At 45.6% G+C, this 461,373-nt stretch carries 451 protein-coding genes, 4 tRNA genes, 7 pseudogenes, 2 riboswitches and 1 other annotated feature (2 of these 465 running past the window's edge); of the genes and pseudogenes, 396 read left to right on the top strand and 66 right to left on the bottom strand.

The window, feature by feature from the left end; genetic code table 11:
* A protein-coding gene (locus tag AC2TF5_RS19765) for a S8 family peptidase (RefSeq protein WP_491298863.1) crosses the window boundary here: on the bottom strand, window positions 1–53 show its 5' end (the start). The gene continues 1,882 nt to the left of window position 1, outside the view; the window shows 53 of its 1,935 coding nt (coding positions 1–53); it begins with the start codon at window positions 51–53; its stop codon lies off the left edge, out of view.
* Window positions 54–240: 187 nt separating this feature from the next.
* Between AC2TF5_RS19765 and AC2TF5_RS19760 the strand changes: the two genes are divergently transcribed.
* The 6 genes from AC2TF5_RS19760 to thiI all read left to right on the top strand — a co-directional run bounded on the left by AC2TF5_RS19760 (window position 241) and on the right by thiI (window position 5,062).
* Window positions 241–747 (top strand): YpuI family protein, encoded by a 507-nt coding sequence (locus AC2TF5_RS19760; protein ID WP_491298862.1) that lies wholly within the window; start codon window positions 241–243, stop codon window positions 745–747.
* A 153-nt stretch (window positions 748–900) separates the two neighbouring features.
* Window positions 901–1,128 (top strand): DUF1540 domain-containing protein, encoded by a 228-nt coding sequence (locus AC2TF5_RS19755; RefSeq protein WP_491302948.1) that lies wholly within the window; start codon window positions 901–903, stop codon window positions 1,126–1,128.
* 39 nt (window positions 1,129–1,167) lie between these two features.
* A complete protein-coding gene (locus AC2TF5_RS19750) occupies window positions 1,168–1,545 on the top strand; it encodes a hypothetical protein (RefSeq protein ID WP_491298861.1) in 378 nt (125 codons plus the stop codon).
* Window positions 1,546–1,706: 161 nt separating this feature from the next.
* Window positions 1,707–2,435, top strand: a complete 729-nt coding sequence (locus tag AC2TF5_RS19745) for a lytic transglycosylase domain-containing protein (protein ID WP_491302947.1) — start codon at window positions 1,707–1,709, stop codon at window positions 2,433–2,435.
* 218 nt (window positions 2,436–2,653) lie between these two features.
* Window positions 2,654–3,805 carry a cysteine desulfurase family protein gene (locus tag AC2TF5_RS19740; RefSeq protein ID WP_491302946.1) on the top strand — a complete coding sequence of 384 codons (1,152 nt, stop codon included), beginning with the start codon at window positions 2,654–2,656 and terminating at the stop codon, window positions 3,803–3,805.
* 12 nt (window positions 3,806–3,817) lie between these two features.
* A complete protein-coding gene (thiI, locus tag AC2TF5_RS19735) occupies window positions 3,818–5,062 on the top strand; it encodes a tRNA uracil 4-sulfurtransferase ThiI (protein WP_491302945.1) in 1,245 nt (414 codons plus the stop codon).
* A gap of 127 nt (window positions 5,063–5,189) precedes the next feature.
* Here the strand turns inward: thiI and AC2TF5_RS19730 are convergent, their stop codons facing one another.
* Window positions 5,190–5,882 (bottom strand): TerC family protein, encoded by a 693-nt coding sequence (locus tag AC2TF5_RS19730; protein WP_491298860.1) that lies wholly within the window; start codon window positions 5,880–5,882, stop codon window positions 5,190–5,192.
* 127 nt (window positions 5,883–6,009) lie between these two features.
* On the opposite strand from AC2TF5_RS19730, the gene AC2TF5_RS19725 reads away from it, so the two are divergent.
* The 8 genes from AC2TF5_RS19725 to AC2TF5_RS19690 all read left to right on the top strand — a co-directional run bounded on the left by AC2TF5_RS19725 (window position 6,010) and on the right by AC2TF5_RS19690 (window position 14,748).
* A complete protein-coding gene (locus tag AC2TF5_RS19725) occupies window positions 6,010–6,663 on the top strand; it encodes a TerC family protein (protein WP_491298859.1) in 654 nt (217 codons plus the stop codon).
* Window positions 6,664–6,909: 246 nt separating this feature from the next.
* On the top strand, window positions 6,910–7,419 hold the full coding sequence (locus AC2TF5_RS19720) for a hypothetical protein (protein WP_491298858.1): 510 nt from the start codon (window positions 6,910–6,912) through the stop codon (window positions 7,417–7,419).
* 144 nt (window positions 7,420–7,563) lie between these two features.
* Window positions 7,564–9,405: a translational GTPase TypA gene (gene typA / locus AC2TF5_RS19715; protein ID WP_491298857.1), complete on the top strand. Its 1,842-nt coding sequence runs from the start codon at window positions 7,564–7,566 to the stop codon at window positions 9,403–9,405.
* Between the two features lie 73 nt (window positions 9,406–9,478).
* A complete protein-coding gene (locus tag AC2TF5_RS19710) occupies window positions 9,479–9,775 on the top strand; it encodes a YlaH-like family protein (protein ID WP_491298856.1) in 297 nt (98 codons plus the stop codon).
* Window positions 9,776–9,921: 146 nt separating this feature from the next.
* Window positions 9,922–11,004, top strand: coding sequence for an LCP family protein (locus AC2TF5_RS19705; RefSeq protein WP_491298855.1), 1,083 nt, complete (start codon window positions 9,922–9,924; stop codon window positions 11,002–11,004).
* Between the two features lie 77 nt (window positions 11,005–11,081).
* The gene (locus AC2TF5_RS19700; protein WP_491298854.1) at window positions 11,082–11,534 is read left to right on the top strand and encodes a pyridoxamine 5'-phosphate oxidase family protein; all 453 of its coding nucleotides are present in this window, start codon (window positions 11,082–11,084) and stop codon (window positions 11,532–11,534) included.
* A gap of 293 nt (window positions 11,535–11,827) precedes the next feature.
* Window positions 11,828–13,159, top strand: coding sequence for a PhoH family protein (locus tag AC2TF5_RS19695; RefSeq protein ID WP_491298853.1), 1,332 nt, complete (start codon window positions 11,828–11,830; stop codon window positions 13,157–13,159).
* Between the two features lie 353 nt (window positions 13,160–13,512).
* Window positions 13,513–14,748 carry an extracellular solute-binding protein gene (locus AC2TF5_RS19690; protein WP_491298852.1) on the top strand — a complete coding sequence of 412 codons (1,236 nt, stop codon included), beginning with the start codon at window positions 13,513–13,515 and terminating at the stop codon, window positions 14,746–14,748.
* A gap of 36 nt (window positions 14,749–14,784) precedes the next feature.
* Here the strand turns inward: AC2TF5_RS19690 and AC2TF5_RS19685 are convergent, their stop codons facing one another.
* Both AC2TF5_RS19685 and AC2TF5_RS19680 read right to left on the bottom strand, forming a co-directional pair.
* Complete coding sequence (locus AC2TF5_RS19685; protein ID WP_491298851.1) at window positions 14,785–15,888, bottom strand: coiled-coil domain-containing protein; 1,104 nt, start codon at window positions 15,886–15,888, stop codon at window positions 14,785–14,787.
* Window positions 15,889–16,077: 189 nt separating this feature from the next.
* Window positions 16,078–16,314 carry a DUF2626 family protein gene (locus tag AC2TF5_RS19680; RefSeq protein ID WP_491298850.1) on the bottom strand — a complete coding sequence of 79 codons (237 nt, stop codon included), beginning with the start codon at window positions 16,312–16,314 and terminating at the stop codon, window positions 16,078–16,080.
* A 345-nt stretch (window positions 16,315–16,659) separates the two neighbouring features.
* Here AC2TF5_RS19680 and AC2TF5_RS19675 point away from each other — a divergent pair, with 345 nt between their 5' ends.
* From AC2TF5_RS19675 to AC2TF5_RS19490, 38 genes are all read left to right on the top strand, one after another.
* A complete protein-coding gene (locus tag AC2TF5_RS19675; protein ID WP_491298849.1) occupies window positions 16,660–17,310 on the top strand; it encodes an RsfA family transcriptional regulator in 651 nt (216 codons plus the stop codon).
* Between the two features lie 134 nt (window positions 17,311–17,444).
* Entirely contained in the window at window positions 17,445–18,410 is a 966-nt protein-coding gene (locus AC2TF5_RS19670; protein WP_491298848.1) for a ketopantoate reductase family protein, read from the top strand.
* A gap of 11 nt (window positions 18,411–18,421) precedes the next feature.
* On the top strand, window positions 18,422–18,796 hold the full coding sequence (locus AC2TF5_RS19665) for a DUF3397 domain-containing protein (protein WP_491298847.1): 375 nt from the start codon (window positions 18,422–18,424) through the stop codon (window positions 18,794–18,796).
* A 148-nt stretch (window positions 18,797–18,944) separates the two neighbouring features.
* Window positions 18,945–20,609 (top strand): peptide ABC transporter substrate-binding protein, encoded by a 1,665-nt coding sequence (locus AC2TF5_RS19660; protein WP_491298846.1) that lies wholly within the window; start codon window positions 18,945–18,947, stop codon window positions 20,607–20,609.
* A 207-nt stretch (window positions 20,610–20,816) separates the two neighbouring features.
* Window positions 20,817–21,749: an ABC transporter permease gene (locus tag AC2TF5_RS19655; protein ID WP_491298845.1), complete on the top strand. Its 933-nt coding sequence runs from the start codon at window positions 20,817–20,819 to the stop codon at window positions 21,747–21,749.
* Between the two features lie 4 nt (window positions 21,750–21,753).
* Complete coding sequence (locus AC2TF5_RS19650; protein WP_491298844.1) at window positions 21,754–22,704, top strand: ABC transporter permease; 951 nt, start codon at window positions 21,754–21,756, stop codon at window positions 22,702–22,704.
* A 13-nt stretch (window positions 22,705–22,717) separates the two neighbouring features.
* Entirely contained in the window at window positions 22,718–23,713 is a 996-nt protein-coding gene (locus tag AC2TF5_RS19645) for an ABC transporter ATP-binding protein (protein ID WP_491298843.1), read from the top strand.
* On the top strand, window positions 23,710–24,648 hold the full coding sequence (locus AC2TF5_RS19640; protein ID WP_491298842.1) for an ABC transporter ATP-binding protein: 939 nt from the start codon (window positions 23,710–23,712) through the stop codon (window positions 24,646–24,648). Before AC2TF5_RS19645 ends, AC2TF5_RS19640 begins: the two co-directional genes overlap by 4 nt.
* Before the next feature lie 287 nt (window positions 24,649–24,935).
* Window positions 24,936–26,567 (top strand): bacillithiol biosynthesis cysteine-adding enzyme BshC, encoded by a 1,632-nt coding sequence (gene bshC, locus AC2TF5_RS19635; RefSeq protein WP_491298841.1) that lies wholly within the window; start codon window positions 24,936–24,938, stop codon window positions 26,565–26,567.
* An 80-nt stretch (window positions 26,568–26,647) separates the two neighbouring features.
* Window positions 26,648–27,916, top strand: a complete 1,269-nt coding sequence (locus AC2TF5_RS19630; protein ID WP_491298840.1) for an adenosylhomocysteinase — start codon at window positions 26,648–26,650, stop codon at window positions 27,914–27,916.
* A 218-nt stretch (window positions 27,917–28,134) separates the two neighbouring features.
* A complete protein-coding gene (gene mraZ, locus AC2TF5_RS19625; protein WP_422660368.1) occupies window positions 28,135–28,572 on the top strand; it encodes a division/cell wall cluster transcriptional repressor MraZ in 438 nt (145 codons plus the stop codon).
* A 55-nt stretch (window positions 28,573–28,627) separates the two neighbouring features.
* Window positions 28,628–29,581 carry a 16S rRNA (cytosine(1402)-N(4))-methyltransferase RsmH gene (gene rsmH, locus AC2TF5_RS19620; RefSeq protein WP_491298839.1) on the top strand — a complete coding sequence of 318 codons (954 nt, stop codon included), beginning with the start codon at window positions 28,628–28,630 and terminating at the stop codon, window positions 29,579–29,581.
* 35 nt (window positions 29,582–29,616) lie between these two features.
* Window positions 29,617–30,039, top strand: a complete 423-nt coding sequence (locus AC2TF5_RS19615; RefSeq protein WP_491298838.1) for a cell division protein FtsL — start codon at window positions 29,617–29,619, stop codon at window positions 30,037–30,039.
* A 21-nt stretch (window positions 30,040–30,060) separates the two neighbouring features.
* The gene (locus AC2TF5_RS19610) at window positions 30,061–32,292 is read left to right on the top strand and encodes a penicillin-binding transpeptidase domain-containing protein (protein WP_491298837.1); all 2,232 of its coding nucleotides are present in this window, start codon (window positions 30,061–30,063) and stop codon (window positions 32,290–32,292) included.
* 88 nt (window positions 32,293–32,380) lie between these two features.
* Complete coding sequence (locus AC2TF5_RS19605) at window positions 32,381–34,327, top strand: stage V sporulation protein D (protein ID WP_491298836.1); 1,947 nt, start codon at window positions 32,381–32,383, stop codon at window positions 34,325–34,327.
* A gap of 65 nt (window positions 34,328–34,392) precedes the next feature.
* Window positions 34,393–35,880: a UDP-N-acetylmuramoyl-L-alanyl-D-glutamate--2,6-diaminopimelate ligase gene (locus AC2TF5_RS19600; protein ID WP_491298835.1), complete on the top strand. Its 1,488-nt coding sequence runs from the start codon at window positions 34,393–34,395 to the stop codon at window positions 35,878–35,880.
* Window positions 35,880–37,295, top strand: coding sequence for a UDP-N-acetylmuramoyl-tripeptide--D-alanyl-D-alanine ligase (locus AC2TF5_RS19595; protein ID WP_491302944.1), 1,416 nt, complete (start codon window positions 35,880–35,882; stop codon window positions 37,293–37,295). Before AC2TF5_RS19600 ends, AC2TF5_RS19595 begins: the two co-directional genes overlap by 1 nt.
* 4 nt (window positions 37,296–37,299) lie before the next feature.
* Window positions 37,300–38,265, top strand: coding sequence for a phospho-N-acetylmuramoyl-pentapeptide-transferase (gene mraY / locus AC2TF5_RS19590; protein ID WP_491298834.1), 966 nt, complete (start codon window positions 37,300–37,302; stop codon window positions 38,263–38,265).
* 2 nt (window positions 38,266–38,267) lie between these two features.
* Entirely contained in the window at window positions 38,268–39,689 is a 1,422-nt protein-coding gene (gene murD / locus AC2TF5_RS19585) for a UDP-N-acetylmuramoyl-L-alanine--D-glutamate ligase (RefSeq protein ID WP_491298833.1), read from the top strand.
* Between the two features lie 49 nt (window positions 39,690–39,738).
* Window positions 39,739–40,836: a stage V sporulation protein E gene (gene spoVE / locus AC2TF5_RS19580; RefSeq protein WP_491298832.1), complete on the top strand. Its 1,098-nt coding sequence runs from the start codon at window positions 39,739–39,741 to the stop codon at window positions 40,834–40,836.
* 7 nt (window positions 40,837–40,843) lie between these two features.
* The gene (gene murG / locus AC2TF5_RS19575) at window positions 40,844–41,953 is read left to right on the top strand and encodes an undecaprenyldiphospho-muramoylpentapeptide beta-N-acetylglucosaminyltransferase (protein ID WP_491298831.1); all 1,110 of its coding nucleotides are present in this window, start codon (window positions 40,844–40,846) and stop codon (window positions 41,951–41,953) included.
* Between the two features lie 160 nt (window positions 41,954–42,113).
* A complete protein-coding gene (gene murB, locus AC2TF5_RS19570) occupies window positions 42,114–43,019 on the top strand; it encodes a UDP-N-acetylmuramate dehydrogenase (RefSeq protein WP_491298830.1) in 906 nt (301 codons plus the stop codon).
* 16 nt (window positions 43,020–43,035) lie between these two features.
* Entirely contained in the window at window positions 43,036–44,319 is a 1,284-nt protein-coding gene (murA, locus tag AC2TF5_RS19565) for a UDP-N-acetylglucosamine 1-carboxyvinyltransferase (RefSeq protein ID WP_491298829.1), read from the top strand.
* 63 nt (window positions 44,320–44,382) lie between these two features.
* Window positions 44,383–45,132, top strand: coding sequence for a cell division protein FtsQ/DivIB (locus AC2TF5_RS19560; RefSeq protein WP_491298828.1), 750 nt, complete (start codon window positions 44,383–44,385; stop codon window positions 45,130–45,132).
* A 215-nt stretch (window positions 45,133–45,347) separates the two neighbouring features.
* Entirely contained in the window at window positions 45,348–46,625 is a 1,278-nt protein-coding gene (gene ftsA / locus AC2TF5_RS19555; protein WP_491298827.1) for a cell division protein FtsA, read from the top strand.
* Between the two features lie 57 nt (window positions 46,626–46,682).
* Window positions 46,683–47,813 (top strand): cell division protein FtsZ, encoded by a 1,131-nt coding sequence (ftsZ, locus tag AC2TF5_RS19550; RefSeq protein WP_491298826.1) that lies wholly within the window; start codon window positions 46,683–46,685, stop codon window positions 47,811–47,813.
* Between the two features lie 263 nt (window positions 47,814–48,076).
* Window positions 48,077–49,060 carry a sigma-E processing peptidase SpoIIGA gene (gene spoIIGA / locus AC2TF5_RS19545; RefSeq protein ID WP_491302943.1) on the top strand — a complete coding sequence of 328 codons (984 nt, stop codon included), beginning with the start codon at window positions 48,077–48,079 and terminating at the stop codon, window positions 49,058–49,060.
* Window positions 49,061–49,310: 250 nt separating this feature from the next.
* A complete protein-coding gene (sigE, locus tag AC2TF5_RS19540) occupies window positions 49,311–50,033 on the top strand; it encodes an RNA polymerase sporulation sigma factor SigE (protein ID WP_208915038.1) in 723 nt (240 codons plus the stop codon).
* 77 nt (window positions 50,034–50,110) lie between these two features.
* A complete protein-coding gene (gene sigG / locus AC2TF5_RS19535) occupies window positions 50,111–50,893 on the top strand; it encodes an RNA polymerase sporulation sigma factor SigG (protein WP_241932851.1) in 783 nt (260 codons plus the stop codon).
* 152 nt (window positions 50,894–51,045) lie between these two features.
* Window positions 51,046–51,369, top strand: a complete 324-nt coding sequence (locus AC2TF5_RS19530; RefSeq protein WP_491302942.1) for a YlmC/YmxH family sporulation protein — start codon at window positions 51,046–51,048, stop codon at window positions 51,367–51,369.
* 85 nt (window positions 51,370–51,454) lie between these two features.
* Window positions 51,455–52,303: a peptidoglycan editing factor PgeF gene (gene pgeF, locus AC2TF5_RS19525; protein ID WP_491298825.1), complete on the top strand. Its 849-nt coding sequence runs from the start codon at window positions 51,455–51,457 to the stop codon at window positions 52,301–52,303.
* A gap of 8 nt (window positions 52,304–52,311) precedes the next feature.
* Complete coding sequence (locus AC2TF5_RS19520; protein WP_491298824.1) at window positions 52,312–53,001, top strand: YggS family pyridoxal phosphate-dependent enzyme; 690 nt, start codon at window positions 52,312–52,314, stop codon at window positions 52,999–53,001.
* 2 nt (window positions 53,002–53,003) lie between these two features.
* Window positions 53,004–53,450, top strand: a complete 447-nt coding sequence (locus tag AC2TF5_RS19515; RefSeq protein WP_491298823.1) for a cell division protein SepF — start codon at window positions 53,004–53,006, stop codon at window positions 53,448–53,450.
* 61 nt (window positions 53,451–53,511) lie between these two features.
* Window positions 53,512–53,727, top strand: coding sequence for a YggT family protein (locus AC2TF5_RS19510; protein WP_491302941.1), 216 nt, complete (start codon window positions 53,512–53,514; stop codon window positions 53,725–53,727).
* Between the two features lie 14 nt (window positions 53,728–53,741).
* On the top strand, window positions 53,742–54,524 hold the full coding sequence (locus AC2TF5_RS19505; RefSeq protein WP_491298822.1) for a YlmH family RNA-binding protein: 783 nt from the start codon (window positions 53,742–53,744) through the stop codon (window positions 54,522–54,524).
* A 201-nt stretch (window positions 54,525–54,725) separates the two neighbouring features.
* Window positions 54,726–55,220, top strand: coding sequence for a DivIVA domain-containing protein (locus tag AC2TF5_RS19500; protein ID WP_491298821.1), 495 nt, complete (start codon window positions 54,726–54,728; stop codon window positions 55,218–55,220).
* A 439-nt stretch (window positions 55,221–55,659) separates the two neighbouring features.
* Entirely contained in the window at window positions 55,660–58,746 is a 3,087-nt protein-coding gene (ileS, locus tag AC2TF5_RS19495) for an isoleucine--tRNA ligase (RefSeq protein ID WP_491298820.1), read from the top strand.
* A 221-nt stretch (window positions 58,747–58,967) separates the two neighbouring features.
* Window positions 58,968–59,324 carry a DUF5665 domain-containing protein gene (locus AC2TF5_RS19490; protein WP_491298819.1) on the top strand — a complete coding sequence of 119 codons (357 nt, stop codon included), beginning with the start codon at window positions 58,968–58,970 and terminating at the stop codon, window positions 59,322–59,324.
* A gap of 61 nt (window positions 59,325–59,385) precedes the next feature.
* Here the strand turns inward: AC2TF5_RS19490 and AC2TF5_RS19485 are convergent, their stop codons facing one another.
* Window positions 59,386–60,123: a TraR/DksA C4-type zinc finger protein gene (locus AC2TF5_RS19485; RefSeq protein WP_491298818.1), complete on the bottom strand. Its 738-nt coding sequence runs from the start codon at window positions 60,121–60,123 to the stop codon at window positions 59,386–59,388.
* 205 nt (window positions 60,124–60,328) lie between these two features.
* Between AC2TF5_RS19485 and lspA the strand changes: the two genes are divergently transcribed.
* The 20 genes from lspA to AC2TF5_RS19385 all read left to right on the top strand — a co-directional run bounded on the left by lspA (window position 60,329) and on the right by AC2TF5_RS19385 (window position 78,584).
* Window positions 60,329–60,832 carry a signal peptidase II gene (lspA, locus tag AC2TF5_RS19480; protein WP_491298817.1) on the top strand — a complete coding sequence of 168 codons (504 nt, stop codon included), beginning with the start codon at window positions 60,329–60,331 and terminating at the stop codon, window positions 60,830–60,832.
* A 59-nt stretch (window positions 60,833–60,891) separates the two neighbouring features.
* On the top strand, window positions 60,892–61,815 hold the full coding sequence (locus AC2TF5_RS19475) for an RluA family pseudouridine synthase (protein ID WP_491302940.1): 924 nt from the start codon (window positions 60,892–60,894) through the stop codon (window positions 61,813–61,815).
* Window positions 61,816–61,921: 106 nt separating this feature from the next.
* On the top strand, window positions 61,922–62,077 hold the full coding sequence (locus AC2TF5_RS19470; RefSeq protein ID WP_491298816.1) for an RAxF-45 family protein: 156 nt from the start codon (window positions 61,922–61,924) through the stop codon (window positions 62,075–62,077).
* A 110-nt stretch (window positions 62,078–62,187) separates the two neighbouring features.
* Window positions 62,188–64,206 (top strand): ribosomal protection-like ABC-F family protein, encoded by a 2,019-nt coding sequence (gene abc-f / locus AC2TF5_RS19465; protein WP_491298815.1) that lies wholly within the window; start codon window positions 62,188–62,190, stop codon window positions 64,204–64,206.
* A gap of 110 nt (window positions 64,207–64,316) precedes the next feature.
* The gene (locus AC2TF5_RS19460; RefSeq protein ID WP_491298814.1) at window positions 64,317–65,570 is read left to right on the top strand and encodes an LL-diaminopimelate aminotransferase; all 1,254 of its coding nucleotides are present in this window, start codon (window positions 64,317–64,319) and stop codon (window positions 65,568–65,570) included.
* Between the two features lie 292 nt (window positions 65,571–65,862).
* Window positions 65,863–66,417 carry a bifunctional pyr operon transcriptional regulator/uracil phosphoribosyltransferase PyrR gene (gene pyrR, locus AC2TF5_RS19455; RefSeq protein WP_208915023.1) on the top strand — a complete coding sequence of 185 codons (555 nt, stop codon included), beginning with the start codon at window positions 65,863–65,865 and terminating at the stop codon, window positions 66,415–66,417.
* A gap of 3 nt (window positions 66,418–66,420) precedes the next feature.
* On the top strand, window positions 66,421–67,332 hold the full coding sequence (locus tag AC2TF5_RS19450) for an aspartate carbamoyltransferase catalytic subunit (RefSeq protein ID WP_491298813.1): 912 nt from the start codon (window positions 66,421–66,423) through the stop codon (window positions 67,330–67,332).
* 117 nt (window positions 67,333–67,449) lie between these two features.
* On the top strand, window positions 67,450–68,748 hold the full coding sequence (pyrC, locus tag AC2TF5_RS19445) for a dihydroorotase (protein ID WP_491298812.1): 1,299 nt from the start codon (window positions 67,450–67,452) through the stop codon (window positions 68,746–68,748).
* 60 nt (window positions 68,749–68,808) lie between these two features.
* Complete coding sequence (locus AC2TF5_RS19440; protein ID WP_491298811.1) at window positions 68,809–69,951, top strand: carbamoyl phosphate synthase small subunit; 1,143 nt, start codon at window positions 68,809–68,811, stop codon at window positions 69,949–69,951.
* 1 nt (window position 69,952) lies between these two features.
* Window positions 69,953–73,159 (top strand): carbamoyl-phosphate synthase large subunit, encoded by a 3,207-nt coding sequence (gene carB, locus AC2TF5_RS19435; protein ID WP_491298810.1) that lies wholly within the window; start codon window positions 69,953–69,955, stop codon window positions 73,157–73,159.
* 22 nt (window positions 73,160–73,181) lie between these two features.
* On the top strand, window positions 73,182–73,919 hold the full coding sequence (gene pyrF, locus AC2TF5_RS19430) for an orotidine-5'-phosphate decarboxylase (RefSeq protein WP_491298809.1): 738 nt from the start codon (window positions 73,182–73,184) through the stop codon (window positions 73,917–73,919).
* Window positions 73,916–74,563 (top strand): orotate phosphoribosyltransferase, encoded by a 648-nt coding sequence (gene pyrE, locus AC2TF5_RS19425; RefSeq protein WP_491298808.1) that lies wholly within the window; start codon window positions 73,916–73,918, stop codon window positions 74,561–74,563. The genes pyrF and pyrE (AC2TF5_RS19425) overlap by 4 nt, the downstream gene beginning before the upstream one ends.
* A 236-nt stretch (window positions 74,564–74,799) precedes the next feature.
* Window positions 74,800–75,714 carry an ABC transporter ATP-binding protein gene (locus tag AC2TF5_RS19420; protein WP_491298807.1) on the top strand — a complete coding sequence of 305 codons (915 nt, stop codon included), beginning with the start codon at window positions 74,800–74,802 and terminating at the stop codon, window positions 75,712–75,714.
* On the top strand, window positions 75,711–76,502 hold the full coding sequence (locus AC2TF5_RS19415) for a DUF2705 family protein (RefSeq protein ID WP_491298806.1): 792 nt from the start codon (window positions 75,711–75,713) through the stop codon (window positions 76,500–76,502). Before AC2TF5_RS19420 ends, AC2TF5_RS19415 begins: the two co-directional genes overlap by 4 nt.
* A gap of 4 nt (window positions 76,503–76,506) precedes the next feature.
* Entirely contained in the window at window positions 76,507–77,094 is a 588-nt protein-coding gene (locus AC2TF5_RS19410; RefSeq protein WP_491298805.1) for a TetR/AcrR family transcriptional regulator, read from the top strand.
* A 186-nt stretch (window positions 77,095–77,280) separates the two neighbouring features.
* The gene (locus AC2TF5_RS19405) at window positions 77,281–77,445 is read left to right on the top strand and encodes a hypothetical protein (protein ID WP_200901466.1); all 165 of its coding nucleotides are present in this window, start codon (window positions 77,281–77,283) and stop codon (window positions 77,443–77,445) included.
* A gap of 95 nt (window positions 77,446–77,540) precedes the next feature.
* Window positions 77,541–77,617, top strand: a tRNA-Met gene (locus tag AC2TF5_RS19400).
* A 44-nt stretch (window positions 77,618–77,661) separates the two neighbouring features.
* Window positions 77,662–77,735, top strand: a tRNA-Ile gene (locus tag AC2TF5_RS19395).
* Window positions 77,736–77,912: 177 nt separating this feature from the next.
* Window positions 77,913–78,095 carry a hypothetical protein gene (locus tag AC2TF5_RS19390; RefSeq protein WP_491298804.1) on the top strand — a complete coding sequence of 61 codons (183 nt, stop codon included), beginning with the start codon at window positions 77,913–77,915 and terminating at the stop codon, window positions 78,093–78,095.
* Window positions 78,096–78,176: 81 nt separating this feature from the next.
* Window positions 78,177–78,584 carry a hypothetical protein gene (locus tag AC2TF5_RS19385; RefSeq protein ID WP_491298803.1) on the top strand — a complete coding sequence of 136 codons (408 nt, stop codon included), beginning with the start codon at window positions 78,177–78,179 and terminating at the stop codon, window positions 78,582–78,584.
* A gap of 236 nt (window positions 78,585–78,820) precedes the next feature.
* On the opposite strand, the gene AC2TF5_RS19380 is transcribed toward AC2TF5_RS19385, so the two are convergent.
* Window positions 78,821–78,997 carry a YjfB family protein gene (locus AC2TF5_RS19380; protein ID WP_241932874.1) on the bottom strand — a complete coding sequence of 59 codons (177 nt, stop codon included), beginning with the start codon at window positions 78,995–78,997 and terminating at the stop codon, window positions 78,821–78,823.
* Window positions 78,998–79,189: 192 nt separating this feature from the next.
* On the opposite strand from AC2TF5_RS19380, the gene AC2TF5_RS19375 reads away from it, so the two are divergent.
* The 3 genes from AC2TF5_RS19375 to AC2TF5_RS19365 are packed head-to-tail and all read left to right on the top strand — an operon-like array spanning window position 79,190 to window position 80,399.
* Window positions 79,190–79,717, top strand: coding sequence for a TetR/AcrR family transcriptional regulator (locus AC2TF5_RS19375; RefSeq protein ID WP_491298802.1), 528 nt, complete (start codon window positions 79,190–79,192; stop codon window positions 79,715–79,717).
* Window positions 79,718–79,774: 57 nt separating this feature from the next.
* Complete coding sequence (locus AC2TF5_RS19370; protein ID WP_491302939.1) at window positions 79,775–80,032, top strand: DMT family transporter; 258 nt, start codon at window positions 79,775–79,777, stop codon at window positions 80,030–80,032.
* A 19-nt stretch (window positions 80,033–80,051) separates the two neighbouring features.
* On the top strand, window positions 80,052–80,399 hold the full coding sequence (locus tag AC2TF5_RS19365) for a DMT family transporter (protein WP_491298801.1): 348 nt from the start codon (window positions 80,052–80,054) through the stop codon (window positions 80,397–80,399).
* A gap of 58 nt (window positions 80,400–80,457) precedes the next feature.
* On the opposite strand, the gene AC2TF5_RS19360 is transcribed toward AC2TF5_RS19365, so the two are convergent.
* Window positions 80,458–81,216: a polysaccharide deacetylase family protein gene (locus AC2TF5_RS19360; protein WP_491298800.1), complete on the bottom strand. Its 759-nt coding sequence runs from the start codon at window positions 81,214–81,216 to the stop codon at window positions 80,458–80,460.
* A 201-nt stretch (window positions 81,217–81,417) separates the two neighbouring features.
* Between AC2TF5_RS19360 and AC2TF5_RS19355 the strand changes: the two genes are divergently transcribed.
* The 3 genes from AC2TF5_RS19355 (at window position 81,418) to AC2TF5_RS19345 (ending at window position 82,917) form a co-directional block, all read left to right on the top strand.
* Window positions 81,418–81,503: transfer RNA gene (locus AC2TF5_RS19355), tRNA-Leu, on the top strand.
* Window positions 81,504–81,817: 314 nt separating this feature from the next.
* Window positions 81,818–82,504 carry a uracil-DNA glycosylase gene (locus tag AC2TF5_RS19350; protein WP_491298799.1) on the top strand — a complete coding sequence of 229 codons (687 nt, stop codon included), beginning with the start codon at window positions 81,818–81,820 and terminating at the stop codon, window positions 82,502–82,504.
* A gap of 17 nt (window positions 82,505–82,521) precedes the next feature.
* Window positions 82,522–82,917, top strand: coding sequence for a hypothetical protein (locus AC2TF5_RS19345; RefSeq protein ID WP_491298798.1), 396 nt, complete (start codon window positions 82,522–82,524; stop codon window positions 82,915–82,917).
* A 220-nt stretch (window positions 82,918–83,137) separates the two neighbouring features.
* Here AC2TF5_RS19345 and AC2TF5_RS19340 read toward each other — a convergent pair whose 3' ends face one another.
* Entirely contained in the window at window positions 83,138–83,476 is a 339-nt protein-coding gene (locus AC2TF5_RS19340) for a L,D-transpeptidase (protein WP_491298797.1), read from the bottom strand.
* A gap of 209 nt (window positions 83,477–83,685) precedes the next feature.
* Here AC2TF5_RS19340 and AC2TF5_RS19335 point away from each other — a divergent pair, with 209 nt between their 5' ends.
* The 18 genes from AC2TF5_RS19335 to AC2TF5_RS19250 all read left to right on the top strand — a co-directional run bounded on the left by AC2TF5_RS19335 (window position 83,686) and on the right by AC2TF5_RS19250 (window position 108,826).
* Window positions 83,686–85,491 carry a cache domain-containing sensor histidine kinase gene (locus AC2TF5_RS19335; RefSeq protein ID WP_491298796.1) on the top strand — a complete coding sequence of 602 codons (1,806 nt, stop codon included), beginning with the start codon at window positions 83,686–83,688 and terminating at the stop codon, window positions 85,489–85,491.
* A 13-nt stretch (window positions 85,492–85,504) separates the two neighbouring features.
* Window positions 85,505–87,016 carry a response regulator gene (locus AC2TF5_RS19330; RefSeq protein ID WP_491298795.1) on the top strand — a complete coding sequence of 504 codons (1,512 nt, stop codon included), beginning with the start codon at window positions 85,505–85,507 and terminating at the stop codon, window positions 87,014–87,016.
* Between the two features lie 133 nt (window positions 87,017–87,149).
* Window positions 87,150–88,637 carry an ABC transporter substrate-binding protein gene (locus tag AC2TF5_RS19325; protein WP_491298794.1) on the top strand — a complete coding sequence of 496 codons (1,488 nt, stop codon included), beginning with the start codon at window positions 87,150–87,152 and terminating at the stop codon, window positions 88,635–88,637.
* An 89-nt stretch (window positions 88,638–88,726) separates the two neighbouring features.
* The gene (locus tag AC2TF5_RS19320) at window positions 88,727–89,656 is read left to right on the top strand and encodes an ABC transporter permease (protein ID WP_491302938.1); all 930 of its coding nucleotides are present in this window, start codon (window positions 88,727–88,729) and stop codon (window positions 89,654–89,656) included.
* A gap of 32 nt (window positions 89,657–89,688) precedes the next feature.
* Window positions 89,689–90,612 carry a carbohydrate ABC transporter permease gene (locus AC2TF5_RS19315; RefSeq protein WP_241932884.1) on the top strand — a complete coding sequence of 308 codons (924 nt, stop codon included), beginning with the start codon at window positions 89,689–89,691 and terminating at the stop codon, window positions 90,610–90,612.
* 26 nt (window positions 90,613–90,638) lie between these two features.
* A complete protein-coding gene (locus AC2TF5_RS19310) occupies window positions 90,639–92,936 on the top strand; it encodes a glycoside hydrolase family 3 N-terminal domain-containing protein (RefSeq protein WP_491298793.1) in 2,298 nt (765 codons plus the stop codon).
* 4 nt (window positions 92,937–92,940) lie between these two features.
* A complete protein-coding gene (locus AC2TF5_RS19305; RefSeq protein ID WP_491298792.1) occupies window positions 92,941–96,051 on the top strand; it encodes an alpha-mannosidase in 3,111 nt (1,036 codons plus the stop codon).
* Window positions 96,052–96,081: 30 nt separating this feature from the next.
* Window positions 96,082–97,401 carry a glycoside hydrolase family 125 protein gene (locus AC2TF5_RS19300; RefSeq protein ID WP_241932887.1) on the top strand — a complete coding sequence of 440 codons (1,320 nt, stop codon included), beginning with the start codon at window positions 96,082–96,084 and terminating at the stop codon, window positions 97,399–97,401.
* Window positions 97,402–97,459: 58 nt separating this feature from the next.
* Window positions 97,460–98,458 carry a glycoside hydrolase family 130 protein gene (locus AC2TF5_RS19295; protein ID WP_491298791.1) on the top strand — a complete coding sequence of 333 codons (999 nt, stop codon included), beginning with the start codon at window positions 97,460–97,462 and terminating at the stop codon, window positions 98,456–98,458.
* A 121-nt stretch (window positions 98,459–98,579) separates the two neighbouring features.
* A complete protein-coding gene (locus AC2TF5_RS19290; protein WP_491298790.1) occupies window positions 98,580–101,306 on the top strand; it encodes an alpha-mannosidase in 2,727 nt (908 codons plus the stop codon).
* 155 nt (window positions 101,307–101,461) lie between these two features.
* On the top strand, window positions 101,462–102,322 hold the full coding sequence (locus tag AC2TF5_RS19285) for an SPFH domain-containing protein (protein WP_491298789.1): 861 nt from the start codon (window positions 101,462–101,464) through the stop codon (window positions 102,320–102,322).
* An 11-nt stretch (window positions 102,323–102,333) separates the two neighbouring features.
* Window positions 102,334–102,495, top strand: a complete 162-nt coding sequence (locus tag AC2TF5_RS19280) for a type II toxin-antitoxin system antitoxin (protein WP_491298788.1) — start codon at window positions 102,334–102,336, stop codon at window positions 102,493–102,495.
* Between the two features lie 201 nt (window positions 102,496–102,696).
* A complete protein-coding gene (locus AC2TF5_RS19275) occupies window positions 102,697–103,872 on the top strand; it encodes a Gfo/Idh/MocA family protein (protein ID WP_491298787.1) in 1,176 nt (391 codons plus the stop codon).
* Between the two features lie 170 nt (window positions 103,873–104,042).
* Complete coding sequence (locus AC2TF5_RS19270; RefSeq protein WP_491298786.1) at window positions 104,043–105,092, top strand: SIS domain-containing protein; 1,050 nt, start codon at window positions 104,043–104,045, stop codon at window positions 105,090–105,092.
* Between the two features lie 78 nt (window positions 105,093–105,170).
* Entirely contained in the window at window positions 105,171–105,956 is a 786-nt protein-coding gene (locus AC2TF5_RS19265; protein ID WP_491298785.1) for a DeoR/GlpR family DNA-binding transcription regulator, read from the top strand.
* Between the two features lie 18 nt (window positions 105,957–105,974).
* Window positions 105,975–106,946, top strand: coding sequence for an ROK family protein (locus tag AC2TF5_RS19260; protein ID WP_491298784.1), 972 nt, complete (start codon window positions 105,975–105,977; stop codon window positions 106,944–106,946).
* Between the two features lie 27 nt (window positions 106,947–106,973).
* Window positions 106,974–107,843, top strand: a complete 870-nt coding sequence (gene fba, locus AC2TF5_RS19255; protein WP_491298783.1) for a class II fructose-1,6-bisphosphate aldolase — start codon at window positions 106,974–106,976, stop codon at window positions 107,841–107,843.
* A complete protein-coding gene (locus AC2TF5_RS19250) occupies window positions 107,840–108,826 on the top strand; it encodes a 1-phosphofructokinase family hexose kinase (RefSeq protein WP_491298782.1) in 987 nt (328 codons plus the stop codon). Before fba ends, AC2TF5_RS19250 begins: the two co-directional genes overlap by 4 nt.
* 75 nt (window positions 108,827–108,901) lie before the next feature.
* Here the strand turns inward: AC2TF5_RS19250 and AC2TF5_RS19245 are convergent, their stop codons facing one another.
* From AC2TF5_RS19245 to AC2TF5_RS19225, 5 genes are all read right to left on the bottom strand, one after another.
* Window positions 108,902–109,417 carry a L,D-transpeptidase gene (locus AC2TF5_RS19245; RefSeq protein ID WP_491298781.1) on the bottom strand — a complete coding sequence of 172 codons (516 nt, stop codon included), beginning with the start codon at window positions 109,415–109,417 and terminating at the stop codon, window positions 108,902–108,904.
* Between the two features lie 312 nt (window positions 109,418–109,729).
* The gene (locus AC2TF5_RS19240) at window positions 109,730–109,885 is read right to left on the bottom strand and encodes a hypothetical protein (RefSeq protein ID WP_491298780.1); all 156 of its coding nucleotides are present in this window, start codon (window positions 109,883–109,885) and stop codon (window positions 109,730–109,732) included.
* Between the two features lie 121 nt (window positions 109,886–110,006).
* Entirely contained in the window at window positions 110,007–110,891 is an 885-nt protein-coding gene (locus AC2TF5_RS19235; RefSeq protein ID WP_491298779.1) for an alpha/beta fold hydrolase, read from the bottom strand.
* Window positions 110,892–110,904: 13 nt separating this feature from the next.
* A complete protein-coding gene (locus AC2TF5_RS19230) occupies window positions 110,905–111,594 on the bottom strand; it encodes a TetR/AcrR family transcriptional regulator (RefSeq protein WP_491298778.1) in 690 nt (229 codons plus the stop codon).
* A 218-nt stretch (window positions 111,595–111,812) separates the two neighbouring features.
* Window positions 111,813–112,130, bottom strand: a complete 318-nt coding sequence (locus AC2TF5_RS19225) for a DUF2642 domain-containing protein (RefSeq protein ID WP_491298777.1) — start codon at window positions 112,128–112,130, stop codon at window positions 111,813–111,815.
* 283 nt (window positions 112,131–112,413) lie between these two features.
* Here AC2TF5_RS19225 and AC2TF5_RS19220 point away from each other — a divergent pair, with 283 nt between their 5' ends.
* The 12 genes from AC2TF5_RS19220 to AC2TF5_RS19165 all read left to right on the top strand — a co-directional run bounded on the left by AC2TF5_RS19220 (window position 112,414) and on the right by AC2TF5_RS19165 (window position 123,161).
* On the top strand, window positions 112,414–113,262 hold the full coding sequence (locus AC2TF5_RS19220; RefSeq protein ID WP_491298776.1) for a GNAT family N-acetyltransferase: 849 nt from the start codon (window positions 112,414–112,416) through the stop codon (window positions 113,260–113,262).
* A 326-nt stretch (window positions 113,263–113,588) separates the two neighbouring features.
* Window positions 113,589–114,419, top strand: coding sequence for a helix-turn-helix domain-containing protein (locus AC2TF5_RS19215; RefSeq protein ID WP_491298775.1), 831 nt, complete (start codon window positions 113,589–113,591; stop codon window positions 114,417–114,419).
* 320 nt (window positions 114,420–114,739) lie between these two features.
* Window positions 114,740–116,053 carry an NtaA/DmoA family FMN-dependent monooxygenase gene (locus AC2TF5_RS19210; protein WP_491298774.1) on the top strand — a complete coding sequence of 438 codons (1,314 nt, stop codon included), beginning with the start codon at window positions 114,740–114,742 and terminating at the stop codon, window positions 116,051–116,053.
* A gap of 59 nt (window positions 116,054–116,112) precedes the next feature.
* Window positions 116,113–117,543 (top strand): DHA2 family efflux MFS transporter permease subunit, encoded by a 1,431-nt coding sequence (locus AC2TF5_RS19205; protein ID WP_491298773.1) that lies wholly within the window; start codon window positions 116,113–116,115, stop codon window positions 117,541–117,543.
* 327 nt (window positions 117,544–117,870) lie between these two features.
* Window positions 117,871–118,176 carry a hypothetical protein gene (locus AC2TF5_RS19200; RefSeq protein WP_491298772.1) on the top strand — a complete coding sequence of 102 codons (306 nt, stop codon included), beginning with the start codon at window positions 117,871–117,873 and terminating at the stop codon, window positions 118,174–118,176.
* Window positions 118,177–118,199: 23 nt separating this feature from the next.
* On the top strand, window positions 118,200–118,829 hold the full coding sequence (locus AC2TF5_RS19195) for a hypothetical protein (RefSeq protein WP_491298771.1): 630 nt from the start codon (window positions 118,200–118,202) through the stop codon (window positions 118,827–118,829).
* A complete protein-coding gene (locus AC2TF5_RS19190; protein WP_491298770.1) occupies window positions 118,819–119,361 on the top strand; it encodes an accessory gene regulator ArgB-like protein in 543 nt (180 codons plus the stop codon). Before AC2TF5_RS19195 ends, AC2TF5_RS19190 begins: the two co-directional genes overlap by 11 nt.
* Window positions 119,345–119,485, top strand: a complete 141-nt coding sequence (locus AC2TF5_RS19185) for a cyclic lactone autoinducer peptide (protein ID WP_241932913.1) — start codon at window positions 119,345–119,347, stop codon at window positions 119,483–119,485. The genes AC2TF5_RS19190 and AC2TF5_RS19185 overlap by 17 nt, the downstream gene beginning before the upstream one ends.
* Before the next feature lie 812 nt (window positions 119,486–120,297).
* Window positions 120,298–121,014 (top strand): LytR/AlgR family response regulator transcription factor, encoded by a 717-nt coding sequence (locus tag AC2TF5_RS19180; protein WP_491298769.1) that lies wholly within the window; start codon window positions 120,298–120,300, stop codon window positions 121,012–121,014.
* The gene (locus AC2TF5_RS19175) at window positions 121,011–121,883 is read left to right on the top strand and encodes a hypothetical protein (RefSeq protein WP_491298768.1); all 873 of its coding nucleotides are present in this window, start codon (window positions 121,011–121,013) and stop codon (window positions 121,881–121,883) included. The genes AC2TF5_RS19180 and AC2TF5_RS19175 overlap by 4 nt, the downstream gene beginning before the upstream one ends.
* Entirely contained in the window at window positions 121,883–122,314 is a 432-nt protein-coding gene (locus AC2TF5_RS19170) for a GHKL domain-containing protein (RefSeq protein WP_491298767.1), read from the top strand. The genes AC2TF5_RS19175 and AC2TF5_RS19170 overlap by 1 nt, the downstream gene beginning before the upstream one ends.
* A gap of 109 nt (window positions 122,315–122,423) precedes the next feature.
* Window positions 122,424–123,161 carry a hypothetical protein gene (locus AC2TF5_RS19165; RefSeq protein WP_491298766.1) on the top strand — a complete coding sequence of 246 codons (738 nt, stop codon included), beginning with the start codon at window positions 122,424–122,426 and terminating at the stop codon, window positions 123,159–123,161.
* A 502-nt stretch (window positions 123,162–123,663) separates the two neighbouring features.
* On the opposite strand, the gene AC2TF5_RS19160 is transcribed toward AC2TF5_RS19165, so the two are convergent.
* Window positions 123,664–124,389: a stalk domain-containing protein gene (locus tag AC2TF5_RS19160; RefSeq protein WP_491298765.1), complete on the bottom strand. Its 726-nt coding sequence runs from the start codon at window positions 124,387–124,389 to the stop codon at window positions 123,664–123,666.
* 54 nt (window positions 124,390–124,443) lie between these two features.
* On the opposite strand from AC2TF5_RS19160, the gene AC2TF5_RS19155 reads away from it, so the two are divergent.
* The 11 genes and pseudogenes from AC2TF5_RS19155 to AC2TF5_RS19105 all read left to right on the top strand — a co-directional run bounded on the left by AC2TF5_RS19155 (window position 124,444) and on the right by AC2TF5_RS19105 (window position 132,800).
* Entirely contained in the window at window positions 124,444–124,674 is a 231-nt protein-coding gene (locus AC2TF5_RS19155; RefSeq protein ID WP_491298764.1) for a phage holin family protein, read from the top strand.
* Between the two features lie 2 nt (window positions 124,675–124,676).
* Window positions 124,677–125,408: an N-acetylmuramoyl-L-alanine amidase gene (locus AC2TF5_RS19150; protein WP_491298763.1), complete on the top strand. Its 732-nt coding sequence runs from the start codon at window positions 124,677–124,679 to the stop codon at window positions 125,406–125,408.
* 324 nt (window positions 125,409–125,732) lie between these two features.
* Complete coding sequence (locus AC2TF5_RS19145; protein WP_491298762.1) at window positions 125,733–126,323, top strand: hypothetical protein; 591 nt, start codon at window positions 125,733–125,735, stop codon at window positions 126,321–126,323.
* A gap of 131 nt (window positions 126,324–126,454) precedes the next feature.
* Window positions 126,455–127,258 (top strand): putative phage abortive infection protein, encoded by an 804-nt coding sequence (locus tag AC2TF5_RS19140; protein WP_491298761.1) that lies wholly within the window; start codon window positions 126,455–126,457, stop codon window positions 127,256–127,258.
* Window positions 127,259–127,317: 59 nt separating this feature from the next.
* Window positions 127,318–128,180, top strand: a pseudogene (locus AC2TF5_RS19135) (ATP-dependent DNA ligase).
* Between the two features lie 221 nt (window positions 128,181–128,401).
* Window positions 128,402–129,601: a Kelch repeat-containing protein gene (locus AC2TF5_RS19130; RefSeq protein WP_491298760.1), complete on the top strand. Its 1,200-nt coding sequence runs from the start codon at window positions 128,402–128,404 to the stop codon at window positions 129,599–129,601.
* Between the two features lie 98 nt (window positions 129,602–129,699).
* On the top strand, window positions 129,700–130,587 hold the full coding sequence (locus tag AC2TF5_RS19125; RefSeq protein ID WP_491298759.1) for a hypothetical protein: 888 nt from the start codon (window positions 129,700–129,702) through the stop codon (window positions 130,585–130,587).
* Between the two features lie 239 nt (window positions 130,588–130,826).
* Complete coding sequence (locus AC2TF5_RS19120; protein ID WP_491298758.1) at window positions 130,827–131,021, top strand: hypothetical protein; 195 nt, start codon at window positions 130,827–130,829, stop codon at window positions 131,019–131,021.
* 95 nt (window positions 131,022–131,116) lie between these two features.
* Entirely contained in the window at window positions 131,117–131,323 is a 207-nt protein-coding gene (locus AC2TF5_RS19115) for a DUF5316 family protein (protein WP_491298757.1), read from the top strand.
* Between the two features lie 508 nt (window positions 131,324–131,831).
* On the top strand, window positions 131,832–132,089 hold the full coding sequence (locus AC2TF5_RS19110; RefSeq protein ID WP_491298756.1) for a hypothetical protein: 258 nt from the start codon (window positions 131,832–131,834) through the stop codon (window positions 132,087–132,089).
* Window positions 132,090–132,605: 516 nt separating this feature from the next.
* Window positions 132,606–132,800 carry a helix-turn-helix domain-containing protein gene (locus AC2TF5_RS19105; protein WP_491298755.1) on the top strand — a complete coding sequence of 65 codons (195 nt, stop codon included), beginning with the start codon at window positions 132,606–132,608 and terminating at the stop codon, window positions 132,798–132,800.
* Window positions 132,801–132,966: 166 nt separating this feature from the next.
* Here the strand turns inward: AC2TF5_RS19105 and AC2TF5_RS19100 are convergent.
* Window positions 132,967–133,039 (bottom strand) — tRNA-Val (locus AC2TF5_RS19100).
* A 141-nt stretch (window positions 133,040–133,180) separates the two neighbouring features.
* Between AC2TF5_RS19100 and AC2TF5_RS19095 the strand changes: the two genes are divergently transcribed.
* Window positions 133,181–133,447, top strand: a complete 267-nt coding sequence (locus tag AC2TF5_RS19095) for a hypothetical protein (protein WP_491298754.1) — start codon at window positions 133,181–133,183, stop codon at window positions 133,445–133,447.
* Window positions 133,448–133,763: 316 nt separating this feature from the next.
* Window positions 133,764–134,207, top strand: a complete 444-nt coding sequence (locus AC2TF5_RS19090) for a GNAT family N-acetyltransferase (RefSeq protein WP_491298753.1) — start codon at window positions 133,764–133,766, stop codon at window positions 134,205–134,207.
* An 89-nt stretch (window positions 134,208–134,296) separates the two neighbouring features.
* On the opposite strand, the gene AC2TF5_RS19085 is transcribed toward AC2TF5_RS19090, so the two are convergent.
* On the bottom strand, window positions 134,297–134,533 hold the full coding sequence (locus AC2TF5_RS19085; protein WP_491298752.1) for a DUF3892 domain-containing protein: 237 nt from the start codon (window positions 134,531–134,533) through the stop codon (window positions 134,297–134,299).
* Window positions 134,534–134,616: 83 nt separating this feature from the next.
* Window positions 134,617–135,354: an MBL fold metallo-hydrolase gene (locus AC2TF5_RS19080; protein WP_491298751.1), complete on the bottom strand. Its 738-nt coding sequence runs from the start codon at window positions 135,352–135,354 to the stop codon at window positions 134,617–134,619.
* A 240-nt stretch (window positions 135,355–135,594) separates the two neighbouring features.
* On the opposite strand from AC2TF5_RS19080, the gene AC2TF5_RS19075 reads away from it, so the two are divergent.
* Window positions 135,595–136,155 (top strand): stalk domain-containing protein, encoded by a 561-nt coding sequence (locus tag AC2TF5_RS19075; protein WP_491298750.1) that lies wholly within the window; start codon window positions 135,595–135,597, stop codon window positions 136,153–136,155.
* An 85-nt stretch (window positions 136,156–136,240) separates the two neighbouring features.
* On the top strand, window positions 136,241–136,558 hold the full coding sequence (locus AC2TF5_RS19070; RefSeq protein ID WP_491298749.1) for a DUF1292 domain-containing protein: 318 nt from the start codon (window positions 136,241–136,243) through the stop codon (window positions 136,556–136,558).
* A 63-nt stretch (window positions 136,559–136,621) separates the two neighbouring features.
* Here AC2TF5_RS19070 and AC2TF5_RS19065 read toward each other — a convergent pair whose 3' ends face one another.
* Window positions 136,622–138,100 (bottom strand): aminotransferase class I/II-fold pyridoxal phosphate-dependent enzyme, encoded by a 1,479-nt coding sequence (locus AC2TF5_RS19065; RefSeq protein ID WP_491298748.1) that lies wholly within the window; start codon window positions 138,098–138,100, stop codon window positions 136,622–136,624.
* 187 nt (window positions 138,101–138,287) lie between these two features.
* Between AC2TF5_RS19065 and AC2TF5_RS19060 the strand changes: the two genes are divergently transcribed.
* Complete coding sequence (locus AC2TF5_RS19060) at window positions 138,288–139,577, top strand: MFS transporter (RefSeq protein ID WP_491298747.1); 1,290 nt, start codon at window positions 138,288–138,290, stop codon at window positions 139,575–139,577.
* 130 nt (window positions 139,578–139,707) lie between these two features.
* On the opposite strand, the gene AC2TF5_RS19055 is transcribed toward AC2TF5_RS19060, so the two are convergent.
* Window positions 139,708–140,331: a YktB family protein gene (locus AC2TF5_RS19055; protein ID WP_491298746.1), complete on the bottom strand. Its 624-nt coding sequence runs from the start codon at window positions 140,329–140,331 to the stop codon at window positions 139,708–139,710.
* Between the two features lie 279 nt (window positions 140,332–140,610).
* Between AC2TF5_RS19055 and AC2TF5_RS19050 the strand changes: the two genes are divergently transcribed.
* The 3 genes from AC2TF5_RS19050 to AC2TF5_RS19040 all read left to right on the top strand — a co-directional run bounded on the left by AC2TF5_RS19050 (window position 140,611) and on the right by AC2TF5_RS19040 (window position 143,821).
* Window positions 140,611–141,207: a YkzI domain-containing protein gene (locus AC2TF5_RS19050; RefSeq protein WP_491298745.1), complete on the top strand. Its 597-nt coding sequence runs from the start codon at window positions 140,611–140,613 to the stop codon at window positions 141,205–141,207.
* Window positions 141,208–141,407: 200 nt separating this feature from the next.
* Window positions 141,408–142,817, top strand: coding sequence for an NADP-dependent phosphogluconate dehydrogenase (gene gnd / locus AC2TF5_RS19045; protein WP_491298744.1), 1,410 nt, complete (start codon window positions 141,408–141,410; stop codon window positions 142,815–142,817).
* A 470-nt stretch (window positions 142,818–143,287) separates the two neighbouring features.
* A complete protein-coding gene (locus tag AC2TF5_RS19040) occupies window positions 143,288–143,821 on the top strand; it encodes a shikimate kinase (RefSeq protein WP_491298743.1) in 534 nt (177 codons plus the stop codon).
* A 93-nt stretch (window positions 143,822–143,914) separates the two neighbouring features.
* On the opposite strand, the gene AC2TF5_RS19035 is transcribed toward AC2TF5_RS19040, so the two are convergent.
* Window positions 143,915–144,223, bottom strand: coding sequence for a rhodanese-like domain-containing protein (locus AC2TF5_RS19035; RefSeq protein WP_491298742.1), 309 nt, complete (start codon window positions 144,221–144,223; stop codon window positions 143,915–143,917).
* 143 nt (window positions 144,224–144,366) lie between these two features.
* Here AC2TF5_RS19035 and aroA point away from each other — a divergent pair, with 143 nt between their 5' ends.
* From aroA to ptsP, 4 genes are all read left to right on the top strand, one after another.
* Window positions 144,367–145,659 (top strand): 3-phosphoshikimate 1-carboxyvinyltransferase, encoded by a 1,293-nt coding sequence (aroA, locus tag AC2TF5_RS19030; RefSeq protein WP_491298741.1) that lies wholly within the window; start codon window positions 144,367–144,369, stop codon window positions 145,657–145,659.
* 50 nt (window positions 145,660–145,709) lie between these two features.
* Window positions 145,710–146,132, top strand: coding sequence for a CoA-binding protein (locus AC2TF5_RS19025; RefSeq protein ID WP_491298740.1), 423 nt, complete (start codon window positions 145,710–145,712; stop codon window positions 146,130–146,132).
* A 123-nt stretch (window positions 146,133–146,255) separates the two neighbouring features.
* Complete coding sequence (locus AC2TF5_RS19020; protein ID WP_491298739.1) at window positions 146,256–148,139, top strand: glucose PTS transporter subunit IIA; 1,884 nt, start codon at window positions 146,256–146,258, stop codon at window positions 148,137–148,139.
* Window positions 148,136–149,899 carry a phosphoenolpyruvate--protein phosphotransferase gene (gene ptsP, locus AC2TF5_RS19015; RefSeq protein ID WP_491298738.1) on the top strand — a complete coding sequence of 588 codons (1,764 nt, stop codon included), beginning with the start codon at window positions 148,136–148,138 and terminating at the stop codon, window positions 149,897–149,899. The genes AC2TF5_RS19020 and ptsP overlap by 4 nt, the downstream gene beginning before the upstream one ends.
* A gap of 170 nt (window positions 149,900–150,069) precedes the next feature.
* On the opposite strand, the gene AC2TF5_RS19010 is transcribed toward ptsP, so the two are convergent.
* Window positions 150,070–150,603, bottom strand: coding sequence for a type 1 glutamine amidotransferase domain-containing protein (locus tag AC2TF5_RS19010; protein WP_491298737.1), 534 nt, complete (start codon window positions 150,601–150,603; stop codon window positions 150,070–150,072).
* Window positions 150,604–150,903: 300 nt separating this feature from the next.
* On the opposite strand from AC2TF5_RS19010, the gene AC2TF5_RS19005 reads away from it, so the two are divergent.
* From AC2TF5_RS19005 to AC2TF5_RS18990, 4 genes are all read left to right on the top strand, one after another.
* The gene (locus tag AC2TF5_RS19005; protein WP_491298736.1) at window positions 150,904–151,350 is read left to right on the top strand and encodes a hypothetical protein; all 447 of its coding nucleotides are present in this window, start codon (window positions 150,904–150,906) and stop codon (window positions 151,348–151,350) included.
* 94 nt (window positions 151,351–151,444) lie between these two features.
* The gene (gene ytxJ / locus AC2TF5_RS19000) at window positions 151,445–151,792 is read left to right on the top strand and encodes a bacillithiol system redox-active protein YtxJ (protein WP_491298735.1); all 348 of its coding nucleotides are present in this window, start codon (window positions 151,445–151,447) and stop codon (window positions 151,790–151,792) included.
* A 106-nt stretch (window positions 151,793–151,898) separates the two neighbouring features.
* Window positions 151,899–152,909 (top strand): catabolite control protein A, encoded by a 1,011-nt coding sequence (gene ccpA, locus AC2TF5_RS18995; RefSeq protein ID WP_491298734.1) that lies wholly within the window; start codon window positions 151,899–151,901, stop codon window positions 152,907–152,909.
* 160 nt (window positions 152,910–153,069) lie between these two features.
* The gene (locus AC2TF5_RS18990) at window positions 153,070–153,771 is read left to right on the top strand and encodes a 5'-methylthioadenosine/adenosylhomocysteine nucleosidase (RefSeq protein WP_491298733.1); all 702 of its coding nucleotides are present in this window, start codon (window positions 153,070–153,072) and stop codon (window positions 153,769–153,771) included.
* Between the two features lie 120 nt (window positions 153,772–153,891).
* Here AC2TF5_RS18990 and AC2TF5_RS18985 read toward each other — a convergent pair whose 3' ends face one another.
* Window positions 153,892–154,524 carry a GNAT family N-acetyltransferase gene (locus tag AC2TF5_RS18985; protein ID WP_491298732.1) on the bottom strand — a complete coding sequence of 211 codons (633 nt, stop codon included), beginning with the start codon at window positions 154,522–154,524 and terminating at the stop codon, window positions 153,892–153,894.
* A gap of 279 nt (window positions 154,525–154,803) precedes the next feature.
* Between AC2TF5_RS18985 and acsA the strand changes: the two genes are divergently transcribed.
* Entirely contained in the window at window positions 154,804–156,528 is a 1,725-nt protein-coding gene (acsA, locus tag AC2TF5_RS18980) for an acetate--CoA ligase (protein ID WP_491298731.1), read from the top strand.
* Window positions 156,529–156,737: 209 nt separating this feature from the next.
* On the opposite strand, the gene AC2TF5_RS18975 is transcribed toward acsA, so the two are convergent.
* Both AC2TF5_RS18975 and rpsD read right to left on the bottom strand, forming a co-directional pair.
* A complete protein-coding gene (locus AC2TF5_RS18975; protein WP_491298730.1) occupies window positions 156,738–159,809 on the bottom strand; it encodes a transglycosylase domain-containing protein in 3,072 nt (1,023 codons plus the stop codon).
* A 449-nt stretch (window positions 159,810–160,258) separates the two neighbouring features.
* Window positions 160,259–160,858, bottom strand: coding sequence for a 30S ribosomal protein S4 (rpsD, locus tag AC2TF5_RS18970; protein WP_491298729.1), 600 nt, complete (start codon window positions 160,856–160,858; stop codon window positions 160,259–160,261).
* A gap of 524 nt (window positions 160,859–161,382) precedes the next feature.
* On the opposite strand from rpsD, the gene AC2TF5_RS18965 reads away from it, so the two are divergent.
* From AC2TF5_RS18965 to AC2TF5_RS18945, 5 genes are all read left to right on the top strand, one after another.
* Window positions 161,383–163,371: a sensor domain-containing diguanylate cyclase gene (locus AC2TF5_RS18965; RefSeq protein ID WP_491298728.1), complete on the top strand. Its 1,989-nt coding sequence runs from the start codon at window positions 161,383–161,385 to the stop codon at window positions 163,369–163,371.
* A 97-nt stretch (window positions 163,372–163,468) separates the two neighbouring features.
* Window positions 163,469–164,311 carry a hypothetical protein gene (locus AC2TF5_RS18960; protein WP_491298727.1) on the top strand — a complete coding sequence of 281 codons (843 nt, stop codon included), beginning with the start codon at window positions 163,469–163,471 and terminating at the stop codon, window positions 164,309–164,311.
* A gap of 111 nt (window positions 164,312–164,422) precedes the next feature.
* Window positions 164,423–165,538 carry an aminopeptidase gene (locus AC2TF5_RS18955; RefSeq protein ID WP_491298726.1) on the top strand — a complete coding sequence of 372 codons (1,116 nt, stop codon included), beginning with the start codon at window positions 164,423–164,425 and terminating at the stop codon, window positions 165,536–165,538.
* A 95-nt stretch (window positions 165,539–165,633) separates the two neighbouring features.
* Entirely contained in the window at window positions 165,634–165,879 is a 246-nt protein-coding gene (locus AC2TF5_RS18950; RefSeq protein WP_491298725.1) for an HPr family phosphocarrier protein, read from the top strand.
* Window positions 165,880–166,026: 147 nt separating this feature from the next.
* Window positions 166,027–166,314 carry an Fpa/YlaN family protein gene (locus AC2TF5_RS18945; protein ID WP_208914826.1) on the top strand — a complete coding sequence of 96 codons (288 nt, stop codon included), beginning with the start codon at window positions 166,027–166,029 and terminating at the stop codon, window positions 166,312–166,314.
* 163 nt (window positions 166,315–166,477) lie between these two features.
* On the opposite strand, the gene cax is transcribed toward AC2TF5_RS18945, so the two are convergent.
* Window positions 166,478–167,548 carry a calcium/proton exchanger gene (gene cax / locus AC2TF5_RS18940; protein ID WP_491298724.1) on the bottom strand — a complete coding sequence of 357 codons (1,071 nt, stop codon included), beginning with the start codon at window positions 167,546–167,548 and terminating at the stop codon, window positions 166,478–166,480.
* Between the two features lie 156 nt (window positions 167,549–167,704).
* On the opposite strand from cax, the gene AC2TF5_RS18935 reads away from it, so the two are divergent.
* Entirely contained in the window at window positions 167,705–168,091 is a 387-nt protein-coding gene (locus AC2TF5_RS18935; protein ID WP_491298723.1) for an Asp23/Gls24 family envelope stress response protein, read from the top strand.
* Window positions 168,092–168,126: 35 nt separating this feature from the next.
* Here AC2TF5_RS18935 and ftsW read toward each other — a convergent pair whose 3' ends face one another.
* On the bottom strand, window positions 168,127–169,353 hold the full coding sequence (ftsW, locus tag AC2TF5_RS18930) for a putative lipid II flippase FtsW (RefSeq protein ID WP_491298722.1): 1,227 nt from the start codon (window positions 169,351–169,353) through the stop codon (window positions 168,127–168,129).
* Window positions 169,354–169,363: 10 nt separating this feature from the next.
* A complete protein-coding gene (locus tag AC2TF5_RS18925) occupies window positions 169,364–169,711 on the bottom strand; it encodes a YugN family protein (RefSeq protein WP_241932957.1) in 348 nt (115 codons plus the stop codon).
* 400 nt (window positions 169,712–170,111) lie between these two features.
* Here AC2TF5_RS18925 and AC2TF5_RS18920 point away from each other — a divergent pair, with 400 nt between their 5' ends.
* From AC2TF5_RS18920 to AC2TF5_RS18890, 7 genes are all read left to right on the top strand, one after another.
* Window positions 170,112–171,302: a M20 family metallopeptidase gene (locus AC2TF5_RS18920; RefSeq protein ID WP_491298721.1), complete on the top strand. Its 1,191-nt coding sequence runs from the start codon at window positions 170,112–170,114 to the stop codon at window positions 171,300–171,302.
* Window positions 171,303–171,463: 161 nt separating this feature from the next.
* Window positions 171,464–173,290 carry a DNA repair helicase XPB gene (locus AC2TF5_RS18915; protein ID WP_491298720.1) on the top strand — a complete coding sequence of 609 codons (1,827 nt, stop codon included), beginning with the start codon at window positions 171,464–171,466 and terminating at the stop codon, window positions 173,288–173,290.
* Window positions 173,287–175,176, top strand: a complete 1,890-nt coding sequence (locus tag AC2TF5_RS18910) for a helicase-associated domain-containing protein (protein WP_491298719.1) — start codon at window positions 173,287–173,289, stop codon at window positions 175,174–175,176. The genes AC2TF5_RS18915 and AC2TF5_RS18910 overlap by 4 nt, the downstream gene beginning before the upstream one ends.
* A 167-nt stretch (window positions 175,177–175,343) precedes the next feature.
* Window positions 175,344–175,781, top strand: a complete 438-nt coding sequence (locus AC2TF5_RS18905) for a YlbF/YmcA family competence regulator (RefSeq protein ID WP_491298718.1) — start codon at window positions 175,344–175,346, stop codon at window positions 175,779–175,781.
* Window positions 175,782–175,824: 43 nt separating this feature from the next.
* On the top strand, window positions 175,825–176,088 hold the full coding sequence (locus tag AC2TF5_RS18900) for a YlbG family protein (RefSeq protein ID WP_491298717.1): 264 nt from the start codon (window positions 175,825–175,827) through the stop codon (window positions 176,086–176,088).
* 245 nt (window positions 176,089–176,333) lie between these two features.
* Entirely contained in the window at window positions 176,334–176,771 is a 438-nt protein-coding gene (locus tag AC2TF5_RS18895) for a hypothetical protein (RefSeq protein WP_208914815.1), read from the top strand.
* Between the two features lie 91 nt (window positions 176,772–176,862).
* Window positions 176,863–177,741, top strand: coding sequence for a PHP domain-containing protein (locus AC2TF5_RS18890; protein WP_491298716.1), 879 nt, complete (start codon window positions 176,863–176,865; stop codon window positions 177,739–177,741).
* A 945-nt stretch (window positions 177,742–178,686) separates the two neighbouring features.
* Here AC2TF5_RS18890 and AC2TF5_RS18885 read toward each other — a convergent pair.
* A complete protein-coding gene (locus AC2TF5_RS18885) occupies window positions 178,687–180,447 on the bottom strand; it encodes an Rqc2 family fibronectin-binding protein (RefSeq protein WP_491298715.1) in 1,761 nt (586 codons plus the stop codon).
* A 181-nt stretch (window positions 180,448–180,628) separates the two neighbouring features.
* Between AC2TF5_RS18885 and AC2TF5_RS18880 the strand changes: the two genes are divergently transcribed.
* The 18 genes from AC2TF5_RS18880 to spoVM all read left to right on the top strand — a co-directional run bounded on the left by AC2TF5_RS18880 (window position 180,629) and on the right by spoVM (window position 201,349).
* Window positions 180,629–183,418 carry a calcium-translocating P-type ATPase, SERCA-type gene (locus AC2TF5_RS18880; protein WP_491298714.1) on the top strand — a complete coding sequence of 930 codons (2,790 nt, stop codon included), beginning with the start codon at window positions 180,629–180,631 and terminating at the stop codon, window positions 183,416–183,418.
* A gap of 73 nt (window positions 183,419–183,491) precedes the next feature.
* Window positions 183,492–184,349, top strand: a complete 858-nt coding sequence (gene dapF / locus AC2TF5_RS18875) for a diaminopimelate epimerase (protein ID WP_491298713.1) — start codon at window positions 183,492–183,494, stop codon at window positions 184,347–184,349.
* Between the two features lie 179 nt (window positions 184,350–184,528).
* On the top strand, window positions 184,529–186,409 hold the full coding sequence (locus AC2TF5_RS18870; RefSeq protein WP_491298712.1) for a bifunctional homocysteine S-methyltransferase/methylenetetrahydrofolate reductase: 1,881 nt from the start codon (window positions 184,529–184,531) through the stop codon (window positions 186,407–186,409).
* A 38-nt stretch (window positions 186,410–186,447) separates the two neighbouring features.
* A complete protein-coding gene (locus AC2TF5_RS18865; RefSeq protein ID WP_491298711.1) occupies window positions 186,448–187,332 on the top strand; it encodes a YicC/YloC family endoribonuclease in 885 nt (294 codons plus the stop codon).
* A 51-nt stretch (window positions 187,333–187,383) separates the two neighbouring features.
* Entirely contained in the window at window positions 187,384–187,644 is a 261-nt protein-coding gene (gene remA, locus AC2TF5_RS18860; RefSeq protein ID WP_006209218.1) for an extracellular matrix/biofilm regulator RemA, read from the top strand.
* Window positions 187,645–187,658: 14 nt separating this feature from the next.
* Window positions 187,659–188,234, top strand: coding sequence for a guanylate kinase (gene gmk / locus AC2TF5_RS18855; protein WP_491298710.1), 576 nt, complete (start codon window positions 187,659–187,661; stop codon window positions 188,232–188,234).
* A 66-nt stretch (window positions 188,235–188,300) separates the two neighbouring features.
* Complete coding sequence (rpoZ, locus tag AC2TF5_RS18850; RefSeq protein WP_491298709.1) at window positions 188,301–188,501, top strand: DNA-directed RNA polymerase subunit omega; 201 nt, start codon at window positions 188,301–188,303, stop codon at window positions 188,499–188,501.
* Between the two features lie 182 nt (window positions 188,502–188,683).
* A complete protein-coding gene (coaBC, locus tag AC2TF5_RS18845) occupies window positions 188,684–189,928 on the top strand; it encodes a bifunctional phosphopantothenoylcysteine decarboxylase/phosphopantothenate--cysteine ligase CoaBC (protein WP_491298708.1) in 1,245 nt (414 codons plus the stop codon).
* On the top strand, window positions 189,928–192,456 hold the full coding sequence (gene priA / locus AC2TF5_RS18840) for a primosomal protein N' (protein WP_491298707.1): 2,529 nt from the start codon (window positions 189,928–189,930) through the stop codon (window positions 192,454–192,456). Before coaBC ends, priA begins: the two co-directional genes overlap by 1 nt.
* A gap of 41 nt (window positions 192,457–192,497) precedes the next feature.
* Entirely contained in the window at window positions 192,498–192,995 is a 498-nt protein-coding gene (def, locus tag AC2TF5_RS18835; protein WP_491302937.1) for a peptide deformylase, read from the top strand.
* Window positions 192,992–193,933 (top strand): methionyl-tRNA formyltransferase, encoded by a 942-nt coding sequence (fmt, locus tag AC2TF5_RS18830; RefSeq protein WP_491298706.1) that lies wholly within the window; start codon window positions 192,992–192,994, stop codon window positions 193,931–193,933. The genes def and fmt overlap by 4 nt, the downstream gene beginning before the upstream one ends.
* A 56-nt stretch (window positions 193,934–193,989) precedes the next feature.
* Window positions 193,990–195,315, top strand: a complete 1,326-nt coding sequence (rsmB, locus tag AC2TF5_RS18825) for a 16S rRNA (cytosine(967)-C(5))-methyltransferase RsmB (protein ID WP_491302936.1) — start codon at window positions 193,990–193,992, stop codon at window positions 195,313–195,315.
* A gap of 136 nt (window positions 195,316–195,451) precedes the next feature.
* Window positions 195,452–196,492 (top strand): dual-specificity RNA methyltransferase RlmN, encoded by a 1,041-nt coding sequence (rlmN, locus tag AC2TF5_RS18820; protein WP_491298705.1) that lies wholly within the window; start codon window positions 195,452–195,454, stop codon window positions 196,490–196,492.
* 7 nt (window positions 196,493–196,499) lie between these two features.
* The gene (locus tag AC2TF5_RS18815; protein ID WP_491298704.1) at window positions 196,500–197,276 is read left to right on the top strand and encodes a Stp1/IreP family PP2C-type Ser/Thr phosphatase; all 777 of its coding nucleotides are present in this window, start codon (window positions 196,500–196,502) and stop codon (window positions 197,274–197,276) included.
* On the top strand, window positions 197,273–199,489 hold the full coding sequence (gene pknB / locus AC2TF5_RS18810; RefSeq protein WP_491298702.1) for a Stk1 family PASTA domain-containing Ser/Thr kinase: 2,217 nt from the start codon (window positions 197,273–197,275) through the stop codon (window positions 199,487–199,489). Before AC2TF5_RS18815 ends, pknB begins: the two co-directional genes overlap by 4 nt.
* A 46-nt stretch (window positions 199,490–199,535) precedes the next feature.
* Window positions 199,536–200,444, top strand: a complete 909-nt coding sequence (rsgA, locus tag AC2TF5_RS18805; RefSeq protein ID WP_491298701.1) for a ribosome small subunit-dependent GTPase A — start codon at window positions 199,536–199,538, stop codon at window positions 200,442–200,444.
* A gap of 4 nt (window positions 200,445–200,448) precedes the next feature.
* Window positions 200,449–201,108, top strand: a complete 660-nt coding sequence (rpe, locus tag AC2TF5_RS18800; protein ID WP_491298700.1) for a ribulose-phosphate 3-epimerase — start codon at window positions 200,449–200,451, stop codon at window positions 201,106–201,108.
* A gap of 160 nt (window positions 201,109–201,268) precedes the next feature.
* Window positions 201,269–201,349, top strand: a complete 81-nt coding sequence (gene spoVM, locus AC2TF5_RS18795) for a stage V sporulation protein SpoVM (protein ID WP_095263314.1) — start codon at window positions 201,269–201,271, stop codon at window positions 201,347–201,349.
* A gap of 304 nt (window positions 201,350–201,653) precedes the next feature.
* On the opposite strand, the gene rpmB is transcribed toward spoVM, so the two are convergent.
* Entirely contained in the window at window positions 201,654–201,842 is a 189-nt protein-coding gene (rpmB, locus tag AC2TF5_RS18790; RefSeq protein ID WP_054957233.1) for a 50S ribosomal protein L28, read from the bottom strand.
* Window positions 201,843–202,209: 367 nt separating this feature from the next.
* Between rpmB and AC2TF5_RS18785 the strand changes: the two genes are divergently transcribed.
* From AC2TF5_RS18785 to AC2TF5_RS18770, 4 genes are all read left to right on the top strand, one after another.
* Window positions 202,210–203,991, top strand: coding sequence for a DAK2 domain-containing protein (locus tag AC2TF5_RS18785; protein WP_491298699.1), 1,782 nt, complete (start codon window positions 202,210–202,212; stop codon window positions 203,989–203,991).
* A 37-nt stretch (window positions 203,992–204,028) separates the two neighbouring features.
* Complete coding sequence (locus AC2TF5_RS18780) at window positions 204,029–204,886, top strand: DegV family protein (RefSeq protein WP_491298698.1); 858 nt, start codon at window positions 204,029–204,031, stop codon at window positions 204,884–204,886.
* A 13-nt stretch (window positions 204,887–204,899) separates the two neighbouring features.
* A complete protein-coding gene (gene recG, locus AC2TF5_RS18775; protein WP_491298697.1) occupies window positions 204,900–206,951 on the top strand; it encodes an ATP-dependent DNA helicase RecG in 2,052 nt (683 codons plus the stop codon).
* Between the two features lie 79 nt (window positions 206,952–207,030).
* Window positions 207,031–207,318 carry a stage VI sporulation protein F gene (locus AC2TF5_RS18770; RefSeq protein WP_491298696.1) on the top strand — a complete coding sequence of 96 codons (288 nt, stop codon included), beginning with the start codon at window positions 207,031–207,033 and terminating at the stop codon, window positions 207,316–207,318.
* Between the two features lie 151 nt (window positions 207,319–207,469).
* Here the strand turns inward: AC2TF5_RS18770 and AC2TF5_RS18765 are convergent, their stop codons facing one another.
* Window positions 207,470–208,144, bottom strand: coding sequence for an SOS response-associated peptidase (locus AC2TF5_RS18765; protein WP_491298695.1), 675 nt, complete (start codon window positions 208,142–208,144; stop codon window positions 207,470–207,472).
* A 173-nt stretch (window positions 208,145–208,317) separates the two neighbouring features.
* Between AC2TF5_RS18765 and AC2TF5_RS18760 the strand changes: the two genes are divergently transcribed.
* Window positions 208,318–209,619 (top strand): NCS2 family permease, encoded by a 1,302-nt coding sequence (locus AC2TF5_RS18760; protein WP_491298694.1) that lies wholly within the window; start codon window positions 208,318–208,320, stop codon window positions 209,617–209,619.
* 209 nt (window positions 209,620–209,828) lie between these two features.
* On the opposite strand, the gene AC2TF5_RS18755 is transcribed toward AC2TF5_RS18760, so the two are convergent.
* The 3 genes from AC2TF5_RS18755 to AC2TF5_RS18745 are packed head-to-tail and all read right to left on the bottom strand — an operon-like array spanning window position 209,829 to window position 211,804.
* The gene (locus AC2TF5_RS18755) at window positions 209,829–210,161 is read right to left on the bottom strand and encodes a YolD-like family protein (protein WP_491298692.1); all 333 of its coding nucleotides are present in this window, start codon (window positions 210,159–210,161) and stop codon (window positions 209,829–209,831) included.
* On the bottom strand, window positions 210,158–211,423 hold the full coding sequence (locus AC2TF5_RS18750) for a DNA polymerase IV (protein ID WP_491298691.1): 1,266 nt from the start codon (window positions 211,421–211,423) through the stop codon (window positions 210,158–210,160). The genes AC2TF5_RS18755 and AC2TF5_RS18750 overlap by 4 nt, the downstream gene beginning before the upstream one ends.
* An 18-nt stretch (window positions 211,424–211,441) precedes the next feature.
* Window positions 211,442–211,804, bottom strand: a complete 363-nt coding sequence (locus AC2TF5_RS18745) for a YhjD family protein (protein WP_491298690.1) — start codon at window positions 211,802–211,804, stop codon at window positions 211,442–211,444.
* Window positions 211,805–212,427: 623 nt separating this feature from the next.
* Between AC2TF5_RS18745 and AC2TF5_RS18740 the strand changes: the two genes are divergently transcribed.
* Together AC2TF5_RS18740 and AC2TF5_RS18735 are read left to right on the top strand one after the other, a co-directional pair.
* The gene (locus AC2TF5_RS18740; protein WP_491298689.1) at window positions 212,428–215,967 is read left to right on the top strand and encodes an nSTAND3 domain-containing NTPase; all 3,540 of its coding nucleotides are present in this window, start codon (window positions 212,428–212,430) and stop codon (window positions 215,965–215,967) included.
* A gap of 15 nt (window positions 215,968–215,982) precedes the next feature.
* Window positions 215,983–217,650 carry a restriction endonuclease gene (locus AC2TF5_RS18735; protein ID WP_491298687.1) on the top strand — a complete coding sequence of 556 codons (1,668 nt, stop codon included), beginning with the start codon at window positions 215,983–215,985 and terminating at the stop codon, window positions 217,648–217,650.
* An 894-nt stretch (window positions 217,651–218,544) separates the two neighbouring features.
* On the opposite strand, the gene AC2TF5_RS18730 is transcribed toward AC2TF5_RS18735, so the two are convergent.
* Window positions 218,545–218,763, bottom strand: coding sequence for a hypothetical protein (locus AC2TF5_RS18730; RefSeq protein WP_491298686.1), 219 nt, complete (start codon window positions 218,761–218,763; stop codon window positions 218,545–218,547).
* A 111-nt stretch (window positions 218,764–218,874) separates the two neighbouring features.
* Between AC2TF5_RS18730 and AC2TF5_RS18725 the strand changes: the two genes are divergently transcribed.
* From AC2TF5_RS18725 to secA2, 3 genes are all read left to right on the top strand, one after another.
* Window positions 218,875–219,240, top strand: a complete 366-nt coding sequence (locus tag AC2TF5_RS18725) for a group I truncated hemoglobin (RefSeq protein WP_491298685.1) — start codon at window positions 218,875–218,877, stop codon at window positions 219,238–219,240.
* 262 nt (window positions 219,241–219,502) lie between these two features.
* Window positions 219,503–220,819, top strand: a complete 1,317-nt coding sequence (locus AC2TF5_RS18720) for an MFS transporter (protein WP_491298684.1) — start codon at window positions 219,503–219,505, stop codon at window positions 220,817–220,819.
* 404 nt (window positions 220,820–221,223) lie between these two features.
* Window positions 221,224–223,515, top strand: a complete 2,292-nt coding sequence (gene secA2 / locus AC2TF5_RS18715) for an accessory Sec system translocase SecA2 (RefSeq protein ID WP_491298681.1) — start codon at window positions 221,224–221,226, stop codon at window positions 223,513–223,515.
* A gap of 117 nt (window positions 223,516–223,632) precedes the next feature.
* On the opposite strand, the gene AC2TF5_RS18710 is transcribed toward secA2, so the two are convergent.
* Window positions 223,633–224,652, bottom strand: a complete 1,020-nt coding sequence (locus tag AC2TF5_RS18710; protein ID WP_491298679.1) for a LacI family DNA-binding transcriptional regulator — start codon at window positions 224,650–224,652, stop codon at window positions 223,633–223,635.
* A gap of 487 nt (window positions 224,653–225,139) precedes the next feature.
* On the opposite strand from AC2TF5_RS18710, the gene AC2TF5_RS18705 reads away from it, so the two are divergent.
* The 9 genes from AC2TF5_RS18705 (at window position 225,140) to AC2TF5_RS18665 (ending at window position 236,938) form a co-directional block, all read left to right on the top strand.
* Window positions 225,140–226,456: an ABC transporter substrate-binding protein gene (locus AC2TF5_RS18705; RefSeq protein ID WP_491298677.1), complete on the top strand. Its 1,317-nt coding sequence runs from the start codon at window positions 225,140–225,142 to the stop codon at window positions 226,454–226,456.
* Window positions 226,456–227,334 (top strand): carbohydrate ABC transporter permease, encoded by an 879-nt coding sequence (locus tag AC2TF5_RS18700; RefSeq protein ID WP_491302935.1) that lies wholly within the window; start codon window positions 226,456–226,458, stop codon window positions 227,332–227,334. Before AC2TF5_RS18705 ends, AC2TF5_RS18700 begins: the two co-directional genes overlap by 1 nt.
* On the top strand, window positions 227,321–228,160 hold the full coding sequence (locus AC2TF5_RS18695; RefSeq protein ID WP_491298676.1) for a carbohydrate ABC transporter permease: 840 nt from the start codon (window positions 227,321–227,323) through the stop codon (window positions 228,158–228,160). Before AC2TF5_RS18700 ends, AC2TF5_RS18695 begins: the two co-directional genes overlap by 14 nt.
* 44 nt (window positions 228,161–228,204) lie before the next feature.
* Window positions 228,205–229,848, top strand: a complete 1,644-nt coding sequence (locus tag AC2TF5_RS18690) for an alpha-glucosidase (RefSeq protein WP_491298675.1) — start codon at window positions 228,205–228,207, stop codon at window positions 229,846–229,848.
* A 15-nt stretch (window positions 229,849–229,863) separates the two neighbouring features.
* Window positions 229,864–230,811: an MTP-1 family protein gene (locus AC2TF5_RS18685; RefSeq protein ID WP_491298674.1), complete on the top strand. Its 948-nt coding sequence runs from the start codon at window positions 229,864–229,866 to the stop codon at window positions 230,809–230,811.
* A 35-nt stretch (window positions 230,812–230,846) separates the two neighbouring features.
* Complete coding sequence (locus AC2TF5_RS18680; protein ID WP_491298673.1) at window positions 230,847–231,908, top strand: BtaManbiosPhlase; 1,062 nt, start codon at window positions 230,847–230,849, stop codon at window positions 231,906–231,908.
* Between the two features lie 73 nt (window positions 231,909–231,981).
* A complete protein-coding gene (locus AC2TF5_RS18675; RefSeq protein WP_491298672.1) occupies window positions 231,982–234,549 on the top strand; it encodes a beta-mannosidase in 2,568 nt (855 codons plus the stop codon).
* Window positions 234,550–234,584: 35 nt separating this feature from the next.
* On the top strand, window positions 234,585–235,646 hold the full coding sequence (locus tag AC2TF5_RS18670; protein WP_491298671.1) for a zinc-dependent alcohol dehydrogenase family protein: 1,062 nt from the start codon (window positions 234,585–234,587) through the stop codon (window positions 235,644–235,646).
* Window positions 235,647–236,005: 359 nt separating this feature from the next.
* Entirely contained in the window at window positions 236,006–236,938 is a 933-nt protein-coding gene (locus AC2TF5_RS18665; protein WP_491298670.1) for a hypothetical protein, read from the top strand.
* Window positions 236,939–237,125: 187 nt separating this feature from the next.
* On the opposite strand, the gene AC2TF5_RS18660 is transcribed toward AC2TF5_RS18665, so the two are convergent.
* Window positions 237,126–237,605, bottom strand: coding sequence for a GNAT family N-acetyltransferase (locus tag AC2TF5_RS18660; RefSeq protein WP_491298669.1), 480 nt, complete (start codon window positions 237,603–237,605; stop codon window positions 237,126–237,128).
* Window positions 237,606–238,022: 417 nt separating this feature from the next.
* Here AC2TF5_RS18660 and AC2TF5_RS18655 point away from each other — a divergent pair, with 417 nt between their 5' ends.
* The 9 genes from AC2TF5_RS18655 to AC2TF5_RS18615 all read left to right on the top strand — a co-directional run bounded on the left by AC2TF5_RS18655 (window position 238,023) and on the right by AC2TF5_RS18615 (window position 244,570).
* Window positions 238,023–238,931, top strand: a complete 909-nt coding sequence (locus AC2TF5_RS18655; protein WP_491298668.1) for a CHAP domain-containing protein — start codon at window positions 238,023–238,025, stop codon at window positions 238,929–238,931.
* Between the two features lie 441 nt (window positions 238,932–239,372).
* A complete protein-coding gene (locus AC2TF5_RS18650) occupies window positions 239,373–239,642 on the top strand; it encodes a GNAT family N-acetyltransferase (RefSeq protein ID WP_491298667.1) in 270 nt (89 codons plus the stop codon).
* 412 nt (window positions 239,643–240,054) lie between these two features.
* A complete protein-coding gene (locus AC2TF5_RS18645) occupies window positions 240,055–240,336 on the top strand; it encodes a VOC family protein (RefSeq protein ID WP_491298666.1) in 282 nt (93 codons plus the stop codon).
* A 352-nt stretch (window positions 240,337–240,688) separates the two neighbouring features.
* Entirely contained in the window at window positions 240,689–241,201 is a 513-nt protein-coding gene (locus AC2TF5_RS18640) for a GNAT family N-acetyltransferase (RefSeq protein ID WP_491298665.1), read from the top strand.
* Window positions 241,195–241,677, top strand: coding sequence for a DUF6933 domain-containing protein (locus tag AC2TF5_RS18635; RefSeq protein ID WP_491298664.1), 483 nt, complete (start codon window positions 241,195–241,197; stop codon window positions 241,675–241,677). The genes AC2TF5_RS18640 and AC2TF5_RS18635 overlap by 7 nt, the downstream gene beginning before the upstream one ends.
* 110 nt (window positions 241,678–241,787) lie before the next feature.
* Entirely contained in the window at window positions 241,788–242,267 is a 480-nt protein-coding gene (locus tag AC2TF5_RS18630; RefSeq protein ID WP_491298662.1) for a DinB family protein, read from the top strand.
* A 95-nt stretch (window positions 242,268–242,362) separates the two neighbouring features.
* A complete protein-coding gene (locus tag AC2TF5_RS18625) occupies window positions 242,363–242,962 on the top strand; it encodes a hypothetical protein (protein WP_491298661.1) in 600 nt (199 codons plus the stop codon).
* Between the two features lie 191 nt (window positions 242,963–243,153).
* Window positions 243,154–243,456, top strand: a complete 303-nt coding sequence (locus AC2TF5_RS18620; RefSeq protein ID WP_491298660.1) for a hypothetical protein — start codon at window positions 243,154–243,156, stop codon at window positions 243,454–243,456.
* Between the two features lie 457 nt (window positions 243,457–243,913).
* Complete coding sequence (locus tag AC2TF5_RS18615; protein ID WP_491298659.1) at window positions 243,914–244,570, top strand: DJ-1/PfpI family protein; 657 nt, start codon at window positions 243,914–243,916, stop codon at window positions 244,568–244,570.
* Window positions 244,571–244,685: 115 nt separating this feature from the next.
* On the opposite strand, the pseudogene AC2TF5_RS18610 reads toward AC2TF5_RS18615, so the two are convergent.
* The 4 genes and pseudogenes from AC2TF5_RS18610 to AC2TF5_RS18595 all read right to left on the bottom strand — a co-directional run.
* Window positions 244,686–244,788 (bottom strand): annotated as a pseudogene (locus AC2TF5_RS18610) (transposase); the annotation flags it as partial.
* 27 nt (window positions 244,789–244,815) lie between these two features.
* Complete coding sequence (locus tag AC2TF5_RS18605) at window positions 244,816–245,055, bottom strand: ferredoxin family protein (protein WP_491298658.1); 240 nt, start codon at window positions 245,053–245,055, stop codon at window positions 244,816–244,818.
* Between the two features lie 60 nt (window positions 245,056–245,115).
* Entirely contained in the window at window positions 245,116–245,730 is a 615-nt protein-coding gene (locus AC2TF5_RS18600) for a superoxide dismutase (RefSeq protein ID WP_491298657.1), read from the bottom strand.
* Between the two features lie 135 nt (window positions 245,731–245,865).
* A complete protein-coding gene (locus AC2TF5_RS18595) occupies window positions 245,866–246,516 on the bottom strand; it encodes a helix-turn-helix transcriptional regulator (protein WP_491302934.1) in 651 nt (216 codons plus the stop codon).
* A 164-nt stretch (window positions 246,517–246,680) separates the two neighbouring features.
* Between AC2TF5_RS18595 and AC2TF5_RS18590 the strand changes: the two genes are divergently transcribed.
* Both AC2TF5_RS18590 and AC2TF5_RS18585 read left to right on the top strand, forming a co-directional pair.
* Window positions 246,681–247,037: a HesB/IscA family protein gene (locus AC2TF5_RS18590; RefSeq protein ID WP_491298656.1), complete on the top strand. Its 357-nt coding sequence runs from the start codon at window positions 246,681–246,683 to the stop codon at window positions 247,035–247,037.
* Between the two features lie 94 nt (window positions 247,038–247,131).
* Complete coding sequence (locus tag AC2TF5_RS18585; protein ID WP_491298655.1) at window positions 247,132–247,407, top strand: HesB/YadR/YfhF family protein; 276 nt, start codon at window positions 247,132–247,134, stop codon at window positions 247,405–247,407.
* Window positions 247,408–247,584: 177 nt separating this feature from the next.
* Here the strand turns inward: AC2TF5_RS18585 and AC2TF5_RS18580 are convergent, their stop codons facing one another.
* Window positions 247,585–247,704: a BBE domain-containing protein gene (locus AC2TF5_RS18580; RefSeq protein ID WP_491302933.1), complete on the bottom strand. Its 120-nt coding sequence runs from the start codon at window positions 247,702–247,704 to the stop codon at window positions 247,585–247,587.
* Between the two features lie 159 nt (window positions 247,705–247,863).
* Between AC2TF5_RS18580 and AC2TF5_RS18575 the strand changes: the two are divergent.
* The 21 genes and pseudogenes from AC2TF5_RS18575 to AC2TF5_RS18475 form a co-directional block, all read left to right on the top strand.
* Window positions 247,864–247,953: pseudogene (locus tag AC2TF5_RS18575) on the top strand (tRNA-binding protein); the annotation flags it as partial.
* Between the two features lie 22 nt (window positions 247,954–247,975).
* Window positions 247,976–248,515 (top strand): histidine phosphatase family protein, encoded by a 540-nt coding sequence (locus AC2TF5_RS18570; RefSeq protein WP_491298654.1) that lies wholly within the window; start codon window positions 247,976–247,978, stop codon window positions 248,513–248,515.
* Between the two features lie 98 nt (window positions 248,516–248,613).
* Entirely contained in the window at window positions 248,614–249,678 is a 1,065-nt protein-coding gene (locus tag AC2TF5_RS18565; RefSeq protein ID WP_491298652.1) for an alpha/beta hydrolase family protein, read from the top strand.
* Window positions 249,679–249,962: 284 nt separating this feature from the next.
* Window positions 249,963–250,291, top strand: a pseudogene (gene csaA, locus AC2TF5_RS18560) (chaperone CsaA).
* A gap of 123 nt (window positions 250,292–250,414) precedes the next feature.
* The gene (locus tag AC2TF5_RS18555; protein WP_491298651.1) at window positions 250,415–250,885 is read left to right on the top strand and encodes a DMP19 family protein; all 471 of its coding nucleotides are present in this window, start codon (window positions 250,415–250,417) and stop codon (window positions 250,883–250,885) included.
* 91 nt (window positions 250,886–250,976) lie between these two features.
* Window positions 250,977–251,666 (top strand): class I SAM-dependent methyltransferase, encoded by a 690-nt coding sequence (locus AC2TF5_RS18550; protein WP_491298650.1) that lies wholly within the window; start codon window positions 250,977–250,979, stop codon window positions 251,664–251,666.
* Between the two features lie 25 nt (window positions 251,667–251,691).
* On the top strand, window positions 251,692–252,231 hold the full coding sequence (locus AC2TF5_RS18545; RefSeq protein WP_491298649.1) for a GNAT family N-acetyltransferase: 540 nt from the start codon (window positions 251,692–251,694) through the stop codon (window positions 252,229–252,231).
* Window positions 252,232–252,427: 196 nt separating this feature from the next.
* Window positions 252,428–252,527, top strand: a riboswitch (glycine riboswitch).
* Window positions 252,528–252,678: 151 nt separating this feature from the next.
* The gene (locus tag AC2TF5_RS18540) at window positions 252,679–254,022 is read left to right on the top strand and encodes an alanine/glycine:cation symporter family protein (protein WP_491298648.1); all 1,344 of its coding nucleotides are present in this window, start codon (window positions 252,679–252,681) and stop codon (window positions 254,020–254,022) included.
* Between the two features lie 348 nt (window positions 254,023–254,370).
* A complete protein-coding gene (locus AC2TF5_RS18535) occupies window positions 254,371–254,856 on the top strand; it encodes a hypothetical protein (RefSeq protein WP_491298647.1) in 486 nt (161 codons plus the stop codon).
* Between the two features lie 183 nt (window positions 254,857–255,039).
* Window positions 255,040–255,459: a metallothiol transferase FosB gene (gene fosB / locus AC2TF5_RS18530; RefSeq protein WP_491298646.1), complete on the top strand. Its 420-nt coding sequence runs from the start codon at window positions 255,040–255,042 to the stop codon at window positions 255,457–255,459.
* A gap of 68 nt (window positions 255,460–255,527) precedes the next feature.
* The gene (locus AC2TF5_RS18525; RefSeq protein WP_491298645.1) at window positions 255,528–256,226 is read left to right on the top strand and encodes a HEAT repeat domain-containing protein; all 699 of its coding nucleotides are present in this window, start codon (window positions 255,528–255,530) and stop codon (window positions 256,224–256,226) included.
* Between the two features lie 65 nt (window positions 256,227–256,291).
* Window positions 256,292–257,170, top strand: a complete 879-nt coding sequence (locus AC2TF5_RS18520) for a class I SAM-dependent methyltransferase (protein WP_491298644.1) — start codon at window positions 256,292–256,294, stop codon at window positions 257,168–257,170.
* Between the two features lie 12 nt (window positions 257,171–257,182).
* Window positions 257,183–257,428 carry a hypothetical protein gene (locus AC2TF5_RS18515; RefSeq protein ID WP_491298642.1) on the top strand — a complete coding sequence of 82 codons (246 nt, stop codon included), beginning with the start codon at window positions 257,183–257,185 and terminating at the stop codon, window positions 257,426–257,428.
* A 95-nt stretch (window positions 257,429–257,523) separates the two neighbouring features.
* Complete coding sequence (locus tag AC2TF5_RS18510) at window positions 257,524–257,916, top strand: YdcF family protein (protein ID WP_491298641.1); 393 nt, start codon at window positions 257,524–257,526, stop codon at window positions 257,914–257,916.
* A gap of 174 nt (window positions 257,917–258,090) precedes the next feature.
* Window positions 258,091–258,624 (top strand): orotate phosphoribosyltransferase, encoded by a 534-nt coding sequence (gene pyrE, locus AC2TF5_RS18505; RefSeq protein ID WP_491298639.1) that lies wholly within the window; start codon window positions 258,091–258,093, stop codon window positions 258,622–258,624.
* 40 nt (window positions 258,625–258,664) lie between these two features.
* Window positions 258,665–259,129 (top strand): NUDIX domain-containing protein, encoded by a 465-nt coding sequence (locus AC2TF5_RS18500; protein WP_491298638.1) that lies wholly within the window; start codon window positions 258,665–258,667, stop codon window positions 259,127–259,129.
* Between the two features lie 6 nt (window positions 259,130–259,135).
* Window positions 259,136–259,687, top strand: a complete 552-nt coding sequence (locus tag AC2TF5_RS18495; RefSeq protein WP_491298637.1) for a GNAT family N-acetyltransferase — start codon at window positions 259,136–259,138, stop codon at window positions 259,685–259,687.
* A gap of 298 nt (window positions 259,688–259,985) precedes the next feature.
* Window positions 259,986–262,649, top strand: a complete 2,664-nt coding sequence (locus AC2TF5_RS18490; protein WP_491298636.1) for a phosphoenolpyruvate synthase — start codon at window positions 259,986–259,988, stop codon at window positions 262,647–262,649.
* Window positions 262,650–263,425: 776 nt separating this feature from the next.
* Window positions 263,426–265,105, top strand: coding sequence for a hypothetical protein (locus AC2TF5_RS18485; RefSeq protein WP_491298635.1), 1,680 nt, complete (start codon window positions 263,426–263,428; stop codon window positions 265,103–265,105).
* Window positions 265,106–265,493: 388 nt separating this feature from the next.
* Window positions 265,494–266,675: a carboxylate--amine ligase gene (locus AC2TF5_RS18480; RefSeq protein WP_491298634.1), complete on the top strand. Its 1,182-nt coding sequence runs from the start codon at window positions 265,494–265,496 to the stop codon at window positions 266,673–266,675.
* A gap of 67 nt (window positions 266,676–266,742) precedes the next feature.
* Window positions 266,743–267,288 carry a GNAT family N-acetyltransferase gene (locus AC2TF5_RS18475; RefSeq protein WP_491298633.1) on the top strand — a complete coding sequence of 182 codons (546 nt, stop codon included), beginning with the start codon at window positions 266,743–266,745 and terminating at the stop codon, window positions 267,286–267,288.
* A 72-nt stretch (window positions 267,289–267,360) separates the two neighbouring features.
* Here AC2TF5_RS18475 and AC2TF5_RS18470 read toward each other — a convergent pair whose 3' ends face one another.
* Window positions 267,361–267,729: a GNAT family N-acetyltransferase gene (locus tag AC2TF5_RS18470; RefSeq protein WP_491298632.1), complete on the bottom strand. Its 369-nt coding sequence runs from the start codon at window positions 267,727–267,729 to the stop codon at window positions 267,361–267,363.
* Window positions 267,730–267,809: 80 nt separating this feature from the next.
* Between AC2TF5_RS18470 and AC2TF5_RS18465 the strand changes: the two genes are divergently transcribed.
* A complete protein-coding gene (locus tag AC2TF5_RS18465) occupies window positions 267,810–269,261 on the top strand; it encodes an RNA-guided endonuclease InsQ/TnpB family protein (RefSeq protein WP_491298631.1) in 1,452 nt (483 codons plus the stop codon).
* A 74-nt stretch (window positions 269,262–269,335) separates the two neighbouring features.
* Here AC2TF5_RS18465 and AC2TF5_RS18460 read toward each other — a convergent pair.
* A pseudogene (locus tag AC2TF5_RS18460) lies at window positions 269,336–269,446 on the bottom strand (GNAT family N-acetyltransferase); the annotation flags it as partial.
* A 516-nt stretch (window positions 269,447–269,962) separates the two neighbouring features.
* Between AC2TF5_RS18460 and AC2TF5_RS18455 the strand changes: the two are divergent.
* The 4 genes from AC2TF5_RS18455 (at window position 269,963) to AC2TF5_RS18440 (ending at window position 274,172) form a co-directional block, all read left to right on the top strand.
* Window positions 269,963–270,967: a Gfo/Idh/MocA family protein gene (locus AC2TF5_RS18455; protein ID WP_491298630.1), complete on the top strand. Its 1,005-nt coding sequence runs from the start codon at window positions 269,963–269,965 to the stop codon at window positions 270,965–270,967.
* Between the two features lie 4 nt (window positions 270,968–270,971).
* A complete protein-coding gene (locus AC2TF5_RS18450) occupies window positions 270,972–271,925 on the top strand; it encodes an AraC family transcriptional regulator (RefSeq protein ID WP_208914708.1) in 954 nt (317 codons plus the stop codon).
* Between the two features lies 1 nt (window position 271,926).
* A complete protein-coding gene (locus tag AC2TF5_RS18445; RefSeq protein WP_491298628.1) occupies window positions 271,927–273,018 on the top strand; it encodes a Gfo/Idh/MocA family protein in 1,092 nt (363 codons plus the stop codon).
* Window positions 273,019–273,101: 83 nt separating this feature from the next.
* Window positions 273,102–274,172 (top strand): Gfo/Idh/MocA family protein, encoded by a 1,071-nt coding sequence (locus tag AC2TF5_RS18440; RefSeq protein WP_491298627.1) that lies wholly within the window; start codon window positions 273,102–273,104, stop codon window positions 274,170–274,172.
* 239 nt (window positions 274,173–274,411) lie between these two features.
* Here AC2TF5_RS18440 and AC2TF5_RS18435 read toward each other — a convergent pair whose 3' ends face one another.
* Together AC2TF5_RS18435 and AC2TF5_RS18430 are read right to left on the bottom strand one after the other, a co-directional pair.
* Window positions 274,412–275,350: an aldo/keto reductase gene (locus AC2TF5_RS18435; protein WP_491298626.1), complete on the bottom strand. Its 939-nt coding sequence runs from the start codon at window positions 275,348–275,350 to the stop codon at window positions 274,412–274,414.
* A gap of 25 nt (window positions 275,351–275,375) precedes the next feature.
* Window positions 275,376–276,371: a Gfo/Idh/MocA family protein gene (locus AC2TF5_RS18430; protein ID WP_491298625.1), complete on the bottom strand. Its 996-nt coding sequence runs from the start codon at window positions 276,369–276,371 to the stop codon at window positions 275,376–275,378.
* Between the two features lie 119 nt (window positions 276,372–276,490).
* Between AC2TF5_RS18430 and AC2TF5_RS18425 the strand changes: the two genes are divergently transcribed.
* On the top strand, window positions 276,491–277,327 hold the full coding sequence (locus AC2TF5_RS18425) for an AraC family transcriptional regulator (RefSeq protein WP_491298624.1): 837 nt from the start codon (window positions 276,491–276,493) through the stop codon (window positions 277,325–277,327).
* Window positions 277,328–277,486: 159 nt separating this feature from the next.
* Here the strand turns inward: AC2TF5_RS18425 and AC2TF5_RS18420 are convergent, their stop codons facing one another.
* A complete protein-coding gene (locus tag AC2TF5_RS18420) occupies window positions 277,487–278,338 on the bottom strand; it encodes an AraC family transcriptional regulator (protein ID WP_491298623.1) in 852 nt (283 codons plus the stop codon).
* Between the two features lie 201 nt (window positions 278,339–278,539).
* On the opposite strand from AC2TF5_RS18420, the gene AC2TF5_RS18415 reads away from it, so the two are divergent.
* The 8 genes from AC2TF5_RS18415 to AC2TF5_RS18380 all read left to right on the top strand — a co-directional run bounded on the left by AC2TF5_RS18415 (window position 278,540) and on the right by AC2TF5_RS18380 (window position 290,374).
* Complete coding sequence (locus AC2TF5_RS18415; protein WP_491298622.1) at window positions 278,540–280,309, top strand: glycoside hydrolase family 35 protein; 1,770 nt, start codon at window positions 278,540–278,542, stop codon at window positions 280,307–280,309.
* Between the two features lie 73 nt (window positions 280,310–280,382).
* Window positions 280,383–281,615: an alpha-L-fucosidase gene (locus AC2TF5_RS18410; protein ID WP_491298621.1), complete on the top strand. Its 1,233-nt coding sequence runs from the start codon at window positions 280,383–280,385 to the stop codon at window positions 281,613–281,615.
* A gap of 636 nt (window positions 281,616–282,251) precedes the next feature.
* Window positions 282,252–284,534 carry a hypothetical protein gene (locus AC2TF5_RS18405; protein ID WP_491298619.1) on the top strand — a complete coding sequence of 761 codons (2,283 nt, stop codon included), beginning with the start codon at window positions 282,252–282,254 and terminating at the stop codon, window positions 284,532–284,534.
* Between the two features lie 27 nt (window positions 284,535–284,561).
* Window positions 284,562–285,755, top strand: coding sequence for a HEAT repeat domain-containing protein (locus AC2TF5_RS18400; protein WP_491298618.1), 1,194 nt, complete (start codon window positions 284,562–284,564; stop codon window positions 285,753–285,755).
* A gap of 43 nt (window positions 285,756–285,798) precedes the next feature.
* Window positions 285,799–287,166, top strand: a complete 1,368-nt coding sequence (locus tag AC2TF5_RS18395) for a glycosyltransferase family 2 protein (RefSeq protein ID WP_491298617.1) — start codon at window positions 285,799–285,801, stop codon at window positions 287,164–287,166.
* A 59-nt stretch (window positions 287,167–287,225) separates the two neighbouring features.
* Complete coding sequence (locus AC2TF5_RS18390) at window positions 287,226–288,026, top strand: response regulator transcription factor (RefSeq protein WP_491298615.1); 801 nt, start codon at window positions 287,226–287,228, stop codon at window positions 288,024–288,026.
* 62 nt (window positions 288,027–288,088) lie between these two features.
* On the top strand, window positions 288,089–289,450 hold the full coding sequence (locus tag AC2TF5_RS18385; RefSeq protein ID WP_491298614.1) for a nucleotide sugar dehydrogenase: 1,362 nt from the start codon (window positions 288,089–288,091) through the stop codon (window positions 289,448–289,450).
* 18 nt (window positions 289,451–289,468) lie between these two features.
* The gene (locus AC2TF5_RS18380; RefSeq protein WP_491298613.1) at window positions 289,469–290,374 is read left to right on the top strand and encodes a hypothetical protein; all 906 of its coding nucleotides are present in this window, start codon (window positions 289,469–289,471) and stop codon (window positions 290,372–290,374) included.
* Between the two features lie 126 nt (window positions 290,375–290,500).
* Here the strand turns inward: AC2TF5_RS18380 and AC2TF5_RS18375 are convergent, their stop codons facing one another.
* Together AC2TF5_RS18375 and AC2TF5_RS18370 are read right to left on the bottom strand one after the other, a co-directional pair.
* A complete protein-coding gene (locus AC2TF5_RS18375) occupies window positions 290,501–292,564 on the bottom strand; it encodes a YhgE/Pip domain-containing protein (RefSeq protein ID WP_491298611.1) in 2,064 nt (687 codons plus the stop codon).
* A gap of 118 nt (window positions 292,565–292,682) precedes the next feature.
* Complete coding sequence (locus AC2TF5_RS18370) at window positions 292,683–293,066, bottom strand: YhjD family protein (RefSeq protein ID WP_491298609.1); 384 nt, start codon at window positions 293,064–293,066, stop codon at window positions 292,683–292,685.
* 187 nt (window positions 293,067–293,253) lie between these two features.
* Between AC2TF5_RS18370 and AC2TF5_RS18365 the strand changes: the two genes are divergently transcribed.
* On the top strand, window positions 293,254–293,754 hold the full coding sequence (locus tag AC2TF5_RS18365) for a Crp/Fnr family transcriptional regulator (protein ID WP_491298608.1): 501 nt from the start codon (window positions 293,254–293,256) through the stop codon (window positions 293,752–293,754).
* A 20-nt stretch (window positions 293,755–293,774) separates the two neighbouring features.
* Window positions 293,775–294,167 (top strand): VOC family protein, encoded by a 393-nt coding sequence (locus AC2TF5_RS18360; RefSeq protein WP_491298607.1) that lies wholly within the window; start codon window positions 293,775–293,777, stop codon window positions 294,165–294,167.
* A gap of 6 nt (window positions 294,168–294,173) precedes the next feature.
* On the opposite strand, the gene hmpA is transcribed toward AC2TF5_RS18360, so the two are convergent.
* Window positions 294,174–295,379, bottom strand: coding sequence for an NO-inducible flavohemoprotein (gene hmpA / locus AC2TF5_RS18355; RefSeq protein ID WP_491298606.1), 1,206 nt, complete (start codon window positions 295,377–295,379; stop codon window positions 294,174–294,176).
* A 543-nt stretch (window positions 295,380–295,922) separates the two neighbouring features.
* Between hmpA and AC2TF5_RS18350 the strand changes: the two genes are divergently transcribed.
* Window positions 295,923–296,603, top strand: a complete 681-nt coding sequence (locus AC2TF5_RS18350) for a YitT family protein (protein ID WP_491298604.1) — start codon at window positions 295,923–295,925, stop codon at window positions 296,601–296,603.
* 52 nt (window positions 296,604–296,655) lie between these two features.
* On the opposite strand, the gene msrA is transcribed toward AC2TF5_RS18350, so the two are convergent.
* Window positions 296,656–297,624, bottom strand: coding sequence for a peptide-methionine (S)-S-oxide reductase MsrA (gene msrA, locus AC2TF5_RS18345; RefSeq protein ID WP_491298603.1), 969 nt, complete (start codon window positions 297,622–297,624; stop codon window positions 296,656–296,658).
* Window positions 297,625–297,700: 76 nt separating this feature from the next.
* The gene (locus AC2TF5_RS18340; protein ID WP_491298602.1) at window positions 297,701–298,315 is read right to left on the bottom strand and encodes a TVP38/TMEM64 family protein; all 615 of its coding nucleotides are present in this window, start codon (window positions 298,313–298,315) and stop codon (window positions 297,701–297,703) included.
* Between the two features lie 369 nt (window positions 298,316–298,684).
* Here AC2TF5_RS18340 and AC2TF5_RS18335 point away from each other — a divergent pair, with 369 nt between their 5' ends.
* Entirely contained in the window at window positions 298,685–299,383 is a 699-nt protein-coding gene (locus AC2TF5_RS18335; protein WP_491298601.1) for a TerC family protein, read from the top strand.
* A gap of 108 nt (window positions 299,384–299,491) precedes the next feature.
* Entirely contained in the window at window positions 299,492–299,818 is a 327-nt protein-coding gene (gene yxiS / locus AC2TF5_RS18330; RefSeq protein WP_491298599.1) for a protein YxiS, read from the top strand.
* 101 nt (window positions 299,819–299,919) lie between these two features.
* Here yxiS and AC2TF5_RS18325 read toward each other — a convergent pair whose 3' ends face one another.
* A complete protein-coding gene (locus AC2TF5_RS18325; protein WP_491298597.1) occupies window positions 299,920–300,732 on the bottom strand; it encodes an AraC family transcriptional regulator in 813 nt (270 codons plus the stop codon).
* 142 nt (window positions 300,733–300,874) lie between these two features.
* Here AC2TF5_RS18325 and AC2TF5_RS18320 point away from each other — a divergent pair, with 142 nt between their 5' ends.
* From AC2TF5_RS18320 to AC2TF5_RS18275, 10 genes are all read left to right on the top strand, one after another.
* The gene (locus AC2TF5_RS18320) at window positions 300,875–301,984 is read left to right on the top strand and encodes a Gfo/Idh/MocA family protein (protein WP_491298596.1); all 1,110 of its coding nucleotides are present in this window, start codon (window positions 300,875–300,877) and stop codon (window positions 301,982–301,984) included.
* Between the two features lie 39 nt (window positions 301,985–302,023).
* Entirely contained in the window at window positions 302,024–302,794 is a 771-nt protein-coding gene (locus AC2TF5_RS18315; protein ID WP_491298595.1) for a sugar phosphate isomerase/epimerase family protein, read from the top strand.
* On the top strand, window positions 302,787–303,872 hold the full coding sequence (locus tag AC2TF5_RS18310) for a Gfo/Idh/MocA family protein (RefSeq protein WP_491298594.1): 1,086 nt from the start codon (window positions 302,787–302,789) through the stop codon (window positions 303,870–303,872). Before AC2TF5_RS18315 ends, AC2TF5_RS18310 begins: the two co-directional genes overlap by 8 nt.
* A gap of 60 nt (window positions 303,873–303,932) precedes the next feature.
* Window positions 303,933–304,901, top strand: a complete 969-nt coding sequence (locus AC2TF5_RS18305) for a sugar phosphate isomerase/epimerase family protein (protein ID WP_491298593.1) — start codon at window positions 303,933–303,935, stop codon at window positions 304,899–304,901.
* Between the two features lie 48 nt (window positions 304,902–304,949).
* Complete coding sequence (locus tag AC2TF5_RS18300) at window positions 304,950–305,678, top strand: ThuA domain-containing protein (RefSeq protein ID WP_491298592.1); 729 nt, start codon at window positions 304,950–304,952, stop codon at window positions 305,676–305,678.
* A gap of 356 nt (window positions 305,679–306,034) precedes the next feature.
* A complete protein-coding gene (locus AC2TF5_RS18295; protein WP_491298591.1) occupies window positions 306,035–306,358 on the top strand; it encodes a winged helix-turn-helix transcriptional regulator in 324 nt (107 codons plus the stop codon).
* Window positions 306,359–306,503: 145 nt separating this feature from the next.
* The gene (locus AC2TF5_RS18290) at window positions 306,504–307,247 is read left to right on the top strand and encodes a hypothetical protein (RefSeq protein WP_491298590.1); all 744 of its coding nucleotides are present in this window, start codon (window positions 306,504–306,506) and stop codon (window positions 307,245–307,247) included.
* 242 nt (window positions 307,248–307,489) lie between these two features.
* The gene (gene nirB, locus AC2TF5_RS18285; RefSeq protein WP_491298589.1) at window positions 307,490–309,931 is read left to right on the top strand and encodes a nitrite reductase large subunit NirB; all 2,442 of its coding nucleotides are present in this window, start codon (window positions 307,490–307,492) and stop codon (window positions 309,929–309,931) included.
* Window positions 309,932–309,949: 18 nt separating this feature from the next.
* Window positions 309,950–310,270, top strand: a complete 321-nt coding sequence (gene nirD / locus AC2TF5_RS18280; protein WP_491298588.1) for a nitrite reductase small subunit NirD — start codon at window positions 309,950–309,952, stop codon at window positions 310,268–310,270.
* A gap of 64 nt (window positions 310,271–310,334) precedes the next feature.
* Entirely contained in the window at window positions 310,335–311,156 is an 822-nt protein-coding gene (locus AC2TF5_RS18275) for a formate/nitrite transporter family protein (protein WP_491298587.1), read from the top strand.
* A gap of 90 nt (window positions 311,157–311,246) precedes the next feature.
* Here the strand turns inward: AC2TF5_RS18275 and AC2TF5_RS18270 are convergent, their stop codons facing one another.
* Entirely contained in the window at window positions 311,247–311,966 is a 720-nt protein-coding gene (locus tag AC2TF5_RS18270; RefSeq protein ID WP_491298586.1) for a Crp/Fnr family transcriptional regulator, read from the bottom strand.
* 317 nt (window positions 311,967–312,283) lie between these two features.
* On the opposite strand from AC2TF5_RS18270, the gene adhE reads away from it, so the two are divergent.
* The 17 genes from adhE (at window position 312,284) to AC2TF5_RS18185 (ending at window position 335,740) form a co-directional block, all read left to right on the top strand.
* The gene (gene adhE, locus AC2TF5_RS18265) at window positions 312,284–314,899 is read left to right on the top strand and encodes a bifunctional acetaldehyde-CoA/alcohol dehydrogenase (protein ID WP_491298585.1); all 2,616 of its coding nucleotides are present in this window, start codon (window positions 312,284–312,286) and stop codon (window positions 314,897–314,899) included.
* Window positions 314,900–315,169: 270 nt separating this feature from the next.
* Window positions 315,170–317,431 (top strand): formate C-acetyltransferase, encoded by a 2,262-nt coding sequence (gene pflB, locus AC2TF5_RS18260; RefSeq protein WP_491298584.1) that lies wholly within the window; start codon window positions 315,170–315,172, stop codon window positions 317,429–317,431.
* Window positions 317,432–317,471: 40 nt separating this feature from the next.
* A complete protein-coding gene (pflA, locus tag AC2TF5_RS18255; protein WP_491298583.1) occupies window positions 317,472–318,212 on the top strand; it encodes a pyruvate formate-lyase-activating protein in 741 nt (246 codons plus the stop codon).
* Between the two features lie 197 nt (window positions 318,213–318,409).
* Window positions 318,410–319,774, top strand: coding sequence for an ABC transporter substrate-binding protein (locus AC2TF5_RS18250; protein ID WP_491298582.1), 1,365 nt, complete (start codon window positions 318,410–318,412; stop codon window positions 319,772–319,774).
* 93 nt (window positions 319,775–319,867) lie between these two features.
* The gene (locus AC2TF5_RS18245) at window positions 319,868–320,752 is read left to right on the top strand and encodes a carbohydrate ABC transporter permease (protein ID WP_491298581.1); all 885 of its coding nucleotides are present in this window, start codon (window positions 319,868–319,870) and stop codon (window positions 320,750–320,752) included.
* Complete coding sequence (locus tag AC2TF5_RS18240) at window positions 320,752–321,579, top strand: carbohydrate ABC transporter permease (RefSeq protein WP_491298579.1); 828 nt, start codon at window positions 320,752–320,754, stop codon at window positions 321,577–321,579. The genes AC2TF5_RS18245 and AC2TF5_RS18240 overlap by 1 nt, the downstream gene beginning before the upstream one ends.
* Before the next feature lie 25 nt (window positions 321,580–321,604).
* Complete coding sequence (locus tag AC2TF5_RS18235; RefSeq protein WP_491298578.1) at window positions 321,605–323,440, top strand: cache domain-containing sensor histidine kinase; 1,836 nt, start codon at window positions 321,605–321,607, stop codon at window positions 323,438–323,440.
* Window positions 323,433–324,221, top strand: a complete 789-nt coding sequence (locus AC2TF5_RS18230; RefSeq protein ID WP_491298577.1) for a response regulator transcription factor — start codon at window positions 323,433–323,435, stop codon at window positions 324,219–324,221. The genes AC2TF5_RS18235 and AC2TF5_RS18230 overlap by 8 nt, the downstream gene beginning before the upstream one ends.
* Window positions 324,222–324,272: 51 nt before the next feature.
* Window positions 324,273–325,892, top strand: coding sequence for a beta-N-acetylhexosaminidase (gene nagZ, locus AC2TF5_RS18225; RefSeq protein ID WP_491298576.1), 1,620 nt, complete (start codon window positions 324,273–324,275; stop codon window positions 325,890–325,892).
* Between the two features lie 174 nt (window positions 325,893–326,066).
* Window positions 326,067–328,847 carry a stalk domain-containing protein gene (locus AC2TF5_RS18220; protein WP_491298575.1) on the top strand — a complete coding sequence of 927 codons (2,781 nt, stop codon included), beginning with the start codon at window positions 326,067–326,069 and terminating at the stop codon, window positions 328,845–328,847.
* A gap of 257 nt (window positions 328,848–329,104) precedes the next feature.
* A complete protein-coding gene (locus tag AC2TF5_RS18215; protein WP_491298573.1) occupies window positions 329,105–329,596 on the top strand; it encodes a Fur family transcriptional regulator in 492 nt (163 codons plus the stop codon).
* On the top strand, window positions 329,593–329,856 hold the full coding sequence (gene yidD, locus AC2TF5_RS18210) for a membrane protein insertion efficiency factor YidD (RefSeq protein WP_491298572.1): 264 nt from the start codon (window positions 329,593–329,595) through the stop codon (window positions 329,854–329,856). The genes AC2TF5_RS18215 and yidD overlap by 4 nt, the downstream gene beginning before the upstream one ends.
* Window positions 329,857–330,244: 388 nt before the next feature.
* Entirely contained in the window at window positions 330,245–332,221 is a 1,977-nt protein-coding gene (gene metG, locus AC2TF5_RS18205; RefSeq protein WP_491298571.1) for a methionine--tRNA ligase, read from the top strand.
* A 195-nt stretch (window positions 332,222–332,416) separates the two neighbouring features.
* Complete coding sequence (locus AC2TF5_RS18200; protein WP_491298570.1) at window positions 332,417–333,373, top strand: metal ABC transporter substrate-binding protein; 957 nt, start codon at window positions 332,417–332,419, stop codon at window positions 333,371–333,373.
* 43 nt (window positions 333,374–333,416) lie between these two features.
* Window positions 333,417–334,166, top strand: coding sequence for a metal ABC transporter ATP-binding protein (locus AC2TF5_RS18195; protein WP_491298569.1), 750 nt, complete (start codon window positions 333,417–333,419; stop codon window positions 334,164–334,166).
* 40 nt (window positions 334,167–334,206) lie between these two features.
* Window positions 334,207–335,013 carry a metal ABC transporter permease gene (locus AC2TF5_RS18190; protein WP_208914659.1) on the top strand — a complete coding sequence of 269 codons (807 nt, stop codon included), beginning with the start codon at window positions 334,207–334,209 and terminating at the stop codon, window positions 335,011–335,013.
* 13 nt (window positions 335,014–335,026) lie between these two features.
* Window positions 335,027–335,740 carry a cytochrome c biogenesis CcdA family protein gene (locus tag AC2TF5_RS18185; RefSeq protein WP_491298567.1) on the top strand — a complete coding sequence of 238 codons (714 nt, stop codon included), beginning with the start codon at window positions 335,027–335,029 and terminating at the stop codon, window positions 335,738–335,740.
* Here the strand turns inward: AC2TF5_RS18185 and AC2TF5_RS18180 are convergent.
* Window positions 335,729–335,863 (bottom strand): annotated as a pseudogene (locus AC2TF5_RS18180) (spore photoproduct lyase family protein); the annotation flags it as partial. The gene AC2TF5_RS18185 and the pseudogene AC2TF5_RS18180 sit on opposite strands and share 12 nt — an antisense overlap.
* Window positions 335,864–335,965: 102 nt before the next feature.
* On the opposite strand from AC2TF5_RS18180, the gene mntR reads away from it, so the two are divergent.
* The 3 genes from mntR (at window position 335,966) to AC2TF5_RS18165 (ending at window position 339,052) form a co-directional block, all read left to right on the top strand.
* Window positions 335,966–336,391, top strand: a complete 426-nt coding sequence (mntR, locus tag AC2TF5_RS18175) for a transcriptional regulator MntR (protein WP_491298566.1) — start codon at window positions 335,966–335,968, stop codon at window positions 336,389–336,391.
* Between the two features lie 81 nt (window positions 336,392–336,472).
* Window positions 336,473–338,050 carry a family 10 glycosylhydrolase gene (locus tag AC2TF5_RS18170; RefSeq protein WP_491298564.1) on the top strand — a complete coding sequence of 526 codons (1,578 nt, stop codon included), beginning with the start codon at window positions 336,473–336,475 and terminating at the stop codon, window positions 338,048–338,050.
* A 78-nt stretch (window positions 338,051–338,128) separates the two neighbouring features.
* On the top strand, window positions 338,129–339,052 hold the full coding sequence (locus AC2TF5_RS18165; protein ID WP_491298563.1) for a patatin-like phospholipase family protein: 924 nt from the start codon (window positions 338,129–338,131) through the stop codon (window positions 339,050–339,052).
* 52 nt (window positions 339,053–339,104) lie between these two features.
* Here the strand turns inward: AC2TF5_RS18165 and AC2TF5_RS18160 are convergent, their stop codons facing one another.
* Both AC2TF5_RS18160 and AC2TF5_RS18155 read right to left on the bottom strand, forming a co-directional pair.
* Entirely contained in the window at window positions 339,105–339,443 is a 339-nt protein-coding gene (locus tag AC2TF5_RS18160; protein ID WP_491298562.1) for a hypothetical protein, read from the bottom strand.
* Between the two features lie 7 nt (window positions 339,444–339,450).
* A complete protein-coding gene (locus tag AC2TF5_RS18155; protein ID WP_491298561.1) occupies window positions 339,451–340,443 on the bottom strand; it encodes a DUF1385 domain-containing protein in 993 nt (330 codons plus the stop codon).
* 168 nt (window positions 340,444–340,611) lie between these two features.
* Here AC2TF5_RS18155 and AC2TF5_RS18150 point away from each other — a divergent pair, with 168 nt between their 5' ends.
* The 33 genes from AC2TF5_RS18150 (at window position 340,612) to AC2TF5_RS17990 (ending at window position 368,118) form a co-directional block, all read left to right on the top strand.
* Complete coding sequence (locus tag AC2TF5_RS18150) at window positions 340,612–341,109, top strand: YqhR family membrane protein (RefSeq protein WP_491298560.1); 498 nt, start codon at window positions 340,612–340,614, stop codon at window positions 341,107–341,109.
* Window positions 341,110–341,186: 77 nt separating this feature from the next.
* Window positions 341,187–341,633, top strand: a complete 447-nt coding sequence (gene aroQ / locus AC2TF5_RS18145; RefSeq protein WP_491298559.1) for a type II 3-dehydroquinate dehydratase — start codon at window positions 341,187–341,189, stop codon at window positions 341,631–341,633.
* Window positions 341,634–341,771: 138 nt separating this feature from the next.
* Window positions 341,772–342,842, top strand: a complete 1,071-nt coding sequence (locus AC2TF5_RS18140; protein ID WP_491298557.1) for a M24 family metallopeptidase — start codon at window positions 341,772–341,774, stop codon at window positions 342,840–342,842.
* Between the two features lie 55 nt (window positions 342,843–342,897).
* On the top strand, window positions 342,898–343,455 hold the full coding sequence (gene efp, locus AC2TF5_RS18135) for an elongation factor P (protein WP_208914648.1): 558 nt from the start codon (window positions 342,898–342,900) through the stop codon (window positions 343,453–343,455).
* 312 nt (window positions 343,456–343,767) lie between these two features.
* On the top strand, window positions 343,768–345,021 hold the full coding sequence (locus tag AC2TF5_RS18130; RefSeq protein ID WP_491302932.1) for an aspartate kinase: 1,254 nt from the start codon (window positions 343,768–343,770) through the stop codon (window positions 345,019–345,021).
* Window positions 345,022–345,200: 179 nt separating this feature from the next.
* Window positions 345,201–345,467, top strand: coding sequence for a YqhV family protein (locus AC2TF5_RS18125; RefSeq protein ID WP_491298556.1), 267 nt, complete (start codon window positions 345,201–345,203; stop codon window positions 345,465–345,467).
* 86 nt (window positions 345,468–345,553) lie between these two features.
* On the top strand, window positions 345,554–346,552 hold the full coding sequence (gene spoIIIAA / locus AC2TF5_RS18120) for a stage III sporulation protein AA (RefSeq protein WP_491298555.1): 999 nt from the start codon (window positions 345,554–345,556) through the stop codon (window positions 346,550–346,552).
* Window positions 346,545–347,063 (top strand): stage III sporulation protein SpoIIIAB, encoded by a 519-nt coding sequence (spoIIIAB, locus tag AC2TF5_RS18115; protein ID WP_491298554.1) that lies wholly within the window; start codon window positions 346,545–346,547, stop codon window positions 347,061–347,063. Before spoIIIAA ends, spoIIIAB begins: the two co-directional genes overlap by 8 nt.
* A 14-nt stretch (window positions 347,064–347,077) precedes the next feature.
* Window positions 347,078–347,281 (top strand): stage III sporulation protein AC, encoded by a 204-nt coding sequence (spoIIIAC, locus tag AC2TF5_RS18110; protein WP_046680216.1) that lies wholly within the window; start codon window positions 347,078–347,080, stop codon window positions 347,279–347,281.
* An 8-nt stretch (window positions 347,282–347,289) separates the two neighbouring features.
* A complete protein-coding gene (spoIIIAD, locus tag AC2TF5_RS18105; RefSeq protein ID WP_491298553.1) occupies window positions 347,290–347,679 on the top strand; it encodes a stage III sporulation protein AD in 390 nt (129 codons plus the stop codon).
* Between the two features lie 16 nt (window positions 347,680–347,695).
* Window positions 347,696–348,892: a stage III sporulation protein AE gene (gene spoIIIAE / locus AC2TF5_RS18100; protein ID WP_491298552.1), complete on the top strand. Its 1,197-nt coding sequence runs from the start codon at window positions 347,696–347,698 to the stop codon at window positions 348,890–348,892.
* A gap of 25 nt (window positions 348,893–348,917) precedes the next feature.
* Complete coding sequence (locus AC2TF5_RS18095) at window positions 348,918–349,637, top strand: stage III sporulation protein AF (RefSeq protein ID WP_491298551.1); 720 nt, start codon at window positions 348,918–348,920, stop codon at window positions 349,635–349,637.
* A 14-nt stretch (window positions 349,638–349,651) separates the two neighbouring features.
* Complete coding sequence (gene spoIIIAG, locus AC2TF5_RS18090; protein WP_491298550.1) at window positions 349,652–350,290, top strand: stage III sporulation protein AG; 639 nt, start codon at window positions 349,652–349,654, stop codon at window positions 350,288–350,290.
* Window positions 350,291–350,348: 58 nt separating this feature from the next.
* Window positions 350,349–351,155, top strand: a complete 807-nt coding sequence (locus AC2TF5_RS18085) for a SpoIIIAH-like family protein (protein WP_491298548.1) — start codon at window positions 350,349–350,351, stop codon at window positions 351,153–351,155.
* A gap of 173 nt (window positions 351,156–351,328) precedes the next feature.
* Window positions 351,329–351,826: an acetyl-CoA carboxylase biotin carboxyl carrier protein gene (accB, locus tag AC2TF5_RS18080; protein WP_491298547.1), complete on the top strand. Its 498-nt coding sequence runs from the start codon at window positions 351,329–351,331 to the stop codon at window positions 351,824–351,826.
* A gap of 53 nt (window positions 351,827–351,879) precedes the next feature.
* A complete protein-coding gene (gene accC, locus AC2TF5_RS18075) occupies window positions 351,880–353,223 on the top strand; it encodes an acetyl-CoA carboxylase biotin carboxylase subunit (RefSeq protein ID WP_491298546.1) in 1,344 nt (447 codons plus the stop codon).
* Window positions 353,224–353,340: 117 nt separating this feature from the next.
* Window positions 353,341–353,754, top strand: coding sequence for an Asp23/Gls24 family envelope stress response protein (locus AC2TF5_RS18070; RefSeq protein ID WP_491298544.1), 414 nt, complete (start codon window positions 353,341–353,343; stop codon window positions 353,752–353,754).
* Window positions 353,755–353,821: 67 nt separating this feature from the next.
* Window positions 353,822–354,361 (top strand): alkaline shock response membrane anchor protein AmaP, encoded by a 540-nt coding sequence (gene amaP / locus AC2TF5_RS18065; RefSeq protein ID WP_491298543.1) that lies wholly within the window; start codon window positions 353,822–353,824, stop codon window positions 354,359–354,361.
* Window positions 354,362–354,376: 15 nt separating this feature from the next.
* On the top strand, window positions 354,377–354,610 hold the full coding sequence (locus AC2TF5_RS18060; RefSeq protein ID WP_208914635.1) for a DUF2273 domain-containing protein: 234 nt from the start codon (window positions 354,377–354,379) through the stop codon (window positions 354,608–354,610).
* A 167-nt stretch (window positions 354,611–354,777) separates the two neighbouring features.
* Complete coding sequence (gene nusB / locus AC2TF5_RS18055; RefSeq protein ID WP_491298541.1) at window positions 354,778–355,236, top strand: transcription antitermination factor NusB; 459 nt, start codon at window positions 354,778–354,780, stop codon at window positions 355,234–355,236.
* A 33-nt stretch (window positions 355,237–355,269) separates the two neighbouring features.
* On the top strand, window positions 355,270–356,127 hold the full coding sequence (gene folD / locus AC2TF5_RS18050; RefSeq protein ID WP_491298540.1) for a bifunctional methylenetetrahydrofolate dehydrogenase/methenyltetrahydrofolate cyclohydrolase FolD: 858 nt from the start codon (window positions 355,270–355,272) through the stop codon (window positions 356,125–356,127).
* A 1-nt stretch (window position 356,128) separates the two neighbouring features.
* On the top strand, window positions 356,129–357,499 hold the full coding sequence (gene xseA, locus AC2TF5_RS18045; RefSeq protein ID WP_491298538.1) for an exodeoxyribonuclease VII large subunit: 1,371 nt from the start codon (window positions 356,129–356,131) through the stop codon (window positions 357,497–357,499).
* The gene (xseB, locus tag AC2TF5_RS18040) at window positions 357,489–357,746 is read left to right on the top strand and encodes an exodeoxyribonuclease VII small subunit (RefSeq protein WP_491298537.1); all 258 of its coding nucleotides are present in this window, start codon (window positions 357,489–357,491) and stop codon (window positions 357,744–357,746) included. The genes xseA and xseB overlap by 11 nt, the downstream gene beginning before the upstream one ends.
* Window positions 357,736–358,644 (top strand): polyprenyl synthetase family protein, encoded by a 909-nt coding sequence (locus AC2TF5_RS18035; protein ID WP_491298535.1) that lies wholly within the window; start codon window positions 357,736–357,738, stop codon window positions 358,642–358,644. The genes xseB and AC2TF5_RS18035 overlap by 11 nt, the downstream gene beginning before the upstream one ends.
* 116 nt (window positions 358,645–358,760) lie before the next feature.
* Window positions 358,761–360,668, top strand: a complete 1,908-nt coding sequence (dxs, locus tag AC2TF5_RS18030) for a 1-deoxy-D-xylulose-5-phosphate synthase (protein WP_491298534.1) — start codon at window positions 358,761–358,763, stop codon at window positions 360,666–360,668.
* Between the two features lie 20 nt (window positions 360,669–360,688).
* Entirely contained in the window at window positions 360,689–361,561 is an 873-nt protein-coding gene (locus AC2TF5_RS18025) for a TlyA family RNA methyltransferase (RefSeq protein ID WP_491298533.1), read from the top strand.
* A gap of 69 nt (window positions 361,562–361,630) precedes the next feature.
* Window positions 361,631–362,113 (top strand): hypothetical protein, encoded by a 483-nt coding sequence (locus tag AC2TF5_RS18020; protein ID WP_491298532.1) that lies wholly within the window; start codon window positions 361,631–361,633, stop codon window positions 362,111–362,113.
* 31 nt (window positions 362,114–362,144) lie between these two features.
* Window positions 362,145–362,594, top strand: coding sequence for a transcriptional regulator AhrC/ArgR (ahrC, locus tag AC2TF5_RS18015; protein WP_491298531.1), 450 nt, complete (start codon window positions 362,145–362,147; stop codon window positions 362,592–362,594).
* Window positions 362,595–362,636: 42 nt separating this feature from the next.
* Window positions 362,637–364,376 (top strand): DNA repair protein RecN, encoded by a 1,740-nt coding sequence (gene recN / locus AC2TF5_RS18010; RefSeq protein WP_491298530.1) that lies wholly within the window; start codon window positions 362,637–362,639, stop codon window positions 364,374–364,376.
* A gap of 102 nt (window positions 364,377–364,478) precedes the next feature.
* Window positions 364,479–365,810, top strand: coding sequence for a SpoIVB peptidase (gene spoIVB / locus AC2TF5_RS18005; RefSeq protein WP_491298529.1), 1,332 nt, complete (start codon window positions 364,479–364,481; stop codon window positions 365,808–365,810).
* Between the two features lie 191 nt (window positions 365,811–366,001).
* The gene (gene spo0A, locus AC2TF5_RS18000; RefSeq protein WP_208914623.1) at window positions 366,002–366,805 is read left to right on the top strand and encodes a sporulation transcription factor Spo0A; all 804 of its coding nucleotides are present in this window, start codon (window positions 366,002–366,004) and stop codon (window positions 366,803–366,805) included.
* Between the two features lie 170 nt (window positions 366,806–366,975).
* The gene (locus tag AC2TF5_RS17995; RefSeq protein WP_491298528.1) at window positions 366,976–367,860 is read left to right on the top strand and encodes an NAD-dependent epimerase/dehydratase family protein; all 885 of its coding nucleotides are present in this window, start codon (window positions 366,976–366,978) and stop codon (window positions 367,858–367,860) included.
* A gap of 45 nt (window positions 367,861–367,905) precedes the next feature.
* Window positions 367,906–368,118, top strand: a complete 213-nt coding sequence (locus AC2TF5_RS17990; protein WP_491298527.1) for a hypothetical protein — start codon at window positions 367,906–367,908, stop codon at window positions 368,116–368,118.
* 63 nt (window positions 368,119–368,181) lie between these two features.
* On the opposite strand, the gene AC2TF5_RS17985 is transcribed toward AC2TF5_RS17990, so the two are convergent.
* Window positions 368,182–368,484 (bottom strand): DUF2627 domain-containing protein, encoded by a 303-nt coding sequence (locus AC2TF5_RS17985; RefSeq protein ID WP_491298525.1) that lies wholly within the window; start codon window positions 368,482–368,484, stop codon window positions 368,182–368,184.
* 161 nt (window positions 368,485–368,645) lie between these two features.
* Between AC2TF5_RS17985 and lpdA the strand changes: the two genes are divergently transcribed.
* The 5 genes from lpdA (at window position 368,646) to lipB (ending at window position 374,455) form a co-directional block, all read left to right on the top strand.
* A complete protein-coding gene (gene lpdA, locus AC2TF5_RS17980) occupies window positions 368,646–370,067 on the top strand; it encodes a dihydrolipoyl dehydrogenase (protein WP_491298524.1) in 1,422 nt (473 codons plus the stop codon).
* Between the two features lie 188 nt (window positions 370,068–370,255).
* Window positions 370,256–371,281, top strand: a complete 1,026-nt coding sequence (locus AC2TF5_RS17975) for a thiamine pyrophosphate-dependent dehydrogenase E1 component subunit alpha (RefSeq protein WP_491298523.1) — start codon at window positions 370,256–370,258, stop codon at window positions 371,279–371,281.
* Window positions 371,282–371,283: 2 nt separating this feature from the next.
* Complete coding sequence (locus AC2TF5_RS17970; RefSeq protein WP_208914618.1) at window positions 371,284–372,270, top strand: alpha-ketoacid dehydrogenase subunit beta; 987 nt, start codon at window positions 371,284–371,286, stop codon at window positions 372,268–372,270.
* Between the two features lie 19 nt (window positions 372,271–372,289).
* Window positions 372,290–373,684, top strand: coding sequence for a dihydrolipoamide acetyltransferase family protein (locus AC2TF5_RS17965; protein WP_491298521.1), 1,395 nt, complete (start codon window positions 372,290–372,292; stop codon window positions 373,682–373,684).
* 78 nt (window positions 373,685–373,762) lie between these two features.
* Window positions 373,763–374,455 carry a lipoyl(octanoyl) transferase LipB gene (gene lipB / locus AC2TF5_RS17960; protein ID WP_491298520.1) on the top strand — a complete coding sequence of 231 codons (693 nt, stop codon included), beginning with the start codon at window positions 373,763–373,765 and terminating at the stop codon, window positions 374,453–374,455.
* Window positions 374,456–374,469: 14 nt separating this feature from the next.
* On the opposite strand, the gene prli42 is transcribed toward lipB, so the two are convergent.
* The gene (prli42, locus tag AC2TF5_RS17955; RefSeq protein ID WP_491298518.1) at window positions 374,470–374,571 is read right to left on the bottom strand and encodes a stressosome-associated protein Prli42; all 102 of its coding nucleotides are present in this window, start codon (window positions 374,569–374,571) and stop codon (window positions 374,470–374,472) included.
* 108 nt (window positions 374,572–374,679) lie between these two features.
* Here prli42 and AC2TF5_RS17950 point away from each other — a divergent pair, with 108 nt between their 5' ends.
* A complete protein-coding gene (locus AC2TF5_RS17950) occupies window positions 374,680–375,807 on the top strand; it encodes a tripeptidase T (RefSeq protein ID WP_491298517.1) in 1,128 nt (375 codons plus the stop codon).
* A 93-nt stretch (window positions 375,808–375,900) separates the two neighbouring features.
* Here the strand turns inward: AC2TF5_RS17950 and AC2TF5_RS17945 are convergent, their stop codons facing one another.
* A complete protein-coding gene (locus AC2TF5_RS17945; protein WP_491298515.1) occupies window positions 375,901–377,100 on the bottom strand; it encodes a hypothetical protein in 1,200 nt (399 codons plus the stop codon).
* Window positions 377,101–377,209: 109 nt separating this feature from the next.
* Window positions 377,210–377,362: a Z-ring formation inhibitor MciZ gene (gene mciZ / locus AC2TF5_RS17940; protein WP_491298514.1), complete on the bottom strand. Its 153-nt coding sequence runs from the start codon at window positions 377,360–377,362 to the stop codon at window positions 377,210–377,212.
* A 93-nt stretch (window positions 377,363–377,455) separates the two neighbouring features.
* On the opposite strand from mciZ, the gene AC2TF5_RS17935 reads away from it, so the two are divergent.
* From AC2TF5_RS17935 to AC2TF5_RS17855, 17 genes are all read left to right on the top strand, one after another.
* Window positions 377,456–378,034, top strand: coding sequence for an NUDIX domain-containing protein (locus AC2TF5_RS17935; RefSeq protein ID WP_491298513.1), 579 nt, complete (start codon window positions 377,456–377,458; stop codon window positions 378,032–378,034).
* A 10-nt stretch (window positions 378,035–378,044) separates the two neighbouring features.
* On the top strand, window positions 378,045–379,253 hold the full coding sequence (locus tag AC2TF5_RS17930; RefSeq protein ID WP_491302931.1) for an endonuclease Q family protein: 1,209 nt from the start codon (window positions 378,045–378,047) through the stop codon (window positions 379,251–379,253).
* Window positions 379,254–379,335: 82 nt separating this feature from the next.
* The gene (gene spoIIM, locus AC2TF5_RS17925; protein ID WP_491298512.1) at window positions 379,336–379,974 is read left to right on the top strand and encodes a stage II sporulation protein M; all 639 of its coding nucleotides are present in this window, start codon (window positions 379,336–379,338) and stop codon (window positions 379,972–379,974) included.
* Window positions 379,975–380,068: 94 nt separating this feature from the next.
* On the top strand, window positions 380,069–380,533 hold the full coding sequence (gene fur / locus AC2TF5_RS17920; protein WP_208914608.1) for a ferric iron uptake transcriptional regulator: 465 nt from the start codon (window positions 380,069–380,071) through the stop codon (window positions 380,531–380,533).
* Between the two features lie 307 nt (window positions 380,534–380,840).
* Window positions 380,841–381,074 carry a YqzK family protein gene (locus tag AC2TF5_RS17915; RefSeq protein ID WP_491298510.1) on the top strand — a complete coding sequence of 78 codons (234 nt, stop codon included), beginning with the start codon at window positions 380,841–380,843 and terminating at the stop codon, window positions 381,072–381,074.
* Window positions 381,075–381,120: 46 nt separating this feature from the next.
* Window positions 381,121–382,014, top strand: coding sequence for a site-specific tyrosine recombinase XerD (xerD, locus tag AC2TF5_RS17910; RefSeq protein ID WP_491298509.1), 894 nt, complete (start codon window positions 381,121–381,123; stop codon window positions 382,012–382,014).
* A gap of 99 nt (window positions 382,015–382,113) precedes the next feature.
* Entirely contained in the window at window positions 382,114–383,307 is a 1,194-nt protein-coding gene (gene deoB / locus AC2TF5_RS17905; protein ID WP_491298508.1) for a phosphopentomutase, read from the top strand.
* Between the two features lie 24 nt (window positions 383,308–383,331).
* The gene (locus AC2TF5_RS17900) at window positions 383,332–384,156 is read left to right on the top strand and encodes a purine-nucleoside phosphorylase (RefSeq protein ID WP_491298507.1); all 825 of its coding nucleotides are present in this window, start codon (window positions 383,332–383,334) and stop codon (window positions 384,154–384,156) included.
* Window positions 384,157–384,470: 314 nt separating this feature from the next.
* On the top strand, window positions 384,471–385,652 hold the full coding sequence (locus AC2TF5_RS17895) for a D-alanyl-D-alanine carboxypeptidase family protein (RefSeq protein ID WP_491298506.1): 1,182 nt from the start codon (window positions 384,471–384,473) through the stop codon (window positions 385,650–385,652).
* Window positions 385,653–385,742: 90 nt separating this feature from the next.
* A complete protein-coding gene (spoIIAA, locus tag AC2TF5_RS17890; RefSeq protein ID WP_491298505.1) occupies window positions 385,743–386,096 on the top strand; it encodes an anti-sigma F factor antagonist in 354 nt (117 codons plus the stop codon).
* Window positions 386,093–386,551 (top strand): anti-sigma F factor, encoded by a 459-nt coding sequence (gene spoIIAB / locus AC2TF5_RS17885; RefSeq protein WP_491298504.1) that lies wholly within the window; start codon window positions 386,093–386,095, stop codon window positions 386,549–386,551. Before spoIIAA ends, spoIIAB begins: the two co-directional genes overlap by 4 nt.
* 11 nt (window positions 386,552–386,562) lie before the next feature.
* Window positions 386,563–387,318, top strand: coding sequence for an RNA polymerase sporulation sigma factor SigF (gene sigF, locus AC2TF5_RS17880; protein ID WP_491298502.1), 756 nt, complete (start codon window positions 386,563–386,565; stop codon window positions 387,316–387,318).
* A 140-nt stretch (window positions 387,319–387,458) separates the two neighbouring features.
* A complete protein-coding gene (locus AC2TF5_RS17875) occupies window positions 387,459–388,124 on the top strand; it encodes a stage V sporulation protein AA (protein WP_491298501.1) in 666 nt (221 codons plus the stop codon).
* Window positions 388,121–388,546, top strand: a complete 426-nt coding sequence (locus AC2TF5_RS17870) for a stage V sporulation protein AB (protein ID WP_491298500.1) — start codon at window positions 388,121–388,123, stop codon at window positions 388,544–388,546. Before AC2TF5_RS17875 ends, AC2TF5_RS17870 begins: the two co-directional genes overlap by 4 nt.
* Before the next feature lie 28 nt (window positions 388,547–388,574).
* The gene (locus AC2TF5_RS17865; protein WP_491298499.1) at window positions 388,575–390,209 is read left to right on the top strand and encodes a spore germination protein; all 1,635 of its coding nucleotides are present in this window, start codon (window positions 388,575–388,577) and stop codon (window positions 390,207–390,209) included.
* A 117-nt stretch (window positions 390,210–390,326) separates the two neighbouring features.
* On the top strand, window positions 390,327–391,658 hold the full coding sequence (gene lysA, locus AC2TF5_RS17860) for a diaminopimelate decarboxylase (protein WP_491298498.1): 1,332 nt from the start codon (window positions 390,327–390,329) through the stop codon (window positions 391,656–391,658).
* 272 nt (window positions 391,659–391,930) lie between these two features.
* Window positions 391,931–392,365: a peptidylprolyl isomerase gene (locus AC2TF5_RS17855; protein ID WP_491298497.1), complete on the top strand. Its 435-nt coding sequence runs from the start codon at window positions 391,931–391,933 to the stop codon at window positions 392,363–392,365.
* A gap of 110 nt (window positions 392,366–392,475) precedes the next feature.
* Here AC2TF5_RS17855 and AC2TF5_RS17850 read toward each other — a convergent pair whose 3' ends face one another.
* Both AC2TF5_RS17850 and AC2TF5_RS17845 read right to left on the bottom strand, forming a co-directional pair.
* The gene (locus AC2TF5_RS17850; protein ID WP_491298495.1) at window positions 392,476–392,787 is read right to left on the bottom strand and encodes a hypothetical protein; all 312 of its coding nucleotides are present in this window, start codon (window positions 392,785–392,787) and stop codon (window positions 392,476–392,478) included.
* 1 nt (window position 392,788) lies between these two features.
* The gene (locus tag AC2TF5_RS17845; RefSeq protein ID WP_491298493.1) at window positions 392,789–393,031 is read right to left on the bottom strand and encodes a hypothetical protein; all 243 of its coding nucleotides are present in this window, start codon (window positions 393,029–393,031) and stop codon (window positions 392,789–392,791) included.
* A 286-nt stretch (window positions 393,032–393,317) separates the two neighbouring features.
* A riboswitch (FMN riboswitch) is annotated at window positions 393,318–393,500 on the top strand.
* A 333-nt stretch (window positions 393,501–393,833) separates the two neighbouring features.
* On the opposite strand from AC2TF5_RS17845, the gene ribD reads away from it, so the two are divergent.
* The 13 genes from ribD (at window position 393,834) to AC2TF5_RS17780 (ending at window position 405,511) form a co-directional block, all read left to right on the top strand.
* Window positions 393,834–394,946 carry a bifunctional diaminohydroxyphosphoribosylaminopyrimidine deaminase/5-amino-6-(5-phosphoribosylamino)uracil reductase RibD gene (gene ribD / locus AC2TF5_RS17840; RefSeq protein WP_491302930.1) on the top strand — a complete coding sequence of 371 codons (1,113 nt, stop codon included), beginning with the start codon at window positions 393,834–393,836 and terminating at the stop codon, window positions 394,944–394,946.
* Window positions 394,947–394,988: 42 nt separating this feature from the next.
* Complete coding sequence (ribE, locus tag AC2TF5_RS17835; RefSeq protein ID WP_491298491.1) at window positions 394,989–395,654, top strand: riboflavin synthase; 666 nt, start codon at window positions 394,989–394,991, stop codon at window positions 395,652–395,654.
* A gap of 43 nt (window positions 395,655–395,697) precedes the next feature.
* Window positions 395,698–396,939 (top strand): bifunctional 3,4-dihydroxy-2-butanone-4-phosphate synthase/GTP cyclohydrolase II, encoded by a 1,242-nt coding sequence (locus AC2TF5_RS17830; protein ID WP_491298489.1) that lies wholly within the window; start codon window positions 395,698–395,700, stop codon window positions 396,937–396,939.
* Between the two features lie 45 nt (window positions 396,940–396,984).
* The gene (gene ribH, locus AC2TF5_RS17825) at window positions 396,985–397,452 is read left to right on the top strand and encodes a 6,7-dimethyl-8-ribityllumazine synthase (RefSeq protein WP_491298488.1); all 468 of its coding nucleotides are present in this window, start codon (window positions 396,985–396,987) and stop codon (window positions 397,450–397,452) included.
* 65 nt (window positions 397,453–397,517) lie between these two features.
* The gene (locus AC2TF5_RS17820; protein WP_241933180.1) at window positions 397,518–398,312 is read left to right on the top strand and encodes a segregation and condensation protein A; all 795 of its coding nucleotides are present in this window, start codon (window positions 397,518–397,520) and stop codon (window positions 398,310–398,312) included.
* Window positions 398,281–398,883, top strand: a complete 603-nt coding sequence (gene scpB, locus AC2TF5_RS17815; RefSeq protein WP_491302929.1) for an SMC-Scp complex subunit ScpB — start codon at window positions 398,281–398,283, stop codon at window positions 398,881–398,883. The genes AC2TF5_RS17820 and scpB overlap by 32 nt, the downstream gene beginning before the upstream one ends.
* 224 nt (window positions 398,884–399,107) lie before the next feature.
* Window positions 399,108–399,797 carry a DUF2953 domain-containing protein gene (locus AC2TF5_RS17810; protein ID WP_491298487.1) on the top strand — a complete coding sequence of 230 codons (690 nt, stop codon included), beginning with the start codon at window positions 399,108–399,110 and terminating at the stop codon, window positions 399,795–399,797.
* A 283-nt stretch (window positions 399,798–400,080) separates the two neighbouring features.
* A complete protein-coding gene (locus AC2TF5_RS17805) occupies window positions 400,081–400,623 on the top strand; it encodes an RNA polymerase sigma factor (protein WP_491298486.1) in 543 nt (180 codons plus the stop codon).
* Window positions 400,596–402,272, top strand: a complete 1,677-nt coding sequence (locus tag AC2TF5_RS17800) for a hypothetical protein (RefSeq protein ID WP_491298484.1) — start codon at window positions 400,596–400,598, stop codon at window positions 402,270–402,272. The genes AC2TF5_RS17805 and AC2TF5_RS17800 overlap by 28 nt, the downstream gene beginning before the upstream one ends.
* A gap of 192 nt (window positions 402,273–402,464) precedes the next feature.
* On the top strand, window positions 402,465–402,914 hold the full coding sequence (ytfJ, locus tag AC2TF5_RS17795) for a GerW family sporulation protein (protein ID WP_241933183.1): 450 nt from the start codon (window positions 402,465–402,467) through the stop codon (window positions 402,912–402,914).
* 163 nt (window positions 402,915–403,077) lie between these two features.
* Window positions 403,078–404,274, top strand: a complete 1,197-nt coding sequence (locus AC2TF5_RS17790) for a D-alanyl-D-alanine carboxypeptidase family protein (RefSeq protein ID WP_491298482.1) — start codon at window positions 403,078–403,080, stop codon at window positions 404,272–404,274.
* A gap of 58 nt (window positions 404,275–404,332) precedes the next feature.
* The gene (locus tag AC2TF5_RS17785; protein WP_241933185.1) at window positions 404,333–404,971 is read left to right on the top strand and encodes a nucleoside recognition domain-containing protein; all 639 of its coding nucleotides are present in this window, start codon (window positions 404,333–404,335) and stop codon (window positions 404,969–404,971) included.
* Between the two features lie 6 nt (window positions 404,972–404,977).
* Window positions 404,978–405,511, top strand: coding sequence for a spore maturation protein (locus tag AC2TF5_RS17780; protein ID WP_491298481.1), 534 nt, complete (start codon window positions 404,978–404,980; stop codon window positions 405,509–405,511).
* Window positions 405,512–405,609: 98 nt separating this feature from the next.
* Here the strand turns inward: AC2TF5_RS17780 and AC2TF5_RS17775 are convergent, their stop codons facing one another.
* Entirely contained in the window at window positions 405,610–405,975 is a 366-nt protein-coding gene (locus tag AC2TF5_RS17775) for a hypothetical protein (protein WP_491298480.1), read from the bottom strand.
* A 92-nt stretch (window positions 405,976–406,067) separates the two neighbouring features.
* On the opposite strand from AC2TF5_RS17775, the gene AC2TF5_RS17770 reads away from it, so the two are divergent.
* The 6 genes from AC2TF5_RS17770 (at window position 406,068) to AC2TF5_RS17745 (ending at window position 412,671) form a co-directional block, all read left to right on the top strand.
* Window positions 406,068–406,823, top strand: coding sequence for a pseudouridine synthase (locus AC2TF5_RS17770; protein WP_491298479.1), 756 nt, complete (start codon window positions 406,068–406,070; stop codon window positions 406,821–406,823).
* A gap of 128 nt (window positions 406,824–406,951) precedes the next feature.
* Window positions 406,952–407,479, top strand: a complete 528-nt coding sequence (locus tag AC2TF5_RS17765) for a redoxin domain-containing protein (protein WP_491298478.1) — start codon at window positions 406,952–406,954, stop codon at window positions 407,477–407,479.
* A complete protein-coding gene (locus tag AC2TF5_RS17760) occupies window positions 407,476–409,170 on the top strand; it encodes a cytochrome c biogenesis ResB family protein (RefSeq protein ID WP_491298477.1) in 1,695 nt (564 codons plus the stop codon). Before AC2TF5_RS17765 ends, AC2TF5_RS17760 begins: the two co-directional genes overlap by 4 nt.
* Window positions 409,167–410,420, top strand: a complete 1,254-nt coding sequence (ccsB, locus tag AC2TF5_RS17755; RefSeq protein ID WP_491298476.1) for a c-type cytochrome biogenesis protein CcsB — start codon at window positions 409,167–409,169, stop codon at window positions 410,418–410,420. Before AC2TF5_RS17760 ends, ccsB begins: the two co-directional genes overlap by 4 nt.
* A 106-nt stretch (window positions 410,421–410,526) precedes the next feature.
* Entirely contained in the window at window positions 410,527–411,243 is a 717-nt protein-coding gene (locus AC2TF5_RS17750) for a response regulator transcription factor (protein ID WP_491298475.1), read from the top strand.
* Window positions 411,244–412,671, top strand: coding sequence for an ATP-binding protein (locus AC2TF5_RS17745; RefSeq protein WP_491298474.1), 1,428 nt, complete (start codon window positions 411,244–411,246; stop codon window positions 412,669–412,671).
* A 133-nt stretch (window positions 412,672–412,804) separates the two neighbouring features.
* Here AC2TF5_RS17745 and serA read toward each other — a convergent pair whose 3' ends face one another.
* Complete coding sequence (gene serA, locus AC2TF5_RS17740) at window positions 412,805–414,397, bottom strand: phosphoglycerate dehydrogenase (RefSeq protein WP_491298473.1); 1,593 nt, start codon at window positions 414,395–414,397, stop codon at window positions 412,805–412,807.
* A gap of 162 nt (window positions 414,398–414,559) precedes the next feature.
* Window positions 414,560–414,786: a binding site (T-box leader), on the bottom strand.
* A gap of 238 nt (window positions 414,787–415,024) precedes the next feature.
* On the opposite strand from serA, the gene AC2TF5_RS17735 reads away from it, so the two are divergent.
* Genes AC2TF5_RS17735 through AC2TF5_RS17725 form a run of 3 tightly spaced genes read left to right on the top strand, consistent with a single transcriptional unit; the run spans window position 415,025 to window position 416,773 of the window.
* A complete protein-coding gene (locus AC2TF5_RS17735) occupies window positions 415,025–415,624 on the top strand; it encodes a CPBP family intramembrane glutamic endopeptidase (protein WP_491298472.1) in 600 nt (199 codons plus the stop codon).
* A complete protein-coding gene (locus AC2TF5_RS17730) occupies window positions 415,611–415,961 on the top strand; it encodes a hypothetical protein (RefSeq protein WP_491298470.1) in 351 nt (116 codons plus the stop codon). Before AC2TF5_RS17735 ends, AC2TF5_RS17730 begins: the two co-directional genes overlap by 14 nt.
* The gene (locus AC2TF5_RS17725; protein ID WP_491298469.1) at window positions 415,958–416,773 is read left to right on the top strand and encodes a metallophosphoesterase; all 816 of its coding nucleotides are present in this window, start codon (window positions 415,958–415,960) and stop codon (window positions 416,771–416,773) included. Before AC2TF5_RS17730 ends, AC2TF5_RS17725 begins: the two co-directional genes overlap by 4 nt.
* Window positions 416,774–416,828: 55 nt before the next feature.
* On the opposite strand, the gene AC2TF5_RS17720 is transcribed toward AC2TF5_RS17725, so the two are convergent.
* Window positions 416,829–417,743, bottom strand: coding sequence for a polysaccharide deacetylase family protein (locus tag AC2TF5_RS17720; RefSeq protein ID WP_491298468.1), 915 nt, complete (start codon window positions 417,741–417,743; stop codon window positions 416,829–416,831).
* 93 nt (window positions 417,744–417,836) lie between these two features.
* Between AC2TF5_RS17720 and AC2TF5_RS17715 the strand changes: the two genes are divergently transcribed.
* The 20 genes from AC2TF5_RS17715 (at window position 417,837) to mtrB (ending at window position 433,790) form a co-directional block, all read left to right on the top strand.
* Entirely contained in the window at window positions 417,837–418,220 is a 384-nt protein-coding gene (locus AC2TF5_RS17715) for a hypothetical protein (RefSeq protein ID WP_491298467.1), read from the top strand.
* A 193-nt stretch (window positions 418,221–418,413) separates the two neighbouring features.
* On the top strand, window positions 418,414–419,025 hold the full coding sequence (locus AC2TF5_RS17710) for a genetic competence negative regulator (protein WP_491298466.1): 612 nt from the start codon (window positions 418,414–418,416) through the stop codon (window positions 419,023–419,025).
* A 61-nt stretch (window positions 419,026–419,086) separates the two neighbouring features.
* Window positions 419,087–419,782 carry a glutamic-type intramembrane protease PrsW gene (gene prsW, locus AC2TF5_RS17705; RefSeq protein ID WP_491298465.1) on the top strand — a complete coding sequence of 232 codons (696 nt, stop codon included), beginning with the start codon at window positions 419,087–419,089 and terminating at the stop codon, window positions 419,780–419,782.
* Between the two features lie 314 nt (window positions 419,783–420,096).
* Window positions 420,097–421,449, top strand: coding sequence for a germination protein YpeB (ypeB, locus tag AC2TF5_RS17700; RefSeq protein WP_491298464.1), 1,353 nt, complete (start codon window positions 420,097–420,099; stop codon window positions 421,447–421,449).
* A gap of 212 nt (window positions 421,450–421,661) precedes the next feature.
* Window positions 421,662–422,315, top strand: coding sequence for a flagellar brake protein (locus AC2TF5_RS17695; RefSeq protein ID WP_491298463.1), 654 nt, complete (start codon window positions 421,662–421,664; stop codon window positions 422,313–422,315).
* 56 nt (window positions 422,316–422,371) lie between these two features.
* Window positions 422,372–422,629: a DUF5359 family protein gene (locus tag AC2TF5_RS17690; protein ID WP_491298462.1), complete on the top strand. Its 258-nt coding sequence runs from the start codon at window positions 422,372–422,374 to the stop codon at window positions 422,627–422,629.
* Window positions 422,630–422,708: 79 nt separating this feature from the next.
* Complete coding sequence (gene cmk / locus AC2TF5_RS17685) at window positions 422,709–423,404, top strand: (d)CMP kinase (RefSeq protein ID WP_491302928.1); 696 nt, start codon at window positions 422,709–422,711, stop codon at window positions 423,402–423,404.
* A 3-nt stretch (window positions 423,405–423,407) separates the two neighbouring features.
* On the top strand, window positions 423,408–423,998 hold the full coding sequence (locus AC2TF5_RS17680; RefSeq protein ID WP_491298460.1) for a lysophospholipid acyltransferase family protein: 591 nt from the start codon (window positions 423,408–423,410) through the stop codon (window positions 423,996–423,998).
* Between the two features lie 124 nt (window positions 423,999–424,122).
* Window positions 424,123–425,346, top strand: a complete 1,224-nt coding sequence (gene rpsA, locus AC2TF5_RS17675) for a 30S ribosomal protein S1 (protein ID WP_491298458.1) — start codon at window positions 424,123–424,125, stop codon at window positions 425,344–425,346.
* Between the two features lie 206 nt (window positions 425,347–425,552).
* Window positions 425,553–426,875 (top strand): ribosome biogenesis GTPase Der, encoded by a 1,323-nt coding sequence (gene der, locus AC2TF5_RS17670; protein WP_491298456.1) that lies wholly within the window; start codon window positions 425,553–425,555, stop codon window positions 426,873–426,875.
* Window positions 426,876–426,886: 11 nt separating this feature from the next.
* Window positions 426,887–427,510: a glycerol-3-phosphate 1-O-acyltransferase PlsY gene (plsY, locus tag AC2TF5_RS17665; RefSeq protein ID WP_491298455.1), complete on the top strand. Its 624-nt coding sequence runs from the start codon at window positions 426,887–426,889 to the stop codon at window positions 427,508–427,510.
* Window positions 427,503–428,543, top strand: a complete 1,041-nt coding sequence (locus AC2TF5_RS17660; protein WP_491298453.1) for an NAD(P)H-dependent glycerol-3-phosphate dehydrogenase — start codon at window positions 427,503–427,505, stop codon at window positions 428,541–428,543. The genes plsY and AC2TF5_RS17660 overlap by 8 nt, the downstream gene beginning before the upstream one ends.
* 64 nt (window positions 428,544–428,607) lie before the next feature.
* Window positions 428,608–428,883: a stage VI sporulation protein F gene (locus tag AC2TF5_RS17655; protein ID WP_491298452.1), complete on the top strand. Its 276-nt coding sequence runs from the start codon at window positions 428,608–428,610 to the stop codon at window positions 428,881–428,883.
* A gap of 146 nt (window positions 428,884–429,029) precedes the next feature.
* Window positions 429,030–429,209 carry a DUF2768 family protein gene (locus AC2TF5_RS17650; RefSeq protein ID WP_491298450.1) on the top strand — a complete coding sequence of 60 codons (180 nt, stop codon included), beginning with the start codon at window positions 429,030–429,032 and terminating at the stop codon, window positions 429,207–429,209.
* A 51-nt stretch (window positions 429,210–429,260) separates the two neighbouring features.
* A complete protein-coding gene (locus AC2TF5_RS17645) occupies window positions 429,261–429,851 on the top strand; it encodes a hypothetical protein (protein WP_491298449.1) in 591 nt (196 codons plus the stop codon).
* 33 nt (window positions 429,852–429,884) lie between these two features.
* Complete coding sequence (locus AC2TF5_RS17640) at window positions 429,885–430,241, top strand: 2Fe-2S iron-sulfur cluster-binding protein (protein WP_491298448.1); 357 nt, start codon at window positions 429,885–429,887, stop codon at window positions 430,239–430,241.
* A gap of 22 nt (window positions 430,242–430,263) precedes the next feature.
* On the top strand, window positions 430,264–431,022 hold the full coding sequence (locus AC2TF5_RS17635; protein ID WP_491298447.1) for a YphF family lipoprotein: 759 nt from the start codon (window positions 430,264–430,266) through the stop codon (window positions 431,020–431,022).
* A gap of 450 nt (window positions 431,023–431,472) precedes the next feature.
* Window positions 431,473–432,951: a stage IV sporulation protein A gene (gene spoIVA / locus AC2TF5_RS17630; RefSeq protein ID WP_491298445.1), complete on the top strand. Its 1,479-nt coding sequence runs from the start codon at window positions 431,473–431,475 to the stop codon at window positions 432,949–432,951.
* Between the two features lie 254 nt (window positions 432,952–433,205).
* A complete protein-coding gene (locus AC2TF5_RS17625) occupies window positions 433,206–433,478 on the top strand; it encodes an HU family DNA-binding protein (RefSeq protein ID WP_208914557.1) in 273 nt (90 codons plus the stop codon).
* 87 nt (window positions 433,479–433,565) lie between these two features.
* Window positions 433,566–433,790, top strand: a complete 225-nt coding sequence (gene mtrB, locus AC2TF5_RS17620; RefSeq protein ID WP_491298443.1) for a trp RNA-binding attenuation protein MtrB — start codon at window positions 433,566–433,568, stop codon at window positions 433,788–433,790.
* A gap of 116 nt (window positions 433,791–433,906) precedes the next feature.
* On the opposite strand, the gene AC2TF5_RS17615 is transcribed toward mtrB, so the two are convergent.
* A complete protein-coding gene (locus tag AC2TF5_RS17615; protein ID WP_491298442.1) occupies window positions 433,907–435,268 on the bottom strand; it encodes a dipeptidase in 1,362 nt (453 codons plus the stop codon).
* Between the two features lie 415 nt (window positions 435,269–435,683).
* Between AC2TF5_RS17615 and AC2TF5_RS17610 the strand changes: the two genes are divergently transcribed.
* The 31 genes and pseudogenes from AC2TF5_RS17610 to qcrB form a co-directional block, all read left to right on the top strand.
* Window positions 435,684–436,232: a hypothetical protein gene (locus AC2TF5_RS17610; RefSeq protein WP_491298440.1), complete on the top strand. Its 549-nt coding sequence runs from the start codon at window positions 435,684–435,686 to the stop codon at window positions 436,230–436,232.
* Between the two features lie 111 nt (window positions 436,233–436,343).
* Window positions 436,344–437,213, top strand: coding sequence for a heptaprenyl diphosphate synthase component 1 (locus AC2TF5_RS17605; RefSeq protein ID WP_491298439.1), 870 nt, complete (start codon window positions 436,344–436,346; stop codon window positions 437,211–437,213).
* Between the two features lie 9 nt (window positions 437,214–437,222).
* Window positions 437,223–437,981 (top strand): demethylmenaquinone methyltransferase, encoded by a 759-nt coding sequence (locus AC2TF5_RS17600; protein ID WP_491298438.1) that lies wholly within the window; start codon window positions 437,223–437,225, stop codon window positions 437,979–437,981.
* Window positions 437,974–438,846: a UbiA-like polyprenyltransferase gene (locus tag AC2TF5_RS17595; RefSeq protein ID WP_491298437.1), complete on the top strand. Its 873-nt coding sequence runs from the start codon at window positions 437,974–437,976 to the stop codon at window positions 438,844–438,846. Before AC2TF5_RS17600 ends, AC2TF5_RS17595 begins: the two co-directional genes overlap by 8 nt.
* Entirely contained in the window at window positions 438,846–439,448 is a 603-nt protein-coding gene (locus tag AC2TF5_RS17590) for a UbiX family flavin prenyltransferase (RefSeq protein ID WP_491298436.1), read from the top strand. The genes AC2TF5_RS17595 and AC2TF5_RS17590 overlap by 1 nt, the downstream gene beginning before the upstream one ends.
* Before the next feature lies 1 nt (window position 439,449).
* Window positions 439,450–440,313: a menaquinone biosynthesis protein gene (locus AC2TF5_RS17585; protein WP_491298434.1), complete on the top strand. Its 864-nt coding sequence runs from the start codon at window positions 439,450–439,452 to the stop codon at window positions 440,311–440,313.
* On the top strand, window positions 440,310–441,281 hold the full coding sequence (locus AC2TF5_RS17580) for a polyprenyl synthetase family protein (RefSeq protein ID WP_491298433.1): 972 nt from the start codon (window positions 440,310–440,312) through the stop codon (window positions 441,279–441,281). Before AC2TF5_RS17585 ends, AC2TF5_RS17580 begins: the two co-directional genes overlap by 4 nt.
* Window positions 441,282–441,365: 84 nt before the next feature.
* Window positions 441,366–441,809, top strand: coding sequence for a nucleoside-diphosphate kinase (gene ndk, locus AC2TF5_RS17575; protein ID WP_491298431.1), 444 nt, complete (start codon window positions 441,366–441,368; stop codon window positions 441,807–441,809).
* A gap of 28 nt (window positions 441,810–441,837) precedes the next feature.
* Window positions 441,838–442,644, top strand: a complete 807-nt coding sequence (locus AC2TF5_RS17570) for a CheR family methyltransferase (RefSeq protein ID WP_491298430.1) — start codon at window positions 441,838–441,840, stop codon at window positions 442,642–442,644.
* Between the two features lie 75 nt (window positions 442,645–442,719).
* Window positions 442,720–442,884, top strand: coding sequence for a hypothetical protein (locus tag AC2TF5_RS17565; RefSeq protein ID WP_491298429.1), 165 nt, complete (start codon window positions 442,720–442,722; stop codon window positions 442,882–442,884).
* Window positions 442,885–443,032: 148 nt separating this feature from the next.
* A complete protein-coding gene (gene aroC, locus AC2TF5_RS17560; protein WP_491298428.1) occupies window positions 443,033–444,202 on the top strand; it encodes a chorismate synthase in 1,170 nt (389 codons plus the stop codon).
* A gap of 2 nt (window positions 444,203–444,204) precedes the next feature.
* Window positions 444,205–445,299, top strand: a complete 1,095-nt coding sequence (gene aroB, locus AC2TF5_RS17555) for a 3-dehydroquinate synthase (RefSeq protein ID WP_491298427.1) — start codon at window positions 444,205–444,207, stop codon at window positions 445,297–445,299.
* 3 nt (window positions 445,300–445,302) lie between these two features.
* Complete coding sequence (aroH, locus tag AC2TF5_RS17550; protein WP_491298426.1) at window positions 445,303–445,680, top strand: chorismate mutase; 378 nt, start codon at window positions 445,303–445,305, stop codon at window positions 445,678–445,680.
* A 530-nt stretch (window positions 445,681–446,210) separates the two neighbouring features.
* On the top strand, window positions 446,211–447,764 hold the full coding sequence (gene trpE, locus AC2TF5_RS17545; RefSeq protein ID WP_491298425.1) for an anthranilate synthase component I: 1,554 nt from the start codon (window positions 446,211–446,213) through the stop codon (window positions 447,762–447,764).
* 24 nt (window positions 447,765–447,788) lie between these two features.
* Entirely contained in the window at window positions 447,789–448,829 is a 1,041-nt protein-coding gene (gene trpD / locus AC2TF5_RS17540; RefSeq protein ID WP_491298424.1) for an anthranilate phosphoribosyltransferase, read from the top strand.
* On the top strand, window positions 448,819–449,640 hold the full coding sequence (trpC, locus tag AC2TF5_RS17535; protein ID WP_491298423.1) for an indole-3-glycerol phosphate synthase TrpC: 822 nt from the start codon (window positions 448,819–448,821) through the stop codon (window positions 449,638–449,640). The genes trpD and trpC overlap by 11 nt, the downstream gene beginning before the upstream one ends.
* 1 nt (window position 449,641) lies before the next feature.
* Window positions 449,642–450,238: pseudogene (locus AC2TF5_RS17530) on the top strand (phosphoribosylanthranilate isomerase); the annotation flags it as partial.
* A 75-nt stretch (window positions 450,239–450,313) separates the two neighbouring features.
* Complete coding sequence (trpB, locus tag AC2TF5_RS17525) at window positions 450,314–451,510, top strand: tryptophan synthase subunit beta (RefSeq protein WP_491302927.1); 1,197 nt, start codon at window positions 450,314–450,316, stop codon at window positions 451,508–451,510.
* Window positions 451,507–452,331 (top strand): tryptophan synthase subunit alpha, encoded by an 825-nt coding sequence (gene trpA, locus AC2TF5_RS17520; RefSeq protein ID WP_491298422.1) that lies wholly within the window; start codon window positions 451,507–451,509, stop codon window positions 452,329–452,331. The genes trpB and trpA overlap by 4 nt, the downstream gene beginning before the upstream one ends.
* A 9-nt stretch (window positions 452,332–452,340) precedes the next feature.
* Complete coding sequence (gene hisC / locus AC2TF5_RS17515) at window positions 452,341–453,438, top strand: histidinol-phosphate transaminase (RefSeq protein ID WP_491302926.1); 1,098 nt, start codon at window positions 452,341–452,343, stop codon at window positions 453,436–453,438.
* Window positions 453,439–453,478: 40 nt separating this feature from the next.
* Window positions 453,479–454,585, top strand: coding sequence for a prephenate dehydrogenase (locus AC2TF5_RS17510; RefSeq protein ID WP_491298420.1), 1,107 nt, complete (start codon window positions 453,479–453,481; stop codon window positions 454,583–454,585).
* Between the two features lie 419 nt (window positions 454,586–455,004).
* Window positions 455,005–455,598: an RNA polymerase sigma factor gene (locus AC2TF5_RS17505; protein WP_491298419.1), complete on the top strand. Its 594-nt coding sequence runs from the start codon at window positions 455,005–455,007 to the stop codon at window positions 455,596–455,598.
* A complete protein-coding gene (locus AC2TF5_RS17500; protein WP_491298418.1) occupies window positions 455,595–456,200 on the top strand; it encodes an anti-sigma factor family protein in 606 nt (201 codons plus the stop codon). Before AC2TF5_RS17505 ends, AC2TF5_RS17500 begins: the two co-directional genes overlap by 4 nt.
* A gap of 40 nt (window positions 456,201–456,240) precedes the next feature.
* Window positions 456,241–456,828: a histidine phosphatase family protein gene (locus AC2TF5_RS17495; protein ID WP_491298416.1), complete on the top strand. Its 588-nt coding sequence runs from the start codon at window positions 456,241–456,243 to the stop codon at window positions 456,826–456,828.
* Between the two features lie 62 nt (window positions 456,829–456,890).
* On the top strand, window positions 456,891–457,751 hold the full coding sequence (locus AC2TF5_RS17490; RefSeq protein WP_491298415.1) for an MBL fold metallo-hydrolase: 861 nt from the start codon (window positions 456,891–456,893) through the stop codon (window positions 457,749–457,751).
* A 241-nt stretch (window positions 457,752–457,992) separates the two neighbouring features.
* Window positions 457,993–459,123, top strand: a complete 1,131-nt coding sequence (locus AC2TF5_RS17485; RefSeq protein WP_491298414.1) for a hypothetical protein — start codon at window positions 457,993–457,995, stop codon at window positions 459,121–459,123.
* Window positions 459,124–459,180: 57 nt separating this feature from the next.
* Window positions 459,181–459,687 carry a gamma carbonic anhydrase family protein gene (locus AC2TF5_RS17480; RefSeq protein WP_491298413.1) on the top strand — a complete coding sequence of 169 codons (507 nt, stop codon included), beginning with the start codon at window positions 459,181–459,183 and terminating at the stop codon, window positions 459,685–459,687.
* A 23-nt stretch (window positions 459,688–459,710) separates the two neighbouring features.
* Window positions 459,711–459,890, top strand: coding sequence for an IDEAL domain-containing protein (locus AC2TF5_RS17475; protein ID WP_208914531.1), 180 nt, complete (start codon window positions 459,711–459,713; stop codon window positions 459,888–459,890).
* 98 nt (window positions 459,891–459,988) lie between these two features.
* Window positions 459,989–460,420, top strand: a complete 432-nt coding sequence (locus tag AC2TF5_RS17470; RefSeq protein WP_491298412.1) for a DUF2487 family protein — start codon at window positions 459,989–459,991, stop codon at window positions 460,418–460,420.
* Window positions 460,421–460,596: 176 nt separating this feature from the next.
* Complete coding sequence (locus AC2TF5_RS17465; RefSeq protein ID WP_491298411.1) at window positions 460,597–461,142, top strand: QcrA and Rieske domain-containing protein; 546 nt, start codon at window positions 460,597–460,599, stop codon at window positions 461,140–461,142.
* Between the two features lie 15 nt (window positions 461,143–461,157).
* Window positions 461,158–461,373 carry the 5' end (the start) of a menaquinol-cytochrome c reductase cytochrome b subunit gene (gene qcrB / locus AC2TF5_RS17460; protein WP_208914528.1) on the top strand. Its footprint extends 456 nt past the window's final position, so only the first 216 of its 672 coding nucleotides appear in the window; it begins with the start codon at window positions 461,158–461,160; the stop codon falls past the right edge of the window.

Below are 461,373 nucleotides of genomic sequence, written 5' to 3'. Positions count from 1 at the left end.
AGACCCAGGATCGCAGCAGTACCCAATAAACTCCATAGGCGGCGTGAATTCATATTCATTCTCCTTACTGATTAACATTAATTTTTCTTTAGCGTTGGGAGAGAAGGCTTATTTTATGCGTCTTGATTGATTCATTATTGGGATTTCTTAAAGAAGTTTTTTATGGTAGGATAGTACATAATCATTGACCGCAGGCATATGCTTGGACGGTCAGTAACCATTTAAGGGGGAGCAACCGTAATGCCAGCAGACAATCTTCAGAATCTGTGCGCGGAGACAAGGGAAAAGCTCAAATCCGCTATAAGCATCATGGAAACGTTTTTGAATGAATACGCCTTGCCTCAATTAGCTGTAGAACAGGATGAAGAGATAAATCATTTTTACAAAGGATTTCTTTCCGATCTTCGCCATTTGCTCACATTTTCGGAGGTTTCCTTCGAGAAACTCGGCATTGTCCAGCGTCGTCCTAATTTTGATGCTGAGTTTGCCGAGAAGGAGTTGTATCATGTATATCATCGCTGTGTAAACAGTTTCTTTTACCCTAAAAATGAAAGCTATTCCGAGGATGGCCGTTATGCATACACTGGCCAGGACGCAATAAGATTCCGTAAGAAGCCTATTCGTCCGGCAAGAGACGTCATCATGGATATTACGAAAATTTATGAAGAACTCCGGGATGATCTAAACTACTATGAAAGTGATTATCTCACGGAGCGCCGAATGCAGACAGAAAGAAAGCACGCGTAATTGTTAAAATTAATCATTTTATATAATTTGAAGGTCAAATGAAGAGATACCTATATGGTGATCTCTTTTTTTGTACGTCTTAACACCAACTGACAGTTCTTTGAGTGAATACACCTTGTCGTATAAGGAGAAAATGTGTACGAGGTGATTCTAATGGCCAATGAAGCCAAACCATACGTCAAATGCAGTGTGAGTAATTGCAGCTATTGGGGAGAACAAAATGTGTGCCGTGCCGAAATGATCATGATTGAGATTGATCGTCATGCTAACGTGCATCTGGGTGATGAGTTTGCCGATGAGGACTTTGTTAACAATCATCAAGATACCGCTGGCACTTCTTCTGCAACTTGCTGTTTGACGTTTAAACCGAAAAAAGCATAATAACGCTTAATCGTCTTTTAACAACAGGGAGGTGCAGCATTGAGTAAAGACAAAAAACGCAAGAAAAACAATTTCAAGGTCGTTGACACCAAACGTAATCGTGTGGATTACCCCCGCAAAGATCATGAGGAAGAATATGCAGCTGAGGTGGCTCCTCCTGTCGGGAGAAGTGCCCAGCACAACAAAAGCGTGGAGAGTGAAGTTGATTACGTTTCGACAGGCCGCGTAGCAGGATATGTAGGATTGGGGATTGGCATTGCCTCATTATTTATGTGGTCTGTGATTTTAGGGCCAATCGCAGCTGTCATTGGTTTCTATGCCTACTCTCAAGACAGCAAAACGCTCGGAGCGTGGTCGATGGTTCTCGGTATTTTGGCAACCATTAGCTATTTTGTTCTGATCCCGTTTGCGAGGTAGGTACGAAACATGATCATCAGGATTATCCCTGAACAAAAAAACAGACAATTCGCCATTTTATAGTGCGGATTGTCTGTTTTTTTGTCGAATGGGTATAGCAGATTGTCCCAAAAGGATGTAAAATGGAAATTGAAACCTAAGAGGAAGATGTGATGAATGAAATGCAGATTGATCTGGCAACGTCAAGAAGTATGGTAGAGCTTCAGCGTTCCATGACAAGCGGTTCTCTTGGCCTAACGGAGAGTTTGGGAGTAACGGAGAACAGCACGGACTTTGGATCTGTACTAAGCAGTGCGATGAGCGGTGCTCCTGTTTCTTCAGGGACGACTATTAAACTGGGCCCGGGAGTTACATGGGAGGACGGTTTGTTGTGGCAGCAACTTGGAACAGTGGAATACCAAGGCGAGGTTGCTGAACAGGTAACCGGTTCTTCATCGGTAACAGCTGCAGATCTTCGTGAGGATTCTATAGTAACAACAAATTTCGAGGAATTAATTACCGTAGCTGGGGAAAAATACGGAGTACCGACATCCCTGATCAAAGCGGTCATCGATACGGAATCGTCGTTTAATCCGAACGCAGTATCATCGGCTGGAGCGAAAGGTTTAATGCAGCTGATGGATGGTACAGCCCGTGGACTCGGTGTTAGCAATTCGTTTGACCCGGCTCAGAATATTGACGGCGGAGCCAAATATTTATCGTATCAACTGCAGAAGTTTGACGGGGAAATTGCCATGGCTTTGGCTGCCTATAATGCCGGTCCTTCCCGTGTTACACGTTTGGGTGTATCCAGTGATGCAGAGCTTCTTGCTCAAACACATCAACTTCCTTCGGAGACACAGGCATATATTCGTAAGGTAATGAATGCACGTACGAAATATGAGGTATAGCCTCTGATATATATGGCGACGGAAAGGATCAAACGGGGAGTAAACGGCGGGCCACAGGCCATGGCCGGCTATACCGTTTGATCTTTTTGTGCAAGTATTGGAATTTATATGTTTCACGTATAAATAATCTAATATTTCTCGAAGGAACGCTCTTCATCCTCATGTAGGATGTAGCAGGCGTTTCTTCTTGTGGTAACAGGAAGGAGACTGAATGAATGATGATATATTGGGATCATGCGGCCACAACCCCACCTTACAGGGAGGTTGTGGAGACAATGGCAGAGATCATGAATCAGCATTATGGTAATCCATCAGCTCTTCACCAGGCTGGCGAGGATGCGGCTAAGCTGCTGAAGCGGGCCAGGGAAGTATGTGCAGGAACGCTTGGTGTAAAATCGTCCGAGATTGTGTTTACTTCGGGAGCGACAGAGGGTAATAATATAGCCATTAAGGGAGTGGCGATGCACTACCGCTCCCGGGGACAGCATATAATTACAACGAAAACGGAGCATCCGTCGGTTTATGAATGCTGCAAGCAGCTTGAAAGTTTAGGATGGGAAGTTACATATGTTCCTGTGGATGAGTATGGGGTAGTCGATCCGCTTCAAGTTGCATCTGTGGTCAGAAAAGATACCGTATTGGTAAGCATAATGCATGTGAATAATGAGACAGGAGCGGTTCAGCCTCTAGATGAGATCGGAAGATTGGTTAAGGAAAGGAACAGCCGGACATTGTTCCATGTGGATGGTGTTCAGGGCTTCGGTAAGCTTCCCGTTTCGCTGGAGGATTGGAAGGTAGATTTGTATACATTATCTGCGCATAAATTCAAAGGACCGAAGGGTGCGGGGATTTTATATGTACAACAGGGGATACAGTTGTTTCCTCTATTGGTCGGTGGTTCCCAGGAGAATGGTCAGAGACCCGGAACCGAAAACGTGGCCTCGGCAGTAGCTGTTGCGAAGGCAATGAGACTGGCACAAGAGCGCCAGGATACCTTTTATGATAAAATAGGCAAGCTGCGTAATCTGCTTCTAAATGAAATCCGGAGTATTCCAGACTTTGTACTGAACAGCAGTGAGAAAGGGGCCCCACACATTGTTCATTTCTCATACCCGGGCTTGAAGCCGGAGGTGCTGGTTCATACATTGGAGGAACTCGGAATGCTTGTGTCGACCAAATCGGCATGCTCATCCAGGAATAGTGAACCAAGTCGGGTCTTACAAGCTATGGGCAAGGATAAGGAAATAGCCGCAAGCGGCATTCGTATCAGTATGGGATGGGAGCACACGGATGACGATATGAATCGTCTGGTTAAAGCTCTCCGCCAGTCAGCCGATAAGCTTCGACCCTTAAGCGCTAAGAGGGGGTAAAACCATTTGAATATAACCTATGACATGCTGCTTCTCCGTTTCGGAGAATTTACCCTGAAGGGGAAAAACCGCAACCGTTTTGAGAAATCTGTGCTTATGCATGTAAGATCATTACTAAAGGCATACCCTAAAGCTAAAATCTTGAAGGAGTATGGAAGAATATATGTGGAGTTGAACGGGGAACCGAATGAAGCTTTAACCGGAGTGCTCAAAAAGGTATTTGGAATTGTCTCTGTCAGTCCTGTCCGAGTCTGTCCATCGGAGCTTGATGAAATTGTCAGGACTGCAGTGGATTTTATAGGGCAGACTGATCTTTCGGACGAGACAGAGACAACGTTCAAGGTGAATGCGAGACGTGTATGGAAGGAGTTCCCGCATTCTTCTCAAGAGATGAATCATCTGATTGGTTCTCCTCTGCTTCGAACGTACTCACAGCTCAAAGTGCAAGTAAAGCATCCGCAGATTGAGCTCAAGATTGAGATCCGCGAGGACCGGACCTATCTTTATTACGAGGTCATTCCGGCCGTTGGCGGGTATCCGCTCGGGACAAACGGAAAGGCGATGCTGCTTCTGTCGGGGGGAATCGATAGTCCGGTTGCCGCCTGGTCTGCTATGCGGAGGGGGCTGGAAATTGAATGTGTGCATTTTTACAGTTACCCATACACGAGCCAATTGGCCAAAGAAAAGGTTATTGATCTAACGAAAATATTGTCTGGTTATGCGGGTCACATCAAGCTTCATCTTGTCCCTTTTACCGATGTACAGACATCCTTCGCTGGCATCGGTCAGGATAATTTAATTATTACGTTCATGCGCCGTGCAATGCTCCGCATTGCTACCATGCTCGCTGAACGTGAAGGTGCGCTTGCTCTCGTAACGGGGGATAGCTTGGGCCAGGTAGCCAGCCAGACGCTGCCTAACATGAATGTCATTGGCAGAGCTACTGAACTGCCGATTCTCCGTCCGCTTATAACGACCGACAAGAATGATATTGTGAATCTGGCCAAGCAGGTCGGAACTTATGAGACGTCTATTTTACCTTACGAGGATTGTTGCACATTGTTTGTCCCGAAATCACCGACAACGAACCCCAACCTTCGGATCGTGGAAAAAGTGGAAAGTTCCTTGCCAGGATTGTCTGAACTTATTCAGACAGCTGTTGAGCAGACGGAGACCATTATTGTAACACCAGAGCTGAGTTTAGACCGGAATCGTGAAGAGATTCCGGACGAAGTAGTTAAAGAGAAATGGTTCTAGATTGCAACCAAGATATAACGAAAGGACTTCCCATGGCAGGGAAGTCCTTTTTGTTAAGAGCCGAAAAACTACTGCTAAGTGCGGTCTGTCTTCCTTGAAGTATGTCGATAGACGTTTTTGTTGTGGTTCATGAAGTACTTGTTTGTTCCCGGTGGCGGCGATTAGATTTCTTTTTGAAATGTCCTGCAGCCAGAACACCTATGATAACCGTTGCAATGAACAGACCGTGTACAAGGGAGTGGGATTCAAAAAAAACTTTAAAATGTTTTTCGTTCGTGATCATTGAGGCGGCTGTGAATCCCAATACCGCTGCTCCCAGATAGATGATCCAAGGGAACCGGTTGATCAGTTTGATAAATAGCGTACTGCCCCAAACAACGATAGGAACACTGATTAGAAGACCAATGATGACGAGAAGTGTATTATGTTTCGCTGCACCTGCTACGGCAATAACGTTATCCAAACCCATAGCCGCATCAGCGACGATGATTGTACGGATAGCGGCACCCAGGCTTTTCTCTGCCTTGATATCTGTACGATCGTTCTCATCTGTCAGAAGCTTGTACGCAATTCCGACGAGCAAAATTCCTCCTACCAGCATTAGCCATGGCACGTTAAGCAGCCAGACTACGAGAATAGTAGCAAAGATGCGGAGAATAACAGCACCGCCAGTTCCGTAGATAATTGCCTTTTTTTGAGTAGCCGGTGGAAGATTTCGGGCAGCCAGGCCAATGACAATGGCGTTATCTCCAGCTAGGACGAGATCTAAGAACACAATGTTGATTAAGGCCAAGAAAAATTCCACAGTTGTGGTATCCATGTTTGTCACTCCTCATGTGTTACGGCTCCGCCTGAACAAAGTGGATTTATTATAGGCCTATTTTTTCAATCGTGCAAGCATAGCCCGCACACACCGCTCATATGTGTTAAGTGGGGGGGTTGTCAGAGTGGGGACGATATGGCTGTTAGGACAAATATTAATCATTAATCTGGTGCTAAGCGGTGACAACGCCTTGGTTATTGCTATGGCGAGTAGGGATCTTCCTGAGAAACACAAGAAAAGGGCAGTATGGATCGGCACAATGTGTGCAGTGTTATTGCGGTGTGTTCTCACGTTTGCTGCCGTATTGCTACTTAAGGTACCGTATTTACAAGCCGGAGGGGCACTACTTTTGTTGTGGATCGCATTCAAACTGCTGGCTGACCAGCATGATAGCGGCGCCCGCTTCTCTGTATCTTCCTCCATGTGGAAAGCAATCAATACAATTCTGATGGCGGATATTGTAATGAGTCTGGATAATGTTCTTGCGATAGCAGGCCTTGCAAACGGTGATCTGTCTTTAATTATGATAGGCATCCTACTTAGCATACCTATTGTCGTGTGGGGGAGCGGTATCATTTCAAAATTACTTCAGAAATTTCCGATCCTGCTGTATATCGGGGCAGGAATTCTTGCTTATACGGCGGGGGATATGCTGCTTCAGGATTCCAAGACTGGGCTGCTTATTGCCTACTGGGCACCTCAGTCCCATACCATTTTACCCGCAATGTTGGCGCTCTTGGTCATAGGCTTAAGCGGATTAAAAACGTTGAAAAAGTAAGGCTGTATGGTAAAAAGCACCTGACAGGATAACCTGTCAGGTGCTTTTTGGAGATAAGAAAGTATATATCTTCTTTGAGGTACGTTGATAGACGTTTCTTACCCACTGAAAATCGACCCCAAACGTTTTTTTATGGGGTACAAGCTCAGGATATGGTTTTTTTTGTCGGTTTCGGATAAGATTAAGATAAGTACATTATCTTAGTGAAACCAGCGATTGTACATATTAAATAAAGAGGGTGATGAGATGTCCTCCAAAAAAGATTTAATGCTCGGTTTATTTATCGTTACGGCAGGCGTTGTAATTTTGCTCGGTAAGCTTGGAGTGTTCGGGTTTTTGGGCCGTACCTTATGGCCGATACTCCTGCTTCTACCGGGTCTGCTTCTTCATGTATTGTTTTTCGGCCGTCGTGCGTCAGCAGCGATCCTGATCCCTGGCGGGATTCTTACGGTTTATGGAGTGCTGTTCCTTATCTGCAGTTTCTGGGGATGGGATCTGATGCGCTCATTGTGGCCGATCCTTATTTTGGGTATTGCAGTAGGTCTATATGAGTATTATCTTTATGAGAGACCCCGGCCCGGGGCCGTATTTCCGACGGCACTTGGTCTGATGCTTTTATCGGTTGTGATCTTTATTTTCACTTGGCTGAACACTGGAGCGTTTTATATTATCGCGCTTGTATTGATCGCAGCAGGGATCTGGCTTATTTATGGACGTAACCGGACGAAAGGCGGAAAATGGAGCCGCGGGTGGTAATTTTGCTGGAAATTTTCTGAAAAGACTTGATTTCTATATCAGATTACCTATAATATAGTGGTTATGTTGAAGCGTCGGTAGGCATTAACGCCCTGGCGCTTCTTTGGGTGGCTCATTCGAAAAGAAGGGATTTGAGATATATTTATGCAATCTAGAGATCAGATTCGCAACATCGCAATCATTGCCCACGTTGACCATGGAAAAACGACGCTTGTCGACCAGTTGCTGCAGCAATCCGGTATTTTCCGGGAGCACGAAACTTTGCAGGAGCGGGCGATGGACTCGAATGACCTGGAACGGGAACGCGGGATTACCATTTTGGCCAAAAATACGGCCATAACGTATAAAGATTTTCTAATCAACATTGTTGATACTCCGGGCCATGCTGACTTTGGCGGCGAAGTGGAACGTATCATGAAGATGGTTGACGGTGTATTACTTGTTGTTGATGCTTATGAAGGATGTATGCCTCAGACGAAATTTGTGCTTGGCAAAGCGCTTGCGCACAACCTGACTCCCATTGTTGTTGTTAACAAAATCGACCGTCCGGCAGCTCGCCCGGCGGAAGTCATAGATGAAGTTCTCGACCTGTTTATCGAGCTTGGCGCGAACGACGAACAACTGGAGTTTCCAGTTGTGTACGCATCCGCACTGAACGGTACTTCAAGTCTTGATGCAGAGAAACAGGACGACAACATGCTCGCTCTATACGAAACAATTATCGAGCATATCCCTTCCCCAACCGAGAAAGTGGACGAGCCTTTACAGTTCCTCGTAACACTGATGGATTATAACGAATATTTGGGTCGGATTGCTGTTGGTCGTGTGAACCGTGGTATTATCAAGCAAGGACAACCAGTTACCGTTATGCTGCGTGACGGTTCCAGCAAGACGGCTCGTATTGAGAAGTTGTTTGGTTTTCAAGGTTTGAAGCGTGTAGAGATCGCTGAAGCGGGAGCTGGAGACATTGTTGCCATTTCCGGTATTAAAGACATTAACATTGGCGAAACCATTGCAGATCCTCAGCATCCTGAAGCCCTTCCTGTGCTTAAGATTGATGAGCCTACACTGCAAATGACGTTCCTCGTTAACAACAGTCCGTTTGCAGGACGTGAAGGTAAATGGGTTACATCCCGTAGACTGCGTGATCGTCTCTTTAAAGAGCTGGAAACAGACGTCAGCCTTCGTGTGGATGAGACAGACAGCCCGGATGCTTATATTGTATCGGGTCGCGGTGAGCTTCACCTTAGCATCCTGATTGAGAACATGCGCCGTGAAGGATATGAGCTTCAGGTATCCAAGCCTGAAGTTATCGTAAAAGAAATTGATGGTGTCAAAATGGAGCCGATCGAACGTCTAATGATCGATGTGCCTGAAGACAGCACGGGCGCGATTATGGAAAGTCTGGGCTCCCGTAAAGCCGAGATGGTTAACATGGTTAACAGCGGTAACGGTCAGGTGCGTCTAGAGTTCCTGATTCCTGCTCGTGGACTGATTGGTTATCGTACTCACTTCCTGACACTGACACGTGGTTATGGTGTGATGAACCATGCTTTCGACAGCTACGGACCACTGCATGGTGGCCAGGTTGGCGGACGTCACCAAGGTGTTCTAGTTTCAACCGAGAACGGATCAACGACATTCTACGGCATGATGTCCGTGGAAGACCGTGGAACACTGTTCCTGGAGCCAGGTACTGAAATTTATGAAGGTATGATCGTCGGGGAGCATACTCGGGATAACGACATCGTTGTAAACATCTGCAAAGAGAAGCAGCTTACTAACGTACGTTCTGCTACGAAGGACGATACCGTTAAGATGAAAACACCTCGTATGTTCTCATTGGAGCAAGCGCTAGAGTACCTGAATGACGATGAATATTGTGAGATTACACCGAAGTCCGTTCGTCTTCGTAAGAAGATTTTGAACAAGAGTGAACGCGAACGTGCAGAAAAGCATCGTAAAATGGCGGAATCGAATCTATAATAGAGAGAGCAACCTTCTCTTTAATATAGAAGTTGCGTAAATGTGTTTCCTATCGTAAAGGAGTGAACCTGTTATGCAAGCCTGGTTTGCCGCGCATCCTCTCATTTCCTATATCATCATTTTTGTGCTTATTACTTACGTGTACAACAAGGTATTCCGGGTGAAGCAGAAGCTTCCGCTTCTGAAAGAAATTCTCCTGTATATCCTGATGGCACTGGGCTCCGGCATGCTGCTCATCTTTCAAGTTGACAAACTGCCGATTATCCAATGTCTGCTCGTTGCAGTGGCGCTGATGTTGATGGTTCGGATCCGCTATTTTGTAGAGGACCGTCAGAAAAGGAAATCTCAGACGGAAGCGAAAACACGCTAAATTTTACCTTGCCGGTTGATCCGGAAACTTTTTGCCAGTCACCCTCGTTTATAAAAAGAGAGAAGTACACATGGTCCGGTAAATACCCCTATGTTGGGGTGTTTATCGGACATTCCTCTAAATTGAATGAAAAAAGGTGTTATGATATGAGTTCTGGTCAAACTAATCTACCTCCGAGAGCAAAAAGCGGGGGACAAAGCAAAAAGAAGCCGCCTCCAAAGAAAAAAAGCGGTGTGAAATCATTTTTTAAAGTTATTCTGATTCTTGTATTGCTAGCAGTTTTAGGAGTTGCGGTTTATGCCGGAAGTTTATACTTCAAGGTTGAGAACGGTATACTTGATACCGGAAATAATAATAAGGTACCTCCGGAACAGTCAGCCAAGGTCAAGCCGATCACGATGCTGCTGCTCGGTACGGACTATAGGCCGGAAACCGGGACTCATCTTACGGATGTGGTAATGGTCGTTTCGATGCATCCGGAGACGAATTCGGCCACTTTGATATCATTGCCAAGAGATACAAGCTTGCAGCTGGAAGGTTATAAATCGAATCAGAAGTTGAATGCTTTCTATCCTATATTCAAGACTCAGGAAAAGAAGAGTGGTATTCTTGCCGAAGACCAAATGAAGACGATGCTTGGAAAATATCTGGATGTGGATATAGACTACGTTACTGTTCTTAACTTTCAGGCATTCCGTGATGTAGTTAATGCCCTCGGTGGAGTGGACGTGGACGTGAAATATAACATGTGCCACCGGGACTCTGTGGACGGAACCGATATAAATTTGAAGGTCGGTCCGCAAGAGCTTGATGGAAAGCAAGCACTGGATTATGTCCGCTACCGGAAGTCGATGAACTGTAAACCGAAGACTAAGGAGTCCAACGACTTTGACCGAAATGCCCGTCAGAGCGAGGTGCTTCATTCTATGATTGACCGAATGAAGTCGTTCGGAGGAGCAACAAAAGCTTTTAAGGTACTTGATGCAGTGGACGATAATATGAAAACCGATCTTGAAAAAGATCAGCTTAAGAATATGATCATGGCGTATTACGACATTAATCAAGAAGATGTGAAATTCGTGCCGGTTACTGGCGAATGGCGTAGTCCTTACGTTTACATTAACGATAGTGAGCTGATGAAGGCGAAGCAAGCGTTGAAAGATGAACTAGCCGGCAAGCATACCCGCGAACCGGAGGGTACAGACACGGAATCCGCACCTAAGTCGTGACAATTGAAGGCAAGTTTTACGCTGTGATATAATACAATGTAACAAACGAAAGTTCATTGTACAGGAGGCCGGTGTAAATGTCCCAACCCACTACGCAATTGACGGAAGCTTTGATGCAGAAACTGCAGCCCGAAACATTCGTATTGCTAAATACCGTGGATGCTGTATCCGGTGGCCCGACTTCGAGCGTTATTTCATGGATTTATGCGGTAGATCCTTTCACACTCCGGTTAGCGATTGATCATCGTTCACGGCTTGTGAACAATCTCAAGCAAAACCCGCTTGTGACCGTAACGGTGTATGGAGACGGACAAGTATTTGCTATCGGAGGCCGTGCCGAAGTTCGTCAGGATCCTATGGATGAAGTACCTTTTGAAATGTGTTGTTTCGACATACATGTTGAAGCGGTGCGCAATGCACTTTTTCATGGTATTGAATTATCTGCATCTCCTGAGTATGTTAAAATTTATGATGAGCGCGCAGCCGAAAAGCTTGACGGACAAGTTTTTGCTGCCATGCGAAAAGCCTAGTGATGTTATCACTGGGCTTTTTTTGTACGTTTTTGCAGATTTTTGCTTGGCAAGTACGGACTCTGTCATTACATTGACAGCTGTTGTCGTAAACTGCCTATTTATTGCAAGCCTCTTGTATTCTGAAAGGAGGTGATGTTTAGGTAATATAGCAGCGCGCCCTGGCTAATATATTGAGCATAGCAGTCTCAAAGGTTCATTTTGTCCTTTCATACAGCAAAGAACGAACTATACGGGGTTTGCTTCGATAATGTGGTGGACGTGTGTAATGAAGGAGCAGTGGAGGGGATACAATGAAAAAAATTTTTGTACTGGATACCAACGTTCTGTTGCACGATCCTAATGCAATTTTTGCATTTGAGGAGCATGATGTGGTCATTCCCGCTGTTGTACTTGAAGAAATCGACTCCAAGAAGCGAAATGCCGATGAGCTCGGACGGAATGCCCGCTCTGTATCACGTCTGCTTGACGGACTTAGGGAGAAGGGACAACTGCATGATGGTGTTCCATTAGAACACGGAGGCAGACTCAAGGTTGAGCTGAACCACCGCAGCTTTGTTAAGGTACAGGAGATGTTTTGCGAGGCCTCGAACGACAATCGGATTCTGGCCGTCGCTTTGAATTATAAATTGGAGGAAGAACCTAAAGAAAATTCGCGTCCTGTCGTGTTGGTCAGCAAGGATGTGCTGGTCAGAATTAAAGCGGATGTGCTTGGTCTGACAGCCCAGGATTATTTGTCTGACAGAACAGCGGACCCGAGTGAGTTGTATGCAGGCCATACAACTCTGAAGGTACACCCATCAGTAATAGATGAGTTTTACAGTTATCGTTCATTACCAATTAAGCCTCTTCAGCTTCCGTATACGCTCTTTCCACATGAATTTGTTATTTTGAAAGACGAGATGGGAAGCGGAAAGTCGGCATTGCTTCGCGTGAATTCGGATGCCATAAGGCTGGAGCCTCTTTATCTTAGCAACGATCCGGTGTGGGGCATATCAGCCCGCAATGCTCAACAGAGAATGGCTTTAGAGCTATTATTGAATGACGATATACCATTGGTTACGATAACAGGCAAGGCCGGTACAGGTAAGACACTGCTCGCACTAGCCGCCGGTTTGTGTAAAGTAGAGGATGACCATAAATACAAAAAGCTGCTGATCGCAAGGCCTGTGGTTCCTATGGGGAAAGATATCGGTTATCTACCCGGTGAAAAAGAAGAAAAACTTCGCCCGTGGATGCAGCCGATATATGATAATCTGGAATTTCTGTTCGATACGAAAAAAGCAGGCGATATTGATAAAATCTTAATGGGGCTTGGAAGTATTCAAGTAGAGGCACTGACTTATATACGAGGACGCTCCATTCCAGGCCAGTTCATTATTGTGGATGAGGCCCAGAATTTATCCCGACATGAAGTCAAAACGATCGTCTCCCGTGCAGGGGAAGGAAGCAAGGTTATTTTGATGGGGGATCCGGAGCAAATTGATCATCCCTACCTGGATGCTGTTAGTAATGGATTGACTTATGTTGTTGAACGTTTTAAACAGGAAGGTCTGAGTGGTCATATTACGTTGACGAAAGGCGAGCGGTCGAAGCTGGCCCAGTTGGCGGCAGATTTGCTGTAAACTCTATTTTCCGGGAAATGATACAATCTGGACGATGATGTCTCAAAAGTATTTAAATGAATATTAGGGACATTTCTCAGAATAAGCAGAAGCAGGTCGCCCGAGGAATTTATCCTTGGGTGACCTGCTTGATTTTATGGTAGCAGGAATCGCCGGAATCCTGGATTGTTCTTCTGTCCCTCGGATTTCAGGGATCGGAAGAATAATCCTCATTCTTAGTGATGCCTAGAGCTAAGAATCTTTAGTTCTTCTAATATAGTAAAAAATGGTCTTGTTATCTACAAAAAAAGGTAGGACAAGAGCCCTATGAGTCTGGTAAAATAAGGGCAGAGCTCAAGAAGAGAGGAGAAGGGATGAAACGAAAAAATTATTGGTTTCTTTTTGCCATATTACTTCTTTCTTTAACCAGTCTATCTCCGAGCTTTGAATTTACTAAACATATAGGCAGTGATCCTCCTGGCAAAGAACCTGTCCCGCCATCACAAAAGCCTGATACACCGGAGAGTGACTTGGGACCAATACAAATTGCTGTTCAGATGGACGATGCTGAGCTCGATACACTTCATCAGATGAATGAACAATTCATGGAGAAGACAGGTGCAGAGGTTGAGATCATTCCTTTGGAAACGATGGGTTCTAGTGAGGAATCTCTTATTGAAAAAATGAGCCTTGGCGAAGGCCCTGATGTTCTATTCATTGACAGCCACTGGATCAAATCGCTCGCGGTTAAGGGTTTTTTACTCCCAATAGACGCTTCACAGGCTGTTGTGCCTGATTCTCAGCTTTTAGGGGGCTTGTTATCGTCTGTTCAGTGGAACGGTTATCAGTGGGGGATTCCGTTTGATATGGATCCTTATGTACTTGTTTGGCAAGCGGATGAAGAAACGGCCTCTGAGCTACCATCCAGCCGTAAGAGTTGGCAGGACTTCAAGAAAAGCATAGAGAAAAAACCTGTGTTTGTTTTGGATCCGGAAGATCCGTATGCATTTGCGGCTGTTGTAAGTGCACTGAGTGGTGATCCTGCAAGACCGGACAAAGAGATATTGCGCATGCTGGCTCCTCCTGCGGGTGCTTCATGGCTTAAGCTGACAGATGACAGAGCGGCTCTGATGGAGGAGATAGAAGGCGATAACGCTTCTGTCGCAGTAGCAGCTTATTCCGTCTTTAGGAAGGACCCTCCTGAGGGATATCGTTTTTGGCTTCCAGACTACAGCACGCAAAAACGTAAACCTGTTGTTCGTTCCCGAAGTGTTGCTGTAACCTCTCAAAGTGAGTCATCTCAGCTTGCAATGTCCTGGATTTCTGAGATGACATCGAAAGAAATGGAGCGTAAATGGGCTGAAAGTACAGGTAAATTACCGGCGGTGTCCGATTTTTACAGCACTACTGACAGCGCTATCAATCCTTTGGAGAGCTGGAAAGAATCTTTGGACCGGCTTCGAGCGCTATTGGAACGTGAAGAAGCTGTGGAACTGAATTTCGGACGCGGGGACGGTTTTTTAATGTATTCGAGGTCAGTGAGTGACCTTTTGAACGGTCTTATGACTGTAGAAGAGTTTCGGGGACAGTATAAGGTTTCATCTAAATAATTCAAGAAAAGCTGCCGAATTCGGCAGCTTTTCTTCTCAAATGTCGAGCTCAAGTTTAACAAATAGGACCTTATTGTTAGTGCTAACCTCTGTTGCTTTTAGGAAGGAAATAAGCTGTTTGGGATAAAAGTTCATATCAAACTCGTTCTGGAGTGCTTGCCGAGTCGTATCAGGCAGTTCGAGCCGATTAAATACAAGTTTGTCGATCTGAAACATAATAGCGTTCTCGGGATCATTTATGATGGTGTAGCGACCTTCAATGAGAAGTGATAAGTTCCCGCTTTCTCCCTCGGCAGATATTTTTCCATCGTCAAAATGAAATGCAAAGGTGTTAAACAATTCATCCTCTGATCGTAAAAATTCATTTAAATCATCTTCATGAATGTTAATCGTATATTCTTTTCCGTTCGTCTTAAGCATATTCTTGCTGCCTTGGATAAAGGTAGGGAGGTTATTCATCGCACCAGCCAGAGCCTGAAAGTGGCGTTTAACCTCATAGATACCGACGTTTTCCCAATATAACGTAAATTCCTCGATTAACTTAGCCATAGCCTGGGGATTGCTGCTGGAAGCAAGAGTTCCATTCACCTGTTCCTCCAGTGCCAGTACACGCGCTCTCTGTTTGACAAGGTTATCTTTAACTTCCGTCAGCTGGGCTGCATTACGGGAAGCTTTCGTTTGGGCAGATACAAGCTCTTGATACTGTTGATTGTAAGCTCTTAATATGGCTTGGTCATTTTGTATGATCAGATCGTAAAAATCCAGTATTCTGAAAAATCCGGTTAAACTTTGTGCAGATAGAAGCAGGTTGAGCAGGCTTTCACGTTCTCCCATATAGTAAGCCCTTAGAACGATACCGGCCTGTTCTTGGCGTTCTTGGATCTGCAGTTCGATGTTTGATATTTTGGTCTCCAGAGAGCTTTGGATTTGTTCAAGCTCTTTTTGTCTCTTTCCGATTCGTTCGATCTCATGATCGATTTCCACAATAGATAAGCTGTCCTCAAGCAGCTTTCGTGCCTCTTCCGAGTCGACTGCTGTCGTCTCTGGAATAGCAAATGCGGTTTTGGGACCTAGAGCGGTACCAGTGATAAGCAGTATACAGAGGAGAATTATGTATAGGCGTGGTTTAAGCGCAATCAAACGGGTATCCCCCTTGATAATAATGTCTGGTTCCTCAGGAATACGCAATCCCTTTATTTTAACCAATATATGACGTGTAGGGCTCAAATATCAACCCTTGTCTTATTTTTTCAGTATGTAAGCGCATTAAAAAAGCGACCGGCAAAAGCTGCCTGATCGCTTTTTTGTCTGTTTTCATAAGCTGGGATGTTAGAGCGGTGAGCCCATTTCGAAGATCGTCCAATAGCTAAAACCGGTAAAGGTCACGATCATATAAGCCCAGAAGAGAAGAATATAGGTTCTCTCCGTGAAGTTCAAATATCCCAGGATCACGAAAAACGCAGTCTGCAGGAAGAAGAGCAGAGCCATTTCAACCAAGCCCCCGGCGAAAGCCATCAAACCGATGGTCAGTGTGAAAAAACCGAGTACTCGAAACATGCGTGCCACGATCATATCCTCCTCTCATATGTACAGACAATGCTTATTGCTATGTACATTATAACGTCATGGTAAAATCGTGTAAATGTCTAACTGGCGAAATCAAGCTGAAATTTTGAAGAAATGTGATTTTTGTACTTGAAATATGGAACGAAATCGTATTTTTACTACAAATCGCACTGCAGGTGTATGTTCTGTAATTAAAATGGAAATACATTTTAGTATCAAATAGATTCTATGAACTCTATGAGAGGCATAGGAATGAATTAAGCAGCTTTTATACCCTATTCAGCAACCGAGTAGTGCGGTATTGAAGACGGTTATTTTAGGATGTCGTTAGGAGGGTTTTATGGTATGTCAGCAGTGAGACAGGATGCATGGAGCGCAGAGGATGATTTGATTTTAGCGGAGGTGACCCTTCGTCACATTCGGGAAGGCAGTACACAGTTAGCAGCATTTGAAGAGGTCGGAGAACGGATTGGCCGGACTTCAGCTGCCTGTGGTTTCAGGTGGAACAGTTGCGTTCGCAAGAAATACGAGGAAGCGATTAGTTTGGCGAAATCTCAACGTCAAAAACGAAGCTATTACAAGAAACAGCCAACATCTGCAGGACCTCAAGTGGCAGGTTTGGTCCATGTTGAATTTGAGCAGGAGAGCTATAAGAGTGAGGGAGCCAGTGAAGAAACACTGTCTATCGATGCGGTAATCCGGTTCCTCCGCCAATGGAAGGGTGGACTGCAGGAAAGCGGACGCCAGTACAAAGTGCTTGAGAGAAATCTACGTGAGAAGGAAGAAGAGCTGGCTAAACTCCGAGGGGAGAATGCTCGTCTATTGAAAGAAGTTAGTGAAGTGAAGACAGACTATCATGTCGTTAATGATGACTACAAGGCATTGATTCAAATTATGGATCGGGCTAGAAGACTTGCTTTCTTAAATGAAGAGGAAGAAGAGCTTAAGACCCGTTTCAAAATGGATGCAAACGGTAATCTCGAACGAATTGAATAGCCTGAAGAAGGCATAGGCTTATAACCCGCTCTACGCGCATTATGGATGCGCCGGAACGGGTTATTTGTATGGTCCTAAATGTTCTGATATATACTAGAGGGTGTTATGACATACATGGGCGGGGGAGTTAACAAATGACCATTCATATTATTGGCGCAGGTTCATTGGGGTTGTTATACGGAGGCAGACTTGCTGCCAGCGGAGCGGATGTAACTTTTTGGTGCCGCACCAAGGAGCAGGCTGAGCAGCTGCGCTCAAACGGAATTACGGTTTTAAGGGAGCAAGATTCAATTCATGTTCCGTCTGAATCTTTCCAGACAGAGCCAATCTCAAAATATCATGAGCTTGGAGGGGCGGATGAAGATGATTATATATTTCTGATGGTCAAACAGACGGTAATAACCAAAGTAGTTGAAGAACTATTTTCTCCTTATTCATCGAAACACCGGAGACTCCTTTGTTTTCAGAACGGCACCGGTCACATGGAAAGGTTAAGACGACAGCTGCCTGCCTGGACGTTGTATGCCGCAGTGACGACTGAAGGTGCAAAGCGAAGTGGACCTTCGGAAGTTATACATGCCGGACAGGGGTCAACCTGGGTTGGACAAGCCGGGGCTTCTTTTTCGGATGATGAGAAGGCAGATCCTTCTGAGGGAACCCAATCTGAAAAAGCGCTCGCTGTTCAGCTGAAAAGAGCAGGATTTGAAGTTTTTTTGTCGAAAGAATTGGATACCATGATCTATCGGAAATTGTTGATGAATGCCGTGATCAATCCGTTGACCGCCTTATGGAGGATTCCGAACGGGGAGCTTATGAAATCTGAGGATCGTATGCGTCTGATGAGGGAGCTTTATGAAGAAGGTATTGCTGTATATTCGGCTTGCAGCATACCCTGGGAGACCGACCTGTGGGAGCAAATACTTCAAGTATGTCAAGCCACTTCGGGTAACACGTCCTCGATGCTCAAGGATGTCTTGGAAGGACGTACGACAGAAGTTTCATCGATAAACGGAAGTATAGTCCGTATGGCGGAACGTGTTGGTGTATCCACACCGGTCCACCGTCTTATATGGCGGCTGATAGAAGGTATTCATGTTTAGGAGGCGTGAGAATGGATCTTCTCATTTTTTTGAGTGTTGTACCCGTCATACCTTTCATTCTGGTTTACTTTATCGTTTCTCTGCGCAAGAAAGACAAGAAACAGGCGATAAGACTTGCAATGGATGTAACTACTGTGTTTTTATTAATCTCCGTATCCGCTCTGTTTAATATCTTGTTCCAAACCAAATTCGGGTTTTACTTAATTCTTCTTCTGCTCCTGATAACGGCGGGATTGATCGGAGGGGCTCAAAACCGTTGGAAGGGGCAGGTTGACGGAAAGCGATTGCTGCGTGCCGTTTGGCGTTTAGCATTTGTAACGATGAGTATAAGTTACATAATTTTTACTTTTTTTGGATTGGTCCTTAACATATTTAAAGTCATGTAAGGGAATAGTATCATGAGAAAACTTTTACAATCATGTGTCAAACGCCTCGCAGGGAGATATTTCTGGGGGGCTTTTAATAGATTTTTTTGACCACTGGTTGTATAATCGGTAAGCATATACCTAAAATCTATGAGGGGGAAACTGCAAGATGAAGAAACACAAAAGCCTTTTACTACTCTTGACGCTGATTCTTGCCATCGGTACGGTGTTGGCCGGATGCGGATCCAACAACAAGAACGATGACCAGAGCGCCAACGGTGACAACGGAAAACCTAGAGAGCAAGTTTTCCGTATGAATTTCGCTTCCGAGCCTCCTACATTGGATCCGGGACAATCTCAAGACAATGCGTCCAACACGGTTATTAACGCTGTGTTCGAAGGTCTCACTCGTAAAGGTACTGACGGTGAACCCGTACCTGCCGTAGCTGAGTCATGGGAAATTTCTGAAGACGGTCTGAAATATGTCTTCACACTACGCAAAGACGCTAAGTGGAGTAACGGCGATGCTGTAACCGCGAAAGACTTTGAATTCGCATGGAAACGTGTATTGGATCCAGAGTTCACACCTGCTCCTCCGTATGTATACCAACTGTATTACATTAAAAATGCAGAAGCATACAACCTTGGCGACATTAAAGACGCTAATGAAGTAGGCATTAAAGCAACTGACGACCATACTCTCGAAGTTACGCTTGAAAATCCTACTCCGTACTTTCTAAATCTGATGTCTTTCCAAACGTATTACCCAATTCATTCATCTGCGAAGGATAATGATAAATGGGCAACGAAAGCGGAAACGTTGATTGGTAACGGCCCTTTCAAAATGTCTAAGATGACCAAGGGACAAAAAATTGAACTGGTCAAAAACGATCAGTATTGGGATAACAGTTCCGTTAAATTGGAAAAAGTAGTAATGAGCATTGTAAATAGCTCTGCTACAGAACTTTCAAGTTACCGGAATAATGAGCTGGACTATGCAGGACAGCCAACAGGTAGTATTCCTACCGACCAGCTGAACGCTGTGAAGAAAGAGCTTCCAGAAGAGCTGAATATTAAAGGTATCTCCTCTACGTATTTTTATGTTTTCAACACGACTGCAAAGCCTTTTGATAACGTGAACATACGTAAAGCTTTCTCGATGGCATTAGATCGCAAAGCGATTACTGAGAAGATCACAATGGCTGGAGAAATCCCGGCTTTCGGTTTTGTTCCACCGGGTATCCAAGGTGAAAAAGAAGAGTATCGTACAGAAGTACCTGATACGTATTTCGAAGAAAATCTGGATGAAGCCAAAAAACTGCTTGCTCAAGGTATGCAGGAAGAAGGCTATACTACACTGCCTGAAGTTACGCTGATCCATAACTCCGATGATCGCCATAAGAAGATTGCACTTGCAGTTTCCGATATGTGGAAGAAAAATCTTGGTGTAGAAGTTAAGGTCCAAAACCAAGAGTGGGGCGTGTTCTTGAAAAATCGTCAAAATCTCGATTTTCAAGTCGCTCGTTCAGGTTGGGGTGCAGACTATAACGATCCTATGACATACATTGATATGTGGACATCGAAGAGCGGTAACAATGACAGCGGATTTAAAAACGAAGAGTATGACAAGCTTGTAAAAGAAGCTTACAGTTCAAGCGACAATGCAAAGCGCATGGAAATGATGGCAGATGCTGAAAAAATTCTGGTTCAGGATAATCAAGTAGTTTTGCCGTTGTTCTACTATTCCAGCGTATCGTTGGTTAAACCTTGGGTCAAAGGTCTTACTCTTGATTACAAAGGTGATATTGATTTCACACGTGCATACATTGAGTAGCCATTCGTAGAACTTTGTAAGAAAGACTACTGCTCGGGATATATATGTGGGGATACGCCTCATATATATCCCGATTTTTTGTATTGATCGAATATTTCCAAATCTTGTTTTGTTTGGTGGAACTTATAGAATTGATTATTCGTTCTAGTGTTGTTTACAATAGAACTAGACTTGGCATAGAACAACTATCAACTAGGGGGATGCGGGATGCTGAGGTATGTAGCGAATAAGTTTTTTTACATGCTTGTATCGTTATTCATACTGATCTCAGCCACTTTTTTTCTCATGAAAGCCATACCGGGAGATCCGTTTATGGGAGAAAAAAAGCCTTCGCCTGAAATATTGGCGAGGCTGATGGAACAGTATGATTTGGATAAACCGATTTTTCAGCAGTACACGAAATACTTGGGAAATATAGTGCAGGGTGACTTTGGACTGTCCATGAAACAGCAAAACCAAAGCGTTACCGATATCATTACAGAAACATTCGCTCCATCCTTGAAACTAGGTCTAATAGCGATTGTTGTTTCTGTCATTGTTGGCGTACTGTTAGGTATGCTGGCAGCTCTATATCACCGCAAACTGATCGATAACGTTGCGATGATTGTTTCCGTATTGGGTATTGCGGTGCCGAGCTTCGTACTGGCTTCCTTGCTTCAATATGTTTTGGCTGAAAAGGCAGGACTGTTTAACGTTATGGGCTTTGACGGCCCGCTAGATTATGTTCTTCCGGTAATGGCATTGTCTGCCCAACCGATTGCATTTATCGCACGCTTGACCCGTTCAAGCATGCTTGAAGTATTGCATTCAGACTATATTAAAACCGCTAAAGCAAAAGGCTTAAACTGGTTTGCTATTATGTTCCGTCACGTCATTCGTAACGGTATTCTGCCAGTCGTAACCTATGTTGGTCCAATGACGGCAAACGTTATTACCGGCTCGGTTGTTATTGAACAAATCTTTGGTATCGGCGGTATCGGCAAACAGTTTGTGAATAGTATTACAAACCGCGATTATACAGTAATCATGGGGATTACGATTTTTTACGGAATCTTGTTGATGCTTGCTCGTTTCTTGACGGATATTGCCTATGTACTCATAGATCCGCGTATTAAACTGAGTGGCGGGAAGGAGGGCTAACATCATGACGACAGAACAGACGATACCGAATCCCGCGGTACAAAACCTGAAGCCTGAAGATTTCCAAAAGATTGGCATAGATGAGAAGCAATCCGAAGTCATTCAGCGAGAAAGCTTATCGGCTTGGCGTGACTCATGGGAACGATTGCGCAAGAACAAGCTCGCCATGACCGGTTTAATTATTATGATATTGATCACTATTATGGCCATCATCGGCCCGATGATCTCGAATTTTGATTATGAAACAAATGATCTCATGAATACGAATATGCCTCCTTCTTCGGAGCACTGGTTCGGCACCGACGATTTGGGACGTGATATGTTTGTCCGTACGTGGATGGGCGCACGTATCTCTTTGATCGTCGGACTTGCGGCGGCCGCAATTGACCTTATGATTGGTGTCATTTACGGCGGCGTAATGGGTTATTTCGGCGGTCGTGTCGATGAGTTCATGAATAAATTCGCAGAGATTTTGTACTCGATACCTTATCTCTTGGTTACAATTTTGCTACTGGTCGTATTTGAACCAAGTTTAGGTACGATCATACTTGCCTTAACGATTACCGGTTGGATTAACATGTCATGGATTGTGCGGGGAGAAATTATGCAGCTGAAGAGTAGGGAGTATGTGCTGGCCTCACGTTCTATGGGTGCTGGCGCTCCAAGGCTGTTGTTCCGTCATTTAATTCCTAACGCACTTGGTCCCATTATCGTTACGTTGACTCTGTCCGTACCGAATGCGATCTTTGCTGAGGCTTTCCTAAGCTTCCTTGGCTTGGGTGTCCAAGCGCCGGTCGCTTCATGGGGCTCCATGATTAACGATGCTTTGTCCGGCTGGATGTACTATCCTTGGCGGATGCTGTTCCCAGCCCTCTTTATCAGCTTGACGATGCTCGCATTTAACATTTTCGGTGATGGCCTGCGTGACGCACTCGATCCGAAACTGAAGAAATAGGAGGTGGGAAGGTATGGAACCAATTTTGCAGGTTAAAGACCTCAACGTTTCGTTCCGTGTACGCGGCGGTGAAGTTAAAGCTGTTCGCGGTATGAATTTTGAAGTTGGCAAAGGGGAGACGGTTGCTATTGTTGGTGAATCCGGCAGCGGTAAAAGTGTTACCGCCCAGACAATCATGCGTCTGATTCCGTCCCCGCCATCAGAAATTAAAAAAGGAGAGGTCATTTTTCAAGGTCAAGACCTTCTCAAGAAAAGTAATAAACAAATGGAAGCGATTCGTGGTAAAGATATCGGAATGATATTCCAAGATCCGATGACTTCCCTGAATCCTACGATTAAAATAGGTAAGCAAATTACCGAGGTGCTTGTTAAACATCAAAACATGTCTGCGAGCGAAGCGAAAAATCAAGCTATTGAAATGCTCAAGCTTGTTGGTATAAAAAACGCAGAAGAACGTTTCAGCCAATATCCGCATGAGTTTTCCGGTGGTATGCGTCAGCGTGCCATGATCGCGATTGCGCTTGCATGCAATCCTTCACTGCTAATTGCGGACGAGCCAACAACCGCACTTGACGTAACGATCCAGGCTCAAATTATGGATGTCATGAAAGACATGCAGGAGCGTTTGGGCACATCCATCATTCTGATCACGCATGACCTTGGTGTTGTAGCCGGTATGTGTGATCGGGTTATCGTTATGTACGCTGGAGAGGTCGTAGAGACAGGAACGAAGTGGGAGATTTTCAAAAATCCTAAGCATCCTTACACTAAGGGACTACTTCGCTCCATGCCGCGTTTGGACCAGAAGAAGGATGAGCCGCTCATCCCGATTATCGGTACACCTCCCGATCTTATTAAACCTCCGGCGGGCTGTGCGTTCTGCGCCCGCTGTGATGAAGCGATGAGAATTTGCGAACGAATTAGTCCGGGTACAACAGAGTTCAGCGATACGCATGTGGCGCGCTGCTGGAACCTTCATCCAATGGCAGGGGAGGCTCAGTCATCATGAAGAGCAACAACCTAATTGAAGTAAATGGATTGAAAAAATATTTTAATGTCGGAAAAGGCAATATCCTAAAAGCGGTGGACAATCTCAACTTCTACATCCGTGAAGGTGAAACCCTCGGTATGGTAGGCGAATCTGGTTGTGGTAAATCAACTGCAGGGCGGACAATCCTCCGACTGTATGAACCTACTGCCGGAAGCGTAACGTTCAATGGAACAGATATTTACAAGCTGCCGCCGAAAAAAATGAAGGCGATGCGCCGTGATATGCAGATGATATTTCAGGATCCATACGCCTCATTGAATCCACGTTTTACTGTCACTGACATTATCGGGGAAGCGCTAGATATCCACGGTATGGCCGGTAGCCGTGCTGAACGGAAAAAACGTGTTGAGGAGCTGCTGGATATGGTTGGCTTAAACAGCGACCATGCTACGCGGTATCCGCATGAATTCTCGGGTGGTCAGCGTCAGCGGATCGGTATTGCGCGCGCGCTTGCGGTAAATCCAAAGTTTATTATTTGTGACGAGCCGATTTCGGCACTGGATGTGTCAATTCAAGCGCAGGTTGTCAATCTGCTCCAAGATTTGCAGGACCGCCTTGGTCTGACGTATCTCTTTATTGCGCATGATCTGTCTATGGTTAAGCATATCAGTGATCGCGTAGCTGTTATGTATCTTGGTAAGATGGTGGAGCTTGCAGATAGTGAAGAGTTATATGCGAATCCGATTCATCCATATACGAAGACGCTGCTGTCGGCAATCCCGATTCCCGATCCGGAGATCGAAGCCAACAAGAAGCGCCTGATCATGGAAAATGATATGCAAGGACCGATTTCAGCAGCCAAAGGTGAAGACGGTACCGTTGTCCTTGATGAAAAAGATTCCGAATTAGTGGAAGTTTCTAAAGGCCATTGGGTTGCCAAAGCCTACGCTTAAGGAAGTAAATATGTATTGTGGGGTGTCCTAAAAGTAGATTTTCAGAATTATAACAGGGACATCTTTCAGAAAAAAACCAGGCACTTGAGGATTATATCTTTGGGTGGCCTGGTTGTTTTTGTGTCTACTTCCATTTGACCAATGGGAGCGGCCCAATTCAACGCACCTTTTAAGACAGCTCCTCTCTTTTTCCTTTGACGGAGAACATCAATTTTCGGTACAATCAATAAGGGCTTTAATAAAGTAAGTTGACCGGTTAGGTTGAAGCAGAATAGGAGGCATACCTCATGAATATAGTTCCGGAGCCATTATCCAGCGGATCGCTTCTGGCACAGGATTACATTGGTCACTTCGAGCAAGTGAGCGGTTTTTATGGTGGCAATCATCGTGATGAACGCAGCTGGGAGCAGCGTGTACAATGGCTGGATCATACAGAGGAGAAACGAATCAGCCGCAAAGCACTGGTTGCCAGTCTTCGGTCATATAATGAAAAATATAATCAGCATGATGCGGTACATAAATCTCTCGATTTATTAGAGCAGGATGGTACCTTGGTCATTACCGGTGGACAGCAGAGTGGTCTGTTTACCGGACCTATGCTTGTTGTGCATAAGGCGATTACCATCGTTCAAGCAGCCCGGGAGGCTGAGAAAAGATTGGGACGGCCAGTTATTCCTGTATTTTGGATTGCTGGGGAAGACCACGACTGGGATGAAGTAAATCATACGTACGTTTTGTCAGCAGATCTTGAGGTGACCAAGATTAAAATAGATGGCGACGAAGGGTCTCGAACGTCTGTAAGCTCCACCCCGGTTGAGGAGGGGCAATGGAAGCAGGCGTTGGATGAGCTTCAGCACTTGCTTCAGGACAGTGAATTCAAACCGGAAATAATGAATTTACTTCGTCAGTCCGCAGAGACTTCTAACGGGCTTAGCGACGCATTCGCCAAGCTTATGGGAACGCTGTTTGGTAAGTATGGTCTGGTTCTTTTGGATTCCGCCGATCCATGTCTTAGGTCCCTAGAAGCTCCCATCTTCGAAAGACTAATCAGACAAAATGAATCTCTAGGTCAATCGTACCAGTTAGCGTCTCGTGACATAACAGGCCTTGGCTATGAGCTACAGGCGGATGTTCCTGTGAACGGTGCGAACTTGTTCTACCTGTTTGATAATAAGCGGCTTCTTCTATTTAGAGAAAACGGAGTTTTTGCAGATAGAAGAGGTTTCGTCTCTATGACGGAAGCCGAGCTGCTCGCAGAATTGGTGGAGCATCCGGAGCGATTCAGCAACAACGTGCTTACGCGGCCGCTTATGCAGGATTCTCTGCTGCCTGTACTTGGAACGGTATTAGGACAAGGTGAAATTTCCTATTGGGCCATCACAAGGTATGCTTTTGCAGAGATGGGGCTTGAAATGCCGCTGATCTTGCCACGGATGTCTTTTACTCTTATCGAAAATACTTCCCAGAAGTATATGGAAAAATATAAATTGACGTTTCAGGATATATATGTAAATCTTGAGGATAAGCGTCAAGAATGGCTGTCGGGTCAAAACGGGCTCGACTTGAACCAGCGCTTCCGGGAGACAAAGGAGTCTTTCAACCAGCTTTATGAGCCTTTGTTACAGGACTTAAACAGTGTACAACCGGGACTGACAAAATTAGGACAGAGCAATAAAGATAGAATACTGGCTCAGATGGATTTTCTTCTGAACAAAACAAAGGAGGCGTTGGAACAGCAGCATAGTGCTTCACTAAGGCAATGGGAGCTGCTGAGTCATTCCATTGTTCCTATGGGCCGCCTGCAGGAGAGAGTATATAACATCTTTTACTATTTAAACCGATACGGAATGTCACTACTGGATGACCTTATGGGCATACCTTATGACGATTCCGGTGCTCACCGGGCCGTATATCTTTGATTCATTTTCCCGCACAGGCTTAAGCCTGGAGCTTGGATATGTTATAGTACTGCATAATTCATATATAGGGAGGCTGTATTATGAGTTCATCATCAATTCAGAATAGCGTAATCAAGGATTTGAAATTGGCGCCAGAGGGACATCTGAAAATCGATTGGGTAGAAGCGCATATGCCTGTGCTGAACCGGGTTCGCAAGCAATTTGAAGAGGAACAGCCGTTCAAAGGTCTGAAGGTTGCGATCTCATTGCATCTCGAAGCAAAAACCGCTTATCTCGCTAAAGTTGTTCAAGCCGGTGGCGCCGAGGTTACGATTACAGGAAGCAATCCGCTGTCTACACAGGATGATGTATGTGCGGCTTTGGTGGAGGATGGGATAACCGTTTTTGCCAAGTACAACCCGGAGGCCGAGGAGTACAAGGAACTGCTCGTCCGGGCACTGGAAAGCAAGCCAGATCTCCTGATCGATGACGGTGGTGATCTTGTAACGATTCTCCATGCGGAACGTCCTGATCTGCTTCAGGGCATACGCGGAGGAGCTGAGGAGACGACAACCGGAATTCTTCGTCTGAAGTCGCTCGAAAAAGAAGATGCTCTGAAATTCCCAATGGTTGCTGTGAATGATGCGTATTGCAAGTACCTGTTCGATAACCGTTACGGTACCGGACAGTCTGTATGGGATGGAATTAACCGGACGACTAACCTTGTCGTAGCGGGCAAAACAGTAGTTGTTGTTGGCTACGGATGGTGTGGTAAAGGGGTAGCGATGCGAGCCAAGGGATTGGGTGCAAACGTCATTGTTACCGAGGTTGATGCCATTAAAGCGGTGGAAGCCTATATGGACGGTTTCCGTGTAATGCCGATGGGTGAAGCAGCCAAGCACGGCGATTTCTTTGTGACGGTTACTGGGAACCGCGATGTGATTAGCGGCGAGCATTATGATGTGATGAAAGACGGGGCGATTTTGTCCAATGCCGGTCACTTCGATGTAGAAGTGAACAAGCCAGATCTGGCTTCGCGCGCGCAATCTGTTCGCACCGTTCGTCGCAATATCGAAGAATACCACTTGAAAGACGGACGCAAGATTTATCTGCTCGCGGAAGGACGTCTTGTGAACCTTGCGGCAGGTGACGGACATCCAGCTGAAATTATGGACATGACCTTTGCGCTGCAGGCACTTTCGCTGAAATACGTTAACGATCATTATCAAAGTATCGGCAATCGCGTTGTCAATGTGCCTTATGAATTGGATGAACAAGTGGCCCGATATAAATTAGAAAGTCTTGGTATAGGCATTGACGAGCTTAGTGAAACTCAAAGATCTTATCTGAACAGCTGGGAGCAGCATTAAAACCGCATGGTAACAGGCTTTTTATAAATAACTTGGAACCCTCATTTGAATTCAGATGGAATTCAGATGAGGTTTTTTTTGCCGCGTAATGGAAGTGGTCGCTAAAAAAAACAATAACTTGCTTGAAGGAATTTGATTCTTGATGACGAATCTATTATCCTAAAGTGGTGGAAAGTGGTGCAAAGTGGGGAATCGGGGTTAAGGAGTGAGAGTGCCTGATGTTTATGGGAGAGTTTCAGCATAGCATCGACGACAAGGGAAGGATCATTATCCCGGCAAAATTCAGGGATCTCCTTGGCAGCTCTTTTATTGTAACCCGCGGTTTAGACCAGTGTCTCTTTGTATACCCCACTGAAGAATGGGCCATTATGGAACAAAAGCTTAAATCCCTTCCACTCATGAAGTCGGACGCACGTGCGTTTACCCGGTTTTTTTTCTCAGGGGCGACGGAATGCGAATGGGATAAACAGGGAAGGGTAAATTTGCCGGGCAATTTGCGGGAATTTGCGAAGCTCGATAAGGAATGTGTTGTTATCGGCGTCTCGAATCGGGTGGAGATTTGGAGCAAAGAACAATGGCAGAAGTATTATCAGCAGTCAGAAGAAGCATTCAATGACATCGCTGAAAAGCTGGTCGACTTTGATTTCGACCTTTAATTAATCCGCATTACATAACATGTTGGATGAGTAGACAATTATGGAGGGCTGCAGCTTGTTTCATCACATCACGGTGCTTAAAGAAGAAGCGACAGAAGGGCTGCGCATCAAACCAGACGGTATATATGTTGACTGTACACTGGGAGGGGCGGGTCACAGCTCGCTGATCGCTTCCAAACTGGGTTCAGGGGGCCGTTTGATCGCGCTTGATCAGGACGATTGGGCGCTGGATAACGCAAAAGAGGTTCTGAGTCCATATGGAGACAGGGTTACCCTGGTCAAGACGAATTTCCGCGATTTGGAGGAGGTACTCCGCAGCGAAGTCGGTCTTGACGAGGATGGCCATTCCTATGTTGACGGTATTCTGTTTGATTTGGGCGTGTCTTCACCGCAATTTGATGAGGGGGAGAGAGGATTCAGCTACAATCACGATGCACCGCTCGATATGCGGATGGACCAGTCCGCAGAGCTTACGGCGGCTGAAATTGTGAATGAATGGTCAGAACAGGAAATCGCTAAGATTTTATACGAATATGGTGAAGAAAAATTCTCAAGGCGAATTGCTAGGGTTATTTGCGAAAGGCGGGAAAATAGTCCCATTCAAACGACAGGTCAATTGGTCGATATGATTAAAGAAGGAATTCCGGCCGCTGCCCGCAGGACGGGAGGTCATCCGGCGAAACGGAGCTTTCAGGCGCTGCGAATTGCCGTGAATGATGAACTCGGTGCATTTAAAGATGCACTGCATCAAGCCATTTCATGTCTTGCACCGGGAGGACGGGTTTCCGTCATCACTTTTCACTCCCTGGAGGACCGGATTTGCAAACAAATATTTAACAGTTATATTCCGAAGTGTACTTGTCCACCAGATTTTCCTATGTGCGTTTGCGGTGGAGGTCAAGGAACATTAAAGCTCGTGAATCGGAAGCCAATTGTTCCTAGTGAATCGGAGTTAGCGCAAAATCCCCGCGCACGTTCAGCCAAGTTGCGTATCGCGGAAAAGTTATAACGCACTGAGAAATACAAGAAGAGGAGAATGCAGTCATGGCCTACACACGCGGCAGTTTGGCCGTACAAGAGAGACAGCAGCAACAACCACAGAAACAACAGCCATCTCAATATCTCGAGAAAACGACTGTCATTAAGCGCCGCTCTCAACTGCCCAAAAGAGAAAAGCTTCTCTACCTGATGTCTGTATTGTTTGTTGTCACAGTTACGGGTTGGGTTGGGATGAGCCATGTGAAAGTTTATGATCTGAACCGTCAGATACAGAATGCTGACTCTGATATCCATAAGCTGAACAAAAGCATGGATACACTTCAAGTGCAGAAGCAGACTCTGGAGATGGAGATTGCACAAAAAGCAAAGGAACTTGGCTACGTTCAAGCCGAGCAAGGCGATGCGATACACGTTCCTTCGTCATCTGGCAAATCGGATACATCCAGTGCACCGTCGGGACAAAACTAGAATAATAGTGAGGTTGGACCGATGATTAAAAAAATTAAACTGCGTACATTGCTAATAGGGGGAGTGATTACCCTCTTTTTTCTTGTATTGATAGGACGTATTTTTTGGCTGCAGGTCATTGATAATGATTTTTGGCAGGAAAAAGCCATGGCTAACTGGGACCGTGAGGAGACACTTGTGGCATCCCGCGGCACAATTATGGATCGGAATGGCGATATTCTTGCCATGGATGCGCCGGCATATACCGTCGCTGTAAACCCGAGGGTCATTCAAGCGAATGATCTGGAGGATGATGTCGTTGAAGGTCTTTATAAGGTGTTAGGCAAAAAGGAAGATGAGCTCAGAAAGCTCGTTACTGCCAAAAAGGAAGATGGGAAATACCATGTATACCGTGAAGTCCGCAATGAAGGCTGGAAAATTGATGAAGAAAAGAAGGACCAGGTCATTGATCTCAAAAAGAAGCTTGAGGGAAAGCTTACAGCTGCGGGGAAGGTTGCGGATTCCGGAATCACAATCATAACAGAAAAAAAGCGGTTTTATCCGAGAAACAACTTGGCTGCTCATGTTTTGGGATATACAGACCGTCAAGGAGTTGCCAAGGATGGTTTTGAATATTATTTTGACGATGAACTGAAAGGCGTTAATGGCTTTGCCAAATATCAGAGTGATAAGAAGGGAGTAAAGGTCCCTTCGGCTGACGAAGTTTACCAGCCCGCCATAAATGGGAAAAATTTTAAGCTGACGATCGATGACACAATCCAGTATTATATCCAGGAAGCTATGCGTGAAGCATATGATCAATATAATCCACTCAGCATGACAGTTATAGCTGCCGATCCGAACACGATGGAAATTTTAGGGATGGCGAATATGCCGACCTTTGATCCGAATACATTCAATAATACTCCCGATATGAAGAACTTTTACAATCATGCGGTTAAATCGACATATGAGCCTGGTTCGACTTTCAAAATCGTTACACTTGCTAGCGCAATCCAGGAGAACTTATTCGACCCCGAAGCAACTTATATGTCAGGCTCCATCCGTGCGGGCGGCAGAACACACTGGGATGTAAAGCGTGAGGGATGGGGACCCATCAAATATCTTGAGGGTGTGAAGCGATCCAGTAACGTTGCTTTTGTTAAGCTCGGATATGAAATGCTCGGTAAAGAGCGCCTGAAAAGTTATATTAATGCATTTGGTTTCAGTGAAAAGACAGGAATTGACCTTCCTGGTGAAGTGATTGGTCGGATGAATATGGAGAGAGATATCGACATCTCGACTGTTCCTTACGGCTATGCGGTTTCGGTTACGCCGATTCAGCAGATTGCAGCCATTTCAGCTGTAGCTAACGGCGGCAAGCTGATGAAACCTCAGATCGTGAAACAAAAAGAAGATCCGAATACAGGTGAGATAACAAATATCGAGCCAGAAGTTGTGCGCCAGGTCATCTCTCCGGAGACGGCAAGAAAAACCGGTGAATATCTTGAGCAGGTCGTTGCTGACCAGGAGCAAGGCAGCGGTAGACTAGCATACATCGATGGTTATCGCGTAGCCGGTAAAACCGGAACAGCGATAAAAGGGGATTACAGCGACCGAAACAAAGTAGTTGCTTCCTTTATCGGATATGCTCCTGTGGATGACCCGAAAATCGCCGTGCTTGTCATTATTGACGAGCCGAATGGGCAAATCGGCGGGGGGGCAGCTGCGGCGCCTGTATTCAAAAAGATTGTATCCCAGTCTTTGAAATACTGGGGCGTTCCAAAAACAGAATCTCCAGATGACAAAGCGGTTAAGAAGGATAAACCGGCTGCTGCAGATGTTCGTACAACGCCTAACTTGGTGGGAATGAAGGTCAGCGAGGTTAAAACGAAGCTTCTGGCCGAAGGATTTGCTTTTGAAACCTTAGGGAAAGGAAGCTCGGTAAAGAAGCAGTATCCTCCAGCAGGAGCATCGATGGGAGTCGGTCAGCGGATCTATCTTCTGACAGAAGATGATGCAAAGATGAAGATACCGGATCTGAAGGGAGAATCTCTACGGGATGCCATGGAGGTTCTCACCTTGATGAAGGTGCGCGTCAGTGTCCAAGGTGAAGGCTATGTTGCTGAGCAGAAGGAAGGAACCGAGAACGGCCGCCGTATCGTTTATCTGACACTGAAATCTGCAGAGGATACCGTCAAGGGTGTTGATTCCTCCTCGTCCGGTGATGAAGCAGGAGATGCCAAACCGGATGAAGCAGCTTCCGGTAAGTAATAGCTTGTTCTAACCCCTAGTTGTCCCGAATAATCATGTGATAAACGTAATTCATGAGCTTACGGGTTCGATGGGGAGGGAAGCTTAGTTGAAAGTATCTATGGTATCTCAGCGGAGGAGGCTGCTCTGGGCCCTGCTGCTGCTGTTTCTGCTGTTCGCTGCACTTGTTGTCCGGCTTGCCTACGTTCAAATCGGGGAAGGTGCAGAGCTGTCGGCGAAAGCGGAGGAGTCCTGGCGCCGTAACATTCCGTTTACTGCCAAGCGGGGGGGAATTCTTGACCGCAACGGTGAAGCATTAGTCACGAATATTAGTACACCGACCATCATGGCTATTCCAGTTCAGATCAAGGAGCCGGATAAAACAGCAAAATTATTGGCTTCAAAGCTTGGCATGAACGAGGCTGACGTGAAGAAAATTATTACGAAGCGGGGATCCATGGTAGAACGGCTTAAACCCGGCGGACGAAAAATTACGATGGAGCTGGCTCAGGAAATTCGTGATTTGAAGCTGCCGGGTATCGTTGTTGCTGAGGACAATACGCGCTACTATCCATACGGCGGACTCGCGGCACATATCCTTGGCTTTACGGGTATCGACAATCAGGGTCTGACGGGAACCGAGAAGAAATTTGATGATAAGCTTAGAGGCCTAAATGGGAGTATCTCCTATTTGTCAGATGCCGGCGGTCGGCTGATGCCTGGGTCATCTGAGAAATATATGGAGCCTAGAGACGGACTGAATCTGGAGCTTACCATTGATAAATCCATTCAATCCATTATGGAGCGTGAATTGGATCAGGCTATGGTCAAATACCAAGCGAATGCCAGTTGGGCCATCGCGATGAATCCTAAAAATGGCGAGATCTTGGCCATGGCCAGCCGGCCTGGATATTCCCCGGCAAAGTATAAAGAATTTGAACCGGACATCTATAACCGCAATCTTCCGATTTGGATGACATACGAGCCGGGATCAACGTTTAAAATCATTACGCTTGCTGCAGCATTGGAAGAAGGCAAGGTGAACTTGAAAAATGATCATTTTTATGATTCCGGCGCTGTTGAGGTCGGCGGAGCAAGACTTCGCTGCTGGAAGAGAGGGGGACACGGAAGCCAGACGTTTATGGAAGTCGTTCAGAACTCCTGCAACCCAGGGTTTGTGGCACTCGGTCAGAAACTGGGTAAAGAAACCCTTTTCCAATATATACGTGATTTTGGCTTTGGCACAAAGACAGGTGTGGATCTGATTGGTGAGGCAAACGGCATCTTGTTCAAACTATCGAATGTAGGTCCGGTAGAATTGGCTACAACGGCATTTGGACAGGGGGTTTCAGTTACGCCAATTCAACAGGTGGCTGCGGTTTCTGCCGCCATTAATGGCGGCAATCTGTACCAGCCTCATGTGGCCAAAGCGTGGATTCACCCGGAAACCGGTGAAGTCGTTGATGAAATTAAACCGGAGCCAGTGAGGCAGGTCATCTCAGAAGAAACGTCCAAACAAGTAAGAGAGGCGCTAGAAAGCGTCGTTGCTAAAGGAACGGGTCGTCCCGCTTTTATTGACGGTTACCGGGTTGGTGGGAAAACCGGTACCGCTCAGAAGGTTATTAACGGCCGTTATTCTTCGACCGAGCATATCGTATCCTTTATCGGCTTCGCGCCAGCAGATGATCCGCAGATTGTCGTGTATGCTGCAGTAGACAACCCGAAGGGAATTCAATTCGGGGGCGTCGTAGCGGCACCAATCGTACAGAACATCCTGGAGGATTCGCTACATTACATGCAGGTTCCACAGCGGAAAGATCAGATGGCGCGGGAGTACAGGTACGGGGAAACGCCAACGGTTACTGTACCTAACCTGGTCGGTGCAACTGTTCAGGATTTGTATGAAGATCTGAACATGAACTTCATGCTTGCTAAATCGGGCACCGGAAATGAGGTCATTAGTCAGGCACCGAAGCCGGGAAGCCGGGTGGAACGAGGTTCAACGATCCGGATATATATGGGAAATGCTTCGTCTGAAGATGAGCATGGACACTAGCGGATGCATCCGCTTCACAGTAGAAGGATGCCGACTCTAATGGGCGCATATTTGGAGGGATGACGATGAAACTGAACGAATTGACATCCGTTTTGGCCGCAGCCGTTATCATCGGCGATAGTGAGATTAACGTCTCCGGACTTCAGACCGATTCCAGACAAGTGATTCCCGGGGATTTGTTCATTTGCTTGCCGGGTCATACGGTGGATGGACATGATTATGCAGACGAGGCAGGAGACAATGGTGCGGCAGCCCTTGTTGTAAACCGAAGGTTGGAGACTGCCCTGCCGCAAGTTATTGTGAAGGACTGCCGATTCGCGATGGCGGTGTTGGCTGATACGTTTTATGGCCAGCCAAGCAAGCGCATGACTACAATTGGTGTAACCGGAACGAACGGAAAGACAACGACGACGTATCTCATTGATAAAATCATGAGTGATTATGGTCTGAAAACCGGATTAATTGGCACGATCCAAATGAAATATGACGGCAGGTCGTTCCCGATGTCGGGAACGACACCAGAAGCGCTCGAGCTGCAGCGAAGTCTGAACGATATGGTACAGGCAGGTGCACAGTTCTGCGTTATGGAAGTATCCTCCCATGCTCTGGAACAGGGGCGTGTGAAAGGAACCGATTTCCGGACGGCTGTCTTTACGAATTTGACACAGGATCATCTGGACTATCACAATTCAGTAGAGGAATATAAAAGTGCAAAAGGGTTGTTTTTCTCACGACTCGGCAATGCTTTTGCCAAGGATCCTAAACAGCGAAAGTACGCTGTTCTCAACGCAGATGACAAAGCTTCCGAACAGTTTGCGAAACTGACGGCAGCTGAAGTCATTACATATGGTTTACATGAGAACGCGGATGTACGTGCATCCGGCATTGCAATAACGGCTCAGGGAACTTCATTTCATGTAGATACTTTTCGGGGTAGTACAGATATTTCACTAAAGATGATTGGTAAATTCAATGTGTATAATACGATGGCTGCCATTGCTGCGGCGCTACTTGAAGAAGTACCGCTGCAGGATATCAAAAAAAGCCTCGAATCCGTGCCTGGAGTAGAAGGCCGGGTCGAAGCGGTAGATGCGGGACAGCCATTTGCTGTTATTGTGGATTATGCCCATACACCGGATGGTTTGGATAATGTACTCCGCACCATTAAGGAATTCGCTCAGGGCCGGATATTGACCGTGTTTGGCTGCGGTGGTGACCGTGATACAAGCAAGCGTCCAATTATGGGCAAAATCGCTGCCAGATTGAGCGATATCGTCATTGTAACATCTGATAATCCGAGATCAGAGGATCCTGATCTTATCTTGAAGGATATTGAAGCAGGCCTGTTGGAGGACGATGTTTCTGGGAAACGTTACCAGCTTGTTGTAGACCGCAGGCAAGCAATTAAAAAGGCTATTGAAATGGCAAGCCCGGGAGATGTAGTATTGATTGCGGGGAAAGGTCATGAGACCTATCAACTGATTGCGGGGAAAGTGTTTGATTTCGACGACCGCATCGTTGCAAAAGAAGCGATAAGGGGCAGACAATTGTGATCCAAAAACCATTGCGAAGCATCGCAGCCATGTGCTGCGGTGCGCTTATGCGTAAACAAGATGAAGAAGTTATGATTCAAGGAGTTAGTACGGACTCACGGAAAATCCAGCAGGGCAGTTTGTATGTTCCACTTGTTGGCGAACGTTTTGATGGCCATGATTTTGTAGGGCAAGCGCTAGAGTCTGATGCCGGAGCTATACTGTGGCAAGAGGATCATGGTACGCCACCTGAAGGACCGGTTATCCTTGTTAAGGATACACTGGTTGCTCTTCAGTCGCTGGCTGCTTCCTATCTCGAGCAGAGCGGAGCAAAAGTTGTAGGCATTACCGGCAGCAACGGTAAAACTACGGTAAAGGATATGGTCACAGCACTGCTCGAAACGAAATATAAGGTTCATAAAACACAAGGTAATTTTAACAATCAAATCGGACTTCCGCTTACGGTTCTCGACATGCCGGAGGGAACGAATATTGTCGTGCTGGAGATGGGAATGAGCGGACGCTATGAGATCGAGTTGCTGTCCTCTATTGCCCGTCCTGATACAGCAGTTGTTACGAATATAGGTGAATCACATATGCTGCAGCTTGGTACTAGGGAGGAAATTGCGCGTGCCAAGTTGGAAATTGTTAGTGGTATGAAGCCTGGCGGGCTGCTGATCCATCATGGAGATGAGCCTCTGATTCCTCAAGTGCTTGCCGAGTCCGAAACCAAAAAACCTGACGGGTTACAGACGTTCACTTTCGGGTTGAGTGAAGACAACGACGATTACCCGACAGGCATGATGTTCCATGCCAAGGGAATTATCTTTACCTCCCATCGTCATAGCGGTGAGGGATTCAGTTTACCTCTCCTGGGTCGCCATAACGTAGTAAATGCCCTAGCAGCATTAGCGGTCGCCGAGCATTACGGTATTAGCGAAGAACAGATCCGTGAAGGCCTGGCGGGTCTGCGTCTGACAAGCATGCGCATTGAGAGTATTGAAACTGAGCACGGAGTTACGGTATTGAACGATGCATATAATTCAAGTCCGATTGCTGTCAAAGCAGCCCTGGATGTTCTGGCTGATATGAAAGGCTTCCGTCGGCGGATCGCCGTTCTCGGGGACATGCTTGAATTGGGACTCCGTGAACAGGAATTTCATGCTGAAATCGGGCAGTATGTGTCGCCTGACAAGGTAGATATGGTGTTTACTTACGGTCCTCTATCCATGTATACGGCGGAAATGGCCAAAGTCCGTCTGCCTGAAGGACAGGTAATGGCCTTCACCGATAAAGCAGCATTGATCGAAAGGGTATCGAATGAGGTAACCAATAAAGATGTTGTATTGGTCAAAGCCTCGCGTGGCATGAAACTGGAAGACGTTGTGGAAGCACTAAAAAGCTTGCACGGCGGCAACAACAACGTAAGGGGGTGATTTCATGGACTTTCAACTGTTATTGCTGACGATCGGCGTATCGTTCGTACTTGCTGTCATATCCGCACCGCTGCTTATACCGCTGCTTCGCCGGATGAAATTTGGTCAGCAGGTTCGGGACGATGGTCCGCAAAGTCACCTTAAAAAAGCTGGAACGCCAACGATGGGCGGGGTCATTATTTTATTGGCCTTTACTTTGACTTTTGTGAAGTTTTCTCCGGTTGACATGAACTTTTATGTGCTGCTTGTAGGCACACTCGGGTTTGGTCTGATCGGATTTTTAGATGATTACGTGAAAATCGTGTTTCGTCGTTCTTTAGGACTTACCGCTCGCCAAAAACTGTTTGGACAGCTTTTGTTTGCCGGCATTATGTGTTGGCTCCTTATTTCGAATGGTCATAGTACAGCGATTAGCGTTCCCGGAACTGACTGGGCATTCGATTGGGGCGGCTGGTTTTACTATCCATTTATCGTTGTCATGATGCTTGCGATAAGCAACGCAGTCAACTTTACGGATGGCCTTGACGGATTACTCTCAGGTGTCAGTGCAATCGCTTTTGGTGCATATGCGCTTGTAGCAATCCAGTCTACCTCGTTTGCAGCAGCTTTTTGTGCGGCCGCGATGATCGGGGCTGTACTCGGGTTTCTCGTATTTAACGCCCACCCGGCTAAAGTATTTATGGGTGACACGGGTTCACTCGGAATCGGCGGCGCCATTGGTGCCATCGCCATCGTGACGAAGAGCGAACTGCTGTTTCTAATCATCGGCGGGGTATTCGTGATTGAGATGCTATCAGTCGTGCTTCAAGTGGCTTCTTTTAAAACGAGGGGCAAACGAATTTTCAAGATGAGTCCGATTCACCATCACTATGAATTGTCCGGTTGGTCGGAGTGGCGAGTAGTCATTACATTTTGGGCTGTAGGTCTCGTGCTGGCGGGTCTAGGACTTTATATTAACAAGGGGTTGTAAAGATGAAGCATCCAGAATTTTACCGGGGGAAAGAAGTTGTTGTCTTGGGGCTGGCCAAAAGCGGAGTTCAAGTAGCCAAGGTTATGCACAATGCTGGAGCTCTGGTTACTGTTAATGATAAAAAGGAGCGAGAAGAATGTCCCGAAGCTTCGGAGATCGAAGCTTTGGGTATTTCCGTCGTATACGGAGGACATCCTGAAGGACTCATTCATCAAGGTGTATCCCTTCTTGTGAAAAATCCTGGCATTCCATATCATGTTCCGCCAGTTCTTAAAGCGCAGGAGCTTGGGATTCCGGTTGTGACCGAAGTAGAGGTAGCCTACCATCTTTGCAGCGCGCCGATGATTGGGATTACAGGTTCAAATGGCAAGACGACCACCACGACATGGGTCGGCAAACTGCTGGAAGCCGCAGGAATGTCGCCGATTGTGGCCGGAAACATAGGAACACCACTGTGCCAAGCTGCGCAGGAAGCATCCGAACATAACTGGATGGTTGTTGAACTCAGCAGCTTTCAGCTGAAAGGGACGGAAGACTACCTTCCTCGTATAGCCTGCCTGCTGAATGTGGCGGAGACTCATTTGGATTACCATGGCGGTATGGATGATTATGTTGCCTCCAAGGCCAAACTGTTCAGCAATCAGACAGCAGAAGATACCGCTGTACTTAATTGGGATGATCCGGTATGCCGGAGCCTCGTGCCATATATCAAAGCTCATATTTTGCCTTTTTCGATGAATGAGAGTCTTCGAGAAGGCGTGCATGTGGTTCCGCCATACTTGCCCGGTATAGAAGATGAATTGAGCCGTATGGTCGTTTATACGGACAGCAAAGGCTTCAGCCATGAGATCATTCCAGTAGATAGAATAGGTTTGCCCGGCCGATTTAATGTCGACAATGCACTCGCTTCGTGTGCCATCGCCATTGCTGCGGGAGCGGATATTTCCGCGTTTGCCGGTCCGCTTGCGGATTTCCGGGGCGTTGAGCATCGTCTGGAATTTGTGAAGGATATTGATGGTGTCTCCTATTACAACAATTCTAAAGCAACGAACTCCAAGGCTACCAACATGGCATTGACTTCGTTTACCCGTCCGATTGTTCTTATAGCCGGGGGACTCGACAGAGGTTCTGACTACGCAGAACTCGTGCCTTCTTTAAAAGGGCGTGTCAAATCGGCGGTTCTTCTTGGCGAAACGAAGGAAAAAATAGCGAAAGCGGCAGAGCTGGCCGGATTAAAGCAAATCGTCCTCGTCGATAATGATGAAGACGCCGCCGCTGCACTCACTGCCGCTGTAAAGAAAGCTGCCGAATTAGCAGACCAGGGGGACATTGTCCTTCTTTCGCCTGCTTGCGCAAGCTGGGACATGTTTTCTTCTTATGAGGTGCGTGGACGCATTTTTAAAGAGGCGGTGCATAATCTGTAAGTAGGGGGGTGGATAAGCCCCTACTTCGTATGCTAAAGGTGGCCTCTTCATGAACAAGAATCGTCCGGCGCCTGATTTATGGCTCCTGATTTGTATTTTGACCCTGCTGACCATCGGAATTGTTATGGTGTACAGCGCGGGGTCCGTACTCGCTTTTCATGATTACGGAGATCAGTTTTATTTTGTGAAGCGGCAGCTGCTTTTTGCAGGTCTTGGTCTTGCTGCCATGTATTTTACTGCAAACATGGATTTTCGCGTGTGGAAAAAATATGCGAAACTCGGCTTGTTGATTTGCTTTTTTATGCTTGTGATCGTATTGATCCCAGGTGTGGGCGTTGTTCGCGGTGGTGCGCGTAGCTGGTTGGGTATTAGCTCATTTGGCATCCAACCGTCAGAATTTATGAAGCTGGGAATGATTCTGTTCTTATCCAAGTGGCTCAGCCGTGAGGATTATGACATAACATCCTTTTCCAAAGGATTAATACCTCCGCTTGGACTGATTGGACTAGCCTTTGGACTGACTATGCTTCAGCCGGATCTTGGAACAGGTGCCGTTATGCTGGGTGCTGCACTCATGATCGTATTTACAGCGGGTGCACGTATGAAGCATCTAGGATTCCTCGCTTTGGGCGGAGTTGCAGGTTTCATCGGTCTCATTCTGACCGCACCGTACCGGCTGAAACGGATTACCGGATTTCTTGATCCGTGGTCCGATCCTCTTGGAACGGGTTACCAAATCATTCAATCCCTTTATGCGATTGGACCGGGCGGCCTTGGCGGTCTTGGCCTGGGAATGAGCCGTCAGAAATACAGTTACGTTCCTGAGCCCCAGACTGATTTTATTTTCGCTATCCTTGCGGAGGAACTTGGATTTATTGGAGGCTTAATTGTTCTGCTCCTGTTCCTCACACTGGTGTGGCGTGGGATGAGAGTGGCGATGACCGTAAACGACGGCTTTGGAAGTTTGCTGGCTGTCGGTATTATCGGTATGGTTGCCATACAGGTCGTTATTAACATCGGAGTTGTTATAGGGCTTATGCCAGTAACAGGTATCACGCTTCCGCTGATCAGCTATGGAGGCAGTTCCTTGACGCTGATGCTGACCGCGCTAGGCATTTTATTAAATATATCCCGTTATGCGAGGTGAACGCGGTATGCGTGTCGTATTAACCGGCGGTGGTACGGGGGGCCATATTTACCCTGCCGTCGCTATTGCCAGACAATTTGAAGCGGAGGACCCGAAAACCGCTTTTTTATATATTGGAGGTAAGCAGGGCTTGGAAAGCAAGCTTGTTCCCCAAGAGAATCTTCCGTTCGAGAGCATCGATATTACTGGTTTCCGCCGGAAGCTGTCCTTTGATAATGTGAAGACCGTAATGCGTTTTTTAAAAGGAGTGTCAACAAGCAAAAAATTGCTTGCTGATTTTAAACCGGATGTGGTAATCGGCACTGGCGGCTATGTGTGTGGACCTGTCGTTTATGCGGCTGCGAAGCTTGGCATTCCGACGATGATTCACGAGCAGAATGCCATACCTGGTCTGACGAATCAGTTTCTGAGTCGCTACGCTTCTACCGTTGCCGTTAGTTTTGAAGGATCGGAGAGCTCATTTCCCAAAGCCAAAAGAGTCGTTTATACCGGTAATCCCCGGGCAACCACGGTTCAATCGGCTAATCGTGAACGAGGATTCGCTTCGCTCGGAATACCGATGGACAGCCGTGTCGTGCTCGTTGTTGGAGGAAGCCGCGGGGCTAGGGCCATCAATACAGCAATGATCGGCATGGCGCCGATGCTGACCAAACTGCCGAACGTACACTTTGTATATGTAACCGGAGATTTGTATTTTGAGGGAACTCGTGAGGCGGTGCGCAGCCAACTGGGTACGATATCAAATCATCTCCATATCGTTCCTTATGTGCATAACATGCCGGAAGTGCTCGCCTCCACATCACTGATTGTGAATCGGGCGGGCGCATCCTTTTTAGCGGAAACGACTTCGCTTGGAATACCTTCTGTGCTTATACCGTCCCCGAATGTGACGAATAATCACCAGGAGGCGAATGCTAGGCAGCTGGAAGATGCGGGAGCGTCCCGAATGATTTTGGAAAAAGATTTGACGGCCGAAATCCTATTTGCCCGAATAGAAGAGATCATGGGAGATCAGGGTACGCAGCATTCCATGTCCGAGGCCTCACGTCGGCTCGGCAAGCCCGATTCAGCAGCTGTTATTGTTGAGGAATTACGCTGGTTGATCAACAACCGTTAAAACGGCTGGGCGATTGTCACACACCTATAGGGGTCTACATAAGATACTCTATAATCGTGACAATCTCACCCAAGAGGCCGGTATCATCCAGAGCGGCCATCTCTTCGCCAAGCCGGGGAATGGTCTTTTCGGTTTTGAAGTCAAGGGAGGTTTTTGTAAGATGCAGCAGTGGGAATTACAGTTATCGCAGTCGAACGTCGGAGCAATATTCAAGAATGAGCCACTGGCAAAATATACAACCTGGAAAATCGGCGGGCCTGCCGATGTTCTGATTGTCCCGGAAACTAAGGAACAATTGGCAGAACTGGCCGCCATTCTCCACACCCACGATATCCCGTGGATACAGCTCGGACGCGGATCCAATATGCTCATATCGGATAAAGGTATACGCGGAGCCGTCATAAAGCTGGGACAGGGATTTGACGAGGTAGTCTTTGACGGTGACTTGGTAACAGCCGGAGGCGGCATGTCATTCGTTAAACTTAGCGTTCTGGCCGGTAAAGAGGGGTTGACCGGTCTGGAGTTTGCTGGAGGTATACCTGGGTCAGTCGGAGGGGCTGTTTATATGAACGCCGGTGCCCACGGGTCTGATGTGTCACGCATATTTAAGTCCGCTGACATTGTACTGGAGTCAGGTGAATTGGTTCACTATGCTGCGGAAGATATGGAGTTTGATTATCGGCATTCCGTCCTGCATGACAGGAAAGGAATCGTGATTCAGGCGCTGTTTCAGCTCCAGCACGGCGACCGCAAGGAAATCTCGGCGGCCATGGCGTCCTATAAGGACCGCCGGCGGCGTACCCAGCCGCTACAATCCGCAACAGCTGGCAGTGTATTCCGAAATCCGCCTGGTGATCATGCCGCACGGTTGATTGAGGCGGCGGGACTAAAAGGGCTTCGAATCGGAGGCGCAGAGATTTCCCTACAGCATGCCAATTTCATTGAAAACACCGGTCAAGCGACAGCAGAGGACGTGCTCGCCCTGATGAAGAAAGTTCAGGAGACCATCGCAGAGAAACACGGTATAACTTTGATGCCTGAGGTCTATGTCATGGGAGAGCGGTAAACTCGGAGGTGATACATTGGACAAATTGGTGATTGAGGGCGGAAGCCCCCTATCAGGAACCATACGTATCCATGGAGCAAAAAATGCCGCTTTACCGATTCTGGCGGCAAGCCTTCTTGCCGAAGGAAATGTCCGGCTTAGCAATGTACCACACCTGCTGGACATTGAAGTGATGCTGAACATTTTGAGCCGTCTTGGTTCAAAGTGTAAGCATGAGCTGGAGACGGTCACTGTGGATACTTCATCAGCCAATTCGTTTCATGTGCCGGAAGATTTAATGAAGCAGATGCGATCCTCCATCTTCTTGATGGGTCCTCTGCTGGCCCGATTCGGTGAAGTGACGATTTATCAGCCTGGAGGCTGTGCGATCGGAGAACGGAAAATCGATCTTCATCTCCAGGGACTTCAGGCATTGGGTGCCGAAATTGAGGAAAGCGACCAAAAGATTCACTGTAGAGCCAGCCGCTTAATTGGTGCGGACATTCATCTGGACTTCGCCAGTGTGGGCGCAACCGAGAACATTATGATGGCTGCTGCGACAGCGAAGGGAACAACCGTCCTGACGAATGCGGCACGGGAGCCGGAAATTCAGGACCTGCAGCACTTTTTAAACAAGATGGGCGCCAACATCATTGGAGCAGGAACGGATACGATCACAATCCACGGTGTCGATCGGCTTGAACCTTGCGATTATGAGATCATTCCTGACCGGATTGTCGCTGGAACGGCCTTAATCGCGGCAGCCGCTACAAGGGGCAGCGTGACGCTCACCAAATGCAATCCGTCTCATCTGAATTCTCTTATTCACGTGCTGAAGCGCGCTGGTGTTCAAACCAGTATCTGCAATGATATAATGAATATAAGCTGTATGGGCCGTCCGAAAGCTGTAGAGCGGATTGTAACTTCGCCGTATCCGTCTTTTCCGACGGATCTGCAGTCCCAGGTCATGGTGCTGCTGTCGCTGGCTGACGGATTTAGCGTAATGAAAGAGACGGTATTTGAAGGCCGCTTCAAACATGTAGAAGAACTGTCCCGAATGGGTGCTGATATTTCTACAGATATGAACTGCGCGTTTATCCGCGGAGTACAGCGAATATATGGTGCCACCGTGGAGGCCACCGACCTTCGGGCCGGTGCAGCGTTAGTCATAGCGGGGCTTGCCGCTCAAGGTACAACCGTTGTAGAACAAATTCACCATATTGATCGTGGCTATGACCGGATTGAGAACATGTTCCAAGGCTTGGGTGCAAAGATTTACCGCCAGTCACCCGTACCGAAGCCGCTAGATTTAGCCAATTGACTATTGTCCTGAAGCATCCCTCCCATATGGGAGGGATGACAGGTCTTTCTGGAGAGAGAGGATATGCCAAAGACTCAAATTCCTGTGCTTAAAGAGGACAGGCCTAAACCGAAAACCGGCAGAAAAATCATTTTCATATTAATGCTGCTGTTCCTGGCTTTGCTGGCCGTGCTCTTTTTCCGCTCACCTGTCAGCAAGGTAACAGAGATTCACTTTACCGGAAATACGTTTAATACGGACAAGCAGTTGATGGAAAAAAGTGAGCTTGCGATCGGGATGCAATTTTTTAGTGTCGATGCCGACAAGGTAAAAGAGCGTGTGACTTCATTAGGTACCATTGAAATTGCTGAAGTGGATAAGCAGTTCCCCGGTGTGGTAAATGTTACTGTTATTGAATATCCAACGGTCGCCTACGAACTTGCTAAGAACGGCAGTCTTCAGGCTATTCTGGCCAGTGGGAAATCCATTCCTGTTTCGGCCAGTGGAATCGCCGTGGAGAAGCCTATATTAACTCAGTGGGATACGAAAGATCCTAACAAGGTTAAATTAAGCGAGGTTTTGGCCGATATACCTAACAGTATGACTTCCGACATTTCGGAAATTTTGCCGTCGCCAACGCCTTCTTTTCCCGACCGTATAAAACTGTATACCCGCTCAAAATTCGAAGTGATCACTGCTGTCTCCCTGCTGCGTGATAAAGTCGAGTATCTCAATCAAGTGATTGAGATGGAACAGCCCGGTGTCATAACGATGCTGGAGGCGGATTCTTACGTGCCTTTTAAGCCGGAGAACCTAGATAAGGAGGGCAAATAGCCCCCTACTCAGGAGTAGGAAAAAATGGTACAATTGAATGTATTGGCAACCCGTCGTTCTCCCTCTTTTTTCTCTGACTTTTTGGACCTCTTCTAGCAGATGTTGGCACTAAAAAAATTGTAGAAAAAAGAGGGAAAGCCCCACGCGTGTTGAATAAGTAGAGAAGTGTTATTATATTTATCATTTATAATGAGAGAAACAGGAGGTGCCAGGGCTTGAGCAACAATGACATCATTGTTAGTTTGGACATCGGTACATCCAAAGTTCGTGCTATTATTGGGGAAATTAATAATGGAACCTTTAATATTATTGGAGTTGGATCTGCCGACTCGGAGGGAATTCGAAAAGGTGCAATTGTAGATATCGATCAGACCGTACAATCCATTCGCAGTGCTGTTGACCATGCGGAGCGTATGGTCGAAATTCAAATATCCGAAGTGTACGTCGGCATTTCAGGGAATCATATTGGACTTCAAACAAGCCACGGCGTTGTGGCAGTATCGAACGAGGATCGTGAAATTGGTGAGGAGGACATCGACCGGGTACTGAAAGCAGCCGAAGTTGTTGCAATGCCTCCTGACCGTGAAATCATTGATGTTGTAGCTAAACAGTTTGTAGTAGATGGTCTGGAAGGAATTTCAGATCCCCGCGGCATGATTGGCGTTCGCCTTGAAGTAGAAGCGACAATTATTACAGGTGCTAAAACGGCCATACATAATCTTTTGCGTTGTGTGGAAAAGTCTGGCCTGAAAGTTAAAGACCTTGTACTGATTCCGCTGGGTGCGGGGCAGCTTGCGCTTTCCAAAGACGAGAAAACGATGGGCTCTGTACTGGTTGATATCGGAGCAGGATCGACAACCCTTACCGTATTCGAAGGTGGAAGCATATCAGCAACGTCAACACTGCCTATTGGCGGAGACTTTGTAACGAATGATATTGCCTACGGTCTTCGGACGTTGACGGATCAAGCCGAGAAGGTAAAGCTGAAGTACGGTTGCGCGTTGATGGATAACGCTGCACCGGAAGTCGTGTTTAAAGTGACTCGGATCGGAAGCAATGTGGACAAGGAGTTCACTCAGGAGGATCTGGCAGCCATCATTGAACCCCGAGTTCAAGAAGTTTTTCAATTAGTACGCCAAGAAATAAAGCGCTTGGGTTACAATGAGCTTCCCGGAGGTTATATACTTACGGGGGGTACAATGTCCATGCCCGGAGTGCTAGAGGTGGCACAGGCCGAACTGGCGACTTCCGTCCGGATAGCGGTTCCCGATTTCATCGGTGTACGTGACCCTGGATTCTGCAGCGGAGTCGGAATTCTTCACAATGCGATCCGGAACGTCCGGGTGCGTACGAGTGGAGGAAACAGTAGTAATAACAACAAGAAACCGGTGAACCGCGCGAAGCAAAATCCTGCCGCAGCAACTCAGGAAAGCAGCAGCCAGAAACCGGGATTTATCGAACGTTTGAAAAATATGTTCAGTGAGTTTATATAGCGGGTTCATTTGACAGTGGACGTGCCATCCACGCACATTGAGGGGGAGATGGATTAGATGTTGGAATTTGATTTTGAAATGGAGAGCTTGGCCCAGATTAAAGTAATCGGGGTAGGCGGCGGTGGTAGCAATGCAGTGAACCGCATGATTGAGAACGGCGTCCAAGGCGTCGAATTTATAACAGTGAATACGGATGCTCAAGCGCTTCATCTTGCGAAATCTGAGCATAAATTGCAGATCGGGGACAAGCTGACTCGCGGACTTGGTGCCGGTGCGAATCCTGAGGTGGGCAAGAAAGCAGCCGAAGAATCCCGTGATCTGATTATGAATACGCTAAAAGGTGCAGACATGGTATTCGTTACTGCCGGCATGGGCGGTGGAACGGGTACGGGGGCAGCTCCGGTAATCGCAGAAATCGCGAAAGAATGCGGTGCTCTGACCGTGGGTGTCGTAACCCGTCCGTTTACCTTTGAAGGCCGTAAGCGTTCTTCTCATGCAGAGCTTGGTATTGAAGCACTTAAAGAGAAGGTAGACACTCTTATTGTTATTCCAAATGATCGACTGCTTGAGATTGTGGACAAAAAGACTCCGATGCTTGAAGCTTTCCGTGAAGCGGACAATGTTCTTCGGCAAGCGGTTCAGGGTATTTCTGATCTGATCGCGGTACCAGGTCTTATCAACCTTGACTTTGCCGATGTTAAGACCATTATGACCGAGCGCGGTTCGGCTCTGATGGGTATTGGTATGGCTACCGGTGAGAGCCGTGCGGCAGAAGCTGCCCGCAAAGCGATCATGAGTCCTCTCCTCGAAACTTCGATCGAGGGTGCTCGTGGAGTTATTATGAATATTACAGGCGGGGCGAATTTGTCCCTCTATGAAGTAAATGAAGCTGCGGAAATTGTAACTTCTGCATCTGATCCAGAAGTAAATATGATCTTCGGTGCGATTATCGAAGAGAGTATGAAGGAAGAGATAAAGGTTACGGTTATTGCAACGGGCTTCGAAAGCAAGCCAGCGCCAATGCCACCGCAGCCAGGACGTCGACCTGTATCGCAAAATGATGGTCAAGGGCAACCGCAGCAAGCCGATAAGAGCAATGTGAACCTGAAACCGTTTGGAAATCAAGGGAACAATGACCAGTTGGATATTCCGACATTCCTTCGCAATCGCTCCCGCAATAACGATTGATATTAACATAAAGCCTGCTTCTCTCTTAGGAGAAAGCAGGTTTTTTATTTTTTAGAATACGATATTGGTACCCTCCTAAGGGGATTTGTACTATTTATTTCATAAATGTCCTCTATAAACTGCCTCGCATCGACAAAAATAGTCGGTGGACAACCCACAGGTTTAGACAGACTTTGATTTCTAATCTTCTTATACTAAAAACATCTCCCATAGCTCACAAAACAATAACCCGGGAAAGATTCCTGGCTAGGCAGGTGAATACCCTGGTTGTTTATATCGATTTGATCTTTCTAGCAAACCTGCTCATCGATGGCATATTGCTGGCACTAACCGCATGGATGCGAAGATTGAAGCCGCGATGGTGGAGGCTTTCTTTATCAGCTGCGGCGGGCGCTATGTATGTTGTGATGATGTTTGTACCGGAACTGACGTTTTTGTTTACTTTTTTGATAAAGTTCGGGCTCTCTTTAATTATGCTGTGGATTGCCTTCGGATTTGTCAGCCTGCAAAGCTACATTCGTAACCTTACGGCTTTCTATATGGTGAACTTTGCAGCAGCTGGGGGCATTATCGGATTTCACTATTTGTTACAAAATTCGGGAGAATTATTCAGGGGAATCTGGTTTACGGCTTCGGGTGGACTGACGTTTGAGTTGAAGGTAGGTTTTTGGTTTGCTTGTATTGCTTTTTTTGTAGTGATCATGATTGTCAAAGCGGTCCAGACTAACCGGCGTCAAGTGGAAAATCGGGAAAATTTATTGGGTCAAGTCACTGTATGTATCGGAGAAGAGAGGATCATGTGTACGGGATTGCTTGATACGGGTAATCAGCTGAGTGATCCCTTGACGCGCACGCCCGTTATGGTCATGGAAGCTTCATTATGGGAATCGTATCTTCCTCCGGCCTGGTGCAAAAAGCTCGCTGAGGGGGAACCGGACAAACTTATAATGGAAATAGGGAGTACCGATTTCGTGTGGCAGGACAGGTTACGGCTCGTGCCGTACCGTGGCATAAACAGAGGAGCAGCATTCATGTTGGCAATAAAGCCAGATTTGGTACAGATTGAGCTTGGAGGAAAGGAATATGTCACAGCAAAGGTACTTATCGGATTTGACGGCGGCACACTCTCAGGCGAAGGCACATACCGAGCCATTATTCATCCTGCTCTGACTGAGGGGGAAGGAAGGTTAATGGGATCAACGAATGAAGTGTCTGACAACACTGGTGAAACAAGTGCTGCTGGTTAACGGATAAACCTCTGTAACTATGAAAGCATTTGAGGATTTTGAATTTCATAGCGAAAGCCGTTTGTTAGATGATTGGATTATCAGTAAGAGCGTTTTTTTGATAGACCATTAGAGATGAACTCTATGCTAACGATGAGAGTTTTCCTTTGGAAAACTAGGCTTATGCTTACGAAGTTAGTTTTCCTACGGGAAACTAAGATTACGCTTACGAAGTTAGTTTCCCTACGGGAAACTTTTGGGAGGAAAAAAGATGCCTGTTAAATGGAAATTGGCGCTGCAGCTGCAGTATTATCGTGTTCTGTTTTTTCTGGGGTTAAAAAGTCAGGAAATCTATTATATCGGTGGCAGCGAGGCGCTTCCACCTCCGCTGACGAGGGAAGAAGAGGAATATTTACTGCAAAAGCTTCCTTCAGGAGATGCGGCCATACGAGCTATGCTGATTGAACGCAACCTGCGCCTTGTTGTTTACATCGCTCGAAAATTTGAGAACACGGGAATTAACATCGAAGATCTGGTCTCCATTGGGGCTATTGGCTTGATTAAAGCGGTGAATACGTTTGACCCGGAGAAAAAAATTAAGCTCGCTACATATGCATCCCGCTGTATTGAGAATGAGATCCTTATGTATTTGCGCCGTAACAGCAAAACCCGCAGTGAGGTATCTTTTGACGAACCGCTTAATATTGACTGGGACGGTAATGAATTGCTCCTTTCCGACGTTCTGGGAACCGAAAATGATACCATTGGCCGTAATATTGAGGAGCAGGTGGACCGTAAACTTTTGCAAAAAGCGCTCGATAAATTGAGTGACCGGGAACGAATGATTATGGAGCTTCGTTTCGGCCTACAGGATGGCGAAGAAAAGACGCAAAAAGATGTGGCAGACCTACTTGGCATCTCACAATCCTACATTTCCCGATTGGAAAAGCGAATTATAAAACGGCTGCGCAAAGAATTCAACAAGATGGTTTAACTGGAAAACATCAGGAATAAAATAAAGCCCCTCGGAGATAATGTACAGTAATGTTTCTCCTTGGGAGGTTAGTCATCATGACTCGAAACAAAGTTGAGATTTGTGGCGTGGATACGGCGAAATTGCCGGTTCTGACAAATGTGGAAATGAGGGAGCTTTTTCATTCTCTTCAGCAGAACAACGAACGCTCGGCCAGAGAGAAATTGGTGAATGGCAACCTTAGGCTGGTGCTAAGTGTCATTCAGCGTTTTAACAACCGTGGTGAGTTTGTTGATGATCTGTTCCAGGTTGGATGTATTGGCCTCATGAAAGCTATCGATAATTTCGATCTTTCGCAAAACGTTAAGTTCTCCACCTACGCCGTACCGATGATTATCGGAGAAATTCGCCGCTATTTAAGGGACAACAACCCGATTCGTGTATCCAGATCCCTGCGGGATATTGCATACAAAGCGCTGCAAATCAGGGATCAGCTTACGAATATGAATTCCCGTGAACCGACGATATTTGAAATTTCCGAAGCGCTGAATGTGCCCAAGGAAGATGTTGTTTTTGCACTTGATGCAATCCAGGATCCGGTTTCTCTGTTTGAGCCCATCTATAATGACGGTGGGGACCCGATTTATGTTATGGATCAAATCAGCGATGATAAGAATAAGGATGTATCGTGGATTGAGGAGATTGCACTGCGCGAAGCGATGCATAAGCTAGGACAGCGCGAAAAAATGATTTTGTCCATGCGTTTTTACGAAGGAAAAACCCAGATGGAAGTTGCCGATGAGATCGGCATTTCGCAGGCTCAGGTGTCCCGTCTTGAGAAGTCAGCCATTAAGCAAATGCAAAAGCATGTCAAAACGTAGGTTCTATCATGTAATCTGAACACCAATACGGTCCCTTCTACGGGGATCGTTTTTTCTTTTGTCTCAAAAAAGAAGTTATTTTGCCGGGCTCGAACATATATTGAAATATAATACACATCTAAGGTGTGATGACTGTGATACCAGATAATCAGATGGTGGGGAAAATGATGAAAATTTCCGACTTTCAAACCAAGGATGTCATTAATATTATTGATGGCAAAAGACTCGGACAGGTAAGCGATCTGGAGCTTGATTTAAGGCAAGGACGGATCGAAGCCATTGTCGTGCCGAGTTACGGAAAATTTATGGGTCTGTTTGGCGGTGGGAGTGACCTTGTCATTCCGTGGCGGAATATCGTTAAAATCGGATCGGACGTCGTACTGGTGAAGATGGAGGAAGTCAGAAGGCCGCCTGAAGAGCAGGAGCCTGTCGGTTATTTGGAACGCCCCGATCGGGTGGATCGAAGAACATATTAGAATAATCCGTTAACCCTGACTCTTTCCGCTCTAGAAAATGTATCGATAGACGCTTTTCTGTTACACTGGTGTAGAGGTGAATAACATGGAACCGTTTATGAAGCAGGAAGGGCAGGGGCCAGACCTGTTTGTACTTAAAGCGTGGAGTGAGGAAAGAACCGGCCTTACGGCCGGTTTCAGTGGACGTGGTGGCGGAGAAGGCACTGCTCCTTACGATAGTCTCAACTTAGCTCTACATGTGGGAGATGATCCGGAGGATGTAATAGTGAATCGGAAGCGGACCGCTGAGACACTTGGCTTCTCGCTTGAGGACTGGACGTGTGGTGAGCAGGTGCATAGTAGTAGGGTGGCAGTGATCGGGCTGGAGGAACGGGGAAGAGGAAGTTTGACCCGGAAATCTGCAATTCAAGATACAGACGGATTGCTGACGAACACCCCCGGAGTACTGTTGACCTCCTTCTATGCAGATTGCGTCCCGTTGTATTTCTGGGATCCGGTCCATCATGCTGTAGGATTGGCACATGCGGGCTGGAAAGGAACCGTGGCGGAAATCGCAAGCCGCATGGTCGAAAGAATGTCAGATGAGTTCGGCAGCTGTACCGGAGATATAAGGACAGCTATAGGGCCGTCTATTGGTCAATGCTGTTATGAAGTGGACGATAAGGTTATGTCCAAGGTGAGTGATTTAGGATTGTTGGCACCGGGTAATAACGATGGCTCAGGCCCTTTTTATACCGACAAGGGAAACGGAAAATACATGCTGAACTTGAAAGAAATAAACAGACACATTATGATAAAAGCAGGAATATTGACGGATCATATCGAATGTACATCATGGTGTACAAGCTGTCGTAACGATTTGTTCTTTTCATACCGGAAAGACGGGGGAACGACAGGGCGTATGGCAAGCTGGATCGGAATGAGAAAGAGGTGAGTCTTCCCTTGAGTTTGATAGAGCGCATCAATCAAGTGGAACAGCAGGTGTCGGAGGCTTGCCGCAGAAGCGGAAGGAACCGGAATGAGGTCAACGTGATTGCAGTAACGAAATATGTCTCGGTTGATAAGACCGCAGCCGTATTGGATCAGGGAATTCGTCATATCGGAGAAAACCGTTGGCAGACTGCCGAGGAGAAGTGGCGTGCTCTTGGAGAACGTGGGATTTGGCATTTTATCGGCCATCTCCAAAGTAACAAGGTGAAAGATGTGATCGGCAGATTTCAATATATTCATTCACTGGATCGGCTGTCTCTTGCGAAAGAACTGGAGAAGAAAGCAGCAGCACTGAATGTGCAGGTATCTGCATTTATGCAGATCAACATTTCAGGGGAATCTACAAAACACGGTCTTCAGCCTGAACAGGCGGTTCCTTTTCTTCAGGAGATTAATCGTTTGAAGCATGTCAATGTGATCGGGCTTATGACTATGGCTCCTTTTGAATCATCTGCTGAGGATACACGTCCTGTATTCCGCGGATTAAGACAACTAAGAGATGAGCTGAACAATCAGGCGCTCACACCGGAGCCGATAACTGAATTGTCCATGGGAATGTCCAATGATTTTGAAGTGGCTATAGAAGAAGGGGCGACCTGGGTACGTCTGGGCTCAATATTAGTTGGAAAAGAGGAGGATTGACGATGGGCGTGATGAACCGGTTTATGAATTTCCTAGGTTTGCAGGAGGAAGAAGAGGTTGTGGAACGGGAAGTGCTGGCCGCGCAGGAAGAGCCGGTGGAGACGACACCGTTTGAGCAACGCAAAAGCGTAAAAAGTGGCAATGTCGTAAGTATACATTCACAGAAAAACGTTAAGGTTGTGTTGTTAGAGCCACGTTCGTACGAAGAGGCTCAGGAAATTGCTGATCATCTGCGTTCCTTCCGCACGGTTGTAGTTAATCTGCAGCGTGTTCGCAATGATCAGGCACTACGTATTATAGATTTTCTTAGCGGAACCGTTTATGCGCTGGGAGGCGGTATTTCGAAGGTGGGTGGTAATATTTTCCTCTGTACGCCGGATACTGTCGAGATTCAAGGTTCCATCTCCGAGATTTTAGCTGATGAGCAAGATTACAACAGAATGAGGTGATTCGGCTTTGACCGATAATATTTATGTTCTAGTATTTTACTTGTTTCAGATTTATTTCTACATGATTCTTGTGTATGTATTGATGTCTTGGCTTCCGAATGTCCGGGAGAGCTTCATCGGTGAACTGCTCGGCAAGCTGGTGGAACCTTACCTATCCCCATTCCGTCGGTTTATCCCGCCGATTATGGGTATGATCGACATTTCCCCAATCGTTGCGTTATTTGTCCTACAGCTAGCGAGAAACGGATTGATCGGTGTGTTGGAATTTCTCTTGTAGAAAGGACATAAGAGATGCATTCGGATATTTACGAACATTTTCACCGGGATGAGCGGGAATTTGTGGACAGAGCATGGGAATGGGTCGTGAACGCAGGTAAGTACCATGAAAACAAGCTGACGGATTTTTTGGATCCCCGGCAGAGATTTATTCTGGAAAGTTTGGTAAACCGTCACTCAGACGTACATGCTGTTTACAGTGGCGGTCATCCCGACGCGGAACGTGTACGTGCTCTCATCGCTCCGGATTATAGGGATCTCACCCATGAAGATATGGGGCTTAATGTGCTCGGTATTACTTCAGGAGATCAGAAGTTTCTTTCACTTGAGCACGGGGATTACATGGGTTCAGTTTTGGGACTGGGCATTAAACGTTCTAAAATTGGGGATATTCATGTACTTGAGGATGGTTGTCATGTCGTCGTTGCGGACGATATAGGAACTTATCTGCATATGAATTTAAGCCAGGTTCACCGCGTGCATGTCATGACGGAGCTCCTGCCTATGGACAAGCTGAAAGTTAAGGAAACAAAGCTGGAGACCATGGAACTGACAGTCGCTTCGCTTCGTCTGGACGGGATAGCGAGTGATGTGCACCGCATAAGCCGGACTAAAATTGTTATTCCGATCAAAGCTGGGCGCTGTCGTGTGAATTGGAAGGTCGTGGAGGATCCATCGACCATGCTTAAGGATGGCGATATGGTTTCCATGCAGGGCTTTGGCCGATTTAAGGTGCTGGAAACCGGAGGTCTGACAAAAAAAGGGCGATACCGCGTCAAGGTCGGTAAATTTACTTGAGCCGTTTGAAGGATTTGCCGTTTTTTTGTCGAAACGTTCTAGAATAAAAAATTGTAAGGTTTTTCAATATTATGGCAGTAAAAATTTATAACGATTATGCCGATACATCTGTTGACCGCTTGTGATCAAAAACGGGTGGTTTCGGCTTCGGACAGCGGATGAAACTGTCATGCGAAGCCATATTCTTAGGAGGTGCGCATCATGCCATTAACACCGCTGGACATACATAATAAGGAATTTTCCAGACGCATCCGTGGTTACGACGAGGACGAGGTTAATGAGTTTTTGGATCAGGTCATTAAAGATTATGAGAGTGTAATCCGTGAAAACAAAGAATTACATAACAATTTAATGACTCTCCAGGAGAGATTGGATCATTTCGTCAACATTGAGGAGACACTATCCAAGACAATTATCGTAGCTCAAGAAGCTGCTGATGAGTTGAAGACGAACGCCAAGAAGGAAGCTCAACTGATCGTTATGGAATCGGAAAAGAATGCGGACCGTATCATTAACGAAGCTTTGAGCAAATCACGTAAAGTTTCATTAGAGGTTGAAGAGCTCAAGAAACAGGCTTCCATTTACCGGACACGCTTCCGCTCGCTGGTTGAAGCTCAGCTGGAGCTCCTAAAGCATGACGGATGGGACTCACTGGAGAGCCGTGAGCCTAGTCTGGAGCCTAAAGAGATTTACTAAGGTGTGCTAGGCAGATGCCATGTTGACTTTTCTCCAGAAAGAGTCTATAACTAATAACATATTATGATTTGCATATGGATTCGTTGATGGGATAAGTACGCTTTGGAACTGTTCACCAGAGAGTTGGTGTTTGCTGAAAGCCAATGTTCAGACCTTGCGGAAGATCCTCCCGGAGAAGTGAAGCTGAAGCGCCTGTTGCGTGTGTAAGCAGAACCGTCAGTCGAACGTTATATCGGCTCCGTGTCTTGGTGAAGACATGGACTTGAGGTGTCGTTGCAATGCTATTCCAACAGGAATTTGCGCTGAACGAAATTAGGGTGGTCACGCGAGCCAGGTTCTCGTCCCTTTGGGGATGGGGGCCTTTTTTATTTGGGTGTTTACCCAAAGTAATCTGAAAACCGTGAGATAATTTTTCAGAATTTAAGAAAGGAAGATCATCATGAACAAAGTAGATGTTAAAGAAAAAGCACGGGCGAGAGAGCTCCGTATTTTGAAAAAATGGAACGACGAAGACATTTTCAAAAAATCGATCAAGAACCGGGAGGGCAAGCCGAACTATGTCTTTTATGAGGGTCCTCCTACGGCAAACGGAGCTCCGCATATCGGACACGTGCTGGGTCGTGTAATTAAGGACTTTGTTGGCCGCTATCAAACGATGAAGGGCTATAAAGTCGTCCGTAAAGCCGGATGGGACACCCATGGTCTTCCGGTTGAACTCGGTGTAGAGAAGCAGCTCGGTATCTCCGGTAAACAGGAAATCGAAAATTACGGCGTTGAAGCATTTATCAAAAAATGTAAAGCTAGCGTGTTTGAATATGAGCATAAATGGCGCGAGCTGACCGAAGCCATCGGCTACTGGACCGATCTGGATGACCCATACATTACTCTTCAGAACAATTACATTGAGAGTGTATGGAACATTTTGGCGACAATCCATGACAAAGGCCTGCTGTATCGTGGACACCGGGTTAGCCCTTACTGCCCAGACTGCCAGACGACACTTAGCTCCCATGAAGTAGCCCAGGGATACGAGGATGTTAAAGATCTGAGTGCTACAGCAAAATTCAAGCTGCATGACAGCGGCGAATACGTATTGGCTTGGACGACAACACCTTGGACGCTTCCAGCTCACGTAGCACTTGCTGTGAATCCGGATATGGATTATGCCCGCGTTCAGCAGGAAGATGGCGTATACATCGTGGCCAGCAATCTGGTTGAAGACGTGATGAAAGGTGATCACACCGTTCTGTCCACATTGAAGGGGTCGGAGCTGGTAGGGAAGAGTTATACTCCTCCATTCAATTTTGTTAAACCGGAAAAAGGAAATATCATCGTTGGCGCTTCCTTCGTAACGGATGCAAGCGGTACGGGTATCGTTCACATGGCTCCTGCCCACGGTGAAGATGACTACCGTGTATGCCGTGAGAATGGCATCAGCTTTGTCAGTGTTGTAAATGCTCAAGGCCGTTATACTGATGAAGTGACGGATTTTGCGGGCCGTTTCGTAAAAGAATGTGATCTGGACATCGTGAAGGCACTGTCGGAGAAAGGACTGCTGTACAGCAAGGAGAAATACGAGCACAGCTATCCATTCTGCTGGCGTTGTAAGTCTCCTCTCCTCTATTATGCGATGGAGAGCTGGTTTATCGAGACAACAGCGGTTAAGGACCAACTGATTGCGAACAACAACTCAGTTACTTGGTATCCAGGTCATGTACGTGACGGCCGATTCGGGAAATTCTTGGAGGATCTGGTTGACTGGAACATCAGCCGTAACCGGTATTGGGGAACGCCGCTAAACGTATGGGTCTGCGAATCAGGCAATCACCAGTTCGCACCACATAGCCTAGACGAGCTCCGCAAGCACGCCATCGGCGATGTATCGGAGGATCTGGAACTTCACAAGCCGTACGTGGACGAAGTGAAAGTGAAATGTCCGCACTGTGAAGGCGTCATGGAACGCACATCAGAGGTTATTGATGTTTGGTTTGATTCAGGCTCTATGCCATTTGCACAGTATCACTATCCGTTTAACAAAGACATTGATTTCGAGCAGCAATTCCCGGCAGACATGATCTGTGAAGGGATTGACCAGACGCGCGGCTGGTTCTACAGCCTCTTGGCCGTGTCCACGCTCTTCACGGGCAAGGCGCCTTACAAAGCGGTAATGGCAACAGGTCATATTTTGGATGAAAACGGACAGAAAATGTCCAAGTCTAAAGGCAATGTCATCGACCCATGGGAGATCATTAACGAATATGGAACCGATGCATTTCGCTGGGCTCTTCTCGCAGATAGCGCGCCTTGGAACAGCAAACGCTTCTCCAAAGGCATCGTAGGCGAGGCAAAATCGAAAGTTGTTGATACGTTGGTTAACACTCACGCATTCCTGACTCTATATGCAGGCATTGATGGATACAACCCAGCCGAGCATGAGTTCAAGGCATCCGACAACAAGCTGGACCGCTGGATTCTGTCTCGCTTGAACAGCCTCATCCAAGTGGTGGACAAAGGACTTGCCGTTAACGACTTTTTGAATACAGCTAAAGCGATTGAATCCTATGTTGATGAACTGAGCAACTGGTACATCCGCCGGTCGCGTGACCGTTTCTGGGGCAGTGGGCTTGGGGAAGATAAATTGGCAGCTTACGGTACGTTGACTCATGTGCTTCTGACCTTGTCGAAGTTGATGGCACCATTTACACCTATGCTGTCCGAGGATATTTTTGTGAACCTTGGCGGAGGAGAAAGTGTGCATCTGGCAGACTTCCCACAAGCAGATGAGTCCATGATCGACAAGACACTTGAGCAAAACATGGAAACCGCTCGCCAGATCGTTGAACTGGCGCGTAACGTCCGTAACGAAACAGCGATTAAGACTCGCCAGCCGTTATCTGAGTTGATCGTTTCGATGGATCGTGATTTTGATCTGGTGGACTATGAAGATATCATTAAAGACGAAATTAATGTAAAGCGCATTGAAGTAGAGACCAGCGACAGTGGTTTTGTAGATTTCACCTTGAAGCTGAATCTGAAGGTAGCAGGCAAAAAGTATGGTAAAAACGTCGGCTTCCTGCAGGGCTTGCTGAAAGGGATGTCGAGTGAGGAAACCCGCAGCGTAGTTCAGAGCGGCGGCGTAAACATCACTTCACCGGAAGGAGAGGAGCTTCAGATTACAGCTGAGGAACTGCTTGTCGAGAAGCAGGCAAAGGAAGGTTTTGCTTCTGCCTCCGGTTATGGCCTCACCGTTGCGCTCAATACGGATATTACACCTGCACTGGAACAGGAAGGTTGGGTCCGTGAAGTAGTTCGCGCTGTACAGGATACACGCAAGAAGCTGGATCTGCCGATTGAGAAGCGTGTCGTTCTTACACTGGATGTCGACGAAGAGCTTCAAGCTTCTATCACTGCATTTGATCATGTTCTTCGTGAGAATGTACTGGTTACGGATGTTCATTTTGGGCAAAAAGAAGGTATGGAAATGGTGGAAATCGGTGGTAAAACGATCGGTATTCACATCGTTTAGTATTCGCTAACAAAGTAACGATTATATAGTTGGATCTATTAAGTCATTGGTTTCGGGTTAAAATCCCGGGGCCAGTGGCTTTTTTTCTTATCTTGCACCTGAATGGCAGTGGAAGTTATGAAGCATAATACCATCAATATAGTCTTAAATTATCGTAAGTCAGGAACCAGCTAGAAGTACATATTTGAACATTTTTATGGTCATAAAGGAGTTGAATACCCATGGGGGATCAGATCATCAACGAACATCATCCAAAGGATTGTAACGAATCCTTAAGTACAGACAATGAAAAAGATCAGATTAGCAAAATGTATCTCCTGACCGAGAAAATGGCTCAGCAGCTCGAAAAGTCCCGTATAATGGAATACACTCAACTTTTGTATAAGCCTTGGAAGGTGATCGGAGTTAACCTGCTGGCAGGAACCGCTAGAGGGGTCGGTATCGCAATCGGGTTTACTTTTTTTGCGGCCACCATCATTTATATACTGCAAGCACTGGGGGCACTGAATCTTCCCATCATCGGAGACTACATCGCCGATATTGTCCGTATCGTTCAGCGTCAACTGCAGCTATCGTAAATATTTCTATAAAAAAAGCGGAATCGGATTTTAAGCCGACTCCGCTATAAATATTCGCGAATTAGTCCACTGGATCATCTTCAGGATCGGCATGAGGATCCAATAAAAAGCTTCCTTCACCCTTGTTCAAGTAATCGTAATATTGGTCACCGCGAACAATGAATACCTCTGTGTTATCAATATTTGTAGCAACAAAGTTCTCGTATATTTCCACAAAGCCGCCTTGGTCATCATTATTCTCAAAGTCCATCTCGTTGTAGCTCGTTATATTGCGGTTCTCAGCCATGGCAGGGGAGTTGGAGCTTCCCATGCTTTCGAGAATTTGCAGCGTGTCCTCACCGTCAAAGCCGGAATATTCATGTTCGTCCAAGCTTGTGCGTCCAAAAGGTGGTGACAGGAACTCCTCTTCTATTGGGCGATTGTGGGATAGAACTTTACGCGGTGTATCCTCCAAACAGTACATGGTATCAGGGATCGCTTGCAGCCGTTCAAAAGGAATAGGTTTGCCGCAGACGACACATGTCCCGTATTGACCATCCTTCATGGTGTCCAGAGAGTGAAGAACTCGCTGTAATTCGAGTTCGGCCCGATCTTGAAGTGCGACATCCTTTTCTCGATCATACAGCTCTGTCGCCAAGTCGGCAGGATGATTATCGATATGTGACAGCTCGCCGGTTGTATCGCGTTCAGATATACTCAGGCCGTGGTTTTTGTTTTCGTTCAGACGTTCCAGTTCGGCTTTACGGTCAAGCAGCTGGCGGTGCAGTTGTTTCAGCTCCGCTTCCGTTAAATGTGACATATGCATCTCCCTTCAGGTCTTTTTCAGACCGCTTAGTTCCTATATATAGAATGCTCGTTGATGGTCTCTTTTAGAGACGGAAAATGTTCACCGTATTGGTCGGGAATGGACGTTTTCAAAGTCGCTGTGCTACAATAAGACGAGCTCCATTTCAAATGTTGGGATGGCTCTCTCGCACAAGACAAGATCGGAGTGACAAGTTACTGTGGGCTATTATTTAATCGCGCTAATTGTATTCCTCGTCGATCAGGGAATTAAATATTTGATCGCAACCCGGCTCGAATTGTATGAACAGATTCCAGTGATTGGTGATTTTTTTGTGATTACGTCAAGTCGTAACAGAGGTGCAGCATTTGGCATTTTGCAGGATCAAATTTGGTTCTTCATTGTTGTGACGCTTGTGGTCGTGGTTGGTATTATCTGGTATATGAGAAAAGTGAAATCTGAAGGCCGCAAGTTGCTGCCGACGGCACTCGCGCTTGTATTGGGCGGCGCACTCGGGAATTTTATTGACCGCCTTGTGACAGGAGAAGTTGTTGACTTCCTTCAATTCACTTTTGGGACCTACACGTTCCCGATCTTTAATATTGCTGATTCATGTATTGTCATTGGTGTGGGATTGATCATTTTGGACACCATACTGGATGGGAAGCGGGAGCAACAAGCTCTTTCCAGTCAACAAAGTTCCGGTACGGAAGGGAATGAATAATCTTGCTAGATGGCAAAAGACTTGAGGATGAACAGCAGCACGATGCAGACATACATGAAATGGCTGAAATGAATGAGCATGTATGGATTGTAGACTCCGAAGATGCAAAAGTAAGAATCGATAAATACATAGCGGAGGCGCTGGGTGAAGAAGCGTCGCGCTCACAGGTTCAGTTGTGGATTACGGAAGGACATGTAAAAGTTAATGACAGCCAGGTGAAATCGAACTATAAACTCGGTGCCGGAGACCGTATTTCACTCTTGATTCCGGAGCCGGCAGCGGTTGAAATCGTACCGGAGAATCTCCCGCTCGATATCGCCTATGAAGATAGTGATGTGATCGTTGTAAACAAGCCAAGAGGGATGGTTGTTCATCCGGCCCCGGGCCATCCGTCCGGTACGCTTGTCAACGCTTTAATGTATCATTGCAAAGATTTATCGGGTATTAACGGTGAGCTTCGCCCTGGTATCGTCCATCGGATTGATAAGGATACATCAGGACTGATTATGGCTGCAAAGAATGACAAGGCACATACGTCACTTGCTGCACAGTTGAAGGAACATAGTGTTACACGGCGTTATTATGCGCTCGTTCACGGCAATATTAGTCATGATCAGGGGACGGTTGACGCACCTCTGGGAAGAGATCCTCATGATCGAAAGCTCTACATCGTGACCGACCGGAACAGCAAACATGCGGTTACTCATTTTACAGTTCTGGAGCGTTTTGGGGACTACAATCTGTTGGAGCTGAAGCTTGAGACAGGCCGGACGCATCAGATCCGTGCGCATATGAAATACATCGGACATCCGTTGGTTGGAGATCCCGTATACGGTAAAAGTAAAGGATTGAAGATGAATGGCCAGGCGCTTCATGCGGCTGTTCTCGGATTTGTTCATCCTACTACGAACGAATACATGGAATTTACGGCACCTATTCCGGATGAAATAGAGGAACTGTTAGCGGTGCTTCGCAGCCGCTAGCAGTTTTTTTTCTTATATCTTTCGCAGAGCACATTCCAGCTTCTTGCATCTAAATAGACATTTGTGTTATATTCATAATAATTATGAAAAGAGGAGGTGAGGTAGGATGAATATCGAGATGGTCAACAACTGTATTAGCCGGCTACCGCTTGCAATGGCTGGCATTGTTCATACTTTTTCTTTCAACGGGAGAAGTCTGTCCAATTTTAATAATACGGATTGTACCATCGCGAGAAGTCACCTGCCTGCCTGCACGGATTGAGCCCTGAGAATGGGTTTATCGTTTGCTGATAAAGGCCGCGGAGCTTGCTCTGCGGCCTTTTTTGTGCTGCAGTAAGGTCTTCTCCACAAAAAATGAGGAGGAACCTTATTATGAATTTAATTAATGCTAAGGAATTAACCCAATACTATGGCGCGAATCTCGTGCTTGACCATATTCAGTTTGAAATTAATGAAGGAGACAAAGTAGGATTGATTGGCTGTAACGGAAGCGGGAAAACGACGTTGATGCGTCTGCTTGCTATGCAGCTCGTACCGGATGAGGGTCAGCTAATGATTAAAAAACATACGAAAATTGGCTATTTGGCTCAAATTCCAACGGTCCAAGAGCATTGTACTGTATTCGATGTTTTAACAGAGGGTCTGGAAGAACTGAACGAGTGCCGCCGTCAAATGTCTGAGCTGGAACAGATGATGGGCGATCCTGTTTATGCCGGAAATGACAAAGAGCTTGAACGGCTTCTCAGGAGGTATGCTTCTCTTCAGGAGCGCTTTGAAAGGGACGGCGGATATGAAATGGAGGCGAGCATCGATCAGGTTGCTCTAGGACTGGGTATTTCGAAAGCGGCGTATGGTCTTCGGTTTGGATCGTTGTCCGGAGGGGAGCAAACCCGTGTGGCATTGGCTTCCCAACTGATTGTAAAGCCGGAGCTGCTACTGCTGGATGAACCAACTAACCACCTTGACTTGACTCGAACCGAATGGTTGGAAACCTATCTGCGGGATTATGCGGGGACCTGTGTAATTATTTCCCATGACCGTTATTTTCTGGACAGAGTGATATCGAAAACCATTGAATTGGAAGATGGAGAAGCCTTTACGTCGGTTGGTGGATATACATTCTACATGAAGGAGAAGGAAGAGCGGCTGCTGCAGCAATTTAACGCGTATCAGGAGCAACAAAAGAAGATCAAAAAGATGAAAGAGACAATTAAGCAGTTGGAAGAGTGGGGACGAAACGGAGACAACGAGAAATTTTTTAAGCGTGCGGCTTCCATGCGTCGGGCGCTGGAGAGAATGGAACGCATCAAGCGTCCGGTGCTGGAGCGTCGTCAGGCGGAATTTGCTCTTGATTCACAGGATCGTTCCGGCCGCAGAGTTGCAGTCTTTGAACAGATAAAAAAATCCTACGATAATCAATCCGTACTTAAAGATGTAAATGGCTTGCTGGAGTATGGAGACAAGATTGCTTTGATGGGTCAAAATGGAAGTGGCAAGACCACATTGTTTAAGCTTCTGCTTGGAGAAGAGAAACCTGATTCAGGACAGATGGAATGGGGCTCAAGAATTGAGGTTGGTTATTTGGCTCAGCAGGAGGAACCATCCGATCCAAAAGAAACCGTACTGGGTTATTTCAAAAAGATTGCCAGTGTCGAAGAGGGGGAAGCACGCGGTATTCTGGCCCGTTATTTATTTTACGGTTACGATGTATTCAGGACCGTGGGCCAGCTGTCTGGTGGAGAGTGGACACGACTTCGACTGGCATTGCTGATGCATCAAAAGCCAAACTTGCTCTTGCTTGACGAGCCGACCAATCATCTGGACATTGCCTCTAGAGAAGCGCTGGAAGAGGCGCTGTCTGATTATACCGGGACGGTTCTTGCGATATCCCATGACCGCTATTTTGTGAATCGATTGGCACAGCGAATTTGGGAACTTCAGGATGGCCGGCTGAACGTGTTCTATGGCAACTATGATGCTCTCCGTGAAAAGAAGCTACAGCAACTGACAAGGACTCAAGCCTATGCACATGAAACGCTTAAGCAGGATCATTCAGACAGACTGTTGAGTGGGTTCTCTCACCAGGTGGAGCCATCATCGATGTCTTCAGCTGGAGATAAGGTAGCGCATAGAAAAGAACATGTTTCCATGGAACCGCAGAAGAAATCAAGAGATGACGAGCGATATCCGGCGCTCAAGATACAGCGGCTCGAACAAGATATTGCCACGCTGGAAGCTAGAATCCATGAGCTTGAGTTAGAGATGGAGACCGAGTCTGTACAGGCAGAGGGGGCCAATCATCTAGTTAAGCTGGAAGAACGTTGGATGGAACATGAAACTCTTGTTCAGCGGCGTGATGAGCTTCTCTCAGAGTGGCTGGAACTTTCCTAAGAGTGAACATAATAGTACAAATCATTAGCAATATCATGCATGGTTCATCTTGCGGTTTTACGGCATATTTATCAATATAAGTGAATCATAGTAGGAGATGAGTACAAACCATGAGTATTGAACAATATCAGGAAACGTATATCCAGCAAAATTTCGCAGATCGGATCGGCGGAGCCAATTACGGCAAAAATACCGCTATTTATAAATTCGAGAAAATCAAAAGAGCCAAAGCCGCAGCTAAAAAGGAATTCCCGGGTACAGAATTGATTGATATGGGCGTAGGTGAGCCGGATGAGATGGCGGATTTCGGAATTGTGAGCAAGCTTGCTGAAGAAGCAGCCAAGCCAGAGAACCGCGGTTATGCTGATAACGGAATACCGGAATTTAAACAAGCCGCTGTAAGATACATGAAACGGGTATTTAACGTAGATAGCCTGGATTCTGACACAGAGGTGCTGCATTCCATTGGTTCAAAGCCCGCACTTGCTATGCTGCCATCCTGCTTCATCAATCCAGGTGACGTGACCATCATGACGGTGCCGGGTTATCCGGTTCTTGGAACCCATACTAAATACCTCGGCGGGGAAGTATACACGGTGGAATTGAAAAAGGAAAATGCCTTTCTTCCGGACCTGAACTCTATTCCTGAGGATATTGCCAAGCGGGCGAAAATGCTGTATTTGAACTATCCGAACAATCCTACCGGGGCAAGTGCAACGGTTGAATTTTTCGAAGATGTTGTAGCGTGGGCCCGTAAATATAATGTGGTGGTTGTACATGATGCGCCTTATGCCGCTCTTACTTATGATGGCTTGAAGCCTCTGAGTTTCCTGTCCGTTCCGGGAGCAAAAGACGTTGGCGTCGAACTTCACTCGCTCTCCAAATCGTACAATATGACCGGATGGCGTATCGGCTTTATTGCAGGTAATCCACTCGTTGTGAAAGCATTCGGAGATGTGAAGGATAATAACGATTCCGGACAGTTTATTGCGATCCAGAAAGCAGCTGCTTGGGGGCTTGATCATCCGGAAATAACGGAGAAAATCGCGGAGAAATATTCACGCCGCCACGATATGCTGGTTGGCGTATTGAATGAGATCGGCTTCAAAGCCGAGAAACCGAAAGGCTCCTTCTTTCTGTATGTCGAAGCGCCGAAAGGGATTAAAGGAGGACGCCGGTTTGAGTCCGGTGAGGATTTCTCCCAGTATTTGATCCGAGAAAAACTCATTTCCACAGTGCCTTGGGATGATGCGGGACATTTTGTACGTTTCTCGGTTACTTTCATCGCTGACGGTGAAGAGGATGAGAAGCGGGTTATTGGAGAAATACGCAGGCGTCTTAATGATGTCGAATTTGAATTTTAGTGTTTAGATATGACGATTAAAATGACTTGCGTTGCTTGACAACCATTGTGAGCTCTGTCATACTGCAATTAATCGAATAGCACCTTTAAATCAGTCCCGTGAGACTGGCAAGGTAACGTGAACCGAGGTTCATGACATGGAAGCACAATTTCGTCTGCGGATGGAACTTTGCTGCTTTCATACCATCTCTTTGTGTATATGAGATCAACTCCTTGCCTGCGCGGCAAGGAGTTTTTTTGTGTCTTAGGGCAGAGATTGATGGAAAGGGCTATAACTTAAGGAGGGTTTTACGATGAGCAATGAACAGCATGTGATTATGGACGAAACGGCAATTCGCCGGGCTCTGACAAGAATCGCTCATGAAATATTGGAAAAAAACAAAGGGATTGAGGACTGTGTCCTTATCGGAATCCGGACTAGAGGCGTATATCTGGCGCAACGGATCGCGGAGCGCATTAACGAGATCGAAGGAACACCGATTACCTGGGGAGAAATCGACGTAACATCCTACAGGGACGACCGGGAGTCAGCTTCCGGAGAGCGTTCAGAGGGAGCGAAGCTAAGCCCTGAACATCTTAACATACACGACAAAAAAGTTATCCTGTTCGACGACGTACTCTTTACAGGCCGCACAATCCGGGCAGCGATGGACGCACTGATGGATTGCGGACGACCTCGGATGATACAGCTGGCGGTCCTGGCAGACCGTGGACACCGGGAACTGCCGATTCGGCCTGATTATATCGGTAAGAACGTGCCAACCTCCAAACATGAAGAGATCATTGTGGCACTATCTGAAGTCGACGGCAAGGACGAAGTAACCATCTCGCAGAGAGAGGAACGATAAAATATGCTGACCGCAACTTCTGTAAAAGAACGAAGCCTGCTTGGACTTAAAGATCTCAGCGGTGAAGAAATTCAATCGATCTTAAACCGGGCCGCTTACTGGGAGGCACAGAGCGAAAAGGTAGTACCTGCATTAAGCCAAAAATTTGTAGTGAACATGTTTTTTGAAAACAGCACAAGAACCCGCTTTTCCTTCGAGATGGCCGAAAAACGTCTGGGAGCCGAAGTGATGAACTTTTCCGCGGGGGTATCCAGCGTGGAAAAAGGGGAGTCCATCTACGATACGGTACGGACTCTTGAATCACTCGGGGTAGACGCGGGCGTCATTCGGCTTAAACCGGTAGGCGTATTGCAGGAGCTGGCTCAGTCTATATCCATACCGCTGGTTAATGCGGGGGACGGCAACAACGAACATCCGACTCAAGCGCTGCTGGATCTTTACACGATGAAGAAGGTATTCGGCGACATAAAGGGACTGACGGTATCCATCATTGGAGATGTTAGGCACAGCCGGGTTGCACGATCGAACGTCTGGGCTCTGAATAAGCTCGGAGCGAAAGTGCAGTTGTGCGCTCCGGACTCAATGGTATCAGCTACGCTTAAGGAACACGCTTCCTATGTAAGCATGGAAGAGGCGCTTAAAGCGGATGTGGTTATGATGCTTCGGGTACAGCTTGAGCGTCACAACCAAGGGCTGTTCAAATCAACCGCCGAGTACCGTGAGCAATACGGCTTAACGGAAGAGCGGGCTGCTGGATTATCGGGGCATACGATCATTATGCATCCAGCTCCGGTGAACCGAAATGTGGAGATCGATGATGCAGTTGTAGAGTGCCCGCGGTCGGTGATTTTCCAGCAGATGACGCACGGAGTGCCGATTAGGATGGCAGTCATGGAACGGGCCACGAAAGGTTAAACCAACAAAATGTGTAAGTGTACGTTTGAATTTATTAATAAATATACACAAAAATGAATTAATATTATACAATATACAAGAAGCGAACCGCGCTTCTGCAGCGGAGGGGAAACTAAGGTGCTACAAATTATTAAGAATGCCAATGTGATTAATGAACAGGGACAACTCGAACGAAAGGTTATCATCATTGATAACGGAGTGATTCAATCCGTAACAAGAGAAGATCATGAGCTGCCGGAACAAAGCGGCATCCGCGTGATTGATGCGGAAGGAAAACTGGTCACACCAGGATTCATAGATATGCATGTACACCTGAGAGAACCTGGCTTTGAACATAAGGAAACAATCGAGAGTGGAAGTCGTTCTGCGGTTAAAGGCGGCTTTAGTACGATCGCCTGCATGCCAAATACAAAGCCCGTAACAGATAACGCCGACACTGTGGCCCTTGTGCTGGAGAAGGCGCGGCAGGCAAATCTGGTGAAAGTGCTGCCGTATGCGGCAATCACCAAGAATGAGCTCGGACGAGAGCTCACGGATTTTGAAGCTCTAAAAGCGGCAGGAGCGATCGGCTTCACCGACGACGGAGTCGGTGTGCAGAATGCGCAAATGATGAAGGACGCAATGAAAAGAGCAGCCTCGATGGGCATGCCGGTCATTGCACACTGTGAAGATGAATCGTTGGTAAAAGGAGCCTGCGTGACGGAAGGGAAGTTCGCCGAGCAGCATGGACTCAAGGGTATACCGAACGAATCAGAGGCCATCCATGTCGGACGCGATATACTGCTGACGGAAGCAACAGGTGTTCACTATCATGTATGTCATGTAAGCACCGAACAGTCGGTAAGGCTCATCCGCCAGGCTAAAGCGATTGGAATATCTGTAACCGCTGAGGTGTGTCCGCATCACCTGGTGCTGTCTGATGAAGACATTCCTGGCCTTGATGCCAATTGGAAAATGAATCCGCCACTGCGCTCTCCGCGTGATGTAGAGGCCTGTATCGAGGGACTGCTGGACGGCACGCTCGATATGATCGTAACGGACCATGCTCCGCACAGCGAAGAGGAGAAGGCTAAGGGGATGGAGCTTGCACCATTTGGGATTGTAGGCTTCGAGACAGCATTCCCGCTGCTCTACACGAAATTTGTTGCTACAGGCAAGTGGGATCTCTCCATGCTGGTACAGCGCATGACAAGCGACCCTGCCAGAGTGTTCGGGCTGAACAGTGGTGTGCTGAAAGCAGGTGCACCTGCCGACCTAACCATGATAGATCTGGAAAGTGAGAAAGAAGTGAATCCGGAAAACTTCGCAACAAAAGGTCGCAACACACCGTTTACGGGCTGGAAGCTGAAAGGTTGGCCAGTGATGACATGGGTTGACGGCGAGATAAAGTGGTCTGAACATAACGGATTTGAATAAGTCTGAGGCATTAGAACTTATAAAAAAATAATTTACACATAGATGACAGGAGTGAATGGGATGCAGGCACAGGCAAGATTGTTACTGGAGGACGGTACGCTGTTCAGCGGAAAAGCCTTCGGCGCGGATGCTGAAATGACCGGAGAGGTTGTTTTTAATACAGGAATTACAGGATATCAGGAGGTACTGTCAGACCCATCATACTGCGGGCAGATAGTAACGATGACATACCCCTTGATCGGCAACTACGGTATCACGCGGGACGACTTTGAGGCGATCCGGCCGTTCGTACACGGCTTCGTTGTTCGCCGACATGAGCCTGTACCAAGTAACTGGCGCGCGGAGTACAGTGTAGATAGTCTGTTGAAAGAGTACGGCATACCGGGAATTAGCGAAATCGACACTCGGATGCTTACACGGATTATCCGCCACCACGGAACAATGAAAGGGATCTTGACAACATCTTCCAAACCAGTAGAAGAGCTGATGGAAATGTTGAGCGACACATCGATTCCGCAGCTCCGGAACCAGGTAGCCCGTACATCCACTCCACAAATGTTCATCAGCCCGGGTCAAAAAGAGCGTATCGTGCTCGTTGATTTCGGCGCAAAGAGTGGTATTTTGAGAGAGTTGACGGCGCGCGGCTGTGATGTCATCGTCGTACCTCACGACACGACAGCAGACGAAATCCGCCGCCTGCACCCAGACGGCATACAGCTTTCGAACGGCCCTGGGGACCCGAAAGACGTTCCTTATGCTGTCGATATGATTAAGGAGTTGCTTGGCGAATATCCGATCTTCGGTATCTGTCTCGGTCATCAGCTGTTCGCACTTGCGTCTGGCGCAGACACAGAGAAGCTGAAGTTCGGTCACCGTGGAGGCAACCACCCGGTTAAAGAACTGTCGAGCGGACGCTGTTACATTACATCACAAAATCACGGTTATACCGTAAACGAAGATTCCATTGCGGCTACGGACCTTGAAATTACACATATCAACAACAACGACAAAACGGTTGAGGGATTAAAACATACTAAATATCCGGCTTTCTCGGTACAGTACCATCCGGAAGCCGCTCCTGGACCGCATGATAGCAGTTATCTGTTCGATGAATTCCTTGAAATGATCGCACACCACAAGAAAAATGAAATTCGGAAGCCGCGTCAAGCGGTTCTGGCTGCAGCCGTGAAAGGAGCTCGCTAATATGCCTAAAAATGAACAGTTGAAAAAAATTCTCGTCATCGGCTCGGGCCCGATCGTCATCGGTCAGGCAGCAGAATTTGATTATGCTGGCACGCAAGCTTGCCAGGCGTTGCAAGAAGAAGGTATTGAGGTTGTCCTGATTAACAGCAATCCAGCCACGATCATGACCGATACGAACATGGCGGATAAAGTATATATCGAACCGATTACCCTTGATTTCGTCACACAGATTATCCGTCAGGAACGTCCTGATGGATTGCTGCCAACACTTGGCGGTCAAACGGGACTTAACATGGCAGTGGAATTGGCTCGTGCCGGCATTCTTGAGCAGGAGAATGTGAAGCTGCTCGGTACACAGCTTGATTCCATTGAGAAGGCAGAGGACCGCGACCTGTTCCGTGAGCTTATGCGCGAGCTGGAGCAACCGGTACCGGAGAGCACGATTGTAACAACGCTGGAAGAAGCTCTTGATTTTGCGGAAGAGATCGGTTACCCGCTGATTGTTCGTCCGGCATATACGCTGGGCGGCACGGGGGGCGGGATTTGCGCCGATGAAGAGGAGCTGCGCGAAACGGTATCCTCGGGTATCCGCTACAGTCCAATCAACCAGTGCTTGATTGAAAAAAGTATCGCTGGAATGAAGGAAGTGGAATACGAAGTCATGCGTGATGCGAACGACAACTGTATCGTCGTCTGCAACATGGAGAACTTTGATCCGGTAGGTGTGCATACGGGTGATAGCATCGTTGTAGCTCCTAGCCAGACGCTGTCCGATCGTGAGTACCAGATGCTGAGATCCGCTTCATTAAAAATCATCCGTGCGCTGAACATCGAGGGCGGCTGCAACGTGCAGTTTGCGCTGGATCCGAACAGCTATCAATACTACGTAATCGAAGTGAACCCACGGGTAAGCCGCTCTTCAGCCTTGGCTTCCAAAGCTACCGGCTATCCGATTGCCAAAATGGCTGCAAAAATCGCCATGGGTTACACACTGGATGAAATCGTAAACCCGGTTACCGGTCAAACGTACGCATGTTTCGAGCCGACGCTGGATTACATCGTAAGCAAAATCCCGCGCTGGCCGTTTGATAAATTCATTTCCGCTAACCGTAAGCTCGGTACCCAAATGAAAGCGACTGGTGAAGTTATGGCCATTGGCCGTACGTTCGAAGAGTCGATTCACAAGGCGGTCCGCTCGCTTGAGATCGGTGTGCACCGCCTCTACCTGAAGGGTGCGGAGGAACTCAGTGAAGAAGTGCTGAAACAGCGGCTGATTAAAGCTGATGACGAGCGTATCTTCTTAATCGCTGAAGCCTTCCGTCGCGGCTATGAGTTGCAACAAATCCAGGATCTGACCAACATTGACTGGTGGTTCCTCGATAAGATTGAAGGACTCATTAAATATGAAAGTCATATTCGCAGCGAAGCTGCACTGACATATGAAACACTGTATGAAGCGAAGCGCCTCGGATTTACGGACCGCGCCATTGCGGAGCTGCGTGCCGAAGGCAAGGCAGCATCACACACAACCGAAGAATCGATCCGGTTCCTTCGCCATGAGCACAATCTTCGTCCGGTGTACAAGATGGTTGATACCTGTGCGGCAGAGTTTGAATCTTCAACACCTTACTATTACTCAACGTATGAAACAGAGAACGAAGTGATCGAGACGTCGAAGGAGAAAATTATCGTGCTTGGTTCGGGTCCAATCCGGATCGGTCAAGGTATCGAGTTCGACTACTCTACCGTACATGCGGTATGGGCTATCCAGAAAGCCGGCTTTGAAGCGGTTATTATCAACAATAACCCGGAAACGGTATCGACCGACTTTAACACATCGGACCGCCTATACTTCGAACCGCTGTTCTTCGAAGACGTCATGAACGTCATCGAGCAGGAGAAACCGGTTGGCGTCATCGTTCAATTTGGTGGACAAACCGCAATTAACCTGGCAGCACCGCTGAGAAAATCAGGGGTGAATATCCTTGGAACAAGCCTGGAAAGCATCGATGAAGCCGAAGACCGTAAGAAATTCGAAGCACTGTTATCCCGACTGAACATCGCTCAGCCGAAAGGCAAAACGGTTATTACGGTGGACGAGGCAGTAGGCACCGCACAGATGCTGGGTTACCCGGTTCTGGTGAGACCTTCTTACGTGCTTGGTGGACGCGCGATGGAAATTGTGTACTCCGATAGCGAACTGCTGAGTTACATGGAACAAGCAGTGAAGATTAATCCGGAGCATCCGGTATTGATCGACCGTTATATGCTCGGTAAGGAAGTAGAAGTAGACGCCATCTGTGATGGAGATACAGTCCTGATTCCGGGAATTATGGAGCATGTGGAACGTGCTGGTGTTCACTCCGGAGACTCTATCGCAGTCTACCCGCCGCAGTACCTTACAGATGAGCTGAAAACAAAGATTACGGATATTACGATTAAAATTGCCAAAGAATTGAAAACTTACGGACTTGTAAACATCCAGTTCATCATCTTCAAAAATGAAGTCTACGTCATTGAAGTGAATCCACGCTCTTCCCGTACAGTGCCGTTCTTGAGCAAGGTAACGGGTATTCCGATGGCTAACCTAGCTACTCAGGCTATCCTAGGAATCAAACTGAAAGACCTCGGTTACGAGGAAGGCATGTGGCCTGAAAGCGAGCACGTATCGGTAAAAGTGCCGGTATTCTCCTTCGCGAAGCTGCGCCGCGTTGAGCCTACGCTTGGTCCAGAAATGAAGTCAACAGGCGAAGTTATGGGGCGCGATGTGAAGTATGCCAAAGCACTTTACAAGGGACTGATCGGTGCCGGCATGAAGATTCCTTCAACAGGAGCGATTATTGCTACAGTGGCGGACAAGGACAAGGAAGAAGCAGCAGCCCTGCTGAAAGGATTCCATAAGCTAGGTTACAAAATCATCGCTACTGGTGGCACTGCAGCGGCTTTGAAGGAAGCGGGACTCGACGTGACAACGGTTAACAAGCTGTCCGAAGGAACGCCTAACATTCTCGACATGATCCGCACGGGTGAAGCGAACTTCGTCTTTAACACGCTGACTAAAGGAAAGACACCGGAGCGTGACGGATTCCGGATCCGCCGTGAAGCGGTGGAGAACGGTGTGGTTTGTATGACATCCCTAGACACGGTACGGGAGCTTCTTACGATGCTGGAGACGATAAACTTCACCTCAGAAGCAATGCCTGTATAACACTTAATAAGGGAGGGGTACGATGAACGCCGGGTATAAAGAAATGGCGGGCCGCCTGATGGTGGCCCTGGATTACCCGGATGCCGCACAGGCATCCGAATTGGTCCGGAAGCTTACGGGCATTCCATGCTATATGAAGGTGGGAATGCAGCTGTTTTATACAGCTGGTCCGGATTTTGTAAGAAGCTTGAAAGAAAGAGGTTATTCGGTTTTTCTGGATGTGAAAATGCATGATATTCCGAATACGGTAAAAGGTGGCTCGCATAGTGTGACACGTCTCGGGGTGGACATGTTCAACGTCCATGCTGCAGGTGGTGTCGGCATGATGCAGGCGGCAAAAGCCGGGGCGGAGGCCGCAGTGGCCGAAACCCCGGGCCTTGTCATGCCCATAATTATCGCGGTGACCCAGCTAACTAGCACGAACCAGACTGTTATGAACGAAGAAATCGGGATTAGCGGCTCTGTTGAAGAGTCGGTCGTCCGGTATGCTTCGCTTGCGAAGGAAGCGGGACTTCACGGTGTTGTTGCTTCTTCTCTGGAAGTAGAAGCGATCTCAGCAGCATGTGGTCACGATTTTAAAACAGTAACCCCTGGAATCCGGCCGGTAGGGTCCGGTATCGGTGATCAAGCCCGCGTATTGACTCCGGGACAAGCTATTTCACGGGGAAGCCATTACCTGGTTGTGGGCCGTCCGATCACGGCATCGCCGGATCCAAGACAAGCTGCAGAACAAATCATAGAGGAGATGATCGGAGCATGAGTACATTAGCCGAAATACCACAACAAATCGCATCATACCTGTTAAAAATCGAAGCGGTGGCCCTGCGTCCGCACCAGCCGTTCACATGGACATCCGGGATTAAGTCTCCGATATACTGTGATAACCGGTTGACGATGTCATACCCGGAAATTCGTGACTATATTGCAGAATCGTTCGCTTCCATCATTCGTGAACAGTACCCGGATGCTGAGGTGATTGCAGGTACGGCTACAGCCGGAATTCCGCATGCAGCCTGGGTATCCCAGAAGCTGAACCTTCCAATGGCGTATATCCGTGACAAAGCGAAAGGTCACGGCAAGGAAAATATGATCGAAGGTCACATTAAACCGGGACAGAAGGTCGTCGTTATAGAGGATCTGATTTCTACCGGGGGCAGCTCGCTCAAGGCCGCTAAGGCGGTGCAGGCTGCAGGAGCGGAGGCACTGGCGGTGCTCGCAATATTCAGCTACCAGATGGATAAAGCAGTACAGGCTTTCTCCGAAGCAGGCATCTCGTTGCAAAGCTTGTCTAACTATACTGCATTAACGGAAGTGGCACTGAGTGAAGGCCGGATTCAAAAGGAAGATTTGGAGCTGCTTCAATCGTTTAGAGCCAATCCAGCTGCATACGGTGAAACAAAATAATAGCAATATTGTTCTAGGCTGCTGCCTTTCGTCAAATGACGGGGCAGCAGCTTTTTTTTGAAGAGATAAGAAAGTATAAACATCGGTTTAAAGTGCATCCTTATCTCGCAAGAAAAACAACCACCAAGTCCGGTCTTAAATAGATATTGGAGTAAAATATAATCTTGACAGATACGTTTTTCAGATCAACAATATGTACTATGAACAAACTAACAGTATAAAAAGGGTGTGTGCCTATGTTAGCTGTTGAAGCTGTTGGGATTAGCAAAATGTACGGTTCTAAGCGCGGTGTTACCGATCTAAACATGGAAGTGAAGCAGGGTGAGGTATTTGGGTTTATTGGACCAAATGGAGCTGGAAAGTCTACAACCATTCGAATGATCATGCAGCTATTGTATCCGACGAAGGGGACAATGAAGGTGCTTGGTACTGTTCTTGACAAGGAGAAGCCTGAGCTGCGCAGACGAATCGGATACTTGCCTTCCGAGATCATATCTTATCCGAATATGAGCGGTAAACAGGCATTGGAGCTGACAGCTAGGGCATATGGTCTAAAACTGGAGAATACATCAGCTCTGGAATATGCAGAAAGACTTCAATGGAACCCGGGGCAAAAGGTTAAATCGTATTCCCTTGGAAACCGGAAAAAGCTTGGCCTTATTATGGCCCTGCTGCATCGGCCTGAGCTGCTGATTTTGGATGAGCCGACTTCGGGCCTGGATCCATTGGTTCAGCGTGAACTGTTTGCGCTACTTACGGAATTGAACCAAAAAGAAGGCATGACGATTTTTTTCTCGACCCATGTTCTCTCTGAAGTAGAGAAGCTCTGTGAACGTGTGGCGTTTATCCGTGAAGGGCAGCTCCTTCGTGTATCCCGATTGGATGATCTATCGAATGGTCGAACTCATAAGGTTTCTATTCAATTCGAAATGCCTGGAAACCAGATAGAGGCATATGGATTACGTGAGCTCGATCCCCTTGTCACATTTGACGGCATCCATCATTTGCTCCAAACAGGACAGTCGCTTCAGGCTGCCTTGGGCAAATTATCGCAGCTTCCTATTGCGGATCTTACGATACGCCGGCCAACCATAGAAGAATTGTTTATGGATGATTACCGATCTGATGAAGAGAAAGAGGGAAGACGATGAAATGGAATCTTATTTCTCTTGAACTCCGACAAAACCGACGCGGATTTTATATCTGTTTGTCTATAACCTTAGTCTTTATTGTATTGCTGTTAGGTAAAGCGGAAATGTATATCAACAATCCGGATATGGAGAAGTTGATTCAAGGATTGCCGGAGGGTCTGCTTAAAGCTTTCGGTATTCAGGTTGAAACCCTTCAAACCTTTGATGGTTTTTTGGCTACACAGGTGTTTCCTTATTTTATGGTGATGGTAAGTTCATTTGCTGCAGCTTGGGCTGCGGGAAGTATTGCTAAGGAACGGGAGCGGGGGACTTACGAGTATTTATTTGCCCTGCCTTACAGCCGCTCTACGATTTTCTGGTCCAAAGCGGCAGCTCACTGGCTGCATATGACCCTAGTGTACGCATTAAGCACGCTCCTTCTTCTTCTGCTTTCTCAGTCATCGGGGCAATTGGAACATCTGGGAGATATGCTGCGTCTTCTATTGGCGGGATATTTGCTTGTTTTGTCTCTTATGGGCATTGGATATGGTCTCACGTCCTGGGTATCTTTTGGCGCTGCTTCAGCTGGTGCTGGCATTGCAGTGCTGGCATTTCTGCTAAATCTTTTATCGGGTAGCAGTGAGATGATGGAGAAGCTGTCCGTTGTCTCTCCGTACCGTTTGTTTGATGCATTTGAAGTAGTCAAGGGTGGAGGGATACCAACGGCAGCATGGCTCGTTATGTTAGGGCTGTATGCGACTGGAACAGCGGTAGCCCTGCTTATTTTGAAGAGGAGGGACTTGAGCTAAAACCATGAACGCTAAAAAGAACGCAATACTGGAGACGGGAAAACGATTGTTTTTAGAGCAAGGTATTTTGCAAACGAGTATGGAGCAGATTGCGGAGGCGGTGCCCGTCTCCAAAATGACCATATACAATTATTATCAGAGTAAGGAAGGGCTTTTGGATCACGTGGTTGACAGCCTAATTGAGGAGTCTTGGACTCTTTACCGGGAGCTCATGGACAAAGCAAAGGACCCGCTCGAAGCTCTGACTTTATTTTATGAAGAGAAGGAAAACTTTTCTCTTAATGTAACGCAGCAATTTATATCGGATCTCGTTAAGTTTCCGGATCAAATGGAGAAGCTGATGGCGTTCAACCGAGAAAAGATCATTCCGGAGTTTGAAATGATGATTTTCAAGGGGCAGCAGCTGGGACAAATCCGGAAGGACATCTCGCCACATCTACTGGTCGCCTTCCTAACCTTTATCAAGGAATTTACAGCGAGATCTGAATGGTACGACGGACTGGGCAGCTTGAACGCGGTTGGCGATCAGCTAATGATTATTTTGTATCATGGAATCATTGAGAAGGGCAACGATAACGCAAGTATCGACTGATGTATCGTAATTCATTTAGAAGGGTGTCCTAAAAGCCGTATAAATGGCAGCTGGGAGACCCTTTGTTTTATGAGTGCTGGAGAGTTAATCACGTGTAAATCAGGCGAATGTTATTGGAATGATTCTAGGACTGCTGGGTATAATAAGCATCGGATGAAAATGAATGCAGATAAGGAGCGTTACGTCATGAACTGGGTTTATTACGGTAAGCTGTATACAACTAAATTTCAAGCCGGATGTTTTGCCAAACGATTGGAACAGGACGCTTGGCTGTTTGGTTATGGGGATCCCCAGGTTGTAGAAGTGTACCGTTCCAGAAAAGGACGATATGGAGTGAGGTATATCCCGTAAAAAATTCTGGAATTTATAATTCTAAAATTAATACTTGACTTCACTGTACTAGATGCTGTATATTTATTCTTGTCGCTGTTAAAGACATCTAATGACGCGGGGTGGAGCAGTTCGGTAGCTCGTCGGGCTCATAACCCGAAGGTCGTAGGTTCAAATCCTGCCCCCGCAACCAATTTATTTAATGGATTTGTCCTTATATGAATTTGTATGTGATCAGGGCCCTTAGCTCAGTTGGTTAGAGCGGTCGGCTCATAACCGACTGGTCGGGGGTTCGAGTCCCTCAGGGCCCACTTTACGAAAACCCTTGCGTAGCAAGGGTTTTTTGCTGTTTACAGAACAACGGGATCGTTGGAGAAACAGTAAGAAGAGTTATTCCGCGTAATTTGGACACAAGATGTACTGTTTTCGACTATTGTTATACTATAGAGGTAGAATGTTCCAAGTTCATGATCAATGGGAGGTTAACCATGGATAAGGAAAAAGAAATACAAGAACTTAAGGAGCGATTAAACAGGGTTGAAAAACAATTGTATCGAACATCGAAAAGCTCCACAACGCTGAAGTTTATTATTGGATTTATTGTAACCATCTTCCTTCTATTGACTATTATCGGAGTTATCCAGTTCGTCAGTGCTTCTCCATCTTCCTGAATAAGGAAGGGGATTTGCAAGGATATGTAGAATAGTCTTTTTTGTTACATATTGAAAAGAAGGTAAGGGGCTGGTTAATCAGTGGTTGAACTGTTGGAAAGTCAATTAATGAATTTCACTAAAATGCACGATGAATTCATCAATGATTGGAATGCAGCAATGGAATCAGGTGATACCTCTTCGTTGGAAAGAATGACAGAAGACTACTATGTTGCATTTTTCAATGGGGCTCAAGACAAGCCAGCGATGTTCAACCGGGATGAAGCTATAAGTGGTATGGAGCAGTCTGTGAACCAACTTTTAGGGGCAAAGAAGAAATTTGAAAACAGAGTTATCCGGCTAAAGGATGCGAATCATGCTGCGGTGTTTTATGAACTGTTGATTGAAAAAGATGGGAATGTGTTAGCAAGACTGTTTACGATTGAGAACTGGCAGTTGATTAACGGCAAATGGATGCTGGCAAGAGAGACAGAGGAACGAATTATTTAATTAATTATTCGGGGGCGGTCCATAGTGGCTGCCTTTTTTCTTTGGATGAATTACTTTTGACACTCAGGGCATGGCTTTTCATGGCTTGATAAAAAAGTCCCGCAGATTAAATCCTACGGGCTTGTTTAAGATATAAGAGATTATCAACTTCTTGGAGTCTGCTTCCCTATATCGCAAGAAAAACCTCTGCTAAAGCGGTCTGTCTTCTTAGGAAATACGTCGATAGACGGTTTTCTTTATACAGAGATGTCCAATTTTTGCCCCAGGTTTGGATCTACACTTTTCTCCATCATTTGCACTAGGCCCTGACCCTGAATGTTAGCCTGGTTTTTTGCCATGCTCAATACTCTAAGACCGACAGCTTGAGACAATGAAGCCTGGCTCATGGATATAGATAATGCTGCAATGTCCATTTGACACCTCCCCATAACATATTATCGGCAAAAGTATGGTTATCCTTAGTGAAAAAGGATTTTCACAATCTGTGAAATATTCATCAATAGTCATCCGGAAAATCAAATTAAAAAAATGTATGAAATTTAACGAAGCAAATGTTATAATAGTAACCTAAACCGTCCAGACGGTATAGTAAAAGGAGGGTGTTTATGTCTACAAAACAAAAGCTTATGGAGGCAGCATCCAAAATTATCATTACCCGGGGAATAACCTCGCTTACATTGGAAGCCGTAGCAAACGAAGCGGGTGTCAGCAAAGGCGGTTTATTGTACCACTTCCCTAATAAAGAAGAGCTTATTAGTGGGTTGAACCTATATACGATTGAACGTTTCAGGGATCGAATAAGGGAAGAGATGAGTCTAGGCAAAAATTACGTAGAGGCTTACACAGAGGCTACCTTGAATGATCTGTTTCAGTCTGAATTTTTAGGTATAGACGCAAGTGTGCTGGCAGCTTCCGCTAACCATACGGCCGTGCTGGAGCAGTGGAACGAGGAATGCACCCGATTTACAGAGGAAGTGGTGAAAGAGGGGATTCCTTTCGAGCTGGGGCTGTCATTGAGATTGGCCTGTGATGGTCTTTGGTATTCCAAAATGTTCGGAATCGGTCAGCTAAAAGAGGAAGAGCAGAGACGGATTATTGCTTATATTCTTCAACAAATCAAGGAGGTTCAATAGGTGGTCTTTTATCTTTTTTTGGCAGCAGCTATATTATTGGAAGTGTTTGGCTCAACGATGCTGAAGCTATCCAACGGATTTACGAAAATCACCCCGATTATTGGCGTGGTTTTGGGTTATGCCGCAGCTTTTTACATGCTGTCCAAGGCTTTGCAGGCTCTTCCACTAGGGCTTTCTTATGCAACATGGAGTGGCGTGGGGACGATACTAACTGTCATTATCGGGGTGTATTTGTTTAAAGAAAAAGTGAATCGGCAGGGGATACTCGGGATCGCTATTCTTATAATCGGCATCGTGATGCTTAATTTATCTTAGTAAAGGAGGAACACGGGGGATGGGTGCTGTGTACTTGGGTTTTGCAATTATATTGGAGGCTTTCGGCTCAACCATGTTGAAGCTTTCAGAAGGATTTACAGAGCTGTGGCCTTCCATAGGTGTTGCAGCAGGATACCTTGGGTCGTTCATGTGTCTGTCTTTTGCCCTGAAAAGTATTTCGTTATCTTCCGCCTATGCAACTTGGTCAGGGATCGGTACCGCGCTCACAGCCATCATTGGGGTGCTACTATTTCAGGAGCATTTGTCTCTGATGAAAGGGATTGCCCTGGTTCTTATCATTATCGGAATTGTTCTCTTGAATAAGTCTCAGAGCGGGTCTAAGGATTCGGAACCTTCTACGGCTTAATGGATGGAAAATATAAAAAAGTCTATGTACCGATAAGATACATAGGCTTTTTTGATGTCTAATGATTTACTTCCATGTGGTTTTCTGTATGCTCCCTGTATGAAAGAAGTTCAGAGATTGTGACAAAGGAATAACCTCTTTTTTTCAGCTCAGGCAAAATAATTTTCAGCGCCTCTAAGGTCTGCGTACTGTTTGACACAAAATCATGCATGAGCACGATATCGCCGTTGTGTGCGTTTTTCAAAACTTTGTTTGCGATTCTATTAACACCTGGCTTCCTCCAATCCAGCGTGTCCTGATGCCAGGACCATAAAATCATAAGGAGACCGTTATTTTTACAAAACTGTACGATCGACTCGTTGTAGCTGCCCCCCGGAGGTCGGAATAGTACCGGTTTCTTTCCAACTGCTTTATAAACGGCTTCCTGGGTCTTATCCAGCTCTGATGTAATGAGACGGCTGCCGATACGTTCGAATGACGGATGGCTGAATGAATGATTTCCGATCTCGTGTCCTTCCTCCACCTCACGCTTGACGACTTCAGGATATTTCTCCACGCGGTTGCCGACAACAAAAAAAGTAGCCTTGGCATCATACTGTTTAAGCAAGTCAAGAATTCTGACCGTTGAGTCATCGTCAGGACCGTCATCAAAGGTTAAAGCAATCACCTTTTTTGGGGTAGGGACCTCCCACACAATTTCGCCGCGTTGTTCGTAATAATCACGTTTTTTACTAGTTGCTGAAGGCATGGCACCCGCAGGGGACGTGATCAGTGAAAAGGTGATGATGAACAGCAGCGGTAAACAGAGTTTTTTCATCGGTTATTGTGTCCTTTGCTTGTCATGGAAATTGACATTTTCTTATTATTCTTTGAAGCCGGATGTGATTTTATTCTTTTTTGAAGAATCGGATCGGATTAAAAATCATATTGCATATTGACAGCATATATAGATACGTGGTATTATCATTTTTGTCGCCGATGAAACAAATATTGCTCAATTGGCGCACATTGACATTATGCCGGGGTGGCGGAACAGGCAGACGCACAGGACTTAAAATCCTGCGGTAGGTGACTACCGTACGGGTTCGACCCCCGTCCTCGGCATCGTAACAGCGTAATAAGCAAGTGAAGAAATAAACCGGCTCCCGGATGGGAAGTCGGTTTATTTTTTGCTGAAAAAAGTGTAATATTTTCTATACGTGCGTGTTCAAAAAGGTCGGTTTTCAGCACCGAGAAGGTTGGATGAAGCTAGGTACTGAGGAGCGGAGCGTACGTATTGGGTACGTGAGCACCGGAAGGACCGGCTGAATTCAAGATTCGATGCCGAGCCCACTTCCTGATCAAAAGCGGACTTTTTGAACAACCTCTATACAACTAAAATTTTGTTAGTCCGGAATATCTGCTGGGAGGAGAAATCTTTGTTTAATAACGATTGGGATTCACTTCTGCAAGAAGAGGTAGAGAAGCCTTATTTCGAGCAGTTGCGATTGAAAGTGGCTGAGGAGTATCGGAATTATACCGTTTATCCACCTCAAGAGGATATTTTCCGTGCATTAAAACAGACCTCATACAAGGATACGAAGGTTGTTATTTTGGGTCAGGATCCATATCACGGCTACGGGCAAGCTGAGGGCCTCAGCTTTTCTGTTAAACCCGGAGTTAAAACACCTCCATCATTACATAATATTTATAAAGAGCTGATAGCGGATATGGGGATACCTACTCCAAGTCATGGATCTTTGATGCACTGGGCTTATCAGGGCGTTCTGCTTCTGAATGCAGTACTAACCGTTCGAGAGGGACAACCTAATTCGCATAAAGGGCTGGGGTGGGAAAGATTCACGGACGCCATTATTTCGAAATTAAATGAACGTGAGAGTCCAATGGTGTTTATTTTATGGGGAAGCTACGCGCAAAAAAAAGGAGTTTATATTGACCGGAGCCGGCATAAGGTGCTGGAGTCTAGTCATCCAAGCCCTTTTGCCGCACGCAAAGGATTTTTCGGAAGTCGTCCATTTTCAGCGTCAAACACTTTTTTGAAAGAGCAGGGCATTGAACCGGTAAACTGGGATGTTCCCGGCATACCGGTTGCGGAAGCGAAATAGTCCGGGAGGTGGCCAGATTGAAACATTGGATTGGTCGTCGGGTTGTTGTACAGCGTCTTGACGGTACAAAGGTCGCGGTCGAAGGTGTGCTGAAAACATGGGACAGTGTGCATGAGAAATTAGTGATTGTACCTGGTGATGTTGTTGTGCCTTTTCATGCGATTGCCAAGATTGAAAGGGCTGATCGGTCTCCGTCTCTGAACAATATTGGCTACAAAATCAATCATTCCATACAATTTGATAACGCCGTATATTTCCGCTCACACGTAATGGTGTGGAGAGGGAATTCTTTAGTGGCATCTCAAGCGATATTGACAGCACATGATGCAGAAACGGTTACGCTGTCGACTGGTATACGTTTGCGTAAAGATGAACACAGCTTTGTGGTGCGTTCCCTGCGCGGAAGAGTGTGATATATGCGAATATACAATGCATACAAAAAAGGCGCCGGTCGTATCTCTGGCGCCTTTTCATATTCTCCATTAAATTATTATGCATTCTCTACCTTCTCAGCCAGAAAGACTGAGCACCAGATTGAGGATCACTTTTCCGATGATGAAATTGCTAAGCGGGTTGTCAATTTCACTAAGTACTTCTTGTCCGTTTTTGCGAAATCACTCTGCACAAGAAATATTAGCGCCTTATCTTCACCGGGGTATGGATGGGAACAAGAGAAGCCAGTTCATTAACATCCTCGTTGTACATACGGATACAGCCATGTGATACGGATCTTCCGATGGAAGAAGGATCATTCGTTCCGTGAATACCGTAATGGGGCTTCGATAAGCCTAGCCAGTATGAACCAAAGGGTCCACCCGGATTAGGCTCTTTACTAACGATGGTGTAGTTGCCGGAGGGCGTCTGAGTAGCTAGTTTACCGACAGCGATAGGATAAGTGTGCACCACACGATTTCCGTCAAGCAAATGAAGCTGATATCTTGGTAAATCAACGATAATTCGGTAATTAGGCACAATGAATCACTCCTTCTTCACCTATCTTATGTGTGGGAAGAGTCGAGGCGCATTAAAGCGTGCGAAATGGGCCGTTATCGCATTTTCCATAATGTTCTAATTCATGCGATCGCCTAAATTATTACAACGAAATAAAATGGTCGGAACGTGTTATAGTATAGAAGCGGTAACCAAGGCGTTCTTACACATCAGGAAGGAGATTGACAGTCGTGTCTCCTGTTAATTTTTATAAAAATTATATTAAAAACAATATGTTCACCAAAATACTGCTCCTGTTTGCTGCGATCACTGTGGTGACGATTCTTTCGTTGTCATATCTAATGTATTATTTTTTGTCCCAAACTGCCGTACGGGACGAGCTGGGTAACCAACGAGAAGCGGTAGAGCGGGTAGAACGGTATATCAATCAGAAATACGAGACTGTGCAGTCGTATGTGAATGATTTGTACCGTAGCACCGCGCTTAGTGACGACGCTTCCTTTTTTCTGATGAACTCATTCGATGAATATATGGCCAAAAGAATCGACCGGATTATCGAGTCCCGCGGATCCAATTCAGATAGTGTTCTGTCCTATTTCAAAAAGAGTCTGGAAGATGATACTGATATTGAGAATATCATTCTTTACAGCGCAGAGAAGCAATACATTTATGTCTATAAGCAGGGGAGTATGAACAAGCTATATCAAGTCAACTCGGCGCGTTCATTCATCCCGGATGCCATGGCACTGGAGAGCCTGAGCGTAACACTGCCCAATGAATGGGTGCAGAAACTAACTCGGAACGAAGAAAGTCAGCTGTTTTCTATTCGAAGTCCGATTAATGATATGAGAACCTATAAAAATTTGGGCCAATTGCTCGTTTATTTTCGGACAGAGGGCTTGCATCAATTGTTGTCGAGCCAATCTTCTAATATGAAGGGATATATTCTGGTACTGTCAGCTGATGGTGAAGTCATGTTTGACTCTTCAAATAAGTTTTATGGTAAGCGTTATCCATATGCGAAAGAGCTGCTCAATCCGAAGGAGACCGTGGAGCTGGAGGAAGAGTCTTATATAACAACTTTGTCTAATAATCAAGGGGGATTCACTGTCGTTGGAATCGCTCCCAAAGCGGAGGTTACAGCGACTTATGAGGGCCTTCGTAATACGATCATTCTGGCTGCCCTGGCATGTGTGTTATTCGCTGTCCTACTCCCTGCTGTAGTGGTTGTTAACTATTCGAAGAGAACCAACAACATTATTCGATTTATGCGTAAAGTAGAGACCGGGGATTTTGTAGCCAGAATTCAGGATCCGAAGGAAGATCAGCTCGGACAGATTTCACAGAGTTTTAATGAGATGCTGGATAAGCTGACCAAGTATATCGACAAAGTGTATAAAGCGGAGATCAATCAGAAGAATGCGGAATTGTCTGCGCTTCAAGCAAGAATTAACCCACACTTTTTATATAACACACTGGAAGTCATTCGAATGAGGGCGCTTTCCCAAGGGGCTCAGGATGTCGGTGAGATGATCTACAGCTTGTCTGTACTCTTTAAGAATCTGGTGCAGACCAAGCACAATTACACGCTGAATGATGAACTTGAGGCGTGCCGTTTATACCTTGAACTGTTTCGGATCCGGTATAAAGACAAGTTCACCTATGAATTCGACTGGGAGAAGGAGATCGGTGCAGTCCCGATGATTAAGATGTCGCTGCAGCCACTAATAGAAAATTATATTGTTCATGGTCTGAAGACAGACCGTTATGATAACCACATTCTCATTACAGCTGTCCGGGAAGATGAGCGGGTGCATATTGAAATTCGTGATAATGGTAAAGGAATTACAGCGGACAAGTTGGAGAGTATCCTGAAGCGTCTTCAGTTAGCTGAGGCTAGCGGGGAGGAATCATTTGGCCTAAGAAGTGTTAACGAGCGTCTGAAGCTCACTTACGGAAGTAAGTTTGGTATGGACATCCAGAGCAAGCCGGGTATCGGTACTACGGTGTCGATTGATTTTCCGGTGACAGAATAGGAGATGGAAAGTGATGTATAAGGTATTTATCGTAGACGACGAACCTTTTATTATTGAAGGACTGTATGATGCCGTGGATTGGCCGCGGTTCGATATTGAAATTGTTGGTAATGCAGAAAACGGAAAGCTGGGGCTTGAGAAATTGAAAGACCTCCCTGTAGATATACTGATTACGGATATCTCTATGCCTGTCATGACAGGGCTCGAGTTAATAGCGGAGGCCAGAAAAATCAAACCGGAACTTAAAGTTATCATCCTTAGCGGGTTTGACGATTTTGCTTATTTAAAGGAAGCCATGCGTCTTGGAATTGAGAATTATCTACTTAAACCGATTAATCTAAAAGAACTTGAGGAGACACTCTCTGGAACAATTGAGAAGATCAACGCTTCAAGAGCGAGTTATGCGCTTAATGAGTATGATATCTCCATTCTGAGAAGTAATATTTTGCACCGGTGGTTAACCGGGAAGATCGAGCCGGAAGAGCTGTCAGAGCGTGCTTCTTTACTGGGCCTTCGACTCGACCAGCCTTACATGATGGTGTCTGTGCTGCGAACTCAGTCGGCTAAAGTGGAACAGGCACTGATACAACTGGTAGAAAATGAAGACAATGTTCTGTATCTTATCGATTATGACGGAGACTTTGTTGTGATTTTTACGATGGATGATTCCGAAGCTGAGAAACCAAGAGCTATCCGGCTACTTCAGCAAGTCAGGGAGCAGTGTTTCGAAGAAGATATTTGTATTTCTCTAGGAAGTGTGGAGACCCTTTCAGAGCATAACACGGACAGTTATCGGCATGCGAAAGAGGCTCAGGAGTATTTTCTGGTCCTAGAGCAGCCATCATATGTGGACTATGTAGACATTAAGGAACGTAAGGAGGAGGCTTCACGATCCTTCTCGCTACATTGGCCTGACTATGCCAAAGGCATTGCAGCAAGGGATAAACAAGAGTTGTTTAATAAAATCGAAAGTGATTACGACCAACTTCGGAGTACGCCTGGCATTGTGCCGAGCGCGTTACAAAGTTTTGCTGTGGAACTGATTATCCGATTTAAGATGGAGCTTAGCGACATCCAATATGGTGCTGCCCCGGACTTCGTTAAAAACACACTTAACCGCATTATGGAATCGGTATCGATAGATGATTTGATTGCTGCTGTGAAGGAGGGGATTGGAGGTCTGGTCGATTCCTTGAACAGCGATATCAAAAGTCCTGTGATTCAGCAAACCCTCCACCATATTCATCAATCTTATAACGAGGATTTGTCGCTTAAAGTGCTTGCTGGGCAATACCATATTCATCCGGTTTATTTGGGGCATCTTTTCCATAAGGAAACAGGGGAGAGCTTTACGGAATACATAAACCGTTACCGGATTGAGAAAGCTAAAGAACTGCTTCGTACGACAAACCTTAAAGTTCAAGAAATCTCCAGGGAAGTCGGTTATTGGGAAACTGGATATTTCTATAAGCAATTCAAGAAGTATGTAGGTTTATCGCCAAGAGACTTTAAAGGACTGCTCTGATGCATTGCTCAGAGTAGTTTTTTCTTTATTTTCACCATAATAACTTTGATTTTTAACCTATGTGAAACTGCTTTCATCCGGTAACCTTAAAAGTGTAGAAAGCGTACAAGAGAGAAAAAAGGGAGGAAATGAAATGAGTAAATCAAGAAAGAAGTGGCTGCTTCCAGTTACATTGTTGTTGTCCGCTTCCATGCTGCTGTCTGCTTGCGGTGGTGACAAAAAGGATGCTAATGAAAGCGCAAGCAACGATGGTGCATCAGCTAAACCAGTGGAACTGATCTGGTATACGGTCGGTCAGCCTCAGAAAGATCTGGATAAAGTTGAGGCTGAGATCAATAAGTACACTGCTGAGAAAATCGGTGTAACCGTTGACATGAAGCAGATTGACTTCGGTGACTATACACAAAAAATGCAGGTTATGGCAGCTTCCGGTGAGCCGATGGACATTTTGTTCACAAGCTCATGGGCATTTGATTACGTTCAAAACGCAAGAAAAGGCGCATTCATGGAGCTTGATGAGTTGATTGAGAAGCATGGACAAGGCATTAAAGAAGCACTTGACCCTGCTTTCCTGGAAGGCTCCAAGGTTGACGGACATAACTATGCGATCCCGGCTAACAAAGAGCTTCCGGCTCAAGAAGTATGGCGTTTCAACAAAAACCTTGTTGAGAAGCACAACCTGGACATTTCCAACGTGAGATCATTGGAAAGCCTTGAGCCACTGCTCAAAACAATTAAGGAAGAGGAGCCAAATGTTGTACCTCTCGCGATCAACAAAGATTACGCTCCAGTACTTCCTTTCGACTACATCATTGAAAAAATGCCGATGGCTGTTCATATGGACGATAATGAAGAATTGAAAGTTATCAACATCCTCGAAGCTCCAGAAACGATGGAAGCTTTGAAAACAATGAATAAATTCTACAAAGCAGGATACATTTCTCCTGAAGCAGCAACAACAACTTCTACACAAGATTTGTTTACTTCTGGAAACTGGTTTACAGACCGCGCTTCTACACAGCCGTTCGCCGATAACATGTGGGGTGCAAGCTACGGTTACCCAATCGTCTCCACACCAGCTGGCGACCCTATCATCTACAACTGGTCTGTAATGGGTTCCATGCAAGCGATATCCGCGAACTCTGATCATCCTGAAGAAGCTATGAAATTCCTGAATCTGCTTAATACGGACGAAACACTTCGCAATATGGTGGATTCCGGTATTGAAGGCGTGCACTACAAAAAACTTAGTGAGAATGTAATGGAAAACTTGCCTGAATCCAAGAACTACGACATGCCTACATTTTCACTTGGTAACGTCATGCTTACTTATTTGAACCCTGAAGATCCTGAGAACAAGTGGGAAGAGTTCAAGAAGTTTAACGCATCCGGTCAACCTGCACCGCTGCTCGGTTTCAACTTCGATCCTACAAAAGTTTCTACCGAACTTGCGGCGGTCAACAACGCGAAAGAAGAATTCTGGGCTCCATTGATGACGGGTACCGTAGATCCAGAACAATACCTGCCTAAAGCAATCGAGAAATTAAAAGCTGCTGGTCTGGACAAAATCATAGCTGAAGCTCAAAGCCAAATTGACGCATGGAAAGCAAGCAACAAGTAAGAAGATTGACAACGTGAATACGAGGGGCGGCGGTCATTGACCGCCCTTCTCTTTTTCATTCATCACGAGGAGGGATTAACGTGAGAGCGATCGGACAATTCTTTAAAAATATTATGCTCAATAAAGCGATGCTGTTCTTTGTTTTGCCTGGAGCCATCTGGTTTCTCTTTTTCTCCTACTTGCCGATGTTAGGAACGGTCATTGCGTTTAAAGAATACCGTTTTAGCCGCGATGGATTTCTGGCCAGCATCATAAACAGTAAGTGGGTCGGACTTGATAACTTTAAATTTTTGTTTAGTACAAACGACGCATATATCATTACGAGAAACACGGTGTTGTATAATTTCGCCTTTATCGTCCTAGGTCTCATCTTGTCTGTTGCCCTGGCGATTGTACTGTCTGAAATCGTAAATAAACGACTGGCGAAAGTTTACCAGACCGGCATGTTTCTGCCCTATTTCTTATCATGGGTAATCGTCGGTTATTTTGCATTTAGCTTCTTGAGCTATGATAAAGGGGTGCTGAACCAAATTCTTGCTTGGTTTGGTGCAGATCCGGTTCAGTGGTACTCGGAATCAAAATACTGGCCTCTATTTTTGATATTGATTAGCTTGTGGAAATCCATTGGTTATAACAGTGTTATTTATCTCGCATCTATTACGGGGATCGACAAATCGCTCTATGAAGCGGCTATGATTGACGGCGCAAACAAATGGCAGCAGATCAAGTCAATTACGATCCCAATGCTGAAGCCACTTATGACCATCTTAACCCTGCTTGCAATAGGCAGAATCTTTTATGCGGATTTCGGACTGTTCTATCAAGTGCCGAGAGATTCCGGTACGCTTTATTCGGTTACGAACGTTATCGATACCTATGTATACCGTGGACTTAAGACTACCGGTGAGATCGGTATGAGTACTGCCGCTGGTCTGTATCAATCTGTTGTCGGATTCGCCCTTGTTATGACTTCGAACTATATCGTGCGCAAATATGACAAGGAGAACGCGTTGTTCTAATCCGCAAATTTTCATCAAAGGGGGTACGTAACGTGAATAATAGCAAAACCAAGATCAAGACTCGGGACTTTCATCAGGTTTCTAAGGGTTGGAATATTGTAGGCAATCTTATTGCAGGTATTTTTTCCTTTTTATGTGTATTCCCGTTTTTATTTGTAATGATCATTTCCTTTACGGATGAGAAATCTCTTGCCAGTAACGGATATCAGATTTTTCCTGAGAAATGGAGTTTGGAAGCGTACAAGTACGTATTCGAGACAGGGGATACGTTACTTCGCTCGTACGGTGTAACGATCTTTATAACCGTTGTAGGTACGCTCATCAGTTTATGTATTATCTCATTGTACTCCTATGCGATTTCACGTAAGAGTTTCAGATACCGTAACTTCTTTTCGTTCTTCGCATTCTTTACGATGCTCTTTAACGGCGGTATGGTGCCGACTTATATTGTTGCTACACAGCTTTTGGGACTTAAGGATTCGATCTGGTCGCTCATATGGCCGCTTGCCGTTAACGCCTTTTACATCATGATTCTGCGAACGTTTTATGTCACGAGTGTTCCGGATGCGATTGTTGAGTCCGGTAAAATTGATGGAGCATCGGAGTTCAAAATTTTCTATAAAATCGTTCTTCCGCTTTCCCTTCCTGGGTTGGCAACGATCGGATTGTTCAGCACACTCGGATACTGGAACGACTGGTTTAACGCACTCTTGTACATTGACGATCCGAACCTGGTTCCATTGCAGTCCATGTTGATGCGGATTGAAACGAGCATGCAGTTCATTCTGCAAAATTCTCAAAACTCTTCACTTAGCATGGAGGCTCTTCAATCATTGCCTCAGGACACTTCCCGTATGGCGATGGTGGTACTGGCTACCGGACCTATCATTTTAGCTTATCCGTTCTTCCAACGTTACTTTATCCAAGGCTTGACGGTTGGTGCGGTAAAAGAATAATCCATGTAAAGACCGGAGGGATTCAGATGACTTATAAAGATGCTGGCAAGCCAGCCATGGAAAGGGCTCAGCACCTGCTTAGCCTCATGACTCTGGAAGAAAAGATCGGACAGCTGATTCAACCTTTCGGCTGGAAGACCTATGAATATAAGAATGGTCAAATTTCATTAACTGAATCTTTTAAACAGCAAGTGACAAACGGCGGAGTGGGCTCCCTCTACGGGGTACTCCGCGCCGATCCGTGGACAGGAGTAACGCTCGAAAATGGTCTCTCTCCCCAGGAAGGCGCTCAGGCGGTAAATGAAATTCAACGTTACGCCATTGAACATTCCCGTCTGGGCATTCCGATTCTGATCGGAGAGGAGTGCTCTCATGGACATATGGCGATTGGTGGTACCGTCTTTCCTGTACCGCTGTCGATAGGAAGCACATGGAATGTAGATTTGTACCGGAAGATGTGTCATGCAGTTGCCCTTGAGACGCGTAGTCAGGGCGGGGTAGCGACTTATTCGCCTGTGCTGGATGTGGTGCGTGATCCCCGTTGGGGACGCACGGAAGAATGCTTTGGGGAAGATCCTTATCTGATCAGCAAAATGGGTGTTGCCTCGGTTGAAGGACTTCAAGGTGAGTCTCTTGATCGGGACGATAGTGTAGTGGCGACGTTGAAACACTTTGCAGGCTATGGAAGCTCGGAGGGTGGAAGAAATGCCGGACCTGCACACATGGGACGGCGCGAATTGATGGAAGTAGATTTGCTGCCGTTTAAAAAAGCGGTTGAAGCTGGAGCCGAGTCTATTATGCCGGCATATAACGAAATCGACGGAGTACCATGTACAGTCAATTCCGAGCTGCTTGACGACATTCTTCGCCAGGAATGGGGTTTTGACGGGATGGTCATTACCGACTGCGGAGCTATTGATATGCTTGCTTCCGGTCACGATACGGCGGAGGATGGCATGGATGCTGCGGTTCAGGCCATTCGGGCAGGGATCGATATGGAAATGTCTGGAGAAATGTTCAACAGACATTTGTTAGAAGCCGTGAAACTCGGTAAGCTGGAAACGGAAGTTATTGATCAAGCTGTCCAGCGCGTACTTTGTCTGAAATTCAAACTCGGATTGTTCGAAAATCCTTATGTTGATCCGAATCGTGCAGGGAACGTCATAGGGAGTAGCAAACATATTGCATTAGCCCATCAGCTTGCCGCTGAGGGTACCGTTTTGCTCAAGAACGAGAACAGGATTCTTCCGCTATCCAAAACGTCCGGTAAGATTGCGGTTATCGGTCCGAATGCGGATCAAGGTTACAATCAGCTCGGTGATTATACATCACCGCAACCTTCCCACAGCGTGGCTACTGTGCTGAAGGGAATTCGTCACAAACTGAAAGATGAGCCGCAGCGTGTGCTGTACGCACCGGGGTGCCGGATTAAGGATGATTCAAAAGAAGGCTTTGATTTGGCTTTGTCCTGCGCAGAGCAGGCGGATACGGTCGTTATGGTACTTGGGGGCTCCAGCGCCCGTGATTTCGGGGAAGGAACGATTGATCTGAGAACCGGGGCATCTAAAGTGACGGAGCATTCTTGGAGCGATATGGATTGCGGTGAAGGAATAGACCGAATGACCCTTCAGCTGTCGGGTGTGCAGCTAGAACTGCTCCAGGAAATTCATAAACTCGGCAAGCCGGTTGTAGTTGTATTGATCAATGGACGACCTATTGCAGAGCCTTGGATTGACCAGCATGCCCATGCCATTCTTGAAGCTTGGTATCCGGGCCAGGAGGGCGGTCACGCCATCGCCGATATTCTGTTCGGTGACGTAAACCCATCGGGACGTCTGACTATATCAGTACCTAAGCATGTTGGTCAGCTCCCTGTTTATTATCACGGAAAGCGCTCGCGTGGAAAAAGGTATTTAGAAGATGATTCACAGCCGCGTTATCCGTTTGGATATGGTCTGAGTTACACCGAGTTCAGCTACAGCGATCTGAAAATTGAACCGCAAGTGATCCGATCTGACGAACAAGCGACGCTGACCGTTAACGTAACCAATACGGGAGACCGTGAAGGGGACGAAGTCGTTCAGATGTATATATCCGATGCCGTAAGTGATTACACCAGACCTGCCAAAGAGCTAAAAGGCTTCCGCAAGATCCACTTGAAGCCGGGAGAATCAAAGACTGTTGAGTTTACGGTTGGAGCAGAACAGTTGCAGTATATCGGCAAAGATTATAAGTATGTTGTTGAGCCTGGTCTGTTCCGCGTGATGGCAGGTAGACATGTCAATGATACACTTAGCATTGATCTGACGGTGCAGGAGGATTAAATTCATGGAGCGAATTAGACGATTTATCATGGAATTGTCAGAGCATCAATGGCTGGAGGTTATGGGGCTGCGGGATTGGGATATTACACGTTCCACTTATAAACTCCCGGGACAATATGAGAATACAGAACCTTATCCACAAGGAGAGGGACTGGAGCGGTTCCCGAGCAATCAGGGAACAACGTATTTCTTCCGCAAAACACTGGAGCTTCCCGTTACATGGTCTACCGACAAGATCGGTTTCGTGTTCGAATCTGGAGGCGAGGGTCTGCTGCGTGTAAACGGCCGTTCTTATCAAGGGCTGGACCGGAACCATACGTTTGTCACCTTGGATCCCGAAAGAACCGGACCTAGAGTAGAACTCGAAATTGAGCTGTACGACCCGATTCCAGAGCCGGTGGATCCACTGAATCAGCAGGCGGTAATCCAGCCTCCGATTACCTCCATCCGCAGTATGCTAGTTCGGGTCAATGCACCTGTACAAAGTCTGATGTACACCGTAACTGTTATACGCGATTCCTTGCTCCTGCTACCTGAGCAGGACTTCAGGGGTGTCCGTCTCATGGAAGCACTTTACCGTGCGATGGACAGGTTCGTCGCCATGGATGAGGCTGCAGTGCGTATGGGAGAAGCTATCATTCGGCTTGAAAAGGACCTCGTCCGCGAGATTGGTGAGATCGGCGGCAATGCCGAGGGGACCGAGCACATGGTCGGACAGTCACATATTGATATCGCGTGGCTGTGGCCTGTACGGGAGACGGTCCGAAAAACAAGCCGTACCTTTTCAACCGTTGATGCTTTGATGGAGGAGTATCCTCAATATAAGTATGCACAGAGCCAGCCGCTGCTGTTTCAGTTTTTGAAAGACAATGACCCCGAGCTATACGAGCGGGTGAAAGAGAGAGTAGCAGAAGGACGCTGGGAGCTGGTCGGAGGAATGTGGGTCGAACCGGACCTGAACATACCGAGCGGGGAATCACTTATGCGTCAAATGCTTTACGGTCAGCGCTTTTATCAGCAAGAGTTTGGGAAAATGTCGGATATTGAGTGGCTTCCGGATACATTCGGTTATTGTGCTTCACTGCCGCAAATTTTGAAACATGGCCGTATCCGTTATTTCATGACCACAAAACTTGGCTGGAATGATACGAACGTATTTCCGTACGACTTATTTCACTGGGTAGGGATTGACGGAACGCCGATGTTGTCCTACTTGAACCATGGAGTGAATGAAAATACACTGCCGAAGGATGTTCATGACCATTGGCAGTCTTATCGCCAGAAAGATGTTCATAACGAGCAGATGCTGCTCTACGGACATGGCGATGGCGGCGGTGGTGCAACCCGTGAAATGCTAGAGTATATCGACCGGGCAGAATTGATGGTAGGCCAGCCGGCCAGCCGTTACAGCACGGCAGCGGAATTTTTCGAAAGTATTGAAGAGCGCAATCCGAAGCTTCCAACATGGCGAGGGGATCTCTATCTGGAATTGCACCGCGGAACCTATACCACACATGGTCGTAATAAGAGGCACAACCGGAGAGCGGAAATGCTGTACCGCGAAGCAGAGCTGTGGAACACGCTGGCAGCTCCAGCCATGGCTGATGGACAGATACAAGAAGTAAACACCACACTTCATGACGGCTGGAAGCTGATTCTTTTAAACCAGTTCCATGACATTATCCCGGGGTCAGCGATTACCGAATCATACGTGACCTCCGAGAAAGAGTATGGTGAAGTATTCGATAAAGGAAACACATCGCTTCAGATCGGGCTTCAAGCACTCGCAGCACAAGTGAGTACTGAAGGAGAAGGGCTTCCATACCTCGTATTCAACAGTTTGGGATGGTCCCGTGATGCCGTCATATCGATACCTTGTGAAGATAGCCCGGATGAGCAAGCTGTTTACGATGCCGAGGGTAACCTCCTCAAGAGTGACGTAGTGACCGATGACACGGGAGTAGTTTCCTTGACCGTGTGTGTGCCGGATGTGCCTGCTTTTGGCTATAAGACAATATGGTTGCGGACAGGAGAGTCCTTGGAAGGACTATCCCGTAAAGATCCGAAAAACCTGGATCATCTCTGGGAAAGTGAGTTCTACAAGATTGAGTTCAATGATCGCGGCGAAATCATCAGTCTCTTCGATAAAGAAGCTAACCGTGAAGTGGTGAAAGATGGAGAACGGGCAAATCGGTTTCATTTTTTCCATGATCGTCCTGTGTTATGGGATGCTTGGGACATTGATACCCGTTATGAGGATCAGGTTGCCGGAGAAGCCGAGCTGTTGGAGAAGAAAGTGCTCCTAACGGGATCGGTAAAAGATATTCTTCGTTTCCGGTGGCGGTTGCATCAATCGGAGATTACACAGGATATGATTTTGTATCATCAGGATCGCCGAATTGATTTTAAAACCCATGTCAGCTGGAATGAATCACATAAATTACTCAAGGTCGGGTTCCCGATCGACGTCGTGGCAGAAAAGGCGACTTACGAGATTCCATTCGGGTCCATTGAACGTCCGACACATCGAAACACGAGTTGGGAACAGGCTCAGTACGAAGTGTGTGGTCACCGTTTCGCGGACGTATCGGAATTCGGTTACGGTGTCAGCCTGCTGAACGACTGCAAGTACGGTTATGACATTCAAGACAGCACCATCCGACTGTCTCTTCTAAGAGCACCTAAATGGCCGGATGTCACGGCGGACCTGGGAGAGCACCAATTCACGTATTCCTTGTATCCTCATATAGGGGATTGGCGTCAAGCTGATACTGTCCGAAAAGCTGCAGAGCTGAACTACGAACTGCCTGTACTTTCTGCGTCTCCAAAACAGGGAACACTGCCACCGACACATTCATGGATTCCGTTTGAGAGCCAGCATGTCGTGCTCGATACAGTCAAACCTGCAGAAGACGGCAGTGGTGTTATTCTTCGTTGGTATGAGTCCACCGGAGGACGTGATTCTGTCACCTTGACGTGGCCGCATCCGTTCGCGAAAGTGTACTTGTCCAATGCGCTGGAGGAAGAAATCGAGATTCTTCCAACCACGGAGGGAACGATTTCACTTCTATTTGCACCTTATGAGATCAAAACAGTGAAACTTATATATACCTAATACCTAACTTAACTAAAGGAGCCAATACACATGGAACAATTTAGACTCCCCAAAATACCTATGCCGACCCTTACGCTGCCACAATCCATTCAAGATGTGCTGAAGGAAGCGGAAGAGAAGCTGGCTCATCGCCCCAAGCTTTTGCAGTTGTTTAAAAATACGTTTCCGAATACGTTGGAGACGACAACTAAATTGATGGATGACGGCACGACGTTTGTCATTACTGGTGACATCCCGGCAATGTGGCTGCGCGACTCCGTAGAACAGGTTATGCATTACGTGCCATTTGCCAAAAATGACCCTGAGCTGCAGCGAATTCTGAGCGGCTTGATCAAGCGTCATATGAACTATATCCATATTGATCCTTATGCCAATGCGTTTAATGAATCCGCTAATGACTGGCACTGGAATACGGATGATGAGACCGATATGTCACCGTGGGTATGGGAGCGCAAGTTCGAAATCGATTCCCTGTGCTTCTCCGTGCGTCTGGCTTATGCTTATTGGAAAGAGACTGGACTTACCGATGTGTTTGATGCAGGCTTTAAAGCGGCTATGCTGAAAATCGTGGAACTGTTCAAGACGGAGCAATACCATTTCGAGCGTTCACCATACCGCTTCACACGGGATAACGGGATTCCAGAGGATTCCTTGCGCAATAACGGTCTCGGCATGCCAGTCAATTACACGGGAATGGTATGGTCAGGCTTCCGTTCAAGCGATGACGCTTGTGATTTCCACTACAACATTCCAGGCAATATGTTTGCTGTAGTAGCTCTGCGTCATATGCAAGAATTCGCAGAATGGATTTTCCGTGATATGACACTTCTTGCTGATCTTAAGAAGCTTGAAGCTGAAATTGATCATGGTATTAAGCTGTATGGTATTTATCGTCATCCAGAGTTCGGACCGATCTATGCATACGAAACCGATGGGTTCGGTAACCATTGTCTGATGGATGATGCAGGAACTCCGGGTCTAATGTCGATTCCTTATCTTGGATATGTAACTGCAGATGATCCGATTTATCAGAACACAAGACGTTTTGCCCTGAGCAAAGAAAATCCGTTCTATTTTGAAGGGAAAATGGCTAAGGGAATTGGAAGTCCGCATACACCAGCGAATTATATCTGGCATATGGCATTGTCCATGCAGGGAATTACGGCATCATCCGCTGAAGAGAAACTTGAAATGATCGCTATGCTGGAATCGACAGATGCGGATACCGGATTCATGCATGAAGGCTTCCACGCTGATGATCCGAAAGTGTTCACCAGATCATGGTTTGCTTGGTCGAACAGCCTGTTCTCTCAACTTGTGTACAAGGCGATGAAAGAAGGCATTTTGTAAGCTTACGTTGATCTAAATTTATGCATAATAAATGTTCTAATAAAAAGGAGACATAACAATGAGCAAAATTATTGGCGAATCCCTAAATAACATCCCTTGGCAGGACAAGCCGGAGGGTCATAATGCTCCGGTATGGCGCTATTCAGCAAATCCGATTATTGAGCGTCACGCAATCCCGAACTCCAACAGTGTATTCAACTCCGCTGTCGTTCCGTTTGAAGGTGGGTTCGCTGGCGTATTCCGCTGCGATTCAAGATCGGTTAGTATGGATATTTTTGCTGGTTTCAGTGAAGATGGCGTGAACTGGAATATTAATCATGATCCTATCGTGTTCGAAGGTGATGAGGAAATAACCAAGCGCGAATACCGCTACGATCCACGAGTGATCAAAATCGGAGACCGTTATTACATTAACTGGTGTAATGGCTATCATGGCCCGACGATCGGTATTGGGTATACGACCGATTTCAAAACGTTCCACCAACTGGAAAACGCCTTTTTGCCGTATAACCGCAACGGGGTAATGTTCCCGCGCAAAATCGGTGATTATTACGCGATGCTCAGCCGTCCGAGCGATACGGGCCATACGCCGTTCGGGGATATTTTCTACAGTGTAAGTCCTGATCTTACCTTCTGGGGCAAGCACCGTTATGTAATGGGAACAATTGATGGAGATGCTTCGGCTTGGCAGTCCAAAAAAATCGGACCTGGACCAGTGCCGATCGAAACGGACAAAGGCTGGCTCTTGATTTATCATGGCGTTATCAATACTTGTAACGGCTTCGTTTATCGTATGGGCGTTGCTCTGCTTGATCTGGATCAGCCATGGAAAGTTAAAGCGCGTTCCCGTAACTACATTTTGGGACCTGAAACGACGTACGAATGCATGGGCGATGTACCTAACGTAACGTTCCCTTGCGCGGCGTTGACCGATGCCGATACCGGCCGCATCGCGATTTACTATGGCTGCGCCGACACCGTGACTGGACTCGCGTTTACGACCGTCGACGAGCTGATGAGCTACATGGAAGAATACCCTTTGGTAGATGAGGCGTAACCTTTAAGCAAAAAACTAACGTTAGAGACAGGCAAGCGTGTAAAATGATGGGTTCAATAAAACATTTCACACGCTTGTCGTATTTCATACACCATTCTATGAAGCAGGGGGAGTTACAACTATGACCCAATCAAGAAAAGCTCATATCATCTCTCATACCCACTGGGATAGAGAATGGTATTTACCTTATGAGAAGCATCATGTACGGCTCATCCAGTTGATGGATCAATTGCTTGAGACAATGGAGAAGGATTCGGAGTACCGCTACTTCTTCCTGGATGGACAGACCATTATCTTGGAGGACTACTTACAGGTACGTCCGGAGAAGAAGGAGCAGCTTGAGAAACTGATCCATGATGGACGTATCCAGATCGGTCCTTGGTATATTTTGCAGGATGCCTTCTTGACGAGCAGTGAAGCGAACGTTCGTAACATGCAAATCGGGCATCAAGATACCGAAGCTTACGGAACGATATCCAAAATTGGCTACTTCCCTGACACATTTGGCCTCGTAGGCCAAACACCGCAGCTGATGAAGCAATCCGGTATCGACAATGCCTTCTTTGGTCGCGGAGTTAAGCCGACAGGCTTTAACAATACGGTATCGGATGGAGATTTTGAGTCTTCATTCTCCGAATTGGTATGGGAAGGTCCAGACGGCTCCAAAGTGCTCGGTATTCTGTTCGCGAACTGGTACAGTAACGGTAACGAAGTTCCTGTCGATGAAGAAGAAGCTAAAGCTTATTGGGAAAGAAAGCTTGCGGATGCTGAGAAATATGCATCAACGGGACAACTGCTCTATATGAACGGATGTGACCACCAGCCGATCCAATGCGATCTTCCGGAAGCGATTCAAACAGCGAAGAAGCTTCATCCGGACACGGAGTTTGTTCACTCTACCTTTGCTGATTACTTGGTAGACTTGAAGAACAATATGAGCCAAGATTTGTCCTCTGTACAAGGCGAGCTTCGCAGCCAACGTACCGACGGATGGGGGACGCTGGTAAATACAGCTTCCGCTCGTGTTTACCTGAAGCAGATGAATCAGACAGGCCAGAGCATTCTGGAAAAGGTTGCTGAACCGCTTGCTTCCTTCGCAAGTCTGGTTGGACAAGAGTATCCGCACCATCTGTTTACCTACGCTTGGAAGACACTGATGCAGAATCATCCTCACGATAGTATCTGTGGCTGCAGTGTCGATGAGGTGCACCGCGAGATGGTAACCCGTTTCGATAAGAGCCGCCATGTGGCTGAAAGTATTGTGGATGACAGCAAGAAGGCAATCGCTGAAGCTGTGGATACAACGTCTTTTGCTAAATGGGGAGAGAGTGCCGTTCCTTTTGTCGTATTCAACACTACGGGATGGAAGCGTAGCGGTACGGTAACCGTAGAGCTGGACGCTGAACGTTTATACTTCCGCGATGGATTTTCGCTGGAAGAGACGAGCCGCCGAATGAAAGAAGTTGACCTGTCCGGACGTGCCGTTGTGGATAGCGAAGGAAATAGCGTAGCGTTTACGATGGAAGATCTGGGACTCCAGTTCGGATATGATCTGCCGGATGACAAATTCCGTCAGCCTTATATGTGCCGTAGAGTGAAGCTGACTTTGGAAGCTAAGGACCTGCCTGCACTCGGAATTAAAACCTATGCGTTGGTGAAGGGCGATGTGAAGCCAGTTGACTCGGAGTTATTGCTCACTGGAGACAGAGTACTGGAGAACGGAAATCTGAAAGTGGAGATTGCTTCGGACGGTTCCTTTACTTTGACAGACAAGAGAAATGGGCAAGTGTTCCGCGATCTCGGCGTGTATGAAAACACCGGAGATATCGGTAACGAATACATGTTCAAGCAGCCAGAAGGTGAAGAAACTCTGACAACCAAGGGTCTTGACGCCAAGATCCGTATTGTGGAGGATACACCGTATCGTGCAACCCTGGAAGTGACTCATGAGTGGGAAATACCGGTATCAGCTGACGAGAAGCTTGATGAAGAGCAGATCGAGCTGATCTATTATCCACAGCGTAAAGCTCAGCGGTCAAGTGAGACAGTCATGCTGTCGATCCGTACACTAATTTCCTTGAACCGGGAAGGCAAAGGCATCGAACTGGAAGCAACTTTCAACAATCAGGCGAAGGATCATCGTCTGCGGGCATTGTTCCCAACGGATCTGGAAACTTCCGTTCACCATGCCGATTCCATGTTCGAAATCGTATCGCGAAATAATGTTCCTGCTAAAGAATGGGAGAACCCTAGTAATACAGCACACCAGCAAGCATTTGTTGATGTAAGCGGGGAAGGTGCCGGACTTACGGTGGCTAATCTTGGATTGAATGAATATGAAGTTTTGCGCGATGGTCGAAATACGATTGCGGTAACGATGCTGCGTGCAGTTGGCGAGCTGGGTGACTGGGGATACTTCCCGACGCCGGAAGCACAGTGTCTGGGTGTTAATACCGTACGTATGGAAATCATTCCTCACAATGGTGATGGGATTGCTTCCGGTGCATATGCAGAAGCTTATCAGTTCCAGATTCCATGGACGGCATGCCAGACTGGCGTTCACGAGGGAACGGTATCTCCGGATTTCGCTGCTTTCGAATGGGAAAACGAAGATCTTGCATTTTCGTCGCTAAAAGTCAGCCGTAAATCGGGTGATCTGATGCTACGCTGGTTTAATATGGGCGAAGCTCCTGCTGAACTGACATTGCAGTCCAAGCTTTCCGGGACTCAAGCTTATAAGACGACGATTCTGGAAGAAACAGGAGCTCCCCAGCCGTTTAATGATCGTGGAGAATTTTCGCTTCCTGTGAAGCCTTATGAAATCTTGACCATCGGCGTGAAGGCTTAAAGGTCATGAACTTATAAAAGAATAGATCACTACTTGACTAAAGTCCGATTTCTGCATTTCTTGCGGGAATCGGACTTTGTTTATTTCTATTGCCAACAATTATATCATCATAATATAATTGTGATATCACATTGATATATAGGGGGACGTTAAACATGCAAGAAAAACCAGCATTTAAAGTAAACGGCTATCTCGGTATTATCATATCGTTACTGTTTATCGGTCTAGCTGCATTTCTGATCATTTCCACGGATTCTGTTGGTCCAGCCCTGACAATTCCAGTTCTCTTGATCATTGCAGCTATGCTGATTCTTTCAGGCATAACCGTTGTTCAACCGAATGAGGCGAAAGTTCTTACTTTATTCGGAACCTATGTAGGGGTAATAAGAGAGCAGGGGCTATGGGTAGCTATTCCCTTAACCATTAAATCCAGAGTTTCTCTTCGTGTCATCAACTTTAACAGTGAAAAGTTAAAGGTCAATGATCTGGAGGGAAATCCGATTGAAATTGCTGCTGTAGTTGTCTATAAAGTTTCGGACAGCGCAAAAGCAACATTCGATGTAGAGGATTACGAAGAATTTGTTCAGATTCAAAGCGAGACAGGTATTCGCCACATTGCCAGTCAATATGCCTATGATCATTTTGAGAAAGAAACGGATATGTCATTGCGGAAAAATAGTGATGAAATCGCTGACTTTTTAGCACAAGATCTTCAAAGCCGTCTGGCAGTTGCCGGAGTTGACGTCATTGAGGCTCGCATTATGCACCTTGCCTACTCTTCTGAAGTTGCATCTGCTATGCTGCAGAGACAACAGGCACAAGCTGTATTGTCTGCGCGTAAAGTTATTGTAGATGGTGCCGTCGGTTTGGTGAAAAGCGCAATTGAGCAATTAGCGGATGAAGGTGTTGTTGAGCTTGACGATGATAAAAAGGCACAAATGGTGAATAATCTGATGGTTGCCATTGTGTCTGAAAAAGGAACACAGCCTGTTATTAACACAGGAAGTATCCATTAGGACTTGATCAAATGTCAAAACGAAAAGCTTATCCGCTAAGAATCGATCCCAAGCTCTATGACGCTCTTGAAAAATGGGCTGATGATGAGCTGCGAAGCGTTAATGCTCAAATCGAGATTCTCTTGAAAGACGCAGTGAAGAAAGCAGGAAGATGGAAAAAAGATAAAGAGTGAAATGAATGGATAGATTCGGCAGATTATTTTCTCTGCTCGTGTCTATCCTTTTTTTGAAATCTAAGAAAGTATAATTAGGATGTCGCAAAATTTTTGATTCTATTTTTCAATTATATGATTGAAAAAATCATAATTATGAATTAAACTATCATCGAAACGCTGAGTTCATGATCGTGAAATCACAAAATGAGGTGAGGACTAGTGAATCAGGTTAGAGTAGGAGTAATCGGTGTAGGAGCCAGAAGCGATATTGTGGGATATTGGCATCAGCCCGGCGGAAGGTCCATTGTAACGGGTGCAGCAGACATTTCTATGGAAGCACTCTCAAAATTTCGGGAGACGGTTAATCCAGATGCTTTTGTTACGACGGACTACCAAGAGCTGTTGTCCCGGGAGGACATTGACGCGGTCGTTATTCTTTCGCCGGATTATTTGCATGAAGAGCATGCTTCCGCTACATTTCAGGCTGGAAAGCATGTATACTGCGAAAAACCGCTGGCAATTACACCAGAAGGATGCGATCGTATCCTGGATGAATGGAAGCAGTCGGGAAAACATCTTATGATCGGTTTCAATATGCGGTACATGAGCATGTATCAGACGATGAAGGAAATTATCGATTCAGGGGTAATTGGTGATATCAAAGCAGTTTGGGTAAGACATTTTGTTGGGCTGGGCGGTTATTATTACTACCATGACTGGCATGGCACAAAGGCGAATACAACCTCACTGCTTCTGCAAAAAGCTTCGCATGATATAGATGTCATTCACTGGCTTACAGGCAAATATACGAAAAAGGTGTCCGCATTCGGCAGCCTAGATTATTATGGCGGGGATATGCCGAATGATCTGTATTGTCCTGAATGTGAACGGCAAAAGACTTGCCCTGAAGCGAGTCTGGATCGGCTGACCCAATGTGCGTTCCGCGAAGAAATCGATGTTGAAGATAACAATATGGTCATTATGGAGCTGGAGGGCGGCATCAAAGCTTCTTATCTGCAGTGCCATTTTACACCGGACTATTCTCGCAATTATACCTTTATCGGAACAAAGGGCCGGATCGAGAACGATGATGTGAATGATAAAATTCATGTCAAAACCAGAAAGTCAGGCTCCTGGCATGAAATGAGCGACATTACCTACGAGATGAAAAAAATGCCCGGAACTCATTCAGGCGCTGACCCGCGGATTTGCGAAGATTTTATTAACCTCGTGCTGGATAATAAGCAGCCTTTGACCAGCCCCTTTGATGGAAGAATGAGTGTTGCGGTAGGGTGCGCGGCCACGGAATCCATTCGTGCGGGAGGAAAGGTCGTCCAAATCGATCAAGGTAAGCACCGCCCGGCTACAGAGCATCAGGAAAAGCTTCCGATCTAAGGAGGTTACATAAATGATTACCGAGCGACCGCTTTCTGTTATTGATGATGCAGGAAACGGTCGTTTTTTAATTTCATTTCATTTGAAAAAATGATTCATAATAATGATTGAAAAAATCATAATAATGAACTAACATATCATTATAACGATGTGAGGGGAGACGTTCTTTTATGATGAAAGGAAAGTTGACTTACCCGGAGATTGGACAACAGGCTGAAGCGATGGCAGCTGCATGGGAGCAGCTAGCCAGACAACAGGATTGGGTTGAGAAATATATTGGCAATTCTGCATACGAAGAAGTTATATTTATTGGTTCGGGTTCATCCTATTATCAGGCGCAGACGATGGCAGCGACTTTCCGTTATTGGATCGCAAGACCGGCGAGCGCATTTCCTTCCTCGGAAATTTTCTTGTTCAGGGATCAGTCTTCGGCAAAACAAGGTAAAAAATTGCTTGTCGGCGTATCGCGTTCCGGTGAATCCACAGAAGTTATTTTGGCCATTGATTCGGTTAAAGGGCTCAACAACTGGGATACTTGCGGAATCACTTGTTACGAGGACAGCGGAATGGCTAAGCAGACGGAATGTCTCGTTTCACCGTTCGGTAAAGAAAAAAGCACAGTTATGACGAAATCATTTGTGAGTATGACGTTTATGATGCAAGCGGCTATAGCAGCAGCTGCAGGCAGTGGTTTCTCAAATGAAATGAAAACGGTGATGGATCAGGCTGAGGTGAAAATTGCAGAAGCGGATGCTCTTGCTAAACAGCTTATCGATAACAACAATTTTATTAAAACAATATACCTCGGCATGGGCAGCTATTACGGTATTGCACAAGAGGCATGCCTCAAACTGAAGGAAATGTCTTATACTTGGACTGAAAGCTATGGCACTCTTGAATTCAGACACGGTCCAAAATCGATTATCGAGCCAGGTTCGCTCGTTGTATTGCTGCTCTCGGAGACGGCAAGATCTTATGAGCTGAAAGTTGCCGAGGAGATGAAAGCTTACGGGGCTTACGTACTCGTAATTACAGCTCGCGCGGGTGACGATACCGCTTTTGCGGACTCCGTGTTTGAGATCGGGGCAACTGATGTGAGCGATGAAGCTCGTGCTGTTATGTATTTGCCGCTTCTTCAATATATTGGCTTCTGGACAGCTGTTAATAAAGACGTCGATCCGGATGAACCACGCAATTTGACGCAAGTAGTCAAGATTTAACGTGCGTTCGCCAGTAATGCCTGTAAGCGTTGAAGCGGCACTTCAAAAAAATCACCAGCGAGGAGGAAATGATATTTAATGGCACGTATTGGAATGAAAGCAGAACGACAAAACCAAATCCTGAGTGCGCTGGCGGTAAAGGGAGAAATGTCACTTCAAGAGCTGATGACGGCGTTTAATTGTTCGGAAGCTACAGTCAGAAGGGATCTTGAGGAATTGGAGCAGAGCGGAAGCGTCATCAGACGCGTTGGCGGTGGAGCGATGTATGTGAAGCCGGCATCGGTATACGAGGTTCCGTTCATCGAGAAGCAGCAGGTATTATATCCGGAGAAATTGGAGATCGCCAGAATGGCTGCTTCATTGGTTCAAGAAGGAGATGTCATCGGACTAACCGGGGGCACAACGACTTTCCTCATTTCACAGCAGTTAAAACATAGAAAAAATATTACGGTCGTAACCAATGCCGTTAATATTGCGATGGAGCTGTCAGAGAACAGCGACCTTCAGGTAGTTCTAACCGGCGGTGTACTGCGCAACAAAAGCTTTGAGCTGTGCGGCCCGCTGGCAGAGCAGACCGTCAATGCGGTTAACATCAACACGATGTTTATGGGGATTGACGGGTTTACAACTTCCGGCGTGAGTACTTACTCGGAGCTGGAAGCGAACATAGCACGCATGCTTATGCGCCGTGCGGATAAAACGATTGCGGTATTCGATCATACCAAAATCGGCCGTGCTTCCTTGTTTACGGTAGCCCATCTGGAAGAGCTATATGGCTGTATCACGGATGGGCAGCCTTCTGATGCGTTGGTCAGCGCTTTAAAGGAAGCCGGAACTTCACTGTATGTTGCCGAAAGCGAATAATCCTTAGGAGGAGAAACGATGAGTTTCTGGATCGGTGTGGATGTCGGAGGAACAAACATTGTCTGCGGTATCGTGGATGAGAAAGGTGAAGTGCTGGACTCCATAAAAAAGCCTACACAGGCTTTTCTCGGCACTTCGTCCGTTCTGGATCATATGGCTCAAATGGTTTCAGAAGTTACAGCCAGAGCAGGACTCTCTGGCGAAGTGGCCGGCATCGGCATCGGTATTCCGGGATTGGTGAACCCTTGGGATGGGATTGCTCTGTATTCCGCCAATTTAAATTGGCGTGATGTTCCCTTGAGTACGGAATTGTCCAGACGTACATCTTTGCCGGTTTATATCGATAATGATGTGCGGATGTATGTTTATGGTGAAGCGATGTATGGTGCGGGCCTGGGTGTTGATTACGTCCTTGGACTGACCGTGGGAACCGGAATCGCATCGGCTATGGTCAGTCGGGGACAGCTTTATTACGGGTACCGTGATCTGGCCGGTGAAATCGGTCACGGGACGATGGACGGCGAATCCGCTCCATGCGGGTGCGGCTTTGATGGCTGCCTGGAAGCAGCCGCTTCAGCTTCCGGCATGGTGCGTGAGACCAAACGTTTTATTGCTGAGGGAAGACCGACCCTATTGTCACAGTGGTTTCCTGGAGACGATCTACAGCGCCTATCGGCGGCCGACATTTCGAAAGCGATGGATGCGGGAGATTCCTTAGCTTCCGATATTATGAACCACGCCGGAGAACTTCTTGGTAAAGCGCTTGTACCAGCTGTGCATATATTCAGTCCGCAGGTGATTATTATTGGCGGTGGAGGGGCAATGGCTGGAGAAAGACTGCTAACACCGCTTCGCCAAACATTAATGTCACGTTTGCTGCCGGATTTCAGACAGCACGTCACCATCAGGACAGCAGTGCTTGGAGATGATGCCGGCGTGATTGGGAGCGCTATGCAAGCTAAACGACGTCATGAGATAAAGCAATCATAATTTTTGGATCTTGGGGAGGATTTTACAATGACCGTTATATCATCTACGCCATTATTAGAGGCTGCTCGCAGAGGGAAATACTGCATCGGCGCTTTCAACGTACACACATTGGAAATGCTTCAGGCTGTTGTCGAGGCTGCTGAAGAAACGCAGTCTCCGCTAATTATTCAATCCACCGTTGGAACCGTAAAACATCTTGGGCCGGACTATATAGCTAAGGCCGCAATGGTAGCTTCTGAAAGATCAAGCGTTCCGATTGCACTGCATTTGGATCATTGCTCCGATTTTGACATCATTATGAAATGTATTCGGGCTGGTTACAGCTCCGTGATGATCGACGCCTCTCATGAGCCGTTTGATGTCAACGTAGCCATGACCAAAAAGGTCGTAGAAGCAGCGAACGCGGTAGGGGTTAACGTGGAAGCAGAGCTCGGTCGAGTTGGCGGCGTAGAGGATGATATCGTTGTCGACGAACAGCATGCTCTGCTTGCAGATCCGGATGAATGTGCCCGGTTTGTAGAGTTAACCGGAGTGCATACGCTCGCTCCTGCCATTGGTACCGCCCATGGGATTTACAAGGGAGAGCCAAACATTGACTTTGAACGCATTCGGAACATCGCATCAAAAGTTTCGGTTCCGCTTGTACTTCATGGCGGCTCCGGCATTCCCGATGAACAGGTCAGACGCTGCGTAGCGGAAGGAATGTCCAAAATGAATGTTGCGACTGAGCTTCGTATCGTGTTTTCCAATGCGATTAAAGAAGTGTTTGATCGGAATCCAGAGGAAAACGATCCTCGTAAATACATGGTTCCAGCTAAACAGGCTTTGAAGGAGGCCACGATCGAAAAGATGCGTCTGTGCGGGTCTTTTGGAAAAGCTAAGGATTATTACCAATGAATCAAAGCATTGTCACCGTAACTTTAAATGCTGCTATCGATAAAACATATTACATGAACGGTTGGTCGACTGGAACCGTCATGCGTGTGGATCGTATTCATGCTACTGCCGGCGGCAAAGGTCTTAATGTTTCAAGGGTTCTGCATCAGCTTGGACATCCGGAGGTAATCGCCACGGGCTTTACAGCTGGGTATAACGGGCAGTTTATTGTCCGTGCAGCTGAGGACGAGGGATTTGGGACAGACTTTGTGTCCATTGAAGGTGAATCGAGAGTTTGCCTTAGTATTGTGGACGAGGCAAATCATACCTTTACGGAAGCTTTGGAACCGGGCCCACTGGTGACTCCGGAAGATGAAGAGAGAATGAAGTCCAAAATCGGAGATTTGGCGCAAAAGGCCGGCCTTATCATTATTTCCGGGAGTCTGCCGAAAGGGTGCAGGTCGGAGCTTTACACCGAATTGATTGAGATTTGCTCCTCCCACGGTGCGGAGGTGTTCCTGGATACGAGCGGTGCTGCGCTTGTGGAGGGGATGAAAGGCAAGCCTGGCTTTATCAAGCCGAATGAGGACGAAATTAAACCATGGCTAGACACCATTGTTGCTGATCGCAATACGGAATCGGAAGCGGATGCCGAAATCTCTCTGCATAACTACGGGGCCGCCATCCAAAAACTTGCCAAGGATACCGGAATTTCGAGGGTGATAGTCACATTGGGCGCACTGGGTGCATTGGCATGTATTGGCGGTTCGGTTTATCGGGTGCATATCCCCCGGATGACAATAGTCAATCCGGTAGGCAGCGGGGATTCTTTTGTAGCGGGATTTGCATTTGCGCATGTCCGCAACATGCCGGATATGGAGTGTTTGCGTTACGCCGCTGCTGCGGGAAGCGCGAATGCACTCAATCCGACTGCAGGGTGCGTAGTACCAGCGGATTTTGGACGGCTTCTGCAACAAACTAAGGTTATCGAATTTGGGGCTTAGTAAGGTTCACAACGGATGAAGGCAGCAAAAAAGCTAAACACATAAAAGGTGCTTAGCTTCTGCATATGATCGTATTTATTTTTGAATGAGTACAGGGGTGTTCATTTTAACCTTGTCAAACAGCCAGCGGACTTCTTTGTTGTGCATTCGAATACATCCTTCAGAGACGTATTTACCGATCGAGGCTGGATTGTTGTTCCCGTGAATAGCGTAGGCATAACTTGTTCTGCCGTTGATTTTTACGTTAATACCTATCCAGCGATCTCCGAGTGGATTTTTGGGGTCTCCACCTTTGATACGCTCTTTATAGTAAGGTCTGTTTTTTGTTTTTTCATGAATTTTAAACAGGCCTTCGGGCGTGTAGGAAGGTTTCTTTCCTGTGGCGACTGTGAACGTTTTGATTGCTTTGCCTTTTTCATAGTAGGTCAGTTTGTTGCTGGATTTGTCGATCACAATAAATTGTGCATATTTGGCGTATTTGCTGTCCAGCTTCTTGCTGGCAGCATCGGCCTGGTTCACGACGGGGACGACGAACAAAAGGAGCAAAGCAAAGATGAGTGTACGATATAAAATCTTGATGATGTGTATCACCTCTTTCCGCTTTTCCAGTATATGAGAGGGAACTCGAATGTTGCCGCTTTTTTAAAACGGATTTGAATGGACCAAGTTGTTTTTTGTAGAAGGCAAGTACCGTTTTAATCAAAAATGTCATTAGTTTGGTGTTTATTGGATGTATAATTAGCGACAATTATAATACGTTCCATCTGCGAAAAGGAAACATTTTCTTTCTGAAATTTTGCGCAAAAAAAATCCCTTCAGGTGTAGAAGCAGCCAGGCCATCGACATAAATGGTCCTGCGACTTGTTTACACTCAAAGGGATTTACTTGTCCTTAAGAAGGAGACTATTGCTCTTGCATAGTCGTCTTCTCATATGCAACTAACGTAACTTCTTTGCCCGTAAGGTTGGCTATAGCCGCTTCCGCAGCTTTTATAGCGCCTAGGGTCTGTTCATCACCGCTAAGCGAAGCGATTTGGTATTCATCAGTTTTAATATTCATTCTGTTTCACCTCCCTAATTTCAGGGTTTAGATACAGGATAGGTTTCCCATTTGAACGACATTGAATGCATGGTAGGAGAGAAGGTAGGAGAGGTCGAACGTCAGCGAAAGGATGCTTTTATTACTTCGTTAAAAATCGTACTATTTCTGAATTTATCAAATCGGCTTGTTCATGATTTATGGAATGCCCTGCTCCTTTTATGATCTTATAATTTAAATTTAACTCTTCGAATGCTTTAATCGATTCGGGGTAATAAGAAAGTCTATCCTGATCTCCCAGCATAAAGAGTCCTTCTTCTCTAGATATTTTGAAGTCGGTTTTACTTATGGAAGACGTTTTATGTAACATCATAGAAGCATTATTAAATGACTTCAACAATATATGCCAATGTGATAAAAGAGCAGGTTTACGAATAAACGACTCCCCATCATCGCCCGACAACTTTTTCAAAAGTTTTGCTACATTTTTTGGCGTTGGGAATAACGCTTCCGGCAGAAATATCAGCATTTTTTTCAAATTATTTGTTTTGTATCCTTCAACAGATGGGCTACCTGCAAGTCCAATAATTTTATCAAAACGGTTAGGCAATTTGCATTTGAACAGCTGCACTAAATAGCAACCATAGGAAACTCCAATGGCGTACACTTTATCTAACTTAAGAGCATCTAGCAACTCTTCAATCCATAACACTTGATTAAAGCCTTTTGAATAATTTCCATTTGGCTGACTTTTACCAGCTCCACCGATAGCGTCGACTGCTATCACATGGAACTCTTTTGAAAGCTCCTTTATATTATATATCCACATAATTGCTGAATTGTCGCCTACTCCGTGAAACAAAAGTACAGGTATATGGTCTGGATTTCCAGCAATAATCAGATGTGTTTTTCCATAAGTGCCCTCTATAACTTTTTCTTCATGAGCTACATCCCACTCAGCTAACAAATGATTATACGATTCATACACTGCCTTTTGCTTTGTCTCATTTTTAAAGACTTTAGGCATCGGATAGCCCCCCTTATGAGTTTTCAGCAATCACTTTTTCTAAACATGCATTCCAAAGAGAATATTCAATGCCTAACCCCTGAAAACAAAACTGAACAATCTCTTTTAATGCAATTGAATCATCATCTTGGTTTATCGTGTTTGATCCCGTGATAAGTTTTGAATATTCAAAGAGATTTGCTACAAAAACAGACCAAAAGCTATTGGCTGCGCGACTCGGATCGGTTGCTGGAATCATCCCTTGTGAAATTCCATTTTCAATCATACTGGACAGTGCTTTTCGATGTATATCCGATTTCGAAGCACCCTCTTTCCATTTATCTGGGCCAAATATTGCATAAGCGTCAAAAGGTACTCGAATAAAAAACTGCATCATAAGTGGATTGTCTTTGTTTGCACCAAATATCCCATAAACGTAATACATTAACTGTTCAATGGGATTTCTCCCGTGTTCATTTGTAAGCAAATGATTTGAAAATGTATAGCCTTCTTCAAACAACCAGGAATACAATTCAATAAATAAGTCCTTTTTTGTTTTGTAATAATAGTAGATTAAACCCTTTGCAAGCTGAGCTTCGTCAGCCACGATATCCATATCCGTGCCATGATAACCGAATCGTACATACACAGAAAGGGTAGCGGTTAGGATTTGCCTTTTTCTAGCCTCTCGGACTAAGGCATTTTTCTCTTGATTTTTCCCCATATATTCCTCCGTGATATTATTGACTTAATTTTAAGTCAATAATATTATGGTCTTCAGATAAATGTCAAATTATTGAATGTACTTTGATGAGGATGTTTTAAAAGAGCAGAGGCTGAGCATCCCACGAAGGCAGGTTGCACAAACGGAATTTTATATATGCAGTCTGGAAATGGACAAAAACAAAAAGAGCTGCATTCACAGCTCCTTTGATTCGCAAATTATTCTGGCATTATCCAAACGATTTCGGCAATGCGGACAAGAAACTTCTTATGTCTTTGTTCAAGCACAACATGGTCTTGTTTGACAGCAACGACACATCCGTCAATTCTACCACGTGTGGTTTCCAGAATGACAACTTTTCCAATTAGGGACATTAAAGCTTCAACAACACAAGGATCTACAGGACTGACCACAATAGTTTTAGGCATGTGATGCATATGTGGCTTGTGCTCCATGTGAGGCATGTGATGCATATGTGGTTGGTGCTCCATGTGGGGCATGTGATGCATGTGAGGCATCATTGGATAACTATTCAAAAAATTCCCTCCCAATTAATTATACGGCATTCTATGCAGATGCCTACAAAATGAATTGGGCGAATGCCCAGAAATCGAAAATACAAACAAAGGACCTTTCAGTAATTTCTCCGATGTTACTTGAAACAGCTAGTCCAATCCTTATGTACCAGGCATTATTTATATGAACTATATTTGTACATCCTTAATCCTGGGGGAAATGGTAAACTGTTTTTATTATACCTGCTTGTTATTTCAACAAACACATTAATACTTCAATAAAAAACGGAGGAATCGAAGGCTGATGAATATAGCAGATATCCGATACGAACACTTTAGTGAAAAAGATTATAATGTCGCTAGAGAATTATTAAGCCATGACGTCGACGGTGGAGAAGACATCCTTCGGGTGCTTACTGAAGAACCGGAATTGTTTATTACCGCGTTTATTGAGGATAAGCTTGTTGCACTGGCCCAAGTGAACGAGCCTGCATCTCAGTCCTATTTAACTGTGTTTGTGGCTCCACAGTTTCGCAAGCGAGGAATCGGTTCTGCAATGGTAAAGTATGCTGAAACCGAATTGCGGGCGGGCGGAACCCAAAAAGTCAGGAGTTCCTTTCGTGCCGGCCATCAATCATCTCTTGCGTTTGCGCGCAAGCTCGGTTATGACAAATACTTTTCATCGGCTTTAATGCAGCGAACCGGCGATCCCTTTCTCCTGGAGGAGCTTCCGGTGAGGCTGTATATGGACGAAGACTATCTTGTTAGTCAGTCGCTGTATGCCACAGCTTTTCATAAAATGCGCGTTCGTGTCGGGTGCTTTCCTGATTCTGTGATTGCCCAGCCCAGTGAAAAAGAACGAAGAACATGGAAAGAGGATGCGAAAAACCGTTTTGTCTACGAAATAAATGGGGAAATCGTCGCTTATAGCCACCTTTCTGGTAATGAACTCAGCAGTACTTCCGTCCGTACAGACTTTCAGGGGCTTGGGATCGGAAGAAAGTTTGTTATGTATTTATGCAACGAGATCTATCAGCGTGGCAGTACAAACGTCGACCTTTGGTGTGTTGTCGGGAATTATGCCAGAAATCTGTATGACAGCCTTGGCTTTAAAGAAAAGTATATTACGGAATTCATGCGGAAAACGCTGTAAACTTTTCGTTTAAGATAAATCTGCTGACCCAATTAAAGAATATCCTTCACGCTAAAGACACGAAAGTTTCGGAGTCAATTGCCCAAATAGACATCGGCTCGTACCGTTCTGGAAGCGCCTGAAGGAACAAGGATCGTTACTGTGAAATTACCATTTACATAATGACTGAATGCTCTGTTAAGTGAATGGTTTAATCTTGTGTATAGCCTGACTGATCCCCAAACAAATAGCTGCCAGGCTGACACCTCGAGAAATAAATTTGTTGTTTGGCATTAATGAAAGTAGCCCAGATGTACAATGTTTGGATAGGGAGCAGGTGCATTATCATGATAGATTTGGATAAATTAGCCGAGATATTTGCTAGTGGTTTCTATGATATAGAAGGTGTCCACCGTTTAGTCATTCAGCCGAACAGTAAATTAAGTGAATTTAGGACCGTCAGGCATGGATTTCTTTTTGTAATTCGTGGAGAGGCTAGAATGTGTGTGAATGGAACTGTCTATGAATTACATCCAGGATCAGTATTTCATGGGGCTCCAGGCATGCAACTGGACGCGCAAGTTATAGGTCAATCAGAGTACGAGTACTATTTACTGTTTTCTAGATTTGACAAGTTAGACGAAGTATATAGCGGTCATGAATGCGACTCTCATTTCAAACTGGAAGCGGGAGCAAATCCGAGAGTGTTAGAATTACTTATCATGCTCCATCAGAATGCCAATACACTTAGAGGTATTGGGAAGCTTCGTGTCAAGGAATTATTTTTAAGCGTCATGCATCATGTTCTGGTGAGTTGCAAGCATCGAGAGAGTGGCAGTTCTCCAAGTGAAAGGGTGATAGAGGAGGCTATTGCATACATAAACAGGCATTATATGAATCCGTTGACACTCGACGAGTTGGCTGAGCTACATGCAATGAGTCCCAAGCGCTTCTCATACTTCTTTCACAAATATACTGGGCTTTACCCAATCGACTATGTTATCAATTATCGTATGGAAAGAGCTAGTGACTTACTTAAAGTAGGCAATTTCCCCATCCGCGATATTGCTATCAGTGTCGGTTATGCCAATCCGCTATATTTCAGTAGAGTGTTTAAAAAGAAATTTGGTGTGTCTCCCTCCGCATACACACATAAATTAGATAATCATATATATTGAGTTTCTGATTTATGTATTACGCCTGCAATCTGGTGATGAACCTAGAGTGCAGGCTTCTTCTCTTTTGTCTCATTCTTTCCTTCCTGTTTCACCGCAGCCCTATCCTACGATGTCGGCTAAATCATCATTCAGCAAACCTAGATTAGATAATAATGCATATAGCATTTGTGATTTGTGCATTTGCATTTGTTGCAGACCTTGCTACACTATAGTCTGATAATGAGAATCATTATTAATTAGTAGTCTTCTAGAGCCAGCATCTGATCAGAGTATTTCCTGGGCGCTAAACTATTCTTACTATATAGGAAGGGTTGATAGTATTGACTGTAAATAGACAATTATGTATTGGATTAGTCTTATCTGCTTGGTTGAAAGGAGGCGACTGGCGGCGCCCAGACAGCGGTGTGGAAAAAATGGGTTCAATTGACCCTTACATTGATTTGGCAAAGATGGCGGAGAAGTCAAAGCTCGATTTTCTTTTCAGGGCGGATTATCTTTTTGTTAGCCCACAGATGCTCGGCGATTCCGCTAATTTTGGTAGCCCTGACCCTACTATGATATTTGCAGCGATTGCTCGAGAAACCGAGCGGATCGGGCTAGTTACGACTATTTCTACGACTTTTAATCCACCGTATGTTGTTGCTAGACAGCTCCAGTCTTTGCATTGGCTGAGCAATGGACGTGCTGGCTGGAATATTGTCACTTCTATTGAAGGTGCCGAAAATTTCGGTGAGTCACCTATGCCTTCACCCCAAGAAAGATATGCGAAAGCAATTGAATTTACTGATGTCGTACGCAAACTCTGGGATAGTTTTCCGAATGAGGCCATTGTTATTGACCGTGAGTCAGGCATGTTTTCTGATAAGGATAAGGTTTCCCCAATTAATCATTCAGGTGAGTTTTTTAGTGTTAAGGGACCACTTACTTTGCCTGCCCATAAATCGGGACCAATTCCTTTATTTCAAGCAGGTGCGTCGGATACAGGACGAAATTTTGCCTCTTCAATAGCAGATGCTATTTTTGCAGCGATGCCAGACCTTGAATCGGGAGTGGAATTGCGAAATGATCTGAGAAGAAGAGCTATGGAGCATGGGCGCGATCCGGACGGCATAAGAGTTTTGCCAGGTTTATATTTTTTCTTGGCCGAAACTCGCGAGGAAGCCCATGAATTACATAAGGCTGCACACGCACATTTGACTATTGAGCGCAGACATGCATCGCTTAAATCAGTGCTGGGTCTTGATTTGAGCAGCTTTGCTTTGGATCGTCACGTAACTTCCGATATGCTTCCCGATCCGAATCAGCCAGTCCGCAGCCGAACACATGCTGAGCTGTTGCGCCGGTATATTACAAAACATCAGCCTACAGTGGAAGAGGTATTGGCAAGGCCGGAGGTTGTCGGGTCTGCCCACTGGGTTTCCGTTGGAACGGTTGAGGACGTATTGAACGATATTATTGAGCGGTTTGAGGCTGGAGCTATTGACGGATTTATAGCTATTCCGGGCGGTTCAGAAAAATCTTTGAAAATATTTTTTGAAAAGCTGATACCGCAGTTAGTTGAAAGAGGTTTGTTCAGAAGTGAATATACGGGTGTCACCTTGCGTGAGCATTTAGGGATTAATATTACTGATTAAAAAGTTTATGCCTCGGACTAACGACACGCTTATAACAAAATAAAATTTGAGGTGGATTAATGTCTTCAATAGCAGAAACACAGCAAACAAAAGTGATTAAAACTACTCCAATATTAATTTCTTTCTTAATTGCTGGTTTCATTGGATTGTTCAGTGAAACGGCTTTAAACATGGCTCTCGGGGATTTAATACGAGTATTTTCTATTAGTTCTTCCACGGTTCAATGGCTGACAACAGGTTATTTATTAACTTTGGGGATATTAGTTCCTGTCTCGGGTCTCTTACTTCAATGGTTTAGTACACGTCAAATATTTATTGTGTCATTGATTTTTTCAATTATTGGGACACTAGTCGCAGCTCTTGCACCAAGCTTCGAAGTATTAATGTTTTCTCGAGTGATTCAGGCTATAGGTACGGGATTATTGCTGCCCCTGATGTTTAATTCGATCTTATTGATTTTTCCCATCAATAAGAGAGGTGCAACAATGGGACTAATAGGGTTAGTCATTATGTTTGCACCCGCAGTTGGACCCTCAATCTCAGGATTAATTCTTGAAAAACTGACTTGGCATTGGATTTTTTGGGTTTGTTTACCGTTTCTAATTCTTGCGTTGGTATCGGGTATATTGTATATGCAGAATGTTTCGACCATAACTAAACCCAAAATTGATATATTATCTATTATCCTATCTTCGATTGGTTTTGGCGGAATCGTCTATGGCTTTAGCAGCGCGGGTGAGAATGGCTGGGGAAGCACTATTGTGATTACGATGATTATTATAGGCCTTGCTGCACTTACCTTGTTTTCTTTGCGACAATTAAAAATGGATAAACCGATGCTTGATTTACGTGTATTAAAATATCCAATGTTTACTCTAGGTTTATTGGCCGTATTTATTTGCTTCACGGTAATAATGTCCACGATGATTTTGTTGCCATTATATTTGCAAACAGGGCTAGCATTGACTGCATTTACCGCGGGGCTTGTTTTGTTGCCAGGTGGTGTGCTGAATGGATTAATGTCCCCGATCACAGGTCGTATCTTTGACAAATTCGGACCAAGAGGACTTGTTATACCTGGATTTGCGATCATGTCTATCATGTTATGGATCATGTCAAACGTCACCATTGAAACGTCGGTTAGTATGGTGATTGTGATGCACTCCATTCTATTTATAGGTGTATCGATGGTTTTGATGCCTGCTCAGACAAATGGACTAAATCAATTACCGAAAAATCTTTACCCAGATGGTACTGCTTTAATGAATACATTACAGCAAATGTCGGGAGCAATTGGCACTGCAGTTGCGATTACGATTATGTCCGCTTCTCAGAAAAGATATATGAACAATATGATTGATCTAACTGACCCTTCTTCAATTGGAGCTTCATTAACAGCGGGAGTACAGAACTCCTTTATATTCACTCTAATTATAGCTATGGTTGGTTTAATTATTTCCTTCTTCATCAAATCTTCTCGCGTTAAATAGGGCTTACTGAATAATTTAAATTTAAATGAAATTCCTGGGTATTTATTTACAACATATCCCAAATACATTATGCTTGTCTCAACATTAACGTTAGCACTATAGTGCAATCATATGGCATCGATGAAAAAGACCTTACTGGCTTAGCTGGTGAGGTCTTACTTTAGGCGGGATGGATTGAAGTTTTCACAAAGAATAGGTAAAATTTTGTTTTGAGGTTTTTTTTGATAAAAAATGTAAGATAAAGTCTTGTTTTTTATACGATAATATCATACATTTATGTCAACGTCAAAATATAACAATACGTAAATCACGAGGAGATGGTTGAATTTGACCTTGAATCAGTATCGTGTATTGGCTGATGAGATAGGGGGAGAGAATGGACAGAAGATATTAGAGCTTGTTAATCAGTTGGAAGAGGCGAGGGGAATTATTGCAGGTATGAAGTTTCCGCGTGTTCTTGGTAATAAAGAAGTTGCAGACGTCCTCGGAGTTGACCCCAAGAATATGCATCATACACGGAAAACTCGCTTCTTCCCTGATCCCGACTTTATTGTTGGATCTCGTCCATTTTGGTTCGAGACCACAATTCAGGTCTATCAGGACAAGATTGAGGAGTGGCGCAACAAAAAGTAGATAAAAGGTCTAGGGGGAATTTGGTGGAAGCATTTTGGTTTATGTTTTGTTCAATGATTGAAACGCTGGCCATTTATTCATTGATAATGTCGTTGTTTAGATTCAAAACATCCGAGTACATATGGCAAGCATTATTCGTGATGCTGTTAGCAAATTTACAAAGTTTTATTTTACGTAATGAACTTTCACTAGCTTTTGTTGCACCATTAGTTACCATCGTAATATTCATCTTTTTGTTTACGACGGTCATTAAAGTACCAGTGTTATGGTCAGCGACTTGTACAATACTTGGTTATGTATTGTATGCATTAATTCAAACCGTTTATGTTATGGCCCTCTTTGAGTCAGTTAAGGAGGTTCAAACACCAGGAACAGATGCATACGTGCTTCAACTAATTTCAGGTGCCACAGCCTTATTATTATCTTGGTTAATGTATAGGTTTGGAATTGGATTCTCGTTTGATTTTGAAAAGTTGCGATTCAAGTTCGAACATATTGTAATGACGGTTCTCATTGTTACAGTTCTACTTCTGGTTAGTGTGGTTTTCTATTACAACCGAATTTGGATTAATATCATTTTTTTCGCTACTACTTTTGGGCTGTTCATTTATTACATGATCCGAACAGAGGAGAGTGTTACGAATGATGATTGAAACCGCAGCTCTTAAGATCGCAGAGGGAATCAAAAGACAAGTCCCAGAACATAAATCCTCTGTAAATGTTCTTAAGCACGCCATAGCAATTGTACTAAACATCGTACTTATAATCTCTTTTACATTGATTGCTTCATTTATAACTGGAAACACAAAACAGGCATTAACCGCATTAATCGGATTTGCACTTCTTCGACAGTTTTCGGGAGGGTTTCATTTAAAAACGGGGGCTGGGTGCATTATTGTTACAACAGCACTGTTTACGGGGATATCGTTCATCGAACTGCCAGTGTTGTATATTCAGATATTTAATATTATCAGTCTCTTGCTTGTGGGCATCTTTGCTCCCAGCAGGATTGAAAAGCAATCCAGAATACCGAAAGTTCATTACTTTAAACTAAGAGTCATCAGTAGTCTGATTGTTGTTTCAAATACTTTGATTCAATCTCCAACGCTTGCAGTTTGTTTTTTTATCCAAGCTTTGAGTTTGATTCACTGGAAAGGAGGTGAACTTTATGACACTGATCAATAAAGCTAAACGCAGCACTTTTGCTGCTATTGCTTCAGCTTTGACGCTGGTTGCAGTATTTTTCGTAAATGTCGCTAGCCCTGTTTATGTCTACAGCGGTGATACACCTGAAGAGTTGTTGAAATAAATTAGAATGGTGCTGATTCAATGCAATATCTGTCTGTAACACGGGATATTGATGGGGAATCAGGAATTGTTAAATCTCAGCGGGGATAACATCATATTCATGGAATATATAAAGTCAATTCAGCGTGTTGTTAAGCAGGGTAAATGCACCAATTAAGTTTTCCATTACATAAAAAGAAGAAACCTCCTTGATGCACAGAGGCCACTGAAGAACCTGTGGTTTTGATAGAACAGCTAAAAGAGCACGAAACAAAAGACGGCCCTTATCCCGATTTTTGGGGATGGGGTCGTCTTTTGCTGTTTAGGAGGGCTTTATCCGTTTCTCGGTCATGGCAAGATGCATTTTGTATCCAAATAACGATGTATCCGCGCTCTTGTGACCGACTTTTGCATCTTGGTCCTCTGAAATTCGCAACTGTTCAAGGTCTTGTAAATCCTGATCCAATGTGCAGACATAAAAAAACGCGACATCCTTGGGTGTCCCGTAGTGGTACAATGAGTATTGGCCGGTTGCCCGGCCTGATGGACGCGCAGAAAGACAAGGAAATGGCGCAGTAGCGGCATGACGTAACCATCCGGCGGTACGCCGGGACTTGTGGATATTTTGTCCACAAGTGGCACGGGTTTGGGGGAACCCCAACAAGCAATTTTGTGCACACTTGAATTGCTTGCGGGTACAGCGGTAAGCGGATAATGATATCTACATATCAGCCAGAAGGTGTAATCGTTTTGCTTGCCGAATAATCAGATTGGTTGATGATAAATTTACGCACAGACTGTATTCAATAACTATTTATACATAGCGAGGACAAAATGATTAAGTTAGCAATTTGCGACGATGACATTTCGGTGTGCAATTCAATTGAAGAGATGATATGGAAAATGGAGCTCGGCAACCTATCTCTGGACGTATTCGGTAGTGGTGCTGAGTTAATGGACTATATGAATACGAACGAAGAGCGATTCAATATCTATTTGTTGGATATTGAAATGCCGCACACCAGCGGAATTGAAACCGCCGCCTGTATTCGGAAAGCAGACCGGGACGCCCTTATTGTATTTGTTACCAGTCACAAGGAGTATGTTTATGAAGTTTTTAAGGTGCTTCCGTTCCGATTTTTGTGCAAACCAGTGCAATTTGATGCTTTGAAAGTCGTATTGCAGGACGCAGTTGAGCACATCCAGCGAGAAAACCAGATTTTCTTTTTTCAGATAGGCCATGAAAAGCGGCAATTGCCGTACCGGGAAATTTCCTATTTTGAGGGAGCCGGGCGAAAAGTGCGCACTCACAGCATAGGGGGAACCGTGGAATACTATGAGCGAATTTCAAAGATCGCGGACACGCTGGACGCAAATCTGTTCACCCAAATTCACGCATCCTATATTGTAAATATGGAGTATATCCGCGTGATCAGACAAGACGAGGTGGAACTTGCCGGAGGTGTAAAGCTGCCGGTGAGCCGTAAATACCAAATAGTATTGAAACAGGATCATATATCCTTTCTCAAACGGCGGGGAGGTTTCCAATGAACATTTTTCCGTCAATTGATTTCGTATATCTGTTTTTGCTGCAATTCATGTTTGGACTTGTGGATATGGTATTAGTCGCCCGTTTGTACGAACGCATTTATGGTCGACCTGCCATCAGCAGAAACAAAATATATGCTCTGGCTCTTGGATTAGGAGCAATAACCGCCATCGTGTGGCGGCTCATTTTGGCGCATCATCGGCCGACCTCCACGCCGCCTGCAACATTGATCAGTAGTCTCCTGCTGTTGCCTCTTTTTCGTGAAACAAACCGAAGAAAAAAAGTCCTGTTCAGCCTTGTGCTGTTTGCGGTGGCCTGTCTTTGGCTTTCCGCCTTTGATTTGGTTGTAACGCCAATGCCTAATAAAAACAATTGGCTTATAGAGGTTATGTACCACATGGGCTTCTGGCTTATACTTGAGGCAACAGGATATATTGGCCGCAAGAGGCGGCAAGTGGTTCCACCCTCTATGTGGGCACTTCTCACAGCTATCTCGGTCATCAGTATTCTGGTATACTTTGGGATGTTTGATCACATTATGAGCCGTGAAGGGCCTTATGCTTACACGATTGAGATCGTGGTCATGTTGGCTTTATTGTTTATTAACATTGCGCTGTTTGTGCTATTCGACCGCTTTGCCGCTTTTACCGAATCCGACCGTGAACGGCATTTACTGGAGCAGCAGTTACAACTGCAAAACAAGCACTATCAACAGATGGAGCGGCTCCACAGCCAAATACGTACCCTACATCATGATGTGCGAAACCACCTAAAAGCTGCGGCGACACTCGCCACGCAAGGGGATAAGGGAGCTCTGAACATTATCTGTGGGAGGCTTCCTGTCAGATCGGTCACTACGAACAAGCGGTGATGACCGGCAATCCCACCTTAGATACGATTCTGAACATAAAAATTGCAGAATTGAAGCAGTCCAATATCACCATGGAAACAGATGTCCATGTGCCTGCGGATTTGAAGCTCACGTTTGATCAGGCGTCTACTATATTTGGCAATTTGCTTGACAATGTACGAGAGGCTTGTGAAAAATTACCGAAAGAGAGGCGTTGGGTGCGTATTGTCTTGGCCTATGTCAATCAGTCATTGATCATCAGTATCGTAAATGCAACAGCAGAAGAAGTCGGCGCGTGGGAAGGGAAATTTCCGGTATCAAGCAAGACTGACCGGACGAGTCACGGCTTGGGGCTTAAAAGTGTGCTGCAAAAGGTGGAACCGAACGGATCATTGTGTATTAAAAGTCAACCTGAGTCTTTTACGATAGAAATAGTGCTTTATGGCCTATAAACCAATTTTAACGAGTACAGTGTTCAATTTTGACAACATCAATAAATCCTCCTTGTGGTGGCGCTATACTGTTTATAACAAAAACAGGCGACGCAAGGAGGATATTTTAATGAAAAAATTAGCTATATCAATATTGGCTATTTTCATGGTAGCAACAACATCAGGCTGTTCACTTAGCACACAAAGGATTGTTGAGCGATCAGTTCAAAAAGCTGTGTCTGAGAGTATCAATGAGGCGACAGATGGGGCCATATCAGATTCTATCAGTCAAATTACAAGTCGGGCTGTCGGCGAAGCAATAGCCGCCAGTGGTTTTGGAGCAATGGTTGAATTTGTTGCGGCCACAGTCAATGAGGCCATGAATGAAGCCATGAGTGAGATAAATTCTGATTCCCTGCGAAAAATAATGGCCGAGGACATTCGTGAAGCAATGGCAGATGTTGACTATGATGATTTTGACATGACCAAAAAACAGAAAATTGAGATATTGTCGGCAGATGAAAGTCAGTTGCTCCGCACGATTACCGACAACCGTGAAATTATAGACTACGTTAGGAATGAACACATGGAAGATTGGCGGTTTTTTAGCGAAATTCCTAAAGATGCAGAAGTTCTATATAAAATCGTATATTGGCGGGAGACTACAAAAACGGCTGTGAACCCAAATAGCAAATTAGTCATCAGTGCCCGCGATACCTTATATAAAACTTCCGATGGCAATTACTACATTCATACCGAAGTTGCTGGTATAGACATTGTACAATTGGTAGCTCATATTCCAAAAGAAGTAGGCCAATTTTTAATTGGCGTTGCGGAAGGAAACGAGATTTTACTCCCTGCTGAATAATAATGACCGAACTTGTTGAGCGTTAAGAAGTTGGGTCATATCCCTGCTACGCAAGCGGAAAAGAAAAAAACGTGTGGCGGCGGGTGTTTCTCCATGCAGGTGATACCTTTATCATCTGCACAGGCAATGTAAATCTTCTAAATAGACGCGTCCCGCAGTTCTTTTGCGTGGTCGCGTTTTGTGCTGCCCTTTTTTCAGACAAGCCCTGCTACATGTGGACATTTTGTCCAGAAGTGCGGTACTGTCCCGGCTGCCGATCCCCGCCATACTCCATTTCGATTTTGCGCGTTTTCCCAAAAAATCGAGATGGAGGCTTTATCATGGTGAAAATCAATCTGCCTTTTTTTATGTCCTCGGTTATCCGGGGGGGGGGCTTATATATAAAGAGAGAAGGGCTCCAACGAGGATGGCATGAAATTAAAATAACGCCCAATGGACTTGGGCGTATAGTTGCCAACGTATTCTCTCGGTTGTTTGCACAATCGAGAGGTGGAGGAGATTATTAAAGATCTATGGTTCCAAAGATCGAGTTATTACTCGGGTTTCTAAAGGTGACAGAGGTAATATCCAAGTTTTCTGGCAGAGAAAGCGAAACTTGAATAATCTTTGTCTCGCCGGCGAACAAATTGTTATGGTTGTAGGAAGTGGCTGAACTTATTTTCTTACCACCGATAACAGCATGATCAAAAAAATCTAATGCACCCCATGCGAATCTGTCCGTAGGCTCTGCGTTAAGTGTTGCTTCATATTGGATTATGGCGAACTTGTGTCCTGATTCTGCAAGCATACCGGACGTTTCTCCAGGCTTTGAAGGGATGAAATCCGTGTAACTTACACTATTCACTTTTATTGTCATATCACCTTTCGTAGCAGTTTCATTGAGCTTGAGTTTCAATGGTGTTTGTGGTGCGCTTGATTGATTAGAACCTAATTGGGGATTTGATGTTGTTTGTGATCCTTTTGTCTTTAATTCTATTTTCTTAGCCTTGTTATCGAATGAAGACACTTCAGCATTTAACATCTCAGCAACCTCACGAACCGGAAGGTATGTGGTGCCTTTATATACAATCGGGTCTGATTTGAGGGTTTGTTTTTGACCATCCACCACAAACGTGAATTTGGCTAGGACGGCTTGAATAGTTCCAGGGGCAGCTGCTGCAATTGTTACGGATCCGATCATCATACCGAGCGCTAAAGTGGCGACGGTTTTAATGATTTTTTTGTTCAAAATGATACATCTCCTTTTTTAGTCAAGTATAACACCTATTACGGAAGATTTTGGATGGGGTTTTATATTTTGGGAGTAGCTGCTTTTATTATTTCTGGTGGGCTTAAGCGAACACCGAAAATACCAGACTGGAGTATCTTATATATTATCCTTGTCCTTGCGGTAGGACTAACAACCGGTTTGCTAGTTTGGACCGTAGAGGCAATTCTACAAGGCATCCTTGTTGAAGCCCTTTGCTGTATTGGGTCAACAAGCTGTAAAGCAACCTGTAAAGGCGGTGAGTGATCGTGAAAAAGGTATGGATTGATGCAGGTCATGGCGGTAAGGATTCCGGCGCGGTCGGAAATGGGTTGAAAGAAAAGGATATTGCTCTGGATGTATCCTTGGGTGTAAAGAAACGCCTGGAAGATAATTATGACGGTGTGCAGGTGCTGCTAACCAGATCCACAGATGTTTTCTTGGAGTTATCTGAACGAACCAAAGCGGCAGATAAAGCTGGAGCTGATATTCTTGTTTCTGTCCATTGTAACGCTGGGGGTGGAGCCGGTGGTTTTGAGACTTTTAGATATATCAATTCACAACCGGCATCTGTAGCTTTACAGAATGTTCTTCACAAGGAGATCATGGTCGCATTAAAACCATTTGGCGTGATCGATCGGGGGCAGAAAGCAAAGAACCTGCACATGGTTCGCGAGAGCAAAATGCCTGCTGTGTTGACCGAAAATCTATTTATAGACGTGGCTTCTGATGCTGCCAAACTTAAGCGTAAGGAAATAATTGATGCTTTAATTGAGGGTCATATAAATGGGGTCTCAAAATACCTGGGGCTTCAGAAAAAGGAGGGGAAACCAGTGACGAAGGAAAGAGATATTAATGTTGTAAGCCCTTGGGCTGAACAAGCATGGAAGGAAATGACCGAAAATGGTTATTTTGATGGAAAACGTCCAGGGGCGCTAATGACCCGGGAAGAAGTTGCTGTTGTGCTAAATAGATTTCGTGAAAATATGCTCCAGAAATAAACCAAAGACCCTATCAGCATATAAGCCGATAGGGTCTTATTAATATTTTTATTCTTAATTTTGATCAATCACTATTTGATAATACTCGCTCGGAGAACTAATACTAGCGGCAGAACTAACAGCGAAGTAATATTGCGGAACTATTCCACTACAACTACTGGAGCTGAGCAATTACAAAAACTTCAAGAACTTGCCAATGAGATTCAGGATGCTACAGGTCGATATTATAACGACAACTGGTCTAATCTGGCATTTGACACAAAAGATTTAAAGGGAGCCTTTGAATCAAATCGAGAGTACTTTGACTCAACGGAGACTGACATCATGGCTGCCGAAAAGAGTTTCCAGCAATTATATGACAGCCAGGTCAAACTCATTGAATTAAATCTAGGTGCAGACATTGCAGACCAGGCGGCAAAATATGATGAACTGTCAACAAAGGAGAAATCCAGATTTGACAATGCAATGAGACAACTCCAAGAAATTAATAGAACGATGGAAGAGCTACCGCTGGAAAAAAGAATTAACGTGGATGTTGTGTGGAAGCAGATGGGGAATAACACTCTTCCCGGTACTGGCAGACTCCAGGTACAAACCATGGAACAATATGCTGACGGAGGGTACGCTGATCGTCCGTCTATTTTTGGGGAAGCAGGACCCGAGATGGCGATACCGATTAAAAACAACCAGCGGTCGAGGGACCTACATGCAATGACAGGCCGTATGCTTGGGGTTGACTCCGGATCCTCAAATGAACAAACAGTAATTCATTTCAATCCCAACATAAATATAAATGGCGGGGGTAACGATGTTCAACAGCAGGTAATGGCCGGGCTTAGAGCATCTCAAGATGAATTTGAAAGTATGTACAAACAGATGCAGCGGCAGAGAGAAAGAATGAGCTTATCGAGATAGCAATTAATTGGGCTGGCAGCTGCCGGCCTTTTTTATTGGGAGTGGTGCAAAGTTCCCTTATCGGTTTCCTATCCCTTCAAGAAGGAGATTTCACTTCATGGAAAGAACTATTCCACTGAGGGGGAATAGAATTGAGCAAATTAAAAGCTTTTTATTATGACGAAATAACAGAGGAACTTCAATTAACAAGAGTGTTATTGTCTATAGTTACTCTTTGGGTATTAAGTGGTTTAGTATTGTTTTTTTTACCTAATAGAGGAGAGTTCGGTGATATGTTTGGTGCCATTAATACTCTTTTTTCAGGTTTAGCCTTCGGAGGGATTATCTACACCATATTTCAACAGAAGGTTGAGCTGAATCTTCAACGGCAGGAATTGAAATTACAAAGGCAAGAAGTGGAGAGAACAAATCAGGAGTTAGCAAACCAGGTCGAAGCAATGAATATCCAAAGATTCGATAACACATTCTTTAACATGCTAACGTTACACCATCAATTAGTTGAAGGTCTGATTTTTAGGCATCAAGGAGCTGAGTCGATCCACTCAACTGGTCGAGCAGTGTTTGAAGGTATGTACAATGAATTAGCTCTTGAAGACCATGAACAAATTCATCACCATTTAGTCAGTGCCTTTGTAGATAGAGAATTATCTCTTGCACAGTATTTCAACAATCTAATAGAAATCACCAACCTTATAGAACATTCTGTATTTTTAGAAGAGGAACAAAAATGGAGGTATCTGAAAATTTTAACTGCTCAACTCTCTCCAGCCGAGAGCGTAATTATTTTCTATTATATCTTATGGAATGATCATGGTTATAAATATGATGTCTTATATAAATTAGTTGATGAGCAGGCTCACTTCTTACCCACTGATCATATGAGGTTATGGATTGAATGGATTGAAGATTATGAAAAACGAATGACACCGAGCTGACATTACTTACCGACTCTCACTGATCGGACCTAACGGTATAATCGAGGAGAGGTGTTTTTATGTTCATCAATCCTATGTTATTAGAAACTGCTAATGGTCCTTTTAGCCATCAGGATTATATATTTGAACCAAAGATAGACGGTCATAGGCTTTTGTTCTCGCAGGAGAATGGCCGCATTCGATTGTATACCAGACATGAAACAGAGTGTACTAATCAGTACCCAGAGCTGCTGACACCTTTCGATGAAGACATACTCCTGGATGGTGAGGTTGCTTGTACCGATCCTGAAACAGGGCTGGTAGACTTCGAAACTGTCATGAGCCGTTTTCAAGCCAAAAAGGAGCCACGTATACAGCAGCTAATAGGATATCGCCTGTTACCTATGTCGTGTTCGATATCCTTCGATATAAAGGTCAAGACCTTCGAAAGCTGCCTCTGATGCAGCGCAAGGAGATCCTGAGCAATATTGAGATGCCGAACCAACACTTTGGCGTTATCCCGTTTTTGGAGGCAGCTAGAGAGGCATTGTTTGAGCAAATGGTAGCCCAGAAGCTTGAGGGTATGGTCGGCAAGGTACAGAACAGTATTTACGAAAGCCGCCGATCACCAGCATGGCAGAAGGTGATCAATTGGACTTATGCTGATGTCTTTATTACCGGTTACCGTAAAGAGGAGTTTGGATGGCTTGCTGCAGTTCCGACTGATTCTGGGCGCTTACGTCCAGCTGGTGTTATTGAGTTAGGAGTACCGCCAAAGGCCAAGAAAGCTTTTTATGGTGTGAGCCAGCAGCTTGTAACAGGAGAAGATAAGAATTTCGTCCACCTTGAGCCGCGGATCCGGGCGAAGGTTAAGACACGGAACTGGACCAAAGGTGGATTACTCCGATCACCTGCGTTTGTAGAATTTAATCTATCTTCTTAACGAGTCGCCGAAAGGCGGCTTTTTGTCTGAAAATGACCCATTGGGATACTCCAGCGGTATAGTATTTTAATTTATGATTGATCATTGATTTGAATTAGAAAATAGCATGGGACAAAAAGGTCTTAATAACACTATTTTCATGGTTGAATCAGAAATTCATTTGTATACTTGAAAGGCTGAATTAGACTTGAAAAATAATATAAGAGAGGGAATTTAATGAAATGAAAAAAGTAGGGTTATTTATTTGTTTGTTGGTTGTTTCACTTTTTAGCTTTGAACAGTACATATCGGCTGCGTCTAATGAAAACGGGTGGGTTACCAAAACGCCCATGCCTACACCAAGATATGTCGCCAGCAGCGCTGTTGTTGATGGTAAAATATACGTTTTTGGAGGCTCACCTGGGCAAGGGCAACTTAAAACATTGGAAATTTATGATCCTTCCATGGATGTGTGGACAACTGGTGCAAGCTTAACTGTACCAAGAACTTCGCCTGGGTCGGCAGTGGTAGACGGTAAAATTTATGTTTTTGGTGGGTATAGTGGTAGTAGTGATACAAACAGTGTTGAAGTATATGATCCAACTTTGAATAAATGGACCTCAAAACGATCTATGCCTACTAAGGGTAGAGGTTTAATTGCTATAGCAGTTGATAAGCAAATATTTACTTTTGGTGGGACGGGATCAAGTACATCTCAATTAGTTTACTCTTACAACACTGAAAATGATACTTGGACTAGTGCAAAAGATATGCCTTTTACGGGGATGGTATTCAAGTATAACGATTCTATTTACGCTCGTCATATTGAGAATGAAAAAAGTTCAATCTATAAATATGATCACATTCAAGATACCTGGACGTTAATTAAAGAGCTAGATTCTACTGCATGGGGCGTAGTTTTAGACAATAATGGCAAGTTGGTTATATATGGACGAAGTATAATTTCTACTTACGATTTAACCACTGAAACTTTAACGCCAGTTCCAAATTCTGAGTTCAGAGACAGGAATACTACTTTTCAGATTGTTAATGATAAATTGTACTTTCTTGGTGGGACATTTATAAAAGATGGAAATATTAATTCCGGGGGAATGGCTGTAGTAGAAGAATTTGATTTGTCTCGATTGAATGATCTCGAACCAGAACCTAATCCAGAACCTAATCCGGAACCTCAACCATCAGGTGATAGAGCGATATTAGTTGTAACAATGACAACAGGATTGGAAAAAGAATACGATCTACCAATGAGTGAAATAAATGCATTTTTAAATTGGTTTGATGCACGTGACGCTGGAACAGGATCAGCTAAATATGCAATTAACAAGTATACCAACAACAAAGGACCTTTCAGTAAACGGATAGATTATGTAATATTCGATAAGATTTTAACGTTTGAAGTAAGTGAATATACAACTAAGTAACACATTAAAAGTGAAGCCGCCGAAAAAGCGGCTTTTTTATTGAAGTTGTTCAAAAAGACCGTGCACATGATCCTTTTCTAGAAGGAGACATTTCTGGGATGTCGAATCTTGATGTTAGTGAAGGAAGAGGAGAGGACAATATGAGTGAACGCGTTAAGTTATACGGAATAAATCTAGATGAGGTTGGAATTCAAGTAATAAATGAATTCTTTTACTTAAAACCTGACCAAGAAAATACTATTCTCGTATGGAGTAGAAATGATGTAGCTACAGTAGAATCGATGCCTGGAATATTATTTGATGCATTAAGAATTGCACTCCCCTTGGTCAATATTTCCGTTTGGGCCGGTACCGAGAGTGAAATGAAGGGCGAGATTATTTATGACTTATTAAGGTTGGGAAACACTTTATTGATGAACTATTATCCTACTAAAGATGACAATTTCACAACATGCCCTGAAAATTCAATCATTATTAACAAGAACGATATTGATAAAATTAAAGAAGTTCATAATCTTCTAATAGAACATAATCGTTCGCAGAGATATTTACGAGAAAAATCAAATTGGAAAGCTACGGAATGGGTCTTTGCTTTAAATCATTATCTACAAGCGTGTTCAAGTAGAGGATTAGAAGAAAGCATTGTTAACCTAATTACAGCATTTGAAGCTTTACTTGTCACTGGGCATGAACAAGTCAGTTATAGAGTTGCCTTGAATGCAAGTCTGTTGTATTCCGACGATCCAATGGTTCGGGAAGAAACATTTAATTTGATAAAAGACATGTACGGTTTAAGAAGTAAAGTAGTGCATGGTGATATAACTACATTCATAAAACAAATTACGAAGCCAGATATTTACGAGAAGTATTTTAAATTAAAGGATGTATTATCTGTTCTCTTATTAAAAACGTCAAATTTATCTACTAAAGAATTACATGATCGAGTAGCAAAATCCATATTTAAAACCCCACCTATCATTGATTGATTCTCTTTATAAAATAGGTGGTTGTGGTGGAGAGTTCTCCCCCATAAAACGGCCATTTGTAGGGGAGAATCATACCCCACAAAATAAACGCGAAAATATGCTCTTGGGGGAGAGTTATACCCCCAAGAAAACTAAAAGAAATAAAAGAATAAAACATGTAAAGATATATAGTAATTCTACAGTTAAAAGCTGCTCATAAAAAGAGTGGCTCTTTCTATTTAAAAGAAAGGATGAATGGAATGTTAATTGAGAAGATAGAAACGATCATGTTCTACGATAAAGATAACGAGCTGGTCGGATCGGTAGGAATAGATAAAACATCGGATATTGAAAAGACAGCTGCAGGAGCAATGATGGATGTATTCTCTGTTGAAGAGGTTAAGAGGCTCGCTTACTTCAAGGTGGATACGCATTATCTTGTAATTAGTGAATAGAAGAAATGATCTGATAATAAGCCCGGTTAAATAACTCGTAACCAATACCCGTCAACTTACGTTTTTATTACAAAGAGATGATGGGAGGGAACGTAATGGATCTGCTGATATCTGCAGGAGTTGTATGTTTTCTGATTACGGGACTTTTATCTGGAGCGTGGACTACAGGGTACCAGCAAAGAGGAAACTTCTATGCTGATTCGAAGGATGACCGTAATCAAAAGAAGAAGGCAGCCAACTGGTTCTTTATAGCCGGGATTGTATTTTTTATAATAGCCGGTATTTTTTACGTACTTCGATAACAAATTGCTGTCACCTTAACACAGCGATTCTAAGGCGCTGCACAGACGTTTTGTAATAGAGATGAACAAATACACAAAGATATATAAACAGGGGTGGAACGGGGCGCAGGCGGTCACGGGTCCCTCTGGGGGTTCAAAATGAGTGCGGGTGCGGACGACCCCGAAATACCGCTAGATTTTAATTTTAAAAATCACTTTACATTGACAATGGCGAGCCGCTTACGGCCGTCATTATTATTTTTCCTTCGAATTAAGCGTTCAAATCAAACTGCTCTTATTAGACAATGAAATGTAGGTTTTCACGGCGAAAGGAGATGTAAAGGATGGCCTGATAGTGGGAACGATGGTTTTTTGTTTTAAATTATGCAGTTAGAATGGTATCCCAAATATCAAAAAAGCGGAAGTCGAGGTGTAGTAAGCTAAAAGAAAACGGAACGATCTTCGCTATTGGTTTCTATTGACCGATGAATTGGATGAGTAGCTAAAAATTCCAATGGAGGTACGATCGATGAAAACACGTAATTCTGTTTCGGAGCAATCAGGGGTACTAGATATCAAGGAGCACGTCACCAAGTATATTCAAGGGAAACATGGACTTATTGGCATTGTCATTCCCGAATGTAACGAACCAACCAGTGCGCTCAATGATCTATGTAGAACCATAGTAGAAATAGCGATTAAACAAGCAAGAAGAGAAGCAACTCGGAAGCAGCAGTTATTGGATGATAAATACTTATCGAAGGAGCTATCGGTTAATGAGCACTGAAAATTTGAATAAGAAATTCATGAACCAGTTCGAAAATCACTCGAGATTGCAAATAGGGGAGAATGAGTATCTATGGGATCAAGAAAATAATGCAATTACAAGGTTTAATGAAAAATATAAACTATGGGTAAGGGTCAACTTTGTGGGTAAGGAAGAGGATTCGGTCGATAATTTGATTGACATGTTGACCAAAGAACACATCCGACAATGTCTGGAAAATATAAATCGCCTAACATAACCATGCTGAATTCACCTTTGTAAACATCTACATTGCTGACAGGTGTGTACATTGATGTAATGCGAACCATTTGAAAACATGTGAAATGTGATGAGTAGACAGAAGGATCAGTTTATTAATAGTAAAGAGTAGGAGTATTGGTTAAATGAACAATGAACACAAATTGAATACCTCAAGAAAAAGCTGACTGATCTGCAGCGTAATTAATCGGGAAGTTGAGATATTTTTAGATGAAGTTAAGCTTCTAGAGAGGAAAGAAGAACTTCACAAGCCACAGATTGAACCTCAATATTAAAGAAGTAAGTGATGATATTTGGAAGCACCTACCTGAGGTTCTTACAGTAGCAGATATTCAGAGGGTTCTTGGTACCGGAACTAATCAGACGTATGATTTGATTAAAGAAAATCAGTTTCATCATGTACGTATAGGACGCAAAATGTTAGTTCCGAAGAAATCATTTATCGATGGGTAGAAGGCGTAAGTCATCGTCAGGAGGAGTAATGTTGGAGTTATTGGCGGCACCATAAAGGCTTTAGTTGAATAAAGGGCACCAATCCGGCACCAATTTGATAATTTCGCATAGGAAGAGTAAGACATAAAAAAAAGAAAAACCCTTGCTATACAAGGGTTCTTCGTGATGATCTGTAGTGGGCTCGAACCACTGACCCCTACCCTGTCAAGATAGTGCTCTCCCAGCTGAGCTAACAGATCATGAAAAAATATGCTGTTTCGAAAGATAATTTATATATTACCAGCTGCCTTCACAAGTGTCAATTGTTTTCTCGTTATAAAATCTGCTAAACCGGTTCAGACTAAAGGAAAGCATGATTTTCCAGAAGGAGAGAGGGTAGAATGGCGGTGAAAAAGCATCTAAGATCAAGTGGGATTGGAATTTGCACCTTGCTTTTGGCTGTCCCAATGCTCGGCGGATGCAGTATTTCCTCAAGATCGTCCGTAGAGATGGAAGACTTACAAGCACCAGTTGCACCTGTACTGCAAAATGTCTATGACCGTTCAGTCGATAAAGATGTTTATTCGTCTGGCCGGGGACGGGGAGAGAGAATGATTCCTGAACCGTCTCTAAAGCGGCAGGATAGCCTTCGAGATTCAGTGAAATAGTCGAGATTACCTCAACGGTAACAGCATAACAAAAACCGTCGGCCGGAAAGGGCTGACGGTTTTGTGGTGTACTTCCTATTCATCATCCCATTTGCGGGAATAACCTTTTTTGATGGTATAAAACATGGGGTAAATCAACAGAACCGAAATGATGATAGACCAAATAATTGTGCCTTTCATACCCATGCCCATTTGCAGCCCCTTTCCAATAGTATACATTTCACTCTACTATACAGGAAAACAAAAATTTTGTATAATAATTCATCTATATCCGGCGAGTGATGCAGGAAATTCCCCATATAAAGAGGTGTTTGTATTGGCAGCGGAAATCATCAATGTTACGACTGAGGAGCAGTTGCGTGAAGCGCTGGACATTCGTAAAGAAGTATTTGTCATTGAGCAGAAGGTACCGTTAGATCTTGAGATCGACGAACTTGATAGTTTGGATGCTGACGCGCATCATATCCTGATTAAATACGAAGGGGAATATGCGGCAACAGGTAGGGTCATATACTATAACAAAGATTCAGCCAAAATGCAGCGTATTGCCGTACGGAAGCCTTTTCGATCTAAAGGTCTAGGCCGTGTGTTATTAATGGCTATGGAGACTCAAGCCCGTGAACTGAAGCTGTTACATTCCGTGCTCGATGCACAATGCCAGGCGGAAGCTTTTTACAGTAAGCTCGGTTATGTTACCATTTCGGACGAGCCTTTTGACGATGCTGGAATACCCCATGTACGGATGAAAAAACAACTCTAATAAACGTAAAAGTACAGCCCCATTCTAACTAAAAGACCCCGAACTAATACTAATGTTCAGGGTCTTTTTAAAGTTGATAGACGTTTTTCTTAAAATATCGGCATATTATCGAGGTTGTTGCTTGGATCGCCATCGGCATTGGAACGAAGATGCATCTCATTGTCCCGCCCACGAAATACGTTTAGGTTCTTAATCTCCTTGTTTTGAACCATCTGCTGAGCGGTCTTATAGTCTACGACAGATCCTGTGTCGAGTTTCAGCTGTACAATGTCACCATCACCATTTTTACGTACTGCTACTACTTCTGCTTGTTGATCATTGTTCATTTGATATCGCCTCCCACACCTAGCTTCCCGCTACACCCAGCATTTTATTCATAAACAGACTGGATAAAGATATCTACCTGCTGTTACAACTCGTAAATACGTTGCTGTTCGAGAAATTGCATGGTGTTCGTACGGCCCTCATAACTTCTCATTTCGTCACCGTAATGCATGAGATAAATCTGTTTGCGGACATGATCCGGCAGGCTCAGCAGCTCTTCTAGTGTGGTGTGAACCGCACCATGGCCTTCGAGCTGACACTCATGCAATATAACTTCGCAACCGCGTTCGTTCACCAATCGATTTAGCAGTTCCGGATCAAAGATCATATCTGCACTGTAGAAGATGCGGTCATTGAAATAGATGGAGAAGCTGTCCTTTCCTGGGATATGCCGTGTCTGGATAAGCTCGGCCCGAATGCCCGGTGATATATCAACTGCTGTCCCTGGTTGAAGTGGACGAACATCAAATACATCATTCAGAGAGGTGATGGATCCTTCCTGATACAATCCTCCACGCAAAGTGTTTTCCCACAACGGCATAACGAGCGCTTCGGCTATGTATAACGGTATTTTGCGGTTGTATTGCATTTTCATTCTGAACGCCAGTTCTTCCAGGCCGCCAACGTGATCCGCATGAATGTGCGTAATGAGCACAGCATCCACAGACTCAAAGGATCGACCGAGACGATGAAGGGCCATAGGCGCCGTAACCCCGCAGTCGAGAAGAAGGGTAAAGTCTTCGTCAATGATAAGTGCATTGTTATTAAAAAAAGACTTTGCGAAAGCACCACCGGTACCTAGCATTTGCAGTTTTAGTGTCAATGAACTCAACCTCCAGGCGATAATGATAATAGAGTAAGCTAACAGGTATATTTTAACGAATTCTCTGTATATTTACACGAATTATTATGTGTTTATCCCATAAATAGATCAGGTGTAACCCTGCCATGTAATTAACTTAAAGAAATTGACCAATAATTCCCTGTATCTGCGCAACTTTTTTTTTTACCTTGTAGTATACACATATAACAACTAGAAAAAGTAACGGAGGGATGCTTTTATATGAAATCGAAATGGAAGAAAATAATGGCCTGCACACTTGTCCTTTCATTAATGGGCGGTAGCTCTTTGTTGTTTGCGGATTCCTTTAAAGAACAAGTACGAGTATGGTTGAATGGCCAGGAGCTAAAAGCCGGGGGTTATCTTATAGAAGGCAAAACATACATACCGGTCCGTGATATTGACGGTGCGGTACATTGGGACAAGGATAGCGGAAAAGTGATTATTATCCAGCCCAATGTGCATATTTTCCTGTTCAAGGGAAATACTGTTTTCGGGAACGTAAACAAAGGCAAACTGAAATTTAATGTGTTTAGCCAAATCGATACATTAAATGATAACATCCATTCGGTCAAAGTTGCGATCTCGGATCCGGCCGGAAATGTGACGGATATACAGACCCAGGAATTCGATAATAGTAAAGATAATTTCTGGTTCCGTACGGATGACTTCACTTATGATTTCAAAACAGTCGGTAAGTATTCCGTCGGCTTTTACATCAAGACTACAGCTGATTCCAGTTTTGTAAAAGTGGCTGAAAAAGTAATTACAGTTATGAAATAATGTGTTGGGTTGGTAAATTGACCTAGTTATTTTTCCATGTTACCATACGGGAGTAGATAATTTAACTGAAGTGAGGTATTACTCAATGAGCGATCACAAACATGAACACGGAGATGCATGTGGCTGCGGTCACGATCATGAGCACGACCACGACCATGAAGAGTTTGTGCTTACTTTGACGGACGAGCATGGCAAAGAAGTGGAAATGGTACTCGTAGAGACATTTGATGTTAACGAGAAGCTGTATGCACTTCTTCTTGAGCGTGAAAATCCAGGAGCAGACGGCGTCATTCTGCGTATGGAAGAAGAGAATGAAGAAATGGTTCTTTACAATATCGAAGATGAAGAAGAATGGAATGCGGTTGAAGCAGCTTATAACGAGCTGGTAGCAGCTCAGGAATAGTATTTGTTAAACGTAAAGACCCCAGTGCAACGCACTGGGGTCTTTGATCTCTCACGCCTTTTTTTAGAAGATCGGGTCGGCCTCTACAATGACCTTAACGTTTTGAATGCTGCGGTCCTCTGGTCCTTTAACCGGAAGTCCGACATCTACGTGGTCAATAATATAATCGATGTTATCTTGGGAAATAACCTCGCCCGGCAGAAGAATAGGAATCCCTGGCGGATATACATATATGAATTCTGCAATAATCCGTCCTGCAGATTCCTTGAACGGAACAACTTCTGTATCGCCATAAAACGCGTCCCGTGGGATTAGGGAAAGCTGAGGAATTTCCGGAATTTTAACGATTAGCTCATTTATTTCGTTTACATTATTATAAGTCTTAGACATATGCCGGAGAGCAGTAATCAGTGTTTCGATGGACTCCGTCGAGTCTCCAGGTGTGACCAAACACAAAATGTTGTACATATCACTGAGTTCGACCTCAATATTGTAGTGCTCGCGAAGCCAGTTCTCGGTCTCATATCCGGTAATACCCAAATGGCGTACGTGAATGGTCAGTTTGGTCGGATCAAGGCTATAGGTCGCTTCGCCGCCGTCCAAAATGTCTTCCCCGAAGCAGTACAAGCCTTCGATCTCATTGATTGACTGCCGGGCATACTGGGCCATATCAATCGTTTTCTGGGCCATTTCATGTCCATTCAGTGCCAGGTTGCGCCGGGATGTATCGAGTGATGCCAGCAAAATGTAAGAGGTTGACGTCGTGGTTAGCATACTGATAATCGTTTGGATTCTAAACGGATTCACATAGCCGTTTTTCGTGTTGACGTTGAGTACAGAGCTTTGAGTCATCGAACCGCCAAGTTTATGGACACTCGTAGCGGCCATATCAGCACCAGCCTGCATCGCAGACATCGGCAGGTCTTCATGGAAATGAATCAGTACACCGTGCGCCTCATCAACCAACACAGGTACGTTGTAACTGTGAGCCAGATCTACGATTTCTTTCAAGTTTGCACTAACCCCAAAATAGGTTGGGTTGATAACAAGAACCGCTTTGGCATCAGGGTGTCTTTTCAACGCTTTGCGCACGGAGCTAATTGTAATTCCATGATCGATCCCTACATTGGAGTCCTGTGCCGGCGATACAAATACAGGCTTGGCTCCGGAATAGATAATGGCAGATAATACGGACTTGTGAACATTTCGGGGAACGATGATTTTGTCTCCAGGATTGCAGACAGACATGATCATGGTCATGATCGCTCCACTTGTACCCTGAACGCTAAAGAAGGTGTAGTCCGCTCCAAAGGCATCTGCCGCAAGCTTCTGTGCTTCTTCAATCACACCGGTAGGCTGATGAAGATCATCCAGCGGAGCGATGTTAATCAAATCTATCGAAAAGGCATTATCCCCTATAAATTCCCGGAATTCGGCATCAGTACCGAGGCCCTTCTTATGCCCCGGAATGTGAAATTGCACCGGGTTTTTGGCCGCGTGTTCTTTCAGTGCGGTGAAGAGCGGTGTACGGCTATGGTCCATGGACGCTGTCACAACCTTTCTGTGTGTGAAATTGTTTATGATTGTTAATTTGTGTTTCATATAAACAAAATTGAGTATAGCAAAATAAAGGGGGAATGCAAGCAAAGGATGTAGGAGGCATGTCTTCCCGAGAACAGGCAAGAATAGAGATATCGCTGTAACAGTATGAACGATGGGATGTGAAAATATGTCGCAAGTCATTTCCCCGGTGAAAAAGCGCCGATTATTGTCTCCTTTTTTCTTTGAGCTGCTCGCGATTATTTTTCTGGTCGAGTTTATTAAGGGGTCATTACTCGTGGCGGTTCTGCCGGTATATATGAAAAATGTTCTGGGCGTATCGGGAACCGTTATTGGTGTTGCTTTTGCCTTACAGTATTTGGGGGACAACCTGTTTCGCAGTCCAGCAGGCTGGATCGCGGAACGTCTTGGCTTCCGAGCAACCATGTCCGTAGCACTATCGATGGTTGTCATCGGCGTGGTGATTATTGCGTTTACCGACGGGCCGTTTTGGCTGTCGCTAGCATGTCTTATCCTTGGAACGGGAACTGCTCCTCTATGGCCTTGCGCTATGACCGGAGCCACGGAAATATCCGGCCCGAACAACAGCAACGGTACCGCTATGGGAGCCTTGGAGACTGCGGCACTGGCAGGAACGGGAGTCGGACCGATCACGATGAACTTTGTGATGGAGCATACGAACAAAAACTATCAGACAACTTTCTTAATTATGATTGGAGTGGGCATTATTCTTGTCCTGACCGCGCTGCTGCTTCCAGGCAGAGTGAAGTCAAAGCTAAAATCCGAAGTTTCTTCTTCTGCAGCAGCTGCTGGAAAGGGGATAAAATATAGGTTTAACAAACTACGGACAAGTGTCAAGTCCACACTGCATGAGATCAAGGCTACTTTGAATGTCAGCTGGCTTGTGTATCCAGCGCTATTTTTGCAGTCCTCTGTCATCGGTCTCCTCAGTCCGGTACTGACGTTGTATGTCAGTAATGAGCTTGGGGCTTCACCGAACCAGTATAGTCTGATGCTCATTGTTGGGGGAGGAATTACCGTACTGGCGCTTATTCCGGCAGGTAAACTGATTGATCGGTTTGGAACAAAATGGTTCTTAAATGTGGGATTTCTGCTATGCGCGTTTACACTGTGTATTTTTACTTTGTTTACATCACTACCGATTGTTTTCGGTTTGGTGTCCGTTGTCGGCATCGCGTATGCCATGATATTGCCAGCTTGGAACACGTTTGTTGCCAGTCTGGTCCCGAAAGGCGAGAGAGGCACCGTCTGGGGCTTCTTCTTAACTCTGCAAGGCTCGGGTATGGTGTTTGGACCTATCGTGTCCGGTTGGCTGTGGGACGGCATCAGTCATGGTGCACCATTTATTGCGAGTGGAATCGTTATGGGGATACTGTTCTTCATCCATCTTTTCCTTAGTAACCGTCAGAGACCCTCTATTCATCCGAGCCGTGCCTAGGCGTGAGAAAATAACCACTGTCCGCCAGAATCGGGCGATCCCAGTGTCTTATGCCTGAAAGGATACAACAAAATACAGCCTTCGCTCGCATCATGCGAATGAAGGCTGTGTTTGTTTTTAAACTCGAAATTTAAAATGCCATCCGGTACAGTGGCAGTAGGGTCTCAAAGGTATTCTGAATGGTCTCGACCAGCTTGTCCCCTTCAATGGTTGCAGCTTCCTCTCTAGGAATGCGCAGGCCGCACATAACTTCAGCTTTTTTCACCTGCTTCAGTTTATTGATGAGAACGCCGAAGCTTTCTTTATCCATCTCGGCATGCGGTATGCCATCAGGGTTCATATGATCCGTTGACCAGTAATATGACTTGGGTAGCTTGGAATTGATTTTGGCTAACTGCTTTTCCAGGTTGCCGGCGAACACGGTTTTGTTCGGGCTTTCATATATAATCGCAAAAATGATGAACAGATGCGATTCAAACATGCCAACCTCGAAATGGGGAAGTGCCTTGTAACCGCGTTTGTTAGCTGCCCAGGCAACCCAAGTATCGATAGGCGGATTGACGGTACGGCGTGCGTGTTTGGCAACATGGACGAACATTTCTTCACCGCATAAGGCGGATATGTATGGAGCAATTTCAGCGCCAAGCGTCTCCAGCTTTGGACGAACACGTTCAATCAACACTTCCATACGGTTTTCCAGACCTGGGACAAGGAATACATCGAAATCGTCTGCGGTAAATCCCGTGAAATTCATATATAAACAGCCTCCCTGTATCTAGTTATAACGTGTGCTTGTGGTTTGAAATATAAGAAAGTATAAATTTCATGCTTCATGCTTGACTTATATTTCTCGGAGAAACGCCTAAGGACGCCTAAAGCGTTTCTTCTTGGAGGGTAAAAATAGTCAATAAACCAAGTTACCGTTACATAAGATGAAGTATAAGATATAGATAAGACAACGTCAAAGCAGTCCATCGGGGTAAAACATCTCAGCCGTGTAAGATAGGAGAAGGAGTACCGGGGAGGGAGTGCCGTGAATAAGAGCGAGGAAGTGGAGTACTGCAATCTGGAACTCCGGTTTGACCGCCGGCATATCCAGGACTTGATTAAGGAACTGATCCAGGAAGGGTATTCGCTTTATTGGAGTGAGAACGAGGTCCAATTCGTTATTTCGATCAGGACGGGTCGAAAGCTTGTGAAACTGCGCTTCCAACGTACGGGCAGCGGCTATAAACTGGTCGGTGATTATATGATCAGGGATCCGAAGCTTGCGGAGTGGATGGAGAAGTTGATCGAGAACACGCGCGGTCATGCGGTTGTTAAACGGTTTAAAGACCGGCAGATTTTGATTGAAAATATTTTGTTTGGCGAAGTTATCCGGCTCGTAGAGATCTCAGGCTATCGGCAGCGTGTGCTCTACCAGAAAGGAACGCCAATGACGGAGCAAGAGATGATTCGTCTGTTCGAATCGAAGGAAGGGGAACGACGATTGCTGCTGTACAGGCTGGAGGCCGATGACGAGCTGGAGAAACTGTATGAGGCGATGCAATCGGGAAATGTAAGCGCCGCTGCTGATTGCAAAAAACGACTTCAGGAGATTTCTCTGGAATTGTTTCGTCTTGAATGGTAACAGGATTCTTGCATAAACTAAAAAGCACGAACAACACCTCAGACGTTCAGGGGTGTTTTCGCGCGGCCTATTTTCTTTTTGGAGGGGTTCACTTCTCCAAGGAAAAACGTTAATATAAGAGTATTGATACAAATCTCTCATTTTGACAGTATGGGATGAATATGTACAAAAATATATTGGAGTAAAGGATGGAGAACCAGATGGCAAAACAACAAATTGGTGTGATTGGCCTTGCTGTAATGGGTAAAAATTTGGCTCTTAACATCGAGAGCAAAGGCTTCACCGTATCCGTATATAATCGCTCTCCGCAAAAGACAGAGGATTTACTGAAGGAAGCGGAAGGAAAAAACCTTACTGGAACCTTTTCCATCGAGGAATTTGTAGAGTCGCTTGAAACTCCGCGCAAAATTCTAATCATGGTTCAAGCTGGACAAGCTACTGATGGTACGATTGAGCAGCTTCTCCCTCATCTGGACCAAGGTGACATCATTATCGACGGAGGTAATGCTTACTTCCCGGATACCGTTCGCCGTAACAAAGAGCTCGAAGCCAAAGGCTTCCGTTTCATCGGTGCCGGAGTATCAGGCGGAGAAGAAGGAGCGCTTAAAGGGCCTTCCATCATGCCTGGCGGACAAAAAAGTGCATATGAACTGGTTCAGCCGATCTTGACGGCGATTTCTGCTAAAATAAACGAAGAACCTTGCTGTACATATATCGGCCCGGATGGTGCTGGGCATTATGTAAAAATGGTCCACAACGGCATTGAATACGGCGACATGCAGCTGATTTGCGAAGCCTACCATCTCCTTAAGGATGTACTGGGGCTGGATTCCAAAGAACTGCATGCCATTTTCTCGGAATGGAACAAAGGCGAGCTTGACAGTTACCTGATTGAAATCACAGCTGATATTTTCTCGAAATACGATGAAGAGACTGGTAAACCGATGGTTGAAGTCATCCTCGATACCGCTGGCCAAAAAGGTACCGGTAAATGGACAAGCCAGAGCTCCCTTGATCTCGGCGTTCCATTGTCGATGATTACCGAATCCGTATTTTCCCGCTTCTTGTCGGCTATGAAAGAAGAGCGTGTGGAAGCAAGCAAAATTTTGAACGGTCCCAAAACGGAAAGCTTCTCTGGCGACAAAGCGGAGTTTATTGAAAATGTTCGCAAAGCGCTGTTCGCGAGCAAAATCGTGTCCTACGCCCAAGGCTTTGCCCAACTTCGCGTAGCTTCCGATGAATATAACTGGGATCTTCAATTCGGAGAACTGGCTAAGATCTGGCGTGGTGGTTGCATCATCCGTTCCCGTTTCCTGCAAAATATCACCGACGCATACAATAATAATCCTGAACTGAAAAACTTGCTCTTGGATCCGTTCTTTAAAGAGATCATTGAAAGCTATCAGGATGCATGGCGTAAGGTTATCGCTTCCGCTGTGACTCTGGGAATTCCGGTACCAGGCTTCGCAAGTGCTCTTGCATATTTCGATAGCTACCGTACAGCGAACCTTCCGGCCAACCTGCTTCAAGCGCAGCGTGACTACTTCGGAGCGCATACCTTTAAACGTGTAGATAAGGAAGGCGTATTCCACTTCAACTGGATGGATTAATATCATTTAGTCCATGCACGACATCAAGCAGACAGGCGCGAATGTTGTCATTATCGGCATGAAAGTGCGCTTTACTACTGAGCAGCAGCATGGCTGCCTCACAGTAACTGTTGAAGCTTTGCAGTAACCGTGGCTTTGAGAGGTCCAGCAGTGCTGGGTCTTTCGAAGCCACTTTTTTTTGCACGTAATGCAGGACCCATACAATATCCTCACGACAGAGAGGATGTGAAGGGTCTAATATCTGGCTGAGTCTCTTTGGTGGTTCCGGTCGGGTGAAATGGTCGGAAGACATAGTCTTGATATCACTCCTGACAATCTTAATCTTTGAAATAGGTATTATTATTTATATGACAAATGGGCGAAACATAGACTCGTAAAATATAAATATATGAAATGCTCATCAGGCTCGGTTGCTGGATTGTCCAAACTTTTCGGCCTGTGGTATGATATGAAAAAGTTTAATAGGATGGATGCGTAAATGGGGTGAGAAATTGAATCAAACAGACCGCAATATCATTCTGATCGGCATGATGGGAACGGGAAAGAGCACAGCCGGCCATCTAATCGCACAGCAATTGAATTATACCCTCGTTGATCTGGACTCAGAAATTGAAAAGGCGGTGGGTAAATCGATACCGGACATGTTTGAGTCTGAAGGTGAACCTTTTTTTCGCAACGCGGAAGCTACCGTATTAGAGAGAGTTCTCGGACGACAAAGACTTGTTATCGCCACCGGTGGAGGAGCTGTTCTCCGGAAAGAGAATTGTGAGCTTATGAGTAGTAATGGCTGGGTTGCAGCGCTTACGGCTGATGAAGCGGCTATCGTCCATCGTGTCCGGGGAGATGTGGGTCGTCCGCTACTGGCCGGAAACTTAGAGGAAAGAGTACGGAAGATTATGGAGGAACGCAAAGAATACTATCAGTTTGCGGATGTTACCGTGGACACAACGGGAAAATCTGCTCAAGAAGTAGCCCTTGATATTTTAATGCATTACCGCGGCTAAGCCACAAGGATTATTTCCGGTGCTTAAGAGGCGGGAAACTTTTTTCCCACCCCAGCCCAGAAGCCCAATTAAGAGAAGACTCTATCCGTGGGACTATTCCTCATCCGCATACCACTGGAGCATGCCGCCACTCATATTGATAATATTGTTGATACCCTGATGACTCAAAAAATTACACACATGCTCGCTGCGTCTGCCACTGCGGCAGATGAAAATAACTTCGGTGTTCCGGGGGATTTCGTCCAGCCGGTTAGGGATGTCACCCATCGGAATATGCTTAGCGCCGGCAATCATGCCTTGCGCAACTTCATCATCTTCACGTACGTCGATCATGTAAATATTTTCTCCACTTTGGAGTCTGCTTTTTAATTCGGAAGGTTCAATTTGAGAAATGGGTTTCATTATGTGACCTCTTTTCTGAAGATTATCGTGCATATAATTATGCCTTTATGATACCGAAGCAGAGAATTACATGTCAATTTTTCCATTTTGTGAAAAGAGAATGAAGATAGAACGATGCTTACTAAAAAAGGAGAGAATACATAATGGACGTTATTGTCAGACCGACACCCGAGTTAAAAGGGGAAATTGGAGCGTTGTCCTCCAAAAACTATACTACTCGTTATTTGCTTGTCGCGGCGCTTGCCGAAGGGGAAAGTACGATTTATTTTCCTGCCCACAGTGAAGATAGTGATGCGATGAGACGCTGCATTCAGGATCTCGGAGCAACGCTGGTTGAAGATGACGAGAAGGCGGTTATTACCGGCTTTGGACGCTCTCCGAAAGATGTGAAAGAACTGAATGTGGGAAATGCAGGAGCCGTACTCCGGTTTTTGATGGGAATTACTGCATTGTCCAAGGAAGTTACATTTGTAAATACTTATCCGGATTCACTTGGCAAACGTCCTCATGATGACCTCATCGATGCGCTGGGCCAGCTGGGGGTTGAGGTGGAGCACAACAATGGACGGCTGCCGATTACTATTCGTGGTGGTCAGCCGAAAGGCGGGAACATTTCGGTTTCGGGGTCGGTCAGCTCTCAGTACCTCAGTGCGCTGTTGTTCGTTACGCCGTTGCTAGCGGAAGACAGTGAAATTACGATCACGGGTGATCTGAAGTCTAAGGTCGTGATCGGCCAGACGCTTGAAGTGCTTGAACAGGCAGGCATCGTCATTCATGCAGCTGATGACTACATGCATTTCCGTGTTCCTGGAGGTCAGAGTTATCAAGCTAAAACATATACTGTGCAGGGAGACTATCCGGGATCTGCGGCCGTTCTTGCCGCTGCTGCAGTTACGCAATCGGATGTGACAATCCGCAATCTGTCCGAGGACAGTAAGCAGGGTGAACGTGCGATTATCGATGTGCTGAAGATGATGAAGACACCTCTGACACATGAGAATGGAGACGTTCGTGTACAAGGAGACGGCAAACTGCAAGCATTGGAATTTGACGGAGATACGGCGACGGACGCTGTTCTGGCCATGGTTGCTGCCGCAGTGTTCGCGGAAGGTACTTCCCGTTTCTATAACGTGGAGAATCTTCGCTATAAGGAATGTGACCGGATTACAGATTATTTGAACGAACTTCGCAAAGCAGGAGCTAATGTTGAGGAAAGGCAGTCCGAAATCATCGTCCACGGTCGTCCTGAAGGTGTGGAAGGCGGCGTAGAAATTAATGCGCATTATGATCATCGGGTTATTATGGCTCTGACTGTAGTTGGACTTCGTTCTGAGAAACCACTGGTCATTAAGGATGCACATCATGTTGCCAAATCGTATCCTCAATACTTCGATCATTTAAAAGCGCTTGGCGCCGATGTAGAATGGGTACAATAAAATGGGTATAAAGAAATATTCGAGAAACTCCGGAAAGGTGTGTATTCAAGATGGCGTTTGAAAATCCTTCACGTGAACAAATAGCAGACATTTTACGGAATGCTGGCAACATTGCGGTTGTTGGTTTGTCAGACCAAACGGATCGTACGTCATATATGGTCTCGCAGGCAATGCAAAACCGTGGCTATCGGATTATCCCTGTGAATCCAAAGGCGTCCGAAATTCTGGGTGAGAAGTGTTACGCATCACTTCAGGACATCCCGGAGCCGATTGATATTGTGAATGTGTTCAGAAGAAGTGAATACTGTGCTGACGTGGCGCGTGAGGCAGCTGAGATCGGTGCTAAGGTACTATGGCTACAGCAAGGCGTGGTTAGTAGCGAGGCGGCAGCAATTGCGGATGAGCACGGTATGATCGCGATCATGGACCGATGTATAAAGGTAGAGGATTCCATCGCCTTGAGGGGAAAATAATCATTCATGTCTAAAGTGTTAGGCAGGTTCCAGCATTGGGGCTTGCCCTTTTTTTAATAGGCCATATCTTTTGACAAAATCCGGATCAGCGCTTACCATCTAGAATAGAAAGGAGGGCTCGCCTTGAACTGGTTGGGATCATTACAGCAATTAGGAAGAGCAGTCATGCTCCCTACGATGGCTCTTCCTGCGGCAGCTCTCCTGCTTAGTATAGGGAGTTTGCCATGGGGTTCATGGGGATTTGAATCTTTGGGTGAGGTCGCTTCTGCGGCTGGCCACGGTGTGTTCTATTATATGCCCTATTTATTCGCGATCGGAGTCGCTTGGGGACTGTCTAATCAGGGAGGACCTGCGGGATTAGCGGCGCTCGCAGGCATGTTCATCTATGGTCAGGTCACCTCGATCGCTGGTGACGGAAGCGTTCAGCCATCAACCTTGATCGGTATTATATTCGGAGTTGTTTCGAGTATAGTTTACAACCGCTTTAAACATATAAAGCTTCCGGAGGCGATACAATTTTTCGGAGGCTCTCGTTTTGTTCTGCTCACTATGGGATTTTTCTCCGCCCTTTTTGCTTGGGGAATGATAAGTGTTGCCCCATTCATACAGAGAGGGTTTGAAGCCTTCTATACGCTGACCGTACATATGGGTGGATTCGGTTTGTTTTTATACGGGATTTTATACCGGGTTTTGACAGCTTTCGGGCTTCACCATTTATTAAACAATGTCTACTGGTTTCAGCTGGGTACATATGAAACAGCAGAAGGCACGATCGTTCAAGGTGATCTCCCCCGATTTTTTGCAGGTGACCCAACAGCGGGGGATTTTATGGCCGGTTTGTTCCCGATCATGATGTTCGCCCTGCCTGCTATTGCATTCGCAATTATTGGGGAGGCACGGGAGGATCTGAAACCTAAGGTCAAGAAGACGTTTATGCGTTCGGCTCTCGTTTGTTTTTTGACAGGGGTATCCGAGCAAATAGAGTTCGCCTTTTTGTTTGCTTCACCATATTTGTATGTCCTGCATGCGCTGATGGCCGGGTTTGCCATGGTTTTGACGTATACATTTGAAATTCATCATGGCTTTTCGTATTCTGCAGGGTTTATCGATTTTGTGATCAACTATCATCTGTCCCAAAATGCATGGATAATCATTCCGATTGGTATTGCCTACGGATTAGTTTATTATTTTCTGTTCAGGTGGGCGATCCGCAGGTTTGGCATTCCAACACCCGGACGTGAGGAAGGCTCTGCGCTGGAAGGATGGGCCGGGAATATCCCGTATCAGGCTCCGCTAATTTTGGATGCGCTGGGTGGGAAGGACAATATTGTACAGGTGGAATCCTGTATGACTCGGTTAAGGTTGACTGTATACAACGATCGTCAGATTGATACGAACGCACTTAAGCTTCTCGGTTCGGCAGGCATTATTAAGCTGGGTGGCGGCAACGTGCAGGTTGTATTCGGTACGTATTCCGAGCTGATCCGCGAGGAGATCAACAAGCTGATGCAGCGGGATCTGCCACGGGTATTGTTCAGTGCTCCGGTCCAAGGCCGAATGCTACCGATTGAGGAAGTGCCGGATGATATTTTTGCAGCCAAGCTGGTGGGCAGTGGTGTGGCCTTTATTCCGGAAAAGGGTGAGCTGGTATCGCCTGTATACGGAACAGTTATGCATATATATCCTACAATGCACGCTATCGGTATTTCTACGCCAGAAGGCTTGGAGGTTCTAATACACATTGGTATCGATACTTCGCAGCTGAAGGGGCCGTTTACGGCCGTCGTAAGCGAAGGAGACGCGGTGGAGCCGGGACAATTGCTGGTGAAATTTGATCTTGGTTACCTAAAGACACACGCGGCGTCACTTGCAACACCAATGGTTATTACGAATCCTGATAAAGTAAGGTCCTGGAGTTTTGCACCGTTCAAATCGGTCAAAAAAGGGCAGTCATCGGTCATGTCAGTTGTATTAAATGAAAGTAACGCTGGGGGTAGAGAATCATGATACAAGGCATTGGCGCAGCAGCGGGCGTTGCGTTCGGCAAGGCGTTTGTGCTTCCTCATTGGGAGCTTGATCTGCCAGATTCTGAAATCGACGCCGTCGATTTGGCCAAAGAGTTCGAGCGCCTTTATGAAGGCATTCGGACCTCCAAGGATGAAATTGAATATATCAAGAACGAATTCAAGGAAATGGTGGGGGATGAGGAGTCGCATATTTTTGATGCACACCTCGCTATTTTGGAGGATCCGGTATTCATGAATGAAATACAGGGTCTGATTGAGCGTCAATACAAAGCGGCCGAAGTTGCTGTAAAGGAAGCTATTGACCATTTTGTATCGATGTTCGATCTGCTTGATGATGAATATATGAAAGAGCGGGCGCTTGATATCAAGGATGTCGGAAACCGTCTTCTCAAACATTTACTTGGTGCGCCTGAAGTGACACTGCCGTCGGATACACAGCCGTATATTCTGGTGGCTAAGGAACTGTCTCCGTCGCAGCTTGCTCACCTCAACCCATCTCACGTTTTGGGCATAGTGACAATGGCGGGCGGAAAAACTTCCCATTCTGCTATTATGGCCAGAGCAATCGGGATTCCGCTTGTGTCTGGCATTGAGAACCGTTTGGAGAAGCCAATCCAAACAGGAGAGTTCCTCGTGCTGGATGGAGATGAGGGGCATCTGTACATTAATCCCAATCAGATGATACTGGACCGCTATAAGGCTATCCGGGATGAGCAGCGAAAGAAGAAGGAACAGCTTCAGCTGCTCTCGGCTGTGGAAGCTGTTACAAAGGACGGTTCTTATTTCCACCTGGCAGCAAACATGAACTCCTTGAAGGAACTGGATATGGCCTTGGGAAATGGTGCTGAGGGCGTAGGTTTGTTCCGCACAGAATTTCTTTACATGGACCGGAGCACATTCCCAACGGAAAATGAACAGTTCGAAGTATACCGGCAGGTTGCTGAAAAAGCAGGGGATTCATCTGTCGTAATCCGCACACTCGATATTGGCGGCGATAAGCAGTTGGATTATCTTTCATTGCCTGAGGAAGAAAACCCGGTTCTCGGATATCGCGCGATCCGGATCTGTCTGGATCGGACGGAGTTGTTCCAGACACAGCTGACCGCCATTTTAAGAGCCAGCGCTTACGGAAATGTTAAGATTATGTATCCGATGATCTCTTCCGTTGATGAGGTACGTCAAGCTAATGAAATACTTAAACGCTCCATGGCCGATCTTGACCGTCGTGGCATTTCCTTCAATCCTCACATCAAGGTTGGCATCATGATTGAAGTGCCCGCTGCGGTGAGCATTGCCGATCTCCTTGCTGAGGAGAGTGACTTTTTCAGTATTGGAACGAATGATTTAGTGCAGTATGTACTGGCGGTGGATCGTATGAACGAGCAGATTGCTCATATGTACCATCCGTTCCATCCAGCGGTGCTTCGTATGCTTCGGTCCACTGTAGAGGCTGCTAAGCAAGCTGGAATACCTGTCAGTGTATGTGGAGAACTCGCCGGCGATGAACGTGCAGTTCCACTCTGGCTTGAGCTCGGCGTGAAGGATCTAAGTATGTCTCCGCTTTCTTTGCTTAAGGTGAAGCACCGTGTTCTGAATACAAATTCGGAGGAGGCCAAGAAGGAGGCGACAGCCTGCTTCAAGCTTCGTACGAGTGCTGAGGTTGAAGAACGTCTTACCAATTTCGCGGAACGGAACAGTTTTTTAGCCGATGGTAACGGTACGGATATTTCAGCTTCATGATTGAGCTCTTCGCTTTGTATAGATTTTTTGCAGCCGCCTTTTTTGAGTGGACAAGCCTTCCTCAAGCAAGATTGAATTGAAAAAAGCCGTCACGGATGAGATTCACCTCAGTCGTAGACGGCTTTTTTGTGTAAAGATATAAGAAACCTATAGCATGTTGTAACTATCGTTTATGCTTCGCGCTCGCTAGCGAGTGCATCACAAAACGCTTTGCCGTAAGGTGGAAGATCCGGTGGACGCCGTGCAGAAATGATGTGCCCGTCAGTGACTACCGCTTCATCTATCCAGACAGCTCCACCGTTTTCCATGTCATCACGGATTCCGGGTGTGGAAGTGACGGTGACGCCGTTTAAAATTTTGGCTGAAATCAGTACCCATCCTGCATGACATATTTGCCCAATAGGCTTTTTATCCTCATGCATTTCACGTATGAATTGAAGCACTTTGTCATAACGGCGAAGCTTATCGGGCGCCCATCCACCCGGTACGAGAATTCCGTCGTAATCTTTGCTGTCAAGTTCATCAAACGAATATTCTGCAGTGGCTGGAACACCGTATTTGCCGATATAAGTTTTCCCTTTCTCCAGCCCGGCCAGATGAACTTCGGCCCCTTCCTCACGAACCCGGTAAACGGGATACCATAATTCCAAATCCTCAAACTCTTCGTCAACAAGAGCAATTACTTTTTTACCAGTTAGTCTCATAGGTACAGAGCTCCTTTCGGTGAACAAATCCCGGCATGATCTAGTAAATCTAGTATAATCCCGCTGCCGAATAAGTTTATTGTAACAAAAAGTTTGCGAGGATTCATTCTTTCGCCACATTTAAAACATTTAGATACATAAATGGTAATAAAAGCATCATCACAAATTTGAAGGAATCTCTGATATGATAGCGTATAGGACTATTCATATCGAACAGTAATATTTTGTTGTAATCGATTGAAAGATCCAGAATTCAGATTTACTAGACACTATGTTATAGGACTTGAGGTGGCCCATTTGTTGAAGCTTTGCAACTGCGGACAAATTATGAGAATGGAACTGAGAAAGTTAGTATATGCACGAAAGGCATGCATCTGTCATGTCCCTGTTTATGCTTGTCAGAATTGTTCAACATATGAACTCATGCCTCTGGTAAAGCCGGATTTGCTGCATTACATAAACTCGTTGGGAGAAGTAAATAGTCAAACCCGGGTTTCATTTGCTGATATTTACGAACCTGCATTTGTGGTACGAGAAGTATTGTCGTCATCCGGTGATTCACTTCAGGAATTTCAGCAACTTTACAAGGCTGCGTTTGAAGAGCGCATCAATTTGCTTCTTGATATTTACCGCTTTGCTAAAATGAAGGATGACTCGGTATGGATGAGTGAAATTATGACTCGTCTTAAGAAGTTGAATGATTTTTTACAGCTTAAAATGGAAAATTCAGATTTTTGTGCAAGTTAATCGACATATTTTGTCGAGGTTGTTGGATTTTTCACGAACATTTTGTTAGGATATAGGTTAGGAACTTCAATATAATGAAGGGAATGTATATCCTATGGCGACTATGACCAAAATGACTACAAACGAACAATTGCGTACTGCGCTGGAATCATCTCACCAGAAGGCGCTGCTACTGTTCAAGCACAGCACACGATGTCCTATTAGCGCCAGAGCTTACGAGGAAGTGACTGCTTATTTGCAGAATCATCCGAACGAAAAGGTAGACTACGCTATGATTGATGTGGTAGCTGATCGCCCGGTTTCGAATGAAGCCGCGGACGTTTTAAGCGTTAAGCATGAATCGCCGCAAGTTATTGTTATAAGCCAAGGAGCGCCGGTCTGGCATACATCCCATTCCCATATTACGGCTGAAGCGCTGAGAGGCAAACTGGACAGCCTGTAAGGCTGTGTCATTGCACAAAGCAGTAATTTGTCGTATCATAAATTTAATTGGCTTTTGAACGTATGTTTGAATGAAAGAAAATTTATTGGCAATGGAGAGAAGGAATTTGACGGTAACCATTTACGATGTGGCGCGTGAAGCAGGCGTTTCGATGGCGACGGTATCGCGGGTTGTCAACAATAACCCCAACGTTAAGCCTCAAACCCGGAAGAAAGTATATGAAGCAATAGAGCGTTTGGGATATCGTCCTAATGCGGTAGCCAGAGGTCTGGCCAGCAAGAAGACAACAACTGTCGGCGTTGTAATCCCAGACATTTCGAACTCTATTTTTGCTGAAATTGCTCGGGGTATCGAAGATATCGCCAACATGTACCATTACAATATCATTTTGTGTAACGCCGATAAGCGGAAGGAAAAAGAAATTCGTGTTATTAATACGTTGCTTGAGAAGCAGGTGGACGGGCTCCTGTTCATGGGCGGAACTGTGACGGACGAGCACATCCAGGCATTCCAGACCTCGGCAGTGCCGATTGTTCTCTGTGCAACTCGTGATGAGAAAGGCTCATACCCTTCGGTTGACATCGATCATGAGCAAGCTGCTTTTGATGCAGTGAATACTCTGATTCGGCATGGGCACCGCGAGATTGCAATGATCAGCGGCACTCTACAGGATCCGGCTAACGGTTATTCCCGTTTTCACGGTTACAAGAAGGCGCTTGAGGCAGCTGGTATTGAGTATCAAGAAGATCTCGTGCGTATCGGTAATTATCGTTATGAATCCGGTGTAGAAGCTATGAAGTATTTCTTGGGTCTGAAGAAGAAACCGACGGCTATTTTTGCGGCAACGGATGAAATGGCCATCGGAGCGATTCATAGCATTCAGGATGAAGGTTATAAAGTTCCGGATGATTTCTCGATCATCAGTGTCGACAATATTCGCATGGCATCCATGGTTCGTCCGCAGCTGACGACAGTTGCCCAACCGATGTACGATTTGGGAGCCGTAGCAATGCGCTTGCTTACTAAACTGATGAAGAAAGAGAACGTAGAAAATTCTCGTGTTATTTTGCCGCATGAGACGATTCTTCGTCTTTCCGTTAGCCATGTAAACGAGTAGTTGTTCATGTTTAACATACAACTGTATATTTGTTGAAAAAAAGCTCCTTCAGGGAGCTTTTTTCTAGTGTTTGAAATTTAAAGTCTTTGTACGGCTTACGTCCTGGTAATTAGAGTGCGTATATACTGGTATACGAAAGAATGGAGGGGCATAAAGAATCATGACAACTTCTATAATTGGCCTGATTGGTGCGATGGACGAAGAGATTGAGCTGCTTTTGGCTCAGATGGATAGCAGCGAAAAAGTGTCGAAAGCAGGGGTGAATTACGTATCAGGCACATTGCAAGGGAGAAAAGTAGTGGTATGCAAGTCAGGTGTAGGTAAGGTAAATGCCGCAGTGACGACTCAAATATTGATCGATTATTTCGGTGTATCCCAAGTGTTGTTTACGGGTGTGGCGGGCGCGCTTGATCCCAGATTGAACATTGGGGATATAGTCATTTCTTCTTCCTGCATGCAGCATGATATGGATGTGTCGCCTCTTGGTTATGAACGGGGTGTGATACCGTACCAGAGCATTTCTGATTTTCCGGCAGATGAGCACCTGATCAGCCTCGCTGAGACCGCTTGTAAGGAGCTCGCAGCGGAAGGTTACCTTGTGGGCAAGGTATTGTCTGGGGATCAATTTATCGCCAGCAGAGACACCGTACAAACGCTTTATGAGCAGCTGAACGGCGCCTGTGCGGAGATGGAGGGATCTGCTGTTGCTCAGGTCTGCCATATGAATGGTGTGCCTTACGTCGTTATTCGTTCCATGTCGGATAAAGCGGACGGATCCGCACATGTTAATTTTGCAGAATTCACCGTTAAAGCTTCCCAGCGATCTCATTCTATTGTTAGTCATATATTAGATCATCTGTAAAATAGATTTCCATGTTATTAAACTTGGTCCTAACTTACATTTCGTATATTCATGTTGAAACGGCGCAGCCATCCATAAAAGGACGGCTGCGCCGTTTCAACTAAGTATATCTAAATATAATCAATACATAAACCGTTGCTGGAATCGTATTCGGTCAAACTGTTCTTGCGAAGAAAGAGGTACCTGTTTACCAATCTTCACCATGAGGCAGTTCGCCGGATGGGAGCAAATTTCCGGATCATCGGTAGCATACCATTCCATCTCTACGACTTTCATAAGTCGTTCCATCATTTTGCGGTAATCCCATACGTTCAAGCCGCTTCCTTTGAGATCCCAATGCCAGTAATATTCAGTTGTAAATACGATATACTGCTCCATTTGTCCGTCTTCAAAAGCAGTCTGAATCATTTTTTGGCCTAGTCCTAATGAACGGTAATCATTCGCTACTTCAATGGCTCCAAGCTCGATCAAATCTTCCATTTTTCCTTGGGACCATCGCTCTTGTTCATCAGGATAGTGAAAGGTTACATATCCGACAATGGTTTCTCCGTCACGGGTAATGATTATTCTTCCTTCGGGTAGATCTGCTATTTCAACCAGCGCTTCATGCTGTTCTACAGGACGGCGAAAGGCATTAAGATCAGGGTGCATCGTCAGCTCTGAGATACGCTGGGGCGGTACGGGGCCTTCAATAATCAGGCGGCGGTCTTCAGGAAACAAGAGGTGAGACTTATACAGCTTGCAGTGTTCCATCCGGGTACGCTCCTTTCAAGTACATAACCTACTTATAGCAAAAAAATAAAAAAATGAAAAGCAATGACAGGAATTCCTAACCTATGATATAATCACTTCGACATAAAACCTTCACAATTATATCATTGACTTTCGAGTTTCCTCTCGAAAATCTTAGGTCAATGCACGATGATTTGAGCCTCAAGATGACCTGCCGTTTGTGAATTCTATTGTTACATTCATATCATTTGTAAGCGCCCACAAGTAGGGGAACGATTTAAGAATGAGGAGGATGCAATTATGAATCAAACGCATAGCGAAGTACTGCCTAGTGAAGTATCTGTTTCGAACATGAACAAATACGAGCAATCGGTCGCCCAGTTTTCCTGGGATGAGATCGAACGCCATTTCACTTGGTATGAGACAGGGAAAGTCAACATGGCTTATGAAGCAATTGACCGGCATGTAGCCGAAGGACGGGGAGAGAAAACGGCGCTGCTGTATAGTGACGCATCGCGCGATGAAGTCATCACCTTCGCCCAATTGAAGGAGCAGTCCGATAAATTCGGAAATATTCTCCGTAAATACGGAATAGGAAAAGGCGAGCGAGTTTTCATCTTTATGCCTCGCTGTCCTGAGCTTTATGTCAGCTTGCTTGGTATTTTGAAGGTAGGGGCTGTGGTTGGCCCATTGTTCGAAGCGTTCATGGAAACAGCTGTTAAGGACCGGCTGGAGGATAGCGGTGCCGTAGCACTCGTTACGACCCCTGCTCTGTTGTCTCGTGTGAAACGAGATGAGCTGCCGGAATTGAAGCATATATTCGTTGTCGGCGAGAATACGCAGGAGGACGAGGGAATTACTGATTTTTTCAGTGAAATGGAAGGTGCTTCGTCTGATCTGGAGATCGAATGGCTGGATCGGGAAGACGGATTGATCATGCATTATACATCCGGTTCGACGGGCAGACCTAAAGGTGTGTATCATGTGCAGAATGCTATGATTCAACACTACTACACAGGTAAGGTTGTTCTGGATCTGCGAGAAGATGATATTTACTGGTGTACTGCGGACCCGGGCTGGGTTACCGGAACATCTTACGGTATTTTTTCGCCTTGGCTCAATGGGGCGACGAATGTTGTACGAGGAGGTCGTTTCAGTCCACAGGACTGGTATGGAACGCTTGCGAAGTATAAGGTAACGATATGGTACAGTGCTCCCACCGCATTTCGCATGCTGATGGGTGCAGGCTCTGATCTGATCTCCCAATACGACCTGAGCAATCTGCGTCATGTTATGTCTGTAGGAGAGCCTCTGAACCCTGAGGTGGTGCGCTGGGGCTATAAAGCTTACAAGCAGCGTATTCATGATACATGGTGGATGACGGAGACTGGAGGACAATTGATTTGTAACTATCCGGGTATGGCGATTAAGCCTGGATCCATGGGCCGGCCGCTGCCGGGTATAACCGCAGCCATTCTCGATGATCAAGGACGAGAGGTGGCGCCATACACGATGGGCAACCTCGCAATCAAAACAACATGGCCGTCCATGATGAGACAGGTCTGGAACAATCCTGCTAAATATGAGGAATATTTCAGAATTCCGGGCTGGTACGTTTCCGGTGATTCTGCTTACATGGACGAAGAGGGATATTTCTGGTTCCAAGGCCGGATTGATGATGTCATTAATTCTTCCGGTGAGCGGATCGGGCCTTTTGAGGTGGAGAGCAAGCTGGTAGAGCACCCTGCGGTCGCAGAAGCAGGTGTTATCGGTAAGCCTGACGTAACAAGAGGCGAGATCATCAAGGCCTTTATCTCGCTTCGTGAAGGCTATGAGCCTACACAGGAGCTCAAGGACGAGATTTACCGCTTTGTGAAGGAAGGATTGTCAGCGCATGCTGCCCCGCGGGAAATCGAATTTAAAGATAAATTGCCAAAGACTCGTTCCGGTAAAATCATGCGCCGTGTTCTGAAGGCATGGGAGCTAGATCTGCCAACAGGCGATCTGTCGACGATTGAGGATTAATTACTTAAGTGAAAGAGCAGTCTGTTAGAGTCTCGCAAGACTCAAGAGACTGCTCTTTATTTTTTCAAACGATAAGAAAGTGTAAATATCGGAGTAAAGCACATCCTTATCTCGCGTTTTTCTTAAGACTTCGTTGAACAAGAAAACAAGGGCCACCCCTATGAGCAGATATTTCTGCTATAGGGGTGGCTCTTATTGTATAGATTGGTTTAATTTTTTTCGAAAAATACAGTAGGTGAAGCTGAAGATTCTCCAACTGCATTTACAGCTGTAATCCGGAACGTCCCGCTGATCGGGGAACTATTACTGGAGTGGAACTCGTTCGTTTGACTTGTTCCGATTATTTGATAGATCCCGTCATTGTTAGGACTGTAATAGACGTTATACAAGGTTACTCCATCCTCAGGAGGGTTAGCGCTCCAAGTTGCCCGGAATCCTTCAGATGTAGCCTGGATCGTTGGCTGTCCCGGCTGTTTAGGCATAGAGGTTGGTCCCTGAGGATTAGTGTCAGGAACTTTTTCCGTTCCTTCATCTGGTGTACTGCCGTTAGTTTCATTGCCCGGATCTGGTATTGGATCTGGATCAGGGACGGCAGCTCTTCCGACGGCTGCACTTGGCTCAGAGGTTTTCCCTGCAACGTCTACTGCAACAATGTAGTAGGACGTGTTTGCACCCCCAGAAGTCGTAAATTGTTTCGTACCATCTGCCATAACAACTTGACCTTGGTTCACAAACGGACCGCCATTCACGGAACGATACAGTCTGTAACCAACAACATCAGGTGATCCACTTGGCGAAAAGGTGATAACACCGTTGGAGTAGTTCAAGTTTTTCGGAGGAGTTGGTGCTTTTCCATCATCCACTCTCGGGTCGACCTTAGTCGGCATGCCTTTGTTGGCATCCTCAGGAATGTAGAATTGCAACGACTCATGACCTCCACGCATGACAGCGAAAGCAGCTTCAAGCTCCTTGATCAGTTCATCGATCGGCTTTTCCCGTTTTATGACGATCTGCTCTTTGAGAAAATCTTCAGGCGTTCCATCTCTAGGAATATAATTAGCGCCTTTATAAGTAATATATTTGGCTTTAGCCAGACTGTCGTCTCTTTCTGTAGGTACAAACTTTGCATTAAACAGGTCCGTAACAAACTTGTCAGTCAGCTCAGTTGGTAGCTTTCCACTATATGCAGATACAGTTTTGGACACGATACCTTCAGGCTTTTTAAACTCTTTTGTTGGGAACAGGTCAGGTTTGAGATTGATCGCTTCATTCATGACCTTGGTCCAGATGCTTTGTGCATGGGTTCGTTGAGGTTTATCCAGCGTATTTACAGAATGCTTATACCCAACCCACACACCTAAAGTAATGTCGGGAGAGTAGCCCAAGAACCAGCTATCTCCATAGTCTTGGCTTGAACCTGTCTTACCGACTATCGGTACTTTATTGAAGTGCTTATAGTTGTCCCGCACGGTGCTGCCTGATCCGTTGGTTATAACGGTACGCATCATATCGGTCATCAGGTAAGCGGACTGACTCGAAAATACCTGCACGGGTTCTGTTTCATGTTTATATACAATTTTTCCATTTGAATCCACAATTTTCTCAATCATATAGGCATCGGCAAATTTACCCTGATTGCCGATCGAGCTGTAGGCATTAGTCAACTCCTCAACAGACGTGCCGTGAGTAAGTCCGCCTATAACACCGGTACCTGCGGCATAGTCCTTTTCCACGAGGGTGGTAATACCGAGCTTTTTAGCGAAGCCCAAGGCATTCTCAATGCCGATGACATTGTTGAACAGATTCAGCGCAACGGTATTCGTTGAGTTGTTCAGCGCTTCGCGCGCGGTCATAAGGCCCTTATAGCGCCAGTTTACGTTTTTCGGGATGTGATACCCTTTCGAACCATCCTTCAAAATAACCGGAGAGTCATCCACAATGCTGCCTGGCTGAACCTTGCCTGAATCAAGTGCAGGCAAGAAAGCGGCAATCGGTTTCATGGCTGATCCCGGCTGACGGACCATCTGGGTAGCGTAGTTCATCTCTTCTGTTTTAAAATCCCGGCCCTCGATCATACCAAGGATGGCGCCGGTCTTGTTGTCGATCATCATTGCAGCCGTTTGTTCTTTACCTTTGGTTTCACTGTCGGGGAAGAAGTTGCTGTCATCTTCCGCAATCTTTCGCATCGCACCATAAATCGTGCGGTCTATGGTCGTGTATATTCGATAACCACCGGTGCTCAGCTCAGACCGTGCCTCATCCATCAAAGAGCCGTTTTCTTTCGTTTGTTCCCCATCGACTTCCGGATTGTTTAGCTCCATAATAATTTTAGAAGCTTGGCGTTCAACCTCCATCATCAGATATGGGTAGGTAACATATGCCTTTTGGGTACGTGGAGCAAGAGATTTCTCAATGTCGAAAGCTTTTGCTTCTTTATGCTCGGCCGGAGTGATTTTACCTTCCTGCAGCATACGATCAAGCACAAGCCCTTGTCGTTTCATAGCACGTTTAAATGACTTCTCATCAAACTCCCCTATACCGTTGAAAGCCGAATAAGCGGAAGGGAGCTGGGGAAGACCTGCTAAATAGGCAGCCTGCGCAAGGTTGAGTTTGTTAAGGTCACTAATGTTAAAAATTCCTTTAGCCGCTGCTTTGATTCCGAACACATTATAGCCGTTTGAACCGTTCCCGTAAGGTACTTTGTTTAAGTAGGCCGTTATGATTTGTTCCTTGCTTAAAAAACGTTCCAGGCGGAATGACAGTAAAATTTCTTTCACTTTCCGGTCACTTGTCTTGTCGCGGCTTAAAAAGGCTTGCCTTGCGAGCTGCTGTGTAAGTGTACTGCCGCCTGTCTGAACAGGCTCATTCAGGAGCCGCTGCTTTACAGCACGGGCAGTGCCCATGAAGTCTACCCCTTTATGTGTGAAAAAACGATTATCTTCTATGGATACAACCGCATCAATGACAATTTGGGGAATTTCATCATGTTTTACGGGTCGCCGGTCTTCTTCTGTCCGGAGCTGTCCAATAGGGGAGCCATCCCCAAAGTAGGCGAAGCCAGTGACGGCGTTATCGTCCATCTTTTGTTCGATAAGAGCTCTTGATCTTACGGGTTCATCTTTAACGATAGAGGTTACATATCCTAAGACGGTTCCCCCGATGAACAGCGTTCCCATCAAACCAATCACAAAGAGCCAGCCCAGTACCGATCCAATTTTTCGTCCAATGGATCTTTTCGGAGGGCGCTTGTTCTCAGGCTCCTGTTTTTTCTCCTCAACCATGAATGTTACTCCTCCTTTTAACGCACCTATTATAGCATAAATCGACGGTTTTGAATCATCATATCGCATCCTGTCGTTCCCATTTTACGGAAATTTGATTTTTTTAGAATTGCTGTACCATAAATAATGGTAAAGCGCATAACGAAAAAAACTAAGTAAGACCTCAGTAGAAGGGTGGAAAGATGTTTACAGAGTCGGGAGGTGGTGTATGTGGTGTAAACCGATAACGCGTGAGGATGTGCAGAGACAATGAAATGAGAAGAACTAACAGGTTGGTAAGCAGAAGTTTGCAAAACTGAAGCGGATCTAACTTTAAAAGTATGTTTGATAAAAAAGACAGGTGCACCTGAGGAAGCTCTTCCTATCATTTTTGGAAGAGAGTCCCGGTGTATCTGTCTTATTGCAGAGAAAAACCCGGAAGTAATACCTCCGGGTTTTGTAAATCAATCTTAACGGTTGTAGAATTCGACGATTTGCTTCTCGTCGATATCTTGTGACAATTCGGAACGTTCTGGCAGACGGATGTACTTGCCTTCCATTGCAGTTTCATCGAATTCGAGGTAAGCAGGAAGATGTACGCGGTTAGCCAAAGCATCTTTAATTGCAGAAAGGCTGCGGCTTCTTTCACGAAGACCGATTACGTCGCCTGTGCTAACAGCGTAAGAAGCGATGTCCACTTTTTTGCCGTTCACAGTTACGTGACCATGTGCAACCAACTGACGGGCACCTGCACGGGAGTTGCTGAAGCCAAGACGATAAACGAGGTTGTCCAGACGGCTCTCAAGCAGGAACATAAAGTTCTCACCGGCGATACCTTTCATGCCTGTTGCTTTATCGAACAGGGTGCGGAATTGTTTCTCACCCAAACCATACATATGGCGCAGTTTTTGCTTTTCTTGAAGCTGCATTCCGTAGTTGCTCATTTTTCTCCGTTGGTTAGGACCATGTTGTCCTGGAGGAAAAGGGCGTTTCAATTCTTTGCCAGTACCGCTGAGGGAGATGCCCACACGACGGCTTAATTTAAATTTAGGACCGGTGTAACGTGCCATGTAATATAGACTCCTTTGTAATTAAGTTTCATTTAGGGCTCTATTTGCGCCGTATTTGTTTATTACTGCCGGTATCCGGCAGATCTGACAGGAAAGTTCAGCCGCTGTCCTGTCAGCAACAAATATCGTGAGGGTGACACAACGTTCCGCCCAATTCAATTGGAATGCATTGCATTCTTGTTCAACAATAAATATTATATGAAATGGTGATATAAAGTCAAGTTGAAGATTTCATTATCATTTGTCTAAAATTGTCGATAGGACCATGGACCTAAAAAATATGAATGAAACTCCGAAATTATAATGCAAAATTGGGTAGAAAAGAGTAATATAAGATTAATAGTAAATTATTGATTTAATTTAGAATACATACTATGTCGCTGTACTGCTTAACAGTGAGAAGGAAAGCGGCGGATTACTATGCCGCAGTCGTGCAGGCTTTGGTTAGATGAAGGCTTGCGCATTTAAACCGGAATACTGGGTCTTTAGATAGACCTTTATAATGGTGCAAAGGAGCGCCCTTTATGTCAGAAGAACAACGGAAAGTTTCTGAAAGCTCTCCCGTTTCTACGGCCATGTTTAACGGTCCCGGGCGAATTCCTAAAACGGAATCTTGTGTGTGGCACCAGACGATGGATATAACACCTTCAGATTTTCCCTATCTTCAACAGTTAATAGAAGAGAGTTTCGAAGAGTGGATGATGGAGAGCGCCGGGCTCCAAATGGTATCCAAGGCTGATTGGGCTGTCATTAGTCCGATTGGGGAGTGGCTGGTTGGGGATCCCATACTGCAGGAATATTTCTCAGCCGGGGATGACAGTACTTTAAATCGAGCCTTGGAGATAAGAGCGGCTGCGGCTGGTAGCAGTGAAGACCGTCTTGGCGGCAGAATTGTATGTGCGACTCCTGTGTTTTCAAGAACTCACGGTGATTTGTTTGCCGTACTGATCAGTGTCTCTTCTGCAGAGATAGGGAAAGAACAGGCTCAATTTATGACAGAAGCGGCAGCGTTAATGCTTCGCGCTTGTTTTTACCGCCGGTTTGAATCTATATTTGTAGAAGATTTGGCTAAAATTCATAGCCAAGCAGAGCGGGAAGCCCGTAGACGTTCCGTCCTGTTTCAAGTTGTGAAGCGAATGCATGCCCAGATTAATGTGGATGGGGTACTTACGGAAATGCTGGTCAGCGTTCTTGACCTTTATCCGAACGTGAACGTGAAGCTGTTCATGTCGCAGGATCACCAGAGCAGCCATCCATTGATACGTCCTTTGCTTTTGCACCATTGGCAAGAAAAAGTGTATGTCCGAACCTTTATGGAAGGTGCCCTGACGATTTGCGAGAATCGGGACCAACCGCAGGGACTATTAGAAGTCGGTGTTCCCGTAGGGGGAAAGCAGGGTGTCTATGGTGTTCTTCACCTTGTGGTCAAGCGTGAGGAAATGGAGGATATGGATCTTGATCTGCTTGGTATGATGGCGGATGCCGCAGGGACGGCTTTCGAAAATGCCAAGTTGTACGAGCAGTCGAACCTGATGATCCACGAACTGCGAATGATTAACGAACTGACCCAGCAACTGAACAAAAGTTTGCAATTGGCGGACATTTATCAGTTTGCCAATGAGGAACTGCGTAAAATACTGGCCGCAGAGTATTGCTGTATTCTGGGTTATAACGAGGAGCTAAGTGGACTGGAGGTCATGTCGTGCAATGCCCCGTGGCTGGCTAAAGAAGTGTTCGAGAAAGATTATGGCCTGGGAGGGTTGGTATATCATTCAAAGGAGCCTCTGATCCTGGCGGATTACATGGAAGAACGTCCTGCGGTATCCAAGCTGATGGAAACGACTGGATCCAATTCAATTATCGCGACACCTCTGACCGTAAATGGGGAAACACAGGGTGTTATATTGTTGACCCACAGAAAAAAACATTATTTTTCTTATGATAACTACCGTCTGCTTCAAGCGTTAACGAGCCACATTGGGCTCGCGGTAGGGAATGCTTCCCTACATGCGGAGGTAAGACGGATGGCGAATCGGGACATGCTGACAGAGCTTTATGCCCGGCATTATCTCGATGAAGCTATACATGAGTGCCAGAGCCGTGATTTTTGTGGCTCGCTAATCGTGGTCGATATTGACCAGTTCAAGCAGGTGAACGATACTTTTGGGCACCAGCGTGGCGATAAAATATTAAAGCAGGTCAGCGGCATCGTGAAAACGTCTATTCGGCAAAGTGACATTGCTGCCAGGTGGGGTGGGGAAGAACTCGCGGTTTACCTTCCCGGCTTAGGTATTGAGCAGGCACTTCAGGTGGCTGAGCGCATACGTTTAAGGGTTGCGGAAGAGACAGAGCCGAGAGTGACCGTCTCCTGCGGCATATCAGAATGGAACTGGATGCATGACAGAATTAGTGTTGAATCTCTTTTTTACCGTGCGGATATGGCGCTTTACGAAGCTAAGAACGGCGGGCGAAACCGGATTGTGGTTGAAAAAACCGATACTTCGGAGGAATAAAGGAAGCCTATCGGCTGTAAATGCCGATGGGCTTTTTTTTGTATAAATGGGAAAGGGACGGTTAGCCTAAGAGGGATGAATATACGAAAGGCTGATCATGATGATAGGATACAGAACTATTTTACGCTTTCGCAATATGCTGTTTTGGCTGAGCTTGACACTCTGTGTACAGGGCTGCGGAATGGAGCAGCTTTCTGCTGAACAATCTTTTAATCGGGCAGTTGCCGGGTTGGAAGGAGTGGATAATTTTACGTTTAAAGGAGATGTGGCGATTCGAAACGTGGACAGCGGTATTTTTAAGCAGACGGTCGCTTTTGAAGGTCAGCTTCAGAATCATAACCTGCTCACCCTAACGACTTCAAAATCGCCCCCTTCTTCGTCTACAGCCTCAACCTATTCCGCTGGAAGTATGAGCATGGACGGTTTGAAGGGGAAGATGAAATATGAGAAGGGAGCTTGGCGGCCTCTTGCCTCCGGCTACTCGAATGGTGACTGGATGTTAGGGTTGAATCCCTTGGAACAGCTTCGATACATCGGTGAAGCCGACAAAAAAGTAACTGAGGAGTATGGTGCAGCGCGTGGTACCAAAGTACTCCGGATTGAGCTGGCTCCTGAAGCTTCCCGGAAGATGCTAAGTGAAGCGCTGAACGGGCAAATGAAGCAACTTCGCAATCGTATGGACCAAAAGGGCGACGTACTCTACTCAGATAACGCTAAGGCACGAGAGAGACTTCAAGCTGTGTGGGAGAGGGAGAATCAGGAGTTAACCCGGTTGGTTTCAAATACAGATGTTTCCACCGTTTTTCATTTGACAGTAAACAAGAAATCATACCTGCCCCAAAAACTGTCCTCAGAGCGTAAAATTTCTTTTAAAGGCCCTTCCGTGCGTAAGCAGGATGAAACGATGATGTCAGATATCAGCTTTTCGGAATTTCGATAATTTTCCGGTGACGGCTGACGTCACACCTTTTACCGTGATACAATATAATAATGAATTTACCGCTGTTCAATTGAGAACAAGCAGGCAAATCAGCTCAAGGAGGTTATATGAATGCGTGATCCAAGAATTCAGAAATTAGCCGAAAACCTGGTTGGTTATTCGGTAGATATGCAGCCAGGTGAGAACGTGCTGATCGAGATGATCGGCTCAGAACGTGATCTGCTTAATGCCATTATCGAAGAAGTTGGGAAAAAGGGAGGTCATCCTTTTGTCCAGCTGACCGATAGAACGGTACAGCGTGCAATGCTGAAGAATGCTACGAAAGAGCAGCTTACACTGTGGGCTGAACTGGACTTGAACCGGATGAAACAGATGGACTGTTATATCGGCATCCGTGCAGGAGAGAATGTAAACGATCTGTCCGATGTCCCGGAAGAGAACATGAAGCTGTACAACTCCCTGTACTCGCATCCTGTACATAGTGAAGAGCGTGTGAAACGCACGAAATGGGTAGTTCTCCGTTATCCGAATGCGAGCATGGCACAGCTGGCTAACACTAGCACAGAAGCCTTTGAAGACTTCTACTTCGACGTATGCAACCTGGATTACTCCAAGATGGATCGTGCACAGGATCCTTTGGCGGAACTGATGAGAAAGACCGACAAGGTCCGTATTGTTGGTCCTGGAACAGACCTTAGCTTTTCGATTAAGGGGATTGGAGCTGAAAAATGCTCTGGCCAGAAGAACATACCTGATGGAGAAGTGTACACTGCGCCGGTTCGTGATTCTGTTAATGGAACGATTTCTTACAACTCTCCGACGCTGTATAACGGAGTCACTTTTGAAAATATTAAATTCCGTTTCGAGAACGGTAAAATTGTAGAAGCAACGAGCAGTGATACGGCCCGGATAAACGAAATTCTGGATTCCGATGAAGGCGCCCGTTATATCGGTGAATTCGCGATCGGTTTCAACCCGTATATTCTAACACCAATGAAAGATATTCTGTTTGATGAGAAGATCGCTGGAAGTCTTCATTTTACACCTGGTCAAGCCTATGATGTGACGGACAACGGCAACCGTTCTTCCATCCACTGGGATCTTGTATTGATCCAACGTCCGGAATATGGCGGTGGGGAAATCTATTTTGATGACGTGCTGATCCGTAAAGATGGTATGTTCGTGATTCCTGAACTTGAGGGACTAAACCCTGAAAATCTGAAATAAAATGAAATATAGTTGCATAAGAAAACGGATTCAATGTATCATGAAGGAGAAATAAACTGCATTTCTTTACATCTTAAAGTTACGGAGGGATTCGTATGTCCAATAACAATGCAATCGTTGTAGACATTTCTCAGACAGCAGGCCAGTTCTCATCTTCTATTGTTTTGCAGGCTGAGAACAAGTACATCGATGTAAAGAGCATTCTGGGCTTGTTCACAACATTGGTGAGCCACCAGAGCTATGAGCTACACGTTCACGGCTCTGATGCCGACGAAGCAAAAAAAGCGATGATCGACGTATTTACAAAACATGGCTTGAATGTAAAAGTGGTTGCTGAATAAATTCAGCGAAAAACATCCTTCCCTAAACGGAAGGATGTTTTTATATCATTGAGGAGTACTTTTGAACTGGTCCTTGTATTGACTTGCGATTTCGTCTAATATTAGATGTAGTAACCGTGCAGTGATATTAACATAGGGGGGAAGATCATGACTTCATCTGATTTGCAAGAACAGCTTCACCTTAAAGCAATCAGTCTTCTACATGAAGATGCAGATAAAATTCAAAAGCTCATTGAAGTGCAGATGGAGAATCTGGCAACCCGTTACTGCCCTCTCTATGAGGAAGTGCTGGATACCCAAATGTACGGATTTTCAAGAGAAGTTGATTTTGCTGTCCGTGCCGGGCTTCTTCCGGAAGTGACGGGGAAACAACTGCTCAGCAAGCTGGAACGTAATCTGGCTCTGTTATATGAAGCCATGAACCAAGCCGAATAGCCTGTCCAGTACAGGCGATACATAGAAACGCATGCGCGCGAGGGAGTGTCGGCATGCGTTTTTTTAAATTGAGGCGGTTAAAATACAAAAGACGCGTTATACGGAGGAAGACTCAGTATGACGCGTCTTTTATTTATTTGAAAACGAGCGAAACAACAGGGCTCTATACGAGATAAAAAGAGAAACCAAGGATGACGTAGACTGCAAGAAGCATAAGCCCTTCGTACCAGTTAGTCGCGCCGTCCTGTGTGATCGATTTAGCGATAAAGACAGCCACACCAATCGCCACGAGCTCGATGGTCGTAAATACGATATCCATTGTATTACCCATAAAAAAGCTGATGAAAACCAGGACAGGGGCTACAAACAAGGCGATTTGGAGACTGCTGCCGACTGCAATTTCAACGGCTGCACCGATTTTATTCTTCATAGCGAGCATAATGGCTGCACTATGTTCTGCGGCGTTACCGATAATCGCTACGAGGAATGCACCGACAAACAGCTCACTAAGCCCGTATTCATGACTGACGGGTTCCAGAACCCCGACAAGCCATTCACTGACAAAGGCGACCATAACGGTGGCCACGATAAGATAAGTGATAGAGCGTCCTTTGGACCATGTAGGACCGTGTTCATTCGGAAGCTCTTGATCACCACTGTCGCTGACATCAGCTAAATAGCTTTTGTGTGTGATCATGGAGAACAGGAGCCACGCGAGATAAGCGACAATGAGAATACCGGCCACAATCAGGCTCAGAAATTTTGTGTCTGATTCCGTAATAGAGTGGGTATTCAGAAATACAGCGGGGATGAATAGCGCGATAATACCTAATATCATTAGGGAACCATTCAGTCCGGCCAGTGTGACGTTGAATTTCTGGATTTTGAATTTCAGACCGCCTGCAAATAGGCTGAGTCCGAGAACGAGCAGCAGGTTGCCGATAATAGAACCAGTGATACTGGCTTTTACCATATCGTATAGCCCTTGCCTTACCAAAAGGATGGCGATGATGAGTTCGGCAGCATTACCGAAGGTCGCATTCAGGAAACCTCCGAGCCGCTGTCCGGCATAGTGAGCGACGCTTTCTGTTGCTTTTCCGAGAAATCCTGCGACAAAAATAACCGAGACGGCCGACAAAATGAATTGCAGCGTAAAATTCCAACCTAAGAAGTGTCCTGCTGCGCTCAGCAGGAATGTAATGACTAACAGTGCGGGACTTAACCACTTTTTCAAAGCGTACACCTACCTTTAGGTATGTGAAATATTGAATATTCTTTTACAATATACCCCAAACTTTGACTAAAATAAACGCAAGTGTTAACCAGCATTTGCTTTTTAGGCCTGTTAGGATTTACAATAACGGATAATGAGGATGAAGGAGGATTTGACATGGCGGAACAACTTCAACTGGATAACGGTTTGATTCGGATATCGGATGATGTCGTCTCGAAAATCGCCGGAATGGCTGCCTTGGAGACTCCAGGGATCGCAGCAATGTCCGGTGGATTGTCTGAGGGCTGGGCGAAACGGCTTAGCGGTAAAAATGTACAAAAAGGTGTGACAGTGGAGGTAGGCCAACTTGAAGCAGCGATTGACCTGCGCATTATTGTGCTGTATGAGACACCGATACATGAAGTGTGCCGTATGCTTCAGCAGAACGTACGTGAAGCTGTAGAGAGCATGACAGGACTTCGAGTTGTCGAAGTTAATGTCAAAGTCGAAGGCGTCGCTTTCAAGGACGATGAGATTGATGACATTCCGAATCGCACGAAATAGGCCAATCAGAATAAGGAAATATGAACCAAAAAAGACTACCGGGTTGCCCGGTAGTCTTTTTTAATGACGGATTTTACATGTTCTTCCTTCTCGGGACGGTTGCTTTCTCTAGAGATGCTAAGCATGATTCCCATAGCGAGCATCATAACCATTAGGGAAGATCCACCGTAGCTGATGAATGGAAGAGTTACACCCGTAATTGGTATGGTGTTGGTTACTCCGCCAATATTGATAAACGCCTGAATAGCGATGAGACCCATAATCCCTATGCCGGTAAGTGTTCCGAAAGGATCTGGACAGCGGAGAGCAACGATAACTCCCCTCCATATAAAATACAGATAAATCATTAAAAATATCGAGGTACCTATAAACCCGAATTCTTCCCCGATAACGGAAAAGATAAAGTCGTTGTACGGGTTAGGCAAGTAATGAAGTTTCTGCACGCCTTCACCATATCCTGCCCCGGTTACACCCCCCTGGCCGATGGAAATGAGGGATTGGACCAGGTTATATCCTGTACCGGATTGGTCCTTAAAGGGATCGAAGTAAGCCTCAATCCGGCCGACTTTGTAGTTACTGCTTGCCGCCTGCTGCTCATCTCTGCCCGAGAAAGATTCGAATAGGGAGCCGACTCCGATTGTCAAAGCGAGTCCGAGCGCGACAAGCGAAATACATACCGTAATATGCTTCATGCTTGCCCCGCCGGCATAGATAATAAGTCCGCAAGTGGCCACAAGGATAAAGGTAGAACCTAAATCGGGCTGAAGCATGATCAGACCAGCAACAACCCCTACGATAATCAAAACCGGGAATAAACCGCCCTTCCATTGACGGATCCTTTCCCCTTTCTTCGTTATCAGTGCAGCCAAATATATAATCGTGGCGATCTTGGCTAATTCTGTCGGCTGAATGCCTAGTTGACCAAGATGAAACCAACTGGAAGCACCGTTGGTAGTTTTTCCGACGACTACAACAAGGATCAGCATGATTAACGATAAGAAAAAAACGGGTATAAATAGCTTTTTGTACTTCTTGTAATTGATGTTCATCGCGACCAGCATCACAAAGGTACCGACAATCGCAAAAATAAGTTGACGTTTGGTGAAATAAAGCGGGTCGTGTCCCCATTTCTGGCTAAAGACGGTCAAGCTGGAGCTGGAACTGAACACCATGAGCAATCCGAATCCCACCAACAGCAAGGTAAGGATCAGCAGCTGGAAATCCGGCGTCCCTCTCTTGGGCTGTGGTTTGTTTGTTTTCATAACATTACCGTTACGCTTCCAGCAGCAATTTTAGTTCTTGCAATTTCTTCGTGGCAACGTTCAGAATAGGCTGCGGAGCCGGAGTGTCATATTCCAGACCATGCGGGAATGTGGCTTTTCCCAAGTAAACGGCTTCAATTTGAAGCACGGTGTCGGGTTTCTCCAGTTTTCCTTCCACAGCGCGGGTATTGATGCGAAGGAAGTATTCTGCATCGCTCTTCTTATCTTCAATTTTCAAATCATATGTAGCGCGGTAGTACTCCCACTGCCAGCGGATAAAGCCTACCTTCTCGGCACTTTCATCGAGATAAGCCAATTCACTTTTTAAGCCGTCCAAGCCCGTATTCTCAAAAATCATGGCGTTAATAACCTCCTTAATTAGTCCCTACAAAGTTCTTTAAATATGATAGTATTTTTCAAGAACTTGTGCAAGCCTGATAGCCCGCCAATCGTAAGGTCGGGCGTGTTGTTGTTACAAGAAGAGACGGAATGTAAACAGAAGGAATATTTTGATAATAAGAATATGTAGGCCGTCTTTTTTCTGCTACAATAAAATTAATGAAAGTTCTTGTGAGGAAGAAGCGGGCGTATTGTGCGGTGAAATCCAATATGTAGGAAGCGCTTACCACATGGCCTCGCTCGTTAATAGGCAAGTGCAATTTTATTTTAAGAGATAAGAAATGCTGGGACATGCGCGCGTGTTGTGTACACTTCATGGATTGCTGAGGCTAGATTGAGCCGTTCAGGCGGGGGGAAGGATGATTGATATGAACGAGCAAGTATACTTGGAACAGCTGTTTCCGAAAATGGTGGAATGGCGGCGTTATTTACATATGCACCCTGAAGTGTCTTTTCAGGAAGAGAAGACATCCGCTTTTGTCGAGGCACGTTTACGTGAAATGGGTTACGAAGTAACCACGGGAATGGGTGGTCATGGAGTGATGGCGGTTCTAACAGGAGGGCAGCCGGGAAAGACGATCGTGCTTCGTGCGGATATGGACGCACTGCCGATTCAGGATGAGAAGAGTTGTGAGTACAAATCCACTGTAACAGGTGTAATGCACGCCTGTGGTCATGACGGACATACGTCTATCCTTCTGGCAGCTGCTTCTTACTTCCGGCAAATTCAGGAGACGGTCCGTGGAGAAATCCGGTTTATGTTTCAGCCAGCGGAAGAGGCGTGCCCTGGTGGCGCCCTGGGAATGATTGAAGCAGGCGTACTAAACGGAGCGGATGTCATTTACGGCTTGCACTTATGGACACCGCTTAAGCTTGGGACGGCAGCAAGCACGCCCGGCCCTGTAATGGCAGCTGCGGATGAGTTCTTTATCGACATTATCGGACGGGGCGGACACGGTGGGATGCCCCACGTGACCGCTGATGCAGTCGTGGCAGGTTCTGCTCTCGTTATGCAGCTGCAGACCATTGTCAGCCGGTCGGTCGACCCGCTGCAGCCGGCAGTCGTCACGGTAGGAACCATCGAAGGCGGTTCTGCTCAAAATGTGATTGCCGACCGATGCCGGATTACCGGAACAGTCCGAACATTTGATGAAGATACACGTAAGCTTATTCGTACCCGATTAGAGTCGATCACTCGGATGACAGCCGAAGCATACGGAACCGAAACCGCGATTGAATATCTCAGCGGTTATCCCGCGGTTGTGAATGATGAGAATGAAGCAGAGCGCTTTTTCCGGACGGCTCCGCGCATTTTTGGAGAGAATCAGGTTCATCTTTCTCCTAAAATCATGCCAGCTGAGGATTTTGCTTACTATTTGCGTGAAATACCGGGATGCTTTATGTTTGTGGGAGCGGGGAATCCAGAAAAGGACGCTGTCTATCCTCATCATCACCCAAGATTTGATTTCGACGAGGATGCGATGCTGCACGGGCTAAAGCTGATGATCGAAATGGTGCGCTCCTATCAAGATGAGTTTGCTCAAGGATGACCTGAGAGGTTTAAGAGAGTTCAAGCGTTTCAAGCACCGCATGGAACCGGGATAAATTGGGAACAGTGAACTTGGGGAAGTTCAGATCCGTTTTCAGACGGAGATGAGCTTCTTTTTGCGAATACAGCCAAATCTATAGGAATAGCCAAGGAGGAATACAATTGATAAAAGACAAACCGTGCATTGTCCAGCGAGACCGGACGATCCTCTTGGAAGTGGAGCATTCCGGTTTTAAAGAAGCCCGTGAACAGTTGTCACGATATGCTGATTTGGTTAAAAGTCCGCCCTCTTTTCATACATACCGGATTACTCCTTTGTCTTTGTGGAACGCAGTAGCATCGGGATGGAATGCCGAACAAATATGCGGAAGCCTTCAGTCACTATCCCGCTTCGACGTGCCTTCTGTCCTGCTAGAGGAAATTTTACAGCTTGTATCAAGATACGGACAGCTCACGCTATTGAAACATCCAGAACGTGAAGAGTCGCTTATCCTCCGATGTGAAGATGAAGAACTTATGCATGAGATTAAACTGCAGCCCTCCTTATCTATGGCTGGACTAACCTTTTTGACGAATACGGTCGCGGAGGTTCCCTCGGAACGAAGAGGGATGCTGAAGCAGGAGCTGACGCGTCTTGGGTACCCCGTGATGGATTACGCCGGATATCAGGATGGACAGTTTCTTCGGATTCATTGGCAAGGTGAAGCGTATGAGGTAGAAGGCTCCGGCAGACTTGGAACAAACAGGCTGTACAAGGCGGATGAGACTTCAGGAGAAACAAAGCACGGTCAAAGTAATCGTACATCTTTCCGCCTACGTGATTATCAGCAGGAGGCGGCGGAAGCGTTTCGGGATAGTGGAGGAAAAGGGGGAAGCGGTGTACTCGTGCTTCCTTGCGGCGCAGGAAAGACCGTCATCGGTATGGCGACGATGCGGGAGCTTCAATGCGAGACACTGATTCTGACGTCCAATACGACCTCGGTCCGGCAATGGATCGCGGAGCTGCAGGAGAAGACTTCACTCCAATCTTCCGATATCGGGGAGTATACGGGTCAGCGTAAAGAGGTACGGCCGGTGACGGTGGCCACATATCAAATACTGACTCATCGCCAGAACAAAGAGGACGAGCTCCGCCATATGAAATTGTTCAACGAAAGAAATTGGGGACTGATTATATATGATGAGGTTCACTTGCTTCCTGCACCTGTGTTTCGGGCAACCGCAGACATTCAGGCAACCCGGCGACTCGGTTTAACGGCAACATTGATCAGAGAAGATGGTCGGGAGCATGATGTGTTCTCCTTGATCGGCCCAAAGCGTTATGAAATGCCTTGGAAGACGCTCGAAGAAAAAGGCTGGATTGCCGCCGTGGATTGTGTGGAAGTGAGGGTACCCATGACAGACAGCCTGAAGGAACAATGCCGCTATGCCGGCACCCGCGAGCAGTATCGTCTGGCATCGGAAAATCCTGCGAAGATGGACGTAGTAGAGAGGCTAATGGAGCGTCATTCCAGTGCTCAGACTCTCATTATAGGACAATATCTGGACCAACTGGAGGCGATCTCCAGGGAGCTGGAAATTCCGCTCATCTCGGGTCAAATGCCACAACACCAGCGCAACGAGCTGTATGCTGCTTTCAGGAGAGGAGATCAGCGAATTCTTGTCGTCTCCAAAGTAGCTAATTTTGCAGTGGATTTGCCGGATGCTTCGGTGGCCATTGAAATATCCGGCAGCTTTGGTTCAAGACAGGAAGAGGCACAGAGGCTTGGTCGTATTCTTCGTCCGAAGGCTGGCGATAACAAGGCATACTTCTACGCGCTCGTTTCACAGGATAGCCGGGAAGAGGTATTCGCACTTCGCAGGCAACTGTTTCTTATTGAGCAGGGCTATCAGTATCGGACCGTGACGGAGCCTTCTATCGGAAATAAGGGTTCTCAAGCTTTCGAGGACGGCACTGAACCCGGAAAGGAGGCAGCAGGTACGACATGATGGATATTCAAGACAGGTCACCCCGCCAATTATCAACATCGGAACAAAGCGTATTGTATCGGATTTGGATTTCTTTTGCTGGTCAGGTATTTGATGAGGAAAAGTTGCTTTCTCTTGATATCCGGCCACTTAGCGGAGCTGAAGTGCTGACTGCCTTTTTGGGTCTCAGGCAAGGCGGATGGGTGAAAGCAGTCAAGAAAGCCTGGGGTGAGCGATTATACTTCATTCCCTCGGAAAGACTGCTGTTTGTGCAGGAAGCTTTTTTTACACCATCCCAGGCTCTGGAGGAAGTTCCTGCGGCGGCTCTGTCGTTTGAGGCGAAGCCGGGATTGGCTCTGGATGTGTTTAATGCGTTGGTGTACGGTGCGAAGAATGGTGGTTTTCCGCTAACTTTAAAAGGTACAGTACATAAAAAGCATATTCAAAAGCTGGATGAACCTGAGGGCCTTACAGGATCGGATATTGCCGCCATCGGGCTGCAGTATGCCCATTCGGATGCCTACCCTCCACGTGCTGCCGTGCTGCTCGACCTGCTCCTTAGTCTGGGGTTGCTAACCAAGGAGAGTCACGCCCTTGTGTTAAAGGAGGATGCACTTCAAGAATGGCTCGACCTGTCACTTGAGCAGATGAATAGTCTCCTCTTTCAGAGCATTATGGAAAGATACGGTCGAACGAATCCGGAAAGTCAGCATTTTCGCCAAGTGTTGTGTCATAAAGACTTTAGAGAAGAGGTCTGGTATGATGTGGACCGCCTGCTGGACGAAATGACGGCTGCAGGTATTGAGATGCAGGAGCGCAGGAATGAACTGTATGATGAAGGAAAGGCATGGCTCCGTTTTCTGGCAGGGGCAGGCTGGGCTGATGTAGGCACAAGTAATGACGAACATTTGTTGATCCGGTGGAAAATCCCTGCTGGACGACTTCTCAAAGGCGAGATCGACGACAAGACTGTTTCTGCTGCAGGATACTTATTTATTCAGCCGGACTATGAAGTTATGGTGCCGCCGGATACCCCCTTCTCAGTACGTTGGAGCTTGGCCCAGTGTGCAGAACGTGTATCCGATGACCATATGTCGGTTTACCGTCTTACCAAAGGATCTGTTGCGCTTGCAGCTGATCTGGGGATGAACCCGGAACAGGTGGCTGGTTTTGTTGCCAGTCAGGCGCTCTCTGGTGTACCTGACAATGTGGCGGCGGCTCTCGCACAGTGGGGACGTGAAGTAGGCAGAACTTCATTTGCGGAACTAACTGTACTGCAGTGTGAAACGGTGGAAGAAGGCGATCAGATCGCGGCTCATCCCAAATTGACGGAGTTGATTCATCGACTGGGCCCCCTGTATTTTGCCGTAAAGCCCGAACATGTAACCGAAATTAGAAAAATTCTTACGGTTGCAGGACTCCCGCCTAAACGCCAGATTGGCGGTTTTGATCAAACCGCCGGCCAATGGGAGCTAGAGGAACCCCGGCAAGCAGAAGCAGAAAGAACGGACAGCCTTTACCGAAAAGGGGATTACGATCATTTCAAATCCTCGGGTCTTGTATATAGCGGAAGGAATGAGCATTATTTTCAGCCGGATTCCGAAATACCGGACAAGCAGGATTTGTTTCCCGGACTTGCAAAGATTCCTGTCATGTGGACAAGGGATTGGCGCAGTTATCATGGTACAACAGCTAAGCAAATCATGGAGCAGGCGCTGGATTGGAAGGTTAAGGTGGAGCTTGGTATGGAAAATAAAAAAGCCGAATTTATACCGAAACGGCTGTTCCGTAATCCATGGAGGGTATCTGGGCTGATATATTCATCAGACTCGGAGAAGCCGGAACAGATTGAGCTGAGTGAAGGCGGATGGCAGAAGATGAGACTGATTGTGCCGGGTCAATTCTGAGGCGGACGTCCGTTTCTCTATGGAATAAGCAGTTCTAATCAGCATCCTTTCAATTATTTTGGCGGTGTTCAACTGCAGTTTCCCTCTTCTTAAGCAGCGTTCGTTATGCTATGATAAAGAAGTCCACCTTTTGGGCGGACTAATCTATAAAGAAGTGGGATGAGATCATGAGCGTATCGGAATTGAACACGGTTGATATGGCCGAGGTGCTCACCTACGCCTATGAATTGGGCGACATGATTAATGCATCCGTCGAGGTGGCGGATTATCTATATTGGAAACAGGCTGTTGAGAACGATCTTGGAATCCAGGCCCTGGTTAGTAAACTTGAAGCCAAGAAGGAATTGTTCAACGAAACCCAGCGGTTCGGTCATTTCCACCCTAACTATCATTCAGCCAAAGATGAAGTTAGTGCGGTAGAAGCGGAGCTGGAGGCTTTTGAAGCCGTTGTACGCTTTAAGCTTGCTGAGAAGAATTTGGATGATCTGCTCTTTAATATGTCTGAGAAAATCGCATTTTCGGTGTCGGACACCATTAAAGTACCAAGCAATAATGCTCTTCCGAAAAAAGGGTGCGGAAGTGGCGGCGGCTGCCAGTGTGGCTGATCTGAGCGGTAATAGATAGAGATGAAAGAGAGGCGAGACCAGGATGTTGGCGGAACGAACCGGTTATATTATTTGGGTAAGTGATGTGAAAGCAGCAAGAAACCTTGAGAAATACGGTAGTGTGCACTATATTTCACGACGAATGCAATATGTTGTAATGTACGTTAACGCTGAACGTGCGGACGAGACAGTCAAGAATATTCGCAGACTTTCCTACGTCCGTAAAATCGAGCGTTCGTACCGGAACGAGATTAAGACGGAATACAGCAGTAACGAGCCTGACAAGACCAATTTTTTCGGACCATGAATGAACTTCTCCGGTTAGCCCCGGGTCTTGCCGATAATTTGAATATGCAATATACAAGCGGCCGCGAGGCCGTTTTTTTTGTAGGAAAATAGAACTTTTGGAATCCATGGAAAACTGTGTTTTTAATTTTCAAGAACTATTCACAAAGAAAAAAGTTTCTGACTTGTGCATAATTAAGGAATGATGTAATATGTTGGGTATATATACATAGACATAAAGACCCATTGGGTGGAGAGTGATAATCCATGCGCGACAAAGGGACAGAGCGGTGGAGCACCTACGAACCGTTTTACATTACGTTAAATGACAAGAAAATTGCAGACATCGTCATAACAAATCATGCCAAAAGCCGGTACACGGATCGGGTGGAACATCACGATACTCCTCATGAGGAGATTGGGGCCTGGATGTGGGAATGTTTGAAACAGGATCGCATTGTGCCTTATTACAGAAACGAGCAGGACGTGTATCTTATTGATGATGATCTCGTCGTAGTTGCGGAATTTTCAGAGCTGGAACACGAACGTGATCTAATCGGAAACCCGTTGCATCGGATGATTATTGTGACTTTTCTCGGACGGATGTCTGAGACGATTGAACTCCGGGATCTAAAATCCTATTATTCCTGGTTACGTCACTCCCGGCGTATGACCTTAATAAAAAACAGCCGTAAACGGAAATAGAGCATGTGTGCGAAAGCACGGATGCTCTTTTTGTATGGATCCGGAAAGTTCGGTAGAATAGAGAATAAATGATGTGGAAGGAGTTGTGAGGATGGATTCGGGTCAACAACCGCCATCAATGGCTAGAAAAAAAGGCTGCGATCTTCATACACATACGCTGGCTTCGGACGGGATGAACGAGCCTTCTGAGAACGTACGCCTTGCGTACGAAAAAGGTCTATACGCTGTGGCGATAACTGATCATGACACGGTTTCTGGTGTTCAAGAGGCTCTCGAAGCGGGTAATCGTTACGGGATGACAGTTGTCCCCGGCGTGGAGATTAGCACCATGGCAGGTGGTAAGGACATTCATATTCTTGGATATTACGTAGATACAGAAGATAAAGATTTTCTGAACCGTCTGTCTAATCTGCGTAATACGAGAAATGAGCGCAACGAGAAAATCATTCGTAATCTGCAAAGTCTTGGTATTGAAATAACGATGGAAGAGGTTATTTCAGGCCTTGATCGGGATTTGAAGCCGGATGAAAGCATTGGCCGTCCTCATATAGCAGACACACTCGTGCGAAAAGGATTCGCATTGAATATGCGTGATGCATTTGACCGTTACCTGGCGCACGGAGGTCTTGCCTACGCTGCTCAGCCTCGCATTTCTCCTCAGGAAGCGTGTTCGTGGATAAGAGAGGCTGGCGGAACGCCGGTATTGGCACATCCGGGTCTGTATGATGATGACGGACTTGTAAGGGAAATTATTAAGGAGGCCCGTCCATCGGGTATTGAAGTGTTCCACTCGGATCATGGACCAGAGGAAGAGCGCCGTTATGGGGCAATAGCTGAAGAATTTGGTTTGATCGTGACGGCAGGCTCCGATTATCACGGTGAGCGGCAGGGAGCTGTGTTTCATGGGGATATTGGCAATCGCTCTGTGCCTGAAGATGTGCTGGAGAAGTTGAAGGCTGCGCGGGGATAGGCCCGTAGTTAGAGATCATGTCAGTTGTAATGCTGAGAGGTTGTCTTCAATGGATCTAAGGTTCAACTGGATCTGCGTTGTAAGGCGCTACAAGTACGAATCGTTCCTTCAATCGCTGTTGCCCCCGAATTTCTTGAATTATTCCTTGACGGAAGAAATTCGGGAGCAAAGAGCGTATGCTTTCGATGCGAGCTTTCCTTCGGAAAGCTTTTACCGCTACCGCTTCTCCGAAATCGTTTCGTCCTTTCCGCTGCTACGTGTTTGCCACTTAAAAAACATAAAGAAAACCATCCTTTGATTCCATGAAAGTCTCCAGCAACCATCTAAAAGATGGGGATCCTCTAACTTTAGTGATCTTCACCTCACTTAGCGAGCATACCCTTTCTCCCAAATAGCCGATTCCATTCCTTTCATACACGCGTCCCTTCGGATTGCAAGGGGGAGGTTGGGCGATGAGGTGGGCTGACTTTTTCCCGCCCACAAATTTTTTTAAGAAAAAGCACCGTGAATCGCATAATAATCAGGCACCTAAGAATGATCCTTGGTATTACTCCCTCAAGGTTAACAACGAAAAAGGTCATCTGTTAAGATGAATCTACGTTGTTGACCGGAGGGGATTTTTTTGTTTGAAGTTCGGTGTGAAAAAAAGGTGTATCCAAGGAGCTTAAAGCTGAGACTATCAGGATTTATACAATCATTATAGATTCTGGAAAAACTAAACGACCGCTTCATGGTTAAATACCGAGAAGCAGTCGCTGCATGATAGCCTTTTATTGTTGTCTATTCGACGGTGGAATGACCACCTCAGATGGCCTGATTGAATTTTGTGGTCCATGGTACATTGAATGTACAGAAGAGACCTCTCCGTAATTTGATGAGAGATTTCTTTTTTTGAAGTGGTCATACACGAAGTACTCGCAGCGTCTTACAACAGACAACCGACTATTAATTTCTCTGGTTTTTGATAACATTCGGCAGGCTCTTGATGAGCTGTGCATCCGGTGTCACAAATAGCGTCTTCTGGTGATCATAGATAACAAAACCGGGTTTTGAACCGCTTGGTTTACGAACATGACGGATTAGCGTGTAATCAACGGGCACGCTGCTGGATTCTTTGGCTTGACTGTAATAGGCGGCCAATTGGGCAGCTTCCTGCAATGTGTTTTCCCCGAAACTGTCGCTGCGGATGACCACGTGTGAACCGGGAATATCTTTTGTATGAAGCCAGGTGTCATTCGACGAGGCCAGACGGTTCGTGACATATTCATTTTGCAAGTTGTTTTTGCCTACGTACAGCTCGATTCCTTCCGATGAAGTGTACATGTGCAGTGTAGGCTTGTCATTCTTTTTCTTCTTTCGTGTCTTGCGGCTGCGGTCGCGTAGGTAACCTTGCTGGATCAGCTCTTCCCGGATCTCGTCAATATCGTTCAGTGAGGCGTGAGCCAACTGTTGCAGTAGGTTTTCAATATAACTGATCTCCTCACGGGTCTTGATGAGCTGTTCATCGATAACGGCTAGGCTATTTTTGTATTTGTTGTACTTCTTGAAGTAACGCTGTGCGTTATCGGACGGAGACAGCAGCGGATCAAGTTGGATGGTGATCATCTGCTGATCCTCGTCGTAATAATTAAGCAGTTCTGCTTGTTTGTCACCCTTTTGGATACTGTGCAGTGAAGCGAATAGCAGTTCGCCGGAAATGCGGTAACGGTCAGCGTCCCCTGCTTCTTCCAGATCTTCATGCAGCTTATCGAGCTTCTTGATGTTTTTTGAACGCTCGTTTTGCAGGAAACGGAGCAGATCGCTTACCTTTTGCTTAACGGTATCCCGCTGAGCTTTGTCGCCGTAGTAATCTTCCAGACATTTGCTAGCGGTATCGTAATGCTCTGTTTGCCCTGGAAGCATTGTGAGCGGGATGACGGAGAATACCAATTTTCCTTTGGTGTTCACTCCGCTCACGGGGGTGTAGCGGTGGTTTGCGACTTCGGTCATGATTTCGGAAAAAGCGTTCCATAACCCGCCGCAGTCTTTCTCAGTACCGGAAGGATCTCCACCAGTCGTATAACCGGCCCGATGGGCAATCTCCTGTGCTGCAAGAGGACTCATTCCGCTAAATGAATCTACCAGCCACGCGATAGGATCATCTGAACTGAGCAGACAAGATTCCCGGAACTGTTCCTGCACGGTCTCCAGCGGATTCAGCTTATTCTGCTGCGGAGGTTCGGTGTAAGCTACCCCCGGCATAATGATCCGGTAGCTGCTGATTGCTGGTGTAACGTGATGGATTCCGTCGAGTATGGTTCCTGTGGAATGATCCAGCAGGATGATGTTACTGTGACGGCCCATAAGTTCAATGATGATCGTTTTGGAGGAAATATCTCCAAGTTCATCCCGCTGCCGGATACGGATGTGGATGATCCGCTCCATGCCAATCTGTTTGATTTCCTCGATAATTCCGCTCTCACAATGTTTGCGCATCAGCATACAGAACATCGGGGCTTCGGGCGGGTTGAGAAAGTTCTCTTCCGTCAGGTGCACCCGGGGATACGTCGGATTTGCGGAAAGCAAAATCTTGGCGTTTCCGTTCTGTGATCGGATGTGGAGCACAATGTCCCGTTCGTTCGGTTGATATATTTTACTGATCCGGGCGCCCCGATAAGCTTTAAGCTCATTCACAATCGCCCGTGTTACGATACCGTCCAATGCCATTCGTCATTCTCCTATCTGTTACGTTACCCTTCTTGTTTTCTTCTCTATGATGCCATACTTCGGGTAAAAACTTAAGGGCCAGGCTGTGATATTTATGGTCCTGTCCGAATACATTTACGTTGAGAGGTGGAAAAGCTGTCGTCCGCCGGAACTGGAGAAACAACCGGGAGGGAAAGGAAGCATGGAACAAAAGTTATGGCACCAGATGGATGTTGATGAACTGCAGCAGGTGCTGCGAGTGCACCCGCAGCAGGGCCTCATGGAAGAGGAAGCAGGGGAAAGACGGAAAACCAGCGGGTTGAATGAACTGTCCGAGGGCAAGAAAATATCTCCTTTTACACTGTTGTTGAATCAATTCAAGGACTTCATGGTGCTCGTGCTCCTTGGTGCCACGTTGGTATCTGGTCTGCTTGGGGAATACCTGGATGCCGTGACCATCATCGCCATCATTTTAATTAATGGAGTGCTCGGCTTTGTACAAGAATTTCGGGCTGAGCGCTCACTTCGGGCATTGAAACAGCTGTCAGCGCCTACTTCCAAAGTGCTGCGGGACGGAAAAGTAATCCATATTGCGGCAAAAGGATTGGTTCCGGGAGATATTATTCTGGTAGAAAGCGGCGACCGGATTCCAGCGGATGTCCGCTGGCTGAAGACAAGCAGCTGCAGTGTGGAAGAATCGGCGTTAACCGGTGAATCGCTGCCCGTGAACAAACATTCGGAGCCTATTTCAGAGCATGATGTGCCGCTTGGAGACCTAAAAAATATCGGGTACATGGGCACGATGGTATCCCGCGGAACAGCAAAGGGAATGGTCATCCGTACAGGGATGGACACCGAGATGGGCAAAATCGCAGATTTGATTCAAAATACCGATTCCCAGGAAACTCCGCTACAGCATCGTTTGGAGCAACTTGGCAAAATACTGATCGGCGTCTCACTTGCGCTTACTGTTCTGGTTGTTGTTGCAGGAATTTTGCATGGCCAGCCTGCGACAGGTATGTTTCTGGCAGGAGTCAGCCTCGCGGTTGCCGCGATTCCTGAAGGTCTTCCGGCCATCGTGACCATAGCGTTGGCGCTTGGTGTGCAGCGGATGATTAAACGTAAAGCTATCGTAAGAAAACTCCCATCGGTTGAAACGCTAGGCTGCGCTTCCGTCATCTGTTCGGACAAAACCGGTACGTTGACGCAAAATAAAATGACGGTAACCCGCGCCTGGATTGGTGGCCGGATGCTGGAAGTTACGGGACAAGGCTATGAGCCATCTGGTCAAATTCTGAAGGACGGAAAACCCGTTGAACTTCGAGCAGATCAAGGTTTACGGAGACTTCTGCAGATTGGCGGACTGTGTAACAATGCCGAAATTTATGAGAATACGTCTGAAGGAACAAGTTCAAAACGTAAGAACAAAGAAGAGCCGCAGCCTGTCAGTTGGGAACTCAAAGGCGATCCGACAGAAGGAGCGCTGCTGACACTTTCCGCAAAAATGGGGCTTGGCCAGAGTACACTCGCTGCTTCTTACCAGCGTGATAAGGAATTCCCGTTCGACTCCGAACGCAAATTGATGTCTGTCATTGTCAGTCACCAAGGCGGACGCTTGCTATGCACTAAAGGGGCGCCTGATGTGCTGTTGGATGCTTGTACTTATATTTTGTGGGAAGGCAATGTCGTACCTTTGACCGGAACGCTCCGGCAAAAGGTGCTGGAGGCCAACGAATCCATGGCTTCTTCTGCATTGCGCGTACTTGGGTTGGCATATCGGGATCTTCGTTCTCACGATAAGCCGGAATCTGAACGAGAGGCTGAATGTCAGCTTATCTTTACGGGGCTGACCGGTATGATTGATCCTCCGCGTCGTGAGGTTCGGGATGCGATCACAACATGTCGCCGGGCGGGAATTAAGACGGTTATGATTACGGGAGATCACCGTACCACAGCGGAAGCTATCGCGAATCAGCTCGGAATTATGCCACGAAATGGACTCTCGATGACCGGGCAGGAACTGTCTTGTCTTGATGACAAGCAACTGGATGCGATGGTCGATAAGACATACGTATATGCCCGGGTCTCGCCTGAGCATAAGCTGAGAATTGTAAAGTCGCTCCAGCGAAAGGGACATGTGGTTGCAATGACTGGAGACGGTGTCAACGATGCTCCTGCGATCAAGGCATCGGATATCGGCATAGCCATGGGGATTACGGGTACAGATGTGACCAAAGAAGCCTCAGCGCTAGTACTGAGCGACGATAACTTCTCCACCATCATAGCCGCGATTGAAGAAGGACGGAACATATACGAAAATATCCGTAAGTTTATTCGGTATCTTCTCGCCTCTAATGTCGGCGAAATATTGACGATGCTTTTTGCTATGATGATGGGTCTGCCGCTACCACTCGTACCGATTCAGATTTTATGGGTGAATCTTGTAACCGACGGCCTTCCTGCCATGGCGCTTGGAGTGGATCAACCTGAGAAAGACTTAATGGAGCATAAGCCGCGTGGAGCCAAGGAAAACATATTTGCAAGACGTCTCGGGTGGAAAATTATTAGCCGCGGTGTGCTGATCGGTCTGTGTACATTGGGAGCCTTCTGGCTTACGCTGCGGACGGCACCGGATCAGGCAGGGCAGCTAGCTAAGGCGCAGTCAGTCGCATTTGCCACCCTGGTCATGGCTCAGTTGATTCACGTGTTCGACTGCCGGAGCTCACGGTCCATTTTCCACCGGAATCCGCTTCAGAACAAATATCTGGTATTAGCCGTGCTGTCTTCCGTACTGCTCATGCTGGGTGTTATGTACATCGAAGCTCTGCAGCCAATCTTTAAAACGGTTCCGCTGGGACTGAGAGAATGGGCAATCACGCTTGTTGGTGCTGGTATTCCAACATTCTTGATGGGTGCAGGCAGCGTATGGGGCGGTAAGCGTCACCGTAGCCGTCGCGATATGATGACGAAAAGTGCAAATTTTTCGGCATAAAATAAATTTGAAAATCCGTCTTGCTGCGGTATGCTGATTTCCATTAGCAGCTGCAGAGGAGATGGGTTTTCTTATGTTATTCACTAAAATGCACGGACTTGGAAATGATTTTATTATCGTATACGGCGAGAAGGATCTACCGATTAATGCTGCAGAACTAGCTGTAAAATGGTGCAACCGATTTTTCGGAATAGGGGCCGACGGACTCGTATATATTTTGCCTTCTGATAAAGCCGATTTTAAGATGCGAATCATGAATTCTGACGGCTCTGAAGCCGAGCAATGCGGAAATGCCATTCGTTGTGTGGCTAAATACGTCTACGATCACGGATATGTCAATGGCAGCGAGGTCACGATTGAAACGCTAGGGGCAGGCGTACAGAAAGTCAGTCTCAAAATGGATGGGAGTCAGGTCCGAAGCGTAAGGGTAGATATGGGAGAGCCAATACTTGAAGGGTTGAAGGTTCCTACTACGCTGGATCACAACCTGGTAGTGAATCATCCGATCGAGGTGGACGGACGGCAATTCAGCTTTACAGCTGTGTCGATGGGCAATCCCCACTGCGTGATTTATGTAGATGATGCTGTTCACTTTGACCTGTCGGTATGGGGACCGAAGCTAGAAGGTCACTCGTTTTTTCCGAAAAAGATCAACGTTGAGTTTGCTACCGTAAAGGCGCGGGATTATGTAGATATGCGTGTGTGGGAGCGAGGTGCCGGACCTACGCTGGCTTGCGGGACCGGTGCATGCGCAACTTTGATAGCGTCGGTGCTGAACGGCAATACGGATCGGGCTGCTGTCATCTCACTTAAAGGTGGTGATTTGTTCATTGAATGGGATAAGAATGATAACCATGTATATATGACAGGTCCGGCTGAGATGGTATATGAAGGAGAGATTCCGGTAACTGCGGCTGAAGGGGTACAGTAATATCGGGATGGAAATTTATTTTATATGGTTCACGTACGTATAAATCATTCAATATTTCTCGAAGAAACGCTCTTCATCCTTAATAAAGGATAACCAAAAGCGTTTCTTCTTGCTCTTTATCTTTGGGAAGTATTTATGATACATTAATATGAAACTATAGTCAGGTAGGGGGAAGTACAATGAGACCGGATCTGCGGCAAGCTTGGGGAAGCAAGGTACTAATCGGGGACGGAGCGATGGGTACTTTCTTATATCAAAAAGGTTTTCCGGTAGGGATATCCTATGAGGAGTTGAATCTGACCTCCCCGGAAGTCATAGGAGATGTACATCGCCAGTACATAGAAGCTGGTGCCCAGATACTTGAGAGCAACACGTTTTCTGCGAACTACGATAAACTTTCGAAGTATGGTCTTGAATCGAAAGTAGATGAGATAAACCGGGCAGGCGTGCGCATTGCTCGTGAAGCTGCTGGCAAGGACGGATACGTTGTCGGTGCCATTGGCTCCATACGTGGAGGGAAGCGGAACAATATATCGACCGATGAGCTGAAAAGATACTTTGAACAGCAGATTCATTCACTTCTGACCGAGGGAGTGGACGGTATTGTACTGGAGACCTTTTACGACGTAGAGGAAATGCTGCTGGCACTATCTCAGATGCGGAAGGTAAGTGATCTGCCAATCATCGCTCAGTTTGCTGTGGAAGATATCGCCAGAACACTTGATGGACATACGATGACTGAAGCGTTCCGCATTGTTTCTCAGGAAGGTGCGGATGTATTCGGATTCAACTGCCGTACCGGACCGAATGGAATACTGCGTGCCTTGGAGACGCTGCAGGGAGTTAAGACTCTTCCAGCTTCGGTATTTCCTAACGCGGGGATTGCCGATTATGTAGACGGCGAATACCGTTACGGAGCCAGTCCTGAATACTTCGGGAAAATGGCGGTGAAGTTTGCTGACATGGGGGCCCGAATTATCGGGGGCTGCTGTGGGACGACACCGGCACATATCGCCGAGATTTCATCTGCTCTTATGAACTACATTCCGTCTCCTCTGCCGGAGCCTTCTAATGAAGACTCGGACCGAGACCGGATCGTGCTGCATGAACATCTGGATCAGGAACTAGGAGTGGAACGAAGCGGCGAACCTACACTTGTCGATCTTGTAAAGGAACGGCATACGGTCATTGTCGAACTGGACCCGCCTCGTGATCTGGATATTACAAAATTCATGAAGGGCGCTGAAGCGTTAAAAAGAGCGGGAGCAGACGCGCTGACGATGGCTGACAATTCGCTGGCTGTCACCCGGATGAGCAATATGGCACTTGGCCATCTTGTTCATAGCCGTACCGGTCTACGGCCTTTGATCCACATCGCTTGCCGGGACCGAAACCTGATTGGAACGCAGTCCCATATGATGGGCTTTGATGCACTGGGAATTGATCATGTGCTGGCTGTCACAGGCGATCCTGCCCGGTTCGGAGATTTACCGGGTTCCAGCTCTGTTTATGATCTGACCTCCTTTGAAATTATACGGATGATCAAGCAGCTGAACGAGGGCGTAGCTTTCTCGGGCAAGCCTCTGAAGCAGAGGGCAAAGTTCGTTGTTGGGGCAGCGTTTAATCCGAATGTAAGGAATCTTGATAAAGCGGTGCAACGACTGGAGAAAAAAATAGCTAGCGGTGCAGACTATGTGATGACTCAGCCGGTGTATGATCCGGAACTCATCGTAAGGTTGAGGGAAGCCACCAAGCATCTGGACATTCCAATTTTTATTGGGATTATGCCATTGGCAAGCGGTAGGAATGCAGAGTATCTTCATAATGAAGTGCCTGGTATCCAGTTGTCCGACGAAGTGCGTGGACGAATGGCTGGGCTTGAAGGTGAAGAGGGCCGGGTTATGGGAGTGAAAATTGGGAAAGAACTATTGGATGTCGCAGCCGAGCATTTTAAAGGCATATATCTGATGACTCCGTTTATGTTTTATGAGATGACGGCCCAGCTGACGGAATACGTATGGGAGTTATCCGGCCGCCGATTGTCCCCCTTGTTTCATTAATAGTTATCAATTACAATAGTATAATGGATGTGATTCCGATGTCATTAAGTATGACCGGATTTGGTCAATCCGCCATCAAATTTGAGGGTTATACGGTTACCTTTGAAGTGAAGTCAGTGAATCACCGGTATTGCGAAGTTTTATTTCGGATGCCGCGTGAATGGGCTTGCTTTGAAGATTCTCTAAGAAGGACCGTACAGTCCCGCATCGGACGTGGGCGGATCGATGTTTACATTAATAAAGAAAGCGACGGCGAGAACTCCTCGGCGGTCCTTAATCATGCCATGGTTAAGGCTTATTTGAAAGCCGCGGATGAATTAGGAAGCTACGGCATTGAAGGGAAGCCAACAATTAGTGACATTCTTTCATTGCCTGAAGTTCTGATCAGCCGAAGTGAGCAGCCGGGCGAAGATAAGCGCCAGCAATGGGGCGAAATGTTATGCGGCGGACTTGACAGCGCTCTGGATGGACTGATGCAAATGCGCAGTGCAGAAGGATCTCATTTAGCCCAAGATATGGAGCAGCGGATTGAACGCCTTCAGTCTTTGCAGACAGAGATGGTGAGCCTTGCTCCGACCGTCACAGCTGAATACCGGACACGCCTGCGTCAGCGCTTGGAGGTCTTGAACGACGGCTCGTTGACTTTCGATGAACATATATTTGGAATGGAAGTCGCTATGTTTGCGGAGCGCTCCAATATTGATGAGGAATTGATTCGTCTGCATAGCCACTTCAATCAATGCAGACAGCTTTTGCATCAGAAGGGGCCTACGGGACGCAAACTGGATTTTCTGATCCAGGAAATGAACAGGGAAGTCAATACGATTGGATCGAAAGCCAATCATCTGACTCTGGTAAACCGTGTTGTCGAAATGAAAGCGGAACTGGAGAAGATTCGTGAACAAGCCGCAAATGTAGAATAAGCAGGCTTATTCGGCAAATAGAGTCAAATGTATAGGGGGAGCAACCGCAATATGGCAATCAAACTCATTAATATTGGCTTCGGGAATATCGTATCGGCCAATCGTATCATTTCGATCGTAAGCCCCGAATCAGCTCCGATTAAGCGGATTATTCAAGAAGCAAGGGATCGTCATATGCTGATTGATGCCACTTACGGCCGCCGGACCAGGGCTGTGATCATAACGGACAGCGATCATGTCATTTTGTCGGCTGTGCAACCGGAGACGGTTGCTCACCGTTTATCCAGCAAAGATGATGACAACGACGAATAAAGATGGGGAGTATTATGTCTACAAAGGGATTATTAATTGTATTGTCCGGTCCGTCCGGTGTAGGTAAAGGAACGGTATGCAGCGCACTGCGCAGTTTAGTTCCGGATCTGGTATACTCGGTTTCAGCCACAACGCGCAAACCGCGTATGGGTGAAGTGGACGGTGTTAACTATTTTTTCAAGGAACGTGAACAGTTTCACTCCATGATCGAGAATGATCAGCTCTTGGAATTTGCGGAGTATGTCGGTAATTATTACGGTACTCCGCGCGATTTTGTGGAAGAGACCATAGCAAACGGTAAGGATATTATTCTGGAGATTGAAGTGCAAGGTGCGTTGAAGGTTAAGGAGAAGTTCCCTGAGGGGATATTTATTTTCCTGACCCCACCGTCTTTGGATGAATTGAAGGACCGTATTGTTGGGCGCGGCACGGAAAATCAGGCTACGATAGATCACCGGATGTCTGTAGCGGTTGATGAAATGGAATTGATACGACATTATGATTATGCGGTTGTCAATGACGAAATCAATCACGCATGCAAACGAATAGAATCTATTATTATTGCCGAACACTGTAAAGTCGTGAAGTGAGATCATTAGCTTTCTTTTTGACAGTGAGAGATAATTTAGTATATGAAAATGAGGTGCTTTGAAACTATGCTATATCCTTCCATCGATGAAATGATGAACAAAGTGGACAGTAAGTACTCGCTCGTTGTCGCGGCTTCCCGCCGTGCACGTCAGCTGCGCGAAGGTGAGAACAGTGAGCTGAAAAACCCGAAATCCCATAAACATGTGGGTGTTGCTCTGGAGGAAATTTACGGTGATCTCATCCGCGTTGAGCGGGGCGAAGAGTAAGCTTCCTGACATTTTAATAAGATGCTATACAAAAATGTGACAACCGAAAGGTTGTTATTTTTTTGAGAATATAAGCTAGTATAAGATTTCATTTATACTAGGCTTATATTCTTTCAGAAGCGGGTTTACAATATAAGCTTTGCTTCTTTGTTGTTTTAATACATAAAGCGGGGGGAGCAGTTATGTTAAACGGTAAAGTTATTGTGCTTGGAGTCACGGGCGGCATTGCGGCGTACAAAGCCGCTACGCTGTGTAGCAGACTCGTCCAAAAGGGGGCCGATGTGCATGTGATTATGACGTCCTCGGCCAAGCAGTTTATTACTGAGCTAACACTGCAGTCGCTTACTAAAAATCCGGTATACAGCGATACGTTTGATGAGCGTGAGCCTTCTGTCGTATCCCATATTCATCTGGCAGATCTGGCCGACTTGGTATTGGTAGCTCCGGCTACGGCCAATGTTATAGGCAAAATGGCAAACGGCCTTGCCGATGATATGCTTACGACCACACTTCTGGCAACCACGGCACCAGTTATGATTTCCCCGGCAATGAATGTGCATATGTATACACATCCCGCGGTTGTAGCGAACATGGAGACATTAGTTTCCCGCGGAGTGTCGATGATCGAGCCTGGTGAGGGTCTACTCGCTTGCGGCTATGTCGGCAAAGGTCGTATGGAAGAGCCGGAAAGTATTGTTGAAGTGGTGGAAAGATTTTTTAAACAGCAGGAAATGGACCCAGTGCTTTCTGGAAAAGATAGGGCAGATGGGATTTTGTCAGGTAAAAAGGTAGTCGTAACCGCAGGCGGAACGATCGAACGCATTGATCCGGTGCGTTACATTACAAATGATTCATCTGGCAAAATGGGCTTTGCGATAGCCAAGGCGGCAAAAGATATGGGTGCGGACGTCCATTTGATCGCAGCTCATACCGATGTATCTCTTCCGGAGGGTGTAAAGACGGAGCGAGTGGAATCAGCACAGGACATGTATGAAGCTGTCATGCGGGAGTTCGATGACAGTGACCTGATCGTCAAAGCTGCCGCGGTAGCCGACTATCGGCCGATGAAAGCAGCCTCCTCGAAGCTGAAAAAGCAGGGAGAGACCATGACACTGGAGCTGGTCAAAACGACAGATATTCTGGAGACCATGGGCAAATCCAAAAAGTCACAGTTTCTGATCGGATTCGCTGCTGAAACCAATTTGGTGGAACAGTATGCGATGGACAAGCTGCGTCGTAAAAACTGCGATCTTATCGTAGCGAATGACGTAACAAAATCCGGCGTCGGATTTGGAACAGATACGAATAGTGTGCAAATATTCGACTCGGAAGGGCTCGCACTTCATCTTCCGCTCATGTCTAAGGAGGATGTGGCTCTGCGCCTGCTTACTTTGGCAGCTGAGCGAATGGCAAGGGGGGAATCTTGATGGAAATGGCCAGAGTGATTGTGGACGTTCCGTCCAAGGACACCGATCGGCCGTTTGATTATCTGATCCCAGAACGGCTTCGGCCGTGGGTTGAGGTTGGAAGCCGGGTAGGTGTCCCTTTCGGACACCGGACACTGCAAGGCTTCGTTGTGTCTCTGCATCCGCGTCCCGAGATGGATTATGCCAAAATGAAGCCAATCCAGGAAGTTCTGGACTTCGCTCCTCCATTGTCCCCGGCGTTGATTAAGCTCAGCGAGTGGATGAAGGAGCGTTATGCGTGCCGTCAAATCACGGCACTGCAGTCCATGCTTCCAACAGCGCTTAAAGGTAAAGCGGAGCGTTATATTACACTCGGAAATCCTGATGAGGATGATCGCGGGCCGGAAGACGGCCTGTTTGCCGTGCTTCCCGAAAATGAAGTGGAGCAAGCGGTTTTGGATTTTGTTAAACAACGTGGTGAAGTCACATTAGAGCAAGTAAACCGGGCTTTTCCGAATGACTCAGACCAGATCAAAGCCTTGCTGGCACGGGGGCTACTGCTTGAGCATCAGCAGATTAAGGACAAGCTGCAGAAAAAAACGATGAAAGCCGTGGAATTGGCTGTAGAAGTTGCAGAGGCGCAGGAAGCGCTAGCGTCATTTCCGGCAAAAGCCCAGCGCCAAAAAGAAGTTCTCGCATATATCATAGAAATGGAATCATTCCTTCCTATAGCAATGAAAGAAGTATTGTCTGCTCTCGGGGTGACAGCCGGAACCGTTAAAGCTCTTGCTGATAAAGGGTATATCCGGATCGAGGATATGGAAGTATTCCGGGATCCTTATAAAGGCCGGGATTTTAAACCGAGCGAACCGCTTGTTCTTACACAAGAGCAGCAGCAGGTGTACAGACGAATTGTTTATAAGCTGGATGAGCGCCGGCATAGCGTCTTTCTATTACACGGGGTCACTGGGAGTGGGAAGACGGAAATCTATCTTCAGAGTATCCAGCGATGCCTGGAGCAGGAACGGCAAGCGATCGTGCTTGTTCCGGAAATCTCACTTACACCTCAGATGGTTGAACGATTTAAAGGACGTTTTGGAGATCTGGTTGCCGTGATGCACAGCCGGCTTTCGGACGGTGAGCGTTATGACGAGTGGAGAAAAATTCATGAAGGCCGTGCTTCGGTAGTCGTTGGAGCGCGTTCGGCTATTTTTGCACCTTTTGACCGCCTTGGATTGATCATTATGGATGAGGAGCATGAGACCTCTTATAAACAGGAAGAAACGCCGAAGTATCACGCCAGAGATGTGGCGATTCGGCGGGCATCAGAAACAGGCGCAGCCGTAATTTTGGGCTCGGCTACCCCTTCGCTGGAGAGCTATCATGCTGCTAGATCGCAATCCCAGGAGGATTTTGCACCAGAACTGCTGGAAATGCCGACACGTGCGTTAGGCAATCGGCTGCCAGAAGTTACTATTGTTGATATGCGTGAAGAGTTGAAGGAAGGTAATCGCTCCATGTTTAGCCGTCCTCTTCATGAGGCGATTGCGATCCGGCTGGAGCGTGGAGAACAGACGGTGCTGCTGCTTAACCGGCGCGGATACTCTACGTTTGTGATGTGCCGCAGCTGCGGGTACGTGGCAGGCTGTCCCGAATGCGATATTTCACTAACATACCATCAGAAATCGAACAATCTTCGTTGTCACTACTGTGGATATGCGCAGCAAGCTCCGGAAGTATGTCCGGACTGTGGAAGCGAGCATATCCGTTATTTCGGAACCGGGACCCAACGTGTTGAGGAAGAGCTTGCCAAACTGTTTCCGGGAATCAGGGTGATCCGGATGGATGTGGATACGACGACAGAGAAGGGTTCGCATGAAAAGCTGCTTAAGCAGTTCAGGGATAAAAAAGCGGACGTTCTGCTCGGTACCCAGATGGTAGCCAAAGGCCTTGATTTTCCGGATGTAACGCTTGTCGGTGTCATTACAGCGGATTCGGCACTAAACCTGCCAGATTTCAGAGCAGCTGAGAAAACGTTCCAGCTATTAACCCAGGTTGCCGGCCGTGCAGGCCGCCATCAGCTTCCGGGGGAGGTTGTCATTCAATCCTATACGCCCGAGCATTATTCGATTATTCATGCGAGCGGACACGACTATCTGACATTCGTTAAGGATGAGCTCAAGCACCGCAAGGCGCTGCATTATCCTCCATATTGCAGGCTTATTCTGGTGACACTATCGCATGAGCAGCTGCCGCTGCTTGTCCGTATCGCGGAAAATTATGCGGCAGATTTGAAGGGAAGGGCGGACCGGAGAGGCTGGTTCGGTAGTCTGGACCGCTTTGCCGCTGACGCCCTGGATGTTCTGGGGCCCGTAGCATCGCCTATTCCAAGGCTAAAAAATAGATACAGATTCCAATGTATGATAAAATGGCGTGGGACGATGGATGCTGTCTCGCTTGTCAGGCAGGTGGCTGAGGAGCTACAGGATTCGGTGCGTGACACGAAACTGCAAATTAGCATTGACGTGGACCCGCAAATGTTAATGTAATACAGCATATATTGAATGAAAAGCGTGAGGAAGGTGTCATGATGGCAATACGTATTATTGTTAAGGAACCGGACGAGGTACTGCACAAAAAGGCCAAAGAAGTTACAAAAGTAACGCCAAACGTTCAGAAGCTGCTGGATGATATGGCGGATACCATGTATGATGCGGATGGCGTTGGTCTTGCTGCACCTCAGGTAGGCATATTAAAACGTCTTATCGTGGTAGATGCTGGGGATGAGCATGGGTTGATCAAGATGATGAACCCGGAAATTCTGGAAAGTGAAGGTGAGCAGTTCGGACCTGAAGGCTGCCTAAGCATCCCTGGATGGAACGGTGATGTGCGCCGTGCCGAGCAGGTAAAGGTGAAGGGGCTTGATCGCGAAGGAAATGAACTGATCGTGACGGCAACGGGTCTGCTAGCCCGTGCTTTTCAGCATGAAATAGACCATCTGAACGGGGTTCTGTTTACAGACATCGCGGAACGGGTGTACGAATATGATCCGAACCTGCCTCCACGGAGGGAGCTGGAAGATCGATGAATATCGTATTTATGGGTACCCCTGCGTTCGCCGTGCCCAGTCTCGACATGCTCGTAGCTGAAGGCTACAACATTACGGCAGTCGTAACGCAGCCGGACCGACCGCAGGGGCGGAAAAAGGTGCTTACACCTACCCCTGTAAAAGAAGCGGCTTTGCGTCATGGCATTCCTGTGCTGCAGCCGCAACGCCTTCGCAGCCCGGAAGCGATAGCTGAGCTCTCAAAATATGAGCCGGATATGATTGTTACGGCAGCGTATGGGCAAATTTTGCCGAAAGCTGTGCTAGATATGCCTTCGCTCGGCTGTTTGAACGTCCATGGCTCACTCCTCCCTAAGTATCGGGGAGGAGCTCCCATCCAGCGTTGTATCATCAACGGGGAGAAGGTTACAGGGATTACGTTAATGTATATGGCTGAAGGCCTTGATACGGGGGATATGATTGCCCGCGTGGAAGTTCCGATCCAGGATGATGACACCGCCGGAACGATGTTTGAGAAACTCAGCATCGCTGGAGCTTCACTTCTGAAGGAGCAGCTTCCGTCCCTGACGGGCGGCAAGGTGCAGGCAGTTCCTCAGAACGATGAGGAGGCAACGTATGCCCCGAACTTGTCGCGTGAAGATGAGAAGATCGATTGGACCCGCACGTCTCGGGAAATCTACAACCAGATACGAGGTCTTGTTCCATTTTCCGGTGGATTTACCCTTTGGAACGATGAGGTGTTCAAGGTATGGGCAGCTGAAGCTCCCGGGAACGGAAGCTCCGCTTCAGGGAAAGCCATTCCTGGAACGGTGCTCGACCTAAGCGAGAAGGGTATTGTGGTGAAGACTGGCGACGGCTTCCTAACAATGTTATCGGTCCAGCCGAGCGGTAAAAAAGCGATGGATGCTGCACAGTTTAGCCGTGGGACAAGCATGACGCCCGGGACGGTGCTGACGTGAGCGGACGAGGAAACACTTCTTCCAGGGGGCGTACATTATCAGCCAGGGAACTGGCTATGAATGTTCTGACACAGGTGGAGCAGGAAGGGGCGTACAGCAATCTGCTGCTCAATACGGCCCTTCAGAAGGCTTCTCTCGAAAAGGGTGACGCCGGGCTTGCAACGGAGCTTGTATACGGAACGATATCCCGCCTAAACACCTTGGATTATTTTCTTGACCGGTTTGTTAAGAAAGGTACAGCCAAGCTGCAGCCCTGGGTAAGAGCGCTGTTGCGGCTGAGTCTGTATCAGATTGTGTATCTGGATCGGATTCCGGAGCATGCTGTTGTCAGCGAGGCTGTTAACCTGGCGAAGCGGCGCGGTCATCAGGGTATATCAGGCATGGTCAATGGTGTGCTGCGAAGTATACTCCGACAAAAGGATGAGCTGGTTGTTCCTGATAACTTGCCCGCAGTGGATCGAATTTCTCTCCGTCATTCCCATCCGAAATGGCTTGTGGAGCGCTGGATCGAACAATATGGCGAGGATACGGCTGAAGCGATTTGCGAAGCTAATAATGAGCCGCCTGCCGTTAGTGTCCGGGTCAATACAACGATGATCAGCCGTGAGGGCATGTTGGAAGAGATGATCAACAGCGGTCTTGAGGCGGTACCCTCACAACTGAGTCCTTATGGAATTATCGTAAGAAGCGGTGGAAATATGGCCCATACAGACTGGTATCGTGACGGAATGATCTCCATCCAGGATGAGAGCTCGATGCTGGTCGCCGAGGCTGTTCATCCGGCCCCCGGCATGAGAGTGTTGGACTGCTGCGCCGCCCCAGGCGGCAAGACGGCTCATATGAGCGAAATCATGAAGGATGAAGGTTCCGTCATAGCCAATGACCTGCATTCCCATAAACAGAAGCTCATATCCGAGCAGGCGGAGCGGCTGGGTCTGGACAGTATTATGACGGTTACAGGCAATGCGCTGGATTTAGTGAAGAACTACGAGCTCGGATCCTTCGACCGCATTTTGTTGGATGCACCTTGCTCAGGGCTTGGTGTGATCCGGCGGAAGCCGGATCTGAAGTGGGCCAAGACGCCTGAGGATATTCAAGAAATTGCAAAGCTGCAGCGTGAATTGTTGCAATCGGTATCCGGTCTCGTTCGACCCGGTGGAGTACTTGTATACAGTACGTGTACAATCGAACCTGGAGAGAACGAAGGGACGGTTGCCGCGTTTTTGGCCGACAATCCAAACTTTGAGGTTGCTGATGATGAAGCTGGTAGTATGAGCCGGGCATTGAAGAATGCACTTCCTCGAGGTGGGGGCGTACAGATCCTTCCGCAGCATTTCCACAGTGACGGATTTTATATTGTGAGACTTCGCAGGCTCTCTTAAGAGGCTTTGTTTGCAGGACAATAGGAATGGCCCGCCTTACTGGCGGGTTTTCTCTTTTACCGTCTCTTTTATTTATGTTAGAATAGGAAGAATGAGAAAAGAGATGCATATGAATGAAAAAGACAGGTGGAATGAGATGAACCCCTTTATATACGATTTTTCGCTTGAGGAGCTTCAAGCATGGGCTCAGGACAATGGAGAACCCGCATTCCGCGGTTCCCAAATATATGATTGGCTGTATGTTAAACGCGTAGATTCCTTCGAAGAGATGACAAATCTTTCTAAAGATCTGCGTCAAAAACTGGAGGAGCAATTCAGTTTCGTAACTTTGAAAGAAATTACCAAGTTCGAATCAAAGGACGGTACAGTCAAATTTCTGTTCGGACTGCATGACGATCATGCGATCGAGACCGTTATTATGAAACATAACTACGGTAACAGCATTTGCGTGACAACTCAGGTTGGCTGCCGAATTGGCTGTACGTTTTGTGCTTCTACCTTGGGTGGGTTGAAACGGGATTTAACATCCGGCGAGATCGTTGCCCAAGTCGTTCAAGCACAGAAGATTCTTGATAAGAAAGGGGAGCGCGTCAGCAGTATTGTCATTATGGGCACCGGGGAACCGTTCGAGAATTATGAAGCAACGATGAAGTTTCTGCGGACCATGATTCATGAGAAAGGGCTGAACATTGGTCAGCGCCATATTACGGTGTCGACAAGCGGTATCGTACCTAACATCTATAAGTTTGCCGAGGAAAACACTCAAATCAACCTGGCGATATCTATCCATGCGCCGAACGATACGCTTCGTTCCAAGCTGATGCCGGTCAATCGGCGTTATCCATTCGATGATGTCATCGAAGCTCTTCGGTATTACCAGGCTAAGACAGGACGCCGTATTACGTTTGAGTATGCCTTGATCGGCGGTGTCAATGACCAGGCTGAGCATGCGGAAGAGCTGGCAGACGTAATTAAAGACATGAATTGCTACGTAAACCTGATCCCGGTCAACCACGTGCCGGAACGGAAGTATGTCCGCACGTCGCGCAACGATATTTTCAAATTTCAACGTACGCTCGCAGATAAGGGTGTTAATGTAACCATCCGCCGTGAACAGGGTCACGATATTGCTGCCGCTTGCGGTCAGCTTCGGGCTAAGCATATGGAGTTGAGGTGAGAATAATTTGATCAATACGGTTCATGTCAGCCATGTCGGACGGGTTCGGCAGGTGAATGAGGATTCTGTCCTGATCCGTCATTTGGAGCATGGCTATACACTTGGCATTGTTGCCGACGGCATGGGGGGTCACCTTGCAGGGGACACCGCCAGCAGGCTCGCGGTTCAGACCGTGGCTGAAGACTTATCTTCCCTGGAACCGGATATGTCCATGGACGGCATTCGGGCAGCGTTAAGCGACGCCATCCTGCATGCCAATGAAGTGATATATCAGGAAGCTTCCGCCGATGAGCGGCTGCACAACATGGGAACGACCATTGTAGCTGTGCTGCTTCAGGGCTATGAAGGTTATATCGGGCATATCGGTGATAGCCGGGCATATAAAATCTCAACAGGTCAAGTGATCCGGCTGACAGATGATCACACACTGGTCAATGAACTGTTTAAAAGCGGTCAGATTACCGAGGAGGAATTAGAGTCTCATCCGCGTAAAAATGTGCTAATACGGGCGCTAGGAACAGATATAGATGTATCTGTTGAATTGAGCCAGGTAGCCATTGAGGCGGGAGAGGTGCTGTTGTTATGCAGTGACGGGCTAAGTAATCCGGTTAGAAGAGACCGGATAGGACAAATTGTCGGCTCACTTGAAATTCCTCTGGAGGAAAAAGCAGACCGCCTGCTTCAACTGGCACTTCTCGCCGGAGGCGACGATAACATTACTGTCGCCCTGTTTGAACATCAAGAAGAAGGTGCTGGGCAACGTACAAAGGGGTGGAATTCATGATCGGACATGAATTGGCTGGTCGTTACAAGATCATAGAACGAATCGGCGGCGGTGGAATGGCGCTGGTCTACAAGGCACAGGATATTTTACTGAACCGAAACGTAGCGATCAAAGTGCTGCGGCAGCAGTTTGTGCACGACGAGGAATTTATCCGCCGTTTCAGGCGTGAGGCACAATCTGCGGCGTCATTGTCGCATCCGAATGTGGTCAGCATTTATGATGTTGGTCAAGAGGATGAAGTTCATTATATCGTCATGGAATATATCGAGGGCAACAACCTTAACGAAATCATCAAAGAGAGAGCACCGCTTCAGGTAGACGAGGCGGTACGAATTGCTTCTCAAATTTGTGATGCACTGGATCATGCCCATCATAATCAGATCATTCATCGTGATATCAAACCCCATAACATTTTAATCGGCCGTAACGGTCGTGTAAAAGTAACGGATTTTGGTATTGCGAGAGCTGTAACTTCTACGACGATTACCCAGACAGGTTCTGTTGTGGGTTCTGTGCATTACTTTTCCCCGGAACATGCCAAGGGCGTAGCTACCGGAGAGAAGTCGGATCTTTATTCTCTTGGTATCGTATTGTATCAAATGCTGACGGCACGTCTGCCGTTTCTCGGAGAAAGTCCGATCAGTGTGGCGCTTAAACATCTTCAAGAGGAATTTGATGAGCCTAGGGAAGTGAACCCGCTTATTCCTCAAAGTGTGGAGAATGTTATTCTGAAATCGATGCGCAAAAATCCGCAGGAGCGTTATCAATCTGCGGAAGAAATGATGCAGGATCTGGAAACTTGTCTGCTGCCTAACCGGCGGAATGAGCCTAAGGTCGATTTCGAAGATGATGAGGATCAGACCCGTGTGATGCCTGCTATCAAAACGATGCAGCCTAGTAATCATGTTGCTGCTGCTCCCGTCGATGATTCGGAGGATGAAGAACCGGGTGAGGAAGAAGTTAAGGCCGGAAGCCCGAAGAAGAAATGGAAAAAATCAGCACTTATAGTCGGTTTGGTTCTACTGTTTCTGGGTATTCTGACTGGTGTAGTCATTTATGTGAATAAAATGCTGGTTGTGCCTGAGGTCACGATTCCTAGCGTTGTGAAAATGACAGAAGAAAATGCTGTTCGTACGCTGGAGGAACTGGGCCTTGTTGTTGATAACGATGTGATCAGACAATACAAGCAGGGTGTGGACGAAGGTATTGTGTATGAACAGAGTAAGGCTGAAGGAGCCGTCGTCAAGGAAGGCTCAGTTATTCAATTATCGGTTGGAGCTGCCAAACCATTAAGTAAAATGCCGGAATTAACCGGGAAAACACTTGAAGAGGCACTCAAGATGCTGAAAGGCCAGAAGGTGAGCGATGACCGGATTGATATAAGAGAAGAGAACGATGACAGCGTACCGGCAGACAAGATCATTTCCCAATTGCCGGCTAGAGATGAGGAATTTGATCCGGACACAGTTCAAGTCCGGCTGATTGTAAGTAAAGGCAAGCAATCTGTGACTATGCAAAACCTGATCGGCAAAACTCGAAGCGAAGCGGAAAGTGTGATCAGATCACTCGGACTTCAGATCGGTACGGTGGAAGAAGTGCCAAGCTTCACCGTGTCAAAAGGCTTAGTTATTGAACAATGGCCTTATGATCCAAACACGCTTGCAACACCGGGAACGGAACAAAACTTGAAAGTAAGCTCGGGTTATCCGTCTGAAGCGTTAAACTATACCTTTAAGGTTCCGGTGGCACCTAACCGTGAGGGAGAGAAGAGTCAGATTCGTATCGTATACTCTGATGCGTTAGGTGACAATCAGGTAGGGGAAAGCCGCACGATTACCACAACAGAGATTATCCCGGTGAAACTCCTTCTGGCTCCGGAGAAAAACGGTTCGGTAGAAATTTACCGGGATGGCCGTGCGCTTGATACGTATTCGGTACTATATACCGACGCGAAGAACGGCACTGTGCCTCAGCCTGAGATTGAAGCACCGCCTGTGCCTGATGTTCCTGTCACCACTGATCCTTCACAGGAACATAATGGTGGAGATAATAGTGGAGACAATGGTGGAGATCAGGGGACAGAACAAGGTGTAGATCAGGGCGAAGAGAACGGTCATGAAGATGACTCAGCCTCATCCAATGAGGGTAAAGGGAAAGGCGATAAGATGAAGGATTCGAAGAAAAATCACGATGACATTGATGCCGCAGGATGAGGCAGGTAATAAGTTTACATCAAACTACCGAAAGTGAGGCCTGCATATGCTTGAAGGACTGATTGTTAAGGCACTAAGCGGATATTACTATGTCAAACCACTGCGAGAAGGCAATGTTGTATCCGGGGAAGACCCATCGGTTCAATGCAGAGCCCGCGGAATTTTCAAAAAAAGAGGTGTTTCTCCGCTTGTCGGAGATCGTGTAATGTACTCTTTGACCGAGAACGGGGAGGGGACCGTGGAAGAAATTCTTCCGCGGTCTTCCCAATTAATACGTCCTCCAGTAGCTAATGTTCATTTAGCTGTTCTTTTATTTTCAGTAAAAGAACCAGATATGAGCATGCTGCTGTTGGACAAATTCCTCGTACATATTGAGCACTCTGATCTAAAGGCTCTAATCTGTTTAACGAAGCAGGATCTTGCCGATGATTCCGGTGACTCCACGGAAGAAGTAAAGCGTATATACGAGAAGATCGGTTACGAGGTTATCGTGACGAGTTCGTTGCAGGGAGTCGGTACTGAGGAAGTCAAGGAACGGCTCGCGGGACAAATCAGTGTATTTTCCGGTCAATCGGGTGTAGGTAAATCCTCATTGCTCAATGCGTTAATGCCTGGACTGTCTTTGGAGACGAGTGAGATCAGTATGCGGCTTGGTCGCGGACGTCATACGACAAGGCATGTCGAGTTGATAGAACTGGATAACGGGGGTTTTGTCGCCGATACTCCGGGATTCAGTCAGCTGGATTTTCTTGAACTGGGCGTAGAGGAGTTGTCCAGCTGTTTCAGGGAGTTCATTCCTTATGCTGAGAATTGTAAGTTCAGAGGCTGTAGTCATACACATGAACCCGGTTGTCAGGTCATTCAGGCTAAAGAAGCTGGAGACATCGCAGAAAGCCGTTATAAACACTATGTGGATTTTTCTACAGAAATGAAAGACAAGAAGCGGAGGTACTAACGTTATGATTAAGATAGCGCCATCGATACTTTCGGCGGATTTTGCCAAACTTGGTGATGAGATTGCAGAAGCACAGGCGGGAGGAGCGGACTGGATCCATGTAGACGTGATGGACGGCCATTTCGTGCCTAATATTACGCTTGGACCTCCCATCGTTCAGGCGATCAGACCCCACACTACACTGCCACTGGATGTACATTTGATGATTGAGCAGCCGGAACGTTATATCGCTGATTTCGCATTGGCTGGGGCTGACTATATTACTGTTCATGCAGAAACCTGTCCACATCTCCACCGTGTCATTCATTTGATTAAGGAGCACGGGGTTAAGGTTGGTGTAGCTATTAATCCGGGAACTCCTGCCCATGTCCTGCAGGAAGTGCTGCCTGATCTGGATATGGTGCTCGTTATGACCGTTAACCCCGGGTTCGGCGGACAAGCTTTCATCGAGCACACCGTGCGGAAAATTGAGCAGCTGCGAGAATGGATTGCCAATTCCCCGAATCCGGGAATTCATATAGAGGTAGACGGCGGTGTAACAGCCGAGACGGCTCCGCTCGTAACGAAGGCCGGTGCAGACGTACTGGTGGCTGGAAGCGCCGTTTTTGGCAAGCCAGATCGCTCGTCTGCTATCGCAGAGATTCGCAAGAGCGCGCAGTTCTAAGACGTAAGTCTGTTAGCTTGATGCATAGGGCGAAGATTGCCCGCATAAATATGGTTACATGAGCTGGGTTCTCATGTAACCTTTTTTGTTCGTGTTCACATCTATGGGCTTGGTGCATAAAATAACCTAGAAGGCATGAGAATGATGGGGAGGGTGAGACATGAAATTTTATACGTTCAAGCTGCCGAAGTTTTTGGGAGGTTTTGTGAAGGCCATTTTGAACACGTTTCACAAAGGCTGACAGCTTGTCCCGGCATAACAAAACCTCCGCCCGGGACAGCAACGGCGTGACTGTTACCGGGAAAGAGGCATTAAAAAAAGCACCTGCTGCGTTCAGGGTGCTTTTTGTTTAGTCACATGTATCTAAACGAAAGAAAAACTTCCTTGTCCCGGGCAGCCCTTTAGAAAGCTGGAGATTAAGAAAGTTTTTCTAAAAATATAAGAAAGTATTATATTTCCATTACTTGGCTTATATTTCTCGCAGAAACGCCATCGTCCTTCTCATGGACGACGTAATCGTTTCTGCTTGTATGGGCATAGATTAATTATACGCGAGTCACTTTACCGGATTTCAAAGCGCGAGTGCTAACGTATACACGTTTTGGCTTGCCGTCTACCAGAATGCGAACTTTCTGAACGTTTACGCCCCAAGAACGTTTGTTGTGGTTGTTGGCGTGGGAAACGTGGTTACCAGTACCTGGTTTCTTACCTGTCACATAACATTTGCGAGACATAGATTACACCTCCTTGTTTCATAACCCTGCATAAAACAATACTTAAATATAATATCACAGTAAAAATTGCTGCGTCAACTATCCTAAAAACATTTATTTCTTTTTCTTCTTATAGTACAATGTTATTTAGTCCATAATATTTCCGAAGAAATACGGTGGGCTAATCGGTATGTCCCTCTCTTTGCAGAGTAAGCTGCCGAAGGCTCGTCAGACGCGAAGCCAGCCCATCACCAGCGTTGTGACTAATTCATTTAATCATAGCATATCTATTATTTGTTGGGCGATGATCGGTTTAAGGCTCTGAAATAGAACAAAAAAACATACAATTAAAGCGTTATTTGTATCAAGCCAGGAAGGGGAATTCTCATTGAGTAAGCGTTCTTTGAATGGAACAGAATTTACCGCGATGGTTCTAGCCGGAGCGGAACAACTGCAGCTGCATGCAGAACACGTCAATTCCCTGAATGTTTTTCCGGTGCCGGATGGCGACACGGGAACGAACATGAATTTGACGATGACTGCGGGTGTGGCCGAACTGAAAAGCAAGTATTCGGAATCTTTAGGGCACAGTGCTGGTGTACTGTCGAAAGGGCTCCTGATGGGTGCCCGGGGGAACTCCGGGGTTATTTTGTCCCAATTGTTCCGCGGCTTCAGCCGTTATGCAGCTCCTTATACGGAACTGAACTCTAGTCAGTTTGCTACTGCGCTGCAGACAGGTGTAGAAGCGGCTTATAAAGCAGTTGTTAAACCGGTTGAGGGAACAATCCTCACGGTAGCGAAGGAAGCTGCCAAGCATGCTGTTTATTTTTCCCGCAGAAGCAACGATGTCGTGGAATTGATGGAACAAGTATTGGCAAAAGCCAAGGAGACCCTGTCCCAAACTCCGGATATGCTACCGGTTTTGAAGCAGGTAGGTGTTGTGGATTCCGGAGGACAAGGCCTTGTATACATCTATGAAGGGTTTCTGAGAGCGCTGAAAAATGGTGTTTCTTCTTCAGAAGTGTCTCCCGCATCTGTAGAACAGACTGTATCACGGGCAGCTGTGACTGGTGTTGTTACCCATCCGGATTTAGCGACGGTACAGGTTCCAGCTTCAGCACAATCGAGACTTTCGACGGAAGATATCGAATATTTGTACGATATGGAGTTTTTCATTAATCGACAGCTGGGCAACGCCCAACCTGCAGCATTTGATGAAGATAAATTTAGAAAAGCGCTTTCCGTGAATGGTGATTCCATCATTGTGATCTCCGACGATGAAACGATTAAAGTGCATGTGCATTCCAAAGCTCCGGGCGAGGTACTGAACCTGGCTTTGTTGTATGGCGAAATTACGCAGATTCATATTCTGAATATGCGTGAGCAGCATCGTGACCTGCTGTCTACAGGTATGGACACTGCACCGATGCCTGAGCTGTTTGCTGATATCCCGGCTGAAACCAAGACACCAGAAGCCCCGGCTGTTCCACCTGCGGACGAGCTGGCACCTTACGGTTTCATCGCTGTGTCGTCGGGTAAGGGCATTTCGAGTATTTTCAAGAGTCTTGGCGTGGATGTTGTACTGGCCGGCGGCCAAACCATGAATCCGAGCACGGAGGATTTTGTGAATGCGATAACGTCTATTTCCGCACAGCAGGTATTTATCCTGCCGAATAACTCCAATATTGTGCTTGCTGCACAACAGGCGAGAGAACTGCTGGAAGGAGAGCGCAGCGTAACCGTGATTCCGAGCAAGACGATTCCACAAGGTATTGCGGCTGCCTTTGAATTCCAGGAAGACGAGAGTGTCGAAAGCAATACCGACAATATGCTTGAAGCGGTTTCCCGTGTTCAATCTGGACAAGTAACCTACGCCGTGCGGGATACGAATATTGACGAGCTTCAGATTAAGGCCGGAGAATACATCGGCATCCAAAATTCGAAGATCGTTGCAGCAGCACCAGACCTGTTAACCGCATGCCAGGAGTTGCTCGGTAAAATGCTGAGTTCCGGAGATGAAATCATTACGCTTCTTACGGGTGAGGATGCTACCGAGGAAATTACAGAGGGCTTGAGCTCTTGGCTTGAGGAAAACTATCCGAATGCAGAAGTGGAAGTACACTATGGAGGACAACCGATTTACGCTTATCTGTTCTCTGTAGAAGTTTAATATATTATTGATGGTCATTTATTAGGAGGGGTTCCCGGTGAAGAAGACCGTTATTGTCACAGACAGCACAGCGGATATTCCGGCAGACCTGGTGAAGAAATACGACATACGAATTGTTCCATTGCGTCTTATGTTCGGCAGTGATACGTATCTCGATGGAGTAGAAATTACCGCTGGCGAGTTTTATAAGAAACTCGTCGAATCGACTCAACTGCCGACAACTTCGCAGCCCTCCCCGGCTGACTTTGTGGGGGTATATGATTCAATCCTGAAGGAGTTTCCCGGCTGTTCCATTCTATCGATGCACCTCTCTTCCGGAATGAGCGGCAGCTACCAGTCGGCACTGCTGGCTACTTCCCTAATAGAGGGAGAAGCTGATATTACGGTGTGGGATTCAAAATCAGCGTCATATGGCTATGGATTGTTTGTTGTTCATGCAGCCCAGTTGGCTGCTGAGGGATTGCCGGTAGAAGAGATCCTATCCTCTACTGAAGAACTTCGCAGTAAGCGTTGTCTGTATTTCCTGGTAGACACATTAGAATATTTGCAAAAAGGTGGACGCATCGGTAAAGCTTCAGCTGTACTGGGTACACTGTTGAATATTAAACCGATCCTGTCTATCGATGATGAAGGTATTATTTTTTCGGTTGAAAAGGTAAGAGGCCGCAAGAAAGCGACTGCCAGAATGATTGAATTGTTCCAAAATGATCTGGCAGGTGTTACGAATATTAATGTAGCGGTGGGCACTACGGCAGATCCGGCTTCTGTTGATGATTTTCTGAAGCAATTGTCTGCCGTGTTTACGGTGAAAGAAACGGTCCTGTCCGACATCGGCCCCGTCGTCGGCAGCCATGTGGGACCGGGTACTATTGCCGCGTATATCTGGCCCGCTTGATTGGGGGAGCATTATGAGTCTCGATCTGGATCAAATATCCGTAAGACAGATAAACGGCGTGAGCGCCCTGAAAGAAGGGGAGCTTCACGCCTTTGGCGTCTCTACGGTTAAAGATTTGTTGGAGTACTACCCGTTCCGGTATGAGGATTACCGCCTCCGCTCACTCAGCGAGGTAAAGGACGGGGATAAAATTACGATACAGGCCAAAATAGCGGGTATCCCTGTGCTGCAGAGATACGGACGTAAATCCCGTTTGTCGTGCAAAATGCTGGCTGAGAATTGGATGTTTACCGCAACTTGGTTTAACCGCCACTTCCTAAAGGATCAGCTGACGGCGGGCCGGGAAATCGTCCTGACGGGAAAATGGGATCAACGACGTCTGCAGCTGACAGCGTCGGAATCCGAATTCCCGGATAAAGGAGCGTACCGGAGCGGAACGCTGCAGCCCGTATATTCTATTGGTGGAAAGATAACTCAAGGATGGATTCGAAAAACGATCGGACAGGCATTGCAGCAGTACGGTGAAATAATCCCGGAAATCCTTCCGCCTGCTCTTATTCAAAAGTATAATCTGATGCCGCGCAAGCAGGCTATCGCTACCATTCATCAGCCGGTGGATTCCAAAGAAGGTCAGGAAGGAAGGCGGCGGATGGTGTATGAAGAGCTGTTTATGTTCCAGCTGAAAATGCAGGCGTTCCGTGCGCTGAACCGCGACCGGATGGATGGCGTAGTACATACCACGGAGAATTCAACCATAAGGGAGTTTGTACGGAGTCTGCCCTTTGAGCTGACGGATGCGCAGAAGAGGGTAGAGCTTGAGATTTTGCATGATATGCGCTCGCCGTACTGCATGAACCGATTGCTACAAGGTGATGTTGGCTCTGGTAAAACGGTTGTGGCTGCGATCGCTTTGTACACAACGGTAAGATCAGGTTTCCAGGGTGCTTTAATGGTGCCTACGGAGATTTTAGCTGAGCAGCATATGCGTTCACTACAAAAGCTGTTTGAACCGTTTGGAGTGACTGTGGGGCTTCTGACAGGCAGCGTGACGGGGAAGAGACGTAAGGACCTTCTTGCCTCGCTGCAGATGGGGCTGACCGACATCGTTGTCGGTACTCATGCTCTGATACAAGAGGATGTGTATTTCCGCCAACTGGGGCTTGTCGTGACGGATGAGCAGCACCGTTTTGGTGTGAATCAACGCAGCGTACTTCGCCGGAAAGGATATAATCCGGATGTACTGACGATGACCGCTACACCGATTCCCAGGACGATGGCCATTACTGCCTTTGGCGATATGGATGTTTCGACCTTGTCAGAGAGACCGAAGGGGCGAATTCCCATTACGACATATTGGGTTAAGCATGATTTGATGGAACGTGTGCTCGGATTTATCGCTAGAGAAGTGGAGCAGGGTCGTCAGGCATATCTGATCTGTCCGCTTATTGAGGAATCCGAAAAGCTGGATGTGCAAAATGCGATTGATCTTCACGTCCAGATGCAGCAAGCTTTCCCGAAATATCGCGTAGGACTGCTCCACGGCCGAATGACGCCGGCGGAGAAGGATGAGGTCATGCGCGGTTTTTACAGCAACGAATTGCAATTGCTCATATCCACCACGGTTGTCGAAGTTGGGGTTGACGTTCCTAATGCTACATTGATGATTATTATGGACGCTGACCGCTTCGGCCTGTCGCAGCTTCATCAGCTGCGCGGTAGGGTAGGCAGGGGCGCTCATGCCTCTTACTGTATCCTTGTTGCTGATCCGAAATCTGAGGTTGGGCAGGAACGTATGGAGGTCATGACCGAGACTGAAGACGGATTCGAGGTGGCACGTCGGGACTTGGACCTGCGGGGACCGGGTGACTTCTTTGGTACGAAGCAGAGCGGACTTCCGGAATTCCGGCTGGCTGACATGGTTGCGGATTTTGAAGTGGTGGAGCAGGCAAGAGGTGATGCTGCAACTTTAGTCGGGGATGCTTCTTTCTGGACATCTCCAACCTATGCTCCTTTGCGTGAGTATTTACAACGGGAACAGATTTTTCAAGGTGATCTTATTGATTAGTTGAACAAGTAGCACAATGGACCGGCCCTCGTCATATACTCAAACAGTGACAGGAGTTATTACGGGAGGTGCCAAACGTTTGAGCTATCAACAATATGGAATTAGTCCGCAGCTGGTGGAACGCATCAAGCTGAAAATGAAAAATCCTGCCGTCAAGGAAAGGATTAAAGGTTTGGTTCAAGGTCTGTCAAAAGCTGATCTTCAAAATAGCGCGAAAGTGCATCAGCTGGTGCGGACATCTACGGGGATTCTAAACGAAAAGCTGAGTACTGCTGAGGAGCAGCAGATTGTGCAGTTTGTTCTTGCCCAGCGGATTGATCCGAAGAATACGTTTCACTTGATTAAGCTCTGGGGTATGTTCCGCTAAGTTCAGCGGTTCATGCCAAGTAGATACCAATAGGCCCCTGCTGGATTACATTCCTTGCAGGGGCCTATTCATATACCGGGGGCATAGCGATTGGTTGACCGCCGTCATACAACTCTACACCGGCGCTGGAAGCTGTACGGTACGAAAAACTCTAGCCCGTGACGGGCTGGATGCATTCCGGAGTATCATTTTTGACGGAGTTGACACTTGTTCCGACAACAGTGGCAGTCATCTCGACAGCCGGAAAGGGACTGAGCAGCCGCTTGAGATCACCTGGATCTGCACTGCGGCTGAGCCACAAGGCTTCGTCTTCAGAACTAAGTATGACGGGCATCCGGTCATGAATACGTTCCATCAGCGGATTGGGCCGAGTAGTGATGACGGTACAGGTGCTGAGCTTGCTCCCATCCGGTGCGGTCCACATATCGTATAAGCCTGCCATGCTGAATATCCCGCCGTCCTTCATACCAATCCGGTGAGGTGTTTTGGCGTCCGCTGTGCGCTGCCATTCGTAGAAACCGTCAGCGGGGATAAGACATCTTTTGCGCAGGAAAGGTGTCTTGAATGCCGGCTTTTCCTCCAGCGTTTCACTTCGGGCATTGATCATTTTGGCGGCACCGGAAGAGTCGCGTGACCAGGAAGGGACAAGCCCCCAGCGCAACTGTCCGATGCGGCGGCGTACGCCGTCATGAATAACTGCAGTGACCATCTGCGTTGGTGCAATGTTGTAACGGGGGGTATGGAAAGGGGTGGTGGATTCAGGATCAATCAGATACCGTTCCATCAGATCCTTCCATGTGACGGTAAGTGTGAAACGGCCGCACATACAATTCGCCTCCTTCAGGCACAATGATAATAGTTATATTCTCATGCGGATTATTTCACTTAATCTAAAGTATACACGTAGTTAGTGTTGGCGAAAAATGATGTTGTCACCTATAATAGTTAGGTGTGTTTTTGCATCACGTGATTCTCAACATCAGAAATGGAGGCAATTAAGTGTTTGATTTAAAAGCCAATGGGACTTCGGTCAAAACAGAAGTCATTGCCGGAGCGACCACGTTTTTTACCATGGCGTACATTATGGTGGTAAACCCGCTGATCTTGTCCGGAGCAGGTGTTCCATTTGAGCAGAGCTTTACCGCAACCGTTATAGCCGCGGTGATCGGTACCCTGCTGATGGGCCTGGTAGCCCGTTATCCGATCGCTGTAGCGCCGGGTATGGGGCTCAACGCATATTTTACATATTCGGTTGTTCAAGGGCATGCTAATTTGTCCTATATTGAAGCTTTCTCGGCTGTGTTTATCGCAGGGATCCTGTTTCTACTGTTGTCGATGACCACATTGCGCAGCCGTTTGATCGAAATGATCCCGCCGAATTTAAAACATGCCATTACGGCGGGAATCGGCTTGTTTATCGCTTTTATCGGCTTGCGGATGAGCGGGATCGTCACAGCTCACCCGGACAATCTGGTAGCACTGGGTGATCTGCACCAGCCTTCGGTTGTGCTCGCGTTGGTTGGCCTTGGGATAACCTTGATTCTGTTGTCCCGGGATGTTAAGGGAGCCTTGTTTATCGGGATGATCATTACGGGTATTATCGCTTATTTTGCGGATATGTTATCCTTTTCAAACGGAATTATGTCTTTACCTTCGCTCCCTGAGGGGATCTTGGTGTGGAATCCGATCGAGGCTGCAGGTAATGTTATTTCCAACGGTTTGTATGCAGTCGTCTTTTCCTTCCTGCTAGTAACCCTGTTCGATACAACGGGTACGGTGGTCGGTGTAGCTGAACAGGCGGGCCTGATGAAAGATAACAAGCTACCGCGTTCTGAGCGTGCCATGTTTTCTGATTCCATCGCAACCGTTGCCGGCTCCATGGTCGGTACTAGCCCTACGACCGCTTATGTCGAATCTGCGGCCGGTGTGGGCGCTGGCGGTCGGACAGGACTGACGGCGGTTGTCGTTGCAGTGCTGTTTGCTATTGCAGCGTTTTTCGGACCGCTCGTTGGAGCTGTATCCGGCTTGTCTGCGATTACGGCACCTTCACTGATTGTGGTTGGATGCCTGATGCTGAGCAATGTCCGAAGCATTAAATGGGACGACTTTGATGAAGCGTTCCCGGCATTTCTTGTCATTCTGACGATGCCGCTCACATCGAGTATTGCGACAGGTATCGCGCTTGGCTTTATCTCTTATCCGTTGATGAAAGTGGTTAAAGGTAACTTCCGCGCGGTGCACCCGCTGATGTACATTTTTGCCGTACTGTTTGTATTACAGCTTGTGTTTGTTCCCCATTAATCATGGGTGTGTGAAATGCAAAAAGCCAGAGAATTTCCCCTGTAATTTAGGTGAGATTCTCTGGCTTTTTTTTAGAGATAAGTAAGCATAACTTCGGAGTGAGTTGCAACCTTATCTCTCAAGAAAAACAACCGCTAAATGCGGTCTGTCTTCTTAGATGTACATCGATAGATGTTTTTTATGCCGGTTCGACTTATTCTGATCTTGGATCAGGAAGGAGGCTCTATATCTGCTGCCTCCAAAATATCACAAAGCGGTATCCATGAGCCCTGGATGTAAATACGCTGTCTAAAGCTATCAATGCGATCAACCATGCCGGTCACGCTATAGTCCCCGTATTCCCCGAATACCTGAAGTTGTACAGCCCCTTTGTTATGATAGGCCAGACTCAGCTTTTCTGAAATCCATTCCACCTGCTGCTCGTCGAGGAAAGGATGCTCCTGTTTATGCTTTTGTTCCTGTTTGGCTAAAATAGCGTCACGATGCTCAAACAACATCATCCGGCTAGACTCCCATAGTCCATTGCCCGTCAGTTTCTTCATTTGTAGTGACCTCCGATCTTCGTGTTAAGAAACTTTAGCTGACTGGTGTTTTTTAAGGAGGAACCGAAGTAAACCGAGGCGGGTCCGTATACTTCCCGTATTTCATCCATCGTGTGCTCCAGATGCATCAGTCTCTCCCGGTCTCCGAATAGGGAAAGCTGGTAGACGTCATCACTCTGCAGTTCGCCGAGGGAGAGCCAAATTTTCCGGACCGGCCCTCCATCCCAGTGAGTGTCGAACAGCTGCTTCGCTGCAGCATATACCTCGCGTGAAAGATGAGTCGGTTCGGGGAGTTTTACCTGACGTGAAAATCCTACCGGGTGACCAAACTCAGAACCCTGAGCACCGGCTTGAACGACATTGCCCATATAGCCTTTGGCGCGGGCCCGCGCACAGATAAGCATGGATAGCTCATTTAATATGACATCGATATCCTCCCGGCTGTCATAATCGACAGGCAGTGTGGTCTGTCGTCCGATTCCTTTTTGCTGCTCAAAAGCGTCCGGGGTAACAGGGGAGTCATCATAGCCGTTGGCCGTTCGCCATAGCACCTCGCTCCAGATGTCGCAGTTTTTTTTCATGTAACGTTTCATCTTCCGCTTGAGTTCTCCAAGAGGAGTGTGGGCCAGCTCGCCAATGGTATGAATGCCAAGGCGGGCTAAATGGCGTGTCGTTCTGGAGCCGACACCGAACATTTTATGGACGGAGCAAGACCAGAGGGCTTCCATATTGTGTTCGTTCAATTCGTAAATGCCGTCTTCGTTTTTTTTGGCAAAATTGTCACAAGCCATTTTGGCAAGGATCTTGTTCCGTCCGATGCCGACACGGGTACGAATGCCGGTTTCCTTCTCTACCCTCATCTGGATGTGACTGGCGAGCTCCGCAGGCGAACAGCCGAAATGCACCAGACTGGCGGTCACATCAATGAATTGCTCGTCAATGCTGAACGGCTCCACGAGATCCGAATACGACTCCAGGATGGTCATGATCTGCAGGGATACCCGGATATAGGCGCTCATCCGAGGCTTTATGACAATGAGATCAGGGCATTTCTGCTGAGCTTGCCATAAAGCTTCGGCCGTCGTTACACCGTGACTCTTAGCCAGGGGACAGGCAGCTAGAATAATGCCGCTTCGCCGGGACGGATCACCCGATACGACGAGCGGTTTGTTAGCGTAAGCGGGGTGGGCCGCTTTTTCAACAGAGGCATAAAAAGATTGGCAGTCGGCCAAAAAGATGACACGTTGCTGACGTTTATGCATGTCATTTCACCCCTTATTTTATTCAAGATTGATGTGAAGCGCCTCGGCCAGCCGCTGCTCGATGTCGGCTCTCACAAACTCCCATTGCAGCTCCATGTGATGCTGGTAACCGCGGCATCGGTAACGGAGCAGCAGGGAATACTCCTTCCGGTGGGTTTCCATAATCGTGATGCTGCGCGTGCGGCAGTCATTTTTGAGCCGGCTCAGCCTGGTCATGGAGGATCTCTGAATATCCCTTAGGCGTTCTATATAAAGGTCCGTCAGGCCTGATGTTTCCATGCTCCGGATATCCTTCTCTAGGACATCAAGCAGGATGGGCAGGGTTGCACATTCCTTCACCATTTGGAGCTCTTCCCCGGTTTGCAGCGGAGATGTGGACATAGCTACATCGGCCTCCTCTGATTCTTCATACATTCTTCATTATTATATAACGAACAAATGTTCTATATGCAAGCGGTAAATACCGTTAATTGGGTTAGGAAAAGTAAATGATGATAAATCAATAATGTTAATTTCGTGTACGTTGTATTTTTAATTTGATACACATTGGAGTATGAAATGTCATACTTTGAACGTGATTGATAGAGCCCAGCTTATATTGCTCCTCATAGGTTAAATCATGTGTGGAAGATAAATCAGTTATAATAGAAATGTGAAAAAATGGAAACAATAACACCTTTGTTAGGACGGAGGTCTGTTGGAGGCCGACTTGTGTTAGAGTTGACTATCTGAAATCCTTAAAAATATGAAGTCGAAAAAGAGAGAAAATTAAACTTAATATAAGCAAGATCATTAGGAAAGCTAGTACCTCAATGGAGGTCTACTAACTCTTAAATAATATCGGCCTTAAATCAAACCTGGGAAGTTCGTAAGCTGTGGTAAAGTAGAGTGTGAAATATCCTGTCGATGTAACCGATAATCATAGTCATTAAGAAAAACATTGGTAAATGTGCTTCTTAGTTGATAAAAGACTTTTTTTAAATAACCAGTGAGCAGGTGAACAAATGCCTAACTATGATTTTCATAATTGCCTATCTCCACGTGAGTTTGAAGAATTGGTGCGGGATATTTTAGAAATAAAGGAAAAAGTGCCATTTGAAATTTCCGGTCGAGGGAAAGATGGAGGGATCGATCTCCGTTATTGGGAAGGTACCACAAAAGTTATTGTTCAGGTAAAATGCTATCAAAACAATTATAGACAGTTGTTAAATGTATTAAAAAATCAAGAAAAGCAGAAAGCCAAAGCGTTAGAACCAACCCGCTACATTCTTGTCACCTCTATTACGCTTCAAATCAAGGAACGGGATGAAATACTTGATCTATTCGATGGCTTGATTACGACACGGGATGACATTATAGATAGGGAAGATTTGAACAAGCTACTAAGCAATGAGCAATACTATCATGTTGAACGCACACATTATAAACTTTGGCTCAGCAGTACCAACGTCTTAACTTCGCTTATTGAGGAAATTATTCACCGAGATATCCTTACGGAGTCGAGGGGAGAGCTAGAGGAAATAAAGAAAACGGTGAAAGTTTTCGTTCAAAATCCTAGTTTTGGACGAGCTATCGATATTTTAGAGAATTTTAGGTATGTATTGATATCGGGAGAGCCTGGTATTGGAAAAACAACATTAGGTCGTTGTTTAGCTGCTTATTTTTTACAACGTAAAGGGTACAAAGAGTTCATTTATGCGAATACAGTGGGAGCAGCTCTGAGAATGTACAAAGAGAATGAGAAGCAGGTTTTCTTTTTTGATGACTTTTGGGGAGATACGTTCAAAGACGAAAAGCTTCCTCACAACGAAGAGAAGCAATTGCTGAAGTTTATTAAGCAGATCTCCGATTCACCTAATAAAATTTTGATTTTAACTTCCCGAGAATATGTAATTCAGCAAGGTCTAACCCAATATCAAGATGAACAACTCAAAAGAACATTCGATTTTGGGAAATGTCTTCTTCAATTGGAAGATTACTCAGATTTAGTAAAGGCAAAAATTTTGTCCAATCATCTTTATTTCTCACGTCTTGAATGGGATTATGTCAAAGTTATAGCTGATGGCTATAAGCATATCATTAACCATTCCAACTATAATCCAAGAATTATTGAAACTTTTCTGAATCAAGGATCGATTTTATTAGCGGATAGTTCTCCAGCTGAGTATTATGAGGAGTTTCTTAATTATTTAAGAAAACCGCTGGATTTCTGGAAGAGTATTTTTATGAAGCAGACCTATGGTTCTCAGCTGACAGCTCTAATCTTGTTTTTATCATCTCAACCCATGAGATTAATCGATTTAAAAGCTTCTTACTACTCTTGTATAGAGGCTGGTGGGAAAAGCCACCTACAGATTCATGAACTGGAATTTGACAGTATTGTTGCACAATTAGAGAAAACGATGATTAAGACCTACCGTGAGAAGGCAACATCAACAATCTTAGTAAAATTCCAAAACCCGACCATTAAGGATTTTCTATACAGACATCTGGTTGAGAATGTGCAATATTACGGCAAGGTGCTTATTCAAGGTAGTCCTTTTATAAATCAACTGCTTTTTATGTTTAAAGCTACGAATTCAGTACGTAAAATAAATGATATTTCTGAGGAAGATATTCTTTTTCGAGATATGATACGCTTGCCTCACAACCTTGAGAATCTGTTAATCGATAAAGTTATTTCTGAATTTGATACTTTAAAATATTCTTACTCAGATAGGGATGTTTACGAGCGAATACCTTCCGTTTATGATAAACCCGAAGATTGTATTGTTAGAAAATTACAGGATATTGTATTTAGCTTTGAAATCACCGAAAATGCTAAAATGTTTGATTTAATGAATCATAAAATTCAATATCTATGTTCAAAACTTCACGAAGAGGACTATCCATTATCTTATGATGATATGGTTGAGTTTCCTTATCTAATTAAAGCTGCTATTTCACTAAAGATTGAACTTGATGGGAAAATATTAATCAATGACTTTTATGAACGCTGCAGATTTGCTGAACATCTATTGGTACTTAATGAATTTGAGGAAATTTTCCCAAAAGATTTTGCTGATTTCAAGAAAGTGAATTATTCAACAATAAAGAGCAGTATTAGGGATCTACTGCTAGATGACGTTGATTTCTTTCTTTATGATATGGAATACGATCGAAATGATTATCTGATCGATATCATTTATCCAAGGATATTGGAAACTTATAAATTACGTGATAGCAAAGCATTCCGTAAAGAATTAAATGAGATCGCGGGATATTATAAAGATGGACAAGACGAACAAAATAAAAAGTGGCTAGAGAATATGAAAAAAGAAATTATAAATGAGGAGAATGAGAAGCGAAAAGTAGAAGAATTGATGGAGGAAGAGAGAGATGCACTTTTAGGAGTAAAAGAAAAAATATTTGATGAAGATATTATTAATTTCATTCAAAAAAATGCTTTTACTCCGAACGAAGCAGCCGAACTGATTGCTTTATTCAAGAACGAAGAGCCATGGTATATCTGGCCTTTTTTTAGTAATTGGAGCAGATTGTCTATTTTACTTACTTTTTATCATGAAGCAAGGAACTTGCCGTTAACAAGCGCTGCATTTTATGAACAATTATCATCTCATTTAATTAAGCAATACCAAAGTACGAATTCTGATTCTGATATAAATATTATTGTTGAAGCATTTTCTCAATTTGCTTTTGACATGATGAGGAAAGGAGAAATCATTTTTTCCGAACGTATGATCGAAAATCATCCAGCTTTTAAAACAATATTGGATACAGAGCAGTCATATTTGTATATACTATTATCTTTCCCTTTCATCGTTCAAAGAGGAAAATGGTACGAGTTTCAAACATTAGGTTTCCACGCTTATTTATCAGTAAAAAGATTTCTTTGTCTTCATGAGAAGGAAAAGTCGGTTACTTACGGTGAGCTATTGGATCTTAATAGGTTTTTTATTGATATTGAACACGATATTTGGATATTATGCTCTGAGTTAGATCTCAAAGATTTTTATAAGTATTACTTAGTTCCGATTTTGAAGAAGTATTTGGCTGCAGTAGATACGACTAATCTCAAAACAGTTTGTTCTTCTAGTTTCAGGTTTCTTGAAATCACTCTGAGTTATAAAATTTCCCAAGACACACTTCTTCCTGAGTTTCCAGGCTCAAGCTGCAACGGGTTATATAGCTCTGCATTAGAGTTTATTGGTCATAACTTGTTGGATGTGGAATTTTTGATGAGCTTCTCTGAGGAGAAGAGAAGTAAGGAGCATCAATCAGATTTGTTGAGATTAAGCCGATTCATTATGGAGCAAGGATCCCCAGGTTATGATAAGGATGAATATGAATTTGATCTGGCTCAACATAGTACAAATTCAGAATTGTTAGAGATTCTTGAATCTTTAGGTGTGTGTGATTTTCTAATGAATTCGTATCGGCAAGTATTAGAAAAGGTAGAGAAAACAGAGGCTGATAAGTACAGCTTTCGCCTTGATTCTTATTTAAATGATTCGAAAACCCGCAGATTTGCATTAGTCGATTAAGTACAGGAGGAGAGAATGAGATTTCCCGACAGTTCTGGTTTACTGCTTTCTATTGTTGATGGTTTCCTTAAGGATGATGAGATGATGATTCAATGTATTGATAACTATCATTATCCTTTTCGTGATTTTATAGAGAAAGCTCAAACAAGTTATTTGACTTCAGCTGATCTTGAGGATTGTGTACAAGCTCCAAAGCTTTATGTTATTGCCGGTCATATAGATAAGCTTAGTCGTGTAGAGCAAGTTTGGAGAACAAGAATAAAACAAGTATTTGACCAACTTTTACAAAATAAGCATAAACAGATTCTGAAAAGAATAAAAGAAAAATTGAAACAAACAGATCGATACTGTTTGGAGTCATTGTATTGGATCTACCTATCAGAATTGGTAACTGCTAATAAAGTTTATTATCCGATGGTGAAGATATTTCCTATTGAGGACGATGACCTAATCGTATTAGTTTTCTATCAAACGTCTAGTCCGAGTGATTTTCAGTTAGAGAACGTGGAGCAGACAATCAATTTCTGGTTTGACCGTGAGCAACTTTCTATGAAGGGTTATCAATGTTTAACTCGATCTTTTATTTTGCGAAACATGGTTGGCCGTAAGGTATTAGCTTCTTTTCCTGACAGATATGGAAACTGGGGTATACTACTCGAGGGCGGAATGTTTTTACCATTGGCAGGGGATTTTGAAGTAGGTCTGAGTAAGCTAAATAGTACGCATATTGGTCAATGGACTGTAGCTGAAATAGAAGAAATATTGCTTAATCCTATTTATGCTTTTGGATATCACTATCAACATATTGATTTAATTTCTGAATGGTTTTATGTTTTTCTTTATGTGTTAGCCACAACTGATGAGGAAGAACTTACAAATATTAACTTCGAATTATTATATCATAATTTTTGTAAATACTTAGGAAAACATATTTGTCCGTACGTTCTGATTAAACAAAAAGTTATAAAAGTAAATAAATTTATAGAAGTTCTTAGAATAACGTTAGGGAATATAAGCGAGTATTTAAAAGGAGAAGAAGAAACAGGTATTTCTAAAAACATTTTGTTAATGATGCGAAATCGGCATGCCTATCTACCAGAGGTACATCGGTTTATCGGCAGAAATTCAAACATGGATGTGAGAAAAAACCTCGATTCGATTACCTTAGACAACATCTACTGGAAAGAGTCACTTGTTCAATTGGAAGAGGTCTCCGATTCTTATGAGAAAGGAACAAGACTTGAGGAACTGGCACAGTATTTTATTCGTACCATCCCAGGTTTAAAGATCACTGATACAAGATCAATAAGAGGAAGGGCAGAAGTTGATATTTACTGCTGCAACGTATCATACGATTCCTGGCTTTGGAAACTTGGCGCCTTGATTCTAATCGAATGTAAGAATCGAAAAAATAAGGTGGCAGTATCGGATATTCGTAACTTGGTTCCGACTATGGGAGCCAAAGGAATTCATGGGGCAATGATTTTTAGCAGAACAGGTTTTTCATCGGTTGCTTTGGAAGAAATTAAACATCAGCATTCAGGTGGAAAATTGATTATTCCCATTTCTTTAAAAGAACTTGAGGCAATAGGAATAGATAAACAGGCTTATGATTTAATACGGGACAAAATAGAATATTTTGAGCATAGATTGGAAGACAGTACTGAACAGATGTATTTTTGATACGTATAGGTAAAAACTGCTTGCTTGATGGTGAATACTCAGAGAGGAGTTTCATTCCAAACGGCCAAGTGGACGAAGAAGTATGATTAGACCTAGTACTCAAAATTGATGGTACTGCTGAAAGAAGTAATTCTTCTTATTACGGTGGGATTTTCAACAATTGTAAGAGAGAAAGACTACTTAAATGAAAGCTGTAGTGGCCCGTACCATTCGGTGGACGTATTGAATCCTACATGGATTTCCTGAATACGATGAGGTTGAAAGGTGTTCTGCAAATATCAAGGTAGATACTGCCCAATTCTTTCGGAAGATCTATTTTGCAACGGGTGGTTCGAGGGCAATTCACACGATTATTGAATGTCATGATGACTTTCAGTGAACTCAAAACTGAACAGTCTTTATGTACTTGAATAAGTGAATAACCCACAATGGGGAGCCATAACAGTTTATATACATATGTACAAAATATAAAATTTCTAGAGGTCAAAAAGTTTGATATAAGATGGGCCTATACGAAAAAAAGAGGATAACTGGTTTAGGTCTAAATATCGCCTGGCTTTTCATCTACAACCAGCAAGGCTGCCGCGGGCAACCTTTGCTGGTTGATTTCTTATTTAACGAAAACTAGTGATCCTTCCCAAAAATAATCCTTGAATCTCCTGTTACAGGAGGTTTTATCATGTGTGCAGGAGAAGCTGCTGCATTTCTATTTCAACCACAGCAGGAGACAAGGGGACATATAGAATATGAGGATTGTGGAGTGGATTTATCTTATTTTTAACGTGGTTTATGCTTGTATGGCTAATAGGGGCGCGGAACAAGCCCCTGCGGATGCTCTGGGGAGGATTTGCCGTCTCCGCTGCACTCCTGCTTGTGAATCGATCGGTGGAGGGACTACGTTGGCCCTTGATCTTTGGTCCCGTTGATTATTCTGGTTATAAAAACCCGGAACCGGTCATCGTCCAAAGCGATGAATGGACGTTCCGGTACATCAAGCGGTCTGTGGGTGATGTGAGCTGTTGATTCATTCTCCGACCAAGAACCGGAGTGAGAACCGACGGCGCCGATCTTATGTGTGCCACTATATCCGTAAAAGACTTGAATGTACTCCATAGAGAAGATCTTCGCCAGAAATATTGATTATATTAGAGCCGATCGTATATTTCATCCGCTACTGGAAATATTATCTTTGTCTATGCTCATGACAGAAACGAGGAGGTAACCATGGCTTCAACTACAGCACTTTACGACAAACTTGGTGGTGAAGAAACGATTGGGAAAGTTGTGGATTATTTTTACGAACTCGTTTTAGCTGACGAAACCGTCAACCACTTTTTTGCCAACACGGACATGGAGAAACAACGCCGACATCAAACCAAATTCATCAGCTTCGCTCTGGGTGGTCCCAACCAATATTCAGGGCAATCTATGTCAAAAGTACACGCTGGCATGAACCTGCAACCTGTACACTTTGATGCGATTGTGAAACATTTACATGATGCGTTAAAACATTTTGGGGTAAATGAAGATAATATCAACCAAGCACTAAGTACCGTCGAAACCTTGAGAGACGATGTAATGTACAAATAGGAGATTCAGCCGAGCGGTTCAGGAAGTTAATTCTACTCCTGCTCACGACTCGGCTTTTTTTATTCCCCTTTCCTATTAACCACTGATGAGGTATAATCTGGGTTAACTAATTTATTACAGCAATGGAAACGTAGATACATAAGCAGCTGTTTTTATTTGCATAAAGGAGACATCTATGAGACCGATTTGATCGACCATTTGAACTTATATCTGATACCGATACACCGGTTTCGATCAATTGAATAAGGGAGTTATGAAAGTAATGTTCAAACGGTCATTTTATTATTTATGGGGTTCACAGACCCTTTCTAATACGGTAGATGTATTGTATTTAGTTGCTCTTACTACTTTTGTGCTGGAACGAACCGATTCTGTCGTTTTTGCAACGCTGGTGCCCTTTTTTCGGGTAATCGCCCAGCTCTTCAGCGGATTACTAGCACCGTTAATCATCGCCAAATATCGACTGCCTATTCTGCTTGCCCTGTCGCAGTGCGGGCAATTTTTGTTGTTTGTACTGCTTGCGGGTTACTTATCGCCTTGGATAGGCGGTGAGAACCTAACGATAATATACGGATTTATTATTTGCATCTCCTTTTTAGACGGCTGGACGACACCGACCCGCAACGCCTTGGTGCCGCGCTTGGTGTCCGATCACGTCTTGATGAAGGCGAACGGTATGATCGCAACGACGGATCAAGTAGTTCAGTTCGCCGGCTGGGCGGTCAGCGGGCTGTTAGTCGCCATGCTAGGATCGTTCCCGGTGCTGCTTATCGTGGCATCAGGGTATGGTCTGGCCATGATTGTCACCTTTATGATTGAAGATCCGACAGAACCTAAACGCCGGAATTTTTGGGATTGGCGTGGAACAGCGTCTAGTATTGGCTTGAGTAAACAACCGAGGGAGCATTCCGAAGCGGATAGGCGTACGGCCTCGCGTTGGGATACGTTGAAGGAGGGCTGGGTCGTATTATTTAAATCTCCACGCCTTCGCGCTCTAACGCTGATGGATATGACCGATATGCTGGGAGGTTCCGTATGGGCAGGTGCATTCATGCTCGTATTCGTTAAAGAAGTGCTGCACAAAAACGAACAATGGTGGGGGTACATTAACGCCAGCTATTTTGCCGGTGCGGTGCTTGGGGGCCTTCTGGTCGTTGCTTTTGTCGATCGGTTGGAAAAAAGAATGTTCTCGGCCATGCTATTGGGAATGCTTGGGTATGCGGTCATGACCCTGCTGTTCGCTCTTAATACTTCCGCGCCGTTAGCGCTCTTGCTAGTCCTGATAACAGGGCCGTGTACCGAACTGTCTGCGGTATCCCGGCGAACACTGATCCAGCACAGCGCCCCAAAAGAGTTACTGCCGATGGTGTTCTCAGCCCAATCAACCTTGCTCAACACGGTGTTTGGTATTTCTTTGCTGCTAATGAGCGGGGCTGCCGAACTGTTCGGAATTGTGAATATGTACTTATTTGCCGCTGCCTTGAGTGTTTTTGCGGCTCTTGTCGGGTGGATCAACCGCAAATCACTCGTATCCGTACCGAAAGTTATTCCGGGAACTGAAATAGAACTTAAACTGTAAACCGATACGGAAATTGAAAAGAGCAGATGTCGTGATGGCATCTGCTCTTTATGGAGAAGTTTTTGCTCGGCGGGAGGAACGATGATGATCCGAAAATATACAAGCTGGTTATTTACTTTGTATTTTATTTTTAAATTCATGGTAGTCTTAATGACCGATGGTAAGCGAGTGCCGTTGTATGATTTGGTTTTTTATGACAAGACCCAGATTTATATTAAGAGACATAACTTAATTGCTATACCCCAAAAACTCTTTATTTCAAATCACATTGTCCAATATTTTGCGATAATATGTGTTGAAACTGAAAGGATACTCGCTCGATTTCAAACCTTTAAGGAACCGGATTCATTCTGCCTTGCTCATTGAATGTCTCTCATCGGTCGGTTCACATAAAGGAGGTTCAAATGAAATCGGTTAAGCACAATATTTACAATAAAATGAATATGGCACTCTACCGGCATCGGCTCAAGCCATATTATGAAATATTAAAGAGTATTAAAAGTTTTCAAATGAACGATTGGAGCGACTCGAAAATCAAAGAGTTTGCTCAGGAACTCAAGCATAAATCTCAAACGGGCGTTCCGCTAAAGAATTTGCTTACCGAGGGGGCAGCTTTGGTGGGTGAAGCGGTATGGCGCTCGCTGCGAATTCGATTGTACGAAATACAATTAGTAGCTGGTTTAGCCCTTCATGATGCGAATATGGTGGAGATGCACACTGGTGAGGGAAAGACGCTTTCTGCTGTTCTTCCGGCTTATTTAAATGCGCTACAGGGAAAAGGATCTCATATCTTTACGTTTAATGATTATTTGGCAAGCAGGGATGCTAACTGGATGGGGCCGGTTTATCAATTTTTGGGCCTTACCGTGGGGTGCATAACAGAAGGTTCTAACATGCAGGAGCGAAAGTCAGCTTATGCTGCCGATATTACTTATTTGACAGCCAAGCAGGCTTGTTTTGATTATATGAAAGACTCGTTGGTATACGATGCAAACAAAAGGGTACAACGATCTCTTCATTTTGTACTGGTGGACGAAGCTGATTCGATTTTAATTGATGAGGCAAGGATACCGCTTGTTATTGCAGGAAAAACAGACGATGTTAGAGTTGGCTTCAGCAGGATGCCCAGCATTGTTAAGCAGCTCCTGCCAGTTATTGATTACGATACGGACGAGAATGAGCGAAATGTATACTTAACAGAAGCTGGAGCTGAGAAGGTTGAGTCGTTGCTTCATTGCGGCAATTTATATGACATCGAAAACTCCGACAAGCTATCCGAACTCAATTGTGGGCTTCATGCTGAGGTCTTGCTGAAGAAAGGTGTTCATTATATCGTACGAGATGGAGCCGTACAGCTCATTGATGAGTTTACCGGAAGGATAGCGGATAAAAGGCACTGGCCCGATGGTTTGCAGGCGGCAGTGGAAGTAAAGGAAGGGCTCAAAGTTCAAGCTGGCGGGAAAATTTTGGGTTCGATGACTTTGCAGCACTTTTTAAGCTTATATCAAAAAATATGTGGTATGACGGCAACCGCCCAATCATCTGCAGATGAGTTTAGAGACATCTATGCTTTGGATGTTGTTATAATACCTCCCAACAAACCATGTCAGAGAATCGATTTCCCACATTTAATATTTTCAGATAAAGAGGCAAAGAGGAAAGCAATCATTAGTGAGATCGTTGCTGTTCATGAGACGGGCCGCCCGATTTTAGTGGGTACCTCCAGCGTTGAGGAATCCAATCAACTCTCGACTGATCTGGTGAGCAAGGGGATTCCATGCCATGTACTGAATGCGCAACATGATCAGCAAGAGGCTGAAATCATATCCGGGGCAGGAGTGCTGAATGCAGTCACCGTTTCAACCAATATGGCTGGCCGGGGAGTGGATATCATTCTTGGCGGGGGAGATCCTGAAGAGTACAAAAAAGTGGTGGCTCTTGGGGGACTGTATGTCATCGGCACAAATCTTCATGAAAGCAGCCGTGTTGATAAGCAATTGAGAGGACGAGCTGGCCGACAAGGAGATCCAGGATCATCGAGGTTTATCATAAGTTTGGAAGACGATATTTTGCTAAAGTTTGGACTGAAAGAGGCGCTTCCTAAAGAGTACTATAGTCTGAGGCAGGAAACTCCTCTTAAAGGTTCAAAAATTCAAAATGTCATCAATCATATTCAGCTTATCATAGAAGGTCAAAATTATGACATTAAAAAGACGCTAAACAAATACGCAGATCTTCTCGAGCAACAACGAAGAATATTAAATAAAAGACGGACGGATGTACTTTTCGATATTGTAAAGCCTAGTATATTGGCATCAAAAGAACCAGAACTGTATCGAAAATTGTGTCACACATTCGGACAGACAGAAGTTGATGAAAAAGAAAAGTATGTCCTGCTGGTTCAAATCGATAAATGTTGGTCTGACTATCTGGAGTATGCATCCTATGTAAAAGAAGGCATACATCTGGAAAGCTTGAGCAATAAAAACCCTTTGGATGAGTACAATCGGCTTATAATTCAAGCCTATGAAGAGCTGAACAAAAACATTGAAACAGAGGTACTAAACATCTTTTTAAAGATGGATTTAACTAAAAAAATGATTAATCTTAATTTGAATGAGATGAGAATCCCTTCAGCAACATGGACATATATCATAAACGATAGTTTTTTTCAGAACAGGGTTAATTTGTTCTAATTGGAATCCGGTGATGGCGTGCGTTCGACGGCTTCACCGGATTTTTTGCTTACCACAGTTGATATAGTAAAGAAGCCATCCCATGGTAAATGGAATGGCTTCGCTTTATGTGTGTTACTATTTTGCTGGTCGTGGCGCCGCGGTCGATTCCCGTGTGATAAGCTTCGTTGGCAGCAATAGTTCCATGTATGGCTCATGCTTGTGATCCATACGCCAGAACAGCTGCTCCACCGCCTTATGTCCAAACAGTTTCAAATCAACATCCATCGTTGTTGTTGGTGGCGTTGACAACCGAGACAGTTGCCCGTTGTCGAAGCTGCAAACGGACACGTCATCTGGCACCTTATAGCCGAGCTGGTGTAGCGTGGAGTTGACGAGAAACCCAAGGCCGTCGTTTACGCAAAACCAAGCGGTAGGCAGAGTGCTGACAGTTGTCATTTTCTTCATGATATATTCCGATTGCTCGATGGCATCTGTTATGATCCAGTCCGGGTTGACTTCGATACCGTAATCGTACAGTGCAAGCCGGAATCCTTCCATACGCTCATAATAGCTGGGCGAGAATTCGATGTTACCCATAAAGCCTATATTCCGGTGGCCGAGTTCGATGAGATGATGAGTAGCCTCATAAGCGCTGAATCGGTTGTTCGTCAATATACAGTCCGCCTGAATGGCCGGATGATGATGGTCTATCAGGACGGTCGGGATGTCTGTGTCGATAACTGCGTTCGTATAGGAGGTACTCAGATGAGATAGAATGAGTATGCCGTCCACGTCCTGACTTTCCAGGAAAGGAGGCAGTATCAAGGAGTGCTCCGAATCTTTGTCGATCGATTGGATAAGCAGATGTTTGCCGCGCTGCCTTGTCTCCTGTTCCACACTCAAATAAATTTCCCCGAAAAAACTCTTCCGGGCAAACGCAAAATCAGAAGCAATCAGGGCGATGTTGCCGGAAGTCTCCATCCGCCGTTTCTTACGTGCAGCGGGGTATACGTAGCCCATCTGATCCGCTATATCGACGATAAGCTGGCGAGTTTCTTCACTGACTCCATCCTTGCCAGACAGGGCCTGTGACACAGAATTTTTGGAAATGTTCAGCCGGTCGGCGATATCTTGCATTGTAACTTTCGATTTCATAAGGGATGAACCCTTCCTCTCTATAACGATGGTCCTAAGAAACGATGTCTCAAAAAAGAACGACGTCTCAAAAAAGTTTACATATTGTTAGTGTGCATAAAAAGCTATGGAAATTTCTCATACTAGTAGAAGTTATTCAAAAAATCCCCTCTTAATCATGATACTTCGTGTACTAAAAAGCTTCGTTGTCTGTAAATCACGTACTAATATAAATTATGCCATATATCCCGAGATTACAAAACATCAATATTAATTAAATTGTAACGTTACAAAAATAAATAGTAAAGTAAACGATGAAAGTAAATGATTTGTAGTACATTTAATTTCATGTCGAAAAATGCCGAAATAGCATTGACAAACTTATAAAAATGAATAATAATGTGATTACAAACGCTTTCAGTTAGTTTGTAATTTATTTTGTAACGTTACAATTATATTATTGTAATGGGGTTAGTTACACTGAAGTCATTCTCAGGAGGTTTGTTTAATGAAGAAGAAACTGTCAATCTTGCTTGCATTAACGATGATCGTTTCCGTCTTGGCCGCTTGCGGCAAGTCAGGAGCGCCTAACAAAGCCGCAGATGGAGTTACGACCATCGAGTTCTGGGCTGCACCGAATCCTCCGCAGCAGGCGTTTTGGATGGAAATGGCTAAGGCTTACGAGCAAGTCAATCCAAAGGTTAAAGTAAACGTCAGCGCGATCAAAGAATCGCCAAGCTCAGAGGCGAGCATTCAGGCGGCGATTGCCGGCGGAAGCGCACCGACCATTTCGGAGAACATCAACCGTGGCTTCGCGGCTCAGCTTGCGAACAGCAAGGCGCTTGTACCACTCAATACACTGCCGCAATATGAAGAAATCGTATCCGGCCGTAATATGAAGGACACGATTGAACCTTGGAAATTTTCCGACGATAACCAATATGTAATTCCGATTTATTCCAACCCGATGCTGTTCGGCTGGCGTCTTGACATTTTGAAGGAGCTTGGCTACAACGAGCCGCCAAAAACGTATAGCGAAGTGCTGGATGTAGCGAAAAAGCTGAAAGAGAAATACCCTGACAAATATGTATGGGCTAAAGGCGCGGATCTTGAAGATCCTACGGCTTGGAAGCGCTGGTTCGACTTCTTTATGTTGTACAACGCTGCTTCCGATGGCAATAAATTCATTGAAGGCAACAGTTTCGTAGCTGACGATGCTGCTGGTATTCAAGTGTTGGAGTTCGTTGACAACCTGCGTAAAGAAAAAGCGCTTTTGTCGAAAAACGTAACAGATCCATTTGAGTCAGGTACCGGGATCTTCACGGATCTTGGTCCATGGACATTTAACTATTGGAAAGAGAAATTCCCGGAAATGAAGTACAACGAAAACTTCACTCTTTCTCTGCCTCCGGTTCCGGACGGAATGAACCAGGCCGATGCGAAGACGTTCTCCGACTCTAAAGGTCTCGTTATGTTTGCTAGCACTCCGAAGGAAGAGCAGGAAGCGGCTGCCGAGTTCCTGAAGTGGGTATTCTCTGATGCGAAGAACGATGCGAAATGGTTCGAAACGACGAACTTGCCTCCGGCACGCGATGATTTGGCAGAGTTGCCTGAATTCAAAACAATTATGGAGAAATCACCTGAGCTTGAGCCGTATGCGAAGTCGGTTCCACAAGGTATCCCGGCTATCGACAACGCCCGTTACAACGAACTGCAAACGCTGATTGGACAAGAGGCGTTCAATAAAGTGGTTCGAGGCGAGATCGATCCGAAGACTGGATGGGAGAATATGAAGAAGGCGATTGAAGGGGAACTTCAACAATGATTAATAAAAGCAACAATAGGTTAGGCTGGCTTTTTGCCAGCCCCTACCTTGTTTTTTCACTTATTTTCTTTTTGGGGCCGCTGATTTGGTCGTTTTTTCTCTCGTTTACGAACTGGGATTTGATTTCACCGACATTTGATATCGTAGGGTTGAAAAACTTCGCCAAAGCACTAGCTTCACCAGGCGTGCAATCATCCTTCTGGGTCACATACAAGTTCATGCTCGTCTTCGTGCCGCTTGTAACCATTATGTCGCTCGGGGTGGCGGTGCTGGTACAGGGACTGCCAAAGTTCCGCAGCCTGTACTTGATTGGCTTCTTTCTGCCGTACCTATCTTCAGGCGTCGTGGCGTCGCTGATTGCAAAGGGTTTTTTGTCCTTTAACAGTCCGGTGAACGTCTTCCTGCGCGATAAACTTGGGCTCGACATCAACTGGCTTGGCTCTCCGATGTCGGCGTTGTTCATCGTGGCGCTTATCATCGCTTGGAAATTTACCGGATACTATGCGCTCATTCTGACTTCCGGTCTTGAGAGCATTGACAAGGAAGTATATGAGGCCGCGGCGATTGACGGAGTAACGGATCGTCAGCGCTTTTGGAGGGTCACGCTTCCATTGCTGTATCCGGCGATGTATACGACACTTATTTTGTCATTCGGCGTTACTTTCGGCATCTTTACGGAGGTATACCAGCTGACGGGCGGTGGACCGAACTTCGCCACAAACACATGGCAGATGGAGATTTACAACCAAGCATTCAAAAACTTGCAGGCAGGTTATGCATCAGCAATCGCCATAATGGCATCTGTCGTGACGTTCATTTCCATTTTTGTCATCAAAAAACTGCTAGAAATGTGGGGTAAGCGAAATGGTTGGGTCTAAACAAAACAACAAGTACCGTTTAACAGTCCGTTATATCATTGCCACGCTCCTGCTTCTGGTCATGGTATACCCGTACTTATATATGGTGTTGAACTCGTTTGCCGATTGGTCGCAGGTCGACCGCCAGCTCGTGCCGTCCACTTTTTCCCTGAAATCGTACGAATGGCTCTTTACGGGCGGGGAAGTTGGCATTGCAAGGCCGTGGCTAAATTCATTCTTCAACAGCGTTATCGTTTCTGTTGCTTCGACGGCGCTTATGATGCTCTTCGGTGTAATGGTCGCGTATGCGTTGTCGAAGCTTAATTTCAAAGGACGGGATACAATAAACAACTTTGTGTTGTTCCACATGTTCTTCCCGGCGATCATCTTGCTCATCCCGAACTTCCTCGTTATTCAGAAGGTCGGGCTGTACGACACGTATTGGGCGTTGATCATTCCGAAAGCGGTCAGCTTGTGGGCCATTTTTATGTACACGAACTTCTTCAAGGCGATTCCAACGGTATTCATCGAGGCGGCGAAGCTGGACGGGGCGTCCGACCTCAAGATTTTGTATCGCATCATGCTGCCAATGTCGCGTTCCATTACGGCCGTTATCTTCCTGTTCCTGCTCATGGAACGTTGGACAGAACTCCTGTGGGATATGATCGTTGTACGGAGTGACAATATGCTGACGCTGAACGTGCTCCTGTCGCAGATGTTTGGTCCTTATGGTGGCTATCCAGGCCCGCTGTATGCGGCTTCGGTACTCTTGACGCTGCCGATTATTATCATGTTCCTCATCTTCGGTAAGAAGTTTAAAGAGGGCATGCAGTTCAGTCTTAAGTAACTTGCACTTGCAAGTTACTGGGTTAAGCATGGGGAGTGGAGAAAATGGAAAAGCCATGGTGGAAATCAGCCGTTTTCTATGAAATTTACATGCCGAGCTTTTGCGACGGCAATGCGGACGGCATCGGCGACTTCGCCGGAATCACGTCAAAGCTCGATGAATTGCAGGAGTTAGGCGTGGACGGTCTGTGGTTGACGCCATTCTACCGTTCGCCAAAGGTGGATAACGGTTATGATATCGCTGATTATACCGCCATCGATCCTGATTATGGCACGATGGAAGATTTCGATAGGTTCATTCACGAGGCGCACACTCGGGGAATTAAGGTCATCGTCGACCTTGTACTGAACCATACGTCCGCCGAGCATGATTGGTTCCGTGAGTCCCGTTCGTCTCTCACGAATCCGAAGCGCGACTGGTACATCTGGAAGGACCCGGTGGACGGTGGTCCACCGAACAACTGGGAATCATTCTTTGGTGGGTCAGCGTGGGAATATGACAAAGCGAGCGGGCAGTATTACTATCATGCCTTTGCAAAAGAGCAGGTCGATCTGAACTGGGCGCATCCTGAGGTGCGAACGGCGATGAAGGACGTTATGGGCTTCTGGCTCGACAAGGGCATCGACGGCTTCCGGCTCGATGTGATCAACTTCCTGAAAGTTTCCGGGTCATTTACGGACAATCCGTACGACGCAGACAAGGGCGAGCAGGAGCATGTATACGACAAGGACCAGGATGGCATTTTGGACGCGATCGCGGATATCTGTGCCTATGTGCATGAGCGGGAAGGAACGTTCATGGTTGGTGAAGTCGGTTCGGAGGATATGGACGTGCTACGTCGCTACAGCGGCAACGGACTGCTTGACGTCGTGTTCAACTTCAATCTGGGTAGCCAAGAGACGTTGTCGCTTGCTCGTCTCTATGAAGAGCTGCGCAAGATGGAAGATATTCACTCACCGGATCAAGTTCCTACGCTGTTCTTTAGCAGCCATGACATGCCGCGTCACATTTCCCGGTTCGGCGACGGGGATTCGGAGCTGGAAGAGAAGCGGGCAAAGTTGATCGCCACGTTAATGCTTACGGCGAAGGGCGTACCATTTCTCTATTATGGTGACGAAATCGGGATGCGTGATTTCACGGCAGAACGAATTGAAGATATGCGCGACATCCAAGGGCGGACCGCTTTTCAAATGGCACTGGAGAGTGGGAAGACAGCCGACGAGGCGTTGCACGCGGCCAATGCAAAATGCCGGGACAAATCGCGGACACCGATGCAGTGGGATGATGATGTCTACGGTGGCTTCTCATCGGTTCCGCCTTGGATCGGTATGGGGTCAAACCACCGCGTATTGAACGTACAGTCGGGGAGACAATCGGCGGATTCGCTATACGCGTTCTATCGCAAGCTTATTGCACTTCGCCGCCAGCACCCGGCGCTTCACGACGGTGATTATGCGCGGTTGGAACGCCGGGACGATGTCTTGTTGTACGTCAAGCGGACGGCTGGCGAGGAAGCTTTGGTAGCAATCAACTTCGGAAATAAGCCGTTTGCGCTTTCGTCTGAAGAGCTGCTGGCAGGTAAGCCAAACTTCGCCTTGTCGTCAAGCCGGGATTCGGCTGCAGATATCGAATCGTTTATTCTTGGGCCGTACGAAGCGGCCATATGGATAAGCGGAATTAACGAGTGAAGGAGACATACTCACATGGAATTGAATAAAGGCAGTGTAAAAACATGTGAAACATTACTGCAGGAATATAACACGCATGCACCTCTAGCACAGAATGCTGAGAAATTGGTGTTTACCGGAGTTGGCGATAAAGATGTTTACAATATTACGGCTCCATTTGAAGACGAAGGGGAGCAAGTTATTGCCGGACGCGTAGAATCGCGTGACAGCGAGCATTCCGAGGTCCATTTCTTCGTCGAGCTAGAAGGAAAATGGGTGCCACGTGAAGGGGCGCCAATGTTTACGCTGCAGGATCCGTTCCAAACGCACATTGGCGGCGAGCTGGTACTCGGCGGTGTGCAGATTTATCCACACCCGACGATGGAAAATGCGCTTATGTGGCGTACCGTATTTTATAAAGGCAAGAACATCGCTTCGCTTCAACCGTTCTTCACAGGACCGGACGGCATGAAAGATCTACGGCTCGTTGAACTGCAGGATGGTAGTATTGGTGTATTTACCCGACCACAGGGAGACAAGGGCGGCCGTGGCAAGATCGGCTTTGCCCGTGTAAACCGCTTGGAGGACTTATCTATTGATCTTATCAACGATACGCCGCTGCTTGACGGACAATTTACCGATGAAGAGTGGGGCGGCGCTAACGAGGCGCACCTGCTGAAGAATGGGTACCTCGGTGTACTTGGCCACATCGCCAGCTTTGATGCGCAAGGTGACCGCCACTATTATCCGATGGTATTCGCTCTCGACCCGGCAACGGGCCAATTTTCCGACATCGAGCTGATCGCTGTCCGGAACAAGTTTCTTCCGGGAGCTGCAAAGCGCAGTGACCTCGAGGACGTCGTATTCAGCGGCGGCCTTGTACGTAATGGAGACGGTACAGCGACACTGTACGCCGGCATTAGCGATGCGGAAGCGCATCGATTGACCATTTCTGATCCGTTTGTGAAGTTTGAACAGGCTTAATTAGGGTTACCATTTTGCTTAAGGAGTTAACATCAATGAACATTTACCGCTATGAAGAAAATCCGCTTATTACGCCAGCTGACGTTAAGCCGCATCGCGACGACTTTGAAGTTATCGGCGCGTTCAACGCGGGCGTTGCGACTTATAATGGGGAGACACTCTTGCTGCTGCGTGTGGCGGAACGTCCGATAAGCAACGACCCAAACATCGTTAAAGCACCGGTGTTTAATTCAGAAACAAAGAAGCTCGACCTGATCGAGCTGCGTACAGACGACGATCGCTACGATTTCTCCGATCCGCGCGTCATTCGCAACAAGGCGCAAAGTGCAACGTTCGAATATTTGACTTCAATCTCGTATATCCGCATCGCGCGGAGCAAGGACGGGCACAACTTTACAATCGACAACGAGCCGTTCGTTTATCCGTCCACTTCGCTGGAAACGTTCGGGATCGAAGATCCCCGCGTGACACAAATCGGCGACACTTACTACATCTATTTCTCCGCCGTGTCTCCAGTTGGCGTCGGCGAATCAATGGTATCGACAAAGGACTTCGTGAATGTGACGCATCACGGCATGATTTTCGGCCCGGACAACAAAGATGTACTCATCTTCCCGGAGAAAATCAATGGAAAATATTATGCACTGCACCGTCCGACAACAAAGAGCATTGGTAACCCGGAAATCTGGATTGCCGAGTCGGATAACCTGCTTTATTGGGGTAACCACAAGCATTTGCTCGGACTGCGTCCGGGTATGTGGGATGGCGGCCGCATGGGCGGTGGCGCCGTACCGTTTAAGACGGAAAAGGGATGGCTCGAGCTCTACCATGGTGCAACGAAGGAGCACCGTTATTGTATGGGCGCCGTTTTGCTGGACTTGAACGACCCGAGTAAGGTCATCGCTCGTTCTGGACAACCTGTTATGGAACCGGAAGCGGACTACGAGAAGAAGGGCTTCTTTGGCGACGTTGTCTTCTCTTGCGGTGCTGTCGTTGAAGGCGATACGGTGAAAATGTATTATGGTGTGGCCGATACGTCAATGGCTTGCGCTGAGCTTAGCGTGAAGGAAATTTTGGACAGCTTAACTTACTTGTAATCTTATAGAAATAGAGTGGAAGAGAAAACGCCAAAACCGGAGGGTTTTGGCGTTTTCTGGATAGGAGATGGAAATGATACTAAGCGAAAATTGGAAGCTGCGTGATTTCAACGTTGGCGAAGCGCGCGATTTGGAGGTAGCTTCACCCGAGTATATCGACTATTTTTGGATGACAACAAAGGTACCGGGCGACGTGCATACAACGCTGATCGAACGGGGCATCATTGCAGATCCGTTCTACGGGCACAATGATCAACAGTGCCGATGGGTCGAGGAGAAAGTATGGTGGTACCGCACTGTATTTGCCTGGGATGGTGAAATGGATGCTGGTGAGCGAATGGAGCTGATCTTCGAAGGGCTCGATACGTTTGCTACTGTATATTTGAATGGAGTGGAACTAGGCTCTACGGACAACATGTTCATCGCTCATTCGTTCGAGGCGACGCGTGAACTGAAGAAGGGCAAAAATGTATTGGCAGTTAAAATCGATCCGGTGCATCTGCATGCCAAGGACAAGATGCAGTATTATTGGTCCGGGTTCAGCAAGAAACGGATCTGGACGCGCAAGGCGCAGAGCCATTATGGCTGGGATTGGGGTCCGCGGCTCGTCTGCGCGGGAATTTGGAAGGACGTACATCTCGTTAAGCGTCGTCATGCCTATGTGGAGAGCGTATTCGCGCGCACGGTCGAGGTAACGGATAGGGAAGCGACCGTGGACGTAACGGTTGACGTTCGGGCGTTTGAACGGGGCAAGGTCTGCTCGGCTTCCGTAGAATTGATGGATGCAACGGGGAATCAAGTTGCAGCAGAGTCTTTCTCACTTGAACGCAGTACGGGACTTGTGCAGGACGGAGCCATCTGTGCAAACGGGTTGTCTGGCGATGTTACATTGCGGGTACCGAATCCATCGCTTTGGTGGACGCATGATTTGGGAGACCCGTATTTGTATCAGTTAAAGGTGACGCTATTGAGCGACGGTGAGGCGGTTGATCTGCACGAAGAGCGGTTCGGTATTCGCACACTTGAGCTGATGCGACGCGATGAAGAGGGACGTCATGCCTTCACATTTGTGTTGAACGGTGTGAAGCTGTTCGCAAAGGGGGCTAACTGGATTCCGATCGACAGTTTTATTGCGGCTGTGCCGGACGCCCGTTACAGTCATCTGATCCAGATGTCAAAGGATGCGAACATGAATATGTTGCGCGTCTGGGGCGGTGGTATCTACGAGCGGGACATATTCTACGACGAATGCGACCGGTTAGGTTTGCTTGTCTGGCAGGATTTTATGTTTGCCTGTGCGCTCTATCCGGACTACAACCGCAACTTTATGAATAACGTGCGCCACGAAATCGAGCAAGTCGTCAAGCGGCTGCGCAGCCGGACATGCCTCGCTCTTTGGTGCGGTAACAACGAGAACGACTGGCTGTACGAGGCATTGCATGCGAGCGGGGAAATTACTCATCCTTTCTATGGGGAGAAGATTTACCACGAGCTGATGCCGGCTCTACTCGACACGCTTGACCCGACGCGTCTGTACTGGCCGAGTTCGCCGTACGGGGGCAACGACCACAACTCGCGTGAGGAGGGCGACACCCACAATTGGCAGGTATGGCACGGCAATATCGAGCCGCGGGTGTTCGGTGAGCCGCAACTACAGGACTACAGCGTAGAAGGCTTGTCCTTCAAGAAGTTTAAGGGCGATACAACGAAGTTCGCGAGCGAATTCGGCATGCATGCGTCGTCTAACCGCTACACGTTGCAGCGCAACATTCCAGAGAGTCAATTTTATTGGGGCAGCGAAGAGATGATGTACCGCAACAAGGACATCCACCATCCGAAGGGTATTTTGCTCATGGAAGGATATACAGGCGCGCCCACCAATATAGAAGAGTATATGAATTATTCCATGCTGACGCAGGCTGAAGGGCTTAAATACGGCATCGAGCATTACCGCCGCAATAAGCCGGATACGAGCGGCGCGCTGTTCTGGCAATTGAACGACTGCTGGCCGGGAACGAGTTGGTCGGTTATCGATTACTACGGATTGCCAAAGGCGGCGTACCATTATTCGCGTAAATTTTTTGCACCCGTGTTGTTGACGGTGGATCATGATGCTGGTGAGGAATTCGTGTTGTGGGCGCTGAATGACCGCATTCAAAACTATGACGATACGGTGTTGTTGACTGTGTATCAGATGGATGGCACGGTGTTGTCTAAGCGTGAATTCGATCTGTCCGTACCGGGCAATGATAAGGTAAAGATTGCTGAGTTGTCCGAAGCGGAGCTTACGTGCGGAGTAGATGCATCGGACGTTGTATGTGTTGTGAGCTCGGGAAGTGGCGCAGCGGAGGATAACTTCATCTACTTGCGAGATTACAAGGATATGCGCTTCGATTCTGCGCAGCTTCGGGTGGAAGTTGACGAGGAGGTCGCTGTTATCCGGCTGACGACAGATCGAGTGGCTCGTATGGTCAAGCTGGAGCTTGATGAGGAGTGGCTCGTGCTGAGCGATAATTTCTTCGATCTTCTCCCGGGACAGACGAAGGAAATTCGGGTAACGCAATCTGATGGCAAGCCGATCCCGTGGGAGACGTTGCGAGTGTCCGCCTTGAATGCGATCGAGAACAGCGCGCGCGGGTGATCAATAATAACAGGTTGAGGCTTGGAGTGGTCAGTTTGAAGGCTCTTGAGCCGAACATCAATATTTCGGAGAAAAGGAATGAGAGCATGAAGGCAGCAGTTCTTCGCGGTACATTGAACATGGAAGTGATGGATTGGGCGGAAAGAACGCTTGGTAAAGACGAGGTTATGGTGCGTGTCGCCTGCTGCGGTATTTGCGGCACAGACCTGCATATTTATCACGGCCATCCAGGATCGGCAGAGGTAGAGCCTCCGATTGTGCTCGGCCATGAGTTGGCGGGTATCGTTGAGGCTGTGGGGGAAACGGTCACGGCTCTGCAGCCGGGTGACCGGGTATCAGTCGACCCTAATATGTATTGCGGGTCATGCGAATATTGCCGCGGTGGGCGCGCTCATCTATGCGACCGGCTGCAGGCCGTTGGCGTGACGCGGGACGGCGGTATGGGCGAGCTGTGCGTTGTACCGGCGGCCAACTGCTACAAGTTGCCGGATCACGTTAGCATGATGGAGGGGGCCATGGTCGAGCCGCTTGGCTGCGTGCTGCACGGCTACAAGAAGCTGGATCTGCGTCCGAACCAGCACGTACTGATCGCAGGTGGTGGCTTCATCGGCCAGTTATTCCTGCAGCTCGTCAAGGCGGCGGGTGTCACCCGCATTACGGTAAGTGAGCCGAATTCGCATAAGCGTGAGGCGCTGCTGGCGCTTGGCGCGCATGCCGTTGTGTCGCCATTTGACACCGCAGAGGCGGCCGGGCTACGTAACTCCGCTGACGTTGTCATCGAATGCGTCGGCCGGCCCGAATCGGTCGAGCTGGCTGTCACAGCGGCACGCAAGGGAGGCCAAGTGCTGCTCTTTGGCGTCGCCTCGCCGGATGCGAGCGCAAGCTTCTCGCCGTACGAGATTTTCAGCAAAGAGCTGCGTATCATGGGCTCGTTCATCAATCCGTACACGCACGAGGAGGCGATTGCGCTCATCGCGCAAGGCATCGTGCGTATCGAGCCGCTCATCAGCCACTGCTTCCGCTTGAACGACCTGCCGGATGTTATGGCTACGTATCCGCAGCTTAATGTAACCAAAGCGGTTGTTGTGCATAAATAGCTGGGCAAAGCAAGTTGTCCGCAACAACGAAGAGGGCTATCCTACAGTCATTAAAGATGATTGTGGGATAGTTTTTTTTATTCCTCATTTTAAGGCAGCCTAGGCAATTCATATGGTTAGAGTCAAAGAGGTAACGTATAAGTCGGACATGAAAAATGCCTCGAATTATAAATCTCTTGAGGAATATATCCATATGTGGGCGTTTTTATAAAGTTCATAAGTGATTTTCTTGGTGAGTGATTCGCAAATCCCTTTGTGAGAGGCCGTATTTACGAAGTGCGGTAATACGCGTAATATGGGGGTATTCACGAAGTTCGTAGATAAGACGTTATCGGAAATCTAAGCAAGGGAGTAGAAAAATGAATTTTTTAGAACTGAAATATTGTGAACAATGCAAAACAGATGAGTGTGAGTTCCCAGAAGTTACACGCTTTCTTGACTGGATTCAGAATGAAGAAAAAGTAAATTACGAGCATTATAGTTGTCCTGATAAAGAAGGTAAAGAACTCACTGCTGATCTTCAATTTAAAAGCATAGATAAAATACTGACAATTGAGGTGAAACGACTCCACCACGCCTTTTCAAAAAGAAAAAAACAAGAAAAAGAAGACATTGCTTTAATGCATGGTATGTATACAATAAACGGAATGTTTGAGCAGGCGATAGCTTATATAGATGATAAAGTTTATGAGTATATCTCGAATAATTTTATCGTCCACATGCCAATGGCTATAGTTAGTGATACCGAGGCTATAGAATTAGGATATAAACTTTTGGAATTTCTTCATAATGAAGATTTAGATTTGATTAATAATAAGTTTGTTTATGAAAAGAAAAACAAGAAAAAAATAGAACTGAAATTTGAACCTCTTACGGATGAATTGAAAAGATTTTCAAAAGAAGGTAGGATACTTCAATCTTTCCCTACATCATCTGATAATGAAGGAACGAACTTCTTGGATATTTGGAATAGTACCTGGGAGTTGAGTTCTATTAAAGAAAAAATATTGAAAAATTTGGTTAAATCTAATAACAGTTTTAATGGTGTAGATAATAATAGAATTGTACTGCAAATAATGGTAATAAAGTATGGCTTGGATCTAACCTTGATGATTCCTGAGTTTTTTGATCGTTTCATTTTTGAATTAAAAGAAGAAATTCAAGAATCTAAACGAGAATTTCAAAATCAGGAATTTAAATTTGACAACGCCTATATCTGTCTCTCTGTTGATGGAATTGACGATGAAACTAATTTCAGGGTTATAGACATTTCTGATTTATTAATAAGTTAGACTTCTGATAACATAATATTCAAGCATCGGGCATGCGCCCTCGGTCCGGCAGAGGGATTTCGGGGAAGCAGAGGCAGCCGGACACACCTGGCATTCGCCAGGCGTCGTGAATACATGAACGTTATATGAAATCTTTGAGAGATCATATTTTAAACCCAAAGCAAAAAAACAACTTTGGTTTCCCAAGTTATTTGAAAGGATTAAATTTTATCGTTTGATGTTCATATATTTTTGTAGGTCTACCCCATGTGAATTTATCTATTCCTATCTCCTTAAAACCAAATTTTTCGTAGAACTGTATATGGTCAGTAGTAAGGTACACTTTATCAAAGCCTAATTGTCCAGCTATAATTCTTCCATGCAGGAGTAATTGCTCACTTAAGCGATTACCCCTTTTACTTTCATCAATAAATACGCAGGATATCCAAGGAGATGAATCGGTCCGTTCAATTAGTTCCTTCTCAAGTAACTGATAGAAGCCAATAATACGGTTATCTTCAAGCATAAAAAAACATTGTGGCAACTCATCTTTTTTCTCAAGGCAAGTTTCAAGTATGGAATTAAATACATTTTTTACAGGTGGCCAATGTTTTTCTACGTACATTTTTAGTTGCTCTTTGTATTGGGGGTTATCAAGAATCGAATTGATTGAGAAGGTTTGTTTCATTAAATACCTCAGTTCTTGTTTTTTTATCAAATCCTATCACTTCAATTATACATCAGATAACGATTTTACAACTTAATTCATTACATAAATATTAACCAGACAGATAAATATTGGGATGATAATTAAGAGATTTTAAGGTAGGACTGAGGGTCTAAAACTTCATCTAGCACTTGTATTCACGCATCGGGCCGTACGGCCTTAATAAAAATTGTAGAAGTGAGGAGGTGAAGATTTAAACAATGAGTGAACAAATGGGAACAAAAGCAAATAAGCGACTTGACAGTGTTCGTGTACTTGTTCAAGAAATGATCGTGTCAATGGTTAGCGTACTCCAGAGACAGGAAGCGTATGTTCATCTGAACGAGGTGTCTAACATTTTCCTCAATGCTTGCAAAGAAAAGAGGACAAAATCAGGAATTGGCAGCAATCATAGGATTACTTCACGATTATTATTACTATAAAACCGGAATCCGTGAGTTTCCTGGTCCCAATAGTGCCGAGACCGTAAGACCTCTATTAAGAGATATGAATATTTTTACTAAAGAAGAGCAGATCACAATCCTAAAGGCAATCTTTCATCGAGGGGACAGAAGTAGGGTCCATGGTCCATATGAAGAAATCGTCAAGGATGCATATGTGATGCAGCTGTACTTTCAGAATTCGAGCCGTATTTTATCCCAGCAGGATGTCAGTAGACTTCGGAATGTGTTTCGTGAATTGGCGATTCCAGAAGATTTTTCGGACGAGATGCATGACAGTGACAAGAGAGGGATTCTCCAGAACACGGACAGACGCAGCAAGTTGGCTGATATTGCGGAAGCACTCGGGAGAGAGAACATCATTGGAGTGCCGGGAGATGAACGATATCGAGAAATCTGTAACTATTGGCCTGATCAAGGTAACTATAAAGTATTACAGAGCAATTGGTGCGCTGCTTTCGTGTATCACTGCTGCATGCAAGCTGGATTTCAACTACCGATTCGAGACCCGAATGGTATGTATCGACTGGCTGGGGTAGGGGCTTGGTTAGATTGGGCACAGTTACCTGAAACCGGATTTCTTTGTTTTGATGGGCAGATGGGGTTTACTCCTCAACGCGGTGATATCGTGATCTATGAAAAATTGCTAACCGATGTCTCACACGACCATATAGGTATTGTTTTGGCATGCGATGACAAAGAAATATTAGTTGCAGAGGGTAATAGAGATAATCAGAATTACTCCAGCGTTTTCTATAGGGATAGGTGGCATTGCATATTGGGCTATATCCGTATCGATAATGACTACCAATTTCATTTTAGCGACGATTACAATCCAATAATTTAAGGATGATTGACAATGGATTGTGCTTTGTTCGTAAGGATTTGAACTAACGGGGAAGTATGGCTAACTAATAATGTAGGTATTTCGAAGAAAGCGCTGGCATTCTATAACTATGTATCTACGCTGCGGGCAGACAACCTTGCACCGACTAACCGCATCGCGGCCGTTCCTATCGGACCTTAAGCGTGAGGGTTCGTAGATACAAAAACATTATCGGAAAAATACGGAAGGAAAATATTAATAAAAATACTTATGTTTAAGAGGGAGAATAATATGTCTGATATCATTTTTGAAAATATCTAGATCACACTAGAATCGAATGACACTGATTATGAAGAGAGTTGTAATAATTTATATCAGTATAATGTTCGCGCAACCAATGAATTATTAAAAAAACCTGGGAAGGATATAAATTTATATTTAAAAGATGAATCGGGAAAAGCAATGGGCGGTTTGTTTTGTGAAACTTGGTTATACGGATTGTATCTTGATGTTTTTTGGATAGCTGATGAATATAGACATAAAGGATATGGAAAAGTTATGTTGACTGAAGCAGAAAGATTGGGGAAAGAACTCGGATGTACATTTGCCCATACTTGCACTTTTACCTATCAATCTCCGGAATTTTATAAGAATATGGGTTATGAGATATTTGGAGTTAATGATGAATACCCAGATGGAATAAAACAATATTTTTTGAAAAAGAAGTTGTAATGAAAGAGATTAATAATGTCACGAGCATAATACTGAAAGTTTATCACAGAGTACGTGTCCATCGGATAACACAGTATTCATGCTGCCGGCTGCGCCTGGGTCAGGAGAAACGTATTCATTATGTAACTAACTCACTGACAACTTGCTAACGCAAGTTCATGAATACTCGAAACGTTATCGGAAATCAATCCAATACAATAGATAACAATATATATACGCTGCATCACTAACGCTCCTTGGTCTGCCGAAGATTATCGAAGGAGTAGATTCAGCAGACAATCCTGCAAGGCTAAGTGGCGAAGCCACCCAGTCGCTGCTCCTTTAAGCCTTTCGGATTCGTAGATACAAGAACGTTAGATGAAATTAGCACAATGCATTCATTTATAAGAAAATTAGGGAGGAAATAATAAACATGAAAAGTCCTGGTCCGATTCATACATTTCCTATGGGCAAGAATAGACCTGGACTAACTTTAGATAATCATTGTTTTGATGAAGAATATAAAATTATTCCATCAAATCAACCATTATTTAATCTAAGCACTGAAGATATAGATGAAGCTTACGAATTTGTTAAGAGCATAGGAGCAGAGGTTGTAACAGAAATTGCAAGATACCCAGATCTATCTGATTTTTCTTTCAAGGACCCTGATGGGAACATTTTGATGATTTGTTCCTGTATAACGGAGAATTAATACTGTTTTTAGTGTTTTCGAAGAGGGCCTAACACCATGACATTACTAATAACATCGCAAATTTAATATTCCAAAAAATCTAAGAGCGTGTGGGTAACTCAGAGTGGATTTGCCTAACACGGTATTCACGCTGCGTCGTTATTGCGCCTTGGTCCGGCTGAAGTTGGAAGAAGTTGATTCGATGGAGATGATTCAATAGTAGGGAAGCAGTTTCAGCCGAACAACCCTGCACTGGCTAAGTCCGTCGAACCAGGCAGCTAAACTGCCATAAGACAGTGAGGGGTCGTGAATACAAGAACGTTAGGCGAAAGCGTCAGAAGCATACAATATAAAAGATTGGATTGGAGTTCATATGGATATTAACCTTGTTCCAATAAGAAAAGAAGAAAATGATGTATTATATAACCTATATCAATTCTATAACTATGACTTTAGTCAATTTACAGACGAGGATCTCGACGAATTTGGAAAATATGAAATAACCATTGATTATTATTGGGAGGGTGACCGTCGGTGGAATCCTTATTTTATTGAGAATAGTGGAATTAAGGTTGGGTTTTTGGTCGTACTTTTTGAGAATATGGACACTGACCCCGATCCGACACATGTAATCTATGACTTTATGATACTTCGAAAATATAGGGGACAAAGAATAGGTAAGGCGGCTGCAATCAAGGCATTTAATTTGTTTAAAGCAAAGTGGAAAGTAGTACAATTGGAGAATAACACTCCTGCAATATCGTTTTGGAGAAATGTAATAAGGGATTTTACAAAGGATAATTATATAGAGAGATTTAGAGATGATGTAAGGAAATATATTCAAGAATTTAGTACGAATAATACAGAGGAGCAAATACTATGCTAGCACTTAGATTTACTCAGAAACTTTTAAAAGATATGAATGCAACTCCAGTTGAATTAGGAGAGGTTGATCCGCTGTTTAGTTGGCATGTGAATATATTACAGCTAAGAAGAAAACATATATTATTTGTAAATGATTCAAGTCGATTATGTTTAATCATCGATGGGATAAGGAGTTCACAACTAGGTAAATTACAAGAGAAATTTAAGGCAGAACTCAAAGAATATTTATTGTTAGAGGGAGTAGTAAGAAGCAAAATCGATCAATATTTCTTTGAAGCAGGAGAAATTAGTATTGGTAAAACAAATAATAAGAGTGTTTTGGGAACCCTGAATGAAATGTCCTTGTATTGTACAGATATGGAGTTTAATCACACGTTTGATCTTAGTGCCTGGCTAAACACGATGATCTTTAAACCAATTGATTATGAAGAACCAATTAATGTATTCAAGAAAGCATTAGAAGAAAAATATTGTTAATTGTTTGTATCCCAGGGAGGATCATGATAATTATTATTCGAACCGAAAACAAAGATTTTTACAATCAAGTCAGAGAAGGAAACTAACAAACTAAAAAGAGAGGTGTCTGTATGGAAAGAAGGCATGAAGTTTTGTTTGGGCAGTTGAATACTTACCGGGACGAGCTAATGGCAATGGTTGCAGGGGTATCTGAGGTGGAGGCCGAGATTATACCTAAAGGATTCAATAATAATGTCCGATGGAGTCTGGGTCATATTTGTGTAGATCAATACTTATGGATCCGGGCACTTACAAAAGAAGAAATGCCTATCCCTACAACATTTATTGAATGGTTTGGTTATGGTACCAGCCCTTCCCGGTTTATTGATGAAACACCAACATTTTCCCAGCTCATTCCGATTTTGCAACAGCAGCCGCGCATCATTCAGGAGATGTATCAGGATCGTATGGAAGAGGAGTTTGCTCCGACAGAAATGGGGATGCACACAATTGAGCAGGTACTCATCAGAACCATTTTTCATGAAGGACTGCATATAGGCGCGATTCAGGCTCTAAAGAAACAACTGAGCAGAGAAGCAGGACGTAATTAATTAGGTCCCGCAATACGTTTGGATCACACTGTAAAGATAAGGGCTATCTAAGGCTGCGACCGGACGCTGTCGTTCCCTTAAGGCAGTGAGGGTTCGTGAATGAAACAACGTTATGCGAAACACCTAGAAAGGATTCAGAAAACATGAAAACAAAAATATCTAAACTAGCAGAGCTAATTGCTAAAGAAACATTTTTGAAAAACGAGGTATATTCATCTGAAGAAGTTCGAGAAACGATAAATTACATTCTTGAATATCTAGATATAATCGGTGCAGATAATCTTCATCTAAGAAACCCTTTAAACCTTGATGAAAATGTTTTTTATTGCAGGAAGAGAGATATTCCTATGACGGGAAATGAAATAGTGACCGGTGAATATTTACTATTTGATTACACAGGCCACAATGAAGATATGTTTTTAAGGCAATTAAATTCTTTAATTGAGATTGAAGATGAAATTACAAATGGTGGTGGGATAACCAATCCGTTTACTACTTATCAAATTGCAATAATTAATGGAATGGTTCGAGATTACGAGATTTACTTTACAAATAAATTAGATAACAAAGAATACAAGTTTATTAAGGATATTCATGATGCTCTACCTGGGTCTAAGAGCATCTTTGATAAATCGAGTGTAGAACAAGAACGTGAGTACGAGATAACCAACGCAAGGATAGTTTGGAAAGCATAATCGAGGGAAGTCGGGTGCATTGCATAGCACTGTATTCACGCTTCGGGCTGACGCCTTGGTCCGGACCGAAGTGAAGAAGCAAGGAAGCGGAATCAGCCGGACAAACCTGACAGGCTAGGTCCTGCTGGACCTAGTCACTACGCTACTTTAAGCCTATCCGGTTCATAGATACAATGAAGGGAGGCAAATATATGGCCCTTGATGGATATTTATCGGATGTGAATAATCAAAGACAATATTACTTTCCTATAGAAGACGCCTTCCATGAAGCAATTTTTCAAAATCATAAGATCTGGAATAGCTATATTCAATTAAGAAAGCTAAAGGACTACTATGAAACTGCAAAATACAATGAAATTGAAGTGAAAGCCCTTGCAGACGATTTCGAACAGTACATGTGCAATATCGATTCAATATATCATGCCAGAATAAATGAACTAATAATTAAATTGAGAGACAGAAGAATAGTAAAAGCATTATTTGATGGAGATTAAGTGAGATAACGGAACTATGGAAGGATTTTACGATGATAGAAAGCAATGGCTTTGCCTAACATCGTATTCACGCATCGGGCATTCGGCATCGGTCCGCTGAGACATTTCTGAGAAGGGGAGCAAACGTTTATCGGAATATTTGCTGAAATGAATATTGGACCCGTATCTGAATCATCAGTTTTTGTAGTCTTTGAAATCAATCAAGACGGTTTTGGTTTATCGTATAACAACGTATTCATACTACTCTGCTTCTGGAGCTTGGTCTGCAGAAGTATTGGTCGGCATCATTTTGATAAGTATGTCTGCCTTTGTGGCTGGCGCCGACCATGCTCCAATCGAGGGATTTCAAGAAAGAGGAGCTAGGGACAAATGTGTTCACAACATCGACATGAATATACCCTACATGGGTATGGTATAATGCATATGAATTAATCATCATATTTAAGGGAGAGTTGACATGGAAATCGCAATCATGCTTTACGATGGAATCACATCATTAGATGCAATTGGTCCCTATGAAGTATTTGCTGTTACACAGAAATGTAAAGTGAAGTTTGTTGCCAAGAAAAAAGGGTTAATTAAACTGGACTCAAAAATGGGATATTTGCATGCTGATTACAGTTTTTCTGAAGTTACTTCAGCTGATATTCTTGTCGTTCCTGGTTGCAGTCCTCCAAATTATAAAAATCCAATGAATGACGAAGAAACGTTGAATTGGATTCGCCAAATACATAAGACCACGAAATGGACTACGTCGGTTTGTACTGGCTCTCTGATTTTGAGCGCCGCAGGTTTGTTGAATGGAGCCCCGGCAACTAGTCATTGGGGATCTTTCGACCTGCTCCAGTCTCTTGGAGCCGTTCCAACAGATGAGAGAGTGGTCCGCCATGGCAAAATCGTAACAGCAGCTGGTGTCTCCTCTGGTATCGACATGGCACTTCAATTAGTAGCATGGGAATTAGGGGAAGATATGGGCAAAGGAGTCCAGTTGATTTTGGAATACGATCCTCAGCCTCCGTTTGATACGGGTTCAACAAAGAAAGCGCCGGCGTCATTGGTTGAACCGATAAGAGGGATGCTTCAAGAGTTTTCAAAGCGGGAGCCCAATATGTAAATCACTTTGACTTGATGAGCGCGGATCTAGCAAATTTTTAGGCTTACAAGAGTAGAAATGGTAGCTTTAGGGGTCAACCCGAAGCTACCATTTTTACTTTTTGATCTATGCTTACTTACTTCGACAGATTATGGGCAAGGGAAAAGCCACCTGACCTTCAGGCCTACTTTTGCTAAACCACGAAGCACGAAGCGCCGAAATCCCCGATTGTCGTTCAACGAAACTCCAGGAGGGTTATATGTGCATTAATGATCATTGAAAAACTGAATTGCTTTCTCGAGGTATATTTTTTCGTCTTCTCTCAGTTCATCTTCCCAGGCAATCGCGCCTACGGGGCATGCCACCTCACACGCGCCACAATCGATACAGAAACGGGGATTGATGTAATATTGATCATGACCTTCTTCAATACAATCTACCGGACATACATCCAGGCATTCACCAGCTTTTTCATCGATACAGTCAGCGGTAATTACAAATGACATAGGATACAACCTTCTTCCGTTATGATTAGAATGGTGCCTTGCTTCAAGCAGCTTGCTCCATTATTTTTTTGCCGCTTCGTAAAGCCGTTCTACTTCTCTCCAGTTAACGATGTTCCAGAATGCCTCAATGTAATCAACTCGTTTGTTTTGATATTTGAGGTAATAAGCGTGCTCCCATACGTCTAATCCCAATAATGGCGTAAGTCCGCCCATTAAAGGACTGTCCTGGTTCGGCAAACTAGAGATTTTGAGTTTCCCCCGTTTGTCCAAGCTGAGCCAAGCCCAGCCGGATCCGAAACGTACCGCAGCCGCTTTCGCAAACTCCACCTTGAATGCTTCGAAGCCGCCTAATTGTTGATGGATCGCTTCGGCCAGCACGCCGCCAGGCTGCCCGCCCCCATCAGGTCTGATCGTTTTCCAGAACAATGAATGGTTGGCATGTCCGCCTCCGTTATTACGAACAGCAGTACGAATGTCCTCGGGAACGAGCTCCAGTCTTTGAATAAGATCATCAACGTTCTTGCTTTGAAGCTCAGGGTATTTGTTCAGCGCCGTATTTAAGTTTGTTATGTAGGTGTAGTGGTGGCGGCTGTGATGAATGAGTATCGTTTGCTCATCAATGTACGGTTCAAGCGCGTTTGCAGGGTAAGACAATGTCGGTAATTGGTGTGCCATATTCAAAATTCCTCCTTCACAAAGTTAGATGATGCAGAATTAAGTGTAGTCAATATTCGATATATAATCAACATATAATTATATAAAGTGTAATATATATCCGATCGGGCTCAAATCAAAAAATAAACCTCCAATCTAGGATTGGAGGTTTCGTCGCCGTATTCGATATACACATTTTTTATCGCCTTTGGTTAAGCATTCTGGACGAGTAATATCCGCATCCAGCAAAGATTCGAACAACCGTAATTCACATTGGCAGGCATGGTTGTATTGATGGGCGATTTGGGAGATCGGACAGTTGTGCTCGATAAAAACGTATTCGTCATCGCTTGTTTTCTTTAATTCAACCATGTAGCCATTTTCGTTCTGAATATTGGCAAGTTCGGTTATTTTGTCTTGAAAATCTTTGTCTTCCATCAAACCAGTATACTTTTTGTATAACGTTTCCTTTCGTCGTTCAAACAATCTCTCGACCATATTTTCGCCCGATTCCTTCACCAGCTCATCGAGCAAGTCGAGGGCAACGGCGTGATATTTATTCGGAAACAGTATATTGGCGCGTTCTGTCAAATGGTATGCGGCAGTTGGTCTTCCCATTGGCTGCCGAATTATTCTCGATTCAATGAATCCGTCGCGTTCCAGTACGTCGATATGGCGGCGGACGGCCATGGACGTAATGTTCAGCCGATCCGTAAGTTCTTTGGCGCTAAGCTCGTCATTTGTTTTAAGCAGATGTAATATCGTTTCACGAGTTGATAAATCGGCTTTAGGTTGCAAAGAAGTCACCACCTTGTTTAAAACTTCATTTTTACGTACACGACAAAAAGATATTTTAACTATAAAAAGTATTGTAACACAATATAACGGGTTGACAAGTATGGCTCCATTCACCATAATTTATATACATAATAGTATAAAATATATAAATAAATGAAATGAGGGAGTAACCCATGATTCATATTAGCGACGTAGCAACAGACAAGATCACCGACATGTTAAAGGACATCGGCGGGGATCAATATTTTTTGCGTCTTGGCGTAAGCGAAGACGGTTGCAGCGGTTTATCGTACAGTATCAGTTTTGACGATTCGCTGGAAGAGGGAGATCAGGTCATTGGATGGGGGGGATTTCAAGTTGCTATCGATTATGCTAGCGGACAGTTCCTTGAAGGTGTACAAATCGATTACAAGGAAACGGGAATGACCGGAGGTTTTACGATCGACAACCCTAATGCCAAATTTACATGCGGCTGTGGAGCCAGCTTTCGGACTGCCACTTACCGGGGCAAAGCGAAAAAATGCGATTGATCGTCCAGAAAAAGATGGTCGGAAATGACCTTTGTAATTATGTCTGCGTGTTATAGAGAAAAAGTGGAAGATAGGGATTGAGGAGGAATACATATTGAAAATTATTGTTACGGATGCCGCAGTGGATTGCTTTCAAAAGGACTGGGATTATCGCGTGGGAGACTATATACGTATATATGTCAGGTATAGTGGCGCCGGGGAAGACGCATTCGCATTTGGCATTACGAGAGACGAGCCACGTTATCCCGCAATATCGAATGTTTATGGCGGTATTACATTTTTTATCGAAGAAAATGACTTATGGTATTTGGATGGCCGCGATCTAACAATCGATTGCTTCCATGAGGACATTGTGTTTGTCCGTAGGTGAGCTGTCAGACCTTAATTCAAGAAGCAGACGCAAAGGAAATAAACGACTTAATGAAAGTATAAAAAACAGCATCTGCCGTTTCGTGCAGATGCTGTTGCGCTTTGAAGTTAAAATTGCTGCATCTTATATAAACACTCCACCTCAATTCTGAAGTGGAGTGTTTGACGTGAAGCTGCGCTAAACTTGTGGTTCAATATTATGATTATGCCGGAACAGGTTGGTCGGGTCGTATTTTTGCTTGAGGTCCGTCAATTTTCCGTAATTGTCCCCGTACGTATTTTTGGAGGAACGATGCATCCCGAACGGCAAACGCTGTTGCGTCTGAAGGCACGCGATTCATTCGGCCGTGGCATTCCCAGAATTGACGGGCTGGATTGCTAAAAAATATATAAACTTTAATTATCAATAGTGATATCGTAAGATTAGCGTAACTGTAAAAAAAGGAGAAATCAACCGAGGGATGAATCAGAACAACTTATTGGACGTCAAGTAATCGCAGTAGTGAACTTTCCTGTTAGACGTATTGCAGGTTTTAAATCTGAAGTGCGCAACCGAAGGAGAGATTTCAATGAAGAATATCTTTCTAATAAGACATTGCAAGGCTAAAGGGCAAGAGTCAACAGCCGATTTAACGATTGAAGGCGTAGAGCAGTCCCATCAACTTGCCGAACTTTTGCAAAGTAAAGGTATTGATTTAATTGTGACAAGCCCTTATAAACGAGCTATTGAATCTATATTACCATTATGCAATAAATTGGACCTGAGATATACGGTCGATAACAGACTTGAAGAACGAATTTTAAGTTCGAAGAACCTGGATAACTGGAAGGAACTCTTAAAAGAAACATATGAGAACCTAGAAATAGTTTACGAAGGAGGAGAATCATCCAGAGAAGCAATGAATAGAGGAATGGAAGTAATTAACGAAATTATAAATGGACCATTCCAAAATGTAGTGGTTGTAACTCATGGTGCATTAATGTCTTTGATATTGAAGTATTTTAATAATTCTATAGGATATGAAGAATGGCGTAAATTAACAAATCCTGATATTTATCTAATAAGTAAAGAAAACCAGAAATATGAAGTGGATCGAATTTGGATGTAGACTTAGTGGCAACAGTACATAACAACATATTCACACTGCGTCACTTTCGCTGAAGGAACGTTATCAGAAAAACGGATTTTAAAAGAGAGGTGAGAATTATGAATGTGGGACGAATTGTACATGTATTTAATGATAATTCCAGAAAAGAACTTTTTTCTAATAATGAGTTCCGGACTATTATAGTCAGTATTTTTTATCCTGCTGAAGTTGAAAACGCATACGATAATGAAACAAATTATGTGGAGTTATTTGAGCCATGTACACAGAATGCACTAAGCGTTTTAAAAGACATGGGAGTCGACATTGAATATTTTAGAAGTATTAAAACACAAATACATAACAATTCTAAACCGAATCTAGCTATGAATAATTACCCAGTTATTCTATATGCTCCGGCTTTTGGTGTTGTTAGGGATATGTATACATACCACATACAACAATTGGTGGATTGCGGATTTATCGTAGTATCCATCGGTTCAACATATGAATCAATTTTTTCTATTCTTCCTGAGGATCGTTTTGTTAAACAAGCGGAAGTTATATCGAAGATTAACAGTACAGATGTTCAATTTTGGAGAGAGCTATTGGAGACAAGAGTTGAAGATATTTTGTACGTGATGAATCATTTTGAGGAAATACAGTCTCAATTATCATCCAAACCATTTGACTTTGGTAACATTGGGATCGTGGGGCATTCATTGGGTGGTGCTGCTGCTTTTGAAGCAGCCAAAAGAGACACTAGAATTCAAGCAGGTGTCATGTTGGATGCTAGTTTCCATCTTTTGGACTTTAATGATAATGTACAGATAAATACACCTTTCTTAATTATGAGACAAGAAAAGTGTACGCATGATGAATTACGTAATGAATTTTCTGAAGGTATTATTACCCCCTTTGTTGATGGATTTGAAAGGCTTTATACTTTATTGTCAGGCTATAAATCTTTCGTTAAAGTTCAAGGCGCACACCATATGACATTTAGTGATGTACCAATCCATTATAAAGAAGAGCAAATATCTGAGAAGCATAAGACCATTAGCAATTATGCAACTAGTTTCTTAAGTGAGTTTATCCAAAACAAGACACTGGCCTATCAAAAATTACTAGATAGCATGCAGTTAAATAAAGTCGTTGAGATTAATAAAAAAGGAGAACCTATTTGATAGTGAGCAGGAAGACGACATTACCTGTTTACACCGTATTCGCACTGCAATACTAACACTTCTGGGTTTGCAAGAGACATTTTGATGAAGCGGTATTTGTTAAGTTGGAGGTGTTTAAGAGCATGTCGAAGGCATCTCAAGATAGCACTTAATCATATAAAAACGATTTTTCGCTGCGATCTGAATTCCTTGATCTACCTGAGGATCTTCGAGAAAAGGATTACCATTAACTATCAATTGTGATATCGTGAAATTAGTATAACTGTAAAATGGAGGCAGCAACCATGGTGACAATTGAGGATTTATGAAACTAGATATTCGTGTCGGTACTGTTATTAAAGCAGAGCCGTTCCCAGAAGCTCGAAAACCTGCAATAAAATTAGAAATCGATTTTGGTGAGATGGGGATTAAACGCTCTTCTGCTCAAATTACACAAAGATATGAACCAGAACAACTTATTGGACGTCAAGTAATCGCTGTAATGAATTTTCCTGTTAGACGTATCGCCGGTTTTAAATCGGAGGTGTTGGTCATCGGCGGTGTTCCTGCAGAGGGTGATGTGGTGCTCCTAAAACCAGATGAACCTGTTAAGAACGGTACACCTATTGCATAAGACATTAGTGAATATTTAGTTTGGGCCAAGTGTTCGTAACACTTGGTCTTTATTACATAATTAAGAAGGAGGCTGAGCAGGTCATTTCGGTTTGTCCAGGCGCACTTCTTAGGTAAAGCAAACTTGTTAGAACAAGTGAGTGATTCAAAAAGATACAAAGGAGAGATTAAAATAATATTTTCAAAAGACTATATCTTTCAAAGATATGATACAGATAGAGAAAAGATTTCTGAAATGTTGATTGCCATGAGCAGAAATAATCGAACTTTTGAATCACTGAATGAAAGCGAGAGGACACTCTCATTAGCTTGCAGGCTTGATGGAGAAGTTTGTAATGGTGGATTGTCACAGTATTTTTTGAATAGTGAAGGTGTATACATTGAAGAGACAATTAAATGTTTACAATCTCTTAATGCACATGAACATAGAGCAATATTTGATCAAGCTAGTACGGTATATTTATCAAATGAGGATGAAGAAACGAAATATAAATATTGGTCAGATTTAACCGAGAAGTACGATCAGATTGATTATAATTTAATATACAAGTTATTGATTGAATTTGTAAGAAACAATTGGAATGATTTTGAATAGTGATTTTTATGAAGAGGGAACATTACAGCTCGGAATACAAGTGCTCAATCATGTGAAGTTAATAAATATACAAAATTAGGAGGAGATTTCAGTGCCTAGTCATGATGAAATCTATAAGGACCTATCTTTTTCATATGAGGATATGGTTAGCCGGCAACCTGATTTAACGGAGTATATTAAAGAAATTAGGTCGTATAAAGGACTGGATGTTTTAGATCTAGGGGCTGGATCAGGAAGGCTTTCAAGCTTTATAGCCCTTGAAGCTAACTCACTAGTTTGTACGGATATATCTGAATCCATGTTAGAGCTTTTAGACAATAAATTAAATAATAATAGTTTGTCTCGTAATTGGACTACCGTTGTAGCAGATCATCGAAAGCTTCCAATCGACAATGCATCAATCGATTTAATTGTATCTGGTTGGAGCATTAGTTACTTAACTAACACGGGCAATATTGATTGGAAAGAGAATCTTGAGTTAATCGTTTCTGAACTTATGCGTGTCTTGAAACCTGCAGGGACAATCATAATATTGGAGACTTTGGGAACTGGAACTGAAAGCCCCAATCCACCTAAGTTTTTAACTGAATATTATTCACTTCTTGAGAGTAAATACGGTTTTTCACATCGTTGGATAAGGACAGATTATCAATTTGAAAATACAACAGAAGCTAAAGAAAATATGGAATTTTTCTTTGGCTCGGATATTTCAAGAAAGATAGATGAAAACCAGTGGTCTACCGTACCTGAATGTGCAGGAATATGGTGGAAGCATGTGTGAACGTTGAACAACCAAGGAGGATTATATGAAAATCTCAATTAGTTTGACTGACCAATCTACAAAATTTATTGTAAACAACCTATACCCGCTATATTTGCATGATTTGTCTGAAATTTGGGAATGGAAACCGAATATATATGGTGTATATGAGGATGACGATACATTGACGTTGAATGAGCAAAACAAAGTTTTCGATGTCTGGTGGGAGAAGCCATCTGTACTATTTCCGTATTTAGTTAGAGTAGATGATATCCCGGCAGGCTTTGCATTTGTAGCAACTCCACCTTACACGCCTCATGGCAGTGAATTTTTCATGAATGAGTTTTTTATGTTGAGGCCATTCCGTGGGAAAGGTATTGCTGAAGCTGCAGCGGTACAAGTGTTTAATAAACATAAAGGGTTTTGGGAACTGCAAACAAACCCGACAGAAGCAAATAAGAGGGCTCAATCATTTTGGAGAAAAACAATTCAAAATTATACTTCTGAATCACACCAAGAGGAGTTTGCCAACACAGAGAATGACGGATACAAGATCATTTTTAGATTTGATAATAGTCATTTATAGACTTGTAGATATTAATATAAAGGTGTATTGCCATAGAGAACATCCTTGCGAAATCGCAGCCGGTTCTCTATAATAGATAAACAACTTCATAACTGGATGAAGTTTACGGGAGACAGGCAATGGCTTGGCCGAAGGGGCAAAACTCTCAGGCGTTTGCATCATTCTCACAGGATTGAACGCAAGCAGGACCGTAGACGGACAGAACTCTGGAGAGACTCCGCTGATGTGGGGCACCGAAGGGGCAAGACGTGTCAATACACGTTAAAACTCTCAGGTAAAAGGACAGGGATTGCAGATTTTATGCATTATTATTCGGATTTGTGATTATTATCACCTATCGTTTTATTTGCTTTTCTGCAAAAATGTCCCCAGAGTCAAATCTATCGATTTGACTCTTTTTTCGTGTCGTGAGACACATCGATATCGATGCTGAAGAGGGGAAGAGGAATGTACATGTTAGAACAATGGTTAGACAGTGTGAATCAAATTGTATGGGGGCTGCCGCTTCTTGTATTGTTGGTGGGGACGGGGATCTTTTTCACATTCCGCCTCGGTTTGCTGCAAGTTTTTCGTCTGCCGCTGGCACTCAAGCTTATATTCACCGCAAAAAATGAAGGGCAAGGAGACGTAACTAGCTTTGGCGCGCTTGCTACCGCCCTGGCTGCCACCATTGGAACGGGAAACATTGTCGGTGTAGCGACGGCTATTCAAATGGGCGGCCCGGGAGCGCTGTTCTGGATGTGGATGGCTGCTTTTTTTGGCATGGCAACCAAATACGCCGAAGGTGTGCTGGCCGTAAAGTACCGGAAAATAGACGAGAATGGGCAAGTATCGGGTGGGCCGATGTATTATATTGAACAAGGATTGGGTGTAAGATATAAACCGCTGGCTGTTTTTTTCGCTGTGAGTGGGGTATTGGTCGCATTTTTCGGGATTGGCACCTTCCCGCAAGTCAATGCCATTGTAACGTCTACGCAGTCAAGTTTGGGTATTCCAGTCGCTGCAACTGCAGCTGTAGTGACCGCTTTGACGGCATTGGTGACCGTTGGAGGGCTCAAGAATATTACAAGGGTGACCACGAAAGTTGTGCCCATCATGGCCATTGTCTATGTGGTAACAAGCTGCATCGTGCTTATTGCTTTCGCTGACAAGATTCCATACGCTCTGTCGCTCGTATTTCAGAGCGCGTTTAATCCGACTGCGGCAGGTGGCGGATTTCTCGGCGCTACTATTATGCTGGCTATTCGCAACGGCATTGCAAGAGGTGTATTTTCAAATGAATCCGGACTTGGCAGCGCGCCGATTGCGGCCGCTGCGGCCAAGGTGAAATGGCCTGCGGAGCAGGGGCTTGTGTCGATGACGGGCACTTTTATAGACACGATTATTATTTGCACACTGACCGGATTGACTCTGATTGTAACCGGCGCATGGAATGGGGCTGCGGAAGGAGCAGAAATGACACAAGCGGCGTTTGATGCGGCATTACCGTTTGGCTCCTTAATTCTTATGTTTTGCCTCATTTTATTTGCGTTTACGACGATTCTAGGCTGGAATTATTACGGCGAGCGCTGCATCGTATACTTATTTGGCGTTAAATCAATCCTGCCTTACCGCATCGTGTTTATCGTTCTGGTCGGGGCGGGCGCGTTTATCAAGCTACAAGCGATCTGGCTGCTCGCGGATATTGTGAATGGACTGATGGCACTGCCGAACCTAGTTGCCCTGCTTGGTTTGTCTGGGGTGGTTGTAACTGAAACGCGTCTTTATCTAAGGCATATGAAACAGAGATAGGAAGGGATTTTGAAGGATTTTAATGTGAAGAGTTAACAAGATATTGCATTTCCGCTATTGGGCTTACGCCCCTTACTTAAGAGATGTATAATCAAGGAAGATGATCCAGACAACACGCGACCTGACCTAAGATAGGAGATATCTAAGGGCGGGTCGTCTTTTTTTAGGTGGTGTGTCAACATGAAAACGAGAGCGATAAATGATAGAACGAAGGATAAAGTAGAAGTAAAAGCATTAATCGATACTACGGTGATATTTAGGTCGCGTGAATACACAGACAGGCTTAATCCGGTGGGATAATGCATAATGTTAGCTAAGTACTAAATAAGAGAATTTGGTGGTGTTTCCATGAAGATATGGGTAAAACATCAAGATCCAAACAACAAGTACGGAGCTAAGTTTACTTTAGGAGATAGAGATATACTTTTGCCTGAGACTGCGATTATTTCAGTAACACGGGGAGAAAGATTCAATATTTTCAGAATTATCATAAATGGAATTGTTAATGAATTTGTAAAAAAACAACTAACAAAGAATGAAAAATTATTATATGCAGAACTCTCAGGACAACTTCAGGGTGGAATTGGTCAAACCGTTACCGTGTGGAAAGATGGGAGCTCGATGAATAATTTTAGAACCAAAGGAGCCCATAAATTTGCAACAAAATTTTTTGCATGGGTTTTTTATGGAGGTAAGGTGCAAGCCTATTTCTTAACCTGGAAAATTTCAAACCAGATTCCTATGGATCAAGAAATCGAAGAAACGATTAAGAAATATGGTAGACATTTTGATGGAGGAAAACTGATCAGACAAGCTCAAAAACCTCCAAAATAACAAATTAATCGAAGGGAATACATATATATAATGAAGGATTGGCCTGAAGGATGGTATGCGTTTCGAAGCGACAGCAAGTCAGAATGGAACAGTAGAAAAAAATAGATTAGAGAGCATTCGATTAATATGGCTTTAGTCTTCTAGAGAAGAATCGTATGAGCCTGAGATGGGAGAAACCTAACTATGAAAATCAAAGCGATAAATCATTTATGTTTTTCCGTATCCAATTTAGACACGTCCATTGATTTTTATACCCATGTGTTTGAAGCAAAGCTATTAGTAAAGGGAAGAAGGCTAGCTTATTTTGATTTAAACGGCCTATGGGTTGCCCTGAACCAAGAGGATATCGAAAGGAGTCAGAATCAAAGGACGTATACGCATATTGCTTTCACGATTGAAGAGAAAGACTTTGATCTATTATTAAATAGATTGAAAGATTTGCGTGTGAACGTATTGCCAGGAAGAGAGCGGGATGAGAAGGATAAAAAATCGATTTATTTTTTGGACCCAGATGGTCATATGTTTGAATTTCATACAGGACATCTACAGGATCGATTAGATTACTATAAGAACGATAAAGAGCATATGGAGTTTTTTGAATGATCAAGGCAATGTAGATTCAGTATTCATACCTCAAAAAATAATATCATGCTGTAAAGGAGTCGGGAAGAATGTACTATAGGCAACTATTTACAAAACTCAAAATAGAAGTACCTAGTGATTTCATAGAGATGTTGGAGCTACATAAAGAAAAACAAAATGCTAATGAGTTTACATTAAGAATAATGGATTCAGATGAGATCGTAGAACTTATTGAATTTTTATCTGATATAGAAGTGTATCAAAATATAATTCCTCTATGGACCGATGACAACTCTAATTATGTCGGCGTTTTTTATGAAGGGCCATTAAAGTACAGGGTTTGTTATCTCGATCATGAAGAAACCGATATTTCACCCGGCTTTAGAAGTGTGAGCTCATTTATTCGCACCATTGAACAAGATCCAGATCTGGATTGGAGAGAGCTAAAAAAAGAATACCCCGTAGAAATAGAAAGCAGCGTTCAGGATCTTGAAGTTGATCAGAAGTGTATTGATGAGTTGAACCGGCTCATAAGCGTAAATGAGATTGACGAGGATCTTAGATGCCAGCTTCTTTTTTCAGTCATGGCTTTGACTCCTAAAAAATACCTCGATACGCTGATCAAATATTTAGATGATGAGGATATGTACGTACAGGAAAGAGCTTGTGAAATTCTAGGACATCACAGATATGCTCCAGCCAAAGATAAGTTAATCGAGGTATCGGAATCTGGAATGCATAATGGAAAGATGGCGGCGAAAAGAGCTCTGTCAAGACTTCGAGGGTGAGGGTTCGTAAGGTTCGTGAGGCTAATGAATTATCGCTAAAAAACTGAATAAAAGGAGCTTGCTAAATGTCTGATTATTATTGGGATAAGCAAATCGAATATCTCAGAAAAACCCGTTGGTTATACTACAATGATGATTATTTAGAGTTCTTGGTCAAGGGAGTTTGGAAGATCGACAAGCCTGTAAACATCATTGATTATGGATGTGGCTACGGATTTCTCGGACTTAAGCTCCTTCCACTGCTGCCTGAAGGGTCCACCTACACAGGGATAGATAAGGGTACCGATTTAATACATCAAGCTAAAGAAATATTTTCAAACCTGCGGTATTCCACTGAATTTAAGGTAGTCGATATTGAACAAATGGATGCCCAGCCGATCTATGACATAGCTATTAGTCATGCATTTTTATTACATATGACTGATTCAAGAAAAATTGTTCAGAAGATGATAGATCATGTATTAGATAATGGTAAGGTTATTTGTTTTGAGCCTCACTGGATTGCAAATTCGTCGAATTATTATGTTGACGGTCTTGATCAGTCCCAGTACATACGGTTAGGGATATTACAAAAATTGTTCGAAGAAGATTCCAGACGAAATGGAAAAGACGGAAATATCGGAATGCAGCTGCCTGTCCTTTTAAGTCAATTGGGATTAAAAAACGTAGAGTGCAGAGTGAGCGATAGGGTGAATTTTTTAGACCAACACATGGACTTGAAAGACAAGGAAAGGCTCTTTGATTCTTTAAGAGAAGAAGGGCTAGGAAAAGAACCTGAATGTTTAACGGATACTTTAAATAACTTAATGAATAGGGGATTAACGCACCAAGAAGCCTCGGATCAGCATGAAGCTGAATTACTGTTTTCTAGAGAATTTGGACCTCAATCTTGGCTAACTTATGCTCCAAACATGAAAATATCTTTTGGAACAGTAAAGAGATAGAGAGGAGCCAGTATGACAATAATTTATAAAGAGCTTGCCCCAAGCGGAGAAGACTTTATTAAGCTAATAGAAAGTGCCAGCTGGAAAGGGATAACGGAAAAAGGGCCAGAAAAATTAGGCTTTGCTTTACAAAGTAGCTGGTACGTAATGACAGCGTATGAAGAAGACAAATTAGTCGGTATAGGAAGGATTATCTCAGACGGAGTTTTTCAAGCGATAATATGTGATTTAATCGTGCTACCAGAATACATATTATAAGAAATTTGGTTTTGAGGACCGACCTGACGACGCACCAGGCATGAGATGGCAAAATCGAAATATTTTTGAGGACATGAAAGATTGGAGGTTTAATTTTGCTAATTTCAAATATGAACCCTGAGAAATTAACAAAAGAACAAATTACCAAGCTGGTCTTTGGTGATGCTTCCGAAATAGATAATGGCACTATTCATGGAGATTGTATATTCGTTTTTGGCGGGATGAATGTTGATAGAGTGTTGAAAGCGGTTCAGTTATATAAGAATGGTCGGGCACCTTTGATTTTGTTTACTGGGGGAGATAGATTTGGTGGAAGAAATCCCCATGAGTCCATAGTTATGCGGGATGAGGCCATTAAACTTGGCGTGCCTGCAGAATCCATCCTTATAGAACAAATATCCAACCATACGAAAGAGAATATTTTGGCTTCACTTATGGTACTTGATCGTGCTATAGGATTGGAAAAAATAATATGTATGGTGTCCTGATGATCGGAAGATAGGACAGGCAAACAACTGGTGGACAGATACAATGGAAGAAAAGCGAGTAAGGGATGAACTTTATAAGGTTATTTACGGTGTAAAGGGGAAATATTTTGTGGATGCAGAAGTTGATATATAAAGAGTCGATAACTACTTTAGAAAGAAAATGAGGAGGACATTATGGATAACAATTTAGCAAAAGAAATCTATGAGGTAGCGCATTTAACAGGAACTTTCACTCTTAGATCTGGTCAAATCTCGAATGAATATTTCGATAAGTATTTATTTGAATCCAACCCCGCAGTGTTATCTAAAGTGGCCGAACAATTGGCTTCATTGATACCAGATGGTATCGAAGTGCTGGCAGGGCTTGAAATGGGCGGAATACCAATAGCTACGGCTCTTTCCTTGAAATCTAACATACCAGCTGCATTTGTGAGAAAAAAAGCTAAGGAATATGGAACATGCAAGTTAGCTGAAGGAACTAACATAGAAGGTAAAAGGATTTGTATTATTGAAGATGTTGTCACAACGGGAGGACAAGTCATACTAAGTGTCAATGACTTACGGAGTGCAGGAGCCATAGTTGAAGATATTATATGCGTAATTGAACGAAATCCGGAAGGAAGAAGGAACTTAGAAGAAATCGGACTTAAAGTACACTCACTTTTTAAAATGGAAGAGCTAATAGCTGCTGGTAACACAGGGGAGTAGCGCGAAACCGATTAAAAAATACAACGAGGATGAGTAAAATATGACTCCATGGTATGAGTTAAATGAAATTCATGATGACTTAATCAAATTTGTTGTATTGATTGCGGAATTTAACGACCAATTGATCATTATAAGAAATAAAAAACGTGGCGGTTGGGAAATTCCAGGTGGCAATAGAGAGCCAGGTGAAACATTACTTTTTACTGCAAGTAGAGAACTGTATGAAGAAACAGGCGCGATTAGATTTGATCTAGAGGCATTTGGAATAACAATGTTGAATGGAAATCACGGTATGGTATTTTATGCGAGAATTGAGAGTATGGCCGACCTACCTGATTATGAAATCGATGAAATTAAATTCGTGGATCAATTACCAGAAGGGTTGAATTTTGGAGAGATGTTTTATACTGTATTAAACAAGTGGAATGAATACAGTCGAAAAAACACACAGAAACACAGTGTTGATATTAAAAATTTTTTAGTAGAGTCGAGGACGTGGGGATGATCAGATATGTTTAAATATGAAATTGATGATTCTACTTTTTTGTCGTTATTAGAGATCAAAGATTCAGAACAACTGTATGATTTAATCGATAGAAATCGAACTCATCTCGGTGAGTGGCTGAAGATTCCGAGTGTTACTTTACAAGCGGATGATTCTAAAGCTTTTATTGAGAGAACACGTATGCGATATGCTCAGGATGAAGGGTACTGGTTAGGTATATGGAGTAACAACGAGTTAGTAGGCTCTATAGGCTACTTATATATAGATCGAGAAAATAAAAAAACGGAAATTGGATATTGGCTAGGTAAGGAATATGAGGGTAAGGGGATCATTTCTAAATCTGTAAAGGTGCTAATTCAATATGCTTTTGAGGAGCTTAAGTTGAACAAAGTTGAAATCGGAGTAGCCACAGAGAACATGAAGAGCCGTGCTATTCCAGAAAAGCTCGGGTTTAAACGTGAAGGTGAACTAAGAGATTACGAATTCATTAATGGAAGATTTCTTAATAGAATTATTTATGGATTGAAAGCAGAGGAATGGAGCTTTGAAACAGTATGATTTTGATCCTGATATTCATATGAGTTCGAATGTTGGCCTTCTTCATTCAATGGTGGTATACAAGGAAAAAGCTGCTAATGGTTGCAGCTTTTTTGTCGTTCTTAGAATGGAATGGATACTTTCGTACATAATCTAATAAGATGGCCATAAGCCTTAATACTCACTATTTAATACTCAGTTTTCTGATTTCTGACATAAATAACCCTGAAAAATGGGATTTTAATCAAGGGAAGCAGCATTTGATTGATCCATTATTAAATGGAGCCAGAAATCATTGAACAAAAGGATGGCGAATCCAATGAGTAACCATATATTGCTCTTCCACGAAATTGATAAAAATTCCTTACCGCTTGTTGGGGGAAAGGGCGCTAATCTCGGTGAAATGACAAAAGCCGGTTTTCCGGTTCCACAAGGTTTTTGTATTACTACGTCGGCTTATTGCGGTTTTATTCAGACAAGTGAGAAGATGGAGCATTTTTTTCGTTTACTGGATCAAGCTGCTTATGAGAATTTGGATGAAATTCGCGGTTTAGGACAGAAAATCAGAGAGCATCTGAAAGACCTTCCTATGCCTGAATCCATACAAGCTTCCATCCTGAAGGCGTGGGCAGAGCTAGGTACAGACAAAGCTTATGCGGTTCGTTCCAGCGCGACTGCAGAGGATTTACCGGGTGCTTCTTTTGCCGGGCAGCAGGAAACTTATCTGAATGTTAAGGGGAAAGAGCAGTTTCTGGAATCAGTTAAAGCTTGCTGGGCTTCGTTGTTTACCGATAGAGCGATCGTGTACCGTGCGAAGAATGGATTTGATCATCGCTCCGTGCTGCTGTCTGTTGTCGTGCAAGAGATGATTTTTCCAGAGGTTTCGGGCATTATGTTTACGGCTGATCCGATAACCGGAAATCGCAATACGGTATCTGTGGATGCGAGCTTCGGACTGGGTGAAGCACTCGTATCAGGGATTGTGTCCGCTGACTTGTATCAAGTATATAAAGGGGTTATTGTCCAAAAGAAAATTGCAACCAAGAAAGTGGCGATCTACTCCAATCCAGCCGGTGGTACGGTGACCGAGGAACTTCCCAAAGAAAAGCAGGATCTTCAGGCATTGAATGATGCACAAATCCTAGAGCTTGCGGAGCTGGGAAAGCGGATTGAGAGTCACTATAGCTCGGAACAAGATATTGAGTGGTGCTTATATGACCACAAATTTTACATTGTGCAAAGCCGTCCGATTACATCGCTTTATCCGGTTCCTAAAGTTTTGGATGAACATCTGCATGTGTTCTTTTCCTTCGGTCATCAGCAGATGATGCCTGCTGTTCTAAGTCCGATGGCCAGATCTATCTGGCGTACCATGTTCCCTTTTGGAAAATCATCTGTCATCTCAGAATCCAAGTATATGCTTGAAGCGGGAGGAAGGCTGTTTATCGATTTAACCTCGCTGCTGCAAATCAAGCAGGCCCGAAAAGTTGTACCGCTATTGTTACATGAGGTGGATGAGCTTATTGGGAGTGCGTTCCGGGAATTCGTTCAACGACCGGATTTTATACAAGATGAAGCCGACCCAGGCGTGAAAAAGAAAGTCAAAAAAACAATGCTTCCAATTTTCAGGAATGTGTTGAAAAATATATTCGTTAGAAATCCGGTTGAAGCCATGCCGAGAGCTCACAAAATAACACGGGGCTATTTACAGGAATGTCAGTCTTATATCCAAAATGCCTCTGGAGCTGAACGTATCGCAAGAATTCAGGAAAGCTGCGGAAGTTTTGTGTTGCCGCTTTTTACAAACGTAGCGACTTTGGTAGCGCCAGGAATGATTGCTTTTAAACGAATTCAGTACTTGTCGCAAAAATGGCTGGGGGATGACCATAGCGTAAGTCTGTTAAACAAATCCTTACCCGGCAATGTGACGTCGGAAATGGGACTGCGGATTGGGGATCTGGCAGACATCGTCCGGCAGGATTCTGAGATTGCAGAATACCTCAAAACAGCAAAAGCTGGTCGTTTTTACGAAGGCCTCAGAGAAGTAGATAAGAAAGGGGTATTCTCTACACAGTTTATGAACTTTATGGAGGAATACGGAATGAGGTGCCCCGGAGAGATTGATGTGCAAAATGTGAGGTGGAAGGATGACCCGACTTTACTTGTCCCTTCTATTTTGAATCAGGTTCATGGTCTCAGGCAGGGAGAGCACCGAGCACGCTTTAATGCGGGGGTAATTGAAGCAGAAGAAACAGCTAGGGACATCATAGCTAAGCTTAGTAAAACTCCTGGCGGATTTATAAAAGCAAAAATTATGACTAGGTGGATTCGTATTTTCCGGAACGTGATGGGCCTACGTGAATGGCCTAAGTATACGATGGTGCAGTATCTTGAAATATTCCGAACCGCTATGTTGGAGGAAGGACAGAAGCTTGCAAATAGCGGGGGCTTGAAGCTGCCATCCGACGTATTTTACCTGACACTTTCTGAGCTCTATAATCTTGTAAAGGGCGATGAACATATAGATGCTCAAAAAATTGTGGAATCAAGAAAAAAGCAAATGGAGCAGGACCAGAAACGCACACCTCCACGAGTGATCACAAGCGAAGGTGAGATTATAACAGGGAAGCGGAGCAATGCCAGTGCCCCGGAAGGGGCGCTTCTTGGAACGCCTGTATCAGCCGGCATTGTTGAAGGTTATGCCAAGGTTGTATTAAAGCCAGATGAAGCGAACCTGAACCCCGGTGAAATCTTAATTGCCCCATTTACAGACCCGGGATGGACTCCGCTCTTTAATGCAGCCAAGGCGCTGGTTATGGAGGTTGGGGGAATGATGACACATGGAGCTGTTGTAGCGAGAGAATACGGGATTCCCGCCGTGGTAGGCATCGATCACGCAACTGAATTAGTAAAAGACGGGGATTGGATTAGAGTTAACGGGACTGAAGGGTATATTGAGATCCTTAAAAGAAACGTAGAATAAGTAGAAGCCATGGAAATCAATGCGGGTAGAGCTTATGAATAGGGGCTGGAACCTGGGTTCCATAAAAAAGGGTTGTCCTCAAAGATTGCAGGGACATCTTTCAGAGAAAGCAAAAGCAGGCCGCTCGAGGATTCATCCTGGGGTAGTCTGCTTATTTATGTGGTTTACGGGCCGCTTTCTTATCAGTGGCTTGTCCTTTGGTTGTTATTTAGCTTCTGGTTAGGTTAGACAAAGTGCATTCATTGCTTCGGTGGTGTGAGCGGGTTCATTCAGTTAAGTATGTATTTTCATGAGCGATAACTTTTCGCTTAATCGGTCTACGTCCAGCAACAATAAGATTCTTCGAATTATTTCTATCAAATTCATGGCATTTTGAATGTACATTTGAAAACTATAGCTTCCTAAATTGGCGTACTTTCACATTACTATTGTTTTTCAAGTAGAGATGCAGCACGAAGTAGCGGAGAGGACGAAGCGATTCCGGAGAAGCGATAGCGGTAAAAGCTTTCCAAAGGAAAGCTCGCATCGAAAGCATATGCTCTTTGTCCCCGAATTTCTTCCACTAAGAAGTAATTCAGGAAATTCGGGGGCAAGAGCGATTGTAGGAACGATTCGTACGCGTAGCGTCTCTCACCAAAAAAAGTTCCGTTTAGTTCATTTGTGTTTATAACAATAAATTTTTTAGTTCGTTTAGGTTCGGAAATAGGTTTATTTCATTGCCAAATGAACGAAAAACCTGCACAATAGAAGATGGATATTGTATTAAGAGAAGGGACGTGGGGAATGTGATACATACACAAGGCTTGAAAAGTCCTTATCAAAAGCGTCAGGATGAAATCATCAGTCTGATCGCTCATAACGCGGAAAGCAGAACACTTTTGGAGAGTAGCTTATGGTTTTATAACGATGTCAGAAATAACTTTTATTATGCTTCCTATCTGTTTGCTGCTGCTGTAAATCCGGAACTTCCTGTGGAGTTTGACAGAGAGCAGGCCAAGGGAACAGCAGAGCGAGTGTTACTCGAAGTATTATCTCTGCAAAATCAACAGCTTGGAACGAAGTTGTACGGTCACTGGCCGCTCGGACTTCATCCCGTGCCTCAAGACGCGTCGCTGAATGAACTCCCTGTTGAAATCATGGGTTCGTTAATGGCTTATTTTTGTAAGGAATATGGTGCTCATTTTAGCGTACAGCTAAAAAAGGCCTTCGACCACACACTAGAGCATGTTTATAACAGTGGTTTCTTTCGAAAGCCTGTCGTTTATTACAATCACCACGAGGCAAAATATACGGCGGCAAAACTCATTTTTGGAACGTTGTTTGATGATCAGGATTTAAGAGAAGACGGCCTGAACAGCCTGAAGACAACCCTTCAATATATTAAGAGCAACGGCATGCCGGAATACGGAGTTCTTCCTTGGTTCTGGCATTGGGTGCAAGCGTTCACCTGCGCACTTGAAATAACAGGCGACAGCGACATGGAGCTGAAGAGATTATTGTGCGAAATGCTGGATTACCTGTGGAATGAGCGGGCATCGTTTTATTTGAAAGGAGCTTGGGTGGGTGCGCATTCCCGTGGTTGGCCGCATGACATTCCGGGAGATGGTAACGTACTTCACGATTATATTCAATTCGGAGATTTTATGCTGCCGAAGGAAATGCCGCGTACCGAATATGCCGGCTTTTTGTTCTATGAGGCTCCAGAAAGTGCACGAGCTAGTGCATTGAACAGACGAGAACCGATTGAGGTGAAAAAGTATACTCGAAAAGTAATCCCTGGCGCTGCGGAATTCCCCAAACTCCACAACTACACCTATGTGACTCCGGACTTTGCCGCAGGTGGTCTGTGGGAGCGGGTTGATGAATTTGATAACGAACAGTTGAGATGGTGTTTCTCACTGCCGGTTACGGAAGAAAATGAGGCCAACCAATTGTTCTTTTTTCATCCGGGTGAGTACTATCATGAGGGTGATCCGAGACACCAAAGCAAGCATATGGAGGTGCTTTATCACCGCAATGTAATCATGGCTCTTTTCCCAGTTCCGTCTGAAGAGAAGGATAATCTTGTTGGCGTTCTTCCGAAGGGAAAATGGATTATGCATGATCGATCCTTGTTCGGACAAGCGAGGGGAGTTTATTTTGCCATATATCTTTCTGTCCCTTATGAGCTTATACAGAGAAATAAATATATCGAAATGGCGGCTAAGGGCTTACCTGGCGGGGTTGTAGTTGAAGCAATCCGATTTACTGAAGCAGAGGAACAAGGGATCTTGGAGCTGGAGCAGTTTGCAGATGTGATGAAGGAACGAAGCCCTGAGTTTAACATGTCACCGACGCTACAGGCCGCCTATACGAGTTGGGTAGGAAAGCATAAGCTCATTTGTACTGCAGGTAGCGGAATAGCGACCGCCGAAGTTAACGGAGAAGCTGTTTCTTTTGAGGATTATACCGTATAGAGTGTATATGACTAAGTAAGGCTGGGTTTGAAGATATCGACTTCGTGAAAAAATCGAGATGGGATCTATTCCGTCTCGATTTTTTATATTAAGGGTGCCTAAAGCGCTCAAATCTTTTGAATACGGTACAAAAATAACTCGGATGCTCAAAGCCGGATCGTTTGGCGAACGAAATGATTCGTACACGTAGCGTCTTGGGACACCCCTTTTTCTCCCAAGAAATCCATGTTAGCAAAATATCATTAGTATGCTATATTATTGCTTAAGATTAGAATATTCCAAATCCTCACTGAAATTGGATGTGAGACAAGTATATCTCGGTTATACATACAGGTAACAACGAATTAATAAGTTTTGATCATTGCAGAGTGAAAGAGAGGTTCTTAGAATGAATCATAAAGCTGTTGTCCTCGGTTCGAACTTTTACATAGGACTAAGCGTCATCCGATGTCTTGGAGCTCATGGTGTGTACACGGTTGCTATGGACTATTCCAAGGAAAATACATATGGTGCCAAATCCAAATATTTAAGCGAGCAAATTATTGTTCCCCACTATAAGGAGCAGGAAGAGGAATTGGTCCAATTCCTGATCGAATATTCCAAGCAGCAGGAAGGCAAGCCGGTTTTGTTTGCGACGGTTGATCCGTATGTGGAATTTGTTGACGCCCATTTGGATGAGCTGAAACCGTATTATCTCATAAACATGACGGAGCAGGGATTTTGGAGCAGCATAATGGATAAGGCATTTTTACATACTCTTGCTTCTAAGCATGGGGTGCGGCTGCCCGAGACGGTTCACCCTCTTGAAGAAGGTTTTGAAGACAAGGTAACAGCCGAGATTGGTTTTCCATGCATCGTGAAGCCGACGGACTCCCCATTGTTTGTATCCACTTTCCGGGCGAAGATTTTTATATGCAGGACTATGGATGAAGTAAGAGCAGCTGTCAAAAAAGCCAATGATGCCAATCTTGAGGTTGTTGTGCAGCGGATTATACCGGGTTTTGATGACCATGTGTATACATTTGATGCCTATCTGGATCAAAACTCCAAGGTTACCCATTGGATGACTTGCCAGAAGCAGAGGCAATTTCCGATACATTTTGGAGCCTCCACTTATACAAAGCAGAAGTATGTGGAGGAGCTGTATACGATCGGAGCACCTTTTTTGGAAGCGATAGGATATAAGGGGTTTGCCGAGATCGAGTTTAAAAAAGACGCGAAATCAGGTGAGTTTTATCTTCTGGAGATTAATGCTAGAACGACAACGTTGAACTCGCTGCTTTACAAATGCGGCATTAATTTCCCACTGCTTTCTTATAACGAGCTAACAGGAAAAGAAATTGGAAGCAAGGCGCTTCGCGAAGATACGGGGATCGCGTTTTGTTTTCTGACGGAGGATTTGATATCATCTAGGCAATACGTTAGAAACAAAGAGCTGACCAGAACCGAAATCTTGAAGTCTTATTTTAGAAAAAAGGCACCTGCAGTATGGAGCTTTAAAGATCCGGCACCTGCTTTTTCATTCACCTATATGATGCTGAAAAAAGTGAAGAGAAAGCTTGTGGGGTAAAGTTTGGACAGAGGCTGAACCCTAAAGGGGCTGCCCTCTATTTAATCAACTGGCATGGGGGATAAATATGTTCTTAAAAACAGATAGAATAATCATTCGCGATTTAGAAAGAAAGGACAAGGAAAATTTATATAAAATTGTCCATCAAAAAAATTTAGTCCGTTTTATGCGAGATTGGTCAGAAGATAATTCATCACCAGAAAGTTTTAATGATTATATTGACTGGCATCAAAGTCAAAAAGAGTCAACCGATGTATATGAAAATAAAAGATATGCAGTAGTCTTAGCCGATACCGATGAACTAATTGGAATAGTAGGTATGGGAATTGAAGATACGTTAAATGAAGTAGAAATGGCATATTTTATAGATGAACATTACCAAGGTAAAGGATATGCTACAGAGGCTTTATCTACTTTAATGGAATGGTGCTTTGATGTGTCAGATATTTCATATTTGATATTAACAATAGACTGTGCAAATGAGGCGTCATGCAAAGTGGCTGAAAAAGCAGGGTTTGAATTATTTGAAAAAAGAACCCCTATTAGTCATAAGCAACCTAACATGGAAAGCGAAAGTTATTATTATTATCGTAAATACAGGGAAGAATCATAGTTACTGCAGGACAGAGGCTGAATCAGCTTCTGTCCTTAACTTTTTTAATTCATACTTGCCTGCTTGAGTAAGTTATGGGGAGGGGAGAATCGCACTTTGATGGATGTGATATAGTACATGCTTGTTTAATGGACTGTCTTTCTCAACCTTCGGGTGACTGAACGTTTTAATAAATCGCATACCGATTTTTGTCATTACGTTTTTCGAAGGCTCATTAATATCGGCTGTAAAACTGTAAATATCGCGAAGGCCCAATTCGTTATATCCGTATTGCAAGCAGGCTGCAGCACCCTCCGTTGCATATCCTTTTCCCCAAGCTTCTTTTTTTAATCGCCAGCCAATTTCTATCAAATTCACCGAGAGGACGCCCTCTTCAAGCGCAGGAGCTAAGGGGGAGTGAATCGGGGACATCTGTGAAATGCTTGTAACAATACCTTTCAAATCACTCCACTCCCACAATCCAAACATATGTGGTAATATGAAATAGAACATACGTTTGGTTTCAAAGGGGGGGTGAATGTGTGTCAGAACCAACGTACAGAACCTATCAAATTTGGATCAAGCCCGGCCATCGGTTGTACGCGTACGCGGAGCAGATGTGTCAGGACGCCAAGAATTTGTACAATACGACGAACTTTTATATCCGCCAAGTGTTTACGGCACTCAGGCAGGACAAGCCTCTTCAACCCTTGCAACAACAAGTCATGGACACGTTACTGACGAACATCGGATTGATGAACGTACGCCAACTTGAAGCCCATCAGGCGAGACTTCAGAAGCAGCTTCTGAAACCAGCCGACCAGCGGAAGGATTCCCGCTGCCACCTGTTCGAATTGCCGACGAAGGCGTCTCCTTATGTGGATTATCCCTTTCTCGATTGTCTGTTCAAGGCGATGGAACAAGCGGATTACCGGGCGCTCCCTGCACAATGCAGTCAGTGGGTTATGAAGCGTGTATTTTCCAATTGGCAATCTTTCTTCGCCAGCATCACGGATTATCGCGTGCGACCTGACAAATACGCCGGAAGACCGCATATTCCCGGCTACGCCCGCACCAAGGCCAAGGAAGTCGTTTTCACCAATCAGGATTGTGAGATCAAGGATCGCAAGTACCTCAAACTCCCAAAGACGAAACAGCGGCTCAATATCGGCAAGCTCGGCTATACAGAGGGAGATTTGAAGCAGGTACGCATCGTTCCGAAATACGGGCAATATGTCGTGGAACTGGTATTCGCTTGCGCAGTAGAAGCGACGGATGTCGTGAAAGAGAATGCGCTGGCGATTGATTTGGGCATTGATCAGCTTGCAACCATCGTCACAAATACGGACCATCGACCGGTATGCGTGAAGGGCAAGCCGATGAAAGCAATCAATCAGTATTACAACAAGTTGAAGGCACATTATACTGGGATTCTCCGCCAAGGCAAACAACCGCAGGAAGGTGCATTTTCATCCAAGCGACTAAATCGGCTACATCTGAAGCGTCATCGGAGGATTAAGGACTTGTTTCACAAGACGAGTCATTATATTGTCAGACTAGCTGCCGAGCAGAAGATCGGGACAATCGTCATCGGATACAATCAGGGATGGAAGGTGGAATCTGATATGGGGCGGAGCAACAATCAGTCGTTCTGTTACATTCCACATCAGATGCTTGTTTCGATGATCCGGTATAAAGCCGCGGCACTCGGAATCGAAGTGATTCTCACCGAAGAGGCGTATACGTCGAAGGCCAGTTTCCTGGATCACGACCCATTGCCCAAGTATGAAGAAGGAGTTACAAGGGCCTTCTCGGGCAAGCGGATTCATCGCGGGTTGTATCGAAGTCGGAAGGGCCTGATCCATGCTGATGTGAACGGAGCAGCGAATATCATGCGTAAAGTATTCCCAAAAGCATCCGCCAATGGGATAGCGGGGTTGGTCGGTAACCAGTCCGTCAACGTGTCAACTCCACTGATGTTAAGCATCCAGTAATAAGCAGAGATGATACATCAGAAACCCCCACTTCAATCGAAGCGTCAGCATAGGTAAGTGGTGGGAGTATTCATACACGGTGTAAAGTCGGCCTCAAATGTTGCCCTATGAAATCCTATAAATCCAATAAATTCTTTATTATCCTTCACTTCAACGGCATATAATCCAAATCCGCATTCTTTAAGCTTGGAAATAATGGATTGATAGAATATTTGGGTTAAATTTCAATCTCGCGGTTTCCAGATAGATCATGGTTCATCCTCCAAACGAAGTATATTATACGCTTTATCATACTACCAACGGCATGATCAAGAACAGAAATAACGCAAGATTTATGATGGAGCTTATCGCAATTTCATAGCTGAAGGAAAAATAATAAACGTCTGCGCTTTGGTCATTCATTGGCATATAATTGTATATTCCCGTAAATGGCGAGATAGAGAGAGTTGAAACGACAGTAGACAACAATTTCATGAAAGGTCTGTTATACAACGGTCTCCTCACGTATCCAACCTCCAATTATTGAGAATAAAGCATAATAAATCTAATTATAGTATGTCATTTGTGAAACCGCTCACTATTTTTTGATGTGTCGCAATTTTATATAATATTTGTCGTATAGTTCTACTAAAAAAATGATTCAAGATGTGTTACTTTTATAAGTGGATGTCAGGATATTATATATTGGGAGGTATGACCAATTGAGCATTAAAATCGGCAAGATCAGCTACTGGCATGTTCACGCCTGGGATTATACGAAACAGGCTCAGGAGCATGACGATACGGAGATAGCAGCAGTCTGGGATGAGGATCCGGTACGCGGAAAAAAAGCCGCCGATCAGCTTCAAGTTCCATTTTATGAAAATCTAGATGACATGCTTGCTCAAAAGGATCTCGATGCGGTCATTGTGGATGCCCCTACGAATATGCACCGCGATGTTATGCTTGCAGTTGCCAAGGCGGGAAAACACATCTTTACCGAAAAGGTGATTGCTCCGACATTAACGGAAGTGAATGAAATTGTGTCCGAGGTTGAGAAGCAAGGCGTGAAATTGACTGTTTCTTTACCTCGTTTAAATGATGGATATACGCTGGCTGTTCAGGACATTTTGAACCAGGATATGCTTGGAAAGATTACTTACGTCAGAGTCCGTTTGTCCCATAACGGGGCTTTAGCTGGCTGGCTTCCTGAACATTTTTATAGTCTGGAACAATGCTTTGGTGGTGCGCTGATTGATCTTGGCTGTCATCCGATGTATTTAACCCGGTTGTTTTTGGGAGAAGAGGTAACTGGAGTGAGCGCTAATTTCGGTTATGTGACAGGCAAAGAGGTAGAGGATAATGCAGCGGCAACATTGCATACAGCATCTGGTGCAATCGGTGTGGTGGAAGCGGGTTTTGTGAACAGTCACTCCCCATTTACAATCGAGGTTCACGGTACTGAGGGTACTTTGCTGTACGGAACACCGGAAGAGAAGCTCCTGCTGAAAACGAACCGCTCCGGAGAAGGCAACCCGGTCTGGACAGAAGTGCCTGTTCGCGATAATCGTGAAAGCGCGTTCCATCAGTGGGTTGGTCACATTCAGAATGGTACAACAGCTGATGACAATATTAACATGGCTATAGAACTTACCCGTTTGATGGAAGCCGCTAACCTTTCTAATAAAGAAGGCCGTGTTGTCCGGCTGGAAGAGTTAAAATCTTAAGTTTATGGATGATTTAAAGCGTGGAACCACTTTTCCTTACGGGGTAATGTTTGAGAAGCAGGATATGCTCGAAAGGCTGGACATTCGGATCGCGTGGGGCCATTACGAAATTCATGTTTTGAGATTTCATCTGACCACGTTTTCCCCGGGAAAAGTGATAGATTTTCATAATCATGCTGAATTTGAGTTTCATTTTATCCCGAGAGGTAAGGGGCGGGTGATTCTCGAGGAGCAGGCTTACTCTTTATCGGAGGGGATGTTCTATTTAACGGGCCCTGGCGTCATGCATTATCAGGAGGCGGATATCCATGAAGCTATGGATGAGCTTTGTCTGCATGTCGATATTACGGAGAAACTAAGGATAGATGTTGACCCCTGGGAGGCTGCTGAGGCTGAGGAGTGTATCGAGAAGTTGAGAAAGTTACCGCTCATACCAGCCTATGATTCCCATAAAGCGATGAATTGTTTTCTCGAAGCCTATCATGTGTGTGACGGTAAGTTTGCAGGATATTACACATCGATTAAACAATTGGTCATTAGTATTTTAATGAAGGCCGCAAGAGCTTACGATTCAGATGGAATTCGAGCAGAGGCGCCGGTTCGGGATATGCTTTCTTATCGGTATCAATATGCCATTCATTATATGGAGGCAAATTATCCGGCAAGCCTTACGCTGGAAAATGTGGCTGAGAAACTGAATATCAGCCCAAGGCAGCTGCAAAGGGTTTTTAAGCAGATGAACCCGAAAAGCTCCTTTAGTAAGGCGCTGGAAGATATCCGATTGGAAGCGGTATGCCGCAGGCTGAAAGAAAGCTCGATGCCGATTGAACAAATTGCCCAGTCTGAAGGCTTTGCGAATGCTACCTATTTACATGCGGTGTTCCGCAAGCGTTTGGGCATGACGCCAGGAGCATACCGCAAGGCAAAAACAAAAATAATGAAAAGTGATGGTGATTAGGATGAGTAAAGTATATCGTGTAGGTATTATCGGATGTGGCGGAATTGCGAACGGCAAGCATTTGCCGAGTTTAAGCAAGCTGAACAGTGTTGAACTTGTTGCGTTTTGTGATATCGTTCAAAGCCGTGCAGAAGAAGCAGCTTCAAAATATGGTATCGACGAGGCAAAGATTTACACGGATTATCAAGAACTGTTACAGGACGGCACGATTGATATTATTCATGTTCTTACGCCAAACGAGTCCCATGCAGAAATTTCTATTGCTTCCCTTGAAGCAGGCAAACATGTTATGTGTGAAAAGCCGATGGCAAAGACCGCTGCGGAAGCACGTAGCATGGTTGAAGCAGCAAAGAGAACGGGTAAGAAGCTGACGATCGGTTACAACAACCGCTTCAGAGAAGACAGCTTGTATCTGAAACAGCTGTGTGAAGATGGAGAGCTTGGTCATGTTTATTTTGCAAAAGCGCATGCGATCCGGAGAAGAGCGGTACCTACCTGGGGTGTATTCCTGGATGAAGAAAAGCAAGGCGGAGGCCCGTTGATCGATATCGGTACCCACGCGCTGGATCTTACCTTGTGGATGATGGACAACTACAAGCCGAAAGTAGTTTTGGGAACGAAGTATCACGAGCTTGCGAAAAAAGAGAATGCCGCGAATGCTTGGGGACCATGGGATCCGGAGAAGTTCACGGTAGAGGATTCAGCTTTTGGTATGATCGTTATGGAGAATGGAGCTACGGTTATGCTAGAATCTAGCTGGGCACTGAACTCTCTTGAAGTGGATGAGGCGAAGTGCAGCTTGAGTGGTACAGAGGCAGGTGCGGATATGAAAGAGGGCCTACGTATTAACGGTGAGAAATTCAGCCGCTTATACACCAACAATATTGATTTAGGGTCTGGCGGGGTCGCTTTTTATGAAGGTCGTGAAGAAAGTGCGCCGGATATTGAGATGAGAAAATGGATTGAAGCGATTGACAAGGATCTGGAACCGGTTGTAACTCCTGAACAGGCATGTGTCGTTTCTGAAATTTTGGAAGCCCTGTATGAATCGGCCCGTACCGGAAAAGCCGTTTATATGAATGAAAACAAATAATAAAGATAACGTTTATCTGTACAATATATTATAATTTATGAAGACACATGTTAATTGCTGAAGATCAAAGGAGCTGTGAATTCATGACTACTACTAAACACGCTATCGTCATCGTAGGGTATGGAGGTATGGGAAGTTACCATGCCAAGCTGATCAAGGATAACAATTATCTTGAAGTTACAGGAACGTACGACATTTTGCAAAATCGTCGGACAGCATCTATTGAAGCAGGTTACCCTGCTTATGAAAGCTATGAAGAGGTACTGAGCGACTCTTCCGTTGATGTTATCCTCATCGCTACGCCTAATGATGTGCACAAAGAATTGGCACTACAAGCATTTAAAGCCGGCAAACATGTCATCTGCGAGAAGCCGGTTACCCTTTCCGTTCAAGACTTTAAGGAGATGGTTGCTGCTGCTGATGAAGCAGGCCGAGTGCTGATGGTTCACCAAAACCGCCGTTGGGATGAAGATTTCCTGACGATTAAGCAAATGTACAACGAAAAAACAATTGGAGACCTGTTCCGTATTGAATCAAGAGTTCACGGGGCTAACGGTATTCCAGGAGACTGGCGCCATCTCGAGCAACATGGCGGCGGCATGCTCCTCGACTGGGGCGTTCATCTGCTGGACCAAGTCCTCTTTATGGTGGACAGCCGAATTACCAGCCTGAGCAGCCGCTTGAGCTTTATTCTTGGCGATGAAGTTGATGACGGCTTTGAAGCTGTTCTCCAATTCGAAAACGGAGTATCTGCCGTTATCGAGGTCGGAACGACCAATTTCATTACGCTGCCACGCTGGTATGTCAAAGGAACTGAAGGAACAGGTGTTATTGAGGACTGGTCATTAAATGGCAGAGTGGTTTCAAGAAATCAGGATGCCGTTAAAGTGGAACCTACTCCGATTCAAGCTGGGGTGGGCCTGACCAAAACGATGGCCCCTCCTTCGGAAGAAGCTACCATCACAGGTACGCTTCCTGAACCGTTCCGTAATTCCAGCAGCTTTTTCGACAACTTTGCGGCTGTCATTGAAGGAAAGAGTGAGCCGATTGTGAAGAACGAGGAAGTGCTGCGTGTACTGAACCTGATCGATGCTGTATTTGAGTCAGGCAGAACGGGAGAAACCTTGAAGGATTTTGATATTTACCCTGCGTAAGAAATTCCTAGATTAGATATTATTAATGAAATAAGTCAGTAACACATAGAAGATCAGTTATACTTTAGAGCGACTCTAAAGCTATAGCTGATCTTTTGTTTTCGCTCTTTTTGTTAACATGAATCAATATCCTGCAATCATTTAATATAGCCATTATACATAGAAACAATTTTTCGAAAAAAGACCGCCTGATCCACATGAAGCCATGACGTGGCAGGCGATCTCTTATATGATTCCGTTTACAGCTGATCTGATGTTAAATCCAGCCAGTTCATTTCTTCACGCGACAGTTTTAGGAGTGCTCCCTCTTGACAGGAGGTAAGCTCTTCGGTACTTTGTGCACCGATTAGTGCACAGGTCGGGAACGGTTGATTCAGCACGTAGGCGAGTGCAATCTGTATTGCGCTCACGTTTTTGGATGCGCCAAGCTGTTTTGCCCGCTCCAGCCGCTCCCAATTGTCATCACTATAGAACACCCGAACAAGGTCTGCATTATCACGGATTTCCGGTGAGAAACGACCTGTGAAGAAGCCTCTCGCCTGAGAAGACCATGACAGCAGCGGAAGCTGTTCCGCTTCATGCCAAGCACAGGTTTCTTCATCCGCGGAAACGCACCCTGCCCAGAACGGTTCATTGGCCTTAGCTAGACTCAAGTTCGGACTGCTGAAGGAGAAGCCTGTCAAGCCATTCGCGGCGGCATATTCGTTTGCCGCCTGAATTCGCTGCCAGGTCCAGTTGGAAACTCCAATGGCTCCGACGGTTCCATCAGTTATATATTCATTCAATGCTTCTACAACTTCTCCAACTGGCACTGCAGGGTCATCCCGGTGCAAAGCGTACAAGTCGATAAAATCGGTCTGTAATTTTTCCAGACTCATCGTAATGTCGCTTCGGATGTCCTGTTTGTTCACACGGGGGCCGTTCTGATCATGGTGAGCACCTTTTGTCAAAATGACCCACTGGTCCCGATTGCCCCTCTCCTGCATATAACGCCCGATCACTTCCTCGCTTTGTCCTCCGCAATAGATGTGGGCCGTGTCAATGGAATTGCCGCCGATGGAAAAATAAGCATCCAGATTGGCAGCGGCTTTCTCATAATTGTCGTGATAGAAGTAATCAGATCCCTTCATCAGGACAGATACAGGTTTGTTTAATCCTTTAATGGAGATGGTTTTCATAACTGCTTAACCTCCTTCAATCCAGCTAAAGTGTAACTCTTATTCGTTCGCGGGCAGACAGCAAGCAAGCATCAATTACTTTCATATTGCTGATCGCGTCTTCTGTTCCAAATCGGAGTGGTGCGTTGTTCAAGATAACATCTGCCAGATGATCTCCTTGCTCACTGTAAGCGTTTGCTTCAGTGACCGTTATTAGCTGACGTTCACCGTTTTTGTTCAGGTAAAAATGGTCACCACCTGAGGGTATGGTGTAGGCGTGAGGAACTTCGATGCTTCCTTCCGTTCCGAGGACTTCAAGCGGGTTTCGGAACGCTGCCCACATGCCGCAATCAAACGTTAGTGACACAGCATTGCTAAATTCGATCAGTCCGGAGGCCATCATGTCGACATCATCATGCTCTGGAGAGAAGAACGCTTGAACGGTAACAGCTTCAGGTTCTTGATCCAACAGAAGACGAGCAGCATGAATTGGGTAACAGCCGACATCGTAGATTGAACCGCCTCCCCAATCTTTTTGATAGCGAACATTTTGAGTGTCCGCCGCATTGTTGAATGTAAATGAGCTGTGTATGGCGCGAATCTGGCCAATAGAGCCTGAATTTAGCAGGTCCTTGATCATGTCATAACGTGGATGATACCGATACATAAAAGCTTCGGACAGGATAACGCCAGCTTTTGCCGCCGCTTCCGCCATTTCAGCTGCTTCACTCGCCGTTAAAGCAAGCGGCTTCTCGCATAGAATATGCTTGCCTGCTTCCGCGGCCCGAATGCTCCATTCTTTATGCAGATGGTTAGGAAGCGGTATGTAGACAGCATCGATATCAGGGTCCTCCAGCAGAGCTTCGTAGCTGCCGTATGCTTTTGGAATATTGAATTCTTCTGCTGTAGATTTGGATTTGTCTATATCGCGGCTGGCGATGGCGGATACTTCATTGAACTTGGATTGCTGTAGACCTGGAATGACCGCCCGTTTCGCGATGCTGGCGCAGCCCAGTATACCCCATTTAAGTTTGCGACTCATATGAATGATCAGCTCCTAAATGTAATTAATATTATATTGTGATTATATGAGACCGATTCTAAAATTAATATAGTATTATTTTGTGAGTATATATAACAATATTGTCATGGAGATGCTGTATGAAAAGACAAATTCACCTGCTTACCCTTCCACAAATGCCTTTTTTCTGTTTTCCGGAATCGGTTGGTGTCTATCGGGATGAGCCAGATCACTATGTTTTTCGAAAAGCCGGGGCATTGAACAATTTCAATATTCACTATGTCGCTTCTGGCAAAGGGTACGTTGAGATCGATAACCAAGTGTATGAGCTTGGACCGGGAGAAGCGGTATTATATTTACCGATGCAAATTCAGCATTACTACAGCAGTGAAGATGATCCTTGGGACGTTCGCTGGGTGCATTTTTATGGAAGCGGTCTGCAAAATTATTTCATTGAGCGAAACTTTCACAAAAGCCAATTGTGGAGTATTCGCCAGCAATCCGCTTTTGAACTTGCCCATGAAGCACTGCTTCGCGAGGCTGAAACAAACCGTATGTTGGATTTGACGCATCTATCGACACTTACCTATGCTTTACTTGCCGTATTCGTTCAGCAGGCCTCACCGTTATCACGGAGTAAACTGCATACGTCTGGCAAACGTATTTTGGAGCTGCTGCCCATGATGCAACAAGAGGCGGCTCAGCCATTCGTTTTGGAGGAATGGGCCGAACGGCTCGGTGTCAGTACGTACTATTTCTGTAAGTTGTTCCGGAATGTGATGGAGATGACGCCGATGGATTTCATCACTCGCTGCCGGCTTCAAATGGCGAAGCAGTGGCTGCTGGAGCGAAAGGATATTACGATCGGGCAGATTGCTGTAGATGCCGGTTATCCAAGCGTGAGTTATTTTAACAAAAGGTTTATGGAGCATGAGGGAATGACGCCATCGGAGTATAGACGGTTGTTTAAGGTGTAATCAACCTCTATCCCCATATTCAAGGCATAGCACCCGTAAGAAAGGCGAATCATCTCCTTTGCTTCCGGGTGCTTCCAGCGTAAGAACTTCCGTATCATATTTTTGTGAAAAAACATGATCTATCCTGGTCTTGTCAACCAGCAGTGGCTCTTTATGAGTTTATTGCTTGGGCTTATATTCGGTCGGAGACTGACCGGTCCAGCGGCGGAACTGTCTGGAGAAATGGCTGGCTGAACGAAAACCAAGCTTTTCGGCAATGTCTGTCATCGGCAGATTGGTCGTGACGAGAAGCTCTTTGGCAGAGTTGAGCTTTTGGCGGCTTATATATTGTCTTGGGGACAGACCATAAACTTTGGAAAAGAGTTTGCTGCATTGGCTGCGGCTTAAATTCAACTCCTTCGCTACACTGGCTACGGACGTATCCTCGTTTATGCCTTGGGACAATTTTTCTTCAATAGCATGGGCAACATCCGTTGCTGGTAGAGATCCCTCCCGGGCTGTCGGAATGTGTGGTGCAGGAAGCTCGTGCAGCAAAGTCAGGATGTCATGAATGATAAGAAGGGTATAGGACTGCAGCAGCAGCTTGTCTTCAAACCGGAAGGTTTCTGTCGTTCCAGAGCCTTCTGGAGACCGATTACGTTGAATGATTCTTTCAAGTTCGGCGACGTAGGAGCTTAGTTTTGTTCGCTCTGCTTCTTGATGAGGGATATGCCGATATGGAGCAGTGGCCAGCATAGTACGGATTTCGGGAACATCCAGATCAAAATGCACATTAAAATATCCGTACTGGGAGCCGGAAGTATTCATCGTCTGATGTCTCATACCAGCCTTGATCAGAATCCAATCTCCCGGGCGCAAAATAATGTTGTCACGGTTGACCTCCTGAATGACTTTGCCTTCAAGGCAGCATAACAGCTCGAATAAATGATGGTGATGTCTCGGATAACACCATCCGGGAGGCTGGACGTCGAAATGGCAGCCTACAACCTGCAAAGTATTGATCAAATCCATAGGCAGCTCCTTGTATATGTAATAGCTTTTCTACTGATCTGTTGCCGTATAACCATCATAACATGAGTGTAATGAGAGTAAGTGTAAGTATGGCACAAAAGGTATAGAAAATGCTCCATTTGGAGATTGAGGAAAGTGCCCCTTTCATGGATGATACAAGTATGGAAACGTTAATGTTCATTAAATTATGGAGGGGTAGCCGTGACTCAATTACAAGTGGTAAACCAACAATTTCAATGGGATGGGAAGCCGTTTCAAATCCTGTCCGGCGCAGTGCACTATTTTCGTGTAGTTCCGGAATATTGGGAAGATCGTCTCTTAAAACTGAAAGCATGCGGGTTCAATACGGTGGAAACGTATCTTCCCTGGAATTTGCATGAACCGCAGGAAGAACAATTTTGTTTTGAAGGTTTAGCAGATGTGGAAGGATTTGTCCGGATTGCTGAGAGACTGGGCCTGCATGTGATTCTGAGACCTAGTCCATATATATGTGCGGAATGGGAATTCGGAGGATTGCCGGCATGGCTTCTCCGTTATCCGAATATCAAGCTGCGGTGTATGGATGAGGTGTATCTAGAGAAGGTCGACAGATATTACGATACACTGATCCCTCGACTTGTTCCGCTGCTGAGCACGAACGGTGGTCCTGTTATTGCGGTGCAGATCGAGAATGAATATGGTAGCTACGGTAATGACCAATCCTATTTGAATTACTTGAAGGAAGGCTTGATCCGCCGAGGGGTGGACGTACTGCTGTTTACGTCCGATGGTCCGGACAACGGAATGCTGCAAGGTGGAAGTATGTCAGGTGTGCTTGCAACGGTTAACTTCGGATCAAGACCGGAAGAGGCTTTTGCAAAGTTAAGAGAATACCGCCCGGATGAACCGCTGATGTGCATGGAGTACTGGAATGGTTGGTTCGATCATTGGCTGAAGCCGCATCATACGCGTGATGCTCAAGATGCAGCCGGTGTGTTTAACAATATGCTGCAAGCGGGCGCTTCCGTTAATTTTTATATGTTCCATGGAGGAACGAATTTTGGTTTTTATAATGGAGCCAATTATCATGACAAGTATGAAGCGACCATTACGAGTTACGACTATGATTCTCCCTTATCTGAATGCGGGGATGTAACGGATAAATATGAGGCTGTGCGCAGCGTCATCGAAGGTTTTCGGGAAAATGGTGCTCTGAACCTGCCTGACTTGGTGGAACTGCCACCACCTATCCCGAAAAAGAGTTACGGTACGATCACAATGACACAGAAAGCTGACATGTTAGATCAATTGCCTCATCTGTCAGAGCCAGTGAAGAGCATAACCCCCGTTCCTATGGAAATGCTTGGACAAAGTTATGGATTCATCGTATATTCAACGCATATTTCTGGGCCACGTATTGGAGAGACTTTGCACCTTCAAGAGGTGCATGACCGGGCTCAGATTTTTCTGGACGGCGTTTATCAAGGAACGACAGAGCGGTGGAACCCGCAAAGTTTCCCACTCCATATTCCTGAAAGCGGCGCCAAACTGGATATTGTTGTTGAGAACATGGGCCGCGTGAACTACGGTCCCAAGCTCAAGGACCATAAAGGAATTACCGAAGGGGTAAGGATGAACAATCAGTTTCTGTTTGACTGGACGATTTATCCGCTGCCATTGGAAGACACATCCTCCGTTCTGTTCACGGATATGACGGTGATCGAGGAAAGAACCGAGCGACCGGGGTTCTATAAGAGCGAGTTTGATGTCGAAGATATCGCCGACACTTTCGTTCGCTTAGATGGCTGGTGCAAGGGAGTTGTTTGGATCAACGGCTTTAATCTTGGGCGTTACTGGAAGGAGGGACCACAACGGACGCTGTACCTTCCTGGCCCGCTCCTTCGAAAAGGCCGTAATGAAATTCTAATTCTTGAATTGCATCATACGGATACGGCTCAGGTTGAGCTGGTGGATAAACCGGATTTAGGTTAGCCAGAGCAGGACCGACGGCCACTTGAACATCTAGGGGAACATCATGACTTCGGACTAAAAAGGGAGTGATCCAATGGAAACAGAAATCTTAGCAAAACCTACAAAACAGCAGCTGCAATGGCAGGATATGGAGATGGGCATGTTTTGCCACTTTGGAATGAATACGTTTTGCGATCAAGAATGGGGAGAGGGCAATGATTCGCCTGAATTGTTTAATCCATCCCGCTTAGATGCAAGGCAGTGGGTCCGGACGGCAAAAGAAGCGGGATTCAAATATTTTATTTTAACCACCAAGCACCACGATGGTTTCTGTCTATGGCCGACTCGCACAACGGATTACTCGGTGAAGTCCAGCCCGTGGAGACAGGGGCAAGGGGATGTAGTTCGGGAATGTGCGGATGCCTGCATGGAGGAAGGTATCGGCTTTGGAATTTACTTGTCCCCTTGGGACCGGCATGAGCCGTGTTATGACAACAAAGAAGAGTATGACGATTTTTATGCCGAGCAGCTAACAGAGCTTCTTACACAATATGGACCGCTCGTGGAAATATGGTTTGATGGGGCGGGGTCTGAAGGACGAGAATACGATTGGCTCCGGATCATGGGACTCATAGAGCAGTATCAGCCGGATGCGTTGATCTTCAATATGGGTGCGCCGACGATTCGCTGGGTGGGGAACGAGGACGGGGTGGCTCCTTACCCTTGTTGGAATACCGCGGAGAGTGCCAGAATCAGCATGTTTACTGAGGAGTCGCTGACATGGTTGCCGGAGACGCCCCGATGGGTACCTGCTGAATGCGATGTTCCTATTCGTAAGGAGCATTGGTTCTGGCACCCTAATGATGAGCACAGTCTGCATACTCTGAATCACTTACTGGATGTGTATTACCGATCCGTTGGACATGGATGTAACTTGCTTCTTAACCTGGCACCTGATAATACGGGGTTACTGCCTGAGACGGATGTTGAACGCGTACTGGAATTCGGCAATGAATTGAGAAAGAGGTTTTCTGCCCCGCTGGCTGAAACATCAAGCACTGGAAGCATCGTGGAACTGGCGATGGAAACGGAAGAATCTATCAATCATATATTACTGATGGAGGAAATTTCTCAGGGAGAGCGAATCCGTGCTTATGTATTGGAGGCCTGGCAGCAGGATACCTGGACAGAATTGGTTCGTGGAAGCGCGATCGGTCATAAGAAAATTGACTCGTTTGACACCATTCGGACAGACCGGATCCGGTTAAGGGTGTTGGAAAGCGTTGGGGAGCCGCTCATCCGTTCTCTTAAGACATTTAATATCTAAAGAAAAAGAAACTTAATTAACTCGTATTAACTCGAATTAACTCATAAATAGGTTTTTATAACTATGCTTACTTATTTGGAAAATACTGATCGAAAAAGAGGGTCCCAGTGCGGGACTCTCTTCTTATTTTCTGTTACAACCTAATATTTAACAATCCCGTAGTGGCGCACTTTTCAACCGATTTCATGTCATACTATGGTATCAATTTTGTAATAACTATGGATAATGATGTAAAAATAAGCGTAACTTTAGCAATTTTTTTGCGTTTAATTAAACGATTAGAGCAAATTTTCTGAAAACATCTGCTTTCTCTCTCATGGTTTACAGTAGAACTCTTATCATCTTTATGCGTGGTATACGGGAGTTCGGCCATTGAATTGATGATGTGAGAAAGAGGAGAAAGTGATGCTGTTTATTCCTCTTCCGCTGCCTGAGAGAGGGACTGGTCTGGCAGAGACAAGCCTGGTACCCTGTTACATCTTTATGCCTATTATACCAATATGAAAAGTTGGTAAATCAGGTGCATGGCGCTCAGGCTCTACCGGACTTAGAATGGCCTGTATAGCTGCTGCCGAAAAAGCACGGCAAACTAAACCGTGCATATTAAGAACAAAAAGAAGGTGAGTTGATAAGGCGATGAGCAAAACAAAACGATGGATACTGTTAGGAGTATTGACCGTGACCGTTGTACTGCTCTGTGGTGCCGCCGTCATTTTTGGATTTTTTCGGCCGTCATTAAAAACTTTCGCGGATACAGACGGGACAAAATTGAAATTCAAAACAGAGGGTACAGGTTTTCTTCTATACAGTGAAAATGAAAAATGGAACGAAATGTTTGTAAAAGGCGTCAATCTGGGAGCAACGGTTCCGGGTCACTTTCCAGGCGAGCTCCCCGCAACCGAGGAGGATTATCTTCACTGGTTTAAACAAATTGATGAGATGGGAGCGAATGTAATACGACTATATACGGTACACAATCCGGTTTTTTATTCAGCAATCGTGAAATATAACCGGGATAAAGATGAGGATCCGCTTTACTTCATGCAGGGCATATGGTCCCCCGAAGAGCAGCTTATCGAACAGCAAGATGCATATGCGGACAATATTCATCAGATGTTCAAGGAGGAGATCACCAAAGCGGTAGCTGCCGTGTACGGAGATGTGACGGTGGATGCCAAGCATGGTGCTTCGAGCGGTAAATATACAACAAATGCCGGGAAATATTTGATGGCATGGCATGTAGGTACGGAGTGGGACCCTTCCATGGTTAAAAATACGAATGACAAGCATAAGGACGTCCCGCGTTATGAAGGCATGTATTTTTCGGGTACAGAAGGATCAAGTCCGTTTGAGAATTGGCTGGCCGGCCTGCTTGACCACACAGCCACCGAAGAGCAGAAATATGGCTGGCAGCATCCGATTACGTTTACGAATTGGGTTACTACAGATGTGCTTGAGCATCCGGGAGAGCCGCTGTTCGAAGAAGACATGGTGTCTGTAGATGCACGGCATATCAAGCCGGTGAATTGGGACGCAGGTTATTTTGCTTCCTATCACGTTTATCCGTATTATCCCGATTTTTTCCGGACCGACAAAAGTTTGCGGACCATTTCCGACGGAAAGGGCGGTTATAACACCTATAAAGCCTATTTGCGGAAATTAAAGGCGGAATATACGGATATGCCGATAATGATCACTGAATACGGTGTACCGTCTTCCATGGGTATTTCCCATCACGGTCCAGGCGGCCGAGATCAGGGTGGACATGATGAACAGGAGCAGGGAGAGATCAATGTTTCTTTGACCCAAGATATTTATGACGAAGGGTATTCAGGAGCCATCCTTTTTATGTGGCAGGACGAATGGTTCAAGAAGACTTGGAATACGATGCCGTTTGAAATCCCTGCAGATAGGCGGGCTTACTGGCTGAATGTGCTGACAAACGAAAAGATGTTCGGTGTTCTTACTATGCTGCCCGGTAAGGAGGAGCTGCTGACCATAGACGGAAATCTGTCAGATTGGGACAAGTTGCCGGAAGGAGAGGTAAAACGCTGGGAGGGTAAGGCTTTAGGTGTGAAAGCAATGCAGCTGACTCATGATGAAGCTTATCTATACATTGGTATGGAGCTTGATCAGGAATTTGATCCGAAGAGATCTAAACTTTACATCGGTGCGGATACGATAGAAGGCGGCGAGCAACCGCTGAAAGAATTGGCAGGCCGAACATTGGAAGGCGATGGTCTGGAGACGCTTATTGAGCTGGGAAAAGACAGTGAATCACAGGTTAAGATCGCCCCTTCCTATGACTTCCACAAACGCCTCTATGGCAAGGACGGATACTGGATGCTTCCTGAGGACGAAGAGAAGGGAGACCAAGCAGCTAATCGGGATGGAAATCCTGCTCCGTTTAACTCCTGGAAGCTGGGTATTAGCCTCATGATGAACCCGCCGGATACGCGCTTTGCGCATCCGTTTGTGGATGAGACGGTCGGATTTCTAAAGCGTGGCTCCACGAATCCCGAAGCGCAGGATTTCAGCTCGCTTGCCACTTGGCAGTATAAAGGCAACGTCGTTGAAATGCGTATTCCATGGATGCTGCTCGGCTTTGCAGATCCAAGTTCTCTACAGGTTATAGACTATAGCCCGCTTGAGGATCGAAGAACATTCAAAACGGTGACAACCGAAGGTATTCGTCTGGTACCGTGGATTGCAGACCGGACGGAAGCTGGTCATGTAGACAATGACAGTAGAGCTTCAAAAGAATCAGCGGCTGAAGATGAAGTGATTAATCTGCAGAGCATCGTTCCGTATACATGGGAACCGTGGGAAACGGTCAAGTACAGCGAACGTTTGAAGAAGAGCTATTATGCGATGAAGGAGTTTTTTACCGGAGTGTCTGATATCCGGGCCAGCAAATAGTTAACAAAAAAGGAGGAACCATCGGATATGTTTTCAAATTTAGCCTTGGCTTATATGTTCATTTATGTTTGTCTGGGCCTGATCGCACTCGGCATAATCCTGTTGTTCCATATGAAAATAAAGCATAATGCCGAACAAAAGCAGTCAGAGTTATACCGAGAGAAACACCGTGATTATTTCATGTACGTGCAGGCTCATCTGCATGATGATGTTTCGCTTGAGCTTCCGCCAGGCAACCTTAAAGCGCTGGAACGCCGGGTTATTCAAGATAAATTAATGGAATGGATCGAGCAGTTCAAGGGAGAAGCCCAGACCAAGTTGATCGAATTGTGCAAAGAGGCCGGTTTTGTTGAACTTGAAATCCGTGCACTTGGAAGCTTCCGTTACGGTCGACGTATTGAGGCGGCTTACCGTCTGGGTGGCATGAGGGCTGAGGAGGCGGTTCCAGCGCTCGAAGTGCTGCTGGACCGAACCAAGTATGGTCCGTCGACCATTATTATTTCCCGGGCTATTGCCAAGAGTGCAGAGCGGCCAGATCAAATCCGCGCTATGCTGTCAAAGCTTTTATCTTATGAGAAGCCGATTCACCATATGGCCGCCGATATTTTGCTCGAAACCCGTTTGGATTCAGCTGGTCTGATGCGCAAGCTATTGGATGATCCGAATCCAGGTCTGGTTAAAGTAGCTCTGGTTGCCATGTGGGGACAGGCTGTGCCCGCAGTCGTTCCCGCACTCGACCGACTGGTCGGCTCCGAGCAGAAGGATGTTCGTGCTGAGGCGGTTAAACTGTATCTAGGCTCAAATCCGGTGTTGAAGGACGAGACGATCGCCCAGCTTATGAATGACGGTGAATGGGAGGTGCGCGCGGCAGCCGCCAAAGCACTCGGTCCGCTTCATGCGGCAGGCAGCATACCGCTTTTGTCCGCTGCGCTTCAGGATGAGAGCTGGCATGTCCGGAATAATAGTGCGGAAAGTTTGTCGTTATTAGGAGAGCAAGGCTTTGAGGTACTGTGCCAAGCTGCGTTAACCAGGACCGGGGTGGTGCGGGAAACGGCACTCAACCGGATTGAACGGATTATGGTGAAAGAAAGCGATCACGAGGCGGTCGAGCAAATGGTTGCATTTAACAAAAAAAAGCTGCTTTACGAAAGTTATTTCGGTGTTCAGCCGAACAAGCGGACCGTACAAGTGGCACGAGTAGGAGGGGATTACACTGCTTAGAGACATCCTGCTCACATACGGTATGGTAGCGATTTATTATGTCATGATCGTCAATGTGCTCTATTTTGCAATATTATTATTTTCTTTCATGAATATCGGAAGTATTTTCAGGCGGGCATCGTTTTCCAAATACAATACGCTGTCGGGCTCGGAGCTGGTTCCAGCGGTATCCTTACTCGTTCCGTCCTACAATGAGGAACTGACTATTATTGAGAACGTCCGCTGTCTTATGACACTTAACTATCCGACGTATGAGGTCATTGTGATTAACGACGGGTCTTCCGACGAAACACTGGATGTACTTATCAAGGAATATGGCCTTCAACATGTCTCGAATCCTGAGTTTCGAGGGACGATTAATACGAAAAAGGTCCGAGGCGTTTACTATAACGAGCAGTATCCACATCTGTTCGTTATCGATAAGGAAAATGGGGGTAAAGCGGACTCGCTGAATGCGGGCATTAATATGTCCCGTTACCCTCTTATTTCCTCCATTGATGCTGACTCTTTGCTGGAGAAGGATGCGCTAATCCGTATGGCACGGATGTATATGGAAAATCCGGAGGAAACTGTCGCTGTTGGCGGGGATGTACGCATTGCCAATGGTTGTGTCATCGAGAATGGAGCGGTTAAGAACGTTTCGCTGCCGCGCCGGATGTGGCCGATGTTCCAATCTATTGAGTATTTGAAGGCGTTCCTTGGCGGGCGGATTGGATGGAGTCATATTAACGGACTTATTATTGTTTCCGGAGCTTTCGGTCTGTTCCGTAAGGATTATGTCATTGCCGTTGGCGGATACCGCGGTGGATATCCCGGAGAGGACATGAACATTATTATCAAGCTGCACCGCTATATGCTGGAGAACAAAATCCGTTACCGGATCGCATTTTGTCCCGAGGCGGTCTGTTGGACGCAGGCACCGGACAGCTATCATATTTTGTCCAACCAGCGAAAGCGCTGGGGCCGGGGGAATCTGAAGAACATGATCGAGAACCGGGACATGGTATTCAACCCGAAGTACAAGACGATGGGCTTGATGACGATGCCTTACAACGTCATTTTTGAAGCTTTAAACCCTTATCTCAGAATCACGGGCCTGCTGGCTCTGATAGGATATGTTTTGCTGGATATGACCCATTGGCAGATTCTTGTGGTGTTCGGATTGGTGAATCTTTTGAGTGGATATCTGCTCAGTGTAGGTGCGCTTATCTTGGAAGAAATCGCCTTCCGTCGATACAAAAAGCTGTCTGATCTTGTAAAAATGCTCCTCTTCTCGGCGCTCAAGTTTGTCGGATATCACCAACTTGGCGTGTTGTGGAGAGTGCAAGGACATATTCAATACCTTCAGAACAACAATACCTGGGGAACGATGACCCGGCAGAGCTGGAAAGATGAGAAAGAGACCGCCTGACTTCCGGGCCCGTTTGATTTAATCATAATTCATGAAAAGTGAGAAAGGTGGATTTGATCATGTCTCAGACTGCAACAATGCAAAAAGAGCAAGGTACGGATCTGTACAGTATTTTGGAGAAAAAAGTACGGAAATACCCGAGTGGGACGTGCGCCCTCCTATTCTTATACTGCGCTGGTGAATCACCTGGTCTTGAAGATCAGGTGAAAGGTTTCTTTAATCCGCTGTCCGGATTACAAGGTGAGGTTTGGAAGGATCCTGTCACGAAGATGCTGGCAGTCATCCTGCCGGGGACAACGCTGGATGTAGCCCATTACCAGGCGCTGCTTCTCAAGCAGCTTTTGCTGGAGACGAACGAGAATTATGATCCTCGGATTACACTCGCGGCTATATCCGCTGCTCCTTCGCAGCAGATGCTGAAGCAAATGGCGGAGTCCGCTCGACTCAGCACCTCTTCCGACATTCAGATTTTTACAGAAGATGAGGCAGGTACGGATACGAACCGGATTCTTATTGTGGATAATGACGCGACGGTGCGTGAATTTTTGCAAATCCGTCTGGCTATGCAGGGCTACGAGACCTTGGAAGCGGTCGATGGTCTGGAGGCACTGGAGCTTATCCCGAAATGGGAGCCTGACTTGGTACTGACGGAGCTAAATCTGTATGGCATTGACGGTCTTCCTTTCATTCATCATATTCAGCAGCTTGATGTGAAGGCACCGCCGAAAATTGTCGTGCTGACCGAGAAGCGTGTGGAGCAGACGATCAGCCAATGCTTCCAGAACGGGGTGGATGATTATGTGACCAAGCCGTTCTCACCGGTAGAGCTGGATGCCCGTATCCGCCGATGCCTTTACTAAACAATTAAAATAGCACGTTTTTGGAGCTTCTTAAGACAATACACCGATGGAGGTCGATGTTCGTGAATGAGGAATATGAAACTTTGTTAAACGCGATTGAAAGTAAGAAAGCTGTCCTGGGGGTCGTAGGACTTGGTTATGTAGGTCTTCCATTGGCTGTGGAAATGGTTAAGCAGGGCTTTACGGTAGTAGGTATCGATCTTGACCCTGACAAAATTGACCGGATTTATCGGGGAGATTCCTATATTTCCGATATTTCGTCCGAAGAATTGGCTGCTTGCATGCAGACAGGCCGATTCAAACCTACAACGGATTACAGCATGATTGCTGTCATTGATGCGATCAGCATCTGTGTGCCGACTCCTCTGAGCGAGAATCAGGACCCGGACACTTCATATATTACTATGGTAGTAGAGCAGCTCAAGCGTTTCATGAAGCCGCGGCTGCTCATAACGCTGGAGAGCACAACGTATCCGGGTACAACGGAGGAATTGATTCAGTCGGAGATTGAAGCTCTTGGTTATACGGCCGGTAAAGACTTTTTCCTTTGTTTCTCCCCGGAGCGTGTCGATCCGTCGAATAGCCGCTTTAACACCCGGAACACACCTAAGGTGATTGGCGGAACAACGGAAGCATGTCTGAAGCTGGGAGCAGCCCTGTACAAAGAATACGTGGATATGGTTGTGCCCGTCAGCTCGCCAAAGGTTGCCGAAATGTCTAAGTTGCTCGAAAATACATTCCGGAGCGTCAACATCGCTTTTGTTAACGAAATGGCGATGATGTGCGACCGTATGGGCATTGATGTTTGGGAAGTCATTGATGCTGCAGCCACGAAGCCGTTTGGATTTATGCCGTTCTACCCTGGGCCTGGCATTGGGGGGCATTGTATTCCGCTGGACCCGATGTACTTGTCCTGGAAGGCTAAGGGATTCCGTTTCTACAGCAAGTTTATCGAGCTGGCCCAGTCGACCAATGACAATATGCCTTACTATGTCATTAACAAGACGGCTACTATTCTAAATGAATATGCCAAATCTATTAAGCACTCGAATATTTTGCTGCTCGGTATGGCGTACAAGCCGGATATTAGCGATCTGCGGGAATCACCTGGGCTTGAGGTTTACGAGCAGTTCAAAGAGAACGGGGCTAATGTTGACTATTACGATCCGCATGCTCGTAGCTTCGTGGACAAAAACGGCGAAACGGTCAACAGTGTCGATTATGATATAAAAAAGTTCCGCAAGTATGACTGTATGGTGTTAATTACGAATCACAGCAGTTTCGATTACAGCTTTATCGCTTCTATGGGTGTGCCTATTCTTGACACCCGCAACGCGTTTAACACGTATGCCCAGCCGCATATATATAAAATCGGCCACTCAGTTCAGCATGTTCCGGAGCCGGGCGAAGCGATGCTGATTTAAACTGGAATGGAGGAGAGAATGAGGCGTTTACCCGCAAAAGCCAAGTTTTACATCATCGCCGCGATCATCTGTCTTTTGCTGCTCCTCTTTATTCTTCCATCAGCACCTGTGAAACAAGATAAAGCGACATGGCTGTGGGATACCGCTATCATTCGCAGTGAATCGGAAGAGATTTTGGATTTTAGCGGAAGAGAAGGAGTTACTACCATTTTTCTGCAAATTCAAGAGAGTGTACCCGAGGAAGATTACCGCCGGTTTATCCGTTCTGCACATGAGGCTAATGTTGCCGTTCATGCCTTGGGCGGGGAACCTGATTGGGCGTATACTGACCAGCGTGAAGAAGGGGCAAAATTAATGTCCTGGCTTGAAGAATATAATATGGAGTCGAAGCCAGAGGAACGCTTTCAAGGTGTTCAGCTGGATGTTGAACCCTATATCTTAAGACGCTGGGAACGTGAACAGGAGCAGGTCGTCAGGGAATGGAGCGGGAATATGGAGTCATGGGTGCAGGAAGCAAGACGCCAGGGGCTGGAGATTAGCGCTGCGGTTCCTTTTTGGCTGGATTCGATACCAGGGCCTGAAGGTTCAGGCAATTTCAGCCGCTGGATGTTGGAGCAGGCGGATGCTGTTGCGGTCATGTCTTACCGGGACGACGGGGAGAAGATGTATGAATTGTCCCGCGAAGAGCTGGAACAGGCGGACGAGCTTGGCAAATCCGTTTGGATCGGTATGGAACTGACAGATACGAAAGAAGGAGATCATCTAACTTTCCACGGCAAAAGTGAAAAGGTGATGAAGAACGAAGCGCACCGTGTGGCTGTATTAGGGACGGAACATCCGTCTTTTGCCGGTCTTGCTGTTCATCATTATCAGGCATGGAACCGAAAAACAACTGCTATAACGAACGAGAACGACAATCGATAATGGATGAACCGGATTTAGAGCAAAAAGCAGACACTTCATGTTAAACAGCCGTTTCCCGCTATAGATGGGGAACGGCTGTTATTTTTCTGAGTAGTCGATTAGATGAGGTAATGGTTCTCAGAGGGATCAATGAATCAGCCTGGATTCTCTAGCTTTTTGCACCAGGCGGTTCCCCGCGCGGTTTATAGGTTTCTTCAGTCCGATACCGATGGCGAGTGCCGCGACCGCAAAGACGAGCAGGATGAGCAGGTCGCGATATATAATGTCCCACAAAATGCCCCCGACCGCTTCGCGCATCATGCTGATCGCATAGGTAAAGGGAAGGAAAGGATGAATAGCTTGAAAGAAGGCGGGAGTCATCTGAATGGGGAACGTTCCTCCCGCGCCTGCCAGCTGAAGCACAAGCAGCACGATTGCCATCGCCTTGCCTACATTGCCGAAGACGGATACGAGCGTGTATACGATCAGCATGAATACCGAGCTGATTACAACAGCAAACAACACAAACCAGGTGGGATTTACGACATAGGTTCCCAGAAGAAACATGTCACCGAGCGTGACGAACAGCGCCTGACAGACTGCGATGGACAAGAAGGTGAGAAAGCGACCCAAATATACTGCTGTGCTTCCGAACACAGCCTCTTCATGATGCACCTCTACGCTTAGCAGTGAAACGAGCAGCAGTGCCCCGACCCAAAGTGATAAGGTCGTGAAAAAGGGAGACATGGCTGAGCCGTAGTTCGGAATCGGGTACAACCGGTTTTCTTTAAGCATAACCGGCTCCGCAAAGAATTGGCTTTCCTTCTCGAAATTGTTCTTGAGCAAATCGATAATCTCCCCGAGTGCCCCTTCTTGCTCCAGCTTGCGGAAGCCGTCTGCAAGTCTGGAAATTTGCTGCTCGGCTTCTGGAAGACGGTTCTGTACGGCAATTGCTTCTTTGCCACCTGCGGCAAGGCCGGTTTCTGCATGCTGGAGAATTTGGTTTACATCAGGAATTGCCTTTAAAGCCTGGTTTAGCTCGGTTTGGACAGTCTGGGCTGTCTTCCCCGCCCGATCTAGACCTGCAGAAATCCGGGGGCCGATCTCGCTATCATATCGGTTAAGCAGCCCACTTGACAATTTGGCTGCATCATCTGCCAGCTGCCTCAATTTAGTGAGCTGACTCGCTCCAGCTTCGCCATCTTGTCCTATGGCCGTAATGGCGGCCTGAGTACCTTCTTGAATCGAAGTCCATCGCTCGCTGATACGTTTTAGATCAGCGGCTGCAGCGGCTGCGCCGGTGCCCGGTATAGCTGAATCCAGCTGCTGGAACAATTCGGACAGCCGTTTTGTCACTATTGCGACTTCTCCGGCGCGTTTCCCAGCCTCTTTCAAGCGAGCCTGAGCTTCCTCAGGAGAAATTCCGGACTGCTCTGCGAGAGCTATTGCCTGCTGGACAGAGGTTGCAGCTTCATTCAGAACAGTAAGGTCCTGCTTTATACGCGGCTCGAGCGACACGGACGCTTCGGAAGTCTGTTTGGCAAATCCAGCAAGAGCCCCTGCCGCCTCCTGCCCGCTGCGGGCCATCTCCTCAAGTACGGGCAGTGTCTTTTTAGATTGGGCGACCAGTTTGCTGGCGGTCTGCATATCCTCTATGGCGGTTTCCATGGCCCGGTTTAGTTCCGGAAAATGATTCTCGATGCGAAACACTAAACGCTCAACCTTTTTAATCGTTGGTAGTTCATTTTCCAGCTCGATCCCAAGCGTATTGAATATTTGAAAGATAGTCCCGTTAGCGGTTTGAATAAAATTTTTGCTGACCTCTTCGACAATGCTGGACGCTCCTTTAGCTGTGACCTTTGGAGCGACTGCATTTATTTTTTCGTTCGTATAATATAGAATTTCTGCTTTTACCGGTTCGTCCGTAAGTACGGTGCCGATCCGTGCCGAGAAATCTTTAGGAATAACAATGGCGGCATAATCATCACCATGTTGTACACCTTCTACAGCTGATTTTTGATCTGTAAACCGCCACCCGAGACTGTGGTTGTCCTGGAGTGAACGTATGATTTCCTGCCCTGCGTTGATAGGCGTGCCGTGAAGCGTCGTACCGGCGTCCAGATTGGCTACCGAGATGGATAAACCGGAAGTTTGGCTGTACGGATCCCATGAGGATGCAATATTAAACCAGGCGTAGAGCGAAGGCAGCACGGCGAGACCTATAATCAGTACGGCTGCGGCCCAATTCGTCGTTATGTTTTTGAGGTCGGTGAGGTAGATACGGATAATATTCCGGATGACATATCCCTCTCTTTCAAGTCCATTTAGGCTAGTATGCCGCCAAATTTGAACCTGAATACCGATGAAGCCTGTTCATGGCTTCTTTCTGGATAAGTTCCCATGATAACCATAGAGTGCGGTGATAGCCGCGACACATAAACACGGCTTCAATTCCGCCGGATTTACGAATTTCTTCCGAGATCCGGATACCGTGAACACGGAGTTTCTGACGGACGGAGCAGAGATTTCCGGAGGTTTCCTTTTCAATGAGGCTGAGGCTGCGGATATAAAGTGCGGGCATTTTCAGAGAAAGTGTATGAAGGGTATTGATGTCCCGTTTCAGCATTTTTAGCATAATGCCGTGTACCACATAGGATCTGACAAGCAGATCATCTTCTTCCGTCGGAGCCGGAGGGAGGAGGGGATATTTCATTATGTCACTTCCTTACAATATAGAAACGTATGTTCTTATATGTTACTCATGTTAAACCACGTTTATAACAATGGCAAGCCGTAAATTTTTTTGGGCCGGAACTCGTCTTCTTTTTGTTATAATGACAAATATGTGTCCGCCTGCTCCATGCAGAGGGATTTGATTCAGATAGCAGGGAGTGATGTTGGTGATTTTGCACAAAGGGGAAGTTTTGTTCCATCAAGGGGATAGCGGAGAATTTCTATATCACATCAAAAGCGGATTGTTTAAAGTGACAAGGCTGCATGAGAACGGGAACATCGTGCTGTTCAACATTTTGTATCCGGGTGAGACAGTTCCGCATCACTCACTCATCAGCCCAAAGGAAACACATGGTACAGCCACAGCGGTCATCCGTAGCGAAATCGAGATCATCCCGGCAAAAGAATGGTACCGCGAATTGAAGGAGAACCCAGACAGGCCGCTGGAAGTGGCAAGACTTTTACAGGAGAAGGTACGTTTCATGCAGCAGCGCCTGGACCACCTGACGGTAGGCACTCCCGCTGAGCGGCTGGAGCTGTTAATCAAATGGCTTGATGATTATTCACAAGGATTACATCTGACTGAGCTGCTTACACAGGAAGAGATCGGTCAGCTGATCGGGGTGCGGCGCGAGACGGTAAACCGGCTGTTAAGAGGACAACATTAAAAAATCAGGAGGAATGCTTCTTGCTGCATCATGTGGAGATAAATACAAGTGATTTGAATCGGAGCCGGGAATTCTGGGGGTGGCTGCTTACAGAACTGGGCTATCATCTATATCAGGAGTGGGACAGCGGCGTTAGCTGGAAACAAGGTGCTACCTATCTTGTATTTGTGCAGACGGAGGAACGATTCCTCTCCCATCCTTACCATCGGCGAAGAACGGGCCTGAATCATCTGGCATTTCATGCAAAATCCCGTCAGCAGGTGGATGATATGGCATCCGAGTTAAAAAGAAAAGGGATACCCGTCCTGTATGAGGACAAGTATCCCTATGCTGGCGGTCCGAGCCATTATGCCGTGTTCTTCGAAGATCCTGATCGGATCAAGGTCGAGCTTGTGGCACCGGACCACGAATAAGCCAGTTTAAGCTTCCAATGATGCTGCAGGGCCGAAAAATTCATAATGAATCCGTTCGTCTGGTAGTCCGAGAGACTTCAGGTCACGCTGCACTGAGGACATAAACGGCAGAGGTCCGCAGAAATAACAATCGGACAGCGGATCGACCGTGTCGCGAAGGAAGGAAAGGTCGATGTACCCCGATTTGTGGCAGGCTTCTCCCTCTTGTGGACATTCGTAGATGACGTAAGAGTCTAGTTGTTTATGGGTAGTGGCCAATCTCTCGATATGTTCTTTCATGGCATGATGGCTGCCGTCTATAGCAGCATGAATATAGGTCACAGGGCGCTGTGGCTGAGTAGAAAGCGTCGCTTCAAGCATACTTACCATTGGGGTTAGACCAACGCCTCCGCTGATGAGCACAAGGGGATGTTCATCGGTCTGATTCAACGTAAAGGACCCGGCAGGAGCGCTAAGCTCCACTACTGTGCCTGGCTTAGCGTGGCTGTGAAGCCAGTTCGATACGATTCCGGCAGGTTTGTCTTCTGCAGCGTCTTCACGTTTGACACTGATTTTGTAATAAGGTTGTCCCGGGGCTGCAGAAAGGGTATAGTGCCGGATATGGGTATACTGCTCGCCTTCAGGCTTCACCCGGAGGGTAATATACTGTCCGGGTTCATATTGGGAAATCGGCTGATCATCCTCGGGTTTTAAGTAGAAGGAAGTAATGACACGGCTTTCTTCCACTTTACGGTCGATGATGAAGTTCCGATAGCCTCTCCATCCACCCAGTGCAGCTTCAGCTGTGTTGTACATATCTGCTTCCACACTAATGAACACGTCAGCTATGATCTGGTAGGCCTTACCCCATGCATCCATAATCTCGGGTGTGGCAGCATCGCCAAGTACGTCTTTGATGGCGGCGAGTAGTGTTTCGCCAACGATTGGATAATGTTCTGGCAGGATGTTCAGGGCGCGGTGTTTTTCTCCGATTTGCTTAACGACAGGAAGTATATTCTCCAGACGGTCGATATTGGCGGCAGCGGCATAGACAGCACCCGCAAGGGCGGTTGGCTGTTTGCCTTGGCGCTGGTTCGCATGGTTAAAAATATTTAAGAGCTCAGGATGATGCCGGAATAGTTTTTGGTAAAATACGGTGGTAATTGCCTTCCCATGAACTTCGAGAACGGGAACCGTGGACTTGATGATTTCAATGGTATGTGGGTCTAACATGTCAAAATCCCTCTCTTCTAAAAGTATCGTGTGACTTTTCTCATATAAGTATAGGCAGGCTGGGAGAGAAGTGATGGTGATTTTGATCACAGGGCATATTTCAGAATCGTGAACATATACATGAATCTAATAAGTTGGCAATGAACAAATTCACAACAAGTTAGATAATTCCCAATTTCTTCAAGTAAGCTGTTTAGTTAACATCGCAAATGTGTTATAATATATTTAGCACAGGCTGAACGGAAGGTAATTTCACCGGTGAATTCCTTCTCTACTTCAGTCTATCTACAACAAATTAACTAAACAAGAAAGGATCAGGATACCATGTGTCCCCGAAGGACGAATCCCCAAAGGACGATTTGGAAACGTTATGATCTCTCATACACATAGCTTCCTTCGTAGAGCGAAGTCGGACGTCTAAAGACAAGGACAGTCTCTGCGAAAGGAAGGAAGCTTTGATGCGAAGGATGAACTCCTCAAGGTTACCTTTCCGTAGAGGTTGGACTATGTCTGACCAATCTACTACGACTAGAGGGAGCCTGTATGAGGACAAGAAAAGACATCATTATGATGATGCACACGATGTTAGCCATGTTGTTTGGAACGTTTTTACTCGCATTTACCTATTATCACATTAATTTTCAGAACCATTTATCGGAAGGCGGATTTGTGGGGCTGGCGCTGCTAGGCAAGTATATTTTGGATATACCGCCAGCGCTTAGTATGATCCTATTGGACATACCAGTGCTGATTATCGCCTGGTTCTTAAAGGGTCACAAATTTATTATCAACACAATGATTGCCGCTGGCATGTTTTCATTCTTTTATGCAATTATGGAACGTTATTCTCCTGTTGTTATTGATCTTAACCATAATTTGTTAGCAGCCGCTGTGATATCTGGTCTGCTTACCGGATTTGGAGCCGGGATCGTTCTTCGCTACGGCGGAGCAACGGGTGGGGATGATGCCATATCTGTATTGATTAGTGAAAGGAGCGGACTGAAGGTAGGTACGGTATTTTTCTTAATGGACGCCGTCGTACTTCTGCTCTCACTATTCTATCTGCCGCTGGTTGAAACGCTGTATACAATTCTTGCCGTGTCCATTGCTGGACAGATGATTACTATAACGGCTACGTATGGCGTGGAGAAGAAACCGAAAACGGCACGAGTTACACGCAATCAGGTTGCTCCAACTGCACAGCATTCTGTTGGAGGCCGTTAATTTTTAATACGAAAAGCTCGCCTGGATCAGGGCGAGCTTTTTTATGTTTTTTTTATGGGAACAACTGCAAATACTCTCCGTATCCTTCGCTCACCATATCTTCTTTTGGTACAAAGCGGAGAGCGGCAGAGTTGATGCAGTAACGGAGGCCGTTCGAACCAGGGCCGTCCTCAAAGACGTGTCCCAGGTGGGAATCACCTTGCTTGCTGCGGACTTCGGTACGCACCATCATATGGGTTAGATCAGTCTTTTCTTTAACATTGTACTCCCGGATCGGACGGGTAAAACTTGGCCAGCCGCAACCGGAATCGTATTTGTCCAGGGAACTGAAGAGTGGCTCGCCAGATACGATGTCCACATAAATCCCTTCGCCATGATGATCCCAAAAATCATTTCGGAAAGGAGGTTCGGTTGCGTTGTTCTGTGTTACCTCATATTGAAGAGGTGTCAGGCGGTTCTTGAGCTCAAGTTTGTCTTTAACTGATGACCAGTGCGTTTCGATAAAATCCTCACGTCCCGATCCTTTGCGGTATCGTTTGTAATGAGACGGATTTTTCTTATGATAGCCCTGATGATACTCTTCGGCCTCATAAAATTCACTTGCCGGAATGATTGCCGTCACTATAGGTTTATCAAACCGGCCGCTTGCCTGCAGAGTCTGCTTGGATGCTTCAGCCTGACGCTGCTGCTCCTCTGTGTGATAGAAGATGGCTGTACGATATGAAGTGCCACGGTCGTGAAACTGTCCGCCAGCGTCGGTCGGATCGATCTGTTGCCAGAACAGCTCTAGCAGTTTCTCATAGGGGAAAATTTGAGAGTTAAACGTTATTTGTATGGCTTCATAATGACCTGTTGTATTCGAGCAAACCTCTTCGTAAGTTGGATTTTCCGTATGGCCGCCAGTATAGCCGGAGACGACCTTGAGAATGCCGGGCATCTCTTCAAAAGGAGAGACCATGCACCAGAAACATCCTCCTGCAAACGTGGCCAGCTCTGTTGTGTTTGATTGTGTATTATTCATGATATCCCTCCATAGTCAGGTGAAGTAACTGCAAATCTCATTATAAATCATTATACCCTTGTATCCAAAAAAAGCATCAGATGCTGTTTTTTCGGTGTTTCATTCGGTATGCCACTAAACCGATAACGGTAGCAGCCATGATAATCGCGGCGATGATGGCAAACTGTAACGGGTTATTAACAAGGCCGTTTCCAAGATAAGCGTAGATCAGGATCGCGGGGATTTTTCCGAGTCCTGAGGCAGCCGTGTAAGTCCAGAAAGGAATGGATGCGACACCAGCATATACGTTGACTACCATCTGTGGAACAATCGGCATAAGACGTGCAATAACGATAGCTTTAAAAGGATGCCTCTCCACGGAGGAAGTAAACGATTCAATGTAGCGGAATTTAGCCAGAAACCTTCTTCCTGGTTCGCGGTAAGCGGAAGCGGCTGCTCCATAAATGATCATGGCAGCGGCAGTCGTTCCCAGCCAGGCAATTGAAGCCCCCAATAAAGTCCCGTAGCTATATCCCAATACGGCGATTACCGCTTTGTAGGGGAGGATGGGGAACAGGGCTAGGAGGGTGGTCAGAACAAAGAGTAGAGGCATGGAATCGTTGGTCTTTAGCCAGTCGAAAATTTCGACTCTATACGTAAACGTGAGATAAAGTGCGAGGATATATACAACAGGAGTAATCCATTTTTTCATAATAAGTCCTTTCCGTATTTGCGAGATTGAACGGCCAAGTCCATCATATCAAAAGTTAGATCAAAAATAATAGTTAGCCAAGTGGGATAACCTTATGATACAATGATATCTAACCGAATATTTCCCAAAGGGGAGTAGCTTCAACAGTAAAGTCGTCATTACGGGATCGTTAATAAGTCCCCGGCTTTATTGACAACGAATATAGTTGTTAGCGAGACCTTTGCCTATTCTTAAATAAGGTAAAGGTCTTTTTATATGCCCAAAAAGTGCCGTTTTCCTTGTTTAAGGAGACGGCGCTTTTTTCATGGGATGGAGTGCATCGGTAAGAGGAAACATATCAGATACACAAAGAAAGGTGGAAGAAGAAACATGGATCTTATGTCAATGGAATTCTGGATGGCACTCTTGTCAATTGTCGTCATTGACTTGGTGCTTGCAGGGGACAATGCGATCGTGATTGGTCTTGCAGCGCGTAATGTGCAGAAAGAAGACCAGAAAAAAGTAATCCTGTGGGGTACCGTTGGCGCCATTATAATCCGCATTATTGCCACGCTTCTGGTCGTTAAGCTCCTATTAATTCCGGGCTTAAGACTGGTCGGGGGTCTGGCATTGCTGTGGATTGCTTACAAGCTTCTGGTGGATGAGAAAAACCACGAAATATCAGCGGGTAGCCAAATGTGGGCTGCTATCCGTACAATCATTATCGCCGACGCGATGATGGGCCTGGATAATGTACTGGCGGTTGCTGGTGCAGCGGAAGGGGATTTCATGCTCGTCATTATCGGTCTTGCAATCTCGGTTCCGATTATGGTTTGGGGAAGCACGTTCATTCTGAAGCTGACAGATAAGTATCCGATTGTTATTACGATCGGTGCGGCTGTACTCGCATGGACGGCATCGAAAATGCTTGTGGATGAACCGCTTGTTCACGACTGGTTCACAAATTCAGTTGTAAAATATGGATTTGAATTAATCGTTATTGCGGCAATCGTTGCTTTGGGCACATGGATGAAGAAAAAGAAAGAAGCGGAAGCCAAACGCAATCCTGTACACGTGAAGATGGGTTGATTAGGAATTATTTTTAATTTATTCACTAAAGCAAAGCGGGTATAATGGCTTCATGGAACGTGGGGGCAATGAATCTATGCCTTACCCGACATGAGGAGGAGACAGCGTATGGAATCTGCGGACAAATCCGTAGAAGAGCGGATTGTGGAAAGTTACAGGCAGGATGAGGATATGATGATTCTCGTTTTTGCACAGTGGTGTGTTAATCACGGACTGGATCCCGCCGAATTATACCGGAAGGCCTACCCTGATCAGTTGGTCAATGAGCGTCTGGCGAGAGTGTTGGAGCTGACGGTATCAAAAGAGGAGGCCGGAGATATCCCGGATCAAACCCTTCTTGGCGTACTTTCTTTATTTGGGAATGATGATCTGGCCATTACGGTGGTTGATGCGATTACTGAGCGTGATCAGGCCAGACGTCATCCTGGAGAATAAAGTCTTTCATGATTTATAATCAATGCACAAAGCCCCCTGATGTTCAGGGGGCTTTGTGTTGTTAGTGCCCGTAAATCAAGCGATGGAACAAGGACTAGGCCTTAGGTTCTGTTGGCAATTCGAAATTGTTTTGGCGAAACTCCGAATCGTGAACGGAAAACTCGGTGAAAATACGTATAGTTCGCAAATCCCGATGTTTCCGCCACATCCTCTAGCGACATCGGGCTGAAAATGATCCTCTCTCGGGCCATATCGAGACGAACTTCCAGCGTATACTGCATGATGGTCGTTCCAAATGCTTCTTTGAACAAATGCACCGCACGTGACACGCTGATATCGACATGAGCAGCGACATCCTCAAGCTTGAAAATAGAGGAGGCATTCTCTTCTATATAATGCTTCATGCGATGCGCAAGGTACGATTTGGGCGTTGTGGTGGGCTGTTCAGAAAGTAGTCGGTCCACTTCGAGACAAAGTATCCGCATCGTGTAGTCCGAGATCTCGGGAAAGGGATTGGACAAGCGGCGCTGTTCCAGTACGAGCTGACGGAAGAGACCGAGGTAGCGTTCATCTAATGGAATACGGATCCGTGTAGGGCGTTTTTGTGATTTCCACCAGGAATCTATCCAAGGACCTTTGAAAAAAATATGGTAGTCGCCGCTCTCGACGGTTAATTCTCCTTGAGGGTTGACTTCATCGTCGATCTTAAGTTCATAAGGTTGACCCGGACAAAATATCAGAAGGTCTCCGGGTTCAATGAGCGATAGCTTGCTGTCGATTCGGGCACGACAGCGGCCGTCGGTTTGAAGCCGTATCAAATATGTGTCAAAACCGTTCAACTTGGTCATTTCAAACGGTTTTCGGTGAAATGAGAAATTGGCTGCCATGACGTGGGTGGAAATATCTTCATGCATTGGTGAGTCCCCTTCTAACAATAAAAAAATAATGACCAGATTGTTCATGTTTTGATCATATAATTCATTTTAAATGAAAACGTTTCGGAATACCATGGTACTTAGATTGCCCGAGCATATCCACACTCAAGGAGTGACACCGATGAACAAGATGAAGGCAGGCATAATCGGATGTGGGAATATCAGTGGCATCTACTTTAAAAATTTAAAGGAAAGTTCTTTGGTTGAGGTGGTTGCATGCGCTGATCTAGTTCCCGAGCGTGCAAAGGAGCGTGCTGATGAATTCAACATCACAAACGTATACAGCGTAGAGGAAATGCTCGCTCAACCAGAGATCGAATTGATTGTCAATTTAACTATCCCGGCCAGCCACGCCAATGTTGATATTGCCGCATTGGAATCCGGCAAGCATGTATATAGCGAGAAACCTCTTGCTATTACACTTGAGGAAGGGCGCCGGGTGCTGAATCTGGCAGACAAAAAGGGACTACGGGCGGGATGCGCACCCGATACTTTCCTTGGATCAACCGTCCAGACGGCAAAAGCGGCAATCGATTCAGGTCTGATTGGAAGACCAATTGCAGCGACCGCCTTTAACATGGGTCTTGGACCCGAAGCTTGGCATCATAACCCTGAGTTCTTTTACGCTCCGGGCGGCGGACCAATGATGGACATGGGTCCGTATTATCTGGCAGCTATGGTTGAACTCTTGGGACCCGCACGCCGGGTTAGCGCGTCAGCCGGAATTCAAATTCCGGATCGTACCGTAGGATCAGGACCGAACAGCGGGAAGCCGATTACTGTTCAAACGCCTACACATCTGGCAGGTACGGTAGATTTCGAGAACGGCTCAATTTTGACCATGATAACCAGCTTTGACATCTTTGGCGGCTCCGGGCTGCCATGGATGGAAATCTACGGAACGCATGGGACGCTCAATCTCACAGATCCGAATTATTTTAACGGTGATGCTACATTACGCCGTATGGGATCAGAGGAGTGGGAATTGCTTAAGCCTGTGTTTGAATGCGGCAAGAACGAACGAGGTCTCGGCATTTATGACATGGTTGAGGCGATTGCGGACAACCGAGATCACCGGGCAAATGCTCGAATGGCTTATCACATTTTGGAAATTATGCAATCGTTCCAGCAGTCCTCTTTAGAAGGAAGGCATGTCGTTTTGCAGAGCACTTACCGTTTCGGCCAGCTGCCGGCTCCGCAGCAGACAGAGATGATCAACAACAGTATTTAACAACAACGTAACACCGATTATGGGAGAGGTGGAAACCGGATGTTAAATGTGGGATTGCAGCTTTATACGCTGAGAGATCAGCTGGAGAATGATTTTGAAGGAACGATCAGAGAGGTCGCACGCCTGGGCTATCAAGGTGTCGAGTTCCATCATTTTTATGGACGCACGGCAGAGCAGGTGAAAGCGCTTTTGGATGAAACGGGTCTGGAAGTAATCGGGACTCATGTGCCGTACATACGGCTTCAGGAAGCACTTGAGGAAGAACTCGCCTTCCATCAGGCTATCGGAAACCAATATATTATCGTGCCTTGGCTTGCTGACGAGGATCGGGGCAACTTGGAAAGCCTTGTTAACCATATCCGTATATTTAGTGAAGCTGCACAAAATAAAAGCATTTCCATTGCTTACCACAATCATGACTTCGAATTTGATAAGATGGAAGATGGACGTCCTTTTCTGTACGCCCTGTATGATGAAGTGCCGGCGTCCTTGCTCCAAGTGGAGCTTGATACCTGCTGGGTACATTATGCCGGGTACGTTCCATCCGAAGTCATTGCGAAATATGCAGGAAGACTTCCACTCGTTCACCTGAAAGACGTTCGCAGACAGGAAGACGGATCCCCGATGACTGTGGAGCTGGGTGAAGGAGAAGTGGATTTGGCCGCTGTTGTAAAGGCATCCGATGAGGCAGGAGCACAGTGGGTTATTGTGGAGCAGGACTTCTGTCAGAATCCGCCGATGGACAGCATTGCCACAAGTATGGAATGGTTGAAAAAACATGCCCTTGAAGGAGGAAATGTACGTGTCTAAGACGTTAAAGATCGGGATCATCGGATGCGGCGGTATTGCCAACGGCAAACATATGCCGAGCCTCAAGAAGCAAAAGCAAGTCGAAATGGTAGCTTTCTGCGACATTATTCCGGAGCGTGCGGAAAAAGCGGCTGCGGAGTTTGGTGCAGAGGGCGCGAAAGTATATACCGATTTCCGGGAACTGCTTAAAGACGGAAGTCTGGATGTAATCCATGTATGTACGCCGAATGATTCCCATGCTGAGATTACTGTTGCCTCACTCGATGCCGGGAAGCATGTTATGTGTGAAAAGCCGATGGCTAAAACAACTGCCCAAGCAAAAGAAATGCTGGAAGCTGCGAAGCGTACCGGGAAAAAGCTGACGATCGGTTACCAGAACCGTTTCCGTAACGACAGCCTGTACTTGAAGGAAATGTGTGATAATGGCGAGCTGGGAGACATTTACTACGGTAAAGCACTGGCTATCCGTCGCCGTGCTGTTCCGACGTGGGGTGTATTCCTTGACGAGGAGAAGCAGGGTGGAGGACCGTTGATCGATATCGGTACTCACGCGCTTGATTTAACCCTGTGGCTGATGGATAATTACAAGCCGAAAAGTGTTATGGGGTCTACGTTCCACAAGCTGGGTCAACGTGAGAACGCAGCGAATGCATTCGGACCATGGGATCCCAAAGAGTTCAAAGTGGAAGATTCCGCATTCGGATTCATCACTATGGACAATGGGGCAACCATTGTATTGGAATCTAGCTGGGCTCTTAACGTGATCGAAACAGGTGAAGCGAAAACCGTATTGGCTGGCACCGAAGGTGGGGCTGATATGAAGGAAGGCCTGCGGATTAACGGAGAGAAAATGAGCAGACTGTATGAAACGAACATAGACCTTGGTGCAGGTGGCGTTGCATTTTACAGTGGTTCTGCCGAATCCGACTCAGACCGCGAAGCCAGATTGTGGGTCGAGGCGGTTCTGGAAGATAAAGAGCCGGTGGTGAAGCCGGAGCAAGCTTTTGTCGTAACTCAAATTCTTGAAGCTATCTATGAGTCTGCTAAAAGTGGTAAAGCAGTTTATTTTGAAGACTAAGTCTTTGAAGATATAATACAAACAAGCAATGTACTAAACATTGAATCAGGAGGGGTACCTATGAAACTGGGAGTATTTATGGTGCTGTTGAGTGGTCGTAAATTGGAGGATGCACTCGATTATGTCGTTTCAAAAGGTCTAAAAGCAGTGGAAATCGGTACAGGAGGTTTCCCCGGAAACGCACACTGTAATCCGGCAGAACTGTTGGAAAACGAAGCGGCTTTAAAGAATTTCAAAAATGCGGTTGAATCCCGAGGTCTTATTATTAGTGCTTTGAGCTGTCACGGTAACCCGCTGCATCCGCAAAAACAGATCGCGAAGGAATATCATGACGTTTATGTAAAAACGGTTGAACTGGCTGAAAAGCTTGAAGTTCCGGTTGTAAATACCTTCTCGGGCTGCCCGGGAGACCATGAGGATGCGAAATATCCCAACTGGCCTGTAGCACCTTGGCCAAATGATTTCCAGGAAATTTTAAATTGGCAGTGGGAGAATAAAGTCATTCCGTATTGGAGTGAATGGGGTAAATATGCAGCTGATCGCGGCGTGAAGATCGGACTGGAGCTTCACGGTGGATTTTCTGTTCATACACCTGCAACATTGCTTCGTCTGCGCGAAGCGGCAGGAGAAGTCATCGGTGCGAACCTAGACCCGAGCCATATGTGGTGGCAGGGCATCGATCCGGTGCAAGCGATTCAAATTTTGGGACGTGAAGGCGCGATTCACCATTTCCATGCAAAAGATACGGTAATCGATCCAGTAAACGTGAATAAATACGGTCTGACAGATATGCAGTCATACACTAATATGATGGATCGCGCTTGGCAATTCCGTAGCGTAGGTTACGGTCATGATCTGAAAGACTGGGCCGATATGATGAGTGCTCTGCGTCTTGTTGGATATGATTATGTAGTAAGTATTGAGCATGAAGATGGTCTGATGTCTGTTGAGGAAGGCTTCTCCAAAGCCGTTCAAAACCTGCAGCAAGTGCTGATCGAAGAACCGCTTGGCGATATGTGGTGGGTGTAAACCGCGTAAAATATGCGGATTTGTAATCAACTAGGGGGAAACAGCAACATGTTAAACGTAACCATTTGGAACGAGTTCGTTCACGAGAATATTCATGATGAGGTTAAACGGGTGTATCCGGAAGGCATCCACATGGCCTTGGCTGAAGGTTTGAACAGTCCGGAGTTTACCATTAGGACAGCAACGCTGGATCAGCCGGAGCATGGTTTAACCGATGAAGTTTTGAACTCGACCGATGTGCTGCTGTGGTGGGGTCACATGGCTCATGACCGTGTGGATGACGAGATTGTAAGCAAGGTCGTAAAACGGGTGCAGGAAGGCATGGGGTTGGTTGTGCTTCATTCCGGGCACTTCTCCAAACCGTTTAAAGCGCTGATGGGAACGAGCTGCGATTTGAAATGGCGTGAGGTGGGAGAACAAGAAATTTTGTGGTCTGTCAATCCTTCACATCCAATTGCAGCAGGAGTGAACAGCCAAATCATTCTTGAACAAGAAGAGATGTATGGTGAATTTTTCGATATCCCTACACCGGATGAGCTGATATTTATTAGCAACTTTGCGGGTGGGGAAGTATTCCGGAGCGGTTGTACTTTTAAGCGCGGACAAGGAAATATTTTTTACTTCCGCCCAGGTCATGAGACATATCCGACATACTACAATCCCGAAATTTTAAAAGTCATTTCCAACGGAATCAGATGGGCAGCAGCTAATTCTTATGCAGTTAAACCTGTATTCGGAAACAGCCAGCCTGTTCGTCCGCTTGGCGCTCTTGTGTAATAAACATCATAAACGGCTGCCGACTTTCGGCAGTCGTTTTTTTAGGTATGGGAAAGTATGCACTTCTTGGAGTTTGCTTTCCTATATCGCAATTTTCTTTTGGGTATTTTCAATATGGACTTATTCCCTCTATTCCGTTCAGCAGATATAATGTATAATAGAAAATTGTCCCAAGTTATTGAGTCTGATCTCGAAATATTGGCTCAAATGACCAAGCAATAAATCACCATTTTGAAGTTAAAACAGGCAAGTGGTTTTCAGTTCCATAAAAATATGCTAAAATTTAAATGTACTAACTTATTGTAAGTTTTATGTATTACGGCAACTATTGTGACTCTGTAAAGAGGTGAAATGATATGGAAGTTAAAAATCTCTGTTTATGCCCCCGTTTCGAGTCTGCTTTCGCCTTCCTTGGAAAGCGCTGGAATGGACTAATTATCCAGACACTGATGAGTGGTCCGAAACGCTTTAAGGATATCTCAAACTTCATTCCGTCTATGAGCGACAAGATGCTGTCCGAACGAATGAAGGATTTGGAAAGCGAAGGAATACTAATCAGACATGTATACCCCGAGACGCCGGTTCGTATTGAGTACGAGCTGACTGAAAAGGGTAAAGCCTTGCAGCCTGTTATGGAACAGATTTCGAACTGGGCGGAACAATGGGCAGAAGTAAAATGAAATATCCTTAGCGTTAGCCCTGGTGCAAGGCAGATTTGCTTTAACCAGGGTTTTTGCCGTCGATTGAAGCGGACTTGCACCAGAATCAGTCAAATATAGTATAATTGGAAAAATAGCCCTAAAGCACTTAAGGAGGCGAGCCTTTATGAAAAATTCGGTTAAACTACCGCACATTCATTATGGACAAGAGGAAGCCGCCGAGCTTGAGAGGGCTTCGATAAGAGTGCAGCATATTTATGACAAAACCCAGGATCTTTTGGACCGCTATATGCCGGATTCCTTGTGGACTGCAATGACTGGAATGAGCCGCAACCTGAAGGAACCCGAGCTTTGGGAGGGGGATCTGGAAAGTGGAATATTTCAAAAATGGGTCAAGAGCCCGAAGGGCTGGAAATGTATTGGATGTGAAAGATACAGTCACCCTTCGGTAATTTCGGAAACACCGACACAAGTGGAGGGAGAGTCATCTTTTGAAACAGGAGATGGGGCTGGCCGCACGTTTCACGACAAAGGGCTTCCAGGCAGATTGCTGCAGATGGTGATCTGGTCACAATTTGAGGAAATTAGACTGTTCCAACCGTTTCTTGGGGATGAGCCGTTTTTTACCGAGGAAGAGATGGAGGTCATTTCAGATTATTTTGTCCCTACTTATATAAGTCCTGTCCCCTTGAAAGAAAGGGGGAAAGACTTCAAGACAATTCAAACAAGAATTCCTCTGTATCAGGAGCGAATATCTGCACCCTCTCTTGTGATGCAGTCAGAAGGCGCCAGCGTCTCCGGAAATTGGATGACGGGGGTTGATCTGAGTGCTAAAGGTTTTTCTGGCCTCCGTCCCTATTTGAAGATTCCTAAGGGTGGCCGTACTTACATGAAAGCTTTGATCGTATAGGCACCAATAAAGGAGACAGCATAAGCTGTCTTTTTTTTTGTGCAATTGTTAAAAATGGTGTGAAAATATTCACAATTGGAGTGAATTCAATCACAATAACAATTAAATTTTAAATGTATAATGACCGTATAAGATCAATGAAATGGAAATGAATGCAATAAAACGATCGAATTTAAACACGAGATGGCTTGCTAACAGTGAAATCAAGTGGGTTGGATTGACCTTTTAAGGAGGAAAAGATCATGACTGGCAAGAACAAACAAAAGCTAGTGGTCATAGGTAACGGCATGGCGGGTATTAGCACGGTAGAGCAAATCATAAAATTAGGTGGCGCTTATGACATTACCGTATTCGGCAGTGAGCCACACCCCAACTATAATCGGATCATGCTGTCTTACGTTCTGGAAGGTAGTAAAACGTTAGATGATATTGTACTGAATGATTGGAATTGGTACAAAGATAATGATATCACACTTCATACGGGAACAACGGTCACCAAGATTGACGAGGAGAACAAGGTTGTTGTAGCCGAGAATGGTCTTACAGTTCCGTATGACCGTGTTATTATTGCTACAGGTTCTAATCCGTTTATTTTGCCCGTGCCTGGAAGCGATAAAGAGGGTGTTGTGGGATTCCGTGACATCGCAGATTGCAACCAGATGCTTACGGCTGCTAAAGAGCACAAGAAAGCCGCGGTGATCGGCGGAGGTCTTCTCGGCCTTGAAGCTGCAAAGGGACTCGTTAATCTCGGCATGGATGTCACGGTTGTCCACTTGATGAATGACCTCATGGAACGCCAGCTTGATCACAATGCATCGGCTATGTTGCAAGCTGAGCTGGAGCGTCAAGGCATCAAGTTTGCCATGGGCAAGCAGACCGTAGCGTTACTGGGTGGAGATCGGGTAACGGGGCTGCGATTTAATGATGGAACTGAACTGGAAGCCGGTTTTGTTGTCATGGCTGTTGGTATTAAACCGAATGTAGACGTAGCTAAGGCGAGTGGGATTGAAGTTAATCGCGGTATTGTGGTCGATGACTATTTGCAGACTTCCATGGAGAATGTATATGCCGTTGGGGAATGTGATGAGCATCGGGGTGTATGCTACGGTCTTGTGGCTCCGTTGTTTGAGCAGGGTATGGTGCTTGCAAAGCATTTATGCGGAGTGGAAACCCTACCATATGAAGGTTCGGTTGTATCGACCAAACTGAAAATCAGTGGCGTGGATGTCTTCTCGGCCGGTGAATTTATTGAAGGTCCGGAACATACTGTCATTGCTTCTAAAGATGAGTGGAAAAAAACATATAAGAAAATTTTGCTGAAGAACAACGTGATTGTCGGCGCTGTTTTATTCGGAGATGTGACCGAGTCGGCGGCTCTGCAAAAACTGATCAAGCAAGAAGCGCAGATGACAGAAGAGATCTATGGTACGGTCATGGGAACGGGCTGCTGTGGGGGAGGCGACAAAAAAGGAGCCTCGGTTGAAAGTATGGCTGATGAAGAAATTGTTTGCGGCTGTAACGGGGTGACAAAGAAAACGATTGTAGATGCGGTAACGATTCAAGGACTGACCACGGTGGACGAAATCAAGGCGTGCACAGGAGCTACTCGCTCATGCGGCGGATGCAAGCCGGTTGTCGAACAGATCCTGCAATACGTGCTTGGTGATGGTTTTAAAAGTGCTGCGAAGCAAGGGATTTGTGGATGTACCCCATTCAGTCGTGACGAGATCGTAGCTGAGATCCGTGCCAAAGGACTAAAAACAACCGGTGAAGTTATGAATGTGCTGGAGTGGAGCCAGTCTGAAGGCTGCTCGAAATGTCGTCCTGCAATCAACTACTATCTCGGCATGATTTATCCGGAAACCTATGAGGACGAGAAGGAATCGCGTTTCGTTAATGAGCGGATGAATGCTAATATCCAGAAGGACGGCACATACACTGTTGTTCCACGAATGTATGGCGGAGTGACAACACCGGAAGATTTGAAGAAAATTGCGGACGTCTCGCTTAAATATGATGTCAAAGTCGTAAAGGTGACCGGTGGACAGCGTCTGGATCTTATCGGTGTGAAAAAGGAAGATCTGCCGAAGGTTTGGGAAGAACTCGATATGCCGTCGGGTTATGCTTACGCCAAATCGCTTCGTACCGTTAAGACATGTGTAGGCTCGACATTTTGCCGGTTTGGTACACAAGATTCGATGGGTATAGGAGCATTGCTGGAGAAAAAATTCGAGAGACTGGATCTTCCTGCTAAGTTTAAAATGGCTGTGAATGGCTGTCCGCGTAACTGTGCCGAATCTTGCACGAAGGATATCGGCATTGTCGGGAATGACGGAGGCTGGGAAATATTCATTGGCGGTAACGGAGGAATCAAGGCACGTATCGCAGACGCATTTTGCAAGGTGAAAACCGATGAGGAGTTATTTGAAATATGCGGTGCGGTTATCCAATATTACCGAGAAACAGGTAAATATTTGGAAAGAACCTCCGAATGGGTGGAACGTGTAGGTCTGGACAACATCAAGAAAACCATTCTTGAAGACCATGAAGAGCGCAAGGCTTTGGTGGAAAGAATCGAGGTCGCGCTACGGCAGGTCGAGGAACCATGGAAGAAAGTGCTGAATGATAAACAAGTGCTTGCAGCCATGTTTCAGGATACTAATCTCGCAGGGGCGGATAAATAGAGTAAAGGAGACCAAAACATGACGATGATAGGCGAGTATATTGATGTTGGAAAAAAGGATGAGTTTATGATGCGTATTGGAAAAGTTGTGGTAATCAGGAATGAAGAGATTGCCGTTTTCCACACATCGGATGGTCGTTTGTTTGCTCTGGAGAATAAAAGCCCACATCCGAAAGGTGGCCCATTGGCTGAAGGGATTGTATCTGGTCAGTATCTATATGATCCGCTTTACGACTGGAGAATTGACTTGGAAAGCGGTGAGGTGCAAGCGCCCGATAGTGGTCAGGTCCGGACTTACCCAGTCCGGTTAGAGGGAGATGTGGTACAAATCGCCGTATAGGGGAAATCAGCTGATCAGCTGTATAATACCAAGTACAGAGAAAACCATAACAGGAGGTACCCCTATGTTCACACAGGGAGTGGAAAGCATCATTGAGGCGGCCGTCAAAAAGAAAGAACATATGAACGCCAGTATGATCCGATACTTCGTTTCGGCTTTGCTGGCCGGCGCTTATGTTGGAATTGGAATCATTCTTATCTTTAAGCTGGGGGCGCCGTTTGCAGCTGCAGGCTCACCGTTTCAGACTTTGGTGATGGGAGCTTCTTTCGGAATTGCACTGACACTGGTCGTTTTTGCCGGAGCAGAACTGTTTACCGGTAACAATATGTTTTTTACGATGAGCACTCTTGCTGGACGAACATCCGTGGGAGACACATTGAAAAACTGGGTGATCGTATTTCTCGGCAATCTGGGCGGAGCTGTACTGCTCAGTCTGCTGATATGGGGTACAGGCATATTTAAGGCTATTCCATCAGATCATGTAATCTTTACGGCGGCAGCCAACAAAATGAATGCGCCTTTTATGGAATTATTCTTCCGTGGTATATTGTGTAACTGGCTTGTTTGTCTTGCCTTGTGGATGGGAACCCGTGCAAAAGAAGAAACAGCCAAACTCATTCTCATCTGGTGGTGTCTGTTTGCTTTCATAGCTACGGGTTATGAGCACAGTGTAGCGAATATGACGCTTTTGTCTCTCGCAACGATGTTGCCAGGACATCCGGAAACTGTATCGATTGCCGGCTGGTTAAACAACATGATCCCGGTTACACTGGGTAACATTATTGGTGGTGGGTTGTTCGTAGGTATGGCTTACTGGTTTATCTCCCCGGTTAAAGATAAAAAGACAAAAACGTACGTGAACGAACAGGATCTTTCCCATAAATAAGCTCTGCTGCAATATACTCAAAAACAATAAAGACGCCCGATTACCATCGAGCGTCTTTATAAGTTTCTAATGTGTTTTGCGGTAGTGAGATCATATACGACAGATCTCAAGTGGGCACAGCTCACAGTGACAGATTTCCTGCAGGGCTCCCAAGTTTTTGATCACAATCATTCCACTTATATATTCAACAATTCCTTTTTTGCGAAGATCACTCAGCATACGGTTTACACTCTCACGAGTAGCACCAATCATATTGGATAAATCGGTGTGGGTAATTTTTTTATTGATCAGAGTCGAGTTGTCCGGCTGAACTTCCCCATAGGTGTTGCCAAGACGGATCAATGTCGAACTGAGCGCGCCGGGCTTACCGTACATCATCAGATCTCTGAATTTCGTTTGTGTGATCCGGTGATGAATCCCCATCCATTTCATGAAATCGATGGCGAAATCGCAATGCTGGCAGATGAGTATTTCGAGATCCTTATGCTCAATAACGCCGACTTCACTTTCTTCCAACACTTCAGCCGAGAAGCTGTGTTTAGTGCTGAAGAACGGATCGGCCTGACCAACCATATCACCGGCTTGATACATATATAGGATAAGTTCTTTGCCTTCATCGGTCGATTTGGTTAATTTAATACGTCCACGTTTGATATAGTAAAGTTTGTCGGAAAAATCGCCTTCCCAGAACAAATGGGATCCTTCCGGTATCACACGATCCTTCATACTTACGAGCAGACGGTTGAGGTTTTGCTCCGAAAAACAGCTGGTATTCCCTTGGGTTTCCATGACAGTCTCCATTGTTCTCATGTCGCTATCCCCTAACTCCCTAATATTTTCTGTTAAATTTAAATTAATTATAACGTGAATACATTCACTTGTGGGGCAGAAAGCAAAGGTAAAAGTGGCGAATTTTCAAACGTTGTGATTATTTTCACTTGAAACATAGATAATGTAGTGTAAGACAACATAGACAATTTTGAAGAGATGGAAATGAAAGCGTTTCAATCGAGTTTCTGAAAAAAGTTTTAAGTATGTGAAAAAATTCACTATCTTTTTGGGGAAGCCTGTGATATGATCGATGTGTAGAGAGATAATAAACATTTTTTTACAGGAGGATGAGGGAAATGGCCATTAAGAATGAAGCCGCTCAGGTGAAACAGCAAACAGCAGGTGAGTATATTCAAGGCTTAATTGACAAGGCAAACAAGGCTAGAGAACAGTTTGTTGACATTAATCAGGAACAAATCGACAAGATCGTTAATGCTATGGCGCTGGCAGGGATGGATAAGCATATGCATCTGGCTAAACTGGCTGTGCAGGAAACGGGCCGTGGAGTATACGAAGATAAAATCATCAAGAACATGTTTGCCACCGAATATATTCATAACAGTATTAAATACAATAAGACGGTTGGCGTTATTGAAGATAACTCTTATGACAACTTCCAAAAGATTGCTGAGCCTGTAGGTATCATTATGGGGATTACCCCAGTAACGAATCCGACATCAACGACAATATTTAAAGCACTTATTGCCATCAAGACGAAAAACCCGATCATCTTTGGTTTCCATCCATCCGCACAAGCCTGCAGCCGTGAAGCAGCGAAGATCTTGTTGGATGCTGCAGTAAAACTTGGTGCTCCGGAGGGCTGTATTCAATGGATCGACGAACCGTCTATGGAAAAGACCAATGTCCTGATGAACCATCCTGACGTAGCTTGCATTTTGGCCACAGGCGGATCGGCCATGGTAAAAGCGGCGTACAGCTGCGGGAAACCGGCACTCGGTGTAGGACCCGGGAACGTACCTTGCTTTATTGAAAAAACGGCCAATCTTGATCAAGCGGTCAATGACCTCATCCTCTCGAAAACGTTTGACAACGGCATGATCTGTGCATCGGAACAGGCTGTTATTATAGAAGAAACTATTTTTGAACAAGTGAAGAAAAAAATGATCGCGAGCGGCTGCTACTTCGTGAACAAAGAAGAAGCGGCGAAGCTGACCGCAGGTGCAATAGTGGCAGAGAAGTGCGCGGTAAACCCTGCAATCGTCGGACAGCCTGCAGTGAAGATCGCTGAAGCATGCGGGATCGAAGTTCCGAAAGGAACAAAAATCCTGGTAGCTGAGATTGAAGGCGTGGGACCGAAGTTCCCGTTGTCAGCTGAAAAGCTCAGCCCGGTTCTGGCCTGCTATAAAGTGAAGACAGCAGATCAGGGAATTGACCGCGCTGCTGAAATCGTTGCTTTTGGTGGTATGGGTCACTCGTCAGTTATTCACTCGAATAACGAAGAAATCATCAATAAGTTCTCGGACCGCATGCAAACTTGCCGGATACTCGTGAACCAGCCTTCGTCGCAGGGTGGTATTGGTGACATTTACAATACAAACTTGCCGTCGTTGACCTTGGGCTGCGGATCGTATGGTCGTAACTCTACTTCTTCGAACGTGACCGCCGTCAATCTCATCAACGTGAAAAGGGTGAACCGTCGTACCGTGAATATGCAGTGGTTCAAAGTGCCGAACAAAATTTATTTTGAAAAAGGATCAACCCAGTACCTTGCCAAAATGCCGGACATCACACGTGTTGCTATAATTACTGACCCTATGATGGTGAAGCTTGGCTATGTAGAAAGAGTTGAGCATTATCTTCGTCAGCGTCAGGTTCCGGTTGCCATCGAAGTATTCTCTGAAGTAGAACCGGATCCATCAACAACTACAGTTCAGCGCGGTGCTGAAATGATGAAGAGATTCCAGCCGGACTGCATTATTGCTCTTGGTGGTGGATCTCCGATGGACGCAGCAAAAGGGATGTGGCTGTTCTATGAATATCCGGACACGGATTTCAACAATCTGAAGCAAAAATTCATGGATATTCGCAAACGGATTTACAAATTCCCAAGACTTGGTCAAAAAGCGAAGTTCGTAGCAATCCCAACAACATCGGGTACGGGTTCGGAAGTAACTTCATTTACGGTTATCACCGATAAAGAGCATGGGAATACGAAGTATCCTCTGGCAGACTATGAGCTGACTCCAGATGTGGCAATTATCGATCCAGAGTATGTGTACAGCCTGCCTAAAACAGCAGTTGCCGATACGGGTATGGACGTTCTGACACACGCAATTGAGGCTTATGTATCCGTAATGGCCAATGACTATACAGATGGTATTGCAATCAAAGCGATTCAGCTTGTATTCCAGTACCTTGAGAAGTCGGCACTGACTGGCGACAAACTGGCTCGTGAAAAAATGCATAACGCATCGACACTTGCTGGTATGGCTTTTGCCAACGCGTTCCTGGGCATTAACCACAGCCTTGCTCATAAATGGGGCGGTCAATACCATACTGCACACGGACGGACCAATGCGATTCTGTTGCCTCACGTCATCCGTTACAATGCCATGAAACCGACGAAGTTTGCTGCATGGCCTAAATATACCCACTTCGTAGCAGATGAAAAGTATGCAGAGATTGCCCGCATTCTTGGGTTGCCGGCTCGCACAACTGAAGAAGGTGTAAACAGTTTGATCAAAGCGATTCGCGACCTGAACAAAAAACTTGGCATCGAGGAATCGTTCCAGCAGATCGGCTTTGATCCGGCAGACTTTGAAAGCCGGGTGGAGTACTTGGCGGACCGTGCATTTGAAGACCAATGTACAACGGCGAATCCAAAGCTGCCGCTCGTAACTGAGCTCGCAGATGTGTATCGCAACGCGTTCTACGGACGTTTTGACAGCTAATATAGATAGATAAATAGTAAGTGAATCAGCGTGACAAATATCACCTCGTTTGTGATATTTGTCACAGCTGTTTTCAGTTGACGGGACTACAATTAAAGTGTAAAAACAATCTCAGATAATAATTCTTATAGTTTCAGCGGCTCGGAATGTAGCCGGGGCTTCACACCCAACATTGTGAAATGTGTCACATTTATTGATCTGGGATGGTGGACATGAGAAAGATATACTATAAACTCATGCCTCAACAACAGAACATGGAGGGATTTAAAAATGTCGGTGATTGAAAAAGAAATTAAAGACATGCAGTCCGGTTGGAGAGGGTTCAAAACAGGAAAATGGAACAGAGCAGTAGATGTTAACGAATTTATTGCGCTGAATATTGATCCTTATTACGGTGTTGATGACTTTCTGGTTGGTCCTACAGCGAATACCAAAGCATTATGGGATATTGTATCGGACCTGACAAAAAAAGAACGGGAAGCGGGCGGCGTGCTGGATGTGGACGTAAACACTCCTTCTACAATCGTTTCGCACCAGCCAGGTTACTTGGATAAAGACAAAGAACAGATCGTCGGGGTACAAACCGATGAGCCATTCAAACGTTCCATTCAGCCGTTCGGCGGCATTAAGATGATGATCGATGCTTGTAACGCTTATGGATTTGAACTTCCGCAAGGCATCGTAGATATGTTCACAAACATTCGTAAAACCCATAACCAAGGGGTATTTGACGCCTACACTTCCGAGATGCGTGCTGCACGTAGAGCCGGTATCATTACGGGTCTCCCAGATGCATACGGACGTGGACGCATTATCGGCGACTATCGTCGGATTTCACTATACGGTATTGATTTCTTAATTAAAGATAAAATGAAAGAGCTGGACAGTCTCGAAGTTGATGTGATTGACGAGAATGTGATTCGTCTTCGTGAGGAACTGTCAGAGCAAATTCGTGCTTTGAAAGAACTGAAACAAATGGCAGAAATGCACGGCTTTGATCTTTCTAAACCGGCAGCAACAGCAAAAGAAGCATTCCAGTGGCTGTATTTCGGTTACTTGGCAGCTATTAAAGAACAGAACGGTGCAGCGATGTCCCTCGGACGTGTATCTTCATTCTTGGATGTTTACATCCAGCGTGATCTGGCTGAAGGCACATTGACCGAAGAAACAGCACAAGAACTGGTTGACCATTTTGTAATGAAGCTTCGTATCGTTAAGTTCCTGCGTACACCAGATTACAATGATCTGTTCAGCGGTGACCCAACTTGGGTAACAGAATCCATTGGCGGTATGTCGATGAACGGCGAAACTCGTGTAACGAAGAACAGCTTCCGCTTTCTGCACACGCTCTACAATCTTGGACCTGCACCTGAACCAAACCTGACTGTACTGTGGTCGGAGAAGCTGCCTGAAGGCTTTAAGAAATTCTGTGCAAAAGTATCCATTGAGACGAGCTCGATCCAATACGAAAACGATGATCTGATGCGTCCGATTTACGGCGAAGACTACGGTATTGCTTGCTGCGTATCGGCTATGCGTATCGGTAAACAAATGCAGTTCTTCGGAGCACGTGCAAACTTGGCTAAAGCGCTCCTGTATGCTATCAACGGCGGCCGTGATGAAAAATCCGGTGTTCAAGTTGGTCCTGAGTTCCCTGCTATTACTGCAGAGACCCTTGACTATGAAGAAGTTATGAAACGCTTCAAGCCGATGATGGAATGGCTCGCGAAGCTGTACATGAACACGCTGAACGTGATTCACTATATGCATGATAAATATTCCTATGAGCGTATTGAGATGGCGCTGCATGACCGTGATATCCTGCGCACGATGGCATGTGGTATCGCTGGATTGTCGGTAGCTGCTGACTCCTTGAGTGCCATTAAATATGCTAAAGTTAAGCCGGTCCGCAATGAGAATGGCATCGCTGTTGATTTTGAAATCGAGGGCGACTTCCCTTGCTACGGAAATAACGACGATCGTGTTGACAGCATCGCTGTTGAACTGGTTGAGACTTTCATGGGTATGATCCGTAAACATAAAGCTTACCGCGACGCACTGCCAACGCAGTCCGTACTGACAATTACTTCGAACGTGGTATACGGTAAGAAGACCGGTACTACTCCAGATGGACGTAAAGCGGGAGAGCCGTTTGCACCAGGCGCTAACCCAATGCATGGACGCGACAAAAAAGGTGCGCTTGCTTCCTTGAGTTCGGTAGCAAAACTGCCTTATGAAGACAGCCTGGACGGTATCTCGAACACTTTCTCGATCGTGCCAAAAGCACTCGGTAAAGAAGCGGATATCCGTGAGACTAACCTGGTAGCCATGATGGATGGTTACTTTGGCAGCAAAGCTCACCATTTGAACGTTAACGTATTTGATCGTGAGCAATTGATGGACGCTATGGAGCATCCGGAAAATTATCCACAATTAACGATCCGTGTATCGGGTTATGCTGTAAACTTCATTAAACTGACTCGTGAACAACAGCTCGATGTTATCAACCGTACTTTCCACGGTTCGATGTAACTTTGTTTAGACCGAAGCGGATACAGAAAGGATGACATATATGTTAAAAGGCCATGTGCATTCCCTAGAAACGTTCGGAACGGTGGACGGTCCGGGTATCCGCTTTGTGCTCTTTATGCAAGGATGCTTGTTAAAATGCCAGTACTGTCATAACCCGGATACATGGGGCTTGAATGAGGGAAAGGAAATGTCGGTGGATGAGGCACTCTCTGAAATTGAACCCTACCTTCAATACTATCGTTCATCCGGTGGCGGACTCACCGTATCAGGCGGAGAGCCTACCCTGCAGTACCCGTTCGTCAACCAGGTTTTCAAGGAAGCGAAGCGCCGCTGGAACCTTCACACGACACTAGATAGCAATGGATACAATGAACCGGAGAAGATTCGTGAACTGCTCGAGAATACCGATCTGGTACTGCTCGATCTGAAACACATCAACGATGAGAAGCATATCGAGCTGACGGGTAAATCGAATGAGCGTACGTTGAAGATGGCTCGGTGGCTTTCTGATAATGGCCGTAAAATGTGGATCAGACACGTATATGTGCCTGGAATTCATGAGCAGGAAGAAGATTTGCTTGAACTTGGACGTTTCATCGGCACTTTAAATGGTGTAGAGAAATTTGAAATTCTTCCATACCATCAGATGGGTGTGTATAAATGGGAAGCTTTGGGTAAAGCTTATCCACTGGAAGGCGTACCATCTCCGACAGAAGAGGAAGTGGCCCGTGCATACCGGTTGATTGAGGAAGGCAGAAGACAGACGCAGCCTGTATCATAAGCGATAAATAATCTCACATCAATACATGAAATATTATCTTATATGACAAAAACCTTGCCATTTACGGCAAGGTTTTTGTATTTTATTAGAGGATTTTATCCCTCATTAAGATAATTATCGATCTTACTAGAAATGAAATCGCTTTCTATAATGAATGTATACACACAAATAAATTTTTGGGAGGGTCAAAACAAATCATGAAGAAAAAGAGCCTTGCATTGATGATGTCACTGCTTCTGGTCACTTCAGCTATTGTGTCTGGTTGCGGTTCAGACAAAAAACCGGCTAAAGGCAGCGATGGAACGCCGGAAGCTAACAATGAACCGTTTGAAATGACGATTCGTCATACCCAAGTCGGTGATTCTAAGAAATTCAGATTGGCCTTGCTTCAGGATGTGGTGAAAAAGACGGAAGAAGCTGTTCCCGGACTTAAGATTAACCTGGATGCTGTTGACTCTGAGGTAAACCGAAAAGAGAAGCTGAGAGGCGAGATGGCTTCCGGGAAACCACCAGAAATTTTTGATGTGTTTGGCAGCCCCGATGCAGGTGTCTATGCTAAAGAAGGTTTGATGCTGGATATTACTCCAATCATTGAGGAACTCGGTATCAAAGATAAATTTACGACCGTTACGACCCTTGATCCATTTACTCGCGAAGGTAAAGTTTATGGTTTGCCAATCGGTGCTTCAATTGAGGGGATCTTCTACAATAAAGAATATTTTGATCAAAAAGGGTTAACGGTTCCTAAATCGCTTACTGAACTCGAGAGCATCGCAGAAAAGATTAAAGCTGACGGCAAAATCCCTTTTGCACAGTCATCTAAAGATGCTTGGATACCATTAATGACAACCAATAATCTGTGGTCTTATTATGCAGGACCTGAAATTACATATGGTTTTAAGACAGGCGAGAGCAAATGGACAGATCCTAAGGTTGTTGAAGGCGTGAAGAAGCATCAGGAATGGGTTCAGAAAGGGTACTACAAGAAAGGCGAGCTTGGATTTGAATATGCGGACATGAGAAACCAGATTATTTCTGGTGAAGCGATCATGATGATGGATGGTTCTTGGGCAAATAGCGTATTTAGAGACCCGGTACAAGCTGGCGATATGGTGGGTAAGATCGGATTCTTCAACTTGCCTCCAGTGAATGAGGGAGATCCCGTTATTACTATGCTGGATGCGAACAATGGATATGGCTTCTCTGCTTCAATTCAAGAGGATCCAAGAAAGATGGCAGCAGTTAAAGAATTCATCAAAAATATGTGGACTGACGAAATGCAGCTTCGTGGTTTGAAGGAAGATGGCGTACTGCCAGCCATGAAGATGGATGTTGCAACGATGAACTCCACTTCCGATGATGCGATTATGCAGGATATTTTCAAGTCGGTCAACGAAATCGACAAATCCTTCCCTGCATTTGATGCTTTGGTTCAAGCAAGCGTGAATACAGCAATAAGCCTTGGAATTCAGCAGGTTATCGGTGGAGAGATTGATGCTGAGCAAATGCTTAAGAACGTGCAGGCGGCTCAAGATTCGGCTAATGAGTCCGAAGGAGAATAGATATACCAAAGTTTAGAAGATAAGGGCGCCACCCGCTTGAAACATGGGGGTGCCTTTTCCTCTAAACATTAGACACAGACTACGGAGGTTACTATGAACAAAGCGCTGAGAAACCCTCTGATTTACATCCTGTTTGTTCTGCCGGCATTCATACTGTTCTTAGCCTTTTTTATTTACCCTATCTACACAGCGATTGATAACAGTTTTACGAGCTGGAATGGGATATCCAAGGACGTTAAGTATATCGGTTTTGATAATTATACCAAAGCTTTTGAAGACGATGCATTTTGGAAATCGGTTAGAAACAATCTGTATTTTATTTTGTTTTCATGCTTTATCCAAGTTCCAGTTATTATTTTCTTTTCACTGCTTATCGCCAATGTTAAAAAGCTGAAGGGGCTATACAAAACAGCAGTTTTTGCTCCATCTATCATGTCCACCGCCGTAATCGGTATTCTGTGGGGGTTCATTTACAATCCGGATTTCGGTTTAATGAATGAAATTTTGGGATTGTTTGGTGTAGAACCGATCTACTGGCTGTCCGAGAAGAAATGGGCTATGATCTCGATTTTGATAACTAACGCTTGGCAGTGGACCGGATTTTATATCGTTATGGTGCTTGCCGCGATTATTTCCATACCTAAAGAATTGGATGAGGCTGCTGCGATCGATGGTGCAACCGGATTTCAGCGGGCCCGTAAAATTACGCTTCCGCTCATCATGCCGATTATTTCCGTTGTCATCATGCTGTCGATCGCAGGGGCTATGAAAGCGGCGGATATCGTACTCGTCATGACCAAAGGCGGTCCTGCGGGTTCTACAGATGTCATGGCAACTTATATGATCCGTTATGCGATTACGAGCTTCCAGCATGGCTTCGGTAATACCATTGCCGTATTGATCTTTATATTTACTATTATCGTAACCGTCGCTTACCAACTTCTGATTGCAAGACGAAATGAAAGGATTGAATACTGATGAGACCAGTCAAAAAATTGATCCCGCACATTTTTCTAATGGCTTACATGCTCGTCATATTATATCCTTTTCTGTTCGTTCTTTTTTCTTCAGTTAAGACAGATAATCAGGCGATCGCTTCAAATCCGTTCGGATTACCAGAAACATTTATGCTAGACAACTATGTGAATGCATGGGTGAACGCCAAAATAAGCACCTATTTCTTAAACAGCTTGTATATTGGAATACTGTCCGCTTGTTTATCGATTCTGTTTGCTGCAATGCTGGCCTTTGCGGTCACGCGAATGAGATATAACCGCATCAGCGCTGTTATTTTTCAGCTCATTCTGATTGGTATGCTCATTCCAAATAATTCACTGCTGCTGCCGATTTATGGCATAATGAAAAAATTGGATATTCTGAACACCCATATGGCACTCATTCTGCCTTATGTCGCCAATGCCATACCATTCTCTGTCATTATTCTCGCGGCATTCATGCGTTCCATTCCGGGAGAAATTGAAGAAGCTGCTGTGATTGATGGATTGAGGTCAGGGGGTTTGTTTGCTAAAATTATATTACCTCTAACTGTTCCGGCCATCGTTACGGTGTTCATTATTAACTTCCTCGGCAATTGGAACGAGTTCCTATTAGCCAACTACTTTATATCCAACGATGAACTGAGAACATTGCCTGTCGGTATGGTCGGATTCCGGGATGCTTATAACACGAACTACGCGCAGATGTCTGCTGGAATTGTGTTCAGTGTTGCGCCAGTCCTGATCATTTATGCCATCCTTCAAGAGAAAATTATTGAAGGCGTTACCGCTGGCAGCGTTAAGGGATAACTTATGATGAAATAGGAGCTTGTGTATGAACCTGAGGAACAAGTTATTCACGGCTTTTTTGGGACTAATAATCATTCCATTGCTTGTACTGGGTTTGTTCACTTTCTTCGTAACCTATAATTCTATCGAGAAAAAATACAGTCAACAGGCAGAGTATTCCTTAAAGGCAATCAGTTACAGCATAATGAATGTATTTGACGAGATGGAAAACGTAACCGACACGGGGATCGTATCTTCGGTATTTACAACAGCATTAAAAGCCGACGATCCCGCTTCTCAGGACTTTATTACCAATTCAGAGCAGTTGAATCTGAATGCGAGTCAGCGGAATTTCCGTAACGTGTTATATAATCATCCGGCGATCAGTTATGCATTTTTATACAATATGAACAAAAGATCGAGCCATGTTCCGATTTTCACCAGGGAGGATTTTGGTGCGATGCCGTTCAGTGAATTCAAAAAAGGCCACCTCTATGAAGAAGTGGTTAAACTGAACGGCGTCCCCAAGTGGATCGCACCGCATGAATACCCGGAGTTTACCGGAACAGAACCTGTATTTACGCAAATCCGTCTTGTGAAAAACATGGAGACGTTCCGTAAAGAGGGAATTCTCGTTGTTCAGATTAAGCGATTTGAATTTGAACGGATATTTCGAAATTTAACGCTGCCAAACAATATTCAGGATACGTCATTTTTACTTGTCAATGATGAAGGGCTGATTCTGTTTGATCCGAAGGAACACAGTGACGGGCAAAATATGAACGCTTTCATGGATAGGGAGATCGATTACGGTTCAGAGTATCAGAGCTTTAAATCAAAGTTTGACGGCGAAGAGAGCGTCATTTCGATTCATAAGCTGGAAGGTTATTCTTGGAGCCTGGTTTCTGTAACGAATTGGGATTCCCTTTCTCAGGAGGTTACCTCATTCGCCAAGTGGTTTATCGTCATTCTCGGTCTCTGCCTTGTTACCGCAGTTGCGTTCAATAAATTTTTCATGAATCGCATTACCGGCACAATTGCGATTATTGTTCGCTTTATGCGGCGTGTGGAAGATGGAGATTTAAGCGCCAGAGTAGAAGAGAAGGGGGAAGACGAGCTGCTTCTCTTATCCAGGGGCTTTAATGATCTTATGGATCGAATCAACCGGTTGTTCGATCAGATTCGCGATGAACAGCGCTTGAAGACGGAGGCGCATATGCGGGTGCTGCAGGCTCAGATTAAGCCGCACTTCCTGTTTAATACATTGGAGTCCATTAATGTCCTTGCTGTCCAGAATGAGGGCCGCAAAGTCAGTGAGATGGTGTGCCGTCTGGCCAGTATTTTACGAATCAGCATTCAGGACAGGGAAGAAATTACACTTGAAGAAGAGATCAAGCATCTGAAAAGCTACTTGGAGATTCAGAAGTTCCGTTTCGAAGACGTGTTCGACTACGAAATTGATATTCCAAAAGAATTGTTGTCATGTCGCATCATGAAGCTGACGCTTCAGCCGCTGGTAGAGAACAGCATTCAGCACGGTTTTGAAGGTATTGATTATAGAGGCATGCTCGTTATCAAGGCATGGAGTGAGCGCGGCAACCTGATTGTACATGTAGAGGATAACGGGCTTGGTATGACCTCCAGACAGCTCTCATTGTTTGAATATATGGTACCGGAAGAGAAAGAGTCACCACAATCAGGAGAGGGAGTTTTGAAACTGAATCAGGAACGGCGTGGACTTGGGTTGAGGAGTGTTGCCGATCGAATTCGAATCCAGTATGGAGACGTCTACGGATTGTTTATATGCTCAAGCCAGCCTGGAGGTACGGTTATACATTGTGTCATACCCAATTACGGCGGGGGGGAAGGACAGCATGCTTAAGGTTCTGCTGGTGGATGATGAAGCACCTATTCTAAACAATCTCAACAAGGTCATACCCTGGAAGGACATAGGCATGGAAGTGATCGGATTGGCCCGAAGCGGCATGGAGGCTCTAGCGCTCGCTGAAGAGCATGATCCGGATCTGGTTTTATGTGATATCCGTATGCCGGTAATGGATGGACTAACGTTTATTACGAAACTAAGAGAAAAGGGAAGCGACGCTGAAATATTTTTGTTGACTGGCTATCAGGAGTTTGAGTATGCCCGGGAGGCGATTAAACTCCGTGTGAAGGATTACATCAGCAAGCCGATACATTACTTTGAGCTAGAGGATCGGATCCGGGAGATCGGTGAAGAAATCCGCAAAAAGAGAGTAAAAGAGAAATATTTTAGTACAGTTTCTCTTATCGACAGCGAACCGAATCCCGATTCGGTAAAAAAGGCTCCGGAACAGCTGATGACATCTGCGTTGGATTATATCAACACCCATTTGGGTGCGGACTTGGGCATTGAGGAATTATCGGAGCACCTTGGAATCAGCTCCAGTTATTTTTGTCTGTTGTTCAAAAACCATGTGGGTATTACCTTTGTCGAGTACCTCACCAAACAGCGCATGGAAGCAGCCAAGTTCCTTCTCACCAACAGTGACAAAAATATCGCTCAGATCGGAGCATTTGTTGGCTATCATGAGCGTCGTTATTTTACTAAAGTGTTCCAAAAGGCGACGGGGATGACACCTTCAGAGTTCCGGGAGGTATGCGGCGGTTCCTCGGTGTTGTAAGATGTGTATAGCAAGATCTGCTAAATAATTTAGAAGGTAGGTTTGTATGATATGGATTGGAAGGTATCGGGTTTAACCTTGGAACAAAAAATTGGACAGATGTTTATCTGTGGTTTTGATGCACTCACACCTAATGACCACGCTAAAAAGCTGATTCAAGATTATCATGTAGGCGGCATCGTGTACTTCCGAAGAAACGTACAAAAGCTATCCCAGCTTTCGGAGCTCTCCTCATCACTTCAGGATTTGGCAGCATCCAGTGGTGAGCCTCCACTTATCGTGGCGATTGATCAGGAAGGCGGTATGGTGGCGAGGATAGATCATGAAGGTATTAGCCGTATTCCTGGAAATATGGCACTGGGAGCGACCGGAAGTCAGGAATATACCTACCAGGTTGGAAAAATAGGCGCCAAGGAGCTTCGTACATTGGGGATCAACATGAACTTTGCCCCGTGTCTTGATGTGAACAACAATTCATTGAACCCTGTCATCGGAGTCCGCTCCTTTGGAGAAGATCCTCAGGCCGTAGCTGTGCACGGTGTGGCTGCTATTAAGGGCTATCAGGAAGAAGGAGTATCGGCAACAGCAAAGCACTTTCCAGGTCATGGAGATACGAGTGTAGATTCCCACTTGGGGTTGGCCTCCGTTCCTCACGAGCGTGCACGGCTGGATCAAGTGGAGCTGTATCCGTTCAAGAAGGCGATTGAAGAAGAGGTTGACGCTATAATGACTGCACATGTCAGCTTCCCGGCTATTGAACCGGACGGTATCCCGGCAACTCTGTCTCATGCGGTGCTTACTGGTTTGCTTCGGGAGGAGATGCGTTTTCAAGGTCTGATCATCACGGACTGTCTGGAAATGCATGCGATTGCAAAAGAATTTGGCATACCAGAGGGGGCTGTTCGCTCTATAGAGGCTGGAGCGGATTGCGTATTGGTCAGTCACACGCTGAAGGATCAGGAAGCCGCTATCCGGGCTGTAGTGGATGCGGTACGCAGCGGACGGATTTCAGAGGAACGGATTGATGCGTCTGTTGAACGTATATTGACCCTTAAGGCGAGAAACACTCATACGGTGAGCAACCTGCCAGCCGTAGATTTTGCCTCAATAAGCCAAGAAGCTAAAGGGCTGTTGTCCGAAATCGCAGGTAAGGGGATTACGCTGGTTCGTGATCATGATCAGCTGCCATTAAATCAAGATGAGTCCGTGCTGGTATACTGGCCGGAGCTGCTTCGTGCCACCCAGGTGGATGAAGCTTGGAGCCGTTCCTTCACACTAGGTGACGCACTTAACGGCCGTAGCGGACGGGTTGAGGAAATTCGTATCGGGACGGATTTGTCGGATGAAGAAGTTGACGCAGCAGTTCAGAAGGCAGGACGCTTTAAGCAGGTAGTCGTCGCGACCTACACATCGGAGAGTAGGCTTCCCGAAGGGCAGCGGAAACTGGTGGAGAAGCTGCTGCAGCTGGATGGGGTTAAACTGATTGTGGCTTCAACCCGTAACCCTTATGATTTGAATGACCTCCCTAATATACCAACTTACTTGTGCTGTTATGAAAATACGCCATATTATATGGATGCTTTAGCCGGGGTTTTATATGGGGAAGTGAAGCCGGAAGGCCGTCTTCCAGTCAGTCTTAGTGATAAGTATATATCAGGTTCGAAGGCATAATATATTCTTTTATTTTCATACGTTTTCAGAGGTCGGGAGTCCTGCTCAGGCAGGAGAAATACCGGCCTCTTCTTTTTCTCCAGAAAAATAGCAACTTTTGTCGATACTTGACGTCTAATAGTATGTCTGTTTAGAAAGAGAGATTCAGAATAACATAGGAGTAAGGAGCAGAGCATGAACTTTAAGAGAATGTCTATCATCACTGTACTCGCAGTGGCACAATTGTCAACGGTTGTACCTGTGAGTGCTCAGTCTTCTGCTGTCATCGTGCCCGGTCAAGTTATGGTTCAATCCGAGGCTGCGAACAGCGGGAATGTAGAACAGCAGCAATCTCAAGAATTGTTACAGCAAAGAGCTAATTCCTCAGAACCTGTAACGAGCCCATCGTTGACGCCAGGTGACTCAGAACCCTTAGAAGAATCGTCACCTGAGGAGAGCACCGATACCGATCTTAACAATCCGGATTCTGGTCAGTCAAATGGTGATGAAGGCGGGAAGATTGACGATACACAATCTGATCAGTCCATACCGGATGACGAACCAGTAACTGAAGAGACAGAGAAGAATGAAGAAGATCAAGTGGATCCACAGGACGATCAGTCCACGAATACGGACGATCCTAAATCAGGCTCTGTAAAATCTTCCACTAATGAGCTTGTATTGCTCATGAACAGTGCCAATATGTACCACAATGGCAAGCTTTATAAGGCAGCCCAGCCGATGGCTGTGAAAAATGGTGTATCGTACATTTCCATCCGTGCAATGGTTGAACGTGTAGGTCTGAAGCTTTCATATAATAATACCACCAAAGAAACCATCATTATAAAAGACGGAAATGAACTGCGTTTTAAAACGAACAGCAGCACTTATAAAGTTAACGGTGAGTCCCGGACGATGAAGGGCCCTTCTTATCAGGTTAATAATACGTTTATGGTTCCCCTCACATCCATTACACAGGCTCTGGGTATTCCTTATAAAGTAAACCAGCCTGAGAAGAAAGTCATATTGGATTTGTCCGGCATTAACGGTAATGATAATGGAGGCGGAACTGTAGATCCTAAGCCGCCAATCACTAATGAGCCAGGCCTTATTTTGATGATGAACAGTGACAAGATGTATCATAATGGGAAGCTGTATATTGCGGGACAGCCGATGGCTGTGAAGAACGGTGTATCCTATGTGGCCATTCGTTCCCTGGTAGACCGTATCGGACTGAAGCTGACTTATGACAGCAAAACTAAAGAAACGGTAATCATTCGCGGATCTGATGAACTGCGGTTTAAGACAGACAGCAATTATTATACGGTGAACGGTGTTAAAACCGCGATGAAAGGTCCAGCGTATCAGACCAAGAACGTGTTTATGGTTCCGCTGACTTCCCTTACACAAGCTCTTGATATTCCTTACAGAGTGGATAACACAAACAAACGTATCATACTTAACTTGGGCACCAAGCCGGTCGCTTCATTTACTGTAGAGAACGATGAGATCTTTGCCGGAAAGACAAAGGTTAAATACAAGACGAATGCTTACTCCCCTAACGGACTTCAAATCATTAACGAGAAGTGGGAAGGCCGAGAGGACATATTCGCTGAACCAGGTAAGAAAACTATAACTTATTACGTACAGGATTCAAGTGGAGAATGGAGTAATCCATATTCAGTGACCATTCAGGTGTTGGCCCCAAACCAACCGCCGGTAGCGATGTTTACTACGAATAAGGAAGAATATAAAATGGGTGAAAAAATCACCTATATTGATCAAAGTACAGACGATGAAAATGCGATTGTGAAGTGGGACTGGGACAATAATCTTTCAGCATTTTTTACACCGGGACCCAAAAAAATCGGATTAACAGTAACAGACAAGCATGGTGCGACGGGCTATTATGAGAAAACGATCATCATTACTGATGAAACCTTGTACACCTGGGATGAATTCAATCAATTGTACACCGAGATTGGTGAGAAATATACTTTTGACGGCTCAAATGTACCTTCCATGGATCTAGTTCCGTATACAAGAACTTCTGAGTCGAGATTGCTTATCCGCAGCAACAGCCCGGAAACGGTTTATACTGAAGGTATTGTATACCGAGAGACTGGTGTCGGGGCCACAAGATTTATGATTCATCATCTGAATGCAACCGGTAAAAGAGTAAAGATGTATGTCGTTGCCACGAACTTCAATGACACAGTAGCATCACTGACAACTGAGCACGTCGGTTTCGGGGGTCCGATTAACATTCCGACGGCTACCGGTAAAGCGTCCGTTCAGAGATATTTCGAATCAATGCAGAGCGGTAAAGATTATCAGAAGATTACACTCCAGCCGGGTGAAAGTAAAGTGATATTGAAAGAGTTAAGTGCTCAATCGATAAAAAATGAGCAGGTTGTATCTATGTTCGCTGATCTTTATAGTGATTCACCAATTCGATATAATATTGTCATGATCGAAGAAAACAAAGATCCGATTCAAAAACTGCCTTTCTTGCAGTTGCATCCGAGTGATGGAATCCATAACCGTGGTACGTATCCAGATGCAACTCGTTTGATTGAATCAAACGAGTTGGTTGGCAAAACACCTGCACGTATATCGATCGCAGATAAAGTGAACGATCCGAATCTGACCGGATACGATGGCATTACTGGATATGAAACGACCAACGCAGGTAATTTCGGTGTCCTTTACCGCATCAAAATGAACCGTGTAGCGCCGAATACTTTGATCTCATTAAATCCGCGCGGAGGAAAGTATATGGGCGTGATTATGGTCAATGGCAAAATTATAGGTGCGCCAAGTTCTGGCGCTGCATCCGCTCCTAACGAAGCTAGTGTTTTATTCCGTACAGGCCAATATGAGCAGTCGGTAGAGATCTTGTTTACAGCTGCCCCAGGCAGCAGCTTGCCGGTTAGTCTTTTGTTCACGCCATTGCCGGAACCCAAATCAAATTAAGTAGATCCTGCGTTAATGAATAGTGTCCCCCGGGTTTCCGCATAAGTGGAGGCAACGGGGGCTATTTATTTAGAGATAAGAAAGTGATAGACGTTTTTTTATTGCTGTGTTTTATGAGAAGAAATGATATCGGCTCCATGTGATCGGTTTTGGGTACGATGCTGTGCCTGATTCGTTTGACGAGGCGGATCTTTTCATGCATTATTAGAAGAAGATAGTTTATGACACATTTAAGTTATACAGGAGGCTAACTGCGTATGCTGACGACGGAACAGATCATAGACGGTATGTCCGAGAACGGGCTGCGCATCACCGATCAGCGCAAAACGCTTGCCAAATTGTTTGGAGAGCATCCCGGGTATTTAACTGCCAAGGATGTGTATGAATATATGGGCAAAAAATACAGCGGCCTCAGCTTTGATACGGTGTATCGCAATCTAAGAGTGTTGTATGAGCTCGGTGTGCTGGAACAGGTTGTATTTGAAGAAGGAATCAAGTTTAGAGCACGCTGCAGTGAGGATCACCATCATCATCACGTGATTTGCCTGCAGTGTCAGAAGACCTACCCGATCAAATTCTGCCCTATGCAGGTGACAGATGGACCGAAGGATTTTCAGGTGGTGCAGCATAAATTCGAAGTATTCGGATACTGTAAAGACTGTGTCAATGACAATTCGATCACGAAAAAGCATCCCCTGGCACAAAGCCATGCATCATGCGGCAGCGGGGAGCCGGAATCCGCATTATGAGTAAGTTGACGGCCAGACGCGTAGTTCAGGTGCCAATTCATATATATCGCAAATGTATTTCGCCTTTGAAACCGGCTACATGCCGATTCTATCCTACTTGCTCTGCCTACGCTCTGGAAGCCATCGAAGTACATGGAGCACTGACGGGATCATGGCTGGCTGCAAAGCGGATTGCCCGGTGTCATCCTTTTAATCTGGGCGGAATTGATCTGGTTCCCCCTCGAAAAGGTTCTCAGAAGGATACGGAAGTTCAAGATTGATTACAGGTAGCCTTGACACTCTACAGGTTCGTTGATTATATTGAAGTTATACAAAGTATTTCCGAGGAAGAGATAAGTACGAAAGGCAAGCCTTGTACAGAGAGCCGGGGTAGCTGCAAACCGGTCTGGGCGTATTTCGGAATATGGTCTTGGAGGAACCGCTTTTGAGCGATCCAGTATTCTCTGGCGTAAAGGAGCGGCGTGATCCAGCGTTAATGGACGGTCCTTCTTTCTGAAGAGATGACCGGTGAGCCTGGAACCCGTAAGGGTACAGGGAAATTGGGTGGTAACACGTGAGAACAACTCTCGTCCCATAGGGGCGGGGGTTTTTTGTTGTATTTTCACGTTCCAAATCGATGACTAATCAGTGAAAAGGATGGTATGAATCATGACTGAAAAGAAGACGTTTTACATTACGACCCCAATCTATTATCCGAGTGACAAGCTCCATATCGGTCACGCTTACACGACCGTAGCTGGCGATGCTTTGGCTCGCTATAAACGGCTACGCGGATATGATGTCCGATATCTGACCGGTACAGATGAGCACGGCCAGAAGATCGAGCGCAAAGCAGCTGAAGCCGGAAAGACACCTCAGCAATTCGTTGATGACATTGTTGCGGGAATTAAGGATTTATGGAAGAAGCTCGACATCTCGAACGAGGATTTTATCCGCACAACGGAAAAGCGCCATACGCAGGTTGTTCAGGATGTGTTCGAACGTCTACTGGAGCAGGGTGATATTTATAAAGGCGATTATGAGGGATGGTACTGTACACCTTGTGAATCTTTCTTCCTGGAGCGCCAGCTGGTGAACGGCAACTGCCCGGATTGCGGCAGACCGGTCGAGCTGGTAAAGGAAGAAAGCTATTTCTTCCGGATGAGCAAGTACGTAGATCGTCTTCTTCAGTTCTATGATGAGAATCCGGATTTCATTCAGCCGCTCTCCCGTAAGAACGAAATGATCAACAACTTTATCAAGCCGGGCCTTGAGGATCTGGCCGTATCACGTACTACTTATGAGTGGGGAGTTAAGGTGAAGAGCGACCCGAAACATGTGATTTATGTATGGATCGATGCGCTTTTGAATTATATTACCGCGCTTGGATACGGAACCGAGAACAGTTCGTTGTATGACAAATACTGGCCTGCTGACGTGCATTTGATGAGCAAAGAAATCGTCCGGTTCCATACGATCTACTGGCCGATTATCCTGATGGCTCTGGATGTGCCGCTTCCGAAAAAGGTGTTCGCACACGGCTGGCTTCTCATGAAAGACGGAAAAATGTCGAAGTCTAAAGGAAATGTTGTCGATCCGGTCACCATGATTGACCAATACGGGCTTGATGCGCTTCGCTACTACTTGTTGCGTGAAGTTCCATTTGGTGCGGACGGCACTTTTACACCGGAAAGTTTCGTGGAACGCGTCAATTCCGATCTGGCCAACGATCTCGGCAACCTGCTGAATCGTACTGTAGCGATGGTTGATAAATACTTTGACGGTGAAGTACCTGCTTTCAAAGCAGGTGTAACCGTATTTGACACTGCCATCGAAGAAGCGGCGAAAGCCGTTTATGACAAGGTGGAGGAGTCCTTGGAAAACCTGGAATTCTCGGTAGCACTGACAGCGATTGGTCAATTCGTGAGCCGCAGCAACAAGTATATTGATGAAACACAGCCGTGGGGACTTGCTAAAGATGATAGCAAACGCGAAGAGCTTGCTTCTGTCATGAGCCACCTGGTTGAGTCTCTCCGGGTTGCTTCGATCCTGCTACAGCCATTCCTTACCCGCACACCGCTTAAAATTTGGCAGCAGCTTGGAATACAGGAAGGTGAGTTAACCACTTGGGAGAGCGGACGTCAGTTGGGAAGTATTCCTGCTGGAACGAAGCTTGTGAAAGGGGAGCCGATCTTCCCGCGTCTTGATGTTGAGCAGGAGGTTGCCTATATCGTAGAGGCGATGACTGGAGGAGCTAAGGCTTCGGAAGAGCCAGCGAAGGCTGAAGTTTCCGCTGATCCGGATGAAGAGATTGAGCATAAAGAAGAGATTGGGATCGAGGATTTCGCCAAGGTTGAACTTCGAGTAGCTCAGGTCCTTTCTGCCGAGCCGGTAAAAAAAGCAGACAAGCTGCTTAAACTCCAGCTTGACCTTGGATATGAGCAGCGGCAGGTCGTCTCGGGCATTGCAAAGTTTTATAAGCCGGAAGATCTTGTCGGCCGCAAAGTTATCTGCGTAACCAACCTGAAGCCGGTCAAGCTTAGAGGAGAGCTTTCTCAGGGAATGATTTTGGCTGCTTCGAAAGGTAGTGAGCTTACGCTGGCAACGGTACCAGACAGCATGCCGAACGGAGCCATCGTAAAATAAAAAAAGCTGCATGAATGCTTACTTTCATAACGGTATACCCTGTTAAAGGGTATGCCGTTTTTGTTCTTTTTTAATCTAGCATCTTCTTTCCTCTTAATAGTAATTTTTACGATTTGGTTGACAAGCCTTTTATGTGCTCTTATAATCTTATTAGTAATTATTACGATTTAATAATAGAACGGAGTGCATTAAGAGATGAACCATAGAAGGACAACAGGTTACGGAGCACTAATGCTGGCATTATTGCTGGTTCTTTCAGGCTGCGGAAGTAAATCGGGCGGAATCGTTGAGGACAAGATCAATGTGATGACAACCATTTATCCGATTTATGAATTTACGAAAGAGATTGGTGGAGATGAAGTTAATGTCATCAATCTGCTTCCTGCTGGCGTAGAGCCACATGACTGGACTCCAAAGAGTCAGGATATCATCAACACCTCAAAGGCACAGTTGTTTCTGTACAATGGCGCAGGTCTTGAAGGATGGGCTCCAGCCTTTCTGAAGGGGCTGGATAAAGACACGAAGGTGAAGCCCGTGGAGATTAGCAAGGGAGTTAAGCTGATCTCTTCCGAAGGCGATGATGGTCATGGTCATGGAGATGAGGGAGGAGCTGAAGATCAGCATGATCACCATGTAGATCCACATACATGGGTCAGTCCGAAGTCTGCATTGATTATGGCTGAGAATATCCGCAACAGCCTTGTAGAGATCGACCCGGATCATGCTGATGGATATGAGCAGCGATACGCTGCGCTGAGACAAAAGTTGGAGAAGCTGGATGAATCGTTTTCGTCTCAACTGTCCGGTTTGCCTAAACAAGAGATCGTTGTCTCCCATCAGGCGTTTGGCTATTTGGCGAGAGATTACAACCTTGAGCAGTACGCCATCATGGGGCTGTCGCCGGATGCTGAGCCCAGAGCACAAGATCTGGTTAAGCTGACAAAGACGGTTAAAGAGAAAGGTATTCGTTACATTTTCTTTGAAGAGTTAGTTTCTGATAAACTGGCCAAAACCTTGGCTTCCGAGACTGGTGTAGAGACGCTCGTGCTTAACCCCGTTGAAGGTTTAACCAAAGAGCAGGAGCAAAAGGGAGATAACTACTTTACGCTGATGGAGAAAAATTTGCAAAATCTTACTAAGGCTTTACAATGAATAAGGATAGACTCAAGAAATTTACTAGAAAGGCGGCCAAGGTATGATACCGGCACCTCAGGATTGCCACCAATCGATTATACAACTGAAAGATATATCATTCTCTTACCGAGAACAGCAGGTTATCAAAGACCTTGATTTTGCCGTCAAGGAACGTGACTTTGTCGGTATAGTAGGCTCCAACGGAGCCGGTAAAACAACATTACTGCGGATGATTGTCGGCCTTCTGCCTGCCGCACATGGCAGCATCGAGCTGTTCGGTCAACCAATACGTAAATTCCGTGACTGGGAGCGTATTGGATATGTGCCTCAGAAGAACGCGTTTAACCCTTTATTTCCGGCTACCGTGCGGGAAGTCATCATGTCGGGATTATACAACAGAAAAAATATGTTTCGCCGGATAAGCCGTCAGCAGCAGCAAAAGTGCGACGATGCGCTTGAGGTTATGCGGATTCAAGACATAGCGGATAAGCGCATAGGGCAACTGTCTGGGGGACAGCAGCAGCGTGTATTTCTCGCAAGAGCCCTGATTAACCGTCCCGATCTGCTTATTTTGGATGAGCCCACCATCGGCATTGATGCTGAAACTCAGGCAAGTTTTTTTGAACTGATCACACATATGCATGCTCATCACAACATGACTTTTTTAATGGTCACGCACGATATGGATATGGTTAAGGATTATTTGGGAGCTTCACCGGTCCAGCAAAACGGTAAAATACAGTTTTTCGTTCGACATTCACACGAGATCGAGGATTGTGTAGAGCAGGATTTGCAGCACACACTCGTTTAGTTTATGAATCTATGTAGAGCACGCGAAGGAGTCGTTATCATTGCTTGATATTATACAAAGTGATTTTTTCCAGCGGGCACTCCTGGGCGGCATTTTGATCGGTTTAACAGCACCGCTTATCGGTATCTTTCTGGTGCTACGGAGATTGTCCATGATTGGAGATACGCTGTCTCACGTTACAATAGCGGGGGTAGCACTTGGTTTTCTGATCGAGGTATATCCGCTAGCAGCCGGACTTGTGTTTGCCGTAGTGGCTTCATTTGCCATCGAGAAGCTCCGAAAGGCATACAAAAGCTATGCCGAGCTGTCCATTGCGATTATAATGTCCGGAGGTATTGCGCTGGCATCACTCTTTTTCACATTAGGAATGGGTTATAATACAGATGTTATGAGTTATCTATTCGGTAGTATCTATACACTCGATACGATGGATCTTTACATGGTCGGTGGGGTTACGTTAGTTGTGGTCGTTGTTGTCGGACTGTTGTTTAAGGAGTTTTTCCTGCTTAGCTTTGAGGAAGATGCTGCAAGCGTGAGCGGTCTGCCCGTCAAAATGATGAACATGCTAATCACCGTACTTACAGCGTTAGTTGTAAGTACAGCAATCAAAATAGTAGGTGCTCTGCTCGTTTCTGCACTTCTGACCATTCCGGTTGCCATCAGTCTTCTGCTTGCGAAGAGCTTTCGGTCTTCTATTGTGCTGTCAGTCATCATATCGGAGATTGCGGTCATTATGGGTCTTATATTAGCTGGGGTGTTCAATTTGGCACCGGGGGCAACCATTGTTTTGTTGCTAATTGCTTTGCTTACCGTTACACTAGTCGGTAAAAAAGGTTTAGCTACATAAGGGGGATAATGTAATGGTTGATATAAATATCTGGATCGCGTTCGCGGCAGGTTTTGCTTCTTTCATATCACCGTGCTGTCTGCCTCTATACCCGTCCTATTTGTCTATTATTACGGGAATGTCAGTGAATGAGCTAAAAACGGAGCAGAACCGTAAGGAAGTCCGCAGGCGTACAATGACTCATACGCTGGCGTTTATCCTTGGGTTCTCTCTCGTTTATTATACGCTCGGCTGGGGTGCCGGCAAATTCGGAGAAATATTTGTAGAGTATCAGGATCTGATCCGGCAGCTTTCAGCACTTCTTATTATATTGATGGGTCTAATGCTGTTAGGTATTTTTCAACCGAGATTTCTGATGAAGGACCGGAAGTTTGATTTCAAATCCAAACCGACCGGATACATAGGAACATTTTTATTTGGAATCGGGTTTGCAGCAGGGTGGTCGCCCTGTGTAGGTCCGATTTTGATGGCTATTATTGCGATGGCTGCAACGGATCCAAGCACATGGTTCCCACTGATTACCTCATATTCTCTAGGCTTTGCTGTACCATTCTTCATTCTTGCATTCTTTATAGGGTCGACCAAGTGGATTCTTAAATACTCGGGAACCATAATGAAAGTCGGCGGTGTGCTGATGATTTTGATGGGTATTCTGCTGTTTACGAACCAAATGTTCAGAATTACGATCTGGCTGCAGTCGCTGACACCAGAATGGTTAAGATTTTAAGTGAAGTATAATCCGCTCTGTGATAAATTCGCGCAGGGCGGTTTGTTGTTCATTGGGATATCTTTTCTCGATGACAGTTTTAGCTGTCTTTGTAAACCGATACTGGATCATCTCAAATGTTAAACTGGACCAAGACTTGCCAAGAGCTCTCTGAAACATGTATCATTACATGTGCAGGTAAAAAGGAAATTAGAGTCACGTAATTTTTAGAAAAGAGGGAAAAAGATGCCGACACCCAGCATGGAGGATTATTTGGAGCGCATCTACAAGCTGATTGACGAGAAGGGATATGCGCGCGTTTCGGATATTGCCGAAGGCTTGGAGGTTCACCCCTCATCCGTCACGAAAATGATTCAGAAGCTTGATAAAGATGAATATTTAATTTACGAAAAATATCGTGGTCTTGTACTAACGAGCAAAGGCAAGAAGACGGGGAAACGGTTAATGGCCCGCCATCGACTGCTCGAAGAGTTCCTCGGCATGATTGGTGTTCAGGAAGAGAACATTTATAGGGATGTTGAAGGGATCGAGCATCATTTAAGCTGGGATTCCATCACTCGTATTGAAACGCTAGTCGAATTTTTCAAACGTGACGAGAATCGTCTCCAGGAGTTGCGTGACATTCACAACGAGTTAGTCAGCGAATCGTAACAGGGCATCTGTCCACTGGTGACAGATGCTTTTTTTTTTTTACTTTACCTGCAAATCTATCATTGCTGGAGGATTTATGGAATGAAATTTCGAAGATGGTTGTTGGTGCTGTTATTGTCGTTATTATGTCTCCCGTCGGTCGTTCCTGCTGCGCAGGCAAAGAGTCCGGGCATCAGCATCTTTCTGGATGGACAAAAGTTAGACAGCGATATTTCTCCATACATATTGCCCAAGGTGAACGTCACCATGGTTCCGACCCGCGTGATCAGCGAAGGATTAGGTGCCACGGTTAACTGGAATCAACAATCTAAAACGGTAACTGTAAGTAAAGACGGATTACAACTTGTTATGACCTCGGGACAAAGTACCGCTCTCGTTAACGGTTCATCCGTTTCGCTGGATGCTTCCGTACAGATCAAAAACAGTAGAGTGATGGTGCCGATCCGGTTTATAAGCGAAAATTTAGGATTGACGGTGAAATGGAATCAAGCGGCTCAGCAAATATCATTAACCAGTACACAGGTAACGCCTCCGGTCGATCCCGGTATTCCTGTGCCGGATAATGAAAAAGTACGAGGCGTTTGGATATCAACGGTATTTAACCTGGACTGGCCTTCAACCAAAAATAATATTCTGAAGCAGCAGAGCGAATTTACGACGCTTTTGGACACACTTCAGGATACGGGGATGAATGCGGTGTTTGTTCAGGTTCGACCATCGGGTGATGCGTTGTATCCGTCTAAAATCGTTCCTTGGTCGAAAGTGTTGACAGGTACGCAAGGAGTTGATCCCGGGTATGATCCTTTAGCATTTATGGTAGAGGAAACACATCGCAGGGGAATGGAGTTTCACGCCTGGTTTAATCCTTTTAGGGCTAACTCAGAAACATCAACGGCTGGACTGGCTCCAAACCACGTCGCGCTGACGCATCCCGAATGGATGATTAAAGTGAACAACCAGTTGATGATTAACCCGGGCATACCTGAAGCCCGCCAGCATATCATTGATACGATTATGGAAGTCGTAAATGGGTATGAAATTGATGGAATTCATTTGGACGATTATTTCTATCCTTCCAACACAACGATTAATGATGCAGCAACATACAAAACTTACAATGACGGTTCCTATACAAACATTGGAGACTGGCGCCGTGGTAACATTAACACATTTGTACAGACCCTTGGAGATAGCATCAACCGTGTCAAGCCTTCCGTAGAGTTCGGTATCAGCCCATTTGGGGTATGGCGAAACAAATCAGCTGACCCGACAGGATCGGATACGTCGGCTGGAGTGACAGCCTATGACAGCATGTATGCAGATACACGCACCTGGATCCGTAACGGCTGGATTGATTACATTGCTCCACAAATTTACTGGAGTATGAATTTTGCGGCCGCCGATTACGATAAGCTGGTAGATTGGTGGGTAAACGAAGTTAAGGGCACAGACGTAGATCTGCTGATCGGACATGCCGCATATAAAGTGGGGGATCTGAACCAGGAGAAGAGCTGGCACACTGCTTCTGAAATTATTAACCAACTTAAGTACAACGAACAATTCAGCGAAATAGACGGAAGTATCTTTTTTAGAGCACAGAACCTTATAAGCAATCCGCTCGGACTTCTTGATCAATTGAAATCATATTATCAATCATAACGTGCAAGTCCTATAGGTATGAATAATCCCCCGCTCACATACATAGTCAATAGACCATGTGAGGCGGGGGATTTGCTTATGCATATCAATGCCGTATTTGAGGGCGGAGGAGTTAAAGGAATCTCGTTGGCGGGAGCTGTAAAAGCAGCTGAACTTGCTGGATTCCATTTTAGCAGAGTTGCTGGAACATCTTCAGGCTCTATTGTTGCTGCAGTTTTGGCGGCAGGGTACACAGCAGATGAAATGAAGAAAATTATTGAAGCGACACCTTTTCAATCATTACTGAAGCGAGCACCTTTCTTTAACACCCGAATCATAGGTCCTGCACTTAGGGTACTCATCAAAAAAGGGTTGTACTCGGGTGAAGCGCTGGAAAACTGGATTCGCCGAATATTGCTGGATAAAGGAATATTTACGTTTTCTGATATTCCTGCTGGGAAGCTGTACATTGTAGCCTCGGATATTACCAATGGTAAACTTCTGGTGCTTCCGGATGATTTACGTCATTACGGAATTAACCCGTCAACCTTTCCGGTAGCCAAGGCTGTCCGCATGAGCTGCAGCATTCCTTATTTCTTTGATCCTGTCATTTTACGGTTGATTGGAGCACCTGCTCGAGGGAGGTCTTTCAGCGAGCAATTCGTTTATGTGGTTGATGGCGGCTTGCTGAGTAACTTTCCGCTTTGGCTGTTTGACCGTCAGTCTAAAGGAGGACCGGAACCTCTTCCGGTTGTCGGGTTTCAAATGGTTGGTAAGAACCGAAATGAACCACATCATATTGACGGGCCTTTTAGTATGCTGACAGCTATGTTTGAAACGATGCTTTCTGCACATGATGAACGTTATATCGAGCAGCAAAATCGAGATCGCACCATAAAAATTCCAACGCTTGGTGTTAGCACAACTCATTTCAAGCTTTCAACAGCAGAAAGCATAAAGTTGTATGAATCAGGTTTAAAGGCGGGGAAGGAATTTTTCGCCTCGTGGAGACCAGGTCAATAATATAAAAAACCGTCCGGCTATGCGGAATTAACGCTGCCGGACGGTTTCTGTTCTAATGGTATTTGGGTGTGTCATCGGACGGATCATTCTTTCCTTTCTGACCGTCAATGACTTGAAACGGATATTGTTTCCGTTTCGGTGAAGGGCTGCTACTCTTCCGTGAGGTGTTACTTCTGGCTGCCATTTTGGCAGCAGTCTTCTTGGAAGGTTTGATTTTGGGCCGTTGAGTCTTACTGAAACGCGATGGTGGAAACTTATAGAGTATAAACACAACTCCTACTACAATCAAAGGAATCAAAACCCCGGGTGTAAACAACTGTAACACAATTCCGATTGCAGCAAGTGCAATCATGATCCAAAAAATAATGAATTGGATACTCAGCCTTTTCATGGATTACTCATCCTTTCGCGGGATCCAGAACACTTCCTGCCATCGGCTGCTGAACTGTGACTTTTTCGTATTGGGCATCCAGCTCACGCATCCGGTTAAAGGAGGCAATGGATACTTCCACTTGATCGTCTGTCGGTTCTTTCGTTGTCAACAGTTGAAGCCAGAGTCCGGGATATCCAAGGAAACGAAGAACTGGAACTTCTCTGAGGGAATTTGTGAGTTTCAAAAATTCAAAGGATACTCCCAGCACAAGGGGCAGAAGAGCAATCCGCTGGATGATGCGCTCTGTCATTGTATCCCAAGGCACTACGGAATAAACGACAACGCCCAGCACGATAGTCATCATCATAAAACTGCTACCACAACGGTAATGAAGCCGGGTGTGCTTTTGAACATTCTTAACGGTCAATTCTTCTCCAGCTTCAAAAGCAGTAATCACTTTATGTTCTGCACCATGATACTGGAACAACCGCTTGATGACAGGAGTAAGCGATATACCCCATAGGTAGGCGAGAAGGAGTATGAGTTTGATGACGCCTTCAACCAGATTATGAAGTATATAATGATCAAATGAGTTACCGAACAAAAAATCTTCTACAAATACAGGAACAAGCGTAAACAAGAGTTTACCGACAATGAAGGAAAGTACGCTGACGGCTGCGACACCGATAATCATGCTGAGACTCCAGCCTGATTCTTCCTTTTCTTTTTGCTGTGCACGTTCTTCTGGTTCCAGAGTGTCGTCGGCATAAGCATCGGCTGAGAAATTGAGATGTTTGGAGCCCTTGATGCTCGAATCTATAAGACTGATGATGCCGCGAAGAAGCGGAACTTTGCGGAGCTTGCGAATCCAAGTCTTGTCTTCACGAGGCACCTCAAGAAACTTGATCTCGTTGTTTTTTCTCCGAACAGCCGTGACGTTTACATGTTTGCCGCCGAACATTACACCCTCGATGACGGCTTGACCACCGTAGCTAACCGGAGCTGACTTTTGGGACAACCAATTCACCTTCCTGTCTGATATTAAGAACTTTAATACTATTGTATCGAATTTTTGAAGTAATTTCTAGTTGGATTAGGCTTACAAGAACGGAGCATAATAATTATGTAAAAAAGAAGTTTCAGATTTTAGGCGAAGCTGTTAGTGCTGAAGGGAGCTTTTGTAAAGATGAATCAGACACATGATCGGTCCAAAGGGATCCATACCAATCGTTTTTTCTTCGCATTAGAGCTTGGCTTCTATGCAGGTTTTATCTGGGGAGCAATCCGCTGGATTTTCTATGCCTTTCACTTTAGCTCTGTACTTCCGGGGTTCATCCTGGAGCCTTTCTTCAAGCATTCTTTCTTAGTAAGCACAGCTGGCCAGGTAGCTGGATGGCTGTCATTTATTGTTCTCTCAGTTATTGCATCGCTGGTTTACGTATTTCTTTTTCGGAGAGCCAAAGGGCCTTGGCCGGGGATTGTCTACGGGATTGTATGGTGGGTTGTGCTGTTTATTGTACTCGAACCATTTCTACATCTGACCTTACCCATTAAACGTCTCACCTGGGATACAAACATATCTGAAATATGCCTATTCCTGCTGTGGGGACTGTTTATCGGATATACCGTAGCACAAGAATATACGGATGAAAAGCAGCGAGAACCTCAAAAGGTGCTGAATTGAAGCAAAAAAACTTCTCAAGAAGATGTCGCCTATGGTAAAATAGCATTTGGCTATTTGACGAAAAGGTGGGAAACCCTATGAAATCCATATGGGTGATTAACGGACCGAACTTGAACCTGCTGGGAGTCCGTGAACCGGGGATTTATGGTTCACAAGGCCTGCAGAGTATTGAGGATTGTTTGCGTAAACAGGCGGACACCGCCGGAATCGAATTGACCTTCTTTCAATCGAACCATGAGGGTGCAATTATTGACCGGATTCATGAGGCAATGAGACAGGCAGATGGAATTCTGTTGAATCCAGGAGCGCTGACACATTACAGCTATGCGGTTCGCGATGCGATAAGCTCTGTAAAAGTACCTACTGTGGAAGTGCATCTATCCAACATTCATGCCAGAGAATCTTTCCGCCATACCTCAGTTATTGCTCCGGTTTGTGCGGGACAGATTTCGGGTTTTGGTGCTGCCAGTTATGAGCTTGGCTTGAGAGCACTGATGGACGTTTTGGAACGCCCGAATTCGTAAAGTAATGTGTTTTTGTACAAATATAAGAAAGTATCAATTTAATATTGCATACTTGGCTTATATTGCGCGAAGAAACGCCGCCGCCCTTTAACAAGGACGACAAAGGTGTTTCTTCTTGGGGAGAGGAGACGGAAGTAAATGGCTAACAAACGGGTTAAACAATTGCGTGAGAAGCTGGAAAGTCATGAATTGTCTGCAATGCTTGTTGCAAGTCCAATCAACCGGCGTTATTTGACCGGGTTTACCGGATCTGCGGGTTATGTGCTTATTACCCGCGAGCAATCCTATCTGCTGACGGATTTTCGTTACATGACACAGGCCCCTCAACAGGCTGCGGGATTTACAGTCGTTGAGCATGGCTCCAAAGTTATGGACACGGTAAAAGAGCTACTTGCAACTGAAGGGATCACATCTCTCGGTTTTGAGCAGGAGCATGTTACATACGCAGTTTTTGCTGCTTATACGGAACAGCTGAAGCCAGTTAGTCTAGTTCCGGTATCTGGTCTTGTAGAGGAACTGCGTATATTTAAGGACAGTGAGGAATTAAAGGTTATGCAGCGTGCTGCGGATCTCGCAGATGCCACCTTTAGCCATGTCTTAAGTATTGTGGAGACAGGAAAGATAGAGCGGGAAATTGATCTGCAGATGGAAATGTTCATGCGCAGCCATGGCGCGACGTCTTCATCATTCGATACGATTGTTGCTTCCGGTGAGCGTTCAGCTTTACCGCACGGTGTCGCAAGCGAGCGTGTTATCAAGGGGAATGAATTCATCACGTTTGATTTCGGGGCGCTGCTGGACGGGTATTGTTCCGATCTGACAAGAACGATCGCGGTGGGTACACCGGATCCGAAATTGAAAGAAATTTATGATATCGTACTGGAGGCACAGCTTCACGCGCTGGATCATATTAAGCCAGGCATGACGGGACGCGAAGCGGACGCTCTGGCCCGTGATATCATCACCAAATATGGTTATGGCGAGTACTTCGGTCACAGTACAGGTCATGGTCTTGGCATGGAGGTTCATGAATCTCCGCGTCTGTCCAAACTTAGCGATGATGTATTGAAGCCAGGTATGGTTGTGACCGTAGAACCGGGCATTTATTTGCCGGGTCTCGGCGGTGTTCGCATTGAGGATGATATTGTGATCACCGAAACGGGTATTCATATCTTGACGAGCTCAAGCAAAGAATACACCGTCCTTTAATCATTGCAAATATTAAGCTAGTGAATCTATGAACTTATCTCTAGGAGGGAATCGCATGATTTCAGTCAACGATTTTAAAACAGGATTAACCGTAGAAGTAGATGGGGATATTTTTACCGTCTTGGATTTTCAGCACGTTAAACCAGGTAAAGGTGCAGCTTTTGTTCGCTCCAAGCTAAAAAATCTTCGTAACGGCAACACCGTTGAGAAGACTTTCCGTGCAGGTGAAACGATTGGCCGGGCTATTATCGAGAACCGTGGTGTACAGTATCTGTATGCTAGCGGTCAAGAGCATGTATTTATGGACAACGAAACTTATGATCAGTTCAGCTTGACTAGCGAACAGCTTGAATGGGAACTGAATTTCCTGAAAGAGAACATGAATGTTCATATCATTAGCTATCAGGGTGAAATCCTTGGAATTAACCTGCCAAACAGCGTTGAGCTGAAGGTTGTTGAAACAGAGCCTGGTATTAAAGGCAACACGGCTACAGGCGCTACCAAAAATGCCAAAGTAGAATCCGGACTGAACGTACAAGTTCCTCTCTTCATTAACGAAGAAGATGTACTGCTCATCGATACTCGTGAAGGCAAGTACATCTCCCGTGCGTAATTGACAAGGACATCACTCCGATATAAAGAAGACGGCAGGCCATCGAGGATTCATTCTTTGATGGCTTGCTTTTTTGTATTTCATAGTGATCTTCTTAAGGTTTATCGAAATTTAACCATGTGTCTTCTTCCTCATATATCCGGTTATCCAGCCATAAAATATAAAAAAAACACCTCTGAAAGAAAATATTTGTCGAATTTTCTGAATCTTATCTGAAAATTCTTGACGCAACCGAGCACTTTCGTATTATACTGATTTAAAGCGAGAAACTAACTGATACATATCGAACAAGAGTGGGGAGTGAATGAAGCGTTGTCACTGTATGTCATGAAATTCGGAGGAAGTTCCGTGGGAGATACGGAACGGATGCAGCGCGTCGCCCGAAGAATCGTTGAGAAGCAAGATGAGGGTCACCAGTGTGTAGTTGTCGTGTCAGCAATGGGGGATACGACAGATGAGTTGATCGACCAGTCCAAAATGTTGAATCCAAATCCTCCCGCGCGTGAGATGGATATGCTGATGACAACAGGTGAACAGATATCGATGTCCCTGCTGTCGATGGCAATTCACAGCTTGGGGCGTGAGGCGGTGTCTTATACGGGATGGCAGGCCGGTTTCCGTACAGAGCCGGTTCATGGGAAAGCCAGAATTACGGATATCTCACCGGTTCGTGTTAAGAAAGCTCTAGACGATGGGAAAATTGTTATCGTCGCAGGTTTTCAGGGCATGTCGGATGATGGAGAGATAACGACACTCGGGCGCGGTGGCTCGGATACAACAGCCGTAGCGCTGGCTGCGGCCATTCATGCCGATGTATGCGAGATCTATACAGATGTAGACGGCATATATTCGACTGATCCTCGTGTTGTGAAATGCGCACGAAAGCTAAATGAGATATCCTACGATGAAATGCTGGAGCTTGCAAATCTGGGTGCTGCTGTACTGCATCCGCGTGCTGTGGAGTATGCGAAGCATAACCGGGTTCAGCTGGTTGTTAGATCCAGCTTTAATTATAACGAGGGAACGGTTGTTAAGGAGGAGGCTAACATGGAACAAGGTGTAGTGGTGAGCGGGATCGCATACGACAAAAACGTTGCAAGAATCAGTATTTTGGGAGTAGGCGATTTTCCGGGAGTCTTGGCGAAGATGTTCGGAGAACTCGCTAAGGAAGAAATCGACGTCGATATTATCGTACAGAGCGGTGTTCTGAACGGCGAGGCTGACTTCTCCTTTACGGTATCTCTTGGTGACCGCGAGCGTGCACTTTCTGTTATTGAAGGAATTCGAGATGAACTCCCGTTTCGTCGAGTTACTTTCGAAGATAACTTGGTTAAGGTGTCCATCGTTGGAGCCGGCATGGTCAGTCATCCAGGCGTAGCAGCCCAAATGTTCGATGTTATTTCAAAAGAGGGCGTTAGCATTAAGATGGTCAGTACGTCTGAAATTAAGGTTTCGTGTGTTATTGACGGATCAAACCTGCAAAATGTGGTTCAGGCGCTTCATACCGCTTACGGGCTGGATACGGATCAACAGGCGACTGTTGGAGGTCCGCAGGAGCGTAGATAAACAGCATAAACTATTACTTTTAATCCCGGTCTTTCATAGGCCGGGATTTTTGGCGTTCAATTCTTTTCTATGAATGTACAAAAAAGTAGAGATAAATCAAGAGAGTAGAGCATATTTTAAAATATAAGAAAGTGAAAATTTCATATTGCTGTCAAATCAAGTAAAAAGGAGGTTTCAGCATGATGGACAAGTTTGTTACCGGTATGGCGTCGCTGAGGATATTCTCTGGCAGCTTGGAGATTGTGGCAGCGCTCATTATGCTCCGATTAAACCAAGTTGATAAAGCGCTGGTAGTCAATTCGACTCTGGCCTTAACGGGACCGCTTATCCTGATCCTGACGACCACCATCGGGCTCGTTGGTATGGCCGATAAGATATCTTGGGGCAAGATCGGCTGGGTATTGTGCGGTGTGGCATTTCTTTTATACGGAATATTAAAAAAATGATAGATTCGCTGCATAAATACGGAGTACAAGCATACACATGAGGATAAGAAGTACTTCAAGAAAAGAACTGCTTGGGGGAAGCCGAAATGACAATGAATTGGTTGGAGCTGTTTCCCGAGAACGTAAAGCAGCTTCTGCTGAACCTGCCGAAAGATGTTCTGGAAGGCTTGGAAGAAGTCCGTATTCGGGAGGGCCGTTCGCTGGAAATTAATACTGGGGGCAAGTTTCACTTCGTAAGCCGAAACGGTGAACTAATTCTGAGACCCGACGAAGCGTACAAACCGACTCGGGAAGATGGGCACAGACTACTGGATCTCATAAGCAACCATTCTCTTTACACGATGGAAGAAGAGCTGAGAAAAGGATTTATCACCATACCCGGGGGGCACCGAATCGGTCTTACCGGGCGAACGGTACTAAGTGGTGGGAAAGTCGAGCACATTCGGGATATTAGCGGTTTCAACGTCCGGATAGCTAAGGAAATAAAAGGAGCCGCAGATGAAATTTTGCCTTACCTGCTGGACACCAAGCGAAAAAGAGTGCTGCATACGCTCATTATGTCTCCTCCGCAGCATGGAAAAACGACGCTGGTCCGGGATCTTGCAAGACAGATCAGCTCCGGTTTTTGGGGGAGATCTAACATTCACTGGCCAGGTATAAAGGTTGGTATTGTTGACGAGCGCTCTGAAATCGCAGGTTGTCAGCGCGGTGTGCCAGGGTTTGATGTCGGACCGAGAACGGACGTACTGGACGGCTGTCCTAAGGCTGAGGGGATGATGATGATGCTCCGCTCCATGTCACCGGATGTCTTGATTGTGGACGAGATTGGGCGTCCAGAGGATGCCGAGGCCGTCACTGAGGCACTTCACGCCGGGATCAGTGTTATCGCTACTGCACACGGTTCATCGGTTCAGGATATGAGAGGGCGACCTGGTCTGGCGGGACTCGTGAATAATCGGATGTTCGAAATGTACGTTGTACTTGCCCGAAACGGCGAGGGAAGATCTTTCCGGCTTCAGGATGTCGGACAGCGGACACTTCAGACTACCGGGGGCAGAGGTCAAGGCGGTGATGCCCTTGCTTAAATTGATAGGGGCGGCCATCGTATTGGTGGCGGGAACGTTAGCTGGTTTTTTTCAAGCCCAGCAGTTCGCAACCAGGCCTAGACAAATCCGGGAACTCATATTAGCCTTGCAGCGTCTTGAGACGGAGATTAGCTATGGCTTTACCCCGCTGCCTGAAGCGCTTCAGCGGATCGGACAAGGCCTGCGTGAGCCATTGAAATCGTTGTTTACGGCTGCAGCCGGGTACATGAGTCCACAGTATGGTTTATCCGCTCAGGACAGCATACGAAGAGCTTTGAACGCGCATTGGAGACGGACCAGCATGAAATCCGCCGAAAGAGAAGCGTTGGAGCAGCTAAGCGGCGTGCTTGGCACCAGCGACAGGCAGGACCAGATGAAGCATATTGCACTGGCCGCCAGCCAGCTCAAGCATGAGGAAGCGGCGGCTAGAGAGGACCAAGCCAAGTATGAAAAAATGAGCAAAAGCTTGGGACTGCTTGTTGGAGCATTGGTCGTCATTTTGATCTTTTAGCGAGGTGCCAAGGAATGAACATTGAAGTGAATGCCATTTTCCAGATTGCAGGGATCGGCATTATCATAGCCATGATTCATACAGTGCTGAAACAAATGGGAAAAGAGGATATGGCTCACTGGGTTACGCTCATCGGGTTCGTCGTCGTCCTGTTCATGGTCGTTCGGCTACTGGATGATCTGCTTCAGGAAATTAAAACGATATTCCTCTTCCAGTAGGTGGAACTATGGAAATCATCCAAGTGGTGGGGCTCGGCTTTATAGCCACCATTCTCATACTTGTCGTCAAGGAACAGAAGCCGATCTTTGCCTTTTTGCTGGCGGTCTCTACCAGTGTCATGATCTTTCTCTTCCTCATTGGTAAAATCGGGAATGTCATTCGGATGTTGGAAGAACTCGCCGAGAGTTCAGGGGTTCAAGTGATCTATCTGAAAACGGTGCTGAAAATTATAGGAATAGCTTATATAGCCGAAATGGGGGCGCAGGTCGTGAGGGATGCTGGGCAAGAATCGATTGCCTCCAAAATAGAAATGGCGGGAAAAGTACTAATTCTGGTTCTCGCCGTGCCGATCATCAGCATCATTATCGAGACGGTTCTGAAGCTCCTTCCGGCCTGAGAAAGCGGGGGATAGTATGATCCAACGTCGGCATCATCACATAAGGCCCCTGATTACATTGCTGATGCTCCTGTTGCTGTTATTCATCGGTATGGGCTCCACAGCTTATGCGGACTCACCGGCTGATCAATGGGTGGAACAACAGACGAAAGAGCTTCCCACCGGTCAAGTTGAAGAGTACTGGGACCAGTTGATGAAGGATTACGGTGGTTTTTTTCCGGAAGGCAGGACTCCGTCTCTCATGGATATGCTGCTACCCGGGGGACAAGGATTAAGCCTGAAGGGTGTACTTTCTGGAATCGGCAGCTTTATGTGGCATGAAGTTCTGTACAACGGCAAGCTGCTGGCTACGATTGTCATGCTGAGCATTTTGAGTATGATCCTGGAAAATTTACAAACGGCCTTTGAGAAAAGTACGATAAGCCGGGTTGCATATACAATCTGTTACATGGTTGTGCTAGTTATAGCCGTCAACAGCTTTAATATAACAGTCGGTTATGCCAGGGAAGCGATCGACCGAATGATTGATTTTATGATGGCCATGCTTCCGCTGCTGTTCGCACTGCTTGCATCGATGGGGAATATCGTCACCGTTTCTGTAGCACATCCCCTGGTCATTTTCATGGTACATACCGTAGGAACGCTAATTAGCACGATCGTGTTTCCGTTATTATTCTTCTCAGCTGTACTGCATCTTGTTAGCTCCTTGTCCGAGAAGTACAAGCTGACTCAACTTGGAAATCTGCTTCGAGGAATTGGAATGGGTGTTCTGGGAGTTCTGTTGACCATATTCCTCGGGGTGATTTCAGTTCAGGGAATAACTAGCTCTATTACGGACGGTGTAGCCATACGTACAGCTAAGTATGTTACAGGAAACTTCGTGCCAGTTGTCGGAAAAATGTTCGCTGATGCTACTGACACAGTAATCTCGGCATCCCTGCTCGTTAAAAACTCGATCGGACTGGCAGGCGTCATTATTATCTTGTTCCTTTGCGCATTTCCGGCTATTAAGATTCTGATCCTGGCGCTTATATACCACGTTGCTGCAGCAGTTATGCAGCCGCTTGGGGAAACTCCGATCGTCACCTGCTTGCACACCATCGGCAAAACGATGCTGTATGTATTTGCTGCTCTGGCTGCAGTTAGCATGATGTTTTTTCTGGCAATCACGATAATACTCACCACCGCTAACATCACTGTCATGATGAGGTGAGTAATGAGGAAAGGGGAGGATCGATATGGAATGGCTGAGCGGCTGGCTGAAAAGCGTAATCATGGTCGTTATGTTTGCAGCCTTCGTTGATCTGATCTTACCCAGCAAGACGATGCAGCGGTACGCCAGACTGGTGCTGAGCATGCTGATCCTGCTAGCACTACTCCGGCCGTTAATCAGCTTTCTGACGGAGCCGCCGGAAAAACAGCTGGCCCTTGATCTTGAACGTGTGGAGAGCGACAAGAGCACTCCAAAGGAAGCGGAGCTGGATTATATCCTAGCACAGGCGGAGAAATTGAAAAACGTTCAGCAAAAGCAAAGTTTACAGTGGGCTGGAGAAGAGATAGCTCGGCAGATGAAAGATCAAATTATTGCTGAAATAGGGGAACCGGTTGAGGAAGTGAAAGTGGCCCTGGCCGCGCCAAGAGAAGGTTCTGCAAGTAGTGCGGTTATCTCCTCGGTTGAAGTTCGTCTGAGGGATCCGGTTAAACCTGAAGCAGCAAAGACCCCCCCGGCTGAAGGTACGGAACCTATTAAACCAGTGGATACGATCCGTGTCAATGTGGAGATTAACCGTAACGGTTCCAAGGATGATAAAACCAAGGACGAGGATTCCTTGAAAGCGGATGCTGCCATGGAGGCCAGAGAAGCCCCTGTCAGGGATCTCTTACGCAGCCGCTGGGATCTGGAACCCGATCAAATATCGATACATTCAAGTGGAAGTGAGACTCAAACCAAATTGTGATGGAGGTGAGGATATTGGGGAAATGGCTGAAAAAGGTGGAACAATGGTTGGGTGGTGGAGCCGGAGGGGTCAAAAGAATGCAAACCTTTCGCTGGTTGATCATACTTGGCCTCATCGGGGTTGCCATCATGCTGTTTAACTCCTTTGTTAATGTAAAAAAGCTCGATAACGAGAACATCGGCCGAGAACCGCCGGAACAAGCGGTGACGACATCTGTTCAATCCCCGGCTGGAAGCGGAGGCAGCGAGTTTGGAAGCATAGAGCAGGAGTTTGAGGGTAGAACGAAAGTGATGCTCGAGCAGATTGTTGGTGTCGGAGCTGTAGATGTAATGGTGACGGTGGAATCGACGGAAGAAATCATCGTACAGCGGAATGTAAAGGATACCCAAGAGCTGACAGAAGAGACTGATGCTAATGGCGGTAAAAGGCATGCAACAAGTTATACCCGTGACGGACAGATCGTAACCTACGATGCCTCCGGTGACCAGACACCTATCATAACCAAAAAGATAAAACCTCATGTCCGAGGAGTAATGGTTGTGGCTAAAGGTGCTGAAAATGAAGTCGTCCGCAGTTTGATCGTGGATGCCGTTCAGAGAGGATTGAATGTACCTAGTTACAAAATATCGGTTGTCCCACGTAAGCAGGAATAGAAAAAGATAGCAAGCCGATCCTTATTCAAGCAGTTATTTAAAGGAGGAAGTATTCTAAATGAATAACAAAAGACAAACAATCTGGTTAGTTTCAATGTTAAGCCTCATGGTCATTCTTTCCGCATACTATCTTTTTACGGATGACTCCGGTCCATCGGCTCCTAAAGTAGCTGAAAGCACACAGGCGAGCAACCCAAAATCATCAGAGGGAACACCAGCTGATAGTGATGAACTGGTTTTGAACGAAATTACTCCTGAGGGTATCGTTGGAGATTCCGGTGCTAGTGAAGAAACTGGAAGCGTGGCGAAAGAAGAAGGTACTAAAGAAACAGACAAACAAGATAAAGCTGCGGGTGACAAGGCGCCGGACAAAGTCGCTGATCCAAAAGCGGAAGATCCAAAGGAGAAAGATACAAAGGCGAAAGATGCAAAGGCTAACGAATCAGCAGAATCGAAAGACTCTGCCAAAACCGAAGAAGATGTATTGAAGCAGGTTGCTGCTCAAGCAAATTCGGCATCCAGTAAGCTGGAGTCTTATCAACTTGATCGTGCCAACAAAAACATGAAGTTGTATGATGAGTTAATGACGAAGCTAGGCAACCAGAGCAACACGGCAGAAGTGACTGCACAGGTTACAGAGCAATTGAAGCAGATAGAAGATAAAGAATCCATTTTGTTGAGTATTGAAGAAGAGCTGCAGCAGCAATACGAGAATGCGGTTGTTAAAGAGGACAATGACAGATATAATGTTGTGGTTTTGAGTGATCAGTTGGATGCCAAGCGGGCTGCTGGTATCGTTGATATGGTAATGAAAGAATTAAAAGTGGGCCAAGATAAAGTGAGCGTTCAATACGTTACTCCATAATATTGGAACGCATAAAAGCGCGAATACTGTCTCCTTCAACCGAAAAAAAGCGAAAGAGTCCGGGGTTTCTCTTGGACTCTTTCTATTTCTTTGGATTGTGATATAATACTCTAAGTTATTGACTGACTGTCCGAAGTAGGGCTTCTAAGAAAGTGAAGGAGTGAGAGTCGAGAATGTTTAAATTAAGCGAGATTAAGGAATTGATCAAGCTTGTGGATCAAACCTCCGTACAGGAGCTGGAAATTGAGAGTGAGGGCACGCGTTTATCCATCAAGAAACCTCGTGCTGCTGAGGTTGTAAACCTTCAGACAGCTCCTCAGGCGTTCATACCTGCACCTCAAGTACTGCCTCAGGCTATTCAGCCGATTGCAGCGGTAAGCCAGCCTGCCACATCCAGCACGGAATCCTCCGCCCTGGATGCAGCAAGTTCGTTACATAAAATCACGTCGCCGATGGTAGGAACCTTTTACCGTTCCCCTTCCCCTGAAGCTCCGGCGTTTGTTAGCTCAGGTGACAAGGTGGAAGAGAAAACAACCGTTTGTATTATCGAGGCCATGAAGCTCATGAATGAGTTGGATGCTGATATCAAAGGGGAAATTGTAGAAGTTCTGGCTCAGAACGGGCAGCTAGTGGAATTCGGACAGCCTTTATTTCTGGTGAGACCGGATTGAACTCCATACTCGCCAAGAATAAGAGCTACTTGAGTCCGAAGGAGGTTACCTGCATGACATTTCAGAAAGTGCTGATAGCGAACCGTGGTGAAATCGCTGTTCGTATTATCCGGGCCTGTCATGAGCTTGGAATATCCACGGTGGCTGTCTATTCAGAGCCTGACCGTGATTCTCTGCATGTTCGTCTTGCGGATGAAGCTTATTGTATCGGTCCGACCCTTTCCAAAGACAGTTATTTGAACTTTACTAATATTATGAGCGTTGCTACGTTAACTGAATGTGATGCAATTCACCCGGGATATGGATTTCTTGCGGAGAATGCCGATTTCGCTGAGATTTGTGAATCGTGCAACATTACTTTTATAGGTCCATCTGCAGATGCGATTACCCGTATGGGAGACAAAGCTGTCGCCAAGCAAACGATGAAAGACGCAGGGGTACCGGTTATACCGGGCTCCGACGGCCTGGTTGAGGACTTGAATGAAGCTGTTATGCTCGCAAGAGATATCGGTTACCCCGTTATTATTAAAGCTACTGCTGGCGGTGGCGGTAAGGGGATCCGGATCGCTGACGATGAGGAATCACTCATCAAGCAGATTACAACAGCGCAGCAGGAAGCACAGAAAGCTTTTGGCAACGCTGGTGTATACCTCGAGAAATATTTAACCGGGATGAAGCATGTTGAAATCCAGATCATTGCCGACAAATTCGGTAATGCCGTACATCTGGGAGAGCGTGATTGTTCCGTACAGCGTCGCCGCCAGAAGCTTGTTGAGGAAGCACCGTGTCCTGTGTTAACCGAGGATGTGCGGACACGTATGGGAGAAGCCGCTGTTCGCGCAGCTAAAGCGGTTAATTATTCGGGAGCTGGTACGCTGGAGTTTTTACTTGGTTCGGATGGGCAGTTTTATTTCATGGAGATGAATACCCGGATCCAGGTTGAACATCCGGTAACGGAAATGGTGACAGGTGTCGACCTGATTAAGGAAATGATATCGGTTGCTGAAGGTCATCCGTTATCCTTTACCCAAGAAGAAGTTGTTATCAACGGCTGGTCGATTGAATGCCGCATTAACGCGGAGAATCCGGACAAAGGATTCATGCCTGCACCGGGAACGATACAGTTCTATCTGCCTCCAGGAGGACCTGGCGTTCGTGTTGATAGTGCAGCTTATCCTGGATATACGATCTCACCTTATTACGACTCCATGATTGCAAAGCTTATCGTTTGGGCACCAACCCGAGAGGAAGCTATTGCAAAAATGAAGCGTGCTCTGATGGAGTTTGAAATAGATGGGATCCATACAACTATTCCATTCCATCAGAAGCTACTGAATCATCCGACCTTTTTGAAAGGTGACTTTGACATTAAATTTTTGGAAGAGAATGAGATTTAATGTGTCTTTTATCGTTTGTCATTAGCAGTGGCAGATGATATAGTATGTGAATAAGAAGCGGATGCCTTGATTCGTCCTATGCATCCGCCAACTTGTTTTTGAAAGGTGTGTTGAGACATGGTAGAGTCATTGCCGACGGAATTTGAACGCACAGAAATTGGTCAAATTCAAATTGCCCCGGAAGTTATTGAAGTGATTGCAGGACTTGCGACAGTTGAGGTGTCAGGTGTTGCGGGAATGAGTGGCGGATTTGCAGGCGGATTCGTTGAACTGCTTGGACGCAAGAACTTGTCTAAAGGAGTTTCCGTTGAAGTTGGACAGCGTGAAGCAGCTGTGGATGTATCGGTAATCGTAGAATACGGTCATCGTCTTCCTGAAGTAGCCGGAGAAATCCAGCGCAACGTGAAACGTTCTATCGAGAATATGACCGGACTGACTGTAGTAGAAGTCAACGTACATATTCATGACGTTCAATTCGTGAAATCCTCCGAGAAGAGCGAAGATATTGACGTGGTTCAGCGAGTGAAATAATGCTATACCCTAACCCCCGACAGACATGTCGAGGGTTTAATCTAATTTTAAGGAGGCTGTGCTGTTCGTGGCTAAAATTGTGGACAGACTTATGCTGTTTATATACAGCCTGAGTATCGGCGTGATTTCTGTAGTTGCCATCCTCCTCTTGAGCGGCGCTATACCGTATGATCTAACGTATAATCAGAAACAACAGTTCTTCTGGGCTGGAATTATAGTGGCGTCCGTACTGTTTCTGCTTAGCATTCGATTTTTCTACATCTCAATTCGCCGCGACCGCACGGTTACGAATTCAATCGATCAGCGGACGGAATTTGGAGATATTCAAATTTCGGTGGAGACTATCGAAAATTTGTGTCTGAAAGCGGCCTCCAGGGTACGGGGCGTCAAAGATTTGAAGTCACGTATTAAGGTATCCCAGTCCGGATTAGAGATTGCTATTCGTGCTGTCGTGGACGGTGAGGAGTCTATTCCTACGCTAACGACGGATGTTCAGAAGCAGGTACATGATTTTGTAGAGGATACGACGGGAATTCCCGTATCAAATGTATCTGTCTATATAGCAAACGTGGTTCAGGCACCAAGCTTCAAGAGCCGCGTGGAATAGAGGTGAACTTCCCGAATGCCATGGAAACAAGTGTGGGAGAGTCACGGCGGGCGTATATTTGGTATAACTAGCGGAATTATATGCGGCCTGATTTATTTATTATCCGGTTTTTGGGATATGCTGTTCTTTGCATTAGTGGTATTTATCGGCTATACCTTCGGTAAACGAAGGGACTTACGGCAGGGCCCCCTGTTTCATTGGCAGGAGTGGGGGCGCTGGCTGTTTGAGCGTTGGCGGCCGTTTAAATGAGACCCTGTGATATGCTTTCTCCGGAAAAAATAGCCGAGACATGCTGTATCTCGCCCGTTTTTGCGGAGAGAGCCGCTCACAGGTTTTTTTTTGCTGATATTTATCAATCATTCATTGATCATACTAAATACAAAATGGATTACAACAAGGTCCACAGGAGGAACATAATGAAAAGACGTGTACTAAGAGAGATTGCCGTTCAGAGCCTGTATCAGATGGAAATGAACCAAGTAGACAGTGCAGAGGCCGTATCCATGCTGCTCTCCGAAGCTGCAGAGGAGAACGAGACAGAGCGAGTAATTGGTGATGAAGCCAAGGTTAAAGAAATTGTGCTTCAACTTGTTAACGGCTCTTGGGCGGCAAGAGAGGAAATTGATGCCGTTTTGACCCAGTACTTGAAAGGCTGGCAGGTCAGCCGTTTGTCCCGTGTGGACCGTCAAATTTTGCGTTTGGCGGCATATGAACTTGCCTTTCGTGAAGACGTACCTGGAAAAGTGGCTGTAAACGAAGCCATCGAGCTTGCGAAGCATTTCGGTACTGACGAATCCGGCAAATTCGTTAACGGTGTTCTGGGCCGAATGCTCCAGGAACTGGATGAAGTCAAGGCGAAGCTCAAGAAGGATTAGTAACTATTTTTGAGATTAAGGGGAGAGGTTGAAATGACAGCAGACATCATCAGTGGCAAAACGATATCGGAAGACATTCGGGGAAATATTGCACAAGAAGTACAAATGCTTACCGGCAGAGGGTTTCGTCCTGGCTTAGCTGTCGTACTTGTCGGAGAAGATCCTGCTTCTCAAGTGTATGTTCGAAACAAAGAAAAAGCATGTCACGATCTAGGCTTCTACTCAGAAGTTCATCGTATGTCTGATTCCTCCAGCGAGGAAGAAGTTCTGGCATTAGTGGACAAGCTCAACCGTCAGAACAACATCCACGGTATACTGGTTCAGCTTCCTCTTCCTAAGCATATTGATGAAAAATCTGTACTTAACGCCATAGCCGTTGAAAAGGACGTGGACGGCTTTCATCCGATAAATGTTGGTAATCTCGTAATTGGAGATGATAGTCTTCTCCCTTGTACACCAGCAGGTGTTATCGAGATGATCAAGCGGACAGGTATTGAAATTGCCGGAAAACATGCGGTTGTGATCGGACGTTCCAACATCGTTGGTAAACCTGTATCTCTGCTTTTGCAGCGTGAGAATGCCACGGTGACCATGTGTCACTCCCGCACGTACAAGATGAATGAAATTGCCCAAATGGCCGACATTCTCGTTGTTGCAATCGGCAGAGCCAAAATGATTGATGCAAGTTATGTAAAACCGGGTGCTGTTGTCATTGATGTGGGAATGAACCGTTTGGATAACGGAAAGCTTGCTGGTGACGTGGATTACGACAGTGCCAAGGAAGTCGCAGGATACATTACGCCTGTTCCAGGTGGTGTCGGCCCAATGACAATCACGATGCTGATGCAAAATACGCTGCTCGCTTCCAAGCGGCTGAATGGAATAGATTAAGATGAAGTCTTTAGATCAACAGAACGTCTTATCCGTCAAGGATTTGAACCGTTACATTCGGATGAAAATGGAGGGTGATTCCCGGTTGTCGGACGTGTGGATCCGAGGGGAAATATCGAACTTCACTCATCACTCCAGCGGTCATATGTACTTTACGCTTAAGGATGAAGGCAGCCGGATCCGCGCGATCATGTTTGCGGCTCACAACCAGAGGCTGCCGTTTATTCCGAAAGAAGGTTCCCGTGTCATAGCTCGCGGGAACGTGTCCGTTTATGAGCGCGATGGACAGTATCAATTCTACGCGCTGCATATGCAGCCTGACGGTATCGGAAGTCTCTATCTTGCTTATGAACAGCTAAAGAAGAAACTGGAGGAAGAAGGGTTGTTTGCAGTTGAGCGTAAACGGCCGCTTCCTTTGTTCCCGCGTACTGTTGGGGTGATTACTTCACCTACCGGAGCAGCAGTACGAGATATTATGATTACGATCAAGAGACGTTATCCTCAGGTACGGGTCATCCTGTATCCTGTATTAGTGCAAGGCAAGGGCGCTGCTCCGTCGATTGTTAAAGGTATTCGATCGGTGAATGAGATGGGAGAAGCGGATGTGCTTATTGTAGGCCGGGGCGGAGGTTCTCTTGAGGAGCTTTGGGCTTTTAACGAAGAAATTGTGGCTCGGGCTTTATATCAGTCCACGATTCCGGTTATTTCAGCTGTTGGACATGAAACCGACTTTACGATTGCGGATTTTGTTGCTGATCTCCGTGCCGCAACTCCAACGGCAGCTGCCGAGCTTGCAGTTCCGAATGCCTCCGAGGTCAAGGCACGCCTTAATCAGCTTGAACGCCAGCTGCGGCAAGGATTGCAGCAGCGCTTGGGTCGGAGCAGAGAACGACTGGCTGCACTGCAGCGCTCCCCTGTACTTGTATATCCTCGAAGGTATATGCTGCAGCATGCAGAACGCCTGGATATGCTGAAAATACGTCTTCAAGGGGCGTTGCGAACGAAAATTTCACTGAGCCGCCAGCAGCAAGCATCATTGAAACAAGGTCTGATCCGCTTTAATCCACAGGTGCAGGTGGAATCAGCCTCCCGTCGATGGGACGGGGCTCACCGTCAGCTGACAGCAGCCATGCAATCGCTTATGCGTAGGAAAATCCAGCATCTACAGTCAGAGATAAGACATTTAGATGCACTGAGTCCGCTTAAAGTCATGTCACGGGGATACAGTCTCGTATATGATGAGCAGGAACGCAGATTAATCAAATCATTAAATGATGTACAGCCAGGAGATCTGGTGAATGTGAAGGTTAGTGATGGCCGACTGCAATGTCAAGTGTGGGGAATGAAGGAGGATGACAATCGTGACGAATGAAACGGAAATGAGCTTTGAAGAAGCAATGACGCAGCTGGAAACGATCGTCAGTCAACTGGAAGACGGCGACGTACCTTTGGAAAAAGCCATTGATCTATATCAAAAAGGAATGCGTTTATCCCAAATGTGCAGTCAAAAGTTAGAACAAGTGGAACAGAAAATTGAAATGATTGTTGAGGAAGGCGGAGAGTTGAAACGTCGTCCTTTCGGCAATATGCTTGACGAAACGGGGGAGAATGGTGAATAATCGTCGTCCGTTGGATTATTATATGAATGAGGTAAGTGATATAGTCTCTACGGCACTGTCCGATGTTTTGCCTAAGGAATGGGATGTACCTTCCAGTCTTAAGGAAGCGATGAATTACTCATTAATGGCTGGCGGCAAACGGCTGCGTCCGTTACTGGTTATTGCCGCTTGCGAGGCAGGTGGAGGAACCCGGGAGACAGCGCTTCCGGTAGCGTGTGCAGTTGAGATGGTACATACGTACTCTTTGGTGCATGATGATCTTCCTGCGATGGATAATGATGATTTTCGGCGCGGGAAACCTACCAATCATAAGGTATTTGGAGAAGCAGGCGCGATCCTTGCGGGGGATGCTCTGCTAACACATGCGTTTTACAATGTAATTCAAGCGAGCCGTAAGTTTGGCATTCCTGCAGAGCGTGTGTTGTCGATTGTGGAAGACCTGGCCGTATATGCAGGTCCCCGGGGAATGGTTGGCGGACAGGTCGCTGATATGGAAGGGGAACAGGGCTTAACAGGCTTGGAGCAACTAGAATACATCCATCTCCACAAGACAAGTGATTTAATTATGTTTTCTCTGATCGCTGGAGGAAGGATAGCCGGGGTAACAGATGAGCAATTGGATGCGCTCCGAACCTACGGTCATCATATAGGTCTGGCTTTTCAGATTCAGGACGATATTCTTGATCTGACAGGGGATGAAACCAAGCTGGGGAAAAAGACACAGAGTGATGTTAAACAGCAGAAGGTGACTTATCCTTACTTTATCGGTTTGGAGGCATCGAAGGATGAGGTTGAGCGTCTGACGTCTGAGGCGAAGGCGGTTGTTACAGGTGCTGGGTTTGCTGATCCCCTCCGGCTGATCGAGATTGCGGATTTTCTAAAGTCTCGGGATCACTGATATGAGGATTACGTGCAAGCGGTTTGTTTATGATATAATGTCTCATGTATGAGCTCAAAGAAATGGTGGGCTGTTTATGAAATGTAAACTTAAACAAGGAAAGCGGGGAGATTTTTGTGCTGCTTCCGAATATTAAAGATCCAGATCAATTAAAAAAACTATCAGTTGGCGAATTAGCTGATCTTGCCGGAGAAATTCGTCAGTTTCTGATTGAGAAGCTATCTGTCACGGGTGGACATCTCGCATCAAATTTGGGAGTGGTTGAGCTCACGCTGGCATTGCACTATTGTTTCGAAAGTCCTCGGGACAAGATGATATATGACGTGGGTCATCAAGCTTATGTTCATAAAATTTTGACTGGTCGGATGGACCAATTCGATACATTGCGGAAACATAAAGGATTATGCGGTTTTGTTAAACGAACCGAAAGTGAGCACGATGTCTGGGAAGCCGGACACAGTAGCACATCCTTGTCGGCAGCAATGGGAATGGCACTAGCGCGTGATTTGAAAGGTGAGAACAACCGTGTCATCGCCATGATTGGAGATGGCGCACTGACCGGAGGAATGGCTTTCGAAGCACTCAATCATATCGGCCATGAGAAGAAGAAGCTGATGGTTGTGTTGAACGACAATGAAATGTCGATTGCGCCTAACGTAGGTGCCATGCACAATTATTTGAGCAAAATCCGTTCTGACCGATACTATCTTCGGGCTAAAGATGAGGTCGAGAGCCTGCTTAAGAAAATTCCGGCCATCGGCGACAAACTCGCGAAGACGGCTGAGAGGATGAAAGACAGTCTTAAATATATGATGGTGCCCGGCGTTCTGTTTGAAGAGCTCGGATTTACGTATCTGGGACCCGTTGACGGGCATGATCTCAGCAAACTGATCGACACCTTACGTCAGGCTGACAATGTCGATGGCCCTGTACTGATCCATGCGGTTACAACCAAAGGCAAAGGCTACCGTCCTGCAGAATCCGATTCCCATAAGTGGCACGGTATTTCACCCTACAAGATTGAATCCGGCCAAGTATTAAAGGCAGTGGGGAATCCAATGTATACTGAGATATTCGGTCAGACACTGGTAGAACTCGCGGAGCAGGACAAGCGGATTGTAGCCGTAACCCCGGCAATGCCGGGCGGATCGGGATTGATTCCGTTCAGCGAGAAGTTCCCGGAGCGTATGATCGATGTAGGGATAGCAGAACAACATGCTGCAACCATGTGTGCAGCACTTGCCATGGAGGGGATGAAACCGGTATACGCCGTGTATTCCACGTTCATGCAGCGTGCCTATGACCAGATCGTCCACGACATATGCCGTCATAATGCAAACGTGATGTTTGCGATTGACCGTGCAGGCTTTGTCGGACCGGATGGAGAAACTCATCAGGGCGTATATGATATTGCATTTATGCGCCATATCCCCAATATTGTACTGATGATGCCGAAAGATGAGAATGAACTGCGTCATATGATGAAGACGGCGCTTGAATACAATGATGGACCGATAGCCTATCGTTATCCACGGATTAATGTCGAGGGCGTAACCCTAGATACAGAGCTCGTACCTATCCCAATCGGAAAATGGGAAATGGTTCGTTCAGGGGAAGGTTGTGCCATTCTGGCTATGGGTCCAATGGTCCAACTGGCTGAAGAAGCGGCAGATATGCTGAAACGCGAAGGAATCCAGGTCCAAATCGTGAATGCCCGGTTCTTAAAGCCTTTGGATGAAGAAATGCTGAGCAAATTGGCAGCTTCCGGTACCGCTATGGTTGTGCTGGAAGAGGCATCCCAAGCTGGAAGCCTTGGAAGTGCTGTTTTGGAATTTTTTGCGGCTCAGGGAACCCATGATGCAGTCGTATCTCTTATGGGAATCGAGGACCGCTTTATCGAGCATGGAAGCATCAAGGAACAGCGGGCCGAGGTAGGCTTGACCACTGAGGCGGTATGCGCTGAAATCCGGGGGTTAATCTCTTCCAGCTCAACGTCGGTAGGCAAGAGAAGTTTCTCGTCCTAATGACAGATCAGGAGACAAAGATGGAGTCGACACAAAAAGAACGCATTGACGTCCTGCTCGTTGAGCAGGGCTTTTACGAAAGCCGGGAGAAAGCCAAGGCGGCCATCATGGCTGGCCTCGTATACTCCGGAAGTGAGCGCATTGAAAAGGCTGGTATGAAAATACCTAGATCGTCGGAACTTAAGGTAAAAGGATCGGTTCATCCGTATGTAAGCCGAGGCGGGCTAAAGCTTGAAAAAGCATTGAAGACGTTCGGCATCGATATGACGGGACGGACGATGCTGGACATCGGATCATCAACGGGTGGTTTTACGGATTGTGCGCTGCAGCACGGGGCAGAATATGTATATGCTATTGATGTTGGTTATAATCAGTTGGACTGGTCACTTCGAAACGATGATCGAGTCTGTGTCATGGAGCGGACTAATTTCCGATATATGACACCTGATGATCTGCTCGGGCCAATCCCAAATTTTGCCAGTATTGACGTATCCTTTATTTCGCTTCGGATTATTCTACCGCCGCTTATGGCGCTGCTACAAAAGCCTGCGGATGTTGCAGCATTAATCAAGCCGCAATTTGAGGCAGGTCGGGAAAAGGTCGGTAAATCCGGTGTTGTAAGAGATCCTAAGGTACACCGTGAAGTCCTTACCCATGTGCTTACATTTGCTCATCAGTTAGGGTTTGAGTTGAAAGGACTTACCTTCTCACCCATAACCGGAGGAGAAGGGAATATTGAATTTCTGGCTCACTGGCGGATTATGCCGGAGAATCAAGCCCAATCGGAAGAACCGGGGAATGCTCTAGAACAAGTCCCGGATCAGTTGGGCCAATGGATCGATAGCACTGTACAGCAGGCGGCTCATACATTTACGGGAAACTCATCAAAGTGATGAGTTTCTTTTGCTGAAAAAAAGGAGTTGTTTCATTCATCCGCGAATACAAGTTCGAGGTGAAAATGGATGAATGAACGTTATGATGGGCTTCTTATGGTAATGATCGGGGTTATTGCGATACTGCTGTTGTCATGGCGACTCAACCGCTGGCTTATGTCGCCGGCATCGAGTCAGCTTCCGGGCGTGCCCATCAATGAGCGTATCCAAGATCACCCGGCGATTGAGCTAATGGAGCAGGAAGGATTCGAAGTGATCGGGGGAAAAGTAAAGATTAACTTGACCTTCGACACGGATGAACACCCTCTTAACAGCCGTCTGTTCATCGATTATGTCGTTACGGATGGCAGTGGTGACTTGTACCTTGTAAAGCTGTCTCGTGAACGCAAGCATCTGGATTGGACAGGGAGCGGGATTAGAGACCGACTAATGCCGTTTATGTTGATGTATCCGGAATGTGCCGGAGTGCTGTACATTGACCTCAATGAAAATGCTGTCCGGCGAGTGACCATGGATTGGTCGGACGAAGAATGGATTGGAAACGATGAATAAATCAGTGAATGAAACTCAGGAGGCTTCTTAAATGAAGGGACAACGACATATTAAAATTCGGGATATTATTACCCATCAGGAAATTGAAACGCAAGATGATCTGGTTGAAGCACTGAGGACTGAGGGGTTTCAAGTGACACAAGCAACCGTATCAAGAGATATTAAGGAATTACTGCTTATTAAAGTGCCTATGGACGATGGGCGATACAAATATTCCATGCCGACTGACCAGCGCTATAATCCGGTACAAAAGTTGAAACGTGCTCTCATTGACAACTTTGTTCACATCGATCGGACAGGCAATCTGGTAGTTATGAAGTGTCTACCCGGCACAGCTAATTCCGTAGCCGTACTGTTGGACAATATGGAATGGTCACATATTATGGGGACCATATGCGGTGATGATACGATCTTGTTGATCTGCCGTACGGAAGATGATAGTGAGATGGTCGTTTCGCAGATTAAAGGATTTATATCGTAACACAGTGGTGATTGATCGGATTGGGATTGGAGGTGCTTGTATATGTTAGTGACATTATCCATTCGAAATTTGGCGGTCGTGGAGGCAGTGGATGTTCACTTTTTTCCTGGGTTTCACGTCCTAACCGGTGAAACCGGTGCCGGTAAATCGATTATTATCGATGCGCTTGGACTTGTAGCGGGAGGACGAGGCTCAGGAGATCTGATCCGATACGGATGTGACAAGTCGAAGATCGAAGCTTTGTTTGATCTTTCTGCAGGGCATCCGGTTTGGGATACACTGGAGCGGCTTGGAATAGAAGGAAACCCAGAGGAGCATCTGTTAATCCGCAGAGAACTAACTTCACAAGGGAAAAGCACATCACGTATTAACGGGCAGCTGGTCAACCTAACCATGCTGCGTGAAATTGGTGAACAGCTTATTAATATACATGGTCAGCATGAACATCAGAGTCTGCTTCGCTCCGACAGACATTTGAGCTTGCTTGATACTTATGGAGATCAATTGATTAGTCCGATTAAACGAAAGTATCAGGATCAGTATAGCCAATTTATCAAGGTCGAGAAAGAACTAACTGATTTACTGGAATCCAGTCAAAAAGCATATCAAATGCTGGATATGTATCGTTTTCAGCTGGAGGAGATTGCTGCGGCTGAGCTTAAAGCCGGGGAAGATGAGTGGCTTTCCGAAGAGAGATTGAAGCTGTCTCATAGTGAGAAAATGATGGATTCTGTAGGAAGTGCTTATGAGCTGCTGTACGGAACACAGGGTCTTGAAGCGGTTAGCCGTGCATTATCACGGATTGATGATGTCTCAAGTTTCGATGAGAAAGGACTAAAACCTCTGGCAGAGCAGCTTCAGTCTGCTTATTATCAGTTGGAGGATGCAGTATTTCAATTACGTGATTATCGGGATCAGATCGAATTCAACCCGAATCGTCTCGATGAGATTGAACAGCGTTTAAATATGATTTCCGGTCTCCGCAGAAAATATGGGGATAATGTGGAGCAAATACTGGAATACTACAAACGCATTCAGCAGGAAACGGATCTGCTTGAGAATAAGGATGAGCATATTGAAGCTTTGAGAAGCCGAAGAGATAAGCTGCTGGGCAGTTTGATGGAGCTAGCCAAAGAACTTAGTGAAGCAAGGAAACAGTGCGCCTCTGATCTGGCCAGACAGGTTGAGCAAGAGCTTAAGGATTTGCAAATGGAACGAACTTCTCTCGAAGTCCGTTTGAACCAGCAGGATGACCCAAATGGTTATGAATATGAAGGAAGACGTGTTCGTCTTGGCAAACAAGGGATGGATACAGCGGAATTCCTCATTTCGCCGAATCCAGGTGAGCCGCTTCGACCTTTGGCCAAAATCGCCTCCGGTGGTGAACTTTCGAGGATTATGTTAGCGATGAAGAGCATCTTTGCAAGGCATGATGAAATTCCTGTCCTCATATTTGATGAAGTTGATACGGGTGTCAGTGGCCGAGCAGCGCAATCTATTGCCGAGAAGCTGTACATATTGGCTAAAACCTGTCAAGTATTCTCGATTACCCATCTGCCGCAGGTGGCTTGTATGGCTGATCATCAGTATTTGATCGAGAAGAAGTTGGATGATGGAAGGACGATGACGCAGGTTGAATCATTAAGTGAAGAGGGCCGTGTAAAGGAACTCGCCCGAATGCTTGGAGGCGTCGAAATTACGGAAAAAACACTTCATCATGCCCAGGAAATGCTCAATCTGGCGGAAGCGCAAAAAGCGTCCAGAAAGGCATCGGGTCAATGATTGACAGTTATAAAAGCCTAGGGGCAGGGTTAACTTAAAGGTACGCAATTGGCGACCAACCTTTTCGTCAAGCGAAAGAAGAAAAAGGGAGCGTGACAGCCATTGAACCCCAACCTCAGGAAAAAACTGCTCGGTTTTATTCTTGCTTTCTTTCTTTGTTTCGTTGGAACTGCTGAACCTGTCCAGTCTTTAGCCGCACTGCCTGATGAAATACGGTTGTTTACAGGACAGCAAGGAAGGCTGAATCTCGCTATGCCGGTTCAGGCACTGGCTTCGGTGGACCGTCCTGATGTGCTTCAATTAAATGGTTCAACCCAGTCAGCGCTTAGTGTCTCGCTCAACCGTCCACTAAAGCTTGACCCTCAGCAGAGCGGAAAAGCTGAAGTAACCCTGAAATTATTCGGTACTATTCCCCTGAAGACGGTGCATGTTAACGTCATGCCAGAACTTAAAGTGTATCCAGGTGGTCAAACAATTGGTGTCAAAGTAAAGTCTGCCGGCATTCTGGTTGTAGGTCATCATCTTGTACATTCCAGCGGAATAAAATCTTCGCCTGGGGAAATCGCTGGACTCAAGCTGGGGGATTTGCTGACTCAGATGGATGGGGTTGCGCTAAATGATGTAACAAAGGTAGCGCAAATCGTTGAAAAGGCGGGCACCGCCAAAAGACCGCTGGATATTACATTCAAGCGTAATGGCAAGGAGATGAAGACCAAGCTCACTCCGGCTTATGACGCAGAAGATCATTCTTGGCGTCTTGGTCTGTTTATTCGGGATTCTGCAGCAGGTGTGGGAACTCTTACGTTTTATGCGCCACAACATAAAGTATATGGAGCTTTGGGCCATGTCATCACAGATATGAATACCCAGACTCCGATCGAAGTGGGAAGTGGGCAAATTTTGCAGTCCAATGTAACATCCATTTCACGTAGTGAAGAAGGCGAGCCAGGTGAAAAACGTGCTCATTTCTTGAAAGATGGACGAATTTTAGGTAATGTTGAGCGCAATACGCACTTCGGCATATTTGGCAAGATGAACGAAAAACCAAGCCACAGTCTTTATCGGGAACCGATTCCGGTCGCTTTGGCAGGTGAAGTTAAGGCAGGTCCTGCTGAAATATTGACCGTCGTGGAAGGGCAAGAAGTCGAGCGGTTTAAGGTCGAGATCATTCATGTCTCACGTCAGGATGCTCCTGCGACCAAGGGAATGGTTCTGCGCATTACGGATCCAAGGCTAATTAAGAAAACCGGCGGTATTGTACAAGGTATGAGTGGTAGTCCAATTGTACAAAATGATAAGCTTATCGGAGCCGTTACCCATGTTTTTGTGAATGATCCCAAATCCGGTTACGGGTGTTTTATCGAATGGATGCTTCAGGATTCCGGGGTTCTTCCATCGACTCATAACAATGCTCAAAATCTTAAGGCAGGTTGATGCCTTAAGATTTTTTGTCGTATAAAGCCGAAATAAGAAATAATTTGAAACAAAATATTCATTATAAATCAACTTCAAAAAAAAATAAAGAAAAATAATTTTCGACAGAAGGAATTTAAATGACCATGTCGAAAACTTTATCTACAAGAAATTTAATTAAAAGTACTGATCTGATAAAGGAGGAGCACGAATTGCAAAAAATTGAGGTATTATTAGCAGACGACAACCGTGAGTTCACAAACCTGCTCGGAGAATACATTTCGGACCAACAAGACATGGTGGTTACCGGCATTGCCTACAATGGTGAGGAAGTTCTCAATATGATCGAGGAAACCGGTAAGGTTCCGGATGTATTGATTCTTGATATTATTATGCCTCATTTGGATGGCCTGGGCGTTCTGGAACGCCTGCGTGATATGAATTTATCCCCACAGCCAAAGATCATTATGCTTACGGCGTTCGGTCAAGAGAACATCACTCAGCGTGCCGTGCAGTTAGGTGCTTCTTACTATATTTTGAAACCGTTTGATATGGAAGTGCTGGCTAGCCGTATCCGTCAGCTGGTAGGAGTACCTAACAGTATGTCAGCGAGTGCTTCGTTCAGCAGTATGAAATCCAATGTTGTCCCAATGGGAAAAGGCAAGAATCTGGATGCGAATATTACATCAATAATTCATGAAATCGGCGTGCCAGCCCATATCAAAGGCTACCAGTATTTGCGGGAAGCCATAACAATGGTGTACAACAACATTGAAATTCTGGGTGCCATTACCAAGACGCTGTATCCTGCTATTGCTGAAAAATTCAAGACTACACCTTCACGCGTGGAGCGTGCGATTCGCCATGCCATTGAGGTAGCCTGGACACGCGGTAACATCGACTCCATCAGCCATTTGTTCGGTTATACGATCAATATCAGCAAGTCCAAGCCGACCAATAGTGAATTCATTGCTATGGTAGCGGATAAGCTCAGAATCGAGCATAAGGTTTCTTGAAAGGGTTAGGGGCTTTGAGCGCTTTTAATATTCAGTGATCAATGCGTCACTTCTTTAGTGGATGATGAACATTCATCGATTCATTAAAGAAGTGACGTATTCATTTTTGATAAGACATCATTTTTATTATTAAGCGTCGAATGACACAATAATTATCAGGGGGTATATCAATGAAAAAAGTATTAGTACTGGGAGGTACACGTTTCTTCGGAAAAAGACTGGTTGCGAACCTGATGGACGGCGGTGCTCAGGTGACCATTTTGACAAGAGGCAACAGTAAGGATGATCTCGGCAGTAATGTAAACAGGCTTGTGGCTGACCGTAAGGATCCTGAGAGTCTGAAGCAAGCGGTCGGTAGCTGTGAATATGATGTTGTCTATGATAATATTTGTTATACACCGGAAGAAGCAGGGGATGCGGCACAGCTCTTTGCAGGCCGAGTCGGTCAATACGTCTTGACGTCTACTCTTTCGGTTTATGATTTTGCGGACCATCCGTTAAAAGAAGAAGATTTTGACCCTTACCTTTATCAGGTTGTTTCGAACAATAACGGGGAGTACAACTACAAGGAAGGAAAACGTCAAGCAGAAGCTGTTCTGTTCAGCCGTCATGATTTAAATGTCACTGCCGTACGTTTCCCCATTGTTCTGGGTACAGATGATTATACCAAAAGGCTCTTATTCCATGTCGAGCACGCTTTGAAGGGCGAAGCTATAGGACTGCCTGCGCCAGATGCGCTTATTTCCTTCATTCATGCGGAAGAAGCGGCGGAGTTTCTGAAATGGGCTGGTGAGGTTAAATTCGACGGGCCTGTTAATGCCTGTTCACATGGATCCGTATCGGTGCGCGAGATTATGGATATGATCAAGCAGGAGACAGGCAAGACAGCACCATTGCAGCCATCTGCAGGGATTGATCATATGTCACCGTTTGGGATACCGGGGGATTGGACAATGGACAACAGTCGTGCAGCGGACGCCGGATTTTCGTTCTGGAACTTAAAGGAATGGATGCCACAGCTTATCGCAGAGTACTCAAAGGGTATGAATTTGTAGTGTTGTACATCAGGTATAAAGTTTATACAGGAAAGGAAGTTCATCATGAATGACACCGTCGCAGATCTGGCGAATAGAGCTAAATTGCTGAAGGAAACAGGACAATTGAGTCCAGAGGCTACCTTGCTTGTTGAGGAGCTATTGAAGGAGCTTGAATTAGTGAACCGTCAAAATATAAATCTACGTAAAGCAGCTCTGAAATCATCCTCTAAGCAGGCAAGAATGTCCAGTAAATTGAAGGACGCTTTAATGGAATAATATAATTAGCCTTATCAGGGTCATGTTAAAACACCGGAGGAAATATCCCCCGGTGTTTATCTATTAAGTACGTGTAGGCGTATCCGGATTAGACGGTCGCTTTTTCTTGAATCGTGGTCCTACGTAGTTACGCTTGCGATCTCGGAACAAAATCCAGCCGCCCAGAAAGCCGATGCCGAGGACGAACAGGAGAAGGCCTCCACTAAAATGAAGCCATTGGAACGAAGGGTTCGTTATCTGATCGTCACCGTGTACGGCTATATATAAGAAAACGGCATCTTTCATCATTAAAAAGCCTTTCATCGCCATAAAGCCGGGTATGACCAAAATAAGAATAGCGATGAAGCGGGAAATCAGTAATTTCATACGAGATTCCTTCCTCTTTCAAGATATGAAAATTCTACTTATTATCATACCTTTTTACCAAGTTTATGTCTATTCATGAAACGGGATCAAATTTGTAATACGTAAAAAAGGGAGTACAATAAATATAAAGAAATGAAGTACATAATACGGAGGTGCCGTCAGTGGCAATTACATGTGATTTGGCAATTCTCGGTGGAGGTACCGGTGGCTATGTGGCTGCCATTCGGGCTGCCCAGCTTGGGAAAGACGTAGTCATCATTGAGCAGGACAAGCTCGGAGGAACATGTCTTCATCGGGGCTGCATACCGAGCAAAGCCTTGCTTCGGAGTGCAGAAGTATTTGCGGAGATGAAGGAAAGCGAGAGTTATGGAATTGAGGTCGAAGGCGTTACTTTGTCCTTTGAAAAAGTGCAGAAGAGAAAAGAAAACATAGTGGAAAAACTTCATCAGGGCGTACAGTACTTGATGCGAAAAAATAAAATCCGTGTCATTCACGGTGTTGGCCGGGTTATTGGCCCTTCAATTTTTTCTCCCCGCAGCGGTGCAGTGGCTGTTGAATTAGCGGACGGAGATATGGAGACGGTCGTCCCGACTCATCTTATTATTGCGACGGGTTCGCGCCCCCGTCATCTGCCAGGGCTCGAGCCGGACGGCAAGTATGTAATGACCAGTGATCATGCGCTGTTAATGGAAGAGCTTCCTTCCTCTATCATTATTGTCGGTGGCGGTGTAATCGGTGTGGAATGGGCGTCCATGTTGAATGATTTCGGTGTGGAAGTCACCATTGTGGAGTCTTCTTCTCAATTGCTGCCTGCGGAAGACGAGGAGATCGGTAAGGAGATGAATAAGCTTCTTTCCGGTAGAGGTATCAAGATTATGACCGGAGCTGAGCTGCTGATAGACACCTATGAGATTAGAGACAATCATATTGTTATCGGTGTCCGGCATGGTGGTGAAGAGCATCTCTTATCATCAGACAAGCTGTTGATATCCGTAGGTCGTGTGGGCAATGCCGAGAACATCGGACTTGAGAATACAGATGTACGGATCGACAAGGGTCTAATTGTAACCAATGAATTTATGCAGACGACAGAGCCGCATATTTATGCGATCGGGGATGTTATCGGCGGCCTGCAGCTTGCTCATGCGGCGAGTCATGAAGGAATTACAGCCGTCCATCATTTGGCGGGTGAGAAAGAGCTGTCATACCGTAAGGAATGGATTCCCCGTTGTATTTACACCAGACCGGAAGCAGCCAGTGTTGGACTTACTGAGAAGCAGGCTCTGGAGCGCGGGCATGAGATTAAAGTTGGTAAATTTCCTTTTCAGGCTAACGGAAAAGCACTCGTATACGGGATGCATGAGGGATTTGTGAAGGTTATTGCGGATAAGGCTACAAACGATTTATTGGGAGTACATATGATCGGTCCACATGTGACTGAACTCATTGGTGAAGCAGCCCTTGCACAGGTTTTGGATGCTACGCCTTGGGAAATTGGATCTTCAGTTCATGCACACCCGACACTGTCTGAAATTTTAGGTGAAGCTATGCTGGCTGTTGACGGGAAATCTTCCGGAATTTAAAGCGGATGATACCACTCTGTGCAATCCCGCATTTCTTTTTGTGGAAAAAGAGACTATAATGGCATTAAGCCAAGTCTTAGTACCAGGTTTTAATACTAGATCTGAGAAAGGGATAATACACTGTCATTGTGAAGATAGATGGTGTTATTATTTCAGACTTTTGGTGTGATGACTAAGGAGGGATCTCCATGAAAGAGCAGGAAACGATGACTGAGAAGAACAGGCATGCGCAGCTTGGGTTGACCGACGGGCAAGTACTGGACATGTACAAATATATGATACTGGCGCGAAAGTTTGATGAGCGAAATATGCTTCTTCAACGGGCTGGAAAAATCAATTTTCACGTTTCCGGTATCGGGCAGGAAGCTTGTCAGGTGGCAGCAGCCTTCGCGCTTGACAGGGAAAAAGACTATTTCCTTCCCTATTACCGGGACTACGGATTTGTTCTTACCGTAGGAATGACACCTCGAGAGCTGATGCTCTCTGCTTTCGCTAAGGCGGAGGATCCAAACAGCGGAGGCCGGCAAATGCCAGGCCATTTCGGCAGTAAGAGGCTTCGGATCGTAACCGGCTCCAGTCCGGTAACGACTCAGCTTCCTCATGCTGTCGGGTTTGCTTTAGCTGCAAAAATGCAGAAGAAAGACTTTGTTTCTTTTGTTACGTTTGGTGAAGGTTCAAGCAACCAGGGAGATTTTCATGAAGGATGCAATTTTGCTGGGGTAAATAAACTTCCGGTCATTATTATGTGTGAAAATAATCAGTATGCGATTTCAGTTCCAATGCATAAGCAGCTCGGTGGGAAGGTCAGCGACCGTGCGCTTGGATACGGGTTTCCAGGCATACGTGTGGATGGCAATGACGCACTTGAAGTGTATGCGGCCGTTAAGGAAGCACGTGAACGGGCGGTACGCGGAGAAGGTCCGACGCTGATCGAAGCGATGATGTACCGATTGTCACCACACTCCACTTCAGATAATGATCTGGCATACCGGACGAAAGAAGAAGTTGAAGAGAACTGGAAAAAAGACGGTGTAGCCCGTTTTAAAACATATTTAGTGGACTTGGGGTTATGGGATGAAAATCAGGAACAGGATCTGATAGCCCAGCTAAACCTGGAGATTAAAGAAGCGACGGAATATGCGGACCGGGCTCCTTTTCCGAAGCCGGAGGATACACTACGACATGTGTACGCCGAGAACGAAGGAGGGATATAGAGATGGCCGTTATGGAATATATCGATGCAATTCGTCTCGCAATGAAGGAAGAAATGGAGAGAGATGAATCCGTATTTGTACTTGGGGAGGATGTTGGCGTTAAAGGCGGCGTGTTCACCACAACGAAGGGTCTGATGGAACAGTTCGGTGAAATGCGTGTCATGGATACGCCGTTAGCCGAGTCGGCCATAGCCGGTGTAGCTATTGGTGCAGCGATGTACGGGATGAAGCCGATTGCTGAAATGCAGTATTCAGACTTTATGCTGCCTGCAACGAATCAGATCATTAGCGAAGCGGCAAAAATCCGTTATCGTTCTAATAATGACTGGAGCTGTCCCGTCGTTATCCGTGCTCCGATTGGCGGAGGCATCTTCGGTGGACTTTATCACTCCCAATGTCCGGAATCTATATTCTTCGGGACACCTGGTCTTAAAATCGTAGCTCCATTTACAGCGTACGATGCAAAAGGACTACTGAAGGCAGCCGTACGTGACCCGGATCCGGTATTGTTCTTTGAGAATAAAAAGTGTTACAAGCTCATTAAAGGTGACGTGCCTGAGGATGATTACACCGTGCCAATCGGTAAAGCCAACCTGCTGAGAGCTGGTGCTGACATTACGGTCATTGGATACAGCCAACCATTGCACTTTGTGATGCAGGCGGCGGAGGAACTGGAACGAGAAGAGGGCATTACCGCACACGTTCTGGATCTCAGAACGTTGCAGCCGCTCGATCAAGAGGCCATCATAGAGGCTGCCCGTACCACAGGTAAAGTAATGATCGTGCACGAGGATAACAAAACCGGTGGTGTTGGGGCCGAGGTGGCCGCCATTATCGCAGAGAACTGTTTGTATGAACTTGATGCCCCGATTATGCGCTTGTGTGCACCAGATGTACCTGCGATGCCAATCAGTCCTCCAATGGAGAAGTTCTATATGCTGAATAAGGACAAAGTGAAAGAATCCATGCGTCAACTGGCGCTCTATTAAGATACAAGGAGTTGTGAGCATGTCTGAAAACGGGAAAATGACCGATGTGGCGATGCCGCAGCTGGCGGAGTCTCTTGTCTCCGCTACGATCGGTAAATGGCTTAAAAAGTCGGGAGATCGAATCGAGCAGTATGAACCTATCTGTGAAGTGATGACGGATAAGGTAAATGCGGAAATTCCATCGACTATGGATGGGGTTATGGGAGAAATTTTGGCAGAAGAAGGTCAGACGGTTGCTGTTGGTGAAATCATCTGTCGTATTTCAGCTGTGGGAAGCATTGAACCCGAAACGGCAGCCCCAGCGCAGTCTCAACCAACATCTGGACAGAACATTCCTGCAGCAGGTGATTCTATGCGAGCACGATACTCTCCTGCTGTGCAAAGTCTGGCCGCAGAACACCGCATAGATCTTCATCAAGTAACAGGAACCGGTATGGGGGGCCGAATTACGCGTAAAGATGTGCTCTCCTACATTGAGCGGGGAGGCTCGGCGAAGACTGCGACAGCGACAAGCGCACCAGTCAATCCTACAGCACCGGATATCCAGAAGCCGTCGGTATCTTCAGCTTCGCCGTTTACAGGTATGCTGAATCAATCCCAAGCAGAGCCAAGTCCTCCACTTGGAACAGCTATTCCGAATGTTAGGCATTCTGGTCTCCATTTAACGGAGTCGCCAAAAATTCCAACGATTGAGGTCGAAGGAGCGGGGGGCGGAAGAAACGATTATTTTGTTGATGTAACGCCGATCCGTAACACAATCGCAAGAAATATGCGGCAGAGTGTTTCTGAAATTCCACATGCATGGACGATGATAGAGGTAGACGTTACGAATCTTGTGTTAATCCGGAACAAGTTGAAGGATGAGTTTAAACGTAATGAGGGCGTAAATCTTACCTATTTGGCCTTTTTGTTGAAAGCCGTCGTTAACGCAATCAAGGATTACCCAATCATGAACTCGTTCTGGGCTGTGGACAAAATCGTCGTCAAACGGGAGATAAATCTTTCCCTCGCGGTCGGAACAGAGGATTCGGTCATGACACCTGTCATCAAAAGAGCGGACCAAAAGAACATTGCTGGATTGGCTCGTGAAATTGATGAACTGGCCAGAAAGACCCGTGAAGGTAAACTGACTCTCGACGATATGCATGGCGGTACGTTTACGGTCAATAATACGGGTTCTTTTGGATCGATTTTGTCCTACCCGATTATCAATTACCCTCAGGCGGCGATTTTAACGTTTGAGTCCATTGTCAAAAAACCTGTCGTTATTAATGACATGATCGCAGTACGGTCTATGGCCAATATTTGTCTTTCGTTAGATCATAGAATATTGGATGGCGTCATCTGCGGAAGATTTTTGCAGCGGGTGAAAGATAACTTGGAAGGATTTTCTCTGGATACAAAACTGTATTGATTGTTGATCCCAACTGAGATTTCTTAACAAGGTAAAGTGATATTTTTTAGGGTACTCTAAGAAAGAAGGCACAGCAGGATGAAGAAAGCTTTAGATGTATCTTATACGCCGTTGATGGACTACGGTGCTGCCTGGGACTTGCAAAAGGAGCGGGTAAAGGGAATAGATCTGGGGGAGCGCAGTGAGTGTCTGATGCTTCTCCAGCATCCTCCGACATACACCGTGGGATCGCAGCGGCATCCGGAGCATTTGCTTCTCAGCAGAGAGGAGCTTGAAGCCCAGGGAATAGGCTTATACGAGATAGACCGTGGAGGAGACATTACATACCATGGACCCGGCCAACTGGTCGGATACCCGCTACTCCTTTTGGATGGGGGGGCAAACCTGGATCTTCACGGATACTTGCGAAACGTGGAGCAGGTCATTATCGATTATCTGGCAGACTTCGGAATTGAATCTGGGCGGAAACCAGAGTACACCGGCGTATGGGTTGGCGATCGTAAAATCTGTGCGATTGGAGTAAAGTTTAACAAATGCCGGCATCACCGGGGGTTCGTGACAAGCCATGGATTTGCACTTAACGTTAAGGCTGGGATTGAGAAGGAAGGCTTCTCGGGCATTGTTCCTTGCGGTATACAGGAGTTCGGCGTAACTTCGTTGGAGGAGTGTACCGGGAAGAATTTTTTGGTAGAGGAAGTCGCCCGGGAGATAATACCATACTTCACCCGGGTCTTTCCCTATGAAATCCAGCTTCAAGCGGCAGAATCATAAAGCTATTTAAGGCATTAGCGCAAGAGAATAGGTTCCAATACAATAAAAAGTGTGGAGCCGATCATAGCAGCCAGCATGAGATAGATGACGATTCGAAACCATTTTTTACGTTGCATTATGTTACTCCTTTGGATTAAGTTTAAATTATGAACATAATGATGCATTCATTTTTATACATCGTACAAGCAACATTGTAACCTATCTAAGAAAGAGAGGAAAGTCTAATGATTTCACAAGAGCGTATTATTAATGAGTTTATGGAATTGGTTCGCGTAGACAGTGAGACCAAGCATGAAGAACAGATTTCAGTTGTGCTCAAAGAGAAATTCAGTAGCTTAGGGCTGCAAGTGGTTGAGGATGATACGAAAGAAAAAACCGGTCACGGATCCGGCAACTTGATCATTACCTGGGAAGCGGAACAGGCGGATAAAGCTCCTAAACTTCTCTTCACCTGTCACATGGATACGGTAACGCCTGGCAATGGCATTAAACCAGTTCTCGGCGAAGATGGATGGATCCGCAGTGATGGTACCACCATTCTCGGCTCAGACGATAAAGCTGGAATTGCTGCACTTCTTGAAGCTATTCGTGTAATCAAAGATAATAAAATCCCTCATGGTAAAATTCAATTTATCATTACAGCGGGTGAAGAATCCGGTCTCATGGGCGCACGGGCGCTGGATCCTAAGTATTTGGATGCTGACCTCGGTTATGCGCTGGATTCCAATGGTGAAGTAGGAGCTATCGCCGTGGCAGCTCCGACCCAGGCGAAGGTAACTATGATTATTAACGGGAAATCAGCTCATGCTGGAGTAAATCCGGAAGAGGGTATTAGCGCCATTCAGGTAGCCGCCAAATCTATCGCCAAGATGAACCTCGGGCGGATCGATGAAGAAACAACCGCTAATATTGGGAAATTCCAAGGTGGCGGTCCAACAAATATTGTATGCGACTACGTACAGATTGACGCTGAAGCTAGAAGTATCGTTCAGGAAAAAGTTGAGAAGCAGATTGATCTGATGCGCGATGCGCTGGAAACGACTGTACGGGAATACGGTGCAAAATGCGAATTCCGCAGTGAAATTATATACCCTGCTTTCAGCTATAACGAGAATGATAACGTTGTTCAGCTGGCCAAGCGTGCGATTGGTGGACTTGGACTGTCAGGCCGTACGTTCCCATCCGGAGGAGGCAGTGATGCCAATATATTCAACGGATTGGGCGTTCCAACCGTAAACCTTGCTGTCGGTTACGAGGAGATTCATACAACGAATGAACGAATCAAGGCATCAGATTTGGTCAAAGCAGCACAGATTGTTGTAGCGATTGTTCAAGAAGCAGCAAAGGGTTGATCTAATCCCTTTTACTGAGTGATAATAAACAAACAGCAAAGCCCACATTCGGAAGCAGATTTCCGTGTGTGGGCTTTTCATTTAATAGGTTATTTAATTCAGCGTCGACGATCTACCAATCCCGTTCTCCCGGCGGCGTTGAGCCGGTGACCAGATGGTGTGCCAATGGGTGTTCTCCACAATATGAAGTGCGGCGTTAATGCTATGCATGTACTCCACGACTTTTTCCTTCACTGTATCCGGGCTATCAATACGGGCCATACGAGTAGACAGGGATAGAAGAGAAGACTGCAAATAACAGGCGGCTTCTCCGAATCTGGCCGCCGTATGATCCGGTTGGGATAAACGTAGGTTCTCAAATTTGACGGAAGCCCTTTCATAATCGCCCAGATCATACAATCGTTCTGCAGCAATAAACTGGAGCTCGTTATGATACGGATGTGTATGATTAACTGGATCTTCTGGCAGGCAGCTGATCCGTGTTCCAGCTAATGTCGTATAACCCTCAGAATAAAGCATATATATGAGGGCATACTCTCCGGTAATACCATCAGTTAAAAGAATAAAATCGGCCTCAGCTAGCATACCGAGAGAAACGGCTACTTCGGCAAGTTTATAGCGATCATCATCGGAGGCAGGGAGATACGGGAGAGATCCGCTGAGCCGCCATTTGCACAAGAACATAGTGATACTGATTAAGTCGCGATGCTCATCCTGTATCAAGTCTTCGGCAGTACATTTATTGTTCAAGCGAACCAGTAAATTCATTGCTTCATCTAATCGATCATCGTTGATCAGACAATGAGCATGAATGATTTCGGTTTGAGTATCGGTATATTCGGTCATATTAAAGCAAAGTGCAGCTTCCCTATAGGCTCCGATTTCTCTTAAGGTACATCCGAGAACTGATGTGCAAATGGAATGTGAAGATAACTCAAATATGAGACGATTGAATATGTCACGATCACATAACCCTTCTTGATGCAGCAACAAGGCCCACTCGTTTAATGACTCAGCGGCGTAAGGCATTCCAAAGCCAAGAGCATTCTTAAACGATTCAGCAGCTTCCTTACATTTATTCAGTTTTGCATTTATACGCCCGTATTCGATCCAGCTTAAAGCAGAACGTTCCACATCAGTTGGTGTTGTATAGCTGGCAGCCATCGCAGCTTGTTTAAAGCATGTTAGAGCTTCTTCAAAATGTCCGCGATTCTGATGCCACTTGCCGAGTTCATATGCTTGCGTTGGTGGTTCAGTGTTACAATCGGGCTCTCTATTTATTAGATGTCGCATTTCGAAACCTCCCAATGATAGAACACATGTACAGGGGTATTAGTCATGTTTATATAACGAAAAAAACAGAAAAAAGTCGAAAATTGAGTCTGAAGACCTAAGTTTACACTCATTTTTCGTATTTATCTACGCTGGATTGGATTAAAAGTTCGGCAATCGTGATCTCTGGACCCCATTGCCTTTGCCATTGTTTCAGCATGATTTTTATTTGCCAAGCTTGTCCGACCATATGAATGGATTTCGTGCCTTGGTAGCTCTTCATTGTTCGTTCCTTCTTTCTTAAGAAGTTTGATATAATACAGCTTATGCATCAGTTTTGGCAGTCATGCCGTTTTTAAACAAAGGGGGCCATATTATGAGCGATCTCGGCAATAAAGACCGCCATTCCAACAAGTCTTTGGAAGAAACTACAGTATCAACGGAACAGATATTTAAAGGGAAAGTTATATCACTGCAGGTGGACACGGTTGTCCTGCCGGACGGCCAACAGGCCACTCGTGAAGTGGTTCGTCATCCGGGCGCAGTTGCTGTCCTTGCACTCCGCGACGATAAGATGCTCGTTGTAGATCAGTTCAGACAGCCATTGGGTCGTTGTGAGGTGGAAATACCTGCAGGGAAGTTGGAGCGCGGAGAGGATCCATTGGAAGCAGCTAGACGCGAGCTGAAGGAAGAGACAGGATATACGTGCGGATCGATCCGCAAACTGCAATCCTTCTATACCTCGCCGGGGTTTGCGGATGAAATTATCCATTTGTATCTGGCCGAGGACCTCACAAGTGGGAATATGGCGCCGGATGAGGATGAATTTCTTGAAATGTCTGAGATTACATTAGATGAAGCGTACCGCCTGATTCAGGAAGAACGTATCAGTGATGCCAAAACGATCTTGGCTGTGTATGCATGGAACATGTACAAATTGACGGGGAAAATCTGAAATGTCTCATATGAGACATATTGATACAGCGGGCGGTTTGTGGGACTTTTACAGCGATCTGCATATACATATTGGACGTACAGGGAGTGGACAAGCTGTTAAAATTAGCGGAAGCCGTAACCTTACGTTTGAGAATATTGCGGAGGAAGCTGCCGTTCGTAAAGGAATTGAGATGATCGGCATTATCGATTGTCACTCTCCTTCGGTGCAGGATGATATCCGGACCTGTTTGGACAGCGGTGTAATGAAAGAAATTCATGGCGGGGGTATAGCCTATAAGGATACTGTCATTCTGCTTGGAAGTGAGATTGAGATCAGGGAGAGCGGTAGAGGAGCGGCGCATGTTCTGGCCTATTTTCGTGATCTGGATACGATGCAGGATTTCACACGCTGGATGTCTCGTTATATGAAAAATGTTCAGCTGAGCTCACAGCGTATTTACGTTCAACCAAGAGACCTTCAGCAGGAAATACTGGACCGGGGCGGGATTCTAATACCGGCACATGTGTTTACTCCACATAAAGGTCTTTATGGATGTATGGCTGACAGGATGTCCGATGTGTTTGATCTTTCGGGTATTTCGGCCATAGAGCTCGGATTAAGTGCAGATTCATCGATGGCGGGTCATATATCCGAGCTGGATGACTATTCGTTTTTGACGAACTCCGATGCACATTCACTTGGGAAAATTGGCCGAGAATACAATAAAATACGTATGTTGACCCCTTCTTTTGATGAATTTCGCCTGGCTCTGGGCCGTAAGGATGGAAGACAGGTGATGGCGAACTACGGTCTTAATCCTCGTCTTGGCAAGTACCACCGAACTTACTGTTCTGGCTGTAGCAGCATTTTGGACGAGGAGACCATCGTGTCTTCAATGGACAGATGTCCGTATTGTGGTAGCCTGAAGACGGTTCAAGGGGTATTTGACCGAATTATATCCATCGCCGACAGAAATCTGCCGTCCTTGTCCTCCCATAGGCCCCCGTATTACTATCAGGTCCCTCTGGAATTTATTCCGGGTCTAGGAAAGGCAGCCATATCCAAACTGCTTACAGCATTCGGAACCGAAATGGCGATCCTTCACCGCGCTTCCGAGACCGATATTGCGTGTGTTGTTGGAGAAGATCTTTCACGAAGTATTGTTATGGCCAGAAACGGAACTCTTGAGCTCTCATCCGGCGGAGGTGGAACGTACGGTAAGGTCGTCCGAAAATGAAAGACTATTAAACATGCAAAGTCATAGACGGCATTAATCACACATAGAGTAGGAATAGAGACAGGAAAGGAGACTCTATTTCATGCAATCATTCCGCCAGAGTTTTAAGGATCAGACGCCTCTATATGTGTTTGTTGCCGTTTTATTTTTAGTAGGGGTGCTGTTTGGGGCCTTGATGGTAAACGCACTATCTTTGGAGCAGCAGCAGGATCTTGCAGGTTATTTGGACCACTTTTTTCTGACTTTGCACGAAGGCGGGGAAGGGCAAATTCCAACTTCGTTTGGCAGTATTGCGGCCCTCCATTTGAAATGGATCGGGTTAATCTGGATTTTGGGGCTGTCTGTCATAGGCCTTCCGGGCATTCTTATACTGGATTTCTTAAAAGGCGTTCTTATCGGTTTTACGGTAGGTTATCTTGTTGGTCAATATTCTTGGAAAGGTCTGCTGTTTGCACTAGTGTCCATTGCGCCCCAGAACTTGCTCGTTATCCCAGTGCTGATGATGTGCAGTGTAGCAGCAATAACCTTTTCTATATATATCATCAAAAACCGTCTTCTTATGCAGCGTAGCGGAAGTGTAATGAAACCCTTTACCTCGTATATCGGACTGACCTGTGTGATGGCTCTGTTAATCCTAGGCATATCATCATTTGAAACATGGATTACTCCTAGTATGATGCAGTGGGTAGCACCGATGCTTCTTCCGGCTGGCAGTCTTTAGATGTAGCAAAATCGTTTGACTTTGTTTGCAAATTCCCCCTATAATGAAGGAAGTGAACAATTACGTGCAGTGATTTCCAAGGGGGAGGGAAACGATGGAAGCACGGATCGACAAAATTAAACAGCAGTTACAATCCCAAGGCTACAAATTAACGCCCCAAAGGGAAGCCACCGTCAGCGTATTGTTGGAGAATGAGGATGATCATCTCAGCGCAGAAGACGTTTTTATGCTCGTTAAAGAAAAAGCTCCCGAGATCGGTCTGGCAACCGTGTACCGTACCCTCGAGCTTCTGAGCGAGCTGCATGTGGTGGAGAAGATCAACTTTGGCGATGGTGTAGCGCGTTACGATTTACGGACGGACACGTCTAAACATCATCATCATCATCTGATTTGTACCCAATGCGGAAGCATGGATGAAATACGCGAGGATTGGCTTGGACCATTGGAAGAGCGGCTTGAGAAAGAATTTAATTTCACCGTTCATGATCATCGTCTTGATTTCCACGGCATCTGTTACCGCTGTAAGGATAAGGGAAGACATGACAGCAGTGAGTCATAACACGATAGCAATAATCTGCGGTGATACGTCACACAGGTAGCCCTCTTACGGAGATAGATGTCCCCGAGAGGGCTTTTTTTGAAGAGATAAGGAAGTATAGAACATCCTATCTCGCAAGAAATTCTACCGCTAAATGCGGTCTGTTTAAATAGGAACGATTAATTGAAGATAACCACACTTGCTTGCGTCATATTACATGGAAGATGCTCATAGGCTTGGGTGATAGGCGAAAAACCTCCCAAAAGGCGGTCTGTCACTTTGAGTACGTGAATAGATTTTTTTCTCATGGAAGAGGGGCGATGTGGTTATGATTATTTCTTTACGAAAAATCGGTTCTTGTATAAGATTTATCGTTTTATTTACCGTTCTTACGTTGTTTTTTTACTATGCGTTGTCCATGGTTAATCAATGGGTAGCTCCATCTGACCCATACCGGGTACCGGTCGGACATGCCGTAAAGGCTTTTCAGCCTGAAAACTCAATGGAGACATGGGTAACACCGCGTGACAGACTTCGCTTATACTACTGGTATGGTGAATAAATGTCTGCTGCGTATGGAAGAGCAGTGATAAGGAGCAGAATAAATCATGAAGCAGTATTTGGACGCCTATATATCCTTCTTAAGAGAGGAGAGAGGGCTGTCGAGCAGCACAACAGAATCATACCGTAAAGATATTACGGGTTTTATTGATTTCGCGGAGCAGCGTGGAGTGGATGAACCGACAGAGATAAACCGCACACTGCTTAGTTTGTATTTGGGAAGTTTAAAGCAAAAGGGCAGGGCTCCATCCACGATGATGCGATGCACGGTTTCTCTCCGCTCTTTTTTTCAATATTTGGTGCGTCGTTCGGTTATTGTGCAGGATCCGTCTATCATGCTGGAGTCACCGAAGCCAGAGCGCAAGATTCCTAAGGCGCTTTCTATAGAACAAGTAGACAAGCTCCTTAGTGCACCGGATGTCTCTACTCCTCATGGGGCCCGAGATAAAGCAATGCTGGAGCTGTTGTATGCGGCCGGCATTCGTGTCTCGGAGCTGGTAACACTTGGGGTCCATGATGTGAATACAGATATGAAGTTTGTACGCTGCACTGGAAACTCCGGGAAGGAACGTATTCTGCCAATAAGTCCAATTGCTGCACGCAGCGTGGAACTGTACCTGGCTGGAATGAGGGGGAAGCTTCTCAAAGCGGGCAGTGAAGAGGAAGGACTGTTTTTGAACGCGCTCGGTACAAGGCTAACACGTCAGGGCTTTTGGAAAATCATTAAAAAATACGGCAAGGAGGCTGGGATTTCCGAGGACATTACGCCTCATACACTCCGTCATTCTTTTGCTATTCATATGCTAGATAATGGAGCAGATCTGCGTTCCGTGCAGGAGATGCTTGGCCATTCCGATATATCAACGACACAAATGTACCAAACACCCAAAAAAAGTATGAAAGAAGTTTATGAAACCCACCATCCGAGGGCAGGAAATTAGTCGTTAATATCTTTTCCACGGATCAAGCCGTCACCGCAATTCATACAGAGTTAAGGTAATTCCAATGCCGAACCTACCAATACCGAGGAGTGATTGAACATGTCAGACAACACCAAATATCGTTTTCAGCGGATATGTTTTATTGTGCTTGACAGCGTGGGGATCGGGGAAGCGCCGGACGCAGCTAAATTCGGGGATATTGGGGCTCATACACTGGGTCATATTTTGGAACATAATCCGGAGTTGTCACTGCCAAATCTGCTAAAGCTGGGACTAGGGAATATAGCTCCTTTACCGAACGTAACACCTTCAGATTCCCCTCAAGCCTATTATGGTAAAATGCAGGAGCAATCGGTTGGTAAAGACACAATGACCGGGCATTGGGAACTTATGGGCTTGCGGGTAAAAACGCCGTTTAATACATACCCTCAGGGTTTTCCATCGGCGCTCATTGCACAGTTCGAGCAGCAGACAGGCCGCAGAGTCATTGGAAATAAACCGGCCTCAGGTACGGAAATTATTGAAGAGTACGGCGAAGAGCAGATGAAGTCCGGGGCTTGGATCGTGTATACATCGGCTGACAGTGTGTTTCAGATAGCGGCACATGAAGAAGTGATTTCACTGGAGGAGCTGTATAAAGCTTGTGAAATTGCCCGGCGGCTTACGCTTCAACCTGAATTTTCGGTAGGAAGAGTTATCGCTCGTCCGTATATTGGACAACCAGGCAGTTTTATTCGTACATCTAACCGACATGATTATGCGGTAAAACCTCCTGAGCCGACCATTATGAACTCCCTCGAACATCATGGGTTGGATGTTATTGCTGTCGGTAAGATTAACGACATATTTACCGGGGAAGGTGTCACACAATCATTTCCTACAAAAAGCAACCAACATGGAATTGAAGTATTGATCGAGCAACTGGGTAAAGATTTCAAGGGACTGTTATTTGCGAATTTGGTCGATTTCGATTCACTTTACGGACACCGCCGCGATCCTAAGGGCTATGGACAAGCCTTGAAGTACTTTGACCGGTCTCTTCCTGATATCATGGGAATGCTGAAGGAGGATGATTTACTCATTATTTCAGCAGATCATGGCAATGATCCGGTTCATGCCGGTACGGACCATACCCGGGAATATGTGCCGCTGCTTGTATATAGTTCAGGATTAACAGCTCCTAAAAGCCTTGGGGTTCGGGACACTTTTTCGGACGTGGGCGCAACCATTGCCGATAATTTCGGGGCAAAGCCGTCGGAACATGGCAAGAGCTTTTTATCGCAATTAAAATAATGAATAATGGGGAGAGATGCTGGAATGAGTAACTTAAATCAAGGGATTATTGAAGAAGCAGCTGCATTTATTCGGAGCAAAGGCGGAGTGCAGCCGGAGGTTGGCCTAATTCTTGGATCTGGACTCGGAGTTCTCGCTGACTTATTGGAGGACACGGTATCCATACCTTACAGTGATATTCCGCATTTTCCTGTATCGACCGTAGAAGGGCATGAAGGCGAACTACTGCTTGGGAAAATTCAGGATCGGCCAGTCGTTCTGATGAAAGGCCGCTTCCACATGTACGAAGGATATGGCCCGGAGCTCACAGCGTTTCCGGTACGCGTGATGAAACAACTCGGGGTAAAGAGTCTGCTGGTCACGAACGCGGCAGGAGGAATTAATACTTCCTTTGAGCCGGGTGATCTGATGTTGATTACGGATCATTTAAATATGACAGGACGCAATCCGCTCATCGGACCGAATGACCCGGCACTGGGCGTGCGGTTCCCTGATATGTCTGAGGCGTACAGCCGACGCTTGCGAAAGCTGGCTTTAGAGACGGCAGAGAGCCAAGGAATAACGCTACAGCAGGGTGTTTACGCGGGACTTCTGGGGCCAACTTATGAAACACCAGCCGAAATCGTCATGCTGCGTACTTTAGGCTCTGATGCGGTTGGAATGTCAACGGTATCTGAGGTCATTGTCGCCCGTCATTCGGGTCTGGAGGTGCTCGGCATTTCTTGTATCAGCAATATGGCGGCAGGCATTTTGGATCAACCGTTATCACATGATGAAGTAATGGAGACCGCTGAAAAAGTGCGTGAAAAGTTCCTTGGTCTCGTCATGGCAGTCATTCCGAGCATGTAGGTTACAAGTTTAGTGTAAGGTATCCATTGTGGGGGTGTCCTAAAAGGTCCAATGACCTGGGACGCCCCCTTTGTTTATTGTAAGACGCTCCGTGTACGAATCGTTCCTCCAATCCCTCTTGCCGAAGGACAAGCCTGAAGAAATCGGATAAATCCTCCATTTGGATCTCACATTAGGCTTTTTTAGGAAAATAACAAGTTTTTACATGTAAACCGCCAAAAATATGGAATAATTTACTTCTAACCTGACGACAATGGAAACAGACCCGTTTCATGAGCGGGATATGCCATTACGATTGTTAGGAGGGGACGGATTTGAAAAAAGCGTTTATTGCCGGGATACTTTCACTTTGTGTTGTGTTTGCACCAGCTGCTGCAAGCTATGCTGATGAGAAGAAACCTACCGGAGTATCTGATAGTGAGCTCGCGCCAAGTGCGCGTTCTGCCATTTTGTTGGATGCGGATACCGGAACCATTATTTACGAGAAAAACAGCCATGATAAGCTGCCTCCGGCCAGCATTACCAAGATTATGACGATGCTGTTGACGATGGAAGCCATTGATGACGGCAGGCTCAAAATGACTGATAAGGTGCGGACGAGCGATTATGCGGCTTCAATGGGAGGATCACAGATTTTTCTGGAGCCGGGTGAAGAAATGTCCGTTGAAGAGATGCTGAAGGGAATTGCTATGGCATCCGGCAATGATGCGTCCGTAGCTATGGCGGAAAAAGTAGCGGGCTCTGAAGAAGAGTTCGTTAAGATGATGAACGAAAAAGCAGCGGAACTTGGTATGAAGGATACCAACTTTGCGAACTGCAATGGACTTCCGGCAGAGAATCATTACAGCTCAGCACATGACATTGCTTTAATGAGCCGGGAGCTTCTGAAGTATGAAGGGATTACAAAGTACACAGGTGCATACCAGGATTATTTGCGTAAGGATACTCAAAAGCCATTTTGGCTGGTGAATACGAACAAGCTGGTTCGCTTTTATACAGGAGCAGACGGTCTCAAAACCGGTTATACCTCGGAAGCTAAATTTTGTCTCTCGGCAACGGCGAAGCGAGATGGTCTTCGTACTGTAGCTGTCGTCCTCGGGGCACCAGATACGAAAAACCGCAACAGTGAAGTTTCCCGTATGTTTGACTATGCTTTCGCCCAGTACAGTAAGCATTCGATCTATAAAAAAGGGGAGATGCTTGGGAACATCAAAATTTCCAAAGGTGCTGTACCGGAGCTGCAGCTCCAGGCTGAACAGGACTACAGCGTCCTTGTGAAAAAAGGCGGAAAGACTGCTGAGCTCCGTCATGAGGTGACCGTTCCAGAAAATATTAAGGCACCGATAACCGCAGGCCAGGTTGTAGGCAAGCTGTCGGTATATCAAGGAGATCAGCTGCTCAAGGAATTTGAACTTAAAGCACCAGCGGATGTTAAAAAAGCTGGATGGTGGAAATTGTTTAAGCGCACGACAGGAAAGTTGTTTCATGTAGATTGATAGGGGTTTTCTTCTAGTTTTGTCGGGGGGCAGGAAAGTCTTTTGCAGGCGTAGAAATCTTTGTTCATGTAGGGAGGAGAGTGAGCAAACATGAATCTGCATGTTGAAATGGAGCACCAACGGCATGTGCTGATCGTCAGACTTTCTGGGGAACTGGATCATCATACCGCCGATCATGTCCGGATGCAGCTGGATGAAGCCATCCAGCGCCGTCAGACAGAGCACCTAGTGTTCAGCCTGAAGAATCTTGAGTTCATGGACAGCTCGGGACTGGGCGTTATTCTCGGGCGGTACAAGTTCATCAAACAGAAGGGCGGGAAAATGGCTCTGTGTGACGTTAATGCGCCGGTGTATCGTCTGCTTGAAATGTCAGGGTTGTTTAAGATCATGCCCATTTATGAGAACGAGGGTACTGCACTCTCGGGTTTGGAGGTAGTGTCATGAGTGAAGGGAAAACGCAGCATAATTTCATGACTCTGGAGTTTGCCGCAAAATCGGAAAATGAATCCTTTGCCCGAGTGGCTGTGGCTGCGTTTATATCTCAGCTTGATCCGACAATGGATGAACTCAGTGATTTGAAGACAGTCGTGTCAGAAGCGGTTACAAACTGCATTATTCACGGCTATGACAGCAACCCGGAGGGTGTGGTGAAGATTGAAGCCGAGATCGACGGGGATATGATCATTCTTGTTATTGAGGACAACGGGCATGGCATCGATGATCTGGAAATGGCCAAGCAGCCGCTTTACACGTCTAAGCCTGAACTTGAGCGTTCAGGGATGGGCTTTACGATCATGGAGAACTTTATGGACGAATTTGATGTCATCAGTGAGCCGGGGACCGGTACATCGATCAAAATGAAAAAACGGATCGAATCCAAGAAAGCTTTATATAATTAGGGGTTGGACAAATGGATGCCGATGTGAAGAAGACTTCGCAGACTTATTTGGACGACGCGGAGGTTAAACGTCTGATAGCACTTAGCCAAAGCGGAGACACAGTTGCCCGGGATACGCTTGTAAACTGTAATATTCGTCTTGTCTGGTCGGTTGTGCAGCGGTTCATGAACCGGGGTTACGAGCCGGAGGATTTATTTCAGATCGGTTGTATCGGTCTTCTGAAATCCGTTGACAAATTCGATCTCAGTTATGACGTGAAGTTCTCGACGTATGCCGTACCGATGATTATTGGGGAAATTCAGCGTTTTTTACGTGATGATGGTACGCTAAAGGTAAGCCGTTCGTTAAAAGAAATGGCTAATAAAGTTAGGAAAAAGCGGGACGAGCTCTCCAAACAGCTGGATCGCCTGCCAACGATTAAGGAAGTGGCAGAAGAGCTCGGCGTTACACCAGAGGAAGTGGTCTTCGCCCAAGAGGCGAACAAGCCGCCAACTTCCATCCATGAAACGGTATTCGAGAACGACGGAGATCCCATTACTCTGATGGATCAGATTGCGGACGAATCCCAGGAACGCTGGTTTGATAAGCTAGCACTGAATGAAGCGATTGGAGGCTTGTCTGAACGCGAACGGCTGATTGTTTATTTGCGGTATTACCGTGATCAGACTCAGTCTGAAGTGGCCAGTCGTCTTGGCATTTCGCAGGTGCAGGTCTCAAGGCTTGAGAAGAAAATATTACAAAGTATCCGTAACCAGATAGCGCAGTAGTGCAGCAGTTACTGAGCCTGAAACGTCGTTCCTTGAGGAGCGGCGTTTTTGTGCTGCCTGCATATGGAAAGGTAAAAAAGAGTAGGATGAGCATTCATTTACCATACTAACGGTAATTTAGCAGTAAAGGAGTGTTCCGGATGAAAGCCAATCCCACTCCGACGGTGTTTCTGCAATTACGGAGCCGTATCCGCCTGCCCAGAGATCAGACCGTCAAACTCGGAGATGTTGCTTTTATTATTTGCGACCCGGAATGGGAAGAGAAACTGCGTGGCTTGCCGCTCGTTCACCCCAAAGATCAGGACGGCAACAGGCTTCTGATGGACTTGATTCAGATCATTCCAAAGATTCGACAACTCATTCCGGAAGTGCACATTGAACCGATGGGAAATCACTATACATTAGTGGAACTTATCGGCCCCTCTGCCAAGCCATCCCGATTTTGGTTTCCGATTATTTGGCTGCTTCTGTTTTTTGGCTCTGCTCTGACCATTATGAACTTCCACGCTGACGTAAACATGTTGGAGGTGCATATCCGAATTGTCGAGATGGTAACAGGACAACGGGATGAGCATCCCTATTTGTTTCAGATTGCCTATTCATTAGGGATCGGATTCGGGATGACGGTGTTCTTCAACCATTTATTCAAAAAGAAATGGAATGAGGAGCCAACACCGCTTGAGGTTGAGATGTATCTATATCAGGAGAACCTTGATCAATTTGTTGTTGCTGAAGAATACAGGAAGATGAGAACAGTAGAGATGGCAAAGACGAAGCAAAAGAGAAAGCCAGAGGGAAAACGATGATCACCCTGATGCAGCAGTTGATTTCTTTACTTCTCGGGGTTGCGGGTGGAATTGCAGTTGGCGGGGGTGTTATTGCGCTCATTATTGTCCTTGATATTGTACCGAGACTATCGCAATTAACATGGACCTATGATCGTGTCCACTGGTATGAAGGAGCTCTGATTACAGGATCGTTAATTGGAACGATCGCTGATTTCTGGATGTGGAAAACATCCTTGGGGCCTGTGATCAGCACGATCATCGGACTGTTTTGCGGTGTGTTTGTTGGTATGCTAGCAGCGGCTCTGACCGAAGTGTTGAATGTTCTGCCAATCTTGGCCAAGCGGCTGAAGTTGACTGGTTATTTATTGGGTTTGTTGATGGCGATGGTAGCCGGCAAAGTTGCAGGGTCTCTATTCGATTGGTTTGTTTACCGACAGTAAAGTGGATGGCAATAAGGGGGTAAAGTAAATGGCTGATAAGACGGGATCAACAGGTTATGGAGAGGAGAGTATTCCGGTAGTTCCTCCTTCTGTCAAAAAGTCACTTGAAGAGAAGGAGTTAGTCAATAAAAGAAATGCCGAATCCTCTGACAACACCCATGAATCTGTAATGTATTGGCAGGGCTCGGATGAAATACCCGGCAATCTGAAAGATCTGAAGGGAATCTTGAAAGAGGTAGTGGGGCTTGGCGTTTCTTTTGACGTCGTCCTGCGTGAAATGACGATTGCCGGCAGAAAAACGGGACTGTTGTTTATAAATGGGTTTACCAATGATGTGGTATTGACGGAAATTTTAGATCGTTTTACCTATTTGACACCGGAGGATGTAGGCAATCATATCGTTTCCTCGATCAAGAACCAGTATATTCCTTATGTTCAGGTGGAGGAGATTAATAAACTAAGTGAAGCGATTAATAATATACTCACGGGTTTGTGTGTCGTTTTTTTTGAAGGTGAACATACAGCCATTCTGCTGGATACGAGAAAATATCCTACAAGGTCTCCTGAAGAGCCCGATATTGAACGGGTTGTGCGCGGCGCTAGGGACGGGTTTACTGAATCTATAGTTACGAACATTAATCTGGTCCGGCGCCGTATACGGGATCCGGGACTCCATTGTGAAGCCATGCAGGTGGGACGACGTACTCAAACCGACGTGTGTATTATTTTCATAGATGATATTGTCGACAGGGATCAGGTGGAGGCCATTCGCCACAAAATTCAAGAACTCGATATGGAAGGGCTGCCTCTCGGAGACAAACAGTTGGAAGAAGCTATTGTTAATAAAGGCTGGCATCCTTATCCGCTGGTCCGCTATTCAGAGCGGCCTGACGTGGTCGCCTCACACCTGCTCGAAGGCAGAGTCGTGGTGATGGTAGACACCTCACCAAGCGTGATGATTATGCCGACAACGTTTTTTGACCTGTGCCAGCATGCCGAAGAAAACAGACAGACGCCGTTTATGGGCACCTACCTGCGCTGGATTCGTTTCGGCGGTATATTCGCATCGATGTTTCTTTTGCCGCTGTGGATGCTACTCGTCATACATCCTGAACTGAAACCGCCGTATCTCGATATATTGGGACCAAAGGAAACGGGTAAAATTCCAATTATTATACAGTTCTTAATCGTCGAATTCGGGGTGGACTTGATGCGCCTTGCCGCTGTTCATACACCAACTCCTCTGGCATCTGCCATGGGATTGATTGCAGCGATCCTCATCGGGGACATTGCCGTTAAATCGGGATTGTTTGTTAACGAAGTGATACTGTATATGTCGGTTGCCGCGATCGGTATGTTTGCGACACCGAGTTATGAGTTAGGGTTAGCTAACCGGGTCGTACGTCTTGCACTACTTATAGCAGTAGCGATGTTTGGGGTAAAAGGGTTCGTGATTGGTACGACGCTATTCATTCTGATGCTGACCACACACCGGTCATATAACTCCTCATACTTATGGCCTTTTATACCATTTAATGCAAAGGCGATGGGGGAGATATTGTTTCGTAAGCCGCTGCTTTATTCCAGAACACGTCTGGCTCTGAACAAGACCAGGGATAGCAGTAAGATGGGGGCTGAAATGAGTCCCAAAAGAAAGCAATAACAAATAACACAAAGGTTATGTTGAAAAATCCATTTTATTTACGTTTCGTTGTCTGCTATACTGTGAACAATTATTCGATAATTTAATTTTGTAAATATTGATCGGAGGAATTGTGGGATGTTTTTACACGGTACTAGCAGAATTAATGAACGGGGACATCTAGAAATTGGCGGGTGCGATACTGCTGATTTAAAAGCACAGTTCGGAACCCCTCTTTATATTGTAGACGAGCAGTCGGTTCGTAACCGCTGCAGGGAATATATCGACGCTTTCAAGGTTTCAGGCTTGAAATATCAGGTGGCTTATGCAAGCAAGGCTTTTTGTGTGATGGCTATGTGCCGTCTGGTGGAAGAAGAGGGGATGTCCCTTGATGTTGTATCCGACGGAGAGCTATACACGGCACTGGAAGCGGGATTCCCCGCGGAACGGATTCATTTTCACGGCAATAACAAAACACCAGATGAAATCGAAATGGCTTTGGATGCCCATATTGGCTGCTTTGTAGTAGACAATGAGGTCGAGCTTCATTTGCTGCAGGCTATTGCGGCTGAGAAGGGGCGTCAAGTGAAGATTCTGCTTCGCGTAACTCCTGGTGTAGAAGCACACACGCATGAATACATCTCCACAGGTCAAACCGATTCTAAATTCGGATTTGACATTGGTAACGGATCAGCTTATGAAGCGGTGAAACTTGCTGCGTCTCAACCAAATCTTGAACTTCTGGGATTGCACTCCCACATCGGATCACAGATTTTCGAAGTGGAAGGCTTCCAGATGGCGGTTCAGCGTGTAGCTGAATTTTCACGCTCTGTTAAAGAAGGTCTGAACGTGACGTTCAGCGTGGTAAACCTCGGCGGCGGTTTTGGTATCCGTTACGTGGATGGGGATACTCCACTTCATGTATCACAGTATGTTAAGGCGATCACGGACGCAGTCAAGACATATTTTGCAGGCATTGCACCTGAACTTCCTGAGATTTGGGTTGAACCGGGCCGTAGTATCGTAGGCGATGCAGGAACAACCCTGTATACGGTAGGAACCAGCAAGGATATTCCGGGTGTGCGTAAATATGTCGCAGTTGACGGAGGCATGACAGATAATCCTCGTCCTGCGCTGTACGAATCCCAATATGAAGCACTTCTCGCTAATCGGGCGAATGATCCGGTTGAAGAGAAGGTCTCGATCGCAGGGAAATGCTGCGAAAGCGGCGATATGTTAATCTGGGATGTGGAGTTGCCCAAAGTTGAATCCGGCGACTTGCTAGCCGTTGCTTGTACAGGAGCCTACAACTATTCAATGGCGAGCAATTACAACCGGATCCGCAAGCCGGCGGTTGTGTTCGTTAAAGATGGTATTGGCGATCTGGTCGTTCGTCGCGAGAGTCTCGAAGACATCGTTAGTCACGACGTGGTGCCTGTGCGAATCAACAAGCAGACCGTATTGAGCTAGATATATTGATCTACCCGTAACAAGGATCTCTCCTTTACATCTGTAAAGGGGGATCCTTTTTTTTCTGAGTAACTGCAACTTTATCTCGCAAGAAAAACAACGCTAAACGTGGTCTGTCTCCTTTGAGGTACGTCGATAGACGTTTTTCTTTTGGCCAACCTGTTTGCAACAGATGTTGCAAATAAGATACAATGGGAACGTAATCAAGACATGGGAATGGAATTGATTGGAATGTCATTGATCGAACAATATACTAAGGGAAGTGAAGAGAAATGAAAAAAGGTACAATCGAATTGGAAAACGGCGGAATAGTGGAAATTGACTTTTTTCCTGAAGAAGCGCCTAATACTGTAGCTAACTTTGAAAAATTGGCTAACAGTGGTTTTTATAACGGACTTAGCTTTCACCGTGTAATCCCGGGCTTCGTAGCTCAAGGTGGATGCCCAACAGGTAATGGTACAGGTGGTCCTGGCTATACAATCGACTGTGAGACGGCTACTAACACAACCAAGCATGAAACGGGCGTATTGTCCATGGCGCATGCAGGTCGTAACACTGGCGGCAGCCAGTTCTTCATCTGCTACGGTCCACAGCCTCACTTGGATGGCGTTCACACGGTATTTGGCAAAGTGACAAGCGGTATGGAACTGGTAAACAGTGTAAAACCAGGCGACAAAATGAAAGAAGTTAAAGTATTCGAAGCTTAATACAAAATGATGGACAACCTCCCAAATCGTTATCTACATAACGGCAGGGAGGTTGTTTTTTTGATTCGTACATAAAAAAACCAGTTGCTTTAACAACTGGTCGAAATTAATTAATGAAATTTACCTCGAATATCATGGAGGATTTTAACAATTTCACCGAAAGCCATAAAAGTAATTCCACTTATAAAACCACTAGCCCACCATATTATAGCTGTAACAAGTGAAAAAGAAATATCACGTCCATCTTTTTCTACTGCAATTAATATACCAACAATAAATGATATTACAAGAATTGACACACCTATATAATGGAGTGTTTTATGAAAAATATTATTTTCGGGATACACCTTTTTTGGAAATATGTCTTGATTGATTTGCTCTTCTGTGTCAAATTGTAGAATTTTTTCAAGTTCAGTAGTCAATTTATTGGGCACTCCCTCTCTTTTGTGTTAGAAGAAATGAAACAAATAAATTAACCATCGAAAGTGAGAAGATGAAGTTAAAAATATTTATCGTTCTATAAGTCCAATCTAGAGCACGGTAAAAATCAAAAAAGAAATAATAATTAGATGGTTCAAACCACTGTAGTATCAGATACATTAATTGACCAAGCGAAAACAATACAGAACCAATAATGGCTAGTATTATTGATTTCTTTAATTTCATGGAAAAACCTCCCTATTTATTGCAATAGGAGTATAGTACTATGTCTAACGAACTGCAGTCTAGGTAATTAATGGATAAATGAGAAAAGGTTGTTTGTCTAATGGTAAGATAATCACTATAGAAAAGTAAGTTATCAACCCTTGCTTTTTTGCTTATTGAGTGATAAGCTTTTTTCATGTTACCACTTAGATGACTAGAGTTATTCGTGGGATTTTGGTAGGAATCATAAATAACTGTAGGAAATCTAGCGGTATCAAGGACATGTAAGGATAAAATTTAATAATGATCGATCCTTCGGGGCAGGGTGAAATTCCCTACCGGCGGTGATGGACGTGGTGAAGAAGCGTAAAGCCTATGCAAAAGCTTATCACTGCGGACTTAGTCCGTGACCCGGATATACGTAAGTATATGCGGTGGACCTGGTGCAAATCCGGGACCGACAGTATAGTCTGGATGGGAGAAGGAGAGAAGGCGAGTTATCGCTTATTTTTGCGGTATAGTCTGATAGGAACAGTAATATTTGATATGTGCAGGTTTTCACAAAGTGTGTGCGACCAATGGTATTGCCTTTTAAGCAGTACAGTTGATGCTCTTCTTTGGTTATAACCAGCATGTCTTGTTTGTTTCTGTCCGAACTATACATTTATTCTCCCAATTAAATCAAAGCCCTGTTTGGATTATATGATCCGGACAGGGCTTTTTTGTGCAAAACGGACAACATTCCGGGTAGGAATGTTGAACCCGGTTCGACCTAGTTGCTTGCCAGTCGAAACTTCGTTGTGAGGGGAGGCGAATATTGTTGATGGATATGATGAATGATGAATTTTATATGTCACTAGCACTGGAAATGGCAGAGCGGGCTCAAGGACAGACGGGTATCAATCCGGTAGTTGGGTGTGTCATTGTGAAAGATGGCAGGCTTATCGGGATGGGTACGCATCTGGAAAGAGGTGCTCCTCATGCCGAAGTGCATGCACTCCAAATGGCGGGAGCCAAAGCTTCTGGCAGTACGGTTTATGTAACACTGGAGCCATGCAGTCATTTCGGTAAGACGCCTCCGTGCAGTGAAAGGTTGATCGCGGAAGGTGTCAAGCGGGTCGTTATTGCGAGTAAAGATCCCAACCCTCTCGTTGCAGGCAAGGGAATTGAAATCCTGCAAGGTGCTGGAATCCAGGTAGATACAGGGATTCTGAGCGAGCGTTCTCGCAAGCTGAACGCGCCATTTATGAAGTTTATAACGACAGGTAGGCCCTATGTCACGCTGAAAACGGCAAGCACATTGGATGGCAAAATCGCTTCCAAAACCGGTGATAGCAAATGGATATCCAATGAAGGAGCCAGAGATAGGGTTCACACCCTCCGGCATCGGCATCAAGCAATTATGGTCGGTGTATCTACCGTCATAGCAGATGATCCGGAACTTACGACCCGCTTGCCGGTTGAAGGGCTGAATCCAATACGAATTGTGGTGGATTCCAAGCTGAAAATCCCGCTCAAAAGCAAAATGCTTCATGACGGGGCAGCTCCAACACTAATTTTAACAACGGGGCAGGGCGATCCGAAGAAACGGGAGGCACTCCAAGAAATAGGAGTCGAAGTGATTTCCTGCGGCGAAGGTCCCCGGGTAGACTTAAAGCTTGCAATGGACCTATTAGGTCAGAAGCAGATCGGCTCTATCCTGCTGGAGGGAGGCGGCACTCTGAACGGATCCATGCTTGAAGAAAGGCTTGTGGATAAGGTGGTCCTTTTTATGGCTCCAAAGATTGTCGGCGGCTTGGGTGCCCCATCAAGCTTCAACTTTAGCGGAGTGGAGCAGATGAGTGATGCCATCACGTTGAACGATGTGGAATTCGAACAACTGGGTGATAATATGTGCATCAGTGGGATACCGGTTTGGTCCGAATCCGTAAATTGAGCTAATACAAAAAACGGATACAATCCAGAAAGGAGGAAACCTATGTTCACAGGACTGGTGGAAGAGATCGGTGAAATGCGCCAGATCGGTCGCAAAGGCGAAGCCATGGTGCTTAGCATATCGGCTGTGCGAATAATGGATGATTTGAAGCTTGGCGACAGTGTCGCGGTCAACGGGGTATGCCTAACTGCAACTTCGATCGGGAAGAGCATGTTCACGGTGGACGTTATGCCGGAAACATACCGTAGCACCAATCTCAAGGAGCTTCAAGGAGGAAGCAAGGTAAATCTGGAGCGGGCAATGGCTGCTGGAGCCAGATTCGGAGGCCATATCGTCCAGGGTCATGTTGACGGCACTGGGATGATCCGGAGCGTTCATTCCGATCAAAATGCGGTTGTCTATGAGATTGCTCCTTCGAATTTGGATCTGTTTAAGTACATCTTACCTAAAGGCTCGGTTACTCTGGACGGAATCAGCCTGACGGTCGTTAAAGTTAATGATTCTTCCTTCACCGTTTCGATTATTCCTCATACGCTTGCCGAAACTGTGTTGGCATACAAAAAAGCTGGCGATACGGTGAATATAGAAAACGACATCTTAGGCAAATATGTTGACCATCTGCTTCATTACGGCTCTCAAGGGGCTGCAAGCAAAACATCAAAGAACGGAATCAGTCATGATTACCTGTCAGAGCATGGTTTTGCCTAGTTAAGCCTTACTACATCTCCATGAAAATGAAGGAGGAACAGCAATGGATGACCGATTTGAATTTAGTAGGATAGAAGAAGCGATATACGATTTAATGAGAGGAAAAGTCGTTATTGTTGTTGATGACGAGGACCGGGAGAATGAAGGGGATTTTATCGCACTTGCAGATAAAGCAACACCGGAAGTGATCAATTTTATGATCACGGAAGGCCGGGGGTTAGTATGTCTGCCCATCACTCAAGCAAGGGCTCAGGAACTGGATCTGAAACCGATGGTATCTCAAAATACCGATTATCACGGAACGGCGTTTACCGTGTCCATTGACCATAAAGATACGACCACAGGCATTTCTGCCTTTGAGCGTTCATTAACTGTTCGTGGCATTATGGACCCTAACGCGGTGCCGTCCGATTTTCGAAGACCAGGTCATATGTTCCCTCTCGTTGCAAAAGATGGCGGTGTTCTGCGCCGTGCAGGTCATACGGAAGCTGCGGTTGACCTGGCCCGCTTATGCGGCTCTTATCCAGCGGGTGTTATCTGCGAGATTATTAAGGAAGACGGTACCATGGCCCGTCTGCCGGATCTCGCCCAGATCGCACAGAAGAATGATCTGAAGCTGATCAGCATTAAAGATCTGATTCACTATCGCAATGAAAAGGATAAGCTTGTTAATCGAGAGGTTTCCGTGAGAATGCCAACCGATTTCGGAGAATTTCAGGCTATCGCCTACACGAATGAGGTTGACAGCAAAGAGCATATGGCACTTGTAAAAGGCGATATCAACGGTGATAAACCAGTTCTCGTGCGCGTACACTCCGAATGTTTAACCGGAGACGTATTTCATTCCCACCGTTGTGATTGCGGTCCACAATTTGAGGCGGCTTTACGGCAGATTGATGAAGCGGGTGAAGGCGTTTTGCTGTACATGCGGCAGGAAGGTCGGGGAATCGGACTTATTAACAAGCTGAAGGCGTATAAGCTCCAGGAAGAGGGGCTGGATACGGTGGATGCCAATCTGAAACTGGGCTTTCCAGCGGATCTGCGCGATTACGGAATCGGAGCGCAAATTCTGAAGGATCTCGGTATTCGCCAAATCCGGCTACTGACGAATAATCCACGGAAGATTAAAGGGCTTGAGGGCTACGGACTTGAAGTTGTGGAGCGTGTTCCCATCCAAATGCCAGAGAATAAGGATAATACCGGTTATTTGCACACTAAGCAGGCCAAGCTGGGCCACATGCTGAAGTTTGATGATATTGAACAGAACGAACAAAGCAGCAAGTAACGAACTATTAAACCAATAAACCAATCCGAAAGGTTGATGACAAGTATGGCACATTATTTTGAGGGCAATCTCGTATCCGAAGGGTTAAAGTATGGCGTTGTTGTAGGACGATTCAATGAATTTATTACCAGTAAACTGCTGGGAGGAGCGTTGGACGCGTTGAAACGCCACGGTGTTCAGGAAAATGAGGTGGATGTAGCGTGGGTTCCCGGCGCATTTGAAATCCCTCTGATTGCTCAGAAAATGGCGGAAAGCGGTAAATACGACGCGGTCATTACGCTTGGCACAGTGATCCGTGGATCGACTACACATTATGATTATGTGTGTAATGAGGTTGCGAAAGGTGTATCTGCCATCAATCTCAAGACGGGCGTGCCAACTATTTTCGGCGTAGTAACAACGGAGAATATTGAACAGGCGATTGAGCGCGCAGGAACCAAGGCCGGCAACAAGGGTTGGGATTCTGCAATGGCAGCAATTGAGATGGCAAACTTGACGAAACAGTTAAAATAGTGCTTATTTAATGTAGTGCCCTTTTTTCGGGCACTGCATTTTATTTTTTGGCGGGAGGATTCACCGTGACCGTAGTATTGTACAAGCTGGAGACGTTTGAAGGACCGCTGGATCTGTTGCTTCATCTCATAGATAAAGCGGAAATTGACATCCAGGATATTCCCGTCAGTGAGATTACCGAACAGTATATGGCTTATCTACAGAGTATGCAGGAGTTGGAGCTTGAGATTACCAGTGAGTTTTTGGTGATGGCTGCCACACTGCTTTCAATTAAGAGTAAACTTTTGCTTCCAAAACCTCCGGTTATTGAAATGGACGAGTTTGATTTTTTTGAAGAAGACGATGTGGATCCAAGAGCGGAGCTTATACAGAGACTGATCGAATACCGGAAATATAAAGGAATCGCACAGCATCTTCATGAACGTGAATGGGAGCGGAGCCTGATCTATTCTAAAGAACCGGAAGATCTATCCCCTTTCATGCCTGTAATTGAGGAGAATCCTGTACAGGGATTACATACCTCGGATCTCATTGCCGCCTTTCAGAAGGCGCTCAGCAAAGCGGTCAAGCGTACGTCGTATGCCCGTATTCAAAGGGATGAAATATCGGTTAAAGATCGGATAAGACAGGTGGTACAGACTCTGGAAAGTGTTGGCCCGGGAGGTAGAGTGCTGTTCTCCAGGCTGCTGCACGAAGAGATGGTAAGGCATGAGATTGTCGTTACTTTTTTGGCGATTCTGGAATTAATGAAAATGAAACAAATATGGTGCTTTCAAGAGAAGTTGTTTGATGACATCGTAATGGAGTGGAGAGGGGAAGTAAGGTTTGATGGATTTTCCGAAGCTGAAATCGATTATTGAGGGACTGCTGTTTTTATCCGGCGAGGAGGGATTGTCGGTTAAACAAATGGCAGAAATTACAGAGCAACCGACTGACATGATCACCGATGCGCTGAACGAGATGAAGATAAGCTGTGAAGAGGAGCATAGAGGTATTCAAATCGTCCAAATAGCGGGAAGTTATAAGCTGGCTACACTGGCGGATCATGCCCCTTATTTCGAAAGGCTCGCTTATTCTCCTTCACGCTCTTCCCTATCACAGGCAGCGCTTGAGACATTGTCCATCGTCGCTTATAGGCAGCCGATCACCCGAGTCGAGATCGAGGAAATACGTGGTGTGAAAGCCGAACGGGCGATTCATACGCTGACCAACAAGGGATTGATCGAGGAAGTAGGCCGGGCGGAAGCGATCGGAAGACCGATTCTCTACGGAACGACGAAGTCGTTTTTGGACTATTTTGGACTGGCTAATATCAAGGATTTGCCGGAGCCTTCGCAATTCGAAGCTGATGTGGACAGTCTGGAGGAAGAGACGCAGATGCTGTTTGATAAACTGGACGGCAAGCAGCTTACCATTGATGATGTAAATTGAAATTTTAAAACGATGGGCCTGGGGCTTTCCCCAGGTTTTTTTGCAAATATAAGCCAAGTATAAAATTCAATTTTATACTTGGCTTATATTTCTCGCAGAAACGCCGTCGCCCTTTGAAAAGGACAACGAAGTCGTTTCTACTTGTTTCTGTCCATTTCGAATCATTTTACGGATATTTTGCCATACTAAGCCAAGAGTGTTTAACAATGTTTGGGGGTTACAGTGTGAGGATATGGCTTATTCTACTAATACTGGTGCTGCTTATATTGGTTGCTCTGCTTATCCTCGTTATGGCGTCCACCGTTACGATTCGAGTGCACCTTATACTTCGAAGTAAAGAATACAGGACGATTGTCAGAATTCGGATGCTGTACGGATTGGTGAATGCGCGGATTGAAGTGCCTTTTATGCTAAATGATAATGGCATTGAGTACACAGTCAAATATTTCTCTAATCAATATGAAGGGACCAGCCAAGATTTTATTGAAAACTCAGATTTCCAGAAGCTTCGATTCAATGACTACCGGCATTTGTTTCAGGCGACTGACGGTTTTAAAGCCTGGTTTCTAAACACGATGTCCAATGTGAGGTTATCGGAGATCCACTGGTCTACCTCTCTTGCCCTGGATAATGCTGCCGAAACTGCAGTAGCTGCGGGTACTGTATGGGGAGTGAAACATACGATCTTGGGCTGGTTATCTTTTCATCTTAGGATGAAAAGTACACCTGAGCTGCACGTATTACCTGAGTTTAACGGACCGCCACAATTGTCGACCGATTTCAGCTGTGTAGCCCGTATTTCCTGTGGTAGAGCCATCAGTGCCGGACTGAAACTTGTCATTCGAGTATTGAAAGTCAAAGGCGGAATGAAGATTTGGCAGAACACCTTATTTAAGGCTGACCGGACAACGTGATATGTAAGACGAACATATGATTTTAAGAAGGAGATGTCTCAAAAGTAGATTTTTGAATTAAGGGAAATAGGGATAGCTTTCAGAAAACCAAGCAGGTCGCCGGAGGATTTATCCTTGGGTGGCCTATTTGGTTTTGCTGTCTTTTTCCATACCTGTTTTTTATTGTCGTTTCATCAATAGTTTGTTATCGTATATTGATTTGAAAATTTCACTAGAAAAAAATGAACCTTTTCACATAGGTGTTGGTCATAGAGTCGAGAAAACAGACAGGAGGTGAATGCAAGTGAATGACCGTGAATTATTCGAAGCTTATGGGCAGCAGGTCTACAGGTTATGCAGATATATGTTGAAGAACCCATCTGAAGCAGAGGATGTGTGTCAGGAGGTGTTTGTTAAGGCACTGTTGGCTGACAGAACCAAGGTAGAAGCTTTGAAGCCATGGCTTATGCGGATTGCCACAAATGAATGTAATACCATTTTGAAGCGTAGAAAAACCGGACGCAGTAAAGAACTTCTGTACTATTTCTTGTCTCGTCCCTATCCCTCTAATCTAGTGGAGGATACTTATGAAGGGATGGAAACTTCCGAGATGTTTGCAGCATGGCTGTCGAGGCTTCCCGTTAAAATCCGAATTGTACTCATACTGAGATTTACAGCGGACTTAACATTACAGGAAATCTCCAGAACCTTAAATATACCTAACGGGACAGTCAAATCAAGGCTCAATCGTGGTCTGACATTACTGCGCGCTATGGCCGAAAAAGAACAACCGTTTCTAATGAAAGGAGAGGATCCAACTTGGAACGATTACATCAAAGCGAATTGAATTCCGCGCTAAAAAAAGGGTTTAAAGACGAGCCCTCATCGGAGACAATGTGGAAACTGATTGACGATGAGGTTTCAAGGAGAAAAGCGGTATCAAATATTGAGGCAGGGCGAGAAAAGACGACTTTTAAAAGACGAAAATGGGTGCCTACTTTCATCGTAAGCTGCTGTTTGCTTGTCGTAACGGTTCCCGTCTTCGCTTCCGTAAATTTGAATTGGGACAATTTATTTGGGGCGTACAGTGTGAATAAAGCGCTGGATAGCGGATTTGGACAGCGTTATGATCTGAAAGATACGAGCGGCGGCACCTCCATGTCACTGCATGGTGTTGTTACCGCCGGAACAGAGATGAAAATACTCGTTTCCATGGACGTGCCGCAGAAACCCGATTACGATACTGTAGAGTTGAATACTGCCATTTTGAAAGACAAGGGAAGTTCACAGGAGATAAAAGGTTATTTCACAGAAGATGAAGAGAGTGGACAATTACTGGGGATATTCGGACTTGAAAATAATCTGAAGGAAAGCCAAAAGACGTATACGTTGGAAGCCAGTGATCTTACGTTTTATAAGACCAAGCAGATCCTAGTGAATTGGGACGGTCACTCCGTAGATCAATTAATCAAGATTGATTCTGCCAAGTATCCTTCTATCAAAATAAAATCGGTGATCCGTAATAAAGAAATGGTTGCAATCCGATATACCGTGTCGTCAACGCTGAAAGAGGATGCTTTCTACTGGGATCCCCGGATGGAAATGTCGCAGAACGGCGAAGTTATAAGAACGGAAAGCAGATCGGGGCTCCCACCCGAAGGTGACGAATTAGTGTACGAAAATATTTATAAGCTGACGGATGAACAGCTGCGTAATGCTGATTTTAGTTTTAAATACCTGGAAGAAACGAAACAGATTAATGAGACATGGAGTTTTCAGTTTGAAGTGGACGGGAAAAAGGCCGGAGAAGTATTGTATAGTAAAGCTCTGCGGTCCGATAAGAGGTTGCTGGAGCAGACCGGCATGACACTCAGCGAAATCAATATTACACCTTTGGGTATCGAGATTCCGTTTACGAGAGAAGAGAAAGGTTCAAACCCGTTTGGGCGGGTATATTTTAATAACGTTGAATTGAGGGCAGGAGAGCAATTACTTAAAGGCGGCAGCTCTTTTAATAAAGTAAATGGAGAGTACAGCACAACGGATAAGCTATTTACATTTGAATCACCAGAATGGTACAAAGACTGGTCAAGTGTTCCAATGACGCTTATCCTTTCTGGTGCAGATGTGACAAATCGTGATACCTCGAAAAACTGGATACAACTCCTAAATCCAGGTCTCGAGAAACAAAAGGCGATCGTTCAAATGAAAGAAGGCTTCGACATTGTGTACACTTATTACCGGCAAGGAGAAGATTTGGTTGTAGAATCGGAATCTTCATCACCTGTTTTTAAGGGAATAAGTCAATCCACACTAAAAGTATCCGGCTCAGATTCTCTTGTGTATCCGGAAAGTAATCCGTCTGGACCGAATTCGATTAGCAAAAAAGTAGAGGTTTACAAGAATATCCCTAAAAACAGTGATATCCAGATCAATCCGGGCTTCTATACGTACACAGATAAAGTAAGGGATGTTGAAGTGGAGATAAATAAGTAAAATAATGTGTAGTTAGAAAGCAAAAAACCATCTTAAATTGAGGCGCCCCTTTTCGTAAGGGGCGTCTTTGTATTATTACATTTTTTGTTGCGGTCAGCTTTTAAACGAATACATATTACTTCGATCATACGTGCAAACTGATAAAAGTGCAGGGAAGCCCTTATTTTTTACACCAGCAGAGGAGGAGTCATCATGTCAAATCACCCGATTCAAGGGTTAATGCAAACAGCAATGGAAAACATTAAAGCCATGGTTGATGTTAACACCATCGTTGGCGATCCTGTTAATACACCAGATGGAACTGTAATCCTTCCGATTAGTAAAGTGGCATTCGGTTTTGCAGCAGGCGGTAGTGACTACAATACGCAAAATGGCAGCAGCGGCCATACGGGTGGAGACAAGCAGCAACAGAGCTCACTCCCTTTCGGCGGTGGTAGCGGTGGCGGTGTTTCCATTCGACCTATCGCATTTCTCGTTGTTGGCAAGGAAGGCGTTCATATCGTTCCATTGGATAACCAGACGCATCTGTTCGAACGTATGATTGATGCGACCCCTTATCTTCTCGAGCAAATTCAATCGATGTTTCAGAGTGGATCCAATAGTTCTAGTTCTTCCCAAAACGCAGCGCAGACTTCGAACTAATCTGTTCGCCAGATCCCTTCCGATCAGACCGGAAGGGATCTTTGTTGTTCTTTCACGACCGAACTTATGGGTAGAAAGGGGATCGGATTCGGCAGATGGACATACCCCCGACCATTTCTGCATATACTTGTACAAGATTTCTGATCACCGGAGGATAAAATTTATGAATCGACATAACCTTTTTTCAGTCAGGTCAATGTTCTTATGGGTAACATCTTTGGTTCTTCTATTCACTACGGCGACAGCCGTGTATGCGGCACCTCAAAGTGAGAAGCTCGTTCCGCCATCAAACTATGCACAGGCCGCCACATTGATCGACGTTACGTCAGGGAGGATACTGTACAGCAAGAAAGGTGACGAACGTCTCAGAATTGCCAGTTTGACCAAAATCATGACGGCGATTGTAGCTATTGAGCGGGGAAATTTAAAAGATCCGGTCAAGGTAACCAAGAATTCGTTTGCCAAGGAAGGCTCATCTTTGTTTTTGAAACTTGGAGAGGAAATGTCACTGGAAAATCTACTCTACGGTTTGATGCTACGCTCAGGAAATGATGCGGCTTCGGCTATCGCAGAGCATGTGGGAGGGTCCGAAGAAGGCTTTGTGCTTATGATGAATGAGAAAGCAACTGCGCTTGGACTCAGCAACTCTCATTTTATGAATCCTCATGGGCTGGATCATGACGAGCACTATTCATCTGCCAATGATTTAGCCAAGTTAACCGCTTATGCGCTGAAAAATCCGACATTCCGTGAAATTGTAAAAACACCCGTAAAGCGCGCACCAAATCCGAATGAGAAATGGGATTACAAGTGGGATAACAAAAATAAAATGCTCCGTTTTTACGAAGGAGCGGATGGCGTAAAGACGGGATACACGAAAAAGGCTTTTCGCTGCCTGGTCAGCTCGGCCACTCGTAACGGCCAGCAGATTGCGGCAGTGACACTGAATGACGGTAACGATTGGAATGATCATTCCAAAATGCTGGATTACGGTTTTGCCCACTATCCTATAACGCAGTTAACTGTAAAAGGGCAGAAGCTTCAGGGATATTCCCTTGTAACCGGGACTGGATTTTCATACGCTCTTGCGAAGGGCGAAGAGGAACGAATAATCAAAAAGCTTGTGCTGGATAAACGAAGCGATCCTGATTTAAGCTTTGGGCTTCGGGGATTCGTAGAGTTTACATTGGATGGGAAGATGATTGGTCAGGTACCTGTTTTTGTGGAAGGAAGCAGACTGCCTGAGGAGTATATTACCAATCAGAGGGAAACGACGACTCTGGCAGGTAACAATAGTAAAGATTCACTGTGGCAGGCTGCAGGTCAAATTCTGAGATTGATGTTTAGAGGAGCTAACTAGCAGTTTCGAGCTTCAGGGAGAGGAGCTTGGGAGCAGGAAAGAAATGGGGGAGAGAGAAATGATCAATGTGATATGGATGGGGATGATCCTCATCGGATTTATTTTCGCCGCGGTTAACGGAAATATCGATAGTGTCACAAAAGCCGCTTTTGATGGAGCTCAGACGGGTGTGACGGTCTCGTTTGGATTGATCAGTGTTCTTGTCTTCTGGCTCGGGATGATGCGGCTGGCTGAAGACTCTGGTATGCTGGCCAAGGTGGCTAAGCTCATGGGCCCACTCGTTCGCTTTTTATTTCCCGACGTGCCTAAGAATCACCCCGCTATGGGGTACATATTGTCTAATATGAGCGCCAATCTGTTCGGGCTTGGCAATGCAGCAACACCTATGGGAATCAAGGCTATGCAGGAACTTCAAAAGCTGAACCCGGATAAAGATACGGCGACTCCAGCGATGTGCACCTTGCTGGCGCTAAACACAGCAAGCATTACAATTATTCCGACAACATTGATCGCCATAAGGATGAACTATCAATCTGCCAATCCTGCGGAGATTGTTGGCACCACACTGCTTGCTACGGCGGTCGCAACTTTGGCGGCCATTGCTGCCGACCGCTGGTTTAGAGCACTCACGATCCGGCGCACAAAGCCGCCCGGTGCCGGTAATGGTCTTAGTGCAAATGTTAGCGGGAAAGGGTGAGGATAGGTGCTGGCGTGGATCAATTCAATATCCGCATGGGCAATCCCGGTCATTATCGCGTTTATCCCGTTATACGCCTATACGAAAAAGGTACCCGTATACGAATCATTCGTTGAAGGAGCAAAGGACGGTTTCTCAACCGCAATATCGATCATTCCGCATCTGGTTGGCATGATGGTGGCCATTAGCGTTTTCCGCTCATCCGGAGCTTTGGAATTTATGGTTGGATGGACAGCCCCCTTTTTACAATGGCTCGGTGTTCCCAGTGAAATACTACCTTTAGGTATTTTGCGTCCGCTTACAGGTACAGGATCCTTGGCCTATACAACAGAACTGATTCGGGCATATGGCCCGGACTCCATGGTTGGCCGGATTGCTTCCACAATCCAGGGGAGTACAGATACAACCCTGTATGTGTTGACCGTGTATTTTGGAGCGGTAGGTATCCGTAACGGGCGTTATGCTTTAAAGGTTGGATTATTTTCAGATGTGGTCGGATTTATTGCTGCTATCGCTGTATGCCTGTTTGTCTTCGGATAAACGGGCTTTTTAAATTTTAGAAAGTATAAATTTCATATTGCATACTTGGCTTAAATTTCTTTTGCTAAACGTAATGCCGTTAAAAATGGAGAAGCCGTTTACGCTTGTGTTGTTATAGGGATGAATGTCCATACCCTCAGCTCGAATGCCATCATATACTGATACATCCAGAAAGGCAATGAGGTGATGATATGGAATTTGAAGGTTTTGTCATACACCACTCTGCATGTGAACAGGATCATAATAAAGAGAGATGGGATTTTACTGTTCAAAGAGATGGGTCTGTCTCCGTTTCGCCTGTGCTTAAACATTCTGAGCAGATACACATTTGCCTGGAAGGTGATTTCAACCGGGATTATGATGCCATGAATATCGAGCAAAAGGTACAGCTTTTTACTGCCTGCAAGATCATTTCCGATTTGTCCAGACTCTATTCGATTTCCCCGCTGTACTTGTTTCCACATTCTGAAACTTGCCCTGGAGCATATTTTCCTTGGAACGCGCTTGTGATTTATCCTGTCGATGGGTATCATTAGGATGAGGTGACCTAACGAACATGGAGAGATTACAAAAAATTATGGCACAAGCAGGGATAGCATCCCGTCGCAAGTGCGAAGAATTGATTTTGCAAGGAAAGGTGCAGGTAAACGGGGAGACCGTAACCGCGCTCGGCACGAAAGCGGATCCCGATCAAGATATGATCACGGTAGCAGGCAAACCGATCAAGAATGAGAAAAAGGTTTATATCATGCTGAACAAACCAAAAGGTGTCATCACAAGCGCTTCCGATCCGGAAGGCCGCAAAATCGTGTCGGATTATCTTAAGGGCGTGAAAGAACGCGTGTATCCGATCGGGCGGCTAGACTATGATACGGAAGGCCTTTTGCTGCTTACGAACGATGGAGAATTTGCGAATTTGCTCAGCCATCCGAAATATCACGTGCCTAAAACCTATTTGGCGACGGTCAAAGGGGTGCCGCACGGTACCGAACTGGACAAGCTGCGTCAGGGCGTGATGCTGGAAGACGGCATGACATCGCCCGCTGAGGTTGAGTATAAGGATGTTGATCCGGATAATAAACAGTCCGTCATTTCCATTACGATACATGAAGGGCGCAACCGTCAGGTACGCCGTATGTTCGAAGCGATATCACATCCGGTTATTCGTCTAAAACGGATTTCGTATGGTGACTTACTGCTGCAAAACCTGAAGCGTGGCCTATACCGTCATTTGACAGCGGACGAAATCAACACGCTGCGGCAGATGGCAAAGTCGGCCAAACCGGAAGGAAGCAAGCGAAGAAAAAGTTAAAACCTGACACATAATATTCAAATTGGAATGCGGCATTTATGACAAATTTCGTTATAATTGTTCATAGGATGTTCACACCTATTGCGAACGATATGATGAATGTCATAGAAAGGATGCTGCTTCTCAAAATGGGCAAATCAAAAAAAACGGTTCAAATCATCATACTGTTGGTTATTGTTCTTTTGGGTGCTTATGCTGTGGCTACCGTTGTTATGGGTAATGATGGAATTCCCAAGGAGGGCGACAAGGCTCCTAACTTTCAACTGTTAGGACTCGACGGAAAAGTGCATACCTTGAAGGACTATGACGGCAAAGCTAAGGTCATTAACTTCTGGGGAACGTACTGTCCGCCTTGTGTGAGAGAAATGCCTGCCCTCCAGGCCCAGCGGGAAAAATGGTTGAGCGAGGGAGTCGAAGTTATAGGTATAAATGCTGGGGAAGACAAAATGACAGTAGAAAATTTTGTTAATCAGACCGGCGTAAAATTCCCTATACTGATGGATCCGAACCGTGAGGCCGTAGGTGACTATAAAGTTGGCGCTATGCCGGCAACTTATTTTGTGTCGTCTAAAGGCGAAATCGTTAACATTACAATCGGAGAGCTGGACTTGAGCACCCTTGACAAACAAATTGAACAGTTGGTGAATGCTAAATGAGCTTAGGATCAAAGCCATTAATAACGAACACCAAATGTGAATGCGGACATCAGAATCCGCCAGGCACTGTGTTGTGCGAAGCCTGCGGAAAGCCGTTGACCGAGGAAGCGGATGCTCAACCGATTCTGGAAATGCGGTATGACGGTGTGGCGCGCCGTTCACAAAAGTCAAATCCGGGAGTCATAGACCGGGTCTGGAACTTTTTTTCGTCCGTCAAAGTTGCTATCTACTTGATTATACTGACGTTGGTCGGTTCCATGCTGGGTACAATCTATCCACAGGAAAGTTCGTTTCTGAACATCGACCCATCTGTCTATTACAAGCAAGAGTATGGACAATTGGGACATATTTATTATCTGCTTGGTCTTTCTCATACATATACGTCTTGGTGGTTTGTGCTGCTGCTGGTAATGATCGGTGCTTCTCTTGTCATTTGTAGCTTAGACCGGGTTTTGCCGCTGTATAAAGCGCTGAGCCGACAGAAGATACCGAAACATATGTCTTTCCTTACACGTCAGAAGGTATCTTATCAGACACAGGTGTCTGGAGACGGAGCGGAATGGGTAGAGCGCGTTAAACCTCTTATCCGCAAAAGAGGGTACCGTGTCCGTACCGACGGAGGCACATTGATGGCGGAGAAGCAGCGTTTCAGCCGTTGGGGGCCGTACGTTCTTCATATCGGTCTAATTGTATTTCTTCTGGCTGTGCTTGCAAGAGGCTTGCCTGGAATGCATATGGACGCCCATATCGGATTTCCTGAAGGCGAAGCGAAAAAAATTCCGGATACGAGCTATTACTTGAAAAATGATGATTTCTCCGTCGAATTTTATACAGAAGATGATTTGCCTGATGAGTTCAAAGGGAAGGGTAAAGTGTTACCTAAAGAATTTGAAACGAAGGCCATTCTTTATATGTGTGAAACCGACTGTGATGATCTCACCAAAGAGCCTCAGCTGAAAGAAGTCGCCCGTCACACGATTCATGTAAACGATCCACTGAATTTTAACGGACTTAAGGCATACCAGTTTGACTATGACTTGACTCCGGTTCTTCGCTCCGTATCTCCAGTGCTTCTAAATATGAAGACGGGTGAAGAGTATGGCAAGTTTAATCTGAACATTAGAGATCCGGAGCGAGAATATAAGGTTGGACCGTATACACTCAAGCTAAAATATAAATATTCGGACTTCGGCTTGAACGACAAAGGTGAACCTGTAAATTTGTCATCCAATCCGAATGCCCCGGCGTTTTTGTTCCAGATTCATGGACCTGATCTGCCAGAGAGCGGAATTCAGTATTTTTACTTCCCGAAACAAATAGATAAAGAACGTTTCCAACAAGATGCGCTTAATAGCCAGTTAGCTGGAGGAACGATGCCTCTCAACATGAAAGTGAAAAGCATGGAGGATGTCGATTTATCCGAATCCATCACCTACCTAAACGTACGTATTGATAGAGTGATGCCGTTTATCTGGATTGGAGCCGCAATAGGCATGCTAGGTCTGATCATGGGCTTCTATTTTCAGCATCGCCGGATATGGCTGCGTATCGATAACGGAGTACTGACCTTGGGAGCGCATACGAATAAGAACTGGTTCGTATTGCGTCGGGAAATATCGGCAGTACTCAAGCAAATGGACATCGAAGTGGATGAGAAGTCATTGGAGAATAACAGGGGGAGTAAACCATGAGTCTAGTGGATTTTAGCAGCAACGCTTTTATTGTTGCGTTTATACTTTATTGTTTGTCGTTTACTTTTTACGGCATGGCCGTATTGGGAAAGCGATTTAGAAAAAGGGATCCGGAGGCTCACGTAACGAAATGGGGTAAGATTGCATTCGTTACAGCTACCATAGGCCTGATTTGTCATCTGGTTTACTTCTTTACCCGTTGGGCGGGAGCAGGTCATGTACCTGTGAGTAACATGTATGAATTTATGACGTTCCTATCAATGGCGATCATGATTGCATTTCTGGTATTGTATTTTCTTTATAAAAAATCGATGCTCGGTTTGTTCGCACTACCGCTCGCCATTCTGATTATGGCATATGCTGCCGTGTTTCCGCAGGAAGTGCAGCCGCTTATTCCTTCTTTGAAATCCTATTGGCTTGGCATTCATGTTACTTTGGCTGCGCTCGGTGATGCATTCTTCGCTGTAGGTTTTGTGGCGGGTTTAATGTATCTGCTAAGAACGGTCAATTTTAACGAAAAGGACAAACAATCACGCCGTGAGCAGCGTTGGCTTGAATTGTGCATGTTTTCCATTGTTGTTCTGCTTGGCTTTATTGTATCGGTATACAGCTTCCGGGCTGCAGGTTATCATGCCGAGTTTAACCAGACAAATATTGACCCTGCGACAGAAACTAGTACAATAGTAAAAGTGGATTATGATATGCCTCCACTGGTTGCACCTTACAACAGTGAGACGATTAGCATGCAGCCATTCCTTGGGATGAAGTCCCCGCTGTTTGAAGCACCTTCATGGATGCACGGCGTTAATGCGGGTCGTAAGTTTAATACTGTAGTGTGGTCAGTAGTTAGCGGCATTATCTTATACGGGCTGTTAAGACTTGTCATTCGCAGACCAATTGCCAAGGTTATTCAACCGGTACTGAACAAGCTGGATCCGGATGATCTGGACGAAATCAGTTACCGTGCCATCGCAATCGGTTTCCCGATCTTTACTCTCGGCGGACTTATATTTGCAATGATTTGGGCTGATATTGCGTGGGGACGTTTTTGGGGCTGGGATCCGAAAGAGGTATGGGCTCTCATTACTTGGCTCTTCTACAGTGTATATTTGCACCTGCGTCTCTCCAAAGGATGGCAGGGCAAGAAGTCTTCGTGGCTTACCGTAATCGGCTTCATAGTTGTTATGTTTACACTGGTTGGCGTCAATTTGATTATTGCAGGCCTCCATTCCTATGCCGGAACGGATTAATATGTTAATGTAATACAGATTGTGATAATAAATTCAGAAGGGTCCTCGATTGACATGGATGAGGACCGTTCTGATTTTCCCTATGATAATGAAGGAGTTGTTACCGATGACAGAGCATGGAAATCGCATCTTGGTGGTAGACGATGAAGAACGCATTAGGCGCTTGCTGAAAATGTATCTTGAAAAAGAAGGATATGAAATCGATGAAGCTGAGGATGGAGAAACAGCTCTTCGGAAGGCGACCAACGAAGATTACGGTCTGGTTCTGTTGGATGTCATGCTGCCAGGCATAGACGGTGTTGAGGTATGTTCTCGTCTGCGCCAAGTGAAATCCACCCCGATACTGATGCTGACGGCAAAAGGCGAAGAAATCAATCGTGTTCAGGGCTTTGAGGTTGGAGCAGACGACTATGTTGTGAAACCATTCAGCCCTCGAGAGGTTATTTACCGGGTTAAAGCGATTTTGCGCCGTTCATCAGCGACAGCTTATTTGTCAAAAGAAACAAATCCAAGCAACAGCATCGTATTTCCGCATCTTTTGATTGAGCATGATGCCCACCGTGTTACAGCTGGGGGACAGGAAATTAGTTTGACGCCAAAAGAATATGAATTATTACATTATTTGGCTTCTTCACCGGATAAGGTGTTTTCCCGTGAAGAATTGCTAAAGGATGTTTGGAATTATGAATTTTTTGGAGATCTCCGTACAGTGGACACTCACGTCAAGCGTCTGCGCGAGAAGCTTAACAAGGTATCGACAGAAGCTGCTGCGATGATTACGACAGTATGGGGAGTAGGCTACAAATTGGAGGTTCCCAAATAAGTGAACTTTTGGAGATCACTCGTCGGCAAGCTGTGGATTACGATTACATGCCTTGTTGCCTGTGTCCTGCTGACACTTGGACTGTTCTTGCTTCCTTATATTGATACCGTATTTACGAATTCCGGAGATATCAAAAGGTTATTTACGTATGCGTCGATTATCGGTTTTTCGATGACGACCTTCTTTGGGTTGTTTCTTCTTACTAAGATTACACAGCCGATGCAGAAGCTGATTCAGGCAGCCAATGCGATCCGTAAGGGTAAGTATGGAACGCGGCTGGATCTTGTCACCAGTGATGAGATTGGTGAACTGGCCAACACTTTCAATCATATGGCCGCTGAACTGGAAACAACGATTCGGAGTCTGAACCATGAGAAGGAGCATTTAGCCAGTGTGCTTCGCAGTATGAGCGATGCAGTGATTACTTTTGATAATAATGGTGATGTTATTTTGGTGAACCCACCCGGTCAGGATATAATGAAAACCTGGCAGGGTCTGCAGTGGGATGAAGACTTGGAAGGGGGCGGATGGGCTGCCGATGTCATGCCTGAGCCGCTTAGCGCTTTGTTCTACAAAACCATGCAGGAAGGGAAAGACCAAAGTACAGACCTGCATGTAAAGCAAGGAGTTTGGGAAGCCCACATGGCACCTCTTTACTCGGATGATGTGATTCGTGGTGCTGTTGTAGTTCTGCGCAATATCACAGAGCAGGTGAAGCTGGAGAAGATGCGTACCGATTTTATCGCGAACGTCTCCCATGAAATCCGCACTCCGCTGTCGATGATGCAGGGTTACAGTGAAGCCCTCCTGGACGGTATGGCGACTTCTCCGGAGGAGAGCGAAGAACTGATTCAGGTTATCCATGAAGAGTCGCTTCGTATGGGAAGGTTAGTTAAAGACCTGCTGGATCTAACGAGAATGGAGGCAGGCCATACGGAGCTGCTGTGTCGCCAAATGGATGCCGGTGATCTATGTGAGCGAGTCTACCGGAAATTTACGGTTCGGGCAAAAGAGCGGGATATCGAGTTGCGTCTAGATAAGTTGCACCCTGATCTGACTTTAGATTCTGCGGATGAAGACAAGCTGGAACAAGTGTTGACGAATCTGTTGGATAACGCTTTCCGTCACACACCTGAAGGTAAGGTTATTCGTATTACAGCAGACCGGGTGCATCTGCAGTCCGGTGTTGCTCTCAAAATCGTAATTTCCGATCAGGGAGTAGGGATACCTCCTGAAGATGTTCCGTTTGTGTTTGACCGGTTTTATAAAGCAGACAAAGCCCGTGTACGTGGAGAATCTGTAGGCACCGGAATCGGACTTGCTATTGTAAAAAATATTGTAGAATCGCATAAAGGTGCGATATCCGTCAACAGTGTGGTCGGAGAAGGGACTGAATTCACCCTCTTTATTCCGGCGGAATTGGTATAATAACATCATTTATTTACAAAAAACAAAAAACACTCTCGAATACGAGGGTGTTTTTTGTTGAACGATAAACATTAATCTTGTTCTACGTGGAACAAAGGGCACACTTTGAGACTTGAAGTAATAATCATATTAATTAAGGAAGTACGATTTCTTGTGCGGTATTCAGATCGTGAAGTCCAGTAAGTTTTATAAGCACGTCCTTTGGCACATCTTTATCGACAGTGAGGAACATGATAGCTTCGCCACCGATTACTCTACGGCCAACCTGCATAGAAGCGATATTGACATTATTCTCACCTAGGAGAGTACCAACTCGTCCGATAATACCTGGTATATCATTGTGGGAAATTAAAATTTGATGTCCCTCCGGCGCAATATCAACCGGGAATTTATCAAGACGCACGATACGCTCGCCGTAACCATGCAGCAATGTGCCGGCAACCAAGCGCTCGCCTCCGTTTTGCGTTTTCAGCGTGACGGTTACCAGATTGGTGAAACCTTTGGTTTTCGGTGTCTGAGATACGACAACGTGCAGATCACGGCTCTTGGCAAGGTGCATTGCATTTACGATGTTTACTTCACTTCCAAGATGGCGTTCAAGCACGCCTTTTACGATGTAGCGGGTCAGAGCTTGATTGTCCACTTCGGCAAGGTCACCAGCGTAGTCCACATGAATTTCATTAACCGCATGTGCAGTAATCTGAGCGGCAAAGCTTCCAAGCTTTTCACCCAGCGGGAAATAAGGCTGCAGCTTGCTCATTACACTTGCTGCTACGAGAGGGAAGTTGACAGCATTTTTAAACGGTTCGTTCCGCAAGATATTCAGCACCTGTTCAGATACATCGATAGCCACGTTCTCTTGGGCTTCAACAGTGGACGCACCTAAATGAGGAGTAACAATGACTTTAGGATGTTTTAAGAACGGGTGATCTGATTGTGGAGGCTCATGTTCGAATACATCGAATGCAGCACCAGCTACAATGCCTTCGTCAATGGCTTCAACAAGCGCCAGCTCGTCGATGATTCCACCACGTGCACAGTTCACGATACGCATACCTGGTTTCATGACTTCAAATTGCGGTTTTGCAATCATATGTCTTGTTTCCGGAGTAAGCGGCGTATGGACGGTGATGAAATCCGCATTGCGGATAATGCCATCGACGGATGCTAGCTTTACCCCCAATTTATCGGCACGCTCTTCAGTCAGAAACGGATCAAAAGCAAGAATATTCATACCGAAAGCTTTGGCTCGTTTGGCAACCTCACTGCCGATACGTCCCATACCCATTACACCGAGGGTTTTGTTACGAAGCTCCACCCCTAGGAATGATTTACGGTCCCATGTACCGGATACAGTCTTGGCATAAGCCTGCGGAATATGACGGGCCAAAGCAATCATCATAGCGAAAGTATGTTCAGCTGTGGTGATCGTATTACCGTCAGGTGCATTGATGACTACAATACCGCGCTTGGTGGCAGCTTCCAAATCGATGTTATCCACCCCGACGCCAGCGCGGCCTACTACTTTAAGTTTAGTGCCTGCATTCATAATTCGTTCTGTGACACGAGTCTGGCTTCTGACTAGAAGTCCGTCATACTCACCGATGATGGCAGTGAGCTCATCTTCTGTGAGCCCTGTTTTTTTGTCTACCTGCACATCGGATGCATCCATCAGTTGCTGGATACCCAAGTCGCTAATCGGATCCGATACCAATACTTTAAACATAGTTTCTCTTCCTCCTCAGTACTCTCTAATGTAATGTGCTGCTAAATATGAATAAGGATTACGCAAAGTGCGCATTTCCGTTAAACCTAACTCATGCGACGCGGTAATGCAACAAAGAAAAAAGTCCATAAAAAAACTCTCGATCCGCATACTACCTCCGTAGTAAGGGACGAGAGTTATTCGTGGTACCACCCTTATTTACTGCCATGACAGGCAGCCTCAAACGGCCTTTCCAGGCCATGATTGGTAACGGATATCATCCGATTACGCCTACTGAAATTCAGCGAAATATCTCAGGATCGCTCAAGCACACTTTTCGTCGCCGATTTGCACCAACCATCGGCTCTCTGGAGACGTATGAAGCGTCTTTTTTCCATCATCGGTTTTAGTCGATTAATTTTTTCATAATGTATCATGTGTCTTAAATCGTGTCAATAGGTATTTATGAATGCAACGAAAGGTATGATAAGTGTCCCGGAAAGCCTCACGCCTTGTAATACGGGCGTTTTATTTGCTATGATTGCTTATGCCCACCTAATTTTCGACTGCTCTATATATTTCGTATTCTCGACAATAGTACTCTTTGTTATCAATTATTTAAACAACAATAAAGATAGGCAGGCTATCATGAAAAAATTTAAAATCAAAATCAAAAAAATTGAGCCGCATCAATTAAATGAACGGCTGCTGCTGATTAATTTATATTTAACCCAGGGTTTAACACTCATCGTCGGCTTAATCTGGATATTGTTTCAGCACCGGAATCCTTTTCAAATGCTTGCCCTGCCTTCAAACGGTCAGTTTGCCCTGTGGGGTCTGGGGCTTGCATTGTCGATGTTTCTGATCGACATGATCCTGTCCAGAATTGTGCCGGAAAACAGCATGGATGACGGCGGAATTAATGAAATGCTATTTAGAAAAAGGCCAGTGTGGCATATCGTAATCATTGCTTTTATAGTATCTGTGTGTGAAGAGCTTCTGTTCCGTGGAGCGATTCAACACGCTTTTGGTCCTTATTGGACCAGTATTTTGTTTGCCCTCATACATGTACGTTACTTAAAACACTGGATTCCGACAGGTTGGGTATTTTTGAGCAGTTATGGGCTAGGGTATATTTATATCGAATCAGGCACACTTTGGGCCCCGATTATTTGTCATTTTGCCATTGATTTAATATCAGGAATGGTGATTCGTTTTCGGAGGAAAGAAGATAATGAACGAGCTTAGCAGAATGGAACGACATCAGAGCCGACACAAAGGCCGGAAAAAAAATAAAGCAGCTGCAAGATCCCTACATAAACCGGGAATGGAACACGCTCCCTACGCTTCCGAAGGAAGCGAGGAAATAGAGGGACTGAGCAGAACAAGATCAGCTAAATTAAGGGGTAATGACGCTTCTCCAGAGGAGGAAGTTTCACCTTCGAGAACAAGTACATACCCCTCACAACGGGTAAGAATGAGCAAGTGGTTTGTCAATTCCTTAATCGTACTTTTTATCCTATTGATGGCCGGTCTGCTTATCTGGGGGCTAATCGGTGCACCGCCGCTGGAGGAAATACTTTGATTGCATGGTTAAGTATTGTAGCAGGGGCTATTGCCCTTGGTACATTTGGCTGGATGAGCATAGAAGCTTACGGTTACAGAGTGCGGAAAGAAACCGTGGAATCAGATTTGCTTCCCGCCTCATTCCAAGACTACCGGATTTTGTTTATGTCCGATATTCACCGTCGAAAGCTTTCAGAGAAGAGGCTTCAAACACTGAATTTAAAACCTGACTGCATTTTGCTAGGCGGAGATATTACGGAGAAGGGTGTTCCTTGGAATCAAGTCCGCCATAATCTGGAGGTCCTGTGCCGTATAGCGCCTGTTTATGCGGTTCTCGGTAATCATGATCTAAAGGCAGGAAGGCAGTCCATCGAAGAGCTGCTAAACGATAGCGGAACCTCTTTATTGAAAGACAGGACCTTGATACTGGATAAAAACGGTGAATCCGTCGCATTGAGCGGTATAATGCAGCCTACAACACGTAAACATCCCTATAGCCCGTTTAAGGGGCGTCCGAATAAAGGGCAGTATCATATCATTTTGGTGCATGATCCAATCTGGATTCAAGAAAAGACAAATATTTCCGCCGACTTGATCTTATCGGGACACACTCACGGCGGACAAATCATTCTCCCGCTGCTGGGAGCTGTACGCTTAGAAGGATTTTATAAGAAATACAGTGCAGGGTGGTATAATCTTCCTCATAAAGCTTCTTCACTTCATTCCAATGTACGGTTGCTGATCAGCCGGGGATTTGGCACTTCTCATATTTCTTTTCGTTTAGGATGTCCGTCCGAATTTCATCTTATCACATTGCAAAAAAAGCCTTGATCCTATGTGGGAGGATTCAAGGCTTATATTTTTTATATAGACCGTCCGTAAGAGATTACCTCATCTTTGGCTCAATGTTTCGCGGATCTACGAAGCTATAACCTTTCTTCTCCAATTTGGTTAGAAGGGTATCCAGTGCTTCTACGGTCCAAGGAAGCTCATGCATGAGAATATTGCTTCCGGGATGAAGCTGTTCCATAACGTTGTTAATGACCGCATCAGGGTTGTTTTTGCTTTTACTTTCCCAATCCAGAGAGCCGTTGGACCAGGTCATGAAGAGCAGATTATTGTCACTTGCAATTTTTTTAATAACCTCCCCACCTGAGCCGAATGGAGGTCGGAAAAATTTCGGTTTCTCTCCAATTGTTTTCATGACGATTTTTTGTACATCCTCAATTTGCTTTTTTGCTTCCTGTAAATTTTGCTCCCTCAGATCGATATGGTCCCAACTATGATTACCGATAATCTGACCCCGGTCGTGTATCAGCTTCAAAAGCTCAGGATTTTGTTTTATACGATAACCATTGACGAAAAAGATGGCTTTAGCATCATGTTTATCCAGAGTATCGATAAGATTATTAATCATCGTTTTATCCTTAGGTCCATCATCGAAGGTCAACAGAACAACTTTTTTCTCAGTTGCCTCGTCATTAGGCACAATATTGTATACCTTGTTCATGTGATATTCAGGTTTTACAGGTGATTGTTCCTTCGGTTTCGTCTGATTTTTATCAGTCTCAGCTTCATTTTTGTCCATTGGATCTGTAGTTTCTTCCTCGTTAAGCTTAGGATCTTTGTCCAGCGCCTCGACATTATTCTGGTTTTCATTCGGTGTCTTGTTACTTTGGTTCATTGTCGATACGTCGTCGGCAGCCATTTTGGGAGGTTGATTATGACTTTCTTCTTTTGATCCACAAGCGCTAAGCAATAAGCTGGCTGCAAGTAATAGCGCCGCTGTCTTTTTAACCATGATTCCATCTCACTTTCCTGTATTTATGCCGCATGAGTTTTTATCAATCCGTGAACACTAGTCATGAGTTTATCATAGAAGGAGGTAATATTTGTGAAGACTTCGTCATTTCTATACGGAGCTATTTTCGGTGCTTCAGTTTACCGTATGATCTCCCGTAATCGCAAAATGTCATTCGCCTCAATGCTAAAGGGAGCAAATCTTTGCAATCTTGCTGATACTGCGAAAGACAAGATGATGAATTATACGAGTAATTCAAATCAGGGCAGTGGACGCCAAGAAAGCGTGCGTCCCAGTTCAAGCGGATCTGATTCATCCAGTCATTCCACGGGAAATCAGCATGGGGTACAGGCATCGACTAATTCGAAGGCAGCCAACCTGAAGCAGATCAAAGACTTCATCCGTAGTAATCCTGACATCAAGAATGAAGTCGAACAAATTCTTAAAGAAACACATACGGTCATACCGGGTTTGTAACAATATGGCCGAATTCGAATCATTCCAGGGAAATGTATGGTCCCTTGGAATGATTCTTTTTTTACAGGTACATATTTACGTGCATTTGTGGGTATTAAATGATAAAATCAATGTATAAAACCATTTTTAGCACGTCATTATCCAAAAATCATAAGTTGTAATAACTTTTTGTTTCATAGAGGAGGATCCTGTCATGAAAATAGAACGCTTGAGTCAAGATAAGATACGGATTTTCCTCACGTTTGACGATCTGAGTGAGCGTGGGATCCAGAAGGAAGAAATGTGGCAGGAAATACCCAAAGTGTATGACCTGTTTACTGAGATGATGGATCAAGCCTACAGTGAGCTCGGATTTGATGCCACAGGCCCATTAGCCGTTGAAGTGTTTGCTCTACCGGCTCAAGGGATGGTGGTTATTGTAACGAGAGGAAAGTACGATCACCATTTCGGCGGCTTGTCGGAAGATGAAATGCCTGATGAGATTTATGAAATGGAAGTAACTTTGGAACAAAGCGGCAGCATCGTATATGCTTTTAGCGATTTCGAGATGCTTATTGAAGCCGCCCATATGTTGAAGGATTTAGTCGACGGGGCTGGCACGCTCTATCACTATTTGGATAAATGGTTTTTATGGATGGACCCCGAGCAATTGAACAATGAGAAACAGGCTGCAATTATCGCATTGTTGGCCGAATTCGGGAATTCATCTCCGGTAACAGAAGCTGTGCTGGAGGAATACGGAAAAATCGTTATGCCGGAGCAAGCGGTACAAACGATCTGCAGCCATTTTCCGCGCAGTAAATAATGCAATGTGGGCATGCGAGACGGCCGGACTACAGGCCCGCAACTAACGGAGGGGAAATTCGGTGCTGGTGTTCTCGATCATAGCGTCTGCTTTGGCGCCGGGTCTCGCCTTGCTCACATATTTTTACCTGAAGGACAGGTATGATCAGGAACCGTTGCATATCGTCGTTAAGATATTTCTTCTCGGTTTTCTAATCGTATTTCCCGTTATGATATTGCAGCGGGGAATGATACTATGGTTTGGCGATAACCCGGTGATCCATTCTCTAATCATTTCAGCGGGTGTGGAAGAGTTATTGAAATGGTTTGTGTTATATCATCTTATTTTTAACCATATAGAGTTTGATGAACCGTACGACGGCATTCTGTATGCGACAGCTATTTCATTGGGTTTTGCTACACTGGAGAACGTTATGTATGCGTGGTACAGCCAGGCTGCTTTCGGTTCAATGATGATCCGTGCTTTGCTACCAGTGTCAGGACATGCGATGTTTGGTGTCATTATGGGGTATTACATTGGACACGCTAAGTTTACTGATGGAAAGTCGAGCAGGTTCTTTCTGCTTCTTTCCCTGCTACTGCCTTGGATGTGGCATGGACTTTATGACTTAATCCTCAATATGATGACTCATAACTGGTTATGGTTTATTATTCCATTGATGGTTCTTCTGTGGTACGGAGGAATGGGCAAAATATCACGGGCGAATAACCGATCACCTTTCCGCATGATTAAGCGGGACGAAGAGGTTAAAACCTGACAATTAAGGGCACACTTCATCGTATGGTTTCCGGCTGCGAGCTGGGGAATGGACGATGGAGGTGTCTTTTTTGTTGCGTGTTAAAGTGAAAATCCGCTGCAAAGAGTGTGGAGAGAGATTTGTGCTAAGGGGTAGGAAAGAGCATGGACGTATCGAGACGGGATTTAAACAATGCCTATGCAATAATCAGAATCGGTTTGAGATCGAGGAAGATTTCTGAATTCGTAAGATTTATGTTTTATAAATAATGCATAAGACTTCTTACTTCTAGTCAAACTAACGGCAGTGAATAGAAGAAAGGAGACTTTAGCCACATGTATAAAAGAATAAGTGCCGTATTATTTCCTGTAGTCACAATTCTGCTTATCGGCTCGCTGGTGTGGGGGAACCGGGTTAAGGGGGATCGTGACGCCATTGCGATTAATGCGGAGAACCAATATCAGCGGGCTTTCCATGATCTGTCTTTTCATATGGACCGTATTCACTCGGAAATCGGTAACACGTTGGCGGTTAATTCTGCGTCTCAAGGAATGCACCGTAAAGGATTGATGAACGTATGGCGCATTGCTAGTGAAGCTCAGAGCGAGATCAGCCAGCTACCTCTTACGATGCTGCCATTCAGCAAGACGGATGAGTTTCTATCCCGAATCGCGAACTTCTCTTACAAAACGGGTGTTCGTGACATGACAAAAGAACCGCTTTCCGACAATGAGATGAAGACGTTAAAGACGCTTTACACCAATTCCGGTGAAATTACAAAGGATCTTCAGAAAGTGCAGAATAACGTCATCGCGAATAATCTGCGTTGGCTGGACGTTGACACCGCCTTGTCAAAACAATCGGCACATGCGGACAATACCATTATTGACGGATTCAAAGGCGTTAATAAAAAGGTGGAAACATACCCTGAGCTTGATTGGGGTCCATCCGTAAGCAGTATGTATCAACAACGTTCGGTGAAAATGCTCTCTGGAATGCCTGTGACGGAAGAGGATATTACTCGCAAAGCACTTAAGTTTGCTGATGCAGGCAATAACGCGAGCTGTCAGGTAACCGAAAACGGTAAAGGAACGGATTGGGAGTCCTATACCGCAAAAGTACAATCTCCTAATGGGAAGCCGCTGAGTATGGATTTCACGCGTAATGGTGGTTTGCTCACTTCCTATACAGACGAGCGCGATGTTGGAGCGAAGAAAATTTCAGTTGAGGATGCCATGAACAAGGCTGATCAATTTCTTGCAAATAAAGGATACAGTAATATGAAGGCAGTTTCCGCCGACCCTTACGATAATCTTGTGAACTTCACTTTTGTTCGTGAACAGGATGGAGTGCTAATTTATCCGGAAAAAATGACAGTTAGATCTGCTCTGGATAATGGCGAAGTTATCGGTTTTCAAGCAAGTGATTTCGTCTATGAACATAAAGATAACCGAGAAATACCGGAAGCAAAGATAGATGTTGCTGAAGCCAGAAAGACATTGAATACAGATTTCAAAGAGCTGTACAACCGCAAAGCTCTGATCAAAAATGATCGGAACGAAGATACACTTTGCTATGAGATTGGCGGAAGGATTAACGGATCTCAATATCGATTGTATATAAACGCGGATACCGGATTGGAAGAAACGGTGGAAGTTATCAAAGATGCAGAAGCAGGCATAGGTTAAACGGAATGAAAAGAATTAAAGTAGCTTCCTTAAAAGCAAATTTTCAATGAATAACAGGATAGCTCCCCAAAAAACAGGTCACCCAAGGATCATTCTTGGGTGGCCTGTTAGGTGTTTGGTTCAACCCCTTAAATTAAGAATTTACTCTTCACCGACAATCGCACATGTTATAATAAATTTTGTTGATATTATCCAGGTAGAAGGTGAAAGGTTTGTATCCTAAAGTTAACGAAGTGCTGTACATTCAGATTGATACCGGGGACGAGAAAGAAGCCAGTCATGTGTACAAATCGAGAATTTCTGAAATTCATGATGACTTTATCTATATGGAGGTTCCAATACAGGAGAGATCGGGCCGTTTGAAAAAATTGTACATAGGGGACGAGCTGTCCGCATACTTCCTGACTGAAGGTGGAGTGAAGAACTTTTTCAATTCCTATGTATTGGGTTTTCATGAGGATGTAATTCGTATGGTGCGAATCCGAAAACCTGATCCGGAAGAAATTACGAAAATTCAAAGACGCAGTTTCCTCCGGGTCCAGGCTGAGTTGGAGATTGCTGTAAGTTACAAGGACGGCAGACGTTTTGTATCCAAAACTGAGGACGTTGGCGGTGGAGGCGTTTCGTTTTATACCGAATCTGACCAGCAGCTTAGAGAGGGCGACTTGTTGTCCTGCTGGCTGCTTGTCCCGTACAAGAACGGTTCTTTGGAGCATGTGCCTTTTGAAAGTGAAGTGGTTAGGGTGAAAGAACTTCCGAATACCAGAAACCTGATTATGCTCAAGTTTAACAGTATTGTAGATATGGAAAGGCAGAAGCTAATACGCTATTGCTTTGAAAGACAGTTTGATTTTAGAAATCGCTAGAATAAAATAGAGCCCGTAGCGGCACGCTAACCTAAAAAAGGTAAGGGTGGTGCCTTATGACGGGTCCTGACGATAAAAATTTCAGCACAGGAGAACAACTTTTTAATTATGCGGACTATATGGGCCAACTGGTGCTGAAGAGTCTTCCCTGGCTGGGAATCATGGTGCTGACCATCCAGATGCTGCTGCATATTGACTCTGTCAGACCGTTTCTATCCTCCGTGTATCGAATGGAAGGAGTACCGGTCGACGCCCAAAATGTAAAGGATTGGATGGATGCAAAAAAGCCTTCTTTTTTGCATCACTCTAGTTAGTGTGGTATAATTTTCACGTCGCAGGCAATGCCTGCTTTTTTCTTGAGGCTCATGTTTGAGGAGGAATGCCCCGTTGATTATGCAGGGGACTGGTCAGATTGACAGAATAAATATTGCCATTGATGGACCTGCAGGGGCAGGCAAAAGCACGATTGCCCGTATGGTGGCGAACAGGCTTCAGTACATCTATGTTGATACGGGAGCTATGTATCGGGCAGTTACGTGGTTTATGCTGAATGAAGGAATTTCGTCAGAAAATTACGAAAAAGTGCTTCAAATGTTACAAAGTATGGTAATTGAATTAAAACCGCATGAAAATGGACAGGTGGTTCTGCTGAACGGGGAGGATGTAACTCCTTACATACGGTCGCACCAGGTCAGCTCGGCCGTGTCCCAATATGCGCAGATTGAAGGACTTCGCACCCAATTGGTTCATTTGCAAAGACAAATGGCTTTGCGTAAAGGCGTCGTAATGGATGGACGCGATATTGGAACAACGGTTTTGCCAGATGCCGAAGTCAAAATTTTCATGACGGCCAGTGTCAAAGAACGTGCTCTCCGCCGGTTTAAAGAATTGGGTGAAGCGGAAGGATTATCACTGGAACAACTTGAAATGGATATCGCGAAACGTGACCGCCTTGATGAGGAACGTGAGGTGTCACCGTTGCGCCGTGCCGAGGATGCAATCGTTCTGGACACGACACAGATGACTATTTATCAGGTTGTCGATACGATACTTTCTTACTGTATATCTCAAATGGATGGGGAGAAATAAGACATGATTTATGTGTTCTGCAGAGCGGTCGTTCGCGGTTTGTTCGCCGTGCTTTACCGGTTTGAGTCAGTCGGCGTACATAACATTCCTGCGGAAGGCGGAGTACTGATCTGTGCCAATCATATCAGCCTAAGGGATCCGATATCGGTAGGTATTCATGTGAAGCGGCAGGTCAAATTCATGGCCAAGGCTGAGCTGTTTAAGATTCCGGTGTTTGGCTGGTTAGTCACGCAGCTTGGAGCATTCCCGGTGAAACGGGGCGGCGTAAGCAAAGATTCGATTAAGACATCGCTGAAGATTCTCCGCAATGGCGAAGTGATGGGTATATTCCCTGAAGGCACTCGTAACTCTGATGCGGAAGCAGCTAAACGTGGCGCAGCAAGCTTTGCACTGCGCAGTGGCGCTACGGTCGTACCAGCAGCCATCATAGGGGAATATAAGCTTTTCCGTAAGACAAAGATTATTTACGGAGCGCCTATTGATTTGTCTGTTTACAAAGATGACAAATCGCCTGAGGCCTTGAATGAAGCTACTGCACTTATTATGCAAAGTATTACTGAGATGCGGGCTACAGGGAAGCCAACCGTAAATTGATGTTTTTACCGTTTCATGTATAAAATACATGAATATGATGGAAAGCTATTACAGCAATTATGTTTTGAACTTCGCTTATATGCGGGTTTAAATAAATGGGATTTGAATTGAGGAGGTTATTGACATGTCGGAAGAAACAAAAAATCAAGAGGCTGTTGAAACACAAAGCCAAGATCAGCTAGACCAAATCGTATCCTTGAAAAAAGGGGACACCGTGAAAGGAACGATCGTCAAACTGGAGGATAACCAAGCTTATGTAAGCATTGGATATAAATATGACGGCGTAATTCCTGTTCGCGAGTTGTCTGCTGTTCAGTTGGACAACGCATCTGATGCGGTTCAGGTAGGCCAAGAGGTGGAGTGCAAGGTTGTCAGCATTAATGATGACAAGGAAAGCCTTGTTCTTTCTAAACGCGCGATTGATACGGAAATCGCTTGGGAGTCACTTGAGAAGCATTTTGCTGATCAAGATACCATTGAAGTCGTAGTTGCTGATGTAGTTAAGGGTGGACTCGTAGCAGACGTGGGTGCACGCGGTTTTATCCCGGCTTCTATGGTTGAGCGTCATTTCGTTGAAGATTTCAGCGATTACAAAGGTCGTACGCTCCGCGTAAAAGTTAAAGAACTGGACCGTGAGAACAACAAAGTTATCCTTTCCCAAAAGGATGTTCTGGAAGAAGAGTTTGAAGCAAACAAACAAAAAGTAATGGCTGAGCTTCAAGAAGGTCAAGTGCTAGAGGGAACTGTTCAGCGTTTGACTCAATTTGGCGCATTCGTAGATGTAGGTGGTGTGGACGGTCTGGTCCATGTATCCGAAATCGCTTGGAGCCATGTTGAGAAGCCATCCGATGCTCTCTCCGAAGGAGATAAAGTAACGGTTAAAGTTCTGAAGGTTGATCCTGAAAAAGGAAAAATCAGCCTCAGCATTAAAGCTGCTCAACCAGGTCCTTGGGAAACGGCTGCAGACAAATTCAACACAGGTGACGTAGTTACTGGTGAAGTAAGACGTCTGGTTAACTTTGGTGCATTTGTAGAATTGGCTCCAGGTGTTGAAGGTCTGGTGCACATTTCTCAAATTTCCCACAAACACATCGGAACTCCACAGGAAGTTCTGAAAGAAGGCCAAGAGGTTCAGGTTAAGATTTTGGACATTAACGCGGACGAGAAGCGTGTTAGCCTGAGCATTAAGGAAACGGAAGAAGCGCCTGCGCCATCTTCAAGACCTGAAAAACAGTCTAAAGGCCCTAAAATTGACCTGAAAGACAATCCGAATGTATCCTTGAACAACCAAGGTATGAGCGTAACTCTTGGAGAACGTTTCGGCGACAAATTGAGTAAATTCAAGTAAGTCGGGAAAAAAATGACCGGTCAACAGACCTATCATAATTTAGTCGGCGGACCCAGTATTGGGTTCGCCGTTTGTTTTATCAGGCTTCCCGCATACGGATGCTGGAAATAGGGAATGAACATAATAGAAACAAGTGATGAAAGGTTAGCCAATTGTAACGTTTTTTGCTATTATGATTATCGTAAGCATTGACAGGAGGAGTGAATATGGCAAGACCCGTAGTAGCTATTGTCGGGAGGCCGAATGTCGGTAAATCGACAATATTTAATCGATTAATCGGTGATCGGCTAGCCATCGTTGAAGATAAACCGGGGATTACACGAGACCGGATATATGGCGGAGCCGAGTGGAACGGCAAGCTGTTCAGTGTGATCGATACCGGTGGTATTGAGATCGATGGCGATGATATGATTTTGAGATCCATCCGCTTGCAAGCTGAATTGGCTATTGAAGAAGCAGATGTGATTGTGTTTATGTGTGACGCAAAGACAGGAGTCACCAGTTCCGATGAAGAAGTAGCGCAAATATTGTTCCGTTCGGGTAAGCCGGTAATACTGGCTGTTAACAAAGTGGACAATATGAAGAGAGCAGAAGATATTTACGAGTTTTACAGCCTCGGTTTCGGTGATCCTGTTGGTATATCGGGAAGCCATGGAACCGGTATTGGTGATTTACTCGACGCTGTAGTCGAAAATCTTCCTGATTTAACAGATGACGAGTATGATGAAGATGTAATTAAGGTTGCTTTAATCGGCAGACCGAATGTCGGTAAATCCTCACTTGTGAATGCGATTCTTGGTGAAGAACGTGTTATTGTAAGTGATATTGCGGGCACGACACGTGACGCCATTGATACCCCGTTCGAGAAGGATGGCCAGCGTTATGTGTTGATTGATACAGCTGGAATGCGTAAGCGTGGTAAAGTTTATGAGACAACTGAAAAGTACAGTGTTATGCGTGCAATGCGTGCGATTGAGCGTGCTGACGTAGTTCTCGTACTTATTAACGGTGAAGAGGGCATTATCGAACAGGACAAACATATTGCTGGGTACGCTTATGAAGCAGGTAAAGCGTCTATATTTGTTGTGAACAAATGGGATGTCGTTGAAAAGGACGATAAAACTATGCAGCATTTTGAGAATAAAATACGCGACCATTTCCTATTCATGACTTATGCACCGGTGGTATTTTTATCAGCCAAAACAAAACAGCGTTTGCAGAAGCTGCTGCCTGTGGTGAAGCATGTTGCTGAACAGCATACTCTACGAGTGCAGACTCACTTGCTGAATGACGTTATTTCGGACGCGGTGGCTATCAATCCTCCACCAACCGATAAAGGGCGGAGATTACGTATTAACTATGTAACTCAGGTAGCTGTGAAACCGCCGACGATGGTTGTATTCGTGAATGATCCGGAAATAATGCACTTTTCGTACGAACGGTACTTGGAGAATAAAATAAGGGCAGCATTTAATTTTGAAGGGACACCTATACGTATATTTACACGGCGAAAGTCCGATGAGAGTTAGGGGAGAGTAGCTTGGTTCTAAAGATCATTGCGATTATTTTATGTTACCTGCTGGGCTCTGTGAGCTTTAGCGTGCTGCTGGCGAAACTTCTTAAAGGGATTGATATTCGTCAGCATGGTAGTGGAAATGCGGGAGCAACTAATACGCTGCGGGTGCTCGGTAAAGGTCCTGCCATTCTCGTACTTGCTCTAGATGTACTTAAGGGCATCGCGGCGGTATGGATCGGTAAATGGCTTGGGGGAGATAGTGGATGGTTGCCGGGATTATGCGGAATAGCTGCCATTATAGGACATAACTGGCCCTTATATTTCCGCTTCCGCGGTGGTAAGGGCATAGCAACCGCAATAGGCGTGTTAGCCTCACTTTGCTTCCTACCGGCTCTCTACGCAGGAATTATCGCGATTCTCTCTATCGTATTTACTCGCTATGTTTCACTGGGATCGCTCATTTTTGTAGTGCTGACACCTGTTTTTCTAATAATTATGAACTTTCCTTGGCCGATATTCTGGACCAGCCTAATTATCTGTGTCTTTGCAATTTGGAGGCATCGTAGCAATATCACAAAACTTGTTCAAGGCCGGGAAAACAAGCTTGGCTCCGGCGGTAAAGGAAAAGGAGGGAAACGCGTTGTCTAACAAGGTGGCTGTATTGGTCGCTGGCAGTTGGGGAACGGCCCTGGCTAGTGTGCTGGCCTATAATGATTTAGAAGTAGTCGCATGGACAAGAAATGCTGAACAAGCTAGAGAAATAAATGAGGAGCACACCAATAACCGCTACTTGCCGGATATTAAGCTGTCACCCCGTTTACGAGCTACAACGGATATGGGTGAGGCGGTTTCGGGTGCGGTTGCAGTCTTGATTGTGGCGCCATCCTCAGCCATGCGCGAAGTGTCCCATCAGCTTAAGACCTATTGGACTGAAGATATGCTGATCATTCATGCGACCAAAGGTTTTGAAACGGAATCTTTAAAACGTATGTCAACTGTCATCTCCGAAGAACTGGGTTGCGAGGAAGGCAGCGTTGTTGTCCTCTCAGGTCCGAGCCATGCGGAGGAAGTGATCCGAAAGTGCCCGACAACTGTCGTTGTGGCATCTTCGGACAGCAAGGCAGCGGCAGCATCGCAGGATTTGTTCATGAACGCTTATTTCCGCGTTTACACGAATCGCGATATGATTGGTGTTGAACTCGCCGGAGCACTGAAAAACATTATTGCCCTGGGTGCTGGGATGTCAGATGGTCTAGGCTTTGGTGATAATGCAAAAGCTGCGCTGTTAACGCGAGGTCTGGCAGAAATATCCCGCATCGGTGTTGAGATGGGTGCGAATCCGCTCACCTTTGCCGGACTCGCTGGAATAGGTGACCTTGTCGTTACTGCAACAAGCCGTCATAGCCGTAACTGGCGTGCAGGTTCTCTACTTGGTCAAGGTAAAGGGCTTGAGGAAGTGCTAGCGTCTATGGGGATGGTCGTGGAAGGGATTCGTACGACGAAGGCAGCTCATGCGATTTCTGAGAAACTTGGTGTTCAGATGCCAATCGCTGACCAGCTGTACCATGTTCTATTTAAAGATCGTGATCCACGGAGTGCGGTGGAAGCGCTCATGGGACGTGACCCGAAAACAGAAATGGAAATTATGCCGCAAGAAATTTGGGAACAGTGGCATACCTAGCTCATTCACCTTTCGCTCCCCAGCCTCATATATTAATTTGAGGATTGTCGGGAGGAGGGTGGAAATGAGCAAGAACTTTCCCAAAGAAGTGTTGAACGCGATCAACAAGAAGAGCGGCAAACAGATTTCAGCGGGGGCTGTCAAGAAGCTGGCTGGAACGGTTAAGCCGTCTACGATGCAGAATGAAGCCCAGCTCCGCCAATTGATCAAGCAGGTATCATCAATGGCAAATGTGCCAGTGAGCGAAGAAACCATTCAAGAAATTGTTGGCGCTGTAAAGAAGAGCGGGATGAATCCAAGCAACATGGAAGCTTTAATGAATATGATGATGAAAAAGTAGGACGATATTCGTCCGAATATAGGAGCAGAAGACTGTTGTCCAACCGGATAACGGTCTTTTGTTCTTTTTTTCGATGTGAGAGTAAGGTGAATTCGTGATATAATAGGTTGAAATATTTTGCCAAGGAGATTGGAGCGGGTTGTGGCATGGATCCAATGCAAAAAATGTGGCTTTCCTTGATTGCGTTATTGATTATGGGATTGTCTGTATTTCTGGTTACCTTTGCCCGAAGCAAAACGAAAGGTGTTATACGAATAGGCTTATCCCTCGTAGCTTTCGTTATGATGCTCGTCGGGTTTATTACCGGATTGGCCTCTATTACATAGTCGATTGTATGCTTCGATAGATCCGAATGTGGATGAAAGATGAGGTGTAACATGAGACTGAATCATTTACCCGGTCTGACGAAGCCGATGCTTATTACGGCTGAATCCTTAAACCGGGCAGAGCAGGTCTGGCTGTTAGGCGGTAGCTGCTCGCTGCTGCTTCAAGGAGTTAAACTGGAGAAGGCTCCGCGTGACATTGACATTTATGCGGATGCGGACGGAATCTATGAGCTTCACAGGGAACTGGATTTCTGGGCTGAAGATACGCCTCACCTTGATGAAGAAGGAATGTACAAATCCGTTCTAAGCCATTATACAATTGAAGGTTATCCCGTTGAGTTGGTTGGTGGGTTTTCTGTAACGTCACATGATTCCGCTTACTTTGTTGAGGTTGAGCATCTGCTCTATGATCGGGCACCTGAGAATCGGATTCAAGATGTGTCTTTCCGGCTCATGCCGCTCTCCCATGAGTTGGTTTTTAATGTGCTGCGCGGGCGAGAGGATCGATATAAAGCCATTGCAGATGTGATCTGGCAACAACCAGAAAATCATGCAGTGCTTCTCAAGATGATTCTTTCTCGCAATGATTGGAGTCAGAGTCATCTGTCCATGATTCACAAACTGACAGGCATAACGCTGTAAAAATCTATACATATACCGGAAGGAGGGGATAAGGTGGACTATGAGGTTACTTTTCAGCCGGATGGCAAGAAGGTTAAGGTTCGCCCGAACACCCATGTTCTGGATGCTGCACGACGCGCAGGAGTAAGAATTCCTACTCGTTGCGGTGGCAAGATGGGATGTTTGATGTGCAAGGTTCATATTCAAGATGGAGAGCAGAAGAACTGTCTGCCTCCGAAAGAAGCGGAACGAAGAAAACTTGGCTCACTGCTGGGACAAGGTACGAGACTTTCTTGTCAGACCGTGATTACAGGTAATCTGACCGTTACCGTTCCCGAGGACCCACTTAAAGCAGCGGTTCGTAAACAACTAGAGGCTGCGAGGAGAGGGGAACATGACGATTTTATTTAATGCTGGTAAAGGATGATGCAAGTTGAAACGGATATTTCCAATAGGTAAAGCAAGGCCCGTCGGGAAAATGAAGGCTATTTCTGCGGCAGTTGTCTTTATGCTGATGACCGTGTTAATGACGGGATGCATGTACTCTAATGAGAATGAGCAGGAGAGACAAGTTTCTTATCGTGAAAGTGTAAAGCGCGTACAGTCCGCGGTTGACGATTTCTATAAAGAACAATCTATTCTTCCGATTTTAACGGCTGGAGAAGAGGTTCCTCGTTATGAAAAATTCAGAGTAGACTTTGAAAAACTTAAAAATATGGGGTATATGGATGAAATTCCGAGCACAACTTTTGAGAAAGGTGGCAGCGGATATTTCTTAATCATTAATGAAGAAACAGAGCCAACCGTGAAAGTGATGGACTTGAACATTGCCCAGAAGGTTAACGATGTTCAAATGTCGGTGAACCGGTTCAAGACTGCTAATAACGGGAAACTTCCGGCTGGAGCCGAGCTGTACCCTGGTTTTATAATCGTTGATCTCTCAAAGACTGACGCCAAGAATATACAGCTCAAAAGTATATATTCCGGTCAAGAAGTCACATTTATGATGGATTCAAAAGGTACGGTATACGTCGATTACGCCTTTGATATTATGCAAGCTATTCAGAAAGAAGAGGCTGAACCTAAAGATGATGAGGATTTAAGAGTTTATCTTGAATATGCTTCTTATTATGTTCCTGTCAAATCAGTCCCCTATTTCTGGAAGGATAATCAGCCTTTTGCTAAACTATGAAACTTAGCCTTAAATAAGATCGTCAGGCCGCCCAAGGATTCATTCATTTCTTGGGTGGCCTGATTTATTTTGCTCGGCAACGATATGCTTCTAAACTAAATATTTTAATTCTTCCAAGGCATAATAGATCGTTTGAGAGCATATCCATAATCGGAATGCACAGTTCGGGTTTCGCTGGTTGCCCGGCAGGTTTCACAAAAAAACAGGACGGACATATCCGGGCAACCGTCATATTTTGATTCCCGGTACATATGATGTTACTAGTCCAAATGCATGTACGAGTTACGCCGCTTTGCCGTTTCCATGTCTCTTTCGGATACCGGCGGCGGACTGCTGGCGGCGTGGTAAAGGCTGCTCAATTGTTGCAATGGCTTTGGCTGTGAGATGGAACACGAAGCGGATGCTCTTAAAGCATTTTTCCTTCGGAGTAATTTGAGGAGGGGATCTCTTTTGGAAAAAGTGGACATTTTTAAGGACATAGCCGAACGAACTGGAGGAGACATATACTTAGGTGTCGTCGGTGCTGTCCGGACGGGAAAATCAACCTTCATCAAGCGGTTCATGGAAACGGTCGTGCTTCCGAACATAACGAACGAAGCTGATCGGGTAAGGGCTGTCGACGAGCTGCCGCAAAGCGCTGCCGGTAAGACGATCATGACAACAGAACCGAAATTCGTACCAAACAATGCGGTGCAGATCAAAGTAACCGAAGGCCTCGAGGTAAATGTACGCCTCGTTGACTGTGTAGGATACGCTGTAGAAGGAGCTAAAGGCTACGAGGACGAAAATGGACCGCGTATGATTTCTACCCCTTGGTTCGAGGAGCCAATCCCGTTCCAGGAAGCTGCGGAAATAGGTACACGCAAGGTCATACAGGAGCATTCAACGCTCGGCGTTGTTGTTACAACGGACGGCTCGATTGCAGAAATTCCCCGCAGCTCTTATGTAGAGGCTGAAGAGCGGGTAATTGCCGAGTTAAAAGAGGTTGGTAAGCCGTTTGTGGTCGTTATCAACTCTACCCGTCCGAAGAGCGAGGAAGCCCTTCAACTGCGCAGTGAGCTGTCTGCGAAGTATGACATTCCAGTAATGACGCTTAGCGCAGCGTCCATGACTGAAGATGATGTAACGGGTGTTCTACGTGAAGTATTGTACGAATTCCCGGTTCACGAAGTTAATGTTAATCTGCCAAGCTGGGTAATGGTGTTGAATGAAAACCACTGGCTCCGCAGCAACTATGAAAATTCCGTGCGTGACACGGTAAAAGATATTCGCCGTCTGCGTGACGTGGATCGTGTAGTCAGTCAATTCATGGAATATGACTTTATCGACCACGCAGGACTCAGTGGCATGAACATGGGGCAGGGTGTGGCTGAAATCGATCTCTTTGCACCCGATGAGCTGTACGATCGCATCCTCATGGAAGTGGTCGGCGTTGAAATCCGTGGGAAGGATCACCTGCTTCAACTGATGCAGGAGTTCTCCCATGCGAAACGCGAATATGACCGATTTGCAGAGGCGCTGGAGATGGTCAAGACGACCGGATATGGTATTGCCGCCCCGTCACTGGCTGAAATGGCGCTTGATGAACCTGAGTTGATCCGTCAAGGAACGAGATTTGGCGTTCGGTTGAAAGCTACGGCTCCGTCCATTCATATGATCCGCGTGGACGTAGAATCCGAATTCTCCCCAATCATCGGCACGGAGAAGCAGAGCGAAGAGCTGGTGCGTTATCTGATGCAGGATTTTGAGAACGATCCGATCAAGATTTGGGAGTCTGATATTTTCGGACGGTCGCTTCATTCCATCGTCCGAGAGGGTATCCAGGGCAAGATTGCCATGATGCCGGATAATGCCCGCTACAAGTTGCAGGAAACGCTAGGTCGCATTATTAACGAAGGTTCGGGCGGATTGATTGCTATCATTCTTTAGTTCAAGAGGAATCTTTTGTGAAAGACAACCGCAGATCGGCTGCTGAAGCTGATTTTCGGTTGTTTTTTCCTGTTTTGATGCCGAAGAGAGGTAAAACGCTTGAAATTATGATTTGACTGTATTACTATAAGTTTGTTCCGAGTCATGCATCAGAATGCAGCGAAGGGTGAAAATGCCCGATGTACGTATATTTTGCGATAAAACGGAAACAGTGAATACCAAGTGAAGAACATCCTTATTAGGGAGGTGAAAGAATGAATAAATCAGATCTGATTACACAGGTGGCTGAATCCACAGAGCTTTCCAAGAAGGACGCAACTAAAGCGGTTGACGCTGTTTTTGATGCTATTTCCGAAGCACTGCAAAATGGAGATAAAGTCCAATTGGTAGGTTTCGGAAACTTCGAGGTGCGCGAGCGTTCCGCACGTAAAGGCCGTAACCCGCAAACAGGTGAAGAAATCGAAATCCCTTCGAGCAAAATTCCTGCATTTAAACCTGGTAAGGCGCTCAAAGACGGAATCAAATAAAGATTTCTACATAATACCTAAAAAGCAGAGGCCCGTGAATTCGTTCACGGCCTTTTCTTTTCAAAAGGATTGGGGGAGGGTACGGTTATGGAAGATGTAAAAAACGGTGACTATTTTGTCGTTAAGGCTCTGGAAAACGGTGTGCAGGTGATCGGGCTGACCCGGGGACAGGATACTCGTTTTCACCATACCGAAAAACTCGATAAGGGCGAGGTTATCATTGCCCAGTTCACAGACCATACCTCTGCCGTCAAAATCCGTGGAAAAGCGGAGATCATGACCAAGCACGGTAAGACAGAAGCAGGTATGTAATTATATATCAACCAAACCTGTACTGAAATTATAGAAACCCTGTGCCTTAAATAAGGACAGGGTTTCTTTTGTGGTCGGGCAGCCCATTTCTTGCTGTCTTTCCTTAGATGCCTACGTCAGACCAACTTCAAGTAATTCACAATCGTCAGCAACCCAAGATCAAAGTTCTCCAAATTAAAATGCTCATTCGGCGCATGCAAATTTTCGTCCGGCAAGCCGAAGCCCATCATGACAGCCGGCGCGTTTAGCGTGCTGGACAACTTCTCAACGATCGGAATTGAACCGCCATCTTTTGTAAACAGTGCGCGCGTACCATATACATTCTCGAAAGCATCCGCTGCTTTTTGCAGCATCGGATGAGATGGATCAATGTTGAACGCAAACGCCTTCTCCTTAGGTGTAAACGTCAGCTTCGCACCAACAGGGGTGTTAGCATGTAGATGCGCTTCAATGGCATCCAGCACGGCTTGTGGGTCTTGGTCTGCAACCAGACGGCATGTGATTTTTGCATGAGCTTCCTTCGGAATGACAGTCTTGCTGCCTTCTCCCTGGAATCCGCCATAAACACCGTTGAGCTCCAGCGTCGGGCGTGCGCCAATGCGTTCCACGAAGGAGAAGCCTTCTTCGCCAAACAGAGAATCCAGATTGAGATCTCTTTGAAGCTGTTCTTCATCGAACTGCTGCTTAGCGAATTCCTCACGCATTTCTGGTGATAGCTCTTGAACACCGTCATAGAATCCTTTTACGCTCACTCGACCGTTCTCATCATGAAGCGACGACAACAAGGAGACGATCGCATGCAGCGCGTTCGGCACGCCGCCGCCGTATGTACCGGAATGCAGGTCGGTATTGGCCGTTTCAAGGGACAATTCCAGCGAGCACAGACCGCGAAGCCCCGTAGAAATAGCAGGCTTGCCTGGAGCAAGCAGAGAGGTGTCGGAAATAAGGATTGCGTCCGCTGCCAGCTTGTCCTTGTTTTTTTCCAAATAAAGCGGCAGGTTGGGACTGGAGACTTCCTCCTCACCTTCGATACAGAACTTGATGTTGACAGGTAGTTCTTGTTCCTGCTTAAGAATCGCTTCCACCGCTTTAACATGAAGGAATAACTGGCCTTTATCGTCGGTAGCGCCTCGTGCAAACAGCTTTCCATTACGGATCGAAGGCTCAAACGGCGGGGTTTCCCATAGGTGAAGTGGGTCCACCGGCTGTACATCATAATGGCCGTATATCAGCACGGTCGGCTTACCTTCAGCATGCAAATAATCTGCGGTAATGATCGGGTGTCCCGTGGTTGGATGAATCTCCACATGCTCAAGCCCTGCTTCAGTCAGTTTGTCCGCGAGCCACTCCGCTGCTTTGGCAACGTCATCCTTGTGCTCTGACAGTGCAGAGATACTGGGAATCGATAACCATTCTTTTAGCTCATTCAAATGGGTTTCGCGATGTTCAGCAAAGTATGCTTTATAATCAACGCTCATAATTAATGAATCCTCCTTCAATTTACAATGGCATCGAAATGTGCCGTTCCTTATTATTCTATCTTTTTTTGAGAAAATACGAAACAAAGATATCGTATCCATACAAAATTGAAGAATAGAGCATAAGAGAACTCTACACTATAAGTGCGTGTTCAAAAAGGTCGGTTTTCAGCACCGAGAAGGTTGGAAGAAGCTAGGGACTGAGGAGCGGAGCGTACGTTTTGGGTACGTGAGCACCGGAAGGATCGGCTGAATTCAAGATTCGATGCCGAGCCCACTTCCTGATTCACTTCGTGATCAAAAGCGGACTTTTTGAACAACCTCTATAAGAAGGCATAGCTTGCATTATTAATTTGTACAATGAGGTATGGGCTTTACAAGAGTGGATGAAAATAAGGTAGAGGAGGTTTTATGTATGAGACGATTCATACCGGTTTTAGGATTATGGATTCCAGCTTTAGTTACTGCATTATTTCTCTTGCTGCTATCTGTCGTGCATTCCGTTAGCGGAGCGGAGGAGCGGAGAAGCGTATCCGCTTTTAAACCTGAAGATGTGCATGCGAGTTTGTCAGATGCTAACCTGGTGGATAGTCTCAGCTCATTGCCTCTGGTTTTAAGAATAGGTAAAGCGGACTGGGATAACGGAACTCTGTCCGTTGATTTGAAAATAACGGAGGAATTGAAGTCGGTCAGAACGGTTTACAACGACCTTACTAGTATCATTTCTTTCAGCTTTGAAGACAAGCAAAATGTAAATCAGCTTTATCTCAGGTTTGTAGCCATAGATCCTTGGACCGGAGCCCGATATTTGATGCTGGCCGCAAATGTTAGACGAAATGAATGGGATCCGTCTCTTTTACAGGAACTGAAGCAAATGGAGAATGAACCATTTTCAGAGAGGTTGGTTCAAGGTTTTCATCTTACATTAACAAATGTGTGGGTGAAGCAGTTCATCACAGATTAAAACGGGTAAAATAGTATACAGCGGGCATGTACGCACTGGAATGATGTGTTATAATAGATTAGATTGTGAGTAAAACTGAACTAAAGAACATCAAGTGCACGGAGGCTGAGGATGAAACCGTATCGCGTTCCCGAGTTAGCAAAAAAGTATTTAAACTATGACATGATTCAAACCCACACGGAGCTTCCGAGTTTCCCGGATGCCCGCGTTCATTTGTTATACATATTTTTACAGTGTTCTAAACGGAATGTAACGGAACGTGATGAGCTGTATGCGCTGGTTACTTCATTGGTTCAGGTGGGACTGGATACGCACGAGAGCATTGATACAACTGAAGGCAATCAGGGAGAGAAGATGATGCGCTCCCGGCAGCTTAAGGTGTTGGCTGGCGATTATTACAGCAGCCGGTTTTATCATTTGCTGGCTCAGACCGGAGACGTCGAAGCCATCGCTTTGCTGAGCAAAGCAGTCAGTGAAGTTAATGTATTGAAAATGAATCTGTACGGTAAAATGAAGGGCATGCTTCTGTCGGCAGAAGAATATTTACGCCACATGGTACAGCTGAACATGCAGCTGTTTCTTTCTTTTACACCATTGATCGAGTCTTCATTTCGGGGGAACTGGAAGACACTGCTAAGTGAAATTACCCACTGTGAGACGATCTTGCGCGAAGTGGATCGCTGTATTTCTCCAGAGGACGGCAGAGATGGTTATGGTTATTGGTACATGCTGGAGCGGGCCAATGAAGAAGAGAAGAAATTGCTGATCGCGAAAAAACTGGATTCGAAAGACTGGAAGAAGCTGATGCTGAAGCATAAGGCGGCTGACAATCTGCTGGACAAGTTGCGTCAGTCTGTAAGTACAGTACAAACACTGATACCGGCCTTCAATGGGGAAGGACCATCTGCACAGATCGGTCAGATCCTGGAGCCGTTTATTCAAAGGCTCAGCAGATATCGGTCAGCCGTAAGGGAAGGATAGGTGACTCGGATGGAGAACAATGCAGTTAAGTCATCCATGAAACATGATGAAAGCAACAAACCGAAAGAGCAGTACGTTCATTCCGTTTTCGAAAATATTGCCGGCAAGTACGACATCATGAACGACATTCTCAGCTTCCGTCAGCATAAGCGCTGGCGAAAATTTACGATGAAGAAAATGAACATGCAGCATGGGGATACAGCGGTTGATTTGTGCTGTGGTACTTGCGATTGGACCATTAGTATGGCAAATGCCAGTGAATCAGGTCACATTGTCGGGCTTGATTTCAGCGAAGGAATGCTGAATGTTGGCAGACAAAAGGTTAATAAGGAAGGTCTGGATAAGCAGATCACTCTTGTTCAAGGTAATGCAATGAGCCTTCCTTTTGAGGACAACCAATTTGATTATGCGACCATCGGTTTTGGTTTGCGTAACGTTCCTGATTACGTGAAAGTTTTGGAGGAAATGAAACGCGTTGTAAAGCCAGGTGGAATGGTGGTTTGTCTTGAATTGTCAACACCAACATGGCAGCCTTTCAAAGGATTGTATCTTTTTTATTTCCAAAAATTATTGCCGCTGATGGCTAAATTGTTTGCAAAACGGTACGAGCAGTATAAATGGCTCCCTGAGTCGCTTGCGCTTTTTCCGGGCAGGAAGGAGCTTTCAGAAGTTTTCCGTAAGATCGGACTTAACCATGTAGAAGCCTTTCCCTTGACCAGTGGAATTGCAGCATTACATATTGGGATCAAGGAGAATATGGATGTTTAAGAAAATCGGAACATATTTAGAGATGATAAAAGTGGAGCATACGTTATTTGCTCTACCTTTCGCTTTTATGGGTGCAATTCTGGGTTCTGCAGCGGTATTTGACCATTTGCCTTCATGGGGTGATATCGGTTGGATCTTTCTGGCAATGTTCGGAGCTCGGAGTGCTGCCTTTGGACTGAATCGACTATCTGATCAATACATAGATGCCAAAAACCCACGCACAGCTGGACGAGCAATACCTGCAGGATTGTTAAAACCGATTGAAGTTATCTTTTTTATTATCGTTTCCTTTGGGGCTTTCTTCTGGGCCACAGCCGAACTGGACCCATTTGCCTTCCGCTTACTGCCAATTGCTATTTTTATGCTTATATTTTATTCCTACACGAAACGATTTACCTGGTTGTGTCATGTGGTACTTGGCCTCACGACGGCACTTGCTCCACTTGGCGGATGGGTAGCTGTAACCGGGCAAGTGGACTATAGAGCGATCATATTTTATGTGGCGCTTGCGTTTTGGACAGCCGGATTCGATGTGGTTTATGCATGTCAGGATCAGGAGTTTGACAGCAAAGAAGGTTTGTACTCCATTCCTTCACGTTTCGGTCTGCAAAAATCACTCTGGTTCGCACGAGGCTTTCATATTATTACCGCAATCGGCTTTATCGTATTGTTTTTTGTGACACCGCTTAGCTGGTGGTATTTAGCGGGAATGATTATTGCTTTAGGCATTTTGTTTTATCAGCACTACATTTTATCCCCAGATGATATGAGTCGGTTACAGACCGCCTTCTTTACGATGAATAGTACACTTAGCATTGTATTATTCGTTTTCACCCTAATTGATCTGGTGGTGAAATATATCTAATGGACACGGGCCGGAGAAAAAGTTGGATTGTTGGCATAACGGGTGCGAGCGGCTCTATTTACGGCGTCCGTTTGACGGAATGTTTATTACAGCTTGGGTATGACGTACACTTGGTTATTACGAACGCAGGCTGGCGCGTGTTGAAAGAGGAGCTTGACTGGGCGGCAGCAAGCCGGGAAGCTGTTCTTGAAGAGAAATTTGGAGGTGCGAACGGAAAGGTGTATTATCATTCGATAGCAGATATCGGTGCTAGTATCGCTAGCGGTTCGTACCTCGTGGAAGGCATGGTCATCATGCCATGTTCGATGGGCACCCTGTCTTCTGTGGCTCACGGAGCCTCTGATAATTTGATGGCCCGCGCGGCGGATGTTATGCTGAAAGAAGGAAGAACGCTGGTGCTTGTACCTAGAGAAACGCCTCTGCATGCGATCCATTTGGAAAATATGCTGAAGCTTGCTAATCTGGGAGTCAAAATAATACCAGCGATGCCGGCCTTTTATTTTAAGCCGCAGAGTCTGGACGACCTTGTGAACTTTCTGGTCGGGAAAGTACTCGACAGCCTTCGTGTCGAACATCAACTGTTTAAAAGATGGGGTGACTAACATGCCGGGAGCAGACAAGAAGACCGTGATCGGCAAAATCAGTTATACCAATGCGTGGCCTTTATTTTATTATGTGGAACCTCAACTACTGGGGACTCCTGCTGAGATGTTGGCTGAAGTGCCGTCCGTTTTGAACAAAGGGATGAAAAACGGAGATATCCATATAGGTGCATTATCCTCTTTCGCATATGCCGAAGCAGCGGATAAGCTACAACTGCTCCCTGATTTATCAGTGAGCGCCAACGGATCGGTGAAATCGATACTACTGTTTTCCCGTGGTCCTGTTGAATCGCTCAAGAGCGGTACCATAGCGCTAACCAATACATCGGCTACGTCGGTTAATCTATTGAAAATATTGATGGAAAAGGCGCTTGACGGAGCACCTGAATACAAGACGATGGAGCCAGACCTAGAAACGATGATGGAAAGTGCAGATGCGGCTTTGTTGATTGGTGATAACGCCATCAGAGCTTCGTGGTACAACAAGAGGTACCATGTAACCGATCTCGGCCAATGGTGGAAGGAGTGGACGGGCTGCAGCATGACCTTTGCCGTCTGGGCAGTGAACCGCAGTGCCGCTGCTGACAATCCCGAAGCTATGGCGGAAATCGCTTGTATGTTCAGGGACAGCAAACGTCGAAGTCTGGAAGATCTTCGTCCAATTGTAAATGAAGCTATTAGCCGGATCGGGGGTACCGAGTCATACTGGCACGGATATTTCAATAACTTATGTTATGATTTCAATGAAATGCAGCAGGAGGGGCTCCGTTTATATTTTAAATACGCGTATGAGCTTGGTTTGCTGAAACATGATGTGACACCGGAGTTATGGAGAGAAAATATTGTGATGCGGGTGAAAGAATGAAACGACTGGACATTTTCGGAGCACTGAAAAAGGATATGGATGTTATCGAAAAAGAGCTGTACCGCAGCATAGAAGGCGATAATCAGTTGACGGAAACCTCGTTGCACCTTCTTAAGGCAGGCGGCAAACGGCTGCGTCCGGTCTTTGTGCTGATGGGCGGCAAATTCGGAAATTACGACATCGAAAAACTTAAATATATTGCCGTTCCACTGGAACTGATTCACAGCGCTTCTCTTGTCCACGATGATGTAATAGATGACGCGGATATGAGAAGAGGCAAGCCAACAGTCAAATCCAAATGGGACAACCGTATAGCCATGTATACAGGGGACTATATTTACGGTAAAGCGCTGACCCTTACGACGAATCTGACCAATCCGGAAATCCATCGTATTTTATCCAAAGCGATGGTTGAAATGTCGATCGGTGAAATGGAACAAATCCGTGACTTTTTCAATTGTAATCAGGACGTAAGACGCTATCTGCTGCGTATCCGCCGCAAAACCTCAATGCTGATTGCTGTGAGCTGTCAGCTGGGTGCAATGGCTGCACAGGCAGATCGCGTAGTTTCCAGCAGCATGTATCGATTCGGATACAATGTGGGAATGGCCTTTCAGATTCAGGATGATCTTCTCGATTTATGCGGTACGGAGAAGCAGATTGGCAAGCCGCCAGGCAGTGACATGCGCCAGGGCAACATAACGCTGCCTGTCATTTATGCGCTTCAGGAGCCTGGATTGAGACAGCGGCTGTTGAAAGAAATCGAGCGGATTCATTCTTTGAATGGTCAATGCGATGTTAGCGAAGCTGTCGGGATGATCAGATCAAGCACAGGAATTGTCCGCTCCGAAGAGCTTGCTGACCGTTATATCCGTAAAGCGCTCGATGCACTGGATTCACTACCAGATATAAAGACCAAGAAGCAGCTGAAAGATATTGCGCATTTTGTTACAAAGCGTTCATATTAGACTTTAATCTACAACCGTCTTTCTGTTAAACTTACGTTTGAAGAATGTAACATCACATGTATGAAAATGGAGAGTGATGAGCCAATGGAACGTACTTTTTTGATGGTTAAACCAGATGGTGTTCAGCGGGGACTGATCGGAAGGATCGTAAGCCGGCTGGAGGATAAAGGTTTTAAATTGGTTGCAGGCAAATTTCTTCAGATTTCCGACGAGCAGGCAAAGCGTCATTATGCTGAGCACGTCGGAAAAGATTTCTTCGGCGAATTGGTAGGATTTATAACTTCCGGCCCGGTATTCGCTATGGTATGGGAGGGCGATGAGATTATTGCCTTATCCCGTCAGGTGATTGGCAAGACGAAAGTTAAGGAAGCGCTGCCAGGTACGATCCGCGGTGATTTTGCTGCACACACACCGCACAATCTGATTCACGGTTCGGATTCGCCGGAAAGTGCGGAACGCGAGATTACAAACTTTTTCAGCGCGGATGAGTTGGTGCAGTATGAGAAGAGCATCTCTCTATGGACTTAAATATTCTTAATCATTTTAGGACGGTAACATGAAGGAAAATGAACATATAGTGCAAGATAAAGATTATACTGGTTTTATTCGAAGCATTGAGTCAAGCACAGGGATTAACCTTGCGGATTATAAAGAAACTCAAATGAAACGGAGACTGACTACCCTACGACTCAAATATGGTTTTCAGACGTTTTCAGCCTTTTACGATGGCATGATGAAGGACAAGGCTCTGTTTCATGAATTTTTGGACCGTATGACCATTAACGTCTCTGAGTTTTGGCGGAATCCCAACCGGTGGGAGGTTCTAAGGGACAAGGTCCTGCCAGAGCTGACGGGTCTTGGTTTTGCACGATTGAAAATATGGAGCGCAGCCTGTTCCACAGGTGAAGAGCCGTATACTCTTGCGATGATTCTTTCGGAAAAGAAACTGCTTAGTGCAAGTACTATCCTAGCAACAGACATTGATGATGGGGCACTTGCTAAAGCGAAACAAGGCCTGTATCTGGAGCGATCGTTGAAGGATGTTCCTAAAGCGGTCGCTGCAAGGTATTTCACGGAGGATGGGCCGATGTACCGCTTTGATGAGCAGTTGAAGAAGGAAGTGCGATTTCAGAAGCAAAATCTTCTGACAGATCGTTTCGATACCGGCTTCGATTTGATTGTGTGCCGCAATGTGATGATCTACTTCACTGAAGAGGCAAAGCATAAGCTCTATCAGAAATTCGCAGCCAGTTTAAGACCCGGTGGAGTTTTGTTTGTAGGCAGCACCGAGCAAATTTTCAATCCGGGCCAATACGGCCTAGAGACGGCAGAAACTTTTTTTTATCGAAAAAGCAGATCCTGACCCTTTCTGCATAATTGAGCGCTGGGTATCCGATAATAGGAATGATATTTCCAGCATTCAAGTGGAGGTCGGGGAATGGATAAACGAAAGGTTATTGCCGCATATCGGCGCGGATTGTTCAGTGTGCAGGAGTGCGGTCAGATTCTTGGACTGGAAAGCTTTCAGTTCAGTGCACTGCTGGGTCAACAGCAACCTGCCGGGAACGGTCACTGGAAAAGACCAACACGTCACTTAAAATAGGTATTTGCTAATCAGCGCTTCTCATCTGTGTAGGGGGAGCGCTTTTTGGTGCAATCTCCTTTCTTGTCAAAGAGTTAGACCTATAATATAATGAGCAGAAGATATTGACGGATTTTAGCGGTTTACAGTTTAAAAGGGGGAAAGCACCATGAGTATACGATTTTTGACTGCAGGGGAGACACATGGCCCTCAGTTAACGGCAATCATTGAAGGACTGCCAAGCAATCTAAAGCTTGATATTGAGGCTCTGAATTTTCAATTGCATCGGAGACAAAAAGGTTACGGCCGCGGACGCCGCATGCAGATTGAGAAGGATACAGCACAAATTGTTGGCGGAGTACGCCATGGTTATACAACAGGAGCGCCAGTAGCGCTTGTAGTTGAGAATAAGGATTGGACTCACTGGCGCAATATTATGAACATCGAACCGATCGAAGGAACTGACGAAGAAAAAAGACGGGTGCACCGTCCTCGTCCAGGTCATGCGGATCTGAATGGCGGTCTGAAATACAACCTGAAGGATCTCCGTAATGTGCTGGAGCGCTCCAGTGCCCGTGAAACGACTGTCCGTGTTGCATGTGGTGCAATAGCACGCCAATTTCTTGAACAGTTTGGTATTAAAGTTGCCGGCCAGGTTATCCGGATCGGTGAGATTGAAGCGCCGGCTCACAACCTTTCAATTGATGAGTTGATAGAACGTACTGAAGCCTCTTCTGTCCGTGTTGTAGATAAAGAGACAGAGAAAAAGATGGAAGAGTACATAGACTTGATCAAGAAAGAAGGAGACTCCATTGGAGGAATCGTGGAGTGCATCGTAGAAGGGTTACCGGTTGGACTTGGCAGCCATGTCCAATATGATCGGAAGCTCGATGGAAGAATTGCGCAGGGCGTTATGTCCATTAATGCGTTTAAAGGCGTGGAAGTTGGTATCGGTTTTGAAGCTGGAGAGCTAAGAGGCTCTAATGTTCATGATGAGATTCTGTACAGCGAGGAGCGGGGATACCACCGCGCAAGCAACCGTCTTGGCGGCTTTGAGGGCGGTATGACGAATGGTATGCCGATTGTTGTCCGGGGCGTAATGAAGCCGATTCCGACACTGTACAAACCGCTGCAAAGTGTAGACATTGATACGAAAGAAGCCTTTACGGCACAGGTAGAGCGCTCAGATGCGTGCGCTGTACCGGCAGCAGGCGTAGTGATGGAGCATGTGGTTACATGGGAAGTGGCAAAAGCTTTCCTGGAGAAATTCGGCGGTGATTCGATGGAAGAAATCCATGCCAACTACAACAATTACCTCGCTCAATTGGAGAGATACTAAGTATGAGAACTCTGCAGGTCGAACTAGGTGAACGCTCATATCCCATTTATATCGGCTCAGGCTTGCTCGAGAAGATCGGTGAACTGAGCTTGCAGCACGGAATTAGCGCCAAAAGTCCACACCTGATCGTTACGGATGAACGGGTCGCTCCCCATTATTTGCAGATGGTGGAAGACCGGATGGCTGAAGCGGGTTTCACGACTGTTTCCCATGTGGTACCGGCAGGAGAAACGTCCAAGTCACTAGCAGTGTTTGAGCAAGTGATGACAACGGCGATACAAGGCAAGCTGGATCGCAGCTCTGCTGTATTTGCATTAGGCGGCGGAGTGGTGGGTGATCTAGCTGGATTTGTGGCGGCTACATACATGAGAGGCGTTACGTTTGTGCAGATCCCGACAACGATCCTTGCTCATGACAGCAGTGTAGGCGGTAAGGTTGCGGTTAATCACCCATTGGCCAAAAATATGATCGGCGCCTTTCATCAGCCGGTGATGGTATTGTACGATGTAGACACATTGTCGTCGCTGCCTGCACGGGAAGTGTCGGCAGGATTGTCTGAAATGGTAAAGCATGGACTTATACTTGATGAAGAGTTTGCTTATTGGTGCCGGGATCATGCATCTGAACTGCTTGCGCTAGATCCAGAGGCGCTTGCTTACGGTTTGGAACGCGGCTGTGCAATCAAGGCAGATGTTGTTTCACAGGATGAACGGGAAGGTGGCCTCAGAGCCATCCTTAATTTGGGTCATACGATTGGTCATGCGATCGAAGCGGTAGGAGGTTACGGCCGATTCTTGCACGGTGAAGCTATATCGATCGGAATGGCAGGGTCGGCGCTGCTTGCTGAAACTTTGGGTAGAGGAAATCATCTGTTTGAGCAAACCAGAGAAATGCTAAGGGCTCTAAATTTGCCTGTTGTGCTTCCGTCCGATGTAACGGTTGACGAAATTATGGACGCTATGCAGCATGATAAGAAATTTACTGAAGGGCGAATGGTCTTTATTGTGCCCGACCAAATCGGTAAAGTCAGTATTGTTAATGATGTACCGGTAAATGCGGTTCGCTTGGTCGTTGAACAGCTGAAAAAGGAGGGATAAACGATGATGAATCGCGGTATACGTGGGGCGACAACGGTAAAGAAAAATGATGAGCAGGAAATTTTAAAGGAAACAGTGCTTCTCCTGGAAGAGATTGTGAACCGAAATGATGTGAAGCCAGATGATATTTGCAGCGTCTGGATTACAATGACCCATGATTTAGATGCTACCTTCCCGGCGAGAGCCATTCGAGCACTAGATGGTTGGGACTTGGTTCCGCTTATGTGCTCTGTAGAAATTCCGGTACAGGGAAGCTTGCCGCACTGCATTCGTTTAATGGTGCAGGTTAATACAGAGAAGAGCCAGAAAGAAATCAAGCACGTATATTTGAACGAGGCGCAGCGGTTGCGTCCTGATTTATCGGCCTCTTCGTCTTCCTGATCAAAATTTAGGGTTGCCATGAACAGGGAGGATCCTGTATATTGGTATCAGAATAGTTGAGTAGAGTTTAGATGAGTATAGTTTAGCAGAGAAGAGCAGAGTAGCTTAGGTTTCACCATGAATAGATAAGAGTACTGTACATTATTAGTGCGTGTTTAAAAAGGTCGGTTTTCAGCACCGAGAAGGTTGGATGAAGCTAGGGACTGAGGAGCGGAGCGTACGTTTTGGGTACGTGAGCACTGGAAGGACCGGCTGAATTCAAGATTCGATGCCGAGCCCACTTCTTGATTCACTTCGTGATCAAAAGCGGACTTTTTGAACAACCTCTATTACTGAAATATGAGCCAATACTATGGTCGGGTTGTTTATCATACAAACCGTGTCATAGATATTTGAGGCATCGTTTTGGTCTTGTATAGTTTGTATCACTCTTGTCTGTGCTCTTTTTTATATACTTATCCAGTATAGACCTCTACTTCGGTAGAGGTCTTTTTGCATTCTTAATACATTTGAAGAAGGAGGGATTGGTAATGGCAAACCCATCAATGGAACAGGTCGTATCCATGGCAAGACAGTATAATTTGATACCTGTCGCTGTCCGTTTACTAGCGGATATGGAGACACCGATTCGTTTATTTCAGCGGTATGCACAGCGTGAACGGGCATTTTTATTAGAAAGTGTAGAGGGCGGCGTGCAGTGGGCTCGTTATTCGTTCATCGGTACCGATCCTTTCCTTTTAATCTCAGGCAAACAAGGTCACATCGAAGTGGAAATGAGCGGTGAAGTAACTCAGCTCAAAGGTAAGCCGGTAGAAGAGCTGAAAGCCTTGCTTCGTTCGTACAGAAGTCCGCAGCTAGATGAAATGCCTCCGTTTACAGGCGGTGCAATCGGATTTTTCGGCTATGATCTTCTTCAATATTACGAAAAGCTGCCTGGGCATGCTCTGGATGATCTGGGAATGGATGATATCCGGTTTATGTTCTGTGATCAGATCATCGTATTCGATCATGTGAAACAGCAGATTCTCTTGATAGGTAATGTGCATGTAAAACCTGGAGATACCGATGAGGATATCAGGCAGGCGTACAGAGGTGTATGCCGCAAATTGGAAGATACAGCTGAACAACTAAAGGAGCAGGGACCGCGCGAAAATGTGAATTCTCGTGGCATTCCTTCGGATGTGGAACTTGGAAATATCCAGTCCAATATGACTAAGGAAAAGTATATGGACAATGTGGATCGGGCAAAGGAATATATCCGGGCTGGCGATATCTTTCAGGTAGTGCTGTCCCAACGCTTCCACATTGACACGGAAGTTTCCCCGCTTCATGTATACCGGGTGCTGCGTACACTGAATCCGTCGCCGTATATGTACTACTTAAAGATGGATGAAGAGATTATTGTCGGCACATCGCCTGAAGCGTTGGTTAAAGTCGATGGCAGACGGGTCGAGACGAGACCAATTGCCGGCACACGTCCCCGCGGGGTGGATGAGTCTTCTGACAGAGCGTTGGCAGAAGAGCTGCTGCAGGATGAGAAAGAGCGGGCGGAGCATCTGATGCTGGTCGACCTTGGGCGAAATGATCTGGGACGTGTCTCAGAGTTCGGAACGGTTAAATGTGATTCTTTTATGGAGATCGAGCGGTACTCTCATGTCATGCACATCGTGTCAGGGGTGTCAGGCAAGCTGAGTGAAGACAAGGATTTCTTTGATGCTTTTCTATCCTGCCTTCCTGCTGGAACGGTGTCGGGTGCTCCGAAGCTTCGGGCCATGGAGATCATTGCAGAGCTGGAGCGGGAAGCAAGAGGAGCATATGCCGGAGCCATAGGTTATCTTGGTTTTGCTGGAAACATGAATTCATGTATCACGATTCGTACGATCATTTTCCGTGAGGGTAAAGCTTACGTGCAGGCTGGAGCTGGAATTGTGTGGGACTCTGTGCCTGAGAAAGAATATGAAGAAACGGTCAATAAAGCGAAAGGGATGCTAAAGGCAATCCGGGTTGCTGAAGCGATGTTCCCGTCGGATGTAAAACCTGAGAGTACAATTAATCAGGATTACCTGTACGAATATACACCTTAAAAATCCTTGGAGGAGGAGAGACATATGAGCATTTTGGAACCTGTACAGTCCAGTATTTCAAAATTGATTGAAGGGCGTAACCTGGAGCGCAGTGAGGCCAGGGAGGTCATGCAGACCATTATGGAAGGCAAAGCGACCCACTCGCAGATTGGAGCTCTGCTTACGGCTCTCCGCATCAAAGGAGAGACCGTAGATGAAATTACAGGCTTTGCTGAGGCGATGCGAGGCTCCGGCGGACGTGTCATTACTGAGCGGAGCCAACTGCTAGATACATGCGGAACAGGAGGCTCTGGAATCCATAAGTTCAATATCTCTACTGCCTCTGCGATTATTTCATCCTCTGTATCCGTTCGCGTAGCGAAGCATGGCAACCGCTCGGCTTCTGGACGTGCCGGAAGTGCTGATGTTCTGGAGGCGCTGGGTGTAAATATTCATTTGACAGCAGAACAAGCTAAGCGTTGTTTGGATCAGATCGGGATCTGTTTCCTGTTTGCCCAAATTTATCACCCTTCTATGAAGCATGCAGCAGCACCCCGAAAAGAACTTGGAGTAAGAACCGTGTTTAATATGCTTGGTCCTTTGACCAATCCAGCTGGTGCAGACCGTCAGCTCCTTGGCATTTATGATCTTGATAAAACGGAAACGATCGCTCAGGTGTTAAAAGAACTGGGATTGAAACGGGCTATGGTCGTCACGAGTCATGATGGACTGGATGAGATCAGCATTTCAGCACCTACTCGCGTGTCCGAGTTACGTGGCGGGGAAATTCGTACGTACGACATTCATCCGCATGATTTAGGCCTCGCGGTTCATCCAATGCAGTCAATTCTCGGTGGAGATGCTGCAGAGAATGCTGAGATTATTGGAACCGTGCTCCAAGGTAAAAAAAGTCCTTACAGGGATATCGTGCTTGCGAATGCCGGAGCTTGCATATATGTTTCAGGATTGGCAGACAGTCTGGTGGAAGGCGTCAGCAAAGCCGCAGAGGCTATTGATTCGGGAGTGGCACAAGCTAAACTGGAACAGCTTATCACGATGACGGAGGAATTGAGTTATGTATCTTGATCGAATTGTTGCAACCAAACGGGAAGAAGTAGCTAAACTTCATCAGTCTTTTTCGATTGAAGAAGCGTTAGAAAAAATTTCTGCACTTCCGCCTACACGTGGGTTTATCGAAGCGTTATCCGAACGACGGAAGAGAGGGATGGGACTTATTGCCGAGGTGAAAAAGGCCTCTCCTTCGAAAGGGTTGATCAGGCCGGACTTTGATCCGGTTACGATTGCCAAAGCTTATGAATCTGCCGGTGCAGATTGCTTGTCAGTACTGACGGATGAGCAGTACTTTCAAGGAAGTGGAGAGTACCTTGCCATGGTTCGGGAAGCAGTCAGTCTTCCGCTGCTACGTAAGGATTTCATTATCGATGCTGCTCAAATTTATGAAGCGCGTCTGTTAGGTGCAGATGCGGTTCTGCTCATAGCGAGCATTCTGGAGCCGTCCCGGATCGCTGAATTTATATCGATTGCATCCTCTATCGGGCTCGATTGCCTGATCGAAGTTCATAATCGCAGCGAGCTGGACTCGGTGCTTCAATTGGAGTCAGCTAAGCTGGTAGGTGTCAACAACCGCAATCTGCATACTTTTGAGACATCATTAAACACGACTGCTGAGCTTAGCAGTGATATTCCGGAAGGTGTAGTTTTAATCAGCGAGAGCGGTATCTCGGGAAATGAAGATATTTCATTTCTGGCATCAACCGGCGCTCAAGGTGTATTAATCGGCGAGCATTTTATGCGTAAGGAAGATGTAGAGCAGGCTGTTATTGATCTGATGGGGCCTTTACCGCAAGGTCAAGTAAGCGAGACAGGAGCGTATTAGCATGACGAATACAGCCGTAAAAATATGTGGACTTCAAAGCGTTGAAGTGCTAAAATCGATGATAAACTTGCCTGTGGATTATATCGGATTCGTATTTGCCAAGAGCCGCCGTCAGGTTACTCCTGAACAGGCTGTTGAACTCACCGAAGTGTTGAAGCAATGGAAGAGCGAAGCAACACCTTCCTCTGTTGGCGTTTTTGTTAACCCTTCCTTGGAGGAACTAAGAGAGCTTCTTCACACGGTTGAACTGGATGTCGTGCAATTGCACGGACAAGAATCTCCGCAATTTTGCCGGGAAGTGAAAGAAAGCTTCCCGGTTTCCGTTTTTAAGGCAGTCTCCGTACAGAGTGGAGGCTCGCCGGAGGAACATGTGTCTGAGCTGGAGAATTACATCGGATGTATTGACGGCCTCCTGCTTGATACTTACGACCCGGTTTATGGCGGTGGCTCAGGCCGGACCTTCGCTTGGGACGCGATACCGGTCTATAAGGCTTGGACACGCGCTCAGGGCATTCCGTTGTTTGTGGCGGGGGGACTTGAACCATCGAACTTAGGAGAATTGTTAACATTGTATCACCCGGATGGCGTGGACGTGTCCAGCGGGGTTGAAAGTGCCCCGGGTGTAAAGGATATAGCAAAAGTAACAGCATTCGTGGAAAGGGTGAAAGTCCAAATGACATTGCTACCGGATCGTAACGGTCGTTTCGGCTCCTTCGGGGGACGATACGTACCGGAGACGCTGATGAACGCGCTGATCGAGTTGGAAGAAGAATATAACCGATATGCGGAAGATTCCGCTTTTAAAGAGGAAATTGCTTATCTGTTGAAACAGTACTCCGGCAGGGAAACACCGCTTTATTACGCAGAACGTCTCAGCAAGTATCTTGGCAAAGCGAAGATTTACTTGAAGAGAGAGGATTTGAATCATACGGGAGCCCACAAGATCAACAACGCGATAGCTCAAGGTGTTCTCGCGAAGCGGATGGGTAAGCAGAAGGTCATCGCTGAGACAGGTGCAGGTCAGCACGGAGTCGCAACGGCAACAGTTGCAGCTTTACTCGGTCTGGAATGCAAAGTTTTTATGGGCGAGGAAGACACGAAGCGCCAGCAGTTGAACGTTTTTCGGATGAAAATGCTCGGAGCGGAAATAGTACCTGTAACATCCGGCAGCAAAACTTTGAAGGACGCTGGAAACGAGGCACTCCGTTATTGGGTTAGCAACGTGGAAGATACGTTCTATGTATTGGGCTCGGCGGTCGGTCCTCATCCATATCCGATGATGGTTCGAAACTTCCAGCGGATTATTGGTGATGAAACGCGCCGTCAGATCCTGGAAAGTGAAGGTCGCCTGCCAAATACAATTTTTGCGCCGATCGGCGGAGGCAGTAACGCAATCGGCATGTTTTATCCTTTTTTGGAAGACAAGGAAGTAGCTCTCGTAGGTGTCGAAGCTGCAGGCAAGGGTGTGGATACAGAGTTTCATGCAGCTACGATGAGCAAGGGAACGCAAGGCGTGTTTCAGGGCTCCATGAGTTATCTGCTGCAAGATGAGTACGGTCAGGTGAAAGAAGCTCACTCCATCTCGGCTGGTCTGGATTATCCGGGTGTCGGTCCGGAGCACTCATACCTGAAAGATATCGAACGTGTGCGATATGTGCCGATCACGGATCAGGAAGCACTCGAAGCGCTTCAGCTGCTCTGTAGAACGGAAGGTATTATTCCGGCACTGGAGTCAGCCCACGCCGTAGCGCAAGTGGTCAAGATGGCTCCGGAATGGAATGAAGATGACATTGTAGTTATCTGTCTCTCTGGACGCGGCGATAAGGACGTGGAGTCTATTATGGCTTATACGGGAGGTAAATCGATATGAACCGGATGGATGTAACCTTTGATCGACTGAAGGAGCAAAATAGAACGGCATTGATTCCTTTTTTGACCGTTGGTGATCCAAGCATTGAATTAACGCTTGATATTATTGCCGAGGTAGAAGCAGCTGGAGCTGATATTGTTGAACTTGGCGTGCCATATTCCGATCCGCTTGCAGATGGTCCTGTAATACAGCGGGCTTCCCAGCGTGCATTAAAAGGGCATGTCACGATACGCACATGTATGGAGACAGCCTTACGGGCAAGGAAAGCAGGTAGCGAGCTTCCATTTATTTTGTTTACTTACTATAACCCGGTTCTTCAAATGGGATTGGATTTATTCTTTGAAGAAGTTATTGCACATGATATTAGTGGTTTGATCATTCCGGATCTGCCCATAGAGGAAGCCGGTGAGATCAAGCGACGGGCCAAGGATGCTGGAGTGCATCTGATCCCACTTGTGGCGCCGACTTCACATGAACGAATTTCCAAAATTGTGAGCGACGCAGACGGGTTTATATACTGTGTATCCTCGCTTGGTGTAACAGGAGAGCGCTCAGATTTTTATAGCGGGATTAATGGATTTATTGAGACGGTGAAAAAATACAGTAAAGTTCCGGTAGCCATCGGCTTCGGTATATCAAGCGGTGAGCAGGTGGCCAGATTCTCTGAAATTTGTGACGGTGTCGTAGTAGGGAGTGCCATTGTACGTCAGATCGAAGCTAATATTCCTTTGCTTGAGCAGGAGTGTACGAGGGAAGAGGGACTTTTGCAAATCCGTCAATTTGTGTCACAATTAAAAGGAACAGAAATATACGAAAGGTGAGTTGATATGATGAAGCCTAAAGCGAATATTGTGAATCTCCCGGTGTACGAACCAGGAAAACCGGTTGAAGAAGTAAAGCGGGAACTTGGTCTGAGTGAAGTTATTAAACTGGCTTCCAATGAGAATCCTTACGGCTGTTCGCCTCAAGCGAAAGAAGCCATTATTGCTGAGCTTAGCAACCTAAGCATGTACCCGGATGGAAGTGCGACCGAATTAGCGGAGGAGCTTGCTTCCAGCATGGGCGTGAACAAGGATCAGATCATATTCGGATGCGGATCGGATGAAATTATTGCACTCATTACGCGTGCATACCTTGAGTCTGGTGACGAAACGATCATGGCTGATCAGACCTTTTCTGTATATAAAACCAATGCTGACATCGAGAATGCCGTAAGCATTGAGGTGCCTCTGGTCGATGGTACCCATGATCTTGATGCTATGCTTGCCGCTATCAGTGATCGAACCAAAATCGTATGGATCTGCAATCCAAACAACCCTACGGGGACAATCATTTCAGAAGATGAGCTTCTTCGGTTTATGGATTCGGTACCTGCGAATGTTATGGTTGTACTGGATGAAGCTTATTCAGAGTATGTAACGGATTCTTCATATCCAGAAAGTTTAAAACTGCTGTCGCGTTATCAAAATCTTATGATTCTCCATACATTTTCCAAAATCTACGGCCTGGCTTCGCTCAGAATCGGCTATGGCATCGCTCAGGCTGGCGTTATTAGCTTGATTAACCGAGTGCGGGAGCCATTTAATACGGGACGTCCAGCTCAAGCTGCTGCGAAGGCGGCACTTGGTGATCAGAAATTCGTAGAGAGCTGCCGGCAAAGCAATGCCGAAGGTATTGTGTACTTGCAAAAAGAATTCGACCGGCTTGGGCTTCAATATTTTCCAGCCCATGGAAACTTTATCTTGGTCGATGTTAATACCTCCGGAAGAGATGTATTTCAATCGCTGCTGAACAAAGGAGTAATCGTCCGCTCTGGCTTCGCCCGCTACCCGAACTATATTCGTGTGAGTGTGGGGACACCGGAACAAAATAAAGCGTTTATTGGAGTGTTAGAGCAAGTTCTACGTGACGTAAAGTCGCCTGTCTAACGCTTTTACGCAATCTTAAAACGAGTGAGAGAGAGAAAACATGACAACAAATACTACAACTAATATAGCTATATTCGGCGTCGGACTCATTGGCGGATCTTTGGCGCTTTGTTTAAAAGGAAAACCGGGCATAACTGTTACAGGTTATGCCCATACCCAGGATTATGCAGATCAAGTCATCGCCCGGGGAGTCGTCGACCAAGTGACATTGTCTCCTGAGGAGGCCGCCCGGGATGCTGACTTTATCTTTTTATGCGTACCTGTCGGCAGCCTGGAGCATTATATCACCCTTCTCAGTGGCTTACAGCTGAAACCCGGCTGTATCATATCTGATGTAGGCAGTACCAAAGCAAGTATTACAGACTGTGCTGAAAGGCTTGTTCTGAAGGATGCTTGCTTTATCGGTGGGCACCCCATGGCTGGTTCTGAAAGATCAGGCGTTAAAGCGGCTTCATCACTGCTGTTCGAGAACGCGTATTACGTACTGACTCCAGCAGAGAATGTGCCTACGGCCAAGGTGGATTCTCTAAGCGATCTGCTGTCTCATACCCGTGCACACATTGTAACAGTAGAGCCGCAGCTGCATGATCAAATTGTTGGAGCAATCAGTCATCTCCCACATATCATCGCTGTAGCACTCGTGAACCAGATATGCAGTTACAATGAGGATAATCCGTTGTATCAGACCTTGGCAGCCGGCGGCTTCCGTGACATTACGCGAATTGCATCCAGTGATCCTGTGGTATGGCGCGATATCCTTCTCAATAACCGGAAGGTAATGATGCCGCTGCTTAGAGACTGGAATGATGGAATTGTGCAATTTATGGATATGTTGGAAAGCCAGGACGGCTCTGCCATTGAAGATGCTTTTCGCCGGGCAGGAGAATTCCGGGACGAGCTGCCAGAAAGGCGGAAGGGTGTAATCGTTTCTCGATATGACCTGTATTTGGAAGTACCCGACCACCCTGGAATCATCGGCCGGATAACGACAGAGCTTGGACAGAAGAACATCAACTTAAGTAATATTCAAATTATCGAGAGCAGGGAAGATGTACCGGGTGTACTAAGGCTGTCTTTCCAAAACGAACGCGCGCAGGAGAGAGCAAAAGATCTGCTGCAGACGCAGGGATATATTGTCTATCATTAACCAATCCGTGGTTTTTTTGAATATTCGGAAATATTTACTTTATTATTGTTGACAAAATGAAAACGGATACATATAATAAAAGTACAGTATGGTTTCTCTCCACTCCTATCCAATACATTGCACGATTGTGCGACCGCCTTCCTTAAGGAAGGCGGTTTTTTTTTTATTTGTATACCCTTACAAATCCAGGTGTGTTATTTCATAACTCTATCAAACTGAACTTTTCTCCAAAATATGCTACAATGATAGAAATGCATTGTAGAAGATTTGGGGAAAATGCCAAATACATAGAATAGTCTGACATCTTGCGGCGTAAGATATATGGTTTTACGGCAGCTTTGTGGATCCCTGATCAATGAAAAAAATAATGCTCTCTACGGGGATGAGACACACAATGGTGAGGGGGAATAAAAAATCATATGACGGATTCCCAGTTAATACTTGAGATCAAAGAAGGAAACGTAGATTTATACTCAGAATTAATGCGAAGGTACCAACGAAAAATATTAGCTTTTGTATATCATATGTTAAAAAGCTCTAACTTGGAGCTAATGGCTGAGGATTTATGCTCGGAAACGTTCTACAAAGCTTTCCGCAGTTTGCACTCATTCCGCGAGGTGGACGCTTCGTTCTCAACCTGGCTATATACGATTGCACGCAATACCGTGCTCAGTGAGCTCCGTAAGCAGCGCAGGGGCACTCTTCCATTGGAAGAAAGCGGTGTCGTTCCAATCGCTCCACTGGAAATTGCACCGGAGCAGGCAATTCTTCGCAGCGAGCGGGTAGCTTTAGTGCGTGAAGCAATCAATAATTTACCGGAAAAACAGCGTTCGGCGCTTATTTTGCGTGAATACGATCAGTTGGATTATCAAGAAATTGCAGACATTTTAGGACAAACCGTTAGCTCGGTTAAATCCTTGTTATTTAGAGCACGGGGCAGTGTAAAGATACAACTTGAGCATTATTTCGCTGAGCCGCTATATACGGAACTCGAAGGGATGAGCAGCAGATGAATTGCGAGGAAGCCCAAGAGCTGATGGGGTACGTCTGGGATCTTCCGGACAACGATCTGAGGCGAATCAGGCTGAGACAGCATATACAGACATGCCGCTCATGTGCGATGGAATATGAAATGTTTGAAGAGAGTCTCAGTATCGTTCATGAACTGGAACATGAAGTATTAGAAGCAAGGGCTGAGAGTATCAACCGAAATGTTATGGATCGTATATATCGTGATTTTCCTCGGCTCGTTGAAGAGAATGAAAAGGGGAAATCCGTTGGGCGTATATTCCGTAAACGATTAATACTCATGATTTCCGGTTTTGCCGCTTTGTTTGGCAGCAGTTTTTTATATTTCGCTTTTAGGGGTAATACTAAAAAACTACAACCTGAAATGCCGGTCACAGGTATTCTCCCAACCGGTGTGGCGGGAGACGGTTCGATTATTACGGAGGGTCAAAAATATAAAATTCCTGGGACTAACAGCGGTATTATTGATCCCTTGGTAGTAGGTATAGATCCAAGTCAGCCGCAGTACTGGATGGTTTTGTCTGTGCTGGGTGTAGGACTTGCACTGTTTTTCTTAATGAGACTAAACCGAGTCGTAAGACGTTAATATATCTTTTCTAAAATAATGTTATGGAGGAGGCTCAAGGATGCTGATCGGCTTTATACGTCACGGTCTGACAGATTGGAATGCTATTGGTAAAATTCAAGGGCAGACAGATATTCCGTTGAATGAGGAGGGGCGCCTTCAGGCACGCTTGCTCGGAGAACGTCTGCTACAAGAACCGTATAAATGGGATTTTATCGTCAGCAGCGGTTTATCACGTGCAGAAGAGACGGGGTCCATTATAGCCTCCATGTTGGACATTCCCATGCTTGAGCCTGATCTCCGCCTGCGTGAGCGGGCATACGGTCAGGTGGAAGGACTTACCGCCTCTGAGCGCGAGATGCGTTTTGGAAAGGAATGGAAGTACCAGGATTTGGGACAGGAGACGGATCTGGACCTTCAAGCAAGGGGGATGGAATTCCTGGAAGAAATGTGGAATAAGTATCCCGAAAGTAATATGTTGGTCGTCAGTCACGGAGGCTTTCTTGCCCAACTGTACGGCACGCTGTACAAAGACCGCATTGTAGAGAGAATCGGAAATCTGTCTATCACAATATTAGAGAAGAAGGATGTGGACTGGGTTCCGCTGCTGTTTAACTGTACGAGACATCTATTGGAGAAACAACACTGATCCGAACATTTTCGATCCGTTTATATAGTCGAACATTTGATGAGTTAAGGAGATTAAATTAAATGCAGCAATTAGTTAGAGTATCGGAGCGTTTCGTCTACTTGCCGCCTTATCAGGAAACGGATCGGCCTGTGTTGGCTGCGATTTCGGGAGATAAGTATACACTGATCATCGATGCGGGAAACTCTGCAGACCATGCGAAGCTGTGGCTTTCTCAATTAGGTGAGAAGAACATTAAGGGAGACTGGCTTGTTTTGACACATTGGCATTGGGACCATGTTTTTGGTCTAAGTGAAATGAACATGCCTAGTATATGTTTTACCAGGACATTAGACCGTGTAAAGGAAATGCAGCTGTTATCCTGGGAAGACAGTGCTTTGGACGAACGGGTAAGAGAGGGCAGTGAAATACCTTTTTGCGCAGATGCCATAAAAAAAGAGTTCCCTGAAGAACGGAACATCATGATTCCAACCCCTGATATGACATTTACTTCAAAAATGTCACTCAATTTGGGCGGAGTTACTTGTATTATTGAACATGTTGGTGGTGATCATTCGCCTGACTCTTCCATTATCTATATACCTGAGGAGAAGATTCTTTTCCTCGGGGATTGTCTTTATGCCAATATGTACGCAAAAAATTGGTGTTATACGGTGGAGAAGGTAACCAATATGATCGCTAAGCTTGAACAATATGACACGGAAATAGCTTTCCTGTCTCATGCAGAACAGCCCATGACAAGGGAAGAATATCGGGCGTATCTCGATCTGCTATCAAATTCAGCGGAGCTGACGGAGCGCTTTAAAGGAGATACAAAGCTCGTTCCGGAAGAGATGTCTGCTATGCTCCAGAGACCGCTGAATGAACTTGAGACGGAAACGATACAATTTTTCATAAATGGTTATATGCAGAGACTCCTTTGAGGGGTCTCTTTTTTTGGTATGCTGATCTGTCGGTTCAGCAATGATATTCTAGCAATGTTTCGAGTTGCATAAAAATGAAGTAGAAGGCAAAGTTTCTAAAAAATAAAATCGCAAAAAGTTGTGATTTAGATGTTTACAATGACCGAAATCCGTTAAAAATGTGGACAACAGCACGTTGGAACATGTATCAAATGGGCTGAACATCCCCATAATGGAAGTAAAACGGTGAGGGCGATGGAAGATGAATCTAGCGGATATGCTCACTTATGCCGACATTGGACAACTAAGCAACATAGCCAACTACTATGATTGTGATTGCAAGCGGAATTCTAAGCATGATCTGATACAGAGCATCTTGATCAAGCTTGGCCGGAGAGATTTTTTCGAGGAACAGATTGGACAGTTGTCTGTTTCGGATCTTAGGTTTCTGAACAGTCTTGTGTTTGATGCCCGCAGCGGTCACAGCCTGGAGGAATTGACAGCGACGATTCGGCACGCTTCTGAGGAAGTGGTTGTGGAGAAAAAGGGAAAGCCCGTTAAGACAGAAAGCCCAAGAGAAACCGTAGCCAGATACCGCCGAAGCGGTTGGCTGTTTAACGGCTTTACTCATTCGACGAAATACACCTTTCAGGTGCCGTCTGACTTGAAGCATCGTTTTCGAGATGTGCTCGGAGCAAAATTACAAGATGCAATACAGCATTCTCCGGAGCCAACCGCCTATCGGGACGAGCAGGGATTGGTTTCAACGGACATACTTCTACTCTTAAAGTTTGTAGAGGGACACGAAATCGAGCTGAATGCAGAAGGATTTATGTATCGCCGCTACCAGCAGCAAATGATGAGCTCGCTTCACATTACCGAGCCGTTGATTTCAAAAGGGGCTTGGAGATTCGGCTATGGCCGATCTTGTACGGAATATCCCGACAGATTTGCTCTTCTTTATGATTACGCTTATGCCCGGCAATGGATCAGAGAATCGGGAAACCGTCTCGTTCTATCTGACCGGGGCAGACAATTCCTTGGAGAAGGAAATCAAGTAAGCGTGATACAGATATTTCGCTTCTGGTTAAGACTTTATAAAGGCGCCGTTCCTAATCTATCCTCCCTAGTATATTGGATAAGCCAATGTGCAAAAGATTGGGTAACCACGGTATCCCTTTACGAGTCGCTTGGTTGGTTAATCCGCCCTTTCTATTATGACACTCCCCTAACGATCATGGATCAGCGCGTAATCCGAATGCTCATGCATTTAGGTATGCTGCGTATCGGGGAAAGCGAGCAGTCAGGCACCGTTATTCGAATGACGGCACTCGGACTGAAAGCCGCTGAAGCATGTCTACATATCGGCGACCCCGAAGATCTGCTCCATTGACAAAACAAGGTTCTAATTGCTACAATCACTCCCACAAATTAAAGGGGTGATCGAGTGATGAATTTAGAGTACAAGGGTATTTGGCCGTCTATACATCCTTCTGTTTTCGTAGCAGAGGGTGCGAAAAATATCGGGGACGTGACGATCGGAGCCGATTCGACGGTATGGTTCAATGCTGTGCTGAGAGGTGACCTGGCTCCCATTATCATTGGTGACAGATGCAACATTCAGGATGGAGCTGTAGGTCATGTCAACACAGATCAGCCTCTAATCCTTGCCGATGAGGTGTCGGTTGGTCATTCGGCAATCATTCACGGGTGTACGATCGGAAAAGGTTCGCTAATCGGAATGGGGGCCATTTTGTTAAATGGTGCTGATGTTGGTGAATACGCTTTAATTGGTGCAGGATCAGTTGTAACAGAAAATAAAGTAATCCCACCCTACACGCTTTCTCTTGGCACACCTGCCAAAGTGATTCGTGAACTGACAGAAGAAGATTTGCTTCGAATGAAGAAGACCATGGAAAGTTATGTGCAGAAAGGGAAAGAATACAGGCAATTCTAATACACGGTTGGAGGTGCATCCTAATGGATAAAATGAAGGTTACTTACGAAGTCATGTTAAGTCTGGCTGCGGAGATGGTGTGGGACGAGGCTTTGCGAAAGCATCGGAGTGAGGAACTTTACAAGGGGATTGACGAGGCGCTGGCTTCGGGCGACGAGTTGGCTTTCCGAAACCTGACGGATGAACTGAGGACTTTAAATTGAAGAAATGCTTTCGCATTTCTTCTTTTTTTTGCCAAAATCGGTATCCAAACGTATAATGAAGGAATTAATAAAATGGAAGATGAAAGGATGCCAACTAGATGAAATTCAGTGAAGTGGATGAACAAACTTGGCCAGAGCTACAGATGTATTTTGATACCTGCCTGATTCCTTATACCGGATTGACAGGGCATGAAACCCCATGGGAGGCTACTGCATCACTTGAGAGACTTCGAGATTTTATGGATTTAGTTGAAGTGCCCTTTAAAGGGAGAGTCGTTACATATCCAGCGATGCAGTACGGAGGAACGTCAGCATTGCAGCTTCTAAACGACATTTGTCACAAAGTCAAATCTACGGGCTTCACCCATGTGGTTGTCATGACAGCGGATTATGACCTTGATATTAAGGATATTCCTGAAAGCGCATTAGTGCTTTCCCAGACTAGACTTTTGGCATCTGGAGATATACCGATTTCAGCAGCTGTAACGAAGCTAATTAGTGGACTCTGGAAAAAAGAGGGCGAGCTATAAATGTGACGAAAAACCGACAATTTTGCATTAGGCCGTTGGAAGGGGTACCAAATTACGGGTTCAAATTCTTGACGGTCCGAGGTGCCTAATATATTATTATTATGACCTAGTACGTCGTGTGATATTAATCATTGAAAACACTTTAAATGGTTGAAAAAAAGGGGGTTGAACACAGAATGAGCCACAACCACAATGACGAGCATGAAGAGTCGCACAAACCACCCCGGCTGAAAGAAATGTCCCGCAGACAGTTTCTTACTTATACGTTGGGCGGCGCCACAGCTTATATGGCGGGTGGAGTAGTATTACCGATGCTCCGGTTTGCCGTGGATCCAATTCTTCAAGATAGAGAAGAAGGGGCGTTCGTTAAGGTAGCTGAAGTGAGCAAGATTACCAATGATCCGCAAGAGTTCCATTTTGAGTTGAAACAGCAAGACGGCTGGTACGCCAGCAAGGCTTCATTAACAGCCTGGATCCGAAAGGATGATAAGGGAGAAATTCTTGCACTTTCACCGATCTGTAAGCACTTGGGCTGTTTGGTCGGATGGAATAACAACAAGAACTATCCGAACGAGTATCACTGTCCATGTCACGGCGCTCGTTACACACCGGATGGAAAGAACCTTTCCGTTGCGCCTAAACCGCTGGATATGTACACCGTAAAAGAGGAGAACGGCTGGATTTACCTCGGAGAAATCGTACCAAATACCGTAGTGAAATAGGAGGCGTAGATTCGGATGTTGAAGAATGTCTACAACTGGATTGACGAACGTCTCGATATCACGCCGATCTGGAGAGACGTTGCGGACCACGAGGTTCCGGAGCACGTTAACCCCGCGCACCATTTCTCCGCGTTTGTTTATTGTTTCGGCGGCTTGACGTTCTTCATCACAGTAATCCAGATTTTGTCGGGTATGTTCCTGACGATGTATTATGTACCAGATATTATAAAC

The organism is Paenibacillus sp. JNUCC 34 (assembly GCF_058269055.1).
Note: the sequence above shows the minus strand (reverse complement) of the source record. Positions and strands in the feature narration are given on the sequence as shown.

What these genes read in the sequence shown, in the direction of transcription:
- AC2TF5_RS19115 (WP_491298757.1), top strand. Translation starts at nt 131,117, where the DNA reads ATGGATCTGCTGATATCTGCAGGAGTTGTATGTTTTCTGATTACGGGA.
- AC2TF5_RS18545 (WP_491298649.1), top strand. Translation starts at nt 251,692, where the DNA reads ATGAAAATCTCAATTAGTTTGACTGACCAATCTACAAAATTTATTGTA.
- AC2TF5_RS18690 (WP_491298675.1), top strand. Translation starts at nt 228,205, where the DNA reads ATGGAAAAGCCATGGTGGAAATCAGCCGTTTTCTATGAAATTTACATG.
- rpoZ (WP_491298709.1), top strand. Translation starts at nt 188,301, where the DNA reads ATGCTATATCCTTCCATCGATGAAATGATGAACAAAGTGGACAGTAAG.
- AC2TF5_RS19235 (WP_491298779.1), bottom strand. Translation starts at nt 110,891, where the DNA reads ATGCCTAAAGTCTTTAAAAATGAGACAAAGCAAAAGGCAGTGTATGAA.
- ypeB (WP_491298464.1), top strand. Translation starts at nt 420,097, where the DNA reads ATGTATAAAAGAATAAGTGCCGTATTATTTCCTGTAGTCACAATTCTG.
- ptsP (WP_491298738.1), top strand. Translation starts at nt 148,136, where the DNA reads ATGATACAAGGCATTGGCGCAGCAGCGGGCGTTGCGTTCGGCAAGGCG.
- AC2TF5_RS18880 (WP_491298714.1), top strand. Translation starts at nt 180,629, where the DNA reads ATGGAACAAAAGTTATGGCACCAGATGGATGTTGATGAACTGCAGCAG.
- AC2TF5_RS18340 (WP_491298602.1), bottom strand. Translation starts at nt 298,315, where the DNA reads ATGAAAAAATGGATTACTCCTGTTGTATATATCCTCGCACTTTATCTC.
- AC2TF5_RS19065 (WP_491298748.1), bottom strand. Translation starts at nt 138,100, where the DNA reads ATGGACCATAGCCGTACACCGCTCTTCACCGCACTGAAAGAACACGCG.
- AC2TF5_RS18895 (WP_208914815.1), top strand. Translation starts at nt 176,334, where the DNA reads ATGCGCGACAAAGGGACAGAGCGGTGGAGCACCTACGAACCGTTTTAC.
- AC2TF5_RS19500 (WP_491298821.1), top strand. Translation starts at nt 54,726, where the DNA reads ATGCCATTAACACCGCTGGACATACATAATAAGGAATTTTCCAGACGC.
- AC2TF5_RS18675 (WP_491298672.1), top strand. Translation starts at nt 231,982, where the DNA reads ATGATACTAAGCGAAAATTGGAAGCTGCGTGATTTCAACGTTGGCGAA.
- AC2TF5_RS19490 (WP_491298819.1), top strand. Translation starts at nt 58,968, where the DNA reads ATGGGGGATCAGATCATCAACGAACATCATCCAAAGGATTGTAACGAA.
- AC2TF5_RS19640 (WP_491298842.1), top strand. Translation starts at nt 23,710, where the DNA reads ATGAAGAGCAACAACCTAATTGAAGTAAATGGATTGAAAAAATATTTT.
- AC2TF5_RS19010 (WP_491298737.1), bottom strand. Translation starts at nt 150,603, where the DNA reads ATGAGACTAACTGGTAAAAAAGTAATTGCTCTTGTTGACGAAGAGTTT.
- serA (WP_491298473.1), bottom strand. Translation starts at nt 414,397, where the DNA reads ATGTTTAAAGTATTGGTATCGGATCCGATTAGCGACTTGGGTATCCAG.
- AC2TF5_RS17990 (WP_491298527.1), top strand. Translation starts at nt 367,906, where the DNA reads ATGAATGACACCGTCGCAGATCTGGCGAATAGAGCTAAATTGCTGAAG.
- AC2TF5_RS19215 (WP_491298775.1), top strand. Translation starts at nt 113,589, where the DNA reads ATGATAGATTTGGATAAATTAGCCGAGATATTTGCTAGTGGTTTCTAT.
- cmk (WP_491302928.1), top strand. Translation starts at nt 422,709, where the DNA reads ATGCAGGGGACTGGTCAGATTGACAGAATAAATATTGCCATTGATGGA.
- AC2TF5_RS18070 (WP_491298544.1), top strand. Translation starts at nt 353,341, where the DNA reads ATGGTAGAGTCATTGCCGACGGAATTTGAACGCACAGAAATTGGTCAA.
- murB (WP_491298830.1), top strand. Translation starts at nt 42,114, where the DNA reads ATGCAGCAGTGGGAATTACAGTTATCGCAGTCGAACGTCGGAGCAATA.
- xseA (WP_491298538.1), top strand. Translation starts at nt 356,129, where the DNA reads ATGAAGTCTTTAGATCAACAGAACGTCTTATCCGTCAAGGATTTGAAC.
- ileS (WP_491298820.1), top strand. Translation starts at nt 55,660, where the DNA reads ATGAACAAAGTAGATGTTAAAGAAAAAGCACGGGCGAGAGAGCTCCGT.
- AC2TF5_RS17500 (WP_491298418.1), top strand. Translation starts at nt 455,595, where the DNA reads ATGAATTGCGAGGAAGCCCAAGAGCTGATGGGGTACGTCTGGGATCTT.
- ribE (WP_491298491.1), top strand. Translation starts at nt 394,989, where the DNA reads ATGTTCACAGGACTGGTGGAAGAGATCGGTGAAATGCGCCAGATCGGT.
- rlmN (WP_491298705.1), top strand. Translation starts at nt 195,452, where the DNA reads ATGAACCCCTTTATATACGATTTTTCGCTTGAGGAGCTTCAAGCATGG.
- recN (WP_491298530.1), top strand. Translation starts at nt 362,637, where the DNA reads ATGTTAGTGACATTATCCATTCGAAATTTGGCGGTCGTGGAGGCAGTG.
- AC2TF5_RS17985 (WP_491298525.1), bottom strand. Translation starts at nt 368,484, where the DNA reads ATGAAATTACTGATTTCCCGCTTCATCGCTATTCTTATTTTGGTCATA.
- AC2TF5_RS18445 (WP_491298628.1), top strand. Translation starts at nt 271,927, where the DNA reads ATGAGTAAAGTATATCGTGTAGGTATTATCGGATGTGGCGGAATTGCG.
- AC2TF5_RS18750 (WP_491298691.1), bottom strand. Translation starts at nt 211,423, where the DNA reads ATGCATAAACGTCAGCAACGTGTCATCTTTTTGGCCGACTGCCAATCT.
- yxiS (WP_491298599.1), top strand. Translation starts at nt 299,492, where the DNA reads ATGGAATCTGCGGACAAATCCGTAGAAGAGCGGATTGTGGAAAGTTAC.
- AC2TF5_RS19440 (WP_491298811.1), top strand. Translation starts at nt 68,809, where the DNA reads ATGCAGGCACAGGCAAGATTGTTACTGGAGGACGGTACGCTGTTCAGC.
- AC2TF5_RS18720 (WP_491298684.1), top strand. Translation starts at nt 219,503, where the DNA reads ATGTTCAAACGGTCATTTTATTATTTATGGGGTTCACAGACCCTTTCT.
- AC2TF5_RS19310 (WP_491298793.1), top strand. Translation starts at nt 90,639, where the DNA reads ATGACTTATAAAGATGCTGGCAAGCCAGCCATGGAAAGGGCTCAGCAC.
- aroQ (WP_491298559.1), top strand. Translation starts at nt 341,187, where the DNA reads ATGAAATCCATATGGGTGATTAACGGACCGAACTTGAACCTGCTGGGA.
- AC2TF5_RS19240 (WP_491298780.1), bottom strand. Translation starts at nt 109,885, where the DNA reads ATGAATATTAAAACTGATGAATACCAAATCGCTTCGCTTAGCGGTGAT.
- scpB (WP_491302929.1), top strand. Translation starts at nt 398,281, where the DNA reads ATGGATTTTCCGAAGCTGAAATCGATTATTGAGGGACTGCTGTTTTTA.
- AC2TF5_RS17785 (WP_241933185.1), top strand. Translation starts at nt 404,333, where the DNA reads ATGATCAATGTGATATGGATGGGGATGATCCTCATCGGATTTATTTTC.
- AC2TF5_RS17950 (WP_491298517.1), top strand. Translation starts at nt 374,680, where the DNA reads ATGATTTCACAAGAGCGTATTATTAATGAGTTTATGGAATTGGTTCGC.
- AC2TF5_RS18685 (WP_491298674.1), top strand. Translation starts at nt 229,864, where the DNA reads ATGGAATTGAATAAAGGCAGTGTAAAAACATGTGAAACATTACTGCAG.
- yidD (WP_491298572.1), top strand. Translation starts at nt 329,593, where the DNA reads ATGAGTAAGTTGACGGCCAGACGCGTAGTTCAGGTGCCAATTCATATA.
- AC2TF5_RS19630 (WP_491298840.1), top strand. Translation starts at nt 26,648, where the DNA reads ATGAGTTCATCATCAATTCAGAATAGCGTAATCAAGGATTTGAAATTG.
- AC2TF5_RS18380 (WP_491298613.1), top strand. Translation starts at nt 289,469, where the DNA reads ATGAGGCGTTTACCCGCAAAAGCCAAGTTTTACATCATCGCCGCGATC.
- AC2TF5_RS18630 (WP_491298662.1), top strand. Translation starts at nt 241,788, where the DNA reads ATGGAAAGAAGGCATGAAGTTTTGTTTGGGCAGTTGAATACTTACCGG.
- bshC (WP_491298841.1), top strand. Translation starts at nt 24,936, where the DNA reads ATGAATATAGTTCCGGAGCCATTATCCAGCGGATCGCTTCTGGCACAG.
- AC2TF5_RS17570 (WP_491298430.1), top strand. Translation starts at nt 441,838, where the DNA reads ATGAAGGAAAATGAACATATAGTGCAAGATAAAGATTATACTGGTTTT.
- AC2TF5_RS18535 (WP_491298647.1), top strand. Translation starts at nt 254,371, where the DNA reads ATGAAGATATGGGTAAAACATCAAGATCCAAACAACAAGTACGGAGCT.
- AC2TF5_RS19705 (WP_491298855.1), top strand. Translation starts at nt 9,922, where the DNA reads ATGAGTTCTGGTCAAACTAATCTACCTCCGAGAGCAAAAAGCGGGGGA.
- AC2TF5_RS17720 (WP_491298468.1), bottom strand. Translation starts at nt 417,743, where the DNA reads ATGGTTAAAAAGACAGCGGCGCTATTACTTGCAGCCAGCTTATTGCTT.
- AC2TF5_RS17765 (WP_491298478.1), top strand. Translation starts at nt 406,952, where the DNA reads ATGGGCAAATCAAAAAAAACGGTTCAAATCATCATACTGTTGGTTATT.
- acsA (WP_491298731.1), top strand. Translation starts at nt 154,804, where the DNA reads ATGAATCAAACGCATAGCGAAGTACTGCCTAGTGAAGTATCTGTTTCG.
- accC (WP_491298546.1), top strand. Translation starts at nt 351,880, where the DNA reads ATGACATTTCAGAAAGTGCTGATAGCGAACCGTGGTGAAATCGCTGTT.
- typA (WP_491298857.1), top strand. Translation starts at nt 7,564, where the DNA reads ATGCAATCTAGAGATCAGATTCGCAACATCGCAATCATTGCCCACGTT.
- AC2TF5_RS17970 (WP_208914618.1), top strand. Translation starts at nt 371,284, where the DNA reads ATGGCCGTTATGGAATATATCGATGCAATTCGTCTCGCAATGAAGGAA.
- AC2TF5_RS17680 (WP_491298460.1), top strand. Translation starts at nt 423,408, where the DNA reads ATGATTTATGTGTTCTGCAGAGCGGTCGTTCGCGGTTTGTTCGCCGTG.
- spoIIIAC (WP_046680216.1), top strand. Translation starts at nt 347,078, where the DNA reads ATGAACATTGAAGTGAATGCCATTTTCCAGATTGCAGGGATCGGCATT.
- hmpA (WP_491298606.1), bottom strand. Translation starts at nt 295,379, where the DNA reads ATGTTAGACCCACATACCATTGAAATCATCAAGTCCACGGTTCCCGTT.
- murG (WP_491298831.1), top strand. Translation starts at nt 40,844, where the DNA reads ATGCGTGTCGTATTAACCGGCGGTGGTACGGGGGGCCATATTTACCCT.
- AC2TF5_RS18235 (WP_491298578.1), top strand. Translation starts at nt 321,605, where the DNA reads ATGAACCTGAGGAACAAGTTATTCACGGCTTTTTTGGGACTAATAATC.
- AC2TF5_RS18900 (WP_491298717.1), top strand. Translation starts at nt 175,825, where the DNA reads ATGTTGGCGGAACGAACCGGTTATATTATTTGGGTAAGTGATGTGAAA.
- AC2TF5_RS19035 (WP_491298742.1), bottom strand. Translation starts at nt 144,223, where the DNA reads ATGAAACCCATTTCTCAAATTGAACCTTCCGAATTAAAAAGCAGACTC.
- AC2TF5_RS17770 (WP_491298479.1), top strand. Translation starts at nt 406,068, where the DNA reads ATGGAGAGATTACAAAAAATTATGGCACAAGCAGGGATAGCATCCCGT.
- AC2TF5_RS19650 (WP_491298844.1), top strand. Translation starts at nt 21,754, where the DNA reads ATGACGACAGAACAGACGATACCGAATCCCGCGGTACAAAACCTGAAG.
- AC2TF5_RS18435 (WP_491298626.1), bottom strand. Translation starts at nt 275,350, where the DNA reads ATGAAAACCATCTCCATTAAAGGATTAAACAAACCTGTATCTGTCCTG.
- ribH (WP_491298488.1), top strand. Translation starts at nt 396,985, where the DNA reads ATGGCACATTATTTTGAGGGCAATCTCGTATCCGAAGGGTTAAAGTAT.
- AC2TF5_RS19375 (WP_491298802.1), top strand. Translation starts at nt 79,190, where the DNA reads ATGTCTACAAAACAAAAGCTTATGGAGGCAGCATCCAAAATTATCATT.
- folD (WP_491298540.1), top strand. Translation starts at nt 355,270, where the DNA reads ATGACAGCAGACATCATCAGTGGCAAAACGATATCGGAAGACATTCGG.
- AC2TF5_RS17610 (WP_491298440.1), top strand. Translation starts at nt 435,684, where the DNA reads ATGAGACGATTCATACCGGTTTTAGGATTATGGATTCCAGCTTTAGTT.
- fur (WP_208914608.1), top strand. Translation starts at nt 380,069, where the DNA reads ATGGAAGCACGGATCGACAAAATTAAACAGCAGTTACAATCCCAAGGC.
- AC2TF5_RS17845 (WP_491298493.1), bottom strand. Translation starts at nt 393,031, where the DNA reads ATGAAATTAAAGAAATCAATAATACTAGCCATTATTGGTTCTGTATTG.
- spoIIIAD (WP_491298553.1), top strand. Translation starts at nt 347,290, where the DNA reads ATGGAAATCATCCAAGTGGTGGGGCTCGGCTTTATAGCCACCATTCTC.
- AC2TF5_RS18410 (WP_491298621.1), top strand. Translation starts at nt 280,383, where the DNA reads ATGGAAACAGAAATCTTAGCAAAACCTACAAAACAGCAGCTGCAATGG.
- AC2TF5_RS18745 (WP_491298690.1), bottom strand. Translation starts at nt 211,804, where the DNA reads ATGTCCACATCTCCGCTGCAAACCGGGGAAGAGCTCCAAATGGTGAAG.
- AC2TF5_RS18540 (WP_491298648.1), top strand. Translation starts at nt 252,679, where the DNA reads ATGTACATGTTAGAACAATGGTTAGACAGTGTGAATCAAATTGTATGG.
- AC2TF5_RS19285 (WP_491298789.1), top strand. Translation starts at nt 101,462, where the DNA reads ATGCAAGAAAAACCAGCATTTAAAGTAAACGGCTATCTCGGTATTATC.
- AC2TF5_RS18640 (WP_491298665.1), top strand. Translation starts at nt 240,689, where the DNA reads ATGGATATTAACCTTGTTCCAATAAGAAAAGAAGAAAATGATGTATTA.
- AC2TF5_RS18425 (WP_491298624.1), top strand. Translation starts at nt 276,491, where the DNA reads ATGAAAAGACAAATTCACCTGCTTACCCTTCCACAAATGCCTTTTTTC.
- trpC (WP_491298423.1), top strand. Translation starts at nt 448,819, where the DNA reads ATGTATCTTGATCGAATTGTTGCAACCAAACGGGAAGAAGTAGCTAAA.
- AC2TF5_RS17490 (WP_491298415.1), top strand. Translation starts at nt 456,891, where the DNA reads ATGCAGCAATTAGTTAGAGTATCGGAGCGTTTCGTCTACTTGCCGCCT.
- AC2TF5_RS17650 (WP_491298450.1), top strand. Translation starts at nt 429,030, where the DNA reads ATGGATCCAATGCAAAAAATGTGGCTTTCCTTGATTGCGTTATTGATT.
- AC2TF5_RS17590 (WP_491298436.1), top strand. Translation starts at nt 438,846, where the DNA reads ATGGACACGGGCCGGAGAAAAAGTTGGATTGTTGGCATAACGGGTGCG.
- AC2TF5_RS19745 (WP_491302947.1), top strand. Translation starts at nt 1,707, where the DNA reads ATGCAGATTGATCTGGCAACGTCAAGAAGTATGGTAGAGCTTCAGCGT.
- AC2TF5_RS19515 (WP_491298823.1), top strand. Translation starts at nt 53,004, where the DNA reads ATGGGCGTGATGAACCGGTTTATGAATTTCCTAGGTTTGCAGGAGGAA.
- AC2TF5_RS17470 (WP_491298412.1), top strand. Translation starts at nt 459,989, where the DNA reads ATGAAATTCAGTGAAGTGGATGAACAAACTTGGCCAGAGCTACAGATG.
- xerD (WP_491298509.1), top strand. Translation starts at nt 381,121, where the DNA reads ATGAAGCAGTATTTGGACGCCTATATATCCTTCTTAAGAGAGGAGAGA.
- AC2TF5_RS17580 (WP_491298433.1), top strand. Translation starts at nt 440,310, where the DNA reads ATGAAACGACTGGACATTTTCGGAGCACTGAAAAAGGATATGGATGTT.
- AC2TF5_RS18565 (WP_491298652.1), top strand. Translation starts at nt 248,614, where the DNA reads ATGAATGTGGGACGAATTGTACATGTATTTAATGATAATTCCAGAAAA.
- AC2TF5_RS19260 (WP_491298784.1), top strand. Translation starts at nt 105,975, where the DNA reads ATGAGTTTCTGGATCGGTGTGGATGTCGGAGGAACAAACATTGTCTGC.
- metG (WP_491298571.1), top strand. Translation starts at nt 330,245, where the DNA reads ATGACTGAAAAGAAGACGTTTTACATTACGACCCCAATCTATTATCCG.
- AC2TF5_RS19485 (WP_491298818.1), bottom strand. Translation starts at nt 60,123, where the DNA reads ATGTCACATTTAACGGAAGCGGAGCTGAAACAACTGCACCGCCAGCTG.
- accB (WP_491298547.1), top strand. Translation starts at nt 351,329, where the DNA reads ATGTTTAAATTAAGCGAGATTAAGGAATTGATCAAGCTTGTGGATCAA.
- AC2TF5_RS19380 (WP_241932874.1), bottom strand. Translation starts at nt 78,997, where the DNA reads ATGGACATTGCAGCATTATCTATATCCATGAGCCAGGCTTCATTGTCT.
- spoIIAB (WP_491298504.1), top strand. Translation starts at nt 386,093, where the DNA reads ATGAGTGAAGGGAAAACGCAGCATAATTTCATGACTCTGGAGTTTGCC.
- AC2TF5_RS19615 (WP_491298838.1), top strand. Translation starts at nt 29,617, where the DNA reads ATGGCCTACACACGCGGCAGTTTGGCCGTACAAGAGAGACAGCAGCAA.
- efp (WP_208914648.1), top strand. Translation starts at nt 342,898, where the DNA reads ATGATTTCAGTCAACGATTTTAAAACAGGATTAACCGTAGAAGTAGAT.
- AC2TF5_RS18160 (WP_491298562.1), bottom strand. Translation starts at nt 339,443, where the DNA reads ATGAAAAGGCTGAGTATCCAATTCATTATTTTTTGGATCATGATTGCA.
- AC2TF5_RS18985 (WP_491298732.1), bottom strand. Translation starts at nt 154,524, where the DNA reads ATGGAACACTGCAAGCTGTATAAGTCTCACCTCTTGTTTCCTGAAGAC.
- AC2TF5_RS18020 (WP_491298532.1), top strand. Translation starts at nt 361,631, where the DNA reads ATGAATGAACGTTATGATGGGCTTCTTATGGTAATGATCGGGGTTATT.
- AC2TF5_RS19060 (WP_491298747.1), top strand. Translation starts at nt 138,288, where the DNA reads ATGTCGCAAGTCATTTCCCCGGTGAAAAAGCGCCGATTATTGTCTCCT.
- AC2TF5_RS19675 (WP_491298849.1), top strand. Translation starts at nt 16,660, where the DNA reads ATGTCAGCAGTGAGACAGGATGCATGGAGCGCAGAGGATGATTTGATT.
- AC2TF5_RS18320 (WP_491298596.1), top strand. Translation starts at nt 300,875, where the DNA reads ATGAACAAGATGAAGGCAGGCATAATCGGATGTGGGAATATCAGTGGC.
- AC2TF5_RS19665 (WP_491298847.1), top strand. Translation starts at nt 18,422, where the DNA reads ATGGATCTTCTCATTTTTTTGAGTGTTGTACCCGTCATACCTTTCATT.
- AC2TF5_RS17750 (WP_491298475.1), top strand. Translation starts at nt 410,527, where the DNA reads ATGACAGAGCATGGAAATCGCATCTTGGTGGTAGACGATGAAGAACGC.
- ftsW (WP_491298722.1), bottom strand. Translation starts at nt 169,353, where the DNA reads ATGAAAACAAACAAACCACAGCCCAAGAGAGGGACGCCGGATTTCCAG.
- AC2TF5_RS18245 (WP_491298581.1), top strand. Translation starts at nt 319,868, where the DNA reads ATGAACAAAGCGCTGAGAAACCCTCTGATTTACATCCTGTTTGTTCTG.
- pyrF (WP_491298809.1), top strand. Translation starts at nt 73,182, where the DNA reads ATGAACGCCGGGTATAAAGAAATGGCGGGCCGCCTGATGGTGGCCCTG.
- AC2TF5_RS18710 (WP_491298679.1), bottom strand. Translation starts at nt 224,652, where the DNA reads ATGAAATCGAAAGTTACAATGCAAGATATCGCCGACCGGCTGAACATT.
- AC2TF5_RS19040 (WP_491298743.1), top strand. Translation starts at nt 143,288, where the DNA reads ATGCGTAAATGGGGTGAGAAATTGAATCAAACAGACCGCAATATCATT.
- AC2TF5_RS18515 (WP_491298642.1), top strand. Translation starts at nt 257,183, where the DNA reads ATGACAATAATTTATAAAGAGCTTGCCCCAAGCGGAGAAGACTTTATT.
- AC2TF5_RS18165 (WP_491298563.1), top strand. Translation starts at nt 338,129, where the DNA reads ATGCATATCAATGCCGTATTTGAGGGCGGAGGAGTTAAAGGAATCTCG.
- AC2TF5_RS17510 (WP_491298420.1), top strand. Translation starts at nt 453,479, where the DNA reads ATGACAACAAATACTACAACTAATATAGCTATATTCGGCGTCGGACTC.
- mciZ (WP_491298514.1), bottom strand. Translation starts at nt 377,362, where the DNA reads ATGAAGAGCTACCAAGGCACGAAATCCATTCATATGGTCGGACAAGCT.
- aroA (WP_491298741.1), top strand. Translation starts at nt 144,367, where the DNA reads ATGGACGTTATTGTCAGACCGACACCCGAGTTAAAAGGGGAAATTGGA.
- AC2TF5_RS17710 (WP_491298466.1), top strand. Translation starts at nt 418,414, where the DNA reads ATGAAAATAGAACGCTTGAGTCAAGATAAGATACGGATTTTCCTCACG.
- AC2TF5_RS18590 (WP_491298656.1), top strand. Translation starts at nt 246,681, where the DNA reads ATGATTCATATTAGCGACGTAGCAACAGACAAGATCACCGACATGTTA.
- AC2TF5_RS18025 (WP_491298533.1), top strand. Translation starts at nt 360,689, where the DNA reads ATGGAGTCGACACAAAAAGAACGCATTGACGTCCTGCTCGTTGAGCAG.
- AC2TF5_RS19325 (WP_491298794.1), top strand. Translation starts at nt 87,150, where the DNA reads ATGAGTAAATCAAGAAAGAAGTGGCTGCTTCCAGTTACATTGTTGTTG.
- AC2TF5_RS18450 (WP_208914708.1), top strand. Translation starts at nt 270,972, where the DNA reads ATGGATGATTTAAAGCGTGGAACCACTTTTCCTTACGGGGTAATGTTT.
- AC2TF5_RS18615 (WP_491298659.1), top strand. Translation starts at nt 243,914, where the DNA reads ATGGAAATCGCAATCATGCTTTACGATGGAATCACATCATTAGATGCA.
- AC2TF5_RS17730 (WP_491298470.1), top strand. Translation starts at nt 415,611, where the DNA reads ATGAACGAGCTTAGCAGAATGGAACGACATCAGAGCCGACACAAAGGC.
- AC2TF5_RS17585 (WP_491298434.1), top strand. Translation starts at nt 439,450, where the DNA reads ATGCCGGGAGCAGACAAGAAGACCGTGATCGGCAAAATCAGTTATACC.
- AC2TF5_RS19305 (WP_491298792.1), top strand. Translation starts at nt 92,941, where the DNA reads ATGGAGCGAATTAGACGATTTATCATGGAATTGTCAGAGCATCAATGG.
- AC2TF5_RS19505 (WP_491298822.1), top strand. Translation starts at nt 53,742, where the DNA reads ATGCATTCGGATATTTACGAACATTTTCACCGGGATGAGCGGGAATTT.
- AC2TF5_RS17735 (WP_491298472.1), top strand. Translation starts at nt 415,025, where the DNA reads ATGAAAAAATTTAAAATCAAAATCAAAAAAATTGAGCCGCATCAATTA.
- pyrE (WP_491298808.1), top strand. Translation starts at nt 73,916, where the DNA reads ATGAGTACATTAGCCGAAATACCACAACAAATCGCATCATACCTGTTA.
- AC2TF5_RS18975 (WP_491298730.1), bottom strand. Translation starts at nt 159,809, where the DNA reads ATGGTTGAGGAGAAAAAACAGGAGCCTGAGAACAAGCGCCCTCCGAAA.
- AC2TF5_RS19690 (WP_491298852.1), top strand. Translation starts at nt 13,513, where the DNA reads ATGAAACGAAAAAATTATTGGTTTCTTTTTGCCATATTACTTCTTTCT.
- carB (WP_491298810.1), top strand. Translation starts at nt 69,953, where the DNA reads ATGCCTAAAAATGAACAGTTGAAAAAAATTCTCGTCATCGGCTCGGGC.
- AC2TF5_RS19280 (WP_491298788.1), top strand. Translation starts at nt 102,334, where the DNA reads ATGTCAAAACGAAAAGCTTATCCGCTAAGAATCGATCCCAAGCTCTAT.
- AC2TF5_RS19740 (WP_491302946.1), top strand. Translation starts at nt 2,654, where the DNA reads ATGATATATTGGGATCATGCGGCCACAACCCCACCTTACAGGGAGGTT.
- AC2TF5_RS19185 (WP_241932913.1), top strand. Translation starts at nt 119,345, where the DNA reads ATGACACTGATCAATAAAGCTAAACGCAGCACTTTTGCTGCTATTGCT.
- pgeF (WP_491298825.1), top strand. Translation starts at nt 51,455, where the DNA reads ATGGAACCGTTTATGAAGCAGGAAGGGCAGGGGCCAGACCTGTTTGTA.
- AC2TF5_RS18705 (WP_491298677.1), top strand. Translation starts at nt 225,140, where the DNA reads ATGAAGAAGAAACTGTCAATCTTGCTTGCATTAACGATGATCGTTTCC.
- AC2TF5_RS18220 (WP_491298575.1), top strand. Translation starts at nt 326,067, where the DNA reads ATGAACTTTAAGAGAATGTCTATCATCACTGTACTCGCAGTGGCACAA.
- AC2TF5_RS18215 (WP_491298573.1), top strand. Translation starts at nt 329,105, where the DNA reads ATGCTGACGACGGAACAGATCATAGACGGTATGTCCGAGAACGGGCTG.
- AC2TF5_RS18645 (WP_491298666.1), top strand. Translation starts at nt 240,055, where the DNA reads ATGAAAAGTCCTGGTCCGATTCATACATTTCCTATGGGCAAGAATAGA.
- ytxJ (WP_491298735.1), top strand. Translation starts at nt 151,445, where the DNA reads ATGGCGACTATGACCAAAATGACTACAAACGAACAATTGCGTACTGCG.
- AC2TF5_RS18735 (WP_491298687.1), top strand. Translation starts at nt 215,983, where the DNA reads ATGAGATTTCCCGACAGTTCTGGTTTACTGCTTTCTATTGTTGATGGT.
- AC2TF5_RS19405 (WP_200901466.1), top strand. Translation starts at nt 77,281, where the DNA reads ATGAACTGGGTTTATTACGGTAAGCTGTATACAACTAAATTTCAAGCC.
- AC2TF5_RS19205 (WP_491298773.1), top strand. Translation starts at nt 116,113, where the DNA reads ATGTCTTCAATAGCAGAAACACAGCAAACAAAAGTGATTAAAACTACT.
- AC2TF5_RS17625 (WP_208914557.1), top strand. Translation starts at nt 433,206, where the DNA reads ATGAATAAATCAGATCTGATTACACAGGTGGCTGAATCCACAGAGCTT.
- AC2TF5_RS18635 (WP_491298664.1), top strand. Translation starts at nt 241,195, where the DNA reads ATGCTAGCACTTAGATTTACTCAGAAACTTTTAAAAGATATGAATGCA.
- mntR (WP_491298566.1), top strand. Translation starts at nt 335,966, where the DNA reads ATGCCGACACCCAGCATGGAGGATTATTTGGAGCGCATCTACAAGCTG.
- AC2TF5_RS19130 (WP_491298760.1), top strand. Translation starts at nt 128,402, where the DNA reads ATGAAAAAAGTAGGGTTATTTATTTGTTTGTTGGTTGTTTCACTTTTT.
- AC2TF5_RS18890 (WP_491298716.1), top strand. Translation starts at nt 176,863, where the DNA reads ATGGATTCGGGTCAACAACCGCCATCAATGGCTAGAAAAAAAGGCTGC.
- AC2TF5_RS18660 (WP_491298669.1), bottom strand. Translation starts at nt 237,605, where the DNA reads ATGAAACAAACCTTCTCAATCAATTCGATTCTTGATAACCCCCAATAC.
- AC2TF5_RS19095 (WP_491298754.1), top strand. Translation starts at nt 133,181, where the DNA reads ATGGCGGTGAAAAAGCATCTAAGATCAAGTGGGATTGGAATTTGCACC.
- ndk (WP_491298431.1), top strand. Translation starts at nt 441,366, where the DNA reads ATGGAACGTACTTTTTTGATGGTTAAACCAGATGGTGTTCAGCGGGGA.
- AC2TF5_RS19230 (WP_491298778.1), bottom strand. Translation starts at nt 111,594, where the DNA reads ATGGGGAAAAATCAAGAGAAAAATGCCTTAGTCCGAGAGGCTAGAAAA.
- AC2TF5_RS18740 (WP_491298689.1), top strand. Translation starts at nt 212,428, where the DNA reads ATGCCTAACTATGATTTTCATAATTGCCTATCTCCACGTGAGTTTGAA.
- msrA (WP_491298603.1), bottom strand. Translation starts at nt 297,624, where the DNA reads ATGAATAATACACAATCAAACACAACAGAGCTGGCCACGTTTGCAGGA.
- AC2TF5_RS18295 (WP_491298591.1), top strand. Translation starts at nt 306,035, where the DNA reads ATGGAAGTTAAAAATCTCTGTTTATGCCCCCGTTTCGAGTCTGCTTTC.
- trpA (WP_491298422.1), top strand. Translation starts at nt 451,507, where the DNA reads ATGAACCGGATGGATGTAACCTTTGATCGACTGAAGGAGCAAAATAGA.
- mtrB (WP_491298443.1), top strand. Translation starts at nt 433,566, where the DNA reads ATGGAAGATGTAAAAAACGGTGACTATTTTGTCGTTAAGGCTCTGGAA.
- fosB (WP_491298646.1), top strand. Translation starts at nt 255,040, where the DNA reads ATGAAAATCAAAGCGATAAATCATTTATGTTTTTCCGTATCCAATTTA.
- rsgA (WP_491298701.1), top strand. Translation starts at nt 199,536, where the DNA reads ATGCTTGAAGGACTGATTGTTAAGGCACTAAGCGGATATTACTATGTC.
- AC2TF5_RS18755 (WP_491298692.1), bottom strand. Translation starts at nt 210,161, where the DNA reads ATGAAGAAACTGACGGGCAATGGACTATGGGAGTCTAGCCGGATGATG.
- AC2TF5_RS19120 (WP_491298758.1), top strand. Translation starts at nt 130,827, where the DNA reads ATGTTAATTGAGAAGATAGAAACGATCATGTTCTACGATAAAGATAAC.
- sigG (WP_241932851.1), top strand. Translation starts at nt 50,111, where the DNA reads ATGACTCGAAACAAAGTTGAGATTTGTGGCGTGGATACGGCGAAATTG.
- AC2TF5_RS18935 (WP_491298723.1), top strand. Translation starts at nt 167,705, where the DNA reads ATGGCGGAACAACTTCAACTGGATAACGGTTTGATTCGGATATCGGAT.
- nirB (WP_491298589.1), top strand. Translation starts at nt 307,490, where the DNA reads ATGACTGGCAAGAACAAACAAAAGCTAGTGGTCATAGGTAACGGCATG.
- AC2TF5_RS19695 (WP_491298853.1), top strand. Translation starts at nt 11,828, where the DNA reads ATGAAAAAAATTTTTGTACTGGATACCAACGTTCTGTTGCACGATCCT.
- AC2TF5_RS18480 (WP_491298634.1), top strand. Translation starts at nt 265,494, where the DNA reads ATGAATCATAAAGCTGTTGTCCTCGGTTCGAACTTTTACATAGGACTA.
- rpsA (WP_491298458.1), top strand. Translation starts at nt 424,123, where the DNA reads ATGTCGGAAGAAACAAAAAATCAAGAGGCTGTTGAAACACAAAGCCAA.
- spoIIM (WP_491298512.1), top strand. Translation starts at nt 379,336, where the DNA reads ATGCAATCATTCCGCCAGAGTTTTAAGGATCAGACGCCTCTATATGTG.
- AC2TF5_RS17830 (WP_491298489.1), top strand. Translation starts at nt 395,698, where the DNA reads ATGGATGACCGATTTGAATTTAGTAGGATAGAAGAAGCGATATACGAT.
- AC2TF5_RS18695 (WP_491298676.1), top strand. Translation starts at nt 227,321, where the DNA reads ATGGTTGGGTCTAAACAAAACAACAAGTACCGTTTAACAGTCCGTTAT.
- lipB (WP_491298520.1), top strand. Translation starts at nt 373,763, where the DNA reads ATGAAGAAAGCTTTAGATGTATCTTATACGCCGTTGATGGACTACGGT.
- AC2TF5_RS17935 (WP_491298513.1), top strand. Translation starts at nt 377,456, where the DNA reads ATGAGCGATCTCGGCAATAAAGACCGCCATTCCAACAAGTCTTTGGAA.
- spoIIAA (WP_491298505.1), top strand. Translation starts at nt 385,743, where the DNA reads ATGAATCTGCATGTTGAAATGGAGCACCAACGGCATGTGCTGATCGTC.
- AC2TF5_RS18405 (WP_491298619.1), top strand. Translation starts at nt 282,252, where the DNA reads ATGAGCAAAACAAAACGATGGATACTGTTAGGAGTATTGACCGTGACC.
- AC2TF5_RS18095 (WP_491298551.1), top strand. Translation starts at nt 348,918, where the DNA reads ATGGAATGGCTGAGCGGCTGGCTGAAAAGCGTAATCATGGTCGTTATG.
- AC2TF5_RS19510 (WP_491302941.1), top strand. Translation starts at nt 53,512, where the DNA reads ATGATTCTTGTGTATGTATTGATGTCTTGGCTTCCGAATGTCCGGGAG.
- AC2TF5_RS17945 (WP_491298515.1), bottom strand. Translation starts at nt 377,100, where the DNA reads ATGCGACATCTAATAAATAGAGAGCCCGATTGTAACACTGAACCACCA.
- sigE (WP_208915038.1), top strand. Translation starts at nt 49,311, where the DNA reads ATGCCTGTTAAATGGAAATTGGCGCTGCAGCTGCAGTATTATCGTGTT.
- AC2TF5_RS19360 (WP_491298800.1), bottom strand. Translation starts at nt 81,216, where the DNA reads ATGAAAAAACTCTGTTTACCGCTGCTGTTCATCATCACCTTTTCACTG.
- adhE (WP_491298585.1), top strand. Translation starts at nt 312,284, where the DNA reads ATGGCCATTAAGAATGAAGCCGCTCAGGTGAAACAGCAAACAGCAGGT.
- gnd (WP_491298744.1), top strand. Translation starts at nt 141,408, where the DNA reads ATGGCAAAACAACAAATTGGTGTGATTGGCCTTGCTGTAATGGGTAAA.
- rpe (WP_491298700.1), top strand. Translation starts at nt 200,449, where the DNA reads ATGATTAAGATAGCGCCATCGATACTTTCGGCGGATTTTGCCAAACTT.
- AC2TF5_RS17600 (WP_491298438.1), top strand. Translation starts at nt 437,223, where the DNA reads ATGGAGAACAATGCAGTTAAGTCATCCATGAAACATGATGAAAGCAAC.
- AC2TF5_RS18650 (WP_491298667.1), top strand. Translation starts at nt 239,373, where the DNA reads ATGGGCGGTTTGTTTTGTGAAACTTGGTTATACGGATTGTATCTTGAT.
- remA (WP_006209218.1), top strand. Translation starts at nt 187,384, where the DNA reads ATGGCAATCAAACTCATTAATATTGGCTTCGGGAATATCGTATCGGCC.
- AC2TF5_RS18725 (WP_491298685.1), top strand. Translation starts at nt 218,875, where the DNA reads ATGGCTTCAACTACAGCACTTTACGACAAACTTGGTGGTGAAGAAACG.
- AC2TF5_RS18150 (WP_491298560.1), top strand. Translation starts at nt 340,612, where the DNA reads ATGAATCAGACACATGATCGGTCCAAAGGGATCCATACCAATCGTTTT.
- AC2TF5_RS17875 (WP_491298501.1), top strand. Translation starts at nt 387,459, where the DNA reads ATGAAAGCCAATCCCACTCCGACGGTGTTTCTGCAATTACGGAGCCGT.
- AC2TF5_RS18430 (WP_491298625.1), bottom strand. Translation starts at nt 276,371, where the DNA reads ATGAGTCGCAAACTTAAATGGGGTATACTGGGCTGCGCCAGCATCGCG.
- AC2TF5_RS18500 (WP_491298638.1), top strand. Translation starts at nt 258,665, where the DNA reads ATGACTCCATGGTATGAGTTAAATGAAATTCATGATGACTTAATCAAA.
- AC2TF5_RS19760 (WP_491298862.1), top strand. Translation starts at nt 241, where the DNA reads ATGCCAGCAGACAATCTTCAGAATCTGTGCGCGGAGACAAGGGAAAAG.
- spoVM (WP_095263314.1), top strand. Translation starts at nt 201,269, where the DNA reads ATGAAATTTTATACGTTCAAGCTGCCGAAGTTTTTGGGAGGTTTTGTG.
- AC2TF5_RS17565 (WP_491298429.1), top strand. Translation starts at nt 442,720, where the DNA reads ATGGATAAACGAAAGGTTATTGCCGCATATCGGCGCGGATTGTTCAGT.
- AC2TF5_RS19075 (WP_491298750.1), top strand. Translation starts at nt 135,595, where the DNA reads ATGAAATCGAAATGGAAGAAAATAATGGCCTGCACACTTGTCCTTTCA.
- AC2TF5_RS19390 (WP_491298804.1), top strand. Translation starts at nt 77,913, where the DNA reads ATGGATAAGGAAAAAGAAATACAAGAACTTAAGGAGCGATTAAACAGG.
- AC2TF5_RS19600 (WP_491298835.1), top strand. Translation starts at nt 34,393, where the DNA reads ATGAAACTGAACGAATTGACATCCGTTTTGGCCGCAGCCGTTATCATC.
- AC2TF5_RS19330 (WP_491298795.1), top strand. Translation starts at nt 85,505, where the DNA reads ATGTATAAGGTATTTATCGTAGACGACGAACCTTTTATTATTGAAGGA.
- AC2TF5_RS18325 (WP_491298597.1), bottom strand. Translation starts at nt 300,732, where the DNA reads ATGCATGAAGATATTTCCACCCACGTCATGGCAGCCAATTTCTCATTT.
- trpB (WP_491302927.1), top strand. Translation starts at nt 450,314, where the DNA reads ATGACATTGCTACCGGATCGTAACGGTCGTTTCGGCTCCTTCGGGGGA.
- AC2TF5_RS19450 (WP_491298813.1), top strand. Translation starts at nt 66,421, where the DNA reads ATGCTGACCGCAACTTCTGTAAAAGAACGAAGCCTGCTTGGACTTAAA.
- rsmB (WP_491302936.1), top strand. Translation starts at nt 193,990, where the DNA reads ATGAATGTTCTGACACAGGTGGAGCAGGAAGGGGCGTACAGCAATCTG.
- AC2TF5_RS18950 (WP_491298725.1), top strand. Translation starts at nt 165,634, where the DNA reads ATGTCCAATAACAATGCAATCGTTGTAGACATTTCTCAGACAGCAGGC.
- spoIIIAE (WP_491298552.1), top strand. Translation starts at nt 347,696, where the DNA reads ATGATCCAACGTCGGCATCATCACATAAGGCCCCTGATTACATTGCTG.
- AC2TF5_RS18400 (WP_491298618.1), top strand. Translation starts at nt 284,562, where the DNA reads ATGTTTTCAAATTTAGCCTTGGCTTATATGTTCATTTATGTTTGTCTG.
- der (WP_491298456.1), top strand. Translation starts at nt 425,553, where the DNA reads ATGGCAAGACCCGTAGTAGCTATTGTCGGGAGGCCGAATGTCGGTAAA.
- AC2TF5_RS18525 (WP_491298645.1), top strand. Translation starts at nt 255,528, where the DNA reads ATGTACTATAGGCAACTATTTACAAAACTCAAAATAGAAGTACCTAGT.
- AC2TF5_RS19290 (WP_491298790.1), top strand. Translation starts at nt 98,580, where the DNA reads ATGACCCAATCAAGAAAAGCTCATATCATCTCTCATACCCACTGGGAT.
- AC2TF5_RS17480 (WP_491298413.1), top strand. Translation starts at nt 459,181, where the DNA reads ATGAATTTAGAGTACAAGGGTATTTGGCCGTCTATACATCCTTCTGTT.
- AC2TF5_RS18200 (WP_491298570.1), top strand. Translation starts at nt 332,417, where the DNA reads ATGAACCATAGAAGGACAACAGGTTACGGAGCACTAATGCTGGCATTA.
- AC2TF5_RS19055 (WP_491298746.1), bottom strand. Translation starts at nt 140,331, where the DNA reads ATGAATTTCACGGGATTTACCGCAGACGATTTCGATGTATTCCTTGTC.
- AC2TF5_RS19475 (WP_491302940.1), top strand. Translation starts at nt 60,892, where the DNA reads ATGGCTGAAATGAATGAGCATGTATGGATTGTAGACTCCGAAGATGCA.
- AC2TF5_RS18870 (WP_491298712.1), top strand. Translation starts at nt 184,529, where the DNA reads ATGAGACCGGATCTGCGGCAAGCTTGGGGAAGCAAGGTACTAATCGGG.
- rpsD (WP_491298729.1), bottom strand. Translation starts at nt 160,858, where the DNA reads ATGGCACGTTACACCGGTCCTAAATTTAAATTAAGCCGTCGTGTGGGC.
- AC2TF5_RS17605 (WP_491298439.1), top strand. Translation starts at nt 436,344, where the DNA reads ATGAAACCGTATCGCGTTCCCGAGTTAGCAAAAAAGTATTTAAACTAT.
- AC2TF5_RS19655 (WP_491298845.1), top strand. Translation starts at nt 20,817, where the DNA reads ATGCTGAGGTATGTAGCGAATAAGTTTTTTTACATGCTTGTATCGTTA.
- AC2TF5_RS18195 (WP_491298569.1), top strand. Translation starts at nt 333,417, where the DNA reads ATGATACCGGCACCTCAGGATTGCCACCAATCGATTATACAACTGAAA.
- AC2TF5_RS19470 (WP_491298816.1), top strand. Translation starts at nt 61,922, where the DNA reads ATGAATATCGAGATGGTCAACAACTGTATTAGCCGGCTACCGCTTGCA.
- AC2TF5_RS17760 (WP_491298477.1), top strand. Translation starts at nt 407,476, where the DNA reads ATGAGCTTAGGATCAAAGCCATTAATAACGAACACCAAATGTGAATGC.
- nagZ (WP_491298576.1), top strand. Translation starts at nt 324,273, where the DNA reads ATGGATTGGAAGGTATCGGGTTTAACCTTGGAACAAAAAATTGGACAG.
- AC2TF5_RS18960 (WP_491298727.1), top strand. Translation starts at nt 163,469, where the DNA reads ATGATGATAGGATACAGAACTATTTTACGCTTTCGCAATATGCTGTTT.
- AC2TF5_RS19710 (WP_491298856.1), top strand. Translation starts at nt 9,479, where the DNA reads ATGCAAGCCTGGTTTGCCGCGCATCCTCTCATTTCCTATATCATCATT.
- AC2TF5_RS18990 (WP_491298733.1), top strand. Translation starts at nt 153,070, where the DNA reads ATGACAACTTCTATAATTGGCCTGATTGGTGCGATGGACGAAGAGATT.
- AC2TF5_RS18730 (WP_491298686.1), bottom strand. Translation starts at nt 218,763, where the DNA reads ATGGAGTACATTCAAGTCTTTTACGGATATAGTGGCACACATAAGATC.
- AC2TF5_RS19730 (WP_491298860.1), bottom strand. Translation starts at nt 5,882, where the DNA reads ATGGATACCACAACTGTGGAATTTTTCTTGGCCTTAATCAACATTGTG.
- AC2TF5_RS18230 (WP_491298577.1), top strand. Translation starts at nt 323,433, where the DNA reads ATGCTTAAGGTTCTGCTGGTGGATGATGAAGCACCTATTCTAAACAAT.
- AC2TF5_RS19175 (WP_491298768.1), top strand. Translation starts at nt 121,011, where the DNA reads ATGAACATTTTTCCGTCAATTGATTTCGTATATCTGTTTTTGCTGCAA.
- aroH (WP_491298426.1), top strand. Translation starts at nt 445,303, where the DNA reads ATGATGAATCGCGGTATACGTGGGGCGACAACGGTAAAGAAAAATGAT.
- sigF (WP_491298502.1), top strand. Translation starts at nt 386,563, where the DNA reads ATGGATGCCGATGTGAAGAAGACTTCGCAGACTTATTTGGACGACGCG.
- fmt (WP_491298706.1), top strand. Translation starts at nt 192,992, where the DNA reads ATGAATATCGTATTTATGGGTACCCCTGCGTTCGCCGTGCCCAGTCTC.
- AC2TF5_RS18495 (WP_491298637.1), top strand. Translation starts at nt 259,136, where the DNA reads ATGTTTAAATATGAAATTGATGATTCTACTTTTTTGTCGTTATTAGAG.
- abc-f (WP_491298815.1), top strand. Translation starts at nt 62,188, where the DNA reads ATGAATTTAATTAATGCTAAGGAATTAACCCAATACTATGGCGCGAAT.
- AC2TF5_RS18300 (WP_491298592.1), top strand. Translation starts at nt 304,950, where the DNA reads ATGTTAAACGTAACCATTTGGAACGAGTTCGTTCACGAGAATATTCAT.
- AC2TF5_RS17975 (WP_491298523.1), top strand. Translation starts at nt 370,256, where the DNA reads ATGAAAGAGCAGGAAACGATGACTGAGAAGAACAGGCATGCGCAGCTT.
- AC2TF5_RS17655 (WP_491298452.1), top strand. Translation starts at nt 428,608, where the DNA reads ATGAGCAAGAACTTTCCCAAAGAAGTGTTGAACGCGATCAACAAGAAG.
- priA (WP_491298707.1), top strand. Translation starts at nt 189,928, where the DNA reads ATGGAAATGGCCAGAGTGATTGTGGACGTTCCGTCCAAGGACACCGAT.
- AC2TF5_RS18665 (WP_491298670.1), top strand. Translation starts at nt 236,006, where the DNA reads ATGAATTTTTTAGAACTGAAATATTGTGAACAATGCAAAACAGATGAG.
- AC2TF5_RS18085 (WP_491298548.1), top strand. Translation starts at nt 350,349, where the DNA reads ATGAATAACAAAAGACAAACAATCTGGTTAGTTTCAATGTTAAGCCTC.
- AC2TF5_RS19265 (WP_491298785.1), top strand. Translation starts at nt 105,171, where the DNA reads ATGGCACGTATTGGAATGAAAGCAGAACGACAAAACCAAATCCTGAGT.
- AC2TF5_RS19190 (WP_491298770.1), top strand. Translation starts at nt 118,819, where the DNA reads ATGATGATTGAAACCGCAGCTCTTAAGATCGCAGAGGGAATCAAAAGA.
- AC2TF5_RS19660 (WP_491298846.1), top strand. Translation starts at nt 18,945, where the DNA reads ATGAAGAAACACAAAAGCCTTTTACTACTCTTGACGCTGATTCTTGCC.
- AC2TF5_RS17690 (WP_491298462.1), top strand. Translation starts at nt 422,372, where the DNA reads ATGACGGGTCCTGACGATAAAAATTTCAGCACAGGAGAACAACTTTTT.
- AC2TF5_RS18605 (WP_491298658.1), bottom strand. Translation starts at nt 245,055, where the DNA reads ATGTCATTTGTAATTACCGCTGACTGTATCGATGAAAAAGCTGGTGAA.
- AC2TF5_RS19125 (WP_491298759.1), top strand. Translation starts at nt 129,700, where the DNA reads ATGTCGAATCTTGATGTTAGTGAAGGAAGAGGAGAGGACAATATGAGT.
- AC2TF5_RS18580 (WP_491302933.1), bottom strand. Translation starts at nt 247,704, where the DNA reads ATGCATCGTTCCTCCAAAAATACGTACGGGGACAATTACGGAAAATTG.
- mraY (WP_491298834.1), top strand. Translation starts at nt 37,300, where the DNA reads ATGGACTTTCAACTGTTATTGCTGACGATCGGCGTATCGTTCGTACTT.
- AC2TF5_RS19420 (WP_491298807.1), top strand. Translation starts at nt 74,800, where the DNA reads ATGTTAGCTGTTGAAGCTGTTGGGATTAGCAAAATGTACGGTTCTAAG.
- AC2TF5_RS18035 (WP_491298535.1), top strand. Translation starts at nt 357,736, where the DNA reads ATGGTGAATAATCGTCGTCCGTTGGATTATTATATGAATGAGGTAAGT.
- AC2TF5_RS19110 (WP_491298756.1), top strand. Translation starts at nt 131,832, where the DNA reads ATGAAAACACGTAATTCTGTTTCGGAGCAATCAGGGGTACTAGATATC.
- AC2TF5_RS19700 (WP_491298854.1), top strand. Translation starts at nt 11,082, where the DNA reads ATGTCCCAACCCACTACGCAATTGACGGAAGCTTTGATGCAGAAACTG.
- AC2TF5_RS17495 (WP_491298416.1), top strand. Translation starts at nt 456,241, where the DNA reads ATGCTGATCGGCTTTATACGTCACGGTCTGACAGATTGGAATGCTATT.
- nirD (WP_491298588.1), top strand. Translation starts at nt 309,950, where the DNA reads ATGACGATGATAGGCGAGTATATTGATGTTGGAAAAAAGGATGAGTTT.
- fba (WP_491298783.1), top strand. Translation starts at nt 106,974, where the DNA reads ATGACCGTTATATCATCTACGCCATTATTAGAGGCTGCTCGCAGAGGG.
- AC2TF5_RS18910 (WP_491298719.1), top strand. Translation starts at nt 173,287, where the DNA reads ATGATGGATATTCAAGACAGGTCACCCCGCCAATTATCAACATCGGAA.
- AC2TF5_RS17465 (WP_491298411.1), top strand. Translation starts at nt 460,597, where the DNA reads ATGAGCCACAACCACAATGACGAGCATGAAGAGTCGCACAAACCACCC.
- spoVE (WP_491298832.1), top strand. Translation starts at nt 39,739, where the DNA reads ATGAACAAGAATCGTCCGGCGCCTGATTTATGGCTCCTGATTTGTATT.
- AC2TF5_RS17855 (WP_491298497.1), top strand. Translation starts at nt 391,931, where the DNA reads ATGAAAAAAGGTACAATCGAATTGGAAAACGGCGGAATAGTGGAAATT.
- AC2TF5_RS18370 (WP_491298609.1), bottom strand. Translation starts at nt 293,066, where the DNA reads ATGAAATATCCCCTCCTCCCTCCGGCTCCGACGGAAGAAGATGATCTG.
- AC2TF5_RS18440 (WP_491298627.1), top strand. Translation starts at nt 273,102, where the DNA reads ATGACTACTACTAAACACGCTATCGTCATCGTAGGGTATGGAGGTATG.
- ahrC (WP_491298531.1), top strand. Translation starts at nt 362,145, where the DNA reads ATGAAGGGACAACGACATATTAAAATTCGGGATATTATTACCCATCAG.
- AC2TF5_RS18170 (WP_491298564.1), top strand. Translation starts at nt 336,473, where the DNA reads ATGAAATTTCGAAGATGGTTGTTGGTGCTGTTATTGTCGTTATTATGT.
- AC2TF5_RS18905 (WP_491298718.1), top strand. Translation starts at nt 175,344, where the DNA reads ATGAGCGTATCGGAATTGAACACGGTTGATATGGCCGAGGTGCTCACC.
- AC2TF5_RS19180 (WP_491298769.1), top strand. Translation starts at nt 120,298, where the DNA reads ATGATTAAGTTAGCAATTTGCGACGATGACATTTCGGTGTGCAATTCA.
- AC2TF5_RS18350 (WP_491298604.1), top strand. Translation starts at nt 295,923, where the DNA reads ATGAGGACAAGAAAAGACATCATTATGATGATGCACACGATGTTAGCC.
- AC2TF5_RS18335 (WP_491298601.1), top strand. Translation starts at nt 298,685, where the DNA reads ATGGATCTTATGTCAATGGAATTCTGGATGGCACTCTTGTCAATTGTC.
- AC2TF5_RS18060 (WP_208914635.1), top strand. Translation starts at nt 354,377, where the DNA reads ATGCCATGGAAACAAGTGTGGGAGAGTCACGGCGGGCGTATATTTGGT.
- AC2TF5_RS17930 (WP_491302931.1), top strand. Translation starts at nt 378,045, where the DNA reads ATGAGACATATTGATACAGCGGGCGGTTTGTGGGACTTTTACAGCGAT.
- secA2 (WP_491298681.1), top strand. Translation starts at nt 221,224, where the DNA reads ATGAAATCGGTTAAGCACAATATTTACAATAAAATGAATATGGCACTC.
- AC2TF5_RS17900 (WP_491298507.1), top strand. Translation starts at nt 383,332, where the DNA reads ATGAGTAACTTAAATCAAGGGATTATTGAAGAAGCAGCTGCATTTATT.
- AC2TF5_RS17790 (WP_491298482.1), top strand. Translation starts at nt 403,078, where the DNA reads ATGAATCGACATAACCTTTTTTCAGTCAGGTCAATGTTCTTATGGGTA.
- AC2TF5_RS18965 (WP_491298728.1), top strand. Translation starts at nt 161,383, where the DNA reads ATGTCAGAAGAACAACGGAAAGTTTCTGAAAGCTCTCCCGTTTCTACG.
- recG (WP_491298697.1), top strand. Translation starts at nt 204,900, where the DNA reads ATGAGTCTCGATCTGGATCAAATATCCGTAAGACAGATAAACGGCGTG.
- deoB (WP_491298508.1), top strand. Translation starts at nt 382,114, where the DNA reads ATGTCAGACAACACCAAATATCGTTTTCAGCGGATATGTTTTATTGTG.
- pknB (WP_491298702.1), top strand. Translation starts at nt 197,273, where the DNA reads ATGATCGGACATGAATTGGCTGGTCGTTACAAGATCATAGAACGAATC.
- AC2TF5_RS18520 (WP_491298644.1), top strand. Translation starts at nt 256,292, where the DNA reads ATGTCTGATTATTATTGGGATAAGCAAATCGAATATCTCAGAAAAACC.
- AC2TF5_RS18305 (WP_491298593.1), top strand. Translation starts at nt 303,933, where the DNA reads ATGAAACTGGGAGTATTTATGGTGCTGTTGAGTGGTCGTAAATTGGAG.
- AC2TF5_RS17615 (WP_491298442.1), bottom strand. Translation starts at nt 435,268, where the DNA reads ATGAGCGTTGATTATAAAGCATACTTTGCTGAACATCGCGAAACCCAT.
- AC2TF5_RS18620 (WP_491298660.1), top strand. Translation starts at nt 243,154, where the DNA reads ATGGCCCTTGATGGATATTTATCGGATGTGAATAATCAAAGACAATAT.
- pyrE (WP_491298639.1), top strand. Translation starts at nt 258,091, where the DNA reads ATGGATAACAATTTAGCAAAAGAAATCTATGAGGTAGCGCATTTAACA.
- AC2TF5_RS18390 (WP_491298615.1), top strand. Translation starts at nt 287,226, where the DNA reads ATGTCTCAGACTGCAACAATGCAAAAAGAGCAAGGTACGGATCTGTAC.
- AC2TF5_RS19755 (WP_491302948.1), top strand. Translation starts at nt 901, where the DNA reads ATGGCCAATGAAGCCAAACCATACGTCAAATGCAGTGTGAGTAATTGC.
- AC2TF5_RS18865 (WP_491298711.1), top strand. Translation starts at nt 186,448, where the DNA reads ATGTCATTAAGTATGACCGGATTTGGTCAATCCGCCATCAAATTTGAG.
- AC2TF5_RS18490 (WP_491298636.1), top strand. Translation starts at nt 259,986, where the DNA reads ATGAGTAACCATATATTGCTCTTCCACGAAATTGATAAAAATTCCTTA.
- AC2TF5_RS19085 (WP_491298752.1), bottom strand. Translation starts at nt 134,533, where the DNA reads ATGAACAATGATCAACAAGCAGAAGTAGTAGCAGTACGTAAAAATGGT.
- aroC (WP_491298428.1), top strand. Translation starts at nt 443,033, where the DNA reads ATGAGTATACGATTTTTGACTGCAGGGGAGACACATGGCCCTCAGTTA.
- AC2TF5_RS19560 (WP_491298828.1), top strand. Translation starts at nt 44,383, where the DNA reads ATGCCAAAGACTCAAATTCCTGTGCTTAAAGAGGACAGGCCTAAACCG.
- AC2TF5_RS18475 (WP_491298633.1), top strand. Translation starts at nt 266,743, where the DNA reads ATGTTCTTAAAAACAGATAGAATAATCATTCGCGATTTAGAAAGAAAG.
- AC2TF5_RS18920 (WP_491298721.1), top strand. Translation starts at nt 170,112, where the DNA reads ATGATTGATATGAACGAGCAAGTATACTTGGAACAGCTGTTTCCGAAA.
- ccsB (WP_491298476.1), top strand. Translation starts at nt 409,167, where the DNA reads ATGAGTCTAGTGGATTTTAGCAGCAACGCTTTTATTGTTGCGTTTATA.
- ytfJ (WP_241933183.1), top strand. Translation starts at nt 402,465, where the DNA reads ATGTCAAATCACCCGATTCAAGGGTTAATGCAAACAGCAATGGAAAAC.
- AC2TF5_RS17915 (WP_491298510.1), top strand. Translation starts at nt 380,841, where the DNA reads ATGATTATTTCTTTACGAAAAATCGGTTCTTGTATAAGATTTATCGTT.
- AC2TF5_RS18570 (WP_491298654.1), top strand. Translation starts at nt 247,976, where the DNA reads ATGAAGAATATCTTTCTAATAAGACATTGCAAGGCTAAAGGGCAAGAG.
- AC2TF5_RS18250 (WP_491298582.1), top strand. Translation starts at nt 318,410, where the DNA reads ATGAAGAAAAAGAGCCTTGCATTGATGATGTCACTGCTTCTGGTCACT.
- murD (WP_491298833.1), top strand. Translation starts at nt 38,268, where the DNA reads ATGAAGCATCCAGAATTTTACCGGGGGAAAGAAGTTGTTGTCTTGGGG.
- AC2TF5_RS18420 (WP_491298623.1), bottom strand. Translation starts at nt 278,338, where the DNA reads ATGGATTTGATCAATACTTTGCAGGTTGTAGGCTGCCATTTCGACGTC.
- def (WP_491302937.1), top strand. Translation starts at nt 192,498, where the DNA reads ATGGCAATACGTATTATTGTTAAGGAACCGGACGAGGTACTGCACAAA.
- rpmB (WP_054957233.1), bottom strand. Translation starts at nt 201,842, where the DNA reads ATGTCTCGCAAATGTTATGTGACAGGTAAGAAACCAGGTACTGGTAAC.
- AC2TF5_RS18270 (WP_491298586.1), bottom strand. Translation starts at nt 311,966, where the DNA reads ATGAGAACAATGGAGACTGTCATGGAAACCCAAGGGAATACCAGCTGT.
- AC2TF5_RS19645 (WP_491298843.1), top strand. Translation starts at nt 22,718, where the DNA reads ATGGAACCAATTTTGCAGGTTAAAGACCTCAACGTTTCGTTCCGTGTA.
- AC2TF5_RS18395 (WP_491298617.1), top strand. Translation starts at nt 285,799, where the DNA reads ATGATCGTCAATGTGCTCTATTTTGCAATATTATTATTTTCTTTCATG.
- AC2TF5_RS18315 (WP_491298595.1), top strand. Translation starts at nt 302,024, where the DNA reads ATGTTAAATGTGGGATTGCAGCTTTATACGCTGAGAGATCAGCTGGAG.
- AC2TF5_RS19295 (WP_491298791.1), top strand. Translation starts at nt 97,460, where the DNA reads ATGAGCAAAATTATTGGCGAATCCCTAAATAACATCCCTTGGCAGGAC.
- AC2TF5_RS19070 (WP_491298749.1), top strand. Translation starts at nt 136,241, where the DNA reads ATGAGCGATCACAAACATGAACACGGAGATGCATGTGGCTGCGGTCAC.
- AC2TF5_RS17995 (WP_491298528.1), top strand. Translation starts at nt 366,976, where the DNA reads ATGAAAAAAGTATTAGTACTGGGAGGTACACGTTTCTTCGGAAAAAGA.
- AC2TF5_RS19170 (WP_491298767.1), top strand. Translation starts at nt 121,883, where the DNA reads ATGACCGGCAATCCCACCTTAGATACGATTCTGAACATAAAAATTGCA.
- AC2TF5_RS17775 (WP_491298480.1), bottom strand. Translation starts at nt 405,975, where the DNA reads ATGTGGAAACAAGTACAGCGGGGAAATCGAATAGAGTCTGGACAAATC.
- AC2TF5_RS19415 (WP_491298806.1), top strand. Translation starts at nt 75,711, where the DNA reads ATGAAATGGAATCTTATTTCTCTTGAACTCCGACAAAACCGACGCGGA.
- AC2TF5_RS17475 (WP_208914531.1), top strand. Translation starts at nt 459,711, where the DNA reads ATGGATAAAATGAAGGTTACTTACGAAGTCATGTTAAGTCTGGCTGCG.
- trpD (WP_491298424.1), top strand. Translation starts at nt 447,789, where the DNA reads ATGAGCATTTTGGAACCTGTACAGTCCAGTATTTCAAAATTGATTGAA.
- AC2TF5_RS17865 (WP_491298499.1), top strand. Translation starts at nt 388,575, where the DNA reads ATGGCTGATAAGACGGGATCAACAGGTTATGGAGAGGAGAGTATTCCG.
- AC2TF5_RS18765 (WP_491298695.1), bottom strand. Translation starts at nt 208,144, where the DNA reads ATGTGCGGCCGTTTCACACTTACCGTCACATGGAAGGATCTGATGGAA.
- prli42 (WP_491298518.1), bottom strand. Translation starts at nt 374,571, where the DNA reads ATGCAACGTAAAAAATGGTTTCGAATCGTCATCTATCTCATGCTGGCT.
- AC2TF5_RS17965 (WP_491298521.1), top strand. Translation starts at nt 372,290, where the DNA reads ATGTCTGAAAACGGGAAAATGACCGATGTGGCGATGCCGCAGCTGGCG.
- AC2TF5_RS19270 (WP_491298786.1), top strand. Translation starts at nt 104,043, where the DNA reads ATGATGAAAGGAAAGTTGACTTACCCGGAGATTGGACAACAGGCTGAA.
- AC2TF5_RS19165 (WP_491298766.1), top strand. Translation starts at nt 122,424, where the DNA reads ATGAAAAAATTAGCTATATCAATATTGGCTATTTTCATGGTAGCAACA.
- ftsZ (WP_491298826.1), top strand. Translation starts at nt 46,683, where the DNA reads ATGTTGGAATTTGATTTTGAAATGGAGAGCTTGGCCCAGATTAAAGTA.
- AC2TF5_RS17485 (WP_491298414.1), top strand. Translation starts at nt 457,993, where the DNA reads ATGAATCTAGCGGATATGCTCACTTATGCCGACATTGGACAACTAAGC.
- AC2TF5_RS17595 (WP_491298437.1), top strand. Translation starts at nt 437,974, where the DNA reads ATGTTTAAGAAAATCGGAACATATTTAGAGATGATAAAAGTGGAGCAT.
- AC2TF5_RS17505 (WP_491298419.1), top strand. Translation starts at nt 455,005, where the DNA reads ATGACGGATTCCCAGTTAATACTTGAGATCAAAGAAGGAAACGTAGAT.
- AC2TF5_RS18140 (WP_491298557.1), top strand. Translation starts at nt 341,772, where the DNA reads ATGGCTAACAAACGGGTTAAACAATTGCGTGAGAAGCTGGAAAGTCAT.
- pyrR (WP_208915023.1), top strand. Translation starts at nt 65,863, where the DNA reads ATGAGCAATGAACAGCATGTGATTATGGACGAAACGGCAATTCGCCGG.
- AC2TF5_RS19370 (WP_491302939.1), top strand. Translation starts at nt 79,775, where the DNA reads ATGCTGAAGCTATCCAACGGATTTACGAAAATCACCCCGATTATTGGC.
- AC2TF5_RS17645 (WP_491298449.1), top strand. Translation starts at nt 429,261, where the DNA reads ATGAGACTGAATCATTTACCCGGTCTGACGAAGCCGATGCTTATTACG.
- AC2TF5_RS18275 (WP_491298587.1), top strand. Translation starts at nt 310,335, where the DNA reads ATGTTCACACAGGGAGTGGAAAGCATCATTGAGGCGGCCGTCAAAAAG.
- aroB (WP_491298427.1), top strand. Translation starts at nt 444,205, where the DNA reads ATGAGAACTCTGCAGGTCGAACTAGGTGAACGCTCATATCCCATTTAT.
- AC2TF5_RS17870 (WP_491298500.1), top strand. Translation starts at nt 388,121, where the DNA reads ATGATCACCCTGATGCAGCAGTTGATTTCTTTACTTCTCGGGGTTGCG.
- AC2TF5_RS18945 (WP_208914826.1), top strand. Translation starts at nt 166,027, where the DNA reads ATGACTTCATCTGATTTGCAAGAACAGCTTCACCTTAAAGCAATCAGT.
- AC2TF5_RS19250 (WP_491298782.1), top strand. Translation starts at nt 107,840, where the DNA reads ATGAATCAAAGCATTGTCACCGTAACTTTAAATGCTGCTATCGATAAA.
- AC2TF5_RS18600 (WP_491298657.1), bottom strand. Translation starts at nt 245,730, where the DNA reads ATGGCACACCAATTACCGACATTGTCTTACCCTGCAAACGCGCTTGAA.
- dapF (WP_491298713.1), top strand. Translation starts at nt 183,492, where the DNA reads ATGTTATTCACTAAAATGCACGGACTTGGAAATGATTTTATTATCGTA.
- gmk (WP_491298710.1), top strand. Translation starts at nt 187,659, where the DNA reads ATGTCTACAAAGGGATTATTAATTGTATTGTCCGGTCCGTCCGGTGTA.
- pflB (WP_491298584.1), top strand. Translation starts at nt 315,170, where the DNA reads ATGTCGGTGATTGAAAAAGAAATTAAAGACATGCAGTCCGGTTGGAGA.
- AC2TF5_RS19720 (WP_491298858.1), top strand. Translation starts at nt 6,910, where the DNA reads ATGTCCTCCAAAAAAGATTTAATGCTCGGTTTATTTATCGTTACGGCA.
- hisC (WP_491302926.1), top strand. Translation starts at nt 452,341, where the DNA reads ATGAAGCCTAAAGCGAATATTGTGAATCTCCCGGTGTACGAACCAGGA.
- lysA (WP_491298498.1), top strand. Translation starts at nt 390,327, where the DNA reads ATGTTTTTACACGGTACTAGCAGAATTAATGAACGGGGACATCTAGAA.
- AC2TF5_RS19530 (WP_491302942.1), top strand. Translation starts at nt 51,046, where the DNA reads ATGGTGGGGAAAATGATGAAAATTTCCGACTTTCAAACCAAGGATGTC.
- AC2TF5_RS19155 (WP_491298764.1), top strand. Translation starts at nt 124,444, where the DNA reads ATGGGGTTTTATATTTTGGGAGTAGCTGCTTTTATTATTTCTGGTGGG.
- AC2TF5_RS18125 (WP_491298556.1), top strand. Translation starts at nt 345,201, where the DNA reads ATGATGGACAAGTTTGTTACCGGTATGGCGTCGCTGAGGATATTCTCT.
- pflA (WP_491298583.1), top strand. Translation starts at nt 317,472, where the DNA reads ATGTTAAAAGGCCATGTGCATTCCCTAGAAACGTTCGGAACGGTGGAC.
- AC2TF5_RS19460 (WP_491298814.1), top strand. Translation starts at nt 64,317, where the DNA reads ATGAGTATTGAACAATATCAGGAAACGTATATCCAGCAAAATTTCGCA.
- AC2TF5_RS19220 (WP_491298776.1), top strand. Translation starts at nt 112,414, where the DNA reads ATGAATATAGCAGATATCCGATACGAACACTTTAGTGAAAAAGATTAT.
- AC2TF5_RS19365 (WP_491298801.1), top strand. Translation starts at nt 80,052, where the DNA reads ATGGGTGCTGTGTACTTGGGTTTTGCAATTATATTGGAGGCTTTCGGC.
- AC2TF5_RS18185 (WP_491298567.1), top strand. Translation starts at nt 335,027, where the DNA reads ATGGTTGATATAAATATCTGGATCGCGTTCGCGGCAGGTTTTGCTTCT.
- AC2TF5_RS18925 (WP_241932957.1), bottom strand. Translation starts at nt 169,711, where the DNA reads ATGATTTTTGAGAATACGGGCTTGGACGGCTTAAAAAGTGAATTGGCT.
- trpE (WP_491298425.1), top strand. Translation starts at nt 446,211, where the DNA reads ATGGCAAACCCATCAATGGAACAGGTCGTATCCATGGCAAGACAGTAT.
- mraZ (WP_422660368.1), top strand. Translation starts at nt 28,135, where the DNA reads ATGTTTATGGGAGAGTTTCAGCATAGCATCGACGACAAGGGAAGGATC.
- AC2TF5_RS18680 (WP_491298673.1), top strand. Translation starts at nt 230,847, where the DNA reads ATGAACATTTACCGCTATGAAGAAAATCCGCTTATTACGCCAGCTGAC.
- AC2TF5_RS19145 (WP_491298762.1), top strand. Translation starts at nt 125,733, where the DNA reads ATGGCTGCCGAAAAGAGTTTCCAGCAATTATATGACAGCCAGGTCAAA.
- AC2TF5_RS18955 (WP_491298726.1), top strand. Translation starts at nt 164,423, where the DNA reads ATGCGTGATCCAAGAATTCAGAAATTAGCCGAAAACCTGGTTGGTTAT.
- AC2TF5_RS19610 (WP_491298837.1), top strand. Translation starts at nt 30,061, where the DNA reads ATGATTAAAAAAATTAAACTGCGTACATTGCTAATAGGGGGAGTGATT.
- coaBC (WP_491298708.1), top strand. Translation starts at nt 188,684, where the DNA reads ATGTTAAACGGTAAAGTTATTGTGCTTGGAGTCACGGGCGGCATTGCG.
- spoIIIAA (WP_491298555.1), top strand. Translation starts at nt 345,554, where the DNA reads ATGACAATGAATTGGTTGGAGCTGTTTCCCGAGAACGTAAAGCAGCTT.
- nusB (WP_491298541.1), top strand. Translation starts at nt 354,778, where the DNA reads ATGAAAAGACGTGTACTAAGAGAGATTGCCGTTCAGAGCCTGTATCAG.
- AC2TF5_RS18240 (WP_491298579.1), top strand. Translation starts at nt 320,752, where the DNA reads ATGAGACCAGTCAAAAAATTGATCCCGCACATTTTTCTAATGGCTTAC.
- AC2TF5_RS18290 (WP_491298590.1), top strand. Translation starts at nt 306,504, where the DNA reads ATGAAAAATTCGGTTAAACTACCGCACATTCATTATGGACAAGAGGAA.
- AC2TF5_RS19410 (WP_491298805.1), top strand. Translation starts at nt 76,507, where the DNA reads ATGAACGCTAAAAAGAACGCAATACTGGAGACGGGAAAACGATTGTTT.
- AC2TF5_RS19670 (WP_491298848.1), top strand. Translation starts at nt 17,445, where the DNA reads ATGACCATTCATATTATTGGCGCAGGTTCATTGGGGTTGTTATACGGA.
- AC2TF5_RS19025 (WP_491298740.1), top strand. Translation starts at nt 145,710, where the DNA reads ATGGCGTTTGAAAATCCTTCACGTGAACAAATAGCAGACATTTTACGG.
- AC2TF5_RS18885 (WP_491298715.1), bottom strand. Translation starts at nt 180,447, where the DNA reads ATGGCATTGGACGGTATCGTAACACGGGCGATTGTGAATGAGCTTAAA.
- AC2TF5_RS19300 (WP_241932887.1), top strand. Translation starts at nt 96,082, where the DNA reads ATGGAACAATTTAGACTCCCCAAAATACCTATGCCGACCCTTACGCTG.
- ribD (WP_491302930.1), top strand. Translation starts at nt 393,834, where the DNA reads ATGGATATGATGAATGATGAATTTTATATGTCACTAGCACTGGAAATG.